The organism is Streptomyces durocortorensis (assembly GCF_031760065.1).
Lineage (GTDB): Bacteria > Actinomycetota > Actinomycetes > Streptomycetales > Streptomycetaceae > Streptomyces.
Genome location: NZ_CP134500.1, coordinates 3662520 through 4118401 on the forward strand (window position 1 = coordinate 3662520; position 455882 = coordinate 4118401).

Genomic DNA, 455882 nt, shown 5'->3' on the forward strand with positions numbered 1-455882 from the left:
CATCGAGATCGAGGGCGACACCGTCACCCTCGCCTCGACCGACCGCTACCGCTTCGCGGTCCGTGAGTTCCTCTGGAAGCCGGAGAACCCGGACGCCTCGGCCGTGGCCCTGGTGCCCGCCAAGACGCTCCTGGACACCGCCAAGGCGCTCACCAGCGGCGACACGGTCACCCTGGCGCTCTCCGGCTCCGGTGCCGGCGAGGGCCTGATCGGCTTCGAGGGCGCGGGCCGCCGCACGACGACCCGGCTGCTTGAGGGCGACCTGCCGAAGTACCGCACGCTCTTCCCGACCGAGTTCAACTCCGTCGCGGTGATCGAGACGGCTCCTTTCGTCGAGGCCGTCAAGCGTGTGGCCCTGGTCGCCGAGCGCAACACTCCCGTACGGCTCAGCTTCGAGCAGGGCGTCCTGATCCTGGAGGCCGGTTCCAGCGACGACGCACAGGCTGTGGAGAGGGTCGACGCGGTGCTGGAGGGCGACGACATCTCGATCGCCTTCAACCCGACGTTCCTGCTGGACGGTCTGAGCGCGATCGACTCGCCGGTCGCCCAGCTCTCGTTCACCACGTCCACCAAGCCCGCCCTGCTCAGCGGCCGCCCGGCGGTCGACGCCGAGGCGGACGACGCGTACAAGTACCTGATCATGCCGGTGCGCCTCTCCGGCTGACGCCTCCACGGCGGTTTCGGTGGGCCCGTTCGGCGCGGAGCGGGCCCACCGTGCTGTCCCCGGCCGGGCGTAGGCTCGGTCCTGGGCGGAGAACGCCCGACGCTATCGCCACGACGCTTAAGGAATCTCTGATGGAGCTCGGTCTCGTCGGCCTCGGCAAGATGGGCGGCAACATGCGCGAGCGCATCCGCCGCGCAGGCCACACCGTCATCGGTTACGACCGCAACCCGGATGTCGCCGATGTCCACAGTCTCGAAGAGCTTGTGGGCAAGCTGAAGGGCCCGCGGGTCGTGTGGGTGATGGTTCCGGCCGGTGCCGCGACCCAGTCCACGATCGACGAGCTGGCCGAGCTGCTCTCGCCCGGCGACGTCGTCGTCGACGGCGGCAACTCGCGTTGGACCGACGACGAGAAGCACGCGGTCGAGCTGGGCATCAAGGGCATCGGCTTCGTCGACTGCGGTGTCTCCGGCGGCGTCTGGGGCCTGGAGAACGGCTACGCCCTGATGTACGGCGGCGACGCCGAGAACGTCGCGAAGGTCCAGCCGGTCTTCGACGCGCTCAAGCCCGAGGGCGACTTCGGCTCGGTCCACGCGGGCAAGGTCGGCGCGGGCCACTTCGCGAAGATGGTCCACAACGGCATCGAGTACGCCATGATGCAGGCCTACGCCGAGGGCTGGGAGCTGCTGGAGAAGGTCGACTCCGTCACCGATGTGCGCGAGGTCTTCCGGTCCTGGCAGGAGGGCACGGTCATCCGTTCCTGGCTGCTCGACCTCGCGGTCAACGCGCTCGACGACGACGAGCACCTGGACAAGCTCCGGGGCTTCGCCGCCGACTCGGGAGAGGGACGCTGGACGGTGGAGGCCGCGATCGACAACGCGGTGCCGCTGCCCGCGATCACGGCCTCGCTGTTCGCGCGGTTCGCCTCGCGTCAGGACGACTCGCCGCAGATGAAGATGATCGCCGCGCTGCGCAACCAGTTCGGCGGCCACGCGGTCGAGTCCAAGCCCGAGAACTGATCGGAAGGCCGGCCGCGCGCCGGCGTCGCACCACTGGGAAGCACGTCGGGAGAGGTCGGCCACCATGCACGTCACGCACCTCTCGCTGGCCGACTTCCGCTCGTACGCCCGGGTCGAGGTCCCTCTCGACCCGGGCGTCACCGCGTTCGTGGGCGCCAACGGGCAGGGCAAGACGAATCTCGTCGAGGCCGTCGGCTATCTGGCGACCCTCGGCAGCCACCGGGTCTCCTCGGACGCCCCGCTGGTGCGCATGGGCGCCGAGCGGGCTGTGATCCGAGCGGCGGTGACCCAGGGCGAGCGCTCGCAGCTGATCGAGCTGGAGCTGAACCCGGGCCGCGCCAACCGGGCCCGTATCAACAGGTCCTCGCAGGTCAGACCGCGTGACGTGCTGGGGATCGTCCGTACGGTGCTGTTCGCGCCGGAGGATCTGGCCCTGGTCAAGGGCGACCCCGGGGAGCGGCGGCGGTTCCTGGACGAGCTGATCACTGCGCGCTCGCCCCGGATGGCCGGGGTCCGCTCCGACTACGAGCGGGTCCTCAAGCAGCGCAACACGCTGCTGAAGTCGGCCGCGATGGCCCGTCGGCACGGCGGCCGGTCCATGGACCTGTCCACGCTCGACGTGTGGGACCAGCACCTGGGCCGGGTCGGCGCCGAGCTGCTGGCGCAGCGCCTGGACCTGATCGCCACGCTCCAGCCCCTGGCCGACAAGGCCTACGGTGACGTCGCGCCGGGCGGTGGCCCCGTAGCGCTGGAGTACCGCAGTTCGGTGGGCGAGGACGTCGGGCCCGAGCGCGGCCGCGACGAGCTGTACGAGCAGCTGATCGCCGCGCTCGCCGGGGTGCGGAAGCAGGAGATCGAGCGCGGGGTGACGCTGGTCGGCCCGCACCGCGACGACCTGGTGCTCGGCCTGCGCTCCATGCCCGCGAAGGGCTATGCGAGCCATGGTGAGTCCTGGAGCTACGCGCTGGCGCTGCGCCTTGCCTCGTACGAGTTGCTGCGCGCCGAGGGCAATGAGCCGGTGCTGGTGCTGGACGACGTGTTCGCCGAGCTGGATGCCCGCCGCCGGGAGCGGCTGGCGGAGCTGGTGGCTCCGGGTGAGCAGGTGCTGGTGACGGCGGCGGTGGCCGAGGACGTGCCGGGTGTGCTGGCCGGGGCGCGGTACGCGGTGTCCGCGGGTGAGGTGGAGCGGGTATGACGGGTGCTCGAAGCGGGGCGGAGCCCCCGGGCCCCGGCGGCGGCCGGGCCCGTACGGACGGGGCCGCCGGAGGTACGGGCCCGGACGCGGCGGCCTCCGGGGGGCCGAAGCCGCCCGAGGTGGCCGGGGTCGATCTGGCCCGGGTCGCGTTGCGTGCGGCGAAGGAGCAGGCGAAGGCGCGGGGTGCGGCGGCGCAGCAGAAGAAGCAGGCCCGGCGGGGCGGCGGGCTGCGGTCGGGGGCCCGGTCGGACGGGCGGGATCCGCAGCCGCTGGGGTCCGCGATCAACCGGCTGATCACCGAGCGGGGCTGGGAGACGCCCGCGGCGGTGGGCGGGGTGATGGGGCGGTGGCCGCAGATCGTCGGTGACGATCTGGCGAAGCACTGCGTTCCGTTGCGGTACGACGAGGCGCCGGAGGCCCGGGTGCTGACCGTGAGCTGTGACTCGACGGCGTGGGCGACGCAGTTGCGGCTGCTGGCTCCGCAGCTGGTGGCCCGGCTGAACGCGGATCTGGGGCAGGGCACCGTACGGATGATCAAGGTGGTCGGGCCCGGGGGGCCGGAGCGCCGGTTCGGGCCGCTGCGGGCGCCCGGCAGCAAGGGGCCCGGCGATACCTACGGGTGATCCGGTCCCCGTGCTCCGGGTCGGGTCATCGTTCGGCGGCTCGGCAAGCCTGAGCTGCACTTTTGGCGTAAAATTGTCGTGTACCGGGCGAGCTGGGGGCTGAGATCGCCATGGTTCGTACGGGGGGAAACCGGACAGGGCGGCCCGAGCGTCCCTCACCGTAGCGAGAGGTTGACAGGCCGAAGCGCTCCAAGCCCGTCAGAGCCTCTTGGAGCCCCTTCCCGGATATGGGGAGTCGTCAGCCGCTCATTCAGGGCGGCACATGCGGACTCAGGTACCGGCAAACCCCCATTCATGTCAGCGCTACCGGTAGACTGGTGGGTAATCCCGCCGCTGAGGCGGGAGTCGTCGATACAAGCCGAACGACGCAGCCGCTCCCGCCTGTCCGGAGAACGGCCTGTGCTGTGCCAGAAAGGGCGCTTCGTGGCCGATTCCGGCAACCCCAACGAGAACATTCCGTCGACAGCCGGTGAGTCGGCCGAGGCGACTGCCGTCGCGTACGACGCCAGCGCGATCACCGTGCTGGAAGGGCTGGACGCGGTCCGCAAGCGACCTGGTATGTACATCGGCTCGACCGGTGAGCGCGGCCTGCACCACCTGGTGCAGGAGGTCGTCGACAACTCGGTCGACGAGGCGATGGCGGGCCACGCGGACACCATCGACGTCACGATCCTCCCCGACGGCGGGGTGCGCGTGATCGACAACGGCCGCGGTATCCCGGTCGACATCGTGCCGTCCGAAGGGAAGCCGGCCGTCGAGGTCGTGCTGACCGTGCTGCACGCGGGCGGCAAGTTCGGCGGCGGCGGCTACGCCGTCTCCGGCGGTCTGCACGGCGTCGGCGTCTCCGTCGTCAACGCCCTGTCCACCCGGGTCTCCGTCGAGGTCAAGCGTGACGGCTACCGCTGGACGCAGGACTACAAGCTCGGCGTTCCGACCGCCCCGCTGGCCAAGCACGAGGCCACCGACGAGTCCGGTACGACGGTCACCTTCTGGGCCGACGGGGACATCTTCGAGACCACCGAGTACAGCTTCGAGACCCTCTCGCGCCGCTTCCAGGAGATGGCGTTCCTCAACAAGGGCCTCACCCTCAAGCTGACCGACGAGCGGGAGTCGGCGAAGGCGACGGCGGGCGCGGACAGCGCGGAGGCCGTCGAGGTTCCCGAGGAGGAGACGACCCGTTCGGTCACGTACCACTACGAGAACGGCATCGTCGACTTCGTCAAGTACCTCAACTCCCGCAAGGGCGACGTCATCCACCAGTCGGTGATCGACATCGAGGCCGAGGACAAGGACCGTCTCCTCTCGGCCGAGATCGCCATGCAGTGGAACACGCAGTACACCGAGGGGGTCTACTCCTTCGCCAACGCGATCCACACGCATGAGGGCGGTACGCACGAGGAGGGCTTCCGTGCGGCGCTGACCTCCCTGGTCAACCGGTACGCGCGCGAGAAGAAGCTGCTGCGCGAGAAGGACGACAACCTCACCGGCGAGGACGTGCGCGAGGGTCTCACCGCGATCATCTCGGTGAAGCTGGGCGAGCCGCAGTTCGAGGGCCAGACGAAGACCAAGCTGGGCAACACGGAGGCCAAGACCTTCGTGCAGAAGGTCGTCCACGAGCAGCTGACGGACTGGTTCGACCGGAACCCGAACGAGGCCGCCGACATCATCCGCAAGGGCATCGCCGCCTCGACCGCCCGGGTGGCGGCCCGCAAGGCCCGCGACCTGACGCGGCGCAAGGGGCTCCTGGAGAGCGCCTCGCTGCCCGGCAAGCTGAGCGACTGCCAGTCGAACGACCCCACCAAGTGCGAGATCTTCATCGTCGAGGGTGACTCCGCCGGCGGCTCGGCGAAGTCCGGCCGCAACCCGATGTACCAGGCGATCCTGCCCATCCGAGGCAAGATCCTGAACGTCGAGAAGGCCCGGATCGACAAGATCCTCCAGAACACCGAGGTCCAGGCGCTGATCTCGGCGTTCGGCACCGGGGTCCACGAGGACTTCGACATCGAGAAGCTCCGCTATCACAAGATCATTCTGATGGCGGACGCCGACGTCGACGGCCAGCACATCAACACCCTGCTGCTGACCTTCCTTTTCCGCTTCATGCGGCCGCTGGTGGAGGCCGGGCACGTCTACCTCTCGCGTCCGCCGCTCTACAAGATCAAGTGGGGCCGGGACGACTTCGAGTACGCGTACTCGGACCGCGAGCGCGACGCCCTGGTCGAGCTCGGCAAGCAGAACGGCAAGCGGATCAAGGAAGACTCGATCCAGCGCTTCAAGGGCCTCGGCGAGATGAACGCCGAAGAGCTGCGCGTCACGACCATGGACGTCGACCACCGGGTCCTCGGCCAGGTCACGCTGGACGACGCGGCGCAGGCCGACGACCTGTTCTCGGTGCTCATGGGTGAGGACGTCGAGGCGCGGCGCTCGTTCATCCAGCGCAATGCCAAGGACGTCCGCTTCCTCGACATCTGAGTCGGCCGTACCAGCGACGCCGCAGCTCGAAAGGACTTTGACCAGCAATGGCCGACGAGAACACCCCCGCCCCCGTGACGCCCGAAGAGGTTCCGCCCGTCGAGGGCGTGGGCATGCGTGTCGAGCCCGTCGGGCTTGAGACGGAGATGCAGCGCTCCTACCTCGACTACGCGATGTCCGTCATCGTCTCGCGTGCGCTGCCCGACGTACGGGACGGCCTCAAGCCCGTCCACCGCCGGGTGCTGTACGCGATGTACGACGGCGGCTACCGCCCCGAGAAGGGGTTCTACAAGTGCGCCCGCGTCGTCGGTGACGTCATGGGTACGTACCACCCGCACGGCGACTCCTCCATCTACGACGCCCTGGTGCGCCTGGCGCAGCCGTGGTCGCTGCGGATGCCGCTGGTGGACTCCAACGGCAACTTCGGTTCCCCGGGCAACGACCCGGCCGCCGCCATGCGGTACACCGAGTGCAAGATGATGCCGCTGTCCATGGAGATGGTCCGGGACATCGACGAGGAGACCGTCGACTTCCAGGACAACTACGACGGCCGCAACCAGGAGCCGACGGTCCTGCCGGCGCGCTTCCCGAACCTGCTGGTCAACGGCTCCGCGGGGATCGCGGTCGGCATGGCGACCAACATCCCGCCGCACAACCTGCGCGAGGTCGCCGCCGGTGCCCAGTGGTATCTGGAGCACCCCGAGGCCTCGCACGAGGAGCTGCTGGACGCGCTGATCGAGCGCATCAAGGGCCCCGACTTCCCCACCGGCGCACTGGTCGTGGGCCGCAAGGGCATCGAGGAGGCGTACCGCACCGGGCGCGGCTCCATCACGATGCGCGCGGTCGTCGCGGTCGAGGAGATCCAGGGCCGTCAGTGCCTGGTCGTCACGGAGCTGCCGTTCCAGACCAACCCCGACAACCTCGCGCAGAAGATCGCCGACCTGGTCAAGGACGGCAAGGTCGGCGGGATTGCGGACGTCCGCGACGAGACCTCCTCCCGTACGGGTCAGCGCCTGGTCGTGGTCCTCAAGCGGGACGCGGTCGCCAAGGTCGTCCTGAACAACCTGTACAAGCACACCGACCTCCAGACGAACTTCGGCGCCAACATGCTGGCGCTCGTCGACGGGGTGCCGCGCACGCTGTCGATCGACGCGTTCATCCGCCACTGGGTGACGCACCAGATCGAGGTCATCGTCCGGCGGACGAAGTTCCGGCTGCGCAAGGCCGAGGAGCGGGCGCACATCCTGCGCGGCCTCCTCAAGGCGCTGGACGCCATCGACGAGGTCATCGCCCTCATCCGGCGCAGCAACACGGTGGAGATCGCGCGCGAGGGCCTGATGGGCCTGCTGGAGATCGACGAGCTCCAGGCGAACGCGATCCTGGAGATGCAGCTGCGCCGACTGGCCGCGCTGGAGCACCAGAAGATCACCGCCGAGCACGACGAGCTCCAGGCGAAGATCAACGAGTACAACGAGATCCTCGCCTCGCCCGCCAAGCAGCGTGCGATCGTGAGCGAGGAACTGGCGGCGATCGTCGAGAAGTTCGGCGACGACCGGCGCTCCAAGCTGGTGCCCTTCGACGGTGACATGTCCATCGAGGACCTGATCGCCGAGGAGGACATCGTCGTCACGATCTCCCGCAGCGGCTATGTGAAGCGCACGAAGACGGACGACTACCGCTCGCAGAAGCGCGGCGGCAAGGGCGTGCGCGGGACGAAGCTCAAGGAAGACGACATCGTCGACCACTTCTTCGTCTCCACGACGCACCACTGGCTGCTCTTCTTCACCAACAAGGGCCGGGTCTACCGGGCCAAGGCCTACGAGCTCCCGGACGCCGGCCGGGACGCGCGCGGCCAGCACGTCGCCAACCTGCTGGCCTTCCAGCCGGACGAGAAGATCGCCCAGATCCTGGCGATCCGCGACTACGAGGCCGCGCCGTACCTGATCCTGGCCACGAAGGGCGGCCTGGTGAAGAAGACCGCGCTCAAGGACTACGACTCGCCCCGCTCCGGCGGTGTCATCGCGATCAACCTGCGCGAGACCCCGGACGGCAGCGACGACGAGCTGATCGGCGCCGAGCTGGTGTCGGCCGAGGACGACCTGCTGCTCATCAGCAGGAAGGCCCAGTCGATCCGGTTCACCGCGACGGACGACGCGCTGCGCCCGATGGGCCGTGCGACCTCGGGCGTCAAGGGGATGAGTTTCCGCGAGGGCGACGAGCTTCTCTCGATGAATGTCGTCCGGCCCGGTACGTTCGTGTTCACCGCCACCGACGGCGGGTACGCGAAGCGGACCCCCGTCGACGAGTACCGCGTCCAGGGCCGCGGCGGCCTCGGCATCAAGGCTGCCAAGATCGTGGAGGACCGGGGCTCGCTCGTCGGTGCGCTGGTGGTCGAGGAGACCGACGAGATCCTCGCCATCACGCTCGGCGGTGGTGTGATTCGTACGCGAGTCAATGAAGTCAGGGAGACGGGCCGTGACACCATGGGCGTCCAACTGATCAATCTGGGCAAGCGCGACGCCGTCGTCGGTATCGCGCGCAACGCCGAGGCCGGTCGTGAGGCGGAAGAGGTCGATGGGGCCGATGACGCCGAGGGCGAGACGGCCGAGGTCCACGCCGCGAGCGTGGCAGAGGGCACTGTCGAGGGCACGGAGCCTTCGACCGGGGAGCACGAGGAGTAGAGCGTGAGTGGAGCCACGGGCGCCGGTTCGGCCGCTTCCGGAGCTGGAGCGAACGGTGCCCGTGGCCCTGCCACGGACTCCCAAGGGGGCACTGTGACGGACACACGAGGGCCTCAGCCCCAGTACGAGGGTTACGCGACCGGGCCGCTGCCCGGCGAGCGTGAGCCCGCGCCGGGGCCGTCGGGGCCGTACCACCCGCCGCAGGCGTACCAGTCGCCCGACGGTGGCACCCAGGGCGGCGGCACGCTGGGCGGCGCGCAGGCGACGCGCAAGCCGCGCACGGGCGCGCGGACCACTCCGCGTACCCGCAAAGCCCGTCTGCGGGTGGCCAAGGCCGACCCGTGGTCGGTGATGAAGGTCAGCTTCCTGCTGTCGATCGCGCTGGGCATCTGCACGGTGGTGGCGGCGGCGATCCTGTGGATGGTCATGGACGCGATGGGCGTCTTCTCCACCGTGGGCGGCACGATCAGCGAGGCCACCGGCTCGAACGAGAGCAACGGCTTCGACCTCCAGTCGTTCCTGTCGCTGCCGCGGGTGCTCATCTTCACCTCGGTCATCGCCGTGATCGATGTGGTGCTGGCCACCGCGCTGGCGACGCTGGGCGCCTTCATCTACAACCTGTCGGCGGGCTTCGTGGGCGGCGTCGAGCTCACGCTGGCCGAGGACGAGTAGCGCGCCGGGTATCGATTTTGGGACTGGCCCCGACGTGCGCTAATCTTCAGAAGTCAGCGCAACAGCGCGGCGGGGCTATAGCTCAGTTGGTTAGAGCGCATCCCTGATAAGGATGAGGCCACAGGTTCAAATCCTGTTAGCCCCACCAGTACGAAGGCCAGTGAGTCACGTGACTCACTGGCCTTCGGCGTATGTGGGCGGGCTCAGCGCTGGTCGGGGGGCTGGAGCTGGATCAGGTAGCCGGGTTCCGGGTCGAAGAGCTTCAGCCATCTGGCGGCCGCGAACCAGAGAGTGGTGGGTTCGTCGGCGGCGGGGATCTGGAAGACGGCGTTCACCGGGCCCTTGCTCGCCGGGTTGAGACCGAACGACGGCCGGGGCTCCCCCTGGTCGTACCAGTATTCTTCGTAGGCACTCGTGAGCTGGGCGTCGCTCCGGGTCTGGCTGTACGCGGTGTCGTCCACGTTGAGGGTGACTGTGTCGTCGGCGGTCCATCTGGCCTCGCCCTTACCCACGTTGAGCACCTCCATGCTGACCACGCAGAACTGCTTCCCGTCCTCGGGCGTCGGGGGTGCTGTCGGTGCGCTCGGGGAGTCGTGTGCCAGGACCTTCGGGTCCAGCGGTTCGCCGCAGGTGACGTCCTCGACGGTGATCTCGAACTCGTCGGGCCGTGCCTCGTTGGTGGAGTCGATGGTCAGCTTGAACGGCTCGCCGATGCTGGACGTACCGAGGATCTCCGCGCCCGGCGGGGCGCCGGCGTCCGGGCTGCTGGTCGCCGCCGCCGGTACGGCGCTGCCGGGGCTCGACCCCGTACCGATGGAGGCTGCCCCGCAGGCCGGGAGCGCGAGGAGCGCGAGGGCGGCGCCGAGGGCCGCGAAGGTACTGCCACGAGAGCTCATCGAACGGTCCTTTCGGCGGTGCGCCGGACCTCTCCATGGTCGTCCGGTCCGCCGGGGACCGCTCGTCGGCGGACCGGACGCGTACGAAAGGGGCCCCGGGTACGCGAGAAGGCCCCCGGCCGGTGTGAAACCGGACCAGGGGCCCCGGAGCGCGGTGGCGGCCGGGATCAGGGGGGTGGCACCGGGGAGTCGCCTTCCGGGGCTGTGCGGTGGGAGTCGGCCGGGCCGGTCGTACGGGCGGTGTCCGCGGCGTCGGGCGACAGGTGGCGGGTGGCCGGGGAGGAGCCGTGGGCCTCGGCCCGGATGCGCTGCTTCATCGTGGGCGGCAGGGCCCGGTCACGCGGAAGGGTCCATCGCACCGAGGGAGCGAGTGGAGTTGCCGCGGTGGCACCCGTGTGCTCGTGGGTCGTGGCGCTCGGCTGCGCGGCGGCGTTCGTGGCGTTCGTGGCGTTCGCGGTGCTTGCCGCGGCGGTGGCGAGGCCCAGCGACGCCAGGAGGGCGAAGAAGGCGGTGACGAAGGCGGTCCAGATGTTCTTGGGCTGGAAGGTGCTCATGGCCCCTCGCTTTCGGACGGTCCGGTTGCTGACTTCTCCGATCATGTGGATCCGGGCCGAGTTTTCGGGGAGCGACGCCCGCACTGCGCCGATCTTCGGATTAACACCACTCGTATGGTGCAACCGGGTTGGACAGGTCCTCGTGCGCGGTCTGAAAGGGGTCCGGGAGGTCGTCCGGGATGCCTGGAACGGGCTGCTTTTGGGTTCCGGGGAGGTCACCGATCGGTATCGGCCGGTGTGTATAGTCGGCGGCAGAAGGCCCCTATTCCAAGGAAAGACGAGGTCGCGCGGTGAAGAAGCTTCTCCTGGTCGCACTGGCCGCCATCGGCGGGCTCCTCGTGTACCGCCAGATCCAGGCGGATCGCGCCGAGCAGGATCTGTGGACGGAGGCGACCGACTCCGTGCCCGCAGGTTCGGGTGTGTGAGACGGCACAGTCTGTTACGGGCCCCGGTCGCTGAAGCGGCCGGGGCTTCGTGCTGTCCGGGGCCGGTCGTGCCGCTGAGGCCCGCGCCCTTGGGTTCGCCGAAGCGAATTATTGGGTTGCTTGGGCAAAGGGGGTGGGGTGCGTGAGGGACAATCCGGCTGCGGCCGGAGACAGCGGCGGTGCGGGCGCGGCAGGATGGACCGGCATCGCGGCCGCGCGGCCGAGGGGCGCCGGTGGGTGAGGACGATGAGGGGAAGCGCGTGAACAGGCAGCGCAACAGGGGGCGGGTGGTGGCCGCGGCACTCGCGGCGATGTGCGCGGTGGCGGTGCTCCCGGGCCAGGCGCACGCTGCCGGTCCCGGGAAGTACGCGTTCGACCCCGCCGCGAAGAACGTGCAGGGCGCGGAGACCAACGTCGAGGCGTCCACGCTGGACGAGGGCGTCCCGTACCGCAGCACGATCGAGCCCGGCCAGAAGCTCTACTACCGGGTCACGCTGGACGACGTCTCCACCGCCTATGTCTCGGCGGTCGCGGTGCCGGGCGACAGCGGCGCGGTCGCCTACGGCGACGGCATCACCATCAGCCTCCGGGACCTCGACGACTCCCGGTGCAGCTCGGAGCGGGCGAACTTCGGCTCGGGCGGGTACGCGCGCCCCATCACCGCGTACGCCTACCGGACGCCCAAGGAGGGCGGCACCACCTGCCAGGAGGGCGGGCAGTACGACGTCCTCGTCGAGCGCGAGAGCAAGGAGACGTCCAGCCCGGCGGCCTGGGACCTGGAGCTGCGCTTCCTTCAGGAGCCGCGCCTCAAGAGCGGTGCCTCCATGCCCACCGCAGCCCCGTCGGGCTTCCCCTCGGCGACGCCCGAACCACTCGCCGGGCAGCCGCAGGAACGGTCCGGCGGGGCGGGCTACTCCGAGGCCACCGGCCTGGAGACCGGCCAGTGGAAGGACTCCGTCGCCCCGGGGGAGACCCGCTTCTACCGGGTGCCGGTGGACTGGGGCCAGCAGATCCACACCACCGCCCGGCTCGCCAACAGCCCGAACGGCAAGACGGACTTCGTGGGCAACGCGCTCACCCTGTCGCTCGACAACCCGGCCCAGGGCCATGTCGCCGACACCTCCCTCTCCTATTCCGGAAGGCCCGCCTCCACGTCGCTGAGGCCGCTGCCACCGGTGTCCTACCGCAACCGGTTCGCCTCCTCGACGCAGGTCAACACCATGCGCTTCGCGGGCTGGTACTACCTGTCGGTGAGCCTGAGCCCGAAGCTGAAGGAGAGCTACGGCAGCGAGCCGATTCGGCTGGAGCTGGCGGTCCAGGTGAAGAACAAGGCCGAGGAGTCCCCGTACGAGGGGGATGCCGGGGTCTTCGGCGTCACCGAGCGGGACAAGGACACCGCCCGGAAGGGCCAGAACCAGCAGCAGGCAGCGGAGAGCGGCACGATGCAGGTGGTCGCGGCGGCCGGCATCGGTACGGGCGCCGTGCTGGTGCTCGGTCTCGGCGTCTGGACGCTGCTGGCCCGTCGCCGTGCGGCCGGGGCTCCCGTGGCGGCCGGGCACCAACCGCCGCCGCAGCAGGGCTGGTAGCCGCAGCTCGGGCCGATGGCGGCCGGGTAGGGCCTCAGACCTGGGTCAGGGCCCAGATGCCGACCGCGAAGCAGATCAGCGCCACCACCAGCACCGGGACCGCGACCTTCGGGGGCGGTCCCGGACGCGTTGCCCGTACGGGAGCGTGGGGTGCGGCGTGCTGCACCGGGGGGCTCGGGACGTGTGGGCCCGGCTGAGCGCCCGGCTGAGGCTGCTGGGGCGGCAGCTGGGCGGTGTAGGCGCGGGTGGCCCCGGGGCCGTGCGGGACGCCGGCGGTCGCCGCCTGCGAGGGGTCCTGCGCGCCGACGGCGTACGGGGGCGGCGCGGGCGCCGGGACCGGCTCGGACGGCTGCTGCTGCTGGAACGCGGCCTGGGGCTGGTCCTGTTGCCGGGGCGGCGGGGCCAGGTGGAAGCTGCCCGTCTCCGACATCGACACGGGCGGGGCGGTGTGCGGCGGCTGGGGGGAGGGCTGTGCGGCGGGCTGTGAACCGGTCTGCTGTGCAGAACCGCCCGCCGCGGCGGGCGGTTCTGCCGTGGGCTGCCCTGCGGGCGGTTCTGCGGCGGGTGGTCCGGCGGGTGGTTCTCCGGCGGGCGGTCCAGCGGGTGAACCGGCGGGCCGCCCTGCCGTGGGCGCGGTCGCCGGGCCGTCGGGGCCGAATCCCGTCGGCAACGGGCCGATCTGGTCGAACACCTCCACCGGCTCGTCGTCCGGGCCCGCTTCGGGCAGCATCTCGACCGCCGCGGTCAGCGCCTTGCGGGCGCCCGTCGCGGTCCGGAAGCGGGCGTGCGGGTCGGGCTGGAGCAGACCGGCGAGCACCTGCCACAGCGGTTCGGGGATGCCCTCGGGGGCGCCCGGGGTGCCATGGGCGGTGAAGCGCTCGACCAGTGCCTGCGAGTCCGGCTTCTGTCCCTGGAGGAGGTAGAGCGCGACCAGGCCGACCGCGAAGAGATCCGCCGGGAAATCGGGCTCGGCGCCCATCATCTGCTCAGGGGCGAAGTAACCCGGCGTCCCGACCACGTAATTGGTCTCGGTCAGCCGGGGCTCGCCCTTGCGCATCGAGATGCCGAAGTCGGAGAGCCGCAGATGCGGGCGGCCCGTTCCGGTCGCCTCCATCAGGATGTTGGCGGGCTTGATGTCGCGGTGGATGACGCCCTCCGCGTGCACCGTGGACAGCCCGGACAGCAGCTGGTCCAGGAGGAGGCAGACGAAGCGGGGCGGCAGCGGGCCGTAGTCGCCGATGACGTGGGCGAGCGAACCGCCGCTCACCAGGTCCATGGTGAACAGGACCTTGTCGTCGTCGGCGGCCCAGCTGGCCGGGGCGAGCACATGGGGGTGCTCGATGCGCAGCGCCTGTTCGCGGACGAAGCGCAGCAGCGTGTGCGCGTCGCTCTGCTGGAGCACCTTGGCCGCCACGTACCTGCGGCGGCGGTGGTCCCAGGCCCGCCAGACGGCGCCGACCCCACCACGTCCGATCGGATCGATCAGCTCGTACCGACCAGCGAAGACCTCACCCATTGCGCTGCGCCCGCTCCCCGTCCCTGTTGCGGTACCAGGGCGCTGCGCTGTGCGCGGGCCCTGGCTCCGTCGTCGTTCGTCGCTACGTCGTCGCTACGTCGTGCTCCGGAGCTGCTAGCTCTGGTGCCCTTCGTAGTGTGCGACCGCGTCCGCGGTGCGCCCCGCGCCGTACACCCTGAGGAACTCTGCCAGCTCCGGGTGGGTCGGGGCGAGGGCGTCCGCGGCATCGATGATGTCGCCGGCCGCCGCGACGGACCTCAGCAGGGACTGGATCTCGCGCACCACGCGGCGGACGGTGGGAGCGCCGCCGGTGGAGCTGGTCTGGCCGGTGCCGGTGAGGACCGATCCGCCCTGCGACTTCTTGATCTCCTCCATCCGGTCGGTCGCCTCGCCCGCACTGACGCTGCCGTCGGCCACCTGGCTCGCCAGCTCCTGAAGGGCCTGGACGCGCTGGACCACGGCGGGGTTTCCGATCTTGGCCCGCTGGCCGCTCATCAGCTGGGAGAGCATCGGAGCGGACAGCCCGAGAACCGCGGCCAGCCGGGCCTGATTCAGGCCGAGATCATCGATCAGCCGACGGAAGAGCGCCCCCAAAGGCTCTCCGTACCAACTGCGTTGAAGGTCTCTGGCTCTTGCCGTTGCCTCTTGCTGCGCTGTGTCCATGGCGTCTCCCCTTCGCTGCGGCTTCGCTGCTGCGAACCTCGTCGAGCATCTTACGGAGAGTGGTCGTTCATCGGGAGTCCCTATCCTTTTGGAGGAATGCGGGGGGTACCCGGTACTCTGGTCTGCGACGGTAGCCCTGGCGCGGATGTGCTGGGCGTTGCCCTCGTTCGTTGTGGCCCGGGGCCTTAGCTCAGTTGGTAGAGCGCTGCCTTTGCAAGGCAGATGTCAGGAGTTCGAATCTCCTAGGCTCCACTTTTAGAAATCCCCCTTGACCTGCGGAAACGTGGGTCAGGGGGGATTTTTGTGTGCTGACATGTCAGCACGGGCGGGAGTGGCTCGGCGGTGTCCGGGGGTTGAGGGAAGCGGTGTAACGCTGGATTTCTCCGGCGGTGCGGTCGCAGCCGATCAGGACCGGCCGCGGGCCCAGGGGGTGGAGTTCGGCGGTGTGGTGGCGGGTGGTGCCGGAGCGGGGGTCGTGGGCCGTGAGGCGGTAGTGGGCGTCGGCGGTCGGGTGGAGGCTCAGGTGGTGGGCGGGCCAGTCCCATCCGTACGTACGGAAGAGCTCGCGTTCGAGGACCTGCTCGCCGGGGTGGGGAAGACAGGCCCAGCCTCGGTAGAGGTCCATCAGATCGGCGGGGTCGCCGGTGCGGTTGACCAGTTGGTCCATGCGGGCCTGGGTGAGGTTGCCCCAGACGCGGCCTTCCGGGAAATCGACCAGGGTGGGGGCGAAGCGGTGGCCGCCGAAGCTGCTGATGCGCCACACCCGTACCGTCCCCGTGCTGCCGTGGGTCCGGCGGAGCTGCTGGAAGAACGGGTAGCCGAGCGTGCCGCAGCAGGCGTCGACCGAGGCGTGGGTGCAGACGACCAGGTCACGGTGCGGGGTCGGGTCGCGGTACTGGGCGAAGGGAGTGAGGGCGGCAGGGTCGTCGGTGAAGAGACCGTCGATCAGGGCCGGGGCCCGGTCGGTGGGGATGTGGTGTTCCGTACGGGCCAGGGGAGCGGCCGGGCCCGGGGCGCGGTCGAAGCGGATGATCCGGATCAGGCCGGGGGTGGAGTACTCCGGGTCGGGTGCGGCGGCGAACGTCTTCATGGTCAGGCCGCGTTCCCCGGTGCGGCGGGTGGCGGTGCGCAGTGCGGCACGCAGGGGGGCGGGGACCCGGTCGGTCTCCCACACCGGGGTGCCCATCCCCGGTGGCCAGGGCAGGGGGAGTTCGAGCATGAGGAACCGGTCGAAGGGGCGGGCGGTGCCGATCGGGTCCTCCGCGGCGGTGCGGGCGACGAGGGAGCAGGACTGCCGGGCCGGGATCGTACGCGCCGGTTCCGGGCGGTCCGGTACGCGGCCGGCCATCGCGTCGAGCAGGTTTCGGCGGGCCCGGTCCGCCTCGGAGTCGAGCTCTTCGAGGGTGCCGAGCCTGGTGACGCTCTCCACGGCGCTCGGGCCGGTGAAGCCGTGTGCGCGCAGGGTCCGGTAGAGCTCGGTGAAGTCCACGATGCCGTCGCCGGGGGTGATCGCGGGCGGCATGCCCCCGGTGGTGGTGGCTCGGTAACGGCCGCGGACCGGGTGGTCACGGACGCCGACCGCGGCGATGTACGGGGCGAGTTCGGCCAGTCCCCGAGCGGGCGGCTCGCCGCCGTAGTGCACCAGGTTGCCCGCGTCCCAGCAGGCCCGGAAGGCGTCGTGGCCGACGCGTTCGACGACGGACAAGGTGTCGGCCGCGGTACGGGTCAGCCCGCCGTGCGGCTTGACGGCGATGGTCACCCCATGGGCGGCGGCGTACGGGGCGGCGGCTGCCATGAGCCGTAGATAGCGGGCGCCGTGGGTGAGTTCGGGACACCCCATGTCGACCAGGGTCGGCACCTCCAGCCTGGCGCAGTGGTCGATCTGACGGCGCAGCGCGCCCAGCGCCCGGTCGTCGCCACGGTCCAGGTCGGCGGCGTGGCTGAGAACCAGCAGCCGCAGCCCGTGGTCGCGGATGAGCGCGCCGATCTCCTCGGCCCCTGCGGCCGGGGTGTCGGGGGTGATCACCTCGGTGACCCCGTGCACCGGGAGGGCGACCGCGTTGAAACCGGCCGTACGGATGCCGTGCAGCGCACGCTGAAGCGGGAACTGCGCCCAGGGGCGCACCGTGCAGGCGATGGCGGGCAGGGATGTCATGGACGGCACCTCTCCGGCCGGTGGGCGGTGGTCATGAGGGCAGCTCCTGGTCGTAACGGGTGACGATCACTCGGCGGGGCGCGCCACCGAATTCCTCGTCGAGGACGAGGGTGTGTGCGCGGACGCCGTACAGGGCCCCGACGGTGCTGTCGGTGAGCAGTCCCGCGGCCGGGCCGACCCGTACATCGGTGCCGCCGAACATGAGCATCGCGGTGTCGGCGATCTCCACCGCGTGGTCGGGGTGATGGGTGGTCAGCACGATGGTGCGGCCCTCGTCGGCGAGGCCGCGCAGCAGATGCAGCACTCTGCCCTGGTTGCGCAGATCCAGCGCGGCCGCGGGCTCGTCGAGGACGAGTACCGGGCCCTGGCCGACGATCGCCCGTGCGATCAGCACCAGTTGGCGCTCTCCCCCGCTCAGCGTCGGGTAGTCGCGGTCGGCCAGATGGGTGAGCCCGACTCGCTCCAGGGCTCCATGGGCGAGTTCGTGGTCCCGGCGGCCAGGGGTGGCCAGCGGACGCAGGTGGCGTGCGCGGCCCATCAGCACCATGTCCAGGACGGTGTAGGCGAAGGTGGTGTGGTGGCTCTGCGGGACGAAGCCGACCGCGCCGTCGGCCCGTATCCGTCCTTCGGTGGGTGTGGTGAGGCCGGCGACACAGCGCAGGAGGGTGGTCTTGCCGCGGCCGTTCGGTCCGAGGACGGTGAGGATCTCGCCGGGGGCGAGCCGGTGGGAGACGTCGCGGAAGAGCCACCGTCCGGATTCGTTTCCGGATTCGTTTCCGGGTTCCTTTCCGGGGTCGTGGGAGAAGCCGAGGCCGTCGAACTCAAGCATCGGACCACATCCGTCGGCGGCTGCGGTGCAGCAGGAGGAGGAAGACCGGCGCCCCGATCAGCGCGGTGAGGACGCCCAGCGGGATCTCGGCCACGCCCAGGTTGCGGGTCACGGTGTCGATGACGGTGAGGTACGCCGCACCCAGGCCGAGGCTCACCGGGATGAGTACCCGGTGGTCGGGGCCGACCCACAGCCGGGCCAGATGCGGCACCACCAGCCCCACCCAGCCGATGACGCCGCTCACCGCGACCGCTCCGGCGACGACCGCGGCCACCGCGGTGAGCAGCATCCAGCGCAGCTGCCCCGGGCGCAGTCCGAGGATCTTGGCGTCCTCGTCCCCGAGGGAGAGAACGTTGATCCGCCAGCGCAGTGCGTAGATCAGCGCCCCACCGAGCAGGACCGGCACCGCGGCCACGGCGACCTTGCCGTAGGTGGCCGTGGCCAGACTGCCCAGCAGCCAGAACACGATGGACTGGAGCTCGCCGTAGGGGTCGGCGAGATACGTGAGCAGGGAGACCAGCGCCGAGAAGAACGCTCCGACGACGATGCCGGCGAGCACGATCGTCAGCGGTGGCGCGGGTCCGCGAACCCGGCTGGTGGCGAACACCGCCACCAGCGCGAGCAGCCCGAAGCCGAACGAGCCGAGAACCAGCGCGGCCGACCCCAGGCCGAGCACGATCGCGAGCGCCCCGCCGAAGGACGCTCCGGAGGAGACACCGAGGATCTGCGGGCTGACGATCGGGTTGCCGAAGACTGCCTGGAGCGCCGCACCGCAGACCGCGAGCCCCGCGCCGACCAGCATGGCCAGCAGTACCCGCGGCAGCCGCACGTGGAGCACGGCGGCCTCCTCGGTGTCCGACCAGGTCCGTTCGACCGGGAGTATCCGCCCGAGCAGGATCCGTACGACGTCGTCGAAGCCGACCGTGTAGCGGCCGACGCCGAGGGCGATGACGCCGATGAGCAGCACGGCGACCGGCAGCCCGATCAGCGCTGAACGCTGCCGTCGGCGCCCGATGGCCGGCACGGCAGCGGGGCCGGTGCCGCGCCCCTCTGTCCGCTCAGCGGCCGAAGTCGTCATAGTCCCGGGAGCCGGAGTTGGCCGACAGCTTGAGGATGGTGTCCAGCTGGCTGTCGGTGGGCTCGGCGCCGTAGAGGAAGGCGTACTCACGGACGACCTCGGCCCGCAGTCCCGCGCCCCCGGTGCCGTGGACCAGACCGGCGAGCCACTGCCACATCAGCGGTGACTCCTGGCTGGGCGGATCCCACCGGTATCCGCCCAGCGGCACCTTGTAGATACGACGCCCCCGCACAGCCCGCAGGCTTGCCAGCGCGGGGTCGTCGTACATGTCCTGTGGTGTGGCCGGGCCGAAGTTGCCGAGCAGGATGATGTCGGGGTCCCACCTCAGCAGCTGTTCGACATCGATGGTGGCCTGTTCGGCCTTGATCTCGGCGGCGGGATTGCGGCCACCGACGAGCTCGGTGACGAAGTGGTTGTACGAGTCGCCCCCTCCGACCTGCAGACCGTCGGCGGCTCCGCGCAGATAGAGCACGGACGGCGGGGGGCCCGCTCGGCCGGGAATCTCCGTGCGCAGCTTCTTCAGCCGCCGGCGCATGCCGTCGGCGATACGGTCGGCCCGGTCCTGCTTGCCGAGCAGCCGGCCGTACATGGCGATGGCGCCCTCCAGGTCCGCCTGGGTGCCATAGGTGAGCTGAGCGACCTTCAGACCCGCTTTGCGCAGCGGGTCGACGATGCCCGGGCCCCGGTCTCCCCACTGGATCACCACATCAGGTCGCCGTGCGAGGACGCTCTCCACATTGGGTGCGAACTCGGCACCGGCCACATCGGTGGGCACCTTGAGCAGCTCCGGATGCGCCTCGCCCAGGAAGCTGCCCTTGATCGCGGTGAGTGACGCGGCGTTCATACCGGCCAGCACATCCGGCCCCCCGTTCACCGCGACCACCATGGACGCGGCGGGCAGCGGGATCGTCACCACCCGGCGTGCCGGTCCCGGCAGTTCGAGATTCTTACCGGTCAGATCGGTGACGGTCAGCCCCTTGCCGGACTTCTCCTGCCCGGTACGTCCGCAGGCGGTCCCCAGGAGGGGCAGGGCGGCCGCGGCGAGCGCGCCTCCCAGCAACCGGCGACGCGAAACGTCCAGGCTCGGCCGGGGGCCAGGGGGTGTCCTCCGGGAAAACACGGCAGGCATCCGGGTTCCTCTCGCGTCCGGGGTACAGGCCGCCAGGGGACCGGCACCCGGGACGGCGGCGCACGTCGGCTTCGGCCCACCGGGCCGCACCCGCCGCATGCCGAGCACCCGAACGAACCTGCCGCACATACCGTTGCGGCAGGCCGCTTGCACGCCTCCTGGGGTCCACGCCCCGTGGATGGTGTCCGCGACAGGTCAGTGTCCTGACTCCCGGATCGTCGCTCACCCCGACCTTCCAGCCTTCCGGCCGTGGTCGTGCGTGGGGTCCGCTCCCCGGTCACAGTGGCGGGACCGTGCCGGATTCCCACCGGCTTCCTGGTTCCCGTCGCGAGCGTAGATGACCCACAGTAGCCAACCCGTCCGCACGGCGAAAGAGGGCCAGGTCGGCGCACTGGCGCAGGGGCGGACAGTCATGCCGGGCCCGGGACCTGAGGGTCCGTTGCGGGACCATGGCTCTGTCCAAGGCCAGGACCAGGAAGGAGACTGTCGATCCCGCCCTCCGGCTCCATGCCGACCACATCGTCCGCGCCGACCCCGAGCCGCCTCAGGTGGTGGGCCAGGCGTTTGGCCTGAGCCGCTCCTGCGGGCGGCAAGGGTGGAATCTCCGCCGCAGGCGAAGAAGTCGTCGTTGCGCGCGGACTCGGAGAGGCCGAGAACACAGACGAACATACCCGAGAGTCGTGCCTCTATTTGTTTTCCTGAGATGATGCGCGCAGGCTCGTCTGCTCCGACTGCAAAAGAGAGAGTCCATCGGTGCTGCGGACTTTGCCTGTCCGGAGCGGTACGGCTCGATTCCGTACTTCGCAGCGGATGAAACGAGCGGAGTCGGTGGCTCACCTACCTGCATGACGGCAACGCGAGCACCCGGCATATCGGGCAATAGTGGTGCAAACTGGATCGCTATTCCTTCAGGTTCGGCGGTCTCCACCGAAAATCACGCGTTCCCCCCTGGGTGCCTCCGATATATTTACTGACCATGGACCCATTGAGTGAGAAAGTCATCCGGAATTCCTTTGTGAACTGCACCAAGGGGGAGGCGTCCCGGCTGCGCCTGCCGCTCGGTTTCGGCGAACTTACCTGGGAAGACCTGGACTTCCTCGGCTGGGTCGACCCTGGCGCGCTGCTGCGGTCGCACATCGTCATGCCGGGACACGGCGGGCCGCGCGCCATCACCCTGCGTGTTTCCAGCGCCGCCCGGAAGGGCGTGATGAAGTCCAGCATGTGTCAGATATGCCTGACCCCGCATTCGTCGTCCGGTGTCAACCTCTTTGTCGCGCCGCTGGCCGGCCCATCCGGACGGCAGGGCAATACCGTGGGCATCTATATGTGCGCGGACCTGGCCTGTTCCTTGTACATGCGCGGGAAGCGGCAGCCCAAACTGCGTTTCAGTCAGTACGAGGAATCGCTCACCCTGGACGAGCGCATCGCGCGAGCGATGGACAACCTCAACAAATTCGCGGACAAGGTGGCGGGGATCGCCTGAGAGACAGGCCGGACCGAATACGTCGGACGCCCCTGCCTCGTGTTGTTTCCGGGGGCGGGGCGGGCCGCGCCGAAGTCCTGCGTCCACCCGTCGGGCACCCGCGAGTACGTCGAACGGGTCTCGCACATGCGCGCGGAGGTCCGCACCCTCGCCGACCAGTTCATCCGACCGGACGATCGCCAAGCGCATGGGCATGTCCGTGCGCGCCCGCCGCCGCAACGTCGCTGAGATCATGGAGCGTCCCGGTGCCGAGAGCCGCTTCCAGGCGGGCTGCCCGCTGCGCACCGGACGGACATCTTCACCATCCCCGAATCCCCGCAGGGCGGAGCACCAGGCACACTTCATCCGTAAACAGTCGAGCCACCAAAGGACTCAGGCATGATCACGCTGAAGAAGGAAGACGGCCCGGCGGATCTGGGCGGGGTGACCCACCTGTCCATCGGGGTGTCCTGGGACCCGACCGTCGGGAGCAGCGGCGGGCTGATGGGGAAGATCCGGCAGAAGGCCGGGACGGACCTCGACCTGATCGCCATCGCGATGCAGGGCGAGGACCCCGTACGGCTGGCCGGTCTGGACTCCCTGGACCCGCTGGGCAACGGCTCGCTCGTGCACAGCGGTGACAACCAGACCGGGCACGGGGACGGCGACGACGAGACGGTGACCGTCGAGTTCGCACGGGTGCCGTCGAACATCACGGCCATCGTGTTCGTCGCCGCCGCGTACAAGAAGCGCAGCGCCTTCAAGAACGCGCGCAACATCAGCTTCAAGGTGTACGACGCGACGGGCGGCAGCACGCAGCAGGTCGCCGACATCTGGCCGAGCCTGCTCACCCAGGACAACGGCTGCGCGGTGGCCAAGGCGATCCGGGACGGCGCGGGCTGGAAGCTCCAGGTGATCAACGAGACCGGGAAGATCAAGCAGGGGGACGAGCAGGCCCTGATGCGCTTCGCCGTGAGCAAGTAGAGAGGGCGCGAGCAACCAGGACGACGCACGAACGCGGCTGCGGAACCACCGGGGTGGTTCCGCAGCCGCGTTCGTGCTCTCCCCGGGCCTTCGCCGTCAGGGCCGGTCGTCCGGGCCGGGGTTGTCCCCGTTGCCCGCCTCGGCCTCGGCCTGCTTGGCGCGGACCTCCGGGTCGAGGTCCGACCGGTCGCTGCCGTCGACCGAGCTGAGCGGCGAACGCTCGTCGCCGACCTCGGTGGGGGCGGGCGGCTCGACCAGCCAGTCCGGGTTGGCCTGCTTGTCCCACCAGCGCCAGGCGGCGTAGGCGCCGCCCGCGAGGACCCCCAGCACCAGGAAGCCCTTCGCGGCCCGGCCCGCCTTGGCCCGCCGCTGGTGCTTCCTGGCCAGCTTCTGGATCTCCTTGGCCGTCACCTGCGTCCGCAGCGCCGCCAGGGCCGCCGCGCTGCGGGCGGAGGCCTGCTCGGCCATGGGCTGGGCCACGGCGCGGGCGTGCTCGACGCGCGGCGCCGTGTAATCGGCGGCGCTCCGTGCGGCCTTCCTGGTCGAGGCCGCCGCACGCTGCGCGGCCTCGTCGACCCGGGGCGGCACATGGCTCCGGGCCTGTTCGATGCGCGGTGCGAGATGCGAGTCGTACTGGACACGGGCCTGTTCGGCCGCCTTGGTCACCTTGGGTGCGAGTCGCACGCGGGTCTCGTGCGCGTAATGGGTCGCCTGCTCCTTGGCCGTGCCGGCGTAGGGCGCCACCACTTCCGCGGCGTGCCGCGCGCTGCACTTCGCCGAGTCGGTTGCGGCGCGCACGCTGTCGATGCGGGTCACGGGATCCTCCTCCTTGGTGGCGGGTAGGTACTCCGCCTGTCCGCCCAGTTCGAAATCATGCCTGCCGCGGCCATGACCGGCATGCGGGACGGGCATCCGGGTCATGATCGCCGTTTGGGGTCATAACGGTGTATCCGAAGTGTGCCGACGACAATGCCACGGTTCGCTCCTGAACGCGCCGTTTCGCCCGGCATCCGGCCGTACGTTTCCCGGTCCGTGGGAGGATCGGCGGACGTCGGCGGAGGATGCGGACGTCAGCGAAGGATGAGGGAAGGCGGATCGTGGCCGAGCAGCTTTACGCCACTCTGAAGACCAATCAGGGCGATATCGAGATCCGGCTCCTGCCGAACCACGCCCCCAAGACCGTCAGGAACTTCGTCGAGCTGGCCACCGGGCAGCGTGAGTGGGTCAACCCCGAGACCGGCGAGACCACCACGGACCGGCTGTACGACGGTACGGTCTTCCACCGCGTCATCAGCGGTTTCATGATCCAGGGTGGAGACCCCCTGGGGAACGGCACGGGCGGTCCGGGCTACCAGTTCGCCGACGAGTTCCACCCCGAGCTGGGCTTCACCCAGCCGTATCTGCTGGCCATGGCCAACGCGGGGCCGGGGACGAACGGCTCGCAGTTCTTCCTGACGGTGTCACCCACCGCCTGGCTGACAGGCAAGCACACCATCTTCGGCGAGGTGGCCGACGATGCGGGCCGCCGGGTCGTCGACGCCATCGCGGCCACCCCGACCAACCCGCGCACCGACCGTCCCCTGAAGGACGTGGTGATCGAGTCGGTGGTCGTCGAGACCCGCTGACGCCCGCCGACCGCTCCGCGGCACGCCGCTGACACCGGCCGGGAACCAACCGCCCCGCCCGTCCGTACATGTTCATAGCGGGCCGGCGGGGCGGTCGCGTCCGCGCCGCCGGAAGCACGAGGACCCGAGAGGCAGGCCAGGAGCGATGGACCAGCAGCCGCCGCCAGACCGTGACGCCTCGGCGGGCGGCGTGCCGACGCCGACCTGCTATCGGCACCCGGGCCGCGAGACGGGGATCAGCTGTACGCGCTGTGAGCGGCCGATCTGCACCGAGTGCATGGTCAGCGCCTCGGTCGGCTTTCAGTGTCCCGACTGCGTACGCCAGGGTTCCGGCACCGGCCACCACCCGGCGGCGAGCCGTCCGCGCACCCTGGCGGGCGGGACGGTGGCCGCCGATCCGCGGCTGGTCACCAAGATCCTGCTCGGCATCAATCTGGCGGTCTTCGTCCTGGTCGCCGCAGCCGGTCCCACCCTGCTCAACGATCTGACGCTGCTCGGGCGGGCCTGGGACCCCACTCCGCCGCCGGGGTCCATCGAGGGCGTCGCCGAGGGCCAGTGGTATCGCCTGGTGACCTCGATGTTCCTGCACCAGGAGGTGTGGCACATCGGGTTCAACATGCTGGGGCTGTGGTGGCTCGGCGGACAGCTGGAGGCCGCGCTCGGCCGGTCCCGCTATCTCGCGCTCTATCTGCTGTCCGGCCTCGCGGGCAGCGCGCTGACCTATCTGATCGCCGCGCCGAACCAGGGGTCGCTCGGCGCCTCCGGCGCGGTCTACGGCCTGTTCGGCGCCACCGCGGTCCTGATGCGCCGGATGAACTACGACATGCGCCCGGTGCTGGTGCTGCTCGCGCTGAACCTGGTCTTCACCTTCACCTGGGGCGGTATCGCCTGGGAGGCGCACGTCGGCGGTCTGGTGGCGGGCGTCGCCATCGCTCTCGGCATGGTGCACGCCCCGCGCGAGCACCGCACGCTGGTGCAGGCCGGCACCTGTGCGCTGGTCCTGTTGGCCACCCTCGGGATCGTCGTCGCCAGGACAATCGCGCTCACCTGAGCGGAATGGGGCTCTTCACCCCCAGGGTGACCGAAGTTGTCCACAGTGTGCGCGAAATCTTGCGTGGAGCAAGAGGAACATCTGTGCCACTTGTCGCTGACCTGGGTTTTCTCACCTGATCCACGGAGTGCAGCCCCCCTCGATGAGGGAGGCTGCAGTCACACCGGCGTCAACTTGAGTGGAGGTTATCCACAGATCGTCTGACCTTTTCCCCCGGCTGTGGATAACTCTGTGGGTAACTCAGGGCAAGGCTTGCGCGGGTGGGTGCCGCACAGGTATCAGCGGAGCCGTGCAGGCACCAGCGGTGCCGCGCAGGAAGGAGCCGTGCCGGTACCGGCGGCGCCGTGCGGGAAGAACGGTGCAGGCACCAGCGGTGCCGCGCAGGAATCAGTAGAGCTGACCGGGGTCCGCTCTACTTCCACTGCGTCGACACGGCGAAGCCACCGGCGATGAAGCCGAAGCCGACCACGATGTTCCAGTTGCCCAGGGCGTCGATCGGCAGATCGCCTTCGGTCACGTAGAACACCACGATCCAGGCCAGTCCGATGAGGAACAGGGCCAGCATCACCGGAGCCACCCAGCTGCGGTTGGTCAGCTTTATGGCCGTTGCCTGCTTCGCCGGGGGCGGCGTGAAGTCGGCCTTCTTGCGGATACGTGACTTCGGCACGAGGGACTCTCCTGTCGATGCGCTGCGTGACCGCGCAGGGATCTGTGGCGGGCGCCGGGGGCGGGTGCCAGGGGGAATGCTGCCTCCCCCAAGCGTCCGTTAGCGTAGTGCTTCCCTGGCGCCTGATGAGATAAGGGTACGTTGAGCAATTCTGCCGACTCCCCCGAAGGCCCGGCCCGGCACACCTCCGTGTGGGCGGCCCGGGCACTCACCGCTGCGGTTTTCGCCCTGGCCGGACTCATCTTCGTCACCAGCGCCAACGCCGCCAAGGGCACCGATCTACGCAGCGACTCCTCCCTGCTCAAGCTCTCCGACCTGATCAGGGAGCGCAGTGAGAAGAACGCCGAGCTGAACGAGTCGACGGCGGCCGTGCGCTCGGACATCGAGGCCCTCGCCCAGCGTGACGACGGCTCCACCAAGGCCGAGGACGCCAAGCTGGAGGCCCTGGAGAAGGCGGCGGGTACCACCGAGATCACCGGCCACTCCGTCAGTGTGACCCTCGACGACGCGCCCCCCGACGCCACCGCCAACCCGGGCTACCCCGAGCCGCAGCCCAATGACCTGGTCATCCACCAGCAGGACCTGCAAGCCGTGGTGAACGCGCTGTGGCAGGGCGGGGCCCGGGGAATCCAGGTGATGGACCAGCGGCTCATCTCCACCAGCGCGGTGCGCTGCGTCGGCAACACCCTGATCCTCCAGGGCCGCGTCTACTCCCCGCCGTACAAGGTCACCGCGATCGGTGACCCGGGCAGGCTCAAGCGGGCGCTCAACGACTCCACCGCGATCCAGAACTACCAGCTGTATGTGAAGGCGTACGGGCTGGGCTGGAAAGTCGACGAGAACGAGGCGGTGACTCTTCCCGGCTACTCGGGCACAGTGGATCTCCACTACGCGAAGCCTGCGGAGTGAACCCGAGCTGATCCCCCGGGGAGGCCGTCCGGTGTCGTTACGACTGTCGGTGCGACTCGTCGTCAGAACCTTCAGCGAACTGTGCATCACCGTGGGCACGCTGATCGTGCTCTTCGTCGTCCACATCCTGTTCTGGACCGGGGTGAAGGCGGCCGACGCCGCCGAGGGCGAGATCGACAGCCTGCACAGCCAGTGGGCCCGGCAGCCGGTGACGCCCGCCCCGCCACCCGCCTCCACCGGCCCCTCCCCCTCCCTCTCCGCCGAGCCCTCCCCCTCGGCCGCTCCGGCCCCGTACCGCGCCGGAAAGCCCTTCGCGACGATGCACATCCCCCGCTTCGGCTCCGGTTGGGAGTGGCCGGTGCTGGAGAACACCGAGGCCAGGACCTTGCAGAAGGGGCTCGGGCACTACAGCGGAACCGCCCGCCCCGGCGACACGGGCAACTTCGCGGTGGCCGGGCACCGGCGGACGTACGGCGACCCTTTCAAGGACTTCCCGAAGCTGCGCCCCGGGGACGCGGTGATCGTCAACGACGGCACGACCTGGTTCACGTACCGCATCGCGAAGGAGCCGTACCGGACCGTGCCCACCGACACGGGGGCCGTCGACCCCGTGCCGCGCGGCTCCGGCTTCGAGGAGCCCGGCCGCTATCTGACACTCACCACCTGCGAGCCCGAGTGGGGCAGCAGCCACCGGCTGATCGCCTGGGCCCACCTGGACGCGACCCGGCCGGTGGCCGAGGGGAAGCCGCCGGACCTCACCGGCTGACCTGCGTCGGACCCGCCCGACCCGTGCCCGCCTCGCGCCCGGCCCGCGCCCGACTCGTGGTTTTCCACAGCTGACCCCCGCTCCGGCCGCGGCACTCTAGTCTGGTGCGGGTACCGAATGGAGGGGTCGAATGTACGGCTGGATCTGGCGGCATCTGCCGGGCAACGCATGGGTGCGGAGCATCATCTCGCTCGTGCTGGTTCTGGCGGTCGTCTACGCCCTGTTCCAGTACGTCTTCCCGTGGGCGGAACCGCTGCTTCCGTTCGGTGATGTGACCGTCGACGGCGAGAGCGCCGGTGGAGCAGGAGCCGACCAGTGAGCGCACGCATCCTCGTCGTGGACAACTACGACAGCTTCGTCTTCAACCTCGTCCAGTATCTCTACCAGCTCGGCGCCGAGTGCGAGGTCCTGCGCAACGACGAAGTGACCACCGCCCATGCCCAGGACGGTTTCGACGGGGTCCTGCTCTCGCCGGGCCCCGGCACGCCCGAGCAGGCCGGCGTCTGCGTCGAGATGGTCCGGCACTGTGCGGACACCGGCGTTCCGGTCTTCGGCGTCTGTCTGGGGATGCAGTCGATGGCGGTCGCGTACGGCGGTGTCGTCGACCGGGCCCCCGAACTGCTGCACGGTAAGACCTCCCCGGTGACCCACGAGGGCAAGGGCGTCTTCGCCGGGTTGCCCTCCCCCTTCACCGCGACCCGCTACCACTCGCTCGCCGCCGAACCGGCCGCGCTGCCACCGGAGCTGGAGGTCACGGCCCGCACGGCGGACGGCATCATCATGGGGCTGCGCCACCGTGACCGGGCCGTGGAGGGTGTGCAGTTCCACCCCGAGTCGGTGCTCACCGAGCACGGCCATCTGATGCTCGCCAACTGGCTGGAGCAGTGCGGCGACCAGGGGGCCGTCGCGCGGTCGGCGGGGCTCGCGCCGGTGGTGGGCAAGGCCGCCGCGTGAACCCGGGCCGCCCCCAGGACGCCGGCCAGGAGGGCGGCCCGTACGCGCAAGGGGCGTACGGGACCGACGGCGGGTTCGTGGCGGCGGTGGGCGGCCTCACGGATCCGCTGAACGATCCCCTCCCGGGGCAGCACGCCTCGCCGTGGTTCCGGGCGGACAGCATCCCGGGCGCCCAGGACGGACCGGACGAGCCTGCTCCCGGCAGGCCGGCACCCGAGGCCCAGCAGAGGGCCTACCAGGACCTCCAGCAGCCCCAGGGAGCGCCGGACGAGTGGTACGACCCCGAGGGCTACCAACGGGACTGGTACGGCTCCCAGCGGCCGCCTGCGCCCGAAGCGGGTTCCGTGCCTGGCGCGGGTTCTGCGACGGGTGCGGGCGCTGTGCCGGGAGCGGCTTTCGCGCCGGACCCGGTCCCCGTGCTCGACCCGGACCCGGTCCTCGACGCGGCCCACCCGGCCTCCGTGCTCACCCCCGGACCGGTGTCGCGCCCCGACGAGACGATGGGGCTCCGGACGGCGGCCCCCCGGCGAATAGCGTCGCCCGAGGAGCAGGGGGGGCTGGCCCTCGCCCCGGACCCGGACTCGGACCGGGATCTGGGCCCGGACCGGGACTTGGGCCCGGACCCGGCCGCCGAGCCCCGTACCGATTCCCGCACAGAGCCCCGTACCGAGGTCCTCAGCCGCATCTCGGACGGGCCCGCCCCCGCCCCCGGCGGGCGGGCCGAGCGGCGCAGGGCGGCCAAGGGGCGCGGCCGTCGGCGCCCGGGACCGGCCGCTCCACCGGCCACGGCGTCCGCCGTGCCCACCGCGCCGATGTCCCGAGTGGAGGCGCGGCGTGCGGCGCGGGCGGCGAAGGACAGCCCGGCGGTGGTCGCCAGCCGGGTGGTCGGCGAGCTGTTCATCTCCCTCGGCGTCCTGATGCTGCTCTTCGTCACCTATCAGCTCTGGTGGACCAACATCCGGGCCGAGCAGATCGCGGGCCGCGAGACGGACAAGATCCAGGACGAGTGGGCCAACGGCGACCGCAAGCCGGGGGTGTTCGCCCCCGGACAGGGTTTCGCGATCATGCACATCCCGAAGCTGGACGTCGTCGTCCCGATCGCCGAGGGCATCGACAAGGAGAAGGTCCTCGACCGGGGGATGGTCGGCCACTACGGCGAGGGCAAGCTGAAGACGGCGATGCCCGAGGACGAGCTGGGCAACTTCGCAGTGGCCGGGCACCGCAACACCCACGGTGAGCCGTTCCGCTACATCAACAAGCTCAGCCCCGGTGACCCGATCGTGGTCGAGACGCGCGACGCGTACTACACGTACGAGATGTCGAGCATCCTGCCGCAGACATCGCCGTCCAACATCTCGGTGATCGAACCGGTGCCGGTGGGTTCCGGGTTCACCAAGCCGGACCGGTACATCACGCTGACGACCTGCACACCGGAGTTCACGAGTACCTACCGGCTGATCGTCTGGGGCAAGATGGTCGACGAACGGCCGCGCAGCGAAGGGAAGCCCAACGCGCTCGTGGGCTGAACCATCATCACGACAGGGGCGGTGCGGTGGCAGCGAGGACCGAGCACGACGAGCGGACGGACGCGTCCGCGCGCCCGGCGCGCAAGCCCTCCCGGCACCCCGTCGCGACGGCCGTCAGCCTCTTCGGCGAGCTGCTGATCACCGCGGGCCTGGTGCTCGCGCTCTTCGTCGCGTACTCCCTGTGGTGGACCAACGTCCTCGCCGACCGCGAGGCCGACCGGCAGGGTGACACGGTCCGCAGCCGCTGGGCGGACGGCCCGGGTGCCCTGGACACCAAGGACGGCATCGGCTTCCTGCACGTACCCGCCATGAAGAACGGCGAGGTGCTGGTCAAGAAGGGCACCGACCCCGAGACCCTGAACAACGGCATCGCGGGCTACTACACGGACCCGGTCGAATCCGCGCTCCCCTGGGACGACGAGGGCAACTTCACGCTGGCCGCGCACCGCGACGGGCACGGCGCCAAGTTCCACAACATCCACAAGCTGAAGAACGGTGATCCGGTCGTCTTCGAGACCAAGGACACCTGGTACATCTACAAGGTCTACAAGACGCTCCCCGAGACCTCGAAGTTCAACGTCGACGTCATCCAGCCGGTCCCGGAGGAGTCGGGCGTCGAGGAGCCGGGCCGCTACATCACGCTGACGACCTGCACGCCGGTCTACACCTCGAAGTACCGGTACATCGTGTGGGGCGAGCTGGAGCGTACGGAGAAGGTCGACAAGGACCGCACGAAGCCGGTGGAGCTGCTCTAGTCTCCGCAGCCTGTGCGCAACCGCCTGTATGTACGGGGAATGCCCCGGTCACCGCAATGGTGACCGGGGCATTCCCCGTACGTATGCCGGGATGGGCGGCGGGCGTGGTCAGTCGCCCCGGCCTCCGAAGAGACCGCCCCCGCGGCCCTCGACGGTGACGAGGGTGATGGTGCTGCCCTTCTCCGCCTGGCTGTTGGGCGCCGGCTGGCTGGTGATCACCCGGGCGTCCGGCTTGTCGACCGAGCCCGGGGAGAGCTGGACCACGAAGCCGAGCCCTTCGAGCTGGCCCTTGACGTCCTGGTACGACTTGTTGCCGATGTCACCGGGGATCTGGACCTGCTCCGGCTCCGCCGGGCCCTTGGAGACCTTGAGGACGATCTGCGCGTCCTTGGCCTGCTTTCCGGGCGTCGGGGACTGCTCGATGACGGTGCCCTGCGGCTGGTCCGAGTCGACGTCGCTCCGCGAGATGTTGCTGAAGCCGATGCCCCGCAGCTGCTGTTCCGCCGCCTCGAAGGTGCGGTTCCGCATGTCCGGCAGGTCCAGCAGGGCCTGCTTGGCGATGGTGATGGTGATCTCGGACCCGTCATCGGCCTTCTCGCCGCCCTTGGGGTCCTGCTCGATCACCGTGTTCTCGGTCTTCTCGGACTCCTCGGTGACGACGTTGACCGTGAAGCCCTTCTCCTCCAGGACGTCGCGGGCGCCGTCCTCGGACTTCTCCAGGACGTTGGGGACCTCGATCTTCGGTGCGCCGGTGGACACGATGACGGTGACGGTGCCGTCCTTGTCCATCATCACGCCGCTCGTGGGGTCCTGCGAGCAGATCTCGCCCTTCTCCTGTTCCTCGCAGGGTTCCTCGGCGCCGACGGTGATCTTGACGCCGGCGTTGTCCGCGAGTCTCTCCGCTTCCTTGACCGTGGAGCCCACCAGGTTCGGCGCTTTGAGCTGGCCGTCGTCGCTGGTGGGGGAGAAGACGACCCGGCCGATCAGGATCGCGCCGATCAGTACCAGGATGCCCGCGACGACCAGCAGGATCGTCGAGGTGTTGCTCTTCTTCTGCTGGCGCCGGCGTCCGGACCGGTCGTCGTAGCCGTAACCGCCGTCGTCCGGGTTGACCGGCGGCAGCATCGAGGTCTGCCCGTTGTTCGGGTCGGCCGGGCGCAGGGCGGTGGTGGGCTGGTCGGCGTTGTAGCCGTCGTAGCCCCCGTACCCCGCAGCGCCCATCGCCGCCGTGGCCGCGACCGGCTGGCCGTCGAGGCAGGCCTCGATGTCGGCCCGCATCTCGTCGGCGGACTGGTAGCGGTAGTCCGGGTCCTTGGTCAGCGCCTTGAGGACGATCGCGTCCATCTCGGGCGTGATCTCGGGGTCGAAGTTGCTCGGCGGCTGCGGTTCCTCCCGCACGTGCTGGTAGGCCACCGCGACGGGAGAGTCCCCGACGAACGGGGGCCGCACCGCGAGGAGCTCGTACAGCAGGCAGCCGGTGGAATACAGGTCGGAGCGGGCGTCGACCTGCTCGCCCTTGGCCTGCTCCGGGGAGAGGTACTGGGCGGTGCCGATGACGGCGGCGGTCTGCGTCATCGTCATCCCGGAGTCGCCCATGGCGCGGGCGATGCCGAAGTCCATGACCTTGACCTGGCCGGTGCGCGTCAGCATGACGTTCGCGGGCTTGATGTCGCGGTGGACGATCTGGGCGCGGTGCGAGTATTCGAGGGCCTGGAGGATGCCGACCGTCATCTCCAGCGTGCGCTCGGGGAGCAGCCTGCGACCGGAGTGCAGCAGCTCTCTCAGCGTCGACCCGTCGACGTACTCCATCACGATGTACGGGATGGAGACCCCGTCGACGTAGTCCTCGCCGGTGTCGTACACGGCGACGATCGCGGGGTGGTTGAGCGAGGCGGCCGACTGGGCCTCACGGCGGAACCGGGCCTGGAAGGACGGGTCGCGGGCCAGATCGGCCCGGAGCGTCTTCACCGCTACGGTGCGGCCGAGCCGGGTGTCGTGCGCGAGGTAGACCTCGGCCATGCCACCACGGCCGAGCACCGAGCCCAGCTCGTACCGGCCGCCGAGGCGACGCGGCTCTTCCATAACTGTTCCAGCCCTCTCCGTCAGTCCCGACCGCACCCGTGTGTGGTCCGCGGCGGTGCGCTGTTCGCGCATACGCTACCGGGCACCGGTGATGTGATCAGCCCGCACCCGTCAGCCGATATCCGACCGGTATGCGATGTCCGGTATGGATGGACGGCCGCCGTGACGGGTCTCACTTCTTGCTGTCGATGACCGCCTTCATCACGTTCTTCGCGATCGGGGCGGCCAGCCCACCACCGGAGATGTCGTCCCGGTTGGCGTTGCCGTCCTCGACCACGACGGCGACGGCGACCGGGGAGCCGTTGTCGGTCTTCGCGTACGAGATGAACCAGGCGTAGGGCTTCTCGCTGTTGTTCAGACCGTGCTGTGCGGTACCGGTCTTGCCGCCCACTGTGACGCCGGGGATCTGCGCGTTGGTTCCCGTGCCGTCGTTGACGACGGTCTCCATCATCTGCTGGACCTTCTGGGCGTTCTCACCGGAGAGCGCGCGGCTGAGCTCTTCGGGCTCGTGGGTGTAGACCGGGTCCAGGTTGGGCGCCTGACGCTCGGCGACCATGTACGGATCCATCAGTTTGCCGTCGTTGGCGATGGCCGCGGCGACCATGGCCATCTGGAGCGGGGTGGTGCGGTTGGACGCCTGGCCGATGCCCGCCATGGCGTTCTGCGGCCTGTTGTCCTCGGGGTAGATGCTCGCGTCGGCGCGGACGGGTGTGAAGACTTCCTTGTTGAAACCGAACTTGTCCGTCTGCTCGATCATCTTCTGGTTGCCGAGGTCGTCGCTGATCTTCCCGAAGACGGTGTTGCAGGACCAGCGCAGGGCCTCCCGCAGCGAGGCGTCCTTGCAGGGGATGCTGCCCTCGTTCTTCAGCTGGACGGTGGACTGCGGCAGGGTCCAGGGCAGCGGGGAGTCGGTCTTGGCGTCGATGTCGTCGTAGAGCCCGTTCTCCAGGGCGGCGGCGGCGGTGACGACCTTGAAGGTGGAGCCCGGGGGGTAGGTCTCGCGCAATGCCCGGTTGAGCATCGGCTTGTCCTTGTCCTTCAGGAGCTGCTGCCGGTCGTCCGAGTCCTTGAACGAGTTCCCGGCGAAGACCGAGGGGTCGTAGGACGGGGTGCTGGCGAGAGCGAGGATGGCGCCCGTCTTCGGATCAAGGGCGACGACCGCGCCCTTCTTCTTTCCGAGCCCCTCGAAGGCGGCCTTCTGAGCGTCGCCGTTGAGAGTGGTGACGACGTTGCCGCCGCGCTTCTTGTCTCCCGTGAACATCGACAGCGTCCGGTCGAAGAACAGCTGGTCGCTGTTGCCGGTCAGGATGCCGTCCTCAAGGTTCTCCAGCTGCGAGGAGCCGAAGGCCTGCGAGGAGTAGCCGGTCACGGGGGCCCACAGGGGGCCGTCCTTCCAGACCCGCTTGTAGGTGAAGTCGCTGTCCTCGGTCTCGACGGAGCCGGTGATCGCCTTGCCGTCGACGATGATGTCGCCGCGCTCGTGGGCGTACCGCTCGATTTCGACGCGGCGGTTGTACTTGTGGCTGTTCAGCTCGTCGGCACGGACGTACTGGAGCCAGTTGTCCCGGATGAGAAGGGCGAGGATGAGGATGCCGCAGAAGATCGCGATCCGGCGCAGAGGCTTGTTCACGGTCGGACCACCTGGGTCATCTCGGCGTCCGTGGACGGGGCAGGGGCGGGCGCCGGCCGTCGGGCGGTGTCGCTGATCCGGATCAGGATGGCGATCAGAGCCCAGTTGGCGAGCACGGACGAACCACCGGCGGCGAGGAAGGGCATCGTCATACCGGTGAGCGGGATGAGGCCCATGACCCCACCGGCGACGACGAAGACCTGGATCGCGAAGGCACCGGAGAGCCCGATGGCCAGCAGCTTGCCGAACGGGTCGCGGGCGGCCAGCGCGGTGCGTACACCGCGCTCGATGATCAGCCCGTACAGCAGGAGGAAGGCCATCACGCCGGCGAGGCCGAGCTCCTCGCCCACGGTGGCGAGGATGAAGTCCGTGTTGGCCGCGAACAGGATCAGGTCGGAGTGGCCCTGGCCGAGCCCGGTGCCGAGCGTCCCGCCGGAACCGAAGGACATCAGCACCTGGGCCATCTGCTCACTGGCGGGATGCGTGCCCCAGCCGGCGAACGGGTCGAGCCAGGCGGTGACGCGGTCCTGCACGTGCGGCTCGAAGGAGGCCACACCGACGGCGCCCACGGCCGACATGGTCAGGCCGAAGACGATCCAGCTGGTGCGCTCGGTCGCCACGTAGAGCATGACGACGAACATGCCGAAGAAGAGGAGCGAGGTGCCGAGGTCCGTCTCGAAGACGAGGATCAGGATCGACATCGCCCAGATGGCCAGGATCGGTCCGAGGTCACGCCCGCGGGGCAGGTAGAGCCCCATGAAGCGGCGGCTGGCCAGAGCCAGGGCGTCGCGCTTCACCATCAGATAGCCGGAGAAGAAGATCGCGATGACGATCTTCGCGAACTCGCCGGGCTGGAGGGAGCCGATCCCCGGGATGGTGATCCAGATCCGCGCGCCGAACTGCGGCGGGAAGAACATCGGCAGGATCAGCAGGATGAGCGCCACCACCATGGAGATGTAGGTGTAGCGCTGGAGGATGCGGTGGTCCTTGAGCAGGATCAGCACCCCGACGAAGAGGGCGACCCCCATCGCCGAGAAGAGCAGCTGCTTGGACGCGGCGGGCGCGAAGTTGGGGTGGTTGAGCAGCCGTTCCGACTGGTCCAGGCGCCAGATGAGCGCCAGCCCCAGCCCGTTCAGCAGTGTTGCCAGCGGCAGCAGCAACGGATCGGCGTACTTGGCGAACCTCCGCACCACGAGGTGGGCCACCCCGCCGAGCAGCGCGAGCCCCGCCCCGTAGCCGAGCATCCCCGAGGGCAGTTCGCCGTTGAGGGCGAGCCCCACGTTGGCGTAGGCGAACACCGAGATGGCGACGGCGAAGATGACGAGCGCCAGCTCGGTGTTGCGGCGGCTCGGTGCGTCGATCGCGCCGATGGTGGTCGTATTGGTGACAACGCTCATGGTGCTGAAGGCCCCCTACGGCTTACTGCTTACCGCACTGCGGGACCAGCTTCTTCTCTTCCTCCGAGAGGCTGGGGCCGGGAGTGGGAGCTGTGGTCGACTTGGTCCCCTTGGCGGAGAACGTGGCGGAAGTCCTGGTGGCGGGGGCCCCGGCGGTGCCGCCGGCCTCGCCCTCGCCGGTACGGGCCCGGTTCTCGGCCTCGGCCGCGCGGCGCTGCGCGTCCTTCTTGCAGGCGGAGGCCTGGGCGGCGAGCTCGGCGACCTTCTCACGGGCGTCCTTGAGGCTGCCCTCGGCGATGGTCGCCTCGACCTGCTTGCGCTGGTAGGGCGGCAGGTACTTGAGCTCGATCTCGGGGTGGTCCTTCTCGACCTTCGAGAGCGAGACCCAGGCGAGGTCCTGGCTGATGCCCCGGAACAGCGCGACGTTCTCGTTCTGTGCGCCGACGTAGTACTGGGTCTGCGTCCAGCGGAAGCCGCCGTACAGTCCCCCGCCGATCACGGCCAGCGCGAGCACGATGTAGACGGACCGCTTGAGCCATTTACGGCCGCCGCCCCGCTTGACGTAGTCGTCGTCCGTGTAGGCGTCGTAGGGGCCGTCCGGCATGCCGTCGTAGCCGACGTCGCCGCTGCCGGGCGGGCCGAAGCCGCCGGCGGGCGGTGGGGTGGGGCGGCCGAGGCCGGCCGCGCGTCCGGCGGGCGTCTGCATGGCCCCGCCGTCGCCCAGCTGGGCCTGGTTCTCGGCGACCGCGCCGACGACGACCGGGGTGTCGTTGAGCTGCCCGGCCAGGGTGTCGTTGCTGTCGACGTCCAGGACGTCGGCCACGATGCAGGTGATGTTGTCGGGGCCGCCGCCGCGCAGAGCGAGCTGGATCAGCTCCTGGATGGTCTCCTGCGGGCCCTGGTAGCTGGCCAGGGTCTCTTCCATCGTCTGGTGGGAGACGACGCCGGAGAGGCCGTCGGAGCAGATCAGGTAGCGGTCGCCGGCGCGGACTTCACGGATGGAGAGGTCCGGCTCGACATGGTCGCCGCTGCCCAGCGCCCGCATCAGCAGGGAGCGCTGGGGGTGGGTGGTGGCCTCTTCCTCGGTGATCCGGCCCTCGTCGACGAGACGCTGTACCCAGGTGTGGTCCTGGGTGATCTGCGTCAGGACGCCGTCGCGCAGCAGATAGGCGCGGGAGTCGCCGACGTGGACCAGGCCGAGCCGCTGGCCGGTCCAGAGCAGGGCGGTGAGCGTGGTGCCCATGCCCTCCAGCTGGGGGTCCTCCTCGACCATGACACGCAGTTGGTCGTTGGCCTGCTGGACCGCGGTGCCCAGCGAGGTCAGGAGGTCGGAGCCCGGTACGTCGTCGTCGAGCTGGACGAGCGTGGAGATCACCTCGGAGCTGGCGACCTCCCCGGCCGCCTGACCGCCCATGCCGTCGGCGATGGCGAGGAGCCGGGGGCCGGCATAGCCGGAGTCCTCGTTGCCCTCGCGGATCATGCCCTTGTGCGACCCGGCGGCGAAGCGCAGCGACAGACTCATGCGCACCTGCCCCGTCGACTCCGCCTCGGGGTACAGCCTGTCTCGAGCCACACTGCCCACCCTCCGGTCGGGAACCGGCCGGCGTCCGTCGTCCAGGCCGCCGCGGCTCGCTCGCTCCGCTCGCTCATTGTCGTACTACTTCCGCAGCTCGATGACGGTCTTGCCGATACGGATCGGCGCGCCCAGCGGAACTGGTGTCGGGGTGGTGAGCCGGGTCCGGTCCAGATACGTGCCGTTGGTGGACCCGAGATCCTCGACGATCCACTGGCCGTCACGGTCCGGGTAGATCCTGGCATGCCTGCTGGACGCGTAGTCGTCGTCCAGCACGATGGTTGAATCGTGGGCCCGGCCCAGGGTGATGGTCTGGCCCTGGAGCGCGACCGTCGTGCCCGTGAGCGTGCCTTCGGACACGACCAGCTTTGTGGGTGCCCCGCGGCGCTGCCGACCGGGCTGCTGGCGCTGCTGAGGCGGCGCCGCCTGTTGTTGTGTGCGGCCCTGCTGAGGGCGCGCGTCGGCGGCAGTGCGGCGTGAGCCGCGCTGCGTGACGCGCGTTCCGAACAGGTCGCTGCGGATGACCTGGACGGCCACGATGACGAACAGCCACAGAACAGCCAGGAAACCTAGCCGCATGACCGTCAGGGTCAGCTCTGACATTGCCCCCGCTTCACCCTTCGGCTTGCCGGTAAACGATGGTGGTGCTGCCCACGACGATCCGCGAGCCGTCGCGGAGCGTAGCGCGGGTGGTGTGCTGCCCGTCTACCACGATGCCGTTGGTAGACCCGAGATCCTGGATCGTCGAGGGCGTTCCGGTCCGGATCTCACAGTGCCGGCGCGATACGCCGGGGTCGTCGATCCGCACGTCGGCGTCGGTGCTGCGTCCCAGCACCAGCGTCGGGCGGGAGATCTGATGGCGGGTGCCGTTGATCTCGATCCAGCGCCGCGTCTGCGCGTCCGGCAGGGGGCCGGGCGCGGCGGGCGGGCGCCGGTCGGTCGTGGGACCCGAGGGCCGTCCGGCGCCGGGCGGCGGGGCCGCGGGCATCGGCGGAGCGGCGGTCGGGGGGTAGCCGTAGCCGCCGGGAGCCTGCGGCGCGGCGGGCCGCCCGGGGGCGGGGCGCTGGGGCTGGCCGTGACCGGGCTGGTCCAGCTGTGACGAACTCGACGCCAGAGTGCGGCTGCGCACCCTGTAGAGGCCGGTGTCGAGGTCGTCGGCCTTCTCCAGGTGGACCTTGATCGGTCCCATGAAGGTGTAGCGCTGCTGCTTGGCGTAGTCACGCACCAGGCCGGACAGTTCGTCGCCCAGCTGGCCCGAGTACGGGCTGAGCCGCTCGTAGTCGGGTGTGCTGAGCTCGACGATGAAGTCATTGGGGACGACGGTCCGTTCGCGGTTCCAGATCGTCGCGTTGTTGTCGCACTCCCGCTGGAGGGCGCCCGCGATCTCGACCGGCTGTACCTCGGACTTGAAAACCTTGGCGAAGGTGCCGTTGACCAGCCCTTCGAGGCGCTGCTCGAAACGCTTCATGACCCCCATGGGGCACCTCCTCCGGTGTCATCGTCGTTGTACCGCTTACTGATCGTATCCACGCGTCGGGAAATCGGCTGGTTCCCCTTGTCTGGCCTGTGGATGAGTGTCACCCCTCACACGGATCGTAGAGGTGGCCTCCTCACAGTGTCCCGCACCCGAGACACACTCTGGAGGAGTGGGGGCGGCGGCTCGGGGTTCCCGCTCCGCGTCCGGAGGTCGGGGTGAAACAACGGATGTGAATCCACCCTGTCCAGCGTGCTAATCTTCCGGATGTCGCCAGGCGCTCGCACCAAACGGTGAGAGAGTCTGAAAACACCACTCATGCGCGAGTGGCGGAACGGCAGACGCGCTGGCTTCAGGTGCCAGTGTCCTTAGGGACGTGGGGGTTCAAATCCCCCCTCGCGCACAACAGCAGTCACTCGTGACTGCGAAGTTGATTCGATAGGCCCCCGCTTCGGAGAGATCCGGAGCGGGGGTTCTTCGTTGTTCCGGGGCGTCTGTGTTTTTGACGGGCGGGCGGGGTACGGGCAGCCCGGTAGGGGAGGGGCGCGGTCGGTGGCCCGTCCGCGGGGGCGCGGTTTCCGGACAGACCGATGGCCGGTGCAACGACGCGCTTGCTTACGCTGAATGCAGAGGTTGGATCGACGGCGGCTCGGCGGTGCAGGGCTGAGCCGCACAGAACGTCCCGGAGGCAGGAAATGGCGAAGCAGGCTCGCGCGGTCCAGACGTGGCGGTCGATCGTGGACGCCGCGGCGAGTGTCTTCGACGACTACGGCTACGAGCGTGCCGCCATCTCGGAGATTCTCCGCCGTGCCAAGGTGACCAAGGGGGCGCTGTACTTCCACTTCGCCTCCAAGGAAGCGATCGCGCAGGCGATCATGGACGAGCAGACCTCGACGGTGGAGTTCTCGCAGGAGGGCTCCCCCCTCCAGTCCCTGGTGGACGGCGGTCAGCAGTTCGCCTTCGCTCTGCGCCACAACGCGATGGCCCGCGCCGGTACGAGGCTGTCGATCGAGGGCGTCTTCCTCGGCGGCCCGCACCCGTGGGGTGACTGGATCGACGCGACGGCCCGGATGCTGGAGCTGGGGAAGGAGCGCGGCGAGGTGTTTCCCCAGATCGACCCGATGGTGTCGGCCAAGATCATCGTCGCCTCGTTCACCGGTATTCAACTGGTTTCGGAGGCCGACACCGGTCGCGCTGACCTGCGCGAGCAGGTGGCGGAGATGTGGCGCCACATCCTGCCGTCGATCGCCCACCCCGGTGTCATCGCCCACATCAAGCCGGAGGGCCGGGTGGACCTGGCGGCCCAGGCGCGCGAACAGGCGGAGCGCGAGGCTCGGGAGGCGGAGGAGGCCCGGACGGCGCAGGAGGTGCGGGAGGCGCGGGAGCTGCGGGAGCAGGAGGTCGGTCGTACGGCTGCCGTTGCCGCGGCTGACGACGCGAAGGGCGCGGGTGTGGCGGCCGGAGGGCTCACCTGATCAGCCCGTAGGGCGTGCTGCGTTTCACGTTCGTGAGGCGTGCTGTGTTTCACGTGAAACACCCGATTCGTCATGATCATCATGTGGCAGGGCCGCGGAGCTCGTAGGAGCTTCGCGGTCCTGTTCGTGTTGGGCTCCGCGTTGGGCTTCGCGTTGGGTTCTCAGGCGGCGAGGCGGGAGGCGAGGCGTTGGCCTTCTCCCGGGCGTCGGTAAATGCCTTGGTGCGGGAGGCCTCGGTGAGCGGGATCAGCTCGGCCGTCGACGGCTGCGAGTGGGCGAGGGCCAGCTCCGGAACGATGAAGTACACCTGGACGGAGAGCATCGCCGTGAGCAGCTTCTCCGGGTAATCGTGAGCGGCTTCTCCAGGTAATTCTGGACAAATTCGAAGCTCTCGCGGGGGGTGCCCGGAGCGTATGAGCCACTGCGACTGGCGACGACGGTCACCGGGGTGCCGGTGATGGCGGAGTCCGGCCCCGCGTTGTGGCCCACGATGATCACTTGGTCCAGCCGGGCCTTGGGGGTGGACGGGATCGTGAAGTTGTACATCGGTGCGCCGATCAGGACGGCGTCCGCCGAGGCGAGCTCGTCGGCGAGTTCCCGGCGGGGCGGGTCATCGGTGCCCGCGGCCGCGGCGTCGGCGTTCAGGTGGGGCAGCGGATCGGCGGATCAGTGAGCGCAGGCTCTCGGACCGGCTGGCCGAACCCGGTGCGGCCGGCCTGGTGATCCGCGAGGTTGACGAAGGTCCGTCGTTGCGCGTCGCGTACCGCCTCACCGAGGCCGGTGCCGCGATGGAGCCCGTGCCGAAGGAGCTCGGGCGGTGGGCGGACGCCTACCTGGCGCCGGAGGTCGGCACCGGCTGCTGACGGCGCCCGCTCCGTTGTCTGTGCGGCTGGAGGAGGCTCTCGCCGACAATAAAGATGTATGCTACAGCTAATTAGTAGTTGTAGAAGCCAACCATTGGGAGATCGTTCAGATGCCCGCAGGCTCCCGTACCGTTCCTGGCGCCCCCGCAGGGACGCTGCGCCATGTGCTGGGTCACCTCCTCACGCCCCTGCTGATGTGCGTCGGCATGGGGCTCGCCTACCTGGGGGCCTTCCACGCTCCGCAGCCGCACGATCTGCGCGTGGACGTCGTCGGCTCCGGTCCGAGCGCGCGGATGCTGGCCCAGTCCCTCCAGGACAAGGCGGACGGCGCGCTGAACACGCGGACCGTGGCGGACCGCTCCACGGCAGTGGAGCACCTCCGGACCCAGAAGAGCTACGGGGCGTACCTACCGGGCGCCGCCCCCGAACTGCTGGTGGCCACCGCGTCGTCGGACACCAGCGCCACCGTCGTGGAGAAGGTCTTCACCGGGGTCGCGGCCGAGCAGGGCGCGCCCCTGAAGGTGGTGAACGTGGCGCCCACCGCGGACGGTGATCCGACCGGGCAGGGCGTCTTCTTCCTGCTGGTCGCGATCAGCATCGGCTCGTACGCCTCGGTCGCCGTGATCGGTGGTGCGGGCGGTGCCCTGCCGCTGCGGGTCAGGGCCGCGCTGGTGGCGGGTGCCTCGCTCGTGGTGAGCCTGATCGGCGCGGTGTTCGCGGGGCCGCTGTTCGGCCTGGTCGATCACGGCCTCGCCGGGCTGTGGGCGCTGGCCTGGCTCTACTCCGCGGGCATCCTGCTGATCGGGGTGGGGCTGCACACCTTCCTCAAGCGGTGGACGACGCTCGGCGTGATGGTCCTGTTCGTCATGCTCAACTTCACCAGCTCCGGCGGGATCTTCCGCCCCGAGCTCCAGCCCGGCTTCTTCGGCTCGCTGCACGCCTTCTGGAACGGTGCGGGCTTCGTCGAAGGGGTCCGCAGCCACGTCTACTTCGACGGGTACGCGTTCGGCGGCCATGTGCTCGTCCTCGTGCTCTGGTTCCTCGTGGGCCTGGCGGTGCTGGGCCTCGCAGGACTGGCCGAGGCGCGCAGGCGGGCGGAGCCGTCCGGGGGCGGGGACGTTGTACGGGAGACGGCGTCGCGGTCCTCCGGGGGGAAGCCCCGGCCCTACGGCGGGGAGCTGGAGGAAGAGCTGGAGGAGGCGGTCGGCGTCTGATCTGCGCCGGATCAGGCCGGACCCGCGACGGATCAGGGCCGGGCCAGCGCTCGATCGGGATCGGCTCGGATCGTCGTGGGATCGGCGGCCGACCGGACCGGGGCGGTCCGTAGTTGTCCACAGGCCCGGGCGGGTGTGCGGGAACGGCGGTACCGTCGTGCTCGGTCGCTGGCGGACAGGGCCGCTGACCGGCGGGGAGCCGGGCAGCCGGAGTGCGTACGAGGTGGGGGAGGCGACGCTCCATGAGCGGAACCGAGGCGACGATGCCGGAACAGCGAACTGCGGGGGCGGATCTGCGCATTCCGGTCGTGCCCGGGTTCGCCCGGCGCGGGGCATCGCTGTCGCAGAAGGCGGCGGGCAAGTCTCTCCGTGGCCGGGTGCCGCGTTCCGCGCACGCCTCGCTTGCCCTGCCACCGGGGCGGCCGGACGCGGTGCGGGCGGTCGAGGAGTCGAACCGAGGCCGGGTGCCCGGGCTGACGCCGATACGGGTCGGGCGGATGGCGGCCACCCCGTTCGCCTTCCTGCGGGGTGCGGCCGGGCTGATGGCCCACGACCTGACGGGCACCCCGGTCACCGGCGTGGGCGCCCAGCTCTGCGGCGACGCGCACGCGGCCAACTTCGGTCTCTATGGCGACGCTCGCGGCAGCCTGGTCATCGATCTGAACGACTTCGACGAGACCGTGTTCGGGCCCTGGGAGTGGGACCTCAAGCGGCTCGCCACCTCCCTGGTGCTCGCGGGCCGGGCGGCCGGGGCCGACGAGGACACCTGCCGCCGGGGCGCCTACGACGCCGTCGGCGCCTACCGGCGCACCATGCGGCTTCTGGCCCGGCTGCCCGCACTCGACGCCTGGAACGCCATCGCGGACGAGGAGCTCGTCTCGCACACCGACGCGCGTGATCTGGCGGGCACCCTGGAGCGGGTCTCGGAGAAGGCCCGCAACAACACCAGCGCCCGGTTCGCGGCCCGGTCGACGGAGGAGTGCCCAGACGGCGGTCGCCGCTTCGTCGACGCCCCGCCCGTGCTGCGCCGGGTGCAGGACGCCGAAGCCTCAGCAGTGGCGGCCGGGCTCGGCGGCTATCTCTCCACCGTCTCCGAGGACCGGGCGCCGCTGCTGGCCCGGTACGCGATCCACGACGTGGCCTTCCGCGTGGTCGGCACCGGCAGCGTGGGCACCCGGTCGTATGTGGTGCTGCTGCTCGACCACCGCAGCGAGCCGCTGGTACTCCAGGTGAAGGAGGCGCGCCCGTCGGTGCTCGCCCCCCATCTTCCGGCGGTCGGCTTCGATGTTCCGCAGGTGGACCACGAGGGCCGCCGGGTGGTGCTCGGGCAGAAGAGGATGCAGGTCGTCAGCGACATACTGCTCGGCTGGGCGGACGTCGACGGCAGGCCGTTCCAGGTGCGTCAGTTCAGGAACCGCAAGGGCAGCGTGGACCCCGCCGCGCTCGCAGCCGACCAGGTCGACGACTACGGGCGGATGACCGGTGCCCTGCTCGCGCGGGCGCACGCGCACAGCGCCGACCCCCGCCTGCTGGCGGGCTACTGCGGCAAGAACGACGAGCTCGACGAGGCGGTGGCGGCCTTCGCTGTGACGTACGCCGACCGTACGGAGGCGGATCACGCCGAGCTGGTGCGGGCGATCAAGGCGGGCCGGCTGGCCGCGGAGTTCGGTATATGACGGGTCCCTGAGGTGGTCCTTGGCCGGTCCTTGACGGGCCGCTGGCGGCTCCCCGAGGCGGTGGGCTCCGGGCCGGGGCCCACCGCGTGTGCCGGACCGCCGGGCCGTGGCCATACGCTGGACGGGTGACCCACGAAGCCGCCGGGGTGCCGACCACCCGGAACGATGATGACCGGCAGGACAACGACCGGCCGGACGCGCCGCAGCCCACGCCGGAAGCGCAGGGTGCGCCGGGCGACGCGGATGCTGCCGCCGGGCAGTCCGCCGAGCCGCAGGACGCCGCTGCGCGCCCCGAGGCGCGGCTCGCCAAGGCGGTGCAGGCCGCCGAGCAGGCGTTGATCGAGTTCGAGATCGCGGTGGAGACCTTCCGGGTGGAGGTCGAGAACTTCTCCCGGCTGCACCATCAGAAGCTCGGCCCGATGTACGCCCGCCTCGACGAGCTGGACGCCTTGATCGCCGAGGCGCGGGCCGCACGCACCGGTGACCCCGAGGACCAGCGCAAGGCCCGCGAGGCGCGGGCGGTGGTCATGCCGATGCCCGGCGTCGACGAGCTGTTCCACGACTGGATGGACACCGACGGGCTGTCCCCCGAGGCCGCTGCCATGCTCACCGAGCAGCCGGTCCGGCCGCCGAAGCGGGTCAGGCCGAGCGAGGAGGCCCGCAAGCTCTACCGGGATCTGGCTCGCAAGGCGCATCCGGACCTCGCCCAGGACGAGCCGGAGCGGGCGCGCCGGGACGAGTTCATCGCCCGGGTGAACGCCGCCTACGGCCGCGGCGATGTCGAGCTGCTCAAGGAGCTCGTGGCGGAGTGGGAGGCGGGTCCCGTGCAGCCGCCGGCCCCGCTGAGCGAGAGCGAGGAGCTCTACGCCCGGCTGGAGTGGCTCAGCAGGCGCAAGGAGCTGCTGACGGTGCTGGCCAAGGAGCTGGAGGAGAGCGCCATCGGCTCGATGCTCCGGATGGCCCCGGACGATCCGGACCAGCTGCTGGAGGACATCGGTGAGCAGTTGCTGGGCGAGGTGTCCCGGCGTGAGGCCGAGCTCGCGGAAATGGTGCAGTAGCGTTCCGGGTGACTCTGCCGCGTACGTACGAGAGAAGGCATGACCCATGAATTTCGCCCCGCTGCCCTCGGTGAACGCCGCGGAGGTGCCGTCGGACGGCTTCGTCCTGGACGTCCGCGAGAACGACGAGTGGGCGGCCGGTCACGTCGAGGGTGCGCTGCACATCCCGATGAGCGACTTCGTGGGCCGGTTCGGCGAGCTGACCGAGGCCGTCGAGGACGGCCGGCGCGTGCATGTGATGTGCCGGGTCGGCGGGCGGTCGGCCCAGGTCACCCAGTACCTGACCCAGCAGGGCATCGACGCGGTGAACATCGACGGCGGCATGCAGGCGTGGGACGGCGCCGGGCGCCCCATGGTCACGGACAACGGGACGCCGGCCTTCGTCCTCTGAGCGCTGCGGGGCCCGGGGCGAGCGGTCAGCCGAGCGGGTGGGCTGCCAACAGGTCCCCCAGGGCCTCTTCGTGGGCCGCGGCGGGGCCGAGGGAGAGTTCGATCTGCTTCGCCCAGGCGTGGAAGCGGTGCAGGGGGTAGTCGGTGTCCGCACCGAAGCCGCCGTGCAGATGCTGCGCGCTCTGCACGACGCGACGGACTCCGTCGGAGGCCCAGATCTTCGCCACCGCGATGTCTCCCGCAGCGGGCAACGGACCCCCGGCGTCGGTGGAGATCCGCCAGGCGGCCTGCCAGAGCGTCGCCTCCATCGCCCGCAGATCGATGTACCGGTCGGCGGCCTGCACCGCCACCGCTTGGAATGTGGCGACCGGGAACCCGAACTGCTCACGCTTGCCGGTGTATTCGGCGGTCATCTCCAGCACCCGCTCGCCCAGCCCGAGGGCCAGCGCGCAGGTGCCCGTGGTGAGCAGCGACCGTAGCCAGTCCCAGCATCCCGGGGCGTCGATCAGCTCACGGGCCTCGATGCGCACGGCGTCGAGCCGGACTTCGGCCAGCCGTTCGCCGCTGGTGGAGACCTGTTCCGCCAGGGTGACGCCGTCACGGGTGCGGTGCACGAGGGCCAGGACCGCGCCGCCCTCGGCGGTGTGGGCGGGCACGGCGATCCAGTCGGCCACCTGGGCCCAGGGAACCGCGGACTGCATCCCGTCGAGCACCCAGCCGGAGTCTCCTGGCGGCGTCTCGTTCTCTCCGTACGGCCGTGCGACGACGGCGAGTTCGGCAGGGTCGTGGCCGCTGCGCCCGTTGGCCCCGGCGGTCAGGATCAGCTCGCCCCTGGCGGCCCGGGGCAGCAACTCCGCCGCGAGGGTGCTCTCCCCGTACCGCTGGATCGTCATCGCGACCGCACAGCTCTCCAGCAGCGGCACCCGGGCCAACACCTTGGCCGACTCCCGCAGGACCAGGCAGAGCGTGATCGGGCCGAGCCCCGCGCCGCCGTGGTGCGGCGACAGAGTGAGCCCGAGCAGATCCGTACGCGCCAGCTCCTGCCACAGCTGCCGGTCGATGTCCTCCGCCACGGCGCCCGGTGTCAGGGCGGGGCTGGGCACCCGGTCGGGTGCGACGCCCGAGAAGACGGCCCTGGCCGCCTCGACGGCTGCCTGCTGTTCCTCGGTGAAGGTGAAGTCCACTGTTCCGGCCTCCCGCTAACCGTTGACGCCCTGACGGGTCGTCAAGATAGAACAGGTTCTATGGGAAGGGAACAGTGCGGCGGTGCGCGGGGGCGTCAGCGGTCGAAGTCCAGCTCCACCTCCGGGGTGAGCGGATGCGACTGGCAGGCCAGCACGAAGCCCGCCTCGGTCTCCTCCGGCTCCAGCGCGAAGTTGCGGTCCATCCGGACCTCGCCCGCGACCAGGAACGCCCGGCACGTCCCGCACACCCCGCCCTTGCAGGCGTACGGAGCGTCCGAGCGGCTCCGCAGCACCGTCTCCAGCAGGGATTCGGAATCCTCCACAGGCCAGCTGCCCGAGCGGCCGTGGAGCGTCGCCGTCAGCGTGGAGTCGGACGGGGCGGCGACCTTGACCACCGTGGCGTCGGAGGGGCTGTCGTCGACGTGGAAGATCTCCTGGTGGATCCGGGACCGGTCGACGCCGAGCGCGCGCAGCGCCTTCTCCGTGCCCTGCACGAGGCCGAGCGGACCGCACAGGAACCAGCCGTCCACCTCCTCCACCGGAAGCATCGCGGGCAGCAGACCGGTGAGCCGTTCGGTGTCCAGCCGCCCGGAGGGGAGACCGGCCGACTGCTCCTCCCGGGAGAGCGCGGTGACCAGCTGGAAGCGGTCCGGATAGCGGTCCTTGAGGTCGGCCACCTCGTCCAGGAACATCGTCGAGGCCGCCGTGCGGTCGCTGCGGATCAGGCAGAACCGTGCGGACGGCTCCCGGTCCAACAGGGTGGCCGCCATCGACAGCACTGGAGTGATGCCGCTTCCGCCGACCACTGCCGCGAACAGGCCGGGACGCGGCTCCAGGACGAAGCGGCCCATCGGGGGCATGGCCTCCACCCGGTCGCCGACGGCCAGCTCCTTCAGGGCGTACGTGGAGAACGCCCCGCCCTCGACCATGCGGATGCCCACCCGCAGTACCGGTTCGCCGGGCTGCTCGGTGGCCGGTGCGCAGATCGAGTACGAGCGGCGGATCTCCTCGCCGTCCACGGTGTAGCGCACGTTCAGATGCTGGCCGGGGGTGTGGCGGAAGGTCTCGCGCAGCTCGGCCGGCACGGCGAGGGTCACGGCCACCGCATCGTCAGTGATCCGTTCGATCGCGCTGACCCGGAGCGGATGGAACATCTACAACTCCTTGAAATGGTCGAACGGTTCACGACAGGCGACGCAGCGGCGCAGGGCCTTGCACGCCGTGGAGGAGAACCGGCTGAGCAACTCCGTTTCCGTGGAGCCGCAGTTCGGGCAGCGCACCGAGAGCGTCAGCGGCACGGGGCCGCCGTCGGCACTGTGGGCGCGCGGCGGCGCGATACCGAACTCGGCGAGCTTGCGGCGGCCTTCGGCGCTGATGTCGTCCGTCGACCAGGCCGGAGCCAGAACCGTGACCACGGAGACCTCCGGCACGCCGTGGTCGTGCAGCACCCGCTCGATATCGGCCGACATTGCCTCGATCGCCGGGCAGCCGGTGTAGGTCGGGGTGAGCCGCACGGTCACCTTGCCCGGTCCGTCCACTGTGACGTCCCGCAGGACGCCGAGCTCCGCGAGGGTCAGCACCGGGAGCTCCGGGTCGGGCACGGAACCCGCGAGACCACGCAGCTCCGCCTCCAGCAGGGTGTCGGTCACCATGACGCCCCCGGGTGGCTGCGGTGCAGATGCTGCATTTCGGCGAGCATGCGGCCGAACGGCTCGGTGTGCAGACCCTGCCGCCCCGCCCCTGCCGCCCAGCCTCCGGACTGCGGGCCCGTCGGGAGCGTCAGCGTGGCCCGCTCGACGACGTCGGTGACGGCGCGGAGCCAACTTCCTTGCAGTGCCTGCCAGTCGATACCTGTGTTGTCGGAGCCGCCGGAGCCGCCGGAGCCGCCGGTGGCGTTGGTGCCGTCGGTGGCGTTGGTGCCGTCGGTGGCGGCGGAGTTGAGGTCTTCGATCGGCTGGAACAGCTCGCCGGTGAACCGCCACAGCGCGTCCAGACCGCTCTGCATCCGGCTGTGGCTCTCCTCGGTACCGTCGCCGAGCCGCAGGACCCACTGCTCGGCGTGGTCGCGGTGGTAGGCCACCTCCTTCACGGCCTTGGCCGCGAGGCCGACGAACTCGCCGTCCCCGGCCGCTAGCCGCTCGTACAGCAGATGCTGATACACGGAGAAGTAGAGCTGCCGGGCGATGGTGTGGGCGAAGTCCCCGTTCGGCTGCTCCACCAGCTGGAGGTTGCGGAAGGCCCGCTCCTCGCGGAGGTAGGCCAGCTCGTCCTCGTCACCGGCGAGCGAGAGCAGCACCCGGGCCTGTCCCAGCAGGTCCAGGGCGATGTTGGCGAGAGCCACCTCCTCCTCCAGGACGGGGGCGTGACCCGCCCACTCCCCCAGCCGGTGCGAGAGCACCAGCGCGTCGTCGCCCAGGGCGAGAGCCGCGCTCACAGGTGCTTCACCCCTTCCGGGATCTCGTAGAACGTCGGGTGGCGGTAGGGCTTGTCCCCGGCCGGCTCGAAGAAGGAGTCCTTCTCGTCGGGGGAGGAAGCGGTGATCGCGGTGGAGGGGACCACCCAGAGCGAGACGCCTTCCGAGCGGCGGGTGTAGAGGTCACGGGCGTTGCGCAGGGCCATCTCGGCGTCGGGCGCGTGCAGGCTGCCCGCGTGGGTGTGGGACAGCCCGCGCCGGGAGCGCACGAACACCTCCCAGAGAGGCCAGTCGGTCGAGCTGCTCATGCCGTCTCCTCCACCTGCTGTGCGGGCTGTGCGGGCTGTGCGGGCGCTTCGGCGGCCAGGGTGGCCGGGCTGTGCTTGGCGGCGTACGCGGCCGCCGCGTCCCGGACCCAGGCGCCCTCCTCGTGGGCCCTGCGACGCTGGGTGATCCGCTGTTCGTTGCAGGGGCCGTTGCCCTTGAGGACCTCGTGGAACTCCGCCCAGTCGATCGCGCCGAAGTCGTGCTGGCCGCGCTCCTCGTTCCACCGGATATCGGGGTCCGGGAGCTCCAGGCCCAGCGCCTCGGCCTGCGGTACGCAGATGTCCACGAAGCGCTGACGCAGCTCGTCGTTGGAGTGCCGCTTGATCTTCCAGGCCATGGACTGCTCGGAGTGGGACGAGGCGTCGTCGGGCGGGCCGAACATCATCAAGGACGGCCACCACCAGCGGTTCACCGCGTCCTGGGCCATGGCGTGCTGGGCCTCGGTGCCACGGCTGAGGGCGAGCAGCAGCTCGTAACCCTGGCGCTGGTGGAAGGACTCCTCCTTGCAGATGCGGACCATGGCGCGGGCGTAGGGGCCGTAGGAGCAGCGGCACAGCGGCACCTGGTTGGTGATCGCCGCCCCGTCCACCAGCCAGCCGATCGCGCCAACGTCGGCCCAGGTCAGCGTGGGGTAGTTGAAGATCGACGAATAGCGCTGGCGGCCTGCGTGGAGCTTGTCGAGCAGCTCCTCACGGCTGGTGCCCAGGGTCTCGGCCGCGCTGTAGAGATAGAGCCCGTGGCCTGCTTCGTCCTGCACCTTGGCCATCAGGATCGCCTTCCGCCGCAGCGAGGGCGCGCGGGTGATCCAGTTCGCCTCGGGCTGCATGCCGATGATTTCCGAGTGGGCGTGCTGGGCCATCTGGCGGACCAGCGTCGCTCGGTAGGCATCGGGCATCCAGTCGCGCGGCTCGATCCGCTCGTCGGCCGCCACGGCCGCGTCGAACGTCACGATGCGCTCCGCGTCCGCCGGGTCCACGGCGTCGGCCGCATTCCCCGCAGCCCCCGCAGGTGCCGCATTCGCCGTGCCGGACGTCCTCTGCGTCGTCTGGTCCGCAGTCACTGCCGCCATCCCGGGCTCCCTACCGACCGATCGTTCGGTTCCTTGACTTCAATGGTGAGTCGGAGGCCCGTAGGGTGTCAACCCTGTGGATAACTGAGCTGTGATCGACGGTGAGCGGGGCGGGATGGATTCGGATCACGACGGGAGCTCTGCCGACGGCAAGCAGGGCGCCGACGGCATAGCCGGGCTCTCCTTCCCCTACCAGGTGGTCGCGGCCCTGGCGCTCTCCCTGATCGGGCTCCTCGCCTGCGCCCACGTGGCCATGGTTTTTCTGCACGTCAGCCCGTCCAACACGGTGACCAAGCAGCACGGGAAAACGATCGACGACTGGGTCTATCCGGAGTTCGAACAGAACTGGAAGCTCTTCGCGCCGAACCCGCTCCAGCAGAACGTCGCCATCCATGTGCGGGCCGACGTGGTGGGGGCGGACGGCCGCCGTACCACCCGTTGGATGAGCCTGACCCACGAGGACGCCAAGGCGATACGCGGCAATCTCTTCCCCAGCCACGTGCATCAGAACGAGCTCCGCCGGGGCTGGGACTTCTACGTCAACTCCCACGACAGCGAGAACCGTCCCAACGGCCTGCGCGGCGATCTCTCCGAGCGGTACATCCGGCGCATTGCGATGCTGCGGCTGAGCGAGCGCGACTACGGCGGCACGATCGAGCGCATCCAGCTCCGCTCCGCCACCACCTCCGTCGCCCCGCCCCCGTGGAGCACCGAGAAGATCAGCACCAAGCCCGTCTACCGCGTACTCCCCTGGTGGACCGTGACCCCGGACGACCTCCCCGCCGACGGCGCGGCGCACGACGTGGAGGACAACCAGTGACCATCCCGCAGCCCTCCGTCCCGCAGCAGCCTGGAGGCCCCGCCCGTCCCGGCGGCGTCCTCGCGCGGGCGCTCCATCGCCTCACCGCCTCGGCCCTCGGCCCGTATCAGAGCGCCGTCGTCCGGATCGGGTTCGCGGCCACCTACCTCTTCTTCCTGCTGCGCGAGTTGCCGCACCGCCATGAGCTGTACGGGCCCGACAGCCCGTGGCGCTGGGATCTGGCCCGCCAGCTCACGGACGGCAACGGCGCCTTCTCCGTCCTCATGTGGACCGACAGCACGCTCTGGTTCGAGGCCGTGTACGTCCTGACCCTGCTGTCCGCAGTGGGACTGCTTCTCGGGTGGCGCACCCGGACCATGTCCGTCCTCTTCATGGTCGGCGTGCTCTCCGTGCAGAACCGCAGCATCTTCATGGGCGACGGCGGCGACAACGTCGTCCACCTCATGGCGATCTACCTGGTGCTGACGCGCTGCGCCCGGGTCTGGTCGCTGGACGCCCGGCGCGCGGCGCGGAACCTGGAGCGTGCGGCGGCGGGACTGCCGCCCGTACGCGACATCGCGGGGCCGGTCCTGTGGGCGGCCCTCGGCCCCGTCCTGGTGATCGCCACCCTGATGGGCGGGTTCGGCGGCACCTGGTGGCTTCCCACCCTGCTGTGGACGGTCTGGCTCTCCGCCGCCGCCTGGTGGGCCGTGAACCGCTACGCGCCGCACGGCGAGCCCCGCGCCCTGCTCGATGTGCTGGCCAACCTCGCGCACAACGCCACGCTCGCCGTGATCATGGCCGAGGTCTGCCTGATCTACGCGACCGCCGGCTGGTACAAGATCCAGGGCTCGCGCTGGCAGGACGGCACCGCGCTCTACTACCCGCTCAAGCTCGACTACTTCACTCCGTGGCCCGCCCTGTCGGACATCCTGGCCTCCAGCGGGCTGATGGTGATGGTGCTGACGTACGGCACGGTCATCGTCCAGGTCGCCTTTCCGTTCACGCTGTTCAACCGGCGGGTCAAGAACGTCCTGCTGGCCGTGATGATCTGCGAGCACGCGGGGATCGCCCTGCTGCTCGGGCTGCCGTTCTTCTCTATGGCGATGATCGCTGCCGACGCGGTGTTCCTGCCGACCGCCTTCCTCGTGTGGCTGGGGGGACGGGCCGCCCTCGGCAGGCAGCGGCTGTTCTCCCGGCTGCCGGGCCGGGCAGCCGCAACGCCCCGGGCGCCCGGCGCTGCGGACGGGCCGCCGGACGCCGAGGGGGCCGGGCCGGGCAAGGGCGGCCCCGGCGGTACGGAGGAGCCCCGGCTCCACGGTGGCGGTGGGGGCCATACGCTCGTCGGGTGAGCAGTGAGATCGGCAGAACCCCAAGGCCCGCGGCAGAGCCCGTAGAGCCCGACCAGCAAGCAGAACCCCCGGAGTCCGTCCCGCACGCAGAACCCGCGGAGCCTCTCCAGTACGACGACGGGTACGGGCAGGAGATCGGCGTCGGGCCGCATCCGCTGCCGTGGCCCGAGGACGAGCGTTACGACCCCGAGCTGCTGGCCCACGGAGACCGGCGCAACGTCGGCGACGCGTACCGCTACTGGACGCGCGAGGCGATCGTCGCCGACCTCGACCTGCGTCGGCACGACTTCCATGTGGCCGTGGAGAACTGGGGCCACGACTTCAACATCGGTTCCGTCGTCCGGACCGCCAACGCCTTCCTGGCGAAGGAGATCCACATCGTGGGTCGTCGGCGCTGGAACCGGCGCGGCGCCATGGTCACCGACCGCTACCAGCATGTGCGCCACCACCCCGACACGGCGGACCTGACCGCGTGGGCGGCGGCCGAGGGGCTGCCGATCATCGGGATCGACAACCTCCCCGGCGCCGTACCGCTGGAGCGCACCGAGCTGCCCCGCCGGTGCGTCCTGTTGTTCGGGCAGGAGGGGCCCGGTCTGACCGAGGAGGCACGCAACCACGCCACGATGGTGTGCTCGATCGCCCAGTTCGGCTCGACCCGGTCCATCAACGCGGGGGCCGCGGCAGCGATCGCGATGCACGCGTGGGTGCAGCGCTACGCCGATGTCCCCGACCCTCGGTACACCCGCTAGCTACGCCTGGCGGCGCACCTCCACCACGCGGAAGCGGTTGGCGACGAAGGCTCCGTCGCACAGGGCCGCGTTCGCGGCGGGGTTGCCGCCGGAGCCGTGGAAGTCGGAGAAGGCCGCGGTCTGGTTGACGTAGACCCCTCCGGTCAGGTTCAGCGAGAGCTGAGCCGACTCGTCCAGGCAGACGTCCTCGATGCCGCGCTCCACCTCGGGGGACGTGGTGTACGCGCCGACCGTCATGGCGCCCTTGTCACGGATCGTGCGGCGGAGCAGATCCAGGGCGGCGGACGTCGACTCGACCGCTACCGCGAAGGACACCGGACCGAAGCATTCCGAGAGGTACGCCGCGCTGTCGTCGGTCTTGGTCCCGTCGAGCTTGACGAGGACCGGCGTACGTACGACCGCGTCGGGGAACTCGGCGTTCGCGACCGTACGTGAGGCCAGAGCCACCTCGCCCAGCTCACCGGCCGCCTCCACCCGGGCCTTCACGTCCGGGTTGACCAGCGCGCCGAGCAGGGCGGCGGCGCGGGCGTCGTCGCCGAGCAGGCCGGTGACAGCGGCCGCGATGTCGGTGACCACGTCGTCGTAGGACTTGGTGCCGTCGTCCGTGGCGATGCCGTCCCAGGGGATCAGGAGATTCTGCGGTGTGGTGCACATCTGGCCGCTGTACAGGGAGAGCGAGAACGCCAGATTGGCGAGCATGCCCCGGTAGTCGTCGGTGGAATCGACGACGATCGTGTTGACGCCGGCCTTCTCCGTGTAGACCTGGGCCTGGCGGGCGTTGTCCTCCAGCCAGTCGCCGAAGGCGGTGGAGCCGGTGTAGTCGATGATCCGGATCTCGGGGCGGACCGCCAGGGTCTTGGCGATGCCCTCACCGGGCCGCTCGGCGGCCAGTGCGACCAGATTCGGGTCGAAGCCCGCCTCGACCAGCACCTCGCGGGCGATGGACACCGTGAGGGCCAGCGGGAGCACGGCGCGCGGGTGCGGCTTGACCAGCACCGGGTTGCCCGTGGCGAGGGAGGCGAAGAGGCCGGGATAGCCGTTCCACGTGGGGAACGTGTTGCAGCCGATGAGCAGCGAGATGCCGCGGCCGGACGTGATGAACGACTTGTGCAGCTTCAGCGGATCGCGCTTGCCCTGCGGCTTGGCCCAGTCGGCGGTCTCAGGGGTGCGGACCTGCTCCCGGTAGGCGTACGCCACGGCCTCCAGACCGCGGTCCTGGGCGTGTGGCCCGCCTGCCTGGAACGCCATCATGAAGGCCTGGCCGCTGGTGTGCATCACCGCGTGGGCCAGCTCGTGGGTGCGGGCGCTGATCCGCGACAGGATCTCCAGACAGACCAGGGCCCGGACCTCCGGACCGGCGGCCCGCCAGGCGGCCATGCCGGCCTTCATCGCGGGAAGCAGGACATCCAGGTCTGCGTGCGGATACTCGACGCCGAGCTCCGGCCCGTACGGCGAGATCTCGCCGCCCGCCCAGCCGTCGGTGCCGGGCTGCGCGAGGTCGAGCCGGGTGTTCAGCACCGCGTCGAACGCTGCCTTGCCCTCGGCCGCCCCGAGACTGCCCGGTGCGCCGCCCTCGCCGTACGCCTTCGGGTGCTCGGGGTGCGGCGACCAGTACGCGCGGGTACTGATCGCGTCGAGGGCCTGGTCGAGCGTGGGCCGGTGGGTCTCGGACAGCTGCTGGGGGGTGAGCACGGCGGCCATGGCGGACCAACTCCTCATCGAGCCGGGCAGGAACGTACGGACGGAGTTAGAGTAACCGAACGATCGGTCGGGACAAGGGGCCCCAGGAAACCTGTGGACAACTCATGGGGGAGGATCGCGGACATGACCACGGCCAAGCGGGACACGTACACCCCGGAGACCCTGCTCACCGTCGCCGTCCGAGTCTTCAACGAGCGCGGCTACGACGGCACGTCCATGGAGCATCTCTCCCGGGCTGCGGGCATCTCGAAATCCTCCATCTACCACCATGTGGCGGGCAAGGAGGAGCTGCTGCGGCGAGCCGTCAGCCGGGCGCTCGACGGGCTCTTCGGGATCCTCGACGAGCCGGGGGCGCTGCGCGGGCGCGCGATCGAGCGGGTCGAGTACGTCACGCGGCGCACGGTTGAGGTGCTGATGGCCGAGGTGCCCTACGTCACGCTGCTGCTGCGGGTGCGCGGCAACACGAAGACCGAGCGCTGGGCGCTGGAGCGGCGGCGCGAGTTCGACCAGCGGGTCTCCGAGCTGCTCCAGGCCGCGGTGGCCGACGGGGACCTCCGGGCGGACGTGGACATACGGCTGGCGACCCGGCTGCTGTTCGGCATGGTGAACTCGCTGGTCGAGTGGTATCGCCCGCAGCCCGGCGGTTTTCCGGGCGAGGACCAGCTTGCCGACACGGTGGTCCAGCTGGCCTTCGAGGGGATGCGGGCCAACGGCCGTTGAGCGCCCCGACGTGCGCGGGGTGTTCGGTGCAGCCCTCCTCAGCTTCAGTGCAGCCCGGCTCAGCTCGGCTCGGCCTCAGTGCAGCCCGGCTCAGCTCGGCTCGGCCTCAGTGCAGCCCGGCTCGGCTCGGCTCGGCTCAGCTTCAGTGGAGCTCAGCCCGGCTCAGCTCTAGTGCAGCTCAGCTCAGCTCTGTCGGACGGTCCGGGAGGGGGTCGAGGTCCGTCTCCTCGAACACCAGCAGCGTGCGCGTCGAGAGCACCTCGGGGATGGACTGGATGCGGGTGAGGACCAGCTCGCGCAGCGCCCGGTTGTCCGGTGTGTGCACCAGCAGCAGGACGTCGAAGTCGCCGCTGACCAGAGCGATATGGGTGGCCCCGGGCAGCGCCTGGAGCTGCTCGCGCACGGTGCGCCAGGAGTTCTGCACGATCTTGAGCGTGATGTACGCGGACGCGCCCTGCCCCGCCCGCTCATGGTCGACCCGGGCGCCGAAGCCGCGGATCACGCCGTCCTCGACGAGCCGGTTGATACGGGCGTAGGCGTTGGCACGCGAGACGTGGACCCGTTCGGCGACCGACCGTATCGAGGCGCGGCCGTCCGTCTGGAGGATGCGCAGGATGTCGCGGTCGATGGTGTCCAGCGGCCGCGCGGGCGGAACCGGGGGCGGGGCCGGGGAGGGAGCCGGGGGCGGAACCGACGGCGGCACCCCGGGTTCGACCTGGCCGGGGTCCTCACCCCTGTCGGCCATTTGTTCAGCGGCCATCTGCCCGCGCCTCCCTGTTGTGGACGACTTGCCTCTATCCCAGGCTGTGGAGAACCGTTTGTCCACAGGCTGGCGGTGCCTGTAGCCAAAATGCGCTCGCGACCGAACAATCGGTAGGTGAGACACACCACACTCGTGCCTCGCCCATTCCTCGATATCTCGCCATCCCGCTCCCTCTCGACACTCCCGATCGACACCCCTCGATCCCCTCGATGCCAGGAGGTGCTTCTCATGACGGTCCAAGAGCTGCCCGGCGCGGCCGCCCACCGGCCCACGCCGCCCCCGGCCTGGAAGCCGATCACCGACCCCGCCCCGCTGCTCCCGGACCCGGAGCCCTACCGCGTGCTCGGTACGGACGTGGTGGCCGACGTCGATCCCGAGCTGCTGCTCCGGCTCCACGCCGAGCTGGTCCGGGGCCGCCGGTACAACGCCCAGGCCACCGCGCTGACCAAGCAGGGCCGCCTGGCCGTCTATCCGTCGAGCACCGGCCAGGAGGCGTGTGAGGTCGCCGCCGCCCTGGTCCTGGAGGACCGCGACTGGCTCTTCCCCAGCTACCGCGACACCCTGGCGGCCGTCGCCCGCGGCCTCGACCCGGTCGAGGCCCTGACCCTGCTGCGCGGCGACCGGCACACCGGCTATGACCCGCGCGAGCACCGCATCGCCCCGCTGTGCACCCCGCTCGCCACCCAGCTTCCGCACGCCGTGGGGCTGGCGCACGCGGCCCGGCTCAAGGGCGACGACGTGGTGGCTCTCGCCATGGTCGGCGACGGCGGCACCAGCGAGGGCGACTTCCACGAGGCGCTGAACTTCGCGGCGGTCTGGAAGGCCCCGGTCGTCTTCCTCGTACAGAACAACGGCTTCGCGATCTCCGTGCCGCTGGCCAAGCAGACCGCCGCCCCCTCCCTCGCCCACAAGGCCGTCGGATACGGGATGCCGGGCCGCCTCGTCGACGGCAACGACGCCGCCGCCGTGCACCAGGTGCTCGGCGAGGCGGTGGCCCGGGCCCGGCGCGGTGAGGGCCCGACCTTGGTCGAGGCCCTCACCTACCGCATGGAGGCCCACACCAACGCCGATGACGCCACGCGCTACCGGGCCGACAGCGAGGTCGAGGCCTGGCGGGCACATGACCCGGTGCAGCTGCTGGAGCGGGAGCTGACCGATCGCGGACTGCTCGACGACGCGGGCATCGAACAGGCGCGGGAGGCGGCCGAGCGCATGGCGGCCGCGCTGCGCGACCGGATGAACGCCGATCCGGTGCTGGAGCCGATGGATCTCTTCACCCATGTGTACGCCGAGCAGACCAGCCAGCTCCGGGAGCAGTCCGCCGCCCTGCGCGCCGAGCTGGACGCCGAGCACGACCACCACGAGCACAGCGCGGAGGCGGGACGATGACCACCGCGGCAGCGACCGCCGACGGAAGTACGGCGAAGGCCAAACCGGCCAGCATGGCGCAGGCTCTCGGGCGCGCGCTGCGGGACTCCATGTCCGAGGACCCCACCGTCCATGTGCTCGGTGAGGACGTGGGCACGCTCGGCGGGGTCTTCCGGATCACCGACGGGCTGGCGAAGGAGTTCGGCGACGAGCGGTGCACCGACACCCCGCTCGCCGAGGCGGGCATTCTGGGCGCGGCCGTCGGCATGGCGATGTACGGGCTGCGTCCCGTGGTGGAGATGCAGTTCGACGCCTTCGCCTACCCGGCTTTCGAGCAGCTGATCAGCCATGTCGCCAAGATGCGCAACCGCACTGGGGGAGCCATGCCGCTCCCCATCACCGTGCGGGTGCCGTATGGCGGCGGGATCGGCGGGGTCGAGCACCACAGCGACTCCTCCGAGGCGTACTACATGGCCACGCCCGGCCTGCACGTCGTCACACCGGCCACGGTCGGGGACGCGTACGGGCTGCTGCGTGCGTCGATCGCCTCGGACGACCCGGTGGTCTTCCTGGAGCCGAAGCGGCTCTACTGGTCCAAGTCCGACTGGTCGCCCGAGGCCCCCGCAGCGGTCGAGCCGATCGGCAGGGCCGTCGTCCGCCGCCCCGGGCGCAGCGCCACGCTGATCACGTACGGGCCCTCCCTGCCGGTCTGCATGGAGGCGGCCGAAGCGGCGGTCGCCGAGGGCTGGGACCTCGAAGTGGTGGACCTGCGCTCGCTGGTGCCGTTCGACGACGAGACGGTGGCCGCGTCGGTGCGACGCACCGGGCGCGCGGTCGTCGTCCATGAGTCGTCCGGCTTCGGCGGGCCCGGCGGGGAGATCGCGGCCCGGATCACCGAGCGCTGCTTCCACCACCTGGAGGCTCCGGTGCTGAGGGTGGCCGGGTTCGACATCCCCTACCCGCCGCCCATGCTGGAGCGGCACCATCTGCCGGGGGTCGACCGGGTGCTCGATGCGGTGGCCCGGTTGCAGTGGGAGGCGGACAGCTGATGGCCCAGGTGCTCGAATTCAAGCTGCCGGACCTAGGCGAGGGTCTGACCGAGGCGGAAATCGTGCGTTGGCTGGTGGAGGTCGGCGATGTCGTCGCGATCGACCAGCCAGTCGTGGAGGTCGAGACGGCCAAGGCCATGGTGGAGGTGCCGTGCCCCTACGGAGGCGTGGTGACGGCCCGCTTCGGTGAGGAAGGGACGGAACTCCCGGTCGGGGCGCCCTTGCTGACGGTCGCGGTCGGAGCGCCGGAAGGGTCGGAGACCTCGTGCCCCGCCTCCCCCGGAGCGGCCTCCTCCGGTCCTGCGGGCGCCGGGGGCGGGGCGGCCGCCGACGGTTCGTCCCCGTCTTCCGGTTCCGCCGCCCCGGAGCCCTCGGACGGGTCGGGGAACGTGCTCGTGGGATACGGCACGGGCGCACCGGCCGCCCGGCGTCGGCGCATCCGGCCGGGCGGGCTGACATCCGCCCGGGGCTCTGCCGCCGGTGGCCTGTCTGCTCATGGCTCCGCCCATGGTTCTGCTCCTGGCCCTGCTCATGGTTCTGCCACCTCCGTACCGGCTCCAGCTCCGGCTCAGGCTCCAGCCTCGATTCCGGCCCCGGCTCCGGCCGTGACCGCGCCCGTGGTCGACGGTGTCGAGCGGGGTCAGCCGGACGCGGCGGACCGGCAGGGGCCCGTGGCGGTGGTTTCCCCACTTGTACGCCGACTGGCCCGGCAGCACGACATCGATCTGCGACGCCTGGCGGGCTCCGGCCCCGACGGGCTGATCCTGCGGGCCGACGTGGACGCCGCGATCAGCCGGGCGGAGGAGACCGCGCGAGCCGCGACCCGTACGGCGGCAGGGGCGGCTGTCGCGAGCGCGGCCGCGTCCCACGCTTCCCCGGTCCTCGCGGGTGCGGGGGCATCGACCGCCCCGGCCACCGAGCGGATTCCGCTGCGCGGGGTGCGGGGAGCGGTCGCCGACAAGCTGTCGCGGAGCCGGAGCGAGATCCCGGACGCCACCTGCTGGGTGGACGCGGACGCCACCGAACTGATGGCGGTCAGGGCCGCGATGAACGCGGCGACGGGCCCGTCCGCCGGGCCGAAGGTGTCGGTTTTGGCCCTGCTGGCGAGGATCTGCACGGCCGCGCTGGCCCGGTTCCCGGAGCTCAACTCCACCGTGGACACGGAGGCCCGGGAGATCGTCCGGCTCTCCGGGGTGCACCTCGGGTTCGCGGCCCAGACCGAACGGGGCCTCGTCGTTCCGGTCGTCCGGGACGCGCACACCCGCAACGCCGAGTCGATCGGGGCGGAGATCGCCCGGCTGACCGAGCTGGCGCGGACCGGGAAGCTCAGCCCGTCGCAGCTGACGGGCGGTACGTTCACGCTGAACAACTACGGGGTGTTCGGGGTCGACGGTTCCACGCCGATCATCAACCACCCGGAAGCGGCGATGCTAGGGGTGGGCCGGATCATGCCCAAGCCCTGGGTGCACAACGGCGAGCTGGCCGTGCGTCAAGTCGTCCAGCTTTCGCTCACCTTCGACCACCGGGTGTGCGACGGTGGAACGGCGGGTGGCTTCCTCCGCTACGTGGCGGACTGCGTGGAGCAGCCTGCGGTGCTGCTGCGCACTGTGTAGAGCCGGTCGGCGTGCGGACGCCCCCTCCGGGCCCGGCCTTGTCAGCCACCCCGGAGGGGGCGTCGGCCACCGGCGCCGCCCATACTCGACGCATGACCGCCTATGACGTGATCGTCCTCGCCGGCGGGGCCGCGAAGCGGCTCGGCGGCGCCGACAAGCCGGCAGTCCGGGTGGGGGGCCGGGCGCTGCTCGACCGGGTCCTCGCGGCCTGCGCCGGGGCGGGTGCCACGGTCGTGGTCGGCGGTCGGCGGCCCACCGCCCGGCCGGTCACCTGGACGCGGGAAGTACCCCAGGGAGGCGGCCCGTTGGCGGCGCTCGGCGCGGGGTTGCGGCTGACGACGGCCGAGCGCGTCCTCGTCCTCTCCGCCGACCTGCCGTTCCTGGGCGCGGGCACGGTCGAGGCGCTGCTCGCCGCAGCCGAAGAGGGGGGCCGGGAAGGCGCCCTGTGCACCGACCCCGACGGGCGCGACCAGCCGCTCGTGGCCGCCTATCGCGCCGAGCCGCTCCGCCGGGAGCTGGCACTCATCGCCACCGAGCACGGCAGCCTCGCCGGGCTCCCGCTGCGGCTGCTGACCGCGGAGCTGGATCTGGCCCGAGTCGATGCCGGACCACACGCCGCGTTCGACTGCGACACTTGGGACGACATCGCCGCCGCCCGGGCCCGGATCAGGGAGCATGGGGCCGTGCTGGACGAATGGATCACCTCGGTCAAGAACGAACTCGGAATCGAACTCGACGTCGACACCGGTGTCCTGCTCGACCTCGCCCGTGACGCCGCGCACGGAGTCGCCCGCCCCGCCGCCCCGCTCACGACCTTCCTGGTCGGATACGCGGCAGCCAGGGCGAGCGCCGACGCGGGGCCGGAAGCGGCCGCCGCTGCGGTCGCGGACGCCGCCCGCAAGGTCACCGCCCTTGCGCTGCGCTGGGAAGCGGAAGCGGATTCGGGCGGCGAAGGGGCCGGGACGCCATGACCGCTCCCCACTCGCCCGGCCCCGAGTCCGGCCGCGACTTCTCCGCCGCCGGATCCGGGAGCGACCTCGCACGTGCTGCGGAGGAGCAGGCCGTCGAGCAGGCCCTCGCCCTGGTCGGCGGGGGCGGTTGGGACCCGGGCAGGGATCAGGCCGGGGACCCGGGCAGAGACCCGGCCAGGGACCCGGGCAGAGACCCGGGCAGGGATCCAAGCAGGGATCTGGGCAAGGACCTAGGTAGCGACCTCGGCAGGGACCTAGGCACGGAACCGAGCAGAGGAATGAGCGACGGTCCTGGCAGCGGTTCCAGAGGTGGCCTGGGCAATGGCCCCAGCGGCAGCATCAGCGGAAGCACTGGGGGCAGCACCGCCGACGACCCCCACACCAACTCCAACGGCAGTCCCAGCGACGGCACCCTCGGCCCCGGACCCCGCGCCCCCGAGCTCCACGCCCCGCCCCTCCCCTGGGAGCGGGCGCGGGCGGTTGCCGCCCGGGCGGGGCGGGGAGGACCGGGTGCCGTCATCCGGCTGCCGCTCGACCGCGCGCTAGGGCACGTGCTCGCCGAGGCGCTCGGCGCGCTCACCGACCTGCCGTCCTTCGACACCTCGGCGATGGACGGCTGGGCGGTCGCCGGACCGGGACCGTGGGCGTACGAGTCCGGGGCGGGGCTCCTCGCCGGGCGCCGCGAGCCCTCCGCGCTGTCCGACGGAAACGCCGTACGGATCGCCACCGGCGCCCGTGTCCCGCCCGACACCACGGCGGTCATTCGGAGCGAGCACGCCCACGCCGACGAGGCCAAGGGGCTGCTGCATGGCCGGCGGCCCGTCGTCACCGGCCAGGACATCCGGCCCCGGGGCCAGGAGTGCCGTTCCGGCGAGCAACTCGTCCCGGCCGGGACCGTCGTGACCCCGGCCGTGCTCGGGCTCGCCGCCGCCGCCGGGTATGACGCGCTGCCCGTCGTCCCCCGGCCACGCGTCGACATCCTCGTCCTCGGCGACGAGTTGCTTGCCGCCGGGCTGCCGCATGACGGGCTGATCCGCGACGCCCTCGGGCCCATGCTCGGCCCCTGGCTGCGGGCCCTGGGCGCCGAGGTCTCCGGGCCCGTCCGCCTCGGGGACGACGCCGGGGCGCTGCGGGAGGCGATCATCGCCTCCGACGCCGACGTGATCGTCACCACCGGCGGCACCGCCGCCGGCCCGGTCGACCATGTGCACGTCGTTCTCGACGGCCTTGGGGCGGAGCTGCTGGTCGACGGGGTGGCCGTACGCCCCGGCCACCCCATGCTGCTGGCGCGATTGCCTGCTTCCGGACAGCCGGACGGGACATACTCGCGGCAGGACGGGCCGTACACGCGGCAGGACGGGACGTGTTCACAGCAGGACGGGCCGCATCCGTATCTACGGCCGGACGGGCCCTACCTGGTTGGGCTGCCCGGCAATCCGCTCGCGGCCGTGTCGGGGCTGCTGACGCTCGCCGAGCCGCTGCTCGCGGGCATCGCGGGCCGACCGGACCAGGACGCGTACAGGGCTCTCGTTCACGCCGAGGTGCCCGGGCATCCGCGGGACACCCGCCTCGTCCCCGTAGTGCATCGCGCGGGCGGGGCGGGCGGTCGGGACCATGTCGCCCCCCTCCGCTACAACGGTCCCGCGATGCTGCGGGGGATCGCCGCGGCGGACGGGTTGGCCGTCGTGCCCCCGGGCGGGGTACGGTCCGGCACCGAGGTGGAGATTCTGGATCTCCCATGGGCCCCGGCGACGCCGTGGACGGAAGGGTGTTTCACGTGAAACTTCCCGGCCATGACGCGATGGCCAGGAGAGCTGACGAACTGGTCGCGCCGACGAGGGTGATGCTCCCCCGCCGGGTCGTCTCCGGGCCGGCCCGGCAGGTCGCCAAGCGCCTGTTGATGGCGCTGCTCGTGCTGGCCGCGACCGTGCTGATCGTCTGGCTCGACCGTGACGGCTACAACGACAACGCCGACGGCAAGGTCGACCTGCTGGATGCGGTCTACTACGCGACGGTCACCCTCTCCACCACCGGGTACGGCGACATCACACCGCAGAGCGACGGGGCTCGGCTGATCAATGTGGTGCTTGTGACGCCGCTGCGCGTGATATTCCTGATCATCCTGGTCGGCACCACTCTCGAAGTCCTCACGGAACGGACCCGGGAGGACTTCCGGCTGAAGCGTTGGAGAGCCAACTTGCGTGACCATACCGTCGTCGTCGGATTCGGTACGAAGGGCCGGTCGGCGATTCTGACTCTCCGCGCCACCGGCCTGACGAAGGAGCAGATCGTCATCGTCGATCCGGCTTCCAAGGTGGTCGAGGCCGCCAACGCGGAGGGCTACACCGGGGTGCTCGGCGACGCCACTCGCAGCGATGTGTTGCTGCGCGCCGAGCTTCAGAAGGCACGTCAGATCATCATCGCCACCCAGCGCGACGACACCGCCGTTCTGGTGGCTCTGACGGCACGCCAGCTGAACCGCCGGGCGAAGATCGTGGCAGCCGTCCGCGAGGAGGAGAACGCGCCGCTGCTCCGGCAGTCCGGTGCCGACGCCGTGATCACCAGTGCCAGCGCCGCCGGACGGCTGCTGGGCCTCTCCGTCCTCAGCCCGAGCGCGGGCACCGTGATGGAGGACCTGATCCAGCAGGGCAGTGGCCTCGACCTGATCGAACGGCCGGTCATAAAGGCAGAGGTGGGCAAGAGTGTGCGGGAGGTCGACGACCTGGTCGTCAGCGTGCTGCGCGGGCACCGGCTGATCGGTTACGACGATCCGGCGGCCAGCCCGTTGCAGTTGACGGACCGGGTCATCACCATCGTGCGGGTGAGCCCCAGTTCGGCTTCGGTGCCGTATGACCCGATGCCCCCGCACCAGCGCCCCTGAGCAACCTGCCTGCCGGACCGGTCCGCGGCAGGGCAGGTGCCGCTGGAGCGAGCGCGGCGGGAGTAGCCTCGCGGCCATGCATGCGATCACGATCCCCGAACCCGGTGGCCCCGAGGCACTCGTGTGGGCCGAGGTGCCCGATCCCGTACCCGGCGAGGGCGAGGTCCTCGTCGAAGTCGTCTCCAGCGCCGTGAACCGCGCCGACGTGCTCCAGCGGCAGGGCTTCTACAACCCGCCGCCCGGTGCCTCGCCCTACCCCGGTCTGGAATGCGCGGGCCGTATCGCCGCGCTCGGTCCGGGGGTGAACGGATGGGCGGTCGGCGACGAGGTGTGCGCGCTGCTGGCGGGCGGCGGCTACGCGGAGAAGGTCGCCGTACCGGTGGGCCAGCTCCTCCCCGTACCGGAGGGCGTCGGTCTGGTGGAGGCCGCGGCGCTGCCCGAAGTGACCGCGACGGTCTGGTCGAACGTGTTCATGGTTTCTCACCTCCGGCCCGGCGAGACGGTGTTGATCCACGGCGGTTCCAGCGGGATCGGCACGATGGCCATCCAGCTGGCGAAGGCGGTCGGCGCGCGGGTCGTCGTCACGGCGGGCAGTCCGGACAAGCTCGCCCGCTGCGCGGAGCTCGGCGCGGACATCCTCATCAACTACCGCGAGCAGGACTTCGTCGAGGAACTGCGTGAGAACACCGCCGGGGCGGGGGCCGACGTCATCCTGGACATTGTCGGCGCCAAGTACCTGGACCGGAACGTGCAGGCGCTCGCCGTGAACGGCCGCCTCGCGATCATCGGCCTCCAGGGCGGGGTCAAGGGGGAGCTCAACCTCGGCGCACTGCTGACCAAGCGGGCCGCCGTCACCGCCACATCCCTGCGGGGCCGCCCGCTCGGCGAGAAGGCCGCCATCGTGGCCGCCGTACGCGAGCACGTGTGGCCGCTGATCGGCGGCGGGGTGGTCCGGCCCGTCGTGGACCGTACGGTGCCGATGGAGGACGCCGCCGAGGCGCACCGCGTCCTCGAATCCAGCACGCACATCGGCAAGGTGCTGCTCGCCGCGCCGAAGGCCTGGGCAGCGTCTCGCACCTGAGCGGGCCGACCGCACAGAGCGGGGCCCGGCACACGCCGTGAGGTGTGTGCCGGGCCCCGCTCGGTCGCTACGGCTGACACGGATCGCTGATAAGGACCGCTGATTCGGACCGCTACGGATCGCGGATGAGCGGCTTCGGGGCTGATAGGGGCTACAGAGGCGGATACGGGTTCGGGTTACAGATACGGGCCCGAGCGGATCGGGCCGTGCGGGTCCCCGCCGCCCTCCTCGTCCTCGTGGCCCATCCCGGGCGGCAGCGCGCGGCGCATCTGCTCCAGCTGGGCGCGGGCCGCCATCTGCTGGGCGAACAGCGCCGTCTGGATGCCGTGGAAGAGGCCTTCCAGCCAGCCCACGAGCTGGGCCTGCGCGATCCGCAACTCGGCCTCTGAGGGCACCGACTCATCGGTGAACGGCAGGGAGAGCCGCTCCAACTCCTCGACCAGTTCGGGGGCCAGACCGTCCTCCAGCTCCTTCACGGAACTGGCGTGGATCTCCTTGAGCCTGACCCGGCTCGCCTCGTCGAGAGGAGCCGCCCTGACCTCTTCCAGAAGCTGCTTGATCATGCTGCCGATGCGCATGACCTTCGCGGGCTGTTCCACCATTTCTGTCACCGGGACCTCGCGCGACTCGTCGTCACTGGCACCGCCGCCGATAGCCATTCCGTCCTGGCCCACGACAAGGACCTGCGGATGCTCCTGCGACCGGTCATTCCTCGGCATTTCCATGCCGCCATTGTCTCGCACACGTGCCGTACACCACGGTGGTGCCCCCGGAAGCGGATGATCCACCGTCTCCAGGGGCACCGAAACGCGTCCTGTGTCCGCCCGGCGTCCCGTGTCGGTTCAGCCCGCGCGCCGGGCCAGCGTCAGCCGGGAGCTGGTGAGGGCGGCGGCGAGCAGCCCCGCCAGCACCGGGACGACCAGGGCGAGCAGCCCGATCGTCTCCCACGGCATCACGATCGGGGTGTACGCCGATTCCATCGGGTTGTCCCGCATGCCCGCCAGCGCTTCGCGCAGATCGGTCAGCCGCAGGGCGACCGCGGGCACGATGCCCGCCACCGTACCGAGCAGCACCCCGGTCAGGGCCACGACCAGACACTGGAAGCCGGACAGGGAGCGCCGTACGCCCGGGGGCGCTCCCACCGCGCTGAGCGTGGTGAGGTCGGCCTCCGCGTCGGCCTTGGACAGCCCGGTCGTGATGGCCGCGGCGCCCAGCGTCACCACTCCGGCGAAGAGGGCGAGGATCAGCAGGATCGTGTCGTCCTCCGACCGGGACATCTCGTCGGCGGTCATCACGTACGCGCTGTGCCCCGCTTGTTCGATCGCCGCGCTGACCGTCTGCCGCTCGGCGTCCGTCGGGTTGCGGTTGAGCTTGTAGAGGCTGCCGTAGTCCTCGGTGTGCAGGCCGAGCCTGTCCGCGGTCTTCTGCGGCATGATCACCCGGATGCCCGGGGTCGCCGCGTAACTGTCCGGCGCGACGTACACCTTCAGCCGGTCCGTGGTGGTGCGGGCCTCGCCGGGGTGCTGCGCGCGGTTCTTCTTGTCGCGGTCGTTGTAGGTGTGGACGGCCTTGAGGGTGATCTCGCTGTTCTTCGCGTACGCCGAGTTGAGCAGGACGGGTGTGCCCGCGGCCAGGGCCTTGGCCGCCGCCGGGTCGTCGAGCTTCACGTAGGAGTCGAGCAGCGCGGCGTCCCCGACGACGATCTTGCTGTCGTCGGTGCCGAACGCGACCATGGTGTAGTCGGCGTCCATGCAGGCGGGGGAGTTCATCAGCCGCTTGTGCTCGTCGGCCGAGAGCCGCAGGGCGAGTTCCTTGGCGCCCTTGCCCTGGAGCGGGCAGGAGTGGCCCTTTCCGGTGGGCTTGACGATTTCGAGGGTGCCGCAGCCGTCCTCCTCCTCGTAGTACACCGAGCAGTCGCTCCCGGCCCAGACCCGTGCGATGTCGGCCTTCCCGCCGCCGACCGGGTAGTTCTGCTCCACGGCGGCCCGCATTCGGGGCAGGTCGGCCTTTTCCTCGACGCCCGTGGACATCAGCGCGGCGGTGCCGGGGGTGAGGTTGGGTATGTGGTCGTACGCCTGCTCCGCCGCATGGCTGCTGGTGTACGTGGCGATGGCGATGCTGCCCGCGACGGCCGCCATGACGGCGGCGACGGCGGGGGCGGTACGGCCTCGGTTGCGGGCGGCGTCGCGCAGGGCGATCCGGGGTGTCAACGGCAGTCGGCGGCCGAGCCGGCCGAGGAAGCCGACGATCACCGGGATGCAGCCGAGGACGCCCAGTTCCGCGAGGACGGATCCCCCGGCAACCAGGTTGATCTCACCGCTGACGCCGCCGACGACCGCCAGGGCGACTCCGATACCGAGCGCGATGACGCCGATGACGGGCAGCACACGGGAGCTGCGGCGGGTGCCGCGCCGCCCGGTGAGGGACTCCAGGACGGGTTGCCGGCCGGCCACGATCGCCGGGGCGAGCGCGGCGAGGACGCCGGTGACCAGGCCGAGGACGGCGATGCCGAGGATCTCCCAGGGCCGTACGGTCAGTTCCCCGAAGCGGTTGCCGGTGTAGTCCTCGATCATCGGGCGGAACAGGGCGGTGAGGCCGAACCCGGCGCCCACGCCGACCACGGCGCCGACCCCGCCGAGCACCGCGCCGCCCGCGAGCACCACGGCCCGGACCTGACTCCGGCTCCCGCCGCACGAACCGACCAGGCCCAGCTGCCTGCGCGAACGGCGGGCGCCCACGGCGAACGCCGGACCGGCCAGCAGCACGATCTCCAGCATGGCCATGGCCGCCACGGTGACGGCCGCCGCGGTCATCGCCGCACCTCCGTCGTCCCAGACGTACATGTCCGCGGCCATGGGGACCTCGGAGTCCGGCGGCGGGTTCAGGGCGACCTGGCGGGACATCACCACGACGCCCCCCTCGTTGGCGGCAAGCACGTCCTGCCAGGTCACGCCCGCACCGGCCGGGCCCTGGACCAGCCACTTCCTGCCGGTCGCCTGGGGCGGCAGGATCTCCTTGTCGCGGTCGGCGGCCTTCCGCCACGGGGCGATGACCGCGCCCGGGGCGGCGAACAGGGACTCGTCGCGCAGATCCGCGGGCAGTTCCACCGCACCGGTGATGGTGTAGCCCAGCTGGGGACCGCGCACGGTGACCCGGTCGCCGATGGAAAGACCGGACGCCTCGATGAAGGCGTCGGTCGCCGCGATCTCGTCCTCGGTCTGCGGGAACGCGCCGTCGGTCAGTTCGACCCGGCCACGCAGCATCGGGTCGCCGACACGCAGTTCGGTGATCTGGGTGTCGGTGACGCCATGACGGGTCGTCACGGAGGCGGGCACGGACTGCTCGGTGAGGAACCGTGATCCCTCGGGGAAGCTCGCCGGTACGTCGACGGGCTTGCGCTCGTCCCCGGGAAGCGGGTCCGGGGAGTCCTTGGGCGGCTGCCACGTGAAACCGTCGGGCATCTGTTGCAGCCGGACCGGGCCCATCCCCGGATCTGTGAAGCGGGCGTCGGCCGAGCCGAGGTCCGCCGTCAGTTCCTCCGCCTTGGTCGGCAGAGCACTGCGGTACGTCAGGTCGGCGGCGGTCACACCGAGGACCGGCAGGGCGATCATCGTGACGACCAGGGCGCTGCGTCCCTTGGACCGCAGGGCGTCGCGCCTGGCTATGCGGAAGGCGGCGCGCCATCCGGAGAAGACGCTCACTTGGCGCCCTCGGCGGTGTTGGCGGCGAGCAGCGAGTCGGGCCCGGTGGTCAGCGTCTGGTCGACGATCGAACCGTCGCGGAGGAACACGACCCGGTCGGCCCAGGCCGCGTACCGAGGCTCATGGGTCACCATGACTCCGGCCGCGCCCTGGTCGCAGCGGGTGCGCAGCAGGGCGAGGACGGCCTCGCCGGTCTCGGAGTCGAGTGCGCCGGTGGGCTCGTCGGCGAGCACGAGGCGCCGGTCGCCGACGAGGGCGCGGGCGATGGCGACGCGCTGCTGCTGGCCCCCGGACATCTCGTCGGGGAAGCGGTCGGCGATCGCCTCCAGCTTCATCTCGGACAGTGCGGCGAGGGCCTCCTTGCGGGCCTTGCGCACGGAGACCCCGTCGAGTTCGCGGGGCAGCGCGATGTTCTCGGCGGCGGTCAGGGCGGGGATCAGGTTGTAGTCCTGGAAGACGTAGCCGACGCTGCGGCGGCGCAGGGCGGCCATCCCCTTGGGGCCGAGGGAGGCGATGTCCTGGCCCTCGATGACGACCTGGCCGCTCGTGGCGGTGTCGAGCCCACCGGCCAGGGTCAGCAGGGTGGACTTGCCGGAGCCGGAGGGCCCCATCACGGCGACCAGCTCACCCGGGTGCACGGCGAGGTTGATCCCGCGCAGGGCGTGCACCTCGGCGATGCCGGATCCGTGGGTACGGGTCAGCGCCCGCAGTTCGAGTACGGGGTCACCGTCGGGCGTCCCGGAAGACGACTGTGCCGGTGTCGTGACGGGCGAGGACATGGTGGGTGGTTCCCCCTAGGAACGCGTGAACGGCAGGGTGCGGCATGAACCGCACGGCCAGGTGTGGGTGGCGGCGACCCGGACCGGTGCGCCGGGCGGTGTCGGTGGCAACCGGGACCGGTACCGCCGGGCGGTGGAGGCGGTGACGGTAGTGGCGGCGGGCCTCAGCGCCGGGTCCGGACCCGCTCGGCCAGTGCGCGGGCCGGGCCGCGGGTCGCCGCAGTGCCGGGCTCGGGCGAGGGCTCGGTGGCGGCGGCCTCGGCGAGCCGGACGAGCCGGGACTCGCAGTGGTCGAGCCAGCGGGCCTCGGCCTCCGCCTGGAAGATCAGCTGCTCGACGACGAGGAGCCAGGCGACCTCGTCCCGGTTGGCCGGGACGTCGGCCAGGGCCTGGGCCTTGAGCCGGGTGTAGTCCTGCATCGCCTTGAGGGTGTGGTGGCGCTGGGACTGGATGACCTCACGGATGTCGACACCCGGGGCTCCCACGGCCATGGCGAGCTTGATGGCCAGTTCGTCGCGGGGCGGGTTGGTGCGGTCCACCGGGGTCTCGAACCAGCTGCGCAGCTCGGTCCGGCCCTCGTCGGTGATCGCGTAGAGGTCGTGTCCGGCGTCGTCCGCACCGTCCTGGACGACCATGCCGTCACGTTCCAGACGGCTGAGCGTCGTGTAGACCTGGCCGACGTTCAGGGGCCAGGTGGAGCCGGTGCGCGACTCGAACTCGGTGCGGAGCTGTGAGCCGTAACGGGGACCCCGTTCCAGCAGGGCCAGCAGCCCGTGGCGGATAGACATACTGAGTATGTATACCGAGTATGTAGGTGCTGGCAAGTGGCTCCGGCCTCAGCCCCGGGAGGGGTGACGCTCAGGTCGCGCGGCGCATACGGAATGCGAGGAAGCCGAGCCCCAGACCGATCAGGGCGATGCCCGTACCCAGCGAGAGCTGCTGCACCTGCCGTACGGCCGCGGCGTCCAGTGCCCGGCCGGCCCGCTGCCCCGGGTCGGTGAACGCGTCGGGCGGCGGAGTGAATACGGGCAGCTCAGCGCCGTCGTCGGCGATCTGCTCGGCCTCGCCGTTCTCTTCCGCCCCGATCGGGCTCTCGACCCGTGCGAGCTCCAACGGCGTCAGCGAACGCCCGGGACGCGCCTTCCCCGCCCCGGCCTCGCGTCCGGCCAGGGGGGCGGACGAGCCGGTCGCCTCGGGAGAAGCGGAAGCGGACGTGGAAGTGGAAGTGGAAGTGGAGGCCGAGGGGGACGTGGAGGGAGAGTCGGACGCGGAGGGGGCGACGGCATCGGACGGCCCGGCCTCGGGCCCCGCTGGGGCTCCGGAACCCCGGAGGCCGGACGAGGGCGGGGGCGGAGTCGAAGGGGGCGTGGGAGGGGACCCCGACCCCGTCGGGAGGGGCGTTGTGGAAGAGGCAGAAGCGGACGGGGCGACGGACGCGCCCACGGCGGGGACCGACGCCCGGAGGGAGGGGGCGGTCAACGACGGACCGTCGGCTGCCGGTGCTGCCAGGGCTGGTGCGGCAGGTGCTGCTGCCGGCGCTGCTGCTGCCAGTGCTGGTGCTGCTGCTGTCGAAGGCGAGCCTGCCGCCGATTCCGGCACGGACGACGGACCATCGGCCGTCGCTGCCGTCACCGACGCCGCTGCCGCCGACGACCCGTGGGCGGGCCCGCCCAGCGGCCCCAGAGCCGCACCGGCCGCCGCCATCAGACAGACCGCGCACCTCGACGCCCACGCGGCCGGAAGTCCTGGAGCCATGAGATCAGCGTCACATGGGCCCCTCCATCCGGCATCCCGGATGCGGTATCCGGAATTCCGAGGCCGTCGCTGGTCCATGAAGAGCTACGCGAAAGGCAGACAAGGCCCCACAATGATCAGAACGGCGATCAGAAACGAGCAATGCCGCCGAGCCGCGACACCCGACCGCCCGAGGTCAGGAGGCCCTGCCCGTGGAGACCTTCAGCTCGAAGTGGGCGCCGCGCTCGTCGACGGCCGCACCCGGGGACGGGAACTGGCCGACGACCTGGTCCTCGGCGTAGGTGTTGCCCGTCTCCTCGATCACCTTGATCGTCCAGCCCGCGGCGGCCGCGCACGACTTCGCCGACAGGATGTCCTTGTAGACGAACCTCGGCGCGCGGACCTTCTTCGGGTCGTTGGAGTCCTCGGAGGCGTTCGAGCACTCCGTTTCCTTCATCGTGCGGTTGCGCTCCGGCGGGCGGTAGCCCTCGTCCGTCGACTCGCTGGTGCCCGGGTCGCCGTCCTTGCCTGCCTGGTCGTCCTTGCCGCCCTGGAGGGCGATCGCGGTGATCAGGCCGCCGACGGCGAGCAGCGCGACGACGATCGAGCCGACGACGACCGGCATGTTCCGCTTGGAACCGCCGCCGCCGGGGCCGCCGACGGACGTCGTGTGCTGCGGGTTGATCGTGTACGGCGGCGGGGTCTGGTGGGCCAGCGGGCCCGGAGTCGGGTAGCCCTGGGCCTGGCTCGCCTGCGGGTAGCCGTAGCTCGGCGTGGGCGCCGGGGTCGGCTGGTTGTACGGGCCGGACTGGTGGGGCTGCTGGTGCGGGTGGGGCTGATACGGCGTCTGGACGCTCTGGGGGGCCGGGGTGGCCTGGTCGACCGGCGGGAACACCGCCGAGCCGACGCCCGAGCCGCTGCTGGCGGGTCCACCGCCCGCCACGATCATCGGGGCGCCGGTCTGCCCGCCGGAGGCGTTCAGCACGCGGGCGACCTCGTCGCGCATCGCCGCGGCGCTGGGGAAGCGCTCGTTCGGGTTCTTCTTGAGCGCGCGGGCGACGAGGGCGTCCATCGCCGGGGTGACCGACCGATTGATGCTGGACGGCGCGACCGGCTCCTCCTGCACATGCGCGTACGCGATGGCGAGCGGCGAGTCCGCGTCGAACGGGATCCGGCCGGTGAGCAGCTGGAAGAGCATGATGCCCACCGAATACAGGTCGGACCGGGCGTCGACGCCGCGGCCGAGGGCCTGCTCGGGGGAGAGGTACTGCGGGGTGCCCACGACCATGCCGGTCTGCGTCATGGAGGTGACGCCGGACTGCATGGCCCGGGCGATGCCGAAGTCCATGACCTTCACGACGCCGCGCTTGGTCATCATCACGTTGCCGGGCTTGATGTCCCGGTGGACCAGGCCCATCTCGTGGCTGGTCTCCAGCGCGGCGAGGACGTCCGCGGTCACCTTCAGCGCCTTGTCGGCGGGCATCGCGCCGTGACTCTGGATGTCGGAGGCCAGGACCGAGCCGAGCGGCTGGCCCTCGACGTACTCCATGACGATGTACGGCATCAGCGCACCGCCGAGCTCGTCCTCGCCGGTGTCGAAGACGGAGACGATGTTGGTGTGCTGGAGCTTGGCGACGGCCTGTGCCTCGCGCCGGAAGCGCTCGCGGAAGGACTGCTCGCGGCCGAGCTCGGTGTGCAGGGTCTTGATCGCGACCTGGCGGTCGAGCGCGGAGTCGTAGGCCAGGTAGACGGACGCCATCCCGCCTTCGCCGAGCAGGTCGCGCAGCTGGTAGCGGCCGCCCGCGACCGCCCCGCCCGCGTAGCGGCCCTGTGCGCCGTCCTGGCTCATGACTTGCATCCCCCTCGGCGGCGCGCAGGCACGCGATGTGCGGTGCACGCGATGTTCCCTAATTACGCGCCAAGTCTGCCCGAGGGGTCTGACACGTCAAGCCGGGTGCCCGTTCCGTGACCCTACGCACAAGAAGCGTCTCGGAAGCGTTACAGGAAACGCATCAAATTCAGGTGTAGGGCGCGCCGGGCGGTCGGATGATCGGCCCGGGACGGAACCGGGGTGTCCGGCGGAGGCTGTAGCGTGACGTGGCAATGCAGCAAGGCACCGTGAGAACCCGCGGACGCGCGGACAGAAACGACGGCGAGGACTGATGGCACCCGATTCCGAAGCAAACGGCGGCGGAGTCTCGGATGGCACCGACTCCTGGGGTGTCGGCGGCGTCGTCGGCGACGGACGGTACCGGATGACCCACCGGCTCGGCCGGGGCGGCATGGCAGAGGTCTACGCGGCGGAGGACGTCCGGCTCGGACGGACGGTCGCGGTGAAGCTGCTCCGCTCCGACCTGGCCGAGGACCCGGTCTCCAAGGCCCGTTTCACCCGTGAGGCACAGTCCGTAGCGGGCCTCAACCACCACGCGATCGTCGCCGTGTACGACTCCGGCGAGGACGTCGTGGGCGGCCAGACCGTCCCGTACATCGTGATGGAGCTGGTCGAGGGCCGCACCATCCGCGATCTGCTCCTGACCGCCGAGGCCCCGCCGCCCGAGCAGGCGCTGATCATCGTCTCCGGTGTGCTGGAAGCCCTCGCCTACTCGCACCAGCACGGCATCGTGCACCGCGACATCAAGCCCGCGAACGTGATCATCACGGACTCCGGCGCGGTCAAGGTGATGGACTTCGGCATCGCCCGCGCGCTGCACGGCGCGCAGTCGACGATGACCCAGACCGGCATGGTCATGGGCACCCCGCAGTACCTCTCCCCCGAGCAGGCGCTCGGTAAGGCCGTCGACCACCGCTCCGACCTGTACGCCACCGGCTGCCTGCTCTACGAGCTGCTCGCGCTGCGGCCCCCGTTCACCGGCGAGACCCCGCTCTCCGTGGTCTACCAGCACGTCCAGGACATCCCGGTGCCGCCGTCCGAGGTTTCGGACGTGGTGCCGCCGGAGCTGGACGGGATGGTGATGCGCTCGCTGGCGAAGGACCCGGACGACCGGTTCCAGAGCGCCGAGGAGATGCGCGGCCTCGTCCAGTACAGCCTTCAGATGCTCCAGGTGCAGGGCGGCCACACGGGCACCTGGAACACCGGTCCCGTCGCGCTGCACGAGAGCGGCCACACCCCGTCGCACGGCATGACCGGCTCCACCCGGGCGATGGGTCACCCGATGCACGGGGACACCTCGCAGGGCCCGATCCTGCCGCCGTTCAACCCGGACGACGGGGGCTACGACGGTGGCTACGACGGTGGCCAGCGGCGTTCCGGCGGCGGGCGCGGCAAGACGTGGCTGTTCGTGGTGCTCGCGCTGATCGCGATCGGCGCCGGAGTCGCCTTCGCCCTCAACGCGGCGCAGGACAGCGGTGGCAAGGAGACGCCGACCACGCCGTCCACCTCGGTCAGCCAGTCCGAGGAGGAGCCGTCGGAGGAGCCGTCGGACGAGCCGTCCGACGAGCCCGAGGAGCCGGACACCTCCGGCGGCGGGCAGACGCAGCCGAACCCGCCGCCGTGGACGCCGGACCCGACCCCGAGCCAGCCGTCCTTCACCCCGTCCCCGGACCCCTCGGAGCCGGACCCTGGTACGTCGGACGGCAACACCAACGAGGGCACCAGCGGGGAGCCCAGCGGTGATCCCGTCGACCCGTCCGCCGATCCCGGTACCCCGGGCGGCAACGACGGCGAGCCCGGCGGAGCCGGTGGCGGCGACGACGGCGGTACGGGAACCACGCCCGGCGCCTCGTCGGCGGGCAACGCCACCTCGTAACGCACCACCGCACCACCCTGTATGCACCAACGCACCACCCTGTGAGCCCGGCGTGCGCCCCCGATGGCGCGCGCCGGGCTCACAGCCGTCTGCACACGCGCCACCACTCACCTCACCACGCACGACCGCCTACTCCGTGAAGGCGGCGCAGACCTCCTCGTACGCGCGCGTCCACCAGACCGCCAGGGCCGACACCGCGGGAAACTGCGGGTCGGCCCTGCGGTCGTCCAGGCGGTAGCGCCAGCGCAGTATCCAGAAGTCGTTGAGCCGCTCCCACCACACCCGGTGCACCGCGGCGGCCAGCTCGGCGGTCCCCGCCCCCGCCGCGCGCCGGTACGCGCGGGCGTACGCCCGTACTTTCGCGAGGTCCAGCTCCCCGGCCGGCCGGACGAAGAAGATCGCCGCGGCCCGTACGGCCTCCTCGGCGCGCGGCTGGACGTCCAGCCGGTCCCAGTCCACGATCGCGACGGGATCGGCGCCCCGGTAGAGCAGGTTCAGCGGGTGGAAGTCCCCGTGCACCCACCCGGTGGCGGGGCCGTCCGGGGCGGGCGGGCGGCGGTGGGCGTGCTGTTCGAGCAGGGCCCGGCGCTCCACCAGCCGGTGAACGGCGAGTTCGTCGAAGGCGTCGCGGGGGGTGTCCCGGCCGCCCTGCCCGCGCGCGGCGGCCAGCAGGTCGTCGATCAGCGCGAAGGTGTCGGCGGGGTCCGGGCTGCGGTGGACCGGCCGGGCGGGGCCGCTCGCGGACCCGGGGCCGTCACGCGGCGCCATCACCTGCTCCAGGCCGGTGTGGACGGTACCCAGCAGCGTCCCGAGCCGTCGGGACTGGGCGAGGGTCAGCTCGGCGCCGACCCGGTGCAGACCGTCGACCCAGGGGTGCAGGGCGTAGCAGCGCTCGCCGATCACGGCGACGGTGTCGCCCCGGCTGTCCGTCAGGGGCGGGACGACGGGCACGCCGAGCGACTGGAGGCGTTGGGTGGCGCGGTGCTGGCGGACGATCGCGGCGCGCTCGCCGGTGGTGTCGTCCAGGTGCTTCTTGTCGAGATGGTGCTTGAGGAAGTACGCACCGCGCGTGGTGGAGACCCGGTACCCGTGGTTCAGCAGGCCCTTGGTGATCGGCTCGCAGGCGAGCGGTTCGCCCACCTCCGGGTAACGGCGCAGCACCTCGCCGACCGGAGGAACAGGCGGGCGGGTGACATATGAGCGCAGCACTTACCAGATGTTAGATCACTCTGCGTGGCCGATCGGCGGACTTGCGGTCACGGGTGCGGGTGCGCTAAGGCCTGGACAGGCCCCAGGGACGTCCGGCGATCATGGGTGGGCGAAGTCCAGCGTGTGCTCGCTGACGAAGTGCGGGTCCACGCGGAGGTAGGCCGGTGCGAAGGGCTCCCCGTTCACGGTGAGCGGTGCGGCGCCGAACAGTTCCCGCTGCTCGGGGCAGGGGTGCACGATCTCGGCGGGGCCGGTGAACTGCACCGACCACAGGTCGCCGCCGTCGCCGGAGGACGGGTGGTTGTAGTTGTCCGCGCCGTACGCCACGACGCTCCCGTCGCACGCCTCGTGGTAGCCGAAGCCGCTGTGCATCCGCAGCAGGATGCGGCCGTCGCTCACGATGTGCCGGGCGACGGCCAGGAAGGGCAGGGCCCGCATGCTGGTGGCGAGCCGGCCGTACGGGACCCGGCCGAGCAGCTCGATCGGCTCGACCCGCTCGATCGTCCCGGTCGCGCGGGGGCCGTCGGGGGAGCCGTGGGAGTCGAAGGGCATGGGCTCCACTGTCCCCCCGCCCGTAGGGACCGCGTAAGAGTCGCCTGCCCCGGGCGGCCCGGGACCAAAGTCCCCCCGCGATCAAAGTCCGGCGGGACCCGTCTCCCCTGGGGAGCCTCAGCGGCGCTCGGCCTGGAGTCGCGCGACGTACGCGGCCGCCTGCGAGCGGCGCTCCATGCCCAGCTTGGACAGCAGGCTGGAGACGTAGTTCTTGATCGTCTTCTCGGCCAGGTGCAGCCGCTCCCCGATGACCCGGTTGGTCAGCCCCTCGCCGATCAGATCCAGGATCTTTCGTTCCTGTTCGGTGAGGCCCGCCAGCTTGTCGTCGCCCTTGCCGTTGTTGCCGTCGCGCAGCCGCTCCAGCACCCGGGCGGTGGCCACCGGGTCCAGCAGGGATTTTCCGGCCGCCACGTCCCGTACGGCATTCAGCAGTTCGTTGCCGCGGATCGCCTTCAGCACATAGCCCGAGGCCCCGGCCATGATCGCGTCGAAAAGCGCCTCGTCATCGGCGTACGAGGTGAGCATCAGGCATTTGATGTTCTCGTCCAGGGAACGGACCTCCCGGCACACCTCCACCCCGCTGCCGTCGGGCAGCCGCACGTCGAGCACCGCCACATCGGGGCGCGTCGCGGGGATGCGCACCAGCGCGTCCGCGGCCGTGCCCGCCTCGCCGACCACCTCGATGTCCTCCTCGACGGAGAGGAGCTCATGGACGCCACGCCGGACGACCTCATGATCGTCGAGCAGAAATACCGTGATTTTTCCATCTTCGCGCACGATCGCAGTCTCACACACTCGCTTCTCCTCCGCTCTTCCCTGGCGCTGATCCGCGGGATAACGTGCCGTTGTTCCGGCGGCCTGCAAGGCTGTTTCCAGTGCTGTGACCAGCAGAGCTTCGCGATTTTTTCGATTTACTTGGAAATCCAAGCAAAATCGCAGGTCAGATAGGGTTTCGCAGTTATGCGATGCACTGGGTAACGTGCCTATGACAGGGCGCTCGCCGGGGCACCTGTCACGCCTGATCCCCGGCCGAGCGGCACCCACCCCGTGCACGGGTCCGGATTTCAGGCGAGCCGCACTGGTTCCCGGCAGACCCCGGGGGCCGGACCGACGGAGGAGCACGCACGTGACCGTGGAGAGCACTGCCGCCGCGCGTAAACCGCGACGCGCCAGTAAGCGGACCAGCGCCGCCAAGAAGCCGCAGAGTTCCGAGCCGCAGCTCGTACAGCTGCTGACGCCCGAGGGCGAGCGCGTCGAGCACCCGGACTACAGCATCGACCTGAGCGCCGACGAGCTGCGCGGTCTGTACCGGGACATGGTGCTCACCCGTCGCTTCGACGCCGAGGCCACCACCCTTCAGCGCCAGGGCGAGCTGGGCCTGTGGGCCTCGCTGCTCGGCCAGGAGGCCGCGCAGATCGGCAGCGGCCGGGCCCTGCGCGACGACGACTATGTCTTCCCGACCTACCGCGAGCACGGCGTGGCCTGGTGCCGCGACGTCGACCCGACCAAGCTCCTCGGTATGTTCCGCGGGGTGAACCACGGCGGCTGGGACCCGACGACCAACAACTTCCACCTGTACACGATCGTCATCGGCTCCCAGACGCTGCACGCCACCGGCTACGCCATGGGGGTCGCCAAGGACGGCGCGGACTCCGCCGTGATCGCGTATTTCGGTGACGGGGCCTCCAGCCAGGGCGACGTCGCCGAGTCGTTCACCTTCGCCACGGTCTACAACGCGCCCGTCGTCTTCTTCTGCCAGAACAACCAGTGGGCCATCTCCGAGCCCACCGAGCGCCAGACCCGCGTGCCGCTCTACCAGCGCGCGCAGGGTTACGGCTTCCCCGGCGTCCGGGTCGACGGCAACGACGTCCTGGCCTGTCTGGCCGTCACCCGCTCCGCGCTGGAGCGGGCCCGCCGCGGCGAGGGCCCGACCCTCGTCGAGGCGTTCACGTATCGCATGGGCGCGCACACCACCAACGACGACCCGACGAAGTACCGGGCCGACGAGGAGCGGGCCGCCTGGGAGGCGAAGGACCCGATCCTGCGGCTGCGCACCTACCTGGAGAAGGAGAAGCTCGCCGACGAGGCCTTCTTCGCCGCGCTGGACGAGGAGAGCGAGGCCCTCGGCAGGCGGGTACGGGAAGAGGTGCGCGGGATGCCCGACCCCGAGCCGATGGCCCTGTTCGACCATGTCTACGCCGACGGCCACCCCCTCGTCGACGAGGAACGGGCCCAGTTCGCCGCCTACCAGGCATCGTTCGCCGACTCTGCCGAGGAGGGCAAGTAGCCATGGCCGTGGAAAAGATGTCCATCGCGAAAGCGCTCAACGAGTCGCTCCGCCTCGCCCTCGACACCGACCCCAAGGTCCTCATCATGGGCGAGGACGTCGGCAAGCTCGGCGGCGTCTTCCGTATCACCGACGGCCTCCAGAAGGACTTCGGCGAGGACCGGGTGATCGACACCCCGCTCGCCGAGTCCGGCATCGTCGGCACGGCGATCGGCATGGCCCTGCGCGGCTACCGCCCCATCGTCGAGATCCAGTTCGACGGCTTCGTCTTCCCCGCGTACGACCAGATCGTCACGCAGCTCGCGAAGATGCACGCCCGCGCGCTCGGCACGATCAAGCTGCCGGTCGTCATCCGTATCCCGTACGGCGGTGGCATCGGCGCGGTCGAGCACCACAGCGAGTCCCCGGAGGCGCTCTTCGCGCACGTAGCCGGGTTGAAGGTGGTCTCGCCCTCCAACGCGAACGACGCCTACTGGATGATGCAGCAGGCCGTCCAGAGTGACGACCCGGTCATCTTCTTCGAGCCCAAGCGGCGCTACTGGGACAAGAGCGAGGTCGACACCGACTCCATCCCGGGCCCGCTGCACAAGGCCGTCACCGTCCGCGAGGGCAGCGACCTGACGCTCGTCGCGTACGGGCCGATGGTGAAAGTCTGCCTGGAGGCCGCCGCGGCCGCGCAGGAGGAGGGCAAGTCGATCGAGGTCCTGGACCTGCGGTCGATGTCCCCGATCGACTTCGACGCCATCCAGACGTCAGTTGAGAAGACCGGCCGGCTGGTGGTCGTCCACGAGGCGCCCGTCTTCTACGGCTCCGGAGCGGAGATCGCCGCCCGCATCACCGAGCGCAGCTTCTACCACCTCGAAGCGCCGGTGCTCAGGGTCGGCGGCTACCACGCGCCCTACCCGCCGGCCAGGCTGGAGGAGGAGTACCTGCCAGGCCTGGACCGGGTGCTCGACGCCGTCGACCGCTCGCTGGCGTTCTGAGGAGAGGTTCGTGACGACGATGACCGAAACGTCTGCTCGTTTCCGTGAGTTCAAGATGCCCGACGTGGGCGAAGGACTGACCGAGGCCGAGATCCTCAAGTGGTTCGTCCAGCCCGGTGACACCGTCACCGACGGGCAGGTCGTGTGCGAGGTCGAGACGGCGAAGGCGGCCGTCGAGCTGCCGATCCCGTTCGACGGCGTGGTGCACGAGTTGCGCTTCCCCGAAGGTACGACGGTCGATGTCGGCCAGGTGATCATCTCGGTGGATGTGGCTCCGGGCAGCGAGGACGCGGCCCCGCTGCCCGCCCCCGCGCAGGAACCGGTGGCGGCCGCCACCGAGCCCGCCCCGGCCGAGGAACCGAAGGGCCGCACTCCGGTCCTGGTCGGCTACGGGGTCGCCGAGACCTCCACCAAGCGCCGCCCGCGCAAGGGGGCTTCGGCCGCTCCGGAGGCGGCTGCTGTCGCCGCGGCGGTACAGGCCGAGCTGAACGGGCACGGGACTCCGGCGCCCGCTCCTGAGGCGGTGACCGCCCGCCCGCTGGCGAAGCCGCCGGTACGGAAGCTCGCCAAGGACCTGGGGATCGACCTGGCGACGGTGACCCCGACCGGCAAGGACGGGATCATCACCCGCGAGGACGTCCACGCGGCGGCGGCCCCGGCTGCCGCGGCTTCTCCGGCCGCGGCACCGTCGGTCCCGGTCTCCGAGCCGGTGACGGCGGCGGTCGAAGCCCCGGTGGCCTCGGCCTCCGCCCGCGAGACCCGCATCCCGGTCAAGGGCGTCCGCAAGGCGATCGCCCAGGCGATGGTGGGCAGCGCGTTCACCGCTCCGCACGTCACCGAGTTCGTCACGGTCGACGTGACGCGCACGATGAAGCTCGTGGCGGAGCTCAAGGAGGACAAGGACATGGCGGGGGTGCGGGTCAACCCGCTCCTCATCATCGCCAAGGCCCTCCTCGTCGCGATCAAGCGGAACCCCGAGGTCAACGCCGCCTGGGACGAGGCCAACCAGGAGATCGTGCAGAAGCACTACGTCAACCTGGGCATCGCGGCCGCCACCCCGCGCGGCCTGATCGTGCCGAACATCAAGGACGCGCACGACAAGACGCTGCCGCAGCTCGCGGCGGCCCTGGGTGAGCTGGTCAGCACGGCCCGGGACGGCAAGACCTCCCCGGCCGCGATGGCGGGCGGCACGGTGACGATCACCAACGTCGGTGTCTTCGGCGTGGACACGGGCACCCCGATCCTGAACCCGGGCGAGTCCGCGATCCTGGCGGTCGGCGCGATCAAGCTCCAGCCGTGGGTCCACAAGGGCAAGGTGAAGCCGCGTCAGGTCACCACCCTGGCCCTGTCGTTCGACCACCGTCTGGTCGACGGCGAGCTGGGCTCCAAGGTGCTGGCCGATGTGGCGGCGATCCTGGAGCAGCCGAAGCGCCTGATCACCTGGGCGTAACGCGTTCTCTCGGTGGGCCCGTACGTTTCTTCGTACGGGCCCACCGGTGTGTCCGGGCGTCACCGTACGGAGAGTTGGGCGAACACGGTCTTCCCCACTGTGCGCGGCTCGACGCCCCAGTCGTCGGCGAGCTGAGCGACGATCAGGAGCCCGCGCCCGTAACAGTCGTCGGCGCCGGGCTGCCGGAGGCGGGGCAGCCGCTCGCCGCGCGGATCACTGACGGCGACCCGGAGGGCGACTTCGGTGAGGGTGAGGTGGACCCGGAAGAGCCGACCCCGGATGGCCCCGTGCAGCAGTGCGTTGGTGGCCAACTCGCTGACCAGGAGCGCCGCGTCACCGGCGAGCGCCGGGTGACCCCACTGGAGGACGAGCCGAGCGGTGCGGTGCCGGCTGAGGGCGACGCTGTGCGCGGTGGGCGTGTAGTCGACGCGGTCCTCGCGGAGGACGGGCTCGGGGGCGGGGGCTGAGATCTCCTGGGCTGCGGTCATGGTCGCGTGCCTCCGGGGGTGAGGTGGGCGGTGGCTCTGCCGCCGGCCGCGGTGGGCAGGGCGGTGCGCTTCCGCCGAATGGCTCCGCTGTGCGAGCGGCGGAGTACTGAAAGTAGCCACCTCCAATGGTGGGGGCAAGTGAAACGGGGACACTTGTCCCCATCGAGTGACGGCGGTCGACGTACCGTCCCGGAAAGCGGGACACTGAGGCGGTGAATCGAGCGACTCCGCAAGGCAACCGGTCGTCAACTGTCCTGGGCCGCAGGCTCGGTAGCGAGCTGCTGCGTCTGCGCGATGCGTCCGGCAAGACGCAGCAGCAGGCTGCCCAGGTCATCAGCGCGACCAACTCGAAGATCGTGAAGATGGAGCGAGGGTGGGTTCCGATGAGGGACCCGGACATCCGAACGCTCTGCGAGTTCTACGGTCTGGAGGACGCGAAGTCCGTCGGGCGGCTACTGGAGGTTGCCCGGGTGGACCGGGAGCGCCGTAAGGCGAAGGGCTGGTGGAACCAGTACCCGGAGCTGCGTTCCCTCGTCGAGTACGTCGCGCTCGAAGACATCGCAACAGGGGTCCGGACCTGGCAGGGGGCTTTCGTGCCGGGGCTGCTCCAGACCCCGGACTACGCCAGGGCGCTCGCAGTCGGGAACGCGGACTGGGGCGACCCGGACGAGATCGAGCGCTTCGTCGAAGCGAAGATCGCGCGGCAGGCGCGCCTCACGGACAGCAACCCCCTCGCGCTGTGGGCGATCGTCGGAGAGGGAGCCCTGCGACAACTTGTCGGCGGCCGCGAGGTGATGCGGGCTCAGCTGGCCCGTCTGGCAGAGGCTGCTGCCGAGCCAAATGTCACCGTGCAGGTTGTCCCCTTTCTCGCGGGCTCGCACCCTGGCATGACCAGCGCTTTCAGCATTGTCTCGTTTGCTGAACCCGGTGCGATGGACGTGGTCTACATGGACACGACGTCGTCTACCCTGTGGCTGGAGAGTGAGACGGATGCCGACCGCCACAACGTCACATTCGGGCGCATCGCCAGAAGCGGGCTCGCTCCCCGCGATTCCATCGCTCTCATAGGGCGTATTCGCAAGGAGTTGTAGCTGTGTCCCACTTCGAGTTCGTCAAGTCCAGCTACAGCAGTGGCAATGGCGAGTGCGTCGAGGTGGCCCGCAACATCCCCCCGACCGTCGCCGTCCGCGACTCCAAGCGCCCCGACGGCCCCGTCCTCACCGTCGCGCCCGCCGCGTGGGGCGCCTTCACGGCCGGTCTGCACCGGCAGCAGCCGTAGGCCGTAGGTACGGCGAAAGGGGCCCGGCGGTACGGCGAAGGGGCCCGGCCGCGGACACCGTGCGGGCCGGGCCCCTCGCTCGTACGCGCGGGCGAGGCGGGTTACTTCTTGAACCCGTAGTCCATGAGCTTCTTCGCGTCGGCGGTGCGGTTCGCCTCGGAGGACGACGTGAGCACCGTGCCGATGACCGTCTTGCCCTTGCGCGTCGCCGCGAAGACCAGGCAGTACTTGGAGGTCGGGCCGGAGCCGGTCTTGACGCCGGTCGCGCCGCTGTAACTGCTGAGCATCTTGTTGGTGTTGCTCCACGACATGTAGCGGTAGCCGCCGTTCTTCGTGGTCACCTTCTGCTTCGTCGACTTCGTCTTGACGATGGTGCGGAAGGTGGAGTTCTTCATCGCCTTGCTGGCGATCTTCGTCAGGTCGCGGGGGGTCGAGTAGTTCTTGCCACCCCCTATGCCGTCGAACGAGTCGAAGTGGGTGTTCTTCAGCTTGAGGCTCTTCGCCGTGGCGTTCATCTTGCCGATGAAGGACTTCACGCGGGCCGCACGGGTCTTGCCGGTGCCGAACTTGTCCGCCAGGGCATACGCGGCGTCGCAGCCGGAGGGGAGCATCAGGCCGTAGAGGAGCTGGCCCACGGTGACCTTGTCGCCGACGATCAGCCGCGCGGAGGAGGCGTTCTTGGAGACGATGTAGTCGCTGTAGGCCTTCTGGATCGTGACCTTCGACTTCAGGTTCACTTTCTTCTGCTGGAGCACCACCAGAGCGGTCATGATCTTGGTGGTGGAGCCAGTGGCCCGGCGGGTGTCCGCGGACTTGGTGAAGAGGGTCTTGCCGGTGCCGTCGTTCATCACGAAGCCGCCCTTGGCGACGATCTTCGGAGCCGGCGGCGGCGTGGCGGCGTGTGCCGTCGAGGCGAAGGCGCCGCTCGCGAGCACCGCACCCGCGGTGAGGGTCACGGTGCTCGTGACGGTGACGCGGTTGATGCGCTTGATGTCGATTTTCAACTGAACGCTCCAAATGCCCCTGATATGCGGCCACATAAGGGTGCCGCTCGGCCAATGAGACGGTTGGCGCGGCGCAATGGATGCATCCCTAACGGGTGAATTTGCGCAGGCTTGACCTGACTCCCGGCGGAGGTGTGGCAGGGGCGCAGCAGGCCTTGCCCCGCCAGGCACCGCGGCCCTCCTTGACCGCGATGACGGCGATGGCGAGGGCTGCGACGGGGTCGGCCCAGGACCAGCCGAGCGCGGCGTTGAGGACCAGGCCGACGAGCAGAACGGCGGAGAGGTACGTGCACAGGAGGGTCTGCTTCGAGTCCGCGACGGCGGAGGCGGACCCGAGTGCGCGTCCCGCCCTGCGCTGAGCGGCGGACAGGAACGGCATGATCGCGAGCGACAGCGCAGCGACGCCGATGCCGATGAGGGAGCGTTCGGCTTCGCTGCTCCCCGTCAGTGCCCGGACCGCGTCGGCGGCGACGTACGCGGCGAGCGTGAAGAACGACAGGGCGATGATCCGCAGGGCGGTGCGCTCCCGGGCCTCGCGGACCGCGTGCTCGCGGGCTGAGAACTGCCAGGCGACCGCGGCGGCCGAGGAGACCTCGATGACGGAGTCCAGGCCGAAGCCGATCAGTGCGGTGGAGGAGGCGATCGTTCCGGCGGTGAGGGCGACGACCGCCTCGATCACGTTGTAGACGATGGTGGCCGCTACCAGCAGGCGTATCCGGCGGGCGAGCGCGTCCCGCCGGGCCGGGGTGGGACCCGGCGGCAGGGCGGTCATCAGCAGCAGCCCTTGGTCTCCGCGTCCGTGCAGGTGACGCGGTCCGTCTCGACGGCCACCACGGCGGCGCGCAGGTCGTCCAGTGCGCTGCCAAGGCGTTCGTCGGCCAGCTCGTAGCGCGTGCGGCGGCCGTCGGGCACGGTGACGACCAGCCCGCAGTCGCGCAGGCAGGCCAGGTGGTTGGAGAGCCGGGTGCGCGAGATGCCCAGGGCATCGGCGAGGTCGGAGGGGTACGCGGGGGCCTCGCGGAGAGCGAGCAGCAGGCGGCAGCGGATCGGGTCGGCGAGCGCACGGCCGAACCGCGCGAGCACCTCGATGTCGGAGGCGACAGTCAGCATGGAGCGACAGTACAGGAGATCCTGAATTCAGGAGATGATGAACTATTGGTTCTTGGTGATCGGCCGCACCCCGGTCCAGAATCCGGACGAGGCCCTCGCATGCGTGCATGTTGTATCTATGCTGTGCGCATGCTCGCCGCGACCTCCGCCTCCGTACAGCCGACGCCCTCCTCCCTCAAGCGCCCGCCCGCCGCCGAACGCGTCTACACGCACATCAAGGAAGCGGTCCTGGACCGTCGCTACGAGGGCGGGACGCTGCTCACCGAGGGGGATCTCGCGGACGCGGTCGGGGTGTCCCGGACGCCCGTGCGGGAGGCGCTGCTGCGGCTGGAGGTCGAGGGGCTGATCAAGCTCTACCCGAAGAAGGGCGCCCTCGTACTGGCCGTCTCCGCCCAGGAGATCAAGGACGTTGTGGAGACCCGGCTGCTGGTCGAGGAGTTCGCGGCGCGCAAGGCCGTGCCCGCGTCGCCGCAGTTGATCGCCCGGCTCGAACAGCTCCTGGAGGAGCAGCGGGAGTTGGCGGAGGACGGCGATCTGGCGGCCGTGGCCGTCAAGGACCGGTGCTTCCACGCCGAGATCGTGGGACACGCGGGCAACGAGATCCTCTCGCGCCTCTACGACCAGCTGCGCGACCGTCAGCTGCGGATGGGCGTCGCGGTGATGGAGGCCCACCCCGACCGGATCGAGGCCAACATCACCGAGCACGGCGAGCTGCTGTCGGCGATCCGGGCCGGGGACGCCGAGGGGGCCGCGCAGGTCGTGCGGCGCCACGTCGGCCGGGTGCGGGTGCTGGTCCGGGGTGAGGACCGGTGAGTTCGGCCGCCCCCACGCTCTCCCTGCCCGGCGATCCACCCGGGGGGCGGCGCGCCGCCTGGGTCTGGGGCATCGGCGTCGCCGTCTACTTCGTCGCCATCATCTTCCGTACGAGCCTGGGCGTCGCCGGACTCGACGCCGCCGACCGGTTCGACGTCAACGCCTCCGCGCTCTCCACCTTCTCCATCCTCCAGCTCCTCGTCTACGCGGGCATGCAGATACCCGTCGGGCTGATGGTCGACCGGCTCGGCACCAAGAAGGTCCTCACCATCGGGGCCGTCCTGTTCACCGTCGGCCAGCTGGGCTTCGCGCTCGCCCCCTCGTACGGGATGGCGCTGGCCGCCCGCGCCCTGCTCGGCTGCGGGGACGCGATGACGTTCATCAGCGTGCTGAGGCTCGGCAGCCGCTGGTTCCCGGCCCGGCGCGGGCCGCTGATCGGCCAGGTCGCCGCGCTGTTCGGGATGGCGGGCAACCTCGTCTCGACGCTGTTCATCGCGCGGGCCCTGCACAGCTACGGGTGGACCACGACCTTCGTCGGGAGCTCGCTGGCAGGCGTCGTGGTGCTGGTGCTGCTTCTGCTGTTCCTCAAGGACCACCCCGAGGGCCACGAGCCGCCGCCCGCCGAGCACGCGGGCGCCTCGTACGTACGCAGGCAGATCGCCGCCGCCTGGCGGGAGCCCGGCACGCGGCTCGGAATGTGGGTGCACTTCACCACCCAGTTCCCGGCGATGGTGTTCCTGCTGCTGTGGGGGATGCCGTTCCTCGTCGAGGCGCAGGAACTGAGCCGGGGAACGGCGGGCACGCTGCTCACGCTGGTCGTGCTGTCCAACATGGTGGTGGGGCTCGTCTACGGGCAGATCGTCGCCCGGCACCACGAGGCCCGGGCCCCGATCGCGTTGGGCACGGTGGCGACGACGGCCCTGCTCTGGGCCTCAGCGATCTTCTACCCGGCCGAGCACACGCCCATGTGGCTGCTGGTCGTGCTGTGCCTGGTCCTCGGCGCCTGCGGGCCCGCCTCGATGATCGGCTTCGACTTCGCCCGGCCGGCCAATCCGCCCGAGCGCCAGGGCACGGCTTCGGGGATCGTCAACATGGGTGGCTTCATCGCCTCGATGACCACGCTGTTCGCCGTCGGGGTGCTGCTGGACGCGACGGGCGACAACTACCGCGTCGCGTTCGCCTCCGTCTTCGTCCTGGAGGCGCTCGGCGTCACCCAGATCCTGCGGCTGCGCCGACGTACGGCGCTGCGGGAACGCGACCACCATGTGGTCAGCCGTGTCGAGGCCGTGCACGTGCCCGCGTAGCCCCTCCCGATACGCGGGCACGGCCCCCGGGCGGCTACGGCGTGACGGCGAAGTTGTCCAGGATCGCGGCGGCCAGCTCCTGATCGCCCTCGATCTTGATCCGGTCGGCGACGGCCGCGGGACGGACCCGGCCGCAGGCGAGGCGGACGTACGTCTCCCAGTCGAGCGACAGCGTCGCGGCGGGGCCGAGCGACGGCGCGCCGTCTATCGAACCGCGGCCCTCGGCGTCGACGCGTACCGTCCGCAGGAACTCCACCGGACCGTGCACATCGAAGACGACCGCCGAATTGGCGGGGGCGCCCGCGTTCTTGGCGACCACCTTCGGCAGCCCGAGGAGCAGGGTGTCCCGGGCGATCAGCGCGCCGGGGGAGTCGAGGTTGCCCGGCTGCCCGAGCGTCGTGCGCAGGTCCTGCTCGTGCACCCAGACGTCGAAGGCCCGCATGTGCAGCGCCACTTCGAGGGTCTGCTCGGCGCCGAGCGGGGCGCGCACCATGGTCTCGGGGGTGCGCGACTCGTTGCGGAGCTGCCGGGCCCGGCGGATGAGGACGTACTCCAGCTCGGAGGTCATCTCCGGGGCGGTGTGGTGACGCCGGACGTCGACCTGCATCTCCATGTAGCGGGCGAAGTCGCTCTGCACGTGGTAGAGGTCGCGCGGCAGGGTGTGGATCGGGCGGGGATCGCCGAGCATCTCGCACTCCATGCCGATGACGTGCGACACGATGTCGCGCACCGACCATCCCGGGCAGGGCGTACGGCGGTTCCACTCGCTCTCGGCGAGGGGCGCCACCAGCTCGGCTATCGCCTCGATGGAGTGGGTCGCGGCGTCTGCGTAGTTCTGGAGGCTGGGATGGACGGTCACGGGACCCCTCGTGCGGTTCTGCGGTGCATGGGCTGGAGAGCAGGAGTGCTGGCGGGTGGGCGGGCACTGACGGCGCTGTCGGCGGGCTGCGTGGGAGGTTCGGTGGCTAAGTTACGCTGCGAGCAGGCACCCCGGCAGTGCTTTCGTGTGACGATCGTAGGCCTGTGTTGACGGCTCGAATGCCAGGACGGTGGTAGTGTGCGCGCCTCCCTCATCCAGATCGCAGTAGACCTGGAGGAATCGGTCAATTCCCGCCGGGAGCGGGTGGCCTCTCTGGTCACCGCCCAGCGGGGAGTCGACCTGGTGGTCCTCCCCGAGCTGTGGCCGGTCGGCGCCTTCGCCTACCAGGCCTTCGCCGAGGAGGCCGAACCCCTTCAGGGCCCCACCCACGACGTGATGGCGAAAGCGGCCGCCGAGGCGGGCGTCTGGCTGCACGCCGGTTCGTTCGTCGAGCGCGCCGAGGACGGCACGCTCTACAACACCAGCCTCGTCTTCTCCCCCCAGGGAGAGCGCTCGGCGGTGTACCGCAAGATTCACCGCTTCGGCTTCGACCAGGGCGAGGCGGTCATGATGGGCGCGGGTGAGGAACTGGTGACCGTCACCCTGCCGCAGACGACCCTGGGCCTCGCCACCTGCTACGACCTCCGCTTCCCGGAACAGTTCCGCGGGCTCGTCGACGCGGGCGCCGAGACGCTCGTCGTGGCGGCGGGCTGGCCCGAGCGCCGCCGCGCCCACTGGACGCTCCTGGCCCAGGCCCGCGCAGTGGAGAACCAGGCGTACGTCCTCGCCCTCGGCACGGCGGGCACCCACGCGGACGTCCCGCAGGCCGGGCACAGCATCGTCGTCGACCCCTGGGGCGAGGTGCTGGCCGAGGCCGGACCGGACGAGGAGATCCTCACCGTCGAGTTCGACCCGTCGAAGGTCCACACGACCCGGGAACAGTTCCCGGCCCTGAAGGACCGCCGCCTGGGGCTGACGCCGCCGCGCCTCTGAGCTTCTCGCTGTGTCACGGGGGTCGTTGTTTCACGTGAAACAACGACCCCCGTGCGCGGGAACGGTGTCAGCCCTCGGTCTCCTTGTCCGCCAGCACGATCACGCACATCGCCACTCCGATGAGCAGCGCGGTGTCGGCGTCGTCGCGGACGACGTCGATGCCGTACGTGTCCCGGATCGTCAGCCAGCGGCGCGAGATCTGGGCCAGCAGTTCGCCGTCGTACTCGATGGCGAACTCTCGGTCCAGGATCTTGCCGCTGACGTCCAGCTCCGTGCCGTCCACCAGCGTCACGCGGTAGTGGTTGCGGAGCAGGGACAGCCGCTTGCGCTTGACCTTGGCCAGCTCCTCGCCGCCGCGCTCGATGAGCATCGTGTCGCGCAGGCTGATCAGCTTCTGGCGCAGCTCGATCAGGACCCGGCCGTCGGCGTCCTTGAGCTCGAAGGTGTCGCGCAGCCGCATCGCCTTGCCGTCGACCAGGAACACCTTGCGGCCCTCGGTGTCCTCGATCCAGTAGTCGTCACCGATGGCGAACAGCCGCTCCCGCACAACAAGTCTCATGCGACACAGGTTCCCCCGGGGCCCGGCGGAATGCGCGCAGGCGGCCACGGTGTTGACTGGTGACATGGCAACACGTGCACGCGTCCGCGCCCCCGAACTCATCGGCAAGGGCGGCTGGCTGAATACAGGCGACCGGCAGTACACCCTCGCTGACCTGCGAGGGCGCATCGTCATTCTCGACTTCTGGACGTTCTGCTGTGTGAACTGTCTGCACGTCCTGGACGAGCTGCGCGAGCTGGAGGAGAAGCACCGCGACACCGTGGTGATCATCGGCGTCCACTCGCCGAAGTTCGTCCATGAGGCCGAGCACCAGGCCGTCGTGGACGCCGTGGAGCGCTATGAGGTCCACCATCCTGTCCTCGACGATCCCGAGCTGGCCACCTGGAAGCAGTACGCCGTACGGGCCTGGCCGACGCTCGTCGTCATCGACCCCGAGGGCTATGTCGTCGCCCAGCACGCGGGCGAGGGGCACGCCCACGCCATCGAGAAGCTCGTTGCGGAGCTGGAGGCCGAGCACGCCGCCAAGGGCACGCTCCGCCGCGGCGACGGCCCCTACGTCGCGCCCGAGCCCGTCGCCACGCATCTGCGCTTCCCGGGCAAGGCGCTGCTCCTGCCCGACGGGGGCTTCCTCGTCTCCGACACCACCCGGCACCGTCTGGTCGAGCTGGACGCCGACGGCGAGACCGTACGGCGGCACTTCGGGACGGGCGAGCGCGGTCTCGGCGACGGAGGCCCGGACGAGGCCCGGTTCAGCGAACCGCAGGGGCTCGCTGCCCTCCCCGACGGGCGCATCGCCGTCGCGGACACCGTCAACCACGCGATCCGGGCCCTCGACCTCACGACCGGAGTGACCACCACCCTCGCCGGGACCGGCCGGCAGTGGTGGCAGGGGAATCCGACCAGCGGTCCGGCGCGCGAGGTGGACCTCTCCTCGCCGTGGGACATCGCCTGGTTCGGCGACCGGCTGTGGATCGCCATGGCGGGCGTGCACCAACTGTGGACGTACGACCCCGAGGGCCGGACCGTGCGTGTCGCCGCCGGGACCACCAACGAAGGGCTGGTCGACGGACCGGCCGCCGAGGCCTGGTTCGCCCAGCCGTCCGGGCTGGCCGTCTCCGCCGACGGCGAGCGGCTCTGGGTCGCCGACTCGGAGACCTCCGCGCTGCGGTACGTCGACCGCGACGGGAACGTCCACACGGCCGTCGGCACCGGGCTCTTCGACTTCGGCCACCGCGACGGGGCCGCCGGCCAAGCGCTCCTGCAACATCCGCTCGGCGTGACCGCGCTGCCCGACGGGTCCGTCGCGATCAGCGACACGTACAACCACGCGCTGCGCCGCTACGACCCGGCCTCAGGCGAGGTCACCACCCTCGCCACCGATGTCCGCGAGCCCAGCGACGCGTTGCTGGTCGACGGCGACCTGGTCGTCGTCGAGTCCGCCCGCCACCGGCTGACCCGGCTCCGCCTGCCCGAGGAGGCGGTCCGGGTCGCCGAACAGGCGCACCGCACCCAGCGGGCGGCCACCGAGATCGCCCCGGGAACCCTCCGTCTCGATGTGGTCTTCCAGGCGCCCGCCGGTCAGAAGCTGGACACCCGCTACGGGCCCTCGACCCGGCTGCTGGTCTCCGCGACCCCGCCCGAGCTGCTGGCGGACGGGGTCGGCGCGGGCACCGACCTGGGGCGTGACCTGGTCCTCGCGGACGAGGTCACCGAGGGCGTCCTGCACGTCTCCGCGATGGCGGCGTCCTGCGACGACGACCCGGCCAACGGGTACCCGGCCTGCCATGTCCACCAGCAGGACTGGGGCGTTCCGGTGCGCGTCACCGCCGACGGCACCGCCCGGCTGGCGCTGGTCCTGGCAGGGATGGACAGCCCTGCCTGACGGCGGATCGCTTGACGGCTCCGACGGCTCCGACGGCTCAGAACTCGTCGGCGCCGTTGCGCAGCTCGGTGGTCCAGTAACCGGTGGCCCACTTCTGCGGGTTGACGGCGAGGCCTTCGGGGGCGGGAGACTTCACGACCGCCATCCCGCCGCCGTTGGCCTTCAGCGTCACCGTGAACTCCTTCACCGTCTCGGTGCTCTCCTTCCGGCCGCCCTCGGACATGCGCACCGCGGCATAGGCGGACTGACCCGGCTCCAGGATCACCGGGGCCTCCGGCCTGCTCTTGGCTACGGGCGGGACGATGCCGCGAGCGTTGTCCAGGAAGTGGATGTGCGGGTACTCCTTCATCTCGCAGCCGGCGCCGGAGGTGTTCTTCGCGGTCAGCGTGAGGTGGGTGTAGGGCGGGCCGTCCTGCCGCTCGGCGGTGATCTTCAGGCCCTGCGCGGTGCAGAGGGGGGCGGAGGCCTGGGAAGTGCCGACGGTGGAGCCGGTGGTGCTTGCCGTGCCGGAGTTCCTGGCCGTGCTGGCGGCCTGTTCGGTGCCGGTGCCCGCTTCGACGGACCCCGTCGTGCCGGTCTCCTCGGCGTCGTCCGCGGCCTTCCCGGACTCGGGGGTCTGTGCGGCGACCGTCACGGAGCCACTGCCGGCCGGACCGGCGGACTTGGTGCCGGTGCCGTCCCCGCCGCAGGCGGTGAGGGCGAGGGCCAGGACGGCGGTGGCCGCGGCGGCCAGAACGGTGCTGCGGTTGCGGTGGTTGCGCACGGAGACTCCCCCGGAAGTGATGGTGAGGCGACGCCTGGTCAAGACGACTGCCCCGGGTTGCTGACGGGAATGACTCTGCCCGCCCCCGCTCACGTATCGCTGTCGCGCCGCTGACGTATGGCTGACGTACGGGGCCGAGTGCTGTGCGGTCCGCTTCACGTCCCTGTGCGACGAGTCCCGGACTTCGGCTGACATACGCGTCCGTGCGCCGTGCGGTCCGCCTTGCCGCGCCTCGTTCGGCCCCGGGCCCGGGGCCCCGTCCGGCCCGGGCGCGGGCGCCGCTCATCCCTCGTCGGAGAGCCGCCTGAGCGCCTGTTCGTGCCGTCGCCGGTAGTCCGTCCGCGCCGTCACGCGCAGCAGCGCCGCCAGTGCCCGTACGGCCCCCTCGTCGTAGCCGGCGCGTTCCGCCTCCTCCGCCGCCAGGTCCAGCAGCCGTATGCCCTCGTCCTCCTCGCCGAGCGCGAGGCGCGCCTCGCCGCTGATGGCCAGCAGCAGGGTCCGGCGGGCCACCTCCTCGTGCTCGGGGCCCAGGTCGAGAGCCGTCCGGGCGGACACGAGGGCCTCCTCGGGGCGGCCTGCGGTGAGCCGCATCCGGGCGAGGTGCTGGAGGCCGAGCATCTCGGTGTGCCGGTCCGCCTCCGTACGGGCCAGCTCGACGGCCCGTAGGCACCCCTCCTGTGCCGTGTCCAGATCGCCCAGTTCGGCCTGGACGACTGCCAGGTTGATCAGCGCGGTCGCCTCGCCCAGCGGGTCGTCGGCCTCGCGGGCGAGCAGTGGCGAGCGCTCCAGCAGGGCTGAGGCCTCGGCGGTCCGGCCCTCCTCCGTCAGCACCCAGCCGAGCAGGGTGAGTACCCGGGATTCGGCGTACGTGTCCTTGCCCGCGCGCGCCGAGTCCAGCGCCAGCTCCAGCAGCGGGGCCCAGCTGTCCCGTACCCGCCACACCACCTGCGGCCACTGGAGCAGGATGATCCGCCAGGCCCGGTCGTGGAGACCGGCGTCCCGGGCGGCGGCCGCGGCCAGCGCCAGGTCGTCGCGTTCGGCGGCCAGCCAGCGCATCGCCTCCGTACGGTCGGCGAAGTCCCGTACGGAGGTGGGCCGGCGGTAGTCGTCCGGCAGGACGAAGCAGGGCTCACCGCCGGGCTCCGCGGTGTCGGCGGCGGCCAGGGCGGTGGCGATGTAGTGGTCGAGGACGTCTGCCAGGGCCTCGGGCCCGGCGGCCGGGGCGAGGCCGCGCGCGTACAGGCGCACCAGGTCGTGCAGCACCCAGCGCCCGGGGGCGGTCTCGGCGACGAGGTGGGCCGCGGCCAGCCGCTCCAGCGCGGCGGCGGCGGTGACCGGGTCCGTCCCCGCCAGTGCGGCGGCCGCGTACGGGTCGAAGCGGGAGCCGGGATGGTGACCGAGCCGGGCGAACTGGTGGACCGCGTCGGGCGGCAGGTGCTGGACGGTCAGCCGCAGGGCGGCCGCGACCCCGGTGTCATCCACGTCGAGGCAGGCCAGCCGGCCGTGTTCGTCGGCCAGTTCGTCGGCCATCGCGGCGAGCGTCCAGCGCGGGCGTCCGGCCAGCCGGGCGGCGGTGACGCGCAGGGCGAGCGGCAGTCCGCCGCAGAGCTCGGCGAGCCGGCGGGCCGCCACCGGTTCGGCGCGGACCCGTTCCTCGCCGAGCACACCGGCGAGCAGGGCCGTCCCGTCGTGGGGTTCGAGAGTGTCGACCGGGACGGGCCGGGCGGCGTCCGACGCGATCAGCCCCTCCAGCCGATGGCGGCTGGTGACCAGCGTGACGCAGCCGCTGCCGCCTGGGAGCAGCGGCCTTACGGTGGCGGAGTCGCGGGCGTTGTCGAGGATCACCAGCAGTCTGCGCCGGTTCGTCAGCGACCGGAAGAGCGCGGCGGCCGCCGGGACGGACTCCGGAACGCGGCGGGGTGCGACACCGAGCGCGAGGAGGAACTCCCGCAGTACGTCGATGTGCGCGGCTTCCCCGGTCTCCCCGGGCTCGCTGAACCCGCGCAGATCGGCGAAGAGCCGTCCGTCCGGGAAGAGATCGGGGCCGCGGTGCGCCCATTGGAGGGCCAGCGTGGTCTTGCCCACCCCGGCGGGCCCGGTGACCAGGCAGACGGGCCCCTCGCCCGCTGCCGCCCGGGTGAGCGCGGCCAGTTCGGGCCCGCGCCCGTGGAAGCCGCGGGGGGCCCGGGGCAGGAGGTCGGCGGGGGCGGATGCCTCGGGTCCGGGGCCGCCCATGGGCACCGGCACGGTCGTCGGCACGAGCCGTGGCCCGGGGCCGTCCCCGCCTCCGGGCGCGGGTGCGGGACCGCTCGGGCGCTCGGGCGGGAACCGGGGCGTGGATTCGTCCCCGAGCACGGGCGTGGGCCGGGGTGCGGGGACGCTTCCGTGCCTGAGCACACGGTCAGCCCCGGCCGCACCGTTCGCCTCCAGCACATCGTCCGTCCCGGCCCCACCGTCCACCTCGGACACGGCGTCCGTGGCCGCGCGCTCGGGCGTCCCGCGCAGGATCAGCGCGTACGCGTCGGCGAGTTCCTGGCCCGGGTCGATGCCCAGCTCGTCCGCGAGCAGCCGTCGCGTGTGGTGGAAGCGGTCCAGCGCCTCCGACTGGCGCCCGGACCGGTACAGAGCCAGCATCAGCGCCGCGGCCAGCGACTCCCGCAGCGGGTGGGCCGTCGTCTCCGCCGCCAGCAGGGCCGCCGCGTGGTGGTGCTCGCCCAAGGCCCCGTACGCACGGGCCAGATGCTCCAGTGCCGTCAGCCGGGACTCCTCCAGCGAGTGCGCGGCCGCTCTCAGCAGCGGCCCGGCGAGAGCTCCGCCGAGCGCCGGGCCCTGCCACAGGGAGAGGGCTTCCTTGAGCATCAGGACCGTGTCGGTGGGGGAACGCTGCTCCCGAGCCAGCAGCAGCAGCTCCTCGAACCGCTGGGAGTCCAGCAGGGTTTCCGGCATCCGCAGGACATACGCGTCGTCGAGCGTGACGAGCTCGACCCCGTATGCCTCCGCGCCCGCCAGCAGCGCGCGAAGCCGGGAGACGTGCCCCTGGATGACGCTGCGGGCATGCCGTGGGGGCTCGTCGTCCCAGAGGGAGTCCGTCAGCCTGCCGATGGATACAGGGGTGTTGGCCGACATCAGAAGCGCGGCCAGCAGGCTGCGCCGTTTGGCGGGCCCGAGCGGCAGCGGCCCGGCGTGCGTTTCGACAGAGACCGTGCCGAGCAGCCGGAACTCCACGAGCGGCTTTCCTTCCGGGGGTGCGCCCGCGCCGGGGGCGCGGGGATCCGCCCCAGAATATCGGGGCCGCCCGCGACCCGGCGCCGGTCATGCCTGGTCGACGCCGGTTTTCGGCCGTCGGGCGGCGGCGGGTCAGCCCGCCAGGAACGCCGTGAGCGCGTTCGCCAGCAGATACGGGTCGTCCGCGCCGCACAGCTCACGCGCGCTGTGCATGGAGAGGATCGCGACGCCGATGTCCACGGTCTGGATGCCGTGCCGGGCCGCGGTGATCGGACCGATCGTCGTGCCGCAGGGCATCGCGTTGTTGGAGACGAAGCTCTGCCAGGGCACGCCCGCCTTCTCGCAGGCCGCGGCGAACACCGCGCGGCCGCTGCCGTCGGTGGCGTACCGCATGTTGACGTTGACCTTGAGGATCGGACCGCCGTTGGCGACCGGGTGGTGCGTCGGGTCGTGCCGCTCCGCGTAGTTGGGGTGCACGGCGTGGCCGGTGTCGGAGGAGAGGCAGACCGTCCCGGCGAAGGCGCGGGCGCGGTCCTCGTACGTACCGCCGCGCGCGAACACCGAGCGCTCCAGCACCGATCCGAGCAGCGGCCCCTCCGCCCCGGTGTCGGACTGGGAGCCGTTCTCCTCGTGGTCGAACGCCGCCAGCACCGGGATGTACGGGATCTCGGCGTCGGGCTGCCCGGCGACGGCGGCCAGGGCGGCGGTCGCGGCGTGCACCGAGAGGAGGTTGTCCATCCGGGGCCCGGCCACCAGCTCCCGGTCCCGGCCCAGGTAGGACGGCGGCTCGATGGCGTGCGGCATCAGGTCCCAGCCGGTGACCTCCTCGGCGTCGACGCCCGCCTCCTCGGCGACGAAGCGGATGAGGTCGCCCTCCTCCACATCGCCGAGCCCCCAGATCGGCTGCATGTGCTTCTGCCGGTCGAGCTTGAGCCCCTCGGTGTTGGCCGACCGGTCCAGGTGGACGGCGAGTTGCGGCACCCGCAGCAGCGCCCGGTCGATGTTGACCAGCCGGTGGGTGCCGTCCCGCAGTGAGATCCGCCCGGCCAGGCCCAGGTCCCGGTCGAGCCAGGTGTTCAGCAGCGTGCCGCCGTAGACCTCGACGGCGATCTGGCGCCAGCCGTGCGCCCCGGTGTCGGGCAGCGGCTTCACCCGCAGGTTCGGGGAGTCGGTGTGCGCCCCCGCGATCCGGAACGGAGTGTGCGCCTTCGCGCCCTCCGGCACGTACCAGGCGACGATCGCCCCGCCGCGCAGCACGTACTTCCCGCCCGCCGACGCGTCCCAGGCGGCGGTCTCCTCGACCTGCCGGAACCCGGCCTCCTCCAGCCGGGCGGCGGAGTTAGCGACGGCGTGGTACGGGGACGGGCTGGCTGCCAAGAAGGTCATCAGATCATCGGTGTGCGCACGGTCGAACCGGAGGGGAGAACTCATGTTCCTCACTGTAGCGAGGACTGGGGGTCCGGTATCCGGTGACCGGGGAGATCCGTGGGTCTCCAGGACCGTGGCCCGATCCGTGGCCTACAGCTCGTCGATCGCGGTCAGGTCGATGTCGATGTCGTACGGGGCGGAGAGCTTGAGCCGGTCGTGGTGGACGCCGGTGGAGACGTAGCTCTTGTTGACCGGGTCGAGCTCGTAGGTGATGACCATGGGGCGATCGTTCTCGCCGGTCATCTCGACCAGCCAGAAGTGCTGGATGCCCGCAGCCGCGTACTTGTGCGGCTTGGTGTCCCGGTCGCGGTCCTCGGAGTCGGGCGAGACGACCTCGACGGCGAGGATGACGTCGGAGGCTTCGTAGCGGGTGGTGCGCTGGTCGCCGTCCGCTTCGGCGGTCACCACGAGGAGGTCGGGCTCTGGGGCATTGCGCTTGTTGAGCACGACGGCCATCTCGCGGCGCACTCGCAGGTCGTTCGGCACGTGCTGCCGCAGCCCCTGCTCCAGCAGATACATCGCCAGCGTGTGGAACTTCCGCTGCGGACTCACGAAGACCAGGCTCCCGTCGATCAGCTCTGTGTGCGGCGGGAGGTCCTCAAGCGTGAAGAGATCGTCCACGGTGTAGCCGTCCGCAGGCGGGACCGGCCACTTGGAGCCGTCCGGCTGGCGGTGCAGCGATTCGGGCAGTGCCTCGGCGGTCATGGTTCCTCCCATGGACGGGATTCTGGGCCGTGCACTCAGCGTACCCAGCTGATACGACAGTGCCGCCACCCGAACGAATTCCGGATGGCGGCACTGGTTGACGCACTGATGAGGCGCGAGGTCCTAGAAAGCGGCCTCGTCCAGCTCCATCAGGGAGTTGTCGACGGACTCGGCGAGCGCGCGCTCGGTCGAGACGCCCGGCAGGACGTTCGCGGCGAAGAACTTCGCGGCGGCGATCTTGCCCTGGTAGAAGGCGACGTCCTTGGCGGCGGCGGTCGGCAGCTTCTCCGCCGCCACTGCCGCGCCCTTGAGCAGCAGGTAGCCGACGACGACATCGCCGGAGGCCATCAGCAGGCGGGTCGTGTTGAGCCCGACCTTGTAGATGTTCTTGACGTCCTCGCCGGTCGCGGTGAGGTCGGTGATCATCGTGCCGACGATCGCCTCCAGGTCCACGGCCGCCTTGGCGAGCGAGTCCAGCGCCGGGGCCAGCTCCTCGTTGCCGTGGTTGCTCGCGAGGAACTTCTTGATCTCCTCGGAGAGCGTGTTGAGCGAGGCGCCCTGGTCACGGACGATCTTCCGGAAGAAGAAGTCCTGGCCCTGGATGGCCGTGGTGCCCTCGTAGAGGGTGTCGATCTTGGCGTCCCGGATGTACTGCTCGACCGGGTACTCCTGGAGGTAGCCGGAGCCGCCGAAGGTCTGGAGCGACTGCGCGAGCTGCTCGTAGGACTTCTCGGAGCCGTAGCCCTTCACGATCGGCAGCAGGAGGTCGTTGAGGCCGTTCAGCGCCTTGGCGTCCTCGCCCGCGGCCTCCTTCTCCTGGATCGCGTCCTGGACCGAGGCCGTGTAGAGCACGAGGGAGCGCATGCCCTCGGCGTACGCCTTCTGCGTCATGAGGGAGCGGCGCACGTCCGGGTGGTGCGTGATGGTGACCTTGGGCGCGGTCTTGTCCATGAAGTTCGCCAGGTCCGGACCCTGGACGCGCTCCTTGGCGTACTCCAGCGCGTTCAGGTAGCCCGTGGAGAGTGTGGCGATGGCCTTCGTGCCGACCATCATGCGGGCGAACTCGATGATGCGGAACATCTGGCGGATGCCGTCGTGCTTGTCACCGATCAGCCAGCCCTTGGCGGGGTGCTGGTCGCCGAACGTCATCTCGCAGGTGTTGGAGGCCTTGAGGCCCATCTTGTGCTCGACGTTCGTCGCGTACACACCGTTGCGCTCGCCCAGCTCGCCGGTGGTCCAGTCGAAGTGGAACTTCGGGACCATGAAGAGCGAGAGGCCCTTGGTGCCCGGTCCCGCGCCCTCGGGGCGGGCCAGCACGTAGTGGATGATGTTCTCGGACATGTCGTGCTCGCCCGAGGTGATGAAGCGCTTCACGCCCTCGATGTGCCAGGAGCCGTCCTCCTGCTGCACGGCCTTCGTCCGGCCGGCACCGACGTCCGAACCGGCGTCCGGCTCGGTCAGCACCATCGTCGAGCCCCACTGCTTCTCGACGGCGATCTCCGCGATCTTCTTCTGCTCCTCGTTGCCCTCCTCGAAGAGGATGCCGGCGAACGCCGGGCCGGAGGAGTACATCCACACGGCCGGGTTCGAGCCGAGCAGCAGCTCCGCGTAGCCCCAGATCAGGGAGCGCGGGGAGGTGGTGCCGCCGATCTCCTCGGGCAGGCCCAGGCGCCAGTACTCGGAGTCCATGAAGGCCTGGTACGACTTCTGGAAGCTCGCCGGGACCGGTGCCGTCTTGGTCTCCGGGTCGAAGACCGGCGGATTGCGGTCGGCGTCGGCGAAGGAGTCGGCGAGCTCGTTCTCCGCGAGGCGGGCGATCTCCTCCAGGATGCTCTTCGCGGTGTCGACGTCCATCTCCGCGAACGGACCGGTGCCGTACAGCTTGTCGCGCCCGAGGACCTCGAAGAGGTTGAACTCGATGTCGCGGAGATTCGACTTGTAGTGCCCCATGGGAAGGCTCCGTAATCAATAGCAGTGGCGCACAGCGCCCCGGGGAGTGATGCGGGTCGGGCGACAGGCAGGCGTTCGGTACAGAGAGACGTGGGTGTGTCAGCTGACCTCTACGATGATGCTACCCGTCAGTAATAAGGCGCAACCCCTCAAGCCGTAGATGTGTCCGATTACTCTTTGCAGCATGTACGGCTACGACCAGAACCCTGGTGCTCAGCAGCAGATGGGTCAGATGGGCCAGATGGGCGGCGGCTACGCGGAGCAGCCGCTGTATCCCGAACCCTCACCGCCCTCACTGGCCGACGCGGTACGGGCCTTCACCACCGGCTCCCTCTCCGCGGAGGACTTCCAGCAGATCTTCGCCTCGTCGAAGGTCTACTGCCCGCGCGGTGACAACCCCGGCTTCCTCGCCCTGCACAACACGCAGCAGCCGGTGATCCCGATGTTCACCACGCTCAAGGAGCTGCGGCTGTACGCGGGCAAGGACTCCAAGTACTTCGTGATCACCGGGGCCGAGGTGATCGACCTGCTCCCGACGGGCTACGGCTTCGTCCTGGACATGGAGGGTGACCACCGGATGGTCTTCGACGCCAAGGCCGTGGAGCAGATGGTCGACTTCGCGATGCGTCGTATGTACGGGTAGGCAGTCCGCTCCCGTATGGGTGGGGTGTCCCGCCTGGCAGGTCGCTGACCTGCTGTTTCGATGTTCGGGCAAGGGTCCGTGCCAGGAGTGGCGCGGGCCCTTTTCGCTGCCCGGGAATGCGCGAGGCCTTGTGAGATGTTCATTGTTCAACTAAATTGGTTCCAGAACACTCGCCCGGAGGTGGCTCCCATGCCCGCAGTGACCGTCGACAACCCGCTGACCCTGCCCAAGGTGGCGGCTTCGGGTGACGCCGCGGCCCGTCCCGTGCTCGCCGTCACGACCGCGCCCAGCGGCTTCGAGGGCGAGGGCTTCCCGGTGCGCCGCGCGTTCGCCGGGATCAACTACCGGCACCTCGACCCGTTCATCATGATGGACCAGATGGGTGAGGTGGAGTACGCCGCGGGCGAGCCGAAGGGCACGCCCTGGCACCCGCACCGGGGCTTCGAGACCGTCACCTACCTGATCGACGGGACCTTCGTCCACCAGGATTCCAACGGTGGCGGCGGCACCATCGAGAACGGCGACACCCAGTGGATGACCGCGGGCTCGGGCCTGTTGCACATCGAGGCGCCGCCGGAGTCGCTCGTCATGTCCGGAGGGCTCTTCCACGGCCTCCAGCTCTGGGTGAACCTCCCCAAGGCCGACAAGATGATGAACCCCCGCTACCAGGACATCCGCGGCGGTGAGGTCCAGCTCCTCGCCTCCCCGGACGGCGGCGCGCTGCTCCGGGTCATCGCCGGTGAGCTCGACGGCCACCAGGGGCCCGGCATCACCCACACCCCGATCACGATGATCCACGCCACCGTCCGGCCGGGCGCCGAGGTGACCCTGCCCTGGCGTGAGGACTTCAACGGGCTCGCGTACGTCCTGGCCGGGCGCGGCACGGTGGGCGCGGAGCGCCGGCCCGTCGCGATGGGCCAGACCGCGGTGTTCGGCGCCGGCGGCTCGCTGACCGTCCGTGCGGAGGAGCGGCAGGACGGCCACACCCCGGACCTGGAGGTCGTCCTCCTCGGCGGCCGCCCGATCCGGGAGCCGATGGCGCACTACGGCCCCTTCGTGATGAACAGTCAGGCCGAGCTGAAGCAGGCCTTCGAGGACTTCCAGAAGGGGCGACTGGGGACGGTCCCGGCCGAGTCAGTCTGACGCGCGTGGTACCGCGGAGGCGGAACACCCGCCTCCGCGGTGCTGCGAAGGCCGGCCGGCACGCGTCAGGAGGTACTCGGGCGGGCGGGCGCACGCCGTGCTCGCGCAGTACGGAGCCGATGCGGTCCCAGTCGCCCCGGGCACGCTGCTGGATACCCGCATGGGCGTGAACGCCCCCGGCCTGTATCCCCCGTAACCGAGCACCACCAACGCGAGCGCGGCAGCCGCCGGCCGCGAACCGCTTCCACGGATCCGGCGGAGGACGGCGAGAACCCCCAGGGCAGCAGGCAGCGCCAGCAGTGCGTAGACCGGGGCAGGAATCGTGCCGCTGCGCAAGGGACGAAGAGGAGGTACGGAGCCGACGCGGCGACGGCCACGGCCAGCCACAGCGGCGCAGCGTGGGCATCAGCGTGCCGGTCAGCAGCAGGGGGACTCCCCAGGTGCGCGGCGCACTGAACGGGGTTGCGGGGCCATAGGGGGTGAAACGACTGGCGTAGACGATCTCGTCCCAGCCCAGTGGGAGCGTGAGCGGCACCGGAGCAGCCGACACCAGACAGAACGCCCCGCACACGATCCAGAGCATCCTGTGTGCCGGAACGGCTGCGCGTAGGGTCTTCATGCGGTGTGGCGCACCATGCGGCGCCCGCGGCGGACTGCACCGCGCGCGAGGATCCGGGCCGTGGCAGCGAGCACGGCGACCCCCCGCCATCCGGGTGAGGTCGGCTGCGAAGCAGCGGGCCGCCGGGACCGTTCCCCGGCCAGGGAGCGGAGCAACCGCTCGTAGCGGTCGGCGATGTCCTCCGGTGCGAAGCGCTCCGCCGCACCGGCCCCTGCCGCCCTGCCCATTTCCTTGCGCCGTCCCGCATCCACCATCAGCGTCCGCAGCGCTTCGGCCATGTCGCGGGTGCTGTCGCGGGGGACGAGGAGACCGTCCACCCCGTGGCGGATGATCTCGCCGGGACCATGCGGACAGTCGGTGCTCACCACGGGTAAGCCGCAGCGCATGGCCTCGACGATCGTCATGCCGAACGACTCGTGGGCCGAGGTCACGGCGGCGATGGATCCCTTGACCCACTCCTGCTCGATCGGAGTGACCGCCCCCATCATGAAAGCCCGGTCCTCCAGCCCATGACGGGCTATCCGTTCGGCGATCCGGGCGCGCTCCGCGCCGTCCCCGTAAATGCGCAGGGACCAGTCCGGGCAGTCCGCACCGGCCGCGGCGAAGGCGTCGACCAGCATCTCGTACCGCTTGACGCGGGCCAGCCGGCCGGCCGCGACGACGACCTTGGCGTTCCCGTCAGCCGGTGGCACGGCGGGTTCGGGGACGCTGTTGGGGATGGCCAGTACCCGGATGTGCGGCAGCCGCAGGCCGCGCCGGTGGTCGTGCGCGTCCGCTTCGGTCATGGTGACGAGGGCGTCGAGACCGCCGTACCAGCGCTGGAGTTCCGTACGCAGCCGGTGGGGGTGGCTGTCATGGGTCAGGTGCTCCTGGCCGACGAGGATGGCGTTCCGGGGGCCGAAGCGGGCCAGCAGGACGTTGAGTCCTGCCCTGGTGCTCACGATGACGTCGGCATTCGTTTCCCGCAGCCAGGCGATGATCTGCTGCTCGGCGAGCCGGTGGTACTGGTGCGCGCGGCTGTCCCCCTGGGGGAACACCTCCCCCGCCTGCGAAACGAGGGGATGTGTAGTGTCCGGCGAACTCTTGCGCCGGTCCACCAGCGCACGCAGCGGAACCCCGGACGGCTGCCCGAACCGGGGCGACTTGCGGTGCCGGAAGACCGACACGAGTTCCACGCGGTGGTGCTTGCTGAGCGTCTCGGCGAGAGTCATGGTCGTCCGCGTGGTGCCGCCGGTCGCATAGGCGTTGTGCAGCAGGAAGGCTATGTGCACGTGAGGTGTCCCCCCGGGTGGTCCCGTGTGGTGCGGCTGGTCAGGGCCGCATGTCGGCTTGTCGTCCCTTGCTCATGGGCAGTCGGGCTGCAATACGGCGCGTGCAACCGGCTTATCCACTAAGCGGTTTGCGCTACGGCGCGGCTCGGCACAGGAGCCGGAGAGGGGATGGCGTCGGCAGACCAGAGGACTCGGACGGCCTGGATCCGGTTGCTCACGTCGAGCTTGTCGTAGACGCTCCGCAAGTAGCTCTTCACGGTGCCAGGGGCGAGGGAGAGCATGGCCGCGATCGCGGGAGCGGCGTGGCCGTCGGCGAGCAGGGTGAGGACTTCCCGTTCACGAACGGTGAGCCTGCCGAGCAAGGTGCGTGCATCTGACTGTGTTTGGGCTCGTCTCAGAGGCTGTAGATAGCTGTCGACCAGCAAGGACGCCAGTGCGGGCTCCAGCGCGAGGCCGCCCTGTGCCGCGGCAGGCACCGCCCAGGGGAGGTGATGGCGTGCGGTGCTGCGGCGGAGTATCCCGGCCGCGCGCTCGCCGAGCAGCGCGCAGGCTCCCTGTCTGCTGACCCGGTCGGCGAGGACCACGGTGCGGGGTGGTAACGGCCGCCGATTGATGGTGCGGAGTAAGCGCAACGCATCGCACTCGGTAGCGGGGCTCGCCACCAGGACGTCCAGTGGCACGCGATCTGTCACGTCGAGCACGCGATTGGTGTGTCCGTCGGCGACGACGCTCAACTGGTGTTCCGCCTCCAGGACATTGCGGATGCCGACCCGGACCAAGTCCTCCGGGGCCAATACTCCAACGCGAACAAAAATGTGAACCCCCGTAGCTCGCAGCTTTCGTCACGGTGAGGAAGGTCAGCCCCCGTGGAACTTTTGCGATTCTATGGCACGTGCGGAATCGAATCCATTGACTACCTTCGGGCCCTTCAGTATGGCGATTTTTGCTGTTGACAGTGCACTCTGTCGGGTCATACAGGATCGGTGAAGGGGGTGGGGTTGCCTTGTGCGCACGGGGGCGGGCGACATTGTCGCGGTGCGCCTCCCGGACGAAGCAGATGCGGATTTTCGCCATGGCCGGTTCTCTTGGTGGTAAAGGCGCCGCCAACCGACCCGGTCGCTCCGCATCGGCGCAATCGCGAGACTGCGGCGTTATGTCAACCCCTCTTTCGGCAGAGGGGAGGGAAGCCCGTCGTCCAGTAGTGGATGCCCTGGTCGGCCGGGCCGCGCCGAAGATGGTGTGCACCCGAGGCCTCCGCGCTCCGCGCTGGGCGCGAGTGCTCAGGTGAAGGGCTTCGCGGGTGTACGTGCCACGGAGCCGAGGTCCTCAACGTTCCGGAAGAGACGAAGGGTTCCATGAAGATCATGAAGAAGGTCGCTCTGTCGGGTGTTGCCGTCATGGCGCTGACCGCGGCCGCCCCGGCTTTCGCTATTTCGGCCTCGGTCGACGAAGTCACCGCCAAGACCATCGACAGCCGCAAGCGCATTGCGGTCGTCAAGACTCACGACAACGACGCCAAGGTCAAGGGCCAGTACAAGCGGTCGGGCGAAGGCGGTTCGGTCCGTACCAAGTGGAACAAGAACGGCTATGCCAGCACCGTGAAGAGCGGTGCCGGCGCGCGCATCTATTCGGTGAAGGCCTGCGAGTACAAGAACAACTGGCCGGACGACTGCAGTGGTTGGGTGTCGCGATAGCGCGGGCCGTCGCGCGGTCGACCGTGCCGCCCGGCTCTCTCCGCAGGTCGGTGCCACGTGTCGATCACGCATAGCCTTTCCGGATGAACCTGTCCGGTGTCCGGGGTGGAGATGGCTGTTCGGGCGCCTCCACCCCGGCGCGCAGATCACCCTTTGAGGATAAATGACTGACTCTCAAAGCTTTTTGGCCGAAGGGTTCGCCGCGTCGGCGGATGTCTCCCCCTCCGAGGAACCCATGCTCGAAGTGGAAGGGCTTTGCGTGGAAGTGCCGGGGAGATCGCTGCTCGATGATGTGGATCTCACCTTGCGCAGCGGAGAGTCCGTCGCGGTGACCGGTCCGAGCGGCAGCGGCAAGAGCACGCTGCTGATGTGCTTACTGGGACTCGACCGGCCGACAGCCGGGCGGGTGAAGGTGGCGGGCGCTGACGTCACCAGGATGCGGCCGCGCAAGCTCGCCGGGCACCGGCGTGCTCACATCGGCACGATCTTCCAGTTCGGCGAGTTGCTGCCGGAGCTGACTCCGGTGGAGAACGTCGCGGTGGCCGCTCTCCTGTCCGGTGCCCGCCGGTCCGCGGCGTTCGAGCAGGCGGCATCGCTGCTGGCGCGGCTTGGGGTGTCCGCCGATACGGTCGCTACCTCCCAGCTGTCCGGCGGCGAGCGCCAACGGACCGCCGTGGCACGGGCATTGATCAACAAGCCGTCGCTTCTGCTCGCTGACGAGCCCACCGGCGCTCTGGACGAGCGGAACCGGGAATCCGTCTCGGATCTGCTTTTCGGTCTTCCGAAGGAGACCGGCTGCGGACTGCTGGTTGTCACGCACGACGCGGCGGTGGCCGCACGCGCGGACAGGACCGTGCGCCTCGTCGGCGGGCGGCTGACCGAGGCGGTGGCATGAGCGCGATGGCGCAGATGCTGCGGATCGGTCGGGGCGCGGCGAGGGCGGCCGAGGCGGGCAGGATCCGCGGCTGGCTGCTGACCGTCGCTGCCTTTCTGCTCGCCGTAGGTCTGGGCGTCCTCGTGCTGGCGCAGAGTTCGTTCGACGGCCGTGCGCAGCGCAGCCACGAGCGAGCCATCGACTGGGTGCCGGGGGCCCGCGACGCGAACCTGATAGCCCAGCCTGTGACGGACATGGTCGGAACCACCGCCTTCCAGGTGGTCTGGCTGGTGCCTCTGCGGGCCGACGCGCCGCTGCCTCCGGGCCTCAACCGCTGGCCGGAACCGGGGGAAGCCGTTCTCTCGCCTGCGCTCGCGGAGGCCGGTGCCGGTACTGCGGAGCGCATCGGCAACCGGTACGGGAAGTCCGTCGGCCTGATCGGCACAGAGGGTCTGCAGGCCCCCGCAGAGCTACTGGCGTACGCCCGCCCCGCCGGGGGTGCGGACGATCTCGACGCCGAGTCGTTCCAGGCGGTGGGTTTCGGCGGGGCCGACGCGTCCCCGTTCGGTGAGGACGCCAATCTGCCGCCCCCGGAACAGTTCTTCGGCGCCCTGGCCGGCCTGGTGCTCCTGCCCGTGGTCCTCCTGATCACCGTGGCGGTACGTGTCGGTGCGGTGGCCCGCGACCGGCGGTCGCGCCTGCTGGCCGTGCTGGGGGCCAGCGCGCGGGCGCGCGCCTGTTTCACTGTCGGTGAGGCCGCTGCGCCGGTGCTCGCCGGTACCTTCTTGGCCGCGCTCGCCCTCGCCCCCGCACTGCTGACCGATGTGCCTCTCCCCATCGTCGACTTCCGGCTCTACCGCCCGGACGCGACTGCCGCCGTACCGGGGTTGATCGTCGCTCTGCTGGCCGCTCCGGTCGCCCTGCTCGCGACGGCGGTGCTGCTGCAGCCGAGAGCCGACGGCGTGCAGCGGAGCGGGGCCCGGCCGACCGTACGCCGCGGCAGGCTGTACCGGTTCGCCGGGATCGCATTCGCGCCCGTCCTGCTGGTGACGGTGCGCGGCACCGAGCTCATGGCCGACGACATGAAGCTGCCGTTCTACGTCCTCGGCACCGCCCTGGTCTTCGCGACGCTCCCAGCCGCGGTGGGCATGCTCTGTGGGGGACTCGGAGGGCAGCTGGCCAGGTGGGGACGCCGTGTCGGATCGAGCGGGGGCCTCATCGCGGGCCGCCGCCTGGCCACCCATCCGCAGGCCACCGTCCGCCTCGTCGCCTCACTGACACTGGCCATCGGACTGGCGGCGCAGGCGCAGTTGTGGGGTGGGGTGTTCGGCGAAAACTCCGCCCGTGCCCTGACCACTCTGGACAGGATCGGCAGCAGCGTGCTGACCGTGGACCATCCGGACTCCACGAGGCGGCTGGCCGCCTTCGAGCAGTCGCTTCCCGACGGGGTGGAGACCGCGGTGCTGCGCGTGGCGACCGATGACGACACCGTGACGAGCACCGCCCGGCTGATCGGCTCGTGTGATGTGCTCAAGGCGCTGAACGTGCCCTGCACGTCCGCCCCTGTGCCCATCCCCGGCGGGGGATCCGATGCGCGGCTGCGGGAGCTGGTGTCATGGAGCACGTACGACACCGCTTCGGTCTCCGCACAACGCGGCGCGACGGCGGGCTGGCGCACGACTGACGACATCTCCGTGACCCTGGTACTCGTCAACACCGCCGCGCCGCACGAGGATCTGCCGATCGGGCAGCTGAAGCAACTGGCGTACGAGCATCTGGGCGCGGCGGCGAACGTCACGTCGGTCGGCGGTTTCTATCTCAGCGCCGTCGGAGGTCTGGAGGCGGCCACACGCTGGATCCGGCTGCTGGCGGCTGCCGGCATGTTCGTCGTCGTCCTGGCGGCGGGGCTGGGAGCGATGGGGGAGTTCGTCCGGCACGGGCGTGAGCTGGCCCCCCTCGGTGTGCTCACCGGGCGGCGGGCGGTGTTCGGGACCACGGCCTTGTGGTCGCTCCTGCTGCCCTCCCTGCTGGCGGTGGGGATCGGCGCATTCACCTCGGTCTGGCTCGCCGCACCCATCCAGATCGACCGGCCCACGGTGATATCCCTGGCCTCTCTCGCGCCGACGACCCTGGCAGCGCTGTGCGGCGCGATCGTGCTCACCGCCTGGGGCGCCCGGGCATCGGTCCGGGCGGCCCGGGGCTGGCGGCCCACAGCGGACTGACCGGCGGCCGGCCCGCAGGTGGACCGGACGCGGGCCAGTGTGCACGGATGTGCTCGGGCGGGGCGTGGTGAAGTCGTTCCACCGCACGTGGAATGCCGCGACGGGGTATCCGTCAGGGTTCCGTCGTTTCATGGCATGTGACGGCTTGTCACCCATACGGGGGCGTCGGCGGGCCCGCCGACGCCCCCGTGATCGGGTGGGAGGGTGCCCGCATCCAAGCCCCTCCTCCCCGACGACGCCCGTCGCACGGCAGCCTGGTGCGGGGTGGTGCTGCTCGTCGTGGCCGTCGCCGCCGTCGCTGTCTGGCTGGTCGTCGCCCTCAAGACCGCGGTCACCCCGGTACTCCTCGCCCTTCTCGGGACCGCGCTGCTCGGTCCCGTCCACCGCCGGCTCACCGCGCGCAGGCTCAACCGGTCCCTGGCCGCGGGCCTGACCTGCGCGGCCCTCGTGGCGGTGGTCGGCGGGGCCGGATACATCGTCGTCACCGCCCTTGTCGACTCCGGCGCCCAGATCGTCGCCTCGCTGAAGGACGCCGGTCAGTGGGTCGTCGACCACCTGGACATCGCGGGCGCCACGGACGTCGACAGCCTCGCCGACAACGCGCAGAACCTGGTCGAGAAGTTCGGGGCGAGCGCGGCGGGCGGTCTGCTCAGCGGTCTCAGCCTGGTCGGGACCCTGGTGGCGACCAGCGTGCTGGCCCTGCTGCTGACCTTCTTCTTCCTGCGTGACTCGGACCGGGCCGTGAACCTCGCCCACTCGGTGGCCCCGCGCGGCACCGGCGACCTGGTGGAGGCCATGGGGCGCCGGGCCTTCGAGGCCGTCGAGGGCTTCATGCGCGGTACGACGTTCATCGCCCTCATCGACGCCGTGTGCATCACGGTGGGCCTGCTGATCCTGGACGTACCGGGGGCGGTGGGGCTCGGTGCGCTGGTCTTCGTCGGCGCGTACATCCCGTACCTCGGGGCCTTCATCTCCGGCGCGGTCGCCGTGCTCGTCGCACTGGCCGACCGGGGGTTCGTGATCGCCCTGTGGGCCCTGGGGGTGGTGCTCGCGGTCCAGGTGCTGGAGGGGCATGTGCTCCAGCCGATGATCCAGAGCCGTACGGTCCAGATGCACCCAGCCGTGATCATGGTCGCGCTGACGGCGGGAGCGAGTGTGGCGGGCCTGCTCGGCATGCTGCTGGCCGTGCCTCTGTGCGCGGCGGCCTTCGGCGTGCTGGGGGAGCTGCGGAAGGGGTACGGGGCGTCTTCGGGGCCGCCTTCCGGCCCGTCGGGCGGCGAACCCGGCCCGTCCGGCGGCCCCGCCGCCCCGTAGGCCTCCGGAATCAGGCCTCCGCCGACTTCCCCGGTTCCCCCGACTCCCCCGGCTCGTCCGACTCGTACAGCTCGAACCAGATCGACTTCCCCTCCCCCCGCGGGTCCACCCCCCACGCGTCCGCCAGCATCTCCATCAGCACCAGCCCCCGCCCGCTGGACGCCATCTCGCCAGGCCGCCGTTTGTGCGGCAGCTCGTCGCTGGCGTCGGCCACTTCGACGCGCAGCCGCCGCTCCCCCCGCTCCCCGGCGACCTCCGCCACCATCAGCGCGTCCCCGTCCGTGTGGACGAGCACGTTGGTGGCCATCTCGGAGACCATCAGGACCGCCGAGTCGACCTGCTCCGGGTCGCTCCAGTCGTGCAGCAGCTCCCGTACGAGCTGCCGCCCCACCGAGACCCGCTCGGGTTCGGCCTGCGCGATGGTCAGGACGCTGCGGCGCGGCGGGGCCTCCCGGGCCGGGGCGATCTCGCGCCGCAGCACCAGGACTGCGATGTCGTCCTCGCGCCGGTCCGCGAGCGGTCCCGTCGTGTAGTGCGAGGTCGGCCCGTGCACGGCCTGGACGAGCGCGTCGGCCATCCCCTCCAGATCCTCGGTGGGCTCCTCCAGGACCGGGCGCAGCCGGGTCCAGCCGGTGGCCATGTCGTGTCCGCCGGTCTCGATCAGGCCATCCGTGCACAGCATGATCGTCTCGCCGGGTTCCAGGACCACCCGGGTGGTGGGGTAGTCCGAGTCCGTCTCGATGCCGAGCGGCAGCCCGCCCGCCGTCTGCCGGATCACCGCGGTGCCGTCGGCGCTGATCACCACCGGGTCCGGATGGCCCGCACGGGCGATGTCCAGGGTCCCGGCCTCGGGGTTCACCTCCGCGTACAGGCAGGTCGCGAAGCGCGGCGCCGGGGGCTCCTGGTCGCCCTCCACGCTCTCGTACGCGTCGGTGAGCCCGGACAGGAAGCGTGAGGCCCGGGAGAGCACCGCGTCCGGGCGGTGCCCCTCGGAGGCGTAGGCGCGCAGGGCGATGCGGAGCTGGCCCATCAGCCCGGCGGCCCGGACGTCATGGCCCTGGACGTCCCCGATGACCAGGGCGATGCGTCCGTTGGGCAGCGGGATCATGTCGTACCAGTCGCCGCCGACCTGGAGCCCGCCGCCGGTCGGCACGTACCGTGCGGCCACCGTCATACCAGGGATGTCCGGTCCCAGGGTCGGCATCATCGAGCGCTGGAGCCCGAGTGACAGCTCACGCTCCGTCTCGGCGACCCCGGCGCGGGCCAGGGCCTGGGCGAGCATCCGGGCGACCGTGGAGAGCACCGCGCGCTCGTCGGGCGAGAACCCCACCGGATGTCTGAACCCGGCCATCCAGGCGCCCATCGTGCGGCCGGAGGACACCAGCGGCAGGAAGGCCCAGGACTGCCGGCCGAAGCGCCGGGCGAGCGGCCAGGTGGCGGGGTAGCGGCGACGGTACTCCTCCGGCGACGGGAGGTAGATCGCCCGGCCGGTGCGGACGACCTCGGCGGCCGGGTAGTCGGTCTCCAGCGGCATGTCGGTGAAGGGGTCCTCGTCCCCCACGTTGTGCCCGTGGTGCCCGATGATGGTCAGCCGCTCCCCGGCGGCCCCGAAGACCGCGAGCCCGTCCGGGGAGAAGCCGGGCATGGACAGCGATCCGGCGACCCGCAGCACCTCCTCGGTGGACCGGGCCTCGGCCAGCGCCCGCCCGGCGTCCAGCAGGAACGCCTCCCGGGAGCGGCGCCAGTCCCCGGTGATCGGCGGGTGCGAGACATCGGAGGAGCCGGGCTGCGGTTCGGCGACCTCCTGGAGGGTGCCGATGAGGACGTAGTGCTCGGTGTCCCCGCGGTCGGGGATGACCGGCTTGGAGCGGCTGCGCACGGTACGCAGCACCCGCCCGCGCTCGTCGACGATCCGCAGCCGCGCCTCTGCCAGGGTGCCCTCGGTGACGGCGAGGTTCACGACCCCGTAGATCTCGTTCCAGTCGACCGGATGGAAACGGGAGCGCACCGCCGACTCCCGGTAGCTGCCGGGCTCGGGCGGCAGGCCGAGCAGCCGGGCCGCCTCCGCGTCGAGCGTGACCGTGCCGGCTGCGTTGTCCCAGCGCCACAGGCCCGTCGCGATCGCGGCCAGGACTTCCTCGGTGCGCATTGCCCCACTTTAGGAAGATCTGATCGGCGGACGCCACCGAGGGGCGGCCACCTGCCCCGGCGGCCGGGCAGGCGGGCAGCGCAAAGGGAAATGAAGCGGCCCGGCCCTGGGCGGTAGCCTGGGGAGGCTCAATCCACCCCTAACCGCGAAGACTGGATGAACGACGATGCATCGGTACAGGTCCCACACCTGCGGCGAGCTCCGCGCCTCTGACGTCGGCACCGACGTCCGGCTGAGCGGCTGGCTGCACAATCGCCGAGACCTGGGCGGCATCCTCTTCATCGATCTGCGCGACCACTACGGTCTGGTGCAGCTCGTCGCCCGCCCCGGCACCCCCGGCAACGACGCCCTGGCGAAGCTGACCAAGGAGACCGTCGTCCGTATCGACGGCAAGGTCTCCGCGCGCGGCGCCGACAACGTCAACCCGGAGCTGCCGACCGGTGAGGTCGAGATCGAGGTCACCGAGGTCGAGGTGCTCGGCGAGGCCGGCCCGCTGCCGTTCACGATCAACACCGAGGACGGCGTCAACGAGGAGCGGCGCCTGGAGTACCGCTTCCTCGACCTGCGCCGCGAGCGCATGCACCGCAACATCATGCTGCGCTCGGCCGTGATCGCCTCCATCCGCTCCAAGATGGTGGCCCTCGGCTTCAACGAGATGGCGACCCCGATCCTCACCGCGACCTCCCCCGAGGGCGCGCGTGACTTCGTCGTCCCGTCCCGGCTGAACCCCGGCAAGTTCTACGCGCTGCCGCAGGCCCCGCAGCAGTTCAAGCAGCTGCTGATGATCTCGGGCTTCGACCGCTACTTCCAGATCGCGCCCTGCTTCCGCGACGAGGACGCGCGTGCGGACCGTTCGCCGGGCGAGTTCTACCAGCTCGACGTCGAGATGTCCTTCGTCGAGCAGGAGGACGTCTTCCAGCCGATCGAGAAGCTGATGACCGAGCTCTTCACCGAGTTCGGCAACGGCCGTGAGGTCACCTCGCCGTTCCCGCGCATTCCGTTCCGCGAGTCGATGCTGAAGTACGGCAACGACAAGCCGGACCTGCGCGCCAAGCTGGAGCTCGTCGACATCTCGGATGTCTTCGCCGACTCCGGGTTCAAGGCGTTCGCGGGCAAGCACGTCCGCGCGCTGCCGGTCCCGGACACCGCGGGCCAGTCCCGGAAGTTCTTCGACGGCCTCGGTGAGTACGCCGTCGAGCACGGCGCCAAGGGCCTCGCCTGGGTGCGGGTGGGCGAGGACGGCACGCTGGCCGGTCCCATCGCCAAGTTCCTCACCGAGACCGACGTGAAGACGCTCACCGAGCGCCTCTCGCTGGTCCCGGGCCACGCGGTCTTCTTCGGGGCAGGCGAGTTCGACGAGGTCTCCAAGATCATGTCGGCCGTCCGGGTCGAGGCCGCCAAGCGCGCCGGTCACTTCGAGGAGGGCGTCTTCCGGTTCTGCTGGATCGTCGACTTCCCGATGTACGAGCGGGACGAGGAGACCGGGAAGATCGACTTCTCGCACAACCCCTTCTCGATGCCCCAGGGCGGCCTGGCCGACCTGGAGGAGAAGGACCCGCTGGACATCCTGGCCTGGCAGTACGACATCGTCTGCAACGGCATCGAGCTGTCCTCGGGCGCCATCCGTAACCACGAGCCCGAGCTCATGCTCAAGGCCTTCGAGATCGCCGGTTACGACCGGGAGACCGTCGAGCACGAGTTCGCGGGCATGCTCCGCGCGTTCCGCCTCGGCGCCCCGCCGCACGGTGGCATCGCCCCGGGCGTCGACCGCATCGTGATGCTGCTCGCCGACGAGCCCAACATCCGCGAGACGATCGCCTTCCCGCTCAACGGCAACGCCCAGGACCTGATGATGGGCGCCCCGACCGAGCTGGACGAGACCCGTCTGCGCGAGCTGAACATCCAGCTGCGCAAGCCGGTCGCCGCGAAGGGCGCGACGGAGAAGCCCGCCTCGGAGAAGTAGGGCGCACCGTCCCGCTCCGCGGATGTTTCACGTGAAACAGCCCCCGATCACCCGATCGGGGGCTGTTTCGTTGCCTGCGCGGAAGAGTCGGTGACGGGCGGGCGACGCGGTACAGCCGGATGGCCCCGGTTCAGGTTCGGCCGGGCCGGGCGCGGCAAAGACTGGCACCGAGACACCCCTCTCACACTGTGTGCCGCCCCGCCACGCCCTCCGCCGTCACCCGAGGAGCCCGCCGCCGTGTCCGTCCCGCGCCGCCCGCCCGCCCTGCTCGTCGCACCGCTCCTCGCCCTGGCCCTGTTGCTCACCGGCTGCTCCTCCGGTACGCCCTCCGCCCCCACCGACCCGGCGCGGGGCGCGGCGGGCCCCCAGTCCGACGCCGCGTCCACACCCCGGTCCTCACTCAGCGCCGAGCCCACTCCCACGCCTGCGGAGATCCCGGGCCTCGGGCCACAGACCCAGGCGCAGATCCCCGCCGACGCCCGGCAGGCGTTCGTCGTGACGGGGGAGGAAGCCGACTCCAACCAGTCCAGCGGGGTCCTCTACAGCCGGGAGGACCCCGCGCAGGGCTGGCAGCCCGTCGCGGGTCCCTGGCAGGCCCACAACGGTATGGAGGGCTGGACCGACCACCACGTGGCGGGTGACCTGCGGTCCCCGACGGGCGTCTACTCCCTCACCGACGCGGGTGGCCGCCTCCCCGACCCGGGGGCGCTGCTTCCGTACGACGAGCACCCCCGGTTCGCGGTGGACGGCGTGGGCTTCTTCGGGGAGTCGCTGGAGGGCTCCTTCGACTACGTCATCGCGATCAACTACAACCGCACGGAGGGCGTCAGCCCCCTGAACCGCACCCGCCCGCTCGGTCTCGGACGCGGCGGAGGCATCTGGATCCACGTCGACCACGGCGGCCCCACCCAGGGCTGCGTCTCGGTCCCGGAGAAGCGCATGAAGGAGCTCCTGCGAACCCTGGACCCAGCGATGAACCCGGTGATCGTGATGGGGGACGCGGGGTCGCTGGGGCGGTGAGCCGGTGAGCCGGTGAGCCGGTGATCGGGCGTACGGGCGGGGCCCTTGCCCATACGCTGAAAATGTTCCCCGGTACAAGTGGCCCGGTGGTCCGGTGCAGGAGGAGGTCGTTGTGAGCGTGGTCGAGGACCGCGTCCTGACGCAGGACGTCTTCGAGGAACTGGCCCGTAGCGCCATACGTGCTGAGGAGGCACTGCGGCTGGAGTTCGTGAACGGGAAACTGGGGGTCAAGGCTGTGCCGGACGGGGACCACGGGCGGATCATCGCCTGGCTGACGCAGATCTGCATGCAGTCGGATCCGAGCAGGTGGCTCTTCGGCGAGCAAGGCCTCCGTATTGAGTCCTACCGCAGGGGCAACGCCCGCCCCGATGCCAGTCTCGCTCCGATCGACAGCTTTGTCGGCCAAGGCGAATGGGCCAGCCCCGACGACGTGCTCATGGTCGTCGAGGTCACCTCGTACGACGAGGACACCGACCGTCGCAACCGCGTCGAGAAGCCGCGTGCGTACGCCGAGACCGGAATCCCCGTCTATCTGCTGATCGACCGGGACGCCTGCGAGGTGAAGGTCCACTCGGGGCCCGACGGTGTGCGCTACGAGCAGGTCGTGACGGTGCCGTACGGCAAGACCGTCACCCTGCCCGACCCGGTCGGGATCGAGCTGGACACCGAGCCGCTCAAGAACTGGGTGCGCTGACCCGACGCCGGAAGAGCCCGACGCCGTAAGAGCAGGAGCCCGGGACCGCCACTCGCGGTCCCGGGCTCCCGGCGTACGTACGTCAACCAGCTACGCCGGCTTCTCCTCCAGGCGGGGGAACAGCACCGCGCCCTTCGTCACCGTCGTGCCCGCGGACAGGACGCCCCAGGTGCCCGCGTCCTGGACCTTCTGGTCGGCCAGCGCGCCCAGGGACTCCTCGGCGCCCAGGGACTCCCAGAGCTTCTGCGAGGTCTCCGGCATCACGGCGTTGAGCAGGACCGCGACCCCGCGCAGCGATTCGGCGGCGGTGTAGAGGATGGTCGCCAGACGGGCCTGGCCCTCCGGAGTGGTGTCCTTGGCCACCTTCCACGGCTCCTGCTCCGTGATGTAGCCGTTGACCTGCTTCACGAAGTCGAAGATCGCCAGGATGCCGCCCTGGAAGTCCAGCTCCTCGCCGATCTTCCGGTCGGCGGTCGCCACGGCCTTCGCCAGGCCCTCCTGCACGGCCCGCTCGGCGTCACCGGCGGCCGTCGCCTCCGGCAGCGCCCCGCCGAAGTACTTGCCGACCATCGCCGCGACGCGCGAGGCGAGGTTGCCGTAGTCGTTGGCCAGCTCGGAGGTGTACCGGGCGGAGAAGTCCTCCCAGGAGAACGACCCGTCGCTGCCGTAGGAGATGGCCCGCAGGAAATACCAGCGGTAGGCGTCAACGCCGAAGTGCGAGGTCAGGTCCTGCGGCTTGATGCCGGTCAGGTTCGACTTCGACATCTTCTCGCCGCCCACCATCAGCCAGCCGTTGGCGACGACCTTGCCGGGGAGCGGCAGGCCCTGCGCCATCAGCATCGCGGGCCAGATCACCGAGTGGAAGCGGAGGATGTCCTTGCCGATCAGGTGCACGTTCGCCGGGAACGTACCCTCGAACTTCTCCTGGTTGGCGCCGTATCCGACCGCCGTCGCGTAGTTGAGCAGCGCGTCGACCCACACGTAGATGACGTGCTTGTCGTCCCACGGCACCGGGACGCCCCAGTCGAACGTCGAGCGGGAGATCGACAGGTCCTGGAGGCCCTGCTCGACGAAGTTCACGACCTCGTTGCGCGCCGACTCGGGCTGGATGAAGCCCGGGTTCGCCGCGTAGAACTCCAGCAGCTTCGGGCCGTACTCGCTGAGCTTGAAGAAGTAGTTCTCCTCCTTGAGGAGCTCCACCGGCTTCTTGTGGATCGGGCACAGCTTCTGACCGGCGAACTCGCCCTCGCCGTCGATCAGATCGCCGGGGAGCTTGTACTCCTCGCAGCCCACGCAGTACGGGCCTTCGTACCCGCCCTTGTAGATCTCGCCCTTGTCGTACAGGTCCTGGACGAACTCCTGCACACGGTCGGTGTGCCGCTTCTCCGTGGTCCGGATGAAGTCGTCGTTCGCGATGTTCAGGTGCTCCCAGAGGGGCTTCCACGCCTCCTCGACGAGCTTGTCCGCCCAAGCCTGCGGAGTCACGTTGTTCGCCTCGGCCGTGCGCATGATCTTCTGACCGTGCTCGTCCGTGCCGGTGAGGTACCACACCTTCTCGCCGCGCTGGCGGTGCCAGCGCGTGAGCACGTCGCCTGCGACGGTCGTGTAGGCGTGGCCCAGGTGAGGAGCGTCGTTGACGTAGTAGATGGGGGTCGAGACGTAGTACGCCGTCGCCCCCTGCTTCTCGGATCCAGTGGCCGCCATGGTCGAAATCCTAACGGCCCGTTCAAGATCCACTCACATCGTTAACGACGGCCGCGCGCGGGCGGAGGGGGCGCTCTCCGGCGGCGGGCCAGTGGAGAGCTTTGCGAAACATCACTTCCCGCAATGCTTCCCCTGGGAAAGACGCATCCTGGGAGGGAGCGGACGAGCGTGCACGAGACAGGGGACGTCATCATGCGGGTACTGGTCGCCGAGGACGAGGAGATCCTGGCGGAGCTGGTCGCCACCGGACTGCGCCGAGCTGGCTTCGCGGTCGACACGGTCTACAGCGGCGACGCGGCCCTCGCCTACCTCGGGCTGCACGACTACGACGTCGTCGTGCTCGACCGCGACCTCCCCCGGGTGCACGGCGACGACGTCGCGCGCCGCCTGGTCGCCTCCGGTTCGCGTACCCGGATCCTGATGCTCACCGCCTCCGGCGCCATGGAGGACCGGGTCGCCGGGCTCGATCTGGGCGCCGACGACTACGTCAGCAAGCCGTTCGAGTTCCCCGAGCTGGTCTCCCGGGTACGCGCCCTGCGGCGCCGCAGCGCCCGCCCCGTACCGCCCCAGCTGGAGCGGCACGGCATCCGGCTCGACACCGTACGGCGCTCCGCGTTCCGCGACGGCCGGGATCTGGACCTCTCGCCCAAGGAGTTCACCGTGCTGCAACTGCTGCTGGAGGCCGACGGCGGGACGGTCAGCGCGGAAGAGCTGCTGGAGCGGGCCTGGGACGCCAACGCCGGTCCTTCCCCGAGCCCTCCACTGCCGTTCGAGCAGGGGAGCCCCCATCCCGGGGCCGTACGCGTCTGCATGAGCAAGCTCCGGGCCAAGCTCGGTGAGCCCGCGCTGATCCGCACGGTGCAGGGCCTCGGGTACGCCCTGTGAAGCGGCCGACCGTGGCACGGCGGCTGGTCGACGCCTCGAAGCTGCCGCACTCGACGATCAGGACCCGCATCGCCCTCGTGTACGGCGGTGTCTTCCTGGTGCTCGGCACCGCGCTGCTGGCCACCGTCAATCTGGCCTCCCGGGCCGGTACGGAGACCGAGGCGCGGGCCATCGCCTCCTCCGCCGTCGACCTCCCGCCCGGATACACGGTGAACGGTCCGCTGATCGCCCGCAGCCCGGCCGGCGGGCCCACCGTCTACGAACTCACCGACAACGTCAGCGACGCCGCGGGCAAGCAGCTCATGTACTGGTCGTTCGCCGCGCTGCTCGTGATGACGGCGGGCGCGGTCGGCGTGGGCTGGTGGACAGCGGGCCGGGTGCTGCGGCCCGTCCACGCGATGACCGCGAAGGCCCGCCGGCTCTCCGAGCGGACCCTGCACGAGCGGATCGCGTCCAGCGGGCCCGACGACGAGCTGAGGGAGCTGGGCGAGACGCTGGACGCGTTGCTGGCCCGCCTGGAGAAGGCGTTCGACAGCCAGCGCAGGTTCATCGCGAATGCCTCGCACGAGCTGCGCACCCCCCTGGCCACCCAGCGCGCAGCGATCCAGATCGGTCTGGACGACCCGTCACCCGAGGATCTCGTACGCACCCGGCAGACCCTGCTGGACACCAACCGGCGCAGCGAGCGCCTCATCGAGGGACTGCTCGTGCTGGCCCGCAGCGAACGCGGCCTGGCCTCCGACGAGCGCGAGGAGGTTCGCTTCGACCATGTGGTGCGGGAGGAGACGGACCGGCACCGGGCGGTACGGGATCGGAGCGGCGGGAGCCCGGTGGAGCGGGAGCCGGGCGGCGGGGGCCCCGCGCTGCGTGTCGCGATCGCGTCCTGCCGGGTCCGCGGCAACCGGCTGCTGCTCGCCCAGCTGGTGGCGAACCTCCTGGCCAACGCGGTCACGTACAACGTGCCGGGGGGCTCGGTGGAGGTCTCGCTGACCGAGGACGGGGCGCTGCTGGTGAGCAACAGCGGGCCGGTGGTCTCCGAGCCCGACATCGCCGGGTTCTTCGAGCCGTTCCGGCGGGGCGAGGGCCGGGACCGGATGGGCGCCGGGTCGGGCCTCGGGCTGTCGATCGTGCGGTCCATCGCAGTGGCCCACGGCGGTACGGTCACGGCGGTACCGGGCCCGGAGGGCGGCGGTCTCGCCGTGACCGTACGGCTGCCGGTCGAGCGGGGTCAGGCCCCGGAGCCCGCCTCACGGGCGGCGGTCCAGGCAGGCAGTCCGGCGAGGATCTCCCGGTAGAGCTCGGTGTCCGCGATCTCGCGCGGGGCCGGGCCCGCGTGGAAGAAGCCCACGTTCGGGACGTCCAGCTTCCGCAGGAAGTCGAAGCCCTTCGCGTCCTGCTCGCCGAAGGCGACGAACTGGAAGAACAGCGGCAGCCGAGCCGCCTCCGCGAGCGCCTGACGGGCGGCCTGCCTGGCGTCCGGCGGACCGTCCGTCTGGAAGACCACGAGTGCCGGACCGGTGGCCTCCGACTTCTCGTGGTGGGCGACGACCTCCTCGATCGCGCGGTGGTAGTGCGTACGGCCCAGCCGGCCGAGCCCGGCGTGCAGTTCGTCGACGCGGCCCTCGTGGCCGGACAGCTCGATCGTCCCGGTGCCGTCGATGTCGGTCGAGAAGAAGACGACGGGCACCGTGGCGTCCTCGTCCAGGTGCGCGGCGAGCGCGAGCGCCCGGTCCCCCAGATGCTGGGCGCTGCCGTCCTTGTAGAACGGCCGCATCGAGCCGGAGCGGTCGAGCACCAGGTAGACCCGGGCACGCAGCCCGGTCAGCCCGTGCGCCTTGAGCGCCGTCTGCGCCGCCTTGTACGGGGCGACGAGCTGGGGCGCCCGCGACTTGACCCGGGCGAGGGGGGTGGCGGGCTTGCCGGGGGCGGGAACGGCGGCCTCAGGGGCGGCGGCGTCGGTCTCCGCGGCGGCCGGGGCGGTTGCCGATGCCTCGGGGGCCTTGGGATCGGGGGAGGCCTGAGGCGCTGCCTCCGGGGTCTTCTCCGCGGCCTGCTCCGGGGCCTCTTCCGGCGCCGTCGTGGCTTCGGGAGCGGTCTGCGGGGCTTCGGGAGCGGTCGCGGTGGCCGCTTCGGGCCCGGCCACCTGCTTGACGTCCGGCTCGGCCTTGGCATGCGGCTCCGGAGCGGGCTCCGGGCTCTCGTCGAGGTCGAGGTCGATCGTGATCGCCTCCGGCTCCTCGGCCGTGACCGGGGCCGCGGGCTCGGTCGGCTCCACCGGCTCCTTCACCTCAGGGGCCTTCGCCGCCTCGGGGGCCTTCTCCGCCTTGGGCGCCTCGACGGGCTCCTCCGCAGCCGTGGGAGCGGTCTCCGCCAGGTCCGCCTCCGGGGCCGATCCCTGTGCGGGGACGGTCGGCGTGGGCTTGGCCCTGGTGGCCGCCTTGTCGAAGGCTTCCGCCACCAGGTCGGCGGCGCGCGACTCGTCGCGCTCCACGGAACCGGTGGTTGAGGATGCGGGGGCCGCGGGGGACGCGTCCGAAGTGGTCGAAGGGGCCGAAGAGGGGGACGCGGCGGGGGACGAGGGCGAGGCCGGGGCCGGAATGGACGCCTTCGGTTCGGCCGGTTCCGCCGGTTCCGCCGATTCCGTCGCGGACCCGGCCGCCGAAGTGGTCTCCTGCTCCGCCTCCTTGGGCTGGGTGCGTTCGGCCTGGGGCGGGACGGTGGCCGTGGTCGGCTCGTCCTGCTCCGTGCGGCCGAACACCTTGCGCAGCAAGCTCCGAATGCCCATGGGCGAGGCCTTTCGCATGAGTTGGGTGCGGTGAATGTCCGACCTGGGGGAATTCATCCCTGGCCAGGACGGATACGTAAGGTTAGCGGCCGGATCCGGCCGTTCGCCGGTGCGGCCCACCCCTGTGTCAACCGAGCCGAATCCGTTCCCGGACCGTGTCCACGGGCGTGTCCACCGCCGGCCCCCAAGGGGACAGCGCTGGTCGCCAAGGGAACAGCGGTGGCCCGGACTTCACTCGCCGTTCACCGAGAGTCCCTCGGACCGCGTTGAGACGCACCTACCGTCACGCACGACACCAGACGGAGGGAATCCACGTGCGCAATCTGCTGCCGCTCATCGGCTCGCACCCGGGTGGGCGTTCCGCGCTGACCTGCCGCTTCCGCTGCGGGGACGCCTGTTTCCAGGAGACACCCAACAACAGCGACAACGAATACGCCGGCGACATCATCGCCGGTGCCGTGTCGCGCCGCTCGATGATGCGCGCCGCCGCCGTGGTCACCGTCGCCACCGCCGCCGGGGCCGCCGCCCTGACCGGCCCGAGCGCCCCGCAGGCCGAGGCCGCCGCGCTCGCCGGGCACGGGCATGGCCACAAACCGTGGCCGCCCCACAAGCCGGGCCGGTCCGGTGCACGTGGCCTGCGGTTCTCGCCGGTCGCGCCCAACAGGGACGACAAGGTCACGATCCCCGCCGGGTACGCCCAGAACGTGGTGATCCGCTGGGGCGAGCCGATCCTGCGCGGCGCGCCCGCCTTCGACCCGGAGAAGCAGACGGCGAAGGCGCAGGCGGGCCAGTTCGGCTACAACAACGACTTCCTCTCCCTGCTCCCGCTGCGCGGCGAGCGCGGTCGGCAGGTGATGGTCGCGAACCATGAGTACACGGACGAGATCCTCATGTTCCGCGGCTACGATCCGGCCAACCCGACCCGCGAACAGGTGGAGATCGCCTGGGCGGCGCACGGACTCTCCGTGGTCGTCGTCCAGGAGGAATACCGCACCGGCAGGCTGAGCCCGGTCAACAGGCACCCGCTGAACCGCCGCCTGACCGCGACGAGCGAATTCCGTATGACGGGCCCGGCCGCGGGCAGCGCCCTGCTGCGCACGTCCGCCGACCCCACCGGCCGCAAGGTGCTCGGCACCCTCAACAACTGTGCGGGCGGCACCACCCCGTGGGGCACCACGCTGCACGGTGAGGAGAACTTCAACCAGTACTTCGCCAACGGCAGCACCGACATGCACAAGCGGTACGGGGTCCGCACGAGCGCCTCCGGGCGCAAGTGGGAGCGGTTCGACGAGCGGTTCGACCTGTCGAAGGAGCCCAACGAGGTCAACCGCTTCGGCTGGGTCGTCGAACTCGACCCGTACGACCCGGACTCCACCCCGCGCAAGCGCACCGCGCTGGGCCGGTTCAAGCACGAGGCGGCGGAGCCCAGGCTCACCTCCGACGGCCGTCCGGTCGTCTACATGGGCGACGACGAGAAGTTCGACTACCTCTACAAGTTCGTCTCCAGCAAGCGGATGAAGAAGGGGAACTCGCGTGCCGCCCGCGAGCACAACCTGACGCTGCTGGACGAGGGCACGCTGTACGTCGCCAAGTTGACCGGCGATTCGCCGGTCACCGAGATCGACGGCACCGGAAAGCTGCCCGCGGACGGCGAGTTCGACGGCAGCGGCGTCTGGATACCGCTGGCCACCGGCACCACCTCGCACGTCCCCGGCATGACCGCCGAGGAGGTGTACGTCTACACGCGGCTGGCCGGTGACAAGGTCGGCGCGACCAAGATGGACCGCCCCGAGGACGTCGAGCCCTCGCCGCGCACCGGCCGGGTCTATGTGGCGCTCACCAACAACTCGGACCGCGGCAAGGAGGGCAAGCCCGGCGCGGACGAGGCGAACCCGCGCAACGGCAACAAGCACGGGCAGGTCCTGGAGCTCGCGGAGAACTGGGACGACCCGGCTGGCGACGGCTTCGCCTGGCGGCTGTTCCTCGTGGCGGGCGACCCGGACGATCCGTCGACGTACTACGCGGGCTTCCCCAAGGAGAACGTCAGCCCCATCTCCTGCCCGGACAACGTGGCGTTCGACGCCCACGGCAACCTGTGGATCTCCACGGACGGCAACAAGCTCGGCTCGCACGACGGCCTGTTCGGTGTGGCGACGCAGGGTGACCGGCGTGGCGAGCTGAAGCAGTTCCTGACGGTTCCGACCGGCGCGGAGACCTGCGGACCGGTCATCCAGGACCGCCGGGTCCTGGTCGCGGTCCAGCACCCGGGCGAGGTCGACGGAGCCTCCGTGGAGAATCCGGCGAGCGTCTGGCCCGACGGACCGGGGAAGATCGTCCGTCCCTCCGTCGTCGCCGTCTGGCGCAAGGACGGGCGCGACATCGGCGTGTGAGCCCCCGCCGCAGGGCGGGCGTGAGGTCCGCATGACGGGCGTGAAGTCCGCATGACGGGCGTGAGGCCGGATATTTCTCCCGCCTCACGCCCAGCCACCACTAAAGTCGGACCCATGGTTTCCGGTGACGCACCGCAGGCGGCAGGAAGCGTCCGGGTCGATGTGTGGATCTGGTCGGTCCGGCTGACGAAGACCCGTGCCCAGGCGGCCGCCGCCTGTCGGGCGGGGCATGTGAAGGTCGGCGGCGAGCGGGCCAAGCCCGCCCAGGCCGTACGCGTCGGTGACGAGGTGCGGCTCCGGCACGCGGGGCGGGACCGGGTGGTCGTCGTCTCGAAGATCGTCAAGAAGCGGGTCGGACCGCCGGTGGCCGTGGAGTGCTTCATCGACAACAGCCCGCCCCCGCCGCCGCGTGAGCTCGCGATTCAGGTCCCCGTGCGGGACCGGGGCGCGGGCCGTCCGACGAAGCGCGACCGCCGAGAGATGGAGCGCCTTCAAGGACGCCCGCCGGAGCACTGAGGGCACCGGCACCGGCTCTCCGTCCTGCTTCGCTGTTTCACGTGAAACAGCGAAGCAGGGGTGGCCGTCCCCTCCTGCTCAGCCCCGTACACCGCCGACCCGGGGCTTTGCGCGCCGCAGGAGTGCCCGGGCGAGCACTGCCCCCACCAGCAGAACGGCACCGACCACCAGGACCACCCAGACCGTGGTCCGCAGCGACGCCGTCAGGGCGTCGACGACTGCGGCGGCGGCGTCCCGGTCCCGGCCCGGCACCTCGTCCAGCACCCGGCTCCGGCCGACCGCGACCAGAACCCGGAGCACGATCGCGCCGAGCATGAAACCGGCGCCCACCATCGCGGTGGCCCACAGTCCGGCTCGCAGCCCGCGTCGTACCGTCGTGATGCCCACCACCAGGACGAGGAGCACCAGGGTGGCGACGGCGGGCCAGATGCTGCAGTACCGCAGCCAGCGGAAGGAGCCTCTGAGGTCGTCGGCCTGGTCGGGGCCGAGCACGGTGATCTCCGTCCGCTGAACCGGAATCCGATCCGCGAACGGCACCCCGTCACGGACGAGATCCTGTTTGACCTGATCGATCACCGGCGCCAGATCGATTCTCACGGGCTGGCCGCTGTCGCCGTCCAGGGCGTCCGTCACCGCCTTGTGGGCGGCCCGGTTCGCGGTGTCCCAAGCGTTCCCGAAGGCCTCGGTGGTCGTGAAGGACTGCACGGTCTCGTGCAGGAACTCCCGGACCGTGTCCTGGAGCGGCCCGAGGTCGATCTGGCGCATCGCCTCGTCGGTGATCACGTCCGAGACGGTGGACTGCACCGCCGGGTCGGAGGAGAGCGGCGAGACGGCGGCGACGTACCGGTCGGTGCTGTCGATCTCCAGGTCGACCCAGGCCGAGAGCGCGCTCAACGGCACCAGGACGGCGAGCAGCACGAGCAGGACCGCGGAGAAGGCGGCCTTGGACGCCGAGGCCTTGGACGACTTGGAAGACGCCGAGGCCGCTGAGCTCGCTGAGGGAGAGGTCCGCACTTCACCAGGGAATCCCGTACGGAGCCGTCCCGCTCCGGGCCGTACGCCATTCGAGTTGCCGGGCGGCGCGGGCGGGTGTGCTCTGGAGGAACGGGGGCGAGCGACGGGGGTGACGGAAGGAGCTGTCCGCGATGGCCACACACGCAGCCGTGCCCACTCGAAGAGGTCCCCGGGCCCACGCACGGGCCCGCCGCCACACTCCGCTCGCCTGGGCGCTGCCCCTGGTGCTCGGCGTGATCTACGGGTTCTACGCGGCCTTCATCCGCCGCGACGGCGGCCCCAGCACCGGCGGGCAGGTCCTGCTCGGTCTCGTCTCGGGCGCCGCTCTGGCGGCCCTCTGCTTCGCGCTGGGCCGGATCCAGCGGTCGCTGCCGCGCGAGCTGCGGGCGGTTGCCTACGGTGCGCTGACCGCGTGCGCGGTCGGCTTCCTGGTGAGCCTCACGGATACCAGCGTGCTGCGGTCGGCCGGGCTGGGGCTGGTGGTCGGCGCGGGCGTCCTCTGCACCGCTTTCTACATCTTCTACACCCGCGAGAGCTGAGGTCGGAGAGTCGGAGTACGGGGCCGGGGTCCGTTGCGCAGGGCTTCTCCGAGCACAGGCGCGGCCGCCAGATTCAATCTGGCGGCCGCGCCCCGCCGTCTGGCGCCCAAAGGGTGAGGGGAACGGGAGGAGGAGCGAGCGATGACGGACAGCAGGAGCGGTGACGGCAGGATCGAGGGCACTGGCGATCCGCTGCGTGTCGCGGTGATCATCGGCAGTACCCGCGAAGGGCGCATCGGCGACGCGGTCGGTCGTTGGTTCATGGAGCGGGCCCGGGACCGGACGGAGCTGGAGCTCGCCGTCCTGGATCTCGCCGAGTTCGACTTCCCCGTGCACTACCCGGGGCGGGCCACCGACCAGATGACGCAGTTCACCGAAGCGATCGCCGAGGCCGAGGCCTATGTCGTGATCACCCCGGAGTACAACCGCTCGTTCCCCGCCTCCCTGAAGCAGGCCATCGACTTCGCCTACGACGAGTGGCAGACCAAGCCGGTCGCGTTCGTGAGCTATGGACACGGCTCCGCCGGGCTGTATGCGGTGGAGCAGCTGCGCTCGGTCTTCACGGAGCTGCACACGGTGACCCTGAGGAACGGGGTGGCGCTCGACTTCCTCCAGCAGCCGCTGGAGGGGCGGTCGGGGGACTTCGGGCGGGACCGGGCCGTGGGGCTGATGCTCGACCAGCTCGGCTGGTGGGGCTGGGCGCTGCGCGAGGCACGGGCCGCCCGCCCCTACGTCTCGTGACCACGGCCACCCCGCAACCGCTCGGACCGGCGCACATCGCAGACGCACACCGACGACCTACAAGGAATGGACCATGAGCACTGAACTGGCCATCGAGACCGCGGGGCTGGTGAAGGTCTTCGGCGACAACCGCGCTGTGGACGGCGTCGACCTCGCCGTCCCGACCGGCACCGTCTACGGCGTCCTCGGACCCAACGGCGCGGGGAAGACCACCACCGTCCGTATGCTCGCGACCTTGCTGCGCCCCGACGGCGGAACCGCCCGGGTGTTCGGCAAGGACGTGGTGAAGGACGCCGACGCGGTCCGCAGCCGGGTCAGTCTGACCGGGCAGTACGCCTCGGTGGACGAGGATCTGACCGGCGCGGAGAACCTCATCCTGCTCGGCCGGCTCCTCGGGCACTCGAAGCCCGCGGCCCGGGACCGGGCGGCCCAGCTGCTCGAAGGGTTCGGGCTGAGCGAGGCCTCGGGCAAGCAGGTGAAGAACTACTCCGGAGGCATGCGCCGACGCATCGACATCGCCGCGTCCATCCTGAACACCCCCGATGTGCTGTTCCTGGACGAACCGACCACCGGACTCGACCCCCGCAGCCGCAACCAGGTCTGGGACATCGTGCGGGCGGTCGTCGCCCACGGCACCACGGTTCTGCTGACCACCCAGTATCTGGACGAGGCCGACCAACTGGCCTCCCGTATCGCGGTGATCGACCACGGCAAGGTCATCGCCGAGGGCACCAAGGGCGAGCTGAAGGCCTCCGTAGGCTCCGGCACCGTCCATCTGCGGCTGCGTGACGCCGCCCAGCGGGCCGAGGCCCAGCAGGTCCTGGCCGTCGCACTGAACGCGGTGGTCCAGCTGGACGCCGACCCCGTGGCACTGACCGCCCGGGTCGACGGGCACAGCACCGAGCAGGGCGCGGCGGAACACGCCGGACGGGCCCTCGCCGAGCTGGCCCGCTGTGGCATCACGGTCGACAACTTCTCGCTGGGACAGCCCAGCCTCGACGAGGTCTTCCTCGCACTCACGGACAAGAAGGGAGCGGCGGCATGAGCACCACGACCGCCAAGACGGAGCTGGAAGACATCCCCCTCGCCGAGCCGGACCAGGAGCGCCTGTCGGCGCTGCTGGTGGGCCACGACCGCCCGCCGAGGCCCAGCGCCCTGTCGGCATCGGTGACCTTCGGCTGGCGCGCCGTGCTGAAGATCAAGCATGTGCCGGAACAGCTCTTCGACGTCACGGCCTTCCCGATCATGCTGGTCCTGATGTACACGTATCTCTTCGGAGGGGCCCTGGCCGGCTCCACGGAGGAGTACATCCAGTTCCTGCTGCCCGGCATCATGGTGATGAGCGTCGTGATGATCACGATGTACACGGGCATCGCGGTCAACACCGATATCGCCAAGGGCGTCTTCGACCGGTTCCGCACTCTGCCGATCTGGCGGCCCGCACCGATGGTCGGCTATCTGCTCGGTGACGTCCTGCGCTATCTGCTGGCATCGGCGGTGATGCTCACCGTCGGAATGATCATCGGGTTCCGTCCGGCCGGCGGTGCGCTCGGTGTGCTGGCCGGGATCGGTCTGCTGGTGGTGTTCTCGTTCGCGTTCTCCTGGATCTGGACGATGTTCGGTCTGCTGCTGCGGACCGAGAAGTCGGTCATGGGCGTCAGCATGATGGTGATCTTCCCGCTGACGTTCCTCAGCAACGTCTTCGTCGATCCGAGGACGATGCCGGGCTGGCTCCAGGCCTTCGTGAACAACAGCCCGGTCACCCACCTCGCCACGGCGGTGCGTGAGTTGATGGCGGGCAACTGGCCCGCTGCGGACGCCGCCTGGACGCTGGGCTGGTCCGCCGTGTTCCTGATGGTCTTCGGCGCGGTGACGATGCGGCTCTACAACCGCAAGTGACCGGCGGTCGCCGGGCCCGCGCCGTGCATCCTTGACGTTCCCGACGGGGGAAGCCCCAGCATCGGTGGGGCCGGGCGGAAGGCACCCGGTACGAGGAGGTACGGGGTGGGACGCGACGGCCGCGCGGCGGACGCCGGAAGAGGAGAGCTGGTGACGATCGGGGAGTTCGCCCGGTTGTCCCGGCTCTCAGCGAAGGCGCTGCGGCGCTACGACGAGCTGGGTCTGCTCCGGCCCGCCCTGGTCGATCCGGTGAACGGTTACCGGTACTACGACCCGGCGCAGGCGGAGGGGGCGCGGCTGGTGGCGTGGCTGCGCAGGATCGGTATGCCGCTCAGCCGGATCGGCCGGGTCGTCCAGCTCGATCCGGCTGCGGCGGCGGTGGAGATCCGGGCTTATTGGGCACGGGTGGAGGCCGAGACGGCGGCCCGGCGCGATCTGGCGATGTACCTCGTCGACCATCTGTCGGCGGAAGGCGTGGAGATGACGAAGCGAGTACCGGAGAACGCGGCGTTCGGGATTCGGTGTGCGGCGTTGACCGATACGGGGGCGGTGCGTACGGCGAATCAGGACACGGCGTTCGCGGGGGCTCGACTGCTGGCGGCCGCCGACGGGTTCGGGGAGGCCGGGGCGGAGGCGAGTGCGGCGGCGATCGAGGCGCTGAAGCCGACCGCCCGGGGTGCCGGGGGCGGGGTGCTGCCCGCGGCGGATCTGCTGAACGCGCTGGAGGACGCGGCGGATGCCGCGTCACGCGCGGTCAGGGACGCGGTCTCTCCGTACAACGCCCCCGACGGGTCGGGGACGACGCTCACCGCGATGGTGTGGACCGGGTCGCGGCTCGGGCTCGTGCACATCGGGGACTCTCGGGCGTATCTGCTTCGGGGCGGTGAGCTGTTCCGGATCACGCACGACGACAGCCTGGTCCAGGCGATGATCGATGACGGTTCGCTGAGTCCGGAGGAGGCCGCGTCGCACCCGCAGCGCTCGTTGCTGCTGAAGGCCCTGGTAGGCGCGGCGCAGTCCGCTCCGGTGGCCGTGGCGTGCCGACCGGAGGTCCGGTTGCAGGAGGTGATGGCTGGGGACCGCTATCTGCTCTGCTCGGACGGGCTGTCGGCCGTGGTGGACGAGGCGGACCTGCGCGCGGCGGTCATCGCGGCGGACGACCCGGAGGAGGCCGTACGCCGACTGGTCGCCCTGCCCCGTGCGGCAGGCGGGCCCGACAACGTGGCGTGTGTCGTCGCCGACGTGGTCGTGCGGTAGCGGGGCGGGGCGGGGCGGGACGACCGACGGGCCCCGGGGGCAGGGAGAGCGGGGGCCGGAGCCGGCAGCCTGGGGCTGACTGTTGTGGGCTGGGGTTACAGCTGCCAGTGGGGGGTCTGGTCGGGGCGGTAGGCGCAGGTGGTTCCCGTTGTCACGGACGCCTTCAGGTGGGCTGCCAGGGAGGGGTGCAGGGTGTCCAGCTTGCGCAGGGCGTCGCGGATACGGGCGGTGACCGTCTTGCGGGCCCGCTCGGTCTGGTCACCCAGGCGGCGGGTGCGGCCACCGAGCCCGGCGGCGGTGCGGAGTTCGTCGAGGAGGGCCTGACGTTCCCGGTCGTACTTCTCGATGAGCCGGGCGTCGTCCCGGGCCGCGGCTCGGTCTATCTCGGCGTCCAGCCGGGCCAGGTGTTCCTTGTACCGGCGCTTGGCCTCCTCGTCGAGCACCGGGTCGCCGCCTAGCTGCCCGGCGGCGACGACGAGGCTTCCGCCCTCGGGCGCGAGCAGGTGGACGGCCGGGATGTCGGCGCCGGGCTGTCCCAGCAGGCTGTGCAGGTCGCGCAAGCCCTTGGCGTCCGGGACATGCACGGTGACCCCGTCCCAACGCAGCTGCCACACCGGCCCGTTCCGCCGGAACTCGGCAGCGGGCGGGGAGGGGGAGCCGTGCCCTGTCCCGGCCTCCGCCCCTGCCCCGGAATCCGGCTCCAGCTCCGGGGGCCGGGGCTCGGCCGGGAGTCGGCCGGTGAACGGGGCTCGCGCGGCGGTGGGTTCGAGGGCCATGGGTGCCGTGGGCGCGGTGGGGATGTCGGCGGTGGGGGGTTTGAGGAGGGCGGCGGCCTCGGAGGCCAGGTGGTCGAGGCCCAACTCGGTTGCTTCCCGAGCTACTTCGGTGAGCAGTCGCCGCGACTGCCCGGCGTCGGCCGCGCCGGTGACGCCCGCGCCCGTGCTTTCCGCGCCAGGGTTCCCCGTACCGGCACCTGCCGTGTCCGCGCGGGCGAGCAGGGAGCGGGCCAGGTGAAGTCGGGCGCGTACGGCCCAGGGGCGGGCGCCGAGGCGGTCCGAGGAGGCGGCGGCCTCGGTGAGCGCCGCCACTGCCGCGTCCCGGTCGTCGCGGGCGGCGGCGAGCACCCCGAGCCAGAGGTCGACGGGGCCGCCGATGTCACAGCCGTACAGCGAGACGACCCACTGGCCCGTGTAGGGGGTGAGCTCGTCCTCCGCGCGGGCGATGAGGCGGGGGTCGCCGGTGGCCGCGGCAGTCTGGGCGAGGAGCCTGAGCCACAGCGGCATGAACGCCCGCGGGTAGGGAGCGGCGCGTTCCTCGTGCTCGGCGACGAGGCGCAGGCCGGGCGTCGCGTCGCCCTGCTCCACCGCGGTGACGGCCTCCAGCAGCCCGGGATAGGGATACCCGCTGCCCGGAAGCTCGGTGAGGACCTCCTCGGCCTCGGCGAAGTGCCCCTGGAGCAGGTGCAGCGCCCAGTGCAGGTGATGCCCCATGAAGCCGAAGGCCACGTGGTCGTTGCTCTCGGGGTCGAGCACGTCGTCGTCGAGGGCGGTCGATGCCTCGGCGAACCGGCCCTGCAAGGAGGCGATCAGGCTGCTGTCCACGGCGATGCCCAGGGCGAACCGGGGCAGCTGGGTCCGTTCGGCGAGCCGGACGAACGCGCGGAACTGGTCGAGGAAGGCCGGGTCGCCCAGCTCCAGCAGGGCCACCCACCGCATGGAGGTCGCGTGGAGCTCCATGTCCTGGTGGTGGGTGCGCCGGCCGACGACGGTCATCTCGTCGGTCAGCCCGAGCCGCTCGACCGCCGAGCCGAGGCCCCAGACGGAGTCGTGGCGCGCCCAGAGGGAGAAGGCGAGCGCTTCGTCGTCCGAGCCGCTCCGGGCCAGCGCCATGATGTGGATGGCCAGCTCCTGGGCGAGCCGGTCGTCGGAGAGGCCCTCCTGGCCCTCCTTGCCGGTGATCCTTTGGTGCGCCTCGGCGAGGAGGCTGCCCGTGGAGGCCTCGCGGCCGCCCAGGGCCCCTTCGCGGTAGAGGGTGATCGCCACCCGGGCCAGCAGCTCCGGTTCGTCCAGCTCCCGGGCCAGGGCGACCGCGCGGTCCAGGTGGCGCTGCGCCTCGGTCTCCTCCCCGGCGTGCCGGAGCTGCCCGGCGAGGTCGAGGGAGATCAGCGCGGTACGTCGGTGGTCGGGGCCCGCGTCCGCCGCGTCGGCCTCCGAGCCCGCCGAGCCACCCTGTGAACCGTCCGCCGTGTCCGCCACCGTGAGGGCGCGGCGGTAGTGGGTGAGGGCCTCCTCGTCGGCGAGCCGCCCCGAGGCGTCCCGGGCGGCGGCCAGGAGCAGGTCGATCCGGCGGTCGCGGTCCAGCTCACCGCCCGCCAGGTGGGCGTGGCGGGCGAGGTCGCCGGGCCGTACCGCCTCGTCGAGGCCGCCGTGGGCGTCCAGGGCCCGTACGGCGTTCGCGTGCCGGCGGCGGGCCTCCGCCTCGCCCAGGGAGGCGTACAGCGTCTCGCGCAGCAGGTCGTGGGCGAAGGCGTACTGCCCGGACGGGCGGGGGGCGACGACCCGGGCGACGACCGCCGACTCCAGCAGCCGGTCCACGTGGGGGACCGGCGACCCGTGCACCACGGCCAGCACCTGGCGGCGGAACTCCCGGCCGAGCACGGCGGCGGCGGTCAGCAGGGAGACGACCGGCTCCGGCAGCAGGGCGAGCCGCTGCCGGACCGCCTCCCGCACGCCGGGCGGGATGGTGGACACGGGGCTTCCGCTGTGCCAGAGCCGGGCGGTCTGCTCGACGAAGAAGGGGTTGCCGCCGGTACGACGGTGGACCTCGTCGACCAGCTCCGGTGTGGGTTCGCGGCCCGTCGTCACGGTCATCAGAGCCCCCACCTCCTCGCGGCCGAGGCCGGTCAGGGTGAGCGTCGCCGAGGCGCGGGAGACCAGCGGCAGGATCAGTGGCTGGAGGGGGTGTCCGGGGGCGTCCACCTCGACGTCACGGTAGGTGCCGACCAGCAGCAGCCGCTCGAACCAGGCGTGCTGGGCGGCGAATTCGAGCAGGCGCAGCGAGGCGGGGTCGGCGCTGTGCAGATCGTCGAGGACGACCACCAGCGGTCGGCTCTGGGAGACCGTGACGAGGGCGGTGGTCACCGCGTCGAACAGCCCGAACGCCTCGATGCCCTCCGCAGCACCCGAACCGAGACCCGTCCCGGGCCCGACGCCCGCCCCAGGCCCGAGGCTCGTACCGGGCCCGGGCCCGGGCCCCGCTCCCGTACCGAGTCCCGCGACCTTGCTGATTCCCGCGCCCGCACCGGGTTCCGGGCCGTGCACGCCCGCGGAACCGGACACCGGACTCTTCTGCGCACCCGCGGAACCGTACGCGGGACTCTCGTGCGGACCCGCGGAACCGTACGTCGGACTCTCCGCGCCCCCGTGCGCACCGTGTCCGCCATGGGCCTCCGCGCCCCCATGAGTGCTGTGCGGGCCGTGTCCGCCGTGGGCCCCCGCCCCAGGGTCGCCGAGCAGCACACCGAGCCGGCCGTCCGAGGCCTCCTGGGCCGCTGCCCACTCCGCAGCCGTGGCCGACCGGCGCAGGGCGCGCAGCACCTGCACCCAGGGCCAGTAGCCGGGGGTGCTGTCGGAGTCCCAGCACGAACCGCCGACCACCAACGCACCGCGCCGCCGCGCCTCGTGCGCGGCGTCGGTGACGAGGGTGGTCTTGCCGATCCCGGCCTCGCCCGTGACCAGCACGAGACCGCCGTGGCTGTCCGTCGCCCGGGCGATCTCCGAGCGAAGGACGCCTGCGGGGTGGTCGCGCCCGAACAGAGCAGGGGTCATGCCCACACGATAGGAGTACCCACTGACAACGGCTCCCCGTTTTGCCCGGCCCCCGGAAGGCGCCCGGCCCCTGGAAGGCGCCCGGCCCCTGGAAGGCGACCGGCACCCGGACGGCTGCCGACAGCCGGGCGGTGTCCGGCGGTCAGTCGCGTACCACCGTCACCGGGCATGGAGCGTGCTGGGCGACGGTGAGGCTCACCGAGCCGAGCAGGGCGGCCTTGAAGCCGCTGTAGCCGCGGGCTCCCACCACGAGCAGACGTGCGCCCTTCGCGCGCTCCAGCAGCACCTGCGCCGGGTTGCCGATGACCACGATCTTGCTGACCTCGGCCGCTCCCTCCGCGCCGAGAGCCTCTTCCAGCGCCTCGGTCAGCGAGACGGCGGCCACCGCCTGCGGATCGAAGTCCTCCGGCATGCCCGGCATCATCGAGGCCCAGCTGGTCGCGGGGTACTCCCAGGCGTTCACCGCCTCCACGGTGTCACCGGTCAGCTCGGCCTGGCGTACGGCCCAGTGCACTGCCTTGACCGACTCCTCGGAGCCGTCCACGCCCACGACGATCCTGCCCATGCCTGCCTCCACCTGATTCCGGTCGTTCCGGCTCGGTACAGCGTCTGCCTTCACTGTAGTCAAAACAGAAAATTCGGAAGGTCTGCCTCAGTCCAGTCGTAGGTCCGCGAGCTGCTGCTCGAAGGGGACGACCGCGTCCTCCCCGTCGTGCCCCTCCCCGGCGTCCGGGCGTGGTCCGCTTGAGGCTCCGGAGACCGTACGGCCCAGGACCGCCGAGGCCAGCTCGCCGCCCGCGCGCCGGATCCGGGACGGCAGGCCCTCGGTGTACTCGTCACCGGAGGAGCCCCAGTCCTCGGAGGCCGCGTAGACGGACGTCGGTACGGTGACGGCCCGCAGGTAGGCGAAGAGGGGGCGCAGGGCGTGCTCCAGAACCAGCGAGTGCCGGGCCGTACCGCCCGTTGCGGCGATCACGACGGGCTTGCCGGTCAGCGCGGTGTTGTCGATCAGGTCGAAGAAGGACTTGAACAGACCGCTGTACGAGGCGGTGAACACCGGCGTGACGGCGATCAGCCCGTCGGCCTCCGTCACGGCCTCGATCGCCTCCCGCAGCCCGGCCGACGGAAACCCGCTGACCAGGTGGTTCGCGATGTCCACGGCGAGGTCGCGCAGCTCGACCACACGGACCTCGACGTTCCGGTCCTGGTCCGCCCGGTCCTGGTCCGCCCTGCCCTGGTCCGCCCTGCCCCGGTCCGCCGTGAGCTGTTCGCGGGTGGCGGCGGCCAGCCGGTCGGCCAGCAGCCGGGTCGAGGACGGCTGGCCCAGCCCGGCCGAGACGGCGACGACGCGCAGAGGTGTGGTGGCGAACATGGAGGTCAAGCCCCCTTTCCCAAGGATCGGGCGGCGGCTGCCGCCGGGTGGACGGGCGCGGTCTCCGGCACCCCGGTCGGCCGCAGGTTGGCGAACTCCTTGCGCAGCACGGGCACGACCTCCTCGCCGAGGATGTCGAGCTGCTCCAGGACCGTCTTCAGCGGCAGCCCCGCGTGGTCCATCAGGAACAGCTGCCGCTGGTAGTCGCCCACCGCGTCCCGGAACGTCAGCGTCCGCTCGATGACCTCCTGCGGGGAGCCAACGGTCAGCGGGGTCTCGCGGGTGAAGTCCTCCAGGGACGGGCCGTGGCCGTAGACAGGGGCGTTGTCGAAGTAGGGGCGGAACTCCCGTACCGCGTCCTGCGAGTTCCTGCGCAAGAACACCTGGCCGCCGAGTCCGACGATGGCCTGTTCGGCGGTTCCATGGCCGTAGTGGGCGTACCGGCGCCTGTAGAGGGACACCATTTTCTTGGTGTGCTCCATGGGCCAGAAGATGTTGTTGTGGAAGAACCCGTCACCGTAATAGGCGGCCTGTTCGGCGATCTCCGGGGAGCGGATGGAGCCGTGCCAGACGAAGGGCGGCACGCCGTCCAGCGGGCGCGGGGTCGCGGTGAAGGACTGGAGCGGCGTACGGAACCTGCCCTCCCAGTCCACGACGTCCTCGCGCCACAGCCGGTGCAGCAGGGCGTAGTTCTCGATGGCCATCGGGATGCCCTGGCGGATGTCCTTGCCGAACCAGGGGTAGACCGGTCCGGTGTTGCCGCGGCCCAGCATCAGGTCGACGCGGCCGTCCGCGAGGTGCTGGAGGGTGGCGTAGTCCTCGGCGATCTTCACTGGGTCGTTGGTGGTGATCAGCGTGGTGGAGGTGGACAGGATCAGGTTCTCGGTGCGGGCGGCGATGTAGCCGAGGGTCGTGGTCGGGGAGGACGGGACGAACGGCGGGTTGTGGTGCTCGCCGGTCGCGAAGACGTCCAGGCCGACTTCCTCGGCCTTCTGCGCGATGGCGAGGGTGGCCTTGATCCGCTCGTTCTCGGTCGGCGTCCGGCCGGTGGTCGGGTCGGTGGTGACGTCTCCGACGGTGAAGATCCCGAACTGCATGGCGTCCGCCTTCCTTGGTCCCGGTCGTGGAGCGGGGGCCCCGGCCGATTTGGTTGAACGTTGAACTATAGCCTGTAACGGGACCCTCGTCCGTCCTATTCCGCGCGACCCGGACCTCTTCCGGGCCCGCGCGTACCCTGGAACGGTGAGCGAGCGGGAGAACGACAGCAACGACAACGAGGCGTGGAAAGCGCGCGGAGTGTTCCTGCGCGTCTTCATCTACGTCTTCGCGACGCACCTGTTCGCCGGGTTCATCTGGATCCTCTTCTACGTGGGCGAGCACGCGCAGAAATAGACGCGTAGGCAGAAGCGGGGTCCGTACACTGGGGGCCATGACCTCCGTCCCGTGCCGAAACGGGTGGCGCTCTTCCTAGGAGCGGCCACAGCATCTGCACGGAACCAGGGCCGTTCGACAAGGACGGCCCTTTTCGCTGCCCTCGTACGGCTCTCCGCCTTCGTACGCCGCGGACACGGACACCAAGCGCACCGGCGGGGCCGTCCTCCACGCATCCACCCACGCGAGGAGAGGCACCCACCATGACGACGACCACCACCACGGCCACCGCACCCGCCACAGCCCCCACCCCCGCCGAGCGCCGCAGCGCTGAGCTGGAACAGCAGCTGGCCCAGGACCCCGCCCCCTTCCGGGTCCTCACCGGCGACCGACCCACCGGCCCCCTCCACCTCGGCCACTACTTCGGCACCCTGCGCAACAGGGTTCGCCTCCAGGACCTCGGCGTGGACGTCTTCGTTCTGATCGCCGACTACCAGGTGCTCACCGACCGGGACACCGCCGAGCGGCTGGGGGAGTACACGGACGGGCTGCTCCTGGACTACCTGGCCCTCGGCATCGACCCCGCCCGGTCCACCGTCTTCAACCACAGCGCCGTCCCCGCGCTCAACCAGCTCCTGCTGCCCTTCCTCAGCCTCGTCTCCGTCGCGGAGCTCGGCCGCAATCCCACGGTCAAGGACGAGATCGCGCACTCCCGGCAGTCGGCGGTCAGCGGGCTGATGTACACCTACCCGGCCCACCAGGCCGCCGACATCCTCTTCTGCAAGGGCAACGTGGTCCCGGTCGGTCAGGACCAGCTGCCCCACCTCGAACTCACCCGGACGATCGCCCGCCGCTTCAACGAGCGTTACGGGCATCTTTTTCCGGAACCGGACGCCCTGCTGTCCTCCGCGCCCCTCCTCCTGGGCACCGACGGCACCAAGATGAGCAAGAGCCGGGCCAACTCCATCCCCCTCGGCGCCACCGCCGACGAGACGGCCCGCCTGATCAGGGGTGCGACCACGGACGCCGACCGGCACATCACCTACGACCCCGACATCCGCCCCGGTGTCTCCTCCCTCGTCCTGCTGGCCGCCCTCTGCCTGGAGCGGGACCCGCACGAGGTCGCGGCGGAGATCGGTGACGGCGGAGCGGCTGCTCTCAAGCGGACGGTGACCGACGCCGTCAACAGCCACCTGGCCCCCTTCCGGGCCCGGCGGGCGGAGTACGCGACCGATCCGGCGTACGTACGGTCAGTGCTGCGCGCCGGCAACGAGCGGGCCGACGCTCTCGCGGAAGCCACCCTGGAGGAGGTGCGCGAGGCCATGGGCACGTTCCGGTGATCCGGTAGCGGCCCGCACAGGGACTACAAGTAGGGCCCCGCGCGGGGACTGCCACGCAGTCCCCGTACAGGGACTACGCGTACGGCCCCTGCGCAGGGACTACCCGCGCAGGGGCCAACGGACTACTGCCTCGGCTGTATCGACCGCTGTCGGCGCAGCAGTTCCGCCAGCCCCCGGCGGGTCGCTGCGATCACGACCCGGTCCTGGGCGCGCAGCACGTACCCGGGGTGCATGTCCCACACCAGCCCGGAGGAGGGCTGCACCGCCTCGCCCTCCGGCGTGTACAGGGGGAGGGCGGCGAGGTCGGGGGCGCGGTCGGCGGGCGGGGTCGCGTCGATGGCCAGGACCCGCCAGGCGCCCGGCCGGAACGCCTCCTCGACCGTGCGGCCCTCCAGCTGCGGGTGTCCCGCGACCTCCAGGGCGGCGAAGAGCATCACCTTGCGCTCGACCGGTACCGCGCCCAGGATCTGGCGGCCCATCATGGCGCCCGCGAACGACGGGGCGGCGAGGTGGGACACCGAGCGGGAGCGGGTGAGGGCCTGGGGGTGCGCGGCGCGCAGGGTGCGGTAGACGGCGGTGGCGAACTCGTCGTCGTACAGCCGCAGCGCCACCCTCAGGTCCGGCTTCACCGATCGCGCGTACAGGGCCGCTTCCAAGTTCGTGGTGTCGATGCTGGTGAGGGCGAGGAGGGCGCGGGCGCGGCGGACCTTGGCCGCTTCGAGGACCCCTTCCTGGGTGACGTCTCCGATGACGGTCGGTACGTGCATGGAACGGGCCAGGGGTATGCCGCGGGCCTCCGGGTCCTCCTCGACGACGACCACCGGAATGTCCAGTTCACGGAGGCGTACGAGAACGCGTGTACCGATCTTGCCGAGCCCCAGCAGCACCACGTGACCCGACAGTCCGCGCGGCGGGCGGCGCAGCGAGGAGGCGGTGCGCAGGGTGCCGAAGGCCTCCAGGACGGCGGCGATCAGCAGCGGGAGCAGGAGGAGCCCGGCGACGCCGGACAGGAGCTGGATGATCTGCCGGGCCGCCGGTGCGTCCTCCGCCGGGTCGTTCATGCCCAGCAGGTCGAGCAGGGTCAGGTAGGTGGAGTGGATCGCGGTGTCCTCGGTGGTCAGGAGCGAGGCGATCACCAGGGCGAGCGCGGAGGCCGCGACGCCGAGGGCCGACCAGCGCAGCCTGCGCGAGAAGACCTGGGAGAGCGGGGCGCCCCTGCCGCCCATCCGGGTCGCGGGGCGGTCCGGGTCGGCCCGGCTGATCGCTTCGAGGACGATCGTGCCCCGGCCGGTCGCGGCGGCCACGGCAACCTCGTCGGGCAGCAGTTGCGGACCTTCGTCCCCGCTGCTGTCGGAACCTTCCGAACCTGCCGGGTCGTTGGTGGTGGAGGAGAGCAGGGCGAGGGTGCACAGGCCCGGGTCGGCCGTCTCGCCGGGGCGGGGCGGGGTGCGTTCGGCGGCGCGCAGGAGCAGGCCCTCGGCCTGGATGACCTTGCTGCTGCCGGTGAGGGCGGTGGCGGCGAGTGCGGGGGCCGCGGTGTCGGCGTCGGAGAGGACGGTGGTGGAGGCGTCCAGTAACGCCGGGTCGATGCCCGGCATGGCGACGGCCGCCGCCTGGTCGAGCAGCTCTTCCAGGTGGAGCCCGAGCTTGCGGTTGTAGAGCCTGATCACCAGCCGCAGACGGGGGTTGAGCCGGCGGGCGGTCAGGGCGGCGCGGATGTTGCGCTCGTCGTCGTCGTAGACGAGCGCGAGGGCGGCCGCCCGGTCGACGCCCGCCTCCTCCAGGACGTCGTCGGAGGCTTCGGGCGCCTCCATGATGCGGACGGCCTCGACTCCGGCGTTGGTGTCGCCGCTGCCGCCGCCTGAGCCGTTTCCGTTGCCCGTGCGGTTCATCGCCGCCGACATCCGGCCGAACAGGGCGGCCGCTCGCCCCCGTTGGGTCAGCGGGGTCTCGGGGCTGTTCGCGTCGCGGCCCGGGGGCAGGAGCAGGGTGACCCGCTCCCCGTAGACGTAACGCAGCTCCACCGCGAGCCGCCGCGCCAGGGCGTCGTCCCCACAGACGATCATGTGGCCGGAGGCCGGCGGAGCGGTCGGCGGCTGAGGAGGTGGGGGCACGAAACCCAGCATGCCGTGGTCCTTTCGACTCGGTCGTCCTCGGCCGTTCCCGGTAGTTCCCGGTTGTCCCGGTCGTCCCGGTAGCTCTCTGCGCCGTTCCGCTGACTCCGCCTGCTCAGGCCTGCTGCTCAGGCCTGCTGCTCAGTCTTCCTGATCAGGCTTTCCTGCACAGTCTTCCTGATCAGTGTGGACTCCTGGTGATCTTCGCACGGTGATTCGGGGAGGCGGGCTGGTCGTTCACCGGGCCCGCCAGCAGATGCCGGGGGTCCGCCGCCCGCTGGATCGCGGTCTCCACCGCCGCGATCCGGTCCGCGAGCAGTCCGAGCGCCGCCACGGCCCGGGTCATCGGGTCGCCGTCGGGGCCGCCGAGTGCCTGCGTACGGACGTAGGAGGTGGTGATCGCTGCCCACCGCTCGGCCTGTTCGGCGGTGAGCGTTCCGCGCAGGGCGGCCAGCTTGAGGAGGTTCGCCTCGGCGCCGGTGGTGAGCGTCTGGGCCTCGCCCGCGTAGTGGTCGTCGATGACGGCGGACAGCTCGGCGTCGTTCATGACGGGGACGATCCGCTCCGCGATCTTGTTCATGTTGCGGTACGAGCCCTGGAGCCGGAACGGCGGCTCGGTGCGCGTGGCGTCCGTCTGCGCGGCCGAGGCGATGTACGCCGCGTTCACCGCGAGGACGGTCTCCCGGGCGGTGAGCAGATGGCGCAGCACGGCCAGGATGCCGTCCAACTCGGCAGCGCTGTAAGGGTGTTCCAGGTGATCCGCACGCGCCGTCGGGTCGCTGCCGCCCGCCAGCCGCACCAGCAGCGCCAGGTCGTCCCGGGAGCGGGCGGCCAGCGGGGCGAGGACGGGGTTGGCGGTCAGCGCGTTCTCCACGAAGCTCAGCGCGAAGACGTCCTCGCGGCCGCTGAGCACCTCGCCGAGGTTCCACACGTCGGCCCGGTTGGCCAGCATGTCGGGGATGCGGAACTGCTCGCCGGACTCCGTGTACGGGTTGCCCGCCATGCACACCGCGAACCGCTTGCCCCGCAGGTCGTAGCTGCGCGGCTCGCCGTCCCGTACGCCCTCGATGCGTCGGGTGGCGTCGCACAGCGGGATGAACTTCTGGAGCAGTTCGGGAGAGGTGTGCTGGATGTCGTCGAGGTAGAGGAGTGTGTTGTTGCCCGCCTCAAGCGCGAAGTTGATCTTCTCGATCTCCTGACGGGCGGTGGCGCTCGGCGCCTGGGCGGGGTCGAGGGAGGTGACGCCGTGGCCCAGGTTTGGGCCGCTGATCTTGACGAGGACCATCCCGAGCCGGTCCGCGACGTACTCCATCAGCGTCGTCTTGCCGTAGCCCGGCGGCGAGACGAGCAGCAGCAGCCCCTGCGAGTCGGTGCGCCGGTCGGCGTCGGCGGTGCCGAGCTGCTTGGCCAGGCTGTCGCCGATCAGCGGCAGGTAGACCTCGTCGAGCAGCCGGTTGCGGACGAACGCCGACATCACACGCGGCCGGTGGTCGTCCAGCCGCAGCCGCCCGCGCTCGGCGGTCACCAGGGAGGTGCGCAGCCGCTGGTACGTGCAGTAGCCGGGTACGGTGCCGGTGCGGAACTCGGCGGTCCGGGACAGGAGTTCGTCGATCCGTACGGTGAGGGTGCCGCCCGCGATGCGCGGGTGGTCGCCCAGGAGGCCCTCCACCCGCTCCGTGAGCGGCGCGTCGCACGCGTACCGCTCCAGCTCCGGGCAGAGCTCCACCGCCACGGCCTCCGCCAGGTCGCCGTCCCCGAGTCCGGCGTCGGTGGCCTCCGCGTACGGGGCGAGCCAGCCCTCCACGAGCTGGCGGCGGGCGGCCAGGTCGTCGCCCAGGGCCGCCAGGTCCTCCGCGTACACGTCGGGACCGGCCGCCCGGTGGAACCCGTCGAGGAACGCCCGGCTCGCGGCGGACCGGACGAACCCGGCGGGACCGCTCGTCAGTTCCTCGAAGAGGTACGCGGCGACCGCCCCGGGCCGTGCCGCGCCGGACGTGGCGGGGGAGTCCGCGATCGCCGCCGCCCACTCCTCCTGGAGCGCGGCGATGGCCGGGGCCAGGCCGAAGGTGTCGCGGGCGCGGGCCAGCGAGACCGCCCGCCGCGTCCAGGTCGTGCGGTGCTCCGCGTCCACGCCGTACGCCCAGAACAGCTGGGCGGTCGCGCGCACGGCAGGCTGGTGGCGCAGCAGCCCCGCGCCCCCGTGCAGGCGCAGCAGCGCACCCAGGATCGCGGTGGCGTCCTCGTCGTGGACACCCCGCGTGTACCCCTCGTCATACGCCTCGGCGGCCGACTCCCGCACCAGACGTGCCAGTTCGGTGCCGTCGAGCGATGCGAGGTGCCCGGCCCCGTGCTCGTCGAGCAGCCGGGCGGCCAGGTGCTCGGCTCGGTAGACGGAGGTGTTCTCCGAGGGGAGCAGCTGTTCCCAGTAGGGGTGGGTCGCGGCGAACGCCGGGTCGGCGACCGGGGCCCGGTAGTCCGTCCCGGTCAGCGCGAAGGCGAGGCTCTCGCCGGCAGGCACCAGCGTCAGGTCGAAGGGCTGGGTGTTCACCGCGAACCGGTGGCGGCCCAGCTTGATCACGGAACCGCCGTCCGCGTACAGCTCGGTGCGGTCACGCAGGGCGCGGCCCGCCTCCTGGCGGGCCGCCTTCAGCCGCCCGTCCAGCTCCTCCGCCCGTACGGGGTCGCCCAGTTCACGCAGTTCTCCGGCGGTCCGGCGGACCTTGGCGACCATCGGGTCGGAGGCGAAGTAGGTGTGGACGGCGTCGAGGTCGGCCAGCGCGGCCACCCGCCGGGCGATGGTGTCCAGCACGCGTTCCGCCGACCCGGCCAGCCGCTCGGCGCGCCGCGCCCGCTCGTCCTGGAGGGTCTGCTTGCGCGCCGAGAACGCCTCGTACACCTCGGTGCGGCGCTCGGCCAGCTCCGCGAGGAAGTCGTCGAACTCCGCGAACCGCGACTCCAGGTTCTCCAACTGGAGTAGCAGGCGCGCCAGTTGTTCATCGCATGTCTCAGGGGTTTCGGCGGCGGCCAGCGCCCCCGTCACCGCCTGCCCGAGCAGCGCGAACTCGGCGGCGAACTCGGCCCGCCCCTCCTTCGACAGCAGCTCCCGGCGGCGCGCGTCCAGCGTGGCACGGGCCCGGTTGGCCCCGCCCAGCACCTCCGCGATCCGCTCCAGGATCGACGTGCGCACGGTGGCGTCGCCGATCTCCAGACCTGCCACCACGTCCGTGACGGTGGCCAGCCCCTCCGTCATCGCGGACAGCCGGTCCGTCACCGCCGAGGCGTCCCGGACGGTCTCCAGCGCCCCCGCGTCCTCGACGAGCCCCGCGATGTCCTCGTGGTACCCGTCGAACGCGTCCTCGCGGGCCAGGAACGACACGGCCCGCTGGGCGGCCGACGCGATGTCGTCCTCGGTCCGGGCCGACAGCTCCGCGATCCGTTCGGCATCGGCGTACCGCATCTCGCCGATCGTCGACAGATGCCCGTGCGCCTGACGGAGTTCGGTCAGCCGCTCCACCCACGCGGCCGCCGACCCCGGCGCCTCGCCGCGCACCCGCCGCACCAGCGCGGTGATGCGTGCGGCGGTCTCCTCCAGCGCGTCGGCGGCCCGCCGGGTCAGCTCCTGTACGGCGGTGAACTCGGCCAGTACCTGCTGGGCCGTGGTTCGAAGATCCGCCAAGGGAGCTCCGAGCGCGCCCAGTTCGGGGTCGGAGAGCCAGTGGTAGCGGTCCTGGGCGCGGGCGCAGTCGGCGGCGAGCTGCCCGTACACGGCGGTCGTCGGCGTCATGTCCCGTACGCCGTGGGCGAGCGCGAGACAGTCGGAGATGCCGCGCACCAGGTCGGCGTTGCCGGTCCGGGCGAGCGGACCGGTCCCGGCGGGCCGGGACGCGGCGTAGGTGTCGGAGACGTACGGGGTCTGCCAGCGCTGCAAGGGGTGCACTCGCGCCGGACCGTCCGGGTTGTCCCGGAGCAGGATCAGCGTGCCGTCGTCGAGGAGCGCGTGCCCGCGCCCGGTGAGCGGGGTGGCGACCTCCTGGCGGATCAGGTTGTAGGGGAGGAGGAGGCTGCGCAGGCCGTCGCGGGAACGGAAGGCGTACAGCACGTCCTCGCCGTTGGGCGAGCGGACCGCGCCCTCGAAGACCGGATCGGTCAGCTCCTCGGCGGTGTCGAAGGTCTTCGCGGTGCCGGTGGTGAGGTAGTAGCCGCCGGGGAAGATGAGCCCCTGGTCCTCGGGGAGCCGGTGGCAGGACGGGCCGATGCCGTCGAGCCGCTGGACCGTGGCGAGCAGCGAGTTGAAGACCAGGTGGCGCCAGACCGTCTCCTTGTACGGGCGCACCCGCAGCAGGACCAGCGGCCCGACCTCGGCGTACTCCACGTCCGCGTCGGCCAGCGACTGGAGGGGCTCGTCGACGGGCTCCTCGTAGATCCCGTCCGGCGACTCGGTGTCGTCGGTGACCTTGACGGTCAGTGTCCCGCCGAGCGTGTCGACGTAGAGCCCGCCGCCCTTGCCGATGGCGATGTGCGGGTGGCGTCCGGGCACGTGGGCCTCCCGCCCGGCCACGGTCCACTCGAAGTCGTGCGAGGGCGGGAAGACGTGGTCCCGCTCGCCCTGCGCGTCGAGGAAGGCCCCGGGCGACCCGTCCGCCCCCAGGGCCCACCGCAGTACCCGGATGTCCTCGGCGTTCTCGCCCGTACGGAACACGGCGAGGAGCCTGCCGCCCACGCGGCGCAGGCGCAGGAGGCGGGCGTCACGGAAGTAGCGGTGGAGCGAGGAGAACTCGCGGCGGAAGCCGTCGTCGTCGAGGAGCGTGGTGCGCGGCTCGCTCGCGTCGTCGTCCTGCGGCCCCTGCGCCCCGTCCGGCCCCCGAGGTCCTTCCGGCCTCGCGTCCCGTACGAGGAGTACGTCCTCGACCCCGGCCTCGCCGCTCGCCCCCGGCCCCCGCTCGAACCCGAACAGCAGCTGCCCGCCGACGGCGATGAGGTCACGCGGGACGGAGGGGTGCCCGGTGCGTACCCGCTCGGTGGACAGGAGCCGCAGCTCCGTCGAGCCGAACTCCTCGGTCCGCCGTACGTTCAGCGCCTCGGCCCGCCGGACCAGCTCGGCGGCCTGCGCGCCGAGCCGTCGCCGCAGCACCTCGTAGGCACCGGCATCCACATCGCCCTCCCCGCCCTGGGGCGCGGTGGCGGTGGCGGTGATGTCGCTGTCCATGCGTACGGCTCCCTACGTGTTTCTTCCTGCGAATCCAGCCCGCCCGGCGTTGGCGGACGGAACCCTCGTCCACGGCGGGGCTGCCCACCGCGGACGAGGGTGACATCGGCTACCCGAGCGCCCCGGCCCCGTTGCGGGAGGCGGCCTCGGCGGCCGGAGCCACCGGCGTACCGTTCGCCAGCGTCGACACCGGCAGATCGGCGAGACCCAGGTCCTTCGCCGCTGCCAGCAGCTGCTGCACCTGGCCCGACGCGGCCCCCGACGACGACCCCATCAGCCGCATCAGCAGTGCCGACACCGTCAGATTCTGTACATCGCCCGTGGAGAACGAACCCAGCACCCGGGTCAGGTCGTCCGTGAAGGAGGACGAGCCGTCCAGCCACGGGCCGGCCAGCGCCTGCGCGGTCTGCGAGTTCTGCATGAACCCGTCCACGCCCTTGCCGAGCGAGACCGAGGAGACCAGCCGGTCGAAGAAGACCGAGTCGCCGCCGACGATGTCGATGTCGGCGTTCTCCAGCCCGGTCGCGAGGACCGTCGCCTGCGCCTCGGCGACCTGCCGCTGGACGTCCAGCCCGGCCAGCCGGATCTCCTTCTCCGCGTCCAGCCGGAGACGGTACTCCTCGTGCGTACGGGACGCCTCGTCCAGGGCCGCCATCGCGGCCGCCTTCTCCGTGAGCCCCGCGGCCTCCGCCTTCAGCTTCTCGCCGATGACCGCCGCGTCCGCGGTCGCCTGGGCCTGGGTGCCCTCGGCGTTGGCGAGCGCCTTGAGCCGGGCGCCCTCCGCCTCGGCCTTGAGCCGGGCCGCCGTGGCCTCGGCCTCCGCGAGACCGGCCTTCTCGATGACCTCCGCCTCCGCGTCGCGGACCTGGACGGCGGCCAGTCCGGGTGCGGCCGACTCGGCCTGCACACCTTCCGCGAGCCGCAGCTTGGCCTGGGCGTCGAGGTCGGCGGTCTTGAGCCGGGCCTCGGCGAGCGTGAGCTGCTCGGCCGCCAGGTGGGTGGAGGCCGCTTCCGCCGCCTCGGCCGCCTTGATGTCCTTGACCAGCTTCTCCTGGGCCTCCGCCTCGGCGGCGATGATGACCGACTTACGGGCGCGCTCGGCGTCCTCGACGGCGCGCAGGGTGAGGATCGACTCCTCCTGCTCGGCGACCGTACGGTCCACCGCGATCCGCTCCCGGATGACGTCGGCGACCTCGCGGCGCTCGGCCTCGACCTCCTTCGTGGCGGCGATCCGGTTCAGCTCGGTCTCGCGCTCGCGCCCGATGACCTCCAGCATCCGGTCCTTCTCGATGCGCTCGCTCTCGACGGCGATGACCCGCTCGCGGTTCTTCTGCGCCACGGCGATCTCACGCGCCTGGTTCTCGCGCTGGATGCCGAGCTGCTCCTCGGTCCTGATGAACGCGGTCTGCGCGCCGAGCCGCTCCTCCTCCTGCACCCGCGCGGTGGCCGACTCCTCGCGGGCCCGCAGGCTCTCGACCTCGCGGCGCTGCTTGATCTCCGCCTCGGCCTGCCGGCGCTCCAGCTCCAGGATGGTCTCCCGGGCGTCGACGTCCTGCCGGGTGATCTCCTTCTGCTCGGTGCGCTGGAACTCGTTGGTGCGTACGTGCTCGATCGCCGTCAGCTCGGTGATCTTCCGGATGCCCTGGGCGTCGAGGATGTTGGCGCCGTCGAGCTGCGCCATCGGGGTCTGCTCCAGGAAGTCGATGGCGGCGTCATCGAGGTGGTAGCCGTTCAGGTCGGTCCCGATGACCCGGATGATCCGGTCCCGGAACTCCTCGCGCTTGGTGTACAGGTCGACGAAGTCGAGCTGCTTGCCGACGGTCTTGAGGGCCTCGGAGAACTTCGCGGAGAAGAACTGCTGGATGGCGTCCTTGTCGCTGGCCCGTTCCGTACCGATGGCCTGCGCGACCTTGATGACGTCCTCGACGGTCTTGTTGACCCGGACGAAGAAGGTGATCTGGATGTCGGCGCGGATGTTGTCCTGGCAGATCAGTCCCTCGCGCCCGGCGCGGCGGATCTCGATCGTCTTCACCGAGATGTCCATCGTCTCGGCCTTGTGCAGCACCGGAAGGACGACGGCACCGGTGAAGGTGACGTCGACCTTCTTGGTCTTGGAGATGATCAGCGCCTTGCCCTGCTCGACCTTCCGGAACAGCCGGGTGACGACGAAGGCGATGGCGATGACGATGAGCAGGACAACGGCGATGAGCACGCCGATGCTCAGGGAGATGGCATCCATAGAGAGTCCTTGACGGCTGGTTGGTACGGAAGTGGCTTGAGGAGGGCGCCTGCCGACGACCGGTCACCTGCGAGCGGTCATGTGTGACCGGTCACCAGCGACGGAGCACATGCGGCCGGTCACCGGACGGGGCGAAGGGCCCCGTGCGGCGGAGCGGTACGGCGACGTGGTCGGGGCCGGGCCCGGCTGGGGACGGGCCTGGCCGGGGTCAGCCGTTCGCCCTGTCCGGCGATCCGAGCGGTCTCGCGTTCGGACCCGGGTCGAGCGCCGCGTCGTAGGGCGAGACCCAGAAGAACTCGCCCTCCTCGTCGTACGCGTAGAGGAGCCCGGCGCCGCCCTTGACGAGCAGCGCGTCCTCGGCGCTCGGACCGGGAAGCCGGTGCGGCGGGTCGGCCAGGCGGACCTGTACGACGGCCGTCGATCCGTCGCTCGACGCGACCTCGGCCTGGCCGAAGTCCGCGGTGACGGAACCGGTGCGGATCGTGCAGACGCTCCCGACGAAGTCGAGCCGCGATGGCGGAGGTTCCGCCGGGAAGAACCGGCGGAAGCGGTGTACGAGGAGGCGGACGGCCGCCCAGGAGATGATCAGCGACCCGGCGAGCACGGCGACGGTGAGCACGGCCCGCGCGGCGCCGCCGGTCCCGCTGCGGTGCAGCAGGACCGTACCGGTGAGGCTGCCGAACCAGGAGAAGAGGACCAGCAGGGAGACCGAGACGGAGACCGGGACTCCGCCGAAGCCGACCGGACCGGTGTCGAGGTCCGCGTCGAAGGAGTCGTGGCCCGCGGCCCCGGCCAGCACCAGCAGCCAGAAGCAGATGACGACGATCAGAGCGGCGCCGAAGATGACGGCGGGGAATCCGAGTGCCGCGCTCAGGAACTCGTCCATCTGTCCCGCCCCCTAGCGGTTCTGCGCGCGGGCCTTGAGGCGGTGCGCGTCCGTGATTCGGCACGGGGGGCGGTGTGCGGCGAGCGACCGGCAGGCGGTGGGAGGGGGGGGGCGGGGCCCGGACGCTGCGGCGCTGCCTGAAACAAGCCGCAGCGACCAGGTCGTTCCCCTCAGGTTCCCCCGTCGAATCCCCCGTTGGACTGTCCGAGGGGGGCTCCTGTCTTCCCCCGTTCCCCCGTTTCCCCGTGCTCCCCCGTGTGTTTCCCCCGTGGTGTTGCTGACCTGATCCTGTCATCCTCGGGCCGCCCAACGCATTGCCGGGTTCCGGCAATCTTTATGCTTCCCTGATGCCGGGCACCGGCACCGCCCCCTGTGCGTTGGGGGAATGACAGGACTGTTGCGAGGCTGAAGGAGCGTGCGTGGCCGAGCCGAGGATTCCCGAGGAAATGCTGGGCAACTATGCCCACATTCTGGGCGAAGTGGCCACCACCGGCCGTCGACTGACGCGTGAGGAGCTGGAAACGCGCCGGGCGCTGGGCCGGGAGGCGGCGGATGCGGGGCATCAGCTGAGGGCGTTGGTGGCGATGCATCTGGCGCATACGCGCGTTGCCTGGCCGAGCGCCGCTGCCGGAAACTCCCCTGCCGTGACGGACGCCGTGCTGGCCGCGGTGGAACAAGCGGTCGATGCGTTCGCCGAGGGCTTCGAACGGGCGCAGCGGCTGACGGTGCGCCGGGAGGAGGCGGCTCGCCGCGAGTTCATCGACGATCTGCTGTACGGGCGAAGCGACTTGGCCCGTCTCGCCGAGCGGGCCACCCGCTTCGGCCTGCGGCTTTCCCGGGCGCACGCGGTCGCGGTGGCCACGGGCCCGGAGGCGTACACGGAGACGGACGCGGTGCCGCGCAGTGTGGAGGCGGCGCTCCTCACGCGGTTCAGCGGGCGCAAGATCCTGCTGACGACGAAGGACGGCCGGATCGTCTGTATCGCCCCGGGCAGTCAGCCCGACGTCCTGCGCTACTTCGCCAAGCAGTCGCATGCGGCGACGGACGGTGGCCGGGTCGCGATCGGCCGCCCGCACAAGGGCCCCGGCGGGGTGGTCCACTCGTACGACGAAGCGCTCGAAGCGCTGGACCTGGCGGACCGGATGGGCATGACGGACCCCGTGCTGTACACCTCGGACCTCCTGGTCTACCCGGTGCTGACCCGGGACCGGCAGGCGATGGCGGATCTGGTGCGCAGTGAGCTGGGCCCGCTCCAGAAGGCGCGGGGCGGCGCGGAGCCGTTGCTGAACACGTTGGCGGTGTACTTCGACGCGGGTTGTGTGGCCGCCGAGACGGCCCGCCGGCTGGCCCTGAGCGTAAGGGCGTTGACGTACCGCCTGGAGCGCATCCACCAGTTGACCGGTTCCGACCCGGCGGACCCGGTGCACCGTTACAGCTTGCAGACGGCGGTGATCGGCGCGCGCCTGCTGGACTGGCCCGCGAAGGAGCTGTGAGGGGCTCCGGCGACCCCGCGGGGGCGGGGGCCGCCGGGCCCGGGCGCGGAAGCTCTCAGGCCTCTGGGGCCTCTGAGGGCTCTGGGAACTCTGAGGCCTCTGGGGGCTCTCAGAGGTCGAACTCGTGCGGCGGCAGGTCGAGCGCGAAGCAGGCCTCCCGTACGACGGCCCGCTCGGTCGCGTCGAAGTCGCCGTCGGCGCCGCCGATGACGATGCCGATCTGTACGACGGCACGTGCCTCGGCGGGCTTCTTCTTCGCCTTGGCGACCTCCTGGAGCACGCTGACCTTGCCGAAGTCGAAGTCGGCGGTGAGCTTGTCGACGTAGTCGTTGAACCGCCGCTGGAGGTCGTCGGCGGGGAAGTTCTGGAGGACGTCATTGCTCGCGATGAGCCCCGCGACGCGCTGGCGCTCGGCCGGGTCGATGGATCCGTCGGCGGCGGCGACCAGGGCGCACATGGCCATGCTCGCGTCCCGGAACGACCCCGACTTCAGCTCGTTCTTCTTCGCCTCCAGCTGCGTCTGCATCGATGAAGCGGATTCCTTGATGCGATCCCACAGAGCCATGACATCTCCCTACGTTCTGGTGCAATTCCGAAATAAAGGCAACTCTACAGACGTGTAGAAGTTAGCAGTCGGGACGGCCCGACGACCGGTGAACCGATGGCTCGTCCCCTCGGAGCGAAAGGTTTCGGACACGGCAACGGCCGGTCGGAACAGCCCTGATGGGCATCCGACCGGCCGTGGTGAGGCGCGGGGGCACGGAGAAGAGGGGCTACTCGCGCGTCTCGCCCGCCGGTTCCGGCGTGAGGTCGTCGTGCGTCGGCAGCCGGTGCTCGGGGGCGGGCGGCGCGGCGGGCGCCTTCTGCGCGCCGATCGTGTCCTTGCCGCCGCCGCGCCGGGCCTCGATCCTCGCCGCGATGGGCTGTGTCCACCGGGCGGTGAGCGGGCCGACGACGACGAGGATCAGGACGTACGCGGTGGCGATGGGCCCGATGCGCGGTTCGGTGGCCACGGCGAGCCCGGCGATGACGATGGAGAACTCACCGCGCGCCACGAGGGTGCCGCCCGCCCGCCAGCGGCCGCGCGTACCGATTCCGGCGCGCCGGGCCGCGTAGTAGCCGGTGGCGATCTTGGTGAGCGTGGTGATGACCGCCAGCAGTGCGGCGGGCAGCAGCACCGGCGGGATGTCGGCCGGGTTGGTGGAGAGGCCGAAGAAGACGAAGAACACCGCGGCGAACAGGTCGCGGAGCGGGGTGAGCAGCTTGCGGGCGCCCTCGGCGACCTCACCGGAGAGCGCGATGCCGACGAGGAACGCGCCGACGGCGGCGGAGACCTGGAGCTGCTGGGCGATCCCGGCGACCAGGACGGTCAGGCCGAGGACGACCAGGAGGAGCATCTCCGGGTTGTCGGAGGAGACCGCGCGGCTGATGAGGCGGCCGTGGCGCAGCGCCAGGTAGAGGACGAGGCCGACGGCCCCGAGCGCGATGACCAGCGCGAGGCTGCCGCCGGCCAGGCTGACCCCGGCGAGCATGGCGGTCAGCAGCGGCAGGTAGACCGCCATCGCCAGGTCCTCCATGACGAGGACGCCGAGGATGACCGGGGTTTCGCGGTTGCCGAGCCGGCCGAGGTCGGTCATCACCTTGGCGATCACGCCGGACGACGAGATCCAGGTGACCCCGGCGAGTGCGACGGCCCCGACGGGACCCCAGCCGAGCATGAGTGCGGCTATGGCGCCGGGTGTCGCGTTGAGAGCGAAGTCCACGGCCCCCGACGGGTACTGCGTCTTCAGGCTGGTGACCAGCTCGGACGCGCTGTACTCCAGCCCCAGCAGCAGAAGCAGCAGGATGACGCCGATCTCGGCGCCGACCATGGTGAATTCCTCGCTGGCGTTGAGCGGGATCAGTCCGCCGTGCCCGAACGCCAGCCCGGCGAGGAGGTAGAGGGGAATGGGGGAGAGCCCGATCCGCCCGGCGATCCGCCCGACGAGCCCCAGCCCGAGGATGACGGCCCCCAGTTCCACCAGCAACGCAGTCGTGTCATGCACGGTCAGCCCTCCGCAATGATCTCGGAGAGCGCGTCGACGCCCTCACGCGTACCGACGGCGACGAGTGTGTCCCCGATGGCCAGTCGAAAATCCGGTTCCGGCGACGGGTGCGCGCTGTGCGTGCGCAGCACCGCCACGATGGACGCCCCGGTCCGCGTCCGCGCCCTGGTCTCCCCGAGCAGCCGCCCGCCGTACGGCGAACGGGACCCGAGGGGGATGTGCTCGGTGACGAGGTCGATGCCCTTGGTCCGTACGGCGTCGATGGGCGCCGGGTCGATGAGGTGCGCGAGGGCGGTGGCCTCGTCCGTCGACAGGGGGACCGAGAGCTGGCACGAATCGGGGTCGTCCTGTTCATAGAAACCGATGAACCGGCGTCCGTCGTGGTGCACGACGACCGAGATGTGCTGCCCCGTCTCGGTCGTGAAGTCGTACTGAGCACCCACTCCGGGCAGGGACGTGCGGCGGGTTCCCATGGCTTCCTCCCGAGACGTGCGGCGGTGTGCGCGCACTTGGTGTTCTCTTTGTCCGGCCATGACTTTATCGGGCGGCCGAAAGCTGTCGGCCGCCTGTTCGATCGATGAGTTTTCCGCCCCCGGCAGGTCCTAACGTTGTCGTCGACCGCGCAGAAGCAGGAGGAACACATGGCCCAGCTGCTGAGAGTCCAGAACTTCACGGTTTCGAGCGATGGGATCGCGGCCGGTGAGGACCAGACGCTGGAGCGGCCGTTCGGCCACGTCGACCCCGGCCGGCTCTTCTCCTGGGCGGGCGCCACGGCGAGCTGGCCGATGCGGTCGGATTCCGGTGGCAGCCGCGGCCTGGACGACTACTTCACGCGCGACTTCGCCCGCGACATCGGGGCGGAGATCATGGGCCGCAACAAGTTCGGGCCGCAGCGCGGCCCTTGGGAGAACCACGAGTGGCGCGGCTGGTGGGGCGAGGAACCCCCCTTCCACACCCCGGTGTTCGTCATGACCCACCACGAGCGTCCGTCGTTCACGCTGTCCGACACGACGTTCCACTTCGTGGGCGGCGACCCGGCCGAGGTCCTGGACCGGGCGCGCGAAGCGGCGGGTGACAAGGACGTCCGGCTCGGCGGGGGCGTCACCACGATCCGCGAGTTCCTCGACGCCGGTCTGGTGGACACCCTGCACGTGGCGGTCTCCCCGGTGAAGCTGGGGACCGGGCTCCGCCTCTGGGATTCGCCCGAGGAACTGCTGGACCGCTACCACCTGGAGGCCGTACCGAGCCCGAGCGGGGTGACGCACCACCTGTTCTGGCGAAGGTGAGGCCGCCGAGCACCGACACTCGTGGCCACGATGCGGCAGATGCCCAGGAGTGTTCGCCCTGAGGCCATCCCCACGTTGGCGGGTCTCGTCATCGCCGCGGGCACCGGGCTGAGCCCCACGCTCTGGCGCAAGCAGTGCGGGGACTGGACCGAGGCGGAACCGACTCCGCTGGAGGCGGGCTGAGAGGCCGGGGCCTCACTGGTTCCGGGCCGTCGCCGTGGGTGCCGCGGGGGCTGCCACGCAGACGCCGATGCGGAAGCCCGGCGGCGCCTGCGGTGCGTGGCAGGTCCAGTGGGCGGGGTCGGGGACGTGCGAGGTCGGGCGCAGTGCGAGTCCGCCGCGGCCGTCCGGGCCCAGGGCGATCTGCCGGAACGGCAGGCGTACGCCGAGGCCGACCGCCTTGGCGTACGCCTCCTTCACCGCCCACAGCTGTACGACGGCGTCCCGCCGCTTGCGGCCGGCCAGTGGTTCCAGGGCGGCGCGTTCCTCCGGTGAGAGGCATTTCGTGACGAGGCGCCGGATACTTTCCGGGTCGTCCAGGGCATCGCAGATCTGGACGTCGACGCCGACCGTCCGACCGCGGGTGAGACCGATCAGGCACACGCCGCCCGAGTGCGACAGGCTGAACTCGATGTCCGACGCGAACCGGGGGTGGATCGCGGGTTTGCCGATCGGTGAGAAGACGAACTCCCACTCCCCCGGCGCGACGGGGGCACGCCGGGAAAGCTCGGTACGCAGCAGCCACCGGGTGTACTGGAACGCCTGCCGGTCCGTGTCGAGAGTGAAGGCGTCGGCCCGGCGCAGTTCGTCGTGCGACAGCACGGCCCGCCAGGTGTCCTCGGCGGGGGCCTCCGCGCCGTCCGGAGGGTGAACCCGGCCCATCACGGTCATCACTCCCGGGACGCGGGGGGCGGCGAGCCGGTGGCCGTCATACGGCGGGGAGGCGAGCGGGATCACGTCCGGGTTCCCTCCGCGCTCGGGTGGACGCTGGTCGGGCGGTCGGGTGTGTCGAGGCCGCCGGTCTCCTGCGACCGCTGGCCTCCGTACACGACCAGCGCCCAGAGCAGGCAGACGAACGCCGCGGTGTGGAGGAGAGCGCGGACGATGTTCCAGATCACCCACTTCGTCTCGAAGCTCGCGCGGACGGCGGCCAGGTCCTTGATGTCGTCGGGGGCGCCCGCGTTCGCGAGCTGGAGGTTCAGGGGGGCGCTGGCGCCGAGGGTGACCAGGAACGCCACCACGTACAGGACCAGGGCTGCGACCAGCCAGGACAGCGCGAGTCGGCCGTGGCCCTGGCGGGCCAGATACACGGACAGGCCGAGTAGGGGGATCGATCCGAGGAAGGGGAGGATGAAGACCGGGTTGAGGATGGCCATGTTGATGGTCTGCATCGTCTCGATGAGCGTGCGGTCGGACGACCTGGCCAGGCCGGGCATGACCCCGTAGGCGAAGGCCGCGAACAGTCCGGCCATCAGTCCGGTGGAGAGAGTGGCGGCGAGCAGAGCGCCGGTCTGGAGGCCTCTCATGCTGCGTCTCCTTTGTGTTCTCGAAGGTGTGCTCGGCGGCGTGCTCGACGGTCTGCGGGGCACGGCCTCCGGCCCCGACGGTCTGCGGGGCACGGCCTCCGGTCGGCCCGTCGCGGGCGTTCTCCGGGAGCCGTGCCCCACGTCTGCCGTCTCCTGGCGTGGTCGCCAAGGCTCACCCGTGGTCGCTCAGGTGGCCGGCCCGAGCAGGTCGGGATGCTTGGCCAGTTCGCGCAGCTTGCTGCCCGGGTCGGGAAGCAGGCGGCGCGTTTCCAGGTCGAGCAGGCCGATCACTCCCTCGACCCGGGCGACGGAGATTCCGTCGGGGGTGTGGAAGCGCTGCGTGAGTTCGAGGAGCTTGCCCTGCCCACCGGTGATGGCGCAGCCCACGTCGACCTCGTCCCCGGCCCGCAGCTCGCGCTGGAACCGGATGGTGGCCTTCAGGAGTACGGGGCCGATGCCGGCCTCACCCAGGACGTCCGGGGTGAGGCCGGCGGCTTGCAGGAACTGCCAGCGGGCGTGCTCCGCGTACTGCATGTACACGGCCTGGTTGAGGTGGCCCTGCCGGTCGAGCTCGTAGGCCCGTGCCTGGATACGGACGCTGAACGGATTCTCCATGCCCACTCCTCCTCAGGCCCCGACCGGATCGTCGAAGAGGATCCGCCAGGTGCCGTCGGGCTGCTCGCGGGAGACCACGGTGCCCTTTCCCCGGAGGTCGACCGGCGTGCCGGTCTCGTCCGTCCCCACGAGGTGCCAGTCGGCGTGCGTCATCGCGATGCCGCCGGATCGCAGCACGCTGGTCACGGTGATGTCGGCTCCCGTGATGACGCCGAACATCTTCTTGAGGGAGGCGGCGACGGCTTCGAGCCCCACCTCATGGGTGCCGTCCGGCGGGGTGACGAGAATGCCGTCCGGCTCGAACAGGTCCAGCATGGCCTGTGCGTCGTTGGCGTTGAAGGCCGCGGCGATGAGGCCGGGTATGTCTTCCGGGCGCTGTGCCGGCATGCGAGGTCTCCTTACTGGAGGTACAGGGCGGGCTCGGGGAGCGGTCAGCCGAAGATGCCCTGGCCCGGCGTGAGGATCCCGGCGGGGTCGTACCGGCGCTTCAGGTAGGTGAGCTGGCTCCAGCGCCTCCCGTAGTGCGCCTGCCAGTCGGCACGGGTCATCGAGGGCACCGCGCCGACGAGATAGCGCTTGGCCCCGAGTTCGACGGCGCGGTCGTAGAAGCGGCGGTTCTGCGCCAGCAGGCCGGGGACGTCCGGGTGGTTCGGGGCCGGTATCCGGATGAGACTGACCTCGAAGAAGGCGTTCGTCGTGCACCTGGGCAGGACGAAGTTGGGCCGGGTGAGCGGCCGGGGGCTCATCGGCGAGATGCGGACGGGGCCGGGGCCCATCTGGGTCGCCGTCAGTTCGCCGAGCACGGTGTCGAGGTAGGCGGGGGTCTTGTCGGTACCGACGAACATCATGAGCCACGGCTTCTTGCTGCCCCAGAACCCGGCCTCCTTGAGGGCCGCCCAGTTCGGGTCGAAGCGCAGCAGCCAGTCGCGGAACGACAGGTCGGCCGTCGGGCCCGCGGTCGCCTGGGGCGAGAGCACGGACTGCAGTCCGGCGACGTCCGGCTGATCGGGCGCCGAGTAGAAGATGCCGAGCGCGAGCCGGTAGGTCCAGCCGCCACCGGGCTTGGGATCGGCGTAGCCGTTCTGGTCGCTGACCACGCCGGTCCGCATCACGGTCAGCGAGTCCCGCAGGAAGGCCGCCCGGTCGGTGTAGGTGAACTCCAGCGAGCGGACGTGTGTCTCCGCCGGGACCAGCCTGACGCCGGCCCGCACGATGATGCCGTACTGGCCGCCGCCCACGAGGACGGCCTCGAACAGCGCACGGTGGTACGTGCGGGAGCAGGTGACCAGATGGCCGGTGCCCGTGACGACCTGGAGCCACTCCACGGTGTCGGCCTGCGAGCCGTGGCGCTGGCTGGTGCCGCCGAGGCCGCCGACGCTCAGCGTTCCGCCGATCGACAGGTGGGCGAAGTCGTTGTAGACGGGAAGCGTCTGGCCGGAGTCGAGCGCTTTCAGCGCCAGTGTCGACCAGGTGACACCTGCGTCGACGTCGGCGATGCCCCGCGAGATGCTGTGCACCTCGCCGAGCGGCTTGGGGTCGATGGCGATGCCGCCCTCGACCAGGGCCTGGCCGTAGTGCGAGTGAGACTCGCGGTCGTCGGCGCCGGTCCCGCTCTGGCCGTTGACGGCCACGGGTATCCGGTGGTCGTGGGCGTAGCGGACGATCTTGCGGATGTCGTTCACCGAGCCCGGGGTCAGGACTGCTCGGGGGCGGCGGGTGAACATGTGGCCGAAGTCCTCGGTGAACGCCGACGGGTCGGCGGGGAGGACGAGCGTGCCGTCGAGGGCGGGTACCTGGTGGATGCCTGACGTCGAACCGGGGGCGGTGGCCCACGCGCGGGCCTGGGGGTCCCACCCCAGGACCGCGGCGCCCGCTCCGACGACCAGGCCGGACAGGATCTTCCGGCGTGAGAGCTCGGTATGCATGCCTTGTTGGTACGCCCGTGGGCGCAAGGAGAACGCAAGGCGGCCGCCCGCCCCGCACGCTCAGTGCGCGGGTGCGGCGCTGCGGTGCTCCTGCGGGCTGATGCCGTACACCCGCTTGAACGCCGAGCTCAGGGCGAACCCGGTGCCGTAACCGACCTGCCGGGCCACGGTGTTGAGGGTGGCGTCGGACTGGCGCAGCAGGTCCGCGGCCAGGGCCAGGCGCCATTCGGTCAGGTAGGTCATCGGGGGTGTGCCGACGGTGCTGCGGAAGCACTGGGCCAGCTTGGCCCGGGACACGCCGACCTCGGCGGCGAGCCGTTCGAGCGACCAGTCGTTCGCCGGGTCCTGGTGGAACAGGCGCAGTGCCTCGCCGGCCACCGGGTGGGCGTGGGCCCGGTACCAGGCAGGGGCCTCGGTCTCGGGCCGGTCGAACCACGCCCGCAGTACGGAGATGAGCAGGGTGTCGAGGAGACGGTCGAGGACGACGCCCTGGGCGGGCCCCTGTTTGGTGACCTCGCCCGCCAGTACGGGGATGAGGGGCGAGTCCCAGGTGTCGGCGGAGACGACCAGCAGCGGCGGCAGTACGTCGAGGAGGCGCTGCCCGACGGCGCCGACCTCCTCGTACACGCCGAGCAGCATCTGCACCGGCCCGTCGGGGTTGCTGCCCCAGGTGCGTACGCCCAGCGACATCCGTTCGCGCAGCTCGACGCCCTCGGGCGTGACGCACTGCTGGCCGGGGTGGACGATGACCTGCGGCGGGGTCGCCGGCTGGTCGCTCATCACGTAGGGGTCCGGCCCGCGGACGATGGCGACGTCACCCGGGCGCAGCCGCACCGGTTCGCCGTGGTCGGGCTCGACGTGCGCCTCGCCGCTGAGCATGACGGCGAGGCAGAGCGGTGACTTGTCCTGGACCCGGATCGACCAGGGGGGGTCCAGCACGATGCGGAGGAGGAATGCGCCGCTGGCCCGCGGCCCTTCGAGTAATCCTGCGAGTGCGTCCACCCGCCCAACATTAGACGACTGGACATGCATCTAGGCATCTCAACCATGGACCGTCCAGATTGCTGCCGTTCAGACTGCTTGCATGACGACAAACGAGCACACGACGTTGGTTCTCGGCGGCACCGGCCGGGTCGGCCGCCGAGTCACGAAGAAGCTGATCGATCGCGGTGTGAACGTGCGGGTCGGCTCCCGCGCCGGGAAGCCCCCGTTCGACTGGGAGGACCCCTCGACCTGGGCCGACGCCGTCACCGGCGTCCAGTCCGCCTACCTGATGTACTACCCCGAGGTCGAATGGCCCGGCGCGGGCGACGCCATCGGCGCCGTGGCCAAGCTGGCCGTCGACGCCGGTGTCCGGCGCCTGGTCCTGCTGTCCGCCCGCAACCAGGAGGAAGCCGTCCGGTGCGAGGACGCCGTGACGAGCCTCCCGGTCGAGTGGACGATCGTCGCCCCGGCCTCGTTCAACCAGAACTTCGACGAGGGCGTCTTCCTGGAGCCCCTGCGCCAGGGCGTGCTGGCCCTGCCCGCCGGTGACAACTCCGACCCGTACGTCGACGCCAACGACATCGCCGATGTCGCGGTGGCGGCCCTCACCGAGGACGGCCACGTGGGCGAGCGCTACGAGCTGACGGGTCCCCGGCTGTGGACCTTCGCCGAAGGTGTCGAGGAGATCGCCCGCGCGACCGGTCGCTCCCTGCGCTACCAGCCGATCACCCGGGAGCAGTTCGCCGACGCCATCGTCGCCGACGGCGCCCCGCGTGATTTCGCCGAGCCGCTGGCCACGCTCATCTCCGAGTTCTTCGACGGCCGCAACAGCTCCCTGGCCGACGGCGTCGAGCGCGCCCTGGGGCGCAAGCCCCGCGACTTCGCGGACTGGGTGGCCGAGGTCGCGCCCACCGGTGTGTGGGACGCCGCCTGACGTGAACCGGTGATGCCGCCGGGCGAACACGGTTGGCGGGGGCGGGCCTTGCGCTGATGTTGCGGGGCCGCCCGCACGATGCCGGAGATGAAACTTACCCGGCTCTGGACCTCGTTCGCCCAACAGGTCGATGCCCGCCCCGATGCCACGGCCCTCGTGGCGAAGGGCGGGCACGTCTCCTACGGTGAGCTCGCCGACCTCGTGGCCGACGCCTCGCACCGACTCGACAGGCTCGGTACGACCGGCGGCGAGCCGGTCGGCGTGCCCGCCACGAAGACACCCCGGACCATCGCCCTGGTGCTGGCCTGCCTGCGGCGGGGTGTCCCGGTGGTGCTGCCCTCACCGACCCTGCCCGCCGCCTCCCTGCAACGGCTGCTGGACCGGGCGGGATGCCGCCACGTCATCCACGCCGATGACGGCGGCTCCGCCCCCGCCGGCGCAGCCCCGGCCCCGGCAACTCCCCACGGCCCCGACGACATCGCCTTCGTCCTCACGACGTCGGGATCGACGGGCCTGCCCAAACTGGTGCCGCTCAGCGCGGGCGCCGTCGAGCGCTTCGCCGACTGGGCCGCCGTGCAGTTCGACCTGGGCCCGGGCGCCGCCACCCTCAACTACGCCCCGCTCAACTTCGACCTCTGCTTCCTCGACGTGTGGGCCACGCTCCACCACGGCGGCACGGTCGTCCTGGTCGACCCGGCCGCCGCCACCAACGGGCGCCACCTGCTCGACGCCATCGACGACAACGCCGTGACGGTCGTCCAGACCGTGCCGATGACGTACCAGCTGCTGGTCGATGCCGCGGGTGACCCCGGCCGGAAGCTCCCGTCGGTCCGGCACGCCATGTTCACCGGGGACCACATGCCCACCCGGTATCTGGCCCGGCTGCCCGAGGTGTTCCCCGACAGCCGCTTCTACAACATCTACGGCTGCACCGAGACGAACGACAGCTTCCTGCACGAGGTGGACCGGAACGCGATTCCGGCCGACGGTGTTCCGCTCGGCACACCGCTGCCCGGCGTCGAGGCGGTCGTCCTCGACGATGCCGGTGCCGTGGTCACCGGGCCGGGCCGGGGCGAACTGATCGTCGCCACGCCGTTCCAGGCCGCCCGCTACCTCGGTGCCGACCCGCAGGCGCCCAACCCCTTCGTGGACGCCCCGGTCGGCCGCCCTCCGGGCTCAGCAGCCCGCTTCTACCGGACCGGCGACATCGTGCGCCGTGACGGCGACGGCCTCCTCCGCCTGGAGGGACGCAACGACCACCAGGTCAAGGTACGCGGTACGCGGGTGAACACCTCGGCCGTCGAGCAGGTGCTGCTCGATCACGACGAGGTCGCCGAGGCCGTGGTCATCGCCGTCCCGGACCCGGTCGCGGGCCACGTGCTGCACGCCGTCCTGCGCCGGGTGCCCGGGGCGGCGGTGGGGGCGCTCGGTCTGCGCCAGCACTGCGCCCAGCACCTGCCCACGGCGGCCATCCCGTCGACCCTCCGTCTGTCCGAGGCCCCCTTGCCCCGCACCTCCACCGGCAAGGTCGACCGCCAGTCCCTCGGCCCCATCCAGCGCCCGCCCCACTCCGGGGCGGCCGCCACCCGAAAGGAATCCATACGATGAACCACGAGAACCAGGTCAAGACGTTCCTGATCGAAGAGTTCCTGCCCGATGTCCAGGCATCGGAGCTCGCCACCGACTACGACCTGCTCACCAACGGCGTCGTCGACAGCCTCGGGCTGCTCAAGCTCATCGCCTGGATCGAGACCGAGTTCGGCGTCACCGTCGACGACGCGGCCCTGGACCCGGACAACTTCCGCACCATCGACGCCATCGGCGCCTTCCTGGCGCGGGCGTCGGTGCCGGCCGAGGCGAGCTGACCCGTGCACGACGCATTGGCCGCCCTGCTGGCCGGCCGCCCGGTCGACACCGCGACGTGGTCGTCGTTCTGGGACGAGCTGAGCGCCGACACGCTGGACTCCGGCGAACCCGCGGCGCTCCTGGGGGCACTCGACATCGACAAGGTCGACCCCCGGACGTTCACCGACCTGGTGCGGTCGCTGCGCGCGCGCCGCACCGGGCCGGTGACCCCCTTCCCCGGGGCGGTCAACGTGGTCGGCACGGGCGGCGGTGTATCGACGTTCAACGTCTCGACCGCCGCCGCCTTCGTCGCCGCCACGCTCGGGGCCCGTATCGTGAAGACCGGGTCGCGGGCCCACGCCAGCGCGTACGGCTCCATCGACCTGCTCGACCGGCTCGGTGTGCCGCTCACGAAGTCGTACGGTGAGACGGCGGCCTCCCTGGACCTCCACGGCATCGCCTTCGCCGGCTACTTCGTCTACCCGATCGAGCTGACCGTACTGGCCCGGCGCATCATGCCGCTGCCCATGCGGACCTACGGCCGGATGCTCAACGTGCTGGGCCCCTTCCTTCCGGCTCTGCCGGGAACGCGCCAGCTCACGGGCCTGTCGAGCCCCGCACTTCTGCCGCTGGCCCGCTCCCTGGCCGAGGCGGTCGAGGACCGTGAGGTCTGGCTGTGCACCAACGACATCGGTGCCGACGAACTGATCGGCTTCGCCGGCAACGTCCTCCACCCCGGCGCCGGTGCCCCCGATCTCCAGCTGAACCCCCGCGACCTGGGCACGGCCGGCGGGAGTCTGGGGGACCTGGCGCCGGTGGCCGATCCCGCACGGGTCGTCGACCACTTCCTGGACGTCGTGTCCGGGCGGGCGGGCGAGGTGGCCACCCAGACGGTCGCCCTCAACGCCGCGGCCCTGCTGATCGCGGCCGAGCGGGAAACCGAGTGGCGCCCCGCTCTGGCCCGGGCGACGGCGGCGATGCGGGACGGCGCGGTGCGCGACCTGGTCGACGCCGTACGGGCCGCTCCACCGGCAACGTCATCCCTGACGAGCGAGGGGACATCCCATGTCTGACCTGTTCCCCCGCCCGCCGGGCCTGGCCGTGTTCCTCAACGCCGGTGACCCTCCGTTCGACGTGCTCGACGATGTCGCCGACATGCTGGACGAGCACGAGGTCGACGTTCTGGAGCTGGGGGTGCCGTTCCCCGACTCGATCAGCGACGGGCCGGTGATCCGCCGGTCCGCCGACCGGGCGCTCGCCGCCGGGACCGACCTCAAGGACGCACTCGCCTTCGTGGAGCGCTCCCGCAGCCGCCACCGCCACCTGCGGGTGGTCGTCCTCGCCGACTGGGCGCACACCGTCCGGCCCCGCTCGATGGCCCAGGTCATCACGGCCGTCGCCGCATCCGGGGCGGCCGGGGTGCTCCTCCACGGAGCACCGCCCCGGGTCCGCCCGGACTTCTACGACCGGGCCGGTGCGGCCGGGCTGCCCGTCGTCACCACGTGCTACGCGACCTCGGCCCCCGGGATCGTGGCGGAGGCGGCGGCCCACGCCTCGGCCTACGTGTACCTGGTGACGCACTACGGCACCAGCGGCTCCGGCCCGGCACCCGACCAAGGAGCGCTCCGCGCCCCCATCGACGCCCTGCGGACCCTGACGGACGTGCCCGTCGCCGCCGGGTTCGGGGTGCGCACGGCGGCCGACGTCGAGCGGGTGCACGCGGCGGGTGCGGACGCCGCCGTGGTCGGCAGCCCCGTCGTCGCCTGTGCCGAGGCAGCGCTCGTCGCGGGCCGCGATGTCGCCGCCGATCTCGGCGCCCTCGTCACCGGCCTCCGTCCCCACCACTCCCGCTCGTCCCTGTGACCGATTTCCCCACCCCTGTGAGAGGAGCGATCCGATGATCGTGCGAGACCTGGAGAACGTCACCACCGTGGACTGGGGCAACGGCCTCAGCCGTCGCTTCCTGCTGGAGGCCGACGGAGTCGGCTACTCCGTCACCGACACCATCGTGCGCGCCGGCACGAAGTCGCTGCTGGAGTACCGCCGTCACCTGGAGACCTGCTACTGCATAGAGGGCTCCGGCGAGGTCGTCGCCCTCGACGGCACGTCGTACCGCATCACCCCGGGCACGCTCTACTCGCTCGACCAGCACGACGCCCACTACCTCATCGCCGACCCCGACACCGACCTGCGCCTCGTGTGCGTGTTCTCTCCCGCCCTCCGGGGCGACGAGCAGCACAGCCTCGACGCCTCTTCCGCCTCCGCCTACTGAGGGACAAGGCCATGCGTACCTGGGACGAAGAACAGCTCGCGCTGCGCGAGGGCATGGAGTTGTGGTGCCGTGACCTCGCCGACGTCGAACCCGGCACCGCCGAGACCGGGCTGCCACCGGAGGCGTGGAAGCTGGTCCGCTCCTCGGGCGTGCTCGGCCTGCCCTTCGATCCCGCCCGGGGCGGGGCCGGAGTCGACCTGCTCACCACCATGTTCGTGCTGGAGGCCCTGGGCAAGGGGTGCCGCGACGGAGGACTCAGCTTCTCCGTCGCGACCACCCTGTGCAGCACCGGGGTCCCGCTCCAGCACTTCGGGACCGACGAGCAGAAGGACCGGTATCTGACCCGGCTGTGTTCGGGCGACCTGATCGGCGCCCACGCCATCAGCGAGCCCGACACCGGGTCGGACGCCCTGAGCATGCGGACGAACGCCGTCCGCGACGGTGACCACTTCGTGCTCAACGGCACGAAGAGCTTCGTGACCAACGGGCCCGTGGCCGACGTGGTCGTCGTCTACGCCTGCACCCGGCCCGGCGGCGGCCCCCTCGGCATCACCGCCTTCCTGGTCGACACGGACACCCCCGGCTTCTCGGCCGGCCGGCCGCTCAAGAAGATGGGCCTGACGTCCTCCCCGATGAGCGAGCTGTACTTCGACGACTGCCGGGTGCCCGCGGACCGGGCCATCGGCGGGATCGGGCGGGGCTATCTGCTGCTCGAACACGTCATGAAGTGGGAGATCCTCTGCTCCTTCATCATCAACGTCGGCGAGATGCAGCACCGGTTCGACCGCTGTCTCGAATACGCCCGTACGCGGACGCAGTTCGGCAAGCCGATCGGCTCGTACCAGGCGATCTCCCACAAGCTGGTCGACATGCGCATCCGGCTGGAGACGGCGCGCCGGTGGCTCTACGACACCGCCGAGCGGCTCGTCGCCGGAGAGGACGTCACGATGGACGTGGCGATCAGCAAGCTGCTGACCAGCGAGGCCAACGTGGCCTCGGGGCTGGCGGCCATCCAGGTCTTCGGCGGCAACGGCTACATGTCGGAGTACGGCCTCGACCGGGAGCTGGCCAACGCCGTGGGCAGCACCCTCTATTCGGGTACGACGGAGATCCAGTACAACCGGATCTCCTCGCTGCTGGGGATGTGACCGTGCTGCTCAAGGTGTGCGGCGCCACCAGCCGCGAGGAGATCGCCCTGGTCGGGGCCGCGGGCGCCGACCTCATCGGCCTGTGGCACGGGGTCCCCGGCGGCCCCGCCGACCTGCCCTTCGGCCGTTTCGCGGATCTGGCGGAGGCGTGCCGCACCGTGGAGGTGCCCGCGGCGCGGCCCGCACCGGAACCGATGCTGGTCACCTTCCTGCGGGACCCGGCCGCCATCGTGGACGCCGCCCGCGCCGCGGGCGTGCGGTGGCTCCAGCTGCACGGCTACCAGCCCCCGGCCGTGGTGGCCGCCATCAAACGGGGGCGGCCCGAGGCCACTGTGGTCAAGGTCCTCCACGTCAACGGCGACACCTGCGCCGAGCGCCCGCTGCTGGCCTCGTACGAACGGGCCGGGACCGACCTGTTCCTGTTCGACGCCACGAGTGCGCAGGGGCGGGTCGGGAGCACCGGCCTGTCGCTCGACCCCGACGTGGTGATCGACCTGGCCGAGGCGGTGACGCGGCCGTTCCTCCTCGCCGGGGGCATCTCGGCCGCCAACCGCCCGCGCTACGAGAAGGCCGCCTCCCACCCCCGCTTCGCCGGCATCGACGTCGATACGGCGGCACGGAACGGGACGGGAGCGTTCTGCGCCGAGAGCATCGGCGGCATCCGGCACGCGTGGCGTGCTGTCCCCGAAGTCGAGGAGGCCGTCTGATGGCGTCAGCGTTCCCGGACGCCCTGATGGGCGCCGACCGTCCCGTGATCATGGAGCTCAAGCCCCGCTCGGCCAACGGCGAGGACCTGTTCCGCGGCCGGTCGCCGGCCGAGATCGTGGCCCGTTACGAGGCCGTCGGCGCCCCCTGCCTCTCGGTCGTCACCGGCCGCTGGTTCGGGGGCGACGCCGACCTCCTGGCCGAGGTGGTCACGTGCACCGGACTGCCCGTTCTGCAGAAGGACTTCATCACCAAGGAGGGCCAGCTGCGGGCGGCCCGCGACCTGGGCGCGTCCGCGGTGCTGCTCACCGCGGCGCTGCTGCCGAGGGCGGCGCTGGCGCGGCTGGCCGAACGAGCCCTCGCGCTCGGCCTCACCCCGTTCATCGAGGTGGCCTCTCCCGCCGAGGTCGAGGCCCTCCCCTCGGGCGAGGGCTGCGTGGTGGCCGTCAACAACAGGGACATCCGCAACCGCGAGCGCGGGGACGCCGACCTGGACCGCAGCCATCGGCTGCTGCCGTCCGTGCGGCTGACGGGGACGCCGTGCCCCGTCAGCGCCAGCGGTATCGACGACGCACGGGCGGCGGCCGGACTGCTCAGTGCCGGTTACGCCGGGCTGCTGGTCGGAACCCACCTGCTGCGGGCAGGCCACCTGGAGTCGTGGTGCGAGGAGCTCGATCAACTGCGTCGCACGACGCCCGCGCCACGTCCAGGGGGGTGAGCGACAGCTCGTCCCACTCGACGGCATAGGGGACCCCCAGCTCGTTGGCCGCGGCGATCACCCGGGCGGCGAGGTCGTTGGCCGCGAGGCACCGCTGACCCGCGATCAGGGCACGGGCGACCCGCAGGGGCCGCTCCTGGTCATAGGGGTCCAGCTCCATGGCCGACTCAAGCCGGTCCATGGCCTCCTCCATGTCGTCCTCCTCCAGGGCGGCCATCAGGACGACGTCGATCAGGCCCAGCACCCGCTGGCGGACGACCTCGCGGCGCTGGGCGATGCGGTTGTCGTAGAGGTCGTCGGGGAGCAGCGGCCCGGTGAAGGCGGCCACGGCGACGCGCGCACGCGAGACGCGCTCGTCGTCCTGCGCGGCGGCGACGGCCCGCGCCAGGTCCTCGAACGCGTGCAGGTCGACCTTGCACGAGGGCAGGCACAGCAGTTGCCCGCGGCGGTTGACGAGCGGGCCGTAAGTGGCGCGGGCCCGGGTCAGGACGTTCTTGAGGCGCCGCTGGCCGACTCCCGGCATCTCGTTGGGCCAGAGCATCTCGACCATGCTCTCGACCCGTACGGAACCGCCGGCCAGTACGAGGTACTTCACCAGTTCGCTGGCCCGGCCGGACCCGTGGAGCACCGTGTGGCCCTGGCGGACCTCGAACCCGCCGAGGACACGCACCTCGTAGCGGCCGCCGTTGGCCGGGGCACCGGTCCGGGCGGCCGGGGGCAGCCGGATGGCCGACCGCAGGACGTCGACGACGCAGTGCTCACGACGGTCGAGCAGGTCGGGGTGGCCGAGGCTGGCCGCCCGGTCGAGGGCGATCTGAAGGCACTGGTCGGCGTCCTCGACGCGGCCGACGGCGTGGCGGGCGTAACCCGTGAGCAGTTCGGCCTTCCAGCGAAGGCAGGGTGCGATCTCGCCGTCCTCCAGCATGCGTTGCAGGGTGTCGGCGGCCTCCGGCTCGCCCCGGCGGGCGCCGATGAACGCCTCGGTCAGCGCCAGGGTCACCGGGTCCTCGACACGGTGCTCGCGGGCGGCGGTGAGCAGCCGGGCCGAAGCCGCCTCGGCCCCCACCGCGGCGCAGGCGTCGGCGGCCTCGCAGAGGAACAGCAGACCGTCGCTGTGGTGGATCATCATCTGGCCCAGGTGGGCCTCGGCCTGGGCCAGATGCTTCAGCACCCCGGACATGTCGTGGTCGTTGGCCGCCACGATCAGGCGGGTCCAGGCCGCGTGTCCTGCCACCCAGTCGATGCGCAGCAGCTCGGCGAGCCGGATGGCGTCGTCGAGAAGGGCGAGCGACCGGCCGGCCTCCCCGCCGAGCGCCAGCAGCCTGGCCTCCATGATCAGGCACAGCATGCGGTCGAACTGCGTCTCGCTGCTGCTGCCGAGCCTGCGCAGCAGCATGGCGCCCTCGCCGGTCTTGCCCATGGCGGACAGGACCTGGGTGGCGAGCCCCCGCTGGACCGCCGCCACCCGGGCGGGCTCGCCGAGCTCGCCCCAGGTGATGGCCGCCTGGCGCATGGCGTTCTCCGCCCGGTGCAGGCTCGGTCCGTCGGGGCGGTCGGACAGGGCCACGCCCAGGGCTTCGAGCAGGCTGGCCTGGGCACGGGTGCCCTCGGCGGTCCCTTCGAGGAGCCGCTCGACCTGGGTGAGCGCGTCGGCGTCGCGCAGCAGCGCCCGCTGGATCAGCCAGTCGCTCTCGACCTCGACGGCGAGATCGTCGTCGGCGCTCCGCTCGCGTACGACGCGCAGGGCCCGGCCGATGACCTCGCGCTCCTCGGCGAGCTGGCCGAGGTTGCGGTGGGTCCGGGCCAGGTGCAGCAGAACCTGGGGTGCGGCATCGGCCGCGGGCCCGAGGCGGGCCATCAGGTGGATGAACTCGAACGGGTCGAGCTGGTTGATGCGTGAGGTGGGCAGTTTGGCGATGAGCGTGGCCGCCTGCTCGGGGTCGCCGCTGCCGACCAGGACACTGGCCGCGGCCAGTTCCGCGCCCTGGGACGTCAGCAGGGGGGCGGCCTTCCGGGCGACGGCCGGTTCGAGTGGTGCGAGCGCGGCCAGCGTCTCCCTCGACTCGTCGCACAGCCGCGACCAGCCGTCGGCGCCGACGGCGAACGGAATGCCTGCCTGGATGAGGCGCCGTAGCAGCCCCGGGTGGCCGAGACCTTCGACGAGGATGTCGTTGACCAGGGGGAACGCAGCCAGTTGGACCAGCATGTGACGGTCGGTCGGGTCCAGGTCGGCGGCGTAGTGGTCCATCAACTGGCGGATCAGGCCGGGGTGCCGGAGCAGCACGGCGGCGGCCGCCATCCGGTCGGATGCCCGGGCGAGCCGGCGCAGCATCACGACCAGCAGGGCCACCCAGCCGCCCGACAGGTCGTAGAGGGTGGTGGCGAGCCGTTCGCCGTCCTCGTCGCCGAGCTCCATACGGGCGAGGGCGTCGGCCTCCTCCGGTGCGAGGCGCAGGTCCTGGGTGTTGAAGCGTTCGGCGGTGCCCCGGAACTCCATGGCCGCGAGCGGCGTGGGCAGCAAGCGGCTGCTGACCAGGATGCGCAGCGACGGCCTGCTGTCCTGCGCGAGGTCGGCCAGCCAGGCCGCGGCGTCGTCGGTGAGCGCTTCGGCGTTGTCGACGATCAGGAGGCCCGGTCCGGTCGGTGTGGCCAGCAGCTCGCCGATGCCTCCGGTGAGGTCGATGGCCGGGGTGCGCGGCCGGCCGGTCGGCCGGCCGGCCGCTTCGAGGACGGTGGTGGTGAGTTCGTCGACGGTGACCGGATGGTCGCGCGGCAGCTGTACCTCCAGGCCGCCACCGGCACGGCTGCGGACCTGTTTGACCAGGACGCTCTTGCCGAACCCGCCGCCCGCCTCGATGAGGACCGAGCTCCTCGCGTTGAGAATCTCATCCACCAGCCGCTGACGTGAGACGAAAGGCACGCGCGCCATACGAGGCTGTCCCCTTTTTATGCCAGCTGAACCGGCGACCACGGGCCCCCCACCATCACGCCCGGGTGATCGGATTGTAAGCTAACACGAACTAACCGTGATCAAGCCAAAGTCCTGATCCAAGGAACCGCCCGAGATTTTGTACGGGTTGGCCACGACTGCTGTCACAGCCGCGGGCTTTGTGCGGTTCGGGCGCTCGGCCCCGTGTTGTCACGGCCGTTCGCCCGGGGCTGTGACGCCCGCGCATCCCGTGGTGTTACGGCCATTCGCCCTTGCTGTTACGGGTGTTCGGCCCCGGCGCTGTGACGCCTGTGCACCCCGTGCTGTTACGGGCGGTCGCCCTGCTGTTACGGGTGTTCGATCCCGGCGCGTGAGAGTTGGTGGCCGGAGCCCTGACGGTGGCCGGCCAACGCCCGCTGCCGGGAGTCGACATGGCGGCGCCGGGCCTGGCTCACCTGCTCCTCGATCGCCTGGCGTACGACGTCGTGGCGGAACCTGTAGACCGCCGACCGGTCGGGGTCCCGGGAACCCGCGGCGGTCACCTCGGCGAGAATCCCGATCTTCAGCAGCGCCTCAAGGGCGTCCAGGGCCGCGAGCACATCCAGTCCGGCGGCGCCCGCCACCACGTCGAAGGCGACGGACGGGCCGGTGACGGCCGCGACCCGGAGCAGCCGGACGGCGTCCTCGCCGATGGCGGCCTGCTTGGCGGCCACCAGCCGGGCGACCGCCGGGGGGACCACGCTCAGACCTGTCCGGTGACGCAGCATCTCCAGGAGCAGGAACGGGTTCCCGCCGCTGCGGGAGTACGCCCGACGGACCGGGTCGCTGTCCGTTGCGTCGGTGCCCCCGTCGGTCCACAGCTCGTGCACGAGCGCCCGGGTGGAGGCCAGATCGAGGCCGCCGAGGGACACTTCGGTCGCGTCGCCGACGTGCTCGAACGGGAGCATCGCCTCGTCCAGGCCGGAACACCTCCGTCGCTGGACCGATTCCGGCAGGTCGTTCCGGGCGGCGGCGACGACGCACAGCCGGGCGTCGTCGGTCGTACGCAGCAGGTGCCGGAGCAGCGACACCGTCTGCGGGGTGGCCCAGTGGGCATCGTCGATCAGGATGGCGCAGGGCCGCTCGCTCGCCGCCACCAGCAACAGCTGCATCAGCGCCGCGAACAGGACCGGCTGCTCGGGCAGTTCACCGGGCGGGCACGGCCCTCCGAGCGAGGGAAGCAGCAGCCGCAGCGGCCCCCGGGCGCTGGGGGGGACGGCGTCGAGCGGACGGTCGGGCGAGGCGGCGACGTAACTGTCCAGGGCTTCCACGAGGGGCTGGTACGGGACGGTCGCGTCCACATCGCACCGGCCGACCAGCAGCAGCCCGCCCCCGGCGGCCATAGTCGCCCCCGCCTCGCGCAGGAGACGTGTCTTGCCGATCCCCGACTCGCCTGTGACCAGGACGAATTGGCGCCGTCCGCGTACGGCCCGGTGCCAGGCCTCCGTCAGGGTCGCCACCTCGCGCCCGCGCCCCACGAACGGAACCGGCCGGTGCCCGGCGACGCCACCGCCGCTGGGGGCGGCCGACGGCGACGACGACGGGCCGAGCAGCGCCAGATAGGCGGCCTCCGTCTCGGGCGACGGGTCGGCGCCCAGCTCCTCGGCGAGGTACCAGCGCAGCCGCTGGTACGCCCGCAGGGCCTCACCCCGGTTCCCCATCGCCGCGCGCACCGCCATCAGGCAGCGGTAGGCGCTCTCGCGGTCGGGGGCCCGGTCCGTCGCCTCCTCGGCGAGAAGCGCGGCCCGGCCGTGGTCCCCCGCCTCCATCGCCGCCCGCCCGGCGATCTCCAGGGCCGCGACCAGGTGCTCGGTCAGCCGCTCGCGCCACCCGGCGACCCAGTCGCCCTCGTGCTCGGACAGAAACGGGGAGCGCAGCCGGTCCGCCGCCTGCGAGGCCAGTCGGGCGGCGGTGGTCACGTCACCGGAGCCGAGCGCTTCGCGGGCCTCGGCCACCGACCGGGTCGCTTCCTCCACATCGACCAGCACCCCCTCGTCCAGGGTGAGTACGTAGCGCCCGCTCCTCCTGACCAGCGGGTTGCTCGACTCGTCCTGCAACGGCCCGATGAACGCCCGCAGGCGACTCACCAGTGTCCGCAGGGCCGACGCCCAGGTGGGCGGGAGGTCTCCCGGCCATATGACGTCGGCCAGTTCCTCCCGCGTCACTCCCTCCGGCCCTGCGAGTACGAGGCGTGCCAACGCCACCCGGGCCTGTGCGCTCTGAAGGTGGTAGTCGGCGCCGGCGCGTCTTACGGCCATCGGCCCCAGAATCTTGATCTCGGTGTCCATGAAACCCCATCCCCCTGGAGTGCCTGTGTGGTGCCAGCCTCCGGCGGGGCGGTACCAGCAGGGTGCCGGGGGGCGATCCCCGGCAAGTGGGACCGAGGTGGTACTTCCAGGCCGTATTGCACGCCTACGGGAGCGATGCCCGGCCATAACAGCGCCGGGGACGGCCGGAGGTGCCGGAGGCGCCGGACGGGGGACGTGCCGGACGGGGCTCACGGACTTGCGAAGCGTTTGCGCCGGCCTTCGTACTGTGCGACCCGCTGCCCGATCACAATGACCAGGAGTGCGCCATGCACCTTCCCACGCTTGAGGTGTCCGTCGACCGGCTGAAGGTCGTGAGCCGGATCAACGCCTTCGACCCTGACACACCGCTGACCACTTCGGGGGTCGATTCACTGGACCTCATGGAGTGGGTCTACGACATGCAGGAGCGGTACCCGGACCTGGGGGTGGACGAGACGATCGTCGAGAGCATCGACGACACCGTCACCTTCCGCGCCATCCACCAGCAGTTGGTGGCGGCCCACGACAGCGTCCCGGTCGCCTCCGCGGCCGGCGACGAGTGACCCCGGAGCCAGGGATGTCGGGCATCGGCATCATCGGCTGGGGCAAGTACCTGCCCGAGGGACGACTCACCAACGCCACGCTCGCCGCGCGGTTCGGCCTGGACGACGACTGGATCGTGCAGCGCACCGGCATCCGCGAGCGGCGGGTCGTGGGGCCCGGCGAGACCACCGCGTCACTGGCCGTCGAGGCCGGCCGGCGGGCGCTCGAACACGCGGGGCTGCGGCCCGACCAGATCTCCCACCTCATCCTCGCCTCGGGTACGCCCGAGCAGCTCTCGCCGGCCACCTCCGCGTTCGTACAGCGCGAACTGGGCACGGCCGGCGGCGCCCACGACGTGAACGCCGAATGCGCGAGCTTCGCCTACGGCTTCGTGGTCGCGGCGGGGCTCATGGCGATCGACCCCCGCCCGATCCTCCTGATCGGGACCGACACGCACTCGCTCGTCGTCAACCCCGAGGACCGGGACCTGGGAGTGCTGATCGGCGACGGGGCCGGGGCGGTCGTCCTGGCACCTCACGACCGCAGCTGGCTGCGCGGGTGGGACATGGGCTGTGACGGGAGCAAGGTCGACAGCCTCAAGATCCCGGCCGGTGGCAGCCGCCTGCCGACGAGCGACACGACGCTCCGCGAGAAGCAGCACTACGCGCAGATCAAGGGCAACGAGATCTACCTGAACGCCGTCCGTTTCACCGTGGGTTCGTTGAAGCGGACGCTGGAGGCGGCGGACCTCAAGCCCGACGACATCGACCACCTGCTGCCCCATCAGGCGAACCTGCGCATCATCGACTCGATCCTGGAACGCAGCGGCGTACCCCGGGAGCGCCTGATCACCAACATCGAGTACTACGGCAACACGGGAGCGGGGTCGATGCCGATCGCTCTCGCCGAGGCGCTCGACGCCGGGCGAATCCAGAAGGGCGATCGAGTGATGTTCGCGGCGTTCGGCGCCGGCATGGTGTGGCTGACCGCGCTGATCGAGTGGGGCGCGGGCGAACCGATGGAGTGGGCCTCATGACGGAGAACACCGCAAGCGCCCGCCCCTTCGCGGCGCAGCGCCCCGAGAAGCCGGTCGCGCTGGTGACCGGCGCGTCCGGAGGTTTCGGCGCTGCCGTGGCGGTCGAGCTCGACCGGCTGGGGTGCCGCGTCGCCCTCCACTACAACACCGCCGAGGACGGGGCCCGCGAGGTCAGCGAGAGCCTCGCGAACGACTCGATCGTCGTCCAGGCCGACGTCGGCGACTGGGACTCGGTCACCGCCCTGCACCGCCGGGTCGTCGAGGAGCTGGGCGAGGTCGACATCCTCGTCAGCAACGCGGCTGTCCGCAAGGACGCGCTGTTGATGAGCCAGTCGCCCGAGGTGTGGGCCCAGGTCGTCCAGACCAACCTGATGGGCACCTTCCACGTGTGCCGTGCCGTGCTGCCGTCCATGGTCAGACGGCGCTGGGGGCGGATCATCAACGTGGTGTCGCCGTCGGCCCTGGTCGCCACGTCCGGCCAGACGGCCTACGCCGCCTCCAAGGCGGGCGTGATCGGCCTCACGCGCACCCTGGCCACCGAGTGCGGGCGGCGCGGAGTGACGGTGAACGCTGTCTCGCCCGGATTCATGGAGACGCGGATGACGGCGGGCGCCACCGAGAAGTTCCGTCAGAACCTCGCCGCCAACCTGCCGGTGCCACGGCTGACCACCCCCGAGGAGGTCGCACCCAGCATCGGTGTGTTCCTGGACAACGACTACGTCACCGGCCAGGTGCTCAGCGTGGACGGCGGGATCTCCCTCATCTGAGGCGCGGCGGTCCGCACGGGAGGACAGCACCGGGAGGACAGCACCGGGAGGACAGCGCCGGGAGGACAGCGCCGGGACGCCGAAACCGGGAGGACACCGCCGGGACGACAGCGGTGGAAGAACAGCGGCAGGAGGTAAGCGACATGGCAGTCACCGGTACCCCGCGCGACGGGGCGCGGCTGCTGTGCTGGGCGGGCGCGGACGCGGCAGGCGAACGCGCGGCCCGGGCCGAGGTCGCCGAAGCGCTGCGCACCGGGGCCCCGGCACCCCGTCCGGTCCCGGGGCCGGTGCGCGGGGCGGTCGTCACGACGGGGGCCCGTGCCCTCGACGACCTCGCGGCCGCCCCGGTGCGGCGGGTCCCGGCCGAAGGGCCCCGGCCGGTCGTCCTGCTGCTGCCCGGCCAGGGCTCCCAGCGCGAGGGTATGGCCACCGGGCTGTACCGCGACGACCCCGTGTTCCGGGCGGCCGTCGACGAGGTGCTGGAGGCGTGGGGGGCCGAGGGCGAGAAGATCCGCGCCGACTGGCTCGGGACAGGAACCGGTCCGGGCATCCCGATCGATGACGGACGCCGGGCTCAGCCCCTGCTGTTCGCCGTCGACTACGGGTTGGGCCGACTGCTCATGAGCTGGGGCGTCACTCCGGCCGAGGCGCTGGGGCACAGCGCGGGCGAGGTCGTGGCGGCGACCCTCGCGGGGGCGTTCACCCTCCGGGAAGCCGTCGCACTGGTACGGGGCCGGGTGCGGGCCGCCGCGTCGGTCCCGCCCGGCGGAATGGTCGCCGTGGCGGCCTCGGTGGACGAGCTGGTCCCGTACCTGTCCGGGCAGGTCGCGGTGGCGGCCGTGAACGCCCCGCGCCGGACGATGCTGGCCGGGCCGAGCGGGGACCTCGCAGCCGTGGCGGAGCGTCTCACTCACGACCGCTGGACTCTGCGGCCGGTTCCCGCCACCACCCCCTTCCACAGCCCGGCGATGGAACCGGCCGTGGCGGCGGCCGAGCGGGCGTTCGACGCCCGGCCCCGCCCGGTCCGCTTCCCCGTCCGGTCCGGCTACACAGGCCGGTTGCTCACGGCGGAGGAAACGGGCTCCGCGCGGTTCTGGGCCCGCCAGATAGCCGACCCCGTCCACTTCGGGCCCGCACTGACCGCGCTGCTCGCCGGCGGGCACCGGCTGCTCGTGGAATGCGGACCGGGCCGCACCCTGACCTCCCTCGCCTTCCGGCAGTCCCCGGTGTACACGGGGGGAACCGCGGTGGTGCCCATGCTGCCGGGGGACGGGCCGGACGGTTCGGACCGCTCGGAGATCCTCCAGGCAGCCGCCGCCCTGTGGTGCGAGGGCCACGAACTGGCCCTCGGCGACCGACCGGTTACGCCGGTAGCGCCGGTAACGGGGGCATGAGCGCACTGCCGTACCGGCCCACCGCGGGCCTGTCACGGGACGTGATCCGAGCTATGCGATACGGCCGAGGAAGCCGAGCACCCGCTGGGTGACCTGCGTCGCGGCCTGTTCGTCGTACGACGGCAGGCTTTCGTCGGTGAACAGGTGCCTGTCGCCGGGGTAGAGGAACAGCTCGGCGTCCACCGCGGCTTCGACGAGCGCGCGGGCCTCGTCCACGTCGCCCTCCCCGACGAAGAACGGATCCGCGTCCAGGCCGTGGATCTGGACCGGGACGTCCTCGGGCCAGGCACCGCCGAACTCCGAGACCGGGACACATGCCTCGATCAACAGTGCACCCTTGGCGCCGGGGCGGGTCTGGGCCAGCTTCTGCGCCGGCAGGACGCCGAGCGAGAACCCGACGTAGACGAGCTCCGCGGGCAGCTTCTCGGCGGCCGCGGTTCCGCGGGCGACGACCGTGCCGAACCCGGCTGTCCCGGCGTAACCGATGCCCTCCTCAAGGCTGTCGAATACTCGCCCCTCGTACAGGTCCGGGACGTGCACGGTGTGTCCGGCCCGCCGCAGACGCTCGGCGAACTCGCGAACTCCGTCGGTCAGCCCGTGCCCATGGTGGAAGACCAGCACCTCAGCCATGTCACTCCCCTCCTGCCGCGGTGCCCGGGCGGCGCAGCAGCACGATCACGAGTATGGCCCGCGGCACTGACATCAGCGGGCCCAGGCCAGGCAGGCCAGGCAGGCCAGGCAGGCCAGGCAGGGAAGGGGAGCGGAGGGCCGAGCTGACGCACTACCCCCGCCCCACCACCACCCCCGCCCGGTCGATGCAGATCACGTCCACCTCGACCGGCGCGCCCCGCAGCACGGACAGGGCCTCCTCCCGGGCCCCCGCCGCCACCAGGTCGCCCAGCGGTACCCCCGCCGCCTCGCAGAGCCTCAGCGCCGCCAAGCCCGTGTTGGCGGACGCGATCTCGGCTGCCAGGGTTTCGTCCGCGCCGCCCCTGCGGGCCAGGTCCGCCAGGAAGACCTTGTCCACCTGGGAGCGGGCCGAGTGGAGGTCGAGGTGGCCCGCGGCGAGTTTCGAGAGCTTGGCGAAGCCGCCGCAGATGGTGAGGCGGTCCACCGGGTGGCGGCGTACGTACTTCAGGACCGCGCCCGCGAAGTCCCCCATGTCCAGCAGCGCGATGTCCGGCAGGCCGTACTCCGCCACCACCGTCTTCTCCGACGTCGACCCCGTGCAGCCGGCCACATGCGTCAGGCCGGCCGCCCTCGCCACGTCCACGCCCCGGCGGATCGAGTCGATCCAGGCCGAGCAGGAGTAGGGGACGACGACCCCCGTCGTACCCAGGATCGACAGACCGCCCAGGATGCCGAGGCGTCCGTTCCAGGTGGAGCGGGCGATCTCCTCGCCGTGGTCCACGGAGACCGTCACCTCCACGTCCGCCCGCTCCCCGTGCTCCGCCGCGACCCGCTCCACGTGCTCGCGCATCAGCTGGCGCGGGACCGGGTTCACCGCGGGCTCCCCGACGTCCAGCGGCAGGCCGGGGAGCGTGACCGTACCGACGCCCGGGCCTGCCCGGAACACCACTCCGGAGCCCGGCGGCAGCCTCCGTACCGTCGACCGGACCAGCGCGCCGTGCGTCACATCCGGGTCGTCGCCCGCGTCCTTCACCACCCCGGCGCTCGCCCGCCCGGGCCCCAGCTCCTCCACCGCCAGCGCGAACGCCGGGGTCTGGCCCCTCGGCAGCGTGATGCTCACCGGGTCCGGGAAGTCGCCGGTCAGCAGTGCCGTGTACGCGGCCGTCGTCGCCGCCGTCGCACAGGCACCGGTAGTCCAGCCGGGGCGCAGTCCGGTGTGTTTGAGTTGGGCACTGCGACCGCCCCGCGCCTCACCGCTCATGAAGAGAGTCCGTTCCGATGCCTGGTCCTGATGTGCCGCATGCGCTGCGTGTTCTTGTTCTGGGGGGTACGACCGAGGCGCGCCGGCTGGCCGAAAGCCTCGCCGGGGACCGGCGCGTCCGCGTCACCACCTCGCTCGCTGGGCGCGTCGCCGCCCCCCGGCTGCCCCCCGGTGAGGTGCGCGTCGGCGGGTTCGGTGGCCCCCACGGGCTCGCCGCGTGGATGCGTGAGCACCGGGTCGACGCCCTCATCGATGCCACCCACCCCTTCGCCGCGACCATGAGCCGGAACGCGGCCGAGGCCGCCGCGCAGACCCATGTTCCCCTCCTCGCCCTCCGTCGCCCGGGCTGGGTCGCCCAGGACGGTGACCGCTGGCACTTCGCCGGGTCGCTCGCCGAGGCCGCCGAGCTCCTGCCGACGCTGGGCGAGCGGGTCTTCCTCACCACCGGGCGGACGGGGCTCGCCGCCTTCGCCGACCTCGACGCGCTGTGGTTCCTCGTGCGGTCCGTCGATGCTCCCGAGCCGCCCTGCCCGGTCCGGATGGAAGTACTGCTCGACCGGGGGCCGTTCGATCTCGACGGGGAGCGGGAGATCATCCGTCGCCATCGCGTCGATGTCCTGGTGACGAAGGACAGTGGCGGCGATGCCACCGCTCCCAAGCTCGCCGCCGCCCGCGAGGCGGGGATTCCCGTCGTCGTCGTCCGGCGGCCACCGGTCCCCGAAGGGGTGCCGGTGGCCCGTACGCCCGACGAGGCCGTGCGGTGGGTACGGAAGCTCTACGCCTCCGGATAGCGGCGCGGCGTCCACACGATGGACCGGCCGGTCTCGCCGCGGCGCACCCAGCGCGTCTGCGACGAGCCCACGATCAGCAGCGTCCGCATGTCCACCTCCGCCGGGTCGACGTCGGCCAGCCGTACCGTACGTACGCTCTCCGTCGGGCCGCCCACATCGCGTGCCAGCACCACCGGGGTGTCCGGAGAGCGGTGTTCCAGGAGCAGGTCGCGGGCCTTGCCCACCTGCCATGTCCGGGACTTCGAGCCCGGGTTGTACAGCGCCAGCACCAGGTCCGCCGAGGCCGCCGCGCGCAGGCGTTCCGCGATGACCTCCCACGGCTTGAGGCGGTCCGAGAGGGAGATCGTGGCGTAGTCGTGGCCCAGGGGCGCGCCGGCGCGCGCCGCCGCCGCGTTGGCCGCGGTGACCCCGGGCAGCACCCGTACGGGAAGGTCCGCGTACTCCTCCTGCGCGGCCGCCTCCAGCACCGCCGTCGCCATCGCGAAGACCCCGGGGTCGCCGCCGGAGACCACCGCGACCCGGCGGCCGCGCCGGGCCAGGTCCAGCGCGAACTCCGCCCGCTCCGACTCCACCTTGTTGTCCGAGCCGTGCCGCGCCTGGCCGGGGCGGACCGGCACCCGGTCCAGGTAGGTCGTGTAGCCGACCAGGTCGTCCGCGGCCGCCAGCGCGCCCCGCGTCTCCGGCGTCAGCCACAGCGGGCCCGCCGGGCCGGTGCCGACGACCACGACCTCGCCCGTCGCATCGGAGGAACCCGAAGGCCTGGGCGCGTCTATCCGGCTCGGCAGCACCGCCACCGAGAAGTACGGAACCGACTCCGGGTCGATCTCGGCCAGCTCGCCCGTGCGCTCCCCGGCCATCGTCGCCCGCTCCACGTACCGCGCCTCCGCCAGCCTGCCCGACGCCTCGAACGCCCCGCGCACCGCCGGGAACGTACGGCCCAGCTTCATCACCACCGCCGTGTCCGTGGCGGCGAGACGGGCCGTCAGCTCCTCCTCCGGCAGCGTGCCGGGGAGGATGGTGAGGATCTCCTCGCCCTCCACCAGCGGGGTGCCGAGGCGGGCCGCGGCCGCGCTGACGGACGTGACGCCCGGGATGACCTCAGTGGTGTAGCGGTCGGCCAGGCGCTTGTGCATGTGCATGTACGAGCCGTAGAACATCGGGTCGCCCTCGGCGAGGACGGCTACCGTCCGCCCGGCGTCCAGATGCGCCGCGAGGCGGGCCGCGGCCTTCTCGTAGAACTCCTCCAGCGCGCCCCGGTAACCGCCGGGGTGGTCCGTGGTCTCCGTCGTGACGGGGTAGACCAGGGCCTCCTCGACGTGGTCCGGCCGCAGGTGCGCCGCCGCGATGGACCGGGCGATCGAGCGACCGTGCCGGGCGCTGTGGTACGCGATGACGTCCGCTTCGTCGATGGCCTGGACGGCCCGCAGAGTCATCAGGTTCGGGTCGCCGGGGCCGAGCCCGACGCCGTAGAGCTTGCCCCCGCCCGTGCTGGTGTCGTTTACCGGAGAAGCCATGGGAGCGCTCACTACTCCTCCTCGCTCGCGATGGCGTTGAGCGCCGCCGCCGCTATCGCGCTGCCGCCGCGCCTGCCGCGCACGATCAGGTGCTCCAGGCCCGAAGGGTGCTCGGCCAGGGCGTCCTTGGACTCGGCCGCGCCGATGAAGCCGACCGGGACGCCGATGACGGCGGCGGGGCGCGGGGCGCCCTCCTCGATCATCTCCAGCAGCCGGAACAGCGCGGTCGGCGCGTTGCCGACCGCGACCACGGCCCCCTCCATGCGCTCCCGCCACAGCTCCAGGGCGGCCGCGCTGCGCGTCGTCCCCATCTTCGCGGCCAGCTCCGGCACGGAGGGGTCGGACAGCGTGCACACCACGTCGTTGTTCGCGGGCAGCCGCTTGCGGGTGACGCCGCTGGCGACCATCGCCACGTCGCAGAGGATCGGTGCGCCGGAGCGCAGGGCGGCTCGGGCGTCGGCCACGGCGTCCGGCGAGAAGACGAGGTCGCGTACCAGGTCGACCATGCCGCAGGCGTGGATCATCCGGACGGCGACCTGGCTGACGTCGGCGGGCAGCCCGGCGAGATCCGCCTCCGCGCGGATGGTGGCGAAGGACTGGCGGTAGATCGCCGGTCCGTCCTTCTCGTACTGGTGCACAGTGCTGTCGCTTTCTTCTGCCGTCGGTTGATCGGGGGAGGGTGCTCAGGCGCGGGCCGCGGCCACCGCTGCCGCCAGCGCGGCCGGGTCGTTCCTTACCGTCACCGCCGTCGGGGGGTCCCGCCGCTCCCCCCGTACGTGGGAGATCCGGTGCCCGTCGGGCGTGACGACCACGTCGATCCACTCCCCGTGCGGGTGGCCGCAGCGGCGTTCGCACCCGGACCAGTACACAGGCAGCCGCCCGGCCGGTCCGACAGCGGCCCCCGCTTCGGCCCGCACGTCGGCCAGCGCCTTCGCGCAGCCGGGGCGGCCGATGCAGGCGCCGACCCCGGTCCACGGGGAGCCGGGGCCGGTGATCAGCCCGGCCGCGTCCAGCGTGCGGAGTGCTTCCGCCGCTTCGTCCTGTCCGCGTCCGAACGGGCCGGGGAGGACGACCCCGCGCCACGGGGTGAGCCGCAGCTCGCCGCCGTACCGCCGGGCCGTCTCCGTGAGCAGCCGCCACTGGCCGGGGACGAGCCGCCCCAGGGGTACGTCGACGCTGATCGCGGTGCTGGTCGCGGTGCTGGTCGCGGCCGTGGAGCCGTGAGCTCCGGGTGCGGGAGCGGCCGGTTTACGGGGACGGGGCCGGTGTACGGGCGGAGTCACCGCAGCCCCGACGGCGCGCGCGACCTCGCCGGGCAGGGCCGTGCGTACGTCGTCGGGCAGGTCCTTCACGCGCCACGCCCCGGAGTCGCGGGCGGCGCGGAGGAACGCCTCGGCGGCCAGGAGCGCGGCGCGCGGCGCGTCCGAGGCGGGCGGCAGCCGGAACACCTCGTCGGCGCCCCCGATCCGCAGCAGGACGTCCGGGCCCTCCGCGATCAGGGTCACGTCCGCGCCCAGGGCGTCCACGTCCCCCCGCCCGTCGTCGAGGGCGAAGAGGAAGCGGCCGGAGAGCGCTGCGGCGGCGGGCGACCCGCACACCAGCCGGTCCAGCCCGGTCAGCCAGGTCCTGAGCACGGGCGAACCGTCCAGCCCGGCGAGCGGCGAGGCCACGATGTTGCGGGCCCGCTCGTGCGCGGCGGAGGGCAGCAGCCCGGCGGCCGAGAGCAGCCCCGCGAGTTCGCCGCCGCACTCCGTACCGAGGCCGCGCAGCTGGACGTTGCCCCGCGAGGTGAGATGCAGCTCACCGTCCCCGAACCGGGCCGCCGCGGCCAGCAGGGCGTCCGCCTGATCCGCGGTCAGCACACCACCGGGAACCCGTACGCGGGCCAGCGCCCCGTCGTCGGCCCGGTGCAGCCGCAGCGTTCCCGGGCAGGCGTCGCCCCCGGCGCGCGGGGGGACACCACCCGGGGAAACGGGCGAGGGGGCGGAATCGGGCATGGCGGCGAGCATACCGACCACCCGGGCGCCTCCGGCAGGCTCGCACCTGTGACCTGCGGGACAGCGGCCCGGGCGGCTGGGCCCCGGCCTCCGCCGTGACCTGCGGAGCACCGCCGCCCAGCCCCTCCCCACCTCGTCCCGGACCGGTGCGTGTCCCTCGTCCCGCACTGGATGGTGTCCCCGCCCCGGACAGGTGAGTGTCCCCCTCCCGCACCGGAGCGTGATCACCACCGCACCCCCGCCCCCTGCCCCACCCGGCCCCCGCCGCTTAGGATGCAGGCGGTGGTCCGTTCAGGCCGCCATCGCCAGACGGCGACAGGGGAGGAAGCCCGGTGTGAATCCGGCGCGGTCCCGCCACTGTGAGCCCGGCCGACGCCACCGGCCGGACGAGTCAGGAACTCCCTTCCCCGCGCGGCCGGTCTCCCACCGGGCGCAGCGCACGGCCCTCCGCCGGGCGCGGGGAGACCCTCCGACACCGCCCGGGGCGTGGACACCCCGAGGAAGGCCTGACGCAGCATGATCCTGCTCCTGTCGACGTCCGACACCGACCTCCTGAGCGCCCGCGCCTCCGAGGGACCCGTCAGCTACCGGTACGCCAACCCCTCCCGCGTCGACCTCGACGGACTGCCCGAGCTGCTGGACGGCGTCGACCTCGTCGTCGTACGGCTTCTCGGCGGCGTACGGGCCTGGCAGGAAGGGCTGGACGCGGTGCTGGCCACCGGCCGGCCGGTCGTCGTGCTGACCGGTGAGCAGGCCCCGGACGCGCAGCTCATGGCCGCCTCCACCGTGCCGATCGGCATCGCGGCCGAGGCGCACGCCTACCTCGCGCACGGCGGGCCCGCCAACCTGGAGCAGCTCGCCCGGTTCCTGTCGGACACCGTGCTGCTGACCGGCCACGGCTTCGAGCCGCCCGCCCCCGCGCCCGCGTGGGGCCCGCTGGAGCGGGAGGCCCGCGAGGTGCCCGAGGGTGCGCCGACCGTCGCCGTGCTCTACTACCGCGCCCACCACATGAGCGGGAACACGGCGTTCGTCGACGCGCTGTGCACGGCTGTGGAGAACGCCGGGGCCCGGCCGCTCCCGCTGTACGTCGCGTCTCTCCGTACGCCCGAGGCCGAGCTGATCGACGAACTCCGCGCCGCGGACGCCATCGTGACCACCGTCCTCGCGGCGGGCGGCACCAAGCCCGCCGAGGCGTCGGCGGGGGGCGACGACGAGTCGTGGGACGCGGGCGCGCTGACCGCGCTCGACGTGCCGATCCTCCAGGCGCTCTGCCTCACCAGCCCGCGCAGCGCCTGGGAGGAGAACGACGAAGGTGTCTCCCCGCTGGACGCGGCCACCCAGATCGCGGTGCCGGAGTTCGACGGCCGGCTGATCACCGTGCCCTTCTCCTTCAAGGAGATCGACGAGGACGGGCTCCCGGCGTACATCCCCGACGCCGAGCGCGCCGCCAGGGTCGCCGGTATCGCCGTACGCCACGCGAAGCTGCGCAACATCCCCAACGCCGAGAAGAAGATCGCGCTCGTGCTGTCGGCCTACCCGACCAAGCACTCCCGGATCGGGAACGCGGTCGGCCTCGACACCCCCGCCAGCGCCGTCGCCCTGCTGCGGCGGCTGCGCGCCGAGGGCTACGACTTCGGCCCCGAGGAGGAGATCCCGGGTCTGGTCTCCGGCGACGGCGACGAGCTGATCTACGCGCTCATCGAGGCGGGCGGCCACGACCAGGAGTGGCTGACCGAGGAGCAGTTGGCGCGGAACCCCGTTCGTATCCCGGCCGCCGACTACCGCCGCTGGTTCGCCACGCTCCCCGAGGAGCTGCGCGACGCCGTGGAGCGGCACTGGGGGCCGGCCCCCGGCGAGATGTTCGTCGACCGGTCCGCGAACCCGGAGGGCGACATCGTCCTCGCGGCCCTGCGGCGCGGGAACCTACTCATCCTCATCCAGCCGCCGCGCGGCTTCGGCGAGAACCCGATCGCGATCTACCACGACCCCGATCTCCCGCCGTCCCACCACTACCTGGCCGCGTACCGCTGGATCGCCGCCTCCGCCGAGGACAACGGGTTCGGCGCGGATGCCATGATCCACCTGGGCAAGCACGGGAACCTTGAGTGGCTGCCCGGCAAGAACGCGGGGCTCTCCGCCGCCTGCGGTCCGGACGCCGCCCTCGGTGATCTCCCTCTCATCTACCCGTTCCTGGTGAACGACCCGGGAGAGGGCACGCAGGCCAAGCGTCGCGTCCACGCCACGCTGATCGACCACCTGGTGCCGCCGATGGCCCGCGCCGACAGCTACGGCGACATCGCGCGCCTGGAGCAACTCCTCGACGAGCACGCCCAGATCGCCGCCATGGACCCGGCGAAGCTGCCCGCGATCCGCGCGCAGATCTGGACGCTGATCCAGGCCGCGAAGCTCGACCACGACCTCGGGGTGGAGGACCGCCCGGAGGACGAGGGCTTCGACGACTTCATCATGCATCTCGACGGCTGGCTCTGCGAGATCAAGGACGTCCAGATCCGCGACGGCCTGCACGTGCTCGGCAACCCGCCCGCCGGGAACGACCGGGTCAACCTGGTCCTGGCCGTGCTGCGCGCCCGCCAGATCTGGGGCGGTACGGCATCCCTCCCGGGCCTGCGCGAGGCGCTCGGCCTCGACGAGTCGGCTGCCACCCGCACCGCCGCCGACGCGATCGAGGAGCAGGCCCGTGCGCTCGTCCAGGCGATGGACGACGCCGACTGGGACCCGGCCGCCGTGGCGTCCGTCGCCGCCGGGCTGCCGGACGCGGTCGCCGACATCCTCACCTTCGCGGCCACCGAGGTCGTCCCGCGCATGGCGGCAACGACCGACGAACTCACCCACGCCGTCCACGCGTTGAACGGCGGCTTCGTGCCCGCAGGCCCCTCCGGGTCCCCCCTGCGAGGTCTGGTCAACGTCCTGCCCACGGGCCGTAACTTCTACTCGGTCGACCCGAAGGCCGTCCCCTCCAAGCTCGCCTGGGAGACCGGTCAGGCGCTGGCCGACTCGCTGCTGACCCGCTACCGCACCGACAACGGCGACTGGCCCACCTCGGTCGGCCTCTCCCTCTGGGGCACCAGCGCGATGCGCACGGCGGGCGACGACATCGCCGAAGCGTTCGCGCTGCTCGGCATCCGCCCCGTCTGGGACGACGCCTCGCGCCGGGTGACGGGCCTGGAGCCCATCCCGTACGAGGAGTTGGGCCGCCCCCGGATCGACGTCACCCTCCGTATCTCGGGCTTCTTCCGGGACGCGTTCCCGCACACGGTGGGGCTGCTCGACGACGCCGTACGCCTCGCCGCCTCGCTCGACGAGCCGGCCGAGCGCAACTACGTACGGGCGCACACCCAGGCCGACCTGGCCGAGCACGGCGACGAACGCCGCGCCACCACCCGCATCTTCGGCTCCCGCCCCGGCACGTACGGCGCGGGCCTCCTCCAGCTCATCGACTCCCGCGACTGGCGCACCGACGCCGACCTCGCCGAGGTCTACACGGTCTGGGGCGGCTACGCCTACGGCCGTGAGCTCGACGGCCGCCCGGCCCGGGAGGAGATGGAGAGCGCCTACAAGCGCATCGAGGTCGCCGCGAAGAACACCGACACCCGCGAGCACGACATCGCGGACTCGGACGACTACTTCCAGTACCACGGCGGCATGGTGGCCACCGTGCGCGCGCTCAAGGGCACGGCCCCGGAGGCGTATATCGGGGACTCCACCCGGCCCGAGACCGTCCGCACGCGCACGCTGGTCGAGGAGACGTCCCGCGTCTTCCGCGCGCGGGTCGTCAACCCGAAGTGGATCGAGGCGATGCGCCGCCACGGCTACAAGGGCGCGTTCGAGCTGGCGGCCACGGTGGACTACCTCTTCGGGTACGACGCGACGACGGGCGTCGTCGCGGACTGGATGTACGACAAGCTCACCGAGACGTACGTGCTCGACCCGGAGAACCGCCAGTTCCTCCAGGAGGCCAACCCCTGGGCCCTGCACGGCATCGCCGAACGCCTGCTGGAGGCCGAGTCGCGCGGCATGTGGGCCAAGCCGGACCCGGCGGTTCTCGAAGCGCTGCGCCAGGTGTACCTGGAGACGGAAGGGAACCTGGAGGGCGAGGACTGACACTCCTCCTCTTTCTCCTCTTCCTCTTCCTCTTTTTCCTCCTCGATCCCTGCCGCAGGCATCCGCCTCAGGTTCCGGCAGGGATCGGGGTCGGGAAGACGAAGCTGAACGGGCCGGTCGCGGACGGGGCGGGCGCGGCGGCGAGGCCGGGGCAGACCCGCCGGAAGGGTACGCCGGGGGCGATCGCCGCCCATTCGGCGGCGGTGGGGTTGGCCGCGGCGAGCCGGCAGGCGAGGGCGACGGGATCGCGGAGTGCCGTACTGAGCTGCGCGATCTTCCAGCGGGTGGTGGTGCCCGGGGACTCGTACGTGGTCAGGAAGGCGCCGTCGGACGAAACGGCGAGCGCCTGGGCCCTCGCGCCCAGGGTGAGTGACGTGACAGCGTGTGGTGCCGCGGGATCCGACACGTCCCACACGAGCACCTGGGCACCGGAGCCGCTGCCCGTGAGCAGCCTGCCGTCCCCGCCGAACGAGTAGGGCCCTTCGCCGGAGCCGTTGCGGAGCCGGCTCAGGAACCGGGGACGCCTGGGGTCCGACACGTCGAAGAGGATTCCGCCGCGCTTGCCCATCACGAGAGTCCTGCCGTCGGGGGCGAACGCGTATGGGGCGGCGTACACAAGGGCCGAGTCCGAGTCGGGATCGGGAAGATCCGACAGCCGCTCTGGGGTGCGCGGGTCGGTGACGTCGTACAGGGCGGAGCCGACCGCCAGGATTCGGCCCTTGGGGGCGAACAGGACCACCGGGATTCCGGTCCTCGTCCTGACGGCGCTCAGCCGCCGGGGCCTGCCGGGCGAGGAGAGGTCCCACAGCGTGACCCCCCTTTCCGTGCCGACCGCCATCAGGTCACCCTGGGCCGAGAAGGCCAGGGAGAGGCCACGGTTGCTGGACGGGGCGACGTTCAGCCGGAACTCCCGGACCGGGTGACCGGGGTCCTTCACATTCCACAGGGTCACGGTTCCCCCGGGGCCCTCGACCGCGAGGCGGTCACCGTCCGCCGAGAACCATTGCCCGTGGTAGGTGAGGTGGCCCGGCCCGTCGATCCGGATCACGCCGGCCGGCCGGCCCGCGGAGCGCCCCGTCAGCGGGATCAGACTCAGCTCACGCTCGGCCGTGGCCCCAGCCAGCAGCCGCCCTTCGGGGGCCAGGGCGTACGGGATGCCGTCCTCGAACCACCGGTAGTAGTCCCGGGCGGGCGGCGCGACGGGCCGCCCGGCCACGGTGGGGGCCAATCGGTCCGTCAGCGACCAGAAGAGCACGGAATCGTTGCCGTCCCCGCTGGCCAAGGTGCGGCCGTCGGGGGAGAAGGCCAGTGCCGAGACCGTGCTGTCGTGTCCGGTGAAGACGGCGGAACGTACGGGCCCGCCCGGGGAGATGCTCCACAGGGTCGCCGTGTGGTCCGTGCTTCCTGTCGCGAGAAGGCGGCCGTCCCCGCTGAGCGCGACCGACTCCACCGGGCCGCCATGGCCGCTGATCACCGCGGTGCGGCGAGCATCGGCAGGCCGGGCGACGTCCCACAACCGGACCTGGGCGTCGCTGGACGCGACGGCCAGGGTGCGCCCGTCCCGGCTGATGGCCAGCGCGCGCACCGGGCCGCCGGTGCCGTCGAGTACGCCGAGACTCCGCGGGCGGTCGGGGTCCTCGACGTCCCACAGCTCCACCGTCCCGTCCTGCCATCCCAAGGCCAGGACGGCACTGTCCGGTCCGAAGGCGATCGCCTTGACGTTGCTTTCGCGCTGCGGGAGCGAGGCGCGGGCGCGGGCAGAGCCGCGCCCCGCTACCACCGACCAGAGCCGCGTCTCCCCGGCGGTGGAGATGACCAGCGTCCGGCCGTCAGGGCTGAACTCCGACGCTTCCATGGACTCTCGCAACCGCAGCGGCATTCTGCCCCGGGGCTGTGGGCGGCTCCGGTCCGTGAGGGAGAACCTGCCCAGGGAGGCGCCCTGGTCCGCACCGGTGAGGAGCAGGGACCGGCCGTCGCCGATCCAGACCGCGGGGTTCCCCCAGCCGATGAGGCTCTGCTCCGTCACGACGTCGGCCAACTCCGCCGGCTCACCGGGGCCGGACGTGTCCCACAGCCCGACGACACCGGTGCCCCCGCCCACCGCGAGCGTCCGGCCGTCGTCGCTGTAGGTCAGCGAGTCGACCCCGCCCGTCGCGTCGGCGGAGCCCGCGTACTGCGTCGCGGCCAGCACGTCCATCAGCGTCCTCCGGCTCTGCGGAGAAGGGGCTCCGCGGTACGCGGCTACGGCGAGGAGCAGGGCCGATCTCGGGTCGGTGCCGATGTTCGCGCGGGCGGAGGCCTGGAGTTGGCGGTTCTGGGCGGTCTCGCCGTTGGCGCGGGCGTTCGACCGCTGCTGGTAGGCGATACCCGTGGCGACCAGTGCCGCGCACAGCGCCAGCACCGCCCCTTGCAACGTTCGTTTCAGCCGCCGTGTGCGGCGGGCCTCCCGCTCTCGTTCCGCGCCTGCCGCCCGCGCGCCGGCGTGCAGGAACTCGCTATCCAGGGCGCGGTCCAGCCGGCCGCGGTCCAGCAGGTCGCGGGCGCTCTGCAGCCGTGTTCCCCGGTAGAGGTAGGTCTGGTCGCGGCCCGCGGCCTCCCAGGCGTCGGTGTCGTCGGCGATCCGGCGGCGGAGGACGAGTTCGGTGCGGTCCTCGTCGATCCAGTCCCGAAGCTGGTCCCAGGCACGCAGCAGTGCCTCGTGGGAGATCTGGGCGCTGTCCTGGTCGAGGGTGACGAGCCGGGCGTCGACGAGCCGGTCGAGAAGGCGTCGCTCGCTCACGGGGGACGACAGCTCGTCGATCCGGATCCGGCGCCGTGTCGCGTCCTGGGAGGCGTCCGGGCTGACGTGCACCATCCGCAGCAGCAGTTTGCGCAGGGCGGTTCTCCCAGCACCGTCGAGATCCTCGTACAGCTTGTCCGTCGTGGTGGTGACGGACCGCCAGATGCCGCCGGTGGCCTGGTACCCGGCGAGAGTGAGGGCGGCGCCACTGCGGCGCAGCCAGGTCTCGCGCAGGGCGTGCGCGAGGAAGGGGAGCCCGGCCTGCCCGGCCGGACCGCCTCGCAGGTCGTGCAGCAGGCGGTCGGTGAGTCCGGCCTGGAGGCTGAGTCCGGCGGCCTCGGCGGGATGTTCGACAGCGGCCCGCAGATCGTCCTCGGTCATCGGCGTCACGTTCAGCCGGTGATGGTCGAGGGCGCGTACGAGACCGGGGTGGTCGAGGCAGCTGCCGTAGTGGTCGGCCCGCAGGCTCAGCACGATGCGAGGCCCGTCCTGGTGCGGCGATGTCAGGAGGGTGATGAAGCGGGCGCGTTCCCCGGAGTCGCGGCAGCGGGTGAACACCTCCTCGAACTGGTCGACGATCAGGAGTCGGCAGACCGGGCGGTCGCGCGGGGGTGGCGGAAAACGGCCCCGGTCGAGCGTGGCGCGCACCTCCTTCGGGTCCCGGCCGGTGGCCCGCGCCCACAGCCCGGCCAGGGTGCGCATCGGATGCGGGCCGGGCGCGGGCAGCAGGAGGGCGGGCCAGGCTTCCGGGCGGCGCTCCAGGCGGGCGAGGAGCCCGGCCCGCAACAGCGACGACTTGCCGACGCCGGACGCTCCCACGAGGACCAGCGGAGAGGGGTCGTCACGCACCACAAGAGCGGTGAGGTGGTCGGCGAGCGCGTCACGGCCGTGGAAGTAGCCGGTCTCCTCGGCCGGGAAGGGCTTCATGCCCGGGTACGGGCAGGGCACGTCGGCGGGCGGGGCGGCGTCCGGGCCGGGGGCTGCGGAGTAGGCGGCATTGGGAGCGAGGACCAGTCTGTCGAGTGTCCCCTCGCTCTGCCGCCGCGGATGGATGGGCCCGTCGCTGAACGTACGCGCGAGCGCGGTGTGCAGGTGATCCAGGGTGAGTTGCGGAGGGCCGGAGGGGTCGCCCGACGTGAGGAGCTCCAGGAGCTGACCGCCGAACAGCGTGTGCCGCTCGCCCTCGGGCGCGTACGAGGGGGCGAAGTACGAGGCGGAGCTGAGCAGGAAGCTTCCACCGGGGCGCACGGACACGAACGGGTCGGCCTGCCGGTCGCTGCCGTCGGGCACGGTGGCCCGCCCGGAGAAACAGCAGTCCAGGACGACGGCGCTGCCCCCGGCCGCGCGGCCCAGGAGCCCCTTGAGCGTGTGGTAGGGGACGGCGCCGGAGACCTGCCCGGCGGAGCGGCTGGTACGGGTGGCGAGATAGAGCTCGTCGTCGGGGCCGAGCAGCCCGTGCCCCGCGTAGAGGAGCAGTACCACCCCGGTGGCCTCGCCGACGACCCGCTCCACGATGGCGACGACGTCCTCGGGACGGGCGTCGGCGGGGACACGGTGGACCCGGCCTTCGGCCATACCGCAGACCGCGTGCAGCACGCGCTGAAGGTCGTCGAGTGTCGTGTCGACGGACGGCAGGTCCGGCAGCTCCGAGCCGGTGGCGTGATGCCCGGTGCCGACGAGGATCGCGTGGGCCCCGGGCGTGGCAAGGTCGCCGGGACTTGGCGGAGGCAGGGGGCGGGGCATCAGTCGGGCGGAGCGTCGTCGCGGGGGGCGAGGGGGCGACGGGGCTCCGCCTGCGGGACGGGTGCGTGGCCGCCGCTGTCCGCGCCGTCCGTGCTGCGCGTGTCGTCCGCGTCGCCCGGCCTGCTCGTCCCCGCCACGTCCGCCGCCAACTCACGGGCCAGATCGGTGGTCTGCTGGGCGTTCAGCCCCCGCACATGGGTCGCGGAGACGGTGATCTCCGTGCCGTCGGGGCGAATGATGGTGATCGTCTGGCTGCCCCGACGGGTCTGCGCCCACGCGACGACCGCCCCGGCGAAGACCGCCGCCACCCCGCCCGGCGCCAGGACCGCGAGCAGTGCGTCCGCCGCGGTACCCATGGCGCCGCCCGGTGGTCCGGCGTGCGCCGTGCCGCTTCGGATGCGGCCGCGCAGTTGTGGCTCGGCGCTCAACCAGCGCCGTAATTCGTGGGCGCCGTTCGGGCCCTCCCCGGCTACCACTACTCGTATGGCCATGAGCATGCCCATAGGATACGGGCGATCGCGGGAGCGACGCGGAGCCGGGCCCCGCCGCAGGGCGAGAACATCGGGGCCTCCGGGATGCCCGAGCCCCCCTGCCCCTGTCACTCCGTAGGTTTCCGGATTCCCCGCCCCTGAGCCCGCCCGTACCTTCCTCAACGCAGCGGGCAGACGCCTGGCTTGACGAACAGGACCCCATCTTCCGGCCCCCATGAGGTCGCCCGCTCCCTTCGCCCTGTCGGTGACCAGGAGGTCATGTGAGCGCGCACCGTCCCACACGCAGGAACATCCTCAAGTCCGCCGGCGGGCTTTCGGCTGTGATGGCCCTGGGCGTCAGTGGAGTCCCCACGGCGCGGGCAGCGGGGATCGAGGACACCCGGCCGGACTTCCGGCTGCCCTTCCCGTGCGGCGTCAAGGTCGAACTGAAGACCTACCGGGGTCACAATCCGGACGACAAGAAGATCGACATGTACCGGTACGGGATGCCGTCGGGGAGCCCCATCCTCGCCTCGGCGGACGGCTTCGTGCACGAGAACTTCTGGTCGTCCGGCGGGCTGGAGATCAGGCACGGCAACGGCTGGTTCAGCCTCTATCTCCACATGACCGGCGTCGCGCAGGCCGGCACCTGGGTCAAACGCGGCGACATCATCGGCTACATGGGGGACGTCGGATCGCCGGGCAAACCGCATCTGCACTACGAGCAGCTCTACAACCCCAACAGCGACCAGGACGCAGACACCCAGCACATGGTCCATCCCAAGCTCCAGGGGCAGTTGCTGATCATGAACCCCGACCACCCGGTGGACATGATCAGTACGAACTCCTGCGGTGGTCCTGTTCCGGGTGGGGGTGACCTGTTCGCGTTGTCGCCGGACCGGTCGGGTGTTTTCCAGTACTCCGGGCAGGGTGTCGCGTGGACGAAGGTCGGTGGTGCTGCGGGTGAGTTGGTCGCGGGTGGGGCGGGGTTGTTCGCGACGAATCCGTCGACGGGTGATCTGTTCAGGTTCAGTGGGACGCCGGACGAGTGGAGCAAGGTCGGTGGTCCGGCGGCGCAGTTCGTGGTCGCGGGCGACGGTCTGTACGGGCTGAGCCCGGACAGGAGCGCTGTTTTCCAGTGGTCGGGTTCGGGGACGTTGTGGACGAAGGTCGGCGGCGCGGCCGGGAGGCTGTGCGGCGGTGGGGCGGGGCTGTTCTCGACGAATCCGTCGACGGGTGATCTGTTCAGGTTCAGTGGGACGCCGGACGAGTGGAGCAAGGTCGGTGGTCCGGCGGCGCAATTCGCGGTCACCGGCAACCATTTGTACGGCTTGAGCCCGGACAAGAGTGCCGTTCTCCAGTGGTCGGGTTCGGGAACGTCGTGGATCAAGGTCGGCGGTGCTGCGGGTGAGTTGGTCGCGGGCGGAGCTGGGCTGTTCTCGACGAATCCGTCGACGGGTGATCTGTTCAGGTTCAGCGGTACGCCGGACGAGTGGAGCAAGGTCGGTGGTCCGGCGGCGCAGTTCGCGGTCACCGGTGATCATCTGTACGGGTTGAGCCCGGACAGGAGTGCCGTTTTCCAGTGGTCGGGATCCGGGATCGAATGGAACAAGGTGGGCGGCCCCGCGCACTCCCTCGCAGGCCGATAGCCGATAGCCGATAGCCGATACCGGAAGCCGATGCCGAACCGTAGGCGGGCCGACTGTGGTTCCCCCCTGAGCGTGGGGGAACCACAGTCTCCTGAACGGGCTTCTGACGCAGCCGAATTGCCGCCCACTCCGGAGTAGGCCCCTTGCCGCTCCCTCGAAGGGGAAAACGGCTCCACGCGGGACGCCGCCCGGCTGCTCGCTGTGCGGGCGGAGGGTCGGCCCGGGGCCGACCGGTGCCGTCACGGGCGCATCCCATCAGGACCCGAGGGCGATGTCACTCCGGATCGTTCCGGATGCCGCAGGTAACGCCGGGCCGCTAGCTTCCGAGCGGGCGGAACCATCGGCACATACCGCTCACCGGACCATTTACCCGACCAGGAGGCCAAGTTGAGCGAGCAGCACCGCACCACTCGCAGGAACCTTCTCAAGGCCGTCGGCGGTGTCTCCGCAGCCGCGGCCCTCGGCGGCGCGGGCGTCGTCGCGTCGGCCTCGTCCGCGAGCGCGGCCACCAGGGGCGCCGCCGCCGGTGACGGCTTCGGGCTGCACATCGTGGACCGCATGGAGCACGACCCCCGCATGTGGTACTACCGGTTCCAGACCGGTGCGATCGGCGGCTGGGCCCCTGCCGTCAACGTCCTGCTCCCCGACGACTACCACTGGAGCGGTCGGACCTATCCCGTTCTCTACCTCCTCCACGGTGGTGAGCAGGACTTCATCTCCTGGGACCGCTGGGGCATCCGCGCGGCGACCGCGGGCAAGCCGGTCATCGTGGTGATGCCCGACGGCGGACGCGCGGGCTGGTACTCCAACCCCGTGAGCACCAACGTCGGAGCCCGCAACTGGGAGCACTTCCACATCGGCCAGCTGATCCCGTGGATCGACGCGAACTTCCGGACGTATGCCGAATTCGACGGCCGCGCCGTCTCCGGCTTCTCGATGGGCGGCTTCGGTGCGCTGAAGTACGCGGCCAAGTACTGGGGGCACTTCGCCTCGGTGAGCTCCCACTCCGGCCCGGCCAGCCTGCGCGGTCCCGTCGCCGGAGTCAATGGCGCGGTCGTGCACTGGGCCAACGCCTCGTCCGCGGCCGTCGAACTGGGCGGCGGTACGGTATACGGCGCGCCGCTCTGGGACGAGGCCCGGGTCAGCGCGGACAACCCGATCGAGCGGCTGGAGAGCTACCGGGGCAAGCGGATCTTCATGGTCGCCGGCACCACCCCCGAGCCGACGTTCTGGGACACGTTCAACGAGGTCGGCGTGCTCGAAACCCAGCGGGAGTTCCGCGGCTTCCTCGACAGGGCGGGCATCCATCACGAGTCGCACGAGAGGGACGGCGGCCACAAGGTCGACCCCTGGTTCTTCGAGCAGGACCTCAACGGCATCATCGGCCGCCTCCGCAAGGCGTAGCCAGGCACTGGCCTCGCGGCGGCCGCCTCCGGGACCATCCCCGGCGGCGGCCGCCCCCTGGGTGGTCGGTGCCTGGGTGGTCGGTGTCCGTACCGACCACCCCGGACGGACCGGCGACGACACCGCCCCTTGCCCGGCAGACGTCCAGTCGGCCGTGCGGACGCCCGGCAGGCCGCCAAGGCCGAACTCGTACTCGCTGGAGTCCTCGCCGGAGCTGTTGAGGCGGGAGGCGTCAGGGTGCGATCCGACGCTCCGCGTTCTCCTGCCACTCCCGGCCGATCGATCGCATCAGTGCTGGGTAGGCCCCAAGGTTTCCACGGCTGTTTCCGTAACCGAGCCGCCCTGCTGGAGGAGATGCTCGATACCTGGGAGCGTGAGGTCACCGAGGGTGTCATCGGGCGGATCGAGCGTGATGGGGGTGACGCCCGTGAGCGGCTCGGGCGTCTCTTCGACTTCGTGGGGTCGGGCGGGGCGGTCGCGACCGACGCCGGGCTGGAGCTGGCTATCCGCGAGTGGGCCCGGCGCGACGCGGGGGTGGCGCGTCGCCTCCGGCGCGCCGACAACCGCCGCATGGACTACCTGCGCGAGCTCTACGGTGCCTTCTGCCCCGACGAGGGCGATGTCGAGGCCCGTTGCCTGATCACCTTCTCGCTGCGCATCGGCGACCACCTCATCGTGGCCGACAACGGCCCGCGCGACCGCGCGGAAGTACTCGCCGCGGTCAAGGACCGGTTGTTGAGCTGAGCCCGTACGCAGGATGGCCTCGCCCGGACCGCTCCGGACGGGGCTGAACGAGACCGGAACCGGAACCGGGACCGGGGAGCCGTGGGGGGACCACGAGGAGGGGCGGCGGTGACGTAACCGCCGTTCTCGAACGTGGCGATCACCATGACCCCCGGCGGGCGGCCGCTTCGGCCGGCGGCCAGAGGCCGGCGGACGGCGCCGATCCCGTTGAGACGCGGCCGGGGACATCCATCAGGACCACGTCCCCGGCCGCGCACTCCGCGCCCCCCTCGACCGCCTCGCCGACGGCACCGTGATCCCCGGCCGTGCGGCGGCGGTCAGCGGGCGGGGGAAGGCAGCCGGAGCTCAGAGGCGCGAGACGTGGTACTGCCGGATGCGCCAGCCCTCGTCGCCGCGGACGGCGACAAGGGAGAGACGTACGGGTATGTCGCCGTCGTGCTGGTGGAAGACGACCTGGGCGAGGCCGCCGATCCAGTCGTCCCCGCCCCGGTACGCGTGCAGGACGCGGGCGATGGCCCGGGTGCCCGGGGGGACCTGCCGGTAGTAACCGGCGATGCTCTCGGGTCCGGTGACCGGTTCCGGGAAAAGGCCCTGGAAGAGCGCGTCCTCGGTGAACAGGGCGGCGGCCCGCTCGGGATCGGGCTCGTTGAACCGGCTCTGCCACTCCTGGAGCAGGTCGCCCAGCACCTGTGTGGCGGTGGCGTTGGCAGCGGTGTTGGTGGTGGTCATCGAATGCCTCCGTCGATGTCGAGGGTGATGCCCGTGGTGAAGGTGTTCTCCATGAGGAACAGGGCGGCATGCGCGAGTTCGTCGGCCTCCCCGGGCCGGGCGACGGGCAGCCGCCGCGACACCGATTCCCGGTAGGCGGCGTGCTCGTCCGCGGGCATCCGGGACGCGTGGGTGTCCACCGGGCCGGGGGCCAGGGCGTTGACCCGCAGCGGCGCGAGCTCGTGGGTGAGGGACTTCACCAGGCCCTCGATCGCTCCGTTGACCGCGGCGAAGGCCGAGTAGCCGAGTTCGGGCTTGCGGTAGAGGTAGCCGGACATGAGGGTGACCGAGCCGGTCGCCCGCGGGATGCGCGGCAGGGCCGCTTTCAGGACGCGGTACTGGCCCCACCACTTGATCTCGAAGAAGCGTCGGAAGTCGTCCTCGCCGAGTTCCTCGAACGGGCCGACGGTGATTCCCGCCGCGCTGGTGAACACGTGGTCCACGCGTTCAAGCGAGCCCACGGCCGCGTCGATGGAGGCGGGATCGGTCACGTCCAGCACGCGGTACTCGGCCCGGCCGCCGATGGTCTCGGCCGCCTGGCGTACGGCGTCCTCGTTGCGGTCGGTGAGGACGACATGGGCGCCGCGTTCGGCTGCCAGTCGCGCCGTGGCCAGGCCGATACCGGCTCCGGCTCCGGTGATGAGCACGGTGGTGCCACTGATGGTCATAGGGAGGTCTCTCCTGCGATTCCTAGGTGGGTGCGGGGTCTGCACTGGAACGCTAAGGGGCCGCTCAGCCGATTTCCTTGGAAATTGAGTGCATAATCATGAAATGCTGGATCGTGAAAGGGACAGACAGACCTCTCAGCCGTCCGGGTGCTCGTGCGGGGAGGACCCGTCGACGGTGTGCGCGCAGGGACTGGCCAGGTACCGCTACGCGGTGATCAAGGGCTGTATGCCACTGGCCCAGGCACCCGGGTGCCTGCTACAGCTCGGCCTGGTGACCCCTCCGCCGGACGACCCCAGGCTGCTGGTGCCGGTGGCGCCGGACGTAGCGCTCGATGAGTTGCTGCAACCGCTGGAGGAAGACATCCGGCGCGGCAGGCAGCGCGTGCAGCGGGCCCGTTCCGATTTCTCCTCCGTCCAGGCGATGTACCGGGCGGCGGTCCGCGAGGCCCGTTCGAGCGTGGCCCGGATCGACGGCGAAGGTGTGGTCATGCCCACGCTGGAGAAGGCGGTCCGCTCCTGCCGCAGCGAGCTGGCCACGATCCAGCCGCTGGGCGAGCGCAACGCCTTCGACCTGGAGGACCCCCGGCTGGTCCCGCGGGGGGTGACGCACCGCACGCTGTATCCGCATGCGGCGCAGACGAACGCCCAACTGCTGCGGCACATCGCGCGGGTGGAGGAGGCGGGCGGTCATGTCCGCACCGTGGACCAGGTGATCGGCCGACTCCTGCTGTGTGACCGTTCGAGCGCCTACCTGGTCCACAGCGACGGTTCGCCGCACGCGGGGGCGGTGGAGATCACCCACCCGGGCATCGTGGCCTTCCTCGTCTGCGTGTTCGAGGATGCCTGGCAGCGGGGCACGCCCGTGTCGGCGCCGGTGGTGCGCGCGCGGGAGCCGGTGATCATGGACGAGGTGGAGCGGGCGGTGATGCGGCTCCTCGTGTCCGGTCACACCGACGACGCGATCGCGCGCCGGCTGGGGGTGTCGCGGCGGACCGTGGCCGGTCATGTGTCCCGTATATCCCAGCAGTTGGGATCGCGGTCGCGGGCGCAGCTCGGCTACCTCATCGCCCAGGCGGAGGCCACGCACGACGGGGCGGAGGACCTTGCCGCTCCCTGATGCCTCTCGTCGCTCCCCGGCGTTCTCGTCGCAGGCCGTCAGCCGCGTCGGCGCAGACGGCCGACTCCGGCGAGAACGCAGGCGAGCAGGGCGGAGGCGAGGATCTGGCCGCGGGCGGACGGGTCGAAGGCCATGGCCGCGATGACGGCCACGAGGACGGCGATCACCGCGATGGTGACACCGGGAAAGCCGGGGGTACGCAGGACGAGGAGGTCGGGCTGTGTCCGTTCGAGGCGGCGGCGCAGGACCAGGTGGGAGACGGCGACCGTCAGCCACATGAACAGCATGGCCCCGCCCATGGCCTCGGCCAGCACCGGCAGTACGCCTCCGGGCCGGGCCGCTTCCAGCGGGATGCACAGGAACCCGATGGCGGCGGACGCGACCACGGCCCGGCGCGGGGAGCCCTTGGGGCTGACCGGGGCGAGGGCTGCCGGGGCGTCGTCGCGCAGGGCGAGCGAGTGCAGCATCCGGGAGGTGCCGTAGAGGTTGGCGTTGAGGGCCGAGAGGAGCGCGATGAGGACGACGGCCTCGGTGACCGTGCCCGCGGCGGGAATGCCGAGCCGTTCCAGGGCCTGCGGGTAGGGGCTGTGCCCGGGCCGGGCGGAGGTCCAGGGCAGCAGGGCGGCCAGGACGGCGACCGAGCCGATGTAGAACAGGGCGATACGCCAGATCGCGGACCGTACGGCGCGGGAGACGGCGAGCGAGGGGTTGGCGGACTCGGCGGCGGCCATGGCGATGACCTCCATGCCGCCGAAGGCGAAGATGACGGCGAGCAGAGCGGCGAAGATGCCCGTGACGCCGTGCGGGGCGAAGCCTCCGTGCCCGGTGAGATGGGCCGTGCCGGGGGACGGAGTACCGGGCAGCCAGCCCGCCAGGGCGGCGACGCCGAGCGCGATGAAGGCGATGATGGCGGCGACCTTGAGGGACGCGAACCAGAACTCCGCCTCACCGAACATCTTCACCGACAGCGTGTTCAGCGCGGTGAACAGGGCCATGAAGAGGAGGGCGGCGGTCCAGCTGGGCAGTGCCGGTATCCACTGGTGGACGATGCCCGCGGCGGCGACGGCTTCGACGGCGATGGCGATCGCGGTGATCCACCAGTAGAGCCAGCCGGTGGTGAACCCGGCCCAGGGCCCCAGCGCCTTGTCGGCGTATACGGAGAAGGACCCCGATACGGGGAGGGCGGCGGCCAGTTCGCCCAGCATCCGCATGATGGCGAGGGCGATGAGCGCGGCGAGCAGGTAGGAGACGAGGACTGCGGGCCCGGCGAGGGCCAGCCCCTGCCCGGAGCCGACGAAGAGACCGGCCCCGATGACACCGCCGAGGGCGAGCATGGTCAGGTGGCGGGAGGCCAGGTGGGGTTTGAGTCGGTGCTCGGCGGGAGGGTGCTGCGGGGGGTGCGGTGCGCGGGTAGCGGCAGGTGCGGCCACGGGGCTCCTCGGGAAGGTGCCGGAAGGCAGGCGGGTGCTGGGGGAGATCAGGCGGGTCCTGGGGCAAGGGGCCGGGCCGGCCCGTGGAGGTCGGGCCGGCCCGGTGGCGTCACCCGGTGGGTCAGGCGATGCGGGTGAGGGTGGCGGTGTGCAGCTCGCCGACCCGGTCGCCGCTCTCGTTGACGTACGTCCAGTAGACGGAGACGTTCCCGGAGTTCAGGTCCATGACGTGGGAGACGGTCATGCCGGACTCCTCGACCCAGTTGACGTGGTAGACACCGTCGTTGACCTTCTTCACCGCGAGGTCCTGGTCGCCGCTGTTGCCCTTCATCGGGCCCGCGGTCGCCTCCCAGTGGAGCTTCGTGCCGTCGGCGGAGTAGCTGTTGTGGAAGACGACGCCGTTGTCGACCTCCAGGCGGTAGGAGTGTCCGGCGAAGGCGGGCAGCTCGCTGCGGTTCTGCTCGACGGCCGCGCCGACGGTGGTGCCGGTGCGGGCGGGGGCGTCGGCGGCGGCCGGTCCCGCGAGGGCGACGGCGGAGGCGAGGGCGAGTGCGGGGACGAGGGCCCGGGCGGCCCGAGTGGTGTTGGCGGTCCTGCGCATGACGGATCAGCTCCTTGCTGCGGTGATGAGTGGTGTACGGATGAGATGAGTTGGCCGCCCGCGCGGTCCGGTGTTCTCGGTACCGGACGCAGGGGCGCCGCCCCGGGAAGCGGGGAGGTCAGGCGTACCGGTAGAACCCGGTGTGATCGAGCATCTGCCGCGGGGTGACGTCCCACGGTGTGAGCTTCTCGTCGAGGGACAGGACGCGCCCGTGCTGGCTGTCGCCTGCCGCGATGGGCTTCTCCGGCAGGTACTGGGGCGCGTCCTTGTGGCGTTCCTGCCACCGCGTCCAGATCAGGTCGATGAAGCAGTGGTGCAGCCAGAAGACCGGGTCGTTCGGTGAACTGCCGCCGGTCATCTGGCCGCCTGCCCAGGCGTGGACGCGGTTGTGGAGCTTCCAGCCCACGTCCTGGCCGACGGTCCAGCCCTCCAGCTTGTTGCGGAAGCCGGTGGTGGTGGCGGTGGAGTCGTACGGGTAGCTGTCGTAGCGCGCGTCGGACAGCGCTTCTTCGAGGTCGGCCGGGCCGGGCAGCGAGACCCCGTTGTTCCAGCCGCCGAAGTCGCGCATCAGGAAGGGGTCGTTGGTGACCTGGACGTTGATGTCCCACCGGCCCGCCCGGTGGGCGAACGGGCCGCTCGTGACCTGGTGGTCACCGGCGCGGCCGTTTCCGCCCAGGAAGTCATCGGTCCAGGGGATTCCGCTGGTGGACTGTTCGGAGGTCCAGTCCCAGTAGGGGAGGGTGACGCGGTCGTCGACCTTGCGCAGCTCGTTCTCGAAGTCGATGAGCATGGCGCGGTGCCAGGGCAGGAAGCTGGGGCCCATGTGACCGTAGCGCTTGCCGCCCTCGCCGTCGGCGACGAAATAGTGGGCGTGGGTCCTGACGTAGTCGTCGTAGACGCCCTTGCTCTTCACTTCGAGGACCGCGTCGATGAAGCGCTTGCGCTCGACGGCGGTCAGGTCCTTGCAGTTCTTGCGGATGTGCACGGAGAAGGTGCTCCTGCGGTGTCGCTGGGGCGGAGACGGACAGCTGGTGGCGGGCGGCCGGTCAGCCGTGGATGTTGCCCAGGGCCAGCTGGGAGTTGGGCCCGAGGTTGTTGACCGCGGCCTGGGCGCAGGCGCGTGCGGTCGGGAAGGACTCGTAGTGGTTGAGGAGGCTCATGTACGTGCCGTCGGCGCGGCGCATGACGTGCAGCACCCTCCCGTCGATCTTGATCTCGACCGCCGGGGCGGGCGGGAAGCCCTGCTCGTGCGAGGAGGCGGCAGCGGTGCGGGCCAGGCCCGCGGTGCGGGTCGTGCCCGTGGCGGAGGCCCCGTGGGCGGCCCCGCCGCCGTGGTGGGCGTGGCCCTCCGGGACCGGCCTGCCCTCGATCCGGCGGCCCTTGTAGACCTCGTCGAACGGGACGGCCGGGTCCGTCTCCTCGGCTGCGGCCTCCACGCGGCGCTCCGGTGACGCGGAGGCCGTGGCCACGGCGGTGACGGCGGTGACCCCGGCGGCGGCGGTCGCCGCGATGGCGGCGTTCCGGAGCAGCGAACGGCGGGTCATGGTGGAGGTGTTGATGGTGCTCAGCCCTTCCGGCCGGTGCCGCTGACGGCGTTGACGATGTCCTGGGCCCGGTCGACGATCGAGGGCATGCCGGAGGTGAAGAACAAGGTGCCTCCGGCGACGTCCCCGATGGCGTACAGCCGCTGGTGGGGCCGTGCGTCGACGGTCGCCCGGGAGGTGGCCGGTTCGACGGCGATCCCGCCGGCCGGGTGGTACTCGGCGTGCTCCGCCTCCGTCAGGGACGTGAACACGGCACGGGCGGCCTCCGGAATGCGGTGGGCCGGTGCGGAGACGGCGTTGACGACCCGGTCGGCCTCCTCCGACCGGTCCGCGCCGAGCAGGAAGCCCCCGCCGTCACGTGGCTTGACGGTGTGCAGGCCCCGCTCGACGTGCAGTTGGCCCCGGTCGGCCATGTCCAGGAGGATGCGGGCGTTCTCCGGCGGCATCGGGCAGCACAGCGACATGATGCCCCGGTAGAGGTTGTCGCGGATGTAGTCCTGGAGCTCGGGGTGCAGGAGGGGGAAGGCGTCCGGGCCGGTCGTCGGCACGGCCTCCTGCATGACGCGCATGCCGGTGTCGGGGTGGTCGATCTCCTGGTACTGGCGGCGCAGCCTGTCCAGCGGGTCCTCGCGCTCGGCCGACATCAGTTCGTCCAGCGCGATGGCGGGGTCGGCGCCGTGGGCGCGCAGCTCTTCGGCCAGCAGGTCTGTCAGCTGTTCCAGACCGATCGGGTGGCCGTCGGCGGCGATGTCGTGGATGCGGGCCGGGGTGAAGTGGCGGATCTCGGGGTGGACCGGGCGCTGCCGGATCGCGGGGAGGCATCCGTTGCGGGAGGCCATGACGACCGGTCCGGTGTGTCCGGCCCGGTACAGGGACACGACCGTGTCGACGGCGGCCAGGCCGGTGCCGATCACCGCGACCGCCGTGTCCGCGGGGATGGGGGCGAGGGTGTCGGCCAACGGATAGGGGTCGGGGAGGAAGCCTTCCTCACCGGTCAACCCGTAGTGGTCGGCCGGGATTCCGGGACCGACGGCGCAGATGACATGGCCGAACCGCCAGGTGTCCCCGCTGTCGTCGGTGACGTCGAGCAAGGGGTCCGCGTCCCGCACCCGGGTGACCCGGCGGTGGACGACGGTGACGGGCCTGCCGCGCAGTGACAGGGAGGAGACGGCCTGCTCGGCGGTGTGCTCCAGGTAGGAGCCGAAGACATGGCGTGGCGGAAAGTGGCCGTCCTCGTCCCAGGCGCCGCCGCCGTAGGGGGATTCCGTGCGCTTCAGCCAGTCGGCGAACGCGCCGGGGTCGCCGACGGTGGCGGACATCTCCGCGGGGAGGATGTTGACCAGCACGGAGTCGGTGTCGTGCTGGTAGGCGCGGCCCCGCCACAGCCGGGAGCCGTCGGGTTCGAACACGACCACGCGGCCGTTGCCGGGTTCGGGCAGCCGGGCGAGACGGTCGAGCACCGCTACGGCCGCCGCACCGCCTCCGATGATGGCTATGTCGTCGGCCATCCGCTCGTCGGCCATGCGCTTGTCGGCCATCCGCTCGTTGGACATCTGATCGGTCATGTCGTTCATGGAGTGTGTGGTTTCCCTGGTCAGACGTTCTGGAGCACGCGGGCGTCTTCCGGGCGCCTGCGACGTCCCTTGACTACGGCGAGGAGCAGCAGGGCCAGGGCGATGACGGCCCACCCGGTCAGTACGGCGAGGGGGGAGCCGCTGCCCGTACCCGCGAAGGAGCCCTCGGCGCGGATGAACGATCCCGCCGCGCCGGGCGGCAGGAGCTGGCCGATGCTGCCGAGCCATCCGGGCAGCAGGTCGGGGCCGGTGGCGATGCCGGAGAGGGGGTTGCCGATCAGGAACATGACGACGGCTCCAGCGGCGATTCCGCCCGGGCCCAGCAGGGCGCCGAGGCCGGTGATGAAGCCCGCCATACCCAGTTCCAGCAGCACGATCGCAGCGGCGTTGGTCAGGAAGGAGCCGGGCAGCACATCGGAGACGACGGTCAGCATGAGTGAGCTGAGGAGTCCCGAGAGGACGGCGAACGCGGCGACACCGGCGAGGCGCAGGCGGGCGTCGGGCACCTTGAGGACGAGGAGCAGGCCGATGATGACGGAGGTGACGATCAGGGGGAAGAACCCCATGGTCATGCCGGAGCCGTGCGGGTCGCTGCCGTTGGCGGGGACGACCTCCTCGACGAGCTCGGAGGTGCCTGTCAGCTCGGCCATCCGCCCGGACAGTGCGGCGGACACGGCGGGGGAGGCGGCGGAGGCGACCTTGAGCCGCCAGCCGTGACCGGCGGCGTCGTCCTGGACGAAGGCACCGTAGACCTCGCGGTCGCGCAGCATCGATTCGGCCCGGCCCGCGGTGTCGACCCGACGGGTGTCGAACTCGTCGCCGTGTGCCCCGAGGATCGCGTCGAGCTGCTTGTACGGCCCGCTGTCGGCGACGACGGCGACGGGCACGCGGGTGGGCTCCGAGCGGGAGGCCGTCCAGGAGAACCAGCCGCCGACGACGAACTGCACGAGGGCGACGATGATGACGGCCTTGGCCATCTCGCGCTTGGCTGATGTGAGGTGTGCGCTCATGGCGTGTGCTCCGGACTCATCGCTCGTCGAGCAGTTCGGGCTGCTCGGCGGTGATCTCGTCCCACATGACCTGGAAGCTGAAGCGGCCGAGCTGGTCGTCGCCGAATCCGTCGCGAGCGGCGAGGGCCTGCTGGTGGCTCATGGGCTTGGGGGTGCCCGCGGCGAGCGCGGCGAGCTGGACCTGGGCGCACGATTCGTAGGTGAAGAACCAGTGCACGGCCTCTTCGATACTGCCGCCGACGGTGAGCAGCCCGTGGTGCCGCAGAAGCAGGGCCCTCTTGTCGCCGAGCCGGCGGGCGATGTCCTCGCCGTGCTCGATCCTGATCGCGGGGCCGTCGTAGTCGCCGTAGAGGACCTGGTTCTCGTAGAAGGCGCAGGACTCCTGGTCGAGCGGCTCCAGGAGCCGATCGAGGGAGCCGAGGGCCCGGGCGTGAACGGTGTGGCCGTGGGCGATGGCCTCGGCCTCGGGCCGCTCGTGGATCTTCGAGTGGATGGTGAAGGCGGAGGGGTTGACCTTCCCCTCGCCCTCGACCACGCGGCCGGTGGCATCCACGCAGATCAGGTCCTTCACCTTGACCTGGTTGAAGGACAGGCCGAAGGGGTTCACCCAGAACCGGTCGTGGTGTTCGGGGTCGCGGACGGAGATGTGGCCGGATATCCCTTCGGCGAACCCCGCCTTCCCGAACAGCCGCATCGCGGCGGCCAGGCGCTGTTTGCGGTGGCGGCGCTCCTCCTCGACCGAGGCGAACACGGCGTCGTCGGGGATGGGCAGTCCGGTTGCGGTGTCGGCCAGGAAGCCGGTCGGCGGGCTGTCTGTCACAACGGTCCCTCTCGTAGTGCTGGGAATGCAGCGGGCGCCGTCGGTGCGGCGCCCAATACGCCAGTGAGCTTGGCCCGATCACGTGTCAACGGGGTTGGCAATTAGCGCATTTCGGACTTCATGAACCTGCATTGCCGAAATGTGCAGGCAGCTGCACAAATGAGAAGAGTGGCCGAAAGTCCCTGGAAAGAGCTGGCAAAGTCCGGGCCCTGACGGGCATGGGGGCATCGGGGTTTCCGGAAGGGTGTGTCCGGATCACGCCCCGGAAGCCGGGCGGTGCTGTCGGCCGTATTTCCGGTCCGAGGGCTCGCGGAAGCACGCGAATTCGGCGTGGTGCGCGGGAACGGCGATACGCGTGGCCGTGCGCCTTGTTGTACGGAAACGGCGATACGCGTGGCCGTGCGACCTGTTGTGACGAGCGGCGAGGGCTCCGTCATTTCCCGGGGCGACGGCCCGACGGTCCGACGGCTTCGGGTTCCGTCGAAAGGCGCAAACGGTCGGGGGGAAACCGATGGAAGCCGATCGCCACCGGCACCCCCCCCCGCTATCTGATGCTCAAGGGCATCGACCTGGCCGGACGTACCCCCAGTCCCGGCCCCGGTCCCGGCCCCGGCCCCGGCCCCGGCCCCGGGACCTCGGGTGGCACCTTCTTGACGACGACCGTCTGGGCGGCCTGGTGCTGAGCTCTCGCCGGAGCTGTTGAGGCGGGAGGCGTCAGGGTGCGATCCGACGCTTCGCGTTCTCCTGCCACTCCCGGCCGATCGATCGGATGAGAGCCGGGTAGACCCCCAGGTACCGGAAGGGTTTGATGCCGAGCATGTACAGGGAGCCGAGGCGGCCGTTGGGCTTCACCAGGACGGCCATCTGGCCGTGATAGCCGCCGTTCCCGTCGGAGACCCAGCCGATGTGCAACACCCCGTGCATGGTCCCGTTGGCGTACTCGGCGGCCCACTCGTCGTGTGTCTGGAAGACCGAGGTGAAGGGCGCCGTGCTGAGGTCGGGGCCCCGTGGCCCCTCGCGCAGGTCCTCAGGCAGGCGGTCGCGCAGCGTCGCCACCCGGCCGCCGATGCCTGTGCCCGGCTTGTCCCAGCCGAGGAGCGCACCGAGCTTCCAGCGCACCGCGAAGAGGAAGCGGCCCACGGGGTTGCCGCCGTCCGGACCGTCCTTGCCGCTCGCCATCTGATCGACCAGATGGCGCAAATCGTCCGGGCCGCCCGGCGTCGGCAGCGCCCACACATCCTCCAGCCGGAAGTCGCCGGCGATCTCGTGGATACGCCAGGGGCGGGACGTGTGGTCGGTCGGGGGAAGGCGCAGATCACTCATGGCAGCTTCCTGTCTATACGGTGCCGTATAGAACGAGCATAGGCCCATCTATACGGTTCCGTATATTGGTCGGGGGTTATGTTCGGGGGTTTGTGAGGAGGGACACGGCATGGGTGCGATCCGTACGCCGCGGGACAGGTGGATCGAGGAGGGGCTCCGCAGGCTCGCCGTCGGCGGTCCCGAGGCTGTCCGGGTCGAGGTCCTCGCCCAGGCGCTCGGTGTCACCAAGGGCGGTTTCTACGGCTATTTCCGCAACCGAGCCGCCCTGCTGGAGGAGATGCTCGATACCTGGGAGCGTGAGGTCACCGAGGGTGTCATCGAGCGGATCGAGCGTGATGGGGGTGACGCCCGTGAACGGCTCGGGCGTCTCTTCGACTTCGTGGGGTCGGGCGGGGCGGTCGCGACCGACGCCGGGCTGGAGCTGGCTATCCGCGAGTGGGCCCGGCGCGACGCGGGGGTCGCGCGTCGCCTCCGGCGCGCCGACAACCGCCGCATGGACTACCTGCGCGAGCTCTACGGTGCCTTCTGCCCCGACGAGGGCGATGTCGAGGCCCGTTGCCTGATCACCTTCTCGCTGCGCATCGGCGACCACCTCATCGTGGCCGACAACGGCCCGCGCGACCGCGCGGAAGTACTCGCCGCGGTCAGGGAACGGTTGTTGAGCCTGAGCTAGCGCGTCGAAGGCCCCGGAGGCAGGCCGCTATCGAGGCCGCCCAGCCATGTCGCCGGTGTGGACCGGGACTCCATGCCGGGTGTACCTCGTGAGACCAGGCGGCATTGGCAGTGGGCCGGGGCCCCTGGACCGGACAGCCGTGCGTGCGACCCTGAAGGGATGAGCGGAGCCCGGTCAGCCGGCGAAGCGCGGGACCACCAGGCCGGACTCGTAGGCGATCACCACCGCATGGGTCCGGTTCTGCGCGCCGAGCTTGGTCAGCACGTTCCCGACGTGGGTCTTGATCGTCTCCAGGCTCACCGTGAGGGACTCCGCGATCTCCGGATTGGAGAGCCCGGTGGCCATCAGGCGCAGTACCTCCTCCTCGCGGCCGGTCAGGGCGGCTTGCGGCAGGGCCTCCGCGGAGCCCAGTGGTCGGGCGGCGACCATGCGGCCCAGGGTGGCCGGGAAGAGAACCGCTTCGCCCGCCGCCACCACCCGGACCGCCTCGGCGATGCGGCGGACCGGGAATCGTTTGAGGATGAAGCCGCTGGCGCCCGCGCTGAGGGCGGCGGTGACGTAGTCGTCGTTCTCGAAGGTGGTGATCACCACGATCTTCGGCGGGTCGGCCACATCGGCCAGAAGCTGGCGGGTGGCCTCGATCCCGTTGCGCCGCGGCATTCGGACGTCCATCAGGACCACGTCCGGCCGCAGGCTCCGCGCCCGGTCGACCGCCTCGACGCCGTCGGCGGCCTCGCCGAGCACCGTGATCCCCGGCTGTGCGGCGAGCAGCATGCCCAGACCGCTGCGGGTCACCTCGTCGTCGTCCGCGATAAGGAGGGTGACGGCGGGGCCTGCGACCGAGGGGAGGGCCTCGCCCTCGCCCGCGCCTGATCCACTCACGCCGACACCCGTACCGGCAGCCGGACGGCCAGCCGCCAGTGCTGCGTTCCCTCCGGGCCGGACCGGAACTCACCCTGCAGCAGCCGGACGCGCTCGGCCAGTCCGGGCAGACCGTGGCCGGACGTCGAGAAGGATCCCGGGTTCGGCCCCGTACGTGCCCCGGTCCGGTTGACCACCATGAGATCCAGTCCGTCCGGTCCGGCCGCCGCCCGAACCTGGATGGGGCCGCCCACTCCGTGGCGCAGCGCGTTCGTCAGCCCCTCCTGGAGGATCCGGTACGCCGCCCGGGAGAGCGTCCCCTGTACCCGCGCCAGTTCACCCGACAGCTCTGCTTCGACCGTCGCCCCGGTGTGCCGCAGGCGTTCCAGCAGCTCGGGGAGGTCGGCCAGGGTCCGGGTCGGCGCCGTCCCGGGCTGTTCCTCACGCAGCACTCCGAGCGCGTAGTCCAGGTCCTCCAGTGCGGCACGCGTCGATTCCTCGATGCTGCGCATGGCGGCCCGCGCCGCGGCCGGATCGGCGGAGAGCACCTCGCCCGCCACCGCCGCCTGGATGGTGGCCGCCGTCAGCGTGTGCCCGATCGAGTCGTGCAACTCGTGGGCGATCCGGTTGCGTTCGGCCAGCAGCAGCTCCCGCTCGGCAGCCAGCGCGAGCCGTTCGGCCGCCGACGGCCCCAGCAACCGTGGCGCCGACCACCGCAGGGCTTTCGTGACCATTACGCAGACGGCGAGCGCCAGCAGGATGCACGCGGCGGCCGCCACCCAGCTCCACCCGCCCGACACCCGGACCGACGTACCGAACAGGCTCGCCCGCACCTCGCCGCCGAGCCAGTTCATGGGCAGGGAGAGGCCCATGATGAACAGCACCCCGCTCGCCAGTGCCCCCGTCCACCCGACGGCCACGTGCAGCACCAGCCAGAGCGGAGTCCGCCAGCGGTCGAGGCCGGGTGAACCTGAGGCCGGGCGACCGGAGACCGGGTTCGGCAGCGACACCCGCAGCAGCCGCCGGGCTGACGCGACCAGCGCTCGCCGTACGGGGCGCGCCAGTCCGGCCACGCCGACCAGCGCCGCCCAGATCAGCAGCACCAGGACGATCTGCACGCTCTCGGGGGCGGACCGCCACGACAGCGTCGGCAACAGGGCGAACGGCAGCAGCGGAAGGCTCGCCAACGCGCCGCAATAGGCGAACAGCACACCTGAGTACGTGGAGCCGCGCAGCAGCAGCCCAATTCCCCTGTTCATGGTCGCCAGTATCGCCGGGCGGCCCACCGGCGGCCTCCCCCGATCGGGGGAGCGATTTCTCCTGCTTTCCCGCGATGCGGTCAGAGGGCGCTGGAAACAAGGATCGTGCCCCGACCAAATGATTGCTGAGGAGTTGACTTATGCGTCTTCAGAAACGGCAGAGTCCTCGTTTCTCGACCCGGCAGGGCGGTCGGCGACGAGCCTGGTCGGCGGCTGCCGCGGTGGCCGCCGGCGTCCTGGCCCTGGGTGCCGTGGCGCTGGTTCCGCCCGCCGCCTCCGGTTCCGTCGCGCCGGCTGATGCTGCTGCCAGGCCGGACGCCGTGCAGCGGGCCCTGAACGCGCTGGTGCGCGATGACAGGATGCCTGCCGCGTTGGCGAGCGTGAAGGACCGGAGCGGCCGGGTGCGTACGTATACGGCGGGGGTCGGCGACCTGGCCACCGGCTCGAAGGTGCCCAGGGACGGCCAGGTGCGGATCGGCAGCAACACCAAGTCGTTCACGGCGGTCGTGGTGCTGCAACTGGTCGGCGAGGGGAAGATCGACCTCGACGCGTTCGTGGACACCTACCTGCCCGGCCTCGTACGCGGGGAGGGCATCGACGGGAACCGCATCACCGTCCGCCAGCTCCTCCAGCACACCAGCGGGCTCCCCGAGTACGGCATCCACCTCGACGACGCCGGGATCAGGAACCGGTACTTCGAGCCCCGCGAGCTGCTCGACCTCGCCCTCGAACACAAGGCCGACGCGGAACCGGGGGAGACCTGGGGGTACAGCAACACCAACTACGTCCTGGCGGGCCTGATCGTCCAGAGGGTCACCGGCCGCCCCCTCGCCGAGGAGATCGACCGGCGCATCATCAAGCGCATCGGGCTGCGCCACACGTACTTCCCCACTCCCGGCGATATGACCATCCGCGAGCGGCACCCGCGTGGCTACCACCGCAGCCCGGAGGACGGACCGCTGCGGGACTTCACGAAGATGGACCCCTCCGCGGGCTGGGCCGCAGGCCAGTTGATCTCCACCAACTCCGACCTCAACCGCTTCTTCACCGCGCTCCTCGCGGGCCGCCTCCTCCCGGCGGCCCAGCTCGCCGAGATGCGTACGACCGTCCCCGCCGGGACCTCCGGCCTCCGCTACGGGCTGGGGCTCACCAGCAGGCCGCTGTCGTGCGGCGGCGTCTACTGGGGCCACGGCGGTGACATCGCGGGGTACGAGACGCGAGGCGGTGTCACCGACGACGGCCGCGCCGCCAGCGTCGCGGTCACCAGCATCCCGACGGACAAGAAGGCCGCACAGCACGTGAACGACGCCGTGGACAAAGCCCTGTGCGGCTGAATGACGCAAACGGTGACCCGGACGACGACCCAACGATTCCTCAGGAGTTGACCTATGCGTGGACAGAAGGGGCGAATACTCCGCTCGACGAGCCGGCAGCACGGCACGCGGCGACAGATCCTGCCCGCCGCAGCCGCGGTGGCCGCCGGCGTCCTGGCCCTGGGTGCCGTGGCGCTGGTTCCGCCCGCCGCCTCCGGTTCCGTCGCCCCGGCTGATGCTGCTGCCAGGCCGGACGCTGTGCAGCGGGCCCTGAACGCGCTGGTGCGCGATGACAGGATGCCTGCCGCGTTGGCGAGCGTGAAGGACCGGAGCGGCCGGGTGCGTACGTATACGGCGGGGGTCGGCGACCTGGCCACCGGCTCGAAGGTGCCCAGGGACGGCCAGGTGCGGATCGGCAGCAACACCAAGTCGTTCACGGCGGTCGTGGTGCTGCAACTGGTCGGCGAGGGGAAGATCGACCTCGACGCGTTCGTGGACACCTACCTGCCCGGTCTCGTACGGGGGGAGGGCATCGACGGGAACCGCATCACCGTCCGCCAGCTCCTCCAGCACACCAGCGGACTCCCCGAGTACAGCAACCACCTCGGGGACGACGTTCGCTACTACGCCCCCCGTGAACTGCTCGCCACAGCACTCCGGCACCCGGCCGAATTCGTCCCCGGGAAGAGCTGGAAGTACAGCAACACCAACTACGTCCTGGCGGGCCTGATCGTCCAGAAGGTCACCGGCCGCCCTCTGGCCGACGAGATCGACCGGCGTGTCGTCCGCCGCGCCGGGTTGCGTCACACCTACTTCCCCGCTCCCGGTGACGCGAGGATCCGAGAGCCTCACCCCCACGGCTACCACCAGGAATCGAAGGAGAGGCCGCTGCGCGACATCACGGAGATGGACCCCTCCTGGGGCTGGGCGGCAGGGCAGATGATCTCCACCAGCACCGACCTGAACCGCTTCTTCGGGGAGCTGCTCTCCGGCCGCCTCCTGCCCCCGGCCCAGCTCGCCCAGATGCGCTCCACCGTCCCAGCCGAAGCGACCTTCGGCCCAGGCGCCCGCTACGGACTTGGACTGGTCAGCAGGCCACTGCCGTGCGGCGGCCTCTCCTGGGGCCACGGCGGTAGCTTCCCGGGGTACGAGACCCGTGGCGGCGCCACCGACGACGGCCGCGCCGCCAACGTCGCTGTCACCATGCAGCTGACCGGCGAGGCGGCCCGGGGACGCCTCGAACGCGCCGTGGACACCGCCTTGTGCCGCTGAATCCCGCCGAGGGCGTTTCGTGTCTGTGGGTACGACGTGATGTCGCCCCCGCAGCCACACCCGCGCACCGCCGCCGCGCTCGACTACCTCAGACGGTCGTGGCGGGACGTGGGCTGCCGTGGAAGACCTGGCTGGTGTGCCAGGAACGGTGGGCGGCGGCGATGGGGCGGACGCCCGGCTGGGGGCCGATGAGCGGTCGGCCGGCGAGCGTGGTGACGTGCTCGCGGGCGGCGGTGCTGTGGCCGACGAAGCTCCGCGAGACCAGGATGCGGTGGCCCTCACCGAGACCGAGTACGCCCTTGTCGAACAGCTTGTGGTGCAGCGAGCACAGGCACAGCCCGTTCTCGACGTCGTCCGGTCCGCCGAACGCCCACCAGCGCACATGGGCGGCCTCAAGCCCGACCGGCACCGCGCCGATCCTGCCGTCGTACCCGCAGAAGGCGCACTGGTACTCGTACGCCGTCAGGACCATCTCCCGCATCCGCCGGTCCCGCTGTCTGCGCGCGGCCGAGAGTTGTCCGGCCTCGGCCTCCTCCAGCTCCAAGCCGACGGCCTCGCACAGCTCGCCGTGGAGGGAGGGCGGGAAGTTCAGATCGAGCAGCACCCGCGCCATCCGGCGGGCAAGGGACGGCTCGCGCCGCAGCGCCGCCCGTAGCTCCGGCGCCAGCCGCCCGGCGGCACCGGTTGCGCGCAGTTCCCTGACCCCGGTCCCGGGGCTGCCCGGCCCGCGCTCGGTGCGCACCTCCCAAACGCCGTCACTCACCAGGTGATGGAACGGGTAGGCGGGAGTCGTCCGCGTACCGGGACCGTATTCGGCGAGCAGTCCCCGCAGGTCCTCCTCCACAGCGCTGTACCGCAGCTCGTCATCGGCGTTCTGCTGGAACCGGCTGAGCGCGTACAGGAACAGCAGTGGCTTGTGCGGAGCCCGCGTCCCGTTCCTCGTCCACTGTCTCAACTGCGCGGCCCGCTCGACCCAGTTCATGGTCGACGATCGTAGTGGCGGCTCGTCGCGGCGCTCGGCCGTGGGCATCGCCCCAGTGGCCGGGCGGTCACCAGGCCGCGATGCGGAGCCCGGTGACCCGGGCACGACGCCGTGGATGCGGGAGAGGGTGAAGCCCCGACCGTCGTCGCGCATAGGGCCCCATCAACGCCGAAGGGCCCCACCGCGAACGGTGGGGCCCTTCGACGTATTGCCCGGTGAGAGCAATGGCGGAGGATACGAGATAACTCGTGAGGGGTTGCCCCCAACACGCTTTCCAAGTCTTCGCCCGGCCGTTCTGGACGATACAAGAACGTCCTGACCTGCAGTTCCGCCGACCCGGATGGGGTTTCTGAACGTTTCTGTACGTCGGTGAATGCAACCAGAACTGCAACCGCGCATCGGCTACTTGCCCGGTTCGGGCCCGTACCACTGCAGTGCCTGACCGGTGACGGCGGCGATGCAGTCGAAGTCACGGTCGCGGTGCAGCAGAGTCAGTCCTTGAAGCTCTGCGGTGGCCGCCACGATGAGGTCAACAGCTCCAGCGCTGCGGTGCTGCCCGCGCTTGGTGAGTACTTCCTGGACCTGCCATGCGCGGTCGTGGGCGCGGTCGTCGACGGGCACCCAGCCGAAGAGTAGCCGTATGTCCTCGATGCCCTTCGCCCGGTCTGCGGCGGACCGGGCACTGTAGAAGAATTCGAGCTCCGTGATGGGGCAGGTCGCGATTAGCCCAGCTGCTGCGGCTTGGTCCCAGCCGTAGTGCTCGGCGTCAGCGCGCAGAAACCGTGCGAGCGCGCTGGTGTCGATCAGGAACTGTGCCGCGTTCACCTGCGGTAGTTCCGCTTATCTTCGAAGAGATCCAGGTCGAAGGCGCCTTCGTCGGCCACTGTCCGCAGCCGCGCGAGCGCGAGCGCGCGCCGTCGGTTCTCCAGAACCTCGCGCAGGGCGGTGTTGACGGTTTCCTTCTTGGTGCTGGTGCCCAGAGCCTTGGCCACGTCGGCGACCAGGCCGTCGTCGAGATCGATCACAGTCCGTGTCATCGATGCACCTCCATAGATATCCGATGTGCTACTGAGTATATCTTGCGAGGTGTCGTATGTGTGAGTCGCAGAGAACGGCGCCTACGGTGAGTCATCGTCCGGTCGGCAATCGGGCAGCATGCGGATCTCGTCGCCCAACTCGGGGGCCGAGATCTCATGACCCCGGGCGAAGCTCTTGAACACTGCAGGCCCGGTGCGTCGATCGACCGAGGAGGGGTAGCAGATCTCTATCTGCTTGCATTGATCGCACAGGAGGCTGGCCACGAGGGGCGCCAGGGCGAGTGGACCCTCTGAACTCAGCACGTAGAGCGTGTCGTTGGCGACAGGCTCGGCCCATGTGAAGGACTGACACTCGAAATCGGGGTGGTCCCCCGTTACGCGCTGCATGACTACTTCAAAGGCTCGTGGTCTCGGCCGATAGCTGCACGAAATGGCGAGAAGCCACGGGGCGCCGCTGAGGAATGCGGCCTTTACCAGGGCCCGTTCGAGCTGCGGTCTGAACTCGACCATGCGTAGAGCGGATTCCTGCGGACTCCGGGGCTTGTCGCCGTGAGATGTGCGGTTGCGTTCGTTCTGTAGGGCCCGGAGGTCTGTGAGGATCCCCGGGGTCTCGCCGTCGTCCTGGAGAGCGTTCCGGAGGCCGGGGATTAGGTCGGGCTGGGTGTCGGCGATCGGTCCGAGGTGCTGGTCGAGCCAATTCGTCCACGTCCCGAACGTGGTGCGCTGGAGGCCGTTTCGCAGTGCAGCCAGCCCCCGCTGCGCTCGATCTCGCTGATCACTGTCGCCGGTGACACGGCCATCAATCTGTCCTCGAAGCAGCGCCGCCCCGGTGACCGTGAGGGTGATGGCGAGAATCTCGGCAGCCTCGAGCATTGCTTCGTACTGGTCCTTCGGGGCGTGTGCCCGTTGGAGTGCTCGCACAGCACGGGCAACGGGATGTGGCAACGATTCCCGGGCGTTCATCAGTGCTTGCGAGGTCCGGGGAGGCTGACTGCCGTCTTCCCGGTGCGCGATGCGGTCCGGGTCAGTCGGCGACGTCTGGGGAGTTGTCACGGGGGTAATCGGGGGCTGTGGGGCGCGCCTGGCGGACAGTGTCGGCCCACCAGGGAGAGGTGGCCGTGCCATTGTTGGTCCAGCGGTTCGGGTGGGCGCCCGTGGTGCCGTGCTGGGTGGCTCCGCCTCATGCTGCTGCCTGCGCCACCGCCATCGGCGGAAGAGCAGCCGAAGCCAAGTTGGGAATATGCCGAACAGTGCGATGAACACGACGATGGCGAGGAGGGTGTCCAGCCATGTCGGTAGAGGGCTCGGTTCTTTACTGCTCGGAATCGAGGCGGCTGCAAGGACCCCCCAGCCGATGGTCATCCAGAACGCCCAGTCCCGGTGCACGGGGCTGTCAAACAGTCTGAGCACCGCGTTGGGCCGCTTCGGCAGGGCAGAAGGCGGAGGTGACGACGGGGCTCTGGCGCCACTGTCCATACACCCATGGTGCCTCCGGACGCCGTCCGAGAACAGCGTCGTAACACTCAGTTGATGCTTTGTGAGCCTTGAGTGACAGGACGGTCCGGCGGCCCCAAGCGGTCGAGGGGCGGCAAGGTTGTGACTCCGGGCGCCTCAGTTCCGTACCGAAGCCCATGTCTCGGGAGGCCGCCGCGCTGCGGGTTTCCTCTTGCTGGGTGCGGAGGCGTCCAGCCGTTCCTCGTTCGCGGCGTCATGGCAGGTCGGGGAGCAATGGCTGTGCCGCGGCAGCGAGGGCGCACGTCGACGCGTCGCTGTCGTGCAGGCGACCCGGCCGAGTCGGAGAACGTTGAAGGGCCCCACCGCAAGCGGTGGGGCCCTTCAACGTATTGCCCGGTGAGAGCAATGGCGGAGGATACGAGATTCGAACTCGTGAGGGGTTGCCCCCAACACGCTTTCCAAGCGTGCGCCCTAGGCCACTAGGCGAATCCTCCGCCGCAAACAATACAAGACGTTGGAGGGTGCTCGCGAACCTGATCCCCGGAGATCGTCCGGAGAGGCTCCGCAGGTCGCTCGGCGGGACGGGCGGCTGGACCGGAGGGGGTGGGGATCGGTTAAGGTGGGCGTCAGCCCCTCACGTGGCGCTATCTGACTGAACTCCCCCAGGGCCGGAAGGCAGCAAGGGTAGGTTGGCTCTGGCGGGTGCGTGGGGGGCCCTTTGTGTTCCCTGGAGGGTGCCCCGTCGTGGCCCCCTGGGGCTGCCCGTCGTGTTCGCTGGGAGTGCCCGCGTGGGCCGTGTGGGGCCGGGTGTCGGTCCGCCCCGATAACCTCGTAGATGTGTCGTCCCTTGCGCTGTACCGCCGCTACCGCCCCGAGTCGTTCGCCGAGGTCATCGGTCAGGAGCATGTCACTGACCCGCTCCAGCAGGCCCTGCGGAACAACCGGGTCAATCACGCGTACCTGTTCAGCGGGCCGCGCGGCTGCGGAAAGACGACCAGTGCGCGCATCCTCGCCCGCTGTCTGAACTGCGAGCAGGGGCCCACGCCCACCCCGTGCGGTGAGTGCCAGTCGTGCCGGGACCTCGCGCGAAACGGGCCGGGGTCCATCGATGTGATCGAGATCGACGCCGCATCGCACGGCGGCGTCGACGATGCTCGTGACCTGCGGGAGAAGGCGTTCTTCGGGCCCGCCTCCAGCCGTTACAAGATCTACATCATCGACGAGGCGCACATGGTCACCCCGGCGGGCTTCAACGCCCTGCTGAAGGTGGTCGAGGAGCCGCCGGAGCACCTCAAGTTCATCTTCGCGACCACCGAGCCCGAGAAGGTCATCGGGACCATCCGCTCGCGTACGCACCACTACCCCTTCCGGCTGGTGCCCCCGGGGACCCTGCGCAGCTATCTCGCGGATGTCTGCGGCCGGGAGAACAGCCCCGTCGAGGACGGCGTGCTGCCGCTCGTCGTGCGGGCCGGGGCCGGGTCCGTGCGTGACTCGATGTCCGTCATGGACCAGCTGCTGGCCGGTGCGGGCGACGACGGTGTGACGTATGCCATGGCCACCTCGCTCCTCGGGTACACGGACGGCTCGCTGCTCGACTCGATCGTGGACGCGTTCGCGGCGGGGGACGGGGCCGCCGCCTTCGAGGTCGTGGACCGGGTGATCGAGGGCGGTAACGATCCGCGTCGCTTCGTCGCGGATCTGCTGGAGCGGCTGCGTGACCTGGTGATCCTGGCCGCCGTGCCGGACGCGGGGGACAAGGGGCTCATCGACGCGCCCGCCGATGTGGTCGAGCGGATGCAGGCCCAGGCGTCCGTGTTCGGCGCCGCCGAGCTGAGCCGTGCCGCCGACCTGGTCAACGACGGGCTCACCGAGATGCGCGGCGCCACCTCCCCCCGCCTCCAGGTGGAGCTGATCTGCGCCCGGGTCCTTCTCCCCGCCGCCTTCGACGACGAGCGGTCGATGCAGGCCCGGCTCGACCGGCTGGAGCGCGGGGCGTCCGCCGCTGCCGCCTCCTTCACCGCCCCGCCCGCCGCCGCGGCGCCCATGGGGTACGTCCCCGGGCCCGAGGCCCACGCCCATGCCCCGGCCCCCGCCGCCCCAGCCGGGCCGGACGCGGCCCGTGCCGCCGTACGGGGCGAGGCGCCCCCTGCGCCCGCCGCGCCTGCGCCCCCCGCCCCTGCGCCCGTCGCCTATGCACCGCCGCCCGCCGCTGAGCCCGCCGCCCCGCAGGCCCCCGCCGAGGTGCCCGCCCCCGCCCAGAGGCCCGGGTCCTGGCCCACCGCCGGCGGCGGGGACCAGGCCCGCCGCCCCGGCGGCTGGCCCACCGCGTCCGCCCCCGGCAGCGGCCCGGCCCCCGCCGCCCCGCCCGCCGCCGGGCCGGCCGCTCCCGCCGCCCCGGCCCCGGCGGCCCCCGCGGCGCCGGTCGCGCCCGAGGGCGGCCAGAGCATGGCCCAAGGCGCCGCCCAGGTGCGGAACATGTGGCCCGACATCCTGGAGGCGGTCAAGAACCGCCGCCGCTTCACCTGGATCCTGCTCAGCCAGAACGCCCAGGTGACCGGCTTCGACGGGACCACCCTCCAGATCGGCTTCCTCAACGCGGGCGCCCGTGACAACTTCGCCAGCAGCGGCAGCGAGGAGGTCCTGAAGCAGGCCCTCGCCGAGCGCTTCAACGCCCAGTGGCGGGTCGAAGCGGTCGTCGAACCCTCCGGTGGCGGTGGGACGCCCCCGCAGCCCGGCGGCGGACGCCCCGCCCCGCAGTACCAGCCCGCCCCCACGGCCCCCGCCGCCCCGCTCGCGTACGAGCCCCGGCCGCAGCACTCCGCCCCCCAGCAGTCCTCGGCCCCGTCCCAGCCGCAGCACGCGCCGCCTCCCCAGCAGACGCCGCCCTCCTCGGCGCCCCCGTCCCCCCAGGGCGGCCGGGACGCCGCGCCGCCCGCCCCGGAGCCGCCGCGTTCCGTGGCCCCCGAGGACGACACCCCGGAGGCCGACGATCCGGATCTCGTCGACTCCGCCCTCTCCGGCCACGACCTGATCGTCCGGGAGCTGGGCGCCACGGTGATCGAGGAGTTCACGAACGAGCAGTGAGCGACCACTGATCGGGCCGGCCCGCTGGGCGGCCCCGCTCCCGTCCGCCCACCGGCTGGCGTCAAGGCTCTGCGGGCCCGGCGGCTAGGCTGCATCCCGTGAAGGTCCTCGTCATCGGCGGCGGCGCCCGCGAACACGCCCTGTGCCGCTCTCTGTCCCTCGACCCCGATGTCACCGCTCTGTACTGCGCCCCCGGCAACGCCGGCATCGCAGAGGTGGCCGAACTGCACCCGGTCGACGCGCTCGACGGTGACGCCGTCGCGCGCCTCGCGGCCGAGCTGGGCGCCGGGCTGGTGGTCGTCGGCCCGGAGGCACCGCTCGTCGCCGGGGTCGCCGACGCCGTGCGCGCGGCGGGCATCCCCTGCTTCGGCCCCTCCGGCGAAGCCGCGCGGCTCGAAGGCTCCAAGGCGTTCGCCAAGGACGTCATGGCGGGCGCCGGTGTGCCCACCGCTCGCAGCTACGTCTGCACCACCCCCGCGGAGATCGACGAGGCCCTCGACGCCTTCGGCGCTCCGTACGTCGTCAAGGACGACGGCCTCGCGGCGGGCAAGGGCGTCGTCGTCACCGAAGACGTCGAGGCGGCCCGCGCCCACGCGCTGTCCTGCGACCGCGTGGTCATCGAGGAGTTCCTCGACGGGCCCGAGGTCAGCCTCTTCGCGATCACCGACGGCACCACGGTGCTGCCGCTCCAGCCCGCCCAGGACTTCAAGCGCGCGCTCGACGGCGACGAGGGCCCGAACACCGGCGGCATGGGCGCCTACTCCCCGCTTCCGTGGGCCGACCCCAAGCTGGTCGACGAGGTTCTCCAGACCGTTCTCCAGCCGACCGTCGACGAGCTGCGCCGCCGGGGTACGCCCTTCTCCGGGCTGCTCTACGCGGGCCTCGCGATCACCTCGCGCGGGGTGCGGGTCATCGAGTTCAACGCCCGCTTCGGCGACCCGGAGACCCAGGTGGTCCTGGCCCGGCTGAAGACCCCGCTGGCCGGTGTCCTGCTCGCCTCCGCCAACGGCACCCTCGACGTCCTCCCGCCGCTGAACTGGCGCGACGACGCCGCCGTCACCGTGGTCATCGCCTCGCACAACTACCCGGACACCCCGCGCACCGGCGACCCGATCGACGGACTCGCCGAGGTCGCGGCGCAGGATGGACCCGACGCGTACGTCCTGCACGCCGGGACCCGCGCCGAGGGCGACGCGATCGTCAGCGCGGGCGGCCGGGTGCTCTCGGTGACCGCGACCGGCAAGGACCTCGCGGCAGCCCGTGAGCGCGCCTACACCGCCCTCGGCCGCATCCGCCTCGACGGTTCCCAGCACCGTACGGACATCGCCCTGAAGGCCGCCCAGGGCTGACCCGCCCCCGGACCGCCCCCAGCCCCTCCGCCCGCCCTCGTACGCCACCGGCGTACGCGTCGGGCGCGAGGGGCTGACCCATGGGCGCCCAGGTCTGCCCGTGACCTGCCCTATGGGCGCGAACACGTCAGCAGCTTTACCCAAAGCCATTCCATCGGGTGACGACTGGGCCATCCGGATGACGGCCGCCGGAGGCCCAACTAGGGTGCGGCGCAAGCGTTCCGGCACTTGGCCCACCGGCATTGCGATGTCGGTGGCGGGTGCCACAGTGGGGGAATGAGCAACACCGTCGCGAGGGCAGTGAGGGCAGAGGGGGTGACGTCCGGCCGTGTCAGGTATCGATGTGGGTGAGGAGCTGGGTGCGCGGGCCGCGCAGGCGCGAGCGCTCTCCCTGTTGCGGATCCGCGGCAGGGCGCTGGCCGTGGCGATCCTGCCCGCGGCCGTCGCCGTGGTGCTGTTCGCCGCGGGTGCGCAGGGGCACCTGGGCGGCCCGGTCTGGGACGCCGTGCGCTGGGCGGCCCTCGGCGTGGCCGTCGCCGTGCTGCTGGTGACTGTCCTGGTGGCGGTCTCCGTGGCCCGCGCACGGCCCGCCATGAGTCCGACCGTCCCCGTGCCGGAGGAGGGGGCTCCCGACCTCTACCGCCTGGTCCGGGACCTGGCCGACCGCCTCGACGTACCCGCGCCCTCGGCCATAGCGCTCACCCCGGACTGCGACAGCTGGCTGGAGGACCGTACGCACCGCGCGCACCGCCGCCTCCGGCACGGGCAGCACGGCGCCGCGTCCCGGCAGGACGCCCCGGTGCTGGTCATCGGCTCGCCGTTCCTGTGGTGGATGCGGGTCGCCGAGCTCCGCGCCGTGCTCGCCCCTGTCGTGGCGGGCACCGGCCCCGCCGCGCACCCCGACATAGCCGCCGCCCGCCGCTTCGTCCGCGGTCTGGACGCCGCGGTCGCCGATGCCGCCGCCCCGGGCCGGGGGGCGGTGCGCGGGGCGCCGCTCACCTTCGTCGGCTGGGTCGCCCGCCTGCTGCTGCGCGCCTGCCGGGGCCATGCCGCCGAGATGGAGCGCTGTGTGGCCACGGCCGCCTCCCTGCGTGCCCAGACGGTCGACTACGGGCTCCGTATCGCCGCCCAGGAACAGGTCGGCCTCGCCTATGCGGGCTGGGACCGGCTGCTCACCCGGGTCGCGCTGCCCGCCTGGCGGATGGGGCGCTGGCCGTCCCGGCTGGACGCCGGGGTCGTCTCCGCGCTCACCGAGCTCTCCCGCCGGGACCGGCTGGCCGACGGCTTCGCCTCGCGGCTCGGCGAGCGCCCCGCCTGCGATCTGCTCGAAGAGCCCGGTGTGGCCGACGAGGCGGCGTCGCTGCTCGCGGCCCGGCTGTTCCACGGCGGCCCCGCGGAGAGCGGTCCGGACTGGGCGCCGGTGGACTGGCAGCAGTATCCCGACGAGGTCGTCGACCGGAAGTGGCGCACCGAGGCCGCCCGGCTCCACCGGGTCCTCGACACGATGGACGTTCCTCCGGCGCCCGCGGCCGACCCGGCCGTGCCCACCCTGGCCCGGGTCATGGAGCACCTGTCCGGGCCCAGCGGCCCCGGCGACGCGCTCGCCGCGGGTATCGGCGCCGCGGTCGCCCGCGAGGAGGCGAAGGTCCCGGCGGTGCAGCCCGGTCCCGCCGTCGACGATCCCCTCGACCTCTGGGGTCCCGGCCCGCTGCCCCTCTTCCCGCTCCAGCCGCCGCGTACGGGCACGGAGCTGCTCGTCGACCACGTCGCGGCGATGGTCTGCTGCGCGGCCGTGGACACGGCGGGCGCGGCGCCCGGTCTGGACTGGCTGGACGGCCCCGCGCTGCTCGTCGACGGCGAGCGCCGGGCGGACCTCGCGACGCCCGTCCTGAGCCTCGTCGAGGACGGCGACCCGGACCCGCTGCGCTCCTGGCTCGCGGAGGTCGGAGTCCGCTCCGACAAACCGGTCCGGCTGGTGTGAGCGGCCCCCGTCGCGGAAGCACCAGGCGTCGGCCGCAGGTCACAAATCGGAAGCCCATGTTCCGTTCCCGTCAATTCGCGACGAACGGTGACGGACTGCATGCGTTATGTGATGTGCTGGGGACCGGCGCTGACATCCGGCGCACCACAGTTGTCCGGGGGACGTGAGGGAGGGGCGCGGCATGGGGGCGGAGCAGATTCGACGGTGGGAGTCGGGTGCCCTCGCGCACGCGGTGAGCGATCCCTTCGGACAGGGCCCGCTGCCCTGGCTGCGCGGCAGTGAGCACTACTTCGACGACACCGGCCAGGTCGTCCCCTGGTATGCGGACGTGGCGCTCGGCCGCGGCACCGGCGGCGGCACCCGAACCGCCGACGACGTGCACCGGCAGATCAAGGGCTTCGTCTCGCCCGGCGCGGCGGCCCCGGGCGAGGCCATCGACTTCCACATCACCGTCGATCCGCCCCAGCAGTTCTCCGTCGACGTCTACCGGATCGGTCATTACGGCGGCGACGGCGCGGCCAAGATCACCACGAGCCCGCGGCTCTCCGGCATCGTCCAGCCCCCGCCGCTCGCCGCCGACCGGACCGTCTCCTGCCACCACTGGTGGATGTCCTGGCGGCTGCAGATCCCGAGCTACTGGTCGGTCGGCGCCCATGTGGCCGTCCTGACCACCGCCGACGGCCACCGCTCGCACATCCCCTTCACCGTGCGCCACGACCACCCCGCCGACCTGCTGCTCCTGCTGCCCGACATCACCTGGCAGGCGTACAACCTCTACCCGGAGGACGGCCGCACCGGCGCCAGCCTCTACCACGCGTGGGACGAGAACGGGCGGCTGGTCGGCGAGGAGGACGCGGCCGTCACGATCTCCTTCGACCGCCCCTACGCCGGGGCGGGCCTGCCGCTGCACGTGGGACACGCCTACGACTTCATCCGCTGGGCCGAGCGGTACGGCTACGACCTCGCCTACGCCGACGCCCGTGACCTGCACGCGGGGCGCGTCGACCCCAGCCGCTACCGGGGCCTGGTCTTCCCCGGCCACGACGAGTACTGGTCCACGCCCATGCGCCGGGCCGCCGAACGCGCCCGCGACTCCGGCACCTCGCTCGTCTTCCTCTCCGCCAACACCATGTACTGGCAGGTGGGCCTCGCCCCCTCCGCCTCCGGCGAACCGGACCGCCTGCTGACCTGCCGCAAGCGCCGGGGGCCGGGGAAGTCCGCGCTGTGGCGCGAGGTGGACCGCCCCGAGCAACAGCTCCTGGGCATCCAGTACGCGGGCCGGGTGCCCGAGCCCCGCCCGCTGGTCGTGCGCAACGCCGAGCACTGGCTCTGGGACGCCACGGGCGCGGTCGACGGCGACGAGATCGAGGGCCTGGTGGCGGGCGAGGCCGACCGCTACTTCCCGCGCGTCAGCTTGCCCGAGCACGACAGCCGCATCCTGCTCGCCCACTCCCCGTACGCGGACTCCGAGGGCTCCCTCCGCCACCAGGAGACCTCGCTGTACCAGTCCCCCTCCGGTGCGCTCGTCTTCGCCTCCGGCACCTTCGCCTGGTCCCCGGCCCTGGACCGCCCCGGCCATGTCGACCCCCGTGTCCAGCAGGCGACGGCCAACCTCCTCGACCGGATCTGCAAGCGCGACTGATCGGGGCCCGGACCGCGACCGGACGGGGTCCGGACCAAGCACGGGCAGGCCACGGCCGAGCCCCGAGCGCATCCGACCGGGTCCCGAACGCACCCCGCCGAGCCCCGCGCGCGCCCCGCTCCCCCCGTACGGGACAATCGGAACCGCTCCTGGATCAATCTACGCGGAGGCACCGTGTCCGGTTTTGTAGAAAAGCCCGAGCCCGTGCAGGTTCCGGGCCTCACCCACCTGCACACCGGCAAGGTGCGTGACCTGTACCGGAACGAGGCGGGGCAGCTCGTCATGGTCGCCAGCGACCGTATCTCCGCGTACGACTGGGTCCTGCCCACCGAGATCCCCGACAAGGGCCGCGTCCTCACCCGGCTCTCGCTCTGGTGGTTCGACCAGCTCGCCGATCTGGTCCCCAACCATGTGATCTCCACCGAGCTGCCCCCGGGCGCCCCGGCGGACTGGGAGGGCCGCACCCTCATCTGCACGTCCCTGCGCATGGTCCAGGTGGAGTGCGTGGCCCGCGGCTATCTGACCGGCTCCGGGCTGGTCGAGTACAACGATTCCCGTACGGTCTGCGGCATCGGTCTCCCCGAGGGCCTGGTCAACGGTTCCGAGCTGCCCGGCCCGATCTTCACCCCGGCCACCAAGGCGGCCGTCGGCGACCACGACGAGAACGTCAGCTACGAGGAGGTCGCCCGCGAGGTCGGCGTCGAGACGGCCGCCGAGCTGCGGCGGACGACGCTCGACGTCTACGGCAGGGCCCGGGACATCGCGCACGAGCGCGGCATCATCCTGGCCGACACCAAGTTCGAGTTCGGCTTCGAGACCACCGAGGACGGCGGCGAGCGCCTGGTCATCGCCGACGAGGTGCTGACCCCGGACTCCTCGCGCTTCTGGCCCGCCGCCACCTGGCAGCCGGGCCGCGCACAGCCCAGCTACGACAAGCAGTTCGTACGCGACTGGCTGACCTCGCCCGCCTCCGGCTGGGACCGCGCGAGCGAGACGCCGCCCCCGGCGCTGCCGCAGGAGATCGTGGCCGCGACCCGCGCCAAGTACATCGAGGCGTACGAGGTGCTGACCGGAACCAGCTGGTCGTAGCGGCAGGCGGATACGCAGAAGCCCCGGTCCGAGAGGACCGGGGCTTCTGTCGTGGAGCGAACGACGAGGTTCGAACTCGCGACCTCAACCTTGGCAAGGTTGCGCTCTACCAGCTGAGCTACGTTCGCAGTGCGCCGAAGCGCGATGCCTACTATACCCAACCCCGCTCGCGCGCGAGACGCACTGCCGTGTGCCGGTTCTCCGCACCGATCTTGGCGGCGGCCGATGACAGGTAGTTGCGTACCGTTCCCTGGGACAGCGAGGCCCGCTCGGCGATCTCCGCGACCGGTGCCCCGTCCGCCGCCAGTTCGAGCACCTCGGCCTCCCGGGCGGTCAGCGGCGAGTCCCCGGCGGAGATCGCGTCGGCCGCCAACTCCGGGTCCACGTAACGGTTTCCGGCGTGGACGGTACGGATGATCTCGGCGAGCCTGCGGGCGCTGACCGTCTTCGGGACGAACCCGCGCACCCCGGCGGCCAGGGCCCGCTTGAGATGCCCGGGGCGGCCGTGGCTGGTCACGATCATGGTGCGGCAGTGGGGGAGTTCCGCCCGCAGGGATGTGGCGACCTTCACACCGTCCGCCCCTGGCATCTGGAGATCGAGGACGGCGACATCGGGCCGGTGCGCGAGGGCCATCGCGAGCGCCTCGGGGCCGCTCGCCGCCTCCGCGACGACCATCAGGTCCTCCTCCAGGGCGAGCAGCGCGGCCAGCGCTCCCCGGATCAGGTGCTCGTCATCGGCCAGCAGGACCCGCAGGGGGCGGTCGGTGCCGGTGGTCATCGTTCCTCCGGGATGGTGGGAAGAGGGGTGTCGTCGGCGGGGGAGGGGCGGCCGTGCGCACCCGGACGCGGATCGGCAGCGAGCGGCACCGTGGCCGTCACCCGGAAGAGGCCGCCCTCGGAGCCCTCGGCGGTGCCGGAGCCATCGGGGCCCGTAGCGCCGCCGGCGCCTGTAGCCGCCCCGGAACCCCTGGTGGTCCCGGCGCCGCCGAAGCCCCCGGTCCCCTTGCCGCCCCCGGCGGCCCAGGGGTCCGTAGCGCCCCCGACGACTCCGGCCGTCAGCGATCCGCCCAGCGCGCCCAGCCGCTCGCGCAGTCCGGCCAGTCCCGAACCACCGCCGTCCGGGCCGGGCGCGCCCGTGGAGGCCCCGTCGTTCTGCACCTCAAGCACCACCGCGTCCCGGGTCCGGGTGAGACGGATCGCGCAGTGGCGCGGATCGCCGTGGCGCAGGACGTTCGTCGCCGCCTCCCGCACCACCCAGCCCAGGGCGGCCTGGACGGCCGCCGGAGCTCCGAGGCCCGCCGGGCCGTCTGCGCCCTCGACGGTGCAGGTCATTCCGGCGGCCTGCAACACGCCCTGGGCGCCCATGAGTTCGGTGGCGAGATCGGCCTCCCGGTAGCCCCGTACGACATCGCGCACCTCTTGCTGTGAGGCGCGGGCGATCCGCTGCACCTCGACCATCTGGTCCACCGCGGCCGGGTTGCCGCGCTGTGCCAGCTCCACGGCCAGCTCGCTCTTCAGCGCGATCACCGCCAGATTCCTGCCCAGCACATCGTGCATGTCCCGGCCGAACCGCAGCCGCTCCTCCGCCACCGCCAGCCGGGCCTGCGTGTCCCGCGCCTCCTCCGCCTGCCACATCACCGACAGGCTCCAGCCGCTGGGGCGTACGGAGCCGACCACCAGCGCGATGGCGACGGTCATCGTGGCGCCCGTCGCCAGCAGTGGCGTCCCGCTGCCTCCGAAGGCCGCCAGCAGCGCCAGGAAGGCCGCGACGTAGGCCGCGCCGTGCAGCAGGAACTTCCGGGCGGGTACGAGCAGGGCGTACGGCACTCCGAACGCCACCGGCAGGTCCATCGCCAGCACCGGCAGCGACTCGTCGTCGATCCCGCCCACCGCCGCCAGGGCGATCACCAGCCCGGACATCGCCACCAGGAGCACTGCCGGGAGCCGCAGTCGGCGCAGGGGGAAGGGCTCCGCTCCCCGGTAGTGGGCGAAGGCGGGTCGCACGTTGAGGTTGCTCAGCACGGACTGGGTGATGTTCAGGACGAACAGGGCCACACCGATGGCCAGCGCCCAGGCGCCCCGGTCCAGGATCGTGGCGAGCGGCAGCAGGCCCCAGGTCAGCAGGAAGATCCAGGTCATCGCGCAGAGGGTGACCCGGGTGTAGAGGTCGATGCGCTGGAGCTTGGTGCCCTCGTGCCAGCCCCGCCGCCAGCCCCGTACCCGACCGATCACGCCTGTCAGCCCTTTCATTTCGCCTCCCGCGCGGAAGACTCCCGCGGCAGGCCCCTGCGGAAGGCTCCCGGTGGAGCCGCCCGGTGCGCCGCTCAGCCGCGCGGGTCCCAGCGGAACCACCGCTGCACAGCAAACACCCCGAACGCGGTCCAGGCCAGCGCGGTCACCCCGGCCGTGACCAGGTCACCGCTCTCCACGCCGCCGAGCCAGCCGTGCCGGACCAGGGTCATCACGCCGGTCATCGGCAGCAGCTCGAACACCGACGCCAGCCGGTCCGGGAACACCTCCAGCGGGACGAAGAGCCCGGAGCCGAACAGCGAGACGAAGTACAGCGGCAACGTGGTGAGCTGCGAGGTCTGCACCGTACGGGTCACCACGGCGGTCGCCGCGGCCAGCGCCGACATCAGCAGGAAGCCCAGCAGCAGCCCGGCCACCAGCAGATCGGGCCGGTGCGGTGCGCTCAGGTCGAAGGCGAGCGCGCCCGCCACCACCAGCAGCACGCACTGGGCCAGGGCCAGCGCCACGGACGGCAGCGCGGTGCCGGTGAGGATCTCGCGGTCGGAGATCTCGCCGGTGCGCAGCCGCTTCAGGACGAGCTCCTCGCGCCGGGCGACGTACGCGGAGACGAGGTTCATGTAGACGACCTGGACCAGCACCATGCCGATGCCGCCGGTGAGGGTGGCGCCCGCGATGGTGAGGCCGGTGCCGCCGAGGTCGATCTGTTCGAGCGAGGACCGTATCGCGAAGATCATCACGAGCGGCACCAGCAGGGCCACGACGATCGCGGTCCGGTTGCGCACCAGGAGGATCAGCTCGGCGCGCCCGAGCGCGGCCAGCCGCCGGGCCACGGCCGGGGCGTTCGCGGCGGGGCGGGTCGCGGCCGCCCGGTCGTGCACGGGGGGCGTGGTCGTCGTCATGCCGTCACCTTCTTCGTCCGGGTGGTGCGGGTGGGCCGGGCCGGGACCTGGCGGGGGTCCTCGTCCCGGGGCGCGTGCTGGGTCTTCGCGATGTCGAGGAACGCCTCCTCCAGCGAGGCGGAGCGGGCGTCGAGCCCGTGCAGCCGCACGCCCGACTCCCGGGCCCACTCCAGGAGTTCGTGCAGCGACTCCTGGAGGGCGGGGGTGCGGATCTCGATCCGCTGCCCCTCGGCCGCCGCCCGGAGAGAGAGCGGCAGGCGGGCCGCGGGCACGGCCTCGGGCAGGACGAACCGGATTCGGGCGGGCTGCTGTGCGGTCACCTCGGCGATGGTTCCGGACGTCACGATCCTCCCCTGGTGCATGATCGCCAGCCGGTCCGCGAGCGCCTCGGCCTCCTCCAGGTAGTGCGTGGTCAGCAGCACGGTCGTGCCGTTGTCCCGCAGCGCCCGGACGAGCTCCCAGGTCTCCTGCCGCCCCTCGGCGTCCAGCCCCGTCGTCGGCTCGTCGAGGAAGAGGACCTCGGGCCGGGAGGTCAGGGCCAGCGCCAGGTCGAGCCGGCGCTTCTCACCGCCGGACAACTGCTTGACCCGGACCTTCGCCCGGGCGGTCAGGCCGACCATCCCCAGGGCCTCGGCGGCGGGGCGGGCGCCGGTGGTGCAGGCCGACCACATGCGAACGGTCTCCATGACCGTGAGGTCGGAGGGGAAGCCGCCCTCCTGGAGCATCACCCCGGTACGGGGGCGGACGGCGGCGCGTTCGCGGTACGGGTCGTGGCCGAGGACCCGGACGGTGCCGTCGGTCGGCGGTGCCAGGCCCTCCAGGAGCTCCACGGTGGAGGTCTTGCCCGCGCCGTTCGTCCCGAGCAGGGCGAACAGTTCGCCGCGGGCCACGGAGAAGGAGATCCCGGACACGGCCTCGAAGCCGTCGGCGTAACGGCGCCGGACCCCGTTCGCCTCGATCACGGGAGCGTCCACGCGGTCGCTGAGGATGTCGTCGCTGGTCATGCTTCAAGGTTTCCGCCGGAGAGGGCCCGTCGGCAGTGCGCGCTGTCATGACTGCTCATGACAAACGTCATGGGCGGGGTGCGGGCACGACTAAGGCCCCGATCGAAATCGATCGGGGCCTTAGATCTGAGCGGACGACCAGGTTCGAACTGGCGACCTCAACCTTGGCAAGGTTGCGCTCTACCAACTGAGCTACGTCCGCATTGCAGCCACTCGGCTTTCACCGGTGGAGCGAGCACTACTCTACCTGATCCAGCGAAGTGGTCTGAAGAGGTCGTGCAGAGCGGGTGACAGGAATTGCACACTGCGCCTTCCCCCTGGAAGGGGGATGTTCTACTACTGAACTACACCCGCACGCTGCGTGGGATCCGGCTTTGCGGCCTCGCCCCTCGGCGTGCTCCAGACTCTAGCCGACCTGCGGGGGTGTCGCGCAAGTCGACTCCCGGCGGGTCCCGTCGCACGGGTCCCCGAGGGGGCGTTCGCGGTGCCCCGCACCCCGCCTGACGGAGCGTCCGCCGCCGGGACCCGGGGCCCGACGGTGGACGCCGCGCTCTCAATCGGAGGCCTGGAACGCCTCGTAGACCTTCTTCGGGATGCGGCCGCGGGCCGGCACCTCCATGCGGTGCGAGCGGGCCCAGGCGCGGACGGCCGCCGGGTCCGGCGCGAGGGCGGTGTGGCGGTAGGCCGTGGGCGTCCTGCCGTGTTTGCTGGCATTTGTCTGCTTTCGGCCGGCCGCCATGTAAGGCGCCAGAGTCTTCCGCAGTTTCTTCGCGTTGGCGGGATTGAGGTCGATCTCGTACGTCCTCCCGTCCAGGGCGAAGGTCACCGTTTCCGCCGCTGCTCCCCCGTCGATGTCGTCGGAGAGCGTCACCACTACGCGCTGAGCCACGGATATCGGTCCTTTCCTACGGCATCGGCGCGTTCTGCGTACGCGGATGCCGGCCTTCCGGCTGTCAGGCGGGCGGATGCGGATCGACATGATGTCGACTGTTCCGTTGTCCCGGGGCAATGCTGCTTTCCCCGGTAATCATTTGTACAGCGACGGGTGCCGCATTGTGAAGCCCAGTCAATTGCATCCGCGTGTCCGTACGCAATCCGTGCACAATCCGGGCGAGATTTTTTCCGGACCTTTTCCCGTGCGGTGTCCTGGCCGATATCTGGACGTGATCTCCGCCGGGTCCCCTCCGCCTCCGCGCCGCCCGATATCTACCCGCGTAGAAATTTTGGGCAGGTACGCTGAGTGGACCCGCGGGGGTCTGGGGAACCCCCCGGAGAGACAGCCGCACCACACCACCACACCGGGAGTGCCAGTGGCACGCGTCGTAGTCGACGTCATGCTCAAGCCCGAGATCCTCGACCCGCAGGGACAGGCGGTGCAGCGCGCACTGCCCCGTCTCGGCTTCGAGGGAATCGCGGACGTTCGTCAGGGAAAGCGTTTCGAGCTGGAGGTCGAGGGGCCGGTGGACGACGCCGCCCTCGCCCGTATTAACGAGATGGCCGAGACGTTCCTCGCCAACACCGTCATCGAGGACTTCGTCGTGAAGGTGGAGGAGGAGAAGTGACCACCCGTATCGGCGTCGTCACTTTTCCCGGCACCCTCGACGATCAGGACGCCCTGCGCGCCGTCCGGATCGCGGGCGCCGAGCCCGTATCCCTGTGGCACCGCGACAAGGACCTGCACCAGGTCGACGCGGTCGTCCTCGCCGGTGGCTTCTCCTACGGGGACTACCTCCGCGCCGGAGCCATCTCCCGCTTCTCGCCGGTCATGGAAACGATCGTCGAGCAGGCGAAGGCCGGTATGCCGGTCCTCGGCATCTGCAACGGCTTCCAGATCCTGACCGAGGCGCACCTGCTGCCCGGCGCGATGCTGCGCAACAACCACCTGCACTTCATCTGCCGTGACCAGAAGCTGCGGGTGGAGAACGCGGAGACGGCCTGGACCTCGGACTACAGCGCGGACCAGGAGATCAGCGTCCCGCTCAAGAACATGGACGGCCGCTACACCGCCGACGAGCGCACGCTCGACGAGCTGGAGGCCGAGGGCCGCGTCGCCTTCCGCTACCTGGACGGCAACCCCAACGGCTCGCTCCGCGACATCGCGGGCATCACCAACGCCGCGGGCAACATCGTCGGCCTGATGCCGCACCCCGAGCACGCCGTGGAGCCGCTCATCGGCACCGGCCGCACCGACGGCCTCGGTTTCTTCACCTCGATCATCAAGAAGCTGGTCAACGCATGAGCCTGGATACGGTCAAGCACGCGGCCGAGACCCCGGACGCCGAGCAGCCCTGGAAGGAGCTCGGCCTCAAGGAGGACGAGTACGCCCGGATCCGCGAGATCCTGGGCCGCCGTCCCACCGGCGCCGAGCTCGCCATGTACTCGGTGATGTGGTCGGAGCACTGCTCGTACAAGAGCAGCAAGGTCCACCTCAAGCAGTTCGGCGAGAAGGTCCCCGCCAACGACGCCATGCTCGTCGGCATCGGAGAGAACGCCGGTGTGGTCGACGTCGGCCAGGGGTACGCGGTCACCTTCAAGGTCGAGTCGCACAACCACCCCTCGTACATCGAGCCCTACCAGGGCGCGGCCACCGGCATCGGCGGCATCGTCCGCGACATCCTCGCCATGGGCGCCCGCCCGATCGCGGTGGTGGACCCGCTGCGCTTCGGCGCGGCCGACCACCCCGACACCAGGCGCGTCCTGCCCGGCGTCGTCGCGGGCATCGGCGGCTACGGCAACTGCCTGGGCCTGCCCAACATCGGCGGCGAGGTCGTCTTCGACGCCTGCTACCAGGGCAACCCGCTGGTCAACGCCGGCTGCATCGGTGTGATGAAGCACGAGGACATCCACCTCGCCAAGGCCTCCGGCGCGGGCAACAAGGTCATCCTGTACGGCGCCCGCACCGGCGGCGACGGCATCGGCGGCGTCTCCGTCCTGGCGAGCGAGACCTTCGAGTCCACCGGCCCGGCCAAGCGCCCCGCCGTCCAGGTCGGCGACCCGTTCCAGGAGAAGCTGCTCATCGAGTGCACCCTGGAGATCTTCGGCGAGAAGCTCGTCGACGGTATCCAGGACCTCGGCGGCGCCGGGCTCTCCTGCGCCACCTCCGAGCTGGCCTCGGCCGGTTCCGGCGGGATGCGCGTCGAGCTGGACACCGTGCCGCTGCGCGACTCCTCCCTCTCGCCCGAGGAGATCCTCATGAGCGAGTCGCAGGAGCGCATGTGCGCGATCGTCGAGCCGCAGCACGTGGACCGCTTCCTGGAGATCTGCGAGAAGTGGGACGTCATCGCCACCGTCATCGGTGAGGTGACCGAGGGCTCCCAGCTGGAGATCTTCTGGCACGGCGAGCAGATCGTGGACGTGCCGCCGCGCACGGTCGCGCACGAAGGTCCGGTCTACCACCGCCCGTTCGCCCGCCCGTCCTGGCAGGACGCGCTCCAGGCGGACGACGCGGGTCGGCTCGCGCGCCCGGGGAACGCCGCCGAGCTGCGCGAGCAGGTCCTCAAGCTGGTCGCCTCCCCGAACCAGGCCTCGAAGTCCTGGATCACCGACCAGTACGACCGCTTCGTGCAGGGCAACACCGTCCTCGCGATGCCCGAGGACGCGGGCATGGTCCGCATCGACGCCGAGTCGAATCTGGGCGTGGCGATGGCGACCGACGGCAACGGCCGGTACGCCAAGCTCGACCCGTACGCGGGCGCGCAGCTCGCGCTGGCGGAGTCGTACCGCAACGTGGCCGCCTCCGGCGCCAAGCCGCTGGCCATCTCCAACTGCCTGAACTTCGGTTCGCCCGAGGACCCGGACGTCATGTGGCAGTTCGCCGAGGCCACCCGCGGTCTCGCGGACGGCTGCCTGGAGCTGGGCACCCCGGTCACCGGCGGCAACGTCTCGCTGTACAACCAGACCGGTGAGACGGCGATCCACCCGACGCCGGTCGTGGCCGTGCTCGGCGTGATCGACGACGTCACCCGGCGTACGCCGGTCGCCTTCGCGGAGGAGGGCCAGCTCCTCTACCTGCTGGGCGACACCCGCGAGGAGTTCGGCGGCTCGGCCTGGTCCGAGGTCGTCCACAACCACCTCGGCGGCCTGCCGCCGAAGGTGGACCTCGGCCGCGAGAAGCTGCTCGCCGAGATCCTCATCTCGGCCTCCCGCGACGGCATGGTCGACGCCGCGCACGACCTGAGCGACGGCGGTCTGATCCAGGCCGTCACCGAGTCCTGCCTGCGCGGCGGGAAGGGCGCCCGGCTGGTCGTGCCGGACGGCCTGGACGCGTTCACCTTCCTCTTCTCGGAGTCGGCGGGCCGCGCGGTCGTCGCGGTCCCGCGCAGCGAGGAGCTCCGCTTCACCGACATGTGCGGGGCGCGCGGTCTGCCCGTCACCCGCATCGGTGTCGTGGACGGCGAGGAGATCGAGGTCCAGGGCGAGTTCGGCATCCCGCTGAGCGAGCTCCGGACGGCCCACGAGGCGACGATTCCCGCGCTGCTCGCCTGAGCCCGAGCCGCGTCGCCGCGTACGCCCGAAGCCCCCGCCCGGATGACCCGGGCGGGGGCTTCGGCCTTCCCGGAACCTGTTCCGGAACTCTCTTGATGGAAATTACGTAATTACGTAAGGTGGATGTCGTGGAGCTGGAGGAGCGGGTCGCCGAGCTGGAGAGGCGGCTCACGGCGCTTGAGCGGCAGGACCGCGAGGCGCCCCGCCTGGGCGACGGCGGCTTCTGGGCGCTGGAAGGGCTCAAACAGCAGCTCGCCGACGCCGGGGAGACCGCAGCCGACGGCGGGGTGCTCTACACGGGCTCGGTCCGGCTGCCCACCGGCGAGCAGTACGAATGGCAGTACGGCGCCTTGACCGAGGCGCTGCTCGACGGGGGCGCGGAGCAGGGGGACGAGGGCCACGAGGGCGACGCCTGGGCGGGCGCCGCCGAGGCCTTGGCCGCGCTGGGCCACCCGGTCCGGCTGCGCCTGCTCCGCGAGATCCTCGGCGGCCTGCGCACGACCGCGGAGCTGGCCGCGCTCGACGGGGTCGGCACCACCGGCCAGATCTACCACCACCTGCGCCAACTCACCGGCTCGGGCTGGCTGCACGCGGCCGGGCGCGGACGGTACGAGGTTCCGGCCGCCCGGGTCGTACCGCTGCTGGTGGTGCTGACGGCGGCGCGGCCGTAGACCCACGGCCGCGGACGACCTAAGACAACATGGGGGGAAGTTGAAGATGTCCGTTCGCAGTGCCGTGGAGAGGGCCCACCGCATCTCCTGGGTGGTCCTGCTCGCGCTGGTGACCGCCGAGTTCCTCACGGATCCGCCCGGGCCGGGGTGGACGACCACACTGCTGCCCGCGGCGGTCGTGTCGGTCCTCCTGCTGACGACGCTCGCGCTCCAGACCAGGGCCGCCGCGCCCCGGGGCGAGCCGCGGGACCCCGTGGCGGTCGACCCGCCGGTGGCCGGGCGCTGGGCCGCCCTCAACAGCCCTGCGGACAAGGCCCCGAGCCACGGGACGCACGTCTACGGGCAGACGTACGCGATCGATATCCTGGCCGACCCGGAGCCGACGGACGGCGAGGTTCCGGCTCGTCCGCCGTTCCGGATGCTGTGGCCGGTCTTCCGCCGCAACCGCGACTTCCCGGCCTTCGGTGCCCCGCTGCTAGCGGTGGCCGACGCCACGGTCGTGGCGGCCAGCGACGGCCAGCGCGACCACCTGAGCCGCAACTCCCTGCCCGGGCTCGTCTATCTGATGCTCGTCGAAGCCGCCGTCCGGTCGGTCCTCGGCGTGCACCGGGTCTTCGGCAACCACGTCATCCTCGACCTCGGGGACGGTACGTACGCGGCCTACGCCCATGCCCAGCGCGGCTCGCTGACGGTGAAGGCGGGGGACACGGTCCGGGCCGGGCAGCGGATCGGCCGGTGCGGCAACTCCGGCAACACCACCGAACCCCACCTCCACTTCCAGCTGATGGACGGCCCGGACCTCGACACCGCCCGGGGCGTCCCGTTCAGCTGGCGGGGCGTCGGAGTCCCGGCGGGCGGGGAGACGTTCACGGCCGGGGAGCAGGTCGCACCAGCCCGACCGGGCGATGTCGGAGGGGCCGGTTAGTCTCGGCCCATGCCCCCGGCCAAGAAGCGCCCGCGCGCCTACGACCACCTCAGGACCCGGACCGCCGTCCTCGCACAGTTCGGCCATGTGCGGGACGCCGTCCGCACGTTGACGCCCGACCAGCTCGCCCGGCCGACCAGGCTCGGAGCCTGGACGGTGCGCGAGCTCGCCGCGCATGTCGCGATGGGGCTCGCCAGTGTCGGCCGGTCCCTGGACCAGCCGGAGCCGCCCGGCCCCAAGCCCGAGGTCGCCCTGCCGCAGTGGCCCTCGGCCACCGCGGCCCACGCCGGCCGGATCGCCGAGGACGTCGAGGAGCTGGCGGCCGCCCATCGCGATCTGGACGCGCTGTACGAGGAGGCGGAGGCGGGGTTCACCGCGGCTGTCCTGGCGTCCGGCACCGGAGAACGGCTGCTGGTCACCCGGGTCGGCTCCATGCGCCTGACCGACTTCCTGGTCACCCGGACCGTCGAGCTGATCGTCCACACGGACGACCTGAACGAGGCGCTCGGAACGGAGATCCCGTACGACCGGCAGGCGCTGGCCGCCTGCACCCGGCTGCTGGCGGACGCCCTCGCGGACCGGGCGCCCGGCGGTTCCGTCGAGGTGCGGGTCCCGCCGTTCGCGGTGGTCCAGTGCATCGGCGGCCCCAGGCACACGCGCGGGACCCCGCCCAATGTCGTGGAGACCGGCCCGCTGACCTGGATCCGGCTCGCCACCGGGCGTACGGAGTGGGCGCGGGCCCTGGAGGACGCCGAGGTCAGCGCCGGCGGCGAGCGGGCGGACCTGGCCGCGCTGCTGCCCCTGATGGGCTGAGCCCGACGGGGCGGAACCGGATCGGCCCCTCGTACCGTCCCATCGCCATGCACACACAACGTATGGCTGTCAGCGTCAGCGTCCTGGCCCTCCTCACCCTCGCCGCCTGCGGTACGGAGCCGGGTTCCGGGTCCGGTTCCGGCGCGGGCTCCGGCGACCGCGGCGACACCGTGCGGAGCGATGTGCCCGTCACGGGGGTGCGGTGGAACGTGGACTCCGTCACCGTCGGGGGCAAGAAGACCGAGGCGCCCGACGGCGCCCGGCTGGAGATCGACCCGAAGGGCCGGGCCACCGCGAACTTCGGCTGCAACCACATCAGCGCCGAGGCCCGTGTCGAGGGCGACCGGATCACCGTGGGCGGGCCCGTCTCCACGCAGATGGCGTGCGAGGAGGACATCGAGGCGTTCGAGAAGGCCGCCACCCGCGCGCTCACCGGCGAACTCACCGCGAAGCTCGCGGGCAAGAAGCTCACCCTCACCACCGGCGGCGGCGACACCGTCGCGCTCAGCGAGCAGCCCGCCGCCGATCTCGTGGGCACCCGTTGGGCGGTGAACACCCTGCTCAGCGGCGAGAGCGCGACCTCCGTCCCGGCCGATCTGCCCCAGGAGCGGACGCCGCACCTCACCTTCCGCGAGAACGGCACGGTCGAGGGCAACTCCGGCTGCAACGCCTTCCACGCCAAGGCCACGGTGAAGGGCGACACGATCACCTTCGGGCCGGTGGCCGGGACCCGCAGGATGTGCCCGAAGGCGGAGATGGAGACGGAGCGCGCGGTGCTCGCCGCCCTCGACGGCAAGGTGACGTACACGATCAAGGGGCAGACGCTCACGCTCACCGCCGCCGACGACAAGGGGATCGCCGCCACGGCCGCGGACGCGGAGGCGAAGGGCGCCCCGAAGACCCCGCGGCAGCACGGCTGACCCCGGCCACAGGCCCCGGCACACCGCGCGTACGGTGTGAGGCTCACCACGAAACGAGCGTTCGGCCAGCGGTCGGGCCGGGGCCCGGGGCCTCACCGAACGCCACGGCCGGGCGGTCGTCACCGGGGCGCGGCCTCCGGTCCGGACGGACGCCCCGACCGGCCGGTAACCGGCTCCGCAGCCGGGCGGCAGGCGCCGGACGCCGACCACGGGGGGCCTGCCCGCCCACCCGCCGCTCACCCTGGGTGACCGGCCGAAGCCCCCCGAAACGCCCTCCCGGCACCGGCCCGCGACGCGTTCCCCGTGCTCCGCCGTGTCCTTGCCGGCCGGTCCCGAATTCGGACCAGTGGTCGATCTCGCCTACACTCGGTGCTGTGCCCCGTGGTGATGGACGACTCAACCACGACCTGCTCCCCGGAGAGAAAGGCCCCCAGGACGCTTGTGGCGTCTTCGGTGTCTGGGCTCCGGGTGAAGAGGTCGCCAAGCTCACCTATTTCGGACTGTATGCCCTGCAGCACCGCGGACAGGAGTCCGCGGGCATCGCAGTGAGCAACGGGTCCCAGATCCTGGTCTTCAAGGACATGGGACTGGTCTCGCAGGTCTTCGACGAAACGTCTCTGGGTTCTCTCCAGGGCCATATCGCGGTCGGTCATGCCCGCTACTCCACCACCGGTGCCTCGGTGTGGGAGAACGCGCAGCCGACGTTCCGTGCCACCGCGCACGGCTCGATCGCCCTCGGCCACAACGGGAACCTGGTCAACACCGCCCAGCTCGCGGAGATGGTCGCCGACCTCCCGCGCAAGGACGGCCGCGCCACCCAGGTCGCCGCGACCAACGACACCGACCTGGTGACCGCGCTGCTCGCCGGTCAGCGCGACGAGGACGACAAGCCCCTCACCATCGAGGAAGCCGCCGCCAAGGTGCTCCCCGACGTCAAGGGCGCCTTCTCCCTCGTCTTCATGGACGAGCACACGCTCTACGCCGCCCGCGACCCGCAGGGCATCCGCCCGCTGGTCCTCGGCCGGCTGGAGCGCGGCTGGGTGGTCGCCTCGGAGTCCGCCGCCCTCGACATCTGCGGCGCCAGCTACGTACGCGAGATCGAGCCGGGCGAGCTCGTCGCCATCGACGAGAACGGTCTGCGCACCTCCCGATTCGCAGAAGCGAAGCCCAAGGGCTGCGTCTTCGAGTATGTGTACCTGGCCCGCCCCGACACCGACATCGCCGGGCGGAACGTCTACCTCTCCCGCGTGGAGATGGGCCGCAAGCTGGCCGCCGAGGCCCCCGTCGAGGCGGATCTCGTCATAGCGACCCCGGAATCCGGCACCCCCGCCGCGATCGGGTACGCGGAAGCCAGCGGCATCCCCTTCGGCGCCGGACTGGTGAAGAACGCCTACGTCGGCCGGACCTTCATCCAGCCCTCGCAGACCATCCGCCAGCTCGGCATCCGGCTCAAGCTGAATCCGCTGAAGGAAGTCATCAAGGGCAAGCGCCTGGTGGTCGTCGACGACTCGATCGTCCGCGGCAACACCCAGCGCGCCCTGGTCAGGATGCTCCGTGAGGCCGGAGCGGCCGAGATCCACATCCGGATCTCCTCCCCGCCGGTCAAGTGGCCCTGCTTCTTCGGCATCGACTTCGCGACCCGCGCCGAACTGATCGCCAACGGCATGACCGTCGACGAGATCTGCACCTCGATGGGCGCCGACTCGCTCTCGTACATCTCGATCGACTCGATGATCGAGGCGACGACGATCGACAAGCCGAACCTCTGCCGCGCCTGCTTCGACGGTGAATATCCGATGGAGCTCCCGGACCCGGAGCTGCTCGGCAAGCAGCTGCTGGAGACCGAGCTGGCGGCGGGCCCCGCGGCGACCGCCGCGGCCGACGCGCTGCGCCGTCCGTGACCCGGACCGGTTCCGCGTCCCTCCCTCCCCAGCCCCGTATCTCCACACGAAAGATCCCAGGCCATGTCTGAGACAACAGGTGCTTCCTACGCGGCGGCCGGCGTCGACATCGAAGCCGGCGACCGTGCCGTCGAGCTGATGAAGGAGTGGGTGAAGAAGACGCAGCGCCCCGAGGTCGCGGGCCTCGGCGGCCTCGGCGGGTTCGCCGGTCTCTTCGACGCCTCGGCGCTCAAGCGCTACGAGCGCCCGCTCCTGGCCTCCGCCACGGACGGCGTGGGCACCAAGGTGGACCTGGCGCGGCAGATGGGCGTGTACGACACCATCGGCCACGACCTCGTCGGCATGGTCGTGGACGACCTCGTCGTCTGCGGCGCCGAGCCGCTGTTCATGACCGACTACATCTGCGTCGGCAAGGTGCACCCCGAGCGTGTCGCGGCCATCGTGAAGGGGATCGCAGAAGGCTGCGTCCTGGCGGGCTGCGCCCTGGTCGGCGGCGAGACCGCCGAGCACCCCGGTCTGCTGGGCCCGGACGACTTCGATGTCGCCGGAGCCGGTACGGGCGTGGTCGAGGCCGACCGACTGCTCGGCCCGGACCGTATCCGCAAGGGTGACGCGGTCATCGCGATGGCGTCCTCCGGTCTTCACTCCAACGGGTACTCGCTCGTCCGCCATGTGGTCTTCGACCGGGCGGGCTGGACGCTGGACCGGCAGGTCGAGGAGTTCGGCCGGACGCTCGGCGAGGAGCTTCTGGAGCCCACCCGGATCTACTCCCTGGACTGCCTGGCGCTCACCCGGACGACCGAGGTGCACGGCTTCAGCCACGTCACCGGCGGCGGCCTGGCGAACAACCTGGCCCGGGTCATCCCGGACGGGCTGCACGCCACAGTCGATCGCTCCACCTGGACGCCCGGCGCGGTCTTCGACCTCGTCGGCAGGGCCGGGAACGTGGAGCAGCTGGAGCTGGAGAAGACGCTGAACATGGGCGTCGGCATGATCGCGATCGTCCCGGCGGACTCGGTGGACGCCGCGCTGACGACCCTGGCCGACCGCGGGGTCGACTCCTGGGTCGCCGGTGAGATCACCGACCGCGGTGACCGCACCACGGGAGCCCAGCTGACCGGCAGCTACGCACGCTAGGACGCATGCCGCGGTGCGCCGGGCGGACGCCCGGCGCACGACGGCCAGCGTGTCCGCTTCCGTGTCGGGACAGCACAGAACCCGGCCCGGGGCAGGCCCGGACCGGGTTGTTGTGTCAGCGCGAGGTCAAGCGCCGCGGCGCTGGGACGAGGGACCGGACTGATCGTCCTGATCCTCGTCATCATCCTGGTTGTAGCGATCCGCGTACTGTGCGTACGGGTCATCTTCCTCGTCGTCGTCCTCGAACGGCTCTGCGTTCGGTGGCTGACTCGAAGGCGATGCGCCCAGCTCATTGGCCAGACGCGACAGGTCCGTCCCGCCGCTGCTGTACTTCAGCTGGCGGGCGACCTTGGTCTGCTTGGCCTTTGCCCGGCCGCGCCCCATGGCTCGACCCCCTCGGTGACGGGGCTCGACGGCCCCAGAGTCTTGACACCCGTTCATGTTTCAGGACGGACTCTCGGCAGAGAGACCGCGCCTGTAGGGCTTTAACGGTACCTGCTTCCGTGGCCATACGGTACGCCGCCCGCATCACGGTCCCCGGCACAGGGCCAGTGAGGAGCCCCGTCCCCGCTGGTCAACTGCGATTTTAACCTCTTGTGGGCGTACGACCCGCCGACCGGCGTGAGTCTTGTCTCGTCGGTCGGCGGGCCGTGACCGCGCCCGGCTCAGCGGCCGCGTGCCTCCGCCATCCGCTGCTCGGCGATCCGGTCGGCCGCCGCGGCCGGCGGAATTCCGTCCTTCTTCGCACGTGCGAATATTTCCAGCGTGGTGTCGAAGATCTTCGCGGCCTTCGCCTTGCACCGGTCGAAGTCGAACCCGTGCAGCTCGTCGGCGACCTGGATCACGCCACCGGCGTTGACCACGTAGTCGGGTGCGTAGAGAACCGACCGGTCGGCCAGGTCCTTCTCCACACCCGGGTGTGCGAGCTGGTTGTTGGCCGCGCCGCACACCACCTTCGCGGTGAGGACGGGCACGGTGGCGTCGTTGAGCGCGCCGCCGAGCGCGCACGGCGCGTAGACGTCCAGGCCCTCGGTACGGATGAGCGCGTCGGTGTCCGCGGCGACCGCGACCTCGGGGTGCAGGTCGGTGATCCGGCGTACCGACTCCTCGCGGACATCGGTGATCACCACGTTCGCGCCGTCCGAGAGCAGGTGCTCGACGAGGTGGTGGCCCACCTTGCCGACGCCGGCGACGCCGACCGTGCGGCCGCGCAGCGTCGGGTCGCCCCACAGGTGCTGGGCCGAGGCGCGCATGCCCTGGAAGACGCCGAAGGCGGTGAGCACCGAGGAGTCGCCCGCGCCGCCGTTCTCGGGGGAGCGGCCGGTGGTCCAGCGGCACTCCCGGGCGACGACGTCCATGTCGGCGACGTACGTGCCGACGTCGCAGGCGGTGACGTAACGGCCGCCGAGAGAGGCGACGAACCGGCCGTAGGCGAGGAGGAGTTCCTCGCTCTTGATCTGCTCCGGGTCGCCGATGATGACGGCCTTGCCGCCACCGTGGTCGAGCCCGGCCAGGGCGTTCTTGTACGACATCCCGCGCGAGAGGTTCAGCGCGTCGGCGACGGCCTCGGCCTCGGAGGCGTACGGGTAGAAGCGGGTGCCGCCGAGGGCCGGGCCCAGGGCGGTGGAGTGGAGGGCGATGACGGCCTTGAGGCCGCTGGCACGGTCCTGGCAGATCACGACTTGCTCGTGGCCCCCCTGGTCCGAGTGGAACAGGGTGTGCAGTGCATCGACAGGCGCGCCGGTCACATCGGTCACTGTGGTGACTCCCAAATAACGAAGCGGCAGGAGGCCCTCCTGAGGGTGGGGAGGACCCCGGACCGACCGGCACGGCCGGTCCGATGGGCAAGAGCGTAAGTCCTCCGGCGGCGCGGATCTGCCCCCGTGCGGAGGATCACCCCCTGGGGGTGTACGGCCGTGACACGATGCGCTGCATGTCGGTGGTGTCTTCGGTGCTCGTCCCTTACGCGTCCTACCTCCGGATCTACGAGCCGCTCGCCGCGTTCGCCGAGCCCGAGCGGAGTCACTGGGCGCGCTACGCGCAGCGCGCGGACCTTCCCACGGCCCAGGACGAACTGCGCCGCTCGCTGGCCGACTTGGTGCCGACGCCGCCGGTGGGGGTGCCCGTGCACGAGAGCGGCGACGCGTTCGTGGCGGAGCTGGACGGGGTGGTGTGCGTCTGCCCGTGGCGCACCCGGCTGCGGGGCTGGCTCGCCCTGGAGGGGCTGGAGGAACAGGGGGGAATGTTTCCGGCCAACGTGCTGGACGCCCTGCTGCCATCGGTGGTGCGCGGCCAGGCGAGGGCGGACCACGAGCGCTGGCAGGCCCGGCACCCGGACGCGCGGCCGTGGATCCGCACCACGGTGTGGCAGGTCCCGGTGCGCTGGTTCGTCCTCTTCCACGACGAGGAGCGGGAGTACGCGGCGGCGGACGGCGAGGGCGCCTGCCCCGTTCTGCGCTACCGCACCCCGATGGTGGAGGCCCGCCGGCGGCTGGCGCGGGCGCTGCGCACGCTGCGCGAGAGCGTCGCCGAGGGCCCGCTGACCGAGGGCCTGGTGGATGTGGGCCGCTGGCTGGAGGAGTTCCATCCGCGCTCGCTGGTCGAGCTCGACTACGGCGGCCTGGTGCACGCGCTGCCGGCGGAGCAGCTGGACGCGGACCGGTCGGCGGCCGACGTGGCGGAGGGGCTCGCCGCGCTCCGGGACGGTGACAGCGAGGCGGCGGGCGCGGCCTACGCGCGGCTGGCGGAGCGCTGGCGGGCGGTTCGGCACCGCCAGTTCACCAATTGACGTGAAAAGACCCACAGCGGCATCAACGTGATGGAACCGGGGCATCCTTCATCCAGGACGAAAGGCGGGGACGCCGACCGAAGGGAGGAGGCAGAACTGACGGGCTGTGAACCGGTGGCCCGTGTGACGCGTGAGGTCTCATGGGGCGAGTGAGGCGGGAGCGTACGCCGCTGGGCCCGGGACCTACGTCCCGAACCGGGCCTTTGTCTCAAGCGTGATGGACAGCACTTACGGGGCCCTTGCGTCCATCCCTACTCCTCATGCCAAAATAGGACAAGGAGTCCGGGGAGGGCTCCTTCTGTCCAAGTAAGGGCAGAATGCTCAGCATTGCACTCTATGGGGGGTCTGACGACTCCTGATCGCTCTGTGACTGATCGTCACTGTGGCGTGACTGTCCGCTATGGCATGGTCCATCGGCTTCCGTCGCTGATGAACACCTGGGAGGGCAATTCCATCGGTTTGGCCGACGTGGCTGGACGGATGGTGTAGTTGTAGTGCCGAGGACAAGCCGTTCGTCCTATAACCGACTCGGCCCGCGTCCGCCATTTCGGGCAACGCGGGTCAAGGTGCAGAATTTAGAGGAAAGAACCGAGAAGGTTCGGTTCTCCCGAGGAGGCCGCTCATGACCGCTCGCACCCCTGATGCCGAGCCGCTGCTGACCCCGGCTGAGGTTGCCACGATGTTCCGCGTGGACCCGAAGACGGTCACCCGTTGGGCCAAGGCTGGCAAGCTCACGTCCATCCGCACGCTCGGTGGACATCGCCGGTACCGCGAGGCAGAGGTCCGCGCACTGCTTGCGGGTATTCCGCAGCAGCGCAGCGAGGCCTGACACACCCCTGCCGCGCAAGCAGCACAGCAGTAACGCAGTACAGCAGCACCATCGGGCAGCTTCCGGGTCCCCCAACCCAGCCGCCCGCCCATAGCTCCACTCGACGGACGCCTGCCCCAACGGGCGTCATACCTGTGTTCTGCGGGTGCGTCGTATCGATCGCGCTGGACTCCGCCGGGTCCAGCGCGATCTTTTTTGTGCCCTCTGCCCGAGCCCTCCGCGGGGCTCCTCAGAACCGGGCGGTCGGTCGGCTTCAGGAGGTCGGCGGGGGCGTTCGTGGGCCTGTGAGCGGGTCTGTGCGGGAGTGTGGGTGAGCGTCCCGGACGCGGTGGGACGGCCCCGGACGGAACGGTCCTCGCGTACTTGCCGCCCTCGTGCAATTGCACATATTAAATTCACCAGTTGTAGGGGAGGCGTAAAATCCCCCGGTCTGAAAACTGATTCGGTGACTACCGTCACACCACGCGATGCTTGCCAACTACGAGCCTGCCACGGTCCGAACGCGGAATCACCCGGCCGATGGTCATGTCGCGGAGGGCCTTTCGGCCCGGCCTCCGTCCCTGTCCCCGTCCCCGCGATCGTCCGGCTGCCCGGCGGCCTCCTGCGGGGCGTCGGAGGGGCTGGTGGGCTCGCTCCGCCCGCCGGGGTCTCCGGGGTCCATGGCGAGGCGCAGCAGGCGGTGGCAGACCGCGCAGTGCCGGGTGAGGTGGCGATAGCCGGAAGCGGCCGCCAGATGGGCGCGCAGCAGCGCGCGGGTCTCGTGTCGTGCTGTGGACGCGGACATACGAGCCACCTCCCGGTGGGCCCGGCCGTCCCCCGCCGTGTGAAGCGCCGGGGTACGCCGAGAAACAGGGACAGCCTCTGCTTCTACGAGGTACCCGCGGCAGGTGCCGCCGTCAAGACGCGGAGCACGACGCGAGAAAGCCCGGATCGAAACGATCCGGGCTTTCTCCTACTGCGGTCCTGACGGGATTTGAACCCGCGGCCTCCACCTTGACAGGGTGGCGAGCACTCCAAACTGCTCCACAGGACCAGGTTTTCGCTGCTTGCCGTGCGGCTTGCTGCGAAACCAGACTGTACAGGAGGGATGAGGTCCAGGTCGACTTCACTCCTGGTGGTGACTCCGTCACCGCCCCGCGGGCCCCGAACGGCGCCCGTGTCAGGGCGCCGCGGCGTCGATCGCCTTCACGATCCGCTTGTCCGAGACGGGGAACGCGGTGCCCAGGGCGTGGGCGAAGTAGCTGACCCGCAGCTCCTCGATCATCCAGCGGATGTCCAGGACCTCCTGCGGCACCGGGCGGCCCTGCGGGAGCTGTTCGAGCAGCCAGGCGTACTCGTCCTGCATCTCGTGGACCTTCGCCATCCGCGTGGTGTCCCGTTGCACGGCCGTCGGCATCTGCTGGAGCCGCCGGTCGGCCGCCACGAGGTAGCGCATCAGGTCCGGCAGCCGGCGCAGACCGGTGGCCGTAACGAAACCGGACGGTACGAGTCGGGCCAGTTGCTCGCGTACGTCGGTGACGTTGGCGACCAGCGTCAGGCTGTTCGTGGACTTCAGCCGGCGCTCGCAGGCCTGCCAGGCGGCCAGGATCTGCTGCACCTGGTCGATCGTGCGGACGGTCAGGTCTACGAGATCGGCGCGGACCTTGTCGTACAGCGTCCGGAACGCCTTCTCGTCCCACGCCGGGCCCCCGTGCGCGGCGATCAGCCGGTCGGCGGCGGCGGTGGCGCAGTCCTCGAAGAGGGCCTGCACCGAGCCGTGCGGATTGCGGGAGAGGGCCAGCTTCTGCTGGTTGGTGAGCCGGTCCGAGGCGAACTTCGCGGGGTGCACCGGGATGTTCAGCATGATCAGCCGCCGGGTGCCGCGCCACATGGCCTGCTGCTGCTCGGCCTCGGTGTCGAAGAGGCGTACGGCGACAGTGTCGCCCTGGTCGACGAGCGCCGGGTAGGCCTTCACCGGCTGCCCGGCCCGACGTGTCTCGAAGACCCTGTCCAGCGCCCCGATCGTCCAGTCCGTGAGGCCGGAGCGCTCGATGGACTCGCCGGACGGTCCCGCGGTCGCCGCGGCGGCCTTGGAGAGCGCCTGGCGGGCCTTCGGGCGCAGCTGGAGCTTCAGCGCCTCCAGGTCCTTGTCCTCGGCGACCTTGCGCCGCCGCTCGTCGACGATCCGGAACGTGATCTTCAGGTGGTCCGGGACCCGGGAGAGGTCGAAGTCGTCGGCCGTGACCGGCACCCCGACCATCCGCTGGAGCTCGCGCGCCAGGGTGACCGGAAGCGGCTCCTGGAGCGGGACGGCCCGGTCCAGGAACTTCTCCGCGTAGTTCGGCGCGGGGACGTAGTGGCGGCGGATCGGCTTCGGCAGCGAGCGGATCAGCTCGGTGACGACCTCCTCGCGCAGCCCCGGGATCTGCCAGTCGAAGCCCTCGGCGGTGACCTGGTTGAGCACCTGGAGCGGTACGTGAACGGTCACGCCGTCCGCGTCCGCGCCGGGCTCGAACTGGTAGGTCACCTTGAACTTGAGCTTCCCCTGCCGCCAGGAGTCCGGGTAGTCGTCCTTGGTGACCGCCCCGGCCTTCTCGTTGATCAGCATGGAGCGCTCGAAGTCGAGGGCGTCCGGCTCCTCGCGCTTCTTGTGCTTCCACCAGGAGTCGAAGTGCGCCCCGGACACGATGTGTTCGGGAATCCGCTGGTCGTAGAAGTCGAACAGCGTCTCGTCGTCCACGAGGATGTCGCGACGGCGGGCGCGGTGCTCCAACTCCTCGACCTCGCCGAGCAGTTTGCGGTTGTCGTGGAAGAACTGGTGGTGCGTGCGCCAGTCGCCCTCGACCAGGGCGTTGCGGATGAACAGATCCCGCGAGGCCTCCTGGTCGATACGTCCGAAATTGACCTTGCGCTGAGCGATGATCGGCACCCCGTAGAGCGTGACCCGCTCGTAGGCCATCACCGCCGCCTGGTCCTTCTCCCAGTGCGGCTCGCTGTACGTGCGCTTCAGCAGGTGCTGGGCCAGCGGCTCGATCCACTCGGGTTCGACCTTGGCATTGACCCGCGCCCACAGCCGGGAGGTCTCCACGAGCTCCGCCGACATCACGAACCGGGGCTGCTTCTTGAACAGCGCCGACCCCGGGAAGATCGCGAACTTGGCGCTGCGCGCGCCCAGGTACTCGTTCTTCTCGGTGTCCTTCAGCCCGATGTGCGACAGCAGTCCGGCCAGCAGCGAGGTGTGCACCGCCTGCTCGGGAACGCCCTCGTCGGCCTTGGGCTCCTCGACGGTGATGCCCATCTGCCTGGCCACCGTACGCAGCTGCGCGTAGATGTCCTGCCACTCGCGGATGCGCAGGAAGTTCAGGTACTCCTGCTTGCACATCCGGCGGAACGAGGACGAGCCGCGCTCCTTCTGCTGCTCGCGGACGTAACGCCACAGGTTCAGATACGCCAGGAAGTCGGACGTCTCGTCCTTGAACCGCGCGTGCTGCTGGTCGGCCTGCGTCTGCTTCTCCGAGGGCCGCTCGCGCGGGTCCTGGATGGAGAGCGCGGCGGCGATGACCATGACCTCGCGGGCGCAGCCGTTGCGGTCGGCCTCGATGACCATGCGGGCCAGGCGCGGGTCGACGGGGAGCTGGGAGAGCTTGCGGCCGAGCGGGGTGAGCCGCTTCTTCGGATCCTTCTCCGCCGGATCCAGCGCCCCGAGCTCCTGGAGGAGCTGGACGCCGTCGCGGATGTTGCGGTGGTCCGGCGGGTCGATGAAGGGGAACTTCTCGATGTCACCGAGCCCGGCCGCGGTCATCTGGAGGATGACGGAGGCCAGGTTGGTCCGCAGGATCTCCGGGTCGGTGAACTCCGGCCGGGTGACGAAGTCGTCCTCCGAGTACAGCCGGATGCAGATGCCGTCCGACGTACGGCCGCAGCGGCCCTTGCGCTGGTTGGCGCTGGCCTGGGAGATCCGCTCGATCGGCAGCCGCTGGACCTTGGTGCGGTGGCTGTAGCGGGAGATGCGGGCGTTGCCCGGGTCGATCACGTACTTGATGCCGGGGACGGTCAGCGAGGTCTCGGCGACGTTCGTGGCGAGGACGATGCGGCGTCCCGTGTGGCGCTGGAAGACGCGGTGCTGCTCGGCGTGCGAGAGGCGTGCGTAGAGGGGGAGCACCTCGGTATGCCTGAGGTTCCGCTTGTTCAGCGCGTCCGCAGTGTCCCGGATCTCGCGCTCACCGGAGAGGAAGACCAGGACGTCGCCGGGGGCCTCGTGGCCCAGTTCGTCGACGGCGTCGCAGATCGCGGTGATCTGGTCGCGGTCGGAGTCCTCTGTGTCTTCGTCGGCCCCCTCCAGCAGTGGCCGGTAGCGGACCTCGACGGGGTACGTCCGCCCGCTGACCTCCACGATCGGCGCCTCGCCGAAGTGGCGCGCGAACCGCTCCGGGTCGATGGTCGCCGAGGTGATGACGACCTTCAGATCCGGACGCTTCGGCAGCAGCCGGGCCAGATAGCCGAGCAGGAAGTCGATGTTCAGCGACCGCTCGTGCGCCTCGTCGATGATGATCGTGTCGTACGCCAGCAGCTCGCGGTCCGTCTGGATCTCGGCGAGCAGGATGCCGTCCGTCATCAGCTTCAGATACGTCGACTCCGGGTTCACCTGGTCGGTGAAGCGCACCTTCCAGCCGACGGTCTCGCCCAGCGGCGTCTTCAGCTCGTCCGCGACCCGCTCCGCGACCGTACGGGCGGCGATCCGGCGGGGCTGGGTGTGCCCGATCATGCCCCGGACCCCGCGCCCCAGCTCCATACAGATCTTGGGGATCTGCGTGGTCTTCCCGGAGCCGGTCTCACCGGCGACGATCACGACCTGGTGGTCGCGTATCGCCTCCAGGATCTCGTCCTTCTTCTGGCTGACCGGCAGCTCTTCCGGATACGAGAGGGCGGGCAGCCGGGCCGCGCGGGCCGCGAGCCGTTCGGCCGCCTTGTCCGCCTCGGCCGCGATCTCGTCCAGCACGGACTGGCGGGCCTCGGGCTTGCGGATGCGGCGCGCCCCTTCGAGGCGCCGGCCGAGCCGGTTCGCGTCGCGGAGCGAGAGCTGTGCGAGCTGGGACTGGAGATCGGCAAAGGAAGTAGACATACGAATCCCAGGATCTCACCCGGGCCCGGGCAGTGGCGACCTCATTTCGCGCGGACTGCGTCACGCGCCACGTACCATTTCGGGCAGTCGAACGCTCAGCCCACCCCGCTCCTGGCGCGAGAAAGGTCCGGTCCCGTGTCCCGTAGACAGTGGTGGAGCCTGGCGGCGCTGCTCGCGGTCGTCGTGGGGCTGCTGTGCGGGCCGGTGGGGGCGGTATCGGCGGCGGAGGACGCGGGGGGAGCCGGGGGAGCAGTCACGGTGACGGCCGCTCCGGCCGACGCCACGACCACTGCCACTGCCAGGGCCGACGCCACTGCCACTGCCACGGCCTCTGCGGTGGCCTACGCGCTGAAGGCCGGCGATCCCGACCCCGGCCCCGGCATTCCGGGCTGTGGGAAGTCGTCCGACCACGACAGCGAGCCCGCCGTCCCCTCCCGGGCTCGTGCCGCGTACGACCAGGCGCCCGGCCTCGCCCCGTGGGGGCTGCCCGTCGCGACGGGCGCGCCGGAGGCCGAGCCGCCGGGGATACGGGCACGCGCCCCGGTCCCGTACACACCGACCCCGGTCGAACTCTCCGTGCTGCGGGTGTAGGCCGGCACCGCCCCGACCCGCGCCCTTTCCCTCTCCTTCCGCACCATCAGCACGGAGTGCCGCATGCCCACGCCCAGCAACGCCAAGTCCGCGAAGTCCGCGAAGCCGACGACCTCCCGCAAGCCCCTGCTCTACGGCGCGGTGGTCGTCCTCGCCGCCGGTCTTCTCGGGTTCGCCTCCTACAAGGCCACCTCCCCCGACGACTCCTCCCGTGACACCGCCGCCACCCCGGCCGCCGAGGTCTCCGCCGACCCGGGCGAGGGCATCTACCCGGAGCTCGCCAAGCTCGCCCGCCGCGACGCGGACGACAAGCTGGCCGTCGGCCGCGCGGACGCCCCCGTCGTCCTGATCGAGTACGCCGACTTCAAGTGCGGGTACTGCGGAAAGTTCGCCCGGGACACCGAGCCCGAGCTGATCGAGAAGTACGTGAAGGACGGAACGCTCCGCATCGAGTGGCGCAACTTCCCGATCTTCGGCGAGGAGTCCGAGAACGCCGCGCGCGGCGCCTGGGCCGCCGGGCAGCAGGACCGCTTCTGGGAATTCCACCGGGCCGCCTACGCCGAAGGGGCGAAGGAGAAGGGCTTCGGCAAGGACCGGGTCAAGGCGCTCGCCGAGGAGGCCGGGGTGAAGGACCTCGACCGCTTCATGAAGGACCTCGACGGCAAGGCGGCCCGCGAGGCGGTCGCGAAGGACCAGGAGCAGGCGTACGGGATCGGCGCCACGTCCACCCCGTCGTTCCTGATCAACGGCCGTCCGATCGCGGGCGCGCAGCCGGAGGAGACGTTCACGCAGGCCATCGAGGCGGCCGCCGAGCAGGCGAAGTCCACGGCGGGGGCCGGAAGCGACAGGGACGCCGGCAAGGGTTCCGACAAGTGACCTCGGACATCGGATACTTCGCGGCCTTCCTCGGCGGGCTGCTCGCCCTGATCAGCCCGTGCAGCGCCCTGCTGCTGCCCGCCTTCTTCGCGTACTCCATCGACTCCACCTCCCGCCTGCTGGCCCGTACCGGCATCTTCTACGCCGGGCTCGCCACCACCCTCGTCCCGCTCGGCGCCGCCGGTTCGTACGCGGGCCGGCTCTTCTACGGCCACCGGGACGCCCTGGTGACGGGCGCGGGCTGGCTGATCATCGCGCTCGGGGTGGCGCAGATCGTCGGCCTCGGCTTCGCCTCGCGGCGCATGGCGGCGCTCAGCGGCCGGATCCGCCCCACCACCGCGTTCTCGGTCTACGCCCTGGGCGCGGTCTACGGTCTGGCCGGATTCTGCGCGGGCCCGATCCTCGGCAGTGTGCTGACCGTGGCGGCGGTCAGCGGCAGCCCGGTCTACGGGGGGCTGCTGCTGGCGGTGTACGCGCTGGGCATGGCGGTCCCGCTCTTCGTGCTCGCCCTGCTCTGGGAGCGCTTCGACCTCGGCCGCCGCGCCTGGCTGCGCGGCCGCACCGTCCGGCTGGGCCGGTTCGAGCTGCACACCACGTCGCTGCTCTCGGGCCTGTTCTTCGTCGGCCTGGGCGCGCTGTTCCTCGCGTACGACGGGACGACGGCGCTGCCCGGCCTGCTGGGCGTCGACGACTCGTTCGCGGTCGAGCAGTGGGCGCAGAAGCTGGGCGAACGGGTGCCGGACGCGGTGCTGCTGGGGGCGGTGGTGCTCGTGGTGCTGCTGGTTCTCGGCGTACGGGCCTGGCGGCGGCGCGAGGCGGACGTACCGGAGGAGGAGTCCGAGAAGGTGTGACACGGCGAAGGCCCCGTCCGGTGGACGGGGCCTTCGAGTGGTGGCTGGGGCCGGGATCGAACCGGCGACCTATCGCTTTTCAGGCGATCGCTCGTACCAACTGAGCTACCCAGCCACGCAGCCGCTGGGGCTGCAAGCGGTCCTGACGGGATTTGAACCCGCGGCCTCCACCTTGACAGGGTGGCGAGCACTCCAAACTGCTCCACAGGACCAAGCAATGTGCGAAGCAAGTCTCGCACACGGTGAAACGTGCCCCCAACGGGATTCGAACCCGTGCTACCGCCTTGAAAGGGCGGCGTCCTGGGCCACTAGACGATGAGGGCTATTGGCCCGCCGGTTCGCTTTGCAGCGCGTCGGGGACGAGAGAAGCATATGGGATGGGTGGAGCTATCGCCAAAACGGTTTACGGCGATGGGGTCGGCCGCGTCGGGGAGCCGGTCGGGGAGGGGCCGGAGGGTGACGGCGGGGCGGGCGACGTGGGGGCGGGGTCCTTCAGGTTCTCCTCGGGAAGATGGCGGCTGACCTCGGCGGTCGTCAGACCGAGACCGCCCAGCGTGATCTCGTCCCAGGCCTGGAGCCGGCGGCTGGCACGGTCCATGTAGAGCACCGACGCGTGCACCTTCTCCGGCTTCTCCTTCTCCACGGCACGCAGCCCGCCGCCGCCCGTGGAGCCCTCGACCTTCAGCCGTGTGCCGAGCTTCAGCTGTTCGTTGATCCGGCGGTGGAGGTGGCCGGACAGCACCAGCGGGACCGTGCCGTCGGTCTCCCGGGCGGTGTTGGGGTCGTGGGCGACGGCGATGTCGACCGGGGTACCGGCCCGCTTCTGGTCGCGCAGTGCGGAGGCCAGGCGCGCGCCCTCCAGCTGGGCGGCCGCCTTGCCGCCGACCGGGGCGGTCCGGTTCGGGGTGAAGGAGATGTCGCCGGTGCCCGCGATCCGCAGTCCGCCCACGTTCACCGCCTTCCCGTCGTCCAGGACGTGCACGTTCTTGAACTTCTCCAGATAGGCCTGCGTGACGAGGGAGTCGTGGTTGCCGCGCACCCACACGTAGGGAGCACCGAGGTCACGGATCGGGTCGAGGAAGCTGTTCTCCGCGGAGGAGCCGTGGTCCATCGTGTCGCCGGAGTCGACGATGACGTCGATCTCGTACTGCTCGACGAGCGAGGCGATGATGTGCCAGGCAGCCGGGTTGAGGTGGATGTCGGAGACGTGCAGGACCCGGATGGTGCCGGGGTCGGGCCGGTAGACGGGGAGCGTGGAGGTCGCGTCGTACAGCTTGGTGACGTTGGTGACCAGGCGGGCCAGTTCCTGCTGGTAGATGTCGAACTCGGTGACGATCGACCGGGCGTCGCCGACGACGGACGGGGCGCTGGAGAGCAGCCCGGAGAACTTCGGCTCCAGGACGGACTTCGGGTTCCAGGTGGCGTACGCGCTGACACCGGAAGCGGCCAGCAGGGTGAGGGCGAGCCCGCCGGCGGTCAGGGCGCGGCGGGGGCGGCGGTAGACGACGAGGCCGAGCGCGGTCGCTCCCGAGACGACGGCGACACAGGAGCGCACGGCGAGCTCCCGGGTGCCGGCGGCGACGTCCCGGGTGACCTCGTCCTGGAGGCCGGAGAACCGTTCCGGCTGGTCCACCAGGGCCTGGGAGCGCTCGGGGTCGAGCCGGTCCACGTCCACGTCCAGCCGGAGCGGCGCGACGTGCGAGTCCAGCTCCAGGGCCCCGAGCGGCGCCACGTTGATCTTGCTGCCGCCGGAGAGGGACGGGCGCAGGGTCATGTTGGTGTCCATGGGGCCGACCGGCGTACGGATGCTGCCCACGGCGAGCAGCCCGAGCCAGGCGCCCAGCACGACGACGGCGAGCATGCCGAGCGCGCGGAGGCAGGGGTGCTGGGCGGGTCCGGTCGGATCGCCGGGGACGGCCGCGCGGGGGCGGGGCCGGGGGCGGGGGTCGAAGCGGGACTTCGGGCGGCGGACGAGCAGGCTGAGGCGGTGCCGTACGCGTTCGGCTGCGGCACGGAACGGGACGCGGACCATTGGGCCCGTATGCCCCGTTACGGCCTCGTCCATGCCGGGCGTCGGCCGGGCGTCGGCCGGCCGAGGGGGCGGGGAAGCCGTCGTGGGCTGCCCGCGGCGGCTCGTCGTACGCGACAATGGCGGCGTGCTGGAGATGACGCGCGAACAGTTCGAGGAGCTGGTGAGCCAGGCTCTGGACCGGATTCCGCCGGAGCTGACACGGCTGATGGACAACGTGGCGGTCTTCGTCGAGGACGAACCGGACCCCGGCGACCCCGACCTGCTCGGGCTGTACGAGGGCACCCCCCTCACCGATCGCGGCGAGTGGTACGCCGGGGTGCTGCCGGACCGGATCACCATCTACCGGGGGCCGACGCTGCGGATGTGCGAGTCGCGGGAGGACGTCGTCGCGGAGACCGAGATCACGGTCGTGCACGAGATCGCCCACCACTTCGGCATCGACGACGAGCGGCTGCACGCGCTGGGCTACGGGTGAGCGAGCAGCGGCCGGACGAGCCGCCGGAGCCCTGACCGCCTGCCGCCCCGCAGGGCCGGGTGCTCGCGGCGGTGGCGCCGGGCGGCGCGCTCGGAGCCCTCGTCCGCTACGGGGCCCTGGCGTTCCGGCCGGGCGGGAACGGCTTCCGGCGGACGGTGTTCGGGGTCAACGTGTCCGGCGGCGCTCTCATCGGCGCAGGGGGAGCGTGGCGGTAGAGGCGGGTGCCAGGAGGGGGCGGGCCGGGAGGGGCGGTCGGTGCTGGTGCGGGCGCAGGAGGAGCGCCGCGGGGGCCGTTCGGCGGGGGCCGGGCGGGCGGGTGGTGTTCCGGGCGTGTCTCCGGCGGGGTCGGGGGAGTTGGGCACGGTGCGTCGCCGTATCGCGTTCGGCCCACTTCGCTCCTGCTCCCCGTTCCCGCCCCCTCGCCCCGGAGGTGCCCCCGTGCGCCATTTGTCCGTCCCTGTCCGTTGGGCAGCCGTCACCGCGTTGACGATCGCCGCGTCCACCGGCTGTATGAGCGTCGGTGACGGCGACGAGGGCGCCCGGCCGGGCCCCTCGCGGTCCGCCGGTTCGGCCGGGTCGGCCGCCGACCCGGCCGGGGACACGGTTCCCGGCTCCGGGCATTCCGGGGGCCGCGCGGGCGACCCCCACCCGCACTCGGACCGGAAGTCCCCCGACGGCACCCCGAGCCCGGGCGCGTCCGAGGGTGAGGAGGCGTCGGGGGCCCCGGAGGAGCCGCGCCCCGAGCCCGGCGCCCCGCAGCCCAGCCGAGGGGGCCACACCCCGACGCCGACGCCCTCGACTCCGGGGCCGGGGGAGCCGCCGCCGGAGAGCCCGGAGCCGCCCGCCCCGCCGGTGCCCGACCCGGACCCGGAACCGGACCCGGAGCCCGAGCCGGAGCCCACCGACCCCTCGGAGCCGCCGCCCTCGGCCTCGCCCGCCGCGCAGCACCGCACCCATGCGATGAGCGGATCGGACGATGCCGCCTCGCGGCGGACGCCGGAGGCATCACCGCAGGTGGGGCCGGTGTAGCCGGGGTCACAAGGAGGGCGGTTTGCGCAATGTGGGTGAGAGTGCGTATGGTGGTAGATCGTTTGATCCCATTGCCCGGCGCCGACACAGAAGAGCGCCGTGTGGCGCGTACTCTCCCTTGCCGTGGCTGGACCGCATTGAGGCGGTCGAAATTGCGAATCACGGAGTTATGGGCGCGTGCCGAGACTCCGGAAGGTTTCGCATTTCGCATGTCAATTTCCAGTTCTGACCGCACCGTCATGCCCGAGAACATCGACAACGCCGAGCTCACCGAGCTCGTCGAGGCCGCTGTGACCGAGGCCCCCGCAGGCACCACCGCCCCGGCCGCCGAGGCCGAGAGCGCGCCGGCCGCCGACGCGACCGCCCCGAACGCCGACGCCGAGAAGGCCGCCGACGCCGAGAAGGCCGAGGCGGACGCCGAGCCGACCGTCACCTTCGGCACCCTGGGCCTGCCCGAGGGCATCGTCCGCAAGCTCGCGCAGAACGGTGTCACCGCGCCCTTCCCGATCCAGGCGGCGACCATCCCGGACGCCTTGGCCGGCAAGGACATCCTCGGCCGTGGCCGTACGGGCTCCGGCAAGACGCTCTCCTTCGGTCTGCCGACCCTGGCCGCCCTGGCCGGTGGCCACACCGAGAAGAAGAAGCCCCGCGCGGTCATCCTCACCCCGACCCGTGAGCTCGCCATGCAGGTCGCGGACGCGCTCCAGCCGTACGGCGATGTGCTCGGCCTCAAGATGAAGGTCGTCTGCGGCGGTACGTCGATGGGCAACCAGATCTACGCGCTGGAGCGCGGTGTCGACGTCCTCGTCGCCACCCCGGGCCGTCTGCGCGACATCATCAACCGCGGCGCCTGCTCCCTGGAGAACGTCCAGGTCGCCGTCCTCGACGAGGCCGACCAGATGTCGGACCTGGGCTTCCTGCCCGAGGTCACCGAGCTGCTCGACCAGATCCCCGGTGGCGGTCAGCGGATGCTCTTCTCCGCCACCATGGAGAACGAGATCGGCACGCTGGTCAAGCGTTACCTCTCCAACCCGGTCACGCACGAGGTCGACAGCGCCCAGGGCAACGTCACGACCATGTCGCACCACGTCCTCGTCGTGAAGCCGAAGGACAAGGCGCCGGTCACGGCCGCCATCGCCGCCCGCAAGGGCCGCACGATCATCTTCGTCCGCACCCAGCTGGGCGCCGACCGCATCGCCGAGCAGCTCATCGAGTCCGGCGTGAAGGCCGACGCGCTGCACGGCGGCATGACCCAGGGCGCCCGTACGCGGGTCCTGGAGGACTTCAAGAAGGGTTACGTCAACGCGCTCGTCGCGACCGACGTGGCCGCCCGCGGTATCCACGTGGACGGCATCGACCTGGTCCTGAACGTCGACCCGGCCGGTGACCACAAGGACTACCTGCACCGCTCGGGCCGTACCGCCCGGGCCGGCAAGTCCGGTGTCGTCGTCTCGCTGGCGCTCCCGCACCAGCGCCGCCAGATCTTCCGCCTGATGGAGGACGCGGGCGTCGACGCCTCGCGCCACATCGTCCAGGGCGCGGGCGTCTTCGAGCCGGAGGTCGCCGAGATCACCGGCGCCCGCTCGCTCACCGAGGTCCAGGCCGACTCCGCGAACAACGCCGCCAAGCAGGCCGAGCGCGAGGCCGCCGACCTGACGAAGCAGCTGGAGCGCGTCCAGCGCCGCGCCGTCGAGCTGCGCGAGGAGGCCGACCGCCTGGTCGCCCGTGCCGCGCGCGAGCGGGGCGAGGACCCCGAGGCGGCGGTGGCCGAGGTGGCCGCCGAGGCCGAGGCCGCCCTCGTGGCAGCCGTCTCCGTACCGGAGCAGCCGGCCGCCCGCGACGAGCAGCGCCGCGACGAGCGGGGCAACTACGAGCGCCGTGACAACCGCGGCGGCGACCGTGGCGGTTACCGCGGCAACGACCGCCGTGACGACCGCCCGTCGTTCAACCGCGACCGCCGTGACGACCGTGGTGGCCGTTCCTTCGAGCGCCGCGACAACGACCGTCCCTCCTTCAATCGTGACCGTCGCGACGACCGTCCCTCGGGTGGCTTCCGCTCCGGTGGCAACGACCGCCGTGATGACCGTGGTGGCCGTTCCTTCGAGCGCCGCGACAACGACCGTCCCTCCTTCAACCGTGACCGTCGCGACGACCGTCCCTCGGGTGGCTTCCGCTCCGGTGGCAACGACCGCCGTGATGACCGTGGTGGCCGTTCCTTCGAGCGCCGCGACAACGACCGTCCCTCCTTCAACCGTGACCGTCGCGACGACCGCCCCTCCGGTGGCTTCCGCTCCGGCGGCAGCGACCGCCCGTTCAACCGTGACCGTCGCGACGACCGTCCCTCGGGTGGCTTCCGCTCCGGCGGCAGCGACCGCCCGACCGGCCGTCGTGACGACCACCGCGGCGCCAACACCGGCACCAACACCGGTTCCTTCGGCCGCCGCGACGACAAGCCGCGCTGGAAGCGCAACGGCTGACCCCCGCCCGGCCGACTCCCGGCCGAGCAGGTCCGCCTGACAGACCGGCAGGGCCCGTACGCCACCGAACCGACTCGGTGACGTACGGGCCCTGTTGCTGTCCCCCATGTTCCTCACTGTTCCTCCGGAGCACACAACCCGGAGCGAAACGGACACGGCGCGGGGCGTGACAGGGCCCGACACCGATACCGAATCGGCTGCCGGGACCGGGCGGGCTATGCTCGTGTGTGATGTGACCGGGGCCGTTAGCTCAATTGGTCAGAGCAGCGGACTTTTAATCCGTTGGTTGTGGGTTCGAGTCCCACACGGCCTACCGACAGCAGGGCAGGGGAAGCTCCCTGACCTGCGGTGGAGCGCCCCGACCGGTTTCGACCGGGCGGGGCGCTTCGTCGTTCGAGGGCGCGTGCGTGAGCGATGCGTGAGCGCCACTGATATCGAACGCTGCGCTCACGAGACAGTCACCTCTCCGCGTAACGGAGGAACTGGATACCCAGGCCGACCAACATGACGGCTTCCAGGACGGAGGCCGTGGTCAACAGAGCGCTGTCCCCACCCGAGCACCAGAAGGCCATGAGCGCAGAGAAGGGGGTGAGGAAGAAGGCTGTCAGATCGACGATCGTCTGGGTGACCTTGCGAGAGACCCGCTTCGCGTCGCTGCGGTGGAAGGTCTCCCAGCCGAAGAGCGGGGACCCAGCGTCCACTTTTGTTGCCAGTTGACCGGCAAGTTCGGTGCGGACGTACCGCCCGATGGCTGAGATCTTCTCGTCGTTGACGAGGTAGGTCCACCCAAGCACGATGCAGACGACCGGTAGAGCCAGCAGCAACTGTGGACGCTTGGTTTGTAGAGCGACAGCAGTCAGAGCAGTCACGGCCGCCAGCGTGACGTACAGCAAGTTGTCGCGGAATCCGATGCGAGCTCGCTGCTCATCCTTGATCTGGGCGTACTCAGCGAGGAGCACGGCGCTCTCGCTCGTTTCGCCGTTACCAGCCACGGGTTCCCCCTCACGTACCGACACGATGCCGTTCACCCGTTCACAGTCGCCGACAGGGCCTACGGTATGAACCTGGAGAGCGGACTCCGCTGTGAGGCTGCACCGTGAAGCGATGCTGGGCAAGGGGGCCGAGTTGAACGAGGCATCGGACAAGATCGTTGTGCTGACGGCGCTGCCGTTGGAGTACCAGGCCGTGCGTAGCCTCCTTGAGGACCCGAGGCGTGTTGATCACGCTGGAACTATCTTCGAGCACGGGCGCCTTGCTGGTACCTCGCACACGGTCTATCTGACGTCTACCGGTCCCGGCAACGATTCGGCCGCAGCGCTTACTGAGCGAGCCGTCAGTTTTGTTCAACCACGAGCTGTTTTCTTCACGGGAATTGCTGGAGGGCTTAAATCGGATATTTTTCCAGGGGATATCGTAGTCGCGACTGAGGTACACGCATACCACGGAGGCAAGCAGGACCCGGACGGGTTTAAGGTCCGCCCTCGTAGTTGGGAAGCCTCCTATCAGTTGCAGCAGGTGGCCCAGTACGTTGCGAATGTCGGCACATGGAGGAGCAAGCTTCCCGAGGGAGCGCGGACTTCGACCGCCGTTCACTTCAAGCCCATTGTGGCTGGCGACGTCGTACTGAACGCTCCTCAGGAGTCCTCGCTAAGGACATTCCTGGACCACTCCTACAACGGTGCCGCCGCTGTGGAGATGGAAGGTGCCGGATTCGCCAGCGCGGCCCACAAGACTCAAGCCGTGCCCCATCTTATGATCCGGGGCATTAGTGATAGAGCGGACGGAACGAAGCAGAACACTGATGGCCAAGGGCTGCAGGAAGCGGCTGCCAGTCACGCCGCGCTCTTCCTGGCAGAGGTGATCACTCAGCTCAGCCCGCCACCGACCTCTGTCGGTGGCCCAGACTTCAGTACCTCGCGACGACTCGACGACGAACTGGTCTGGCAGCCCCTTGAGCAGGCGGCTGCGGTGTCTTGGCGCAAGAACCTGATCCCAACGAGTGGGTACACGAGCAGTGCTTCGTTGCTTGAACTCCACCTCGTGCCTGTCCCCGCAACCAGCAGAGTGCCTGCGGTGCGAATGCAGCAGCTGACTGCCGAGTTGGTTGATCTAGGGAGGGCGGAAGGGTTCTTCACTAATCTTGAGCATGTAGAAGCTTATGATTCGGCCGAGGTGGCTTTGGTGGCCGTAAAAGATCGGCATAATCGTTCAGCTGGGATCGCAATTACACGATCAGGTCAACGAAGTGCCTGGGAGGCTCTTCCGCATCCGGGCCTTTCCTATGTGCTGGACGAGGATCGTACAAGCGATAGGATCGAAATTCTGCTGAAGATTTTGAATTCTATTGCTAGTCCCGCCGCTTCGCGTTATGCCCCTGCTGTGGCTGTCGAGAACACCAGGATGGTCACGGTAGAGCGCCTTAGTGAAGTTAACCCGCACTCCGCCAGAATCCGGCCAACTGATGCGCCCATCGAAGTTCAACCCGAAGAGGCCATCGGTGTCGAAATGATTTCCAGGTGTGGTCGAGAGCTGGCCGAAGAGCTTACTGCTCGATTGATCTACTCTTTCCGAAACCCGCGTCGTCACTGGTAGAGGAGGTCGCCGGTCATTGGGCCGGAGGCGAATCGGACTGTGACGATGTAGGGCGGCTGCGCTGGATCAGAGCGGCTGCCTTCTCCGCGATCTCACGGTCTACCTCAGGCAACAGGCTCGTATACGTGTCTGAGGTCAGGGTGATCGTGGAGTGGCGGAGGGTCTCCTTGATCGTGTGGATGTCACCGCCGGCGCCGTGGGTGAGCGTCGCGGCCACGTGGCGGAGGTCCCGCAGGGTGATGGGCGGGAGGTCGGTGGTGGCGAGGAGGCGGCGGAAGGTCTCCGAGACCGTCTCCGGGTGGAGCCAGGATCCGTCTTCCTTGGTGAAGATCTTCCCGGTCTCCTGCCAGGCGGCCCCCGCCTTCTTCCGCTCCCGTGCCTGACGCTTCCTGTGCGCGCGCAGGACGGCCACGTTCACGCTGTCGAGAGCGATCGTGCCGGCGCTGCCGTCGGTCTTCGGCTCGGACTCGTACGGGTCCCAGCCGTCGACAACGATCTCCTTGGCGGGGGTGATGAGGCCGGCGTCGAGGTCGGTCTCGTGCCAGTCCTGGCCGACTGCCTCGCCGCGCCGGAGGCCGCGGGTGCCCATGAGGTGGAAGACGGCGTAGAGCCGGTCCTTCTCGGCTGCGTCCAGGAAGACGCCGAACTGCTGCGGGGTCCACACCATCACCGGACCGGGGACCTCGACCGTGTCCCGCCAGCGGCGGACACGTGCGTCGGTCCAGAGGAGCGGCTTGGGGCGCTTGCCGGACTCCAGCTCGACGTGGGCGGCCGGGTTGAACGTGATGAGTTGCTGGGCGATGGCGGAGTTCAGGGCCGCGCGGAGGGTGCGGCGAACGGCCTGCCTGGTCGCCGGGCCGGTGATCTTCCGGAACGGCTTCATCTCCGCCAGCTTGGCCCGTTCGGCGGCGAGCAGGGCCCGCTCGGCGGTGACCGGGCGGCCAGGACGGCTTGGCTTGCAGCGGGCGATCTGCTCGCGGCGGGCCTGGTTCTCGGCGGCGATCACCTCGTTGTCGTCGGCTATCCCGTCGAACATCTCCACGAGGTGACCGACGTTGAGCCGGTCCAGGCGAATGTGCCCGATACGGGGCTTCAGGTGGACGCGGATGTGCGACGCGTACCCGTTGAGGGTGGTCCTGCGGCGCTTCTTCGACGCGAACCAGGCGTCCAGCCACTCGCCGACCGTGAGGCTGCCCCGTAGCCCGAGCCCGGCCCTGAGACGCCGCCGTGTCTCCTCGACGTCGGGCAGTGTCGCCTTCTCGTCCCCGACCTCCTCCAAGAGCGTGACGAGGCGCTGGAGGCTGTCGGGATCGTCCGTGTCGGCCAGGGCGAGGAGCGCACGGACGTGGTCGAGGTCGGCCTGGGCGGCCTTGAGGGAGTCGTAGCCGGCGCGGCTGAAGGAGCGGCGGGTGCCGGCTTCGCGGGGTGGGAGTTCCTGGCGTATGGAGTATGAGCCGTGCTTGCGGTTGGTGAGCTTGGGGCACTTCTTGCCGAGCGGTTTGCCGGTGTGGGGGTCTCGGCAGTAGCAGCGGCGGTGGGTGGAACCCTTCAAAGATCGTTCTCCTCGGTGGGGTCGGTGTCGGGCGAGTCGATGTCGGCGAGCGGGGAGGGCAGGTGGGGCGGGGTGCCGCCGGCCTCACGGATGGCGTCGCGGTGGCGGCCCAGTTCGTACTTGGCATTGGCGGCTTGGTCGGCGTACCGGGCCAGTGCGCGCTCGGCTGCCTCCCGCTGGACGCGGTTGGGGGCGGTCCTGACCTTCCAGCGTTCGTAGTCCTCGCTTTCCACGGCGGCCAGGGCCGAGCGGAGTTCGAGGTCGTGGGCGAGGAAGTGGTCCAGCATGTGGTCGGTGGCGTCTTCGGCAGATTCGTTGCCGGTGAACCACTGGAGCGCGTCCCAGGCCGGTTGCGGTTCTTTGTAGGGGAGTTGGCGGACTTCGTCGACGTAGCCGACGGGGTAGATCAGGCTGATCGGGGACATGCGCAGGGCCTTGGCGAGGACCATGACCTCGACCAGGGGGAGGACGGCGCGGCGGCCGGACTCCATGTTGGCGATCACGTTGCGGGGGATCGGGTAGCCGATCTCCTCGCATCTGTCGGCCAGATCCTGTGCGCTCCACCGCAGTTCCTTCCGTCGTCTGCGGACCTCGCCGGCCACGGTGGCCACGACGTGGTCCTCCCATTCGAGGTCGTCGGCCTCGGTGTCTTCTTCGTATCCATGGTCGGAACGGCGCTGTGTCATGAAGACACATTAGCTTGCCTACCGTTGATTCCATGGCCTGGAGACGAGCGTGATCGTCGTGTTCGCCGAGGGCTCAGTCATGGATGGAGCGTGCATGCGCGAGAGTCGACCCGCGAGCAGTGCCAAGGGCATGAGCCGCGAGGAGTTGCTGGAGCTGCCAGCTGCCGTTGACCTGGATACGGGCAATCGAGCGTTGGGGCTGGGGAGGAGCAAGGGGTACGAGCTGGCGAAGCGCGGCCAGTACCCCTGCAAGGTGCTGCGGCTGGGCAGCGCCTACCGAGTGGTGACCGCAGATCTGCTGGCGCTGCTCGGGCTGGCAGCGTGACGGGGCGGAAGCGTAGTGAACCGTTCTGCGCTGAGCTGACACAGAAAGGCTGGACTGTTGCCGGGCTTGGACGTACGGTCCGTGTTCCCTCGCTGTGGCCTGGAGCCCGCGAGATAGGGGTGAGCCCCCGGCGGTGCAACGCCGGAGGCCCGAGCAACCCCGAACGGCCCTGGAAGAACCAATCCGGCGACAAGGGCGTGCGAGCCCGCCGCCAGACGAGGAGCTGCCCTGTGCAACACCCCGAACCCCCGGCCCATTCCGATCTCGACGCGCGGGATTGGCCGCCGACCGCGATCCCCGGCATGCCCGGTCGGTACACGGGCGAATGGTCCGTCGCCGATGAAGCCGACGGGACCGGGAGGGCCTCGGCGGACATGCTTGCAGAGGAGGCGGCACCGATCCCCGAGCCGACCGCCGGGTCGAAGGTGCTGGACGAACTGCGTGGTCAGCTGGCGAAGTTCGTGATCCTGCCCTCGCCGGAGGCGCTGGACGCCGTCACGCTGTGGGTGGCGGCCACGCACCTGCAGACGGCGTGGCAGCACGCGCCGCGCCTCGCGGTCGTCGGCCCGGCGAAGCGGTGCGGTAAGTCGCGGCTCCTGGACGTGGTGACCGAGACCGTGCACGACCCGTTGATCACGGTCAACGCGTCTGCTGCCGCGGTGTTCCGGTCGATCACCGACGCCCCTCCGACCCTTCTGGTCGACGAGGCCGACACGCTCTTCGGGTCGGCGAAGGTGGCGGAGAAGAACGAGGAGATGCGTGGCCTGCTCAACGCCGGTCACCAGCGCAACCGCCCGACCCTGCGGGTCTCCGGCCCGAACCACGAGGTGGCGAAGTTCCCCACCTTCGCCATGGCCGCCCTCGCCGGGATCGGGGACCTACCGGACACGATCATGGACAGGTCGGTCGTGATCCGGATGCGCCGCCGGGGGCCGGGGGAGAAGGTCGCCGAGTTCCGCACCGTACGGGACACCCCCGCCCTGCACGCCGTGCGGGACCGGCTCGTGGCCTGGCTCGGGCCGCTCTACGACACCGCCATGGGCCTCACCCCGCCCATGCCGGTCGAAGACCGGGCCGCCGACACCTGGGAGCCGCTGGTCGCCGTCGCCGACCTCGCGGGCGGCACCTGGCCTGCTGCTGCCCGGGCCGCCTGCCTGGCCATGACGCGGCACGAGGCCGAGCAGGAACAGGACAACAGCGCCCTGAACCTCCGGCTTCTCGCCGACATCCGCCGCGCCTTCGCCGTCGAAGGTAACCCGGCCTTGCTCCGTACCGGCCGTCTCCTCAGCATCCTCAACGACGACACCGAGTCGCCCTGGCCGGAGTACAAGGACAAGGGCCTGACCGCACGCGGCCTGCAGCTCCTGCTGAGGGACTACGGCATCAGCGCCTCCAGCCACCGCTTCCCCGGTGACTCCCAGGCCCGGGGCTTCACCCGCGAGCAGTTCGCCGACGCCTGGGCCCGCTACTGCCCTGAGCCTCCACCGGCTGCCGAGCCACTGCTCCTGCCGACCCCATGACCGGCGTCTGACCCGGCACGACCCGTCCCCACCCGCCCCGTCGCAGGTCAGGGCCGGGACGGGTCACCCGCCCGTGACGGGTCGTCCCGATGTCGCAACCTCAACCCGTACCTGCTCCGACCAGGCACGCGACGGGTTGCGACAGGTCCCAGCCGGACACGGCCGAGCCCACCTTCCCTGACCCCTTGGAGTGCCCGCCCCTTGTCCTCGCCCAGCACCACCGCACCGCCCGAAACCGCACCGACAGCCCTTCCCGCCCTGATCCGCACGGGCGTCGCCCTGATGGCCGTGGCCGCCTTCGCGCTCTCCTACGACGCGCTGCGCCAGATGGCCGCCGCCAGCCACATCCACCGGGTGCTCACCTACGCCTTCCCCCTCGTGATCGACGGCTTCATCGCTATCGGCGTCGGCGCCCTCCTGGTCATGCGCACCGCGCCCGTGAGGTCCCGCCGCTATGTGGGGGCGCTGGTCGGGGTCGCCACCATCACGAGCATCTGGGCCAACGTTCTGCACGCGGTCCGCCTCAACCAGCAGACCCACCGGGACGGACTCACGCTCGACAACATCACCGTCGGCGTCATCTCCGCCATCGCCCCGCTCGCCTTGGCCGGAGCCGTTCACTTCTACCTGATCGTCCAACGCCGACCCACGGAAACGGAGCCACGAGAAGACCTCCGCCACATCACCGTGGACACCGATCCGGAACGTGGCGCGACAGCCATGGACGAGCCGATGGCCGACAAGAGGGACGTGGCTCAGGCCCCCGTCGGGCAAGTGGCTCAGTCCAGGAAGCCGAACGCCACCGGACATGCCCAGAAGGCGATCGTCACCTTCGAGCAGGCAGTCGAGATCGGACGCACCGCCTCCCTGGGACGTGGCGGGCGGGTATCCCGCCGCAAGGTCGAGGGGGCAATCCGCGACAAGGGATTCGGTGTCGGCCGCGAGCGCCTCGACCAAGTCAAGAGCTTCCTCCAGGAGGAACTCGACCAGAGCCGCGACGCCACTTCGACGTAGCTCGCCCCTCCGAACCTCGGCTGCTCGCCACAGGAAATCCCTGGGGCGAGCAGCCCTTCCCTCGCCGCAGTCGCCCGATCAGAGAGCCCTCACATGCACGAACAGCCCCTCCCCGATCCCCCTCAGGCCGTCCAGCACCCGGTCTCGACGCCAGCATCGGGCGCAGCAAGTTGTCGGGTAAGGAGTCCTTACCCGGCCTCCGCCCCCAGGGGCGCGGAGGCATCCGGCGCCGAGGGGGCGCCGGTGTCGGCCGGCCCGGGGGAGCCGACTCGGGAAGAGACCTCGCAGTCGTCCGTGCCGCGTCGTCGTCTGCGTGAACCTACGCTGCGTGAGAAGCGCGTCCACCCGCGCTTCAGCGAGAACGAGTTCGCCCTCCTCGCGACCGCTGCCCGCCTGAGCCGCATGCCGGTCGGCGGCTACGTCGCCGAGACCTCGCTCGTCGCCGCCCGCTCCAACGACCCCGCTGGCGCGGTCGCCGACTACCGCGCCACGGTCAAGGTGCTGATGGCTGCCAACGGGCGGCTCGCCCAGGTCGGCAACAACCTCAACCAGCTCACCCGCCACCTCAACCAGGACGGCCCCTGGCCCGAAGCGGACCTCGTGCGGCGGCTGCTGAGCCACATCGAGGCGTCGGTCGCCGACGTGGACGTGGCCATCGCCCAAGTGACCTCAGGACGGTGACCTCGTGATACCGAAGATCATCCTCGGCAAGGGGGCACGCGCCACCCGCCGTCTGATCGGCTACCTGTACGGGCCCGGCTCCGCCAACGAGCACACCGACCCCCACCTGGTGGCGTCCTGGAACGGCTTCGCCCCCGACCCCGGCCGCAGCCCCCACCGCAACCCCAGGAACGTCGAGGACCAACTCGCCGCGCAGCTTGACCAGCCCGTGAACATGCTCGGCGACAAGGCCCCGGCCACGACGGTGTGGCACTGCCCGGTCCGCGCCGCGCCCGAGGACCCGATCCTGACCGACGCCCAGTGGGCGGACATCGCCCGCCGGATCGTGGCTGCCGTCGCCATCGCCCCCGAAGGCGACGAGGAAGCCTGCCGCTGGGTCGCGGTTCGGCACGCCGACGACCACATCCACATCGCCGCCACCCTCGTCCGCCAGGACGGCCGCCGCCCCCGCCGCGACCACGACATCCGCGCCGTCCAGCGAGAAGCCCGCAAGATCGAGATCGACTTCGGCCTGCGCCGACTCAAGCCCGGTGACGGCACCGCTGCCAAACGCCCCACCAGCAAGGAGCACTTCAAGACCAAACGCCAGGGCCAGGACACCACGACCCGCGAGATCCTGCGCCGCCGCGTCCGCCGCGCGGTGGCCGCAGCCTCCACCGAGACGGAGTTCTTCGCCCTGCTGGAAGCGACCGGCGTGAACGTGCGGCCCAAGACTGGACCGTCCGGCGACACTCTCGGCTACAGCGTCGCCCTGCCCGGCGACCTCAACAAACACGGCGAACCGGTCTGGTTCTCCGGCTCCACTCTCGCCGGAGACCTCTCCCTGCCCAAAATCCGCCACCGCCTCACCACCACCGCTCCTGAACCGGTCACCGCGCGGTCGGCCGACCCCTGGCACCAGGCCACGGCCGCCACCGAACGCATCCCCGACCACCTCACCCACAGCAGCGACCACACCGCCCAGGGCCAGCTCGTCGCCCTCGGAGAAGCCCTCGATCTGCTGCCGCTCACCGCACCGGCCGAGGCGAAACGGGAACTCGAACGAGCCGCCACCGCCTTCGAGCGCGCCACCCGCTCCCGCATCACCGCCGACCTCCACAGCACCCGCGTCCTGCGCCGCAGCATCCAGACCATCCTGCTCACCCCCGCCACAACACGCGACGGGACCGGACTGGCGATGCTGCTGGACGCCGTCCTCATCGCCGTGGCCTTCGCCCGGCACTGGCACCAAACCCACCAGCACGCCCAGCAGGAAGCCGCCGCCGAACAGACCCTCACCCACCTCCAGACCGCCTACGCCCACGTCGCCGTCCCGGTCCTGGACGGCATCGCCCGCCGCACCCCCGGCCCCCAGACCACACACCGCTACGCCCGCCACCTTCAGCAAGCCGCCCCCGAGCACGCCGACCGCATCCTGAAAGACCCCGCCTGGGACTCCCTCGCCACCGTCCTCGCCGACGCCGAAACCGCCGGCCACAACCCCGCCACCCTCCTCGACCAGGCCCTCGGCCAACGCACCCTCGACGACGCCCGCAACCCCGCCCGCACCCTGACCTGGCGCATCCACCGCCTCGGCCAACGCCACACCCCCGGCCCTCGCGCCCAAGCCGCCATGGCCCGCAGCACCACACGACGCCCCGGCAATCCGATCCACCCTGAGACGGCCACGCCGGCCGCTGCACCGCAGCAGCCACATGTACGGCGACGTTGATCACGGTGGTCAGAGTGGTTCCCGTCATAGACGTCCGGCCTCGCAGAAGCAGCCAGTGATCCTTGTGCGCCTGGGCAGCTGGCTCCCGTATCGTCGCCCAGGTGACCGACGCGAACGTGGCGGGCAGAACGCACATCCCCGTAGACGATCTTGCCGAGTTGATCAAAGTGTTCGACATCGGCGAGGTGCTGGATCGGCGGCACTTGGCCGATGGCCTGATGAACGTGAACTGGCGGCTGGACACCCCGGTCGGGAGGTTCGCCCTCAAGCGGGTCACGGATGTGCCGATCGACCGGCTCCGGCGCAACCTCGCGGTCCTCCCCGTCCTCGTTTCGCACGGCGTCCCCGTACACGTTCCGCTACCCACCGTTTCGGGCGATGTGATCGCCGAAGTCGGCGGCAGCGGCTATTGCCTGTTCCCCTGGTCGGACGGGGAACACGTGCGTGGAATCGACCTGCCCTTGTCGCAGGTGTCCGAACTCGGCGCACACCTCGCGCGGCTCCATGCGGTACTGAACCGCGCCGCCGAGGGCGCAGGGCTGCCCGCCGTGCCGCCATCGGTCACCGCGGAGGTGACGGAGGCCGGGCGAGCCGTGGAGACGGCCGATCGGCTTGCGGGGGCGGTGCCGACCGGGGGTGTCGGCGACGTCTTCGACGTGGCCGCGTCCGCTGCCCTCGAAGAGCGCAAGCTCCTTCTCGACAAGCACGCCCACCTGCGCCCCGAGGGGGAAGTCCATGCGGGGCCACACGGTTGGACCCACGGTGACTTTCAGTACCGGAACCTCCTCTGGGCGAGTGGTGAGCTGGTCGCGGTTCTGGACTGGGACCGACTGGGCATTCGTTCGTACGCGGAGGAAGTCGTGCGTACGGCGCAGGTGCAGTTCGGTGTGAAAGGTGTTTTCGACCTGGAGCGGGTGTCGGCGTTCACGGCCGGCTACCGGTCGGTGATCCGGCTGGAGCCGGCCGTACTGGTCGATGCCGCCCGACGGCTGTGGTGGAAGCGGATGACGGACTTCTGGCAGCTCGAATTCCACTACGACCGGGGTGACCACTCCTGCGACGACCTCTTCCTTGCCGACGAGGCACTCCTGCACTGGTGGACGGAGCGGCTCGACGCGGTGGAGCGGGCGTTCGCCGGGACTGTCTAGTTCTGGATACCGAGTTCCAGAAGTTGGGGAAGGCACGGTCGCGTGAACCGGGTCGCCCGGCGCCGGGCCCTTGTTCCCAGGCCCTCGCAGTCGGCGTTCCGGATCTCTTGCGTCCATGCCTCAGGGCCGGCGGTGCCGGGCAAGACAATGCCCGCGTCGCCGATCGCTTCAGGGATGCCGCCCCGATTGGTCCCGATGCTCGGGACCCTGTGCAGCGCAGCTTCGATGATCACGCGAGGGAAGGCGTCCTCTACGACGGACGGGACCAGCAGCAGGCGGTGGCTCCGGTACAGGGGCCCCATGTCGTACACGCGGGGCACGTACGTCACGTTCCGGTGCGCGGCGAAGTCGGCGGCCGTGTCCCACCAGCCTTCGACCAGGGTGAAGTGCTGTTCCGGCATGAGGCGGATGAGTTGATGGAGCAGATCCGAGCCCTTGGCGGGGATGGGATTGATCATCAGTACGGACGTGGAGCGGTTCTCGTCGGTGCTCGGCCCAGGTGGAGCGAACGGCGGGTACATCACGGCAAGGCGGGTTCCGGCGGCGTGAGGTGCGCGTGCCCGGACGAACTCCGACACGGCGAAGCCGTAGTGGGGTCGGCCGGCGAGGACGCTCAGACCCGTGGCGGAGACGGAATGCAGGAGGCCGGCGACGAGTGTGGTCGAACGGGCTTGTACGGCGAGCTGCGCCGAGCCTTCCTGCGAGGTGAAGACGACGTCGGGACGGAGCGTGCTCAGCAGGCTCCCAAACGCGTGCTCCACGTTGTTCTGCGTCAACGCGGAGCACGCGACCCCGTTCCACCGGTAGTGCAGGGCACCCGCTTCCTCGTCGTACGGGACGCGATGCAGGTCCAGGTGGGCGCGCATTTCCGGGAGCTGGGTCCTCCCGTTCCAGGGGGCTTCGTGCGACCCGAGGTAGGTGACGTGCCAGCCCGAGGAGGCGAGTTCTTCGGCGAGGAGTTGCTGGGTGACCTCGGCGCCGCCGATGAGGAACGGCGGCGGGGTGCGGCGCCAGGCGAAGAGGGCGGTGGGCACCGGCGATCACCTGGCCCAGAAGGAGACGAGGGCTTCTACGGCCTGGGCGACGTCGTCCGGGTCGGCGGCCGCGTCCAGGACGGTGAGTTCTCGTGTCACGGGTTGTCGGGCCGTGTGGACGAAGTAGTCGTGGGCGTGGTCCAGGAAGGCGGGTTCGTGGAGGAAGTAGTCGGACTCGGCAGCCGTATGCCCAGCGGCCTTGCGCCGCAGGTGGAGGGATTCGGCCGGAACGTCGAGGTAGAGGGTGTGGTCGGGCCGGAGGAACGGGAGTGCCTGGAGTCGGTGGTGGAGCTGGTGGTGGACGCCGTACCCGAACAGGGCGTCCAGGGCGTACGCGTGGGCGAGGAGCGTGTCCACGGAACGGTCGAGGATCACCAGGCGTCTGCCGCTCGCGGCGGCCTCGGAGACTCTGGTGGTCTCGATCTCCATGAACCTCTCGAAGGCGCCGAGTTGAGCAGCCGCAGAGGCGGTGCGGGCCGGGGGGATGTCGTCGCGGTGGCTGATGTGCTTGACGTAGCAGTCGGAGACGAACGCCCGGGTGCCGAGGGCGGTGCGGCGCAGGTGGCGTATCGCCGTGGACTTCCCGGCGTACGAGGGTCCCTCTAGGGCGACGATCAGCACGACGGCTCCGTTCGGTAGAAGCGTTCGGCGTAGAGGCCGGGTGGGTCGACGAGGCCGGGGAGGTCGACGGCCGTGGTGAAGGCGTGCCGGATCGGCCGGTACATCTTCCGGGCCGGGTGCATCTGGGAGCCGTGCATTCGCAGGACGGTGACCTTGTCCAAGACCACGTCGGTGATGTCAACAGGCTCGGGGCGCATCGTCGCCCCCGTACGCGTACGGAAGAGGTGCTGGTCGCAGCCGGCGAGCGCATACGTGGACCAGAAGGCGAGGTCCTCCCAGAACCAGCGGCACCCGAGACGAACGGCCGCCTCGTGGACGAGGAGGTGGTCGGGGTGGCGGGTGACGGCGGCGGGCGCGAGGAGTTCGGCGCCGGGGTGGGCGGCGGCGATCCGGTGGAGTTCCTCCGTGATCCGGTCGAGTCTCTCAGGGGCGTAGGGCAGGTACGGAGGGTCGGCGTCCTTGTGGCCGAGGAGGTACCGGCGGGCGCCGAACGGTGCGAGCGCGGCGGCACCCTCGCAGTCGCGCAGTCCAGACACCGCTTCGATGTCGGTGTACGTGGTCTCCAGGGCGGGGTGAACGCTGCGGGAGCGGGTGAAGACGGTCACGACGGTGAGCGGTCGGGGGCGGGCGAGGAAGGTGCCGGAGGCGGACAGGGCGAAGTCGTCGTGGTGGGGTTCGACGACGAGGACCGGGCGGCCGGCGGGGGTGCGGGCCTCGATGTAGTAGGGGACGCGGGTGTGAGGTGCGGTCACCTCCAGGACGTGGTGGTCGTGGGCGTGGTGGCGGTCGGCGAGCTGCCGGGTGTGCTCCTCGTGGGCGCGGTGGAGGTCGTCGGGGAAGGTGTAGATGCCGTGGCCGTCCGGCACGGGCAAGGGCGGGCGCACAGGGGACTCCTTCGTCATCGCACGGTGGTCTCGTACCAGTGGCGCCACTTGCGGGGCGACCGGAGGCGCAGACGGGCGGTCACGGGGTTCTGCCACCAGAGCATCCGCAGGCTCGACCACTGGTCGTAGCGGCGGGTCGACGGACGTACGCGCAGTTCGTCGAGGATCGTCACGGGGCGGCCGGTGGCCTGGCCGTGTGTGGTGAGCCGGGCGAAGAACTCCACGTCCTCGCTCATGAACAGGTCGTCCCGGTACCCGCCGATGCGGTGGAAGGCGTCGGCGGTGCAGAACTGGTTGACGCCCTGGGCTCCCCCGCGCCGGGTGCGGTGGTGATCCCAATAGGCGCACAGCAGGCGGGCGCCGAGACGTTCGGGCGTGTAGAGCGGAGGAATGGCTCCGCCGACGGCCCCGGCGTTCATGGCGGCTGCAGCTGCGGTGACCGCCTCTAGGGGAAGGGCTACGTCGGCGTCGGTGAAGAACAGCCGATCGCCGCGGGCGGCGGTCGCTCCGGTGTTGCGGACCCGGCCGATGCTGCGGACGGTCTCGGTCACGACGCGGACGCCGAAGGAGGCGGCCGTGTCGGCGGTGGCGTCGGTGCTGGCGTTGTTGACGACGATCACCTCCCCCATGTGGCCCGTGGCCTCCTCCCAGCGGGCGAGCGAGGTGAGGACGGAGGGGAGGTAGCGGGGCAGGTAGGCGGCCTCGTTGTAGGCCGGGATCACCACCGACAGGGCAGGTGTGGTCATCGGTGCGTCCTTTCCGGGCGGTGGGTGCGGAAGAGGTATGGGGTGCGTCGGCTCAGGTCGTCCAGGCGGCGTTCCCACAGGGCGCGGTCGTCGCCCGGGGAGGAGTACGCCCAGGAGCGCGTGGTGTGGAAGACGGCCCATGCGGACAGGAGGCGGTGGTCGAGGGCGAGGGGGTAGGCGTCGGTGACCGTGCGGGCCAGAAGTGGAGAGAGGGCATTGGTCATGACCAGGGTCTGGGCGACGTCGGACTCGCGGGGACCGGCTGCGGCGTCGGTAAAGTCGACCAGGTGGCGGACGGCCCGGGGGCGGGCGAGTACGACGTTGTCGCCGTGTAGGTCGCCGTGGCACCACACAAGCGCCGTGGGGGATGCGTCGGTGATGGCAGCCAGGGCGGGACCGATGCGGTCCAGCCCGCTGGGCGGGCAGCGACGGCCGAGCGAGGCGACCTGTTCGTAGAACGGCCGACGTGGTGCCCACGGCTGGACGGGTGCCCGGTGCAGGCGCCCGAGTAGGCCGGCCAGGTCCTTCAGGGTCCGCTCGTCGGAAACCAGACCAGATCGCATGGCGCTGCCGAGGGTGAGTGGCCCCAGGTCGGAGGTGATGAGGGCGGTCGCCTCGTGACCAGGGACGTGGCCGTATCCGACGACAGTCGGTACAGGGACGTGGTGCGCCACCGATCGGATCGCGGCGCTCTCCGTTGCCGCGTTTCGACGTGCGGTGGCCGCGTACAGCTTGATGACGACGCTTCGCCCGTCCATCAGGCCCACCCGGTACACAGCCGTGCGCGAGCGGGCGGACAGACGGCACGCGGTACGAACCGGGGCACCGACCAGAGCGAGGGCGGCGCGCGAGACGACGGCCGGGACTGCCCCGGTCACCGCACACCCGCCGGTTCCATGCCGACGGCGCCCAGCCGGCGGACCTGCCTCATGACACCCGCCAGGTGCCGGCGGTACTCGACGACGTCCTCCGTGGCGGGGCAGTCGGCCTGCCACGGCTTCTCGGGACCGACGAAGTGCATGAGAGTGGCGGCCGGATCGGGCTTCGGCGACCGCCTGACGACCCGGCGCACCCAGTTCCCGCGTTCGAGGAACCGGCCGACCTCGAACCGGTTGAAGCCGCCGGTCACCGGGCGCACTCGGCCGGATCGCAGGAGCCACAGGTTCAGGGCGTCCTGGTCGTTGTGGAGAATGTGGCGCCGCGCGTGCGTCAGGGCGTGCTCGACGCCTCGGCGGACACGGGGCATGTGGTCGGTGTGGAGCCAGAGCACGCCCGCGTTGAAGTACGGGCGCCCACGCAGGTGGGGCCAGCGTTCGGCAGCTCCGGGCAGGGCCGGGCATGCCCCGACGGTCGGGTTGAACTCGTCGCGTACGGCACCGGTCTCGTCCGGCCGGAGCGAGCCCAGCGGAACGGTGAGGTCTCCCTGCACGAGGACATCCGCATCCACGTAGATCAGGTACGGCCGATGGACGAAGGCCCTGGTGAACTCGAAACGCAGATAGGTGGTGATGCTGATGTAGGAGGCGTCAGCCATCCGCAAGGTCCGCAACGGGACGCAACGGCGAATGTCGAAGGAGCCGAAGCCCCTTCGCTTGGCGAGGTCGGAGAAGAGCAGGGCCTGCGTTCGGGTGAGGTCGAGCGTCAGCACGCGTACGGCGGCGCTGCGGCGGGCCGCAGGAGTGAGTCCGTCCGCCAGCCCGCAGAGGGCAGCGAGACCGGGGACGAGGTACTGCTGGTCGATGCACAGGCCGAACGCGTACATGGGTGATCCGCCTTCCGGGAGTGGTGCACGGGCATGACGAACGGGTCGAAGGCTGTCGGAGGAGAGGAGCAGCAGGGGCCTACGGGCTGTCGTGGACTCCGCGGCGGGCGATGATCTCCAGAGTGTCGGGGTCGTCGGTCTCCCAGTGGGGGCCGCCGCCGACCGGCGGTCGCAACACCCAGACGGTGCCGCGGCCTCGGACATCGGTGACGATCGCTCGCGTGCCACACCCGTCCCTGACGAGGTCGCCGCCCCACGCCCTTGCCGCAGTCACGAAGCACCTTCTTCGGCCGCTTGGCTCTGTGGTGCCCAGCCGGAGGCCGCGTCTGCGATGTCGCGTCGCCGCTCGCGCTGGCCGGGCGTGTAGCGGGTCGGCAAGGCCCCGGCGACGTCGGTGAGGAACCCGCCTCGTTCGCGGATGAGGACACCGAGGCTGGCGAACTGGGCCGCATCGGACGCGACATGAGTCAGCGCACCGACGACGATCCCCCGGATCATGCCTGTGGACAGGGCGGCCGTGACGGCCTGCCAGCCGGGGCGTTCCGCGAGTGGCAGGCCCGGGTCGGAGTCGGACCATGCGCCGGCGACGTGCCAGTGGCGTGCGTCGGCGTAGTAGCGACCCCGCTCCTCTCCCTCACGGACGGCGGTGGAGGTGAGGGCGCAGACGTAGACGGCAACGGGAACGTGACCCAGAGCGCCGGATGGATTGATCGGCATGCCCACAAGGCTGCTGGGCTGTCAGGCACAGGCCCAGACACGGCCCGTGACTCCGGCGGCGGCCCGTACTCAACTGCCATGCCACGCCTCGTGGCATGGGAGGGAAGCCAGCTTGGCTAGGTGCAACGATCCGTATCAGTCGTGCAGATGGCAGCAACCGCACTGCTACGGACCGTTGCAGTGCCGACGAGAGTCAGCGCACAGCGAGTGGGACGCCTGCGGAGTCAGCGAGACCCCTGAGCCGGTGACCGGACACTCCGGCGAGCCGACTGATGATGACCCCGGGGAGCATCTGGTGGCGCACCCATCCCGGAGCCATCGTGCAGACGTTTTGGAGCGTGTCGGCGGCGGCGTCCCACCGCCGACATTCGACCTGGGTGAGGGCGACGTCTAAGCCGTAGCGGGCCCGGGTTGCCAGGGGGACGGCCTCGTCCAGGCGAACGGTATCCATCAGCCGCAGCGCTCCGGCAGTGTCGCCGAGCGCCACTGCGATGCTCATGGCCTGCGTGGCGGCGTACATGGGCCCGTACGGCTGGGCATGGGAGCCACGAGCCCGTTCCTCACCTATGCGGGCGGCAACGGCATGGGCTTGAGACAGATATTCGCGGGCGCTGTCCGCTCCGGCGCCGCCTCGGGACGCGGCGACAGCGGCGTTCGTGACGAGCTGGCCGTACACGCTCAACCGGTCCGGATCGTGCTCGCTCATCCTGGGTTCGATCCGGTCGGCCTGGGCTGCGGCGAGAAGGAAGCCCTGTTTCGTACGGCCGTCTCGAAGGTTGACCCACGCGGTCGTCGCGGCGAGGTGGGCGTCCCGTAGATCGTCCCCGGTCTGCACGGCGATCTGGCGGCCGTACGTCAGCGCCGCGTACGCGAGATCGCGCGAACCGAGCACGTTGGCCGCCATGCCCGCAGTCTGGAAGGTGTCGATCAGAATGCCTGCTGCGGCTTCCCGCTCGACGCTGCTTGCCGCGTCGAACCTGGCTCGCGCCTCGGGGAGGAGCCGGCCCAGGAGGGTGCCGAGCTCGGTGTACCTGCCTTCCCAGTAGGCGGCGTCCGCGCGACGGACGACTGCACGGAGCTCTTCGGTGGTGCCGGGCTCGACATCGGCGGGGATACCGATGGCAGCGTCATGGGTGGCTGCGGAAACTAGGCGCAGAGCGGCGCGTTCGTCGCGGTCCATGGACCGCCGGGGAGCCTGCTGCCCGAGAAGCACAGCGATGTCCGTGCCGAGCGCGTCGGCGATCGAAAGTAGAGAGGGGAGGGACGCCGTTCCTCCGCGTTCGAGCTTGCGGACCACACCGACGGACACAGCGGCGGCCTCGGCTAACTGCTCCTGGGTCATGGCGCTGCGGAGCGCCTTCATACGCTCCGCGGTGGTGTATTCCGACCATTGCATGATCTAGAACCTCCGCGTGATGGGATCCACACGGACAGTACTGGGTGGAGCGATCGTGCCGACAGGCTTTGACCGGACAGTAGTTGGCCCTATGTCACGGTCGTCGCCGTTACGCCGAGGAGCGCCTCCAGCTCGGCCACCGAGATGTCCTCGTCGGTCGCGTGGACGGTGGTGATGCCCAGCTCGGCAGCCGGCGGGAGGTTGACCGCGTGATCATCCACGAAGACGCACTGCTCGGCTGGGACGTCGATGAGTTCGAGAGCGAGCTCATAGATGGCGGGGTCGGGCTTGGCCAGCCCCACGAGCTCGGACACCACGTGTACGTCGAACAAGTCCCAGATGCCGACGTGTTCGTACGGGTTGAACGGATCGAGGCCGAAGCTGTTGGAGAGCAACGCGAGCCGATGACCGGCCGCCCGCGCGGCGCGGGCAAGCGCCACCATCCGACTAGCCACAGGCACCTTGGCCCAGGCCCGCCCCATAAGGTTCACGGGATCGATGTGCTCACCGAGAAGCGAGGCCGTGCTCTGGTTCCACTCGGCTTGCCCTATCTCGCCGATCTCCAACGCCGTGTAGAGACGACGGCCTTCAGGGTGATCGTTGAGAGTTCTGCGCCACGCTCCAGGCGCCAGCCCTTCGGAGACGCACCAAGCGCGGTGGACGTCGACGGGGCTGGCGGTGAGCACTCCGGCGAAGTCGAGGATCAGGCCGTGCTGCTTATCCGTCTGGGACGCCTCCGTGTTGTGTGACATCCGGCGCTTGACCCCTTCCGCAGTTGGTCTCCTGGGCGACGCTATCGCGCGGCGATGCGACTGCACACAGGGTCCGCCACCCAGTGGGTTCATACAGTCCGCAGAAAGCAAGCCAATGCTCTCGTTCGAAGTGCAGCCTCTGGGTGGACCTCGCAGCCTGTGAGGCGACCGTAGGGAGAACGCGGAGGGGATCGGTGCTGTTCAGCGATTCTTCTGACAGCGCGTATCGCCCTCCGTAATCTTGACGTACACGGAGAGACAGGGGGATGCATGACAGACTGGGGTCTTGTGGCTGAGAGCGTCACCACGGCGCTTACGGGGCTGCTTGTCAGCGATGCCTACACGTCTGCTCGGCCACGATTGAGCGCGATCTTGAACCGTTCACGAAACGATGAAGGTGTACGGATCGAAGATCTCGATCGCCTTCGTGTGGCGGACCCAGTGGCATTGCGTAGCGCCGTGCACGAGTATGTCTACCGCCTCGCAGCGTCCGATGAGCACCTGTTGCGGCAGCTTCGGGATGCCCTGAGGGCCTCGCAGCCTCATTCTGGGCTGAACATCTATGACAACCAGTTTTACGGACCCACCCAGATGGGCGGTACCCAGATCGTCAACATGGGCGGTGGAACGTGAGCCAGGATCCTGAAGAGCCAGAGGTCCACCACAATGTCTTCTTCGGTCCTGCCGTGTTCGGCGGAACTCAGAATGTGGTTGGTGCCACTTTTGCTTCGGTGCCCTCCCGGCCGTCGATTCCCTCGCAGATTTGGGCGGCAATCATGCTGGCATGGGCGTTCTGCCCAATGGTGGCATGGTGGACGCAGTCAGTTCTTGATGAGGAACTCTTCTCAAGGCTCGCGGGACCTGACCACGACATTGTGGTGTACATCTGGCTGGCGGGTGGTGTCGCTCTTCTCCTCGATGTAGCGGGCTACTTGCTGTATCGACATTGGGCCGTGGCTCAGCGAGCAATCAACAATGCCGTCACCTGGAAGCTGCGTCTGGGGGCAGTTGCTCTTGGGGGTGCCGTCCTAGCTATGTCCATGTTCATGACCAGCCGGTAGTGCGTGTACAAAAGCCGTGGTCAGCCGCTGAATCGGGCTGAGGGGGTGGCGGTATGTTCCCCCGAGGGGGGCGGCTGCTCAACGGCTCATGGTGCGTGCGCGAGCCGTGAGCGGACGTTCCGGCACAGCCCGGATTCGGCCGGATCGCTCAACACCGCTCACCCCGTTCGACCAGGGGTCCCCGGACAGGGCGACGTCACCCGGCATCAACCACCAGCCCCCAGCCAGGACTTTTAATCCGTTGGTTGTGGGTTCGAGTCCCACACGGCCTACCGACAGCAGGGCAGGGGAACCCCTCTGACCTGCGTTGGAGCGCCCCGATCGGGTTGACCGGTCGGGGCGCTCCGGCGCTTCCGGGGTTCTGCGTGAGCGGATGCTCGAGGCTGGCGCCTCCCCTACGGTCTGCGCCGGAGACGTCGAGACTTTGTGGATGGGCTCCGCTGGTAGAAGTTCAGCGCTGCCTGATGTGATCCTTCGCGGATGCACGTGCGAAGGATCCCGAACTGAATCTAGTCCCTCTCGATGACGAAGAGCACCGTCAGGATGTGCTCTGCTGTCCCGAGCAAACAGCGCGCCATGGACAAGTCGCCCGCCGAAGCGTGTTTGATGGCCTGGGCGCGCCCAGTTGCCTGCGTTTGCAGGGCGATGATGTTGTCCACCAGGGTGCACGTCATCTTCGCTTCTTCCTTGTACCCACGCATGATGTAGCGGATCCGGACCGCACGAGTGAGCCGGCCGTTGGACGACCGCCATTCCTTCTCAGGACGCCCCGACGTAGGCAACCATTTCTCAACCTCGCTGTCCGGGGCAGCTGCACGGATAGCCCTGTCGATGGATTCCACAGCGCACTGGGCCGCCATTTCGGCGGCGGCTGGCGGGGCCTGGCGGACGACGTGCCACCCACCCTCAAGCATCTCCACGACCTTCGTATCGATGGACGTCAGCGCCCTGCGAAGGTCTTCCAGCACATCAAGACGCCCAGCCTGTTGAGGGGAGAGCAGATCGTCGACACGGTCGGCGACTTCTACCTCTAGGTCGGCATCGCTCAGAACGGTCTCAGAGCTGAGCGCGTCTGCTCCCAGCAATCCGTTCACTCCCAGACCAGTGTGCAGGGAGGAGTCGAGCTCAAAGCGCGTTGGACTATCTCCGAGGCTGCCGACGTAGTCCCGGTACAACGCCAGAGGGCGGCTGCTGATTTCCGACAGCAGGCCGCGGCCGGAGTCCATTCGAGCCAGCCAGTCCGTCATATACACCTGGCGGTGGACTGTAAGACCGAGGCTCTTGCGGAACTCCTGCGTCGCCCACACTTGGGGCATCGGCACCTTGAAGACGGGGCCCTTGATGATTTCGCCCATGACGCTCTCGATCTGCAGAGACGTCCGCCATGCAGACAGAGTGCCCGGTCCGACAGCCGACTCGCTGAGCGCGGCCGTTGCCTTTAGGTACTTGAGATGTTCCCTCCCCGCCAGCTGGTCTATCGAGCGTAGCCCTGCGACATATCCCGCAAGAGCGCTGGGAAACATGTTCTTCTGAGCGTCGGCTAGGAGCTTCCTGGTACCCAGCAGGTCCTGGCTCTGCAGCCATTTCGCGGCCTGGAACGCCGGGCCCACCTGCAGCTGGCGGAAGAGGTCGCCGTAGATCCTGCTGGTATCGATGATCTTTGCGACGGCGGCCGCTGCCGCGTCAGGACCCGTCGAAGCCAGCTCGGCTTCGTTGCCGGTGTCGGGTGTCTCGTCGTCTTCGCCTTCATCTGCGGCGGCATGAACGGCCATCAGAGTCCCCTCCCCTGATCACATACTGCGATCTACGGAGGATACGCGCCCTATCCGTACCGTTCAGAGCATTTCTGCTCATCCGGGCAACCGGAGTTAACGATTCTGGGCCTGTTGCGAAGGAGCTGGCCAGCCTCGCCCGCACCCTTGCATGGCGCATCCGCCGCCTTTGCCAACGCCACCCGCCCACCCCGTACGCTCAGGCGGCGATGGCCCGCAACGCCGCACTCCGCCTCGACGCCGTCTACCGACCCCGCTTCCGCTGCCCGTGAACTCCGTAGGCGCTGGGGCCTCGGCGACGGCCCTGTCACGCATCTGGTGAGGCGGATGGAGTCCCACGGGATCGTGGTGGTCATGCCGCCTGCCAGCGATCCCTCTGCCGCGAGCGTGGACGCCTTCTCCACCCGGGCAGCCCGGCCGCTCGTCGTTCTGACCGCCGCCCGGGCCGACGACATCTACCGGCACCGGTTCACGGCTGCCCATGAGCTGGGCCACCTTGTGCTTCACGCCGATGCCACCGGTGACAGCCGTCAGGAGAAGGAGGCGGATGCCTTCGCCGCCGAGTTCCTGACCCCCCAGGACAGCATCCTGCCGTTCCTGCCGGGGCGAATGGATCTTGCACGCCTGGCCGAGCTAAGGGGCGTCTGGGGAGTCTCCCTCCACTCGCTTGTCTACCGATGCCGCGAGCTGGGGCTGATCTCCGACGCGACTGCCAGCCGGACGTATCAGCGTCTACGCGCTCTCGACGGCCAGCCGGGCTTCACTGCCGAATCCGTCTCGAACTTCCCCGGTGAACGGCCTTCGCTGCTTCGGCAAGCCTTCGAGCTGGCTGCGAAGGAAGCGGGCCTATCGGTTTCCCAACTGGCTCATGAGCTGGCGTGGACAAGCGGGAGGGTGCAGGACCTGCTGGGCGTGCAGGAACAGAGGCCGGTGCTCCGGCTGGTCCAGTAGCAGCGCTGTTCGACCTGAGTAGCCGTGGGGCACGGTCGTTTCCCGATGCTGGTGTCAAGAGTCTCCAGCGCCAAGCCAACAACACGTAGCGATGTCATCAGGGCCGACTCATCTCGGAGTCGGCCCTGATGACCTGCTGACGCACTCGGAGGTTCAGAGCGATGTCTCGACTCCGAGGCTTCCGGCCCTGATGGCTCCTCGTAGGACGTAGACGATGTCCTCGGGCTTGAGGTCGATACCGTCGAGACCCGCCAGGGTCAGCGGGATCTCCTCCAGCGCGTACTCACCACGGCCTTCGGCGCTGAACTCGGGACCGGTGCGGTCGTCGAAGGACCAGGTCGCGATGCGGGCGAGGTAGAAGAGCTGACGCTCGTCGTCGGACTCCATCGTGTGGAGCAGACGGATAATGTCGGCCTTTCCCGCGATCTCCTCGTGGATCTCGCGGTGGAGGGCGGCCTCGCGTGACTCATCGGTGGGCTCGACGCCACCGCCGGGCAGGACCCAGTACTCGGGGATGCCGGGCCTGGTGCGGCGGATGACAAGCATCGTGTGGTCGGGGGTGACGAGGACGGCACGGACTCGTTCGATCATTTCGTTGGGTCTCCTTGCTTGTTGACGTTCTCAGTGGAGCAGCCAGCCACCATCGACGTGGACGGACTGCCCCGTGAGGAACGAGGCGGAGGGGCCTACGAGAAACGCCACCAGGGCGACGACGTCCTCGGGGCGGCCACGGCGCGGGACGCACTGGCGCTTGATCTGGTCCTTCGGCCGCGCACGGTGCCGGGCGGGGAGGGCGTTCTCGGCATCTACCTGGATGGCGCCGGGCATGACGGTGTTGACGCAGATCCCGAACGGACCCAGTTCGCGGGTGAGGGAGCGGGTCAGTCCCAGCAGCCCGGCCTTCGCGGTGCTATATGCGACGAGGTTCGTTCGGCCGGCGCGGGCGTTGATGCTGCCGATGTTCACGATCCGGCCCCAGCGGCGTTCGATCATGCCGGGGGTGAATGCGTGGCAGGTGCGGTAGTGGGCGGTGAGGTTCACGTCGAGGGAGTAGTTCCAGGCGGTCTCGTCGGTGTCCTGCCAGGCGGCGCGGGGGTAGGAACCGGCGTTGTTCACCAGGATGTCGACGGGGCCGATCTCGGCGCGGACGAGGTCGGCCATGGCCCGAACGGAGCCCGGATCGGTCAGGTCGGCGTTCACCGCGATCCCAGGGCTGCCCGCGCGTTCGAAGGCGGCGAGGAGGGCGTGGGCGTCGGGGTCTTGGCCGAGGTGGTTGACCGTCAAGGCACTCGGCGACTCCGCCTCCGAACTCGGTGGCGGGCACGCCCGCCACCTGGCCGTCCGCTACCTAACCCAGGACGTCGCTCCTTGGCTGGAGGGCCACTTCACCGAAGCCACCGGCCGCGACCCTTTCGCCGCGACCTCCCAGCTCGTCCACCTCGCCGGCTGGATGGCACAGGACGAAGGCGACACCCCCGAACTGCGCGGACTCGCCCAGCGCTACTACGCCCACTCCTTCCGCCTGGCCGCCGAGGCCGGCGATCCGGAACTATCAGCAACAGCTCTCCGCGGCCTCGCCGTCCAGTGCGTCGACCTCGGCTATCGCGCCGAAGCCGTCCAGCTCGGCGAAGCCTGCGTGGAGTACGGTCACCAGCTCGACAACCCGAGAGCCGTCGCCTATTACGAGGCCACCCTCGCCAACGCCGCCGCCCAAGACGACGACCGCCGCATGGCCACCAAGCACCTCGCCCTGTCCGAGACCGCCATCGGCAAGCCGACCGCCGCAGCAGACGACTCCTGGGCCGCCCACTACTCCCCCGGCCGCTGGGCCCACGAGTCCGGCATGATCCTCGCCCGCCTCGGCGACCTCGACGCCGCCGAGGAACACCTCCACCTCGCCCTCGACATCCACGGCCTCGACCGCCGCCGCACGCGAGCCATCGTCCTCGCCGACCTCGGCGGCGTGCGCCTGCGCCAAGGCGACGTCGAAGGAGCCATGGCCACCTGGCGCGACTTCCTCGACTACGCCGACGGCATCCGCTCGGTCAAGGTCCAGGCCGCCCTCCAGGACATGCGTGTCCGCCTACGCCGGTACACCGGAGTTCCAGAAGCCCAGGAACTCCGCGAGCAGGCAGCGCGCATCTCAAGGTGATCTCGGTGTCAGCTCTGTCAGTAGCGGGTGATAAGCCTGTTCTTCAGTCAATCGGCCCGGCATCACCTGAAGGTCAACCGACCCTGCGGGGCGCATGCACCACGCGGACCGAAACCGCACTTCACTGACAGGGATCACCATGCTCGACTTTCACGAGTTGGCGCCGGACGGCGAGGGCCTGGAGCAACTAGTCCGAGAACTGGCACTGGCTCTCGGCTACAGGGCCAAGTGGTCCGGCCGGGGAGCAGACGGCGGACGTGACCTTCTTTTGGAAGAACCAGGGGACGCCCTGCTGGGAGCGAAGACGCGGAAATGGGTGATCTCGTGCAAGCACATGGCGCATGCCAAGGATGGTGCAGGGCGCTCGGTCAACGGTGAAGACGTAGGCAGTATCGGCGGCATCGTGGACGCCGTTGCACAGCACGACGCCGACGGCTTCCTCCTCGTCTGCTCCACCCAACCCTCAAGCGCCCTGGTGTCCAGACTGGAATCGATCGAGCGAACCAAGGGCGTGCACACCCACGTGTGGGATGGAGTGGAACTCGAACGCATGCTTGCTACTCCCCGAGGTTGGGCGGTGGCCCAGCGGTTCTTCCCGGTGAGCGCCGAAGCCAGCGGGTGGAAAGTTTTCGCCACCAGCGAGCCTAACCGTTTCATCGGAATCACCCGCGGCTTCTACCTCCGTGTCGCCAACCGACACGGAAGCGCAGTTGGATTCCCACTCAAATGGATCGACGAACGTCTGGACAGAGTCGCCTCGATCGCATTGCCCGTTGGTCATGAAATTCGCCCCCGAGGTGTATTTTACGACGACAAGCATGGCGGGTTCGTCTGGTACCTCGACTACTTGCACGGATACCGAAGTTGGCGGCGCGAGGAGATCGAGCCGCCGATGAATGAGTACACGTTGCGCCAGCGGCTTGGCGACGATGGCGTCTCCTTTGATGACGGACAATACGACAACTTCGAGATCACCTTCAGAAAGGTCAACCGGGGTCACGACGCCTACGATGCAGACCACTACCGGTACTACGAGAGCGTCCCCAGCTACGTCTAGGCCGCCAGCCTCGCATGGCCTATTTGAAGCCCCATGCCATACGGCTGAAAAGTTGGAGCCGAGACTCCGTGGGTCGGGTTGGTGAAGACTCCCAGCAACGCTCAGTCCCTCTGTGTCCGCCTGCTAGAAGGGCGTCTCTGCATGCTCTCGCAACCAGAAGTTGACGGAGCTAAAGCCGGGGCGCAGAGCGACCTGCACCAATTCCCATCCACCCCAGAAGCTGCCGATTTGGTCAGCGTCCATGCCGTGCACAATGGCGGAGACTGGACGGTCGCGACTATGCATAGGCATCTCTGCCCCCTTAGGCCAGTGCGGCTCGATAAGTGGCGAGGCGCAGAAGGACTCGAGCTCTGCGACGGCCTGCTCAACCTCCACTCCGGCTTGCGTCGAACTACCCACAGAATGTGTGAGGTGAGCCATAAATCGCATCTTTTCGGTTCGCCTGCGATGCTCGAAGTCCACTGACGCCAAGAACGTCGCTGCCGTGAGGGACGGACGCTCCCTGGTGGGGGCCAAGGCGACTGTGCTGCCAGCACTGCCATCGTGCCGATAAATAGCAGCATCTTGGTAGCCGATGTCCTGGAGAGCGCTGGTCACGTGCCGGCGAAGAAGACGGCGCTCGCCAATCTCCACCATAGTTGGACTCTCCCACTCAACCCTCATGGCGAGAATGGCACGTGCCCCTACGGCGAGTTCTGGATCCGTGGGTTCTTCAATCGGGTGATCGATGTGGGCCGCACCCGAGGCCATCAGCCACAGGGCGTGAAGGTCTTTCTCCTCCCTGGCGATGTCACCGGCTGGCACCGTCTGCGCAAGTGCACGAGCCAGCAGCTGCACGAGACCCCACGACGGAAGCCGACTGTCAGTAAACGCGTCGTGGATGCGGCTTCTGCTGGCCACCCCGGCACCGACGCTTCTGGCGAGGTCGCGAACCGGAGGTAGCCCGGCGCGCTGGTGCAGGTCGTGCAGAGCGTGGTTGAGGTCACGGAGCGGGCCGTAGGGAAGGTCCGGCCTCTTCAAACGCGCCACGCTCGCCCCCCGTGTCCCTCGCCGTCAGAATCCGTCCGATTCTGTCCGACGTTGCCAGGCGCCGTCCATCAGCGTCTTGGGAGCCCCCGGACGGCACACGCTGGGACGGATACGTCGAACGATCTGAAGGAGTTGCTGTGTTGGGGGTTTCCTGGACCGCAGTCAGTGAAGGTGCGATCGCCGAAGCGTTGGGGTCACTCGCAGCCATGGCTGTGGTGGCCGCGGGCGCTCTGCTGCGGAAGCGGTTGCGTCGCAACACAAGGCAGCACCCGGCGAACACCCTTGACGACGCGGAGAACAGGCACGGCGCGGAGCAAGGGCCTTGCTAGGACAGCCGGCTCGATTCCCGTCATCCGCTCTTGAACGAAGCCCCAGGTCAGCCGCCCTGGGGCTTCGTTGTTTCCGGGCTGCGAGGTCATCAGTGGCGAGGCGTTCGTCGAGAAGGTCAGCCAGGAAGGTGTCGTCGAGATTCGGGCGGCCGCGTCGGGCACGCACTCGGCAGGGACGAGCTGCTGGCCGTGATCGGCACCAACGACAAACCCCACATCATGACCCTCCCCTTCCGCAATGTCTTCAGGGCCGGCCAGTGCGACCTCCCGGTCGTCGGCCCCATCGCCCCGAGGCCCGCGAGGTCCACGAGGGCTCCTGGAACTGGCCTCCGGTAAGCCCCACCGAGCACCCTCCCGGGGGCTGTCTAGGACCCATTGGATGACCCCGTCCGACGTGCACAGCGACCTCGTTCGGGTGTGCTCCACCCGTGTCCCACCGAACGGTGAACAACGCTCGCCACGGGTGTAGACGGCGCCTCACCATAGGCTGGGTAATGAGGTGTATCCGCAGGTCAGAAGCAGCGCAGGCGGCATGGGTGGCGGTGACTCCCAAGCTCATAGCTCTTCGTCGTGCAGATACAGCTCGGCCTCTTCGAGCCGGATGAGCCAGCTGTGGGACGACGTGCGGTCCACCGTCACGCCTTTGATGCCGGCGGCGGGGTGGGTGAGAGCTGCGGTCAGGTCGGCAGGGAAGGGGTAGCCCCGCCATTCGAGGTCCCACCGGCCCTCGTGCCCCCACAGCCGGCCAGCGGGCGACCAACGGGCTCGTTCGGTGGGGCGGTCGAGCGGGTCCATGAACCATCCCCCCAGGTCGAAGGAGCCGTCTGGATCTCGCAAGGACATGCGCACCCAGATGCCGGCCAAGAGCCGCTTCATGGAGGGAATGATCTCGGGTACGGCGGCGAGCTTGTCGTACTCGTCGGAGGTGAGCGGCTCCTCCACGCCGAGACGTCGGCGCAGATTCGGCAGGCGCCGTGCGCGGCCCCGGCCGGCCGAGAGGGTGTCTCGCTCGGAGACGTACATCTGAGCACCACTGGGCAAGTGCCGTAGGCGCCACAAGTGGTAGCCCAGGCGCTCCTCGACCCTCATTCCTGGGATGTGGGGGTCGGTCGGACTGCCGACGAGGCGGAGGGCGACGTTGTCGCAGGCATTGACGATCAGCACGAGGTGATCGAATCGTGGGGAGATGACCGGCCCGTACGCGCCGATTTGCCCGACCCGCCAGCGCAGTCGAGGCGCGGTCAGCGTTCCTTGGTTGAAGCAGGCAAGAGCCAACAGAGCGCGTAGTTCGGTCTGTTCCGGGGTGCAGTGGTCCAGGCCCAGCCCGCCGGATCGATCGATTCCCGGGCGAGCAGTGGCTGGAACCTCTCCCGTGAATCCGGCGCGGATGAGCGAGGCGGCCTTGGCCGTGGTGTGGGGCATAGCGCGATGTCCTTCGTCGCTGCCGGGTCAGCGGGGGATCGCGTCCGTGTTCGCACATCGGGGAGGCACGTCAGGGAGTAGCGGAGTGGGCGCGCCGCACCCTGGACGAGCCAGGAAACCCGGGCGACCCGCTACGTCCTCCGGGCCTCCGCGGACCGGTTGCGGCTGACGATACCGGCGTGATCGGTGGAATTGCCGGACTCCACACGCTGGATTCATCCGATGGGGTTCCTAGCAGGATCAACGTCGACGATGGGGCGTAACGCCGTCCGTGCGTGAGCGATGCGTGAGCGGATGTTCCGGCACAGCCCGGTTTCGGCCGGATCGCTCAACGCCGCTCATCTCGTCCGACCAGGCATCCCAGGACAGGACGGCATCACCCGGCAGCACCCGGTCGGACCCGGCCAGGACTTTTAATCCGTTGGTTGTGGGTTCGAGTCCCACACGGCCTACCTTTCGGACCCCGCCCCTGGAGTGCCTCCGGGCGGGGTCTCCTGTAGGCGGACGATGCCTCGTACCGCCCCCGCATGGCTCGCAGTTGGAAGAGGCGGCCCATGCTGCCCGGAAGCCCTGGACGTGCCCTTCGCGGCGATCCTTCTGCTGTGTGCCGAGGAGTGGAGCCGGTCGCCCGGCGGAGGCAGGCAGCAGCGGCAGGTGGTCGAGTGCGCTCCCCGTATGCCGTAGAGTGGTGTTTACCGACGCGGGGTGGAGCAGCTCGGTAGCTCGCTGGGCTCATAACCCAGAGGTCGCAGGTTCAAATCCTGTCCCCGCTACTGAAGATCCAGGCCCGGCACGCGCACAGCGTGCCGGGCCTGAGTCGTTTCCGGGGAACGGCACCGAACCGCCCGGCCCGGGACGCTTGACCTTGACGCAGCGTAAAGATCTAGCGTTTCCGGCATGAAGTGGTCCATCCAGGAAATCGCCAGAAAAGCCGGCACCACGAGCCGCACGCTCCGGCACTACGGAGACCTCGGTCTCCTCACGCCGAGCCGGGTCGGGAGCAACGGCTACCGCTACTACGACCAGGACGCCCTCGTCCGGTTGCAGCGCATTCTGCTGCTGCGGGAGCTCGGGCTGTCGTTGCCCGCCATCAAGGACGTACTGGAGGGGCAGCGGGACACGGCGGTGGCGCTGCGGGCGCATCTGCGGCTGCTCGAACAGGAGCAGGCGCGCATCGGGCGGCAGATCGCCTCGGTGCGGACCACTCTCCACAAGACCCGGGAGGGGATGGAACTCATGGCTGATGAAGTGTTCGACGGGTTCGACCACACCGTCCACGAGCAGGAGGTGACCGAGCGCTGGGGCCGGAAGGCGTACGAGGAGGGCGACCGGTGGTGGCGTTCGCTCGGGGCGGCGGAGAAGAAGGCGTTCCAGGACGAGCAGGAGGCCATCGCGCGCGACTGGGGGCGGGCCAAGGAGGCCGGGCTCGCCCCGGACAGCGAGGAGGCGCAGGACATCGCGCGGCGGCACTGCGCCTGGCTGGCGACGACGAGGGAGCCGAGCCGTTCGTACGTGATCGGGCTCGCCGAGATGTACGTCGCCGATCCGCGCTTCGCGCAGAACTACGACCGCCACGCGGATGACACCGTCACCCTCGTACGGGACGCGCTGACCGTCTACGCGGAGCACTCGCTCTCCGACTGAGCCGACGGGGCGGGCCAAGCGCCCTGGGCGGGCTGAGCCGGCCGGGAGGGGGCTGGGCGGGCCGGGCTGGCTGAGCGGGCTGGGTCGACTGGGCCGACTGGGGGCGGCCTGGGACGGCTGGGGGCGGCCTGGGACGGCTGAGTGGGCTTGGACCGCCTGGCCGGCCGTCGGCCGTATCGGTCACCGATGGCCGGTCCTCGTCCGGCTTCCCCCTATTTGGCCGATGAGGAGTCGCCGCCCGGCGCGGCTCCGGGAAGCCTGGACGGGGCGCGGTACCGTCCGCAGCCGTGGGTGGACCGGGCAGGAGTGCACAGGTGGGGTTGGCCGAGGAGCGGCGTGGGCGCGTGGCCGGGAGCGCCGGTGGTCTGAGCCGCGCCGTGCTCGGGTCCCCGGACGGGGCGGTGACGCCCGGTGGCAGGGGCACCCGGCGGTTCGTCCGGCTGCTGCCCGCGCTCCTGATCGTCGGCGGGCTGCTGTTCGACTCGTTGGCTCCGCCCAACTTCACCGCCGTTCCCCTGTTCGTGGCGGCGCCCCTGATCGCCGCGCCGTTCTTCTCCCGGTCCCGGACCGTCCGTACCGGCATCGCCTCGCTCCTGTCCGTCATCGCGATGCGGCTCTCCGACGGGACGTCCACCCAGGTGGTCCCGGTCATCGAGACCATCACCGTGCTGACCGCCGCGGTGCTCGCCCTGGTCATCAACGGGGTCGTACGGCGCAGCAACGAGCAGCTGGCCTCGGCACGGGTCATCGCGGAGACCGCGATGCGCGCCGTCCTGCCGACACCGGCCGAGCGGATCGGCGGGCTCCAGGTGGCCGCGCGGTACGAGGCGGCCCAGGCGGACGAGTTCGTGGGCGGTGACCTGTTCGCCGTCGCGGACACCCCGTACGGCGTCCGTCTGGTCGTCGGCGACGTGCGCGGCAAGGGGCTGGGTGCCGTCGAGACGGTGGCGGTGATCATCGGGGCGTTCCGGGAGGCCGCCGAGCAGGAGCGGTCCCTGGAGGGCGTCGCCCAGCGGCTGGAGCGGGCGCTGGCGCGGGAGGGGACGCGCCGGTACGGGCTGGATGCCATGGAGGGGTTCATCACCGCGGTACTGGCCGAGATCCCGCCCGGTTCGGCCACCGTGCGGCTGGTCAACCGGGGGCATCCCGAGCCGGTCCTGCTGCACGCGGACGGCGCCCTGGAGGTGCTCGCGCCCTCCGTGCCCGCGCTGCCGCTGGGGATGGACCTGGGGGTGTGGCCGGACCGGTCCGACGAGTGGGCGATGCCCGCCGGCGCCACCCTCCTCGCCTTCACCGACGGCCTGTCCGAGGCCCGGGACGCGAACGGGGTCTTCTACGATCCCGCGGCCCGGCTGCGCGGCCGGATCTTCCCCGGTCCCGAGGAGCTGCTGTCGGCGCTCACCGACGACGTACGGCTGCACACCGGGGGGCGGACCACGGACGACATGGCGCTGCTCGCGGTGGGCCGGCCGGCGGAGGGGCAGCCGGAGCGGCGGACGACGGTGAAGATCGTGGGGCGGGGCGATGACACGGTACGTAACTGAAGCGCGTCGCTCCGCATAACATTTGACGCAACGTCAGAAAGAGGGGTGTGGCTGAGGCGCGGTCAAGTCGCCTGATTTAGCCCACTTCTGCCCTGTAAGTCCCCGTCGAGTTCGTTAATGATTAGCAGGAACAGCTTGGAATCGGGACCGTGTGTCTATTAACGTTCGATAACGCAGCGCGGTCGTCCCAGCCGTCGTCAGGACGGCGCCGCGCGCGAGCGCCGAATCCCGCAAGGGAACCGGGGAACCACCTACATGGGGTGAATCGGACGCCTGCGTCTCGTGAGAGACGGAGGGGCCCGTAGGAGACCTTCCTGCTCCGAACCCGTCAGCTAACCCGGTAGGCGAGAAGGAAGGAAAGGAGTGCGCCCACGTGGCGTCCAACAAGCCTGCCCCTGAGGCCCCGTCACCCTTCAGTGCCGACACCTTCGGTGGCGCGGAGCGGTCCGTGGGGGAGTGGAATCCCACCGAGGAGTCCATCCGGCCCGTGCGCGGCAGGCACCGCGTAGCCAAGCAGCGTGGTCTGGCCCGTAGCTCCACCGTCCTCGGGGTCGGCGTCATAGCGGCCGTCGGAGCGGGGGGCATGGCCACCGCTCAGGACAAGGCACCCGTCTCCATCTCTCTTCCCGATTCCATCGCGGACAACCTTCCCGACGCCAAGTCCCTTCCCGGCGTCGGGTCCTTCATGTCGGACGACGTGGAGGCCGCCCCGGTCGCCGCGGCCGCGCCGCTCACCTCCGCGGGGCTCACCAGCGCCGAGGCCGAGCAGGGCGCCACCGACGCGGGCGAGGCCCTGCGCGCCCGGATCCTCCAGCAGGCCGAGCAGCAGCAGGCCAGCGCGGATGCCGAGGCCAAGGCCGCCGCCGAGAAGGCCGCGGCAGAGAAGGCGGCCGCCGAGGCGAAGAAGCAGCAGGACGAGGCCGAGGCCAAGGCCGCCGCCGAGAAGAAGGCGGCGGAGGAAGCGGCGAAGAAGAAGGCGGAGGCCGAGCGCCTCGCCAAGCTCGCCGCCAGCTACTCCCTGCCCACCTCCTCGTACACGGTCACCTCGACCTACGGCCAGTCCGGCGCGCTCTGGTCCTCCGGTCAGCACACCGGCCTCGACCTCGCCGGGGCGACCGGCACGCCGCTCAAGGCCGTGCACAGCGGCACGATCAAGTCGGCCGGCTGGTCCGGTTCGTACGGCTACCGCACGGTGCTCGAACTGGAGGACGGCACCGAGATCTGGTACGCCCACCAGTCCTCGATCGACGTCTCGGCCGGCCAGAAGGTCACCACCGGCGACACCATCGGCCGCATGGGTGCGACCGGCAACGTGACCGGTGTCCACCTCCACCTGGAGGTTCGTACGGCGGGCGGCTCGGCGATGGACCCGATGGCCTGGCTGAACAGCAAGGGCCTCTCCGTCTGAGCCTCCTCCTCACCCCGGAACCCCGGCAGCCCTGACGCACACCCCCCCGACGTCAGGGCTGCCGGTACTCGTTTCCGTACCCGGGCCCGTAGGCGTGTGCGTACGCGTAGCCGTGCCCCTGCCCGGGCCCGTACGTGTATCCGTGCCCATGCCCGTATCCGGGCGCGTAGCCGTGCCCGGGCGCGTAGCCGTGGCCGGGCGCGTGTCTGTATGCGTACTGCGGGCGGGTCGTCAGGCGGGCGGCCTCGGTGAGGGCCGGTGCCGCGATGTCACGGCGCTGCCAGAGGTGGTGCAGCAGCTCCCGTTCCCGTGCGGCGAAGTCGGGGCCCGCCGCGCCGTGCCGGGCCCGGCGGCGCAGGCCCGCCAGAGACGTCGCGAACGACTCGTACTCCGCGACCGCGCGGGCCGCCGCCCGGCCCCGGAGCCGGTCCCGCTGCCAGTGGCGGGCCAGGTCGCGGGCGATGCCGCGGGCCCGCATCGAGGAGAGCGCGTGCGGTTCGGCGGGGGTGAGCCAGCCCGCCGCCACGTATGCGGGCAGTTCGGCCGCGAGCGTACGCAGCTCCCGCTGGCGCGAATGGATCGCCAGCCAGGTCACCAGGCCGAACGCCGGGACCATGACGATTCCGTACACCGCGTAGAAGCCGTACGGGCCGAAGGACGCCGAGCCGTTCCACAGGGCGTGCAGGCCCATCGCCAGAAGCAGGCCGAGCAGCGGCAGGGCGATCCGGCGGACCCGGTGGCGGCGGGCGCTCACGGCCGCGAAGCCGAAGCCGAGGCCGGTGAGGACGGTGAACAGGGGGTGCGCGAACGGCGACATCACGATCCGTACGAAGAACGTCCCCACCGTCACCGAGGCGAACCCCGAACTGCCCTGGAGCTGGTCCTCGCCGAAGGCGTTGCCCAGATAGAGGATGTTCTCGGTGAACGCGAAGCCCGTCGCGGTGAACCCGGCGACCACGATCCCGTCCACCACCCCGCTGAACTCCCGTCTGCGGAACACGAAGATGAGCAGCACGGCCGCCGCCTTCGCGCTCTCCTCGACGATGGGGGCGATCACCGTCGCCCCCAGGGTGTCGGCGCTCGCCGGGTCGGCCGTCGCGGTGGCTATCCAGCGTGTCGCGAACGAGTTGGCGATGATCGCGACGAGTGCGGCGGCGCACGCGCCCCAGGCGAAGGAGAAGAGCAGATTCCGCCAGGGGCCGGGCTCGACCCGGTCCAGCCAGCGGAACGCCGCCATCAGGAGGGGGACCGGGAGCACCGCCAGGCCGAGACCGACGAGGAAGCCTTCCGGGCCGGTCTGCTCCCGGACCAGGGCCAGGATCACCAGCCCGCACAGCACGAGCGCCAGGATCACGGCCCCGGCGCGGAACGCCTTGCTGCGCCACACCATGCCGACGCGGCGGGGCCGGTATCGCCACTGGCCACGCTCCGGCACGGCGCCCAGCACCTCGTCGAGCCGCTGCTCGTGGAGGACCGGAACGGCCGGCCGTGTCTGCTGATGCTGCACGGAAGGATCGGACACCATTCGACCCTAACGAGGGGCACTGACACCCGGCGATGGCGCATCCGGCCAGGACGTGGCCACATGGCCAACGTGGGCGGTGTGCGTCAGATGCGGGCGAACAGCAGGTCGTGGACGACGTGCCCCTTGTCCAGGCCCTGCCCCTCGAAGCGGGTGAGCGGCCGGAACGCCGGGCGCGGGGCGTATCCGCCGTCCGCCGCGGTGTTCTCGAAGCGGGGGTGCGCGGTGAGCACCTCCAGCATCTGCTCGGCGTACGGCTCCCAGTCCGTCGCGCAGTGGACGATCGCGCCGGGCTTCAGCCGGGGGGCGACCAGATCCAGGAACGCGGGCTGGATCAGCCGCCGCTTGTGGTGCCGGGCCTTGGGCCACGGGTCGGGGAAGTAGACCCGCAGGCCGTCGAGGCACTCGGGGGCCAGCATCTCGCGCAGCAGGATGACCGCGTCACCGTTGGCCACCCGTACGTTGGTCGAGCCCGCCTTGTCCGCGAGGCCCAGCAGGTTGCCCTGGCCCGGGGTGTGGACGTCGACGGCGAGGATGCCGGTGCCCGGGTCGTCTGCCGCCATCTGCGCGGTGGCCTCGCCCATGCCGAAGCCGATCTCCAGGACGACGGGCAGCCCGTCGAACAGCTCGTCCAGGTCGAGGACGCGCTTGCCGTCGATGTCCAGGCCCCACTTGGGCCACAGCCGCTCCAGGGCGTCCTGCTGGCCGGTCGTGACCCGGCTTCGGCGCGGCTGGAAGCTGCGGATCCGGCGCTCGTGGTGCGAGCCGGCGGGGTCGGCTGCGGGGCCGCCGGGGAAGCGGGGCTCCTGGCGGAGCCTGCGCTGCCGCTCGAAGGAGGCCTCCCGCAGCGCGGCCGCTTCGTCGGCGGTCACCTCGTCGGCCGCGGCTTCGGCCTCGGTGGCCACCATGTCGGCCGCAGCTTCGGCCTCGGTGGCTGCCACGTCGGCTGCCGTGGAGCCGGTCGCGGGCGCGGTGACGGCGGGCGCGTGCTCGGGCGTCGCGGCCGTGGCTTCGGCGGGCGCACCGGGGGCGGGGTTCAGGGGCTGCTCAGACACAATGCCCCGATTCTACGGCGGGCGGCTTCCACCCCGTTTCCCGTGCCCGGCGCAGCGCCCGCCGCGCGACCTCCCGTCCGATGGGCAGGGACGCCGTCGCCGCCGGTGACGGGGCGTTGAGCACATGGACGGTGTGCGGGGCCTCCCGGATCAGGAAGTCGTCGACCAGCGTGCCGTCCTTCAGTACCGCCTGGGCCCGGACTCCGGCGGGTGACGGGCGCAGGTCCTCCTCGGTCACCGCGGGCAGCAGCCGCTGGACGGCCCGGGTGAAGGCGGACCGGGACAGTGAGCGGTGGACCTCGCCCGCCCCGTAGCGCCAGTGTCTGCGGGCGATCTGCCAGGTGCCGGGCCAGCTCAGCGTGGACAGCAGTTCGCCGGGGCGCACCACGGGCCAGGCATACCCCTCGCGGGCGAGGGCGGGGACGGCGTTCGGGCCGACGTGGACGGAGCCGTCGAAGCCGCGGGTGAGGTGCACGCCGAGGAAGGGGAAGGCCGGGTCGGGCACCGGGTAGACCAGGCCCCGCACCAGCTCGGGGCGGGCCAGCGCGTAGTACTCGCCCCGGAACGGCACGATCCGCACCCCCGGGTCGTCGCCCGCGAGCCGGGCCACCCGGTCGCAGTGGAGTCCCGCGCAGTTGACCAGGACCCGCGCCCGGACGACCAGGCCCTCGGTGGTGCGCACCGCGACGCCCCAGGGGCGGCGGTCTATGGCGGTGACCTCCGCGCCGTACCGCACGAGGCCGCCGGCGGCGGTGACCTCGGTCGCGAAGCGCGCGGCGACGGCAGTGAAGTCGCAGACGCCCGTCGTGCCGACGCGGATCGCCGCGAGGCCCCGCACCTCCGGTTCGTACTCCGCGATCTGCGCCGGGCCCAGCTCCCGCACGGGCAGTCCGTGTTCGCGGCCGCGCTGGACCAGGCCGTGCAGCCGGGGCAGCTCGGAGCGCTCGGTGGCCACGATCAGCTTGCCGGTCACCGCGTGCGCGATGCCGTGCTCCGCGCAGAAGTCCGCCAGCTCGGCGGAGCCGCGGAGCGCGTACCGCGCCTTGAGTGAACCGGGGCGGTAGTAGATGCCGCTGTGGATCACGCCGCTGTTGCGGCCGGTCTGGTGGCGGGCTGGGCCGCTCTCCTTCTCCAGGACCGTCACCCGGGTGCCCGGAGCGGACCGCGTGATCGCATACGCGGTCGACAGACCGACGATCCCGCCGCCGATCACCAGCACATCGCAGTCGTACGCCGCGTGCGTCATCATCACGCCACCTCCCACCCCGATAGTGCACTGACCCACTGACAACGGGCTCAAACCCGTCGTGGGCAGGGCGTGGCGCACACTTCGCCCGGGCCGGTCCCCGGCCGGCATCCCCGCTCGGTCCTGGGCCGACCTGGGGCCGGCCCCAGGCCGATCCGCTCGGTCCCGGGTCGCTCAGCCCTGGGCCACCAGCAGCGGTCGGGCCCGCTCCCGCAGCTCGGCGACGCGGGGCTCGTCCCCGTACGGTTCGAGGCGGTGCAGCAGGTCGCGGACGTACTCCGTGGTGCGGGCCGAGGAGATCCGTCCGGCCACCTCCACCGCGCGGGTGCCCGCCGCGCAGGCCGCGTCCAGGTTGCCCGACTCCAGCTCGGCGACTGCGGAGACGACGAGCCGCAGTCCGTGGCTGCGGACGAACTCCTCGGTCGGCCGGGACAGGGCCTGTTCGGTGAAACGGCGGACCTGGCGTGGGGCCTTCAGGTCCCGGTAGCACTCGGCGGCGTCCGCGGCGAACCGGTCGTAGCCGTAGAAGCCGAGCCAGGAGGGGTCGGAGTCGCCCGCCCTGGACCGTTCCAGCCAGCTCTCGGCGCCCTTGAGCGCGGCCCCCGCGGCCGGTGCGTCGCCGGCCTTCGCATGGGCGCGGGCCTCCACCAGCCGGAAGAAGCTCATCGTGCGGGCGGTGGCGAGTCCCCGGTTGCGCTCCACGGCGGCCTGCGCGAGGTCGACCCCTTCGTCGGCGAAGCCGCGGTAGGTCGCCTGGAGGGACATCGAGGCGAGGACATAGCCGCCGAGCGGGACGTCGGCGGCGGCGCGGGCCAGGCGCAGGGCCTGGATGTAGTAGCGCTGGGCGGCCTCCTGCTGGCCGGTGTCGAAGGCCATCCACCCGGCGAGGCGCGTCAGCTCGGCGGACGCGCCGAACAGGGCCCGGCCGACCTCGTCGGTGTACGAGCCGAGGAGCAGCGGCGCCGCGTCGACGCGTAAGCACTCCGGGACCATGGAGGAACGCCAGTCGCCGCCGCCGTACTTGGAGTCCCAGCGCCGGGCGTCCTGGGCCGCCTCGCGCAGCTTCGTCACATCGCTGTGGCCGACCCGCAGCGGCGAGGCGTCCGCGGACTCCGGGCCGGGCTGTACGGGGACTCCGGGCTGCACAGGGCCCCCGGGCTGTACGGGGACTCCCGCCGCTACGGGGAGCCCCGGCTGTACCGGGACTCCCGGTTGCAGGGGGACTCCCGGCTGTGCGGGAACGGAGCCGGGCGCGGCCGGGGCGCTCCCGGTGTGGAGGATGTGTGCGCCCCGGCTGTCCGGAGCGGCCCCAGGCGCGCGGGAGCCCGGTCCGTGCGGGGCGTCGGGGGCGCCGCCGCGTGCGCCGGGAGCCGTTGTCTGTGCCGCCGTCGGGTCCCGGGCCACCGACGGATCGGCGGGGGTTATCAGCCAGCGGGAGGCGGGGGTCGCGTACGCGCTCACCGCGAACGAACCGGCCAGCGACTGCCAGATCCCGCCGCCGCCCCGGCGCCCGGCCAGATCCAGTCGGTACAGCTCGGTCGCCGATCTGACCGCCTCGCCCACGTCCCGGGGGAAGGCGAGGCCGACCTCCGGGGCGGGGTCCGCGTCGGCGAGACCGATCTCGTGCAGCGGGACCGGCCGGCCGAGTTTGGCCCCGATCGCCGCCGCGATGAGATGCGGCGCCGCGCCCTGCGGCACCATCCCCTTGGCGACCCACCGGGCCACCGAGGTCTTGTCGTAGCGAAGTGTCAGACCGCGCTGTGCTCCGAGGTCGTTGACCCGCCGGGCGAGCCCGGCGTTACTGATTCCCGCGAGGGCGAGAACTGTGCCGAGTTTCTCGTTCGGCCCGCGTTGCTCCCTGGACATGCGCCACCCCTCGACACACAGACAGCCGCCGCGTCACCGAGGACGGCGCGCGGCATTCGTACCGATGCCTCCCCAGGTTCGAACCCTCGTACTCCGCCTGCACACGCATGTGGCCGAGCCCCGAGGAATATGCCCCCTGTCGAGAACACCAGTAAACACAGCGTAGTTCTCCCTATCCCTACCGTTAAGGGGCAGACGTCCGGATGGCGGGATTGTTGTCCGTGCGGGCGGTGCGGGCGGTCGTGGTGGTGGTGCGCGGGCCGGGGCGCGGCGTGCTCCCGGTGTGTGGCCGTGCGCCCGGCCGTGCGCTCTGGCCCGGCCCGCAGCGGAGCGCTTGGCTGGGGCCTGCGTGGGTCGGCCCGCTGCACTGGACTCAGTGGGCTGGGGGATACCGCCGCTCCATTCCCCGCGGGCGGCGGACCGGTCCGGGAGGTGAGGCCCACCTCCCGGACTGTGCGTGAGAGGGGGCGCCGAGGGGGCGCGGCACGGTATGCGCGCGCGGTGGCGTCTCAGGAGAATGGCCGAATAGCGACGGTCCGGTGAGGGTTTGGCCAACGATCAGACTATGGCCGGATATCGACGCTGTTTCCGGGCGGCGCCGGCCTGTCCTCTTCCCTTGGGAGCGTGCCGGGGCGGCGCCGGGTTGCCGCCTCGCCCGTCGGGTCCGACAGGTCACAACTCCCGGAACATGCGCCTCCGTTGCTGTGCTCGCGGTGAAGGTCGCAGTGAAGTCGCGGTGAGGCGCGGCGGAGTCGTGACGCGGGCCGTGCCGGGCCTTTGCCAGGGGCGCATGCTCTTCCGGCGTGCGCTGCCCGTACCCCCTCTCGTGCGGCGTTGTCGTGGCAGCATGTCCGCAGCGGCGTTTCGTTCATGCAGGTGCGCCGTTTGTCCACAGCCTGTGGAGGCGGCGATGCGTTGGTTGGTGGGATGGAGCAGTATCGCCGCGAGCTTCGGCACCGTCGGCGCCGTCGGAAACAGCGGTGAGGGGCGCACGGTTCACCCCGTCGGCTCCCAACTCCTCTGGGGAGACCCGGATCCGCTGTGGGCGGTCGGCGACTGGCGCCCCGACGAGATCCGCGTCATCGGCGTCGCGACCCCCGAAGGCGCGCCCACCGCCCGTCTCGCCGTCCTCGGCTGCTGCGGGGCCACCGACGAGCAGCTGCGCGTCGGCCTCCTCGCCGCGCGCGGCGGTGCGATGCGCCATCTCACCGCCTGGCCCGGCAGTTACACCGCCGTCGTGCAGATCGGCCGCCGCATCACCGTCGCGGGCGACCTGGCCGGAGCCCGGCCCGTCTTCCACACCCCCTGGGCGGGCGGCACCGCCTACGCCACCGCCGCCCTGCCGCTCGCCGACCTCATCGAGGCCCAGCTCGACATCGGGCACCTCGCCGCCCTGCTCGCCTGCCCGGAAACCCCCGAGGCCCTCGGCGACGGCACGCCCTACGTCGGCGTGAAGAGGGTCCCGCCCGGTCACGCGCTCATCCTGCGGGAGGGCTCGCGGGAGATCACCGGCTACGAAGCCGTCGCCTCGCTCGCCGTCGCCGCACCCCAGGCCGACCCGGTGCACGCGGTGGAGGGCGTACGGGACGCGCTCGTCGAAGCGGTACGCGCCCGGCTCACGGCCCCGCGCCACGCTCCGGGAACCCTGCCGCCGGACCCGGGGCCGGTCCCGGGCATGGGCCCCGCCGACCGCCGCGCGGCCCGGGGCGCCCCGGTGGCGGGCATCGGCGCCGACCTCTCCGGAGGCAGCGCCTCCGCCACCCTGGCCCTGCTCGCCGCCGGGCTGCCCGGACTGCCCGGTACACCCCTCGGCCACGGCACCGGCGCGGGGGAGCGGCTGCTCGCCGTCACCTTCAACGACCTCACCACCCGAGGCAACGAGGACGAGCTGGAGCGGGCCCGCGCCATCGCCGCCAACCCGCGCCTGCACCACGTGGTCGTCGCGGCGGGCGAAGAGGCCCTGCCGTACGCCTCGTTGGGTGCCGGCCCGCTCACCGACGAACCGGCCCCCTCCCTCGTCCTCGCAGAGCGCCACCGCCGCCGCCTCTCCGCGGGCAGCGCCGACCACCTCGTCGGGCACGGGGCCCGGCAGGTCCTGGACGCGCACCCGGCCCGCCTCGCCGACCTCCTGATGGACCGGCGCCGCCGCCACCTCCTGCGCCCCGTCGCCGCCCTCACCAAGGCCGAAGGCCCCACAGCGCACTCCTTGTTCGTCCCGCTGACGGTCTACCGGGCCGCCCGCCGCCTGGCCCGTACGTCGTACCGCACCGGCCTGGAGTACGCCGCCGGACTCCTGCCCGACGCCAACCGCTACGCCCCCGACCTAGCCACCCCCGCAGACGCCTCGCTCGCCGCCCTCGCCTGGTCGCGCCCGGGGCCCGCGGCGCGCTGGCTGACAGGGGAGGCGCTGGCCGAAGTATCGGTTCGTCTCCAGGAGGCTGCGATCCGCCCGGCGTCCGTGCAGCGCCCCGGTGAGGCCCGGGCCCGCGCGGCCCTGGCCCGGGGAGCGGCCGACCACCGCATCCTGGAGCAGGCCGCGGAGATCCGCAGCCAGCGCCTGCACGCCCCGTTCCTCGACAACCAGGTCGTCCGGGCGGCCCGCGCCCTGCCCGAGTCGCTCCGCGTCCAGCCCGGCGCACGGGCCGCGATCCTGCGCCGGGTGCTCGGCGGGGCGGGTATCCAGGACCTGCCGCCCGGCTGGGGCACGCCCTCCCAGGCCACCTCCACCGCGGTCACCCGCACCGGCCTGCGCACCGCGCTGCCCGAGCTGATGGCCCTGTTCGACGCCCCGCTGCTCGCGGACGCGGGCCTGGTCGAGGCGCGCGTGGTCCGCAAGGCCCTGCGCGCCGCGTCCGAGGGGGAGCCGCTGCCGCTGGACGGCCTGGCGGACCTGGCCTCCACGGAGTTGTGGCTGCGCCGCCTGGTGACCCGCCGGGGCACCTGCTGGACGGGCACGGCGGCCCCGCGCCAGCGCGCGGTGGCGGGCGGAGTGATCCCGGCCAGGCGTACGCTCCAGCCCTGACCGGAACGCCCCGCCGGGGAGATCCGAACAGGGAGCCTCAGGCGCAGCTGATCCGGGACTCCGCCCAGTCGGCCAACGCCACCCCGCCGAACGGTGAATCCGGCTCCACGACGAGCCGGATCGAGGACTGCCCGGCGAGGGAGACGCTCACCGGTACGGCGGGCTCGCCACCCCGCATCACGGGGGAGCGCCACAGCCGCGCCCCGTCCCCGTCGAACACGGAGAAGCGGACCGCGCCGAGCCCCATCGTCAGGTCGTCGACCCCGACCATGGCGTCGTAGCGCGTGCACGGGCGGTTCAGCCGGATGGTCACCGACGACTGGGCGTGCACGGTCACCCCGTGGGCGTACCGCGTGGAGGCGATCGCCACGTTCGTCCGCTGCCAGACCCAACTGCTCTGGCCCATCTCCACTTCCGGCTCGGCGTGGGCGCCGAACAGCGAGTACGCCAGCTCGCTGACCTGGTACACCTCCGGGGCGGGCGGGGGCGGCGGCTTCGGGGCCGGGGTGGGCTTCGGGGACGGCGGCGGGCTCGGCGCGGGCGGCGCGGGTTTCGACGGCGTGGGGCGGGGCGTCGGAGCCGCCGCGGACGGCGTCGGCTCCGGAGGTGCGGGCGCGGACGGCACGGGGGCGGGGGGCGGCTCAGGAGCGGGCTTCGGGGACGGTGGCGGAGGCTCCGGGGAGGGCACCGCGGGCGCCACGGCCGGGGGCTTCGCCACCGGCTTGGGCTCCGGCTTCGGCTGGTCGTCGCCGATGAGCGCCCACACCAGACCGGCCGCCGCGGCAACGGCCACCGTGGCGGCGATGCCGGCCTTGGCTGGCGCGCCGAGCCCCTCGGAGACCGCGGCCCCGCCGACGGCCCCTCCGGAGGAGCCGGAGCCGGTCGCCGCCGCTGCGGCCCCCGCTCCGGCGGCCCCGGCGGTGCCGCCCGCCACGATGCCCGCGGCCTTGAGCGAATACCCGGCGGCGAACCAACCGATGACCGCGATGGGCAGCAGCGCCGGGATTCCGGCGTTCACATGCTCCAGCTCGCCCGCGGCCACCCGGCACTTGGCGCACTCGTCGAGATGCTTGCGCAGACCGCGCTCGGCGCGCATCCGCAGTCCGCCCCGGGCGTAGGCGCCGAGCCGGTCGGCGTGCTGCGCGCAGTCCCCGCCGGTGGTGAGCGCCTGGCTGACATGGGCCTGGAGATACGCCTGCTTGAGCCCTTCGCGGGCCCGGCTGGCCAGGACGGCGGTGGCGTTGGCGGTGAGGCCGAACAGCGGGGCGATCTCGCTCGGCGACTCCTCCTCGACCGTGGTGTGCCACAGGACCGCCTGCCAGCGCTCCGGCAGGCTCCGGAACGCCTGCATGGCCATCGACTGCTCGGCCTCGTGCATCGCCAGCACATCGGCGCCCAGGTCGAGGGTGTCGTCGTCCGAGAGCTCGAAGGAGCGGGCGGCCTGCGTGGCGAACACCGCGAAGTCGTCGACCAGCTGCTCCCGCCTGGCGCTCTTCGTCCAGGCGGCCGCGACATGGCGCACGGCGGTCATCAGGTAGGCCCGGACCGCTTCCTGCGGCCCCTTTCCGCCCCGTACGGCCTGGAGGGTGCGGGCGAACACCTCGGCCGTCAGGTCGTCGGCGGTGTGGGCGTCCCGGCAACAACTGCGGGCGTAACGGAGCACGGCGCCCGAATGCCGCCGGAACAGCTCCTCGTAGGCCTGGTCGTCGCCGCTGCGCATGCCCTCGATCAACTGGGCGTCGGAAAGCCCGAGATCGGCCGACCCGCCGCGGCCCTCACGCTGCTGCGGAACCGCGTGCGCGCCGGCTCCCCGACCGGCTCCCGCACCGACTGCTCCGGAGGTGTCGTCCTCGGCGACGGCGGGCCAGGGCCCGGGCAGAACGGTGCAGCCGTCGGCCTCACCGTCCGAACCGTCCGACGGACCACGTCCGGCCTGGGCCGGCACCTGCCCGGCGGACAGCCCGTCGGCCTTGGTGCCCCCGCCGACCGAAGCGATCTCGTCGAGCGGCTCTTCCTGCTGCTCGTTACCGCTCATCGCGGAAGCCCCCGTATACACCCTCGGACCCGAATACCGGCCAAGACTGCCACATGGCTCAATCGCGCTGGCCCTATCCGTCCCGCCAACCACTCATCCGGGGCGATTTCCCGAACGCGAGTGCTGACGTCCCCCCTTTCGGGGAATGCTCGCCTGCTGATGTGCCTCTCGGCGAGAGCCCGCCCGGCCCGCCCGGCCGACACTGCCGACAAGGCAGACCGACGCGGCCGAACGCGGACGAGCACGTGGGAGCAGGCGAGCACGTGAGGGAGCAGCGGACGGTCAAGCTCCCGCCGTCACGCCGGCCGCGACCGCAGCCCCTCCAGCAGGATGTCCAGCAGCCGGGCCGAAGCCGCGGCCTGCTGGGCGGCGTCCGGCAGAGAGGGGGCGGCCGTGGCGATGACCAGCAGCACATCGGCCACCGTCACATCCCGGCGCAGCTCACCCGACTCCCGGGCCCGGTCGACCAGTCGGCCCACGACCTCCAGCAGCTCGACCGAGCCCGTCTCCTCACCGAGGCCGTCGAGGCCGTCGAGCCCGTCGACGCCGGCGCTGCGTCGGCCGACCACGCGCTGGCCGCTCTGGCCCAGGCCCTGCCGCTGCTGAGGAACCCGGGTCTCGTCCGTCTCGCCCGGCACCGGCGCCGGCCCGGCGGCCGCCGGTATGCCCGGCTCGTCCACGTCGACCCCGACCCGCAGCACCTGCGGCGGCAGCAGCCTGCCCGCCCCCGAAGCCACGGAGGTCCGCAGGAAGCGGGAGAGCGCCGACCAGGGCTCCTCCTCCTGCCCCAGGGCCGTACGTGCCTGCTCGGTCAGCCGGGAGGTCTCCTCCTCGGCTATCCGCCGCACCAGCACGTCCTTGCTCGGGAACCGCCGGTAGACGGTGCCCACTCCGACGCGGGCGCGACGGGCCACGTCCTCCATCGGGGCGCCGTAACCCAGCTCCCCGAACACCTCACGCGCCGCGCGCAGCACGTGCTCCAGATTGCGCTGCGCGTCCACGCGCAGCGGGGCCGAACGCGGCGCGCTCGCGGTGCCCGAGGCCGTCGGCCCGTTCGCGGTCCGGCCGACCGCAGGTCCCGCAACTCCCGGTCCCGCAGCGGCCGATTCCATCGCCGCCGCGCTCACCGCGGCGGCGGAGCGGACCGTGTCCGCCGAGCTCATGACGCCGAGCGCTCCCACGGAACCCAGGCGCCCGTGGTTCTCGGACGCGTGCGAGAGCGCAGCCTGGCCATGCGAATCCTGAATATGCATAACTTCCCCCGGTTATGACGTCTCCCCCCGGAGACTTCCCCGTCGTATCAGCCGGGGAGCGGAGCACAACGAAATCCGCACCCGACACCCCGACGGGTTACGAACATAGTTGAGCCCGGGTCAATTCAGAAGGGGGTAGTTCCGCATGGGTTGCCGCCCGATCGGAGCAAGCGCCCGTCCTGCCCCGGTCACCCTCCGTCCAACGGCCTTGTGCGTAGCGTCTGACCTGCGCGGCTGTCGGGTCGCACGCCGCACGGGCCGTACCGGCCGCTCAGTGTCCTCCAGTCACACAATCTGTCGGGGCTGTGGACAAACCACTGACTCCGTTGCGTCATGGGGTGGTGATGGCTCCAGATTCCCGGGGGACGACCCCCGGCACCCGGCCAGGTGTGCGCATTCTCGTCGTCGGCGGCGGCTACGTCGGGATGTACACAGCGCTGCGTCTCCAACGGAAGTTGAAGCAGAGACTGAAGAGCGGCGACGCCGAGATCGTGGTCGTCACCCCCGAGCCGTACATGACGTACCAGCCGTTCCTCCCCGAAGCGGCCGCCGGTTCGATCTCGCCGCGCCATGTGGTCGTGCCGTTGCGCCGCGTCCTGGACCACTGCACGATCGTCATCGGCGAGGCCCGGAGCATCGACCACGCCAAGCGGACCGCGACCGTCACCACCCTCGCCACGCAGGAGGACGGCACCGGAGCCCTGGAGATCTCCTACGACGAGATCGTCATCGCCCCCGGGTCCGTCTCGCGCACCCTGCCCGTCCCCGGTCTCGCCGACTTCGGCATCGGGTTCAAGACCGTCGAGGAGGCCATCGGGCTGCGCAACCACGTCATCGAGCAGATGGACATCGCCTCCGCCACCCGCGACCCCGCGATCCGCGACGCGGCGCTCACCTTCGTCTTCGTCGGCGGCGGCTACGCGGGCGTGGAAGCGCTGGCCGAACTGGAGGACATGGCCCGCTACACCGCGCGCTACTACCACAACATCAAGCCCGCGGACCTGAAATGGGTCCTGGTCGAGGCCTCCGGGCGCATCCTCCCCGAAGTCGGCGAAGCCATGGGCGCGTACGCCATCGGCGAGCTGCGCGGCCGCAACATCGACGTACGCCTCGACACCCGCCTCGACACCTGCGAGGGCCGCATCGCCGTCCTCAGCGACGGTTCCCGCTTCCCCACCCGCACCCTCGTGTGGACCGCGGGCGTCAAACCGGCCCCGCTCCTCGCCGCCACCGGCCTGCCCCTGACCGAACGCGGACGCCTGCGCTGTACCGCCACCCTCGGCGTCGAGGGCATGCCGCACGCCTGGGCCGCCGGCGACGCCGCCGCCGTGCCCGACCTGACCGCCGCCGAACCGGGCCGGGAGACCGCCCCCAACGCCCAGCACGCGGTGCGCCAGGCGAAGGTCCTCGCCGACAACGTCCTCGCGACGGTCGAGGGACGCCCGCTGAAGGAGTACCGCCACGCGTACGCCGGATCGGTCGCCTCCCTGGGCCTGCACAAAGGCGTCGCCCACGTCTACGGTCGCAAGCTCAAGGGCTACCCCGCCTGGCTGATGCACCGTACGTACCACCTCAGCCGGGTGCCGACCTTCAACCGGAAGGCACGCGTCCTGGCCGAATGGACCTTGGCCGGGCTCTTCAAACGCGAGATCGTCTCCCTCGGATCGCTGGAACACCCGCGCGCCGAGTTCGAACTCGCGGCGGGCGGCGGAACCGACCCCGGCACGCCACCACGCACCGGCCCCGACCGCCCGAAGGGCTGACGGAGAGCCGGACCGAGGGATGAATCGGGCATGAATTCGAGATGGGAACGACGGTCGGGCAGGCCGTTGGGCGGCAACTGTCAGTACGGTCGGTCACACTGGACGTGTGACCATAGGTGGGCCCACACCTGCACAGAGTGACCCGGCCGGCAGTGACCAACAGTGACCAGCAGCGACGCACCAACAGCACGACGAGGCCCGGCTGCGCCTTCCCGGGGGTCCGGCCCCCGGTGCCCCCGAACCCGGCAGAAGAAGCAGCCCGCCCGAGCGGACCAGACCGACACACGAGGCCAGAAATTCCGTGAACTTCACGCGTTGGAGCGCCCGCCTTCCCGGAACGCAGCGCCGAGCTGCCGCGCGGGACGACCGTAATTCCGTACCGGCGGCCCGGGCCGAATACGCCCGGCAGGAAGGCGCGCCCGCCCTGCCGGACGGCGCCACACCCGAACCGTCCGGTACGGACGGGACGCCGGCCCTCCCCGGGCCCGCCCTGGACGACCTCTCGGCCCGCGAGATCCTCGGCCGGCTCCCCGCCCCGGTCGCCCTGCTGCACGGCCCGGACCACCGCGTCGCCTACGTCAACGGCGCGTACGAGTCCGTGTTCGGCCCCCGCCCGCCCGGCGTCCCAGCGGCCGATGGCATGCCCGAGCTCGCCGAGCTCAGCGTGCTTCCCCTGCTCGACCAGGTCCTGCGCAGCGGCACCCCCCGCACCGTCAAGTCCCGCAGGACCGCCGAGGGCGGCTCGTACACGGTGACCTGCACCCCGGTGGCCGCCTGGGACAGCGCGGAGGACACCCAGGACAAGGGCGAGGGAGGCGTCCTCGTCCACGCGGCCGACGTCACCGACCACGCCGAGGCCGCCGAACGCCTGCGCACCAGCGAGCGCCGCCACCGCGAAACGGCCGTCACGCTCCAGCGCTCCCTGCTCCCGCAGGAGCTGGAGCAGCCCGACGACCTGCGCATCGCCGCCACCTACCAGCCCGGCGGCACGGACGCGGCCGTGGGCGGCGACTGGTACGACGTCATCACCCTCGGCGCGGGCCGCACCGCCCTGGTGATCGGTGACGTGATGGGCCGGGGCGTCCGGGCCGCGGCCGTGATGGGCCAGCTCCGCACAGCGGTCCGCGCCTACGCCCGGCTCGACCTCCCGCCGCACGAGGTGATCCAGCTGCTGGACGGCCTCGCCGCCGAGATCGACGCCACCCAGATCGCCACCTGTGTCTACGCCGTCCATGACCCGAACGAGGGACAGCTCGTCTACGCCTCCGCGGGCCACCTCCCGATCCTCGTCCGCGATGAGGACGGCACGGTCCAGCGCGCCGCCGAACCCACCGGCCCCCCGCTCGGCACCGGCGGCTGGGTCCACACCTCGGGCACCATCGCGCTGCCGCCCGGCTCCACCGCGGTCCTCTATACGGACGGCCTGGTCGAGCGCCGCAGCGAGGACATCGACGAGGGGGTGGCCTCACTCGCCCGCGCCCTCTCCGGCGCCAAGGGATCACCGCAGGTGGTCTGCGACCGGCTGATCCGCTCCCTCGGAGTCACCGCCGAGCACGACGACGACGTGGCGGTCCTGGTGGTCCAGCACCCCGCCCGTACGGGGACGGACGCGGAGCTGTTCCACAACGCCGCGCTCGACCTCCTCGGCGGCATCGAGGCCACCCCGCGCGCCCGCGCCTTCGCCACCGGGGTCCTGACCTCCTGGCGCTTCCCGGTCGAGCTCCGCGACCTCGGCGTCCTCGCCGCCAGCGAACTGGTCGCGAACTCCCTCCAGCACGGCACCCCGCCGATGCGCCTGGGCCTGCGCCGCACGGACCGGCGGTTGATCATCGAGGTGACCGACGGCGACGACCACCTGCCGCGCCGCCGCCAGGCCGAACCGGCGGACGAGGCGGGACGCGGCATCGAGATCATCGCGTCGATCGCCGCGTCGTGGGGCAGCCGGCGCACACCGGGCGGCGGCAAAGCGGTCTGGTGCGAGTTCGCCCTGCCCTGCTGACGTGCTGGCCCGCTGACGTGCTGCGCAGCTTCCTGGCTCAGCGACCCGCAGCGGCCGGCGCGGGCGCGGCGGCCGGAGCGGCACCCTCGGGCCGCGACACGGCCACCACCCGCGAGGGGACATCGGCCAGCGACGGCTGGTCCTGTACGGGGGTGAGTCGGCGCCCCAGCCGCAGCGCGAGCACCGTGATGCCCAGCGAGAACAGCACGAACGTCACGATGTACGGGCCGTGCAGCGACGCCCCCATCGGCCCGCCGACAGCCGGGCCGACCGCGAGCGCGAGCTGTTTGCACAGGGCGAAGGCCGAGTTGTACTGCCCGACCATCGACTCCGGCGCCAGATCGGCGACCAGCGGCGCCACGGTCGGCGACAGCATCGCCTCGCCCAGCCCGAAGAGCGCGTACGTCGAGATGAACGCGGCCGTCGCCATGGCCTGGCTGCCGTGCCCGAGCCCCGCGTACCCCGCCACGATCCAGGCGAAGGCCCAGATGAGGCCGACCGCCGCGATGACCCGGCTGCGCCGCCGCCGCTCCACGAGCCGCAGGACGACGAACTGGGCGATGACGATGACAGCGGTGTTGGCGGCCAGCGCGAAGCCGAGCGTCGAGGGCTCGATCCCGGCGGCCTCGGTGCCGTACGCGGCAAGGCCGGACTCGAACTGTCCGTAGCAGGCGAAGAACAGCACGAACCCCAGCACACACAGCTGGACCATGGCCCGGTGCGAGAGCAGGGCCCGCAGACCGCCGCCCCTCGTTGCGGAGCCGTCCGTCGGCCGGGCGCCGCCGAGGGAGGCCGTACGGGGCATCCGCACGGTGGCGACGACGACGCCGAGCACCACGAACATCCCGGCCTCGATCAGGAAGAGCATGGTGAAGCTCGCCGGACGGCTCACGTCCACGAGCTGCCCGCCGACGAGCCCGCCGAGACCGAGCCCCAGGTTCTGCAGGAAGAACTGCATGGCGAAGGCTCGCGTACGGGTCGCGGTGCTGGAGCACCACACGAGCATCGTGGCCAGGGCGGGCTGCATGACGGCGGTGCCCGCACCCAGGACCGCGGCGGCCAGCACGGCGGCCGGGACGCTGCTCGCGTACCCCAGGGCGGCGGCGCCGACAGCGGCGAGACCGGAGGCCACCACCAGCACGGGCAGCGGGCCCCGCCGGTCGATGGCCCGCCCGGTGAACGGCAGAACGGCCAGCGCTGCCATTGCGAACACCGCCAGTACGACTCCCGCCGTACCGGCGCCCAGATCCCGCACCTGCGCCACGTAGACGTACAGATACGGAACGGTGAACCCGAGCCCGAACGCGCTCAGCGCGCTGCCCAGCTGGATCCGCCGCAGCGCTGCGCCCATCTCCCTGGTCACACTCACCTACCTCAAGATCTCGAAGGAATCAGACTCGAAGACTTTAGCACTAAAGTTAGAAGGTGAAAACTTCACCTCGAAGGACTTCAAGGCTGGCGAGGGCGTGCCATACTGCCCGCCATGTCCGAGAGCACCGAGGAGCCCGGCCCCGACGAGCCGAGCCTCGACGAACAGATCGCCGCCTATCAGCGCGAGTTCCGCGACCTCGACCCCCAGGTCGAACAGGTCGTCTCCGCGCTGGGCCGCCTGAACCGCCGCATGAACGTCGCGTACGGGAGACAGGTCGCCGCCCTCGGCATCAGCAATGCCGAGTGGGAGGTCCTCAAGACCCTCGTCCTGTCGGGTGCCCCCTACCGCCTCGGCCCCGGCGAACTGGCGAAGCGGCTCGGTCTCACCCCGGCCGCCATGACCCACCGCATCGACCGGATGGCCGGCGAGGGCCTGGTCACCCGGGACCGCGACGAGAACAACCGGGTCCGCGTCATCGTCGAGCTGACCGACGAGGGCCGTACGAAGTGGCTTGAGGCGATGCGCATGGCGAGCGACTTCGAGGAGGACCTCCTCCAGGACCTGTCCGGCGCCGAGCGCGGAGTCCTCGGCGAGCTCCTGGTCCGCCTCCTGCGCCGCGTGGAGCACGCCCAGCCGGACGCCGGCGGCCGTCTCACCGACCTGGACTGAGGACCCCCTGCGGACCACGACGGAGGACCACAGGAGGTGGGTTGACACCCCCCTGGTGGATCCGTAAAGTTCTCCGAGTTGTCACGGAGCCGGAACGGTTCCGCGGCAGCCGATCCCGCCGCGAACGCGGCAACCAAACTCAGCACGACCTCCCACTCGGGATGATTTCGGTATGCCGGAATTCATTGCGAAGGCCCGATTATGAGCCGCCGGGAGAATCCGCTAGAGTTTGAGCGTCGGAACGGCCCAACAGCCGGGAAGACAAAACCCGCTGACTGGGAATCAGGCCCGAAAGGATCTGATAGAGTCGGACTCGCCGAAAAGGGAAAACGCGAAAGCGAAGAACCTCGAAAGCACCCCGCTTCGACCGGGAATCGGACACGAAAGAGTCTGATAGAGTCGGAAACGCAAGAACGAAGGGAAGCGCCCGGAGGGCCCCGGTGAAACGGGACCGAAGGAAGCGTCCGTTCCTTGAGAACTCAACAGCGTGCCAAAAGTCAACGCCAGATATGTTGATACCCCGGCCTGCACCTGGTGCAGGTTGGAGGTTCCTTTGAAAGTCCTACGGTCGCCATGTGCGGCGGTAGGCAACAACACAGCGAGGACGCTGTGAACAACGGGTCTTATTCCGACCGGTTGTTCCGCTCTCGTGTGTGTGCACCCGATTACGGGTAAACATTCACGGAGAGTTTGATCCTGGCTCAGGACGAACGCTGGCGGCGTGCTTAACACATGCAAGTCGAACGATGAAGCCTTTCGGGGCGGATTAGTGGCGAACGGGTGAGTAACACGTGGGCAATCTGCCCTTCACTCTGGGACAAGCCCTGGAAACGGGGTCTAATACCGGATAACACTCTGTCCCGCATGGGACGGGGTTAAAAGCTCCGGCGGTGAAGGATGAGCCCGCGGCCTATCAGCTTGTTGGTGGGGTAATGGCCTACCAAGGCGACGACGGGTAGCCGGCCTGAGAGGGCGACCGGCCACACTGGGACTGAGACACGGCCCAGACTCCTACGGGAGGCAGCAGTGGGGAATATTGCACAATGGGCGAAAGCCTGATGCAGCGACGCCGCGTGAGGGATGACGGCCTTCGGGTTGTAAACCTCTTTCAGCAGGGAAGAAGCGAAAGTGACGGTACCTGCAGAAGAAGCGCCGGCTAACTACGTGCCAGCAGCCGCGGTAATACGTAGGGCGCAAGCGTTGTCCGGAATTATTGGGCGTAAAGAGCTCGTAGGCGGCTTGTCACGTCGGATGTGAAAGCCCGGGGCTTAACCCCGGGTCTGCATTCGATACGGGCTAGCTAGAGTGTGGTAGGGGAGATCGGAATTCCTGGTGTAGCGGTGAAATGCGCAGATATCAGGAGGAACACCGGTGGCGAAGGCGGATCTCTGGGCCATTACTGACGCTGAGGAGCGAAAGCGTGGGGAGCGAACAGGATTAGATACCCTGGTAGTCCACGCCGTAAACGTTGGGAACTAGGTGTTGGCGACATTCCACGTCGTCGGTGCCGCAGCTAACGCATTAAGTTCCCCGCCTGGGGAGTACGGCCGCAAGGCTAAAACTCAAAGGAATTGACGGGGCCCGCACAAGCAGCGGAGCATGTGGCTTAATTCGACGCAACGCGAAGAACCTTACCAAGGCTTGACATATACCGGAAAGCATCAGAGATGGTGCCCCCTTGTGGTCGGTATACAGGTGGTGCATGGCTGTCGTCAGCTCGTGTCGTGAGATGTTGGGTTAAGTCCCGCAACGAGCGCAACCCTTGTTCTGTGTTGCCAGCATGCCCTTCGGGGTGATGGGGACTCACAGGAGACTGCCGGGGTCAACTCGGAGGAAGGTGGGGACGACGTCAAGTCATCATGCCCCTTATGTCTTGGGCTGCACACGTGCTACAATGGCCGGTACAATGAGCTGCGATGCCGCGAGGCGGAGCGAATCTCAAAAAGCCGGTCTCAGTTCGGATTGGGGTCTGCAACTCGACCCCATGAAGTCGGAGTTGCTAGTAATCGCAGATCAGCATTGCTGCGGTGAATACGTTCCCGGGCCTTGTACACACCGCCCGTCACGTCACGAAAGTCGGTAACACCCGAAGCCGGTGGCCCAACCCCTTGTGGGAGGGAGCTGTCGAAGGTGGGACTGGCGATTGGGACGAAGTCGTAACAAGGTAGCCGTACCGGAAGGTGCGGCTGGATCACCTCCTTTCTAAGGAGCACTTCTTACCAGGCTTCGGTTTGGTCAGAGGCCAGTACACCGGCGAGTGTTCGGTGCTGGTTGCTCATGGGTGGAACGTTGACTATTCGGCACGATTGGTTGGTCACTGTTAGTACTGCTCTTCGGGGCGTGGAACGTGGTGGTGGATCGGTCGGGTCGGGCACGTTGTTGGGTATCTGAGGGTATGGCCGTTTGGCTGTCCTTCGATCCGGCCCCAGTGAACTCGTCCCTTCGGGGTGGGGTGGTGGGTGGCTGGTCGTTGTTTGAGAACTGCACAGTGGACGCGAGCATCTGTGGCCAAGTTTTTAAGGGCGCACGGTGGATGCCTTGGCACCAGGAACCGATGAAGGACGTGGGAGGCCACGATAGTCCCCGGGAGCTGTCAACCAAGCTTTGATCCGGGGTTTCCGAATGGGGAAACCCGGCAGTCGTCATGGGCTGTCACCCGCTGCTGAACACATAGGCAGTGTGGAGGGAACGAGGGGAAGTGAAACATCTCAGTACCCTCAGGAAGAGAAAACAACCGTGATTCCGGGAGTAGTGGCGAGCGAAACTGGATGAGGCCAAACCGTATGCGTGTGATACCCGGCAGGGGTTGCGCATGCGGGGTTGTGGGAGTTCTCTTGATCAATCTGCCGGTTGGTCGGCGAGTCAGAAACCGTTGGTGTAGGCGAAGGACATGCGAAAGGTCCGGCGTAGAGGGTAAGACCCCCGTAGCTGAAACATCAACGGCTCGTTTGAGAACCACCCAAGTAGCACGGGGCCCGAGAAATCCCGTGTGAATCTGGCGGGACCACCCGCTAAGCCTAAATATTCCCTGGTGACCGATAGCGGATAGTACCGTGAGGGAATGGTGAAAAGTACCGCGGGAGCGGAGTGAAATAGTACCTGAAACCGTGTGCCTACAAGCCGTGGGAGCGTCGCTGTATGTGCTTGCACATGCAGTCGTGACTGCGTGCCTTTTGAAGAATGAGCCTGCGAGTTAGCGGTGTGTAGCGAGGTTAACCCGTGTGGGAAGCCGTAGCGAAAGCGAGTCCGAATAGGGCGTTTGAGTTGCACGCTCTAGACCCGAAGCGGAGTGATCTAGCCATGGGCAGGTTGAAGCGGAGGTAAGACTTCGTGGAGGACCGAACCCACCAGGGTTGAAAACCTGGGGATGACCTGTGGTTAGGGGTGAAAGGCCAATCAAACTCCGTGATAGCTGGTTCTCCCCGAAATGCATTTAGGTGCAGCGTCGTGTGTTTCTTGCCGGAGGTAGAGCACTGGATAGGCGATGGGCCCTACCGGGTTACTGACCTTAGCCAAACTCCGAATGCCGGTAAGTGAGAGCGCGGCAGTGAGACTGTGGGGGATAAGCTCCATGGTCGAGAGGAAACAGCCCAGAGCATCGACTAAGGCCCCTAAGCGTACGCTAAGTGGGAAAGGATGTGGAGTCGCAGAGACAACCAGGAGGTTGGCTTAGAAGCAGCCACCCTTGAAAGAGTGCGTAATAGCTCACTGGTCAAGTGATTCCGCGCCGACAATGTAGCGGGGCTCAAGCGTACCGCCGAAGTCGTGTCATTCACACATATAGGGCCAACGCCTGTGTGGATGGGTAGGGGAGCGTCGTGTGCCGGGTGAAGCAGCCGCGGAAGCGAGTTGTGGACGGTTCACGAGTGAGAATGCAGGCATGAGTAGCGATACACACGTGAGAAACGTGTGCGCCGATTGACTAAGGGTTCCTGGGTCAAGCTGATCTGCCCAGGGTAAGTCGGGACCTAAGGCGAGGCCGACAGGCGTAGTCGATGGACAACCGGTTGATATTCCGGTACCCGCTTTGAAACGCCCAGTACTGAATCAGGCGATGCTAAGTCCGTGAAGCCGGCCCGATCTCTTCGGAGTTGAGGGTAGTGGTGGAGCCGATGAACCAGACTTGTAGTAGGTAAGCGATGGGGTGACGCAGGAAGGTAGTCCAGCCCGGGCGGTGGTTGTCCCGGGGTAAGGGTGTAGCCCGTGTGGTAGGTAAATCCGTCACACATTAAGGGTGAGACCTGATGCCGAGCCGATTGTGGTGAAGTGGATGATCCTATGCTGTCGAGAAAAGCCTCTAGCGAGTTTCATGGCGGCCCGTACCCTAAACCGACTCAGGTGGTCAGGTAGAGAATACCGAGGCGTTCGGGTGAACTATGGTTAAGGAACTCGGCAAAATGCCCCCGTAACTTCGGGAGAAGGGGGGCCATCACTGGTGATCCGATTTACTCGGTGAGCTGGGGTGGCCGCAGAGACCAGCGAGAAGCGACTGTTTACTAAAAACACAGGTCCGTGCGAAGCCGTAAGGCGATGTATACGGACTGACGCCTGCCCGGTGCTGGAACGTTAAGGGGACCGGTTAGCTGACTTTCGGGTTGGCGAAGCTGAGAACTTAAGCGCCAGTAAACGGCGGTGGTAACTATAACCATCCTAAGGTAGCGAAATTCCTTGTCGGGTAAGTTCCGACCTGCACGAATGGCGTAACGACTTCTCGACTGTCTCAACCATAGGCCCGGTGAAATTGCACTACGAGTAAAGATGCTCGTTTCGCGCAGCAGGACGGAAAGACCCCGGGACCTTTACTACAGTTTGATATTGGTGTTCGGTTCGGCTTGTGTAGGATAGGTGGGAGACTTTGAAGCGGCCACGCCAGTGGTTGTGGAGTCGTCGTTGAAATACCACTCTGGTCGTGCTGGATGTCTAACCTGGGTCCGTGATCCGGATCAGGGACAGTGTCTGATGGGTAGTTTAACTGGGGCGGTTGCCTCCTAAAGAGTAACGGAGGCGCCCAAAGGTTCCCTCAGCCTGGTTGGCAATCAGGTGTTGAGTGTAAGTGCACAAGGGAGCTTGACTGTGAGACCGACGGGTCGAGCAGGGACGAAAGTCGGGACTAGTGATCCGGCAGTGGCTTGTGGAAGCGCTGTCGCTCAACGGATAAAAGGTACCCCGGGGATAACAGGCTGATCTTCCCCAAGAGTCCATATCGACGGGATGGTTTGGCACCTCGATGTCGGCTCGTCGCATCCTGGGGCTGGAGTCGGTCCCAAGGGTTGGGCTGTTCGCCCATTAAAGCGGTACGCGAGCTGGGTTTAGAACGTCGTGAGACAGTTCGGTCCCTATCCGCTGTGCGCGTAGGAATATTGAGAAGGGCTGTCCCTAGTACGAGAGGACCGGGACGGACGAACCTCTGGTGTGCCAGTTGTCCTGCCAAGGGCATGGCTGGTTGGCTACGTTCGGAAAGGATAACCGCTGAAAGCATCTAAGCGGGAAGCCTGCTTCGAGATGAGTATTCCCACCCTCTTGAGGGGTTAAGGCTCCCAGTAGACGACTGGGTTGATAGGCCAGATGTGGAAGCCCGGTAACGGGTGGAGCTGACTGGTACTAATAGGCCGAGGGCTTGTCCTCAGTTGCTCGCGTCCACTGTGTTAGTTCTGAAATAACGAACGGCCGTGTTGTTGTCCGGTGTTGGTTAATTTCATAGTGTTTCGGTGGTCATTGCGTTAGGGAAACGCCCGGTTACATTCCGAACCCGGAAGCTAAGCCTTTCAGCGCCGATGGTACTGCAGGGGGGACCCTGTGGGAGAGTAGGACGCCGCCGAACAATTTTTCCGGGAAAGCCCCGTACCGCAAGGTACGGGGCTTTTCTGCGTTCCGGGGAGGGCAGGGCCCTCCTCTCTCACGAAGGCGTGACCAGGCGGGTGTCGTACGCCAGGATCACCGCCTGTACCCGGTCTCTCGCTCCTGTTTTGGCGAGGATGCGGGTGACATGCGTTTTCACGGTCGACTCGGCCAGGTGCAAGCGGGTGGCTATCTCCGTGTTGGACCAGCCCTGTCCTATGACGGTGAGGATTTCGCGCTCTCGTGCTGTCAGCGCGTTGACGCGGGGGTCCTGCGGGGCTTGGGCGTCGGGGGCGGTGGGGAGGTGGTGGACGTACGCGTCGAGCAGGCGGCGGGTGAGGGCCGGGGCGACCACGGCGTCGCCCGCGGCCACCGCGCGGATGCCGGACAGGAGCTCCTCCGGCAGGGCGTCTTTCACCAGGAAGCCGCTGGCTCCGGCGCGGAGGCCGTCGTACGCGTACTCGTCGAGGTCGAACGTCGTCACGATGAGGATGCGGGTGCGGGCCCCGGACCTGACGATGCGACGGGTTGCTTCGATGCCGTCGAGGCCCGGCATACGGATGTCCATCAGGGCGACGTCCGGCTGGTGGCGGGCGGTCAGGTTGACGGCCTCGGTGCCGTCGGCCGCCTCTCCGACGACCGTCAGGTCGTCCTGGCTCTCCAACAGCATGCGGAAGCCGAAGCGTTGCATCGGCTGGTCGTCCGCGATGAGTACGGTCGTCACGGGTGGGTGTCCTCCAGGGGGAGGCGGAGGCGTACCTGCCATCCGCTGTGTTCAGGCAGCGGGCCGGCTTCGACGGTTCCGTCGTAGAGAGCCGCGCGTTCCCGCATGCCCATGATGCCCTGGGCCCGGATCGGCGGTTCCTTCCCACGTGTTGAGGTGGTGGCGCCGGTGTCGGTGATGCGGGCGTCGATGTGCGTACGGGTGTGGGTGAGCGTCACCGTCGCGGAGAGGGCTGTGCCGGTGGGCGCGGTGGCGTGTTTGAGGGTGTTCGTCAGGGCCTCCTGAACGACCCGGTACACGGTCAGTTGGCGGCCCGGCGTGAGCGCGGAGGCCTGCGGTTCGCCATGGAGTTCCGGGCCGTGGAGTTCCAGGTGGACGGGCAGCCCCGCGCGGCGTACGCGTTCGATGAGGGGGGTCAGTTCGTCGAGCGTCGGCTGAGGGGTGCGCTCGGCGTCGGGGTGGTCGTCGCGGAGGACGTCAAGGAGGCGGCGGAGTTCGGAGAGGGCCTGCCTGCTGGTGGTGCCGATCGCCTCCAGCGCCTGTGCCGCGCGTTCCGGGCTCTTCCGGGCCGCGTACGCGCCGCCGTCCGCGAGGCCCGTGATGACGGACAGGTTGTGGCCGATGATGTCGTGCATCTCCCGGGCGATACGGGTGCGTTCGGCGGCGGCGGCGAGGCGGGCCTGCTGGTCGCGTTCGTGCTCCAGGCGGTGGGCGCGTTCGACCAGGGCCTCGGTGTACTCGCGGCGCGTCCGTACCGCGATGCCCAGAAGGGCGACGAAGACGAACCCCCATACGTAGGAGACGACTTGCCGGCCCCAGACGCCGGGAATGCCGACGGCGCCCGCGAGGAGCGGGGCGCAGAACACCAGGGCCGCGGTCCCGAGCGTACGGAGGGGCGAGCGCAGGGCGATCTGGAAGACCGGGATCAGCTGGAGCAGGGCTGCCTGGACCACGGCCCCCGTCCAGATGTTGACCAGGGATAGGGGGGGCGGACAGCAGGAGCACGGTCATCGGGTGCGTGCGGCGCCACAGGAGCGGGAGCGAGAACCACAGGCTCATCAGCAGCACCAGCGGTTCGGGTGCGGTCACGTCGCGTGCGACGGTCCGCCAGCCGCCGGAGGTGTAGTCGAGTACGGCCGCCACCGTCCAGAACGCGGTCACCGCGGCGTCCCAGACCCGTGGCCGACGTCGGTCGAAGGCGCGGAGACGGTCCAGCACGCCGCGGATGGCCCGGGTGAGCGGGGCCGTGGTCGTGGTCGGGGCCGTGGCGCTGTGAGGGCTCTTGCCGGGGTGGTGGTCGTCCGTCACCTGTCTCTTCTTCCTGCTTCTCTGCTTCTTCCTGCTCTTTCGTCTGCCTTCGCTGCTTGGGCTCAGGCGTCCCGGCGGCGCAGCGCCCGGAAACGGTGTGGCGGAGCCGCGCCCCGGCGGCCTGGGTGGGAAAGTACCGGACGGCCTGCTCGACGGTCTCCTACGGGAGCATCCCGAGGACCTCGGGGAGGAGCATGACCCCGCCGGTGACCGCGCCGATCGCGCCGGATACCGAGCGAAGGGGGGCGCCGAGGCCGAGCGCCGGCAGGTTCAGCAGGGTGACCCCTGTCGCCGTGCCTGCCAGGCGTGCGGCATGCCGGGGTCGGTGAGGGAGGCTGCCGGGGCGGACGGTGAAGTCGAGGTCCTCGACGGCGGTTCGGTCGCCGTACCGCTTGGTGAGTCCGTATGCCGTGTTCATGCCGTCGACGCTATGGAGCGGGCCGGTGGCGGTCGTCCGGCCGGGGGCGGGACGTGGGGCGGGGCGTAGTACCCGGGTACGACGGCGTGTGGCGGTGACCAGGGGGCGGGGGCTGGGGTTTAGTCGGTTGAAGCGGGGGAGGGCGGGGGTGAGGATCGGGACATGGACTATGTGATGCGTGCGGTGCGGGCCGAGGAATGGCCGCTGGCCAGGCAGCTGCGGCTGGATGCCCTGAAGGACCCGGCGGCTCCCGTGGCGTTCCTGGAGACGTACGAGGAGGCGGTGGTGCGGACCGATGCCTTCTGGCAGGACCGTACCGCTGCGGCCGCCGAGGGCAGGACTGTGCGGCAGTTCGTCGCGGAGTCGCCCGAGGGGGTGTGGGTGGGCACGGTCACCGTGCTCGTCGAGCGAACGGAGGACGATGTGCGCTTCGGCGAGGCCCCGGCGGTGGACCAGGGGCACCTGGTCGGTGTCTTCGTCCGGCCGGAGGTGCGGGGGGCCGGGGTGACGGACGCGTTGTTCCGGGAGGCCGTCGACTGGGCCTGGTCGCTGTCGGCGCCCCGGCTGGAGCGGGTGCGCCTGTACGTCCACGAGAACAACCCGCGCGCCGCGGCGTTCTACCGCCGGTTCGGGTTCGTACCGTCCGGGCAGCGTATTGCGGCGCCCGGTGGGCGGGGGGAGTGGGAGTTGGAGTACGTGATCGAGCGGGGGCGGGGCGGGGGTAGGTAGGCCGTTGGCCCCTCTTCGTTCGGATGGGGCCGGGGGGGGGAGGAGGTTGGTTTCTGTTCGTTCAGATGGCGCCAGGGGTGTGCAGGTGTTGCTGCCAGCGGGCCCGGCCCTGTTCGCGGGAGCGGAGCAGGGCGACGGTGGGCATGCCCAGATCCTGGCCCTTGGCCAGCAGTTCGGGGAGCTGGGGGAGCGGGGCCACGGCGGCCACGTCGTCCAGGACCAGCGTCATTGGTGGGTCGAGCCGACCGTCGGATGACCGTGCGGCCATGCGGCGGCCGTGCTCGACCACGTGCGAGGCCAGCGCGGTGAGGAGGGGCATCGCGCCGGGGCGGGTACGGGGATCCTCGATGGGTTCGCCGACCAGATAGAGCGTTCCCCCCTCGCGGGCAAAAGATTCCAGCGCGGCCGAATCCGATCGGTTTGCCGTGCAGGCCTCGCGGATGTGCACCGAGGAGAGGGCCGAGAAGGCCCGTACGTTCAACTCCTGCGCCACTTCGCGCCGTTGCGGATAGGCCGTGAGCGCGGACTCCAGGAGCCCGGCGAGTCCGGAGGCGGCCTTGGGGTGCGTACGGAGGAGGCGTACGGGTTCGTGGGCGGCGGCCCCGGAGGCCCAGCGGGCGACCTGGCGGAAGGGACGGCCGTCCACCGAGGCTGCGTGCAGCCAGCACTGGAGGAGCGTCTGCGCGGTGTCGGCCACCGCCGCGTCGATCCTGGCCTGCGGGCGGACCGGGGCGAGGAGCGCGGCCGCGCGGCCGGCGGCGGTGTCGGGGTGCTCGCAGCCTGCGGTGGGCGGCCAGTGGAGGCGGGCGGGGGTGTCGCAGAGGTGGCCCGGGTCGTAGACGAGGACCGGGCCGAGCTTGGCGCGGGCGTCCTTCGTCTCGGCCCAGACCGTGGGGTCCGAGGTGACGACGAGGGCCGGTCCCTCGGCGTCCTGGATGGCCTGGACGACGGTGGGGCGCCGGGCGGGGGCGGGGGCGTAGACGAGGAGGGGGGTGCGTGGGGAGGGGAGCGAGAGGGGTAGATGTGGGGGTGGCTGGTGTGTCGCCCGGGGGGTTGCCCGGCGTGTTTCCCGTTCTGTCGGGTGCGATGGTGGTTGCGGTTGAGGTGGCGTTGCGGGGGTCTTCGTCAGCGGGGACTCGTGCATGTTGTGGGGTTGCTCGTGCACGTTGTGGGGCTGGTGGAGCTCGTGAGGCTCGTGAGGTGTTCCGTACAGGCGCTCCTCGCGGCGCCGTTCCCGGACGACTCTCCAGCGGGCCACGGAGCCCAGGACGAAGACCGTCAGCACCACCAGCACCATCAGCTCGCCGATGAACAGGCCCCAGAAGAGGCCGTATCCGGAGAGCTGGGACGGGGGCGTGTAGGGCCAGGCGGCAGGGAGGTCCTGCGGGGCCGTGGCCAGTTCGCGCAGAGCGAGGGGAGTTCGGGTGAAGGTGACGCCGTTCGGCCAGGAGCCGTGGGCGAGGAGGCCGGCCAGGCCGGTGGCCGTCCAGGCGAGCACGGTCGTCGCGAGCAGGAGGCCGACCAGCCCGACCAGCAGGCCGTCGGGGATACCACCGGTGCGGGGCTCCTCGTGGCGGGGCTGGGGGCCGCCGTGCCGACGGCCCCGCTCCGGCGCCGGTCCCTGTCCTGCTGCCTGGCGGGCCATGTCAGGCCACCGTCGACCGTGACGACTCGTTCATGTCGCTCATCCGTTGTTGGTTCTCGATCCGGGCCGCGCGCTGTTCCGCCTCCAGCTCCGCGGCGCGGATGTCGTCGGGGAGCTGGTCGTCCGAGGAGCCCTCGGTCATGGCGCGGTCGGTGAAGACGAGTGGGCGTTCGGCTTCGGTGATCAGGTGTTTGACGACCTGGACGTTTCCGTTGACGTCCCAGACGGCGATGCCGGGGGTGAGGGTGGGGATGATCTCGACGGCCCAGCGCGGCAGGCCGATGACCCGGCCGGTCGCTCTGGCCTCGTCCGACTTCTGGGCGTAGATCGTGCGGGTGGAGGCCATCTTGAGGATGGCTGCGGCTTCCTTCGCCGCTGCTCCGTCGACCACGTCGCTGAGGTGGTGGACGACCGCGACGAAGGAGAGGCCGAGCCGGCGTCCGAACTTCAGCAGGCGCTGGAAGAGCTGCGCGACGAAAGGGGAGTTGATGATGTGCCAGGCCTCTTCGACCAGGAAGATGCGCTTCTTGCGGTCGGGCCTGATCCAGGTGTGCTCCAGCCAGACGCCGACGATCGCCATGAGGATCGGCATCGCGATCGAGTTGCGGTCGATGTGCGAGAGGTCGAAGACGATGAGGGGCGCGTCGAGGTCGATGCCGACGGTGGTGGGGCCGTCGAACATGCCGCGCAGGTCGCCGTCGACGAGCCGGTCCAGGACGAGGGCGACGTCCAGACCCCAGGCCCGTACATCGTCTATGTCGACGTTCATGGCCTCGGCGGACTCGGGTTCGGGGTGGCGCAGTTGTTCCACGATGTCCATCAGGACCGGCTGGCGTTCGGTGATGGTAGCGGTCACGTAGGCGTGGGCGACCTTGAGCGCGAAGCCGGAGCGCTCGTCGAGGCCGTGGCCCATCGCGACTTCGATGATCGTACGGAGCAGGGCGAGCTGGCCCGTGGTGGTGATGGAGGGGTCGAGGGGGTTGAGTCGGATGCCGCCGTTGAGGGCGGCGGTCGGGTCCAGGCGGATGGGGGTTATGCCCAGCTCCTGGGCGATGAGGTTCCATTCGCCGACGCCGTCCTCGCCCTGGGCGTCCAGGACGACGACCTGGCGGTCGCGGAAGCGGAGCTGGCGCAGGACGTAGGTCTTCTCCAGCGCGGACTTGCCGTTGCCGGACTCGCCGAGGACGAGCCAGTGGGGGGCGGGGAGCTGTTGTCCGTACAGCTGGAAGGGGTCGTAGATGTAGCCCTTGCCGCTGTAGACCTCGCGGCCGATGATCACGCCGGAGTCGCCGAGGCCGGGGGCGGCGGTGGGGAGGTAGACGGCCTGGGCCTGGCCCGTCGACGTACGGACGGGGAGCCGGGTGGTCTCCACCTTGCCGAAGAGGAAGGAGGTGAAGGCATCCGACAATGCGGACAGGGGGTCTCGCATGGGGTGGGTGCCCTCTCTCGTTGCGGGGGTGGTGGGGTGCGTCTTTGTCGGGGTGGGGCGGGCGGGCGTCAGCTTCTTCTGGGGCCTGGTCGGTGCCGGCCCTTTCGGGGCTTGGCCGGCGTCAGCGGCGGATGCCTGTGGCGAACGGGAGTGTGTTCACGAAGGCGCGGTGGTGTTCGCGGTCGCACCACTCCAGCTTGAGGTAGGACTTGCCGGCCGAGGCGCGGATCGTCCGCTTGTCGCGGGCGAGTGCCTCGGGTGAACGCGAGGACACCGTGATGTACCCCACCAGGTTCACTCCGGCAGCGCCGCTGGCGAGATCTTCACCCCGCTGGTCGAGCCGGCCGTGGGCGGCGATGTCGCGGGGGTCGACGGTGCGGTTCATCTTGGCCTGGCGGCTGGCCTCGGCGTCGTCGTTGGTCTTCTCGGTCAGCATGCGTTCGATGGCGACCTCGGTGGGTTCGAGGTCCATGCAGACGGCGACCGTACGGATGACGTCGGGGGTGTGGACGAGGAGCGGGGCGAGGAAGTTGACGCCGACGGGGGTCATCGGCCACTCCTTCACCCAGGCCGTGGCGTGGCACCAGGGGGCACGGGTGGTGGACTCGCGGGTCTTGGCCTGGAGGAACGTGGGCTCGACGGCGTCCAGTTCGGCGGGCCAGGCGTTGCGCTTGGTCATGGCCTGGATGTGGTCGATGGGGTGGTCGGGGTCGTACATGGAGTGCACGAGGGAGGCCAGGCGGCTCTGGCCGAGCGGCTGGCGGACCCGGATGTCGGCCTCGGCGAGACGGGCGCAGATGTCGGTCAGCTCGCGGGCCATGACGACGGCGAGGCCGGCGTCGCGGTCGAGTCTGCGGCCGCCGTGGGGGCGGGCGGCGCGGGCCATGGCGTTGGCCTCGGCGGCGAGCTCGCGGCTGTAGTGCATGCAGGCGACGAGGTAGGCGCGGTGCTGCTCGCTGGAGGTGGAGACCATGGACTGGAGCTGGTCGTAGGAGTCCTGGAGCCAGCCGGGGGCCGTCTTGTCGCCGCGCTGGGCGACGTCCTTGGCATGGGCGTCGGGGTCGGCGGGGAGGGTGCGGGCGAGCATCTGGAGGCGGGTGACGAAGCCGTCGCCGTTGGCCACGTGCTTGAGGAGGGTGCCGAAGCGGTCGACCAGGGCTTCCTGGTCCTCGCTGTCGCGGAGGCCGACGCCGGGGCCCTCGATCTCGATGGCGGCGGTGACGGTGCGCCGGTCGGCGTGGAGGAGTACGGCGATCTCGTCGGGGCCGAAGGGGGCGGCGAGCCAGCTGATCCGGCCGATGCCGGGGGGCGGGCCGATCTCGACCTCGCGGCCGTCGGCGCTGACGCCCGCCTCCATGGCGCCGGAGCGGTAGGCGGTGCCGCGGCGCAGGGACCGCTTGAAGCTGCGGTTGATCTCGAACCACTTGTAGAACGTCCGGTGCTTGTACGGGACGTACACGATGGCGAGGGCCAGAAGAGGGAAGCCCACGAGGCAGACGATGCGGAGGGAGAGGACGGGGACGAGGAGTCCGCTCATCATGCCGAGGAACGCGCCGGCGATGATCAGGGCGATCTCGCCGGTCTCGCGGTTCTTGCCGACGATCGCGTTCGGCCGGGCGCGGCCGATGAGATACGTACGGCGGGGCGTCATCGTGTGGGACTGGGTCGTCAACGCCCTCCACCTCCTGTGCTCGGGTTACCTGTACTGCCGGAGCCACCGCCTCCGCCTCGGGAGGGGCGGCTGCTGTGGGGGGTGCTGGAGGCGGGGGCGGAGCCGCCGCTGCGGGGCGGGGGTGCGGCGGAGGGGACAGATCCGCCGCCGACCCCGCTCCCGCCGCCGCTTCCGCCGGAGGTGCGGGAGCTGTGTGCGGCGACGCCGCCGCTGGCCGGGTTGGCGGGGCGGCCTCCGCCGGAGCTGTTCTGGTCGTTGCGGCCGCTGTGGGTCTTGATGCCCTGGGAGACGAGGGCGGCCGGGGAGCTGATGAGGGCGGCGGCCTGGGCGCCGTCGGTGGCCTGCTTGCGGTTGGTGCGGGCGCCCTGGATCTCGTCGCCGAAGCCGGGGACGAAGCGGTAGATCATGGCGGAGGCGAAGATGGCGAGCAGGATGATGGCGAGGCCGGAGACGACGGCGGAGAAGGCGTCGGGGCCGTCGTTCGCGGAGAGCGCTCCGGCGAGGCCGAGAACAATGACGATGACGGGCTTGACCATGATCACCGCGATCATGATGCCGGCCCAGCGGCGGACATGGCCCCACATGTTCTTGTCGACGAGACCGGCGTAGACGACGATGCCGAGGAGCGCGCCGACGTAGAGCAGGGCGGCGCGGATGACGAGCTCCAGCCACAGGATGCCGGCGGCGAGGATCGAGACGAGCGAGACGACGATCAGCATGATCGGGCCGCCGCCGATGTCCTCGCCCTTCTTGAGGGCTTCGGCGAACGAGCCGAAGAAGACGTCGCTCTGGCCGCCGGTGGAGGAGGCGATGACCTCGGTGACGCCGTCGGTGGCGGAGACGATCGTGTAGAGGATCAGGGGGGTGAAGGCCGAGGCGAGGACGGTGAGCCAGAGGAAGCCGACGGCCTCGGAGATCGCGGTGGTGAGGGGGACGCCGCGGATGGCGCGCTTGGTTACGGCGAGGAGCCAGAGGACGAGGGTGAGGATGGTGGAGGCCGCGAAGATGACGGCGTACTGCTGGAGGAACTTGGGGTTGGTGAAGTCGACGTTCGCCGTGGACTCGACGGCCTCGCTGAGCTTGCCGACGATCCAGGCGGCGGCGTCGGCGCAGCCTCGGGCTAGGGAGGAGAGGGGGTCGAGGGCGTCGGTGGGGGGGACGTCCTGGGTGCGGGAGGTGGCGCCTTCGCCGCCTTCGCAGTAGTCCTTGGCGGGGCCGCGGATGAGGTCGCAGGGGTCGTTGCTGGGTTCGGGAGACGGTGTGGGGTCAGCGTGGGCGTGGCTCGCGAAGAGAATGGCAGTGGCTTGAGTACCGGCTAGGGGTGCTGCGAGAGAGCGCCCCCGATGGGATCGCTTACCTGGCATAGGTGAACCCTCCGAACTGCTTCACCGCATCCGCCATTTCTTCGGCGGAAGACGCCGCTTGGTCGCGGCCGACGGGGACGGGGCCGTCCTTCTGCTGGAAGTCGGAGACCTTCCAGTCGTCTTCGACCCATGTCAGCTCGTAGGTGGTCGTGTACCAGCTTTCCGACACGGGGTTCTTGGAGCCTTCACCAGCCAGGCCGAACAGGGCGGAATACCAAACAGCGACGGTTGCGGTATCACCGGTGTACTTCTCCACCTTGGTGCCTACGGGGTTGGCACGCGAGATGAAGGTAAGTCCGTCGGGAGCACTGCCGTCTGGGTTCAACCCGATGTTCGCGAGGAAGGATTTCCCTGAATAGACCTTGTCCAGGTCCTCCTGGCGCGCTCTCGCCACGTCCGGCGCGTAGACCGCTTCGGAGATCTCGCGGCGCCGCTCCTTGATGAACATGCCGTCAGATACGAGGGCTACGGAATAGTTCGCCGCCGCGCTCTGCGCCCCCTGCTCGTCGTGGGCGAAGCCGGAGGCGATGGTGCCGTTCTTGCCCTGGACGGGCTTGGTGCCGGTGGGCGCGGTAGGGGCGCTGCCTGCGGTTCCGGGGTTCTTCGTGCCGGAGGAGGCGTTGTCGTCGCTGCCACCGCCCCGGTTGGCGAAGGCGATGGCAGCGATGAGGAGGACCACGACGCCGGTGATCGTGACGAGGGAGCGGGAGTTCCGGACGGGGCGGCGCGTGCCGGGGTGGCCCGCGTCGCCGTCGGGGAGACGGGTGCGGGTCTGGCGGGTGCCGCCGAGGGTGCTGTACGGGTCGTCCGAGCGGCCCGCCTGGTCCTTGCCGCGGTAGTCGTGCTCGTCACCGGGACTCATGCCGCGTTCGCTCCCTCGGTCGTGTGCAGATCCGAGCAGGACGACGGTAGCTTTGCTGGTTGCCGCGTGAGCGCGGTGGAGTGACTCGACATCAGGGAAACGCAACCTCAGCCGGTGGGCGCGACGGGCGGATGGTGGGGAGCGGGCTGGGACGGCCCGGTGCGGGATGGCCGACGGTGGGTCAGACGGCCATTCCGTACACGATGGTGAACAGGGTGCCGAGGGAGCCGATGATGAAGACCCCGGTCAGGCCTGCCACGATCAGCCCCTTGCCCTGTTCCGCGCTGAACGTGTCGCGGAGCGCTGTCGCCCCGATGCGCTGCTTGGCCGCGCCCCAGATCGCGATGCCGAGGCAGAGGAGGATGGCGATCGCCATCACCACCTCGATCATGATGCGTGCCTCGTTGCCCAGCGTCCCGAACGGCCCCCAGTCCGGGGCGATTCCGCCGATGATGGTGGTGATGTCGCCCTTCTCTGCTGCCAGGATCATGTAAGTCACCGCCCCTGTTGGGTAGTTCGCCGCCTGTGCCGTTCTGGCACGGGTCGCCCTCTATCTTCGCTGATGAAACCGCGCTCGTACGACGCCTTCCGGGTCTCTTTACCCGGATCTCGCACGCTTGACCGGGGCGGCCACCCTGACCTGCGGCTCGCCCCGGATTCTTCACGCATATGCCTGGTTACTCTGTGTATCACGCGCTGTGACCGGGAGCAACGACGGTGGCCATGGGTTCCTGATGCGGTTGCAGCGTTCGTAGGGCATGGCGTGTTCGTATGCGCCCTTCGAGAGCCGCTGATGCGCCGGTCGGCATGTGGTCCCGGGCGGGCGGAGTCGCCGCCTCGTACCGGTGGTCTGTGTCCCGTCCCCTCCGTTCGGGTGAACTGCGTGGCCCGGCGGGAACGGTGCTGGTCGGTTCGCGGGCCGGGAAACACCGTGCGAGCGGTGTAGGGGGCTTGCGCGCTGCGCTGTTGACCGGCGGCATGTCGGGGCCTGCGGATTTGGCACAGTGCCGCCGGTCGGCGATCAGGAGGCGGGGCGAGCGGCGTGAGTGAAGTCGGTGGCGTGAACGGTGCGGGTGGAGCATCCGCCGGCGGGCAGCCTGACGGGGTATCGGGGCCGGCCGGGACGGGGAGACCTGTCGGGCCGGTGGCGCCGGGCTGGGTCGGCCCCGCGGTGCCGGCCTGGGCGGTCGGACCGGTCGGCGGGGCAGGGGACGGAGATGGGGATCTGCGGCACAGCGATGCTCCGTGGGTACGGGCCGCCGGGAGCACCGATCATCTGGTCACGCATCTCGGGCCGGTCAAGGGTGAACTGGAGACCGCGCACCAGGGCCTGACCGCCGGGGCCGGGGCGCTGGCTTCGCTGGCGGAGTTGAGTTCCGTACGGGACTCGTGGGAGCGGCGGCTGGAAGGGGCGCGCGGTGAGTGCGGGAGCCTCGCCGGGAAACTGCGGGCGGTCGCCCGTTGCCAGGCCGAGGTCAACGAAGTAGTGAGGAGCAGCTTCGACCAGGTGAAGACCCAGAGCTGTGGCGGGGCGCGGTGAGCGGGCGGGGTGGCGCGGGCGGCGGTGCGGGTGCGGCGGGTTCCCCGCTGACGTGGGCCGCGTTACGGGATGTGAAGTGCGCCGAGCTGGAGGAGGCCGCCGATGGGTGGGGCCGGGTGAGTAACCGCGCCGATGCGGCCCGGGACCGTATCGAGGGCCAGATCCTGCCCGGACTGCGTGACACGCAGAAGGGGGAGGCGGCGGGGGCGGCTCTCGGGCGGTTGCGTCGGCTGGGCATGAACTTCCAGTACATCTATACGGAGTGCGGGCTGCTGCGGACCACGCTGAACAGCCTGGCCCATGAGATCAAGGCCCAGCAGCGGGTGTTGCAGGAGGCGCTGGACGAGGCGGCGGCGCTGAGGTTCACGGTGCACCCGGATGGTTCGGTGACGTATCCGGCGGCGGGGGAGGGCCTGGTCGAGGGGAAGCCGTTGGCGGGCGGTACGGCGACCGGGGTTCCCAATCCGGGCATGGTCACCCCTTCCGGCCTGGCCGCGCCCAACCCGCACGCGGGCAGGGCTCAGGACATCGCGGACCGGGTGGCGCAGGCGGTGCGGACGGCAGCAGATGCGGACTGGCGGTACACCAGGATCCTGCGGTCGCTGAAGGCCCACGGTGGCCTGGGCGTCCCGGCCGCGACGTGGACGGACGCCGCGGCCGATGCGGCGGCGGTGCGGCAGGCGGCGAGGAGCTACTTGGAGAACGCGATCCCGCACGATGCGACTCCGGCCGAGCGCAAGAAATGGTGGGACGCGCTGACGGACGAGCACCGCGAGGAGTACCTCGCGGTGTACCCGGATCTGATCGGCAACCTGGACGGCATTCCGGCCCTGGTACGGGATGCGGCGAACCGGGACAACCTCCAGTTGCTGATGGGGAAGCTGGAGGGGCGGGACGACGAGGACGCGGTGACCAAGCTGGCCGCGCTGCGGGAGATCGACCGGCAGTTGCGGGTGGTGCCGAAGGCGGGGGAGCCGCCGATGTACTTGCTGGGGATCGGGGATCAGGGGAATGGGCGGGCGATTGTCTCGTACGGGAACCCGGATACGTCGAGGAATGTGGCGGCTTATGTCCCGGGGTTGAATACGTCGTTGGATGAGGAATTCGCCAAGGGCGACCTGAAGAGGGCACGTGACACGGCCGTAGCTGCAAGAGAAATTGACCATTCCACTGCGGCGATCGTGTGGCTGGGGTATGACGCGCCTCAGAGTCCGGACGGGCTGAGCAGCCTGGCTGTTGCCGGCACCGAAAGGGCGGAGACCGGCGGCCGAGCTTTCCATGGGTTTATGTCGGGACTGGAGGTATCGAACGACCACGGTGATCCGCACATGACGGCTATCGGGCACTCCTACGGATCCAGAACGGTCGGAGCGGCCACGCAGCAAGGTGACGGGATCCCTGGGGTCGATGACATCGTCCTGGTTGGCAGTCCCGGCGTTGGCGTGGACCGTGCAGAAGATCTCAAGGTGGGAAGGGATCACGTATTTGTTGGCGCTGCGGAAAACGACGTGGTGACCCACCTTCCTTCGAAGGAGAAGGGGGTTCTCGCGGCAGCGGGGAGCGCGCTCGGGCCGGCAGGATCCATTGTTGTGGATGCGGTCCATCCGGGAGGCAGTGATCTTTGGTTCGGCAGGGACCCGGCAAGCGAGGACTTCGGTGCGCGGCGCTTCGCTGTGGATCCAGGGCCACCGCTGGTCGGGCTTGGCCGCGTTTCGATCGAGGCGCATTCGCAGTATTTCGACCCGGAGTTGGACTCCGCGTCGGCCGGAAGTATCGCGCTTGTTGCGGCAGGACATGGTCATAGGGTCAGGCGGGAGGAGGCGCGTTGAGGGATTCACTTCGGGCAATTCTAGTGGCCGGTACTATCGGCCTGATGGTGGCTGGATGTGCGATTAATGGGGGGCTGGATATGGATATGCAGGGCGCGGCGGATCGGTCTGACGCAATCCTTGACGAGGTATTGTGGGAGATTCGACCAGAATTACGATGGACGCATGGTCCCACTACGGTTGGAATCTGCGATCTGACGCGGCGTCGCGTCGTAATGACTGATGTCTCGGTTACGCGTCGGGGTAACCTCCTGGGGGTAGTGGACCGGTTCTGGCGTAAGAGTGGGTATCGGATGACTGCGGTGAACAATGATGCAGTATTTCCTGCTATTTACGCTCGGACGCAAGATGGATTTTCGGTGAGCCTTCGCATTGGGGGCAAGGGTCAAGCCTTCTTCCAGGTGGACACGCCGTGTGTCCGTGAGTCCGAAGTGGCTGACTCCACCAGCCAGGCGACCGCGCCCCTCTATGAGGGCATGGAGTTCATTCCTCGCCCGAACATCCACTCCGACTTCTGGTCGGCAGAGACGCCGGAAGTCGACGCAACGTCCGGGCGATGACTAGAGCGAGTTGGATCAACTTGCTGGCTGTGTGAGAGCTTTGAGTCCCCCATTGGTCCCTGGGCCCATGCCGCTCCCCCTGGCGGCGTGGTCGCATACGCGGAGTGACTGACCTGGTGTCGTTCCGCCCACTGGCGAGGCAAGGGACTGCTCTTGGTTGGCACGCGAGGAAGTACGGTCTCTGCCGGCGTCGGTGCAAGCGCTGCCACAGCAGGCTCGGAAGGACATGCGATGCCCCGGTCGTTGCAGGCAGTCCTGATCCTGGTTCGTGTGCTCGTCGTGGACACCCTGGTGGACGCGGCCAGGTTGCTGCGCGCGCTCGTGTTGTCGCTGTACGTCCGTACTGGCGGTGTCCACGTCTGACGCGGGCTCCTCGCCGTGCAGGTGCGGGTCGTTCTTGGCGGGAGCGCGGAGCTGGGTGGTGCAGCAGGGGGGCTGTCCTCTACCCGGCTGAACGGCCAGTCCGACTTCTGGCCGGGGGAAGGGGGTGAGGTCCTGTCAGTTCTGCTGCTTCGGGCTACCGCCTTCCGTTCTGTGGTGGTGAGCCGGGGACGCCCCCCTGTGCCTCGGGTGCGCCGGTGATGTGTCGCGGATGCCTCGGGAGAGTCGCGGATGACTCGTACACACCCGCGAAAACATCCCTGAAGCGTCCCTCGATGGGGGATGGTTGAGGGGTGCGGAAACTCTGGGTGTTCGGTGGCATCGGCGTCGGCATGGTCATGTGCTTCCTGGCGCTGCTCGTCGTCGGTACGTACTCGGCCGCCGCCGGACTTGCCGGGGCGGGCGGCGGTGGTGCCGTCGCGCTCGCCAAGGGCGCCGTTCCGGCGCGGTACCAGCCGCTCGTGCAGAAGTGGGGCGATCTCTGCCCCGCCATCAACCCCGCGCTGCTGGCCGCGCAGTTGTACCAGGAGAGCGGCTGGAATCCGCGGGCGCAGAGCCACGCCGCCGCGCAGGGCATCGCCCAGTTCATCCCTGGCACCTGGGCCACACACGGGATCGACGGCAACGGCGACGGGAAGCGGGACGTCTGGGACCCCGCCGACGCGATTCCCTCGGCGGCCTCGTACGACTGCGAGCTCGCCGGGTACGTGAAGAAGGTGCCGGGTGACCCGACGAACAACATGCTGGCCGCCTACAACGCCGGGGCCTACGCGGTGATCAAGTACGGCGGTGTCCCGCCTTACAAGGAGACGCAGAACTACGTCAAGATCATCCGCTCGCTGGAGAAGAGCTTCGCCCGGCCGGTCGGTCGTGTCGCGCCCTCCCGGCAGGCGGCCGGGGCCATCTACTTCGCGCAGAAGAAGCTCGGCACGCCGTATCTGTGGGGCGGCAACGGGACGCCCGAGCAGCAGGGGCGGTTCGACTGCTCGGGGCTGACCCAGGCGGCGTACCGGACCGTGGGCATCGAGCTGCCGCGCGTCGCCAACGACCAGTACAACGCGGGACCGCATCCCGCGCGGGACGAACTGCTTCCGGGGGACCTGGTGTTCTTCTCCGACGACCTGACCAACTCCCGGGCGATCCGGCATGTCGGGCTGTATGTCGGGGGCGGCTATATGATCAATGCCCCGTTCACGGGGGCGGTGATCCGGTTCGACAAGATCGATACGCCGGACTACTTCGGTGCGACCCGGGTCACCAAGGACGGGGCGGCTGCCCTGCCGACGGATCTGCCTCCGGGGTGAGACGGATTCCTCTCCAGGGGTCCGCTTCCGGAGGCCCGCCGCCACGGCTGACGTCCAGTCATCCGTGGCCGGAACTCTCCGTGAAGCCTGGGCCCTGAGCTGCGGCGACGAGTCACTCTTCGATAACGTCATGGTGATCATTCGGTGGAGAGCGGAACGCACGCGGCGGCCGGGCCGTTCCCTGGAGAGCACAGTGCAGTAGAAGCGGATCGCACCGAACACGGGGGTTCGACCACGGCGGCGCGCTCGGACGTGCGTCGCAGCAGATGATCCAGCAGATGAAGCAGCAGATGAAGCAGACAAGGCAAGGGGCCGCAGCAGATGGCTGGACTCGAACTCGACGGGTCGAACCCGGACGTCAGTCTGCTCTACGACATCAACGGGCTCGCGAAGGCCGCTCCGACCTGGTTCGACCGGACCATGGAGTTCGTCGGCGAGTACGGGATCATGTTCGGCCTGGTCCTGGTGGGCCTGTGGTGCTGGTGGAGCATGCGCAAGCGAGGGACGCTCGACGACTCGGTGACGGCTGCCGCCGCCATCGTCTGGGCTCCGCTCGCCGCCGCGATCGCGATCATCATCAACATCCCGATCCGCGGATTCGTCGAACGGCCTCGTCCGTTCAACGACCACGAAGGCCTTGAGGTCCTGATCCACGGCAAGACGGACTTCTCGTTCGTCAGTGACCACTCCACGCTGGCCATGGGCATCGCCGTCGGCATCTTCGTGGCGAACCGGAAGTTCGGCTTCATCGCGATCGGCCTCGCGCTCTTCGCGGGTGTCAGCCGGATCTACATGGGCGTCCACTACCCGACCGACGTGATCGGTGGGTTCGCCCTCGGTACGGCCGTCACCCTGCTCCTGGCGCCGCTCGCCATGGCGCTGCTGACTCCGCTGATGGCGGCGATCTCGCGTTCGCCGCGCGTCGGCTGGTTCGTCCGCTCCAAGAAGCTGTCCGTCGCGTACACCGATGAGCGCGGCGACGCGATGGGCATCCCCGAGCCGCGGCCCGGGGCCGGACGCGGCGACGCCGGGGAAAAGGATCTCGCCGCCTGACCCTCCGCTCGACCGTCAACTGCATGATCGTTTTGCCTCCGTTCCCCCAGGTGCTCAGAGCGCCTGGGGGAACGTGCGTGTAGGGGTACCCGGCGGTCTTGTACGGGTACCCGGCGGTCAGGCGGCGGCGAGGTGTTCGGCTGCGTCGGTACGGGCCCGGTCCCGGGACCTGCGCGCCGGGCCCGACCAGCCGCAGGTGCAGCGGGCCAGGCAGAACGAGCCGCGCTCGATTGTCGTGGCGCTGTGCCCCACCGATGACGGAGGGGGAGGGGGAGCGGGAGGGGAAGAAGGTGAAGGGGGCGCAGGGGGTGGGGAGTGCGCCGGTGGGGTGAGGGCGGGCCGGATCTGGGTGTGCGGGACGGTGGCGGTGCGAGCTGGGGCAGGGGGTTCCTCATGCACGTGACCACGGTACTGGCGGCGGCCGGTGAACGGAGGGCCGAGTACCGGCCGCCCTCCGTGCGCTCGCCGCGCATGACCCACCGGCTGCCCGCCCTGCGGCCGCCGCCCCGCATGACCCACCGGCTGCCCGCCCTGCGGCCGCCGCCCCGCATGACCCACCGGCTGCCCGCCCTGCGGCCGCCGCCCCGCATGACCCACCAGCCGCCCGCCGTGCGGCCGCTCCGCATAGCGCCCACCGGCTGCCCGCGTACCCGCCCCCGCCGCTCGTCGCGCCGGGGGCGGCGTGACGAGCGGCGCCGGTGGTCGTTATGCGAGGCGGGTGAGGGCTCGGGCCGGGCGGAAGTCGTTGGGGGTTGGCAGGCGATGGTGGTGCAGCAGTACAGGTACGGAGGCGGGGCCCGTGCTGCCTGCGCCCTCGCCGTGGCCGGGGTGATGGCGGTCACCGCCGGGTGCTCCAGTGGGGACGGCGGTGATGACGGGAGCGGCGCGGGTGACGGGTCCGGGCAGCGTGCCGTGGCCGCCGAGCGTCCGATCGATGTGCTCGGGCAGGCCGCGGACGCCCTCGTCGAGGCGGGCGGTGCGGAGGCCCGTACGTCGATGGAGACGGCGGTCGGCGGGACCCGGGTGACGATCCGGGGGCAGGGCGCGTACGACTTCCGTACGCAGCTGGGGCGGCTCAAGGTGGTGCTGCCCCAGGACGCGGCGGGCAAGGACGCGGCGGGCGAGGGCGGCCACCGGCCGATCACCGAGCTGCTGGCCCCCGGCGCGCTGTACATGAAGAACCGTGGCGCCGGGGTGCCCGACGACAAGTGGGTCCGGATCGACACGACCACGCTGAAGGACGGCAACCTCGTCACCGGTGGGGTCACCGATCCGATGGCCGCCGCCGAACTGCTGCGCGGGGCCGACCAGGTGACGTACGTGGGGAAGTCCGAGCTGGCCGGGGTGATGGTGCGTCACTACCGCGGCGTCGCGGACCTCGGGCGTGCCGCGCGGGATGCCTCTCCCCTGTCACGCGGGGCGTTGAGCGCGGCGGCGAAAGGGTTCAGCAACGATGCCGTCCCCTTCGACGCCTACTTCGACGAGGACGGCCGGCTGCGGAAGGTACGCCACCGCTTCAGCTTCTCCTCCGAGGCCGGGGGCCCTGAGGTGTCGGTCGTCTCGACGCTGCTGCTGTACGGGTTCGGGCTGCCCGTCACCGTCACCCTGCCGGACGACGACGACATCTTCACCGGCCAGATCCAGCAGGGTTGAGGGAAGGGGAGGGGAAGGGGGAGGCAGGGGGAGGGGCGGGTGGTGGCCCGTGGAGGGGTCTGGTGGGGCGGGGTGGCCGGTTGGGAGGGGGCCGAAATGGTCCGTCCGTGCCATGCGCGGTGCGTATCGCGATCCCTACGCTAGGAAGCCGGTATGTGTCGGGGCCCTGGTTGTCAGGGTCCCGGTTGCCGGGTCCCGGTTGCCGGGTCCCGGGCCTCAGGGGCGACGACGGCAGAGAGAGGTGACGCAGGTGGTGACGCTCAGCGCTCCGAACGCTCAGGACTGTGTGGCCCTCGCCGAGATCGAACTGTGTGGCGAGCTGATGATCGCCGCGTCGGCGGTGGCGGGCGAGGAACGCCTCAGCCCCGACCGTATCGACGAGGTGCTCAAGGTCCGGGACGAGTCGCTCGGTGTCCGGGGCAGGGACACGGAGTCCTGGACGGCGACCGTCCCCCGGCAGGCTGCTCGCCGGGGATGACCCCACGCCCGTGGCGCCGGGCGGACCGAACGCCCCTGGTGGCCTGTATACCCCGGGCAGCTCCTTCTGCCCCTGGCGGCCCGACGCCCCTAGTGGCCCGTGTGCCCCGGGCAACCCCGTATGCCCCCGGTGGCCCGTACGCCCCAGGTGCCCTGTATGTCCCGGGGTGGGGCGGGCGCGGGCTCCTCGTCCCGCCCACGCGGACCCGGCCCCCGCCCCGCCCCGCCTCACGTACGCAGCAGGCGGGCGATCGCCTTCGTGGCCTCTTCGACCTTCGCGTCGATCTCCTCGCCGCCCTTGACCGCCGCGTCGGCGACGCAGTGGCGCAGGTGCTCCTCCAGCAGCTGGAGGGCGAAGGACTGCAGGGCCTTCGTGGAGGCCGAGACCTGGGTGAGTATGTCGATGCAGTAGACGTCCTCGTCGACCATGCGCTGGAGGCCGCGGATCTGGCCCTCGATCCGTCGCAGCCGTTTGAGGTGTTCGTCCTTCTGGTGGTGGTAGCCGTGGATGCCGCGGTCGTGGTCGGTGACGACGTCCGCGGGGGCGGTCGCCTCGGGGTCAGGGGCCGCCGCGCCCGCCGATTCCGTCCCCGTGGTCCCGGTCGTGGTCATCTGCGTCCTCCGTCTGTCCTCGTGGGGCTTGTCCTCATGGGGCTCATGAGGACCGGGGCCCTGCGGTGCTGCGTAACCGCTCTGCCGTGCCGGCCTGCCGCGCCTGACGTCCTTATACCCCTGCCGGGTATATCGTACCGAATCCTGCCGAAACGTGACCGGGGGTCCGTACTGATCACTCTGTCCGATGGGCGACACTGAAGAACGCCGGTTAGCCGTGGCCGGATGATGCGCCTAGCATCAGCCTGACCGAACTCAATGCACCCGAGGACCCCACGTGCGCTTTCGTCTGACCCCCAGGGAGACGAGCTTCTACGACATGTTCTCCGCGTCCGCGGACAACATTGTCACGGGCTCGAAACTCCTGATGGAACTGCTCGGGGCGGATTCTGCCTCCCGAGTCGAGATCGCGGAGCGGATGCGGGCAGCGGAGCACGCGGGGGACGATGCCACCCACGCGATCTTCCACCAGCTCAACTCCTCCTTCATCACGCCGTTCGACCGCGAGGACATCTACAAGCTGGCGTCCTCGCTCGACGACATCATGGACTTCATGGAGGAGGCCGTCGACCTGGTCGTCCTCTACCAGGTCCAGGAGCTTCCCAAGGGCGTCGAGCAGCAGATCGAGGTGCTGGCCCGGGCGGCGGAGCTGACCGCCGAGGCCATGCCGGGGCTGCGGACCATGGACAACCTCACGGAGTACTGGATCGAGGTCAACCGGCTGGAGAACCAGGCCGACCAGATCCACCGCAAGCTGCTCGCCCACCTCTTCAACGGCAAGTACGACGCCATGGAGGTGCTGAAGCTCAAGCAGATCGTGGACGTGCTGGAAGAGGCGGCTGACGCTTTCGAGCACGTCGCCAACACCGTGGAGACCATCGCGGTCAAGGAGTCCTGAACCTCGTGGACACCTTTGCGCTGATCGTGACCATCGGTGTCGCGCTCGGATTCACGTATACGAACGGCTTCCACGACTCGGCGAACGCCATCGCCACCTCTGTCTCCACCCGGGCGCTGACCCCGCGTGCGGCCCTGGCGATGGCGGCGGTGATGAACCTCGCCGGTGCCTTCCTGGGCCAGGGGGTCGCCAAGACCGTCAGCGAAGGCCTCATCGCCACGCCCGTGGGGCAGAAGGGGATGGGCATCCTGTTCGCGGCGCTGGTCGGCGCGATCATCTGGAACCTCATCACCTGGTACTTCGGCCTCCCCTCCTCGTCCTCGCACGCCCTGTTCGGCGGGATGGTCGGGGCGGCGCTGGCCGGTGGTACGGATGTGATCTGGTCCGGGGTGCTGGAGAAGGTCGTCATCCCGATGTTCATCTCCCCGGTCGTCGGCCTGCTGGTCGGCTACCTGGTGATGGTCGGCATCATGTGGATGTTCCGGAACGCCAACCCGCACAAGGCCAAGCGCGGCTTCCGGATCGCGCAGACGGTCTCGGCGGCGGGCATGGCGCTCGGCCACGGTCTCCAGGACGCCCAGAAGACGATGGGCATCGTGGTGATGGCCCTGGTCATCGCCGATATCGAGGGCCCCAACGACGAGATCCCCATCTGGGTGAAGATCGCCTGTGCGGTGATGCTCTCGCTGGGTACGTACGCGGGTGGCTGGCGCATCATGCGGACCCTCGGCCGGAAGATCATCGAGCTGGACCCGCCGCAGGGCTTCGCGGCGGAGACGACCGGCGCGTCGATCATGTTCGGCTCGGCGTTCCTCTTCCACGCCCCGATCTCCACGACGCACGTCATCACCTCCGCGATCATGGGCGTCGGCGCCACGAAGCGGGTGAACGCCGTGCGCTGGGGCGTCGCGAAGAACATCATCCTCGGCTGGTTCATCACCATGCCGGCCGCGGCGCTGGTGGCCGCTCTCAGCTATGGAGCGGTGTTCCTGTTCTTCGGCTGAGCCGACCACGTGCGACGTGGACGTATACGTAGACGTGAAGGGGTCCGCCCCCGTTCTCCGAGGAGAACGGGGGCGGACCCTTTCGCCTTGTGGTGGCACCGCCATGCAGCACCGCAAGGCCGTCATGGGGGAGCGGATCAGCCGAAGCGGCCGGAGATGTAGTCCTCCGTGGCCTGGACCGACGGGTTGGCGAAGATGCGCTCCGTCTCGTCGATCTCGATGAGCTTGCCGGGCTGGCCCACGGCCGCCAGGTTGAAGAACGCCGTACGGTCCGAGACGCGGGCCGCCTGCTGCATGTTGTGCGTCACGATGACGATCGTGAAGCGCTCCTTCAGCTCGCCGATCAGGTCCTCGATGGCGAGGGTCGAGATCGGGTCGAGCGCCGAGCACGGCTCGTCCATCAGCAGGACCTGAGGCTCGACCGCGATGGCGCGGGCGATGCACAGTCGCTGCTGCTGGCCGCCGGAGAGGCCGGAGCCGGGCTTGTTGAGCCGGTCCTTGACCTCGTTCCAGAGGTTGGCGCCCTTGAGCGACTTCTCCACGACGTCCGTGAGCTCGCTCTTCTTGTACGTGCCGTTCAGACGCAGACCCGCCGCGACGTTGTCGAAGATCGACATGGTCGGGAAGGGGTTCGGGCGCTGGAAGACCATGCCGACGGTGCGGCGGACGGCGACCGGGTCGACGTCCCTGGCGTAGAGGTTCTCGTCGTCCAGCAGCACCTTGCCCTCGACGCGACCGCCGGGGGTCACCTCGTGCATGCGGTTCAGGGTGCGCAGGAAGGTGGACTTTCCGCAGCCGGACGGGCCGATGAAGGCCGTCACGGAGCGGGGCTCGACGGTCATCGAGATGTCGTCGATCGCACGGTGCGTGCCGTAGAAGGCGCTCAGCCCGCTGACATCGATGCGCTTGGCCATGGGGATCACTTCACTTTCGGTGGCCTCAGCGGCCGGTCTGCGGGGCCTTCCAGCGGGCGATGCCGCGGGCCACCAGGTTGAGGATCATGACGAAGGCGATCAGGACCAGGGCGCCTGCCCAGGCGCGGTCGACCGAGGCCGTCGTGCCGACGGAGTACTGCTCGTACACGTACAGCGGCAGTGACGACTGCGCTCCGTCGAAGGGATTCGGATTGATCAGCTTCGTGCCGAAGACGAGCAGCAGGACGGGGGCGGTCTCGCCGGTGATGCGGGCCACCGCCAGCATCACACCCGTCGTGATGCCGCCGATCGCCGTCGGCAGGACCACCTTCAGGATGGTGCGCCACTGGGGAACGCCCAGGGCGAGGGAGGCCTCGCGGAGCTCGTTCGGGACGAGCTTGAGCATCTCCTCGGTGGAGCGGACGATCACCGGCATCATCAGGATCGCGAGGGCCAGGGAACCGGCGAAGCCGGACGGGCCGAACCCGAGCATGAGGTTCCAGGTGGCGAGGACGAAGAGACCGGCCACGATCGACGGGATGCCCGTCATGACGTCGACGAAGAAGGTGACGGCCCGGGCCAGCCTTCCCCGCCCGTACTCGACCAGGTAGACGGCGGTCAGCAGGCCGATCGGGGTGGCGATGAGCGCCGCGATGGCCACCTGCTCGATGGTGCCGAGCAGGGCGTGGTAGACGCCGCCGCCCTCCTCGGTGTCGAGGAGGCCGCTCATCGAGTGCGTGAGGAAGTAGCCGTCGAGGACGGTGACGCCCTTGCTGAGGGTGATCCACGCGAGGGAGAGCAGCGGCACGATGGCCAGCAGGAAGCAGACCCAGACCAGGCTCGTGGCGACACGGTTCTTGCCCTGGCGGCTGCCCTCCACCTTCGCGGTGATGAGGTAGGTGGCGGCCACGAAGACCAGGGCGGAGATCATGCCCCACTGGGTGCGGCTGTCCAGCCCGGCCACGAACCCGATCAGGCAGCCGGTGGCCACCGAGCCGACGGCGATGGCCGCGGGGGCCCAGCGGGGCATCCTTGCGTGGGCGAGCGTGGCGTGCGACGGGGCGGCGACGGGGCGCTTTTCCTGGACGGTGTGGCTCATGCGTTGGCCCCCGAGTACTCCTTGCGGCGGGCGATGATCGCGCGGGCCGCGCCGTTGACCAGCAGGGTGATGGCGAAGAGGACCAGGCCGGAGGCGATCAGGGCGTCACGGCCGAATTCGTCCGCCTCGTTGAACTTCGCGGCGATGTTCTGGGCGAAGGTGCCGCCGCCCGGATCCAGCAGGTGTCCGGAGAGCACGAAGCTCGGGGAGAGGACGACGGCGACGGCCATCGTCTCGCCGAGCGCACGGCCCAGCCCCAGCATCGAGGCGCTGATGATGCCGGAGCGGCCGAAGGGGAGGACCGCCATCCGGATGACTTCCCAGCGGGTGGCACCGAGGGCCAGAGCGGCTTCCTCGTGCATCTTCGGCGACTGGAGGAAGACCTCGCGGGTGACGTTGGTGATGATCGGCAGGATCATGATCGCCAGCAGGATGCCGACGGTGAAGAGGTTGCGGGCGGCGCCCTCGCTGGTCCGCTCGAAGATGTAGGTCCAGCCGAGGTACTCGTCCAGCCACTTGTTCAGGCCGTCGAGGTAGGGCACGAGGAAGACCACGCCCCAGAGGCCGTAGATGATGCTGGGGACCGCGGCGAGCAGGTCCACCAAATACGCTATCGGGCCGGCCAGCCGGCGCGGCGCGAAGTGCGAGATGAACAGCGCGATGCCGATGGCGACCGGCACGGCCAGCACCATCGCGATGACCGAGCTGACGATGGTGCCGAAGGCGAGGACCGCGATACCGAAGACGGGCGGGTCGCCGGCCGGGTTCCACTCGAAGGTCGTGAGGAAGTTCGCCTCGTCCTTGGAGATCGCGAGGACGGTGCGGTAGCTGAGGAAGGCCGCGATGGCGGCCATGATCACCAGGAGGGTGATGCCGGACCCCTTGGACAGACCGAGGAAGATCCGGTCGCCGGGTCGGGCCTTGCCGCGGGGAGCGCCTGTGGGCTGCTCCGGTGGCGGCGCTTGCTTGGGTGCGGTTGCTGTTTCCATCTGATGTCTCCGGTCTGCGGAGCCGTACGGCTCCTGGCGGCGGTGCACCGGAAGGCGCGGCCGGCCCCCGGTCAGGGGGCCGGCCGCGGCCGGGTCAGGACAGGGTGGGGACGATCTCGCGGACCTTGGCCGCGATCTCGGCGGGCATCGGCGCGTAGTGCGCGTCGGTGAGGACCTTCTGGCCCTCGTCGCTGATCGCGTAGTTCAGGAACGCCTTGACGGAGGGCAGGGTCTCGGCCTTGTTGCCCTTGTCGCAGGCGATCTCGTACGTCACCAGGATGATCGGGTAGGCGCCCTCGGCCTTGGTCGCGTAGTCGAGCTCCAGGGCCACGTCGTTGCCGGTGCCCTTGACCTTGGCGGCGGCGATGGCCTTGGAGGCGTTCTCCGAGGTGGCCTCGACCGGGGCGCCGGCACCGGTGTCGATCTTGACGGTGGTCATGTCGCTGGCCGCGGCGTAGGAGAGCTCGAAGTAGCCGATGGCGCCGTTGATGTCCTTGACGGCGGAGGCGACGCCGGCCGAGCCGCTGGCCGCCTGGCCGCCCTTGGCCTCCCAGGACTTCGAGGAGGCGTCGAACTTCCAGTCGTCGGGGGCGGCGACGCTGAGGTACTTGTTCAGGTTCTGGGTCGTGCCCGACTCGTCCGAGCGGTGGAAGGCCTGGATCGCGGTGTCCGGCAGCTTCGCGTCCGGGTTGAGGTCGGCGATCGCCTTGTCGTTCCACTTGGTGATCTTCGTGTCGAAGATCTTGGCGAGGGTCGGGGCGTCGAGGACGAGCTCGTCGACACCGTCGAGCTTGAACCCGATGGCCACCGGACCGCCGACCATCGGCAGGTTGATGCCCTTGCCGCCGTCCGCGCAGATCTTCTGGGAGGCGGTGACCTCTTCGGGCTTCAGGGCGGAGTCGGAGCCCGCGAAGGCGACCTGGCCCTGGGTGAACTTGGTGATGCCGCCGCCCGAGCCGATGGGCTGGTAGTTGATCTCGACGCCGGCGCAGGCGGCCTGGAACTCCTTGACCCAGATGTCCATGGCGTTCTTCTGCGCGCTGGAGCCGGCGGCCAGGATCTGGCCCTTGGCGTCGTCGCACTTGACGTCCGAGGCGGCGGTCGACTTCTCGCCGCTTCCGGAGGCGCCTCCGCTGCTGTTGTCGTCCGAACCGCACGCCGTGAGGACCAGGGCGCCGGAGACGGCGAGGGCACCGAGCGCGGTGGCACGAAGCCGGTTCTTGCGCTGAAGCTTCACTTTCGGGTGTTCCTTCCAGGAGCCGCCGTGGTCAGTTCGTTCTACGACGGCGTGCGATGGGGAGGAGTGCTGTGGCTTGCCGCCGCGCACCTTGTACGTCCGAAATTAGGCAGAACAGGTGAAGCCGCCAACGGGGGAGAGTGAACGGCAGGTGAACCGTGTCGGGCAGGCGGGTGCGCGGCCGGGCCGGCCGGGGTGATGGTCGGGACGTGGACCAGGGCCTGATCAGGGCGCGGATCAGGGCGCGGCGAGGGTGTCCAGCAGCGCGGTCAGCTGCTGGACGTCCCGGGGCTGGGTGAGGCGGGCGCGGGCCGCCCCCGGGGTGAGCCACAGGAGGCGGTCCACCTCGTCGTTCGCCTCGAAGGCGCCGTCCGCCGCCTCGGCCGCCCAGTAGGCGACCTCCTTGGGGCGGCCGTCCACCAGGTAGCGGGCGGTGGGGAGCCGGGTGCCCGGGGTGCAGTGGTGACCGGTCTCCTCCAGCACCTCCCGTACGGCGGCGGCCAGCGGTTCCTCGCCGCGCTTCAGCTTGCCCTTGGGGAAGGACCAGTCGTCGTAGCGGGGCCGGTGGACGAGGCAGATCTCCACGCCGTCGCCGCCGGGGGCGCGGCGCCACAGGACGCAGCCCGCGGCGCGGATGGTGCCGGTCCGCGTGCGGGGCTTCGCGGAGGCGTGGCCCGGGGGGCCGGGGGGCTCTGCCCGGCTGTCGGTGGGGCTCATGGGGCCGTCATGGCCGCTGTGTACGGCCAGGTCTCCCGGAACACCGCCCGGGCCGCCTCCACCTCGTGCCGCTGGTCCGCGTGGAGGACGCCCAGCGCGTACGCCGTGGCCGGGGCGATCCGGGGGGTACGGGCCGCCGCGGCCGCCGCCGCGGCCGCCTCCACCGCGTCCCGGTGCAGGTCGAGGGCGTGCCCCGGGCCGGCCAGGGACGGGTCGGAGGTGCCCAGGACGACCTCGTGGGCGTACCGGTGCAGGCGCAGCAGCAGGCGGGCCTGGTGCCAGGGGCCGTCCTGCGCCTCGTTGTACGGCTCGGCCGCGTCGTCGGGCGGGAGGGCGGCCACCGCGGCCAGGAGGCGCTGCTCGGCGAGCTCGGCGGGTTCCAGGAGGGCTTCGGGGGCCCGGCTCGTGGTGCCGGGGGCCAGCGGGACGTCGGAGGCCAGCAGCGCCACCGCGTCGGCGACCGCGTGGAAGCGGGAGGAGCCCAGGGCCTGGAGGGCCGCGGAGTGCGCCCGGGTCCGGGCGAGGGTGAGGCGGCGTTCCAGCAGGGCGGCGGCCCGGGCCGCCCCGACCCCGAGCGCGGCGCGGCCCTGGGCGTCGGCGGCGTCGGGCGCGGCGGGTTTGCCGGCCCGGGCGGCCGGGAGGGTGACCCCGGAGAGCTGGTGCAGGGCCTCGACGAGCCGGGTCAGGCGGGCGGCGTAGGCGTGTTCGCGGGCGAGGAGTCCGGAGAGCCAGGCCAGTTCCGTACGGAGCTGATCGGCCCAGAGCGGGTCGAGCGCACCCCGGAAGGTGTGCAGCGAGCCGCTGATCCGGCGGGCCGAGCGGCGCAGTGCGCGGGCGGCCTCCTCGGCGTCGCGTCCGCCGGCGTCCGAGGGGGCGCTGTGCTCGTGGTGCAGCCGCAGACTCCGCAGGAAGTCCGCGGCCTGCGCCCGCAGGTAGGGCGCGAGAACGGCCTCGGTGGTGAGGTCCTCGGCCGGGTGGGGGGCCCTCGCCGCCTCCGGGCTCCCGGAAACGGCGGAGGCGGTCGTCTGCTGGTCAGGGCGTCGCACGCCGGCGCCTCCGGGCATCGATGAGCATCTCCTGGACGTGCCGCAGCGGCTGGCCGTCCGCGTCCGTGGCGTGCCGCGTCCAGTTGCCGTCGGGACCCAGGTGCCAGGAGGAGGTGGTATCGGCCATACCGGTCTCCAGGAGTCGGCTGAGCGCGGCGCGGTGGGCGGGGTCGGTGACCCGGACCAGGGCTTCGATCCGGCGGTCGAGGTTGCGGTGCATCATGTCGGCGCTGCCGAACCACACCTCGGGCTCGCCGCCGTTGCCGAAGGCGAAGATCCGGGAGTGTTCGAGGAAGCGGCCGAGTATGGAACGGACCCGGATGTTCTCGGAGAGGCCGGCGACGCCGGGGCGGATCGCGCAGATCCCGCGCACCCAGATGTCGACGGGCACGCCCGCCTGGGCGGCGCGGTAGCAGGCGTCGATGATCGCTTCGTCGACCATCGAATTGACCTTGAACCGTACGTAGGCGGGGCGGCCCGAGCGGTGGTGGGCGATCTCCTTGTTGATCCGGGCGATCAGCCCGTCGCGCAGGGACTTCGGGGCGACCAGGAGACGGCGGTAGGTCTCGCGGCGGGAGTAGCCGGAGAGCCGGTTGAACAGGTCGGAGAGGTCCGCCCCGACCTGCGGGTCCGCCGTGAGCAGGCCGAGGTCCTCGTACAGCCTGGCGGTCTTGGGGTGGTAGTTGCCGGTGCCGACGTGGGAGTAGCGGCGCAGCGTGTCGCCCTCCTGGCGGACGACGAGCGAGAGCTTGCAGTGGGTCTTCAGCCCGACGAGTCCGTACACGACATGGCAGCCGGACTCCTCCAGCTTGCGGGCCCACTTGATGTTGGCCTGCTCGTCGAAGCGGGCCTTGATCTCGACGAGGACGAGGACCTGCTTGCCGGACTCGGCCGCGTCGATCAGGGCGTCCACTATCGGGGAGTCGCCGGAGGTGCGGTACAGCGTCTGCTTGATGGCCAGCACGTCCGGGTCGCCCGCCGCCTGCTCCAGGAACGCCTGGACGGAGGTGGAGAACGAGTCGTACGGGTGGTGGAGCAGGACGTCCCGTTCGCGCAGGGCAGCGAAGATGTCGGGCGCGGAGGCGGACTCCACCTCGGCCAGGTCCCGGTGGGTGCCCGCGATGAACTTGGGGAACTTCAGCTCCGGCCGGTCCAGCGAGGCGATGGCGAAGAGTCCGGTGAGGTCGAGCGGTCCGGGCAGCGGGTAGACCTCCGCGTCGGACACCTTCAGCTCGCGGACCAGCAGATCGAGGACGTACGGGTCGATGGACTCCTCGACCTCCAGCCGGACCGGCGGGCCGAAGCGGCGGCGCATGAGCTCCTTCTCCAGCGCCTGGAGCAGGTTCTCCGCGTCGTCCTCCTCGACCTCCAGGTCCTCGTTCCTGGTGACCCGGAACATGTGGTGCGCCAGCACCTCCATCCCCGGGAACAGCTCCTCCAGGTGTGCCGCGATGACGTCCTCGATGGGCACGTACCGCTGCGGGGACGCCTCCAGGAAGCGGGTCAGCAGCGGCGGGACCTTGACGCGTGCGAAGTGCCGGTGGCCGCTGACCGGGTTGCGGACGACGACGGCGAGGTTGAGGGAGAGCCCGGAGATGTACGGGAAGGGGTGCGCGGGGTCGACGGCCAGCGGGGTCAGGACCGGGAAGACGCGCTGCCGGAAGAAGGTGAACAGCCGGGCCTGTTCCTTCTCGGTCAGGTCCGGCCAGCGGATCAGCTGGATGCCCTCGTCGGACAGGGCCGGGGCGATGTCCTGCTGGAAACAGGCCGCGTGCCGGGCCATGAGCTCGCGCGAGCGGGTCCAGATCAGGTCGAGGACCTCGCGGGGCTGGAGTCCGGAGGCGGAGCGGGTGGCGACGCCGGTGGCGATGCGGCGTTTGAGACCGGCCACCCGGACCATGAAGAACTCGTCGAGGTTCGAGGCGAAGATGGCGAGGAAATTAGCCCGTTCGAGGACGGGTGTGGCCGGGTCCTCGGCCAGCTCCAGCACACGTTCGTTGAACGCGAGCCAGCTGCGCTCCCGGTCCAGGAAGCGGCCCTGGGGCAGCTCGTCACCGTCCCGGTCGGGCTCGTACGCGTCCGCGTCGGCGTCGAGGTCGGGGTCCAGGTCGGCGGCGGTGGAGAAGCCGACCCCGTTGGACGCGGGGCCGGCCACGGCGTGCGGCCGGTGCGCGGCGAGCGAGCCGACGGACGGCTGGGCGGGCTGGACCGGGACCTCGGAGCTGGGCTGCTGGCTCATAGGCCCATTGTTCCGCGTGGAGGGCCCCTCGGTCGCGTCGGAGCCGGGAAAGATCGCGGAAGGCCCGGGAAACCCGAGGGCGCGGTCCGGGGTGCCTGGAGAGGCGCCGCCCCGGGCTCTCCCGTTGCGGCGGGGGGCGGGCACAGCTGGCTGCATTCCGCGAGGGTCGCAAGGGTGTCTGAATGGCCGGTAACGGCGACATGACGTCCAGGAAGCGGTGTGCCTGCGGATCGGACGCGGACGGGCCTGAATCGGGCCTGAGATCGGGCCTGCGGTGACCGTACGTGTTCGTCGTCCGGGCCCACCCCTCGTAGGGCCCGGACGACGGCTTCTGCCGGACGTCTCCGCTCAGCCGTGCAGACGGCGCAGGGCCCGGAAGGCGAGGAACACGGCGAGCGCGGCGAGGGCCAGCAGGATGCCGGTCTCGACGAGCTGGAGAGGCCAGTAGTGCGAGGCGGGGTGGTATTCGATGAAGTCGCTGACGGCGCCCCGGTCGCGCAGGCAGGCTTCGATGTGCTGCGCCAGGTCGCCGTCGTAGCCCTGCGCCAGGTCGGCGTCGTAGCAGTCCTGCCAGTACAGCCTCCTGCCCGACGCGGTGACCATGCCCGCATCGATGGACCAGTCCCCGGCGGAGAAGGACTGGAGAGCGTCCTGGTCCGTCCGGAACACGGTCGGCCACAGCTCGTACCGCCGCTTCTCCAGCCCGAACGCGACCGTCCAGAGGACGAGGGCGGTGAGGGACATGGACAGCAGGGTGCGACGGACGAGGACCGCGCACAGGGCGCCGACCGCCACGGCGAGCAGCACGTAGCCGAGGAGGGCGGGCCCGGTGCCGGGGAAGACGCCGGAGCCGTACCAGGTGATCCGGTGTGAGTACGGGTACCCCCTGAGCGCCCACAGGCCCCAGCGGTAGACGACGACCAGCACCGCCAGGCCGCTGACTCCCAGGGCGGCGGGCACCGCCAGCCGGGCGGCGAGCCAGCGGGCGGGGGAGACCGACTGGGCCCAGGCCAGCCGGAAGGTGCCGCTCTCCAGTTCACGGGCGATGAGCGGGCCCGCCACGAAGACGCCGACGAGCGCGGCCAGGAGGAGCAGCACCGTGCCGCCATCGGCGAGGAGGGTCTCGGTGGACGTACGGGCGTAGCTGGGCTGGTGGGCGGGGCCGCCGCACGGGGTGATGTCGCCGTCGGCGCACAGCTCCTTCGCGGACGCCATCCAGACACGGAGGGCCACGACGATGCCGATGCCGAGCACCAGCAGGCCGCCCGCCGCCCAGAGGGCCTTGCGGTGCAGGCGCAGCACCACGCGGGCGGACCCGCGCAGAGAGGTGCGGCCTGTGGTGGGGGCGCTCGTGGGGGGAGAGCTCATGGTGGAGACGCTCATGCCGACGCCACCGCCTCACGGGGCCCGCCGGGGACGGCGCTCGCGCTCGGGGTGAGCAGGGGCGGGGCGTCCGGTGAGCGGAGATGGGCGAGGAGCAGATCCTCCAGGGAGGGTTCCGTGACGGACCACAGGGAGTCGTCCACGGGGCCCTCCTTCCGTATCAGAGCGGTGAGCTGACGGCCCGTCGTGCGGGTTTCGACGGCGGTGTGCGGGGCCAGGTCGCGCCCTGCCTGCCCGGTGATCAGGGCGTGGGCGGAGACGATGTCCTCGGCCTCACCGCCGAGCCGGACGCGCCCGCCGTCCACGAACAGCAGGAAGTCGCAGGCGCCCTCCAGCTCGGTGAGGATGTGCGAGGACATCACGATGGTGGTGCCGTGCTCGGCGGTCTCCGCCATCAGGACGCCCATCAGCTCGTGCCGGGCCAGAGGGTCGAGGTCGGCCATCGGCTCGTCCAGCAGCATCAGTTCGGGTCGCTTGCCGAGCGCGAGGGCCAGGGCGAGCCGGGTGCGCTGTCCGCCGGAGAGCGTACGGACGCGGGCCTGCCGCGGCAGCGATCCGGCGATCCGGTCGGCGGTGGCACGGTCCCAGCGCCCCGGGTTCAGCTCGCCGCCCGCCCACAGCGTGTCGGCGACCGTGAGTTGCGGGTACAGCGGCTTGTCCTGGGGGACGTGAGCGATGCGCTCGCGTACGGCGGCGGGACCGGCGGGACCGGTGGAGCCGAGGACGGTCAGGGAGCCGGCGCTCGGCCGGGCTGCCCCGGCCGCCAGGTTCAGCAGGGTCGACTTCCCGGCTCCGTTGGGCCCTACGAGGGCGCAGACGCGTCCGGCGGGCAGCCGGAACGAGCAGTCGTGCAGGGCGCGGTGGCCCCTGCCCCCGCGCCCGTAGGCCATGCCGAGGCCGTGTGCCTCGATCGCGACGCCGGTCATCGTTCCTGTTCCCCCTCGTGCGAACTGTGCGTGCTGTGTGGACTACGCGTGCTGGGTGTGTTGTACGTGCCGTCCAGTACGGCGGTGACGAGTGCGGCGACGTCGTCCCGCTCCAGCCCGGCCGCCCGCGCCCGGCGGGCCCAGTCGGTGAGTTCGGTGCGCAGCGGCGCGTCGGCGGCGGTTGCCCCGGCCGCGCCGCCCAGCGTCCTGCGGACGAAGGTGCCGAGCCCGCGGCGGGCCTCGACGAGGCCTTCGCGCTCCAGCTCCCGGTACGCCTTGAGGACGGTGTTCGGGTTGATGGCGGTGGCCTCCACGACTTCGCGGGCGGTCGGTAGCCGGTCGCCCGGTTCGAGGACGCCCAGGCGCAGGGCCTGCTTCGTCTGCTGGACGATCTGGAGATAGGTGGCGACGCCGCTGCGCCGGTCGATACGGAACTCGACCGCTGCGGACTCGGCTGCCATGGACTGCACCACCCTTTCACTAATTGAGTAGTGAAAGGGTGGTGCAAAAGAGGGGCGGCGTCAAGTGACGCCGCCCCGGACAGGTCTGGCGGTGAGTCAGGACTCCGTGCGGTACATCAGATCCACCTCGTGCGTGGTGAAGCCCATCCGCTCGTACACCGTCACGGCCGCCGTGTTGTCCGCGTCCACGTAGAGCATCGCGGTGGGCAGCGCCTCGGAGGCCAGATGGTGCAGGCCGATCGCGGTCAGCGCCTTGCCGAGGCCGCCGCCCTGGGCGTCGGGCGCCACGCCGACCACGTACACCTCGCCGAGCTGCTCCTCGGCGTGCACCTTCGTCCAGTGGAAGCCGACGATCTCCCCGTCCCGCTCGGCCAGGAAGAAGCCCTTCGGGTCGAACCAGGGCTCCGCCTTGCGGTCGTCCAGGTCCTGCTGGGTCAGCGAGCCCTGCTCGGGGTGGTGAGCGAAAGCGGCGCGGTTCACCGCGAGCCAGGCTTCGTCGTCACGGCCCGGCTCGAAGGTCCGTACGGTGACGCCTTCGGGCAGTACGGGCTCCGCGAGGTCGAGGGGGGCCAGGCTCCGCCGGAGCTGGCGCAGTTCGCGGAAGAGGGAGAGGCCGAGGACCTGTGCCAGGTGGCGGGCCGCCGAGCTGCCGCCGTGCGCCCAGACCCGCAGCCGCTTGCCGGTCGCGGCCAGGAGGGCGGCGCCCAGGGCCCGGCCGTGCCCGCTGCCGCGCCGCGCGGGGTGGACGACCAGCTCGGCGGCCGGGGCCTCGACCGGGTCGACGTCCTCCAACTGGGCGTATCCGGCGAGCGCGCCGTCCACGGTGAGCAGGAAGTGCCGTACGCCGTCGCGGTGTCCGCCCCGGATCCGGAGCCGCCCCTGCTCGGAGACCGCCTGACGGCCGTCGGACCTGGCCGCCTCGGTGAGCAGGGCGAGGACGGCCTCTGCCTGGCCGGGGTCGAGTGCGTCGAGGGCCTGAATCTCACGTCCGGGGGCGGGGAGGGGTACGTCAGTCGTCATGAGGACGAGCGTACGGGGAGCGGGTGCGGGTGCGGGCGCTATGCCGGGGGTGTACGTCCCGGAGCCGGGACGGGAGGGCCCGGGCGGCCGGAGTGGTCGGGCGGCCGGTTCGTGGCGCCCGTTTGGCCGGATGGCAACCAGGTCGTAACCCCGAACACCTGTTGCGCTACGCGCGTTGACTCTAGGCTGCGGGACGCAGGATTCCCGACGTGCGCCGCTGCAAGTGACAACCAGTGACAGCTACGACAGCTACCGCAGCTGCGTCGGCTACGACACCGGTGGCACCGACGGCACCGACGGCGCACCTGTGAGACCACGACCACTGACACCACAAGGGGACCGATGTCAGCGACTCCGCAGAAGAACCGTGCGTCCCGGCGGGTGATCGCCGCCGCGGCCGGTCTGGCCACCGTGGGCGCGCTCATCGCCGCGATGCCGGCCGGCGCTCATGACCGGGGCAACGGCCACGGGCATGGACACGGCCACGGGCACGGCCACAAGCCCCGTACCGTCGACGTGCAGTTGCTGTCGTTCAACGACCTGCACGGCAACCTGGAGCCCCCGTCCGGCTCCGCCGGTACGGTCAAGAAGACGCACGCGGACGGCACGGTCGAGACGATCCCGGCCGGTGGTGTCGAGTACCTGGCGACCTCGCTGCGTACCGCGCGCAAGGGCAACCCGTACTCCGTCACGGCGGCCGGCGGCGACATGGTCGGCGCGAGCCCGCTGCTGTCGGGCCTCTTCCACGACGAGCCGACGATCGAGGCGCTCAACAAGCTGAAGCTGGACGTCTCGGCGGTCGGCAACCACGAGTTCGACGAGGGCGCCACCGAGCTGGCCCGCCTCCAGAACGGCGGCTGCCACCCGGTCGAGGGCTGCTACAAGAAGGGCGAGAAGTTCAAGGGAGCGGACTTCCCCTACTTGGCGGCCAACGTCACCAAGGAGAAGACCGGCAGGCCGCTGCTGAAGCCGTACACGATATGGAAGAAGAAGGGCGTCAAGATCGGCTTCATCGGCGTCACCCTGGAGGGTACGCCGGACATCGTCACCGCGAACGGCGTCAAGGGCCTCAAGTTCCACGACGAGGTCAAGACGATCAACAAGTACGCCAAGGAGCTGGACCGCAAGGGCGTCAAGTCCATCGTGGCCCTGATCCACGAGGGCGGAGCCCCGGCCTCGACCTCGTACAACTACGACTGCGACAGCCCCGGCGCGGGCGACGGCATCTCCGGTCCGATCGTCGACATCGCCAAGGGCATCACGCCGAAGGTGGACGCCCTGGTCACGGGCCACACCCACCAGGCGTACGTCTGCACGATCCCCGACCCGTCGGGCAAGCCGCGCATGGTCACCTCGGCCTCGTCCTTCGGCAAGCTCTACACGGACACCACGCTCACCTACGACCGCCGCACCAAGGACATCGTCCGTACGTCGGTGAAGTCCGCGAACCACGTGGTGACCCGGGACCAGCCCAAGGCCGCCGACATGACGCGCCTGATCGACCGCTGGAACAAGCTCGCCGCCCCGGTCGCCAACAAGGCGCAGGGCTGGATCACCGCCGACATCAACGGCCGCGGCTCCACGGCCCCCGAGAAGCCGCTCGGCAACGTCATCGCCGACGCCCAGCTCGAAGGCCTCGCCCCGGCGGACAAGGGCGGCGCGGAAGTCGCGTTCATGAACCCGGGCGGTATCCGCTCGGACCTCGTGTACGAGGCGTCCGGCAGTGAGGGCGACGGGGTCGTCACGTACGGCGAGACGTTCACCGTCCAGCCGTTCACCAACATGATGAACGTCGTCGACCTGACCGGCGCCCAGCTGATCACCGCCCTCCAGCAGCAGGTCAGCGGTGCCAACGAGGCCAGTCCGAAGATCCTCCAGGTCTCCAAGGGCTTCACCTACACCCTGGACCTGACGAAGAGCGGCGCGGACCGCGTGGTCGCCGACACCATCGAGCTGAACGGCGAGGCGATCGACCCGGCGCGCACCTACCGTGTCGCGATGAACGAGTTCCTCGCGGGCGGCGGCGACGGCTTCCCGGCCCTGGGCCAGGGCACGAACAAGCTGGTCGGCGCGTCCGACCTGGACCTGTTCAACGCCTACCTGGCTGCCCACGCCACGGCCTCGTCCCCGCTGGCGCCGCCGGCTACGGACCGGATCACGGTCGTCGAGTAACTACCTGACCTCTGGCGCATGAGGGGCGGTGGGCCTTCGGGCCTGCCGCCCCTTTGCGCTGTGCGGAGAGGGGCGGGCGCCGGGCGACGGCGCTTGCGGAGCCTGGGCGTCCGAGACGGTGCGGCAGGCGCGGCAGCGGCCGTCGGGCAGGAGGACGAAGTCGTCGCCGCGCCACGGATGCTGGTTCGGAGCGGTCCGCACGGATGCTGGTTCGGAGCTGGCCGCTTGCCCAGCAGGGAGTCGCCATCGGGTGTGGAGCCGGAGACGCGGGCGCGCGCGGGGCAGGCTTGGGGTGCTCATCACCCACCGACGACTCGGCGCGCTATGCGGGCCGTCGTGTGGGCGCAACACCAGCCCGGCTACTTCCCGACGGTGAAATACTGCTGGGTGGGGAGGGTCAGTTTGAACACCATCCCGTACTCGCGGCGCAGATCAGCCACGCTGGTGGACGGCGGCTCGTGCAGGCAACGCCGCATCGTCGGGCCAGGGGATGCACACGGGCGCGGTTCTTCGATCAGTTCGCGGGTGTCTCCGCTGCGTACCTGGTCCCAGGTGAGCCTGATCGTGGCTGCCGCGAAGAGTTCTCTCGGCTCGCCGGTCCCGGTCCCTTGCGGGTCGCCCGTCTTTCCCCGGTAGTAGTCGACGACTTTGCGCGCGTACTGGAAGTCGTGGGCGAAAGGGATGGGGGATTCGGCGCGGTCTCCTGCGGTGAGGATGCCGTCGATGGTCTCGGCCGTACGGTGGGGGTCAGCGCCGAAGTAGGCGGTGACGCGCATGGTGCAGTTGACCTTGTACTGGTCGTCACCCGTTACGAAGAACCACTCCTTCGCCTGCCCTCCCACGCATACGTCCTCCAGTACAACCAGCCCGAGTGTGAGCGGGGTGTCGGTGTCCCAGGCGGCGACGGACTTCCGGCTCCAGGATTCGGATTCCTGCCGTGCCTTCACGGCCTCCGGGCTGTCGGCGAGCCTGCGCACGGTCTTCTCGCTGGTCGCGCCCCCGCATGCTGTGAGAGCCAGCACCAGGACGACATTGAGATTGAGAGGGAGGAAGAGGGCGCGGCGTATGCGGGACCTCTTCTGTCGTCGTGGAACAGAGGTTCCGTGCCAGGCCGCAGCGGCAGAAGCCAGAAGCACAGCCAGGGCGAGCAACGCGATCCATGCGGTGGTGATCATGGTGGCCATGGTTGGTCAGCGGAATGGACCGCTGCTACCCGCACAGCTACTCAAATACCCCAGGGGGCGCGGAAGCGCTTCTGGCACTGCGGCGGCCACGACATCGGGCAGTCCCGTACCTCAGGCGACACGAACCACGGTGACGAACTCCCAGCCCGGGCCCACCGCCCAACCCTCGCCCCGAGCATGGCCGACAGCGTCGCTGCACCTCATGGCGTCAGCCGCCGTAAGTGTGGATTCCGGGAGGTACTTCACCGCTCGCTCAGGTCGGGAACTCCCCGCACCAGGCCCGGCTGATCAGGTGCTTCGGCAGGCGAGGCAGCGTCGCGTCCACCGGGAAGTCGCCGTCGTGGGCGAGGCAGGCCAGGGCCAGGGGGCCCAGGGCCACGTGGGCGCGGGGGTCAGGGGAGGCGGTCCAGTAGCGGTCGTGGTGGGTCACCGACTCCGTGAGGGTCTCCGCGAACGCCCCGTGGTTGCGGGTGATGAGGCGGTGGAAGAGGGCGGCGGGCTGGTGGTCGATCAGGTTCAGCAGGTCGGGTGCGGTGCGCGTCGCGACCTTGGGGTCGGACGTCTCCATCGTGGCGATGAGCTTCTGGACGACGTCGTCCAGGGACTGTCCGAGCCAGTAGGTCTGGAGGGTCTCGATCCAGTGGAACAGGTACGCGTCCTGGGACGGATCGGCCTGGCGCAGGTCGTTCAGGGGGACGTGCGCCAGCCGGGACAGGCGGTCCCCCTCGCGGCAGACCAGGGCGAACCAGAAAGCGGTCAGCCAAGTGCGGCCGTTCGCGTGCGGGGACGGGCCGGTGGCGGGCAGGGCGATCACGCGGTCGCCGACGCGGCACGCCACCTCGCCCTCGCGGGCGACCGAGGTGGCGAACAGCGCGTCGCCCAACTGCATCGCGAGGACCCAGGCCTCCCACGTCTCCAGTTCCGCCGCGTCGGGGTCGTCCGCGCAGCGTGCGTGCGCGTGTGCCACCGCCGCGTCGAACGCCTCGGGGAGCCCGGCCGGGTCCTGGGGCAGCTTGTCCGTCAACCCCCGCAGTTCTGCGTGAAGTTCGCCGGCGGATGGCGTTGCTGCCGCTGCGGGCTGCTCCGCGTGCAGGCTCCGCATCAGGTCCATCAGCTCCGGCGGTGGTACGACCCGCATCGCCCGGGTCTGCTCGTCGAACGACGTCAGGCAGACCAGCTCGTCCCGCCGCCACCAGTACAGCAGCGGGTTGAGCGAGCCCGGCCCGTCCTCGTACGCGCCCAGGGCGTACATCCCCAGGTCGTTGACCGCGCCCACCGCAGTGGCGTCAACGATGGGGTGGAACGCCAGCAGGTGCCGGGTCGGTACGACGACGAGCGCCCCGGCCTCCGGGAGGTCGCGGCCCGTGAGGGCGCGGGCCAGGTCCGCCAGGACGAGGGCCTTGCTCGCCACGAAGTGGGAGTCGCCGTGCACCGAGTGCAGGAGCGCGCCCGACGGCGTACGGATCTCCTCGTGCTCCACCGGTTCGGCCAGCAGGTTCGCCCGGCCCGCCGCCTTCAGCGCGTCCAGACCCGCACGTTCGACGTCGGCGTCGGTGAGCATCCGTACGGTGTCGGGGGCGTCCAGGGCGAGGACGGTCATCAGGTGGTCGGCGGGCTGCCAGGCGTAGCGGAAGCCCGCCCGCTCGTCCGCCGCGAGCGCCTCGGTGGGCAGCAGGCGCAGTACCGTCCGGCTCAGCAGCTCCTCGGCGCTCTCGCCGCCCTGGGAGACCGTGTCCAGGGAGGTGAAGTGCTCCGCTATCACCGTCGGCCAGAGCTCGGGGGCTGCTGCCCGGCACCGGTGGGCCAGGGTGGTGAGGGCGTGCGTGGAACGCTCACGTACGGCCGTCGCTCCGTCCACCCGGGGGTGTGCGCCGTCCCGCGCGGACAGGTCGTCGGCCACGAGGCAGCGCAGGCGGTCGGCCTGGGCAGTGGTCAGCATGGGCAGGTGGGCGTCGGGTGCACTCGCGGGTGCGGTGGCGTTGTCGTTGTCGTGGGTCACCCGGAAACCCTACTGAGCGCGGCTCCCCGGGCCGCAAAGCCGTCCCGGGGAGCCACCGGCTGCCGTTCAGCCGTCCGTCGTCGCTACTTCCTGACCGGGCACACTCCGCCCGCCGCCATGTTGTACGTCGGCGCGGATTCCGTCGCCGCCCGGCGGGTGCCGAGCTGGTTGAGGATCTCGTCGGAGAGCAGGTCCTCCCTGCCCTTCAGGGCGTCCGCGACCTTCGTGTCCTTGGGGAACACCATCTCCGCCGCCACGTTGTCCTGCACGATCCGGGCGAGGTTGTCCAGGGCGGTGAACACCGGGTCGGCCGGGTTCTCCAGGCCGGGCAGGTCGATGAGGTGGGTGGCGACCTTCGCCGGGTTCATGCAGTCCTTGATGATGATCGTGTTCTGGTTCAGCACGCTCGTCGTCCACTGCGAGATCACCACGCAGTAGAGGTTGGCCCAGCCCGCCTCTCCGACCTTCGCGCGCCAGGCCTTCATCTGGTCCTGCACGCCCTTGATCTGGGCCTGCGCCGCGTGCTCCATGTTGGTGCGGATGTCGGGGTAGACGCCGCCGGAGAAGTCCTCGAAGGACTTCATGTCGAACGACCGCGTCGTCACCGAGGTGTCGATGAACCGGAGGGCGGCGTCCAGGATGTTGCCGCACGAGGTCGCCAGCGCGGCGGGGAGTCCGGCGCCGGGGAGGTTCTGGCGAGCAGTGGTGAGGGTGGCGGCGTAGGCCTGGAGCGGGGGAATCCACGCGGTCGACGAGTCGTCGTCGAACGCCACCAGCAGCAGATCGTGCGGGTCGATCCGGTCGGCGTTCGGGAGGTTGGGGATGTGGTCCGCCAGGTACGAGGCGATCACCGAGAAGATGCCGAGCGGTACGTGGGCGATGGACTTCGCCAGTTCGAACGTCTCCGACACGGGGTTGGCGCTCTCCTGGCCGTTCTCCGTCACGAGCGTGAACCGGCCGCCCTTGGCGTCGTTCTGTACGACGACCACGGGGGAGAGGTGCTTGATCAGTTCGGCCTTGAGCACCGCGTAGTTGGTGCGCATTCCGGCGTTGACGGCGAGGAGGGACTCCTTCGCCTGCTGCGGCGAGACCTGTACCGCGCTCGCCGGGCCGGCGGCGGCCGCCGCTGCCTGCGGGGTCGCCGCGTAGCCCAGGAGGGCCGCGGTGCCGATTCCGGAAGCGCCGGTCATGAAGCCTCTGCGGGTAGCCATCTTCGTAATCTCCGTTGGGGATAGTCGTGCGATCTCTGGCGGAATGGGGGGAAAGTGCTCATAGGGTTCACTTCCGATGGGGGGAGTGGGGGGGAGTGGGGGAGTGGGGGAGTAGGGGGGTGGGGGGGAAATACGGGAGCGGGGCGTCTGGGGGTGGGGCACAGGGGTTTGCTGTACGGGCGTGGCGCAGGGCGCGCCCGAGCGTGCGCGCCCTGCGGTCACCCGCCCTGAAGAGCTACTTCAGCGACTTCTGCGCCGGGACCACCACTCCGTACAGGTCCTGGATCGTGGCGAGCGCCGACTGGTGCAGCTGCTCGGCCGGGATGCCGTTCGGGTTGCCCTTCAGCGGCAGCGGGCGGGTCGCCGAGGCGTCGGCCACCACTGTCGGGTTGTTGCCGTTGATGAATGCGCCCTGCGTGGTGAACAGGGTGCACATGTTGGTCATGAACCCGGCGATGATGACGTTCTTACGTCCGGCCTTCTTCACCTCCTCGGCGAGGTTCGTGCCGTGGAAGGCGTTCGGGACGCTCTTCTCCACGACCGGCTCGCCCTTGACGGGCTTCACGGCGGGAATGATCCGGCCCGCCTCCGACGCGAGGTCGTAGCCCTTGTCGACGATGTGGATGACCGGTGTGCCCGCCGCGCGGGCGCGCTTCAGCAGGGCCGCGGTGTTGTCCACGGCGGGCTTCCAGCCGTCGAGCTCCATTACGCCCTCGGTGTAGGTGTTCTGGTAGTCGACGAGGATCAGCGTCGCGTCGGCCAGCGTCGCCGGGGTCTCGTCGAGCTTGTTGAGCTCCCGCAGTGTGGTCGTGTCCTCGGCGACGTTCTTCGCGGGTGCGCTCGACGAGGGTGACGCGCTCGAAGCGCCGTCCTTGCCGGTCGCGGCCTCGGAACTCCCGCCGCACGCTGTGGCGGTGGCCGCGAGGACGGCGGCGACGCCGATCGCGGTGGCGGTACGGAGCAGCTTCATCGGGCGATCTCCTTCTGGGATGCGACGACGACCCCGTACAGGTCGCCGATGGTGGCCAGGGCGCTGTAGTGCACCTGGCAGGCGTCGAGGTCGGCCCCCGCGACCGGCAGGGACCGGGTCGCGCAGGCGTCGGCGACGACCGTGGGGCGGTTGCCGCGCAGGAACGCGCCCTGGGCGGTGAAGGCCACGCACATGTGGGTCATCCAGCCCGCGATGATCACGTCCCGGCCCTCCGGGACGTGATCTCCGAGGTCGGTGCCGTGGAACGCGTTCGGGGTCTGCTTGACGACGACGGCCTCCCCGGCGGCCGGGGCGACGGTCGGGTGGATCCGCCCGATCTCGGCCCGGATGTCGTATGGGGTCCCCTCGCCGCCGTCGTTGATGACGTGGACGACCTTCGTCCCGGCCCGGCGGGCCCGCGCCAGCAGCTCCGCGGCGGCGTCCAACGAGGCCTGCCAGCCGTCGAGTTCCATCACGCCACGGGTGTAGGTGTTCTGGTAGTCGACCAGGATCAGCGTCGCGTCGGCGAGCGTGGCCGGGGTGTCGTCGAAGCCGTTGAGTTCGCGCAGCGTGGTTCTGGACATGGGTGTACCGCCTTGAGGTCATGCGTGCGTCGGGGAGGCGCTCGCCCCGTCCCGGGCGGCGAGCTGTCCTCAACGCTATGGACCCCTGTGCATGTCTGCAATGACAGCTAGCATGCAGATACCGACATCCGGTCCGAGGGTGTCTGTGCAGGTCGAAGCGAGGTGGAGGCGGACCGTGATCGGTACCAGGCGGCTGGTCGTCATCGTGCTCTTCAAGGATGTCGACCTGCTCGACGTCACCGGGCCGCCGGAGGTGTTCTCGCTCGCCCGGCGCGAGACCGATGACGCGGCCGGGTACGAAGTCGTCCTGGCCGCCGAGTCGTTGGACCCCGTCACCACCGGGGCCGGGGTCCGCATCCTGCCCGATCTCACCTTCCGACAGGCGGCGGAGCGGAACATCGACACCCTCATCGTGCCCGGCTCGGTGGAGGTGGACGGCGAGCGCCGCGTACACGCCATCGTCGACCCCGAGCTGGTCGGCTGGGTGAAGGTGCTCGCCGGGCGGACCCGGCGGGTCACGTCCGTATGCGTCGGGGCGCACCTCCTGGCCGCCGCCGGTCTCCTCGACGGCAAGCGTGCCACCACCCACTGGTCGACCGCGCAGCAACTCGCCGCCGATCACCCGGAGATCGAGGTCGACGCGGACCCGATCTTCATCCGCGAGGGCGATGTGTGGACCGGGGCCGGGATCAGCGCCTGCCTCGATCTCTCCCTCGCCCTGATCGCGGACGACCTCGGCGAGGCGGTCGCACTGCGGGTGGCCCGGCAGCTGGTGATGTATCTGAAGCGGCAGAGCGGGCAGAGCCAGTTCAGCGTGCCGCTGGAGCAGATCTCCACGACGCGCCGCATCGAGGACCTCCGCCACCACATCATGCGCAACATCGACCTCCCGCTGACCGTCGTGGACCTGGCCGCCCACGCTCATGTCAGTGACCGCCACCTCACCCGGATCTTCAAGGCCGAGCTGGGCATGACCCCGCACGCCTACATCGAGTCCGTACGGGTCGAGAAGGCCCGGAACGACCTGGAGTCCTCCGACGCCACCCTCGAACGCATCGCGTCCGCCTGCGGGTTCGGCACGACGGACACTCTGGTACGTGCGTTCCGGCGGCGGCTGAACACGACGCCGACGGAGTACCGGAGCAGGTTCCGGTCCTCGTACGCGGTCTGAGCCCAGGGTGCCGACGGCCCCGTGGACGACGGCCGGTTCATGCGTCGCGGGGGAGGGCCGCCGCCCAGCTCTCCGGCGGACGGCGGCAGCGCACCCCAGGGGCCGGAGGCTCCAGTCCGCCCCGCGTTCCCGTGCGCGCAGTGTGCAGTGGGTGAGGAGGCCGGGGCCGGCGGCGCCGCGGAGGGCAACGGGCAGTATGCCGAGGGGACTTGGCGCGGGCATCGCGGGTGAGGGTGCCCGGATCCGGTTTCGGGTGATGGGCGAGGTCGAGTTCGCCGCGAAGTCTGTCCGTGGCGCGGACGCTTCGCAGCGACCGGTGCCACCTGGGGGTGACACCGGTCGCGGGTACGTGCACATGTCCAGGTCGCCGGGCTCGAAGCCGGGACTGCAGGACCTACGGCGGTCAGGCGACCCCGGCGTTCCCCTTACGTCCGGGGCCCGAACCGTACGCGTCGTCTCCGTAGCCGTAGCCGTAGCCCGTGTCCTTACAGGGCTTGTCGTCGCGGTTGTTGGCGAGCCGCGCGATCACGAGTTCCTGGTCGGCGCTGACCACGTACGGTCCCGCGACCGGGTCGCCGGGCAGGACGTAGCCATCCGGTACGCCGGTCTCGCGCAGGTAGTACGTGCCGTGGTCCAGGTCGCCGAAGGAGCACAGGCCCGCGCCGTTCGTGGTGCAGGTGGTCCCGACACGGGTATCGGGGTCGCTGCCGCCTGTCTGGAGGTCTTCGCGCCCGTTGGTCTCCTCCCACAGCTCGAACGTCGCGCCCGGCAGCGGCCGACCGCTGTCGGCATCGGTCTTGAGCAGCTTGACGGTGCCGGTGCCCGGCGGAATTGGTGTACGGGTGTTGGCGGCGGTGACCGAGACACCGGCGCTCGCGTTCTCCTCGGTCAGCACGAGGGGTCCGAAGACGGCGGGGTCGGGCAGGTCGTATCCGTCCGGGGCCTCCGTTTCCTGCCAGTAGTACGTCCCTGTCTCCACCGTCCGGGAACACGTACCTTCCGCGTCGGTGGTGCAGGATGCCCCGACCGTCGTGTCAGGGTCGGCGCCGCCGGTCTGCAGGCCGGGAGTCCCGTTGGTCTCCTCCCAGAGCTGGAACGTCGCGCCGGGCAGTGCCGCGTCGGTCTCGGAGTCCGTCTTCAGCACCTCCACCGCACCGGTGACGGGCTGCGGGGTCGTGCAGTCGGGCAGGTCGCCGTTGAAGGGGTAGGCGTGGAACTCCTGGCCGCCGCCGCCCGTGGCGGCGCTGGTGTGGGTGAGCGATCCGGTGGTGAAGAAGCGTCCGTTGATGCCCGGCAGGGTGACCGTGGTGGCCGAGCTCTGCTCCCCGACGAGGAAGCTGCCCTGGAACTGGCCGGTTCCGTTGAGGTTCACCGTGGTGGCGTCGGGGATGTTCCACAAAAGGCGCTCGCGGTAGGCGTTGAGCGGATCGGTGGCGTCGTCGATCCCGCCGCTGTAGGTGTTGAGCGTACGGTTCGCGCCCACGATGTTGACGAGAATCGTCGCGTCGTCGGGAATGCCGGCGAAGACGATGCCCTGCTGGGCGCCCGAGGGCCCCGTCAGGTCGAAGTCGACGTTGAAGACTTGGAGCGCGGAGGTCCCGTCACCGGTGAACACCGTCTGGGTGCCCTGGTTGACGGCCGTCCCCGTGGGCGTCCTCGGGGAGCCGTCGACGCGCGCGTAGCAGCGGCTCGCGGTGGTGAGCTCGTCCCTGAGGGCGGTATAGGGGGCGACGGCCGCGTCGTCCTGGGTGAGGGTGGCCTCGACCGTGCCGGTCAGCGAGCCGGCGTACCGTACGACGCCGGCGTCGGCCAGCACCCGCTGGCCGGTCGCCACGGTGATATCGCCACCGGTGGTCAGCCAGTCCGCTCCGACGGGCGGCGCGACACGCGATCCGACGCCCGCCTCTCCGACGTTGTAGGCCTGACTCGCCTGGGCGTCCTTGTTCATGTCGAAGTCGTCCAGGACGACGACGCGCCCCTCGGCCTCCGCCGCGGAACCGCGGACGAGGAAGTCGTCACCCACGAACATGTTGATCGCGTTGTCCCGGCCCGCGATGGGGCCGTTGTTGATGCCCGGGAACGGGTCGGGGCAGTCTCCGGGAACACAGGGCCCGAGCCCGCCGGGCAGGGGCGCGGCCGATGCCGGAACGGCACCGGGGCCGAGCACGAGGAGGGGGGCGGCCGCCAGGGCCGTCACGCAGGCGAGTCCGGCGGAGCCGATACGCCTACGAGGACGCCCATGGCGCCGCGGGGAAAGATGTCTCATGGCGTGAGTCTCGGCTCGGGAAGCACGGAGCGCCCACCCCTGGCGCCCGGCGCTGATCCGGCCGAGGAACAGGGTCACCGCCACGTGTGAGAGAGCGCCGCCGGATGGCTCAGCCGTCGGGCCCTCCGCCGTCGCGGCGGTCTGCGACGTGTTCTCGCCGACGGGCCCGCGGCCCGCGCCGATGCCGCGCGCCCTGGGGACGGCCGAGGTGCCGAGCACGTCGAGTCGTACGCGTCGGCCGACCGCCGGGCGGTCGAAGCCGGGTGCGACGGCGTCGAACTCATGGCGCCGTCCACCCTCTTCCAGTCGTGACGTGTACCCGTCACAATCCAAAGGCCTTTCCCCCACGGCCCTTGGAGGCACCCCGTGTCCACCCCCGTGCCCGCACCCCTGAGTACCCGCAGAGGATTCCTGGCCGGTGCACTCGCGGTCTCCGCCACCGCGGTCCTCGGCGCCGCACCGGCCGTCGCCGCCTCGCGCGAGGCGTCCCGGACCGTACGCGGGACGCATGACTGGATGGCCACCCTGCCCGACGGCAGCGCACTCCAGCGGCTGACGATCCCGGGTACGCACGACTCGGGTGCCCGGTTCGGCGGGCCCTGGTCGGAGTGCCAGAACACCACGATCGCACAGCAGTTGGAGAGCGGCATCCGCTTCCTGGACGTACGCTGCCGTCTCATCGACGGCTCGTTCGCGATCCATCACGGGGCCGCGTTCCAGAACATGATGTTCGGTGACGTCCTCGTCGCCTGCTGGGACTTCCTCGCCGCACGGCCGAGCGAGACGGTGCTGATGAGGGTCAAGCAGGAGTACTCCTCCGAGAGCGACGCCGCGTTCCGGGCGGTCTTCGACGACTACCTGGACACGAGGGGCTGGCGGCCCCTGTTCCGCCTCGGCTCCGCGCTTCCCGACCTCGGCGGGGCCCGCGGCAAGGTGGTGCTGCTGGCGGACAACGGGGGCCTGCCCGGGGTGCGTTACGGCGATCCTGCCGTCTTCGACATCCAGGACGACTACATGGCCGAGCCGTTCGCCAAGTACCCGAAGATCGAAGCCCAGTTCCGCAGGGCGGCCCAGCAGCCGGGCAAGTTCTTCATGAACTACGTCTCCACCGCCGCCCTGATGCCGCCCCGCTGGAACGCGGACCGGCTCAACCCCCAGGTCCACTCCTTCCTGGAGCGCTCCGAGACCGCCGGGTGGACGGGGCTGGGCATCGTCCCGATGGACTACCCGAATCAGCGGTCCGGTCTGGTCGAGTCGCTGATCCGGCACAACCCGGCCGAGTGAGGGGCACGCGCCGCCGTTGAGGCGCCCGGCTCGGTCCGGGGCGGGGAGGCTCGGGCCTGCGGCGCCGGCGGTTGTGCGCTCGCGGGCGGCCTGCGCGACGGCAGGCCCGGCCGGACCGGCTATCCGGCCGCGGGCCGAGCGGCAGCCGATGCGTCGTTCGCCCGGCGGCGTCGGTAGTACGCGACGGTGAGGATCACCAGGAGCGGGCCCCAGGCGAGGAGCGGGGCGTACGTCGTCCACAGCGCCCAGGCGGCAGGACCACTGGTAGGGAGACCGGTGCCGTCGTCGTTCAGCGGCTCCATGAAGCCGAAGATCTGGTTCAGCGTGCCGTACGCGCAGAGCATCATGATCAGCGCCGCCCCGAGTGCGGCCGGAATGACCACCGCCGGTATCGGTATCCGTCTGCCGCGCAGCCCCGGCACCCAACGCGGGACGACTTCGCCCCACGGCCGCACCAGCCCGAGGGCGAGCAGCGCGAGCCCTTCGGATACCACGGACAGCCCGATCACGTAAGGGCGTTCCCACACCGCCCATTGGTAGTCCGAGTCGTATCCGGCCAGGCCCAGCACCAGCGCGACACGCCACAACCCGGACGGCAGGACACACAGGGGGATGGCATGGGCCATCCGGACCGCCCAGCGGGGAACGGGCTCGACGGGTTCGCCGGCGGCCGGCGCGCGGACTGACGTCTCGGCTGCCGGTGCTGCTGCTGTGGCCTTGGTCCGCGTGGTCACGTGTGCCCTCCTCGACGAGATCCGATGTCGTCGATCATCGTGTGAAGGGTGGCTGTTCAGCATCCGTCGCCGGGGCGACCGGTGCTCGCCCGTGCGGCGGGTGCCGGGCGACCACGGGATGACGCCGTCGGTGCCGACGCGAGCGGATCTCCTCCAGCGCCCGGTTCCGCCGCCGCCTCCGAGACGCCCGCCCGGTCCGCCGGAGCGGCCTCACATCTCCGGCGGTGGAGTCGGCGCCCCCGGCAGCCCGATCGTGGCGACCGTGCCGGGCCCGTCGTCGGGGGCCGGGCGCAGCGTGATCTCGCCGCCCGCCTGATGCACCGTACGGGCGACGATCGACAGGCCCAGGCCCGAGCCGGGGAGCTGGCGGGCGGAGGGGGAGCGCCAGAAGCGTTCGAAGACGTGGGGGAGTTCCTCGGCGGGGATGCCGGGGCCGCGGTCCCGGACGGTCAGTTCGCCCCGGTGCAGCCGTACGTCGATCGTGCCGCGCGGCGGGCTGAACTTCACCGCGTTGTCCAGGACGTTGACGATCGCCCGCTCCAGGGCGGCCGGTTCGGCCCGTACGTACCAGGGGGCCAGGTCCTCCGTGACCGTCAGCTCGGGGCCCCGCAGCCGGGCGCGGCGCAGGGCGGTGCGGGTGACCTCGTGCAGGGCCACCACCTGGAGCGGGCCCGGTTCGGCGGCGTCCGGGCGGGCCAGTTCCTGGAGGTCGCCGATCAGTGCCGCCAGCTCCGTCATCTGGGCCTTCACCGAGGCCATCAACGCCTTCCGGTCCTCCGGCGGGATCATCCGGCCCGTCTCGTCGCTGCGCGCCAGCAGTTCCACGTTCGTCCGCAGCGAGGTCAGCGGGGTGCGCAGTTCGTGGCCCGCGTCCGCGATCAGCTGGGCCTGGCGGTCGCGGGAGGAGGCGAGCTGGGCGGCCATGGAGTTGAAGGAGTTCGAGAGGCGGGCGATCTCGTCCTCCCCGTCGACCGGGATACGTACGGTCAGGTCCTCCGTGCGCGCCACGTGTTCGACGGCCTCCGTCAGTTCGTCCACGGGGCGCAGGCCCGCCCTGGCCACCCACAGGCCTGCCGCGCCGGCGCCGACGACGCCGATGCCGCCGACGAGGGCCAGCACCCAGGCGAGCGTGGACAGCGGTGCGTCGATCTCGCTGAGCGGGCGGGCCACGGAGACCGCGAGCTGGTTGTTGGCCTGGCCGGAGCTGACCACCGGGGGCAGCTTGCGGGTGTAGACCCGCATGTCCTGTCCGGCGTCGTTCTCCGTCGTGTGCAGGGCGTCGCTCCGCTCCCCCGCCGCCACGGCCACGTCACTCGGCTGGGCGGGTACGGGGGTGGTGTTCGGAGCCGTGCAGTAGCTCCCGTTCGCCGCGACGATCTGCACGGTGTACTGGCCGGGGAACTCCTGGGCGGGCAACTGCCCGCCGCTCAGGCACGAGCTCAGCAGATCGCGCATCGGCGCGTTGTCCATCTTCGCGTCGCGCAGCGAGTCGTCGAGCTGGTCCTCCAGCTGGGCGCGGGTCACGAACCAGCACGCCACGGCCACCGCCGCCACCGCCACCGCCACCGCCGTGGCGACCAGGATCGCGAGCCGGGAGCGCAGCGGCAGTGCCCGGAAGCGGCGTACGAACCGGTTCACGGCGGGCCCGGCCTGGTCCGCGGGGGGTCGCGCCGTGCTCACGCCTCGCCGCTCCCGCCCGTGCGCAGCGCGTAGCCCACCCCGCGCACGGTGTGGACGAGGCGCGGTTCGCCGCCCGCCTCCGTCTTGCGGCGCAGGTACATCACGTACACGTCCAGGGAGTTGGAGCTCGGCTCGAAGTCGAAGCCCCAGACCGCCTTGAGGATCTGCTCCCGGGTCAGCACCTGGCGCGGGTGGGACAGGAACATCTCCAGCAGCGTGAACTCGGTGCGCGTCAGCTCGACCCGGCGATCACCCCGGGTGACCTCGCGGGTGGACAGGTCCATCCGCAGGTCGGCGAAGGAGAGAACGTCGTCGTCCGGGGTGTCCGCGCCCGCCGCCGTCGACGCGTAGGAGCTGCGGCGCAGCAGGGCCCGGATGCGGGCGAGCAGCTCGTCCAGCTCGAACGGCTTGACCAGGTAGTCGTCCGCCCCCGCGTCGAGGCCGGTGACCCGGTCCCCGACGGTGTCGCGGGCGGTGAGCATGAGGATGGGCGTGGTGGAGCCGGTGGCCCGGATGCGGCGGGCTGCGGTGAGGCCGTCCATCCGGGGCATCTGGATGTCCAGGACGATGAGGTCGGGGGCGTACGCCTCGGCCGTCGCCAGGGCGTCGTACCCGTCGACCGCGACCTGGGTGCCGTATCCCTCGAAGGCGAGGCTGCGTTGCAGGGCCTCGCGTACGGCCGGTTCGTCGTCGACGATCAGGATGCGCTGGGGATCGTCTTCGGCGGGGCTCATCGCTGCGTGTCCTCTTCTCGTGTCCGGCCGACGGGGCGCCCTCAGCCTTGCACGGCCGGGGTGCTGTACGGGATCAGGAGGCGTCGCCCGCGCGCAGGGTGTCCAGGTCCGCCTTCAGCGTGTTCACCGGGATCGCGAAGCCGAGGCCCACGCTGCCCGCCGCTGAACCACTGCCCGCCGCCGACGAACTGGGCGCGTACATCGCGGAGTTGATGCCGATGATCTCCCCGTCCATGTTGATCAGCGCCCCGCCGGAGTTGCCGGGGTTGAGCGAGGCGTCGGTCTGGAGCGCCTTGTACGTGGTCGTCTGCTCGCCCGTGTCGCCGTTGAACTGCTGGCCGCCGAACTCGAACGGCCACGGGTCGTTCCCGCCGCGCTGACCCTGGCTCTGGCCCTGGCGTGAGCCCTGCCCGGAGTCGTCCTTCGCCACCGTGACGTCCCGGTCCAGCGCGGAGATGATCCCGCTGGTGACCGTGCCGGTCAGGCCCTCCGGCGAGCCGATCGCGACGACCTGGTCACCGACCTCGACCTGCGAGGAGTCCCCGAGCGTGGCCGTCTTCAGCCCGCTCGCGCCCCGGAGCTTGATCAGCGCCAGGTCCTTGTCGGGGTCGGTGCCCACGACATCGGCGGTGTAGGTCTTCCCGGTGGAGAGGGTGACCTGGATCTGCTGCGCACCCGAGATCACGTGGTTGTTGGTGACGACCTCGCCGTCCGCGGTGATCACCACCCCGGACCCGGTGGACCTGCCCGCCGACGAGGACGCGCCGATCTCCACGATGGTGGGGGAGACCGCCTCCGCGACGCCCGCGACGGTGCCCTTGCTGCTCTGCGAGACCGTGGTGCCGTTGACCGCCCCGCCGGAGCCGGTGGCACGTGCCCCGCCGTCGGTGAGCTGCCCGACCAGCGTCGCGGTGCCGCCGCCGATCACGGCGGCGGCGAGCGCCACCGCCGTCAGCAGGGCCACCGGTCGCTTCGCCCGGCGCCTGCCGGCGGGCGCGTACGGGGGCGGCGGCGGGTAGCCGCCCGCGGTGCCGTACGCCGTGCCGTCGTACGAGTACGAGGTGGGGTCCTGGTCCGTCGTGTACGCGCCGCTCGGGCGGGGGTTCTCCGTCATGTGCACCAGGCTGGCGAGCGAACATGAGAAGGGTCTGAGTACGTCCTGAGAAGCCCGGCAGAACCGCGTATGCCCGATGTAAAGGCCTTCAGGGGCCGTACGAGGAGAGGACACGGCGGCGGATGAGGCGGATGAGGCTGACCAGGCGGATCAGGCGGAGGGCGGGGGTTCCCCGCAGCCGCACGAGCGCCGGACCACCAGCGCCGAGGGGAACTGCTTCAGCCGCTCCCGCCGCGAACCGGAGACCCGCAACGCGTCGTCCAGCACCAGGTCCACCGCCGCCCGCGCCATCGCCGGGCGGTCGGAGTGGACCGTGGTCAGTGGCGGATCGGTGAGACCGGCTTCCTTCACGTCGTCGAAGCCCGCCACCGCCAGCTCCCGGGGCACGTCGATGCGCAGCTCCCGGGCGGCCCGCAGCACGCCGAAGGCCTGGTCGTCCGTGGCGCAGAAGATCGCCGGGGGCCGGTCCGGGCCCGACAGCAGGCCGAGGGCCACCTGATAGGCGTCGTAACGGTTGTACGGGGCCTGGAAGAGCCGGCCCTCCGTGGAGCGGCCCGACTCGTGCATCGCCCGGCGCCAGCCCTCGACGTGGTCGGCCACCGGGTCGCCGACCACCGGGGTCGACTCCATACCGCCGAGGCAGGCCACGTACGCGTTGCCGTGCTCCAGCAGGTGGCGGGTGGCGAGCTGCGCGCCGCCCACGTCGTCCGTGACGACCGCGACGTCGTCGATCGCCTCGGGCCGCTCGTGCAGCAGGACGACCCGGGCGTCCCACGCCTCGATCTCGGCCGCCGCCCGCTCGCTGGGGCCCTGGCTGACCAGGATCAGCCCGGAGACGCGCATCCCGAGGAAGGCCCGCAGATAGTGGACCTCGCGCTCGTCGCGGTAGTCGGAGTTGCCGACGAGCACCATCTTCCCGCGTTCGGCGGCGGCCTGTTCGACCGCGTGCGCCATCTCCGCGAAGAACGGCTGCCGGGCGTCCGGCACGATCATGCCTATGAGGTCCGTGCGCCGCGAGGCCATGGCCTGGGCGACCCGGTCGGGCCGGTAGCCCAGCTCCTTGATCGCGGCGAGTACCCGCTCGCGCGTGGCCGGGGCGACCGGCCGGGGTCCGTTGTTGATGACGTAGCTGACGACCGCGGTCGACGTCCCCGCCAGTCTCGCCACATCGTCCCGCGTCACCTTGGCCACGCGCGGCAGTCTACGCGGATGGACCTACCGCTTGGCAGCCTCTACCGGGGCTTCTTCCGTCACCCCGGCCGCCGTCGACTGCTCCGAACGGGCGATGGCTTCGCCGGACGGCTGCTCGGCCGCCGCCCGGTCCTTCGGCTCCTCGGCGGCCCGCTCGATCTTCTCCGGCGCGACGAAGCGGTAGCCGACGTTGCGCACGGTGCCGATCAGCGACTCGTGCTCGGGGCCGAGCTTGGCGCGCAGCCGTCGGACGTGGACGTCGACCGTCCGCGTACCGCCGAAGTAGTCGTAGCCCCAGACCTCCTGGAGGAGCTGGGCGCGGGTGAACACCCGGCCCGGATGCTGGGCGAGGTATTTCAGCAGTTCGAATTCCTTGAACGTCAGGTCGAGGACCCGGCCCTTGAGCTTCGCGCTGTACGTCGCCTCGTCGACGGAGAGATCACCGTTGCGGATCTCCATCGGGGAGTCGTCGGAGGTGATCTGCTGCCGGCCGGTCGCCAGCCGCAGCCGCGCCTCGACCTCGGCCGGACCCGCCGTGTCCAGCAGGACGTCGTCGATGCCCCAGTCGGCGGTGACGGCCGCGAGGCCGCCCTCGGTGACGACGAGGATCAGCGGACAGCCGGGCCCGGTGGACCGCAGCAGCTGGCAGAGCGAGCGGACCTGCGGCAGGTCGCGGCGCCCGTCGATCAGGATCACGTCGGCACCCGGGGTGTCCACCAGGGCCGGGCCCTCGGCGGGGGCCACCCGCACGCTGTGGAGCAGGAGGCCGAGGGCGGGGAGCACCTCCGTCGACGGCTGGAGTGCGTTCGTCAGAAGCAGCAGTGAACTCATCGCCGCCCACCTGCCCGGTTCGGTCGATCGTGTTGCACGGTTCGCTCGCCCATTACGTCGGTCCTCCTCGTTCCCTGCGAGAGGGGCACTCCCGGGTCGGACCCGGGGGAGTATGCGGCACTGCTTCGTACGTCATACAGGTTTTACGGTGCGGTCCCGCGCCCTGGGACCGCTGAGCTTGTCGAAACGTCTCCGTAACAACGCCCGGAAAGCACAAAAGGACCCGGGGGCTGCATTGCCCGGATCCTCTTCGCAGCAGAATAGCCCACATGAGTTCAGTGTCCGAGGGTCGATTCCTGAGTTCTTCTGTTCCCTTGCTCACGCGGGTCCCACGATTCGCCACATTGCTGACCGATGACGGCGTACCGGTCGAGGCGGTGTACGAACCGTGTACGGCGGGTTCCGGGGCGCCGGTGGACGCGGCCGCCGAGAGCCTCGCGATCGTGGTGGCACACGGCTTCACCGGCTCGGCCGACCGTCCGGCCGTCCGCCGGGCCGCGCGGGCGTTCGCCCAGCGTGCGGCCGTGATCACGTTCTCGTTCCGGGGGCACGGACGGTCCGGCGGGCGCTCCACGGTGGGCGACCGCGAGGTGCTGGACCTGGCCGCCGCGGTGGCCTGGGCGCGCGAGCTGGGGCACGCGCGGGTGGTTACGGTCGGGTTCTCGATGGGCGGCTCGGTGGTGCTGCGGCACGGCGCTCTGTATACGGATGTGGATGCGGATACGGACACAGGTACGAGGACGGGTACGGCGGATTCCGGGGTGCCGGATGCCTCCGTTCGCGTAGCGGCGCGCGAGAGGCATAGGGGGCGCACGGGGGCGCATTCGGACGCCGTGGTCTCCGTCAGTGCTCCCGCCCGTTGGTACTACCGGGGTACGGCTCCGATGCGCCGCCTGCACTGGGTGGTCACCCGCCCCTCGGGCCGGCTCGTCGGCCGCTACGGACTCCGCACCCGCATCGCCACCGAGGAGTGGAACCCCGTCCCGCTCTCCCCGGTGCAGTCCGTTCCGCTCATCGCCCCGGCCCCGCTGCTCCTCGTGCACGGCGACCGGGACCCGTACTTCCCGCTGGACCACCCGAGGATGCTGGCGGACGCGGCGGGGGCGGGCGGTGCGGAACTGTGGCTGGAGCGGGGGATGGGGCACGCGGAGAACGCGGCGGACGACGCCCTCCTCACCCGCATCGCCGACTGGGCGGTCGCGGCGTGCCCCATCATGGACAACTGACGCACAGGACGCACACCACGTCCGACGACCGAACCGAAGGAGTGGCGCCATGGCAGCGGGGACGATCCGCTACTGGGCTGCGGCGAAGGCCGCCGCGGGCACCGCGGAGGAACCGTACGCGGCTGCGACCCTCGCCGAGGCGCTCGACGCGGTGCGCGAGCGGCACCCGGGCGAGCTGAGCCGGGTGCTCCAGCGGTGCTCCTTCCTCATCGACGGGCACCCCGTCGGGACCCGCGGGCATGAGACCGTACGCCTTGCCGAGGGCGGCACGGTCGAGGTGCTCCCGCCGTTCGCAGGAGGGTGAACCGCAGGCCATGAGCAGCAGCGATCAGCAGTACCCGTACCCGTACGACCCGCAGCAGCAGCCGTACTGGCCCGACGGGACGGCCGGGCAGCCCGCGGCCCCCCGAACACCGGACGACTTCGACCAGGGCGCGACGCAGACCTGGCAGGCGCCGACCTGGGACACGCAGTACCAGCCGACGATCCGGCCGGACGGGCAACCGCAAGGACAGCCGGGCGTGTACGGGGCACAGGGGCCCGATCCGTACGGCACACCGCAGCCGCGGCAGCCGTACCAGCAAGAGCCGCAGCAGCCGCAGCAGTCGTATCCGCATCAGACGCATCAGCAGCAGCAGCAGCCGTATCAGCAAGAGCCGCAGCAGCAGGCGTACCCGCAGGCCGCGGCCGACACCGCCTATCTGCCGTCCCAGGCGGCCTCGGGCTCCCTTCCGCTGCCGCCCGAGGTCCCGGCCGCGCCCGCACCCGCCGCACCGCCGTCGCCCGCGCCCGAGCCCGCGACCGCGCGGCCGGTGGCCGACGGCTCCGGGTACAGCGCCCCCACCACTCTCGGCAACGCCCGGATCACCGACGCCCAGCGGGCCCGCGCCGAGGGGCGTTCGCCGATCATCGCGCCCGGGATGCAGCCCGCGGCGCTCACCGCTGTCCTCGGCCTGCTCCTCGCCGGGGGCGCGGCCATCGGGTCGTACGCCCTGCTCGTCCCGGTCGTGCTGCTCCAGGCGGTGACCGCTGCCGGTTGGTTCCGGCTCAACGGCATGTGGCCCGCCCGCCAGGGCATCGCGCTCGCCTTCGCCGGCGGGTTCGTCGCCGATGCAGCCCTGCTCGCGGCGGGCCGGGAGCACGGTCCCGCCGCGCTGCTGGGCACCCTGGGCGTCTGGGTGCTGCTCACCGTGGTCCTCCAGCTCCGCAGCCACGCGGGAGCCGACGAGCGGATGTACGGCCTGATGGCCACCGTCGTCTCGGCCGCCCTCGCGGTCCTCGCGGGGGGACACCTCGCGGCGGTCCCGGACGCGGTGACGGTCGGAGGGGTGGCGGTCGCGGCCGCTGTGCTCGCCCGGGCGCTGCCGCTGCCCGGCACGGTCTCCGTCGCGGTGGCCCTGCTCGCGGGTACGGGCGCGGGGGTCGCGGTGGGCGGATGGACGGACTTCGGCGTGAAGGGGGCCCTGCTGGGCCTCGCGGCGGGCGGCTGCGCGCTGATCGGGCTGCGGGTGGCGAGCTACGACTACCCGTCGCGGTTCGTGCACATGACGGCCGGGGTGGCGCTGCCGCTCACCGTGGCGGCTCCGGCGGTCTATCTGATCGGCCGAGCCATCGTCTGACGGCCACCACGCCCACCGGCACGCTCGTCCGCGGCGGCCCCCGACCGGTTCCCCGGGAACCGATCGGGGGCCGCCGCTCGTCGATCATCCGGGGCGTCCATTCCTGCGGCAGTAGGCTCACGGGCGGCGCCGGGGGGACCGATCGGCTCAGGGTGGGGGAACGACACACATGCGCGCACTGCGAATACTGCTGGTCCTGGTGGTGGTGCTGGGCGGCCTCTTCATCGCCGTCGACCGTGTGGCGGTCCACTTCGCCGAGTCCGAGGCCGAGGACCGGGTCACGATCAGCGGCGGCAGCGCGGGCTCCACGGACATCTCGATCAAGGGATTCCCCTTCCTCACCCAGCTCGCGGGCTCACAGCTCGACCGGGTCGATGTGAGCCTCACCGGCATGAACACCAGCGCCGCCGGCCGCACGACGCGGGTCAGCGAGGTGCGGGCCCAGCTGCACGACGTGAAGCTCGGCTCCGGCTACCGCAGCGCCACGGCCGCGCGCGCCACCGGCACCGCCCTCGTCACCTACGAGGACCTGACGGCGGCGGCCAGCGACGGCGTCGTCGTCGAGTACGGCGGCAACGGCAAGGCGAAGGTCACCGGCACGGTCGAGATCCTCGGCCGCCCGATCTCGCGCAGCGTGCTCTCAACCGTGACCCGCGTCGACGGTCACACGATCAAGGTGCGCGCGGATCAGGTGCCGGGCGAGGGACTGCCCGGCGTCGAGGAACTGGTCCGCAAGAAGACCGACTTCGAGGGTGACATCGACGGCCTGCCGAAGGGCTTGGAGCTGCGCAAGATCGAGGTGACCGAGAAGGGCCTGGAGATCCAGGTGACCGGCTCGGACGTCTCCCTGACGGGCTGAGCGCCGGGCGGGGCTGTACACAGGGGAGAGCCCGGCCGGGAGCGGGTACGTACCCGCTGATCCGGATAGTGAGACGCCCCCGTCCGGTCCGCAGATGCCGGAGCGGCCGCCAGGGGCCCGGCGGCGGATGCGAGGCGCGGCGACCACGCTCTCGTCCCGCATCATGGACGATCGTGTCTCACGATACGACACGGCGGTGACATCTCCGTGCGTACCTCCCTACGATCGGACCCATGAAGCGACAGGCGGATCTCACGAAGCGGCGGGCAGTAGACCTGTGCCGCGTCGCCGCCATGCTCTGTCGCCCCTTCTGAACGGGGCCGTTCCCACCGCCCCGCCTCCCCCGGCCCTTCGACCGTCGTCAGGGCCGCCCCCGGGTGTCCCGTACGCGCCGCGTTCCGTGCCCCCGCGCGTACAGCCGCACCCCGCACCCGCACTCAGCAACTCCGCACCACCCCGCCGCAGACTGCCCCGGAGGAGAACAACATGAGCCGCAGCGACGTCCTGGTAGACGCCGACTGGGTCGAGGCCCACATCGACGACCCGCAGGTCGCGATCGTCGAGGTGGACGAGGACACCTCGGCGTACGAGAAGAACCACATCAAGAACGCGATCCGGATCGACTGGACCAAGGACCTCCAGGACCCGGTCCGCCGCGACTTCGTCGACCAGGCCGGCTTCGAGAAGCTGCTCAGCGAGAAGGGCATCGCCAACGACACGCTGGTCGTCCTCTACGGCGGCAACAACAACTGGTTCGCGTCGTACGCCTACTGGTACTTCAAGCTGTACGGCCACGAGAACGTCAAGCTCCTCGACGGCGGCCGCAAGAAGTGGGAGCTGGACTCCCGCGACCTGACCGATGCCGTTCCCACGCGCCCGGCCACCCAGTACAAGGCCAAGCCGCAGGACGAGTCGATCCGCGCCTACCGCGACGACGTCGTGAAGGCCATCGGCAGCCAGAACCTGGTCGACGTGCGTTCGCCCGACGAGTTCAGCGGCAAGCTGCTCGCCCCGGCGCACCTCCCGCAGGAGCAGTCGCAGCGCCCCGGCCACGTGCCGAGCGCCCGCAACATCCCGTGGTCGAAGAACGCCAACGACGACGGCACCTTCAAGTCGGACGACGAGCTCAAGGCCCTCTACGAGGACGAGCAGGTCGACCTGTCGAAGGACACCATCGCCTACTGCCGCATCGGTGAGCGCTCCGCGCTCACCTGGTTCGTGCTCCACGAGCTGCTCGGCCAGGAGAACGTCAAGAACTACGACGGTTCCTGGACCGAGTACGGCTCCCTCGTCGGCGTGCCGATCGAACTCGGCGCCAACAAGTAGCGCACACCCAGCAGTTCCGACCGACCCGCACGACCCGACCAGAAGGACAGAACCATGTGTGGAGCACAGGCCGGTGGCCCCGACGCTTCGACGATCAAGCCCGGTGAGACCACCATCCAGGGCAGCGTGACCCGCGACGGCGAGCCCGTCACCGGCTACGTGCGCCTCCTGGACTCGACCGGTGAGTTCACCGCCGAGGTCCCGACCTCGGCCACCGGACAGTTCCGGTTCTACGCCGCCGAGGGCACCTGGACGCTTCGCGCCCTGGTCCCGGGCGGCAGCGCCGACCGCACGGTCGTCGCGCAGACGGGCGGACTCTCCGAGGTCGCCATCGCCGTCTGATCCCTCGGGATCCACGGCACGCCGGGTTTCCCCGGCACCCAGAACGGCCGGAGGGCCGCACCCCAGGGGGTTGGACGCCACCTGACGCGGGGTGCGGCCCTTCGTGCCGTCCGGCGCCCGGAGTCCTACGCTGGAGGCATGTACGCCCGACGCAGGCGGAACTACCTCCTCATGATGGGCGGATGCATCGCGCTCTTCGTGTCCGCCTGGGCCGTCGTGCGCCTGTGGTCCATGCCGGTCGCCATCGGCATGTGCGGGGTCGCCATGGTGATCCCGCCGATCGCCGCGATGATCGCCAACCGGCGCGGCCCGGAGGACCGCTGGTGGGACGACCCCACCGGGGACCCGAAGTCCGACGAGTGGTGGGACGAGCTGGACGGCAAGAAGCGCTACTGAGCTGTCAGTAGACGAGCGCCTGGGTGTCGTCCGCCATGGCCTCCTGCACGAAGACCTGCGCCCCCGCGATGCGTACGCCCTCCAGGACGTCCTTCTCGGTGATCTCGCGCCGGGCCGCGCACTGTGTGCACAGGGTGATCCGGCCGCCCGCCAGGATCGAGTCCAGCAGATCGGGCAGCGGGGCGGCGTGCGGCAGTTCGAACTCGGCCGCCCGGCCCGGCAGGGCGAACCACGAGGACTCCCCGGTCAGCCAGAGCGAGACCTCGACACCGCTGGCGACGGCCACCGCCGCCACGGTGAAGGCCTGTGAGCAGCGCTCGGCGGCCTCGGGCCCGGCGGTCACCTTGATCACTAGCTTCTTCGGCATATGCCGAACTGTAATCGTCCGAGGGGCAACCTCCTTGCTGACCTGGGGGTCACATGTGCGCGCAGGTAAGGGAACCCGCGCCTCAGGTCTCTTGGGGGGACCCTTTTGGAACCGAACGACACCATTCCTGCCGCGCCGGAGGCCCCGGTCGACACGCCCGGGCCTCGCCGCCGGCCGCGTGGGCGTACGACGCTGATCATCACCGCGGCCGCGCTGCTCGGGATCTCGGGCGGCGTCGCCGTGGGCTACGGCATTCAGGCCGAGCGGCCGCCGACACCGCTCTCCGTGCTATCGCAGCCCGGCCTCGGCTACCCGGCGAAGGCGCTGCCCGCGGACCGGGCCCCCGCCCCGTTGCCCGTTGCGCAGGACCGGCAGGTCAAGACCGACGGCGATCTGCGCAAGCTGCTCGTCGACAAGCCGAAGGGCGCCAAGAAGTCGCTCGCCGACGAGCTGGGCATCGGTGACGGCTGGGCGACCCTGCCCGAATACGCCCAGGACTTCTACGAGGACCCGAACTACATGTTCGAGTCGCTGGCCGGGGGCGACTTCCGCCGGGTGGCCTCGGCCTCGTGGCGGCGGGGGCAGTACGGCGACATCCAGGTCCAGCTGATCCAGTTCCGGTCCGGCGACCTGCTCGGCGCCTCCGACCACGTCGCCGACCAAGTCGCGTACATGGACGAGGACAAGGGCGGCGCGGGCAACCTCGGCCACGCGATCAAGGGCAGCCGCGAGGGGCGGTACTTCTTGTTCCCGGTCGAGCGGGAGGCCGGATACCTCCCGTCGTACCGGGCCAGGGCGCTGGCCGTACGCGGTGACATCGCGATGGACATCAACATCTACGACACCGTCCCGATCAGCAAGAAGGACATCCGGACGCTGGCCGAGCGACAGCTGGAGCGGCTGTGAACGACGAGACGACCCCTGTGGCACAGCCCGCACCCGAGCCCGCACCCGAGCCCGCGCCCACCGCCGAGCCCGCGCCCGCCACCGAGTCGGAGCCGACCGTCGAGCCCGCGCCCGCGGCTGCCCCCGCCCCGGCGAGCCGCGTGCGCCGGGTGCTGATGACCGCGCTGCCCGTCGGTCTGGTGCTGGCGGCGGTCGGCGGTGCGGCCGGTTACACCAACGCCACCGTGGACACCGCCGACCGGAAGGTCACGACGACCGTCTGGGACGAGGACCACGCGCCTGCCGGCAAGGGCCCGGCGGGCGATCCGTCCCGGGGCCGCCACGACACGGAGCTGTCCAAGCTGCTGCTGCCGGTGCCCGAGGACTACCGCCTCGGCCCGGACATCGGCGAACTCGGCAACGACAACGAGACCAGCGGAGCGAAGGCCACCGCGGCGATGAAGGAGATGGGGCGCGGCCTGGCGGGCAAGGACCGCCGCGAGCTGAACAAGTTCGTCGAGAAGCTCCGTATCCAGGGCATCGCGCAGCGCTCTTACACCTCGCAGGCGAACGACCTCGTCGTGAACATCCAGGTCATGAAGATGCAGGACAAGCGGGCGGTACGCCGGTCCTACCTGGACCGCAAGGAACTGATGGACTCCTTCCGAGGCTTCCGCAAGGGGCCGCGCATCGAGGGCCACAAGAAGGCCACCTGCTATCGCCTGCCCAAGGGCGACAAGAACACCCTCGACGGTGTGCTGTGCCTGGCGTACGACGGCGAGGTCTCGGTCTCCGTGGAGGCGTACGGCAGCAAGCCGTTCAGCCCGTCGGGGGTCAGGGACCTGGTGAAGGACCAGCTCGACCACATCACGTCCCCGGGGGAGTACATATGAGCGAGCGGACGATGAACCCGGAGACGCCCGGGACGCCCGAGTCGCCTGGGGTGCCCGAGGCGCCCGAGGTGTCCGGGACGCCCGTGGCACCCGAGATGCCCGTGGCACCCGAGGCACCCCATGCGGCTGCCGTGCCGCTGTCGCCCACGCCGCCCAGGCCGCCCCGGCGCGTCCTGCGGGCCGTGGCGCGGTGGACGGCCGCCGCCCTGGTGTTCGGGCTGCTCGGCACCGGTACGGCCTTCGGGATCGCGTCCCTGGAGCGGACCGACGTGCCCGGGCTCGCCACCGAGGGCGACGGGCGCTGGGACTACCCGAAGCTGTCGCTGCCCGCGCTCCCGGCCGGTAAGCCCCGGCCGTTCAGTACCGGCAACCCGGCCGAGATCCACCACGCCGACCTGCGCGAGCTGCTCCTGCCCGCCCCGGCCGGAGCGAAGCCGGACAAGAAGCTGACCGGCGGCTGGATCTCCACGGAGACCTTCCTCGCCGCCTACCGGCCGCAGAACCGGGAGTCGGTGGCCCAGCTCCTCAAGGACGCGCCGCCGCGCCACATCGCGGCCCGCGGGTGGACCATGCCGGACGGCACGGTGTCCCGGGTCTATCTGCTGAGGTTCAACTCGACGGCGTTCGCGAGCGGCCTGATCGACGACCTGAACGTCGGCTCGTCGGCCGGTACGCCGCTGGACCGTACGGACACCATGCGGTTCGACGACCACTGGGGCTCGGACAACGACATCGAGAACCTCTCGTCGTTCGTCTTCGAGGAGCAGGCTCCCTTCGGCGCCGAGCACGTCCGGCAGGCGTACACACTGGCGGGCGACACGGTCGCGCTGATCGTCCACGAGCGCCCGGGCAAGCGGGAGGCGGCGCGCGTCCCCTTCCAGCAGACGGTGATCCTGCAGAACCAGCTGCTCGCCTGAGCGCAGGAACAGGGCCGCCGCAGCGGCCACCTGGACGAGAAGGCCGGGCCCCCACCCATTAGGCTGGGGCCCGGCCCTGTACCGCCGCCACCCGCTCGTCACGAGGAGCCCCCTGTGCTTGAGGCATTCTTCACCGCCCTGCTGGTCCTGGTCTGCGTGGGCGTCCTCGCCTTCACCGCGGTCGCTGTGAAGAAGCTGTACCAGGGCCAGCGCTGACCTTCGCCGTACCCCGATCGCCCGCCCGCACCCCCTCACAGATCGTCTGAGCCGCTCATGATCGAGATTCCGTCCGACCTCCACCCGGACCTCGTCCCGCTGGCCTTCCTCCTCGGTAACTGGGCGGGCGCGGGCGTGTCCGACTTCCCCGGCGCCGAGAAGTGCAACTTCGGCCAGGAGGTCACCTTCAGCCACGACGGCCGTGACTTCCTGGAGTACGTCTCCCACACCTGGGTCCTGGACGCCGAGGGCAAGCAGGTCCGGCCGCTGGAGTCGGAGTCCGGCTACTGGCGCATCGACAAGAACCGCAAGGTCGAGGTCGTCATGGTCCGCGACCAGGGCGTCGTGGAGATCTGGTACGGCGAGCTGGCCGACCAGAAGCCGCAGATCGACCTGGCCACCGACGCGGTCGCCCGGACGGCGGCCTCCGGCCCGTACAGCGGGGGCAAGCGGCTCTACGGGTACGTGAAGAGCGACCTCATGTGGGTCGGCGAGAAGGCGACGCCCGAGGTCGAGCTGCGTCCCTACATGTCGGCGCACCTCAAGAAGGTCGTCACCCCCGAGGAGGTCGCCGAGATGGCGAAGAGCCTCGGGGACATGCCGGACGACGGCATCGCGTTCTTCAAGTAGACCCCTCTCCGGAAGGAGAGCGTCCTTCCGGAACGAGCTCTGCCGGTCGGTGCTCGTCCCGCCCTACACTGGCCCTGTGGTGAGCACCGACTGGAAGACCGATCTTCGGCAGCGTGGCTACCGGCTGACGCCTCAGCGCCAGCTCGTTCTGGAGGCCGTCGACGCCCTGGAGCACGCGACTCCGGACGACATCCTGTGCGAGGTGCGCAAGACGGCGTCCGGCGTGAACATCTCCACGGTGTACCGGACCCTGGAGCTGCTGGAGGAGCTCGGCCTTGTCAGCCACGCCCACCTCGGGCACGGCGCCCCGACGTACCACCTGGCCGACCGGCACCACCACATCCACCTGGTCTGCCGGGACTGCAAGGACGTCATCGAGGCGGATCTCGCGGTCGTCGCCGAGTTCACCGAGAAGCTGCGCGCCGATTTCGGGTTCGACACCGATATGAAGCACTTCGCGATCTTCGGCCGCTGCGCGGACTGCACGGCTACGAAGACAGCTGAGCAGACGGCCGCGAAGGACGCCTCCGCCAAGTCGTAGGCTGGGCGCATGAAGAGCCCCTTGCTGTCCCTGCCAGGCGCCGTCTCCGCCGAAGGCCGCGACGAAGGTGTCGCGGCGCACTACGGCGACCTGTTCCGCGAGCAACGCGCCCTCGCCGACGGCAGCGGCTTCGTCGATCTCTCCCACCGCGGTGTCGTCACCGTGACGGGCGACGACCGGCTGAGCTGGCTGCACCTGCTGCTCACCCAGCACGTCAGCGACCTCGCCCCGCACCAGGCCACCGAGGCGCTGATCCTCTCCGCCAACGGGCACATCGAGCACGCGATGTACCTGGTGGACGACGGGACGACGGTGTGGATGCACGTCGAGCCGGGGACACAGGGCGAGCTGATCGCCTACCTGGAGTCGATGAAGTTCTTCTACCGGGTCGAGGTCGCCGACCGGACGGAGGACATCGCGGTCGTGCACCTGCCGGCCGGTTCCATCGCGGAGGTCCCCGACGGCGCGACCGTACGGGAGACCCCGCAGGGCCGGGACCTGTTCCTGCCGCGTGCCGACCTGGAGTCGTACGCGGCGGCCAACGGGCCCGCCGCGGGCATCCTGGCCTACGAGGCGCTGCGCGTCGAAGGCCACCGGCCACGCGTCGGCTTCGAGACCGACCACCGCACCATCCCGCACGAGCTGGGCTGGATCGGTACCGCCGTCCACCTCCAGAAGGGCTGCTACCGGGGTCAGGAGACCGTCGCCCGCGTCCACAACCTGGGGAAGCCGCCGCGTCGCCTCGTCTTCCTGCACCTGGACGGCAGCGAGGTGCACCTGCCGGGCCACGGGACGCCGGTGCGGCTGGCCGCTGACGGCGAGGAGGGCCGTCAGCTCGGCTTCATCACCACCTCGGCCCGCCACCACGAGCTGGGGCCGATCGCGCTGGCCCTGGTCAAGCGGAACGTGGCGGTCGACGCCGAGCTGATCGCGGGGGACACGGCAGCGGCCCAGGAGACGGTCGTCGAGCCGTAGCCGTGGAGGGCTGCCCCGCCCGCGTACGGCTACACCTCGATGATCACCGTGAACGGGCCGTGGTTCGTGAGCGAGACCCGCATGTCCGCTCCGAACCGGCCCGTCTCCACCTGCGCCCCCAGGGCCCGCAGCTGGGCGACGACCTCGTCGACCAGCGGCTCGGCGACCGGGCCCGGAGCGGCCGCGTTCCAGGTGGGACGGCGACCCTTGCGGGCGTCCCCGTAGAGAGTGAACTGGGAAATCACCAGGAGGGGGGCGTTCACATCCGAACAGGACTTCTCGCCCTCCAGGATGCGCACCGACCAGAGCTTGCGGGCCAGCTGCGCCGCCTTCTCGGGGGTGTCGTCGTGGGTGACCCCGACCAGCACACACAGGCCCTCGCCGACGATCTCCCCGACGATTCCGGGCGCCGAGGGGTCGTCGCCCGCACCGGCGACGGCGACGCTCGCGCCATCCACTCGCTGTACCACTGCACGCATACAGACCAACCTATCTTGGGCTGAACGGGTACAGAGCACCTGCGTGGGCCCGCTGCGGGGTGGCACGATGCACGATGTCGGTGTGCCGACGCACCGGTCGAGGGGACGGAACAGCATGAGTACATATGGAGCCGGACAATCTCCCGGTGCCGTACCGGGCACACGTCACCGCACCAGCACCCTGCGGTCACCCGTACAGCGCAGTCTGACCGGACAGGGGCCCGTGCTCCCGTCCGTGCCGCCGGTACCCGGGGCGCCCGGGACCGCCGTGCCGGAGCAGGCGGGCGGCGACGGGGGGTTCGGCGGGCTGCGGCTGCCGGAGCTGCGGACGCTGCGCCGGGACGCCCAGCGCGACGAGGCCGATCTCAGTTACGTACGCCGCCTCGTGCAGGGCCGGATCGACATCCTGCGCGCCGAACTGACCCGCCGCCGGGACCCGGAGGTGCCGGTCGAGGAGGCCGCGGTGGTCGACCGGCTCTCGGAGATCCTGGCCGACACCCCGTCCCGGCACCGCTCGTCCGCCCGGCACGTCACCCTGACGACGCCGCGCGGGGACGAGTTCCGGCAGCTGGCGGCCGAGACGCTCGCCGAGGTCGAGCTGTCCGATCTGGCCGCCCGGACGGACGAGGAGCTGCACACGGCCATGGGCCGGCTCGTCCGCTACGAACAGCAGGTCTCCCGGCGTCGTCACGAGCTCCAGCGCACGGCCGACGATTGCAGCGCGGAGATCGCCCGCAGGTACCGTGACGGTGAAGCACAAGTAGACGACCTGCTCGCCTGAAGCGATCCTTCCGGGCGCGGGTCCCGCACCCCCGTCCCCGGAAGGCCCACCATGACGTCCACCGACGCCTCGTCCGCCATATCCCCTGCTCAGGCCCCCGCCCCGCCCGTTCTGGCAGAGGTCGTACGGTCCGGTTTCGTGGAGGGCCACCACCGGGGCTCGCTGGTGCTGCTGGCGGCCGACGGCAGCGTCGAGCGGACGGTCGGAGACCCGGCGGCACCCGTCTTCCCCCGCTCCTCCAACAAGCCGATGCAGGCGGCCGCGATCCTGCGGGCCGGGCTCGATCTGTCGGGCGAGCGGCTGGCCCTGGCCGCCGCCAGCCATTCGGGGGAGCCCTTCCACCTCGAACTCGTACGCACGGTGCTCGCCGAGCACGGGCTGCGCGCGGCCGACCTCCAGACCCCGCCGGACCTGCCGCTGGACCCGGTGGAGGCGGAGGCGTACCTGGCCGCCGGGAAGGTACGCGAGCGGATCACCATGAACTGCTCCGGCAAGCACGCGGCCATGCTCGCCGTCTGCGTCCGCAACGGCTGGGACACCGCGAGCTACCTCGACCCCGGCCACCCGCTCCAGCGGCTGGTGGGGCAGGTCGTCGCGGAGGCGGCGGGCGAGCCGGTCGCGGCGGTCGGTACGGACGGCTGCGGGGCCCCGCTGATGGCGATCGGGCTGACCGGTCTGGCCCGCGCCTTCCGGTCGTTCGTGCTGGCGGAGCCCGGGAGCGCCGAGCGCCGGGTCGCGGACGCGATGCGCGCCCACCCGGAGTACGTCGCGGGCACCCGGCGGCCGGACACCTGGCTGATGAGCGAGGTGCCCGGGGCGCTCTCCAAGATGGGTGCCGAGGCTGTCCAGGCGGTGGCCCTGGCCGACGGCCGGGCCCTGGCCTTCAAGGTCGACGACGGGGCGGGCCGGGCGCTCGGCCCGGTGCTGGCCCGCGCGCTCGAACTGCTCGGCGTGGACGCCCCGGTCGTCGCCCGGATCGGGCGTTCGCCGCTGCTCGGCGGGGCTGCCGAGGTCGGGGAAATTCGCGCGACATTCTGAGACGCGCGTGCCTAGCGTGAGGGCATGAGCCTTGATGTCCGCACGGTCACCGCGCCCGAATTCGCCGACTGGATGAAGGCGGTGGGCACCGGCTTCCTCACTCCGAACACACCGGGCGAGGAGCTCGTCGCCGACCGGGTCGCCCAGGTGGACCTCTCGCGGGTGCAGGGCGCTTTCGACGCCGGGCGCTGCGTGGCGACGTTCCGTTCGTTCGCCCAGCAGCTGACCGTGGTGGGCGGGGGCACCGTGACGGCCGACGCGATCAGCGGGGTGACGGTGACGCCCACGCACCGCCGGCGCGGACTGCTGAGCCGGATGATGGCGACGGACCTGGCGGCGGCCAAGGAGCGCGGCGAGCCCCTCGCCTCGCTGATCGCCGCCGAGTATCCGATCTACGGGCGGTACGGCTTCGGCCCCGCCACCTGGACGGCCGAGTGGGAGGTCTCCGTCCACCGGGCCGGGCTCGATCCGCGGCGGTCGGGGCAGCCGGAGGGCGGCGGCCGGATCGAGCTGGTCGACGGTGCCGACGTCCGCAAGCTCGGCCCCGAGGTGCACGCCCGGCTCGCCAGGCTCCGCCCCGGTGTCGTCAGCCGCGACGAGCGCTGGTGGCAGCAGCACACCGGGTCCGGGCTCCGCCCGGAGCACGAGAAGTGGACCGAGCCGTTCTACGTGGTGCACCGCACGGCCGACGGAGAGGTCGACGGCCTGATGGTCTACGGCGCGGACGACAAGTGGGGCGACGCCAAGCAGCCGCTGAACACGGCGACCGTACGGGACCTGATCGCGTTGAATCCGGCGGCCGAGCGGGCCCTGTGGCACTACCTCTGCTCGATCGACTGGATCACCACGGTCCGCTCGGGCTACCGCGCCCCCGACGACCTGCTCCCGCTGCTGCTTCCGGACCCCCGGGCGGCCCGGATGGTCACGAACGCGGACTGGCTGTGGCTGCGGATGCTGGACGTGCCGCGTGCCCTGGAGGCCCGGACCTACGGTGTGGAGGCGTCGCTCGTCCTCGACGTCCGGGACGACGCGGGGCTGGCGGGGGGCCGCTTCCTGCTGGACGTCTCGGATTCGGGGGCGCGCTGCACCCCGACCACCCGGAGCGCCGATCTGGCCCTCGGGGTGGGGGAGTTGGCGGCGCTCTACCTGGGTGACGAGTCGCTGCGGCGGCTGGTGGACCTGGGCCGGGCCGAGGAGCTGCGGGCGGGTGCGGTGGCGACGGGGGACGCGGTGTTCCGTACGGGGCGGCGGCCGTGGTGCCCGGACGTGTTCTGAGGACCGCCGGCCGGGGGACCGCCGGCCGGGGCCCCGGGGCCGGTGCGCCCGGGGCCGGAACGGTACGGAGCCGGGTGATCAGCGCGTCCGGATGCGGAACAGCGCCTCCGAGACGCTGACCGCCACGACGAGCAGCCCGGCGGCCCAGGCCAGCGCGATCCAGGGCGCGTTGCCCACGTCCTGGCCGAGGAGCAGCCCGCGCAGGGACTCGATGGCCGGGGTGATCGGCTGGTGCTCGGCGAAGCCGTGCAGCCAGCTCGGCATCTTGTCGATCGGGACGAACGCGCTGCTCGGGTAGGGCAGGAACGACATGAAGAACGTGAAGCCGCTCGCCGCCTCCGGGCTCCGGGCCAGCAGGCCGATCGCCGCCGAGATCCAGGACAGCGCCACGATGTAGGCGACCAGGACGGCGGCCACCAGCAGCCAGCCTGCCGGGGATGCGGCGGGACGGAAGCCGATCAGCAGGGCGACGCAGAAGACCAGGGCGGTGGCGCAGAGATTGCGGACGGTGCTGGCCGCCACATGACCGGCGAGCACCGGTGTACCCCTCACGTCCAGGGAGCGGAAGCGGTCGATGATGCCGCCCTTCATGTCCTCGCTGACGGCTGTGGCGGTGGTCGCGGCGCCGAACCCGGCGGACAGGAGCAGGACGCCCGGAACGACGTACATGACGTACGAGTCGTAGTCCGTCCCGGTGTCGATCGCGCCGCCGAAGAAGTACACGAAGATCAGCATCAGCATGATCGGCAGGGCCAGCGCCGTGATCAGCGCGTCGGTGTTGCGGCTGCTGATGCGCAGGCTGCGCCCTGCCATGACGGCGGTGTGGGTGAGGGAACCGGGCGAGCTGCCGCGCGTGCGGACGGCGGTCATGTCAGACATGGGCGGGAGCCTCCGAGGACGTCAGGGCCAGGAACACGTCGTCGAGGGTGGCGCTGTGCAGGCTGAAGCGGTCGATGTCGCGGCCCGTCGGGTCGGTCTCGTCGAGCAGGGCTCGTACGTGGGCGGCGGAGCCGTCCGTGGGGATGCCGAGCGTCAGGGTCTCGGGGGAGTGGTGGACCGCGCGGCCCGCCAGCCGGAGGTAGGCCTCGCGGCTGGTGAGGGCCAGGTCGAGGCGGTGGCCGCCGACGCGGGACTTGAGGTCGGCGGCGGTGCCCTCGGCGGCGATACGGCCCTTGTCGATCAGGGCGATCCGGTCGGCGAGGTGGTCGGCCTCCTCCAGGTACTGCGTGGTGAGCAGGACGGTCGCGCCGCGTTCGGCCAGCTCGCGGACGACCTCCCAGAGCTGCTGGCGGCTGCGCGGGTCGAGCCCGGTCGTCGGCTCGTCCAGGAAGAGCACCCGTGGCTCCGGTGATCCGACGAGCCCGGCGGCCAGGTCCAGGCGGCGGCGCATGCCGCCGGAGTACGTACCGGCCGGGCGGCGGGCGGCGGCGGTGAGGTCGAAGCGTTCCAGCAGTTCCGCGGCCCGGCGGCGGGCATCGGCGCGGTTGGCGCCGGTGAGCCGGGCCATCATCCGCAGGTTCTCCTCGCCGGTCTGGGTCTCGTCGACGGCGGCGAACTGCCCGGTGAGGCTGATCGAGCGGCGTACCGCGCTCCGGTCGGCGACGACGTCGTACCCCGCGACGCGGGCGGTGCCGGAGTCGGCCTCGGTCAGCGTCGCGAGGATCCGCACGGTGGTGGTCTTCCCGGCCCCGTTCGGCCCGAGGAGGGAGAAGACGCTGCCGGGCCCGACGCGGAGGTCGATGCCGTCGAGGACGCGGACTGCGGACTTTCCGTAGGACTTGGTGAGGCCGTACGCCTCGATGGTGGCGGCGGTGGCGGTGGTGGCGTCGACGGTGGTGGTGGCGTCGATGGCGGCGGTGGTGCTTCTGCCGCGGTGGATCGGGTCGGTCATGACCGGCCCCCTTTCTGCGTATGCCATACGCGTTATTGCGTAAGCATTACGCATCCCTAGGATGGGGTCAAGGCGTGCGGGGGCGCGGGACAGGGCGGCGGCGTGGACGAGACGCCGGGCAAGGGGATGAGGGTGACGGAGAGGACCAGCCCGGGCGGCGGCGATCTGCCGGCCAGCCTGGAGGCGGCCTGGGGGCTGCGCGAGCGCCCCGCCAAGGGCCCGAAGCCTGGCCTGAGCCTGGAGCGGATCGTGGCGGCGGCGGTCGCGGTCGCGGCCTCCGACGGGCTGGCGGCCGTGTCGATGGGCCGGGTCGCCCAGGAGGTCGGCGCGTCGACGATGTCGCTGTACCGGTACGTCTCCGCCAAGGACGAGCTGTACGTCCTGATGCAGGAGGCGGCTGTCGGCCCCCCGGAGCCGCTGTCCGCCCTGGAGGCCGGCGCGGGCTGGCGGGAGGCGCTCACCGAGTGGGCGTCGGCGCAGCGGGACCGGTTCCACGCCAATCTGTGGGTCCTCCGGATCCCCATCGGGGGCCCGCCCGCGACCCCGAACTCGCTCGCCTGGTGGGAGCAGGGGCTCCAGGCGCTGGCGGACAGCGGGCTCGGTGAGGGCGACAAGATCTCGGTGATCCTGCTGGTCTCCAACTTCGTCCGAAGCGAGGCGCTCCTGATGGGCGACCTGGCCGCCGCCGTCACGACGCGCGGGGTGGCGCCCGAGGATGTGGTCGCCTCGAACGAGCGCACGCTGAGGCGGCTCGTCGACCCCGAACGGCACCCCGGGATCTCCCGGCTGCTGGAGTCCGGGGTGATGAGCGAGCCGGACGACCCGGACTACGAGTTCGTCTTCGGGCTGGAACGCCTGCTGGACGGGGTCGAGGTGCTCATCCGGAGGACGAGCGGTGACGTCAAGTCCGCTTGACGTCAAGGGCGTACGCTTCATGGTCATGAACGGAGAGAAGCCCGGGAACGGTGGCACTGACGGGTCCGGCGTCGGCGCGCCCTTCCGCGGACCCGCCCTGGGGCATGAGCCCGCGCCGGTCGGCCTGCGGGAACGCAAGAAGCGGCTGACCTACCAGGCGGTGTCCGACGCGGCCGTCGCGATGTTCCTGGAGCGGGGCTTCGACAAGGTGTCCGTGGCGGAGGTGGCGGCGGCGGCGGACATCTCCAAGCCGACGCTGTTCCGGTACTTCCCCGCCAAGGAGGACCTGGTCCTGCACCGGTTCGCCGACCACGAGGACGAGGCCGCCCGGGTGGTCACGGCCCGCTCCCCCGACGAGACCCCGCTGGACGCCCTGCGCCGCCACTTCCTCGACGGCCTGGACCGCCGCGACCCGGTGACCGGCCTCTGCGACGCCCCCCAGGTCCTGGCCTTCCTCCGCCTGCTGTACGGCACCCCGTCCCTGGTCGCCCGTCTGCACGCCTACCAGAGCCGCTCCGAGGCCGCCCTCGCCCGCGCCCTGGGCGGCGGGGTCCCCGACAAGCTCGCGGCCGGGCAGATCATCGCGGTCCTGCGCATCCTGGCCCTGGAGAACTGGCGCCGGATCGACGCGGGCGAGAGCGCGGACCGCGTCTACGCGAGCGCGGTCCAGGCGGCCGAGGAGGCGTTCGTCCAGCTGCGGACGGGTCTGGAGGGGCGGGGGCGGAGGTGAACCGGCTCCCGTTGCCCGGGGCTCAGCGCGCCCGCCCCGGGGGGGTCGCGTACTGCGCGCACGGCCCCAACGCCCGCCGCAGATCGGCGGGTTCGCGGTAGAGGATGCCGGTCATACCGAGGGCGGTGGCCGCGTCGACGTTCTCCTGGCGGTCGTCCACGAACAGGCAGCGCTCCATCGGTACGCCCGCCCGCTCGGCGGCGATGCGGTAGATGGCCGCGTCGGGCTTGGCCACCTGCTCCACCGCACTGCTCACCACCGCGTCGGCCAGGCCGCTCAGGCCCAGCAGGGCCAGGTCGGCGTCCAGTCGGGGAGTCGCGTTGGTGACGAGCACCAGGGGCACGTGGGTCCTGGCCCGGCGCAGCAGCGCGACCACCTCCTCGTCGGCCCGGAAGGGCGCTTCGGCGAGCGCCCGGCCAAGCTCACGGGCGCGGTCGGCGCCGACGCGGCCGGTGAGGCTCGCGGTGATGGACTCCACCCAGGTGTCCGGGGTGATCCGGCCGAGGAGCAGCGGGAGATCGACCTCGGGCGCGTAGGCCACCTCCGTCGTGGTGCCTTCCGGTAGTCCGGCGGCCCGTTCCAGGGCGGCGAGCGGGGCGGTGTCGTAGAAGCGGATGACGTTGTCGAGGTCGCAGAGCACGGCGTCGAAGCCGCGGGCGGCGGGGGAGGTGACAGGAGGTCCGTCGCCGAGGAAGGCGTGGATGCCGGGCAGGGCCGCGCGTAGCTCCGGATACTCCCGGTGAGCCGATGAAGTGCCTTCCTGAACAACAGAGTTGACTGACCACACGGTCATCCCCGCCCGCAGCCCGGCCCGTATCCCCGAAGGGGCGTCCTCGATCACCAGGCAGTCCGCCGGATCGGCGCCCAGCCGTTCGGCCGCCAGCAGGTAGGGAACCGGGGACGGCTTGCCCTCCGGCACCGACGCCGCGTCCACGATCACAGCGGGCAGCGGCAGCCCCGTACGGGCGAATCTGCCGCGCACCCGGTGCGCGTAGTTGGAGGTCACCAGCGCCCAGGAGCCGGCGGGCAGAGCGCCGAGCAGATCCGCGGCACCGTCGAACGCGGCGTAGGAGCCGTTGCGTACGTCCTCGTCCTCCAGTGCGTGCAGCAGGTCCAGGCAGGCCTGCGGGTCCCGGTCCGGCGCGACCTCGGCGAACGTCTCCAGGGGGCGGGTGCGCAGCGCCGTACGGTGCACGGCCTCCGGGTCGAGCCCGTGCTGCCGGGCCCAGTCGGCCCAGATCCGGCGCTGGTTGTCGGCGGCGTCGATCAGGGTGCCGTCGACGTCGAAGAGGACGCACTTCTTGGTCATGCCCGAGCTCCGTTCGGCTCTCAGCTGCCGTGGGTTCCGGGGCCATTCTGTCCGGTGGCGCGGGCGGAGCAGCAGGGCGTCGACCACGAAGTCGGCGGTGAGGTGACCCGCGCCGACGGGGACGCCGACCGGCAGCTCCGCGTCAGCGCCTCGGCGGACGGGAGCCCGGCAGCGGCCCCGGCTACCGGCCGCGCACCCTGAGAGAGGTGCGCGAGCGCATGACGTACGCGGAACGTACGGGCGTACCGTTTCGCTCAGGCGCTGGTGCTGCACGAGATGCCGTGAGGCGTGTGGCCGCATTGGGCTCAGGACGCCGGGGCTCAGGGTGGCGCAGCTCAGGGTGGCGGGGCTCAGGGTGGCGCGGCGGGTTCCGTCCGGTCCAGGAGCCTGGACGCCAACTCCTCGGCCAGGACGGCCGCGGGGCCGCGACGGCGGCGGGAGAGAGCCAGGCCCAGGTGGCGGCGGGGGCTCGGCTCGGCCAGCGGGAGAGCGGTGAGCTCCGGGTGGGAGGCCGGCCCGGTGTCCGGGGTCGGTCCGATCTCCGGGGCCACACGGATCTCCGGGATCAGTCCGATCTCCGGAATCAGCGCGATGCCGACGCCCGCGCGGACGAGCGACTGGGCGAAGTCGTAGTCCGTCGCCGTGCACGAGATCCTCAGCTCGACGCCGACGAGATCGGCGTACCCGGCGAGCTGGGAGGCCGACTTGCGGCAGCCCAGGACCCAGCGCTGGTCGGCCAGTTCGGCCAGGTGCAGTGGCTCGGGCCGCTGCCGGTAGCGGGCCGCTGCCGGATGGTCGTGCGGCAGCACGACCCGTAGCGGGTCCTCGCCGAGGGGTGTCCAGTCCAGGCCGGACCGGTCGCCGGGCCGGGCGGGCGGCGGGCCTTCGAAGTGGTAGGCGAGGGCGAGATCGGCCCGCCCCTCGCGGACGCCCGGCAGGCTCTCCTCCGGCTCCGCCTCCAGGACCGTCAGCTCCACCTCCGGGTGGTCGGCGACGAATCCGGACAGGGCGGCGGGCAGCAGCCGTCGGCCCCCGCTGGCGAAGGTGGCGATGGTGAGCGCGGTCCGCTCGGCGGTCAGCTGCTCGATACGCCGCTGGGTGTCGGCCAGTTCGGCGGCGACCGAGTCCGCGGCCTCCACCAGCAGACGGCCCGCGTCGGTCAGCGTGACGCCTCGGGTGGAACGCTCGACGGCGGGTGCGCCGAGGCCCCGCTCCAGCGCGGCGATCTGCTGTGAGACGGCCGAGGGAGTGCAGTGCAGGGCGAGGGCGGCGCGGTTGAAGCTGCCGTGCCGGGCGACCTCGCGCAGGACGGCCAGCCGTTGAACGTCGATCAATAGTTTTCCTAACGACATGGTGCCTGGATCAACACTACCGCCGTTGACTGAGGCCGAACAGACTGACGTGGACGCCGTACGGGGACGCCGACGTACGGAGACGCCGACACATGGGAGAGGGGCCACGGTATGGACGTGTGCGTGATCGGGGGAAGCCGCTACTTCGGGCGGCGGCTGATCAAGGACCTGCGGGATTCCGGCGCGGCGGTGACCGTCGTGAACCGGGGGTCGGTACCCGTACCGCACGGTGTGATCCACCTGCGCGCCGACCGCGACGACGAGGCCGCACTGCGCACCGCCCTGGCGGGCAGGAGCTTCGACGTCGTCGTCGACCAGGTCTGCTACTCACCGCTCCAAGCGGCCGTCGCCGCCCGGGTCTTCAGCGGCCGCACCCGGCGCTATGTGATGACCTCCACGGTCGAGGTGTACGCCGAGCTGGGCCGGCCGGGCGGACCGGGCCGGCCGGGCGGGGCGCCCTTCCCGGAGTCGGCCGTCGACCCGTCCGCCTGGCCGGTCGACCGTGGGCTGCCCTGGGCGGACCAGCACTTCCTGGCGGGCCATTACGGCGAGGGCAAGCGCCAGGCCGAGGCGGTGCTCACCCGGGAGGCGCCCTTCGACGTCGCCGCCGTCCGCACCGCGCACGTGCTCGGCGGCGCCGACTTCACCGGGCGGCTCGCCCACTACGCCGAGCGGATCGGACGCGGCCTGCCGGTCGTGGTCCACGCCGCTCCGCAGCCCGCGTCCTTCATCCACGAGCCGGAGATCGCCCGCTTCCTGGCCTGGGCCGCGGCGGCCGACTTCACCGGCCCCGTCAACGCGGCATCCCACGGAGCCCTGGACGTAAGGGAGTTGTGCGCGGAGATCGGCCGCACGGCCGGTACGCGGCCGAGGCTGGTGGAGGGCCCGGACGAGCTGCTCTCCCCGTTCTCCTTCGACCGCTGCTATGCGATGGACACCGGCCGGGCATCCGGTCTGGGCTTCCGCTTCTCTTCCGTCACCGACTGGCTGCCGCAGGCCCTGAAGGAGCACGAAGAACGATGAAAACCAGGCCGACCGCAACGAGTCCCACCGCGCCCACCATGCCCGGGACGCCCACCATGCCCGGGGCGCCCGGGGCGCCCGGGGCGCCCGGGGCGCCAGGGACGCCCGGCACCCGGGCCGTCGAGGGTCCCCGGACCATCGACGGCGTGGCGGTGGGCCGCATCGGCCTCGGCGCCATGCCGCTCTCCGTCGAGGGGCGCCCGCGCGAGGAGCAGGCGATCGCCACGATCCACGCCGCGCTCGACGCCGGTGTGCGGCTGATCGACACCGCCGACTGCTATCAGTGGTACGCCGGTGAACTCGGCCACAACGAACGGCTGATCGCCCGCGCGCTGGCCGCCTACGGCAGCGGCGCGGGCGAGGTGCTGGTGGCGACCAAGGGCGGTCGCGGCCGCCCGGGCGACGGGTCATGGACGGTGAACGGCGACCCGCACCACCTGCGCCGGGCAGCCGAGGCCTCGGCTGCCCGGCTCGGCGTGGAGGCCATCGGCCTCTACCAGCTGCACAAACCGGACCCGTCGGTCCCCTTCGCCGAGTCGGTCGGCGCACTGCGGGACCTGGCCGACGCCGGCACGATCCGGAGGGTAGGCCTCTCCAACGTGGACCGCGAGCAGATCCGTACGGCACGCGAAATCCTCGGCCCACGCCTGGTCGCCGTACAGAACCGCTTCTCCCCGCTGCACCGCTCCACCCGGGACACCCTCGACATGTGCACCGAACTCGGCCTGGCCTTCCTGCCGTGGAGCCCGCTCGGCGGCATCTCGCCCAGCGCCGTCGACGCCCCGGGAACCACCGTGCCGCCCGGAGAGACCCCCTTCCACGCCGTCGCCCGCGCCCGCGGTGTCAGCCCGCAGCAGGTCTGCCTGGCCTGGCATCTGGCGCAGTCCCCGGTCGTGATTCCGATCCCGGGCGCCCGCAGGCCCGCCTCCGCCCGCGACTCGGCCGCGGCGGGCGGTCTCACGCTGTCGGGGGCGGAGGTGGCGGCCCTGTCCCGTACGAGAGAGGACACGACGGGGCTCTGACACTTCTCCTGCCTTCCGACCCGCCGAACTCGGCGCGGAGCGATCAGAGCTCTGCGAGGCTCGCGAGCAGCTCGGCGGCGGGCTTCGGGCGGGCGAGCCAGCGCAGGTGGCTTCCTTCCAGCGTCCGGACGTCGAAGGGGTTGTCCGGGGTGAGCGCGTCCGCTTCGCGGATCATGCGGTCCTGCACGGCGGGCGGCAGGCTGGCGTCGGCGGTCAGGCGGACGTAGGTCCGGGGAATCCGGCCCCAGGCAGCCGCCTGCGCCCGGTCCGCGGACGTGCCGACGTCGAGGTTCTCGTCGGGCTGGAAGGTGTTCAGGAAGGTCCGGAACTCGTCGTCGGTGAGGTCGGCGGCGAACGCGTGCCGGAACGCGGCGAGCGCATCCGGGTCGGCGGTCCGGAAGTTGGTGCGGATCAGGCCGAGCTCGACCGGATTCCCGGCGACTGCCGGAGCGAAGGCGGCCGGGTCCACGTCCGCCATCTCCGGCTCCGCGTAGTAGTCGCCGACGGGCAGGTCGACCGGGCACCAGGCGGAGACGTACACGATCCTGTCGACCAGGTCGGGTCGCTGGTTGCCGACCGCGGTGACCGTGACCCCGCCCCGGCTGTGGCCGACGAGGACGGTGGGCCCGTTCCGCCGGGCGCGTTCCAGGACGTCGATCACCCGGGCGGCGTTGTCGGCGAGGGTGACCCCTTTGATGCCACCCGGCTCAACGGCGAGCGCCCCGAGATCCTGAGGCGCCTGGTAGGCCGCGGGAAACGTGGCCTCGAACCCGTGCCCCGGAAGATCGACCGCGGCCGAACGCTGCCCGAGCAGGGCGAGTTCGGCCTGGAGCGGTGCGAAGGAGAACGAGTTCGCGAAGGCTCCGTGGACAAGGACGAAGGTCGGGAGAGTCTGCATGCCCCAGGCTCCAACGGAATGATCTTCGAAGGCAAGGCCGTGGCGCGCGACACTATTGCAAGCATGTGCTTGCAATAGTTAGCAGGGATGTTGCACTATCGAGTCATGGCATCACTCAACGTCGGCAATCTCGGTGAGTACCTGCGGGAGCAGCGCCGTGCGGCGCAGCTCTCGCTGCGGCAGCTCGCCGATGCCGCCGGGGTGTCGAATCCGTATCTCAGCCAGATCGAGCGCGGGCTGCGCAAGCCCAGTGCGGACGTGCTCCAGCAGGTCGCCAAGGCGCTGCGGATCTCGGCCGAGACCCTCTACGTACGTGCGGGGATTCTCGACGAGCGGGAGCGGGAGGAGCTGGAGACGCGGGCCGTCATTCTGGCCGATCCCTCGATCAACGAGCGGCAGAAGAACGTCCTGCTGCAGATCTATGACTCCTTCCGCCGCGAGAACGGCTTCGTCCCCGAAGCCGAAGCCGAAGCCGATGCGGACGTCGGCGCGGACGTCGGCGCGGCCGCCGACGCTGACGCGGACATGGGCGTCGACACGGGCGCGGACGCCGGTGCGGACGCCAGGAAAGACCACGACCCTCACAGCTAGCAGCTGGTTCTGATGATCCGGGAGGACCACAGTCATGGCCATCACCGATGACCTGCGCAAGACCCTCACCGACCCCACCCCCCTCTACTTCGCCGCAGGCACGGCCGACCTGGCCGTGCAGCAGGCGCGCAAGGTTCCGGCGCTGATCGAGCAGCTGCGGGCCGAGGCGCCCGAGCGGATCGACGCCGTCCGCAACACGGACCCCAAGGCTGTGCAGGAGAAGGTGACCACGCAGGCCAAGGAGGCCCAGGCCACCGTGCAGGCCAAGGTCACCGAGGTGTTCGGGTCGTTCGACGCCGCCGACCTGAAGAAGCTGGGCGAGACCGCTCAGGACCTGGCGCTGCGCAGTGTGGGCGTGGCCGCCGAGTACGCGATCAAGGCCAGGGAGACGTACGAGAAGGTCGCCGAGCGCGGCGAGCAGACCGTACGGACCTGGCGCGGCGAGACGGCCGAGGAGATCGTCGAGATCTCGGCCGTCGTCGAGGCCGAGCCGAAGGCCGCGCCCAGGAGCGCCGCGGCGCCGAAGACCGCCGAGCCGAAGGCCGCCCCGAAGAGCGCTCCCGCGGCCGGTGCCGCCAAGCCCGAATCCGCCGAGCCCGCGCCCGTCGAGTCCGTAGCAGTCAAGTCCGACGAGCCGAAGGCCGCGGCCGCCGAGGCCAAGGCCGCCAAGAAGACGCCCGCCCCGCGCAAGCCCGCGGCCAAGAAGACCCCGCCGCCCGCCGGCACGTGACCCCGGAGGGTCATTCCGCGCCCCGGTACGCGTGACCGGGGCGTGGGGCGGGCACCTTTACCGGTGGCCGGATCGTTGTCCCGGTACCGTGGCCCACTCGGCCGCAGGGCGTTCATCCACTCACTAGGCGGTACACCATGTTGCTCTCAGGATTCGGCACGATCCTCCAGCTGCTCTATCTGGCGATGCTGGTGCTGGCTGTGGTCGCGTTCGTCTTCGCGGCGACCGCCCGGGAGGACGCCTACCGCGCCGCCGACAAGAAGAGCAAGTCGTTCTGGCTGATCATTCTCGGCGTCGCCGTCGCCGTGAACCTGCTCATCCCCATGCTCTTCCTCCAGATCGCCGGCCTCATCGCGTCGATCGTCTTCATGGTCGACGTACGGCCCGCGATCAAGGAAGTCTCGGGCGGCGGCGGTGGCCGCCGGGGCGGGTCCAGCAGTGACGGCCCGTACGGCCCCTACAACGGCGGGCGCTGAGCGCCCAGGGGGCGCCCGGCCACGGGTGACGCGGGGCGGGAGCGCGGTGCGCTGCCGCCCCGCCGTCGTGTCCGCTCCGGGTCCCGGCCCAGCAGCAGTACCGCCACGTCGTCCGTCAGCTCGCCACCGTTCAGCTCCCGGACCTCGGTGACCGCCGCCTCCAGCAGCTCCTCGCCGGCCAGGCCCTGCTCCAGCCGCTCGTTGACCATGGCGACCATGCCGTCCTGGCCGAGGCGCTCGCTGCCGCCCGTCCCCACGCGGCCCTCGATCAGGCCGTCCGTGTACATCATCAGGCTCCAGGACCCGCCCAGCTCGACCTGCCTGCGCGGCCACCTCGCCCGGGGCAGCAGACCCAGTGCCGGGCCGCCGTCCTCGTAGGGGAGCAGCCGGGCCGGCTGCCCGCGGCGGGCGAGCAGCGGGGCGGGGTGACCGGCCAGGCACAGCCCGGCCCGGCGCCCGTCGGGCGCGATGTCGACGGTGCAGAGCGTCGCGAAGATCTCCTCGCTCTGGCGTTCGTGCTCCAGCACCTGCTGGAGCGTGGACAGCAGCTCGTCCCCGCACAGCCCGGCCAGGGTCAGCGCCCGCCAGGCGATCCGCAGCTCGACGCCGAGCGCCGCCTCGTCCGGGCCGTGCCCGCAGACGTCGCCGATCATCGCGTGCACCGTGCCGTCCGGGGTGCGCACGGTGTCGTAGAAGTCGCCGCCGAGAAGGGCGCGGCTGCGGCCGGGGCGGTAGCGGGCGGCGAAGCTCAGGTCGGAACCGTCCAGCAGGGGGGTGGGCAGCAGGCCGCGTTCCAGGCGGGCGTTCTCCTGGGCGCGCAGCCGGGACTCGGTCAGCTGGTGCTGAGCGATGTCGGCGCGCTTGCGCTCCACGGCGTACCGGATGGCCCGGCTCAGGACGCGCGCGTCCAGCTCGCCCCGGAAGAGGTAGTCCTGCGCCCCGACCCGTACCGCCTCGGCCGCCAGCTCCGTGTCGTCCCGCGCGGTGAGCGCGAGCACCGCGTGCAGCGGGGCGATGCGGAGTACGTGGGTGAGGGCCGCCAGCTCGTCGGCCCGCCCGGAGACGGGCTCGGGCCGTTCGGAGGCGGGCTGGGGCCGCTCACCGGCTTCGGGGGCCGCCGGTCCCGCGCCCGTGACCGGCAGCGCGAGGTCCAGCAGGATGCAGTCGACGTCGTCCGTGAGCAGCCGCCCGGCCTCGGTGAGGTTGCGGGCGGTACGGATACGGACCCGGGTTCCGGCGGCTGCCGAGAGCTCGGGGACGGTGATGGTGGTGCCCGCCGGGTCGTCCTCGATCAACAGCAGGGTGAGGTCGGCGCCATAGGTGGTCTCCGCAGCGGGAACGGCGCGTTGCTGCGGTACGGGTACGGGCATCGGTTCGGGTTTCCTTCCCTCCCCCGAGGGTGCGGCGGAACGCCGATCGACGCACCGCCAGTCGGGGACGATAGCGGCACACGGCGGGGGAAAGGAATGGCACGCGGAAAGCGGCCGCTGTCATATGCGGCGCCATAAGCCGCGTCCTGACACGGATCCGGCGCGATGGGCCGTCGTACGGGCCGGGAAGGGCCCATGACGAACATCACCCGCCCGTGAACGGCCGCGTGGCCCGGCTCACATGGGCCGGGAGCCACCGCTCACGACGGCTGCCCGCTGCTTGCTGCGCCTACTCGTTGGGCTCGATGCCTGCTGCGCCTACTTGTCGGGGCGGACCACGCCGAGGATCTTCATCGAGCCCGCGCCCGCCAGGGTGACGTTGCGGCCGGGGCGCGGGGAGTGGACGATCGCGCCGTCGCCGACGTACATCCCGACATGGCTGGCGTCGGCGTGGTAAATGATCAGGTCGCCGGGGCGCATGTCCCGGATGTCGATGCGCGGCAGCAGCCGCCACTGCTCCTGCGAGGTGCGCGGGATCGGCCGCTTCGCGGCCAGCCACGCCTGGGACGTCAGGCCCGAGCAGTCGTACGAGCCGGGGCCCTCGGCTCCCCAGACGTACGGCTTGCCTATCTGCGCGGTCGCGAAGGCCACCGCGGCCTGGCCGGCCTTGCTCGCCTCGCCGCTGACCTCCTTGATCGCGCCTGAGGAGAGCCAGGCGGTCTGCGCCTTGTTCGCGGCGTCCTGTTCCAGCTGGCGCAGCCGGTCGCGCTCCTTCTTCTCCAGCTGCGACTCAAGCTTCTTCGCCGCCGCTATCTGGGCGTTGATCTTCTTCTTGGCCTTGGCCTGCTTGACCCGGTTCGCTTCCAGCTTCTCCCAGTTGGCGCTGGCGTCCTGGGTGTACAGCTCCAGGTCCTTCTGCGTCTGGTTCAGCTCGGTCAGGAGCGACTTGGACGCCTGCTGGCTCTGCCGGACCTTGTTGATCCCGTCGAGGAAGAGCTTCGGGTCGTTGCTGAGGGCCAGCTGGGCGCCGGGCGGTAGACCGCCGTTGCGGTACTGCTCGCGGGCCTGGGCGCCCGCCCGGTCCTTCAGCGCGGCGATGCGCGCCTGGCCGTCGACGATCGCCTTGGCCAGCTTCACGATCTCGCCGGACTGCTTCTTCGTCTGCTCCTCGGCGAGGTTGTACGCGTCCGTCGCCGCGCCCGCCTTCCGGTACAGCGTCTCGATCTGCTCGCGGACCTTCTCCAGGTCCGCGTTGGAGTACCGGGAAGGAGAGGAGTCGGCCGGGGAAGAGGCGGCCGGGGACGGCGAAGGGTTCGGAGCCGGGGCGGCCATGGCCTGAACCGGGGCCGTCAGCAGGGCCAGCGCACAGACCAGCGTGATCGCGGCAGTGGCACAGTGGCGTCGGTTCACGAGCTCCCCTTCCGGGTCGGTTCTCCGGGCTCGCCTCCAGGTGAAGGCGACTCAGCCGATATTGGCGGCAATGACAGCGATGGCGGACAACTGTGGCAATGGTGACAATCAAGCTGAATGCGAGAAAGTCAACCGAAGCCGGGTAACGCACATCTGACTTACCGTCAGTAACTTTTCGACAACGTCGCGATCGTGCCATGTCGCCTCGTAAAGCAACAGGGGCAGACGCCACCTGTCGCGTCACATACCGCCTGTTCCGGGGCACTTCGCCCTACGGATGCCGCCGCGCGTGCCCGATTCCGTCCTTCGTCCCCCCTCCCCATCACAAGGGACGAACGATGATCCCCCGGCGTTCCCGGAACGGGCTGGTTCCGTCCTTTCGGGCGGTTGTTCAGTGGCCGCCCGGCCGCAGGGCGTCCCACGCCACCGTGACCTCGCCCTGGCGCCACCGCCGTACCCCGTCCGTCACCGGCCAGTCGCCCGCCACCGCCCGCACCGCCGCGATCCAGCGCTGCCGGGCGCCGAGCGAGGCGTAGGGGGAGGCCGCCGCCCAGGCCCGGTCGAAGTCCCGCAGGAAGGCGTGGACCGGCTCGCCCGGGACGTTGCGGTGGATCAGCGCCTTCGGCAGGCGCTCCGCCAGGTCCGATGGGCGGTCCAACGAGCCGAGCCGGGTGGCGAAGGTGACCGTGCGCGGGCCTTCCCGCCCCAGGGCCACCCAGACGTGCCGCCGCCCGATCTCGTCGCAGGTGCCCTCCACCAGCAGCCCGTCCGGGGCGAGGCGGGAGCACAGCCGCGCCCAGACCTCGGCGACCCGCTCCTCGTCGTACTGGCGCAGCACGTTCGCCGCCCGGATCAGCGTGGGCCGGACCTCCAGCGGGACCTCGAAGCCGCCGTGGACGAAGGTGAGGCCCTCTCGGGCGTACGGCTGCGCGGCGGCGACCCGCCCCGGGTCGATCTCGATGCCCGCCACCGCGGTGCGCGGTTCGGCGGTGCGCAGGCGGTCCAGCAGCTCCACGGCGGTCCAGGGGGCGGCCCCGTACCCGAGATCGGCGGCCACGGGGGTCGCGGCGCGGCGCAGGACCGGGCCGTGCACGGCGGCGATCCAGCGGTCCATGCGGCGCAGCCGGTTCGGGTTGGTCGTCCCGCGGGTGGCGGTGCCGATGGGGCGCTGGCGCATGAGTCGAGCGTATGCGACGAGGTGAGAGGGGTGCTCACCGCACGATGCGCCTCCCGGTGACGTGGCGAGGCCCGCCGCCCGGCAGCGTGACGTGGCGAGGCGCGCCGCCCGGCAGCGTAATGATTTGGCAAAGCGGAAATGAAAGGCGGCCTTCCGCTGTTCTCGCCCTTCGGAGGGGCCCTACGCCCCTCCCCACGGCATGCCCCGAGTGAGGCCCTGAGCGAGGAGGACCGACGACGTGAGCCAGTACGTCTCCCGGCTCGGCTCCGCCCGCTCCGCGGCGCGCATCCGGTTCCCCGGCGGTTTCCCCGGGTCCTCCCGCAGGCCGCGCCGCATCGCGATGCTCTCCGTGCACACGTCCCCGCTGCACCAGCCCGGTACGGGCGACGCGGGCGGGATGAACGTGTACATCGTCGAGCTGGCCAAGCGGCTCGCCGCGATCAATATCGAGGTCGAGGTCTTCACCCGGGCGACCACCGGCTCGCTGCCCCCCGCCGTCGAGCTGGCCCCGGGCGTTCTGGTCCGGCATGTCGACGCCGGGCCGTACGAGGGGCTCGCCAAGGAGGACCTGCCCGCCCAGCTCTGTGCCTTCACGCACGGCGTGATGCAGGCCTGGGCCGGTCAGCGCCCCGGCTACTACGACCTCGTGCACTCCCACTACTGGCTCTCCGGCCAGGTCGGCTGGCTCGCCGCCCAGCGCTGGGGCGTCCCGCTCGTCCACGCCATGCACACCATGGCCAAGGTCAAGAACGCCGCGCTCGCCGAGGGCGACACCCCCGAGCCGCCCGCCCGCGTCATCGGCGAGACCCAGATCGTGAACGCCTCCGACCGGCTGATCGCCAACACCGCCGAGGAGGCCGCCGAGCTGGTCCGCTTCTACGACGCGGACCCGGCCGCCGTCGCCGTCGTGCACCCCGGCGTCAACCTGGACCGCTTTCGCCCCTTCCCCAAGGGCTCCGACACGTTCCGTCCCCGGGATGCCCCATCCGCCCGCGCCGCCGCGCGGGCCCGCCTCGGCCTGCCGCAGGACGCGCTGATCCCGCTCTTCGCGGGCCGCATCCAGCCGCTGAAGGCCCCCGACGTGCTGCTGCGCGCGGTGGCGGTGCTGCTGGACCGGGACCCGTCCCTGCGCTCCCGGATCGTGGTGCCCGTGGTGGGCGGGCCCAGCGGCAGCGGGCTCACGAAGCCCGAGGGGCTCCAGAAGCTGGCCGCCCGCCTCGGCATCGCCGACGTCGTACGCTTCCACCCGCCGGTGGGCCAGGACCGGCTGGCGGACTGGTTCCGGGCCGCGTCCGTGCTGGTCATGCCGTCGTACAGCGAGTCCTTCGGCCTGGTCGCCATCGAGGCCCAGGCGGCCGGCACCCCGGTCGTCGCGGCGTCCGTCGGCGGACTGCCGGTGGCGGTGCGCGACGAGGTCAGCGGCTTCCTGATACCGGGGCACGAGCCGGAGGCGTACGCCCGCGCGCTCGGGCGGTTCGCGGACGCGCCGGAGCTCGTCGAGCGGATGGGGGCGGCCGCGGCGGCGCACGCCCAGTCCTTCGGCTGGGACACGGCCGCCTCGGCGACCGCCGACGTGTACACGGCCGCGCTGACCGACCACCGCCGCCGGGCGCGTACACACCACGGCTGAGCACATCTGCTGCCCGTCCGGGGCTGACGTACGCTCGTCGCATGGCTGACGTACCCGACGAAACAGCAGCGGCCCAGGTCATCGAGGCGACGCTGGACGATGCCGGGCTCGCCTGGGAGAGCCCCGCGCCCGGCAACTACGTGGTGACGCTGCCCGGCACCCGCAAGCTGTCGACGACCTGTTCGCTCATCGTCGGCAAGCACTCCCTCTCGCTCAACGCCTTCGTCGTCCGGCACCCCGACGAGAACGACGCCGGGGTGCACCGCTGGCTTCTGGAGCGCAACCTCCGCCTCTTCGGCGTGAGTTACGCGATCGACCCGCTCGGCGACGTCTACCTGGTCGGCAAGCTGCCGTTGTCGGTGGTCACCCCCGAGGAGCTGGACCGGCTGCTCGGTACGGTGCTGGAGGCGGCCGACGGCGCATTCAACACCCTCCTGGAGCTCGGTTTCGCCGACTCGATCCGCAAGGAGTACGAGTGGCGGGTGTCGCGCGGGGAGTCCACGCGGAACCTGGACGCCTTCAGCCACCTGATCCAGCGTCCGTCCGGCGGCGCCTCGTAGCGGCGTGGGCAACGGCAACTCCGGTACACGGCGGCGGCGCCACCCGTACGTTCACCGGGTGATCACATCAGAATCACGATCACGGGGGAGTGCCATCGGGTGAGCCATCGCTCGGGCGTTCGATCGTAAAGTGGGGATCACTGCGACGGTCCGTCCCAGACGGCGTCGAAGTGCCGACGGGGGAAGGGCGGTTGCTCCCCGAACCGGAGAGAAGAACCATGCGCGCCACTGCCGTACGCCGTACCGCCCTCGCCGCCTGCGCGGCGTCCCTCACCCTGCTGGCCACCGCCTGCGGCGGCTCGTCCGACGCCGACGCGGGCGACGGGAAGAACGACAAGGGCGGTGCCGCGAACGGCAGCAGCTCGGCTCCGGAGGCCCCGGCCCCGGCCAAGGCGCTCACCGCCGCCGAGCTGGAGAAGGCGACTCTCGCCCAGGGTGATGTGGAGGGCCACAAGGTCGCCAAGGCGGGCCCGGACGACGAGGTCCCGGCGGACGCCGTCAAGGTCGACAAGGAGGCCTGCCTTCCCGTGGCCCACGCCATGTACGGCGTGGCGCAGGAGGGTTCGGTGGCCACCACGAAGCGCAAGGTCGTCAGCGAGCCGAAGACCGACGGCGAGAAGCCGCTGGAGGAGCTGACGGACGGCGGGGTCGAGGACGCGCTGAAGGCCGCGTTCGACCTGACGTCCACGTTCGTCGCGCTGACCTCGTACGACAAGACGGCGGGCCCCGACGCGTTCGCCGCGCTGAAGAAGGCCGCAGTGGACTGCGCGGGCGGCTTCACCGTCACGATCGCAGGAGTGCCGACCAAGGTCGCCTCGATCGCGGAGGAGAAGGTCAGCGGTGGCGACGAGTCGGCGGCCTGGACGGTCACGGCCGAGGACGACGGCGACACGGTCCCGTTCAAGCTGGTGGCGCTGCGCAAGGAGGGCACGGTGGCGACGTTCTACGCCTTCAACCTGGCGGCCGGGGGCGGCGGTTCGAAGTTCGAGGTGCCGACGGAGGTCGTGGCGGCGCAGGACAAGAAGCTGGCCTGACGCGCACGACCGAACGCGCGCCTGCCTCTGCCTCCGCCCCTGCCCCTGTCCCTGCCGTGCTGCTCAGGGCAGGGGCACCAGCCGGACGACGGTGACGGTCAGGACGGACCGGGAGACGTAGTAGAGGACGATGGCCCCGGAGACGGTCGCCTCGCGCCGGTCACGCTCGCTCTTGACGGCGGACGAGGCGTGTCCGTACGGCTCCTGACCCAGCGTGCGGGCCATCTCGTCGCGGAAGGACTCGCCGTCCCGCATCTTGGCCAGGGTGTCGTCCGCGGGCGGGGCGTAGGAGATGCGGAAGCTCAAGCGACGCTCCGCCTCTCGGCCTCGTCCTGCGCGAGCCGGTCCAGAATCCGTTCCGCTTCGGGATCGGGGACGGCCTCCAGCATCCAGTGACGCATGACGGCCTGAATCTCGTGCACCCCGGCCTCGTTGATCGCGAGGTTGAACTCCTCGCGTCTCTCCTCGGGCAGCGCGGCCCGGATGTCCGGGATGCTGTTGGGCACCTCGACTTCGGTACCGCCGACGAAGGTCTTCAGAGACTCGCCCATGATCGCTCTCCCCGATCTCCTTGCCCTGGAGGCACCGCGCTTCGCCGTCGCGGCCGACAAGGCCGCTGTTGGGGCAACCGTAGTACGCGGCACGGACAGTTCGGCCTCGCCGTACCTCCCGGATGTGCGTACACATGCGCGCCGCGGCCTCTGATCCGCCCCCGGATCTTCCGGTCCCTCCCCGGATCGTCCGAGTGACGACTGCTGCGACGTAGAAAAGGATCTTCCTTCGCGTCCGATGGGGTACGTTTCAGCCGTCCCCGTTTTTGATCTTGAAAGGAATCTGACGCATGCTTACGACCTGGAAGAGGACGGCAGCCGCGAGTGTCTCCGCGATAGCGGTCATGGGTATGGCGGCAGGCCCCGCCAACGCCGCCGCGGCACCGTCGGCCGCGCCCCGCGCCGCCGCGAAGTGCTACATCCACAACTGGACGGGCACAACCCTCAACGTGCGCCAGGGCCCCGGGACGGCCTTCAAGACGATCGGGACGATCCCCAAGGGCGGCAAGCTGCCCTGCGGCGTCAACGCGGACAGCAGCACGAGCGGGGGCAAGTACACCTCGTGCGGTGGTGGCAGCTGGTGGCTGACGGTGAAGATCAACAAGCAGGACGGCTGGGTGGCCGGGGAATGTGTCGCCATCGGCGCCAGCTGATTGCGTGACACCTGCTCGCTCGTACCGGAGAGTGGCAGGGAGTGGGAGGGACGTACGTATGCGTGTCAGGCATCGGTCACGGCAGCGTCCGAGAGGCGTTCCCTTCGCCGCTTGACCAGATGACCGACGAGAAGCCACACGGCGTAGGCGCCGGTCGCCGCGGCCATCAGCCGGATGTACACCGGGCTGCCGGAACTCGCCGCCGTCCAGAGGCCCGACGCGGTCAGCACCCCCACGTACCCGGGTGTGTCGACGAACGCCTGCTTCTTGGCCATGGCCCCGCCCCTCACCTCACCGCCTGTCCGCTCCGCGCGTTGTTCCACGCGGCATGCGACAGGAGCCCGGCACAGCGCCGCGCCCCCGGCCCGACGGATGAACCGTCGGGCCGGGGGCGCGGCGACTAGCGCGTGCGGGCTGCCGCGTACGGACTACCGCCTGCGGGCTACTTCTTGCCCTGGTTCTTCACGGCCTCGATCGCGGCCTTCGCCGCGTCCGGGTCCAGGTACGTGCCGCCCGGCTTCAGCGGCTTGAAGTCGGCGTCGAGCTCGTAGGAGAGCGGGATGCCGGTCGGGATGTTGAGGCCCGAGATGTCCTCGTCCGAGATGCCGTCCAGGTGCTTCACCAGACCGCGCAGGCTGTTGCCGTGGGCGGCGACCAGGACCGTGCGGCCGGTGAGGAGGTCCGGGACGATGCTGTCGAACCAGTACGGCAGCATGCGGACGACGACGTCCTTCAGGCACTCCGTGTCCGGGCGCAGCTCCGGCGGGAGGGTCGCGTAGCGCGGGTCGTCGAACTGGCTGTACTCGTCGTCGCGGTCCAGCGGCGGCGGCGGGGTGTCGTACGAGCGGCGCCACAGCATGAACTGCTCCTCGCCGAACTCGGCGAGCGTCTGGGCCTTGTCCTTGCCCTGGAGGGCGCCGTAGTGACGCTCGTTCAGGCGCCAGGAGCGGCGGACCGGGATCCAGAGGCGGTCGGCGGACTCCAGGGCCAGCTGCGCGGTGCGGATCGCCCGGCGCTGGAGGGAGGTGTGCAGGACGTCGGGAAGCAGACCGGCGTCCTTGAGCAGCTCACCGCCGCGGACTGCTTCCTTCTCGCCCTTTTCGGTCAGGTTGACGTCCACCCAACCGGTGAACAGGTTCTTCGCGTTCCATTCGCTCTCGCCGTGGCGGAGGAGGATCAGCTTGTACGGTGCGTCGGCCATGGGTCCGAGCGTAATCGAACCCCCGTGGCCTCCGCGCGCCCGCCCGTAACGCGGACAGCGCGGGTCCGGGGATGCCCGAGGAGCGCCCGGCGGCGGGACGATTGACGGTGGGCGTCAATTCGGTGGCGGGCGGAGAGCCGGGCTTCGTAATGTCTCGAAGGTCGTCGGGAGTATTACCCGAGGCGCTCGTTCCGTACGTCCCGTGGGGGGAATCCTTATGTCCGTCGCCGGTCTGCGCACAGCCGCCCGCGAGACCGTCTCGGGGATGCCCCGCGAGTTCTGGTGGCTGTGGACCAGCACCCTGGTCAACCGCCTCGGCGCGTTCGTCGCGACCTTCATGGCTCTGTACCTGACCCTGGACCGGGGCTACTCCGCCTCGTACGCCGGGCTCGTCGCCGCCCTCCACGGGCTCGGCGGCGTCATCTCCTCGCTCGGCGCGGGTGTGATGACCGACCGGCTCGGGCGGCGGCCCACCATGCTGATCGCCCAGGTCTCCACCGCGGTCTCGGTGGCACTGCTCGGGTTCATGGTGCATCCCTTCGCCATCGCCGCCGTGGCGTTCTTCGTCGGCATGGCGAGCAACGCCTCACGCCCCGCCGTCCAGGCGATGATGGCGGACATCGTGCCCCCGAAGGACCGGATCCGGGCCTTCTCGCTCAACTACTGGGCCATCAACCTCGGCTTCGCGATCTCTGCCGCAGGTGCCGGGTTCATCGCCGAGTACAGCTATCTCGCAGGTTTCATCGGCGAGGCCCTGATGACGCTCGTGTGCGCCGTCGTCGTCTTCGTGAAGGTGCCGGAGTCGCGGCCCGAGCAGGCGCCCGCGAAGCGCGTCGGCGGCAAGCGGCCCAAGGACGAGGTGCGGCTCACCACCGTCCTGCGCGACGGGCGCTTCATGGGCGTCGTGGGGCTGTCGTTCCTGGTGTCGCTGATCTTCCAGCAGGGGTACGTGGGACTTCCGGTGGCGATGGGTACGGACGGCTTGTCCAGCTCCGACTTCGGTACCGCCATCGCCGTCAACGGCGTGCTGATCGTGGTCCTCCAGATCCCCGTCACCCGCTTCATCCAGCACCGCGATCCGCGCCGGCTGCTGATCATCTCCTCGCTGCTCGCCGGGTACGGCTTCGGGCTGACGGCGTTCGCCGGGTCGGTCGCGGCCTACGCACTGACGGTGTGCGTCTGGACCTTGGCCGAGATCGTCAACGCGCCCACCCAGACGGGTCTGGTCGTGCAGCTGTCGCCCGCCCGGGGCCGGGGCCGCTACCAGGGCATGTACACGATGTCGTGGTCGGTGGCGGCGCTCGTCGCGCCGCTGATGTCCGGCTTCGTGATCGACCACTACGGCGCCGCCTGGCTCTGGGGCGCCTGCGCCGTGATCGGCACGGTCGCGGGTCTCGGCTACTGGCTGCTGATGCGCAACCTGCCGCGCGAGGAGCACCCGGGCGGTGCGGACGCCGTTGCTCCCGAGCCCGCTCCCGTACCGGCCGAGGTCCGGCCGGACCGGGCCGAGGACCCCTTGGCCGTCGAGCGCGCGGTCTGACCTGCGCACCTCGCGCTCCGGCACACGTACGGCGTCGGCCCGGCTCCTCCTCCGGGCCGACGCCGTACGTACGTATTCCGTACGCCCGTATTCCGTGCGCCTGTACGTGTCAGCCGCAGCAGCCGCCGCACTGGCACGGAGCACCGGACTGGCAGCCGCACCCGCACCCCGAGCCGCAGCCGCAGGCGCCGAGCACGGTCAGGTGCACCACTTCGGTCGGGGTCTCCTGCTGGGGTTCGGTCATGGGGGATTCGGCCATGGTCCCTCCTCAGGGCGTACGGCTGGGGCGGCGGTCGGCATGGTGCACCGCCCCCACCCCCATTGCATGCCCATCCCGGCGGGCGCATCAACGGCGCACGCGCGCAGGAACGCATGTGCGACTCGCGTACGCCGTCGACAGGCAGAGGCGGGAGGGCGGGGTACCGGGGCAGGAGGCGGGACGTCGGCACTCGGATGAGAAGTGCCGTCACGCGGACGGAGTGCCGTTACGCGGCGACGAGGAGTGCCGTCACGCGGACGGGAGCGCCGTTACGCGGACGGAGTGCCGTTACGCGGCGAGGGGCGCCGTTACGCGCCCTCCACCGGTGCCGCCGCCTGGATCTCGTCCGCGTGCTCGCCCGTCACCAGGTAGACCACGCGCTTGGCGACCGACACCGCGTGGTCGGCGAAGCGCTCGTAGTAGCGGCCCAGCAGCGTCACGTCCACGGCCGTCTCGATGCCGTGCTTCCAGCGGTCGTCCATCAGGTGCTGGAACAGCGTGCGGTGCAGCAGGTCCATCTCGTCGTCGTCCTGCTCCAGCTGCAGTGCCAGATCGACGTCCTTGGTGATGATGACCTCGGCGGCCTTGGCCATCAGGCGCTGCGCGAGCTGGCCCATCTCCAGGATGGTGGCGTGCAGGTCGTGCGGGACCGCCGACTGCGGGAAGCGCAGCCGGGCCAGCTTCGCCACATGCTGGGCGAGGTCGCCCGAGCGCTCCAGGTCGGCGCTCATCCGCAGCGAGGTCACCACGATGCGCAGGTCGGTCGCCACCGGCTGCTGGCGGGCGAGGAGCGCGATGGCGCGGGCCTCCAGTTCGTGCTGGAGGTCGTCGACCTTCTGGTCGCCGGCGATCACGCTCTCCGCCAGCGTCAGGTCGGCGTCGAGCATGGACGTGGTCGCCCGCCCGATCGCCGAGCCGACCAGCCGGGCCATCTCGACCAGGCCTTCTCCGATCGAATCGAGTTCCTCGTGGTAAGCGTCGCGCATGGAAGTCCCTCTCCAGTTCCAACTGAGGCCGGGGTCTCGGGCCGACCCCCACGGTCCCACGGTGCGGCCGCAACGCGTCCGGATCCAACCCCCTAAGTGAACCGGCACCTACCCCTCGGTGAACTCTGGGCGACGAGTGTTCGAGATGGCGCTCGGACGGCTGGGAGAGTGTCTGCGCACCCGCATAACCTTGAAGCATGGACGTGAACGCGGCGGTCGCCGCAGCTGCTGCGATCGCCGGTCTCCTGACCGGTGTGATCGCCATGCTGGCGTTCCGCTGGAGCGAGCGCGATCTGAAACGGCCCACGCGTACGTCCCTGCGGCCGGACAGCAACGCCGCTCTGCCCCCCGGAGTGGACACCGTCCTCTCCGTGCTCAGTTCCTCCGCCGTCGTTCTCGACGAGAGCGACAGTGTGGTCAAGGCCAGCTCCGCCGCGTACGCCCTGGGGCTGGTCAGGGGCGGCAGGCTGGCCGTCGAGCCGATGCTCAACATGGCCCGGGACACCCGGCGGGACGGGGAGATACGCCAGGTCGAGCTGGACCTCCCCCGGCGCGGCACCGGCCGGGGGGACGCCCTCGCCGTCTCCGCCCGGGTCGCCCCGCTGGGCTCGCGGCTGGTGCTCCTCCTGGTCGAGGACCTGACCGAGGCGCGCCGGATAGAAGCGGTGCGGCGCGACTTCGTCGCCAACGTCAGCCATGAGCTCAAGACCCCGACGGGAGCGCTCTCACTGCTCTCCGAGGCGGTCATGGACGCCTCCGACGACCCGGAGGCGGTGGAGCGGTTCGCCGGGCGGATGCAGATCGAGGCCACCCGGCTGACCAACCTCGTCCAGGAGCTCATCGACCTCTCCCGGGTGCAGAACGACGACCCGCTGGAGGACGCCGAGTCGGTCAAGGTGGAGACGCTGATCGCCGAGGCGATCGACCGCTGCCGCCAGCAGGCGGGCTCCAAGCAGATCACCATGGCCTCCGCCGGCACCGAGGGCCTCACGGTCTGGGGCAACCGGGGCCAGCTCGTCGGCGCGCTCGGCAACCTCGTCGAGAACGCCGTCAACTACAGTCCCGCCCGCACCCGCGTCGGTATCGCCGCACGCCGGATGGCCGCGCCCGGCGGGGATCTCATCGAGATAGCCGTCACCGACCAGGGGATCGGCATCTCCGAGAAGGACCGCGAACGGGTCTTCGAGCGGTTCTACCGCGTCGACCCGGCCCGCTCGCGGGCCACCGGTGGCACCGGTCTCGGCCTCGCCATCGTCAAGCACGTGGCCGCCTCGCACGGCGGGGAGGTCACCGTCTGGAGCTCCGAGGGACAGGGCTCCACCTTCACCCTCCGGCTGCCCGAATCGGGTGTCTTGAGGGAGCGCACCACCGGCGGACCGCTTATCGTCAACGGCGACGACGAGGGGCCGTACGAGACCGACACCTTTGACCCCTTCCCTGCCCCGGAGGCTCTTCCGTGACCCGAGTGCTTGTCGTCGAGGATGAGGAATCCTTCAGCGACGCCCTGTCCTACATGCTGCGCAAGGAAGGTTTCGAGGTCGCCATCGCGGCGACCGGCCCCGACGGTCTGGACGAGTTCGAGCGCAACGGCGCCGACCTGGTCCTGCTCGACCTGATGCTGCCCGGCCTGCCCGGCACCGAGGTGTGCCGCCAGCTCCGCAGCCGTTCCAACGTTCCGGTGATCATGGTCACCGCCAAGGACAGCGAGATCGACAAGGTCGTCGGGCTGGAAATAGGAGCCGACGACTACGTCACCAAGCCCTTCTCCTCCCGCGAGCTCGTCGCCCGTATCCGCGCGGTCCTGCGCCGCCGGGGAGAGCCGGAGGAGGTCACCCCGGCCGCCCTGGAGGCGGGCCCGGTCCGGATGGACGTGGACCGGCACGTGGTCACCGTCTCCGGCGGCAAGGTCGACCTCCCGCTCAAGGAGTTCGACCTCCTGGAGATGCTCCTGCGCAACGCGGGCCGAGTGCTGACCCGTATGCAGCTCATCGACCGGGTCTGGGGCGCGGACTACGTCGGCGACACCAAGACCCTCGACGTCCACGTCAAGCGCCTGCGCGCCAAGATCGAGCCCGACCCCGGGGCGCCCCGGTATCTCGTCACGGTGCGGGGCCTGGGGTACAAGTTCGAGCCGTAAACCGCACCGAGCTGCCTCCCCGGGCCCGAGCGCGCACCGGGGGCGCTCTCCGCGCGGCAGCACGCCGAAGGGCGCTTCCCGACCGGGAAGCGCCCTTCGTGCTGTGCTCGTGCGCCGTACGGGGGCGGCGCACCGGTGTCAGCGGGCCGCGCCCTGCTCCGCTCCCGTGTCGCCCTGAGGGCCATCGGCGCCCTGGGCACCCTCCGCGCCCGCGCCGTCCGCCGGGGTGCCGGGCGTCTCGCCCTCGGGCGTGCCCGGGGTCTCGCCGTCGCCGGACGGCGTCTCCGATGCGGTCGCGTTCGGCTTCGGCGAGGGCGCCTCTGCCTTCGGGCTGGGACCGAAGTCCTCGAAGAAGCCCTCCGCCGGGAAGACGCTGGCGCCGAGGCCGACGTCGCCGGTCCGGCTCAGCTTGAAGACGACCTGCTGCACATCGCCGTTGCGGGCCGCCTCGCCGCTGTTCTCGATCACGGCGGAGGCGTTGCCCTTGCCGCCGATGATGACCTGCCCGCCGGCCGGGACCACGATGGGGCCCTTGCCGTCGGCGGCCTGGAGGTTCACCTCGGCGTCGCTGCCGGGCAGCGTGACGGCCTCCAGCACCTCGCGCTCGGTGCCGTCGTTGAACAGCGTCGCGGCGACGACGGCGGTGCCATCGGCACCGCCCTCGGGCTGCGTGAGGACGTTGACGTTCTGGATCTTGATGGTGCCGACCGAGGTGGCCGCGTTGTCCGGCCTGATCTGGAGCGTCTCCGCGTTGTTGCCTGCACCGCAGGCGGACAGCGTGACGATCGAGAACGCGGTGGCGGTGGCGGCGAGAGCGCCGTGTCGAAGGCTGCGGCTCACGGCGGCGGCAACTCCTTGAACGAGTCGGACTGCGGGCTTCGTACGTCGTGCCGACCCTCCCGAGAGCGGCGGCGGAAGGAGTGAGGTAAAGCCGCCCTAAGGGTGTGTCAGCGGCCTTAGGCTACCGAGCCACCGCTCCCGCCCTGCACCCGACCCGCCCCTACGCGCTCCGCCACTTCCCCGAGGGCTGCCGGAGGGCTCCCTGGGGCGCCCGGGGGGAGACGTCGGCCGGAGCCGGACGGGGGGCGCTCACCTGGAGGCCCTGGGAGGCCCTCTGAGGTCTACCAGTCGGTAACCGTTGAAGGTCTACCGGCCGGTAAGTCGCCTGCCGTTCACGTAATCCGCGTGATCAATTCTTCCGGCGGCGACGCATTCCGCGAAAGGTGCGGCAGGGCGTTTGGCTTGATCAATTTCATTGCGGTCCGGCACTTGCACCCGTACGGGTGAGCGATCCTCGAACGGGGTGCAGAATGATCGTCATCAGGAAACCGGCAAAACGGGACTTTCGTCCTCTTCTGTAGGGCTTCCGGGCTGCGTGACGTGGGCGTTTCGCGCCGGGTGCACAACGGCTCCGACCTGCGAATACCGCCTTCCGGAAGCCTTCCGCAGCACGTTCGTGTCGCTGTTGTCAAGCCCCGAGATATGCCCTGACCTGCGAAAACGCCATTCAGGAGAGGCGATTCTCGTGTTACTCTGGATAGCCACGGAAGGGGTACCTGTCACATGACGTTCAAGGTTGGCGACACCGTGGTCTATCCCCATCACGGGGCCGCGCTGATCGAGGCTATCGAAACTCGCCAGATCAAAGGCGTGGACAAGACCTACTTGGTGCTCAAGGTCGCCCAGGGCGACTTGACGGTTCGTGTGCCGGCGGACAATGCGGAGTTCGTAGGCGTGCGCGACGTGGTCGGGCAGGACGGGCTGGACCGGGTCTTCGAGGTGCTGCGCGCGCCGTACGCCGAAGAGCCGACGAACTGGTCCCGGCGTTACAAGGCAAATCTCGAAAAGCTCGCCTCCGGCGATGTCATCAAGGTCGCCGAAGTGGTGCGTGACCTGTGGCGTCGCGAGCGCGAGCGCGGTCTCTCCGCCGGAGAGAAGCGCATGCTCGCCAAGGCCCGCCAGATCCTGGTGAGCGAGCTCGCTCTCGCGGAAAACACGAACGAGGACAAGGCCGAGGCTCTGCTCGACGAGGTCCTCGCGTCCTGAACCGGGTCGCACCGGTCGTATGAATCCGGTCGTATGAATGTGCCGCGGTGCCCGCTGACCAGTCGTTTTTACGCTGTGTCGTCGGGCGCTGCGGCATGTTCGGACCCGAATCATCCATCCCCGGGCCCGTGACGCGTACTGGTACTGGTCGCTCTTCTACGTGCTGTCCACTCGTGCGGGAGCACCTGTCCCGACCGGACGTGCTGTTCCGACCGGGTGTCACGGAAGGGGCCCGGTTCGAGACAGGGCGTCCTGCCCGGCTCGCTGGGCCCCTACCCATGTCGGCACGGAAGACAAACCTGCCGAACCTTCGGACCTTCGGAGTGCACCCGATGTCATCGACGCCCCCGCCGTCCGGCCCGTCGCGCCCTCCCCGTACCGCCGCGGTGATCCCCGCGGCCGGGCGGGGCGTGCGCCTGGGGCCGGGCGCGCCCAAGGCCCTCCGCGTCCTCGGCGGTACGCCGATGCTGATCCACGCGGTCCGCGCCATGGCCGCCTCCCGGTCGGTCTCCCTGGTCGTGGTCGTCGCCCCGCCGGACGGCGCGCCCGAGGTGAAGCACCTCCTCGACGAGCACGTGCTGCCCGAGCACACCGACTACCTGGTGGTGCCGGGCGGTGACACCCGCCAGGAGTCCGTGGGCCTCGGCCTCGACGCGCTGCCCGAGGACGTCTCCGTCGTCCTGGTCCACGACGCCGCCCGCCCCCTGGTGCCGGTCGACACGGTCGACGCGGTGGTCGAGGCCGTACGGGGAGGGGCGCCCGCCGTCGTTCCCGCGCTGCCTGTCGCGGACACCGTCAAGGAGGTCGAGCCCGCAGCGGCGGCCGGGGAGCCGGAGCCGGTGCTCGCCACCCCCGTACGGGCCAGACTGCGTGCGGTGCAGACCCCGCAGGGCTTCGACCGGGACACGCTGGTGCGGGCCCACGCCGAGGTCGCGCTCGACGGCGAGGGTGCCACGGACGACGCGGGCATGGTGGAACGCCTCGGCGCGCCGGTGGTCGTCGTCCCCGGGCACGAGGAGGCGTTCAAGGTGACCCGGCCGCTCGACCTGGTACTGGCCGAAGCGGTACTCGCCCGCAGGAGGGCCAACGATGGTTTCTGAGCAGCACGCCGCGGGGACCCCCGCCCCCGTCATCCCGCTCGTCGGGATCGGCACCGACATCCACGCCTTCGAGGAGGGCCGCGAGCTCTGGTGCGCGGGCCTGAAGTGGGAGGGCGAGGGCCCCGGACTCGCCGGTCACTCCGACGCCGACGTCGTCGCGCACGCCGCCTGCAACGCGCTCTTCTCCGCGGCGGGCCTCGGCGACCTCGGGCAGCACTTCGGCACCGGCCGCCCCGAGTGGTCCGGCGCCGCGGGCATCACGCTGCTCACCGAGGCCGCCCGGATCGTCCGCGCCGAGGGCTTCGAGATCGGGAACGTGGCCGTCCAGGTCGTCGGCCTCCGCCCGAAGATCGGCAAGCGGCGCGACGAGGCGCAGAAGGTGCTGTCCGCCGCGGTGGGCGCGCCGGTCTCGCTCTCCGCCGCCACCTCCGACGGGCTCGGCTTCACCGGCCGCGGCGAGGGCATCGCGGGGATCGCGACCGCGCTGGTCTACCGGACCCGCTGACCGGCGCGGGGCCGCGAGGGCCCGTGCGCGCCCGCACCGCCGGTGCGCCCGCCCCGGTGCGCCTGCGCCCCATGCACGCCCGCGTCCGTCCTGTGGGCGGCGCTCGCGGCCGTACCGCTGACCGGCGCGGCCCTCGCGTTCACCCTTCCGGCGGGACGCGCGGGGAGCGGGTGAACGGGTGAACGGGCGCGAAGGAGCCGGGGCCGCGCCCGGTTACGGGGTAGAAGCATCGGGCCTGATCACCGAACCGATCTCCCGCAGGGACCAGGAGGACGTACGCATGACCGCCGCACTCTCCACCGAGCTCAAGAACCTGCTCGACACCCCCGTCTTCGTCAACATCGCCACCATCCAGCCCGACGGCAGCCCCCAGGTCTCCCCGGTGTGGGTCACGCGCGACGGCGACGACGTGCTGATCTCCACCACGATCGGCCGCCGCAAGGAGAAGAACCTCCGCCGCGACCCGCGCGTCACCGTGCTCGTCCAGCCCTTCGACGCCCCGTACAGCTACGCCGAGATCCGTGGCGAGGCGACGCTGACGACGGACGGCGGGCAGGAGCTGATCGACGAGCTCGCGGTGAAGTACACCGGCAAGCCGTACGCGGAGTTCAACCCGGACTCCGCCGCCGACGCCCCCCGTGTGGTCGTCCGGATCTCGCCGCGGAAGGTCGTCGGCAGCATCTGAGGCCTCCGGAGGCGTCTCGCGCACCCCGGAGAACGCTCTCGGGGCCGGTTCGAGGCATCCCGGTACCAGAAAGAGGCATCCCGGTATCAGAAAGTTGTCCCCGCGATCCCCAAGGGTCGCGGGGCACTGGTGTCGGCCTACTACCCTTGAGGCGTGACTATTCGCCTGCACGACACCAGCGCCCGGCAGATCCGTGACTTCGTCCCGCTCACAGCAGGCTGTGTCTCGATCTACCTCTGTGGCGCCACCGTCCAGGCAGCACCGCATATCGGCCACATCCGCTCGGGCCTGAACTTCGACATCATGCGCCGCTGGTTCACCTACCGGGGCTACGACGTCACGTTCATCCGGAACGTCACCGACATCGACGACAAGATCATCACGAAGTCCGCCGAGCAGGGCCGCCCCTGGTGGTCGATCGGTTACGAGAACGAGCGCGCGTTCAACGACGGCTACGACGTGCTCGGCTGCCTGCCGCCCACCTACGAGCCCCGTGCCACCGGCCACATCCCCGAGATGATCGAGATGATGCGCGGTCTCATCGAGCGGGGTCACGCCTACGAGGCCCAGGGCAACGTCTACTTCGACGTCCGGTCCCTCCCCGGTTACCTGGAGCTCTCCAACCAGGAGCTGGACGATCTGCGCCAGCCTTCCGGCGACGGCGAGACCGGCAAGCGCGACCAGCGGGACTTCGCGATGTGGAAGGCGACCAAGCCGGGTGAGCCCAGCTGGGAGACCCCGTGGGGCCGCGGCCGGCCCGGCTGGCACCTGGAGTGCTCGGCCATGGCCCACAAGTACCTGGGCTCCGCCTTCGACATCCACGGCGGCGGCATCGATCTGATCTTCCCGCACCACGAGAACGAGATCGCCCAGGCCAAGGCGTTCGGCGACGCGTTCGCCAACTACTGGGTGCACAACGGCTGGGTCACCATGTCCGGCGAGAAGATGTCCAAGTCGCTGGGCAACTCCGTCCTCGTCAGCGAGATGGTCAAGCACTGGCGCCCGATCGTTCTGCGCTACTACCTGGGCACCCCGCACTACCGGTCGATGATCGAGTACAGCGAGGAGGCCCTGCGCGAGGCCGAGTCCGCGTTCGCGCGGATCGAGGGCTTCGTCCAGCGTGCCATCGAGAAGGCCGGGGAGACCGTTCCCCCCGCCGCCGAGGTGCCGGCCGCCTTCGCCGAGGCGATGGACGAGGACCTGGGCGTGCCGCAGGCCCTCGCGATCGTCCACACCGCCGTCCGCCAGGGCAACAGCGCGCTCGCCGCCGACGACAAGGAAGTCGCCGCCGCCCGCCTCGCCGAGGTCCGGGCCATGCTCGGCGTCCTGGGCCTCGACCCGCTCGACCCGCACTGGGCGGGCGAGGGTGACCGGGGCGAGGATCTGCACGGGGTCGTCGACACCCTCGTGCGCCTCGTCCTCGACCAGCGGCAGTCGGCCCGGGCCCGCAAGGACTGGGCCGCCGCCGACGCGATCCGCGACCAGCTGGGCCAGTCCGGCCTCGTCATCGAGGACAGTCCCACCGGCCCCCGGTGGACGCTGGGACAGCGCTGAGCACCCGCTCCGAGCAGTGAGATTGTGCCGCCCGGCGATCCGGGCGGCACACTTTCCTTAAACGTACGCACGTCTGAAAGCAACGAAACAGGTAGATCATGGCCGGGAACAGCCAGCGCAGGAACCGCCGCACGTCCAACAAGAAGGGCGCGCAGGTCGGCAGCGGTGGCCAGCGACGCCGTGGTCTCGAAGGCAAGGGCCCGACCCCTCCGGCCTCCGCCCGCAAGGGACACAAGAAGAACCGCATCGCCAACGTCCAGGCCAAGCAGGCTGCCGCCCGCCGCCCGGCCCCCCGGCGCGGCGGCGTCAAGGGCACCTCGGAGATGGTCGTCGGCCGCAACCCGGTCTTCGAGGCCCTGCGTGACGGCGTGCCCGCCGTCACGCTGTACGTCCAGCAGTTCATCGACAACGACGAGCGCGTCCGTGACGTGCTCAAGCTCGCGGGCGAGCGCGGCAACATCAACCTGATGGAGGCCCCGCGCCCCGAGCTGGACCGGATGACGAACGGCCTGAACCACCAGGGCCTCGTCCTCCAGGTCCCGCCGTACGAGTACGCGCACCCGGAGGACCTCACCGCCGCGGCGTACGACAACAACGAGGACCCGCTGATCGTCGCCCTCGACGGGGTGACGGACCCGCGCAACCTGGGCGCGATCGTCCGCTCGGTCTCCGCGTTCGGCGGCCACGGCGTGGTCGTCCCCGAGCGCCGGGCGGCCGGTATGACCGCCGGTGCGTGGAAGTCCTCGGCCGGTACGGCGGCCCGCACCCCGGTCTCCCGGGTCACCAACCTGACCCGCGCGCTGGAGGGCTACCAGAAGGCGGGCCTCACGGTCGTCGGCCTGGCCGCCGACGGCGAGCACACGGTGGAGGACCTGGAGGCGCTGGACGGCCCGGTCGTCATCGTCATCGGCAGCGAGGGCAAGGGTCTCGGCCGCCTCGTCGGCGAGACCTGCGACTACCGTGTGCGGATCTCCATGCCGGGCGGCGCCGAGTCCCTCAACGCCGGTGTCGCGGCGGGCATCGTCCTGTACGAGGTGGCGCGCCGCCGCGCGTAGCCGCACCGGCACCGGTCGGCGTTCGCGCGGCAATGGGCTCGTCCGTCGGCGAGTTGACGCGCGAACGCCGAACACAGTTCCAGGATGCCCGAGTTTGGCCTGATCTTGACGGGTCTCGGACACATCTGGTGCGGTCAAGGCAGTGTCCTAAACACACATCACTCGGTTAGATGAGTGTGGACACCAGAACGCCTCGGTTCGACGAGCAACCCGCCCTGAGCATGACCAAGGTGGACAGCGACCCCGCGCAGGTCATCGTCAACCACGCCAGCTTCCGGGTGCAGCTCCCCCCGGGCCAGCGCGCACGGCTGCGCGGTGCCCCCGCGGCCACGGCCCGCATCCCCGCGATGAGCGGCGCAGGCGGAGGCCGAAGGCGGGCACCCGTCGTCTGGAGCGGGAAGTCCGCCCCGGGCGACCCCGGCGCGACGGGCCTCCTCCAGGCCATGCGCAACTCCACCGCCGGGCATCTCGATGCCGGACTCGGCGGGGCCTCCGGCGACGGGCACGGGACGGGCGCGACGCAGGTCATCCCGCTCCTGGAGGAGACGCAGCCCAATCCCGTACTGACCGCCCCGCACCAGCCCGGATCGGCCGGCCCGCTCCTGCCGCCCATGCGCCAGGCCGTCGGCGCGTACGACCCGGTCGACGGCCCCGAGGGTCCGGACGGCCTCGACGGACCCGGCGGTGACGAGGACCACGACGAGACTGCCGAGGCCCGCGCCCGCCGCCACGGCAACGACCCGGTCCGGCACGCCTACTACCCCGGCCACCGGATGAACCTGGGCGTCGTCCTGCTCCCCATGCGGGTCTTCCTCGGCTTCATCTCCATCTACGCGGGCATGGGCAAGCTGTGCGACCCCGTCTACTTCGACGGCGGCGAACGCGGCTCGATGGTGAAGTGGCTGACCTCTCTGAACCCCTGGGCGGCGGCCGAGCCCCTGCGCGACTTCGCCCTCTCCCACCCCGTCGGCGCGGGCCTGACCATCGCCTTCCTCCAGGTCGTCGTGGGCGTCCTCACCGTCCTCGGCCTCTGGCAGCGCGTCGCCGCCTCGGTGGGCGCCCTGCTCTCCGCCGCCCTCCTGGTGACGGTGAGCTGGCGCACGGTGCCGGTGTACGAGGCGCCCGACATCATCTTCCTGGCCGCCTGGAGCCCCCTGATCATCGCGGGCGCCCCCGTCTACTCCGTGGACGGGCGGCTCGCCGGGGAGGCCTGGCGCAAGCTCGGCCCGCGCTCCGAGATCTGGGACCTGCGCCGCCGGGTCCTGCGCCGCGGGACCGTCGTCGCCAGCGTCGTCATCGGCCTCACCCTGCTGGTCGGCTCCGTCCTCGGCGGCGCGGTCCGCTCCACCGAGGTCGTCACCGTCCCCGGCCGCAGCGACTACCCCACCAACCGCCTCCCCGGCATGCCGCTGCCCCAGGAGTCCACCGGCGAGCGCGAGGCCTCCCGTACGCCGGAAGAGCAGCGACGCCCCGAACCCTCCAGCTCCGGCGCCGCGAGCACGCCCGGCACGGGCGAGGCCAGCCCCGGCGCGACCCGTGACTCGGGCGGCCAGAGCACCGGTTCGGGCAGCACCCAGCCCAGCCAGACCCAGGGCACCGGCCAGGCCCCCCCGCAGCAGTCCACCCCCCAGCAGCCCCCGTCCGCCACCAGCGCGGGTCCCACCTCCTCCGGCTCCACCGGCGGCGACGCCTCCTCCGGCGGCGGCGAACCGGAGCCCACCGGAGGCTCGACCTCCTCCGGCGGCGAGGGCTCGACCTCCGGCGGAGGCGGCCGGAACCCGATCGGCGGTCTCCTCGGCTGAGCCCGCTCCGTAGAGCTTCGTAAGGTTTCTCGTAGGGCTTCGTAAGGCTTTGTCAGACGGAGAGGGCGGCCCCCACCGAACAGGGTGGGGACCGCCCTCTCCCGCGCTCACCGGTACGTACGGGCTCCAGTGCCGCACGCCAGCACACACGGCCGCATGTACGGGCGACTGTCAGCCCCCGTGCGAGCCCAGCTCCCGGGCCGCCTCGGTCAGATCCTTCGCGGTGTCGATGGCCCGCCAGTACGCCCCGTGCGGCAGTGGATACCCGGCGAGCCGACGCTCGCGGGCGAGGCGGGGGAACGTCGTCCGCTCATGGTCGCCGCGGTCCGGCAGCAGCTTCGTGAACGAGGGCGAGAACACGTACACCCCGGCGTTGATCAGGTACGGGGAGGGCGGCGACTCGATGAAGTCGGTGATGTGCCCGAACGCGTCCGTCTCCACGGCACCCCACGGGATGCGGGGCCGGGCGAGGGCCAGAGTGGCGGTGGCGTCGCGCTCGGCGTGGAAGGCGGCCATCTCGCGCAAGGAGAAGCGCGTCCAGATGTCACCGTTCGTGGCGTACCACGGCTGATCGGCGTCGGGCAGGCGCTCGGCCGCGTACTTCAGCCCGCCGCCGCGTCCCAGGGGCTCGGTCTCCACGACAGTGGTGACCCGGAGCGGCAGCACGGCCGCCTCCAGCCACTCCTGGAGCACCTCGGCGAGATGCCCGCAGGAGACCACGGCGTCGGTGACCCCTTCGGCGGCCAGCCAGGACAGCTGATGGCCGATGATCGGCGTCCCGGTCCCGGGGATCTCGACCATCGGCTTGGGGCGGTCGTCGGTGTACGGCCGCAGCCGTGACCCCTGGCCACCGGCAAGGATCACGGCCTGTGTCGGATACGTATGCATGGCAGGCACGATAGGCGCTGCCCGCGGGCGGGCGGCGGCGGTCCGTGCCACCGCCCCCCGGACTCAGCTGAACTGGGCGACGCCGGAGGCGAACGAGGTGTCGCAGACGGGGCGGGAGAAGCGCTGCGCACGGGTCGGACCGTACTGCTCGACGGCGGCCTTGCCGAGCGCCTTCGCGATCGACATGCAGTGGCGGGCGAGCGACGGGCGCTGCTCCACGGCGCGCTGGAGAGCCGTGAGCGCGGTGCCCGGGTCCTTCTCCTGGAGCTCCACGAGCAGCTTCTCGCGAAGGATGTCCTGCGGGGCACGCGGCTTCGCTGGTTTGGACACGGTCTCCGAGGAGGCGGCCAGCAGCGTGGAGTCGTTGTCCGGCGCCGCCCACGGAACGGTGGTGACCGCGAGGGTCCCGGACAGAACCATGACGACGGGCAGGACGAGAGCGAGGGATCGGCCGATGCGGCGCGCGGTGTGGGTCACGCAGCGAGCGTAGCGGCCAGTGATGACTTGGCGACATTTCGTCACCCTCGCGGGGGATGGTTCGACGCGTCCTTTCGAATACCAGGTTGACGAACCAAGGCGAAATGCCCTGTGTGCCGGGGTATTTGACCCCATCCGGCGTCGAAACCCAAACGCGCCGCGACCACGCAAACGGCCCCGCGCCTCCCTTGCGGGGAGCGCGGGGCCCGAGCGTACGGCAGGCGGCGGGTCAGTTGGCGAGACGCTCACCGGTGGAGGTCGAGAAGACGTGCAGCTCGTCCGGGCGCGGGACGACGTGCAGTTCGGTGCCCTTCTCCGGGACGGCGCGCCCGCCGACACGGACGACCAGGTCCTTGTGCTCGCCGGCGACCTGCGCGCCGCCGTAGACGAACCCGTCGGCGCCGAGCTCCTCGACGACGTTGACGGAGACGGCGAGACCGGCCGGCTCGCCCGAGGCGCCCTTGGCCAGCGACTGCGCGGCGGCGCCCCCGTGCTCGACGATGTCGAAGTGCTCCGGCCGGATGCCGACCGTGACGGTGGTGTCACCGCGGTTCGTGGCGGCGCTGAGCGCCTCGCGGGAGACCGGGACGACGCTGTTGCCGAACTTCACGCCGCCGTCGGTGATCGGGACCTCGACGAGGTTCATCGCGGGGGAGCCGATGAACCCGGCGACGAAGAGGTTGGCCGGGCGGTCGTACATGTTGCGCGGCGAGTCGACCTGCTGGAGCAGCCCGTCCTTCAGCACCGCGACCCGGTCCCCCATGGTGAGGGCCTCGACCTGGTCGTGGGTGACGTAGACCGTGGTGATGCCCAGGCGGCGCTGGAGCGAGGCGATCTGCGTACGGGTGGAGACGCGGAGCTTGGCGTCGAGGTTCGACAGCGGCTCGTCCATGAGGAAGACCTGCGGCTCCCGCACGATGGCCCGGCCCATCGCCACACGCTGGCGCTGACCACCGGAGAGCGCCTTCGGCTTGCGGTCCAGGTACTCGGTGAGGTCCAGCATCTTGGCGGCCTCTTCGACCTTCGCCCGGATGTCGGTCTTGTTCACACCGGCGATCTTGAGCGCGAAGCCCATGTTGTCCGCGACGGTCATGTGCGGGTAGAGCGCGTAGTTCTGGAACACCATGGCGATGTCCCGGTCCTTGGGCGGCAGGTGCGTGACATCACGGTCACCGATGCGGATCGCACCGCCGTTGACGTCCTCAAGACCCGCGAGCATGCGCAGGGAGGTCGACTTTCCACAACCGGAAGGACCGACGAGGACGAGGAACTCACCGTCCGCGATGTCGATTTCGAGCTGGTCCACAGCCGGCTTCGTGGAGCCGGGGTAGACGCGGGACGCCTTGTCGAACGTGACACTGGCCATGCTGAATCTTCTCCTCCACCGGCAGGAACGTGCCGGACGATCCGAGTAGGGAGTGGTCTGGTCCACTTGAGCGGACCTGCCGTGACGCTACCTGGCGTTTCCTGATCTGTCAGTAGTCCGGGGCACACGGAAAACGCGGACGGGCGGGGCGCGGGGTTGGTTAGACTGCTCTGGCACGCCTCCTTAGCTCAGCTGGCCAGAGCAACGCACTTGTAATGCGTAGGTCGTCGGTTCGAATCCGACAGGGGGCTCGGTGGGAAGCCCAGGTCAGGTGTTGTCTGACCTGGGCTTCTTTTGTCGGCGCGTGAAACCGGGCGAGGGGCCGGCACTGGTTCCGCCGCCTGCGGACCCGCTGGGAGATGTGCGCGGACCCGCTGGGAGTGACGCGACGGCATCCATGAAGCCTTCCTCACGCCCGGTGCGCCTGTACCAGCGGATGACCGTGCTTCCGTCACTCGGGGGAGAGCCCGTCGTGGCGACGGTACCCAGGCGTGACGCCTGGACGCCGGAACCGGAGCACGGTGGAACCGGGCCGACGACAGCCGTTGGCCAGCGAGGGCGCTGGGCGGGAGTGGTGATGACGCGCGTGGTGACGCCAAGGGCGGCTCGGATGGTCGTGGCGCTGGGCAGCGCGGCTGCCGCGCCCTATGTCGCTATGAAGGCGTACTGGGCATTCGGCGGCAGGGCGGGGCTTGCGGACGGGTTCGACGTGACGGGCGAGTTCGAGAGGAACGGCGCTCCCGATGCGCTGGTGTGGCTGGAACGACACGGCATCGACTTCACGGCCGTGCTGGCGCTGATGGGCGTGATGCTGGCATTCGCCCTCGTCCGGCCATGGGGACGGAGACTCCCCCGGTGGCTCTTGCTCCCCCCGGCCTGGGCGGGAACGCTGTTGATCCCGTACGGACTGCTGACCGCTGTGGTCGCCCTCACCGGGAACGGCGGCGATGCCGCGCCTTCGGTGACGCAGTGGGTGGTGCCCGCCGGGGTCGGCGCGTTCCTGGGCATCGGAACAGCCTTGGGCGTCGGAGCCTGGTCACGCCTGAACCATCACGCTGTCGCTGAAGGCATGCCCCGCTGAAGGTTGAAGCGGGCGTGCGACAGCCGGTCCGCGTCCTCACCGGCGTTCCAAGGCTCCGGCCTTGCCATCCCGCACCTGAATCGTCACTCCCGCGATGAGCCGGCCGCCGCAGAGATCATTTCGATAGGAGTTCCATCTCCCGAGCGATCCTGGCGGGCTGTACGGACGAGGAGCATGTCTGCCCGGTGGCGCCCCTTCAGCGGGTGGCACCCGGTGGCACCCGATGGTGCCTAGTGGTGCCAGATGGTGCCGATGTGGCGCCACCGCTGGTCGTTCGGGGCGCTTCTGTGACGCCATCGCGAGACCCTCGGTTGTAACTTCGCAGTTCAGGGGCGTCTTCGCGCGAAGTGCGCCCAAGTGGCTCGACGTGGTGCCATGTGTGTGCCATGATGGCGTCATGGATCTCACCCCCTACGTCGACAATCTCCGGCGGGAACTCTCCGTCGCCGCGGATGCCAGCAGTGACGAAGCCCGGGCCCTGGCCGAGCGGCTCAGTGCCCCCCTGGAGTCCGCCGCCCGGCTGACCCTGCTCAATGTGCTCTCCGCGGCCATGGGTGAGGTCACTCGGGAGCTGGCGCCCGGTTCGGTCGATGTGCGGCTGCGCGGGCTCGATCCCGAGTTCGTGGTGACGCCGCCGCCGGTGCCCGAGCCGGTGCGGGAGGCGCGGGAGCCGGTCGCGGCTCCCGCCGTGACCGCGCCGCCGGCCGGGGAGGCCGAGGACGGCACCCTGGTGCGGATCAACCTCCGCCTCCCCGCCCACCTCAAGGGCCGCGCCGAGAGCGCCGCGGCGGCGGAGGGGCTGTCGGTCAACGCCTGGCTGGTGCGGGCCGTGTCCGTCTCCCTCGACGGTGGGGGGCGTGCGAGTGCACCGGGTCGGGGCGAGGACTCGGGCGGTCGCGGCTTCACCGGCTGGGTCCGCTAGGGCCGGGACCTTCCAGCCCCACCGGCCCCCCAGCCCCACTTTCACCGGCGGATCGCCGATCCGGCCGACGTCACCGATCGCTGATCGCTGATCACTCATCATTCACCGAGCCAAGAGGACGGGACCGCCATGCCTTCTTTCGATACTCCTGAGCCGATCTCCGCCGTCATCGAACTGGACGCCGGTACTGCCCGTATCGCTGCCGGCAAGCGCACCGACACGGTCGTCGAGGTGCTGCCGGGCAACGGATCCGACGAGGACGACGTACGCGCCGTGCGGCAGACCCAGGTCTCCTGCTCGGGCGGGCGTCTCACCGTCAAGACCCCCAGGAAGCGGTCCCTGTTCGGCAGGCCGGGCACCGTCGTCGTGAGCGTCGAACTGCCCGCGGGGTCCGACGTTCGGGGCACGTCCGCCCTGGGCGGCTTCGTCTGCGAAGGCCCCCTCGGGGACGTGAAGCTCACGACCTCGCTCGGAGATCTCCAGGTGGATGAGGCCGCCCGCGCCGAGCTCAGGACCGACCACGGCGACATCCGGCTGGTCCGCTCCGCCGGGGACGCCGAGATCGTCGGATCCGGCCGGGTCGAGGTCGGCGTGGTGGGCGGGGCGGCTGCCGTCAAGAACGGCAACGGTACGACCGGGATCGACGAGGTCGGTGGTGAGCTGAAGGTCAACGCGGCCAACGGCGACATTTCCGTGGGCGTCGCGCACGGCAGCGTCGTCGCCAAGTCCGCCAACGGGCGGATCGAGATCGGCGTCGCCCGTGCGGGGGTCGATGCGACCTCCTCCAACGGGCGCATCCGTGTCGGCGATGTGGTGCGTGGCCGCATCGCTCTGCGTACCTCCGTCGGCGACCTCGAAGTGGGCATCCACGAGGGCACCGCCGCCTGGCTCGACCTGAACCCCAAGTTCGGCACCGTACGCAACTCGCTCGGCGCCGCCGCCGGTCCCGAGGGCTCCGACGAGACCGTCGAGGTGCACGCCCGGAGCGGGGCCGGCGACATCATCGTCCGCCGCGCCTGACCCCGCCCACGTCCGCCCGCGTCCGCCTCGCCCGTCACGCCCGGCTCACCGCCTCATGCCCGGCTCACCGCCCACGCCCGCCTTGCCGGTCATGTCCGCCTCGCCGCCCACGCCCGACTCACCGCTCACGAAAGGGAACCAGCATGACTGTCATCCGTGCCTCCGCGCCGCTTGCCGAGCAGGCTGCGCCGCAGGCGATCACCGCCACCGGACTGCGCAAGTCCTACGGCGACAAGCTCGTGCTCGACGGCATCGACCTGTCGGTGCCCGAGGGCACGGTCTTCTCCCTGCTCGGCCCCAACGGCGCGGGCAAGACCACCGCCGTCAAGATTCTGTCCACCCTCATCACCGCCGATGCCGGCCGGTTGAGCGTCGGCGGCCATGACCCGGCCGTCGATCCCCAGGCCGTGCGCGGCGCGATCGGTGTCACCGGGCAGTTCTCCGCCGTGGACGGCCTGATCACCGGTGAGGAGAACATGCTGCTGATGGCGGACCTGCACCGTCTTCCGCGCCGGGAGGGCCGACGGGTCGCCGCCGAACTGCTGGAGCGCTTCGACCTCGTGGAGGCGGCGAGGAAGCCGGTATCGGGCTATTCCGGCGGCATGAAGCGCCGCCTGGACATCGCCATGACGCTGGTCGGCTCCCCGCGGATCATCTTCCTCGACGAGCCGACCACGGGTCTCGACCCGCGTTCCCGTCACACCATGTGGGGGATCATCCGCGAGCTGGTCGCCGGCGGCGTCACCGTCTTCCTCACCACCCAGTACCTGGAGGAGGCCGACGAGTTGGCCGACCGTATCGCCGTGCTCAACGACGGGAGGATCGCCGCCGAGGGCAGTGCCGAGGAGTTGAAGCGGATCGTTCCGGGCGGGCACGTCCGGCTCCGCTTCACCGACCCGGACGCCTACCGGTCCGCCGCCTCCACCCTGCACCAGGCCGCGCGCGACGACCAGGCGCTGGCATTGCGCCTTCCCAGCGACGGCAGCCAGCGCGAACTGCGCTCCATCCTCGACTGGTTGGACTCGGCCGGGATCGAGGCCGACGAGTTGACCGTCCACACCCCCGACCTCGACGACGTGTTCTTCGCCCTCACCGGATCCGGCGCGCCCGCCCGGAACGGCCAGCCCAAGGAGGCACTCCGATGAGCTCCCTCGCCCTCGCCGTCCGCGACTCGAACACCATGCTGCGCCGCAACCTCCTGCACGCCCGGCGCTACCCCTCCCTCACCCTGAACCTGCTCCTCACGCCTGTCATGCTCCTGCTGCTTTTCGTCTACATCTTCGGCGATGTGATGAGCGCGGGCCTCGGCGGCGGAGGCGCCGATCGCGCCGAGTACATCGCCTACATCGTCCCGGGTCTGCTGCTGATGACGGTCGGCTCCACCGTGGTCGGGACCGCTGTCTCCGTCTCCAACGACATGACCGAGGGCATCATCGCCCGCTTCCGCACCATGGCGATCCACCGCGGCTCCGTGCTCGTCGGGCATGTCGTCGGCAGCGTGCTGCAGAGCGTTCTGAGCGTGGTCCTGGTGGGCGCCGTCGCCGTGGCCATCGGCTTCCGGCCGACGGACGTCACCGCCCTGGAGTGGCTGGCGGCGTTCGGGCTGCTCGTGCTCTTCGCATCGGCCCTCACCTGGGTCGCGGTCGGCATGGGTCTGATCAGTCCGAACGCCGAGGCCGCCAGTAACAACGCCCTGCCGATGATCCTCTTGCCTCTCCTGTCCAGCGCCTTCATCCCGGTCGGGACGATGCCGGGCTGGTTCCAACCGATCGCCGAGTACCAGCCGTTCACGCCCGCCATCGAGACCCTGCGCGGCCTGCTGCTCGGCAGCGAGATCGGCCACAACGGCTGGCTGACCGTCGGCTGGAGCCTCGGGCTCGTGGTGCTCGGCTACCTCTGGTCGACCTCGAAGTTCGGCCAGGACCCCCGGTAGCCGACGGGGAGGTGCGGTGAGGGGCCCGGGCCGATTTCTACCGAGGGGTAGGCGGCCCGGGCTCCTTGTTATACCTTGCGTCTAACAAGCGGGTGGGGCATCCGGCCGCTGCCCGGGCAGCAGGGGGCTGTTGTCGTACGCACTCCGCCGCGCCGTGCGCACGCCACCACGTCGTACGCGCGCATCACCACGCTGTACGCCCGCAACAGCACCCTGTACGCCCACAGCAGCCCCCTGTACGCACACATTGCCACGATCAAGGATCACCGCACTCGACCCAAAGGAGCCGCAGCATGGCCGGCAGCACCGTTCCGTCGAAGGCCCATCCGTCGAAGGTCCAGGACAGTCCCGAGGGTGACGATGTCGCGCGGCGGCTGCTCGGCTCGGCCGCGCAGCTGGCGTACGACCCGGCCACCGAGGTCGACTGGGAGACGCCGCTGGACAAGGAGTTCCACGGCGCGAGCCCCGAGTGGAGCACGCTCTACGGCACGCCGTACTGGCGTGAGTTGACCGAGGCGCAGCGCAAGGAGCTCACCCGGCAGGAGGCGGCCTCGGTCGCCAGCACGGGGATCTGGTTCGAGATGATCCTTCAGCAGATGGTGCTGCGGGACATCTACATGAAGGACCCGGCGGGCGCGGAGTTCCAGTGGGCGCTGACCGAGATAGCCGAGGAGTGCCGCCACTCGATCATGTTCGCGCGCGGCGCGCAGAAGCTCGGGGCCCCGCACTACCGGCCCCGGCGCGGGGTGATGGAGCTGGGCCGGGCCTTCAAGACGCTCGCGTTCGGCGAGGCCGCGTACGCGGCGATCCTGGTCGCCGAGGAAGTCCTCGACGTGATGCAGCGGGACTGGATGCGTGACGAGCGGGTGGTGCCGTTCGTCCGCACCATCAACAACATCCATGTGGTGGAGGAGTCCCGGCACATGAAGTTCGCCCGGGACGAGACCCTCAAGCGGCTGGAGGGCGCGGGGTGGGCACGGCGGCAGATCAACGCGTTCGTCGTCGCCGTCGCCTCGTACTTCATCGTGACCAGCATGGTGAACCCGGAGGTCTACCGCAGGGCCGGGCTCGACCGGAAGCGTGCGCTGGCCGCCGCGAAGGGCAATGAGCACCACAAGTCGATGATGCGGTCCAGCTGTTCGGGGCTGATGGACTTCCTCGCCTCCGCCCGGCTGCTCACCAAGCCCGCCCTCGCCTTCTACAAGCGCGCGAACCTGATCTGAGCCGGGGACATGACCTACGCCATCACCCAGACCTGCTGCAACGACGCCACGTGTGTGGCCGTGTGCCCGGTCAACTGCATCCATCCGACGCCGGAGGAACGCGCCTTCGGCCGTACGGAAATGCTCCACATCGACCCCCGGGCGTGCATCGACTGCGGGGCCTGCGCGGACGCCTGCCCGGTGGACGCGATCTTCCCAGTGGACGTGCTGCCCGCCGGGCTACGGGAGTACGCGGACATCAACGCCGCCTATTACGAGGGTGCCCTTTACGAGGGTGCTTTTTACGAGGGGGAGGAGCCCCCTTCCGCCGGGGCCGGTGTCGACGGGCCCAACTTCCATGTCTGGGGCGAGCCGGTCTTCGAGCGGAGCCTGCCGTCCGACTTCGGGCCGCTGCGGGTGGCCGTCGTGGGCACTGGTCCGGCGGGGATGTACGCCGCTCAGGACCTGCTGCTGCACACCGGTGCGGAGGTGACCCTGATCGACCGGCTGCCGGTGGCGGGCGGCTTGGTCCGGTACGGCGTGGCGCCCGATCACCCCGCGACGAAGAAGGTCGGCGACACCTTCTCCCGTTTCCACAGCCACCCCCGGGTCCGTATGCACCTGGGCATCGAGGTGGGCCGGGACGTCACCGCCGAGGAGCTGGCCGCCCACCACGACGCGGTGATCTACGCGGTCGGCGCGTCCACGGACCGGCGGCTCGGCGTCCCGGGTGAGGAGAGCCCCGGCGTGCTGTCCGCGACCTCGTTCGTCGCCTGGTACAACGCCCATCCCGAGGCCGTCGCGCAGGGCGTCGACCTGTCCGCCGAGAGGGTCGTCGTGGTGGGCAACGGCAACGTCGCCCTCGACGTGGCCCGGATTCTGGTCGCCGACCCGGAGACGCTCGCGGCGACCGACATCGCCACCCACGCGCTGGAGGCCCTGCGGGCGAGCCAAGTCCGTGAGGTCGTGGTGCTGGGGCGGCGGGGGCCGGAGGACGCCGCGTACACCCGTTCCGAACTGCTGGCCCTGAAGCACCTGGAGGGCGTGGAGCTGGCCGTGGACGACCACGACCCGCGTACGGCGGCGGCGATCGACGCGGCGGGGCCGGGGGACCGGGCCGGGGTGCTGCGGGGGCTGGCCCGGGTACGGACGGATGCCGGGTCCCCCGCGTTCGGTGAAGGGGCGGCCCGGCGCATCGTGCTGCGCTTCCACTCCGAGCCGGTGGAGATCCTTGGCGGCGGTGGCGTGCACGCGGTGCGCGTCACGGACGGAGCCGACGGCGGCGGTGGTGGCGGCGGAGGCATGGCGGACCTGCGCGCCGGGCTGCTGCTGCGGGCCATCGGTTACCGGGGGCTCCCGGTCCCCGGGCTGCCGTTCGACGAGGCCTCGGGCACGGTCCCGCACGAGGGCGGCCGGGTCGCCGGACTCCCCGGCAGCTATGTCGTCGGCTGGATCAAGCGCGGGCCGTCCGGCGGGATCGGCGCCAACCGCACCTGCGCGGCCGAGACGGTCGGCACGCTCCTGGCCGACGCGGTCGCCGGGGCGCTGCCCACGCCCGCGGGCGATGCCAAGGCGTTCCGGCGGCTCGCCCGGCAGCGCAACCGCCGCGTCGTGGACGCCCGCGGCCTGGCCGCGATCGACCGAGCCGAACGGGACCGGGGCCGGCGTGCCGGGCGGCCCCGGGTGAAGCTCGCCACCGTGGAGGAACTGGTGGCGACGGCCAAGGCGGGGCGGCTTTCGGGGCTCAGGCGCTGAGCGCTGAGCTCTCGGCGTTTGGGGGCTGGGGGCTGGGGACTGGGGCTGGTGGCCGAGGAGGCAGGCTGCTGGTGGGGTGGCCTGGCGGCGATCGCTTCCCGGGCTGTCGCCCGCCCCTCGTGGGCGGGGCAGGGGCGGGCGTCCGTATGCGGATCGTGGGGCCGGTGGTGTACTGGGAGGAGAAGGAGGGCCGCCCATGCGCCGACTTCGTAGCGTCGCCCGTACTGCCGCCGGTACCGCCGGCGGTGGCTGTGCCGCCGTCGTACTGAGCCTGGGGTGTGCGGCCGGGCTGTCAGGCGGCCCGGGTGTGGGGACGCAGGACACGGCCCCGCTCCCCGCAGCCGAATCCAAGGCCCGGGCCCCGTTCCCCGCGGCCGAGTCCATGGCCCCGGCCCCGCCCCCCGCGACCGGGCGCTCGGTGACGGCGCCCGCCTCCGTACCCGCCTCGGTGCCTGCCCCAGCCTCCACCCCCACCCCCGACCCCGCCGATCACACCGATCCCCGCACCGCGACCGCCGTCCTCGCGATACCCGCCATCGGTGTCGAGGACCTGGACGTCGTGCCGTACGAGGGGACGACCGACGACCGGCCCGGCAGCCGTATCCAGGACCGGGGCGTCGCCTCCAGTCCGTACGGCGAGGAGGGCGGGGTCGGGCCGGGTGAAGTCGGCAATTACCTGGTCACCGCGCACCGGCTCAGTGCCGGAGGCGTGTTGCGTGATCTGCCGGATCTCGGCAAGGGCGATTCCGTGTACGTGACCGAGGGCGGTACCCGCTACACGTACGAGATCACCGAGACCCGGCAGACCTCCTTCCGCAGCGAGCGGTCGCTCGCCGAGCAGCGGGCCGAGGTGCCGGGCAAGCCCGGTGCCGAGCCGACCCGGGCGATGATCACGATCTCCACCTGCGCGACGCCCGAGGACGACGCGGCCGGGAACTTCTGGCGGGACGCCCTCGGCAACCCCGAGCACCGGATCGACAAGGTGGGCGTGCTGGTGGCGGAGCGGCCGACGCCGTAGCCCGGCGTCAGTGGCCCGGCGTCAGTGGCGGCCCGCTATGCGGTCCGCCGTCTTCGCGATCGGGTCGGTGCCGGGGCGCGGAGAGGACGTCTCGCGGCGGTCGGCGGCGCGGTAGGCGGCGTACAGGCCGTGGACGCCGAGCCAGCGGAAGGGTTCCGGTTCCCAGCGTCGGACCTTGTGGTTCACCCAGGGGAGCGTCGTCAGGTCGGTGGTGCCCGCCTGGCCGGAGTCCTGCTGGATCAGGTCGCGCAGGGTGCGGGCGGCGAGGTTGGCCGTGGCGACGCCGGAGCCGACGTAGCCGCCTGCCCAGCCCAGGCCCGTGGAGCGGTCCAGGGTGACCGTGGCGCACCAGTCGCGCGGGACGCCGAGGACGCCGGACCAGGCGTGGTCGATGCGGACGCCCGCCGTGGTGGGGAAGAGGCGGACCAGCAGGTCGCGGAGGGCTGCGACGGTGGCGGGCTGGGTGCGGCCGTCGTTGTCGGTGGCGGAGCCGTAGCGGTAGGGGTGGCCGCGGCCGCCGATCGCGATGCGGTCGTCGGCGGTGCGCTGGGCGTAGAGGTAGGCGTGGGCCATGTCGCCGAGGGTCTCGCGGCCCTCCCAGCCGATGGTGTCCCATATATGGGCGGGCAGCGGCTCGGTGGCGATCATGGAGGAGTTCATCGGGAGCCAGGTGCGCTTCTGGCCTTTGAGGCTCGCGGTGAAGCCCTCGGTGCAGCGCAGGATGTACGGGGCGCGGACCGTACCGTACGGGGTGACGGCGTGCTTGGCCTTGATCTCGGTGACGGGCGTCGACTCGTGGATCGTGACGCCGAGCGCCTCCACCGCGTCCGCGAGGCCCTTGACCAGCTTGACCGGGTGCAGCCGGGCGCCGTGCGGGGTCCAGGTGGAGCCGACGGCCCCGGTGACATGGATACGTTCGGCGGTCTCGCGGGCACCGCGCAGGACCCGGTCGCTCTCGCCGAACGCGATCTCGACGCTGTGGAAGTCCTTGAGGCGGGCCAGCTGCGCCGGGGTGTGGGCCACCTCCAGGACACCGCCCTGGTGGATGTCGGCGTCGATCTTCTCCTCGGCGGCCACCCGGACGACCTCGCCGACCGTCTCGTTCATCGCCTTCTGGAGCCGTACGGCGGCGTCGTGGCCGTGCAGCTTCGCGTACCGGTCGCGGCCCGCGATGCCGTTGTAGAGCCAGCCGCCGTTACGGCCGGAGGCCCCGTAACCGCAGAACTTGGCTTCCAGAACGGTGATGTTGAGGAAGGGAACGGCCTTCTTCAGGTAGTACGCCGTCCAGAGCCCGGTGTAGCCGCCGCCGACGATGCAGACGTCGGCGCTCGCGTCGCCGGGGAGGGGTTCGCGCGGGGCGGGGGTGCCCTCCTGCGCGTACCAGAACGATATGCCGCCGTTGACGGTACTGACGGTGCTCATGATGCCCCTGGTGTCCCTGTTCCGGTGTCCGGTACTCACTGATGCCGAGCGTATGTGTGGCGGGACGTTACTGCGCGGGGGGCCGCTGCGTCTCCTGGTCCGTACGGCGGCGGGTCAGCGGGTAGCAGGCGAGGCCGATCAGCACGGCGGTGAAGTGGCCCAGGTCGGTGAACGTGCGGCCCTCGCCGATCAGCGGCACGCCGTAGGCCACCAGGACCGCGAAGGCGTAGGCGTACCGCCAGAGGTGCGGTACGCGGTACGTGAGGACGGCGACGACCCCGGCCAGCGCGTAACTCACGCCCACGTCCAGGGTGTTGGCGGCCGACGGCGGGGCGTGCCCGTACCGGATCGCCCAGGCCAGGACGCCCTCGCTGACGAGGGTCGCCAGTACGTGCGCGAGGATCACGACCGTCAGCCAGCGCAGGGTGCCGAGCCAGTGTTCGGCGGTGGCGTGGAAGACGGTGAACAGCACGGCGTACGGGAGCCAGCGGCCGCCGTCGATCCACAGGGCGCCGGAGATCAGGACGCGGAGGGGGTTCCGCGAGAGCTCGTGCAGGTTGGTGGAACGGTCCCGCAGGAACTCGTCCTCGAAGGCGGGCGACATCTGCCGCAGGACGACGGCCGTGACGAAGAGGATGCCCAGCCAGATGTACGTGCCGGGGGCGGTGGCGATCCAGTGGCGGACGGCGGCCGCGGCTGTGGACCGGGGGCTGCGGGTGCCGGGGGCGCGAGGGCGGATTCCCGGCTGTTCTCGGGGCATGGCCCGATTGACGCATGTGCCTGGGATCGGGGGTGTGATCGACATTCCCGAAGAAGTGATCGACACCCGGTCCACGTACAGCGGAGCCGCCGGGCGGGCTTTCGTCGCCGGGTTGCCGGGTCTTGTCGCGCGGTGTCTGGAGCGGTGGGGGCTGCGGCCGGACGGGCCGTCGATGTACTGCGGGTGCGCGTTGGCGCTGCCGGTGGTGCGGGAGGCGGACGGGCGGCGGCCGTTGTCGGCCGAGGGTGAGGGCGAGCGGAAATGGACAGGGCCGATACGCAGTTCGGGGGCTGCTTACGCTGACCCCATGATTCGTACCGCTACGCCTGATGACATCCCCGTCCTGCACGCCCTGGTGCGTGAACTCGCCGATTACGAGAAGGCCCTCGACGAGGTGGTGGCCTCCGAGGGACAGCTGAGGGAGGCGCTGTTCGGCGAGCGGCCCGCCGCGTACGCGCACGTGGCGACGGCCGACGACGGGGGTGATGGCGGTGATCGTGGTGATGGCGAGGTGGTCGGCTTCGCCCTGTGGTTCCTGAACTTCTCCACCTGGCGCGGGGTGCACGGCATCTACCTGGAGGACCTGTACGTCCGCCCGGAGCGACGCGGCGGCGGACACGGCAGGGCGCTGCTGGCGGAGTTGGCGCGGATCTGCGTGGAACGGGGGTACGAGCGGCTGGAGTGGTCGGTGCTCGACTGGAACGCCCCGTCCATCGCGTTCTACGAGTCGCTGGGCGCACGGCCGCAGGACGAGTGGACGACGTACCGGCTGACGGACGGGGCGTTGGCGGGGCTGGGCGCCGCCGAGGACACCCCCCGGTCCTAGCCGGGTCGGAAACCCGACCCGGCCCCAGCCCCGGTCTCACAGCTCCAGGATCACCTTGCCGATCGTGCCCCGGGTCTCCAGCGGGCGGTGGGCGGCGGCCGCTTCGGCGAGGGGAGCCCTGGACGGCGGGGCGCAGCAGGGTGGGCGGGGGCTGTCGGCGGTCCTGGCCCGGCTGGCCAGGGTCCGGTGGCCCTCGTGCAGAGTGACCCGCGCACCGGACTCGACGGCGGTGATCGCGGCGGTGAGTCCGGCGAGCCCGCCGCCGATGACGTGGATGTGGTCCATAGCTGGGACTCCTCGGGGGAGGCGGCGCGTGACACGGTCTGCGGGGGCGTTGTCAGTGGTGTGCGTCACGATGGGGGCATGGCAGCGAGTACGGGCAGGACGGCCGGGACCAACAAGGGCAAGAAGGACGGCGTCGCGGCGGCGCGGCGGCCGGAGGTGCGCCTTCCCCCGCTCGTTCCGTACGACGGGGAGGGCCTGGAGCCGGACGGCGACTACGACGGGGTGCGGTTCGCCGGGGTGGACCTGGCGGATGCTTCGGGGCCGGGTGCGCGGTTCATGGACTGCGCGTTGGAGGGCTGCGGCCTCGACCGTACGGAGCTGGTGCGGGCCCGCTTCATCGACTCGGTCCTGACCGGCGTACGGGGCGTGGGCACCGATCTCGCGGGGGCGTCGCTGCGGGACGTGGAGGTGGTGGACGCACGCCTGGGCGGGGTCCAGCTGCATGGGGCGGTGCTGGAGCGGGTGGTGATCCGGGGCGGGAAGATCGACTACCTGAATCTGCGCAAGGCCCGGCTGAAGGACGTCGTCTTCGAGGGGTGCGTGCTCTCCGAGCCGGACTTCGGGGACGCGCAGCTGGTCCGGGTCGAGTTCCGGGAGTGCGTGCTGAAGCGGGCGGACTTCAGCGCGGTGCGGATGGAGTCGGTGGACCTGCGGACGGTGGCCGAACTGGACATCGCGCGGGGCGTGGAGCGGTTGGCGGGTGCGGTGATCAGCCCGGCGCAGTTGATGGAGCTGGCACCGGCGTTCGCGGCGCAGATCGGGGTGCGGGTGGAGGCGTGAGGGAGGCGCGGGAGGTGATCCCGTACGGGGCAGTACGGGCTACCTGGTTACCGGTAACCAGGTACGGGTTTCGGGTGAGGGACGCACGAGGCGCGTATGAGTGAGGGCGCGAGGGACGTACGAGGCAGATACGGGTCGCCTCGGTTCTCTTGACGGCTCACATACGGGGGAAGCGGGCCTGGAGGTCCCAGATCACGGGGTTGTCGGCGAGGCCCTCGTGCATGTCGGCCAGATCGGCGATCAGGTCGTGCAGGAAGTCGCGGGCCTCGCGGCGCAGGAGGGAGTGGCTGAAGGTGAGCGGGGGCTCGTCGCCGGGCATCCAGTCCGCCTCGACGTCGACCCAGCCGAAGCGACGCTCGAAGATCATGACGTCCGAGGACTCGGTGAAGTCCAACTCCGCGTACTGCCGCCGGTGCGAGCGGTTGCCGCGCGGGTCCTGGTCGATCTGCTCGACGATGTCGCACAGCGCCCACGCGAAGTCGAGCACCGGCACCCATCCCCAGGCTGTGGACACCTCGCGGTCCGCCTTGGTGTCCGCGAGGTAGACGTCGCCGGAGAACAGATCGTGGCGCAGCGCGCGGACGTCCGCGCGGCGGTAGTCGGTCTGCGGGGGGTCGGGGAAGCGACGGGAGAGGGAGTAGCCGATGTCGAGCACGGATCGATGGTGTCATGCCCGGTCACGGGGGCTGACACGATCGAGTGAGGGCGCAGGTTCTTCTTCGCGGCGTTCAGCGTGGCCTGGGCGGCCTTGGCGGCGGCAGCCACGGTCAGGTGCGTGGTCTGCCGGAGGTTGCGACGCGGAGTGTCGTGGTGTCGTGACCGGCGCAGCCGGTGAACAGGGCGCGAAGCTCTCGCCGAGGCGCTCCGGGCCACGGACGCCGATGCCGCAGCGGTTTCGCCGAATTCACCGAGGCGGGTTTGGGAACCACCCCGGCCCGTGAGATCTGGAGGAACCTGATGGGCACTGGGCTGAGTCGCTTCCGGGGCTTCGTCGCCGAATCCTTCCGCGACGAGGGTCGGGTAGAAAGGCGCCTGGAAAGCCGCGCCGAGGACATTCTGCGGATTCTCGCGGTGCGCGGTGTGGAGGTGCCGGACGCGGCACGGCAGCGCATCACCACGTGTGCCGACCTTGCGGTGCTCGACGTGTGGTTCGAGCGGGCGGTCACCGCATCGAGTGTCGACGCCTTGTTCGACGAGAGCTGATCCGAAAGCCGGTCCGAGGGCTGACCTTCCACGATCAGAACCAGGCCGTCGGGTGGCAGCACCTTGCGGCAGTTGCTCAGGACCGTGACCGCCTGGTCATCCCTCCAGTCGTGCAGGACGCTCTCTTCATGAGGTAGATATCCGTTCCTGTCCTGGACGAAAGTTCTGCGCGCCTGTCCTGGGCGAACGTTCTGCGGGTCCGTCCGGCGGATCAGGCATGCCGCGCGCCGGGCCCTACGGCAGCAGACGCTGTTCCTTCGCGACCGATACCGCGCCCGCGCGGGTGTCGACGCCGAGTTTGTCGTAGATCCGGCCCAGGTGGGTCTTGACCGTGGCCTCGCTGATGAACAGGGCGCGGGCGATGTCGCGGTTGCCGAGGCCCTGGGAGAGCTGGGCGAGGATGTCGCGTTCCCGGTCGGTGAGGCTGGGGCGGGGGCTGCGCATCCGGGCCATGACGCGGCTGGCGACGGGGGCCGAGAGCGTGGTGCGGCCCTGGGCCGCGGACCGGATGGCGGCGAACAGTTCCTCGGGGCGTTCGGCCTTCAGCAGGTAGCCGGTGGCGCCGGCCTCGATGGCGCGGGTGATGTCGGCGTCGGTGTCGTACGTGGTCAGAACCAGGACGTGGACGGTGCCGTCGGCGGCGATGCGGCGGGTCGCCTCGACGCCGTCGATGCCTTCGCCGAGCTGGAGGTCCATGAGGACGACGTCCGGGGTGAGCCGGGCGGCGAGCACCACGGCCTCCTCGCCGCTGCCCGCCTCGCCGACGACCTCGATGTCCGGTTCGCTGCCGAGGAGGGCGAGCAGTCCGGCGCGCACGACCACGTGGTCGTCGCAGAGCAGGATGCGTACGGGAGTTGTCGGGCGGCTGGTCATGCGGGTTCCTCCGGGGCGCTGGTGGCCGGGGCCGTGGTGAGGGGGACCTCGGCCGAGAGCACCGTGCCCTCGCCCGGCGCCGACTCGATCGTGAGCGTTCCGCCGAGCTGGTGCACTCGGGCCCGCATCGCCGGGAGGCCGTGGCCGCGGACGGTGGGGGTGCCGTGTGCGCCTGCGGGCTCCACGGTGAAGCCGCGGCCGTTGTCTGCGATGTCCAGGACCACCCGGTCGTCCAGGTGGGTCAGGGTCAGGCCGGCGGCGGTCGCCCCGGAGTGCTCCCCCACATTGGCCAGGGCCCCTTGGGCGATGCGCAGCAGGGCGGACTGCACCCGGTCCGGCAGGGGGGTGTGCGGAGTGCCCTCCACGTGGCACCGGACGGTCAGGGCGCCCTGGGCCTGCGCCGTCTCGCGGGCCGCCAGCGCGTGCAGCGCCGCCTCCAGGCCGCCGCCCTCCGCGAGGTCGGCCGGGGCCAGGTCGTGGACGAAGCGGCGGGCCTCGGCGAGGTTGCGTTCGGCGATACCCGTGGCGGTACGGACATGGCGGCGGGCGGCGTCCGGGTCGGCGGTCCAGGTGCGGTCGGCGGCCTGGAGCAGCATCTGCTGGCTGGACAGGCCCTGCGCGAGGGTGTCGTGGATCTCCATGGAGAGCCGCTGTCGTTCGGCGAGGGTGCCCTCGCGGCGCTCGGTGGCGGCGAGTTCGCGCCGGGTGCGCAGCAGGTCGTCGATCAGCTCGCGCTGGCGTGCGGCCAGTTCCCGTTGGCGTACCGCCTGGCGCTGCATATGGACGAAGACGGCGGTCGCTACGGCGGCCACGGCGGGTGGGGCGAGTACCAGGTTCGGGTCGAACCCGGTCGCCAGGCGCAGTTGCGCGGCGACGACGAACGCCGTGAGCAGGGCGACGAGCGCGAGTGCCGCACGCGGCGGCAGGATGCGCAGCCCCGTGTAGAAGAGCGGCACCGCGCACCACGCGAAGCTCGGCGCGAGCACGACCAGCACCATCCAGACGACGACGAGGACCCCGAGCCAGGTGAGCCGGCGCGGGGTGGGGCGCGAGCCGAGGACCGGGCCGAGGAGGTAGAGCGCCGCGAGGGTGATGGAGAGAGCGATGATCCACGGGGTGCGGGCCTCGCCGGGGTGCCGCATCAGGAAGCGGGTCAGCGAGGCGCCGAGCAGCAGGAAGAACGCGGCGTGCATGAGGAGCGCGAGCCAGCGGGCGTCGGGGTCCGGGCCGGTGGGGACATTCTCCTCCGCGCTGTGCGGATGGGGGTCGGCCTTCTCCGGGGCGTGCGGACGGTGGGCACTCTTCTCCGCGTTGTGCGGACGGGGGTCACCCCCTTCCAGGTCGTGCGGACGGGGGGCACTCTGCTCCCCCTCGTGCGCACCGGAGCCACCCCTCTCCGCGTCGCGCGGACCGCCTGGGTGGTGCACCTCGTACCTCACGTTTCCTGTCGCCGCCCCTGTTGACCTGCGCAGATCCCCCCATGGTGGCCCGGCCCGACCACCCCCGCATCAACCGATCGGCTGATGGGGACGTCAGCCGTCCCGCGCGCCGCTTCCAGCCGGTACGTCGACCGTACGGGGCCGGATCCGCCGGGAGGATCGACACCAGAGCGAAACGCCCGGCCCGCTCGTACGAACCACCGGGCCGCCCCGGAAACCATCAAGGAGCCACCATGAAGAAGCTGTCGCTGCGTACCCGTGTCGTCACCGGTGCCGTTGTCGTCGCCGCCCTCGGGGCCGGGACGTTCGGCGCGATGTCCGCGAGCGCCTCCTCCCCGACGGCCGCCCCCGCCACCGCGGTCAAGGCCGACACGAAGAACCGCAACCTCCAGCAGACCACGCACCTGACCGTGGCTGCCGCCACCAAGGCCGCCCAGGCCACGCTGAACGCCGCGAAGAAGGAGAACCAGCGCGTCTCCGTCGCTGTGGTCGACCGCAACGGCAACACCATCGTCACCCTGCGCGGCGACGGCGCGGGCCCGCAGTCCCCCGAGTCCGCCGCGAAGAAGGCGTACACCGCCGTCTCCTGGAACGCCCCCACCTCCGAGCTGGTCAAGCGCCTGGAGCAGGCCCCGAACCTGAAGGACATCCCTGGCACCCTGTTCCTCGGCGGCGGCGCCCCGGTCCAGGTCAAGGGCGCCCCGGTGGCGGGCATCGGCGTGGCCGGCGCGCCCAGCGGCGACCTCGACGAGAAGTTCGCCCGGGCGGGCGTCGCCGCCCTCGCCCGGTAGTCGCGTCCGCACAGGCACAGCCGAGAACGGAGTACCCATGAACGCCCTCGATCACGACCTGCTCACCGCCGCACGCACCGGCGACGCCGACCGTGCGCGCACCGCGATCGAGGGCGGTGCCCGGGTCGACGTCCGCGACGACGAGCTGCGTACCCCCCTGCTCCTTGCCGTCCACGGTGACCATGTCGAGGTGGCCCGGCTGCTCGTGGCGGCCGGGGCCGACCCGAACGCCCAGGACCGCCGCGAGGACAGCCCCTGGCTGGTCACCGGGGTCACCGGCAGCGTTGCGATGCTGCACGTGCTGCTGCCCGCCGGACCGGACCTGACCCTGCGCAACCGGTTCGGCGGCGTCTCCCTCATCCCTGCCAGCGAACGCGGCCATGTCGCGTACGTACGGGAGGTGCTGCGCGTCACCGACATCGACGTCGACCACGTGAACCGGCTCGGCTGGACCGCCCTGCTGGAGGCGGTGATCCTCGGCGAGGGCGGCCGGGCGCACCAGGAGGTCGTGGAACTGCTGCTCGCGGCCGGGGCGACACGGGATCTGCCCGACGGGGACGGGGTCACCCCGCTCGCCCACGCCGAGCGGCGCGGGTTCGCGGAGCTGGCCGCGCTGCTGCGAGACGCCGCATGACCGCGAAGCGCGGTCCCCGCGCCCGCCGAACAGCCGGGGCACCCGCCGCCCGCGCCCGCCGCATCACGTTCGCCCTCGTCGCCGCCGCCCTGCTAGCCGGGTGCGCGACCGGCACCACGGAGGCCGCCCCGGACACCTCCGGCACCCCGGCCGGGTCCGCCGCGCCGAGCACCGTGCGCACCCCCGACCCCTCCCGTACCCCCACCGGCCGCACGGCCGACGGGACTCTCCTCGTCGCCGACTTCGGCAGCGACACCGTGACCTTCGTCGACCCCGGGCGCGACGGGTCCGGGGAGGGCGGGGTCCCCATCGCCTCGGTCGAGGTAGGCACCGCCCCCTATGGCCTCGTCGTCGGCGAGGACGGGCGGGCCTGGGTCGCCACCGCCGAGGGCGTCGCGGTCGTGGACACGCAACGGCGGACACGCCTCGCGCTCATCCCGTACGAGACGGAGACCGGACCCGTCACCGCCGGCGAGTACCGGGGCGGCGGCATGGGCATCGCCCTGGCCCCCGGCGGCGAGCACGTCTACGTCGGCGTCAACGTGCCCGACGGCAACGGCACCGTGGAGGTCATCGACACCGAGGCCGGCGAGGTCACCGGCACCGCGCCGGTCGGACGTCGCCCCTTCGACGTGGACGTCTCGCCGGACGGCCGTGAGGTGTACGCCACCGATCACGACTCCTTCGACGTCACGGCGGTGGACGCGGACACACTCAGGACCCGGCGCATGGAAGTCGCCCCGTACGGCACCGAGGGCGGGCTCGGCTCCTGGCTCAAGCCGCACTACGCCGTCGTACGCCCGGCGGACGGCAAGCTGTTGCTGCCCTTCGAGGGGGAGCGGCTCGCGGTCCTCGACCCGCGCACCGGCGAGGTGACGATCGAGCGGATGACCGCCAACACCCACCAGCACGGCGCGGCCCTCACCCCCGACGGGACTCTCCTCGTCGTCGGCACCGGCCCGATCGGCTCGGACGACGAGGGCCCCTCGCTCACCGTCCGCACTCCCGACGGCAAGGAGCGGGTCGTCCCGCTGAAGGGACCGCACGAGGACGTGGCGGTGTCGAAGGACGGCCGGACGGCGTACGTCACCGGCGGCTTCACCCGCGACGGTTACTGGAACGGGATCACGGTCGTCGACCTGGACGGCCTGGAGGACCCGGAGAGCGAACCGGTCCGCCTGACGGCGGGCAACCGGCCCCTCGGTATCGCCGTCCTCTGAGCAGAACCCGCTTCCCTCAGCAGAGGAAGCCGTCTCCCTGAGCCGAAGCCGCCCGCCCGTTCCCCGAGGCGGGCGGCTTCTCCCTGATCCGAACTGACCGCCAGGACCTGGCGGCAGGCCCGCCTAGGATCGACCGGGTGAATCTCCGCCCCCCGGCCCGTACCGCGTCCTTCCTCCTCGCCCTCGCCCTCCTCAGCGCGGGCTGTTCCGGCGGGGTCGAGGGCACGCCGGGCGCGGCCGGGCTGCGCGACCCGTACTTCCCCGGGCTCGGCAACGGCGGCTACGACGTCACGCACTACGGCCTGAAGCTCGACGTCGACCCGGCCGCCGACCGGCTGCGCGGCACGGCGACGATCACCGCCCGCGCCACCCAGGACCTGAGCGCGTTCCACCTCGACCTGGCCGGGCTGGACGTCGAGAGCGCGACCGTCGCGGGTCGGCCGGCTGCCGTGAACCGGGCGGGCAAGGAGATGACGCTGCGTCCGGCGGGGGCGGTGGAACACCGGTTGCGCAAGGGGCGCACGTTCGCCACTGTTGTGCGCTACTCCGGATCTCCGGAGACCCTCACCGACGCGGACGGTGAGAAGGAGGGCTGGCTGCGGACGGCGGACGGTGCGGTGGCCCTCGGCGAGCCGACCGGCTCCATGGCCTGGTTTCCCGGCAACCACCACCCGAGCGACAAGGCCGCGTACGACATCGAGATCACCGTGCCCGAGGCGCTGACTGCCGTCTCCAACGGGGAGTTGGTGTCCCGGCGTACGGAAGACGGCCGTACCGCCTTCCGCTGGCGGACCGCCGAGCCCATGGCGAGCTATCTGGCGACGGTGGCCGTGGGCCGGTTCGCCACGGAGGAGTCGGTGACGCCGGAGGGCATCCGGCTGTTCACCGCCGTGGATCCGGAGTCGGCGGCGGCGAGCGAGGACGTGCTGGGGCGGATTCCGGCGGTGCTGAAGTGGTCGGCCGGGAAGTTCGGCCCGTACCCCTTCGCCTCCGCCGGGGCGATCGTCGAACGGACGGGTGACTCGACGTACGCCCTGGAGACCCAGAACCGGCCCGTCTTCCCCGGCCCGCCCGACACCGCTCTCCTCGTCCACGAGCTGGCCCACCAGTGGTTCGGGAACTCCGTCACCCCCGCGACCTGGCGGGACATGTGGCTCAACGAGGGCTTCGCCACGTACGCGGAGTGGCTCTGGGCCGCCGACCACGAGGACGTGCCCGTCGAGGAGAGCTTCGAGGAGGCGTACCAGAACGACGCCAACTGGGCTTTCCCGCCCGCCGATCCGCCGAACGCCGTGGATCTGTCCGATCCGCCGGTGTACGGGCGCGGGGCCATGGTCGTGCACCGCGTCCGGCTCGCCATGGACGACGACCCGGCGTTCTTCGCCCTCGTCAGGGGGTGGACCAAGGCCCACCGGCACGGGAACGCCTCCACCGACGACTTCACCGCGTACGTGGAGGAGGAGACGGGGCAGGATCTGACCGGGCTGTGGGACGCCTGGCTGTACGGCGAAAGCCGACCGCCCGGGGAGGGCTGACCTGCGCATGCGAGCAGACGTCCCGTCGCGCGCCGGAGCCCCCGGCCGCGCGGTGCGGCCGGGGGCTCGGGTGAAGCCGGTGAAGCTGTTGTGCCCGCTCGGGTCAGAGGTTGACGCCGAAGTCCTGGGCGATGCCGCGCAGGCCCGAGGCGTAACCCTGGCCGACCGCGCGGAACTTCCACTCGGCGCCGTTGCGGTAGAGCTCGCCGAAGACCATGGCGGTCTCGGTGGCGGCGTCCTCGCTCAGGTCGTAGCGGGCGATCTCGGCGCCGCCGGCCTGGTTGAGGATGCGGATGAACGCGTTGCGGACCTGGCCGAAGTTCTGGCTGCGGGTCTCGGCGTCGTAGATGGAGACCGGGAAGACGATCTTGTCCACATCGGCCGGCAGGCCTGCCAGGTTGACGTTGATCTGCTCGTCGTCGCCCTCGCCCTCACCCGTGACGTTGTCACCGGTGTGCACGATGGTCTGGTCCGGCGTCGACTTGTTGTTGAAGAAGACGAAGTGGCCGTCGGAGAAGACCTTCCCCGCCGGGTTGACCGCGATCGCCGAGGCGTCGAGGTCGAAGTCGGTGCCGGTGGTGGTACGGACGTCCCAGCCGAGGCCGACCGTGACGGCGGTCAGGCCCGGTGCCTCCTTGGTGAGCGAGACGTTGCCGCCCTTGGACAGGCTTACTGCCATGGGAAGTCCCTTTCCTCGTCGTGTGCGGGCTTCGTGCCATCACGAAGCTACCGTCATCCGTCATAACGCAAGCAGCAGACCATGAGGTTCCTGTTCGCTTTACTTTCTTTGCCGAACTTCCTCCGGACGGGATCCGGCGGCGAAGAACCGGACGGGTTCCGGCGGCAGAAGAAGTGACGAGTGGGGTGCGGCGGCAAAAGAAGGTGACGGGCGGGGTGCGGGGAGGGGACCATGGGTGTCATGTCCGGGCCCTATGTCATCCGCGGCTCGGTCTCCCTCCCGGAGGCCGAGCTCATGTGGCGTTTCTCGCGCTCCTCGGGCCCCGGCGGCCAGCACGTCAACACCAGCGACTCGCAGGTGGAGCTGCGCTTCGACCTGGCGGCGACCGAGGCGCTCCCCGAGGTGTGGAAGGAGCGGGCGCTGGAGCGGCTCGCGGGCAGGCTGGTGGGCGGAGTTGTCTCCGTACGGGCGTCCGAGCACCGCTCCCAGTGGCGCAACCGCGAGACGGCCGCCGTGCGGCTCGCCGCGCTGCTGGCCGAGGCCACGGCGCCGCCGCCCAAGCCGCGCATCAAGCGGAAGATCCCGCGCGGGATCAACGAGCGCAGGCTGCGCGAGAAGAAGCAGCGCGGCGACACGAAGCGCGGCCGCTCGGGCCGCGACTGGTAGCCCCGTCGGGCCCGTCAGCCCAGCTGTCGGTAGCGCCCCTTGAAGTACGTCAGCGGGTCCCCGTCCGGGCTCGGCAGCTCCGCCGTCAGCACCCGCCCGATCACCAGGGTGTGGTCCCCGGCCGCCACCCGCTGCTCGGTCCGGCACTCCAGCGTCGCCAGCGCCCCGCCGATCAGCGGCGCGTGCGTCACCCCGCCGCGTACGTACGCGATGTCCTCGAACAACAGCCGGTCGCTGATCCGGCCCTTCATGGCGAACCGGCCCGCGATGTGCCGCTGGCTCGCCGCCAGGACGGAGACCGCCCACAGCGGCTGCTCGTCGAGGAGGTCGTCCATCCTGGAGCCGTTGCGCAGGCTCACCATCACCAGGGGCGGGTCCAGGGACACGGACATGAAGGCGGTCGCCGTCATACCGACGTCCTCGCCCCGGCCGTCCGCGTCGAGGGGCGGTTCCTGGGCGGTGACCAGCACCACCCCGGCGGCCAGCCGCGCGAGTGCGGCGCGGAACTCGTCGTTGCTCACTCCCTCAGCATGGGGGATGGGCTCGGGGCGCGGAGTGGGGGGTTTCGTCTGGAGCACACCGGAACGCTAGCCGTGGCGGCCGGACGACCGCATCGGGCCAAGGGACCAAGCCGGTCCTAGGACTCCGGGACGGGCTCCGGACGGGCCCCGGGGCGGCTCGTGAACGGGCTCCAGAGACGGGCTCCGCAACGGCCCCCGCGACGGGCTCCGTAACGGCCCCCGGGACGTACTCCTGAACGGACCCTGAATAGATCCTGAACGAGATCGGAACGACAGTTGTCGTTCCGGGTCACTGGCAACCCATGATCATCTATTGTGACTTGAGTCACAGAGTCCATTTTCTGCTGACCCTGTGTACCGGGTGCACAGCTCACTGTGATTCAGTGGCGGGGACACTGCAAACAAGTACGTCGATATGAAACCTGGAGTTGCTGTCGAGGTCTCGGGGAGTGCGAGCAATGGAGGCCGAGTCGGAGCCGTATGTCCGCCTTGCGACCATGCGGCAGCTGCATCAGGCCGTCGCTGATCTCAACACGGCGCGGAGCCTGGCGGACACGCTTCAGTCCGTCGCCGACGGCATCGTCACGGGCCTCGGCTACGAGCTGGGCTGCGTCAACCTGGTCCGGCCCGACGGCGACCTCGTCATCGCCGCCTTCGCGGGCAACGCCGCCGCCGAAGCCCTCATCACCGGCCGCGTCGGCTCCCGCACCTCCTGGGAGCGCCGTCTCTCCATGGGCGAGGCCTGGGACGACCTCCGGTTCATCCCGCACACCGAGGGCTGGGTCCTCCTCGACGACGACGTGCCGCAGTGGCACACCGAGGGGCCCGAGCCCAGGTTCGAGGACGAGTGGCATCCGCTGGACCGGCTCTACGCCCCGATGTACGCGTCCGGCGGCGGCCGGGACCTCCTCGGTGTCATATCCGTCGACCGGCCGCGCAACGGGCGCCGCCCCGGAGCGTGGGGGCGCGAGGCGCTCCAGATGTACGCGTCCCAGGCCGCCATCGCGATCAGCAACGCCCGGCTGCGGGCCAACATGCAGCGCGCCCTGGTCAGACTCGAACGCGAACAGCAGGCGCTGCGGGCCAGCGAGGAGTCGTTCCGGCAGGCCTTCGAGTACGCGCCCAGCGGGATGGCCATCGCGGAGATGGGCGGCGACCAGCAGGGCAGGCTGCTGCGGACCAACGACGCCCTGTGCCGGCTGCTCGGCCGCCCGGCCTCCGTCATGCGCCGCTACTCCTTCGCCGACCTGGTCCACCCCGAGGACATCGGCACCCTGCTGCGTACCTCCGCCGAGGGCGGCCGGGCCGAGCTGCGGCTGAGCCGCCGGGACGGCACGTACCTCTGGGTCTCCCTGCGTAACTCGGTGGTCGCGGACGCCGCCGACGGGCCGCGCTTCCTGCTCACCCATGTCGAGGACATCGAGGAGCGCAAGCGCCACGAGCTGAACCTCGCGCATCGCGCCTCGCACGACGCGCTGACCGGGCTGCCCAACAGCGCCGAGCTGAAGTCGCGGCTCAGCGCCCGGCTCTGTGGGCGTCCGCACTCCCCGGCCGCGACCGCGATCGAGGCGCTGGACGCGGCGTACGGGGACGTCGAGTCGTCCCTCACCCACGGCTACCGCGCCGACGGGTACGAAGGAGAGGCGCTGCCTGGCGGCCCCTACGACCACCATGTGCACGCGGTGGCCCCCGACCCGGAGCACGACGACGGGACGAAGGGGCTCGCGGTGCTCTTCTGCGACCTCGACGGCTTCAAGTCCATCAACGACCGTTTCGGACATCACACCGGTGACGCGGTCCTCATCGAGGTGGCCCGGCGGCTGACCACCTGTGTCCGGGACGGTGACACCGTCGCCCGGCTCGGGGGTGACGAATTCGTCGTTCTCGCCGACGGCCTCGGATCGGCGGACGCCGCTGACCTGGCCGTACGCCTGCGGAATGCCATCATTCCGCCCATAAGGGTCGACGGTCGTGCCGTCCGGGTCGGGGCGAGTTTCGGCATCGGCTGGGCCGAGTGCGGGATGACCGTGGAAGAGGTCCTGCGCTCCGCCGACCAGCGGATGTACGTGGAAAAACGGTCCCGGTCGAAGGTTCACCGCAGGGCCGGCTGACGTTCACGACCCCGTTCCTCCCCTACCCCGTACCGGTTTCCCGGCCCCGCCCCGGCCCATGATCGCAATTCGGGCCCTGCTCCGTTCGAGGTAGGCTCGGCCGGTCGGCGACGGCTGGCGACATGGTGAGGAGTGACCCAGGGATGACGGCCGGAAACAACGGCGCGAGCAAGCCCGAGGACGACGATCCGTTCGGCTATCTGTACGCGGACGGACAGGCGGCAGGCGCCCAGGCGCCCGGCCAGGGCGGCTACGGCTATCCGGGTCCGGCCGCGCAGCCGGGCGTGCCCAGAACGTCGTACAACCAGGTGCGGGCCGTCGGTGAGCGCCAGTACGGGCAGCAGGCGCCTCCGCAGGCGCCCCCGCAGCAGGGGTACGGCTACCCGCCCCAGCAGCAGTACGGCCAGCCCGCGCAGCAGTACAACCGGCCGAACCCGCAGTACGCGGCCCCCGAGACCTACCCCGGCGGCGCGCCCGCCGGGCAGCACCCGGCCCAGGGCGGTCACGGCGGCCCCGGCCCCGGCCGCGGCGGCCCGAACACCAAGGCGCTCCTGATCGCGGCGGTCGCCGTGGTCGCGGTCGTCCTCATCGGCATCGGCGCGGCCCTGCTCACGGGCGACGACGGTGACAAGGACGACAAGAGCAACGAGGCCTCCTCCTCGCAGGGCTCCGCGGGCCAGGTCGAGGAGTCGAAGAAGCCGGAGGAGAAGCCCGAGCCGACCCCGACCCCCGTCGAGCTCCCGAAGCAGGACGCGGCGACGCTGACGCTGGGCGGCACGGCCTCCCTGGACAACACGGTCAAGGGTGCCAAGGGCGCGAACGGGAACTACATCAACCTCAACGAGGTCGGCCGCTCGGCGACCTGGACGGTCGAGGTTCCCGAGGCCGGCGCGTACACCCTGTACGTGACCTACGGCGTGCCCGGCAAGGACGCGAAGACGACCCTGACCGTCAACGCGCAGGAGCCCCGCTCCATCAACATGAAGAACTTCGCGAAGGCCGCCGAGGGCGATCTGGAGAAGGGCTGGACGAACACGTACGCGTACGTCCAGCTCGACAAGGGCTCCAACACCCTCAAGCTGTCGTGCGAGACCGGCGACGAGTGCGACGCCAACCTCGACCAGCTTGAGCTGAAGTCGGGCCACATCAAATAGCGGCAGCCGCCGAGAAGAACGGCTGACCGCCACCCGCCGTACCGACGCCCTGATCGCCGCCCAGGTGGTCAGGGCGTCGGCGTGTGCGGCTCCACGCGTACGCGCGGCAGCAGTTCCACGTAGGCCGCCGCGTCGAACTCCCCGGCCGTCGGGGCGAGCACCGTCGCCGTCGACAGGGCCACCGCGCGGGCCAGGCGCTGCGGCCAGTCCAGCCCCTCGGCCAGGGCGGACAGCAGACCGGCCACCGCGGAATCGCCCGCTCCGGTCGGGTTGCCACGCACCGGGGCGGGCGGGGCGGCCCGCCAGGTGCCCTCGGGGGTGACGGCGAGCACGCCCTCCGGGCCCAGAGAGGCGATCACCGCGTGGGCCCCGCGGCGGCGCGCGTCCCCGGCGGCTCGCAGCGGCTCGCGGGCGCCGGTCAGCTGGGCCAGCTCCTCCGCGTTCGGCTTGACCAGGTCGGGGCGGGCGGCGATGCCCCGGCGCAGGGGTTCGCCGCTGGTGTCCAGGAGGACGGGTACGGCGGCGGCGCGGGCGGCCCGGACCAGCTCGGCGTAGGCGCCGACGTGGATGCCGGGCGGCAGGGAGCCGCACAGCGCGACCGCGTCGGCCTCCGCGAGGAGCTCCTCGTACGTCCGCACGAAGGCGGCCCATTCCGCGGGGCTCACCTGCGGTCCGGGCTCGTTGAGCTGGGTGGTGTCACCGGTCGAGCGGTCGGTGACGGCGAGCGTGCGGCGGGTGTTCCCGGCGACCGGGACGAGCGCGTCGCGCGGTGGGAGCGGGGCGAGCAGGGAGCGCAGGACGTCTCCGGTGGGGCCTCCGGCGAAGCCGGTGACGACGGCTTCGTGGCCGAGCGCGCCGAGGACCCGGGCGACGTTGAGGCCTTTGCCGCCGGGGCGTTCGATGACCTCGCCGACCCGGTGGCTACTGTGCGGGACGAGCGCGTCGACGGTGTACGTAACGTCCAGCGCGGTGTTCAGAGTGACGGTCAGGATCACCTCTGCCGGTCCCTCCCTCGGGTGCATGGCCCCAGTGGTGCGCGCCTTCGCTGCGGCACGCGCTTCTGATGATCATGTCAAAACGATGGCGGTCGGCCCAGTGCCGGGCGCCGACCGCCATCGCTTCGTTACCCGTCGGCCTGGTCAGGCCAGGCGGACTAGTCCGACTTGGGCTCGACGATCCACTCGCCCTGCCGCATGACGCCCTTGAGGACGAAGTCCTCGTCGAGGACGACCAGGTCGGCGTCCTTGCCCGGGTCCAGCGAACCGACCCGGTCGTAGACGCCGAGCAGCCGCGCGGGGTTGGCGGAGATGGACCGGACGACGTCCTCGACGGGGATCTCGTCGATGGTGACGGCCCGCCGGAACGCGGTGTCCAGGGTGAGCGTGGAGCCCGCGATCGAGCCGCCCTCCACCAGCCGGGCCACACCGTCGGTGACCTCGACCGCGAGCGGGCCGAGCTGGTACTCGCCGTCGCCGAAGCCCGCCGCGTCCATCGCGTCGGTGATCAGCGCGACCCGGCCCGCGCCCTTGTGGCGGTAGGCCAGCTCCAGGACCGCCGGGTGCAGGTGGGTGCCGTCGTTGATCAGCTCGACCGTGATCCGGTCGTCCTCCAGGAGGGCGGCGATCGGGCCGGGCTCGCGGTGGGCGAGCGGCGGCATCGCGTTGAACAGGTGCGTGGCGACGGTCGCGCCCGCGTCGATGGCTTCGACGGTCTGGTCGTACGTCGCGTCCGTGTGGCCGATGGCCGCGATGACCCCGTGCTCGGCGAGGAGCCGCACCGAGTCGATGCCGCCGGGCAGCTCGGTGGCCAGGGTGAACATCCGGGCGGTGCCGCGCGCCGCGTCCAGCAGCTTGCGGACCTCGGCCGGGTCCGGGTCGCGCAGCAGCGCCTCGCTGTGGGCGCCCTTGCGGCACGGCGAGATGAAAGGGCCCTCGAAGTGGATTCCGGCCAGGTCGCCCTGCTCAACCAGTTCGGACAGGACGCCCGCGCGCCGGGCGAGGAAGTCCATCTCGCCGGTGACGGTGGAGGCGACCAGGGTGGTGGTGCCGTGCTCGCGGTGCGTACGGATGCCGGTGAGGACCTCGTCAACGGTGCCGGAGGTGAAGGAGGCCCCGCCGCCGCCGTGGTTGTGCATGTCCACGAAGCCGGGGACCACCCAGTGGCCGGAGAGGTCGACGGTCCGGGCGCCCTCCGGCGCGGAGCCGGCGATCCGGGTGCCCTCGACGGTCACCCGGCCGTCCTCGACGGTGCCGGTGGGGAGCACCACCCGGGCGCCGGCGAGAACGGTGCTGTCTGCTGCGCGTCCGGCCATCAGGCGGAAACCTCCGTGGAGAGTAGATCCCAGGCGAGCAGCCCCGCGCCCAGGCATCCGGCGGTGTCCCCGAGGGCCGCCGGGACGATGTGGGGCAGCTTCTGGAACGTGACGCGTTCCTCGACGGCTGCACGCAGTGGTGTGAACAAGGTTTCCCCGGCCTCGGCGAGCCCGCCACCGATGATGATTTTGCGGGGGTCCAGCAGGGTGAGCGCGGTGACGAGGCCCGAGGTGAGCGCGTCGACGGCGTTGTGCCAGACCTCGATCGCCGCCGGGTCGCCCGACTCGACGGCCTTCGCGCAGTCCGCGGCGTCCGCCTCGGGGTCCCCGGAGGCGGTGGCCCAGGCCCGGCTCACGGCGGACGCGGAGGCCAGGGTCTCCAGACAGCCGCGCTGGCCGCAGCCGCACTCCGGGCCGTCCGGGCGGACCACGATGTGCCCGATCTCGCCCGCGTACCCGTGGGCACCCGCCTCGATGGCGCCCGCGATGCCGATGGCCCCGGCGATCCCGGTGCCCAGCGGGACGAACAGGAAGCGGTCCGCGCCGCGCCCGGCGCCGATGCGGCCCTCGGCGAGCCCGCCGGTGCGGACGTCGTGGCCGAGGGCGACCGGGATGCCGCCGAGCCGCTCACCGAGCAGGGCGCGCAGCGGTACGTCGCGCCAGCCCAGGTTCGCCGCGTAGACCGCGATCCCCTGCTCGGCGTCGACGATGCCGGGTACGGCGACGCCCGCGGCGACGGCGCTCTGGCCGAAGTGTTCCTCGCCGTGGGCGCGAAGCTCCGCGGCGAATCCGAGGATGGTCTCGACGACCGCGTCGGCGCCGCGCTTCCGGCCGGTGGCCCGCCGCGCCTGGTGGAGCAGCGTGCCGTCGGCCCCGACCAGTGCGGCCTTCATTCCGGTGCCGCCCACATCGAGGGCGATGACATGTCTCACGGAAGACAGTTTCGCCCGCCGACTCCAAAAGGTCTAGTCCACTAGCACTGTTTGTTGCGCATCCATACAAAATGATGGACGAGTGAAGGCGGGGCTTTTTGTGCCGTAAAGCGACGAAATGGAAACCGGGATCGGGGGGAATCCGGACCAAAGGTCTGGACCAAGATACGGGGCGCGGGTCCCCGACTGCCAGTAACCGTGCGCCAGTTGTGGCCTCCGGAGCCCGTATACGTTGCCGAAGCGATACTCCGATGGTGTAGACCGTCGCCTCGGCGATGGGGGAAAATCGCAGTTCATCCGGACGGTGCCAGGACAGCTGGCGGTGCCGCGACCGACAGGAACGGCCGTGGGCGACGCCAGGAGCACCGCCCGTGAGCAAGGCGATCAACGAGGATGGGCGAGGCTGTGCAGCGGCGCTTTTTGGGTCTGACCGCGGTGGTGGCCGCGCTGGGAATGACGGCAACGTTGTCTGCCTGTGGCGGCGGTGAGAGCGAATCGGGCGACGTGACCCTGAAGCTGGTCGCCGCCGACTACGGCACCGGCCCGGCCAACAGCTCCGAGAAGTACTGGAGCGGGGTCGCGGCGGGCTTCGAGGAGGAGCACCCCGGCATCAAGGTCGATGTCACCGTCCTCTCCTGGAAGGACGTCGACCGCGAGGTCGCCGAGATGGTGAAGGACGGCAAGGCTCCGGACATCGCCCAGATCGGCGCGTACGCCGACTACGCCAAGGACGGCAAGCTCTACACCGCCGACGAGACGCTCGCCATCCGCACCACGGCGAACTTCCTCCCCTCGCTCACCGACGCCGGCAGGGTCGACGGCACCCTCTACGGGATGCCCTTCGTCGCCAGCACCCGGCTGCTCTTCTACAACGAGAAGCTCTTCGACCAGGCGGGCCTGGACGCCCCCGAGACCTGGGACGACATCGCCGCCGGTGCCGCCGCGCTCAAGGCGAAGGGCGTCGACTACCCCTTCGCCCTGCCGCTCGGGCAGGAGGAGGCCCAGGCCGAGACCCTGATGTGGCTGCTCAGCGGTGGCGGCGGCTACACGGACGAGGTCGGCGCGTACGACATCGACTCGGCCGCGAACATCAACACCTTCCGCTGGCTCCGGGACAACCTGGTCGGCAAGGGCCTCACCGGCCCCGTCGCACCGGCCAAGCTCGACCGGGCCAAGGCGTTCGAGGCGTTCACCGAGGGCAAGGTCGGCATGCTCAACGGCCACCCCACGCTGATGGACGAGGCCGAGGCCAAGGGCGTCAAGGTCGGTATGGTCCCGCTGCCCGGCGCCGACGGGCCGACCACGGGCTCCATGGGCGTCGCCGACTGGATGATGGGCTTCAAGCAGAACGGTCACCGCAAGGAGATCGGCAAGTTCCTCGACTACGCCTACACCGACGAGAACGTCCTCGCCTTCGCCGAGGAGTACGACCTGCTCCCGGTCACGGGCAGCGCCTCCGCCGCGATGGAGTCGGACAAGAAGCACAAGAAGCTGCACGAGTTCCTGGCGGCCCTGCCGAACTCGACGCTGCCCCCCTTCGGCAAGACGTCCTGGGCCACGGTCAGCGACGCGGTCAAGAGGAAGATCGGCGAGGCGGTCGCCCCGGGCAGCAATCCCGAGAGCGTGCTCGGCGGGATATCCGCCGAGGCGACGCAGGCGGAGGCGGCGGAGTAGTCGGTCGGTGTCGTTGTCGGGGGTGGGCATTAGGTTGGTTGATATGACCGCCCCCGATCGCGACAACCGCGGCACCGAGCCCGAGCCCGAGCCTGAGCCCGGGCCCGGTTCCGCTGCGCTGTCCGTACGGGAGAGGGCACTGCTCGCCCTGGAGCGGCGGTCCTGGGCAGGGCCGGGGACCAAGGAGCGGGCGATCCGGGAGGAGCTCGCGATCTCGCCGGTCCGCTACTACCAGCTGCTGAACGCGCTGATCGACGACGAGCGAGCCCTGCGGGAGGACCCGGTCACGGTGAACCGGCTGCGGCGCGTGCGCGACGCGAGACGCGGCCGCCGCTGACCGGGCTGGAGGCCCCGCCGCTGACGCGGTCGGAGAGTCTTCGGCACCAAGACCTGGATACTCGACGCGGCGCCGGACACCGCCGAGGGCGCCACCTCGCTGTACGACGAGCGTGCTGTGGATCGGCGCGGCCCTGGCGCTGCTGGCCGTGGGCGGGACCCGCCGCACAGGTTAAAGATCAAGTTAGCCAACGTGTTTTCGCTTCCGTCATCGGAAGGGAGGCCGCCACCCGCCGCACGGCGTTAGGGTCGCAGCATGGGCAGCCACTCCGCACACCTGCCGACCCCGACCACCCCGGCCGGCCGCGAGGGCCTGAGCGCCGTCCTCGCCCGCCCCGACCGCGCGGTCATCGCCCTCGACTTCGACGGCACGCTCGCCGACATCGTCCCGGACCCCGAGCAGGCCCGGGCCCACCCCGGCGCGGTGCCCGCGCTCGCCGCGCTCGCGCCGAAGGTCGCCTCCATCGCCGTGATCACCGGCCGCCCGGCGGGCGTCGCGGTGCGCCACGGCGGCTTCGCGGGCGTCCCCGGCCTGGAGCACCTCGTCGTTCTCGGACATTACGGCGCCGAGCGCTGGGACGCCGTGACCGGCACCGTCCACGCCCCCGCCCCGCATCCCGGCGTCAGCGCCGTGCGCGCCGAACTCCCCGGCGTACTCCACGAGTTCGGCGCCTGGCGCGGCACCTGGATCGAGGAGAAGGGGCAGGCTGTCGCCGTCCACACCCGGCGAGCCAAGGACCCGCAGGCAGCCTTCGAAGCGCTGCGCGGCCCCCTGGGCGAGCTGGCCGCGCGGCACGGGCTGATCGTCGAACCCGGCCGGCTGGTGCTGGAGTTGAGGCCGCCGGGCATGGACAAGGGCGTCGCCCTGGCGGACTACGTGACGGAGCTGGACGCCGAGTCCGTGGTGTACGCGGGCGACGACCTCGGGGACCTCGCCGCGTTCGCCGCGGTGGAGAAGCTGCGGACGGGGGGCCCGGACGGCATCCCCGGCCTGCTGGTGTGCAGCGGCAGCGCCGAGGTGCCCGAACTGGCCGAGCGCGCCGACCTGTCGGTGCCGGGCCCGGCCGCCGTGGTCGCGTTCCTGGCGGCGCTGGCCGAGCGGCTCTGAAGGGCCCTCACCCCTCCCGCAGCGCCTCCAGCTGGTCCAGGAACCACCGCTGCGGCGGCAGTGCGGTCGCGGCCTCCGCCAGCCGCTTCGTGCGGCCCGTCCGCTCCTCGGAGCCCATCGACAGGGCCTCGTGCAGTGCCTCCGCCGTGCCCACCACGTCGTACGGGTTCACCACGATCGCGTCCTCGCCCAGTTCCTCGTACGCCCCCGCCTCCCGCGACAGCACCAGCGCGCAGCCGTGGTCGGAGACGACGGGGACCTCCTTGGCGACCAGGTTCATGCCGTCGCGGATCGGGTTGACCAGCGCCACGTCCGCCAGCCGGTACGCGGCCAGCGAGCGGGCGAAGTCGTCCTTGACGTGGAGGACCACCGGCGTCCAGCTCTCCGTCCCGTACGCCCCGTTGATCTCCGTGGCCAGGGACTGCACCGCGGCCGTGTAGTCCCGGTACACCGCGAGGTCCTGGCGGGAGGGGTAGGCGAAGGCGATGTGCACGACTCGCTCGTGCCACTCCGGGTGGGCGTCCAGCAGGGCCCGGTACGCGTGCAGGCCGCGCACGATGTTCTTGGACAGCTCCGTGCGGTCCACCCGGACGATGGTCTTCCGGCCCTCGCCGATCTGCTCGCGCAGCGCCGCCATCCGGTCGTCCACGTCCGGTTCCCGGGACCGCCGCCGCAGGAAGTCCGCGTCGGCCCCCAGCCCGTGCACCCCGATCCGGGTGCCGCCGGTCCCGCCGAGGAACTCCGTACAGCAGCCGATGAACGCGTCCGCCCAGCGGCGGGTCAGGAACGCGGCCCGGTCCGCGCCGAGGATGCCGCGCAGCAGCTGCTCGGCGATGTCGTCGGGCAGCAGCCGGAAGTAGTCGACGGGCGCCCACGGGGTGTGCGAGAAGTGGCCGATCCTCAGGTCGGGGCGCAGCTCGCGGAGCATTCCGGGGACCAGGGCCAGGTGGTAGTCCTGGACGAGGACCGCCGCCCCGGGGCCGGCCTCCTCGGCGAGCGCCCGGGCGAAGGCCCGGTTGTACCTCTCGTACGAGGCCCACCGGCGGCGGAACTCCGCGTCGAAGACCGGCTCGACGGGGGTCTGGTAGAGCAGGTGGTGGACGAACCACAGCACGGAGTTGGCGATGCCGTTGTACGCGTCGGCGTGCACCTCGGCGTCGATGTCCAGCATCCGGACGCCCGGCTCGCCGACCCCGCGTCGCACGGCCTCGCGGTCGCCGTCGCCGAGGGCCGCGCAGACCCACAGCTTGTCGTCCACGGCGCTCAGCCCGGAGACGAGGCCGCCGCCGCCGCGCCTGGCGTCGAGCGTCCCGTCCTCACCGAGCGTGTACGAGACCGGGCCGCGGTTGGACGCGACGAGAACCTGGGCAGTCGAGTTGGGTGCGTGCTCGGAGACCATGTAGCGGAACCTAGCCCGTTACGGAAGCCGCCAAACGCCTCGGCCCGCACACCGCCCGGCGAACCTCCCTACGCCGCGTGGCGCTCCGCGTACTCCGCGATCTCCCGCATCGGCGGCCGCTCCTCCGTGTCCACCGCATGGGTGTGCGGCACGAACCCCTCCGCGCTCCGTTCGAACTGGGTCAGCGCGGGCCGCACCAGATGGCCCCGGGAGAGCCGCAGCTGCGCCGTACGGTAGATCGCCGCCGCCATCCGGCCCAGCGCCTGCCCGTCCTGGTGGCGGTGGACGCGCACCCCGACGTCGACCTGGCCCAGCGCGTCCAGGCCCACGGTGTGCAGCGCGTCCACCAGCAGCCCCAGCTCCACCCCGTAACCGACCGGGAACGGCAGCCGCTCCAGCAGCGAGCGCCGCACCGCGTACTCCCCGCCCAGCGGCTGTACGAATCCGGCCAGCTGCGGCCAGTGCAGATTGAGCAGCGGGCGGGCCACCAGCTCGGTGACCCGGCCGCCCTGACCTGCGCTGTTGCCGAGCGGACGGTCGTACATCGCCTTGACGAACTGGACGGTGGGGTCGGTCAGCAGCGGTCCGACCGTCCCCGAGACGAAGTCCGCCGAGAAGTCCTTCAGATCGGCGTCGACGAAGCAGACGATCTCGCCGCTGGTAACCAGGAGCGACCGCCACAGCACCTCGCCCTTGCCGGGCAGGGCCGGGATACGGGGGAGGACCGCGTCCCGGTGGACCACCCGGGCGCCCGCCGCCCGGGCGACGGCGGCGGTGGCGTCGGTGGAGCCGGAGTCGATCACCACGAGCTCGTCGACCAGCCGGACCTTCTCCATCAGCTCGCGCCGGATCGTCGTCACGATCGCCCCGACCGTGGCCTCCTCGTTCAGCGCGGGCAGCACCACGCTCACCGACGTGCGGTGGGGGTCGGCGGCCCGGGCGTCGGTGAGCCGGTCCAGCGGGCGGTCGTCGCACGACCAGGAACGCCTGGTCAGCCAGCGCTCCACCTCTTCGAGCACGGTCGGCACTCCCTGTGTGTGATCCATCTCGCGGTTCGGACGACTATCTCAACGGTCCGGTGCTTCGGTTACAGTCTTGAACAACGCGGATGACCGTCGCATGTCGGGGTCACACCGCACATAAACGCCTGGATCGAAGATCCAGCGCCATAGAGCTCATCCAGAGGGACTGAGGGAACGGCCCGTTGAAGTCCCGGCAACCCTCCTACCGACCGCGAGGTCACGGTGGGGAAGGTGCCAATTCCGTCTTGTGGCGAAATGCGTCGCGAGGAAGATGAGGAGAAAGGGCCTCCGCCATCATGGCTGTTCAGACAGTTGCAGGTAACGCCGCCACCCCCGGCACCACCACCACTACGCCTTCCGTGGACCTCGGTCCCGCCGCGGCGCTTTCCTGCCGCGAGTGCGGCGAGCGTTTCGAGCTCGGCCCCCTTTTCGCCTGTGCGTCCTGTTTCGGGCCGCTGGAAGTGGCGTACGACCTGCCCGCCGGTTCCCCCGAGGAGCTGAAGGCGCGCATCGAGGCCGGTCCGGACAACATCTGGCGCTACGCCCCGCTGCTGCCGGTCCCCGCCGACGTCGCGCAGAAGCCCAACCTCAACCCCGGCTTCACCAAGCTGGTCAAGGCCGACAACCTCGCCCGAGAGCTGGGCGTCACCGGCGGCCTGTACGTGAAGGACGACTCCGGCAACCCGACGCACTCCTTCAAGGACCGCGTCGTCGCGATCGCCGTCGAGGCCGCCCGCGCCTTCGGTTTCACCACCCTCTCCTGCTCCTCCACGGGCAACCTGGCCGGTGCCGTCGGTGCCGCCGCCGCCCGCGCCGGACTGCGCTCCTGCGTGTTCATCCCGCACGACCTGGAGCAGGGCAAGGTCGTCATGGCCGCGGTGTACGGCGGTGAACTGGTCGGCATCGAGGGCAATTACGACGACGTCAACCGCTTCTGCTCCGAGCTCATCGGCGACCCGCTCGGCGAGGGCTGGGGCTTCGTCAACGTCAACCTCCGCCCGTACTACGGCGAGGGCTCCAAGACCCTGGCGTACGAGATCTGCGAACAGCTCGGCTGGCGGCTGCCCGACCAGATCGTCATCCCGATCGCGTCCGGCTCCCAGCTGACGAAGATCGACAAGGGGCTCCAGGAGCTCATCAAGCTCGGCCTGGTCGAGGACAGGCCGTACAAGATCTTCGGAGCCCAGGCCGAGGGCTGCTCCCCGGTCTCCGCCGCCTTCAAGGCCGGTCACGACGTCGTGCGGCCCCAGAAGCCGAACACCATCGCCAAGTCCCTGGCCATCGGCAACCCGGCGGACGGCCCGTACGTCCTGGACATCGCCCGCCGCACCGGCGGCGCGGTGGAGGACGTCACCGACGAGCAGGTCGTCGACGCGATCAAGCTGCTGGCCCGCACCGAGGGCATCTTCGGTGAGACGGCGGGCGGGGTGACGCTCGGCGTGACGAAGAAGCTCATCGAGGCCGGCGTCATCGACCCGGCGCTCACCACCGTCGTGGTCAACACCGGCGACGGACTCAAGACGCTCGACGCGGTCTCCGCGACCTCGCAGGCCACGGCGACGATCAAGCCGAGCCTGGACGCGTTCCGCACCGCGGGCCTCGGCTCCGCCTGACCACCCCAGAACGAAGGAAGAAGGGCACCACCATGAGCGTCAAGGTCCGCATCCCCACCATCCTCCGTACGTACACGGGCGGCCAGGCCGAGGTCACGGCGGAGGGCGCGAAGCTCTCCGAGGTCATCGAGTCCCTGGAGAAGGACCACCCCGGCATCGCCGCCCGAGTCCTGGACGACCAGGGCAAGCTGCGCCGCTTCGTCAACGTGTACGTCAACGACGACGACGTGCGCTTCGAGGGTGGTCTGGACGCGGCCACGCCCGACGGCGCAGGTGTCTCGATCATCCCGGCCGTGGCCGGCGGCTGCTGACGCCGCAGCACCCGCAGCACCCGCAGTTGCCCCCTCCGCGAGAGAAGCGGAGGGGGCAATTCTGCATGGTTGAGCGCGGTACAGTTGGGGAAGCCCCCTTCGCTGCCCGTGCCGCCCGCACATATGAGAATGCGCCCGGACCGATAAGAAGCAGCCAAAGTACGTGAACCTCTTGAGGCATAAGTGGCCTTTGCCTGGCCCGACTTGCCCGTAATTTTCAGCAATCCCGCATATTCGGGCGTTCGGCCGCGCCCAGAATTCTCGTCCGATTGACCTGTTGCAGAGGGCAGTTGGGCAGATACATTCAGCCGCGGTCGACGCGCTACGGCGCCGCACACCCTCTCCTGTCGGAGGGTGAGTTCTGACCCGGGCCCGCGAAGTGCGGTCCTGTGCAAGGGCCAGTAATAGGGGAGTTAGGCATGGCTCAGGGCACCGTCAAGTGGTTCAACGCGGAGAAGGGGTACGGCTTCATCGCGGTCGACGGTGGTGCGGATGTTTTCGTCCACTACAGCGCGATCCAGATGGACGGGTACCGCACCCTCGAAGAGGGTCAGCGAGTTGAATTCGAGATCTCGCAGGGCCAGAAGGGGCCCCAGGCCGACATGGTCAAGCTCGCCGTCGGCTGAGCTCGGCGCGGTCGTCCGACGACACCACTCACGCACGAAGGGCCCGGCCCCCTGATCCGGGGGCCGGGCCCTTCGCGCGTGCCGGGTCCGGGGCGGACGGCGCGATCGCTGTCCGGATCCGGTCCGCTGTCCGGTCCATATTCGACCAGGGACGCTTGCACTCGCAGGGGTCGAGTGCTAATCATTGGCGTTAGCACTCTCCAGGTGAGAGTGACAGAACTTGGACCGGGCCGGTGAGGCCCGCAGGCGCGGTGGGGCAAGGAACCACCACGCACGCAGGCCGTCCGTCGCGGGCGCCTCTCGGTCCGGAGAAATCCACCCCTGTCCGGGAGGACCACTTCACATGGCCAAGATCATCGCGTTCGACGAGGAGGCACGGCGCGGTCTCGAGCGCGGGATGAACCAGCTCGCCGACGCCGTCAAGGTCACCCTCGGCCCCAAGGGCCGTAACGTCGTCCTCGAGAAGAAGTGGGGCGCGCCCACGATCACCAACGATGGTGTTTCCATCGCCAAGGAGATCGAGCTCGAGGACCCGTACGAGAAGATCGGTGCGGAGCTGGTCAAGGAGGTCGCCAAGAAGACGGACGACGTCGCCGGCGACGGTACGACCACCGCCACCGTTCTGGCCCAGGCTCTCGTCCGCGAGGGCCTGCGCAACGTCGCCGCAGGCGCCAACCCGATGGCGCTCAAGCGGGGCATCGAGAAGGCCGTCGAGGCCGTCTCCGCCGCCCTGCTGGAGCAGGCCAAGGACGTGGAGACCAAGGAGCAGATCGCTTCGACCGCCTCCATCTCCGCCGCCGACACCGAGATCGGCGCGAAGATCGCCGAGGCGATGGACAAGGTCGGCAAGGAAGGCGTCATCACCGTCGAGGAGTCCCAGACCTTCGGTCTGGAGCTGGAGCTCACCGAGGGTATGCGCTTCGACAAGGGCTACATCTCGGCGTACTTCGCCACCGACATGGAGCGTATGGAGGCGTCGCTCGACGACCCGTACATCCTGATCGTCAACTCGAAGGTCGGCAGCGTCAAGGACCTGATCCCGCTGCTGGAGAAGGTCATGCAGTCGGGCAAGCCGCTGCTGATCATCGCCGAGGACGTCGAGGGCGAGGCCCTGTCCACCCTGGTCGTCAACAAGATCAAGGGCACCTTCAAGTCCGTCGCCGTCAAGGCCCCGGGCTTCGGTGACCGCCGCAAGGCCATGCTCGCGGACATCGCCATCCTCACCGGTGGCACCGTGATCTCCGAGGAGGTCGGCCTCAAGCTGGAGAACGCCGGGCTCGACCTGCTCGGCCGCGCCCGCAAGGTCGTCATCACCAAGGACGAGACCACGATCGTCGACGGTGCCGGTGACAGCGACCAGGTTCAGGGTCGCGTCAACCAGATCCGTGCCGAGATCGAGAACTCCGACTCGGACTACGACCGCGAGAAGCTCCAGGAGCGCCTGGCGAAGCTCGCGGGCGGCGTGGCCGTCATCAAGGCCGGCGCCGCCACCGAGGTGGAGCTCAAGGAGCGCAAGCACCGCATCGAGGACGCGGTGCGCAACGCCAAGGCCGCCGTCGAGGAGGGCATCGTCGCCGGTGGTGGCGTGGCTCTGCTCCAGGCCTCGGCCGTCTTCGAGAAGCTCGACCTCACGGGTGACGAGGCGACCGGCGCCAACGCCGTGAAGCTCGCGCTGGAGGCCCCGCTCAAGCAGATCGCCGTCAACGGTGGTCTTGAGGGCGGCGTCGTCGTGGAGAAGGTCCGCAACCTGCCGATCGGTCACGGCCTCAACGCCGCGACCGGCGAGTACGTCGACATGATCGCCGAGGGCATTCTCGACCCGGCGAAGGTCACGCGCTCCGCTCTGCAGAACGCCGCGTCCATCGCCGCGCTCTTCCTCACCACCGAGGCCGTCATCGCCGACAAGCCCGAGAAGGCCGGCGCGGCCGCCCCGGGTGGCATGCCGGGCGGTGACATGGACTTCTGATCGGGTCCGGTCCGCCGGTCGATCGAAGTTCCGCGTACGTCCCACAGGGGCGGTATCTCCTTCACCGGAGGTACCGCCCCTGTGGCGTGTCCCGGGACGGGTTCCGCTGGGACAATGCCGGGACGGTTGTACGGACACGGGGGGCGGGGGTGGCCATGGCGGCTGCGCAGGCGGGGAGCGAGGAGTACGCGGGGAGCGGCGGCCCGGGGCGCACGCGGTGGAGCAGGGGCCGGCTCAAGGGCGCCTCGCTCGTCCTCGTGGGGACGGTCCTGTTCGCGGCGGGGCTGTTCGTCGTGGTGACCGGCACGGGTCTCTCCGGCCTCCTCGGCATGCGGGTGGAGACGTTCGGCCGGATCGAGTGCCACGACACCCGCGCCGAGAAGGGCCGGACCGTCTGGCACTGCTTCGGCGAGAGCCCCGCCCAGCGGCGCGCCAATGACGCGGAGCGCGAGCGGGTGGCCCGGCAGGCGCTGCGCGCCCATGTGGACGGCTCGCCGAAGCCGGCGGAGATCGGGCGCACCCGGATCACCTTCGCGGACCACGACGGCAGGACCGA

The 455882-nt window shown here is 70.9% G+C and carries 398 protein-coding genes, 15 tRNA genes, 3 rRNA genes, 1 other RNA gene, 9 pseudogenes and 4 riboswitches (2 of these 430 cut by a window edge); of the genes and pseudogenes, 225 read left to right on the forward strand and 201 right to left on the reverse strand.

The annotated features are described in order from the left end of the window. The 8 genes from dnaN to RI138_RS16175 all read left to right on the forward strand — a co-directional run. Positions 1–664, forward strand: the 3' portion of a protein-coding gene (dnaN, locus tag RI138_RS16140) for a DNA polymerase III subunit beta (protein WP_096630065.1). 467 nt of this gene lie to the left of the window's left edge; only the last 664 of its 1131 coding nucleotides appear in the window; its start codon lies off the left edge, out of view; its stop codon occupies positions 662–664. Between the two features lie 131 nt (positions 665–795). Then, on the forward strand, positions 796–1680 hold the full coding sequence (gene gnd, locus RI138_RS16145) for a phosphogluconate dehydrogenase (NAD(+)-dependent, decarboxylating) (RefSeq protein WP_096630066.1): 885 nt from the start codon (positions 796–798) through the stop codon (positions 1678–1680). 64 nt (positions 1681–1744) lie between these two features. Next, positions 1745–2875, forward strand: coding sequence for a DNA replication/repair protein RecF (gene recF / locus RI138_RS16150; RefSeq protein WP_311120494.1), 1131 nt, complete (start codon positions 1745–1747; stop codon positions 2873–2875). A gap of 119 nt (positions 2876–2994) precedes the next feature. Next, positions 2995–3498 (forward strand): DUF721 domain-containing protein, encoded by a 504-nt coding sequence (locus RI138_RS16155; protein WP_096630104.1) that lies wholly within the window; start codon positions 2995–2997, stop codon positions 3496–3498. A gap of 399 nt (positions 3499–3897) precedes the next feature. Then, positions 3898–5970, forward strand: coding sequence for a DNA topoisomerase (ATP-hydrolyzing) subunit B (gyrB, locus tag RI138_RS16160; protein ID WP_311120496.1), 2073 nt, complete (start codon positions 3898–3900; stop codon positions 5968–5970). Positions 5971–6017: 47 nt separating this feature from the next. Continuing rightward, positions 6018–8651, forward strand: coding sequence for a DNA gyrase subunit A (gene gyrA / locus RI138_RS16165; RefSeq protein ID WP_096630071.1), 2634 nt, complete (start codon positions 6018–6020; stop codon positions 8649–8651). Positions 8652–8744: 93 nt separating this feature from the next. Next, on the forward strand, positions 8745–9323 hold the full coding sequence (locus RI138_RS16170) for a DUF3566 domain-containing protein (RefSeq protein WP_096630072.1): 579 nt from the start codon (positions 8745–8747) through the stop codon (positions 9321–9323). 71 nt (positions 9324–9394) lie between these two features. Continuing rightward, positions 9395–9471, forward strand: a tRNA-Ile gene (locus RI138_RS16175). Between the two features lie 55 nt (positions 9472–9526). On the opposite strand, the gene RI138_RS16180 is transcribed toward RI138_RS16175, so the two are convergent. Beyond that, positions 9527–10219 (reverse strand): hypothetical protein, encoded by a 693-nt coding sequence (locus tag RI138_RS16180; RefSeq protein ID WP_311120497.1) that lies wholly within the window; start codon positions 10217–10219, stop codon positions 9527–9529. A 167-nt stretch (positions 10220–10386) separates the two neighbouring features. Beyond that, a complete protein-coding gene (locus RI138_RS16185; RefSeq protein WP_096630083.1) occupies positions 10387–10773 on the reverse strand; it encodes a DUF6344 domain-containing protein in 387 nt (128 codons plus the stop codon). Positions 10774–11063: 290 nt separating this feature from the next. Between RI138_RS16185 and RI138_RS16190 the strand changes: the two genes are divergently transcribed. Both RI138_RS16190 and RI138_RS16195 read left to right on the forward strand, forming a co-directional pair. Further along, the gene (locus tag RI138_RS16190) at positions 11064–11198 is read left to right on the forward strand and encodes a DLW-39 family protein (protein WP_003958712.1); all 135 of its coding nucleotides are present in this window, start codon (positions 11064–11066) and stop codon (positions 11196–11198) included. A gap of 260 nt (positions 11199–11458) precedes the next feature. After that, positions 11459–12784, forward strand: coding sequence for a hypothetical protein (locus RI138_RS16195; RefSeq protein WP_311120498.1), 1326 nt, complete (start codon positions 11459–11461; stop codon positions 12782–12784). Positions 12785–12818: 34 nt separating this feature from the next. Here RI138_RS16195 and RI138_RS16200 read toward each other — a convergent pair whose 3' ends face one another. Together RI138_RS16200 and RI138_RS16205 are read right to left on the reverse strand one after the other, a co-directional pair. Further along, positions 12819–14300 (reverse strand): serine/threonine-protein kinase, encoded by a 1482-nt coding sequence (locus RI138_RS16200; protein ID WP_311120499.1) that lies wholly within the window; start codon positions 14298–14300, stop codon positions 12819–12821. A 114-nt stretch (positions 14301–14414) separates the two neighbouring features. Beyond that, entirely contained in the window at positions 14415–14963 is a 549-nt protein-coding gene (locus RI138_RS16205) for a helix-turn-helix domain-containing protein (protein ID WP_311120500.1), read from the reverse strand. 179 nt (positions 14964–15142) lie between these two features. Here RI138_RS16205 and RI138_RS16210 point away from each other — a divergent pair. After that, positions 15143–15215 (forward strand) — tRNA-Ala (locus tag RI138_RS16210). Between the two features lie 64 nt (positions 15216–15279). Here the strand turns inward: RI138_RS16210 and RI138_RS16215 are convergent. The 4 genes from RI138_RS16215 to RI138_RS16230 are packed head-to-tail and all read right to left on the reverse strand — an operon-like array spanning position 15280 to position 20085. Further along, a complete protein-coding gene (locus RI138_RS16215) occupies positions 15280–17118 on the reverse strand; it encodes a TIM barrel protein (RefSeq protein ID WP_311120501.1) in 1839 nt (612 codons plus the stop codon). 31 nt (positions 17119–17149) lie between these two features. Further along, positions 17150–17947 (reverse strand): ABC transporter ATP-binding protein, encoded by a 798-nt coding sequence (locus RI138_RS16220; protein ID WP_311120502.1) that lies wholly within the window; start codon positions 17945–17947, stop codon positions 17150–17152. Further along, the gene (locus RI138_RS16225; RefSeq protein ID WP_311120503.1) at positions 17940–19025 is read right to left on the reverse strand and encodes a FecCD family ABC transporter permease; all 1086 of its coding nucleotides are present in this window, start codon (positions 19023–19025) and stop codon (positions 17940–17942) included. Before RI138_RS16225 ends, RI138_RS16220 begins: the two co-directional genes overlap by 8 nt. Continuing rightward, positions 19006–20085 (reverse strand): ABC transporter substrate-binding protein, encoded by a 1080-nt coding sequence (locus RI138_RS16230; protein WP_311120504.1) that lies wholly within the window; start codon positions 20083–20085, stop codon positions 19006–19008. The genes RI138_RS16225 and RI138_RS16230 overlap by 20 nt, the downstream gene beginning before the upstream one ends. A 245-nt stretch (positions 20086–20330) precedes the next feature. Continuing rightward, positions 20331–20515, reverse strand: a riboswitch (cobalamin riboswitch). Between the two features lie 615 nt (positions 20516–21130). On the opposite strand from RI138_RS16230, the gene RI138_RS16235 reads away from it, so the two are divergent. Next, positions 21131–21637: an FBP domain-containing protein gene (locus RI138_RS16235; protein ID WP_311120505.1), complete on the forward strand. Its 507-nt coding sequence runs from the start codon at positions 21131–21133 to the stop codon at positions 21635–21637. A gap of 378 nt (positions 21638–22015) precedes the next feature. Next, the gene (locus RI138_RS16240; RefSeq protein WP_311120506.1) at positions 22016–22600 is read left to right on the forward strand and encodes a TerD family protein; all 585 of its coding nucleotides are present in this window, start codon (positions 22016–22018) and stop codon (positions 22598–22600) included. A gap of 96 nt (positions 22601–22696) precedes the next feature. Here RI138_RS16240 and RI138_RS16245 read toward each other — a convergent pair whose 3' ends face one another. Then, entirely contained in the window at positions 22697–23416 is a 720-nt protein-coding gene (locus tag RI138_RS16245) for a DUF5324 family protein (RefSeq protein ID WP_096630097.1), read from the reverse strand. A gap of 281 nt (positions 23417–23697) precedes the next feature. Between RI138_RS16245 and RI138_RS16250 the strand changes: the two genes are divergently transcribed. Both RI138_RS16250 and RI138_RS16255 read left to right on the forward strand, forming a co-directional pair. Then, positions 23698–24225: a peptidylprolyl isomerase gene (locus RI138_RS16250; RefSeq protein ID WP_096630098.1), complete on the forward strand. Its 528-nt coding sequence runs from the start codon at positions 23698–23700 to the stop codon at positions 24223–24225. Positions 24226–24370: 145 nt separating this feature from the next. Continuing rightward, positions 24371–25276: a rhomboid family intramembrane serine protease gene (locus RI138_RS16255; protein ID WP_311120507.1), complete on the forward strand. Its 906-nt coding sequence runs from the start codon at positions 24371–24373 to the stop codon at positions 25274–25276. A 412-nt stretch (positions 25277–25688) separates the two neighbouring features. On the opposite strand, the gene crgA is transcribed toward RI138_RS16255, so the two are convergent. Beyond that, the gene (gene crgA / locus RI138_RS16260; protein ID WP_032776522.1) at positions 25689–25943 is read right to left on the reverse strand and encodes a cell division protein CrgA; all 255 of its coding nucleotides are present in this window, start codon (positions 25941–25943) and stop codon (positions 25689–25691) included. Positions 25944–26084: 141 nt separating this feature from the next. On the opposite strand from crgA, the gene RI138_RS16265 reads away from it, so the two are divergent. The 6 genes from RI138_RS16265 to RI138_RS16290 all read left to right on the forward strand — a co-directional run bounded on the left by RI138_RS16265 (position 26085) and on the right by RI138_RS16290 (position 30853). Further along, positions 26085–26852, forward strand: coding sequence for a DUF881 domain-containing protein (locus tag RI138_RS16265; protein ID WP_311120508.1), 768 nt, complete (start codon positions 26085–26087; stop codon positions 26850–26852). Between the two features lie 43 nt (positions 26853–26895). Then, the gene (locus RI138_RS16270) at positions 26896–27618 is read left to right on the forward strand and encodes a class E sortase (RefSeq protein ID WP_311122909.1); all 723 of its coding nucleotides are present in this window, start codon (positions 26896–26898) and stop codon (positions 27616–27618) included. Between the two features lie 130 nt (positions 27619–27748). Further along, positions 27749–27937: a hypothetical protein gene (locus RI138_RS16275; protein ID WP_311120509.1), complete on the forward strand. Its 189-nt coding sequence runs from the start codon at positions 27749–27751 to the stop codon at positions 27935–27937. Continuing rightward, positions 27934–28572: an aminodeoxychorismate/anthranilate synthase component II gene (locus RI138_RS16280; protein ID WP_096630103.1), complete on the forward strand. Its 639-nt coding sequence runs from the start codon at positions 27934–27936 to the stop codon at positions 28570–28572. Before RI138_RS16275 ends, RI138_RS16280 begins: the two co-directional genes overlap by 4 nt. Before the next feature lie 161 nt (positions 28573–28733). Further along, complete coding sequence (locus tag RI138_RS16285) at positions 28734–30098, forward strand: class E sortase (RefSeq protein ID WP_398864288.1); 1365 nt, start codon at positions 28734–28736, stop codon at positions 30096–30098. A gap of 26 nt (positions 30099–30124) precedes the next feature. Continuing rightward, complete coding sequence (locus RI138_RS16290; protein ID WP_096633013.1) at positions 30125–30853, forward strand: class E sortase; 729 nt, start codon at positions 30125–30127, stop codon at positions 30851–30853. A gap of 108 nt (positions 30854–30961) precedes the next feature. Here RI138_RS16290 and pknB read toward each other — a convergent pair whose 3' ends face one another. From pknB to RI138_RS16320, 6 genes are all read right to left on the reverse strand, one after another. Beyond that, entirely contained in the window at positions 30962–32935 is a 1974-nt protein-coding gene (gene pknB / locus RI138_RS16295; protein ID WP_311120511.1) for a Stk1 family PASTA domain-containing Ser/Thr kinase, read from the reverse strand. A 172-nt stretch (positions 32936–33107) separates the two neighbouring features. Continuing rightward, a complete protein-coding gene (locus RI138_RS16300; RefSeq protein WP_311120512.1) occupies positions 33108–34565 on the reverse strand; it encodes a peptidoglycan D,D-transpeptidase FtsI family protein in 1458 nt (485 codons plus the stop codon). Then, entirely contained in the window at positions 34562–35962 is a 1401-nt protein-coding gene (locus RI138_RS16305; protein ID WP_096633010.1) for an FtsW/RodA/SpoVE family cell cycle protein, read from the reverse strand. The genes RI138_RS16300 and RI138_RS16305 overlap by 4 nt, the downstream gene beginning before the upstream one ends. A gap of 22 nt (positions 35963–35984) precedes the next feature. After that, entirely contained in the window at positions 35985–37484 is a 1500-nt protein-coding gene (locus RI138_RS16310) for a Stp1/IreP family PP2C-type Ser/Thr phosphatase (protein ID WP_311122910.1), read from the reverse strand. 135 nt (positions 37485–37619) lie between these two features. Then, the gene (locus RI138_RS16315; RefSeq protein ID WP_096633008.1) at positions 37620–38138 is read right to left on the reverse strand and encodes an FHA domain-containing protein FhaB/FipA; all 519 of its coding nucleotides are present in this window, start codon (positions 38136–38138) and stop codon (positions 37620–37622) included. Positions 38139–38148: 10 nt separating this feature from the next. Beyond that, positions 38149–39012, reverse strand: a complete 864-nt coding sequence (locus RI138_RS16320; protein ID WP_311120513.1) for a DUF3662 and FHA domain-containing protein — start codon at positions 39010–39012, stop codon at positions 38149–38151. Positions 39013–39329: 317 nt separating this feature from the next. On the opposite strand from RI138_RS16320, the gene RI138_RS16325 reads away from it, so the two are divergent. Together RI138_RS16325 and RI138_RS16330 are read left to right on the forward strand one after the other, a co-directional pair. Next, positions 39330–39412 (forward strand) — tRNA-Leu (locus RI138_RS16325). Positions 39413–39704: 292 nt separating this feature from the next. Next, complete coding sequence (locus tag RI138_RS16330; RefSeq protein ID WP_311120514.1) at positions 39705–40484, forward strand: ScbR family autoregulator-binding transcription factor; 780 nt, start codon at positions 39705–39707, stop codon at positions 40482–40484. Between the two features lie 161 nt (positions 40485–40645). Here the strand turns inward: RI138_RS16330 and RI138_RS16335 are convergent. After that, positions 40646–41150: pseudogene (locus tag RI138_RS16335) on the reverse strand (NAD(P)H-dependent oxidoreductase); the annotation flags it as partial. Here RI138_RS16335 and RI138_RS16340 point away from each other — a divergent pair. The 5 genes and pseudogenes from RI138_RS16340 to RI138_RS16360 all read left to right on the forward strand — a co-directional run. Then, positions 41150–41347 (forward strand): annotated as a pseudogene (locus tag RI138_RS16340) (winged helix-turn-helix transcriptional regulator); the annotation flags it as partial. The pseudogenes RI138_RS16335 and RI138_RS16340 overlap by 1 nt on opposite strands. 110 nt (positions 41348–41457) lie before the next feature. Further along, positions 41458–42561, forward strand: a complete 1104-nt coding sequence (locus RI138_RS16345; RefSeq protein ID WP_311120515.1) for an ABC-2 transporter permease — start codon at positions 41458–41460, stop codon at positions 42559–42561. A 242-nt stretch (positions 42562–42803) separates the two neighbouring features. Next, positions 42804–44237: a DUF2252 domain-containing protein gene (locus tag RI138_RS16350; RefSeq protein ID WP_311120516.1), complete on the forward strand. Its 1434-nt coding sequence runs from the start codon at positions 42804–42806 to the stop codon at positions 44235–44237. 125 nt (positions 44238–44362) lie between these two features. Beyond that, a complete protein-coding gene (locus RI138_RS16355) occupies positions 44363–45295 on the forward strand; it encodes a J domain-containing protein (RefSeq protein WP_311120517.1) in 933 nt (310 codons plus the stop codon). A 46-nt stretch (positions 45296–45341) separates the two neighbouring features. After that, complete coding sequence (locus RI138_RS16360) at positions 45342–45686, forward strand: rhodanese-like domain-containing protein (protein ID WP_096628878.1); 345 nt, start codon at positions 45342–45344, stop codon at positions 45684–45686. A gap of 25 nt (positions 45687–45711) precedes the next feature. On the opposite strand, the gene RI138_RS16365 is transcribed toward RI138_RS16360, so the two are convergent. The 6 genes from RI138_RS16365 to paaA all read right to left on the reverse strand — a co-directional run bounded on the left by RI138_RS16365 (position 45712) and on the right by paaA (position 50678). Next, positions 45712–46869, reverse strand: coding sequence for an acyl-CoA dehydrogenase family protein (locus tag RI138_RS16365; protein ID WP_311120518.1), 1158 nt, complete (start codon positions 46867–46869; stop codon positions 45712–45714). A gap of 95 nt (positions 46870–46964) precedes the next feature. Further along, the gene (locus RI138_RS16370; RefSeq protein ID WP_311120519.1) at positions 46965–48023 is read right to left on the reverse strand and encodes a 2Fe-2S iron-sulfur cluster-binding protein; all 1059 of its coding nucleotides are present in this window, start codon (positions 48021–48023) and stop codon (positions 46965–46967) included. Next, the gene (gene paaD, locus RI138_RS16375) at positions 48024–48521 is read right to left on the reverse strand and encodes a 1,2-phenylacetyl-CoA epoxidase subunit PaaD (RefSeq protein ID WP_096628873.1); all 498 of its coding nucleotides are present in this window, start codon (positions 48519–48521) and stop codon (positions 48024–48026) included. Beyond that, a complete protein-coding gene (gene paaC, locus RI138_RS16380; protein ID WP_311120520.1) occupies positions 48515–49303 on the reverse strand; it encodes a 1,2-phenylacetyl-CoA epoxidase subunit PaaC in 789 nt (262 codons plus the stop codon). Before paaC ends, paaD begins: the two co-directional genes overlap by 7 nt. Further along, entirely contained in the window at positions 49300–49590 is a 291-nt protein-coding gene (gene paaB, locus RI138_RS16385) for a 1,2-phenylacetyl-CoA epoxidase subunit PaaB (protein ID WP_069171673.1), read from the reverse strand. Before paaB ends, paaC begins: the two co-directional genes overlap by 4 nt. Next, entirely contained in the window at positions 49587–50678 is a 1092-nt protein-coding gene (gene paaA, locus RI138_RS16390) for a 1,2-phenylacetyl-CoA epoxidase subunit PaaA (protein WP_311120521.1), read from the reverse strand. Before paaA ends, paaB begins: the two co-directional genes overlap by 4 nt. 115 nt (positions 50679–50793) lie before the next feature. On the opposite strand from paaA, the gene RI138_RS16395 reads away from it, so the two are divergent. From RI138_RS16395 to RI138_RS16405, 3 genes are read left to right on the forward strand one after another with little or no spacing between them, the layout of a single operon-like run. Next, positions 50794–51498, forward strand: coding sequence for a DUF5819 family protein (locus RI138_RS16395; RefSeq protein WP_311120522.1), 705 nt, complete (start codon positions 50794–50796; stop codon positions 51496–51498). Further along, positions 51495–52829 carry an HTTM domain-containing protein gene (locus RI138_RS16400; protein WP_398863110.1) on the forward strand — a complete coding sequence of 445 codons (1335 nt, stop codon included), beginning with the start codon at positions 51495–51497 and terminating at the stop codon, positions 52827–52829. Before RI138_RS16395 ends, RI138_RS16400 begins: the two co-directional genes overlap by 4 nt. Further along, positions 52826–53578, forward strand: coding sequence for a TrmH family RNA methyltransferase (locus RI138_RS16405; RefSeq protein WP_311120523.1), 753 nt, complete (start codon positions 52826–52828; stop codon positions 53576–53578). Before RI138_RS16400 ends, RI138_RS16405 begins: the two co-directional genes overlap by 4 nt. Here the strand turns inward: RI138_RS16405 and paaN are convergent, their stop codons facing one another. Continuing rightward, positions 53579–55279, reverse strand: coding sequence for a phenylacetic acid degradation protein PaaN (gene paaN, locus RI138_RS16410; RefSeq protein WP_311120524.1), 1701 nt, complete (start codon positions 55277–55279; stop codon positions 53579–53581). A gap of 123 nt (positions 55280–55402) precedes the next feature. Between paaN and RI138_RS16415 the strand changes: the two genes are divergently transcribed. Further along, a complete protein-coding gene (locus tag RI138_RS16415) occupies positions 55403–55999 on the forward strand; it encodes a TetR/AcrR family transcriptional regulator (RefSeq protein ID WP_096628864.1) in 597 nt (198 codons plus the stop codon). Between the two features lie 178 nt (positions 56000–56177). Here the strand turns inward: RI138_RS16415 and RI138_RS16420 are convergent, their stop codons facing one another. After that, positions 56178–56759, reverse strand: a complete 582-nt coding sequence (locus tag RI138_RS16420) for an Lrp/AsnC family transcriptional regulator (RefSeq protein WP_311120525.1) — start codon at positions 56757–56759, stop codon at positions 56178–56180. 231 nt (positions 56760–56990) lie between these two features. Here RI138_RS16420 and pdhA (RI138_RS16425) point away from each other — a divergent pair, with 231 nt between their 5' ends. The 7 genes from pdhA (RI138_RS16425) (at position 56991) to RI138_RS16455 (ending at position 65725) form a co-directional block, all read left to right on the forward strand. Further along, on the forward strand, positions 56991–58151 hold the full coding sequence (gene pdhA, locus RI138_RS16425; protein ID WP_311120526.1) for a pyruvate dehydrogenase (acetyl-transferring) E1 component subunit alpha: 1161 nt from the start codon (positions 56991–56993) through the stop codon (positions 58149–58151). Next, positions 58148–59179 (forward strand): alpha-ketoacid dehydrogenase subunit beta, encoded by a 1032-nt coding sequence (locus RI138_RS16430; protein ID WP_311120527.1) that lies wholly within the window; start codon positions 58148–58150, stop codon positions 59177–59179. Before pdhA (RI138_RS16425) ends, RI138_RS16430 begins: the two co-directional genes overlap by 4 nt. Then, positions 59179–60792, forward strand: coding sequence for a dihydrolipoamide acetyltransferase family protein (locus tag RI138_RS16435; RefSeq protein WP_311120528.1), 1614 nt, complete (start codon positions 59179–59181; stop codon positions 60790–60792). Before RI138_RS16430 ends, RI138_RS16435 begins: the two co-directional genes overlap by 1 nt. Positions 60793–60884: 92 nt before the next feature. Beyond that, on the forward strand, positions 60885–61763 hold the full coding sequence (locus RI138_RS16440) for an NTP transferase domain-containing protein (protein WP_311120529.1): 879 nt from the start codon (positions 60885–60887) through the stop codon (positions 61761–61763). Next, the gene (locus tag RI138_RS16445; protein ID WP_311120530.1) at positions 61760–63544 is read left to right on the forward strand and encodes a molybdopterin molybdotransferase MoeA; all 1785 of its coding nucleotides are present in this window, start codon (positions 61760–61762) and stop codon (positions 63542–63544) included. Before RI138_RS16440 ends, RI138_RS16445 begins: the two co-directional genes overlap by 4 nt. After that, positions 63502–64644: a potassium channel family protein gene (locus RI138_RS16450; protein WP_311120531.1), complete on the forward strand. Its 1143-nt coding sequence runs from the start codon at positions 63502–63504 to the stop codon at positions 64642–64644. Before RI138_RS16445 ends, RI138_RS16450 begins: the two co-directional genes overlap by 43 nt. A gap of 76 nt (positions 64645–64720) precedes the next feature. Next, entirely contained in the window at positions 64721–65725 is a 1005-nt protein-coding gene (locus RI138_RS16455; protein WP_311120532.1) for an NAD(P)H-quinone oxidoreductase, read from the forward strand. A 176-nt stretch (positions 65726–65901) separates the two neighbouring features. Here RI138_RS16455 and RI138_RS16460 read toward each other — a convergent pair whose 3' ends face one another. From RI138_RS16460 to RI138_RS16485, 6 genes are all read right to left on the reverse strand, one after another. Further along, the gene (locus RI138_RS16460; RefSeq protein ID WP_096628849.1) at positions 65902–66450 is read right to left on the reverse strand and encodes a bacterial proteasome activator family protein; all 549 of its coding nucleotides are present in this window, start codon (positions 66448–66450) and stop codon (positions 65902–65904) included. 117 nt (positions 66451–66567) lie between these two features. After that, positions 66568–69426, reverse strand: a complete 2859-nt coding sequence (locus tag RI138_RS16465) for an FtsX-like permease family protein (RefSeq protein WP_311120533.1) — start codon at positions 69424–69426, stop codon at positions 66568–66570. Continuing rightward, positions 69423–70205 carry an ABC transporter ATP-binding protein gene (locus tag RI138_RS16470; protein WP_096628846.1) on the reverse strand — a complete coding sequence of 261 codons (783 nt, stop codon included), beginning with the start codon at positions 70203–70205 and terminating at the stop codon, positions 69423–69425. Before RI138_RS16470 ends, RI138_RS16465 begins: the two co-directional genes overlap by 4 nt. Positions 70206–70369: 164 nt before the next feature. Next, complete coding sequence (locus RI138_RS16475) at positions 70370–70993, reverse strand: PadR family transcriptional regulator (RefSeq protein WP_096628845.1); 624 nt, start codon at positions 70991–70993, stop codon at positions 70370–70372. 70 nt (positions 70994–71063) lie between these two features. Next, positions 71064–71318 carry a hypothetical protein gene (locus RI138_RS16480; RefSeq protein ID WP_311120534.1) on the reverse strand — a complete coding sequence of 85 codons (255 nt, stop codon included), beginning with the start codon at positions 71316–71318 and terminating at the stop codon, positions 71064–71066. Positions 71319–72135: 817 nt separating this feature from the next. Then, on the reverse strand, positions 72136–73788 hold the full coding sequence (locus tag RI138_RS16485; protein ID WP_311120535.1) for a protein kinase domain-containing protein: 1653 nt from the start codon (positions 73786–73788) through the stop codon (positions 72136–72138). Positions 73789–74101: 313 nt separating this feature from the next. Here RI138_RS16485 and RI138_RS16490 point away from each other — a divergent pair, with 313 nt between their 5' ends. Beyond that, entirely contained in the window at positions 74102–75706 is a 1605-nt protein-coding gene (locus RI138_RS16490) for a protein kinase domain-containing protein (protein ID WP_311120536.1), read from the forward strand. 129 nt (positions 75707–75835) lie between these two features. On the opposite strand, the gene RI138_RS16495 is transcribed toward RI138_RS16490, so the two are convergent. The 3 genes from RI138_RS16495 to RI138_RS16505 all read right to left on the reverse strand — a co-directional run bounded on the left by RI138_RS16495 (position 75836) and on the right by RI138_RS16505 (position 78244). After that, positions 75836–76867, reverse strand: coding sequence for a phosphotransferase (locus RI138_RS16495; protein ID WP_311122912.1), 1032 nt, complete (start codon positions 76865–76867; stop codon positions 75836–75838). A 147-nt stretch (positions 76868–77014) separates the two neighbouring features. Further along, complete coding sequence (locus RI138_RS16500) at positions 77015–77467, reverse strand: pyridoxamine 5'-phosphate oxidase family protein (protein ID WP_096628837.1); 453 nt, start codon at positions 77465–77467, stop codon at positions 77015–77017. A 117-nt stretch (positions 77468–77584) separates the two neighbouring features. Further along, positions 77585–78244: a response regulator gene (locus tag RI138_RS16505; protein WP_096628885.1), complete on the reverse strand. Its 660-nt coding sequence runs from the start codon at positions 78242–78244 to the stop codon at positions 77585–77587. A 349-nt stretch (positions 78245–78593) separates the two neighbouring features. Between RI138_RS16505 and pdhA (RI138_RS16510) the strand changes: the two genes are divergently transcribed. Genes pdhA (RI138_RS16510) through RI138_RS16520 form a run of 3 tightly spaced genes read left to right on the forward strand, consistent with a single transcriptional unit; the run spans position 78594 to position 82187 of the window. Continuing rightward, complete coding sequence (gene pdhA, locus RI138_RS16510) at positions 78594–79754, forward strand: pyruvate dehydrogenase (acetyl-transferring) E1 component subunit alpha (protein ID WP_311120537.1); 1161 nt, start codon at positions 78594–78596, stop codon at positions 79752–79754. Positions 79755–79756: 2 nt separating this feature from the next. Further along, entirely contained in the window at positions 79757–80737 is a 981-nt protein-coding gene (locus RI138_RS16515; RefSeq protein WP_096628834.1) for an alpha-ketoacid dehydrogenase subunit beta, read from the forward strand. A 10-nt stretch (positions 80738–80747) separates the two neighbouring features. Then, on the forward strand, positions 80748–82187 hold the full coding sequence (locus RI138_RS16520; protein ID WP_311120538.1) for a dihydrolipoamide acetyltransferase family protein: 1440 nt from the start codon (positions 80748–80750) through the stop codon (positions 82185–82187). Positions 82188–82246: 59 nt separating this feature from the next. Here the strand turns inward: RI138_RS16520 and RI138_RS16525 are convergent, their stop codons facing one another. Further along, complete coding sequence (locus RI138_RS16525) at positions 82247–82675, reverse strand: ATP-binding protein (protein ID WP_311120539.1); 429 nt, start codon at positions 82673–82675, stop codon at positions 82247–82249. A gap of 212 nt (positions 82676–82887) precedes the next feature. Here RI138_RS16525 and RI138_RS16530 point away from each other — a divergent pair, with 212 nt between their 5' ends. Continuing rightward, positions 82888–83766, forward strand: coding sequence for a helix-turn-helix domain-containing protein (locus RI138_RS16530; protein WP_096628830.1), 879 nt, complete (start codon positions 82888–82890; stop codon positions 83764–83766). A 2-nt stretch (positions 83767–83768) separates the two neighbouring features. Beyond that, positions 83769–83954: a DUF397 domain-containing protein gene (locus RI138_RS16535; RefSeq protein ID WP_096628828.1), complete on the forward strand. Its 186-nt coding sequence runs from the start codon at positions 83769–83771 to the stop codon at positions 83952–83954. Positions 83955–84055: 101 nt separating this feature from the next. On the opposite strand, the gene RI138_RS16540 is transcribed toward RI138_RS16535, so the two are convergent. From RI138_RS16540 to RI138_RS16550, 3 genes are all read right to left on the reverse strand, one after another. Continuing rightward, the gene (locus RI138_RS16540; protein WP_311120540.1) at positions 84056–84958 is read right to left on the reverse strand and encodes a D-alanyl-D-alanine carboxypeptidase family protein; all 903 of its coding nucleotides are present in this window, start codon (positions 84956–84958) and stop codon (positions 84056–84058) included. Positions 84959–85046: 88 nt separating this feature from the next. Next, positions 85047–85730, reverse strand: a complete 684-nt coding sequence (locus RI138_RS16545; protein ID WP_311120541.1) for a cation transporter — start codon at positions 85728–85730, stop codon at positions 85047–85049. After that, positions 85730–86068: an ArsR/SmtB family transcription factor gene (locus RI138_RS16550; protein ID WP_096628824.1), complete on the reverse strand. Its 339-nt coding sequence runs from the start codon at positions 86066–86068 to the stop codon at positions 85730–85732. Before RI138_RS16550 ends, RI138_RS16545 begins: the two co-directional genes overlap by 1 nt. A gap of 129 nt (positions 86069–86197) precedes the next feature. On the opposite strand from RI138_RS16550, the gene RI138_RS16555 reads away from it, so the two are divergent. Then, positions 86198–86881 carry a GntR family transcriptional regulator gene (locus RI138_RS16555; RefSeq protein ID WP_311120542.1) on the forward strand — a complete coding sequence of 228 codons (684 nt, stop codon included), beginning with the start codon at positions 86198–86200 and terminating at the stop codon, positions 86879–86881. Further along, on the forward strand, positions 86878–88185 hold the full coding sequence (locus RI138_RS16560; protein ID WP_311120543.1) for an MFS transporter: 1308 nt from the start codon (positions 86878–86880) through the stop codon (positions 88183–88185). Before RI138_RS16555 ends, RI138_RS16560 begins: the two co-directional genes overlap by 4 nt. Positions 88186–88219: 34 nt before the next feature. Here the strand turns inward: RI138_RS16560 and RI138_RS16565 are convergent, their stop codons facing one another. Next, positions 88220–89044 (reverse strand): maleylpyruvate isomerase family mycothiol-dependent enzyme, encoded by an 825-nt coding sequence (locus tag RI138_RS16565; protein ID WP_311120544.1) that lies wholly within the window; start codon positions 89042–89044, stop codon positions 88220–88222. A 198-nt stretch (positions 89045–89242) separates the two neighbouring features. Here RI138_RS16565 and RI138_RS16570 point away from each other — a divergent pair, with 198 nt between their 5' ends. Continuing rightward, positions 89243–90037: a carbon-nitrogen family hydrolase gene (locus RI138_RS16570; RefSeq protein WP_096628819.1), complete on the forward strand. Its 795-nt coding sequence runs from the start codon at positions 89243–89245 to the stop codon at positions 90035–90037. Positions 90038–90104: 67 nt separating this feature from the next. Here the strand turns inward: RI138_RS16570 and RI138_RS16575 are convergent, their stop codons facing one another. Next, the gene (locus tag RI138_RS16575; protein ID WP_311120545.1) at positions 90105–90596 is read right to left on the reverse strand and encodes an LURP-one-related/scramblase family protein; all 492 of its coding nucleotides are present in this window, start codon (positions 90594–90596) and stop codon (positions 90105–90107) included. A 64-nt stretch (positions 90597–90660) separates the two neighbouring features. On the opposite strand from RI138_RS16575, the gene RI138_RS16580 reads away from it, so the two are divergent. Continuing rightward, positions 90661–92478: an NHL domain-containing thioredoxin family protein gene (locus RI138_RS16580; RefSeq protein WP_311120546.1), complete on the forward strand. Its 1818-nt coding sequence runs from the start codon at positions 90661–90663 to the stop codon at positions 92476–92478. Between the two features lie 37 nt (positions 92479–92515). On the opposite strand, the gene RI138_RS16585 is transcribed toward RI138_RS16580, so the two are convergent. The 5 genes from RI138_RS16585 to RI138_RS16605 form a co-directional block, all read right to left on the reverse strand. Continuing rightward, positions 92516–93241, reverse strand: coding sequence for a DUF4232 domain-containing protein (locus RI138_RS16585; protein WP_311120547.1), 726 nt, complete (start codon positions 93239–93241; stop codon positions 92516–92518). Positions 93242–93523: 282 nt separating this feature from the next. Beyond that, a complete protein-coding gene (locus RI138_RS16590; RefSeq protein ID WP_311120548.1) occupies positions 93524–96466 on the reverse strand; it encodes an AfsR/SARP family transcriptional regulator in 2943 nt (980 codons plus the stop codon). Positions 96467–96598: 132 nt separating this feature from the next. Continuing rightward, positions 96599–97897, reverse strand: a complete 1299-nt coding sequence (locus tag RI138_RS16595; protein WP_311120549.1) for a M18 family aminopeptidase — start codon at positions 97895–97897, stop codon at positions 96599–96601. Between the two features lie 87 nt (positions 97898–97984). Beyond that, positions 97985–98611: a Uma2 family endonuclease gene (locus tag RI138_RS16600; RefSeq protein WP_096628811.1), complete on the reverse strand. Its 627-nt coding sequence runs from the start codon at positions 98609–98611 to the stop codon at positions 97985–97987. 111 nt (positions 98612–98722) lie between these two features. Next, the gene (locus RI138_RS16605; protein ID WP_096628810.1) at positions 98723–100549 is read right to left on the reverse strand and encodes an acyl-CoA dehydrogenase; all 1827 of its coding nucleotides are present in this window, start codon (positions 100547–100549) and stop codon (positions 98723–98725) included. A gap of 184 nt (positions 100550–100733) precedes the next feature. Here RI138_RS16605 and RI138_RS16610 point away from each other — a divergent pair, with 184 nt between their 5' ends. Beyond that, entirely contained in the window at positions 100734–101192 is a 459-nt protein-coding gene (locus tag RI138_RS16610; protein ID WP_096628809.1) for an SseB family protein, read from the forward strand. 189 nt (positions 101193–101381) lie between these two features. Then, positions 101382–102335, forward strand: a complete 954-nt coding sequence (locus RI138_RS16615) for a pirin family protein (RefSeq protein WP_096628807.1) — start codon at positions 101382–101384, stop codon at positions 102333–102335. Between the two features lie 615 nt (positions 102336–102950). Here the strand turns inward: RI138_RS16615 and RI138_RS16620 are convergent. Next, on the reverse strand, positions 102951–104225 hold the full coding sequence (locus RI138_RS16620; protein WP_311120550.1) for a glycosyltransferase: 1275 nt from the start codon (positions 104223–104225) through the stop codon (positions 102951–102953). A gap of 119 nt (positions 104226–104344) precedes the next feature. Continuing rightward, on the reverse strand, positions 104345–105019 hold the full coding sequence (locus RI138_RS16625) for a response regulator transcription factor (protein WP_311120551.1): 675 nt from the start codon (positions 105017–105019) through the stop codon (positions 104345–104347). A gap of 561 nt (positions 105020–105580) precedes the next feature. Between RI138_RS16625 and RI138_RS16630 the strand changes: the two genes are divergently transcribed. From RI138_RS16630 to RI138_RS16645, 4 genes are all read left to right on the forward strand, one after another. After that, positions 105581–105919, forward strand: coding sequence for a hypothetical protein (locus RI138_RS16630; protein WP_096628801.1), 339 nt, complete (start codon positions 105581–105583; stop codon positions 105917–105919). A gap of 235 nt (positions 105920–106154) precedes the next feature. After that, positions 106155–106814: an ABC transporter ATP-binding protein gene (locus RI138_RS16635; protein ID WP_096628799.1), complete on the forward strand. Its 660-nt coding sequence runs from the start codon at positions 106155–106157 to the stop codon at positions 106812–106814. Beyond that, positions 106811–109015 (forward strand): hypothetical protein, encoded by a 2205-nt coding sequence (locus RI138_RS16640; protein WP_311120552.1) that lies wholly within the window; start codon positions 106811–106813, stop codon positions 109013–109015. Before RI138_RS16635 ends, RI138_RS16640 begins: the two co-directional genes overlap by 4 nt. Before the next feature lie 204 nt (positions 109016–109219). Continuing rightward, the gene (locus RI138_RS16645; protein WP_311120553.1) at positions 109220–110329 is read left to right on the forward strand and encodes an AI-2E family transporter; all 1110 of its coding nucleotides are present in this window, start codon (positions 109220–109222) and stop codon (positions 110327–110329) included. A gap of 10 nt (positions 110330–110339) precedes the next feature. Here RI138_RS16645 and RI138_RS16650 read toward each other — a convergent pair whose 3' ends face one another. Then, positions 110340–112478 (reverse strand): ATP-binding SpoIIE family protein phosphatase, encoded by a 2139-nt coding sequence (locus RI138_RS16650; RefSeq protein WP_311120554.1) that lies wholly within the window; start codon positions 112476–112478, stop codon positions 110340–110342. A 166-nt stretch (positions 112479–112644) separates the two neighbouring features. On the opposite strand from RI138_RS16650, the gene aspS reads away from it, so the two are divergent. The 3 genes from aspS (at position 112645) to RI138_RS16665 (ending at position 116155) form a co-directional block, all read left to right on the forward strand. After that, positions 112645–114441, forward strand: coding sequence for an aspartate--tRNA ligase (gene aspS, locus RI138_RS16655; RefSeq protein ID WP_311120555.1), 1797 nt, complete (start codon positions 112645–112647; stop codon positions 114439–114441). Positions 114442–114678: 237 nt separating this feature from the next. Further along, on the forward strand, positions 114679–115461 hold the full coding sequence (locus RI138_RS16660; protein WP_311120556.1) for a L,D-transpeptidase family protein: 783 nt from the start codon (positions 114679–114681) through the stop codon (positions 115459–115461). Between the two features lie 112 nt (positions 115462–115573). Then, positions 115574–116155, forward strand: coding sequence for a Uma2 family endonuclease (locus tag RI138_RS16665; RefSeq protein WP_311120557.1), 582 nt, complete (start codon positions 115574–115576; stop codon positions 116153–116155). Between the two features lie 90 nt (positions 116156–116245). Here RI138_RS16665 and metG read toward each other — a convergent pair whose 3' ends face one another. Continuing rightward, a complete protein-coding gene (metG, locus tag RI138_RS16670) occupies positions 116246–117859 on the reverse strand; it encodes a methionine--tRNA ligase (RefSeq protein ID WP_311120558.1) in 1614 nt (537 codons plus the stop codon). Positions 117860–118051: 192 nt separating this feature from the next. Between metG and RI138_RS16675 the strand changes: the two genes are divergently transcribed. Next, positions 118052–118744 (forward strand): response regulator transcription factor, encoded by a 693-nt coding sequence (locus RI138_RS16675; RefSeq protein ID WP_311122913.1) that lies wholly within the window; start codon positions 118052–118054, stop codon positions 118742–118744. Further along, a complete protein-coding gene (locus tag RI138_RS16680) occupies positions 118741–120039 on the forward strand; it encodes a sensor histidine kinase (RefSeq protein ID WP_311120559.1) in 1299 nt (432 codons plus the stop codon). Before RI138_RS16675 ends, RI138_RS16680 begins: the two co-directional genes overlap by 4 nt. Here the strand turns inward: RI138_RS16680 and RI138_RS16685 are convergent. Next, complete coding sequence (locus RI138_RS16685) at positions 119973–121529, reverse strand: VWA domain-containing protein (RefSeq protein ID WP_311120560.1); 1557 nt, start codon at positions 121527–121529, stop codon at positions 119973–119975. The two genes, RI138_RS16680 and RI138_RS16685, sit on opposite strands and share 67 nt — an antisense overlap. Before the next feature lie 314 nt (positions 121530–121843). Between RI138_RS16685 and RI138_RS16690 the strand changes: the two genes are divergently transcribed. Further along, the gene (locus RI138_RS16690; protein ID WP_311120561.1) at positions 121844–123919 is read left to right on the forward strand and encodes a PhoX family protein; all 2076 of its coding nucleotides are present in this window, start codon (positions 121844–121846) and stop codon (positions 123917–123919) included. A 114-nt stretch (positions 123920–124033) separates the two neighbouring features. After that, positions 124034–124435 carry an RNA-binding S4 domain-containing protein gene (locus RI138_RS16695; protein ID WP_311120562.1) on the forward strand — a complete coding sequence of 134 codons (402 nt, stop codon included), beginning with the start codon at positions 124034–124036 and terminating at the stop codon, positions 124433–124435. Positions 124436–124513: 78 nt separating this feature from the next. Here the strand turns inward: RI138_RS16695 and RI138_RS16700 are convergent, their stop codons facing one another. Next, complete coding sequence (locus RI138_RS16700) at positions 124514–125449, reverse strand: hypothetical protein (protein ID WP_311120563.1); 936 nt, start codon at positions 125447–125449, stop codon at positions 124514–124516. Positions 125450–125580: 131 nt separating this feature from the next. Here RI138_RS16700 and RI138_RS16705 point away from each other — a divergent pair, with 131 nt between their 5' ends. From RI138_RS16705 to RI138_RS16725, 5 genes are all read left to right on the forward strand, one after another. Continuing rightward, the gene (locus RI138_RS16705) at positions 125581–125988 is read left to right on the forward strand and encodes a hypothetical protein (protein WP_311120564.1); all 408 of its coding nucleotides are present in this window, start codon (positions 125581–125583) and stop codon (positions 125986–125988) included. A gap of 141 nt (positions 125989–126129) precedes the next feature. Further along, complete coding sequence (locus RI138_RS16710; protein ID WP_311120565.1) at positions 126130–126729, forward strand: NADPH-dependent FMN reductase; 600 nt, start codon at positions 126130–126132, stop codon at positions 126727–126729. A gap of 73 nt (positions 126730–126802) precedes the next feature. Beyond that, on the forward strand, positions 126803–127774 hold the full coding sequence (locus tag RI138_RS16715; RefSeq protein ID WP_311120566.1) for an ATP-binding cassette domain-containing protein: 972 nt from the start codon (positions 126803–126805) through the stop codon (positions 127772–127774). Continuing rightward, the gene (locus RI138_RS16720; protein WP_096632865.1) at positions 127771–128628 is read left to right on the forward strand and encodes an ABC transporter permease; all 858 of its coding nucleotides are present in this window, start codon (positions 127771–127773) and stop codon (positions 128626–128628) included. The genes RI138_RS16715 and RI138_RS16720 overlap by 4 nt, the downstream gene beginning before the upstream one ends. 105 nt (positions 128629–128733) lie before the next feature. Further along, the gene (locus tag RI138_RS16725; protein ID WP_311120567.1) at positions 128734–129885 is read left to right on the forward strand and encodes a MerR family DNA-binding transcriptional regulator; all 1152 of its coding nucleotides are present in this window, start codon (positions 128734–128736) and stop codon (positions 129883–129885) included. A 95-nt stretch (positions 129886–129980) separates the two neighbouring features. On the opposite strand, the gene RI138_RS16730 is transcribed toward RI138_RS16725, so the two are convergent. The 4 genes from RI138_RS16730 to RI138_RS16745 all read right to left on the reverse strand — a co-directional run bounded on the left by RI138_RS16730 (position 129981) and on the right by RI138_RS16745 (position 136181). Beyond that, complete coding sequence (locus RI138_RS16730) at positions 129981–133712, reverse strand: ATP-binding protein (protein ID WP_311120568.1); 3732 nt, start codon at positions 133710–133712, stop codon at positions 129981–129983. 142 nt (positions 133713–133854) lie between these two features. After that, positions 133855–134277: a universal stress protein gene (locus RI138_RS16735; protein ID WP_096632936.1), complete on the reverse strand. Its 423-nt coding sequence runs from the start codon at positions 134275–134277 to the stop codon at positions 133855–133857. Between the two features lie 87 nt (positions 134278–134364). Beyond that, on the reverse strand, positions 134365–135084 hold the full coding sequence (locus RI138_RS16740) for an FMN reductase (protein ID WP_311120569.1): 720 nt from the start codon (positions 135082–135084) through the stop codon (positions 134365–134367). Positions 135085–135089: 5 nt separating this feature from the next. After that, the gene (locus RI138_RS16745; RefSeq protein WP_311120570.1) at positions 135090–136181 is read right to left on the reverse strand and encodes an LLM class flavin-dependent oxidoreductase; all 1092 of its coding nucleotides are present in this window, start codon (positions 136179–136181) and stop codon (positions 135090–135092) included. 145 nt (positions 136182–136326) lie between these two features. Between RI138_RS16745 and RI138_RS16750 the strand changes: the two genes are divergently transcribed. Together RI138_RS16750 and trpS are read left to right on the forward strand one after the other, a co-directional pair. Continuing rightward, the gene (locus RI138_RS16750; RefSeq protein ID WP_311120571.1) at positions 136327–136476 is read left to right on the forward strand and encodes a DUF6126 family protein; all 150 of its coding nucleotides are present in this window, start codon (positions 136327–136329) and stop codon (positions 136474–136476) included. A 242-nt stretch (positions 136477–136718) separates the two neighbouring features. After that, a complete protein-coding gene (trpS, locus tag RI138_RS16755) occupies positions 136719–137795 on the forward strand; it encodes a tryptophan--tRNA ligase (protein ID WP_311120572.1) in 1077 nt (358 codons plus the stop codon). A gap of 122 nt (positions 137796–137917) precedes the next feature. Here trpS and RI138_RS16760 read toward each other — a convergent pair whose 3' ends face one another. The 4 genes from RI138_RS16760 to RI138_RS16775 form a co-directional block, all read right to left on the reverse strand. Beyond that, complete coding sequence (locus tag RI138_RS16760; RefSeq protein ID WP_311120573.1) at positions 137918–139921, reverse strand: NAD-binding protein; 2004 nt, start codon at positions 139919–139921, stop codon at positions 137918–137920. A 169-nt stretch (positions 139922–140090) separates the two neighbouring features. Then, positions 140091–145115 carry a DNA repair ATPase gene (locus RI138_RS16765; protein WP_311120574.1) on the reverse strand — a complete coding sequence of 1675 codons (5025 nt, stop codon included), beginning with the start codon at positions 145113–145115 and terminating at the stop codon, positions 140091–140093. Positions 145116–145224: 109 nt separating this feature from the next. After that, positions 145225–147354: a flotillin family protein gene (locus RI138_RS16770; protein WP_311120575.1), complete on the reverse strand. Its 2130-nt coding sequence runs from the start codon at positions 147352–147354 to the stop codon at positions 145225–145227. Between the two features lie 208 nt (positions 147355–147562). Further along, positions 147563–148240: a hypothetical protein gene (locus RI138_RS16775; protein WP_311120576.1), complete on the reverse strand. Its 678-nt coding sequence runs from the start codon at positions 148238–148240 to the stop codon at positions 147563–147565. Between the two features lie 419 nt (positions 148241–148659). Between RI138_RS16775 and RI138_RS16780 the strand changes: the two genes are divergently transcribed. Further along, the gene (locus RI138_RS16780) at positions 148660–149733 is read left to right on the forward strand and encodes a PucR family transcriptional regulator (RefSeq protein WP_311120577.1); all 1074 of its coding nucleotides are present in this window, start codon (positions 148660–148662) and stop codon (positions 149731–149733) included. 109 nt (positions 149734–149842) lie between these two features. Here RI138_RS16780 and RI138_RS16785 read toward each other — a convergent pair whose 3' ends face one another. From RI138_RS16785 to RI138_RS16795, 3 genes are all read right to left on the reverse strand, one after another. Then, the gene (locus RI138_RS16785; RefSeq protein WP_096632048.1) at positions 149843–150298 is read right to left on the reverse strand and encodes a tellurite resistance TerB family protein; all 456 of its coding nucleotides are present in this window, start codon (positions 150296–150298) and stop codon (positions 149843–149845) included. A 208-nt stretch (positions 150299–150506) separates the two neighbouring features. Next, positions 150507–151778: a cation:proton antiporter gene (locus RI138_RS16790; RefSeq protein WP_311120578.1), complete on the reverse strand. Its 1272-nt coding sequence runs from the start codon at positions 151776–151778 to the stop codon at positions 150507–150509. 2 nt (positions 151779–151780) lie between these two features. Further along, a complete protein-coding gene (locus RI138_RS16795) occupies positions 151781–152251 on the reverse strand; it encodes a cation:proton antiporter regulatory subunit (RefSeq protein WP_311120579.1) in 471 nt (156 codons plus the stop codon). Positions 152252–152419: 168 nt separating this feature from the next. Between RI138_RS16795 and RI138_RS16800 the strand changes: the two genes are divergently transcribed. Together RI138_RS16800 and RI138_RS16805 are read left to right on the forward strand one after the other, a co-directional pair. Beyond that, on the forward strand, positions 152420–153064 hold the full coding sequence (locus RI138_RS16800) for a dihydrofolate reductase family protein (RefSeq protein ID WP_311120580.1): 645 nt from the start codon (positions 152420–152422) through the stop codon (positions 153062–153064). A 39-nt stretch (positions 153065–153103) separates the two neighbouring features. After that, positions 153104–153247, forward strand: coding sequence for a hypothetical protein (locus tag RI138_RS16805; RefSeq protein WP_311120581.1), 144 nt, complete (start codon positions 153104–153106; stop codon positions 153245–153247). A 12-nt stretch (positions 153248–153259) separates the two neighbouring features. Here the strand turns inward: RI138_RS16805 and RI138_RS16810 are convergent, their stop codons facing one another. From RI138_RS16810 to RI138_RS16835, 6 genes are all read right to left on the reverse strand, one after another. Continuing rightward, entirely contained in the window at positions 153260–154021 is a 762-nt protein-coding gene (locus RI138_RS16810; protein WP_311120582.1) for a 4'-phosphopantetheinyl transferase family protein, read from the reverse strand. Next, positions 154018–154590 (reverse strand): anthrone oxygenase family protein, encoded by a 573-nt coding sequence (locus RI138_RS16815; RefSeq protein ID WP_311120583.1) that lies wholly within the window; start codon positions 154588–154590, stop codon positions 154018–154020. Before RI138_RS16815 ends, RI138_RS16810 begins: the two co-directional genes overlap by 4 nt. A 186-nt stretch (positions 154591–154776) precedes the next feature. Beyond that, positions 154777–155205: an acyl-CoA thioesterase gene (locus tag RI138_RS16820; RefSeq protein WP_311120584.1), complete on the reverse strand. Its 429-nt coding sequence runs from the start codon at positions 155203–155205 to the stop codon at positions 154777–154779. Between the two features lie 12 nt (positions 155206–155217). After that, entirely contained in the window at positions 155218–155592 is a 375-nt protein-coding gene (locus tag RI138_RS16825; RefSeq protein WP_096632036.1) for a YybH family protein, read from the reverse strand. Positions 155593–155636: 44 nt separating this feature from the next. Beyond that, a complete protein-coding gene (locus tag RI138_RS16830) occupies positions 155637–157130 on the reverse strand; it encodes an FAD-binding protein (RefSeq protein WP_311120585.1) in 1494 nt (497 codons plus the stop codon). A 60-nt stretch (positions 157131–157190) separates the two neighbouring features. Further along, on the reverse strand, positions 157191–158132 hold the full coding sequence (locus RI138_RS16835; RefSeq protein WP_096632032.1) for an AraC family transcriptional regulator: 942 nt from the start codon (positions 158130–158132) through the stop codon (positions 157191–157193). Between the two features lie 82 nt (positions 158133–158214). Here RI138_RS16835 and RI138_RS16840 point away from each other — a divergent pair, with 82 nt between their 5' ends. The 9 genes from RI138_RS16840 (at position 158215) to RI138_RS16880 (ending at position 165736) form a co-directional block, all read left to right on the forward strand. After that, complete coding sequence (locus RI138_RS16840; RefSeq protein WP_096632030.1) at positions 158215–159048, forward strand: Rossmann-fold NAD(P)-binding domain-containing protein; 834 nt, start codon at positions 158215–158217, stop codon at positions 159046–159048. An 87-nt stretch (positions 159049–159135) separates the two neighbouring features. Beyond that, positions 159136–160656 carry an AMP-binding protein gene (locus RI138_RS16845; protein WP_311120586.1) on the forward strand — a complete coding sequence of 507 codons (1521 nt, stop codon included), beginning with the start codon at positions 159136–159138 and terminating at the stop codon, positions 160654–160656. Continuing rightward, the gene (locus RI138_RS16850; RefSeq protein ID WP_311120587.1) at positions 160653–160913 is read left to right on the forward strand and encodes an acyl carrier protein; all 261 of its coding nucleotides are present in this window, start codon (positions 160653–160655) and stop codon (positions 160911–160913) included. The genes RI138_RS16845 and RI138_RS16850 overlap by 4 nt, the downstream gene beginning before the upstream one ends. A gap of 3 nt (positions 160914–160916) precedes the next feature. Further along, the gene (locus tag RI138_RS16855) at positions 160917–161966 is read left to right on the forward strand and encodes a hypothetical protein (RefSeq protein WP_311120588.1); all 1050 of its coding nucleotides are present in this window, start codon (positions 160917–160919) and stop codon (positions 161964–161966) included. Next, positions 161959–162756, forward strand: a complete 798-nt coding sequence (gene trpA, locus RI138_RS16860) for a tryptophan synthase subunit alpha (RefSeq protein ID WP_311120589.1) — start codon at positions 161959–161961, stop codon at positions 162754–162756. The genes RI138_RS16855 and trpA overlap by 8 nt, the downstream gene beginning before the upstream one ends. A gap of 34 nt (positions 162757–162790) precedes the next feature. Further along, positions 162791–163165, forward strand: a complete 375-nt coding sequence (locus RI138_RS16865; RefSeq protein ID WP_096632022.1) for an ectoine synthase — start codon at positions 162791–162793, stop codon at positions 163163–163165. Positions 163166–163176: 11 nt separating this feature from the next. Beyond that, positions 163177–164313: an acyl-CoA dehydrogenase family protein gene (locus tag RI138_RS16870; RefSeq protein WP_096632021.1), complete on the forward strand. Its 1137-nt coding sequence runs from the start codon at positions 163177–163179 to the stop codon at positions 164311–164313. Between the two features lie 2 nt (positions 164314–164315). After that, positions 164316–165020 carry a phosphoribosylanthranilate isomerase gene (locus RI138_RS16875; protein WP_311120590.1) on the forward strand — a complete coding sequence of 235 codons (705 nt, stop codon included), beginning with the start codon at positions 164316–164318 and terminating at the stop codon, positions 165018–165020. Then, positions 165020–165736, forward strand: coding sequence for a beta/alpha barrel domain-containing protein (locus RI138_RS16880; RefSeq protein WP_311120591.1), 717 nt, complete (start codon positions 165020–165022; stop codon positions 165734–165736). Before RI138_RS16875 ends, RI138_RS16880 begins: the two co-directional genes overlap by 1 nt. A gap of 3276 nt (positions 165737–169012) precedes the next feature. Here RI138_RS16880 and RI138_RS16885 read toward each other — a convergent pair. After that, a complete protein-coding gene (locus tag RI138_RS16885; protein WP_311120592.1) occupies positions 169013–170992 on the reverse strand; it encodes an AAA family ATPase in 1980 nt (659 codons plus the stop codon). 287 nt (positions 170993–171279) lie between these two features. Between RI138_RS16885 and RI138_RS16890 the strand changes: the two genes are divergently transcribed. The 4 genes from RI138_RS16890 (at position 171280) to RI138_RS16905 (ending at position 174732) form a co-directional block, all read left to right on the forward strand. Beyond that, the gene (locus RI138_RS16890) at positions 171280–171555 is read left to right on the forward strand and encodes a phosphopantetheine-binding protein (RefSeq protein ID WP_096632014.1); all 276 of its coding nucleotides are present in this window, start codon (positions 171280–171282) and stop codon (positions 171553–171555) included. Positions 171556–171569: 14 nt separating this feature from the next. Further along, complete coding sequence (locus tag RI138_RS16895; protein ID WP_096632013.1) at positions 171570–172571, forward strand: 3-oxoacyl-ACP synthase III family protein; 1002 nt, start codon at positions 171570–171572, stop codon at positions 172569–172571. Beyond that, a complete protein-coding gene (locus tag RI138_RS16900) occupies positions 172568–173338 on the forward strand; it encodes a 3-oxoacyl-ACP reductase family protein (protein ID WP_311120593.1) in 771 nt (256 codons plus the stop codon). The genes RI138_RS16895 and RI138_RS16900 overlap by 4 nt, the downstream gene beginning before the upstream one ends. A 143-nt stretch (positions 173339–173481) precedes the next feature. Continuing rightward, entirely contained in the window at positions 173482–174732 is a 1251-nt protein-coding gene (locus RI138_RS16905) for an acyltransferase domain-containing protein (protein WP_311120594.1), read from the forward strand. 51 nt (positions 174733–174783) lie between these two features. On the opposite strand, the gene RI138_RS16910 is transcribed toward RI138_RS16905, so the two are convergent. Further along, positions 174784–175362, reverse strand: coding sequence for a dienelactone hydrolase family protein (locus RI138_RS16910; protein ID WP_311120595.1), 579 nt, complete (start codon positions 175360–175362; stop codon positions 174784–174786). Positions 175363–175513: 151 nt separating this feature from the next. After that, positions 175514–176623: a cobalt-precorrin-5B (C(1))-methyltransferase gene (locus RI138_RS16915; RefSeq protein ID WP_311120596.1), complete on the reverse strand. Its 1110-nt coding sequence runs from the start codon at positions 176621–176623 to the stop codon at positions 175514–175516. Between the two features lie 17 nt (positions 176624–176640). On the opposite strand from RI138_RS16915, the gene RI138_RS16920 reads away from it, so the two are divergent. Next, positions 176641–177414 carry a cobalt-precorrin-6A reductase gene (locus tag RI138_RS16920; protein ID WP_311120597.1) on the forward strand — a complete coding sequence of 258 codons (774 nt, stop codon included), beginning with the start codon at positions 176641–176643 and terminating at the stop codon, positions 177412–177414. On the opposite strand, the gene RI138_RS16925 is transcribed toward RI138_RS16920, so the two are convergent. The 3 genes from RI138_RS16925 to RI138_RS16935 are packed head-to-tail and all read right to left on the reverse strand — an operon-like array spanning position 177399 to position 180937. Further along, positions 177399–178928 (reverse strand): precorrin-2 C(20)-methyltransferase, encoded by a 1530-nt coding sequence (locus tag RI138_RS16925; protein WP_311120598.1) that lies wholly within the window; start codon positions 178926–178928, stop codon positions 177399–177401. The two genes, RI138_RS16920 and RI138_RS16925, sit on opposite strands and share 16 nt — an antisense overlap. 11 nt (positions 178929–178939) lie before the next feature. Continuing rightward, entirely contained in the window at positions 178940–179566 is a 627-nt protein-coding gene (locus RI138_RS16930; RefSeq protein ID WP_311120599.1) for a precorrin-8X methylmutase, read from the reverse strand. Between the two features lie 45 nt (positions 179567–179611). Further along, positions 179612–180937 (reverse strand): cobalamin biosynthesis protein CobG, encoded by a 1326-nt coding sequence (locus tag RI138_RS16935; protein ID WP_311120600.1) that lies wholly within the window; start codon positions 180935–180937, stop codon positions 179612–179614. A 309-nt stretch (positions 180938–181246) separates the two neighbouring features. Beyond that, a riboswitch (cobalamin riboswitch) is annotated at positions 181247–181326 on the forward strand. Positions 181327–181441: 115 nt separating this feature from the next. Here RI138_RS16935 and cobN point away from each other — a divergent pair. Beyond that, complete coding sequence (gene cobN, locus RI138_RS16940) at positions 181442–185047, forward strand: cobaltochelatase subunit CobN (RefSeq protein WP_311120601.1); 3606 nt, start codon at positions 181442–181444, stop codon at positions 185045–185047. Positions 185048–185114: 67 nt separating this feature from the next. On the opposite strand, the gene RI138_RS16945 is transcribed toward cobN, so the two are convergent. Next, entirely contained in the window at positions 185115–189569 is a 4455-nt protein-coding gene (locus RI138_RS16945) for a WD40 repeat domain-containing protein (protein WP_311120602.1), read from the reverse strand. Continuing rightward, entirely contained in the window at positions 189569–190276 is a 708-nt protein-coding gene (locus RI138_RS16950; protein WP_311120603.1) for an effector-associated constant component EACC1, read from the reverse strand. The genes RI138_RS16945 and RI138_RS16950 overlap by 1 nt, the downstream gene beginning before the upstream one ends. Before the next feature lie 44 nt (positions 190277–190320). Here RI138_RS16950 and RI138_RS16955 point away from each other — a divergent pair, with 44 nt between their 5' ends. The 3 genes from RI138_RS16955 (at position 190321) to RI138_RS16965 (ending at position 193836) form a co-directional block, all read left to right on the forward strand. Next, positions 190321–191688, forward strand: a complete 1368-nt coding sequence (locus RI138_RS16955; protein WP_311120604.1) for a M23 family metallopeptidase — start codon at positions 190321–190323, stop codon at positions 191686–191688. A gap of 387 nt (positions 191689–192075) precedes the next feature. Further along, on the forward strand, positions 192076–193092 hold the full coding sequence (locus RI138_RS16960) for an alpha/beta hydrolase (RefSeq protein WP_311120605.1): 1017 nt from the start codon (positions 192076–192078) through the stop codon (positions 193090–193092). 291 nt (positions 193093–193383) lie between these two features. Beyond that, positions 193384–193836: a TetR/AcrR family transcriptional regulator gene (locus tag RI138_RS16965; protein WP_311120606.1), complete on the forward strand. Its 453-nt coding sequence runs from the start codon at positions 193384–193386 to the stop codon at positions 193834–193836. Between the two features lie 345 nt (positions 193837–194181). On the opposite strand, the gene RI138_RS16970 is transcribed toward RI138_RS16965, so the two are convergent. Then, positions 194182–194565 carry a nuclear transport factor 2 family protein gene (locus RI138_RS16970; RefSeq protein WP_311120607.1) on the reverse strand — a complete coding sequence of 128 codons (384 nt, stop codon included), beginning with the start codon at positions 194563–194565 and terminating at the stop codon, positions 194182–194184. Beyond that, positions 194562–195272, reverse strand: a complete 711-nt coding sequence (locus RI138_RS16975) for an SDR family NAD(P)-dependent oxidoreductase (protein ID WP_311120608.1) — start codon at positions 195270–195272, stop codon at positions 194562–194564. Before RI138_RS16975 ends, RI138_RS16970 begins: the two co-directional genes overlap by 4 nt. Before the next feature lie 175 nt (positions 195273–195447). Between RI138_RS16975 and RI138_RS16980 the strand changes: the two genes are divergently transcribed. Then, complete coding sequence (locus tag RI138_RS16980) at positions 195448–196389, forward strand: helix-turn-helix transcriptional regulator (RefSeq protein ID WP_311120609.1); 942 nt, start codon at positions 195448–195450, stop codon at positions 196387–196389. Positions 196390–196427: 38 nt separating this feature from the next. Here RI138_RS16980 and RI138_RS16985 read toward each other — a convergent pair whose 3' ends face one another. The 8 genes from RI138_RS16985 to RI138_RS17020 form a co-directional block, all read right to left on the reverse strand. Then, entirely contained in the window at positions 196428–197819 is a 1392-nt protein-coding gene (locus RI138_RS16985) for an amino acid permease (RefSeq protein ID WP_096632380.1), read from the reverse strand. A gap of 121 nt (positions 197820–197940) precedes the next feature. Next, positions 197941–198420 carry a MoaF-related domain-containing protein gene (locus RI138_RS16990; RefSeq protein ID WP_311120610.1) on the reverse strand — a complete coding sequence of 160 codons (480 nt, stop codon included), beginning with the start codon at positions 198418–198420 and terminating at the stop codon, positions 197941–197943. A gap of 118 nt (positions 198421–198538) precedes the next feature. After that, positions 198539–199405: a tyrosinase family protein gene (locus RI138_RS16995; RefSeq protein WP_311120611.1), complete on the reverse strand. Its 867-nt coding sequence runs from the start codon at positions 199403–199405 to the stop codon at positions 198539–198541. Between the two features lie 61 nt (positions 199406–199466). After that, positions 199467–199964 carry a tyrosinase family oxidase copper chaperone gene (locus RI138_RS17000; protein ID WP_311120612.1) on the reverse strand — a complete coding sequence of 166 codons (498 nt, stop codon included), beginning with the start codon at positions 199962–199964 and terminating at the stop codon, positions 199467–199469. Between the two features lie 20 nt (positions 199965–199984). After that, positions 199985–201538 (reverse strand): FAD/NAD(P)-binding protein, encoded by a 1554-nt coding sequence (locus tag RI138_RS17005; RefSeq protein WP_311120613.1) that lies wholly within the window; start codon positions 201536–201538, stop codon positions 199985–199987. 20 nt (positions 201539–201558) lie between these two features. Beyond that, positions 201559–202548 carry a hypothetical protein gene (locus tag RI138_RS17010; RefSeq protein ID WP_311120614.1) on the reverse strand — a complete coding sequence of 330 codons (990 nt, stop codon included), beginning with the start codon at positions 202546–202548 and terminating at the stop codon, positions 201559–201561. Positions 202549–202564: 16 nt separating this feature from the next. Continuing rightward, complete coding sequence (locus RI138_RS17015) at positions 202565–203368, reverse strand: class II aldolase/adducin family protein (protein ID WP_311120615.1); 804 nt, start codon at positions 203366–203368, stop codon at positions 202565–202567. Positions 203369–204082: 714 nt separating this feature from the next. Then, on the reverse strand, positions 204083–204691 hold the full coding sequence (locus tag RI138_RS17020) for a DUF2867 domain-containing protein (RefSeq protein ID WP_311120616.1): 609 nt from the start codon (positions 204689–204691) through the stop codon (positions 204083–204085). 109 nt (positions 204692–204800) lie between these two features. On the opposite strand from RI138_RS17020, the gene RI138_RS17025 reads away from it, so the two are divergent. Further along, positions 204801–205364: a TetR/AcrR family transcriptional regulator gene (locus tag RI138_RS17025; protein WP_311120617.1), complete on the forward strand. Its 564-nt coding sequence runs from the start codon at positions 204801–204803 to the stop codon at positions 205362–205364. Between the two features lie 174 nt (positions 205365–205538). On the opposite strand, the gene RI138_RS17030 is transcribed toward RI138_RS17025, so the two are convergent. Both RI138_RS17030 and RI138_RS17035 read right to left on the reverse strand, forming a co-directional pair. Beyond that, positions 205539–206246 (reverse strand): response regulator transcription factor, encoded by a 708-nt coding sequence (locus tag RI138_RS17030; RefSeq protein WP_311120618.1) that lies wholly within the window; start codon positions 206244–206246, stop codon positions 205539–205541. Then, the gene (locus RI138_RS17035; protein ID WP_311120619.1) at positions 206243–207484 is read right to left on the reverse strand and encodes a sensor histidine kinase; all 1242 of its coding nucleotides are present in this window, start codon (positions 207482–207484) and stop codon (positions 206243–206245) included. The genes RI138_RS17030 and RI138_RS17035 overlap by 4 nt, the downstream gene beginning before the upstream one ends. Positions 207485–207624: 140 nt before the next feature. Here RI138_RS17035 and RI138_RS17040 point away from each other — a divergent pair, with 140 nt between their 5' ends. Further along, positions 207625–208818 (forward strand): serine hydrolase domain-containing protein, encoded by a 1194-nt coding sequence (locus RI138_RS17040; protein WP_311120620.1) that lies wholly within the window; start codon positions 207625–207627, stop codon positions 208816–208818. A gap of 54 nt (positions 208819–208872) precedes the next feature. Beyond that, positions 208873–210069, forward strand: coding sequence for a serine hydrolase domain-containing protein (locus tag RI138_RS17045; RefSeq protein WP_311120621.1), 1197 nt, complete (start codon positions 208873–208875; stop codon positions 210067–210069). 88 nt (positions 210070–210157) lie between these two features. Here RI138_RS17045 and RI138_RS17050 read toward each other — a convergent pair whose 3' ends face one another. The 5 genes from RI138_RS17050 to RI138_RS17070 all read right to left on the reverse strand — a co-directional run bounded on the left by RI138_RS17050 (position 210158) and on the right by RI138_RS17070 (position 214037). Further along, positions 210158–211051, reverse strand: a complete 894-nt coding sequence (locus RI138_RS17050; RefSeq protein ID WP_311120622.1) for a phosphorothioated DNA-binding restriction endonuclease — start codon at positions 211049–211051, stop codon at positions 210158–210160. A gap of 402 nt (positions 211052–211453) precedes the next feature. Next, the gene (locus RI138_RS17055; RefSeq protein ID WP_311120623.1) at positions 211454–211876 is read right to left on the reverse strand and encodes a PIN domain nuclease; all 423 of its coding nucleotides are present in this window, start codon (positions 211874–211876) and stop codon (positions 211454–211456) included. After that, positions 211873–212088 (reverse strand): type II toxin-antitoxin system VapB family antitoxin, encoded by a 216-nt coding sequence (locus RI138_RS17060; RefSeq protein ID WP_311120624.1) that lies wholly within the window; start codon positions 212086–212088, stop codon positions 211873–211875. Before RI138_RS17060 ends, RI138_RS17055 begins: the two co-directional genes overlap by 4 nt. 81 nt (positions 212089–212169) lie before the next feature. Continuing rightward, positions 212170–212961: a hypothetical protein gene (locus tag RI138_RS17065; protein WP_311120625.1), complete on the reverse strand. Its 792-nt coding sequence runs from the start codon at positions 212959–212961 to the stop codon at positions 212170–212172. Positions 212962–213949: 988 nt separating this feature from the next. After that, positions 213950–214037: transfer RNA gene (locus tag RI138_RS17070), tRNA-Ser, on the reverse strand. 131 nt (positions 214038–214168) lie between these two features. Here RI138_RS17070 and ffs point away from each other — a divergent pair. From ffs to RI138_RS17100, 6 genes are all read left to right on the forward strand, one after another. Then, positions 214169–214265, forward strand: an RNA gene (ffs, locus tag RI138_RS17075) — signal recognition particle sRNA small type. Between the two features lie 115 nt (positions 214266–214380). Beyond that, the gene (locus RI138_RS17080; protein WP_311120626.1) at positions 214381–216627 is read left to right on the forward strand and encodes a DNA polymerase III subunit gamma and tau; all 2247 of its coding nucleotides are present in this window, start codon (positions 214381–214383) and stop codon (positions 216625–216627) included. Between the two features lie 98 nt (positions 216628–216725). Then, on the forward strand, positions 216726–217976 hold the full coding sequence (purD, locus tag RI138_RS17085) for a phosphoribosylamine--glycine ligase (protein ID WP_311120627.1): 1251 nt from the start codon (positions 216726–216728) through the stop codon (positions 217974–217976). 328 nt (positions 217977–218304) lie between these two features. After that, positions 218305–219957, forward strand: a complete 1653-nt coding sequence (locus RI138_RS17090; RefSeq protein WP_311120628.1) for a M48 family metalloprotease — start codon at positions 218305–218307, stop codon at positions 219955–219957. A 181-nt stretch (positions 219958–220138) separates the two neighbouring features. Beyond that, positions 220139–221599 carry a N,N-dimethylformamidase beta subunit family domain-containing protein gene (locus RI138_RS17095; RefSeq protein WP_311120629.1) on the forward strand — a complete coding sequence of 487 codons (1461 nt, stop codon included), beginning with the start codon at positions 220139–220141 and terminating at the stop codon, positions 221597–221599. Between the two features lie 174 nt (positions 221600–221773). Next, the gene (locus RI138_RS17100; RefSeq protein ID WP_311120630.1) at positions 221774–222688 is read left to right on the forward strand and encodes a phosphoribosylaminoimidazolesuccinocarboxamide synthase; all 915 of its coding nucleotides are present in this window, start codon (positions 221774–221776) and stop codon (positions 222686–222688) included. A gap of 52 nt (positions 222689–222740) precedes the next feature. Here RI138_RS17100 and RI138_RS17105 read toward each other — a convergent pair. The 8 genes from RI138_RS17105 to RI138_RS17140 all read right to left on the reverse strand — a co-directional run bounded on the left by RI138_RS17105 (position 222741) and on the right by RI138_RS17140 (position 227730). Beyond that, positions 222741–222816: transfer RNA gene (locus tag RI138_RS17105), tRNA-Gly, on the reverse strand. A 23-nt stretch (positions 222817–222839) separates the two neighbouring features. Continuing rightward, complete coding sequence (locus tag RI138_RS17110) at positions 222840–223466, reverse strand: response regulator transcription factor (protein ID WP_311120631.1); 627 nt, start codon at positions 223464–223466, stop codon at positions 222840–222842. Beyond that, positions 223463–224938 carry a sensor histidine kinase gene (locus RI138_RS17115; RefSeq protein WP_311120632.1) on the reverse strand — a complete coding sequence of 492 codons (1476 nt, stop codon included), beginning with the start codon at positions 224936–224938 and terminating at the stop codon, positions 223463–223465. The genes RI138_RS17110 and RI138_RS17115 overlap by 4 nt, the downstream gene beginning before the upstream one ends. Positions 224939–225012: 74 nt before the next feature. Next, entirely contained in the window at positions 225013–225837 is an 825-nt protein-coding gene (locus RI138_RS17120; RefSeq protein ID WP_311120633.1) for an ABC transporter permease, read from the reverse strand. Then, positions 225834–226841 (reverse strand): ABC transporter ATP-binding protein, encoded by a 1008-nt coding sequence (locus RI138_RS17125; RefSeq protein WP_311120634.1) that lies wholly within the window; start codon positions 226839–226841, stop codon positions 225834–225836. The genes RI138_RS17120 and RI138_RS17125 overlap by 4 nt, the downstream gene beginning before the upstream one ends. A gap of 129 nt (positions 226842–226970) precedes the next feature. Beyond that, a tRNA-Gly gene (locus tag RI138_RS17130) sits at positions 226971–227043 on the reverse strand. An 80-nt stretch (positions 227044–227123) separates the two neighbouring features. Beyond that, a tRNA-Gly gene (locus tag RI138_RS17135) sits at positions 227124–227195 on the reverse strand. Positions 227196–227394: 199 nt separating this feature from the next. Continuing rightward, complete coding sequence (locus RI138_RS17140) at positions 227395–227730, reverse strand: histone-like nucleoid-structuring protein Lsr2 (protein ID WP_311120635.1); 336 nt, start codon at positions 227728–227730, stop codon at positions 227395–227397. Positions 227731–228151: 421 nt separating this feature from the next. Here RI138_RS17140 and purS point away from each other — a divergent pair, with 421 nt between their 5' ends. The 9 genes from purS (at position 228152) to purM (ending at position 237693) form a co-directional block, all read left to right on the forward strand. Further along, positions 228152–228403: a phosphoribosylformylglycinamidine synthase subunit PurS gene (purS, locus tag RI138_RS17145; protein WP_010056446.1), complete on the forward strand. Its 252-nt coding sequence runs from the start codon at positions 228152–228154 to the stop codon at positions 228401–228403. Then, on the forward strand, positions 228400–229080 hold the full coding sequence (gene purQ, locus RI138_RS17150) for a phosphoribosylformylglycinamidine synthase subunit PurQ (RefSeq protein WP_311120636.1): 681 nt from the start codon (positions 228400–228402) through the stop codon (positions 229078–229080). The genes purS and purQ overlap by 4 nt, the downstream gene beginning before the upstream one ends. Continuing rightward, positions 229077–231326, forward strand: a complete 2250-nt coding sequence (purL, locus tag RI138_RS17155; RefSeq protein WP_311120637.1) for a phosphoribosylformylglycinamidine synthase subunit PurL — start codon at positions 229077–229079, stop codon at positions 231324–231326. The genes purQ and purL overlap by 4 nt, the downstream gene beginning before the upstream one ends. 128 nt (positions 231327–231454) lie before the next feature. Next, complete coding sequence (locus RI138_RS17160) at positions 231455–231997, forward strand: helix-turn-helix domain-containing protein (protein ID WP_096631306.1); 543 nt, start codon at positions 231455–231457, stop codon at positions 231995–231997. 46 nt (positions 231998–232043) lie between these two features. Next, entirely contained in the window at positions 232044–232922 is an 879-nt protein-coding gene (locus tag RI138_RS17165) for a murein hydrolase activator EnvC family protein (RefSeq protein ID WP_311120638.1), read from the forward strand. Positions 232923–232931: 9 nt separating this feature from the next. After that, a complete protein-coding gene (locus RI138_RS17170) occupies positions 232932–233735 on the forward strand; it encodes a maleylpyruvate isomerase family mycothiol-dependent enzyme (protein WP_311120639.1) in 804 nt (267 codons plus the stop codon). Between the two features lie 62 nt (positions 233736–233797). Further along, positions 233798–234655, forward strand: a complete 858-nt coding sequence (locus RI138_RS17175; protein WP_398863163.1) for an META domain-containing protein — start codon at positions 233798–233800, stop codon at positions 234653–234655. Positions 234656–235029: 374 nt separating this feature from the next. Then, positions 235030–236556 carry an amidophosphoribosyltransferase gene (gene purF / locus RI138_RS17180; RefSeq protein WP_003968043.1) on the forward strand — a complete coding sequence of 509 codons (1527 nt, stop codon included), beginning with the start codon at positions 235030–235032 and terminating at the stop codon, positions 236554–236556. Between the two features lie 63 nt (positions 236557–236619). Continuing rightward, the gene (gene purM / locus RI138_RS17185) at positions 236620–237693 is read left to right on the forward strand and encodes a phosphoribosylformylglycinamidine cyclo-ligase (protein ID WP_311120641.1); all 1074 of its coding nucleotides are present in this window, start codon (positions 236620–236622) and stop codon (positions 237691–237693) included. Positions 237694–237819: 126 nt separating this feature from the next. Here the strand turns inward: purM and RI138_RS17190 are convergent, their stop codons facing one another. Further along, on the reverse strand, positions 237820–238077 hold the full coding sequence (locus RI138_RS17190; RefSeq protein ID WP_007447468.1) for a DUF3073 domain-containing protein: 258 nt from the start codon (positions 238075–238077) through the stop codon (positions 237820–237822). A 281-nt stretch (positions 238078–238358) separates the two neighbouring features. Next, positions 238359–239450 (reverse strand): Leu/Phe/Val dehydrogenase, encoded by a 1092-nt coding sequence (locus RI138_RS17195; protein ID WP_311120642.1) that lies wholly within the window; start codon positions 239448–239450, stop codon positions 238359–238361. A gap of 176 nt (positions 239451–239626) precedes the next feature. On the opposite strand from RI138_RS17195, the gene RI138_RS17200 reads away from it, so the two are divergent. Together RI138_RS17200 and bldC are read left to right on the forward strand one after the other, a co-directional pair. Continuing rightward, a complete protein-coding gene (locus RI138_RS17200) occupies positions 239627–240481 on the forward strand; it encodes a hypothetical protein (protein ID WP_311120643.1) in 855 nt (284 codons plus the stop codon). A gap of 622 nt (positions 240482–241103) precedes the next feature. Then, entirely contained in the window at positions 241104–241310 is a 207-nt protein-coding gene (bldC, locus tag RI138_RS17205) for a developmental transcriptional regulator BldC (protein ID WP_003949541.1), read from the forward strand. A 523-nt stretch (positions 241311–241833) separates the two neighbouring features. On the opposite strand, the gene RI138_RS17210 is transcribed toward bldC, so the two are convergent. From RI138_RS17210 to hrpA, 3 genes are all read right to left on the reverse strand, one after another. Further along, entirely contained in the window at positions 241834–242094 is a 261-nt protein-coding gene (locus RI138_RS17210; RefSeq protein ID WP_311120644.1) for a DUF6274 family protein, read from the reverse strand. Between the two features lie 174 nt (positions 242095–242268). Beyond that, a tRNA-Asp gene (locus tag RI138_RS17215) sits at positions 242269–242343 on the reverse strand. 126 nt (positions 242344–242469) lie between these two features. Then, complete coding sequence (gene hrpA / locus RI138_RS17220) at positions 242470–246411, reverse strand: ATP-dependent RNA helicase HrpA (RefSeq protein WP_311120645.1); 3942 nt, start codon at positions 246409–246411, stop codon at positions 242470–242472. 135 nt (positions 246412–246546) lie between these two features. On the opposite strand from hrpA, the gene RI138_RS17225 reads away from it, so the two are divergent. The 3 genes from RI138_RS17225 (at position 246547) to RI138_RS17235 (ending at position 248729) form a co-directional block, all read left to right on the forward strand. Continuing rightward, positions 246547–247002 (forward strand): hypothetical protein, encoded by a 456-nt coding sequence (locus tag RI138_RS17225; RefSeq protein ID WP_311120646.1) that lies wholly within the window; start codon positions 246547–246549, stop codon positions 247000–247002. Between the two features lie 63 nt (positions 247003–247065). Next, the gene (locus RI138_RS17230; RefSeq protein WP_311120647.1) at positions 247066–247878 is read left to right on the forward strand and encodes a DsbA family protein; all 813 of its coding nucleotides are present in this window, start codon (positions 247066–247068) and stop codon (positions 247876–247878) included. Beyond that, positions 247875–248729 carry a cytochrome c biogenesis CcdA family protein gene (locus RI138_RS17235; protein ID WP_311120648.1) on the forward strand — a complete coding sequence of 285 codons (855 nt, stop codon included), beginning with the start codon at positions 247875–247877 and terminating at the stop codon, positions 248727–248729. Before RI138_RS17230 ends, RI138_RS17235 begins: the two co-directional genes overlap by 4 nt. Before the next feature lie 38 nt (positions 248730–248767). Here RI138_RS17235 and RI138_RS17240 read toward each other — a convergent pair. From RI138_RS17240 to RI138_RS17255, 4 genes are all read right to left on the reverse strand, one after another. After that, positions 248768–248844, reverse strand: a tRNA-Phe gene (locus tag RI138_RS17240). 22 nt (positions 248845–248866) lie between these two features. Next, positions 248867–248941, reverse strand: a tRNA-Asp gene (locus RI138_RS17245). Positions 248942–248979: 38 nt separating this feature from the next. Then, positions 248980–249052 (reverse strand) — tRNA-Glu (locus RI138_RS17250). A gap of 80 nt (positions 249053–249132) precedes the next feature. Further along, complete coding sequence (locus RI138_RS17255; RefSeq protein ID WP_311120649.1) at positions 249133–250761, reverse strand: metallophosphoesterase family protein; 1629 nt, start codon at positions 250759–250761, stop codon at positions 249133–249135. 124 nt (positions 250762–250885) lie between these two features. Here RI138_RS17255 and RI138_RS17260 point away from each other — a divergent pair, with 124 nt between their 5' ends. The 5 genes and pseudogenes from RI138_RS17260 to RI138_RS17280 all read left to right on the forward strand — a co-directional run bounded on the left by RI138_RS17260 (position 250886) and on the right by RI138_RS17280 (position 255055). Continuing rightward, positions 250886–251236: a metallopeptidase family protein gene (locus tag RI138_RS17260; protein ID WP_030196002.1), complete on the forward strand. Its 351-nt coding sequence runs from the start codon at positions 250886–250888 to the stop codon at positions 251234–251236. Then, a pseudogene (locus RI138_RS17265) lies at positions 251233–251430 on the forward strand (CrcB family protein); the annotation flags it as partial. The gene RI138_RS17260 and the pseudogene RI138_RS17265, both read left to right, overlap by 4 nt. 244 nt (positions 251431–251674) lie before the next feature. Next, positions 251675–252265 (forward strand): hypothetical protein, encoded by a 591-nt coding sequence (locus RI138_RS17270; RefSeq protein ID WP_311120650.1) that lies wholly within the window; start codon positions 251675–251677, stop codon positions 252263–252265. A gap of 239 nt (positions 252266–252504) precedes the next feature. Further along, a complete protein-coding gene (locus RI138_RS17275) occupies positions 252505–254742 on the forward strand; it encodes a DEAD/DEAH box helicase (protein ID WP_311120651.1) in 2238 nt (745 codons plus the stop codon). A 239-nt stretch (positions 254743–254981) separates the two neighbouring features. Beyond that, positions 254982–255055: transfer RNA gene (locus tag RI138_RS17280), tRNA-Lys, on the forward strand. A 145-nt stretch (positions 255056–255200) separates the two neighbouring features. Here RI138_RS17280 and RI138_RS17285 read toward each other — a convergent pair. After that, entirely contained in the window at positions 255201–255770 is a 570-nt protein-coding gene (locus RI138_RS17285) for a hypothetical protein (protein ID WP_311120652.1), read from the reverse strand. Positions 255771–255846: 76 nt separating this feature from the next. Here RI138_RS17285 and RI138_RS17290 point away from each other — a divergent pair, with 76 nt between their 5' ends. After that, a complete protein-coding gene (locus tag RI138_RS17290; protein ID WP_311120653.1) occupies positions 255847–257334 on the forward strand; it encodes a 5'-methylthioadenosine/S-adenosylhomocysteine nucleosidase family protein in 1488 nt (495 codons plus the stop codon). Positions 257335–257347: 13 nt separating this feature from the next. On the opposite strand, the gene RI138_RS17295 is transcribed toward RI138_RS17290, so the two are convergent. Beyond that, on the reverse strand, positions 257348–258886 hold the full coding sequence (locus tag RI138_RS17295) for a site-specific integrase (RefSeq protein ID WP_311120654.1): 1539 nt from the start codon (positions 258884–258886) through the stop codon (positions 257348–257350). Further along, on the reverse strand, positions 258883–259572 hold the full coding sequence (locus RI138_RS17300; RefSeq protein WP_311120655.1) for a helix-turn-helix domain-containing protein: 690 nt from the start codon (positions 259570–259572) through the stop codon (positions 258883–258885). The genes RI138_RS17295 and RI138_RS17300 overlap by 4 nt, the downstream gene beginning before the upstream one ends. A 94-nt stretch (positions 259573–259666) precedes the next feature. On the opposite strand from RI138_RS17300, the gene RI138_RS17305 reads away from it, so the two are divergent. The 6 genes from RI138_RS17305 to RI138_RS17330 all read left to right on the forward strand — a co-directional run bounded on the left by RI138_RS17305 (position 259667) and on the right by RI138_RS17330 (position 265971). Continuing rightward, the gene (locus tag RI138_RS17305; RefSeq protein ID WP_029394830.1) at positions 259667–259897 is read left to right on the forward strand and encodes a hypothetical protein; all 231 of its coding nucleotides are present in this window, start codon (positions 259667–259669) and stop codon (positions 259895–259897) included. Positions 259898–260271: 374 nt separating this feature from the next. Next, positions 260272–261417 carry a DUF3631 domain-containing protein gene (locus RI138_RS17310; RefSeq protein ID WP_311120656.1) on the forward strand — a complete coding sequence of 382 codons (1146 nt, stop codon included), beginning with the start codon at positions 260272–260274 and terminating at the stop codon, positions 261415–261417. Positions 261418–261618: 201 nt separating this feature from the next. Then, on the forward strand, positions 261619–262431 hold the full coding sequence (locus tag RI138_RS17315; RefSeq protein WP_398863171.1) for a DUF2637 domain-containing protein: 813 nt from the start codon (positions 261619–261621) through the stop codon (positions 262429–262431). A gap of 294 nt (positions 262432–262725) precedes the next feature. Continuing rightward, positions 262726–263112: a plasmid mobilization protein gene (locus RI138_RS17320; protein ID WP_311120657.1), complete on the forward strand. Its 387-nt coding sequence runs from the start codon at positions 262726–262728 to the stop codon at positions 263110–263112. A gap of 4 nt (positions 263113–263116) precedes the next feature. Then, positions 263117–264823, forward strand: a complete 1707-nt coding sequence (locus RI138_RS17325) for a relaxase family protein (RefSeq protein ID WP_311120658.1) — start codon at positions 263117–263119, stop codon at positions 264821–264823. Between the two features lie 101 nt (positions 264824–264924). Next, positions 264925–265971 (forward strand): phosphotransferase, encoded by a 1047-nt coding sequence (locus RI138_RS17330; protein ID WP_311120659.1) that lies wholly within the window; start codon positions 264925–264927, stop codon positions 265969–265971. Here the strand turns inward: RI138_RS17330 and RI138_RS17335 are convergent. The 10 genes from RI138_RS17335 to RI138_RS17380 form a co-directional block, all read right to left on the reverse strand. Continuing rightward, positions 265968–267005, reverse strand: coding sequence for a glycosyltransferase (locus RI138_RS17335; protein WP_311120660.1), 1038 nt, complete (start codon positions 267003–267005; stop codon positions 265968–265970). The two genes, RI138_RS17330 and RI138_RS17335, sit on opposite strands and share 4 nt — an antisense overlap. 6 nt (positions 267006–267011) lie before the next feature. Next, positions 267012–267626 carry a hypothetical protein gene (locus RI138_RS17340; protein WP_103532470.1) on the reverse strand — a complete coding sequence of 205 codons (615 nt, stop codon included), beginning with the start codon at positions 267624–267626 and terminating at the stop codon, positions 267012–267014. Continuing rightward, a complete protein-coding gene (locus RI138_RS17345) occupies positions 267620–268492 on the reverse strand; it encodes a PIG-L deacetylase family protein (RefSeq protein WP_311122915.1) in 873 nt (290 codons plus the stop codon). Before RI138_RS17345 ends, RI138_RS17340 begins: the two co-directional genes overlap by 7 nt. Positions 268493–268524: 32 nt before the next feature. Then, positions 268525–269256, reverse strand: a complete 732-nt coding sequence (locus RI138_RS17350; protein WP_311120661.1) for a glycosyltransferase — start codon at positions 269254–269256, stop codon at positions 268525–268527. After that, positions 269253–270134, reverse strand: a complete 882-nt coding sequence (locus RI138_RS17355; RefSeq protein ID WP_311120662.1) for a phosphotransferase — start codon at positions 270132–270134, stop codon at positions 269253–269255. The genes RI138_RS17350 and RI138_RS17355 overlap by 4 nt, the downstream gene beginning before the upstream one ends. Beyond that, the gene (locus tag RI138_RS17360; protein ID WP_311120663.1) at positions 270131–271018 is read right to left on the reverse strand and encodes a glycosyltransferase; all 888 of its coding nucleotides are present in this window, start codon (positions 271016–271018) and stop codon (positions 270131–270133) included. The genes RI138_RS17355 and RI138_RS17360 overlap by 4 nt, the downstream gene beginning before the upstream one ends. A 79-nt stretch (positions 271019–271097) precedes the next feature. After that, positions 271098–271292 (reverse strand): hypothetical protein, encoded by a 195-nt coding sequence (locus RI138_RS17365; RefSeq protein WP_311120664.1) that lies wholly within the window; start codon positions 271290–271292, stop codon positions 271098–271100. Beyond that, entirely contained in the window at positions 271289–271735 is a 447-nt protein-coding gene (locus tag RI138_RS17370; RefSeq protein WP_311120665.1) for a recombinase family protein, read from the reverse strand. Before RI138_RS17370 ends, RI138_RS17365 begins: the two co-directional genes overlap by 4 nt. 193 nt (positions 271736–271928) lie before the next feature. Beyond that, the gene (locus RI138_RS17375; protein ID WP_311120666.1) at positions 271929–273131 is read right to left on the reverse strand and encodes a helix-turn-helix domain-containing protein; all 1203 of its coding nucleotides are present in this window, start codon (positions 273129–273131) and stop codon (positions 271929–271931) included. Between the two features lie 89 nt (positions 273132–273220). Next, positions 273221–273883 (reverse strand): HAD-IA family hydrolase, encoded by a 663-nt coding sequence (locus RI138_RS17380; protein ID WP_311120667.1) that lies wholly within the window; start codon positions 273881–273883, stop codon positions 273221–273223. Positions 273884–274171: 288 nt separating this feature from the next. Between RI138_RS17380 and RI138_RS17385 the strand changes: the two genes are divergently transcribed. The 3 genes from RI138_RS17385 to RI138_RS17395 all read left to right on the forward strand — a co-directional run bounded on the left by RI138_RS17385 (position 274172) and on the right by RI138_RS17395 (position 275215). Further along, entirely contained in the window at positions 274172–274516 is a 345-nt protein-coding gene (locus RI138_RS17385; RefSeq protein ID WP_311120668.1) for a hypothetical protein, read from the forward strand. After that, positions 274513–274944, forward strand: a complete 432-nt coding sequence (locus RI138_RS17390; RefSeq protein ID WP_311120669.1) for a hypothetical protein — start codon at positions 274513–274515, stop codon at positions 274942–274944. Before RI138_RS17385 ends, RI138_RS17390 begins: the two co-directional genes overlap by 4 nt. Before the next feature lie 137 nt (positions 274945–275081). Further along, a tRNA-Lys gene (locus tag RI138_RS17395) sits at positions 275082–275215 on the forward strand. A 238-nt stretch (positions 275216–275453) separates the two neighbouring features. On the opposite strand, the gene RI138_RS17400 is transcribed toward RI138_RS17395, so the two are convergent. Beyond that, the gene (locus tag RI138_RS17400; protein WP_311120670.1) at positions 275454–276716 is read right to left on the reverse strand and encodes a pPIWI-associating nuclease domain-containing protein; all 1263 of its coding nucleotides are present in this window, start codon (positions 276714–276716) and stop codon (positions 275454–275456) included. Between the two features lie 327 nt (positions 276717–277043). On the opposite strand from RI138_RS17400, the gene RI138_RS17405 reads away from it, so the two are divergent. Beyond that, entirely contained in the window at positions 277044–277667 is a 624-nt protein-coding gene (locus tag RI138_RS17405; RefSeq protein WP_311120671.1) for an ImmA/IrrE family metallo-endopeptidase, read from the forward strand. 153 nt (positions 277668–277820) lie between these two features. Here RI138_RS17405 and RI138_RS17410 read toward each other — a convergent pair whose 3' ends face one another. Together RI138_RS17410 and RI138_RS17415 are read right to left on the reverse strand one after the other, a co-directional pair. Then, positions 277821–278258 (reverse strand): NUDIX hydrolase, encoded by a 438-nt coding sequence (locus tag RI138_RS17410; RefSeq protein WP_311120672.1) that lies wholly within the window; start codon positions 278256–278258, stop codon positions 277821–277823. Positions 278259–278288: 30 nt separating this feature from the next. Next, a complete protein-coding gene (locus tag RI138_RS17415) occupies positions 278289–278951 on the reverse strand; it encodes an SDR family NAD(P)-dependent oxidoreductase (RefSeq protein ID WP_311120673.1) in 663 nt (220 codons plus the stop codon). On the opposite strand from RI138_RS17415, the gene RI138_RS17420 reads away from it, so the two are divergent. Both RI138_RS17420 and RI138_RS17425 read left to right on the forward strand, forming a co-directional pair. Continuing rightward, positions 278941–279819 (forward strand): tetratricopeptide repeat protein, encoded by an 879-nt coding sequence (locus RI138_RS17420; protein WP_311120674.1) that lies wholly within the window; start codon positions 278941–278943, stop codon positions 279817–279819. The genes RI138_RS17415 and RI138_RS17420 overlap by 11 nt on opposite strands. Before the next feature lie 139 nt (positions 279820–279958). Continuing rightward, positions 279959–280876 (forward strand): restriction endonuclease, encoded by a 918-nt coding sequence (locus tag RI138_RS17425; protein ID WP_311120675.1) that lies wholly within the window; start codon positions 279959–279961, stop codon positions 280874–280876. A gap of 1913 nt (positions 280877–282789) precedes the next feature. Here RI138_RS17425 and RI138_RS17430 read toward each other — a convergent pair. Beyond that, a complete protein-coding gene (locus RI138_RS17430) occupies positions 282790–283656 on the reverse strand; it encodes a hypothetical protein (protein WP_311120676.1) in 867 nt (288 codons plus the stop codon). Between the two features lie 699 nt (positions 283657–284355). Here RI138_RS17430 and RI138_RS17435 point away from each other — a divergent pair. From RI138_RS17435 to RI138_RS17450, 4 genes are all read left to right on the forward strand, one after another. Then, positions 284356–284429 (forward strand) — tRNA-Met (locus tag RI138_RS17435). A 124-nt stretch (positions 284430–284553) separates the two neighbouring features. Further along, entirely contained in the window at positions 284554–285300 is a 747-nt protein-coding gene (locus tag RI138_RS17440; protein ID WP_311120677.1) for a MerR family transcriptional regulator, read from the forward strand. Positions 285301–285614: 314 nt separating this feature from the next. Continuing rightward, positions 285615–286844 (forward strand): PP2C family protein-serine/threonine phosphatase, encoded by a 1230-nt coding sequence (locus tag RI138_RS17445; protein WP_311120678.1) that lies wholly within the window; start codon positions 285615–285617, stop codon positions 286842–286844. A 209-nt stretch (positions 286845–287053) separates the two neighbouring features. Continuing rightward, a riboswitch (cyclic di-AMP (ydaO/yuaA leader) is annotated at positions 287054–287205 on the forward strand. Positions 287206–287217: 12 nt separating this feature from the next. Further along, positions 287218–288252 (forward strand): M23 family metallopeptidase, encoded by a 1035-nt coding sequence (locus RI138_RS17450; protein ID WP_311120679.1) that lies wholly within the window; start codon positions 287218–287220, stop codon positions 288250–288252. A gap of 52 nt (positions 288253–288304) precedes the next feature. Here RI138_RS17450 and RI138_RS17455 read toward each other — a convergent pair whose 3' ends face one another. The 4 genes from RI138_RS17455 to RI138_RS17470 all read right to left on the reverse strand — a co-directional run bounded on the left by RI138_RS17455 (position 288305) and on the right by RI138_RS17470 (position 293941). Further along, positions 288305–289774 (reverse strand): PrsW family intramembrane metalloprotease, encoded by a 1470-nt coding sequence (locus RI138_RS17455; RefSeq protein ID WP_311120680.1) that lies wholly within the window; start codon positions 289772–289774, stop codon positions 288305–288307. 86 nt (positions 289775–289860) lie between these two features. After that, entirely contained in the window at positions 289861–290829 is a 969-nt protein-coding gene (gene trmB / locus RI138_RS17460; RefSeq protein ID WP_311120681.1) for a tRNA (guanosine(46)-N7)-methyltransferase TrmB, read from the reverse strand. Then, the gene (gene lhgO, locus RI138_RS17465; RefSeq protein ID WP_311120682.1) at positions 290822–292078 is read right to left on the reverse strand and encodes an L-2-hydroxyglutarate oxidase; all 1257 of its coding nucleotides are present in this window, start codon (positions 292076–292078) and stop codon (positions 290822–290824) included. Before lhgO ends, trmB begins: the two co-directional genes overlap by 8 nt. A gap of 171 nt (positions 292079–292249) precedes the next feature. Beyond that, a complete protein-coding gene (locus RI138_RS17470; RefSeq protein ID WP_311120683.1) occupies positions 292250–293941 on the reverse strand; it encodes a sporulation protein in 1692 nt (563 codons plus the stop codon). 910 nt (positions 293942–294851) lie between these two features. On the opposite strand from RI138_RS17470, the gene RI138_RS17475 reads away from it, so the two are divergent. Then, positions 294852–296963: an asparagine synthase-related protein gene (locus tag RI138_RS17475; RefSeq protein ID WP_311120684.1), complete on the forward strand. Its 2112-nt coding sequence runs from the start codon at positions 294852–294854 to the stop codon at positions 296961–296963. Between the two features lie 37 nt (positions 296964–297000). Here the strand turns inward: RI138_RS17475 and RI138_RS17480 are convergent, their stop codons facing one another. Next, complete coding sequence (locus tag RI138_RS17480; RefSeq protein ID WP_311120685.1) at positions 297001–298998, reverse strand: sigma-70 family RNA polymerase sigma factor; 1998 nt, start codon at positions 298996–298998, stop codon at positions 297001–297003. Positions 298999–299294: 296 nt separating this feature from the next. Then, positions 299295–300161 (reverse strand): TetR family transcriptional regulator, encoded by an 867-nt coding sequence (locus tag RI138_RS17485; protein WP_398863183.1) that lies wholly within the window; start codon positions 300159–300161, stop codon positions 299295–299297. A 515-nt stretch (positions 300162–300676) separates the two neighbouring features. Here RI138_RS17485 and RI138_RS17490 point away from each other — a divergent pair. Together RI138_RS17490 and RI138_RS17495 are read left to right on the forward strand one after the other, a co-directional pair. Next, on the forward strand, positions 300677–302014 hold the full coding sequence (locus RI138_RS17490; protein WP_398864292.1) for an FAD-dependent oxidoreductase: 1338 nt from the start codon (positions 300677–300679) through the stop codon (positions 302012–302014). Between the two features lie 301 nt (positions 302015–302315). Then, positions 302316–304013: an ATP-binding SpoIIE family protein phosphatase gene (locus RI138_RS17495; protein ID WP_311120688.1), complete on the forward strand. Its 1698-nt coding sequence runs from the start codon at positions 302316–302318 to the stop codon at positions 304011–304013. Positions 304014–304050: 37 nt separating this feature from the next. On the opposite strand, the gene RI138_RS17500 is transcribed toward RI138_RS17495, so the two are convergent. Next, positions 304051–305364 (reverse strand): MFS transporter, encoded by a 1314-nt coding sequence (locus tag RI138_RS17500; RefSeq protein ID WP_311122916.1) that lies wholly within the window; start codon positions 305362–305364, stop codon positions 304051–304053. Positions 305365–305496: 132 nt separating this feature from the next. Here RI138_RS17500 and RI138_RS17505 point away from each other — a divergent pair, with 132 nt between their 5' ends. The 4 genes from RI138_RS17505 (at position 305497) to rrf (ending at position 311875) form a co-directional block, all read left to right on the forward strand. Beyond that, complete coding sequence (locus RI138_RS17505; RefSeq protein ID WP_096633031.1) at positions 305497–306054, forward strand: MarR family winged helix-turn-helix transcriptional regulator; 558 nt, start codon at positions 305497–305499, stop codon at positions 306052–306054. Positions 306055–306732: 678 nt separating this feature from the next. Then, positions 306733–308256, forward strand: a 16S ribosomal RNA gene (locus RI138_RS17510). Positions 308257–308560: 304 nt separating this feature from the next. Further along, positions 308561–311679 (forward strand): 23S ribosomal RNA (locus RI138_RS17515). Positions 311680–311758: 79 nt separating this feature from the next. After that, positions 311759–311875: ribosomal RNA gene (gene rrf / locus RI138_RS17520) — 5S ribosomal RNA — on the forward strand. Together the 16S, 23S and 5S rRNA genes form the textbook arrangement of a ribosomal RNA operon. 75 nt (positions 311876–311950) lie before the next feature. Here the strand turns inward: rrf and RI138_RS17525 are convergent. The 3 genes and pseudogenes from RI138_RS17525 to RI138_RS17535 form a co-directional block, all read right to left on the reverse strand. Further along, a complete protein-coding gene (locus RI138_RS17525; protein WP_311120689.1) occupies positions 311951–312616 on the reverse strand; it encodes a response regulator transcription factor in 666 nt (221 codons plus the stop codon). Continuing rightward, positions 312613–313924, reverse strand: a pseudogene (locus RI138_RS17530) (sensor histidine kinase). Before RI138_RS17530 ends, RI138_RS17525 begins: the two are co-directional and overlap by 4 nt. Positions 313925–313993: 69 nt before the next feature. Beyond that, a pseudogene (locus RI138_RS17535) lies at positions 313994–314263 on the reverse strand (ABC transporter permease); the annotation flags it as partial. 241 nt (positions 314264–314504) lie between these two features. Between RI138_RS17535 and RI138_RS17540 the strand changes: the two are divergent. Next, positions 314505–315071 (forward strand): GNAT family N-acetyltransferase, encoded by a 567-nt coding sequence (locus RI138_RS17540; protein ID WP_311120690.1) that lies wholly within the window; start codon positions 314505–314507, stop codon positions 315069–315071. Positions 315072–315132: 61 nt separating this feature from the next. Here the strand turns inward: RI138_RS17540 and RI138_RS17545 are convergent, their stop codons facing one another. From RI138_RS17545 to RI138_RS17570, 6 genes are all read right to left on the reverse strand, one after another. Next, positions 315133–316716 (reverse strand): type IV secretory system conjugative DNA transfer family protein, encoded by a 1584-nt coding sequence (locus RI138_RS17545; RefSeq protein WP_311120691.1) that lies wholly within the window; start codon positions 316714–316716, stop codon positions 315133–315135. A gap of 1 nt (position 316717) precedes the next feature. After that, the gene (locus RI138_RS17550; protein ID WP_311120692.1) at positions 316718–318145 is read right to left on the reverse strand and encodes an ATP-binding protein; all 1428 of its coding nucleotides are present in this window, start codon (positions 318143–318145) and stop codon (positions 316718–316720) included. Between the two features lie 121 nt (positions 318146–318266). After that, positions 318267–319817 (reverse strand): SCO6880 family protein, encoded by a 1551-nt coding sequence (locus RI138_RS17555; RefSeq protein WP_311120693.1) that lies wholly within the window; start codon positions 319815–319817, stop codon positions 318267–318269. Then, on the reverse strand, positions 319814–321181 hold the full coding sequence (locus RI138_RS17560; RefSeq protein WP_311120694.1) for a hypothetical protein: 1368 nt from the start codon (positions 321179–321181) through the stop codon (positions 319814–319816). Before RI138_RS17560 ends, RI138_RS17555 begins: the two co-directional genes overlap by 4 nt. After that, positions 321171–322043 (reverse strand): hypothetical protein, encoded by an 873-nt coding sequence (locus tag RI138_RS17565; RefSeq protein WP_311120695.1) that lies wholly within the window; start codon positions 322041–322043, stop codon positions 321171–321173. Before RI138_RS17565 ends, RI138_RS17560 begins: the two co-directional genes overlap by 11 nt. Positions 322044–322224: 181 nt before the next feature. Next, on the reverse strand, positions 322225–322533 hold the full coding sequence (locus tag RI138_RS17570; protein WP_003968086.1) for a hypothetical protein: 309 nt from the start codon (positions 322531–322533) through the stop codon (positions 322225–322227). Positions 322534–323187: 654 nt separating this feature from the next. Between RI138_RS17570 and RI138_RS17575 the strand changes: the two genes are divergently transcribed. From RI138_RS17575 to RI138_RS17610, 8 genes are all read left to right on the forward strand, one after another. Continuing rightward, positions 323188–323583 carry a hypothetical protein gene (locus RI138_RS17575; protein ID WP_311120696.1) on the forward strand — a complete coding sequence of 132 codons (396 nt, stop codon included), beginning with the start codon at positions 323188–323190 and terminating at the stop codon, positions 323581–323583. Further along, entirely contained in the window at positions 323580–325412 is a 1833-nt protein-coding gene (locus tag RI138_RS17580; RefSeq protein ID WP_311120697.1) for an alpha/beta hydrolase, read from the forward strand. The genes RI138_RS17575 and RI138_RS17580 overlap by 4 nt, the downstream gene beginning before the upstream one ends. A gap of 80 nt (positions 325413–325492) precedes the next feature. Beyond that, positions 325493–325972, forward strand: coding sequence for a hypothetical protein (locus tag RI138_RS17585; RefSeq protein WP_311122917.1), 480 nt, complete (start codon positions 325493–325495; stop codon positions 325970–325972). Between the two features lie 231 nt (positions 325973–326203). Further along, positions 326204–326335 (forward strand): hypothetical protein, encoded by a 132-nt coding sequence (locus RI138_RS17590; protein ID WP_311120698.1) that lies wholly within the window; start codon positions 326204–326206, stop codon positions 326333–326335. A gap of 326 nt (positions 326336–326661) precedes the next feature. Further along, positions 326662–327657, forward strand: a complete 996-nt coding sequence (locus tag RI138_RS17595; protein WP_398864295.1) for a C40 family peptidase — start codon at positions 326662–326664, stop codon at positions 327655–327657. Positions 327658–327978: 321 nt separating this feature from the next. Beyond that, positions 327979–328710: a phosphatase PAP2 family protein gene (locus RI138_RS17600; RefSeq protein ID WP_311120700.1), complete on the forward strand. Its 732-nt coding sequence runs from the start codon at positions 327979–327981 to the stop codon at positions 328708–328710. Between the two features lie 762 nt (positions 328711–329472). Beyond that, a complete protein-coding gene (locus tag RI138_RS17605) occupies positions 329473–330363 on the forward strand; it encodes a hypothetical protein (RefSeq protein WP_311120701.1) in 891 nt (296 codons plus the stop codon). A gap of 241 nt (positions 330364–330604) precedes the next feature. Beyond that, positions 330605–330841, forward strand: a complete 237-nt coding sequence (locus RI138_RS17610) for a hypothetical protein (RefSeq protein WP_311120702.1) — start codon at positions 330605–330607, stop codon at positions 330839–330841. A gap of 227 nt (positions 330842–331068) precedes the next feature. Here the strand turns inward: RI138_RS17610 and RI138_RS17615 are convergent, their stop codons facing one another. After that, positions 331069–331452: a metal-sensitive transcriptional regulator gene (locus tag RI138_RS17615; RefSeq protein WP_096632299.1), complete on the reverse strand. Its 384-nt coding sequence runs from the start codon at positions 331450–331452 to the stop codon at positions 331069–331071. Between the two features lie 277 nt (positions 331453–331729). Here RI138_RS17615 and RI138_RS17620 point away from each other — a divergent pair, with 277 nt between their 5' ends. Beyond that, on the forward strand, positions 331730–332350 hold the full coding sequence (locus RI138_RS17620) for a DUF47 domain-containing protein (protein ID WP_069740154.1): 621 nt from the start codon (positions 331730–331732) through the stop codon (positions 332348–332350). Between the two features lie 5 nt (positions 332351–332355). Next, a complete protein-coding gene (locus RI138_RS17625; RefSeq protein ID WP_311120703.1) occupies positions 332356–333354 on the forward strand; it encodes an inorganic phosphate transporter in 999 nt (332 codons plus the stop codon). Between the two features lie 137 nt (positions 333355–333491). On the opposite strand, the gene pstB is transcribed toward RI138_RS17625, so the two are convergent. From pstB to mshD, 11 genes are all read right to left on the reverse strand, one after another. Beyond that, complete coding sequence (gene pstB / locus RI138_RS17630; protein ID WP_311120704.1) at positions 333492–334268, reverse strand: phosphate ABC transporter ATP-binding protein PstB; 777 nt, start codon at positions 334266–334268, stop codon at positions 333492–333494. A gap of 25 nt (positions 334269–334293) precedes the next feature. Beyond that, positions 334294–335367 (reverse strand): phosphate ABC transporter permease PstA, encoded by a 1074-nt coding sequence (gene pstA / locus RI138_RS17635; RefSeq protein WP_311120705.1) that lies wholly within the window; start codon positions 335365–335367, stop codon positions 334294–334296. After that, positions 335364–336356: a phosphate ABC transporter permease subunit PstC gene (gene pstC, locus RI138_RS17640; RefSeq protein ID WP_311120706.1), complete on the reverse strand. Its 993-nt coding sequence runs from the start codon at positions 336354–336356 to the stop codon at positions 335364–335366. Before pstC ends, pstA begins: the two co-directional genes overlap by 4 nt. A 94-nt stretch (positions 336357–336450) precedes the next feature. Further along, positions 336451–337593, reverse strand: a complete 1143-nt coding sequence (gene pstS / locus RI138_RS17645) for a phosphate ABC transporter substrate-binding protein PstS (protein WP_311120707.1) — start codon at positions 337591–337593, stop codon at positions 336451–336453. A gap of 237 nt (positions 337594–337830) precedes the next feature. Continuing rightward, positions 337831–338310 (reverse strand): NUDIX hydrolase, encoded by a 480-nt coding sequence (locus RI138_RS17650; protein ID WP_311120708.1) that lies wholly within the window; start codon positions 338308–338310, stop codon positions 337831–337833. Continuing rightward, entirely contained in the window at positions 338307–339356 is a 1050-nt protein-coding gene (locus RI138_RS17655; RefSeq protein ID WP_398863194.1) for a CHAD domain-containing protein, read from the reverse strand. Before RI138_RS17655 ends, RI138_RS17650 begins: the two co-directional genes overlap by 4 nt. Beyond that, on the reverse strand, positions 339343–341595 hold the full coding sequence (locus RI138_RS17660) for an RNA degradosome polyphosphate kinase (RefSeq protein WP_096629861.1): 2253 nt from the start codon (positions 341593–341595) through the stop codon (positions 339343–339345). Before RI138_RS17660 ends, RI138_RS17655 begins: the two co-directional genes overlap by 14 nt. Positions 341596–341943: 348 nt before the next feature. Continuing rightward, positions 341944–342963 carry an ABC transporter permease gene (locus RI138_RS17665; protein WP_311120710.1) on the reverse strand — a complete coding sequence of 340 codons (1020 nt, stop codon included), beginning with the start codon at positions 342961–342963 and terminating at the stop codon, positions 341944–341946. A gap of 11 nt (positions 342964–342974) precedes the next feature. Then, on the reverse strand, positions 342975–343904 hold the full coding sequence (locus RI138_RS17670) for an ABC transporter ATP-binding protein (protein WP_311120711.1): 930 nt from the start codon (positions 343902–343904) through the stop codon (positions 342975–342977). Further along, on the reverse strand, positions 343901–344365 hold the full coding sequence (locus RI138_RS17675) for a GntR family transcriptional regulator (protein ID WP_311120712.1): 465 nt from the start codon (positions 344363–344365) through the stop codon (positions 343901–343903). Before RI138_RS17675 ends, RI138_RS17670 begins: the two co-directional genes overlap by 4 nt. Before the next feature lie 96 nt (positions 344366–344461). After that, on the reverse strand, positions 344462–345385 hold the full coding sequence (mshD, locus tag RI138_RS17680; RefSeq protein ID WP_311120713.1) for a mycothiol synthase: 924 nt from the start codon (positions 345383–345385) through the stop codon (positions 344462–344464). A 342-nt stretch (positions 345386–345727) separates the two neighbouring features. Between mshD and RI138_RS17685 the strand changes: the two genes are divergently transcribed. Beyond that, complete coding sequence (locus tag RI138_RS17685; protein WP_311120714.1) at positions 345728–347557, forward strand: bifunctional metallophosphatase/5'-nucleotidase; 1830 nt, start codon at positions 345728–345730, stop codon at positions 347555–347557. 359 nt (positions 347558–347916) lie between these two features. Here the strand turns inward: RI138_RS17685 and RI138_RS17690 are convergent, their stop codons facing one another. From RI138_RS17690 to RI138_RS17710, 5 genes are all read right to left on the reverse strand, one after another. Further along, the gene (locus RI138_RS17690; RefSeq protein ID WP_311120715.1) at positions 347917–348732 is read right to left on the reverse strand and encodes a hypothetical protein; all 816 of its coding nucleotides are present in this window, start codon (positions 348730–348732) and stop codon (positions 347917–347919) included. 262 nt (positions 348733–348994) lie between these two features. Continuing rightward, complete coding sequence (locus tag RI138_RS17695; protein ID WP_311120716.1) at positions 348995–350740, reverse strand: immunity 49 family protein; 1746 nt, start codon at positions 350738–350740, stop codon at positions 348995–348997. Positions 350741–350823: 83 nt separating this feature from the next. After that, entirely contained in the window at positions 350824–351951 is a 1128-nt protein-coding gene (locus RI138_RS17700; protein ID WP_311120717.1) for a hypothetical protein, read from the reverse strand. A 235-nt stretch (positions 351952–352186) separates the two neighbouring features. After that, positions 352187–352921 carry an isochorismatase family protein gene (locus RI138_RS17705; RefSeq protein ID WP_311120718.1) on the reverse strand — a complete coding sequence of 245 codons (735 nt, stop codon included), beginning with the start codon at positions 352919–352921 and terminating at the stop codon, positions 352187–352189. Next, positions 352918–353505 carry an isochorismatase family protein gene (locus tag RI138_RS17710; RefSeq protein WP_311120719.1) on the reverse strand — a complete coding sequence of 196 codons (588 nt, stop codon included), beginning with the start codon at positions 353503–353505 and terminating at the stop codon, positions 352918–352920. Before RI138_RS17710 ends, RI138_RS17705 begins: the two co-directional genes overlap by 4 nt. Positions 353506–353683: 178 nt before the next feature. Between RI138_RS17710 and RI138_RS17715 the strand changes: the two genes are divergently transcribed. Then, on the forward strand, positions 353684–354676 hold the full coding sequence (locus tag RI138_RS17715) for a GlxA family transcriptional regulator (protein ID WP_311122918.1): 993 nt from the start codon (positions 353684–353686) through the stop codon (positions 354674–354676). Between the two features lie 403 nt (positions 354677–355079). Here the strand turns inward: RI138_RS17715 and RI138_RS17720 are convergent, their stop codons facing one another. Further along, the gene (locus RI138_RS17720) at positions 355080–356942 is read right to left on the reverse strand and encodes a choice-of-anchor A family protein (protein ID WP_311120720.1); all 1863 of its coding nucleotides are present in this window, start codon (positions 356940–356942) and stop codon (positions 355080–355082) included. A 115-nt stretch (positions 356943–357057) separates the two neighbouring features. Between RI138_RS17720 and RI138_RS17725 the strand changes: the two are divergent. Together RI138_RS17725 and RI138_RS17730 are read left to right on the forward strand one after the other, a co-directional pair. Then, positions 357058–357224, forward strand: a pseudogene (locus RI138_RS17725) (alkene reductase); the annotation flags it as partial. Between the two features lie 84 nt (positions 357225–357308). Beyond that, positions 357309–358226, forward strand: coding sequence for a phosphatidylinositol-specific phospholipase C (locus RI138_RS17730; RefSeq protein WP_311120721.1), 918 nt, complete (start codon positions 357309–357311; stop codon positions 358224–358226). A gap of 119 nt (positions 358227–358345) precedes the next feature. Here the strand turns inward: RI138_RS17730 and RI138_RS17735 are convergent, their stop codons facing one another. The 6 genes from RI138_RS17735 to RI138_RS17760 all read right to left on the reverse strand — a co-directional run bounded on the left by RI138_RS17735 (position 358346) and on the right by RI138_RS17760 (position 364510). Continuing rightward, positions 358346–358960, reverse strand: a complete 615-nt coding sequence (locus tag RI138_RS17735) for a hypothetical protein (protein ID WP_311120722.1) — start codon at positions 358958–358960, stop codon at positions 358346–358348. A gap of 210 nt (positions 358961–359170) precedes the next feature. Beyond that, positions 359171–360640, reverse strand: a complete 1470-nt coding sequence (locus RI138_RS17740; RefSeq protein ID WP_311120723.1) for a HAMP domain-containing sensor histidine kinase — start codon at positions 360638–360640, stop codon at positions 359171–359173. Beyond that, positions 360637–361374, reverse strand: coding sequence for a response regulator transcription factor (locus RI138_RS17745; protein ID WP_311120724.1), 738 nt, complete (start codon positions 361372–361374; stop codon positions 360637–360639). Before RI138_RS17745 ends, RI138_RS17740 begins: the two co-directional genes overlap by 4 nt. Before the next feature lie 73 nt (positions 361375–361447). Continuing rightward, the gene (locus RI138_RS17750; RefSeq protein WP_311120725.1) at positions 361448–362488 is read right to left on the reverse strand and encodes a S1C family serine protease; all 1041 of its coding nucleotides are present in this window, start codon (positions 362486–362488) and stop codon (positions 361448–361450) included. Positions 362489–362638: 150 nt separating this feature from the next. After that, the gene (locus RI138_RS17755) at positions 362639–363679 is read right to left on the reverse strand and encodes a LacI family DNA-binding transcriptional regulator (RefSeq protein WP_311120726.1); all 1041 of its coding nucleotides are present in this window, start codon (positions 363677–363679) and stop codon (positions 362639–362641) included. Between the two features lie 24 nt (positions 363680–363703). Next, positions 363704–364510 carry a winged helix-turn-helix transcriptional regulator gene (locus RI138_RS17760; protein ID WP_311120727.1) on the reverse strand — a complete coding sequence of 269 codons (807 nt, stop codon included), beginning with the start codon at positions 364508–364510 and terminating at the stop codon, positions 363704–363706. Positions 364511–364779: 269 nt separating this feature from the next. On the opposite strand from RI138_RS17760, the gene RI138_RS17765 reads away from it, so the two are divergent. The 8 genes from RI138_RS17765 to RI138_RS17795 all read left to right on the forward strand — a co-directional run bounded on the left by RI138_RS17765 (position 364780) and on the right by RI138_RS17795 (position 370278). Continuing rightward, on the forward strand, positions 364780–365736 hold the full coding sequence (locus RI138_RS17765) for an alpha/beta fold hydrolase (RefSeq protein ID WP_398863200.1): 957 nt from the start codon (positions 364780–364782) through the stop codon (positions 365734–365736). Positions 365737–365785: 49 nt separating this feature from the next. Beyond that, a complete protein-coding gene (locus RI138_RS17770) occupies positions 365786–366040 on the forward strand; it encodes a MoaD/ThiS family protein (protein ID WP_096629892.1) in 255 nt (84 codons plus the stop codon). A gap of 10 nt (positions 366041–366050) precedes the next feature. Continuing rightward, complete coding sequence (locus tag RI138_RS17775; RefSeq protein WP_311120729.1) at positions 366051–367355, forward strand: hypothetical protein; 1305 nt, start codon at positions 366051–366053, stop codon at positions 367353–367355. A 169-nt stretch (positions 367356–367524) separates the two neighbouring features. Further along, on the forward strand, positions 367525–368214 hold the full coding sequence (locus tag RI138_RS17780; protein WP_311120730.1) for an LmeA family phospholipid-binding protein: 690 nt from the start codon (positions 367525–367527) through the stop codon (positions 368212–368214). 233 nt (positions 368215–368447) lie between these two features. Continuing rightward, positions 368448–368528: an Ms5788A family Cys-rich leader peptide gene (locus RI138_RS32390; RefSeq protein WP_350751515.1), complete on the forward strand. Its 81-nt coding sequence runs from the start codon at positions 368448–368450 to the stop codon at positions 368526–368528. 172 nt (positions 368529–368700) lie between these two features. Further along, positions 368701–369540, forward strand: a complete 840-nt coding sequence (locus tag RI138_RS17785) for a sulfurtransferase (RefSeq protein WP_096629896.1) — start codon at positions 368701–368703, stop codon at positions 369538–369540. Positions 369541–369594: 54 nt separating this feature from the next. Then, positions 369595–369882, forward strand: a complete 288-nt coding sequence (locus tag RI138_RS17790; protein ID WP_003968135.1) for a DUF1416 domain-containing protein — start codon at positions 369595–369597, stop codon at positions 369880–369882. Positions 369883–370020: 138 nt separating this feature from the next. Continuing rightward, positions 370021–370278 (forward strand): DUF3099 domain-containing protein, encoded by a 258-nt coding sequence (locus RI138_RS17795; RefSeq protein ID WP_311120731.1) that lies wholly within the window; start codon positions 370021–370023, stop codon positions 370276–370278. 4 nt (positions 370279–370282) lie between these two features. Here the strand turns inward: RI138_RS17795 and RI138_RS17800 are convergent, their stop codons facing one another. Further along, entirely contained in the window at positions 370283–370645 is a 363-nt protein-coding gene (locus RI138_RS17800) for a DsrE family protein (RefSeq protein WP_311120732.1), read from the reverse strand. A 105-nt stretch (positions 370646–370750) separates the two neighbouring features. Here RI138_RS17800 and RI138_RS17805 point away from each other — a divergent pair, with 105 nt between their 5' ends. The 6 genes from RI138_RS17805 (at position 370751) to ygfZ (ending at position 375702) form a co-directional block, all read left to right on the forward strand. Continuing rightward, the gene (locus tag RI138_RS17805; RefSeq protein WP_311120733.1) at positions 370751–371551 is read left to right on the forward strand and encodes a hypothetical protein; all 801 of its coding nucleotides are present in this window, start codon (positions 370751–370753) and stop codon (positions 371549–371551) included. Continuing rightward, on the forward strand, positions 371548–372423 hold the full coding sequence (locus RI138_RS17810; RefSeq protein WP_398863204.1) for a hypothetical protein: 876 nt from the start codon (positions 371548–371550) through the stop codon (positions 372421–372423). The genes RI138_RS17805 and RI138_RS17810 overlap by 4 nt, the downstream gene beginning before the upstream one ends. After that, positions 372420–373340 carry a hypothetical protein gene (locus RI138_RS17815; RefSeq protein WP_398863206.1) on the forward strand — a complete coding sequence of 307 codons (921 nt, stop codon included), beginning with the start codon at positions 372420–372422 and terminating at the stop codon, positions 373338–373340. Before RI138_RS17810 ends, RI138_RS17815 begins: the two co-directional genes overlap by 4 nt. Positions 373341–373613: 273 nt before the next feature. Beyond that, on the forward strand, positions 373614–374186 hold the full coding sequence (locus RI138_RS17820) for an FABP family protein (protein WP_311120734.1): 573 nt from the start codon (positions 373614–373616) through the stop codon (positions 374184–374186). 76 nt (positions 374187–374262) lie between these two features. Continuing rightward, positions 374263–374727, forward strand: a complete 465-nt coding sequence (locus tag RI138_RS17825) for a Fur family transcriptional regulator (RefSeq protein WP_311120735.1) — start codon at positions 374263–374265, stop codon at positions 374725–374727. A gap of 9 nt (positions 374728–374736) precedes the next feature. Beyond that, positions 374737–375702 (forward strand): CAF17-like 4Fe-4S cluster assembly/insertion protein YgfZ, encoded by a 966-nt coding sequence (ygfZ, locus tag RI138_RS17830; protein ID WP_311120736.1) that lies wholly within the window; start codon positions 374737–374739, stop codon positions 375700–375702. Between the two features lie 29 nt (positions 375703–375731). Here the strand turns inward: ygfZ and dtd are convergent, their stop codons facing one another. After that, a complete protein-coding gene (dtd, locus tag RI138_RS17835; protein WP_311120737.1) occupies positions 375732–376181 on the reverse strand; it encodes a D-aminoacyl-tRNA deacylase in 450 nt (149 codons plus the stop codon). Between the two features lie 115 nt (positions 376182–376296). On the opposite strand from dtd, the gene RI138_RS17840 reads away from it, so the two are divergent. From RI138_RS17840 to RI138_RS17850, 3 genes are read left to right on the forward strand one after another with little or no spacing between them, the layout of a single operon-like run. Then, positions 376297–376962 (forward strand): RsiG family protein, encoded by a 666-nt coding sequence (locus RI138_RS17840; protein ID WP_311120738.1) that lies wholly within the window; start codon positions 376297–376299, stop codon positions 376960–376962. A 51-nt stretch (positions 376963–377013) separates the two neighbouring features. Further along, positions 377014–378000: an asparaginase gene (locus RI138_RS17845; RefSeq protein WP_311120739.1), complete on the forward strand. Its 987-nt coding sequence runs from the start codon at positions 377014–377016 to the stop codon at positions 377998–378000. A gap of 24 nt (positions 378001–378024) precedes the next feature. Then, entirely contained in the window at positions 378025–379275 is a 1251-nt protein-coding gene (locus tag RI138_RS17850) for a GNAT family N-acetyltransferase (RefSeq protein ID WP_311120740.1), read from the forward strand. Between the two features lie 78 nt (positions 379276–379353). Here RI138_RS17850 and RI138_RS17855 read toward each other — a convergent pair whose 3' ends face one another. Further along, the gene (locus RI138_RS17855; protein ID WP_311120741.1) at positions 379354–380154 is read right to left on the reverse strand and encodes an ABC transporter permease; all 801 of its coding nucleotides are present in this window, start codon (positions 380152–380154) and stop codon (positions 379354–379356) included. After that, a complete protein-coding gene (locus RI138_RS17860; RefSeq protein ID WP_311120742.1) occupies positions 380147–381166 on the reverse strand; it encodes an ATP-binding cassette domain-containing protein in 1020 nt (339 codons plus the stop codon). The genes RI138_RS17855 and RI138_RS17860 overlap by 8 nt, the downstream gene beginning before the upstream one ends. Positions 381167–381292: 126 nt before the next feature. Between RI138_RS17860 and RI138_RS17865 the strand changes: the two genes are divergently transcribed. Next, a complete protein-coding gene (locus RI138_RS17865; protein WP_398864297.1) occupies positions 381293–382081 on the forward strand; it encodes a TetR/AcrR family transcriptional regulator C-terminal domain-containing protein in 789 nt (262 codons plus the stop codon). A gap of 19 nt (positions 382082–382100) precedes the next feature. Then, on the forward strand, positions 382101–382811 hold the full coding sequence (locus tag RI138_RS17870) for a TetR/AcrR family transcriptional regulator (protein WP_311122921.1): 711 nt from the start codon (positions 382101–382103) through the stop codon (positions 382809–382811). 22 nt (positions 382812–382833) lie between these two features. Here RI138_RS17870 and RI138_RS17875 read toward each other — a convergent pair whose 3' ends face one another. Both RI138_RS17875 and RI138_RS17880 read right to left on the reverse strand, forming a co-directional pair. Continuing rightward, the gene (locus RI138_RS17875; RefSeq protein WP_311122922.1) at positions 382834–383451 is read right to left on the reverse strand and encodes an HAD-IA family hydrolase; all 618 of its coding nucleotides are present in this window, start codon (positions 383449–383451) and stop codon (positions 382834–382836) included. Positions 383452–383502: 51 nt separating this feature from the next. Next, a pseudogene (locus RI138_RS17880) lies at positions 383503–384120 on the reverse strand (HAD family hydrolase); the annotation flags it as partial. Between the two features lie 54 nt (positions 384121–384174). Between RI138_RS17880 and RI138_RS17885 the strand changes: the two are divergent. Continuing rightward, the gene (locus RI138_RS17885) at positions 384175–384321 is read left to right on the forward strand and encodes a hypothetical protein (RefSeq protein WP_311120744.1); all 147 of its coding nucleotides are present in this window, start codon (positions 384175–384177) and stop codon (positions 384319–384321) included. Next, positions 384294–384405: pseudogene (locus RI138_RS32395) on the forward strand (deoxyxylulose-5-phosphate synthase); the annotation flags it as partial. The gene RI138_RS17885 and the pseudogene RI138_RS32395, both read left to right, overlap by 28 nt. A gap of 65 nt (positions 384406–384470) precedes the next feature. On the opposite strand, the gene RI138_RS17890 reads toward RI138_RS32395, so the two are convergent. Then, positions 384471–385454, reverse strand: a complete 984-nt coding sequence (locus RI138_RS17890) for a LysR family transcriptional regulator (protein WP_311120745.1) — start codon at positions 385452–385454, stop codon at positions 384471–384473. A gap of 129 nt (positions 385455–385583) precedes the next feature. Between RI138_RS17890 and RI138_RS17895 the strand changes: the two genes are divergently transcribed. Together RI138_RS17895 and RI138_RS17900 are read left to right on the forward strand one after the other, a co-directional pair. Next, positions 385584–386495: an NAD-dependent epimerase/dehydratase family protein gene (locus RI138_RS17895; protein ID WP_311120746.1), complete on the forward strand. Its 912-nt coding sequence runs from the start codon at positions 385584–385586 to the stop codon at positions 386493–386495. Positions 386496–386641: 146 nt separating this feature from the next. Next, positions 386642–387517, forward strand: coding sequence for an aldo/keto reductase (locus RI138_RS17900; protein WP_398864300.1), 876 nt, complete (start codon positions 386642–386644; stop codon positions 387515–387517). A gap of 43 nt (positions 387518–387560) precedes the next feature. Here the strand turns inward: RI138_RS17900 and RI138_RS17905 are convergent, their stop codons facing one another. Next, a complete protein-coding gene (locus RI138_RS17905) occupies positions 387561–388415 on the reverse strand; it encodes an alpha/beta fold hydrolase (RefSeq protein ID WP_311120747.1) in 855 nt (284 codons plus the stop codon). 105 nt (positions 388416–388520) lie between these two features. Here RI138_RS17905 and RI138_RS17910 point away from each other — a divergent pair, with 105 nt between their 5' ends. From RI138_RS17910 to RI138_RS17920, 3 genes are all read left to right on the forward strand, one after another. Then, positions 388521–389006, forward strand: coding sequence for a helix-turn-helix domain-containing protein (locus RI138_RS17910; protein WP_096629918.1), 486 nt, complete (start codon positions 388521–388523; stop codon positions 389004–389006). Positions 389007–389040: 34 nt separating this feature from the next. Next, positions 389041–389736 carry a hypothetical protein gene (locus tag RI138_RS17915; protein ID WP_311120748.1) on the forward strand — a complete coding sequence of 232 codons (696 nt, stop codon included), beginning with the start codon at positions 389041–389043 and terminating at the stop codon, positions 389734–389736. 137 nt (positions 389737–389873) lie between these two features. Next, on the forward strand, positions 389874–390212 hold the full coding sequence (locus tag RI138_RS17920; protein ID WP_096629921.1) for a DUF2516 family protein: 339 nt from the start codon (positions 389874–389876) through the stop codon (positions 390210–390212). Here the strand turns inward: RI138_RS17920 and RI138_RS17925 are convergent. The 3 genes from RI138_RS17925 to RI138_RS17935 all read right to left on the reverse strand — a co-directional run bounded on the left by RI138_RS17925 (position 390194) and on the right by RI138_RS17935 (position 394169). Next, complete coding sequence (locus RI138_RS17925; protein ID WP_311120749.1) at positions 390194–391582, reverse strand: PP2C family protein-serine/threonine phosphatase; 1389 nt, start codon at positions 391580–391582, stop codon at positions 390194–390196. The genes RI138_RS17920 and RI138_RS17925 overlap by 19 nt on opposite strands. A gap of 318 nt (positions 391583–391900) precedes the next feature. Beyond that, on the reverse strand, positions 391901–392992 hold the full coding sequence (locus RI138_RS17930; RefSeq protein ID WP_311120750.1) for a C40 family peptidase: 1092 nt from the start codon (positions 392990–392992) through the stop codon (positions 391901–391903). Between the two features lie 391 nt (positions 392993–393383). Beyond that, on the reverse strand, positions 393384–394169 hold the full coding sequence (locus tag RI138_RS17935; protein WP_311120751.1) for a class I SAM-dependent methyltransferase: 786 nt from the start codon (positions 394167–394169) through the stop codon (positions 393384–393386). Positions 394170–394407: 238 nt separating this feature from the next. On the opposite strand from RI138_RS17935, the gene mshA reads away from it, so the two are divergent. The 3 genes from mshA to RI138_RS17950 all read left to right on the forward strand — a co-directional run bounded on the left by mshA (position 394408) and on the right by RI138_RS17950 (position 397393). Next, entirely contained in the window at positions 394408–395799 is a 1392-nt protein-coding gene (gene mshA, locus RI138_RS17940) for a D-inositol-3-phosphate glycosyltransferase (RefSeq protein ID WP_311120752.1), read from the forward strand. A gap of 41 nt (positions 395800–395840) precedes the next feature. Continuing rightward, positions 395841–396359 carry a type III secretion system chaperone family protein gene (locus RI138_RS17945; RefSeq protein WP_311120753.1) on the forward strand — a complete coding sequence of 173 codons (519 nt, stop codon included), beginning with the start codon at positions 395841–395843 and terminating at the stop codon, positions 396357–396359. A 218-nt stretch (positions 396360–396577) separates the two neighbouring features. Continuing rightward, a complete protein-coding gene (locus RI138_RS17950; RefSeq protein WP_311120754.1) occupies positions 396578–397393 on the forward strand; it encodes a hypothetical protein in 816 nt (271 codons plus the stop codon). A 63-nt stretch (positions 397394–397456) separates the two neighbouring features. Here the strand turns inward: RI138_RS17950 and RI138_RS17955 are convergent, their stop codons facing one another. Then, positions 397457–397699 carry a hypothetical protein gene (locus RI138_RS17955; RefSeq protein WP_096629932.1) on the reverse strand — a complete coding sequence of 81 codons (243 nt, stop codon included), beginning with the start codon at positions 397697–397699 and terminating at the stop codon, positions 397457–397459. Further along, on the reverse strand, positions 397696–397944 hold the full coding sequence (locus tag RI138_RS17960; protein ID WP_311120755.1) for a hypothetical protein: 249 nt from the start codon (positions 397942–397944) through the stop codon (positions 397696–397698). The genes RI138_RS17955 and RI138_RS17960 overlap by 4 nt, the downstream gene beginning before the upstream one ends. A gap of 290 nt (positions 397945–398234) precedes the next feature. On the opposite strand from RI138_RS17960, the gene RI138_RS17965 reads away from it, so the two are divergent. Next, the gene (locus RI138_RS17965; RefSeq protein WP_311120756.1) at positions 398235–398597 is read left to right on the forward strand and encodes an SH3 domain-containing protein; all 363 of its coding nucleotides are present in this window, start codon (positions 398235–398237) and stop codon (positions 398595–398597) included. Positions 398598–398662: 65 nt separating this feature from the next. Here the strand turns inward: RI138_RS17965 and RI138_RS17970 are convergent, their stop codons facing one another. Beyond that, the gene (locus RI138_RS17970; protein ID WP_311120757.1) at positions 398663–398872 is read right to left on the reverse strand and encodes a hypothetical protein; all 210 of its coding nucleotides are present in this window, start codon (positions 398870–398872) and stop codon (positions 398663–398665) included. A 167-nt stretch (positions 398873–399039) separates the two neighbouring features. After that, a complete protein-coding gene (locus RI138_RS17975) occupies positions 399040–399798 on the reverse strand; it encodes a phosphoglyceromutase (RefSeq protein ID WP_096629064.1) in 759 nt (252 codons plus the stop codon). Positions 399799–400015: 217 nt separating this feature from the next. Between RI138_RS17975 and RI138_RS17980 the strand changes: the two genes are divergently transcribed. Beyond that, on the forward strand, positions 400016–401338 hold the full coding sequence (locus RI138_RS17980; RefSeq protein ID WP_311122924.1) for an MDR family MFS transporter: 1323 nt from the start codon (positions 400016–400018) through the stop codon (positions 401336–401338). Between the two features lie 109 nt (positions 401339–401447). Here RI138_RS17980 and RI138_RS17985 read toward each other — a convergent pair whose 3' ends face one another. Then, positions 401448–401597, reverse strand: a complete 150-nt coding sequence (locus tag RI138_RS17985) for a hypothetical protein (protein WP_179500197.1) — start codon at positions 401595–401597, stop codon at positions 401448–401450. A gap of 308 nt (positions 401598–401905) precedes the next feature. After that, the gene (phoU, locus tag RI138_RS17990) at positions 401906–402583 is read right to left on the reverse strand and encodes a phosphate signaling complex protein PhoU (protein WP_311120758.1); all 678 of its coding nucleotides are present in this window, start codon (positions 402581–402583) and stop codon (positions 401906–401908) included. Between the two features lie 197 nt (positions 402584–402780). On the opposite strand from phoU, the gene RI138_RS17995 reads away from it, so the two are divergent. Both RI138_RS17995 and RI138_RS18000 read left to right on the forward strand, forming a co-directional pair. Then, on the forward strand, positions 402781–404043 hold the full coding sequence (locus tag RI138_RS17995; protein ID WP_311120759.1) for a sensor histidine kinase: 1263 nt from the start codon (positions 402781–402783) through the stop codon (positions 404041–404043). After that, positions 404040–404720 (forward strand): response regulator transcription factor, encoded by a 681-nt coding sequence (locus RI138_RS18000; RefSeq protein WP_003968183.1) that lies wholly within the window; start codon positions 404040–404042, stop codon positions 404718–404720. The genes RI138_RS17995 and RI138_RS18000 overlap by 4 nt, the downstream gene beginning before the upstream one ends. Positions 404721–404858: 138 nt before the next feature. On the opposite strand, the gene RI138_RS18005 is transcribed toward RI138_RS18000, so the two are convergent. Continuing rightward, positions 404859–405560: a DUF461 domain-containing protein gene (locus RI138_RS18005; RefSeq protein WP_311120760.1), complete on the reverse strand. Its 702-nt coding sequence runs from the start codon at positions 405558–405560 to the stop codon at positions 404859–404861. A 723-nt stretch (positions 405561–406283) separates the two neighbouring features. On the opposite strand from RI138_RS18005, the gene RI138_RS18010 reads away from it, so the two are divergent. From RI138_RS18010 to RI138_RS18040, 7 genes are all read left to right on the forward strand, one after another. Further along, entirely contained in the window at positions 406284–406766 is a 483-nt protein-coding gene (locus RI138_RS18010; RefSeq protein WP_003953493.1) for a CarD family transcriptional regulator, read from the forward strand. Between the two features lie 332 nt (positions 406767–407098). After that, entirely contained in the window at positions 407099–407866 is a 768-nt protein-coding gene (ispD, locus tag RI138_RS18015) for a 2-C-methyl-D-erythritol 4-phosphate cytidylyltransferase (protein WP_096629057.1), read from the forward strand. After that, complete coding sequence (gene ispF / locus RI138_RS18020) at positions 407856–408371, forward strand: 2-C-methyl-D-erythritol 2,4-cyclodiphosphate synthase (RefSeq protein WP_096629055.1); 516 nt, start codon at positions 407856–407858, stop codon at positions 408369–408371. Before ispD ends, ispF begins: the two co-directional genes overlap by 11 nt. 280 nt (positions 408372–408651) lie before the next feature. Next, complete coding sequence (locus RI138_RS18025) at positions 408652–409056, forward strand: PPOX class F420-dependent oxidoreductase (RefSeq protein ID WP_096629085.1); 405 nt, start codon at positions 408652–408654, stop codon at positions 409054–409056. Between the two features lie 153 nt (positions 409057–409209). Next, positions 409210–410610: a cysteine--tRNA ligase gene (cysS, locus tag RI138_RS18030; protein WP_311120761.1), complete on the forward strand. Its 1401-nt coding sequence runs from the start codon at positions 409210–409212 to the stop codon at positions 410608–410610. A 98-nt stretch (positions 410611–410708) separates the two neighbouring features. Continuing rightward, positions 410709–411665, forward strand: coding sequence for a 23S rRNA (guanosine(2251)-2'-O)-methyltransferase RlmB (rlmB, locus tag RI138_RS18035; protein WP_096629052.1), 957 nt, complete (start codon positions 410709–410711; stop codon positions 411663–411665). A gap of 170 nt (positions 411666–411835) precedes the next feature. Then, the gene (locus tag RI138_RS18040; RefSeq protein ID WP_311120762.1) at positions 411836–413467 is read left to right on the forward strand and encodes a DoxX family membrane protein; all 1632 of its coding nucleotides are present in this window, start codon (positions 411836–411838) and stop codon (positions 413465–413467) included. Positions 413468–413638: 171 nt separating this feature from the next. On the opposite strand, the gene RI138_RS18045 is transcribed toward RI138_RS18040, so the two are convergent. The 3 genes from RI138_RS18045 to RI138_RS18055 all read right to left on the reverse strand — a co-directional run bounded on the left by RI138_RS18045 (position 413639) and on the right by RI138_RS18055 (position 416198). Next, a complete protein-coding gene (locus RI138_RS18045) occupies positions 413639–414355 on the reverse strand; it encodes a nucleotidyltransferase family protein (protein ID WP_311120763.1) in 717 nt (238 codons plus the stop codon). A 63-nt stretch (positions 414356–414418) separates the two neighbouring features. Beyond that, complete coding sequence (locus RI138_RS18050; protein ID WP_096629048.1) at positions 414419–414832, reverse strand: hypothetical protein; 414 nt, start codon at positions 414830–414832, stop codon at positions 414419–414421. Positions 414833–415061: 229 nt separating this feature from the next. Next, a complete protein-coding gene (locus RI138_RS18055; protein WP_311120764.1) occupies positions 415062–416198 on the reverse strand; it encodes an ABC transporter ATP-binding protein in 1137 nt (378 codons plus the stop codon). Positions 416199–416375: 177 nt separating this feature from the next. Here RI138_RS18055 and RI138_RS18060 point away from each other — a divergent pair. The 9 genes from RI138_RS18060 to RI138_RS18100 all read left to right on the forward strand — a co-directional run bounded on the left by RI138_RS18060 (position 416376) and on the right by RI138_RS18100 (position 425129). After that, positions 416376–416449 (forward strand) — tRNA-Thr (locus RI138_RS18060). Positions 416450–416775: 326 nt separating this feature from the next. Further along, positions 416776–417279: a hypothetical protein gene (locus tag RI138_RS18065; RefSeq protein WP_311120765.1), complete on the forward strand. Its 504-nt coding sequence runs from the start codon at positions 416776–416778 to the stop codon at positions 417277–417279. A gap of 397 nt (positions 417280–417676) precedes the next feature. Beyond that, positions 417677–418201 (forward strand): toxin-antitoxin system HicB family antitoxin, encoded by a 525-nt coding sequence (locus RI138_RS18070; protein WP_311120766.1) that lies wholly within the window; start codon positions 417677–417679, stop codon positions 418199–418201. Between the two features lie 129 nt (positions 418202–418330). Continuing rightward, positions 418331–419221 (forward strand): DUF4097 family beta strand repeat-containing protein, encoded by an 891-nt coding sequence (locus RI138_RS18075; protein WP_311120767.1) that lies wholly within the window; start codon positions 418331–418333, stop codon positions 419219–419221. 143 nt (positions 419222–419364) lie between these two features. Beyond that, entirely contained in the window at positions 419365–420366 is a 1002-nt protein-coding gene (locus RI138_RS18080; protein ID WP_311120768.1) for an ATP-binding cassette domain-containing protein, read from the forward strand. Then, positions 420363–421154 carry an ABC transporter permease gene (locus tag RI138_RS18085; RefSeq protein WP_311120769.1) on the forward strand — a complete coding sequence of 264 codons (792 nt, stop codon included), beginning with the start codon at positions 420363–420365 and terminating at the stop codon, positions 421152–421154. The genes RI138_RS18080 and RI138_RS18085 overlap by 4 nt, the downstream gene beginning before the upstream one ends. Before the next feature lie 293 nt (positions 421155–421447). Beyond that, positions 421448–422377, forward strand: coding sequence for an AurF N-oxygenase family protein (locus RI138_RS18090; RefSeq protein ID WP_311120770.1), 930 nt, complete (start codon positions 421448–421450; stop codon positions 422375–422377). 9 nt (positions 422378–422386) lie between these two features. Continuing rightward, positions 422387–424111 (forward strand): FAD-dependent oxidoreductase, encoded by a 1725-nt coding sequence (locus RI138_RS18095; RefSeq protein WP_311120771.1) that lies wholly within the window; start codon positions 422387–422389, stop codon positions 424109–424111. A 382-nt stretch (positions 424112–424493) separates the two neighbouring features. After that, entirely contained in the window at positions 424494–425129 is a 636-nt protein-coding gene (locus RI138_RS18100) for a class E sortase (protein ID WP_311122925.1), read from the forward strand. Between the two features lie 21 nt (positions 425130–425150). Here RI138_RS18100 and RI138_RS18105 read toward each other — a convergent pair whose 3' ends face one another. Together RI138_RS18105 and RI138_RS18110 are read right to left on the reverse strand one after the other, a co-directional pair. Beyond that, positions 425151–426551, reverse strand: a complete 1401-nt coding sequence (locus tag RI138_RS18105) for an NAD(P)/FAD-dependent oxidoreductase (RefSeq protein ID WP_311120772.1) — start codon at positions 426549–426551, stop codon at positions 425151–425153. Positions 426552–426618: 67 nt separating this feature from the next. Further along, entirely contained in the window at positions 426619–427311 is a 693-nt protein-coding gene (locus RI138_RS18110) for a rhomboid-like protein (RefSeq protein WP_311120773.1), read from the reverse strand. Positions 427312–427618: 307 nt separating this feature from the next. Between RI138_RS18110 and RI138_RS18115 the strand changes: the two genes are divergently transcribed. Beyond that, positions 427619–428137, forward strand: a complete 519-nt coding sequence (locus tag RI138_RS18115; protein ID WP_311120774.1) for a GNAT family N-acetyltransferase — start codon at positions 427619–427621, stop codon at positions 428135–428137. Positions 428138–428284: 147 nt separating this feature from the next. Here RI138_RS18115 and RI138_RS18120 read toward each other — a convergent pair. Further along, positions 428285–428422: pseudogene (locus tag RI138_RS18120) on the reverse strand (NAD(P)-binding protein); the annotation flags it as partial. Positions 428423–428500: 78 nt separating this feature from the next. On the opposite strand from RI138_RS18120, the gene RI138_RS18125 reads away from it, so the two are divergent. After that, positions 428501–429202 carry a pentapeptide repeat-containing protein gene (locus tag RI138_RS18125; RefSeq protein WP_311120775.1) on the forward strand — a complete coding sequence of 234 codons (702 nt, stop codon included), beginning with the start codon at positions 428501–428503 and terminating at the stop codon, positions 429200–429202. 157 nt (positions 429203–429359) lie between these two features. On the opposite strand, the gene RI138_RS18130 is transcribed toward RI138_RS18125, so the two are convergent. Continuing rightward, on the reverse strand, positions 429360–429857 hold the full coding sequence (locus RI138_RS18130; protein WP_311120776.1) for a hypothetical protein: 498 nt from the start codon (positions 429855–429857) through the stop codon (positions 429360–429362). Between the two features lie 302 nt (positions 429858–430159). On the opposite strand from RI138_RS18130, the gene RI138_RS18135 reads away from it, so the two are divergent. After that, positions 430160–430405 carry a hypothetical protein gene (locus RI138_RS18135; protein WP_311120777.1) on the forward strand — a complete coding sequence of 82 codons (246 nt, stop codon included), beginning with the start codon at positions 430160–430162 and terminating at the stop codon, positions 430403–430405. A gap of 234 nt (positions 430406–430639) precedes the next feature. Here RI138_RS18135 and RI138_RS18145 read toward each other — a convergent pair whose 3' ends face one another. Together RI138_RS18145 and RI138_RS18150 are read right to left on the reverse strand one after the other, a co-directional pair. Continuing rightward, a complete protein-coding gene (locus RI138_RS18145) occupies positions 430640–431278 on the reverse strand; it encodes a response regulator (protein WP_096629027.1) in 639 nt (212 codons plus the stop codon). After that, complete coding sequence (locus RI138_RS18150; protein WP_398864304.1) at positions 431275–432618, reverse strand: histidine kinase; 1344 nt, start codon at positions 432616–432618, stop codon at positions 431275–431277. The genes RI138_RS18145 and RI138_RS18150 overlap by 4 nt, the downstream gene beginning before the upstream one ends. 332 nt (positions 432619–432950) lie before the next feature. Between RI138_RS18150 and RI138_RS18155 the strand changes: the two genes are divergently transcribed. From RI138_RS18155 to RI138_RS18170, 4 genes are all read left to right on the forward strand, one after another. After that, a complete protein-coding gene (locus RI138_RS18155; protein WP_311120779.1) occupies positions 432951–433508 on the forward strand; it encodes a GlcG/HbpS family heme-binding protein in 558 nt (185 codons plus the stop codon). Between the two features lie 37 nt (positions 433509–433545). After that, entirely contained in the window at positions 433546–434142 is a 597-nt protein-coding gene (locus RI138_RS18160) for an ankyrin repeat domain-containing protein (RefSeq protein WP_311120780.1), read from the forward strand. Further along, positions 434139–435362 (forward strand): YncE family protein, encoded by a 1224-nt coding sequence (locus RI138_RS18165; RefSeq protein WP_311120781.1) that lies wholly within the window; start codon positions 434139–434141, stop codon positions 435360–435362. The genes RI138_RS18160 and RI138_RS18165 overlap by 4 nt, the downstream gene beginning before the upstream one ends. Before the next feature lie 137 nt (positions 435363–435499). Continuing rightward, positions 435500–436897, forward strand: a complete 1398-nt coding sequence (locus tag RI138_RS18170; protein WP_311120782.1) for a M1 family metallopeptidase — start codon at positions 435500–435502, stop codon at positions 436895–436897. A 103-nt stretch (positions 436898–437000) separates the two neighbouring features. Here RI138_RS18170 and RI138_RS18175 read toward each other — a convergent pair whose 3' ends face one another. Continuing rightward, the gene (locus RI138_RS18175) at positions 437001–437576 is read right to left on the reverse strand and encodes a TerD family protein (protein ID WP_096629021.1); all 576 of its coding nucleotides are present in this window, start codon (positions 437574–437576) and stop codon (positions 437001–437003) included. A gap of 231 nt (positions 437577–437807) precedes the next feature. Between RI138_RS18175 and arfB the strand changes: the two genes are divergently transcribed. Then, positions 437808–438242: an alternative ribosome rescue aminoacyl-tRNA hydrolase ArfB gene (gene arfB, locus RI138_RS18180; protein WP_311120783.1), complete on the forward strand. Its 435-nt coding sequence runs from the start codon at positions 437808–437810 to the stop codon at positions 438240–438242. A gap of 14 nt (positions 438243–438256) precedes the next feature. Here the strand turns inward: arfB and RI138_RS18185 are convergent, their stop codons facing one another. Further along, positions 438257–438763 (reverse strand): flavin reductase family protein, encoded by a 507-nt coding sequence (locus RI138_RS18185; protein ID WP_311120784.1) that lies wholly within the window; start codon positions 438761–438763, stop codon positions 438257–438259. Between the two features lie 458 nt (positions 438764–439221). Here RI138_RS18185 and cdgB point away from each other — a divergent pair, with 458 nt between their 5' ends. Further along, the gene (gene cdgB / locus RI138_RS18190) at positions 439222–440874 is read left to right on the forward strand and encodes a diguanylate cyclase CdgB (protein WP_096629017.1); all 1653 of its coding nucleotides are present in this window, start codon (positions 439222–439224) and stop codon (positions 440872–440874) included. A gap of 143 nt (positions 440875–441017) precedes the next feature. Continuing rightward, complete coding sequence (locus tag RI138_RS18195) at positions 441018–442028, forward strand: carbohydrate-binding protein (protein WP_311120785.1); 1011 nt, start codon at positions 441018–441020, stop codon at positions 442026–442028. Positions 442029–442096: 68 nt separating this feature from the next. Here the strand turns inward: RI138_RS18195 and RI138_RS18200 are convergent, their stop codons facing one another. The 3 genes from RI138_RS18200 to RI138_RS18210 form a co-directional block, all read right to left on the reverse strand. Next, entirely contained in the window at positions 442097–443023 is a 927-nt protein-coding gene (locus RI138_RS18200; protein WP_311122926.1) for a 1-phosphofructokinase family hexose kinase, read from the reverse strand. Positions 443024–443181: 158 nt separating this feature from the next. Further along, complete coding sequence (gene nagA / locus RI138_RS18205) at positions 443182–444339, reverse strand: N-acetylglucosamine-6-phosphate deacetylase (protein ID WP_311120786.1); 1158 nt, start codon at positions 444337–444339, stop codon at positions 443182–443184. Then, complete coding sequence (locus RI138_RS18210) at positions 444339–445232, reverse strand: ROK family protein (protein WP_398864307.1); 894 nt, start codon at positions 445230–445232, stop codon at positions 444339–444341. Before RI138_RS18210 ends, nagA begins: the two co-directional genes overlap by 1 nt. A 432-nt stretch (positions 445233–445664) precedes the next feature. On the opposite strand from RI138_RS18210, the gene RI138_RS18215 reads away from it, so the two are divergent. From RI138_RS18215 to otsB, 3 genes are all read left to right on the forward strand, one after another. Continuing rightward, positions 445665–446945: an ABC transporter substrate-binding protein gene (locus RI138_RS18215; protein ID WP_311120788.1), complete on the forward strand. Its 1281-nt coding sequence runs from the start codon at positions 445665–445667 to the stop codon at positions 446943–446945. A gap of 43 nt (positions 446946–446988) precedes the next feature. Next, complete coding sequence (locus tag RI138_RS18220) at positions 446989–447282, forward strand: DUF3263 domain-containing protein (protein ID WP_311120789.1); 294 nt, start codon at positions 446989–446991, stop codon at positions 447280–447282. Between the two features lie 255 nt (positions 447283–447537). Next, the gene (gene otsB / locus RI138_RS18225; RefSeq protein ID WP_311120790.1) at positions 447538–448389 is read left to right on the forward strand and encodes a trehalose-phosphatase; all 852 of its coding nucleotides are present in this window, start codon (positions 447538–447540) and stop codon (positions 448387–448389) included. Positions 448390–448396: 7 nt separating this feature from the next. Here the strand turns inward: otsB and RI138_RS18230 are convergent, their stop codons facing one another. After that, positions 448397–449788: an alpha,alpha-trehalose-phosphate synthase (UDP-forming) gene (locus tag RI138_RS18230; RefSeq protein ID WP_311120791.1), complete on the reverse strand. Its 1392-nt coding sequence runs from the start codon at positions 449786–449788 to the stop codon at positions 448397–448399. 68 nt (positions 449789–449856) lie between these two features. Next, positions 449857–450807 carry a glucosyl-3-phosphoglycerate synthase gene (locus RI138_RS18235; RefSeq protein ID WP_311122927.1) on the reverse strand — a complete coding sequence of 317 codons (951 nt, stop codon included), beginning with the start codon at positions 450805–450807 and terminating at the stop codon, positions 449857–449859. Between the two features lie 153 nt (positions 450808–450960). Further along, a riboswitch (SAM riboswitch) is annotated at positions 450961–451088 on the forward strand. An 18-nt stretch (positions 451089–451106) separates the two neighbouring features. Between RI138_RS18235 and thrC the strand changes: the two genes are divergently transcribed. The 5 genes from thrC to RI138_RS18260 form a co-directional block, all read left to right on the forward strand. Further along, a complete protein-coding gene (thrC, locus tag RI138_RS18240; RefSeq protein WP_096628998.1) occupies positions 451107–452423 on the forward strand; it encodes a threonine synthase in 1317 nt (438 codons plus the stop codon). Positions 452424–452455: 32 nt separating this feature from the next. Continuing rightward, positions 452456–452734 (forward strand): MoaD/ThiS family protein, encoded by a 279-nt coding sequence (locus RI138_RS18245; RefSeq protein WP_030113311.1) that lies wholly within the window; start codon positions 452456–452458, stop codon positions 452732–452734. Between the two features lie 419 nt (positions 452735–453153). Continuing rightward, positions 453154–453360, forward strand: a complete 207-nt coding sequence (locus RI138_RS18250) for a cold-shock protein (protein WP_003967346.1) — start codon at positions 453154–453156, stop codon at positions 453358–453360. Positions 453361–453703: 343 nt separating this feature from the next. Continuing rightward, a complete protein-coding gene (gene groL / locus RI138_RS18255) occupies positions 453704–455326 on the forward strand; it encodes a chaperonin GroEL (RefSeq protein ID WP_047177982.1) in 1623 nt (540 codons plus the stop codon). 155 nt (positions 455327–455481) lie between these two features. Beyond that, positions 455482–455882, forward strand: partial view of a hypothetical protein gene (locus tag RI138_RS18260; protein ID WP_311120792.1) — the 5' portion only. It continues 172 nt past the right edge of the window; 401 of the gene's 573 nt are visible here — the first part of the coding sequence; its start codon is at positions 455482–455484; its stop codon lies off the right edge, out of view.

What these genes read in the sequence shown, in the direction of transcription:
- RI138_RS18075 (WP_311120767.1), top strand. Translation starts at nt 418,331, where the DNA reads ATGCCTTCTTTCGATACTCCTGAGCCGATCTCCGCCGTCATCGAACTG.
- RI138_RS17110 (WP_311120631.1), bottom strand. Translation starts at nt 223,466, where the DNA reads ATGACCACCGGCACCGACCGCCCCCTGCGGGTCCTGCTGGCCGATGAC.
- RI138_RS16575 (WP_311120545.1), bottom strand. Translation starts at nt 90,596, where the DNA reads ATGAGACTTGTTGTGCGGGAGCGGCTGTTCGCCATCGGTGACGACTAC.
- trpA (WP_311120589.1), top strand. Translation starts at nt 161,959, where the DNA reads ATGTCTGACCTGTTCCCCCGCCCGCCGGGCCTGGCCGTGTTCCTCAAC.
- recF (WP_311120494.1), top strand. Translation starts at nt 1,745, where the DNA reads ATGCACGTCACGCACCTCTCGCTGGCCGACTTCCGCTCGTACGCCCGG.
- RI138_RS17190 (WP_007447468.1), bottom strand. Translation starts at nt 238,077, where the DNA reads ATGGGGCGCGGCCGGGCAAAGGCCAAGCAGACCAAGGTCGCCCGCCAG.
- RI138_RS17120 (WP_311120633.1), bottom strand. Translation starts at nt 225,837, where the DNA reads ATGACGACGACCACGCCCCCCGTGCACGACCGGGCGGCCGCGACCCGC.
- RI138_RS17410 (WP_311120672.1), bottom strand. Translation starts at nt 278,258, where the DNA reads ATGATCGAACGAGTCCGTGCCGTCCTCGTCACCCCCGACCACACGATG.
- RI138_RS17275 (WP_311120651.1), top strand. Translation starts at nt 252,505, where the DNA reads ATGCCCGAGAACATCGACAACGCCGAGCTCACCGAGCTCGTCGAGGCC.
- RI138_RS17690 (WP_311120715.1), bottom strand. Translation starts at nt 348,732, where the DNA reads ATGATCACCACCGCATGGATCGCGTTGCTCGCCCTGGCTGTGCTTCTG.
- RI138_RS16455 (WP_311120532.1), top strand. Translation starts at nt 64,721, where the DNA reads ATGCATGCGATCACGATCCCCGAACCCGGTGGCCCCGAGGCACTCGTG.
- RI138_RS17310 (WP_311120656.1), top strand. Translation starts at nt 260,272, where the DNA reads ATGCTTGCAGAGGAGGCGGCACCGATCCCCGAGCCGACCGCCGGGTCG.
- RI138_RS16865 (WP_096632022.1), top strand. Translation starts at nt 162,791, where the DNA reads ATGATCGTGCGAGACCTGGAGAACGTCACCACCGTGGACTGGGGCAAC.
- RI138_RS16450 (WP_311120531.1), top strand. Translation starts at nt 63,502, where the DNA reads ATGGGCCCCGGCGACGCCGTGGACGGAAGGGTGTTTCACGTGAAACTT.
- RI138_RS17570 (WP_003968086.1), bottom strand. Translation starts at nt 322,533, where the DNA reads ATGATCCTGGCAGCAGAGAAGGGCGACATCACCACCATCATCGGCGGA.
- RI138_RS16550 (WP_096628824.1), bottom strand. Translation starts at nt 86,068, where the DNA reads ATGCTGACTGTCGCCTCCGACATCGAGGTGCTCGCGCGGTTCGGCCGT.
- RI138_RS17565 (WP_311120695.1), bottom strand. Translation starts at nt 322,043, where the DNA reads ATGAGTCCCGGTGACGAGCACGACTACCGCGGCAAGGACCAGGCGGGC.
- pknB (WP_311120511.1), bottom strand. Translation starts at nt 32,935, where the DNA reads ATGGAAGAGCCGCGTCGCCTCGGCGGCCGGTACGAGCTGGGCTCGGTG.
- RI138_RS16650 (WP_311120554.1), bottom strand. Translation starts at nt 112,478, where the DNA reads ATGCGCACCGAGGAAGTCCTGGCCGCGATCGCGACGGGCCTGTGGCGC.
- RI138_RS16950 (WP_311120603.1), bottom strand. Translation starts at nt 190,276, where the DNA reads ATGGGGGCCGGAAGATGGGGTCCTGTTCGTCAAGCCAGGCGTCTGCCC.
- RI138_RS17860 (WP_311120742.1), bottom strand. Translation starts at nt 381,166, where the DNA reads ATGACCGACCCGATCCACCGCGGCAGAAGCACCACCGCCGCCATCGAC.
- mshD (WP_311120713.1), bottom strand. Translation starts at nt 345,385, where the DNA reads ATGACGACTGACGTACCCCTCCCCGCCCCCGGACGTGAGATTCAGGCC.
- dtd (WP_311120737.1), bottom strand. Translation starts at nt 376,181, where the DNA reads ATGCGTGCAGTGGTACAGCGAGTGGATGGCGCGAGCGTCGCCGTCGCC.
- RI138_RS17845 (WP_311120739.1), top strand. Translation starts at nt 377,014, where the DNA reads ATGACGTCCACCGACGCCTCGTCCGCCATATCCCCTGCTCAGGCCCCC.
- RI138_RS17660 (WP_096629861.1), bottom strand. Translation starts at nt 341,595, where the DNA reads ATGAGCCAGCAGCCCAGCTCCGAGGTCCCGGTCCAGCCCGCCCAGCCG.
- RI138_RS16545 (WP_311120541.1), bottom strand. Translation starts at nt 85,730, where the DNA reads ATGACCGCCCTGCCGCCGGGTCCCACCCCGGCCCGGCGGGACGCGCTC.
- otsB (WP_311120790.1), top strand. Translation starts at nt 447,538, where the DNA reads ATGGGCAGCCACTCCGCACACCTGCCGACCCCGACCACCCCGGCCGGC.
- ispF (WP_096629055.1), top strand. Translation starts at nt 407,856, where the DNA reads ATGGTTTCTGAGCAGCACGCCGCGGGGACCCCCGCCCCCGTCATCCCG.
- RI138_RS32390 (WP_350751515.1), top strand. Translation starts at nt 368,448, where the DNA reads ATGAAGCGACAGGCGGATCTCACGAAGCGGCGGGCAGTAGACCTGTGC.
- RI138_RS16800 (WP_311120580.1), top strand. Translation starts at nt 152,420, where the DNA reads ATGGCCCAGCTGCTGAGAGTCCAGAACTTCACGGTTTCGAGCGATGGG.
- RI138_RS16255 (WP_311120507.1), top strand. Translation starts at nt 24,371, where the DNA reads ATGGACCAGCAGCCGCCGCCAGACCGTGACGCCTCGGCGGGCGGCGTG.
- RI138_RS17175 (WP_398863163.1), top strand. Translation starts at nt 233,798, where the DNA reads ATGGCTGTCAGCGTCAGCGTCCTGGCCCTCCTCACCCTCGCCGCCTGC.
- purL (WP_311120637.1), top strand. Translation starts at nt 229,077, where the DNA reads ATGAGCCTGGATACGGTCAAGCACGCGGCCGAGACCCCGGACGCCGAG.
- RI138_RS17305 (WP_029394830.1), top strand. Translation starts at nt 259,667, where the DNA reads ATGCGCGAGAGTCGACCCGCGAGCAGTGCCAAGGGCATGAGCCGCGAG.
- hrpA (WP_311120645.1), bottom strand. Translation starts at nt 246,411, where the DNA reads ATGTCTACTTCCTTTGCCGATCTCCAGTCCCAGCTCGCACAGCTCTCG.
- RI138_RS16990 (WP_311120610.1), bottom strand. Translation starts at nt 198,420, where the DNA reads ATGCGCAGGACCGCCAACACCACTCGGGCCGCCCGGGCCCTCGTCCCC.
- RI138_RS17950 (WP_311120754.1), top strand. Translation starts at nt 396,578, where the DNA reads ATGCGCGCCACTGCCGTACGCCGTACCGCCCTCGCCGCCTGCGCGGCG.
- RI138_RS16200 (WP_311120499.1), bottom strand. Translation starts at nt 14,300, where the DNA reads ATGGGTGAGGTCTTCGCTGGTCGGTACGAGCTGATCGATCCGATCGGA.
- RI138_RS17490 (WP_398864292.1), top strand. Translation starts at nt 300,677, where the DNA reads ATGTACACAGCGCTGCGTCTCCAACGGAAGTTGAAGCAGAGACTGAAG.
- RI138_RS16850 (WP_311120587.1), top strand. Translation starts at nt 160,653, where the DNA reads ATGAACCACGAGAACCAGGTCAAGACGTTCCTGATCGAAGAGTTCCTG.
- aspS (WP_311120555.1), top strand. Translation starts at nt 112,645, where the DNA reads ATGCATCGGTACAGGTCCCACACCTGCGGCGAGCTCCGCGCCTCTGAC.
- RI138_RS16925 (WP_311120598.1), bottom strand. Translation starts at nt 178,928, where the DNA reads ATGGCTTCTCCGGTAAACGACACCAGCACGGGCGGGGGCAAGCTCTAC.
- RI138_RS16720 (WP_096632865.1), top strand. Translation starts at nt 127,771, where the DNA reads ATGAGCACCACGACCGCCAAGACGGAGCTGGAAGACATCCCCCTCGCC.
- RI138_RS16695 (WP_311120562.1), top strand. Translation starts at nt 124,034, where the DNA reads ATGGTTTCCGGTGACGCACCGCAGGCGGCAGGAAGCGTCCGGGTCGAT.
- RI138_RS17165 (WP_311120638.1), top strand. Translation starts at nt 232,044, where the DNA reads ATGTCCGTTCGCAGTGCCGTGGAGAGGGCCCACCGCATCTCCTGGGTG.
- RI138_RS18135 (WP_311120777.1), top strand. Translation starts at nt 430,160, where the DNA reads ATGGGCACTGGGCTGAGTCGCTTCCGGGGCTTCGTCGCCGAATCCTTC.
- RI138_RS17475 (WP_311120684.1), top strand. Translation starts at nt 294,852, where the DNA reads ATGCGTTGGTTGGTGGGATGGAGCAGTATCGCCGCGAGCTTCGGCACC.
- RI138_RS16615 (WP_096628807.1), top strand. Translation starts at nt 101,382, where the DNA reads ATGCCCGCAGTGACCGTCGACAACCCGCTGACCCTGCCCAAGGTGGCG.
- RI138_RS16315 (WP_096633008.1), bottom strand. Translation starts at nt 38,138, where the DNA reads ATGTCAGAGCTGACCCTGACGGTCATGCGGCTAGGTTTCCTGGCTGTT.
- RI138_RS17800 (WP_311120732.1), bottom strand. Translation starts at nt 370,645, where the DNA reads ATGCCGAAGAAGCTAGTGATCAAGGTGACCGCCGGGCCCGAGGCCGCC.
- RI138_RS17820 (WP_311120734.1), top strand. Translation starts at nt 373,614, where the DNA reads ATGATCGAGATTCCGTCCGACCTCCACCCGGACCTCGTCCCGCTGGCC.
- RI138_RS17480 (WP_311120685.1), bottom strand. Translation starts at nt 298,998, where the DNA reads ATGAGCGGTAACGAGCAGCAGGAAGAGCCGCTCGACGAGATCGCTTCG.
- RI138_RS18125 (WP_311120775.1), top strand. Translation starts at nt 428,501, where the DNA reads ATGGCAGCGAGTACGGGCAGGACGGCCGGGACCAACAAGGGCAAGAAG.
- RI138_RS17375 (WP_311120666.1), bottom strand. Translation starts at nt 273,131, where the DNA reads ATGCAATGGTCGGAATACACCACCGCGGAGCGTATGAAGGCGCTCCGC.
- RI138_RS16595 (WP_311120549.1), bottom strand. Translation starts at nt 97,897, where the DNA reads ATGAGTTCTCCCCTCCGGTTCGACCGTGCGCACACCGATGATCTGATG.
- RI138_RS17095 (WP_311120629.1), top strand. Translation starts at nt 220,139, where the DNA reads ATGGGGGCGGAGCAGATTCGACGGTGGGAGTCGGGTGCCCTCGCGCAC.
- RI138_RS16330 (WP_311120514.1), top strand. Translation starts at nt 39,705, where the DNA reads ATGGCGAAGCAGGCTCGCGCGGTCCAGACGTGGCGGTCGATCGTGGAC.
- RI138_RS18160 (WP_311120780.1), top strand. Translation starts at nt 433,546, where the DNA reads ATGAACGCCCTCGATCACGACCTGCTCACCGCCGCACGCACCGGCGAC.
- RI138_RS17850 (WP_311120740.1), top strand. Translation starts at nt 378,025, where the DNA reads ATGAGCCTTGATGTCCGCACGGTCACCGCGCCCGAATTCGCCGACTGG.
- RI138_RS17430 (WP_311120676.1), bottom strand. Translation starts at nt 283,656, where the DNA reads ATGCCCCACACCACGGCCAAGGCCGCCTCGCTCATCCGCGCCGGATTC.
- RI138_RS16740 (WP_311120569.1), bottom strand. Translation starts at nt 135,084, where the DNA reads ATGTTCGCCACCACACCTCTGCGCGTCGTCGCCGTCTCGGCCGGGCTG.
- RI138_RS17615 (WP_096632299.1), bottom strand. Translation starts at nt 331,452, where the DNA reads ATGACCACGACCGGGACCACGGGGACGGAATCGGCGGGCGCGGCGGCC.
- RI138_RS16730 (WP_311120568.1), bottom strand. Translation starts at nt 133,712, where the DNA reads ATGACCCCTGCTCTGTTCGGGCGCGACCACCCCGCAGGCGTCCTTCGC.
- RI138_RS17230 (WP_311120647.1), top strand. Translation starts at nt 247,066, where the DNA reads ATGCCCACGCCCAGCAACGCCAAGTCCGCGAAGTCCGCGAAGCCGACG.
- paaN (WP_311120524.1), bottom strand. Translation starts at nt 55,279, where the DNA reads ATGGCCGCCGTGCTCACCCCCCAGCAGCTGTCCGAGACCCACCGGCCC.
- RI138_RS16640 (WP_311120552.1), top strand. Translation starts at nt 106,811, where the DNA reads ATGAGCGCGATGGCGCAGATGCTGCGGATCGGTCGGGGCGCGGCGAGG.
- RI138_RS16880 (WP_311120591.1), top strand. Translation starts at nt 165,020, where the DNA reads ATGGCGTCAGCGTTCCCGGACGCCCTGATGGGCGCCGACCGTCCCGTG.
- thrC (WP_096628998.1), top strand. Translation starts at nt 451,107, where the DNA reads ATGGCTGTTCAGACAGTTGCAGGTAACGCCGCCACCCCCGGCACCACC.
- RI138_RS16815 (WP_311120583.1), bottom strand. Translation starts at nt 154,590, where the DNA reads ATGAGAGGCCTCCAGACCGGCGCTCTGCTCGCCGCCACTCTCTCCACC.
- RI138_RS17710 (WP_311120719.1), bottom strand. Translation starts at nt 353,505, where the DNA reads ATGTCCAGAACCACGCTGCGCGAACTCAACGGCTTCGACGACACCCCG.
- RI138_RS18025 (WP_096629085.1), top strand. Translation starts at nt 408,652, where the DNA reads ATGACCGCCGCACTCTCCACCGAGCTCAAGAACCTGCTCGACACCCCC.
- RI138_RS17560 (WP_311120694.1), bottom strand. Translation starts at nt 321,181, where the DNA reads ATGCCAGGTAAGCGATCCCATCGGGGGCGCTCTCTCGCAGCACCCCTA.
- RI138_RS16825 (WP_096632036.1), bottom strand. Translation starts at nt 155,592, where the DNA reads ATGCCGGCACAGCGCCCGGAAGACATACCCGGCCTCATCGCCGCGGCC.
- RI138_RS16685 (WP_311120560.1), bottom strand. Translation starts at nt 121,529, where the DNA reads ATGGGCATTCGGAGCTTGCTGCGCAAGGTGTTCGGCCGCACGGAGCAG.
- RI138_RS17125 (WP_311120634.1), bottom strand. Translation starts at nt 226,841, where the DNA reads ATGACCAGCGACGACATCCTCAGCGACCGCGTGGACGCTCCCGTGATC.
- RI138_RS17915 (WP_311120748.1), top strand. Translation starts at nt 389,041, where the DNA reads ATGGCCATCACCGATGACCTGCGCAAGACCCTCACCGACCCCACCCCC.
- RI138_RS16775 (WP_311120576.1), bottom strand. Translation starts at nt 148,240, where the DNA reads ATGGACGAGTTCCTGAGCGCGGCACTCGGATTCCCCGCCGTCATCTTC.
- RI138_RS17545 (WP_311120691.1), bottom strand. Translation starts at nt 316,716, where the DNA reads ATGGCCCGCCAGGCAGCAGGACAGGGACCGGCGCCGGAGCGGGGCCGT.
- RI138_RS17425 (WP_311120675.1), top strand. Translation starts at nt 279,959, where the DNA reads ATGCTCGACTTTCACGAGTTGGCGCCGGACGGCGAGGGCCTGGAGCAA.
- arfB (WP_311120783.1), top strand. Translation starts at nt 437,808, where the DNA reads ATGGGTGTCATGTCCGGGCCCTATGTCATCCGCGGCTCGGTCTCCCTC.
- RI138_RS16240 (WP_311120506.1), top strand. Translation starts at nt 22,016, where the DNA reads ATGATCACGCTGAAGAAGGAAGACGGCCCGGCGGATCTGGGCGGGGTG.
- RI138_RS16555 (WP_311120542.1), top strand. Translation starts at nt 86,198, where the DNA reads ATGCTCGCCGCGACCTCCGCCTCCGTACAGCCGACGCCCTCCTCCCTC.
- RI138_RS17700 (WP_311120717.1), bottom strand. Translation starts at nt 351,951, where the DNA reads ATGGCTACCCGCAGAGGCTTCATGACCGGCGCTTCCGGAATCGGCACC.
- RI138_RS18105 (WP_311120772.1), bottom strand. Translation starts at nt 426,551, where the DNA reads ATGAGCACCGTCAGTACCGTCAACGGCGGCATATCGTTCTGGTACGCG.
- RI138_RS17750 (WP_311120725.1), bottom strand. Translation starts at nt 362,488, where the DNA reads ATGACGGAGAACCCCCGCCCGAGCGGCGCGTACACGACGGACCAGGAC.
- gnd (WP_096630066.1), top strand. Translation starts at nt 796, where the DNA reads ATGGAGCTCGGTCTCGTCGGCCTCGGCAAGATGGGCGGCAACATGCGC.
- RI138_RS17550 (WP_311120692.1), bottom strand. Translation starts at nt 318,145, where the DNA reads ATGCGAGACCCCCTGTCCGCATTGTCGGATGCCTTCACCTCCTTCCTC.
- RI138_RS17500 (WP_311122916.1), bottom strand. Translation starts at nt 305,364, where the DNA reads ATGGGCGCAGCGCTGCGGCGGATCCAGCTGGGCAGCGCGCTGAGCGCG.
- RI138_RS16320 (WP_311120513.1), bottom strand. Translation starts at nt 39,012, where the DNA reads ATGGGGGTCATGAAGCGTTTCGAGCAGCGCCTCGAAGGGCTGGTCAAC.
- metG (WP_311120558.1), bottom strand. Translation starts at nt 117,859, where the DNA reads ATGGCGGCCACTGGATCCGAGAAGCAGGGGGCGACGGCGTACTACGTC.
- RI138_RS16885 (WP_311120592.1), bottom strand. Translation starts at nt 170,992, where the DNA reads ATGGACACCGAGATCAAGATTCTGGGGCCGATGGCCGTAAGACGCGCC.
- RI138_RS16910 (WP_311120595.1), bottom strand. Translation starts at nt 175,362, where the DNA reads ATGGCTGAGGTGCTGGTCTTCCACCATGGGCACGGGCTGACCGACGGA.
- RI138_RS16395 (WP_311120522.1), top strand. Translation starts at nt 50,794, where the DNA reads ATGGATTCGGATCACGACGGGAGCTCTGCCGACGGCAAGCAGGGCGCC.
- RI138_RS18215 (WP_311120788.1), top strand. Translation starts at nt 445,665, where the DNA reads ATGGGCGAGGCTGTGCAGCGGCGCTTTTTGGGTCTGACCGCGGTGGTG.
- RI138_RS16185 (WP_096630083.1), bottom strand. Translation starts at nt 10,773, where the DNA reads ATGAGCACCTTCCAGCCCAAGAACATCTGGACCGCCTTCGTCACCGCC.
- RI138_RS18210 (WP_398864307.1), bottom strand. Translation starts at nt 445,232, where the DNA reads ATGAAGGCCGCACTGGTCGGGGCCGACGGCACGCTGCTCCACCAGGCG.
- RI138_RS17585 (WP_311122917.1), top strand. Translation starts at nt 325,493, where the DNA reads ATGGATATGCAGGGCGCGGCGGATCGGTCTGACGCAATCCTTGACGAG.
- RI138_RS17370 (WP_311120665.1), bottom strand. Translation starts at nt 271,735, where the DNA reads ATGCCGATCAATCCATCCGGCGCTCTGGGTCACGTTCCCGTTGCCGTC.
- phoU (WP_311120758.1), bottom strand. Translation starts at nt 402,583, where the DNA reads ATGCGCGACGCTTACCACGAGGAACTCGATTCGATCGGAGAAGGCCTG.
- RI138_RS16805 (WP_311120581.1), top strand. Translation starts at nt 153,104, where the DNA reads ATGCCCAGGAGTGTTCGCCCTGAGGCCATCCCCACGTTGGCGGGTCTC.
- RI138_RS16760 (WP_311120573.1), bottom strand. Translation starts at nt 139,921, where the DNA reads ATGCTGGGTTTCGTGCCCCCACCTCCTCAGCCGCCGACCGCTCCGCCG.
- RI138_RS17440 (WP_311120677.1), top strand. Translation starts at nt 284,554, where the DNA reads ATGAAGTGGTCCATCCAGGAAATCGCCAGAAAAGCCGGCACCACGAGC.
- RI138_RS17590 (WP_311120698.1), top strand. Translation starts at nt 326,204, where the DNA reads ATGCCCCGGTCGTTGCAGGCAGTCCTGATCCTGGTTCGTGTGCTCGTC.
- bldC (WP_003949541.1), top strand. Translation starts at nt 241,104, where the DNA reads ATGACCGCTCGCACCCCTGATGCCGAGCCGCTGCTGACCCCGGCTGAG.
- RI138_RS17115 (WP_311120632.1), bottom strand. Translation starts at nt 224,938, where the DNA reads ATGAAAGGGCTGACAGGCGTGATCGGTCGGGTACGGGGCTGGCGGCGG.
- paaD (WP_096628873.1), bottom strand. Translation starts at nt 48,521, where the DNA reads ATGGTGACCGACACCCTGCTGGAGGCGGAGCTGCGTGGTCTCGCGGGT.
- pstA (WP_311120705.1), bottom strand. Translation starts at nt 335,367, where the DNA reads ATGAGCCACACCGTCCAGGAAAAGCGCCCCGTCGCCGCCCCGTCGCAC.
- gyrA (WP_096630071.1), top strand. Translation starts at nt 6,018, where the DNA reads ATGGCCGACGAGAACACCCCCGCCCCCGTGACGCCCGAAGAGGTTCCG.
- cdgB (WP_096629017.1), top strand. Translation starts at nt 439,222, where the DNA reads ATGGAGGCCGAGTCGGAGCCGTATGTCCGCCTTGCGACCATGCGGCAG.
- RI138_RS16235 (WP_311120505.1), top strand. Translation starts at nt 21,131, where the DNA reads ATGGACCCATTGAGTGAGAAAGTCATCCGGAATTCCTTTGTGAACTGC.
- RI138_RS18115 (WP_311120774.1), top strand. Translation starts at nt 427,619, where the DNA reads ATGATTCGTACCGCTACGCCTGATGACATCCCCGTCCTGCACGCCCTG.
- RI138_RS17040 (WP_311120620.1), top strand. Translation starts at nt 207,625, where the DNA reads ATGCGTCTTCAGAAACGGCAGAGTCCTCGTTTCTCGACCCGGCAGGGC.
- RI138_RS17050 (WP_311120622.1), bottom strand. Translation starts at nt 211,051, where the DNA reads ATGAACTGGGTCGAGCGGGCCGCGCAGTTGAGACAGTGGACGAGGAAC.
- RI138_RS18250 (WP_003967346.1), top strand. Translation starts at nt 453,154, where the DNA reads ATGGCTCAGGGCACCGTCAAGTGGTTCAACGCGGAGAAGGGGTACGGC.
- RI138_RS17020 (WP_311120616.1), bottom strand. Translation starts at nt 204,691, where the DNA reads ATGAGTGATCTGCGCCTTCCCCCGACCGACCACACGTCCCGCCCCTGG.
- RI138_RS17605 (WP_311120701.1), top strand. Translation starts at nt 329,473, where the DNA reads ATGGTGGTGCAGCAGTACAGGTACGGAGGCGGGGCCCGTGCTGCCTGC.
- RI138_RS16215 (WP_311120501.1), bottom strand. Translation starts at nt 17,118, where the DNA reads ATGACATCCCTGCCCGCCATCGCCTGCACGGTGCGCCCCTGGGCGCAG.
- rlmB (WP_096629052.1), top strand. Translation starts at nt 410,709, where the DNA reads ATGGCCGGGAACAGCCAGCGCAGGAACCGCCGCACGTCCAACAAGAAG.
- RI138_RS16435 (WP_311120528.1), top strand. Translation starts at nt 59,179, where the DNA reads ATGGCCCAGGTGCTCGAATTCAAGCTGCCGGACCTAGGCGAGGGTCTG.
- RI138_RS16525 (WP_311120539.1), bottom strand. Translation starts at nt 82,675, where the DNA reads ATGACCGCAGCCCAGGAGATCTCAGCCCCCGCCCCCGAGCCCGTCCTC.
- RI138_RS16370 (WP_311120519.1), bottom strand. Translation starts at nt 48,023, where the DNA reads ATGTTCCATCCGCTCCGGGTCAGCGCGATCGAACGGATCACTGACGAT.
- RI138_RS16360 (WP_096628878.1), top strand. Translation starts at nt 45,342, where the DNA reads ATGAATTTCGCCCCGCTGCCCTCGGTGAACGCCGCGGAGGTGCCGTCG.
- RI138_RS17400 (WP_311120670.1), bottom strand. Translation starts at nt 276,716, where the DNA reads ATGGCCGTTCATGCCGCCGCAGATGAAGGCGAAGACGACGAGACACCC.
- RI138_RS17255 (WP_311120649.1), bottom strand. Translation starts at nt 250,761, where the DNA reads ATGGTCCGCGTCCCGTTCCGTGCCGCAGCCGAACGCGTACGGCACCGC.
- RI138_RS17980 (WP_311122924.1), top strand. Translation starts at nt 400,016, where the DNA reads ATGTCCGTCGCCGGTCTGCGCACAGCCGCCCGCGAGACCGTCTCGGGG.
- RI138_RS16420 (WP_311120525.1), bottom strand. Translation starts at nt 56,759, where the DNA reads ATGGCCGCTGAACAAATGGCCGACAGGGGTGAGGACCCCGGCCAGGTC.
- RI138_RS16460 (WP_096628849.1), bottom strand. Translation starts at nt 66,450, where the DNA reads ATGGAAATGCCGAGGAATGACCGGTCGCAGGAGCATCCGCAGGTCCTT.
- pstC (WP_311120706.1), bottom strand. Translation starts at nt 336,356, where the DNA reads ATGGAAACAGCAACCGCACCCAAGCAAGCGCCGCCACCGGAGCAGCCC.
- RI138_RS17350 (WP_311120661.1), bottom strand. Translation starts at nt 269,256, where the DNA reads ATGACCACACCTGCCCTGTCGGTGGTGATCCCGGCCTACAACGAGGCC.
- RI138_RS17600 (WP_311120700.1), top strand. Translation starts at nt 327,979, where the DNA reads ATGGCTGGACTCGAACTCGACGGGTCGAACCCGGACGTCAGTCTGCTC.
- RI138_RS16445 (WP_311120530.1), top strand. Translation starts at nt 61,760, where the DNA reads ATGACCGCTCCCCACTCGCCCGGCCCCGAGTCCGGCCGCGACTTCTCC.
- RI138_RS18010 (WP_003953493.1), top strand. Translation starts at nt 406,284, where the DNA reads ATGACGTTCAAGGTTGGCGACACCGTGGTCTATCCCCATCACGGGGCC.
- RI138_RS17760 (WP_311120727.1), bottom strand. Translation starts at nt 364,510, where the DNA reads ATGAGTTCACTGCTGCTTCTGACGAACGCACTCCAGCCGTCGACGGAG.
- RI138_RS16610 (WP_096628809.1), top strand. Translation starts at nt 100,734, where the DNA reads ATGTACGGCTACGACCAGAACCCTGGTGCTCAGCAGCAGATGGGTCAG.
- RI138_RS18155 (WP_311120779.1), top strand. Translation starts at nt 432,951, where the DNA reads ATGAAGAAGCTGTCGCTGCGTACCCGTGTCGTCACCGGTGCCGTTGTC.
- RI138_RS18085 (WP_311120769.1), top strand. Translation starts at nt 420,363, where the DNA reads ATGAGCTCCCTCGCCCTCGCCGTCCGCGACTCGAACACCATGCTGCGC.
- RI138_RS16745 (WP_311120570.1), bottom strand. Translation starts at nt 136,181, where the DNA reads ATGCAGTTCGGGATCTTCACCGTCGGAGACGTCACCACCGACCCGACC.
- RI138_RS17300 (WP_311120655.1), bottom strand. Translation starts at nt 259,572, where the DNA reads ATGACACAGCGCCGTTCCGACCATGGATACGAAGAAGACACCGAGGCC.
- RI138_RS16715 (WP_311120566.1), top strand. Translation starts at nt 126,803, where the DNA reads ATGAGCACTGAACTGGCCATCGAGACCGCGGGGCTGGTGAAGGTCTTC.
- RI138_RS16920 (WP_311120597.1), top strand. Translation starts at nt 176,641, where the DNA reads ATGCCTGGTCCTGATGTGCCGCATGCGCTGCGTGTTCTTGTTCTGGGG.
- RI138_RS16470 (WP_096628846.1), bottom strand. Translation starts at nt 70,205, where the DNA reads ATGTCCTCGCCCGTCACGACACCGGCACAGTCGTCTTCCGGGACGCCC.
- RI138_RS17200 (WP_311120643.1), top strand. Translation starts at nt 239,627, where the DNA reads ATGTCGGTGGTGTCTTCGGTGCTCGTCCCTTACGCGTCCTACCTCCGG.
- RI138_RS16785 (WP_096632048.1), bottom strand. Translation starts at nt 150,298, where the DNA reads ATGGCTCTGTGGGATCGCATCAAGGAATCCGCTTCATCGATGCAGACG.
- RI138_RS18080 (WP_311120768.1), top strand. Translation starts at nt 419,365, where the DNA reads ATGACTGTCATCCGTGCCTCCGCGCCGCTTGCCGAGCAGGCTGCGCCG.
- RI138_RS16475 (WP_096628845.1), bottom strand. Translation starts at nt 70,993, where the DNA reads ATGTCTATCCGCCACGGGCTGCTGGCCCTGCTGGAACGGGGTCCCCGT.
- RI138_RS16485 (WP_311120535.1), bottom strand. Translation starts at nt 73,788, where the DNA reads ATGAGCCAGGACGGCGCACAGGGCCGCTACGCGGGCGGGGCGGTCGCG.
- RI138_RS18230 (WP_311120791.1), bottom strand. Translation starts at nt 449,788, where the DNA reads ATGGTCTCCGAGCACGCACCCAACTCGACTGCCCAGGTTCTCGTCGCG.
- cobN (WP_311120601.1), top strand. Translation starts at nt 181,442, where the DNA reads ATGATCCTGCTCCTGTCGACGTCCGACACCGACCTCCTGAGCGCCCGC.
- RI138_RS17895 (WP_311120746.1), top strand. Translation starts at nt 385,584, where the DNA reads ATGGACGTGTGCGTGATCGGGGGAAGCCGCTACTTCGGGCGGCGGCTG.
- RI138_RS17975 (WP_096629064.1), bottom strand. Translation starts at nt 399,798, where the DNA reads ATGGCCGACGCACCGTACAAGCTGATCCTCCTCCGCCACGGCGAGAGC.
- RI138_RS17910 (WP_096629918.1), top strand. Translation starts at nt 388,521, where the DNA reads ATGGCATCACTCAACGTCGGCAATCTCGGTGAGTACCTGCGGGAGCAG.
- RI138_RS17770 (WP_096629892.1), top strand. Translation starts at nt 365,786, where the DNA reads ATGGCAGCGGGGACGATCCGCTACTGGGCTGCGGCGAAGGCCGCCGCG.
- RI138_RS16600 (WP_096628811.1), bottom strand. Translation starts at nt 98,611, where the DNA reads ATGGGAGGAACCATGACCGCCGAGGCACTGCCCGAATCGCTGCACCGC.
- RI138_RS17035 (WP_311120619.1), bottom strand. Translation starts at nt 207,484, where the DNA reads ATGAACAGGGGAATTGGGCTGCTGCTGCGCGGCTCCACGTACTCAGGT.
- RI138_RS16515 (WP_096628834.1), top strand. Translation starts at nt 79,757, where the DNA reads ATGGCCGTGGAAAAGATGTCCATCGCGAAAGCGCTCAACGAGTCGCTC.
- lhgO (WP_311120682.1), bottom strand. Translation starts at nt 292,078, where the DNA reads ATGATGACGCACGCGGCGTACGACTGCGATGTGCTGGTGATCGGCGGC.
- RI138_RS18040 (WP_311120762.1), top strand. Translation starts at nt 411,836, where the DNA reads ATGAGTGTGGACACCAGAACGCCTCGGTTCGACGAGCAACCCGCCCTG.
- RI138_RS17010 (WP_311120614.1), bottom strand. Translation starts at nt 202,548, where the DNA reads ATGAGCGCACACCTCACATCAGCCAAGCGCGAGATGGCCAAGGCCGTC.
- pdhA (WP_311120526.1), top strand. Translation starts at nt 56,991, where the DNA reads ATGACGGTCCAAGAGCTGCCCGGCGCGGCCGCCCACCGGCCCACGCCG.
- RI138_RS18045 (WP_311120763.1), bottom strand. Translation starts at nt 414,355, where the DNA reads ATGCATACGTATCCGACACAGGCCGTGATCCTTGCCGGTGGCCAGGGG.
- RI138_RS16350 (WP_311120516.1), top strand. Translation starts at nt 42,804, where the DNA reads ATGAGCGGAACCGAGGCGACGATGCCGGAACAGCGAACTGCGGGGGCG.
- RI138_RS17290 (WP_311120653.1), top strand. Translation starts at nt 255,847, where the DNA reads ATGCTGGGCAAGGGGGCCGAGTTGAACGAGGCATCGGACAAGATCGTT.
- RI138_RS17795 (WP_311120731.1), top strand. Translation starts at nt 370,021, where the DNA reads ATGTACGCCCGACGCAGGCGGAACTACCTCCTCATGATGGGCGGATGC.
- RI138_RS16765 (WP_311120574.1), bottom strand. Translation starts at nt 145,115, where the DNA reads ATGGACAGCGACATCACCGCCACCGCCACCGCGCCCCAGGGCGGGGAG.
- RI138_RS18100 (WP_311122925.1), top strand. Translation starts at nt 424,494, where the DNA reads ATGGCCCCGGCCCCGCCCCCCGCGACCGGGCGCTCGGTGACGGCGCCC.
- RI138_RS17000 (WP_311120612.1), bottom strand. Translation starts at nt 199,964, where the DNA reads ATGACCCGCCGTTCGCTGCTCCGGAACGCCGCCATCGCGGCGACCGCC.
- purM (WP_311120641.1), top strand. Translation starts at nt 236,620, where the DNA reads ATGTCTGAGACAACAGGTGCTTCCTACGCGGCGGCCGGCGTCGACATC.
- RI138_RS18175 (WP_096629021.1), bottom strand. Translation starts at nt 437,576, where the DNA reads ATGGCAGTAAGCCTGTCCAAGGGCGGCAACGTCTCGCTCACCAAGGAG.
- RI138_RS17925 (WP_311120749.1), bottom strand. Translation starts at nt 391,582, where the DNA reads ATGCCCGTACCCGTACCGCAGCAACGCGCCGTTCCCGCTGCGGAGACC.
- RI138_RS16440 (WP_311120529.1), top strand. Translation starts at nt 60,885, where the DNA reads ATGACCGCCTATGACGTGATCGTCCTCGCCGGCGGGGCCGCGAAGCGG.
- RI138_RS16840 (WP_096632030.1), top strand. Translation starts at nt 158,215, where the DNA reads ATGACGACAAACGAGCACACGACGTTGGTTCTCGGCGGCACCGGCCGG.
- RI138_RS17505 (WP_096633031.1), top strand. Translation starts at nt 305,497, where the DNA reads ATGTCCGAGAGCACCGAGGAGCCCGGCCCCGACGAGCCGAGCCTCGAC.
- RI138_RS17765 (WP_398863200.1), top strand. Translation starts at nt 364,780, where the DNA reads ATGAGTTCAGTGTCCGAGGGTCGATTCCTGAGTTCTTCTGTTCCCTTG.
- RI138_RS17170 (WP_311120639.1), top strand. Translation starts at nt 232,932, where the DNA reads ATGCCCCCGGCCAAGAAGCGCCCGCGCGCCTACGACCACCTCAGGACC.
- RI138_RS17405 (WP_311120671.1), top strand. Translation starts at nt 277,044, where the DNA reads ATGGAGTCCCACGGGATCGTGGTGGTCATGCCGCCTGCCAGCGATCCC.
- RI138_RS18070 (WP_311120766.1), top strand. Translation starts at nt 417,677, where the DNA reads ATGGATCTCACCCCCTACGTCGACAATCTCCGGCGGGAACTCTCCGTC.
- RI138_RS18095 (WP_311120771.1), top strand. Translation starts at nt 422,387, where the DNA reads ATGACCTACGCCATCACCCAGACCTGCTGCAACGACGCCACGTGTGTG.
- RI138_RS16305 (WP_096633010.1), bottom strand. Translation starts at nt 35,962, where the DNA reads ATGAGCGTTGTCACCAATACGACCACCATCGGCGCGATCGACGCACCG.
- RI138_RS16605 (WP_096628810.1), bottom strand. Translation starts at nt 100,549, where the DNA reads ATGGGGCACTACAAGTCGAATCTCCGCGACATCGAGTTCAACCTCTTC.
- RI138_RS17840 (WP_311120738.1), top strand. Translation starts at nt 376,297, where the DNA reads ATGAGTACATATGGAGCCGGACAATCTCCCGGTGCCGTACCGGGCACA.
- RI138_RS17005 (WP_311120613.1), bottom strand. Translation starts at nt 201,538, where the DNA reads ATGAACGACATGACCGATCAGATGTCCAACGAGCGGATGGCCGACAAG.
- RI138_RS16735 (WP_096632936.1), bottom strand. Translation starts at nt 134,277, where the DNA reads ATGGGCAGGATCGTCGTGGGCGTGGACGGCTCCGAGGAGTCGGTCAAG.
- RI138_RS17685 (WP_311120714.1), top strand. Translation starts at nt 345,728, where the DNA reads ATGTCAGCGACTCCGCAGAAGAACCGTGCGTCCCGGCGGGTGATCGCC.
- RI138_RS17720 (WP_311120720.1), bottom strand. Translation starts at nt 356,942, where the DNA reads ATGAGACATCTTTCCCCGCGGCGCCATGGGCGTCCTCGTAGGCGTATC.
- RI138_RS17920 (WP_096629921.1), top strand. Translation starts at nt 389,874, where the DNA reads ATGTTGCTCTCAGGATTCGGCACGATCCTCCAGCTGCTCTATCTGGCG.
- trpS (WP_311120572.1), top strand. Translation starts at nt 136,719, where the DNA reads ATGACGACGACCACCACCACGGCCACCGCACCCGCCACAGCCCCCACC.
- RI138_RS17360 (WP_311120663.1), bottom strand. Translation starts at nt 271,018, where the DNA reads ATGTACGCGTTCGGCCTGTGCATCGACCAGCAGTACCTCGTCCCCGGT.
- RI138_RS17045 (WP_311120621.1), top strand. Translation starts at nt 208,873, where the DNA reads ATGCGTGGACAGAAGGGGCGAATACTCCGCTCGACGAGCCGGCAGCAC.
- RI138_RS18065 (WP_311120765.1), top strand. Translation starts at nt 416,776, where the DNA reads ATGACGCGCGTGGTGACGCCAAGGGCGGCTCGGATGGTCGTGGCGCTG.
- RI138_RS18055 (WP_311120764.1), bottom strand. Translation starts at nt 416,198, where the DNA reads ATGGCCAGTGTCACGTTCGACAAGGCGTCCCGCGTCTACCCCGGCTCC.
- nagA (WP_311120786.1), bottom strand. Translation starts at nt 444,339, where the DNA reads ATGGCCGGACGCGCAGCAGACAGCACCGTTCTCGCCGGCGCCCGGGTG.
- RI138_RS16430 (WP_311120527.1), top strand. Translation starts at nt 58,148, where the DNA reads ATGACCACCGCGGCAGCGACCGCCGACGGAAGTACGGCGAAGGCCAAA.
- RI138_RS16770 (WP_311120575.1), bottom strand. Translation starts at nt 147,354, where the DNA reads ATGGATGCCATCTCCCTGAGCATCGGCGTGCTCATCGCCGTTGTCCTG.
- RI138_RS17785 (WP_096629896.1), top strand. Translation starts at nt 368,701, where the DNA reads ATGAGCCGCAGCGACGTCCTGGTAGACGCCGACTGGGTCGAGGCCCAC.
- paaA (WP_311120521.1), bottom strand. Translation starts at nt 50,678, where the DNA reads ATGGCGGCAGTGACTGCGGACCAGACGACGCAGAGGACGTCCGGCACG.
- RI138_RS17470 (WP_311120683.1), bottom strand. Translation starts at nt 293,941, where the DNA reads ATGTCCAGGGAGCAACGCGGGCCGAACGAGAAACTCGGCACAGTTCTC.
- RI138_RS16490 (WP_311120536.1), top strand. Translation starts at nt 74,102, where the DNA reads ATGGCACCCGATTCCGAAGCAAACGGCGGCGGAGTCTCGGATGGCACC.
- RI138_RS16820 (WP_311120584.1), bottom strand. Translation starts at nt 155,205, where the DNA reads ATGGAGAATCCGTTCAGCGTCCGTATCCAGGCACGGGCCTACGAGCTC.
- RI138_RS17935 (WP_311120751.1), bottom strand. Translation starts at nt 394,169, where the DNA reads ATGCGCCAGCGCCCCATCGGCACCGCCACCCGCGGGACGACCAACCCG.
- RI138_RS16275 (WP_311120509.1), top strand. Translation starts at nt 27,749, where the DNA reads ATGTACGGCTGGATCTGGCGGCATCTGCCGGGCAACGCATGGGTGCGG.
- RI138_RS17540 (WP_311120690.1), top strand. Translation starts at nt 314,505, where the DNA reads ATGGACTATGTGATGCGTGCGGTGCGGGCCGAGGAATGGCCGCTGGCC.
- RI138_RS18195 (WP_311120785.1), top strand. Translation starts at nt 441,018, where the DNA reads ATGACGGCCGGAAACAACGGCGCGAGCAAGCCCGAGGACGACGATCCG.
- RI138_RS17905 (WP_311120747.1), bottom strand. Translation starts at nt 388,415, where the DNA reads ATGCAGACTCTCCCGACCTTCGTCCTTGTCCACGGAGCCTTCGCGAAC.
- RI138_RS18245 (WP_030113311.1), top strand. Translation starts at nt 452,456, where the DNA reads ATGAGCGTCAAGGTCCGCATCCCCACCATCCTCCGTACGTACACGGGC.
- RI138_RS17025 (WP_311120617.1), top strand. Translation starts at nt 204,801, where the DNA reads ATGGGTGCGATCCGTACGCCGCGGGACAGGTGGATCGAGGAGGGGCTC.
- RI138_RS16225 (WP_311120503.1), bottom strand. Translation starts at nt 19,025, where the DNA reads ATGACGACTTCGGCCGCTGAGCGGACAGAGGGGCGCGGCACCGGCCCC.
- RI138_RS17650 (WP_311120708.1), bottom strand. Translation starts at nt 338,310, where the DNA reads ATGAGCCCCACCGACAGCCGGGCAGAGCCCCCCGGCCCCCCGGGCCAC.
- RI138_RS16630 (WP_096628801.1), top strand. Translation starts at nt 105,581, where the DNA reads ATGAAGATCATGAAGAAGGTCGCTCTGTCGGGTGTTGCCGTCATGGCG.
- RI138_RS16900 (WP_311120593.1), top strand. Translation starts at nt 172,568, where the DNA reads ATGACGGAGAACACCGCAAGCGCCCGCCCCTTCGCGGCGCAGCGCCCC.
- RI138_RS16945 (WP_311120602.1), bottom strand. Translation starts at nt 189,569, where the DNA reads ATGCCCCGCCCCCTGCCTCCGCCAAGTCCCGGCGACCTTGCCACGCCC.
- RI138_RS17670 (WP_311120711.1), bottom strand. Translation starts at nt 343,904, where the DNA reads ATGACCGGCGTCGCGATCGAGGCACACGGCCTCGGCATGGCCTACGGG.
- RI138_RS16500 (WP_096628837.1), bottom strand. Translation starts at nt 77,467, where the DNA reads ATGCCCTTCGACTCCCACGGCTCCCCCGACGGCCCCCGCGCGACCGGG.
- RI138_RS16895 (WP_096632013.1), top strand. Translation starts at nt 171,570, where the DNA reads ATGTCGGGCATCGGCATCATCGGCTGGGGCAAGTACCTGCCCGAGGGA.
- RI138_RS17945 (WP_311120753.1), top strand. Translation starts at nt 395,841, where the DNA reads ATGGCTGACGTACCCGACGAAACAGCAGCGGCCCAGGTCATCGAGGCG.
- RI138_RS17855 (WP_311120741.1), bottom strand. Translation starts at nt 380,154, where the DNA reads ATGTCTGACATGACCGCCGTCCGCACGCGCGGCAGCTCGCCCGGTTCC.
- RI138_RS16905 (WP_311120594.1), top strand. Translation starts at nt 173,482, where the DNA reads ATGGCAGTCACCGGTACCCCGCGCGACGGGGCGCGGCTGCTGTGCTGG.
- RI138_RS16345 (WP_311120515.1), top strand. Translation starts at nt 41,458, where the DNA reads ATGCCCGCAGGCTCCCGTACCGTTCCTGGCGCCCCCGCAGGGACGCTG.
- RI138_RS17965 (WP_311120756.1), top strand. Translation starts at nt 398,235, where the DNA reads ATGCTTACGACCTGGAAGAGGACGGCAGCCGCGAGTGTCTCCGCGATA.
- RI138_RS18145 (WP_096629027.1), bottom strand. Translation starts at nt 431,278, where the DNA reads ATGACCAGCCGCCCGACAACTCCCGTACGCATCCTGCTCTGCGACGAC.
- RI138_RS17815 (WP_398863206.1), top strand. Translation starts at nt 372,420, where the DNA reads ATGAGCGAGCGGACGATGAACCCGGAGACGCCCGGGACGCCCGAGTCG.
- RI138_RS16310 (WP_311122910.1), bottom strand. Translation starts at nt 37,484, where the DNA reads ATGAGTCTGTCGCTGCGCTTCGCCGCCGGGTCGCACAAGGGCATGATC.
- RI138_RS16830 (WP_311120585.1), bottom strand. Translation starts at nt 157,130, where the DNA reads ATGCATACCGAGCTCTCACGCCGGAAGATCCTGTCCGGCCTGGTCGTC.
- ygfZ (WP_311120736.1), top strand. Translation starts at nt 374,737, where the DNA reads ATGAAGAGCCCCTTGCTGTCCCTGCCAGGCGCCGTCTCCGCCGAAGGC.
- RI138_RS17380 (WP_311120667.1), bottom strand. Translation starts at nt 273,883, where the DNA reads ATGTCACACAACACGGAGGCGTCCCAGACGGATAAGCAGCACGGCCTG.
- RI138_RS18165 (WP_311120781.1), top strand. Translation starts at nt 434,139, where the DNA reads ATGACCGCGAAGCGCGGTCCCCGCGCCCGCCGAACAGCCGGGGCACCC.
- RI138_RS17745 (WP_311120724.1), bottom strand. Translation starts at nt 361,374, where the DNA reads ATGAGCCCCGCCGAAGACGATCCCCAGCGCATCCTGATCGTCGACGAC.
- RI138_RS16915 (WP_311120596.1), bottom strand. Translation starts at nt 176,623, where the DNA reads ATGAGCGGTGAGGCGCGGGGCGGTCGCAGTGCCCAACTCAAACACACC.
- RI138_RS16180 (WP_311120497.1), bottom strand. Translation starts at nt 10,219, where the DNA reads ATGAGCTCTCGTGGCAGTACCTTCGCGGCCCTCGGCGCCGCCCTCGCG.
- pstB (WP_311120704.1), bottom strand. Translation starts at nt 334,268, where the DNA reads ATGGCCAAGCGCATCGATGTCAGCGGGCTGAGCGCCTTCTACGGCACG.
- RI138_RS16675 (WP_311122913.1), top strand. Translation starts at nt 118,052, where the DNA reads ATGCGGGTACTGGTCGCCGAGGACGAGGAGATCCTGGCGGAGCTGGTC.
- RI138_RS16845 (WP_311120586.1), top strand. Translation starts at nt 159,136, where the DNA reads ATGAAACTTACCCGGCTCTGGACCTCGTTCGCCCAACAGGTCGATGCC.
- RI138_RS17065 (WP_311120625.1), bottom strand. Translation starts at nt 212,961, where the DNA reads ATGCTCGAGGCTGCCGAGATTCTCGCCATCACCCTCACGGTCACCGGG.
- RI138_RS16705 (WP_311120564.1), top strand. Translation starts at nt 125,581, where the DNA reads ATGGCCACACACGCAGCCGTGCCCACTCGAAGAGGTCCCCGGGCCCAC.
- RI138_RS16795 (WP_311120579.1), bottom strand. Translation starts at nt 152,251, where the DNA reads ATGGGAACCCGCCGCACGTCCCTGCCCGGAGTGGGTGCTCAGTACGAC.
- RI138_RS18090 (WP_311120770.1), top strand. Translation starts at nt 421,448, where the DNA reads ATGGCCGGCAGCACCGTTCCGTCGAAGGCCCATCCGTCGAAGGTCCAG.
- RI138_RS17675 (WP_311120712.1), bottom strand. Translation starts at nt 344,365, where the DNA reads ATGGCAGCCGAGTCCGCAGCGGTCGAGTTCCGTATCGACCGGCGCAGC.
- RI138_RS16205 (WP_311120500.1), bottom strand. Translation starts at nt 14,963, where the DNA reads ATGGACACAGCGCAGCAAGAGGCAACGGCAAGAGCCAGAGACCTTCAA.
- RI138_RS16580 (WP_311120546.1), top strand. Translation starts at nt 90,661, where the DNA reads ATGGCAACACGTGCACGCGTCCGCGCCCCCGAACTCATCGGCAAGGGC.
- ispD (WP_096629057.1), top strand. Translation starts at nt 407,099, where the DNA reads ATGTCATCGACGCCCCCGCCGTCCGGCCCGTCGCGCCCTCCCCGTACC.
- RI138_RS17870 (WP_311122921.1), top strand. Translation starts at nt 382,101, where the DNA reads ATGGTCATGAACGGAGAGAAGCCCGGGAACGGTGGCACTGACGGGTCC.
- RI138_RS16890 (WP_096632014.1), top strand. Translation starts at nt 171,280, where the DNA reads ATGCACCTTCCCACGCTTGAGGTGTCCGTCGACCGGCTGAAGGTCGTG.
- RI138_RS17485 (WP_398863183.1), bottom strand. Translation starts at nt 300,161, where the DNA reads ATGAGCTCGGCGGACACGGTCCGCTCCGCCGCCGCGGTGAGCGCGGCG.
- RI138_RS17790 (WP_003968135.1), top strand. Translation starts at nt 369,595, where the DNA reads ATGTGTGGAGCACAGGCCGGTGGCCCCGACGCTTCGACGATCAAGCCC.
- RI138_RS18110 (WP_311120773.1), bottom strand. Translation starts at nt 427,311, where the DNA reads ATGCCCCGAGAACAGCCGGGAATCCGCCCTCGCGCCCCCGGCACCCGC.
- RI138_RS16935 (WP_311120600.1), bottom strand. Translation starts at nt 180,937, where the DNA reads ATGCTCGCCGCCATGCCCGATTCCGCCCCCTCGCCCGTTTCCCCGGGT.
- RI138_RS17705 (WP_311120718.1), bottom strand. Translation starts at nt 352,921, where the DNA reads ATGAAGCTGCTCCGTACCGCCACCGCGATCGGCGTCGCCGCCGTCCTC.
- RI138_RS17985 (WP_179500197.1), bottom strand. Translation starts at nt 401,597, where the DNA reads ATGGCCGAATCCCCCATGACCGAACCCCAGCAGGAGACCCCGACCGAA.
- RI138_RS16710 (WP_311120565.1), top strand. Translation starts at nt 126,130, where the DNA reads ATGACGGACAGCAGGAGCGGTGACGGCAGGATCGAGGGCACTGGCGAT.
- RI138_RS17780 (WP_311120730.1), top strand. Translation starts at nt 367,525, where the DNA reads ATGCGCGCACTGCGAATACTGCTGGTCCTGGTGGTGGTGCTGGGCGGC.
- RI138_RS16870 (WP_096632021.1), top strand. Translation starts at nt 163,177, where the DNA reads ATGCGTACCTGGGACGAAGAACAGCTCGCGCTGCGCGAGGGCATGGAG.
- RI138_RS16635 (WP_096628799.1), top strand. Translation starts at nt 106,155, where the DNA reads ATGCTCGAAGTGGAAGGGCTTTGCGTGGAAGTGCCGGGGAGATCGCTG.
- RI138_RS17865 (WP_398864297.1), top strand. Translation starts at nt 381,293, where the DNA reads ATGAGGGTGACGGAGAGGACCAGCCCGGGCGGCGGCGATCTGCCGGCC.
- paaB (WP_069171673.1), bottom strand. Translation starts at nt 49,590, where the DNA reads ATGAGCAGCTCGACCGACTGGCCTCTCTGGGAGGTGTTCGTGCGCTCC.
- RI138_RS16975 (WP_311120608.1), bottom strand. Translation starts at nt 195,272, where the DNA reads ATGACCATCAGTGGCACCACCGTGCTCATCACCGGAGCCGGAGCCGGT.
- RI138_RS17970 (WP_311120757.1), bottom strand. Translation starts at nt 398,872, where the DNA reads ATGGCCAAGAAGCAGGCGTTCGTCGACACACCCGGGTACGTGGGGGTG.
- RI138_RS17665 (WP_311120710.1), bottom strand. Translation starts at nt 342,963, where the DNA reads ATGAGCTCTCCCCCCACGAGCGCCCCCACCACAGGCCGCACCTCTCTG.
- RI138_RS16220 (WP_311120502.1), bottom strand. Translation starts at nt 17,947, where the DNA reads ATGCTTGAGTTCGACGGCCTCGGCTTCTCCCACGACCCCGGAAAGGAA.
- RI138_RS17210 (WP_311120644.1), bottom strand. Translation starts at nt 242,094, where the DNA reads ATGTCCGCGTCCACAGCACGACACGAGACCCGCGCGCTGCTGCGCGCC.
- RI138_RS17060 (WP_311120624.1), bottom strand. Translation starts at nt 212,088, where the DNA reads ATGACACGGACTGTGATCGATCTCGACGACGGCCTGGTCGCCGACGTG.
- RI138_RS16415 (WP_096628864.1), top strand. Translation starts at nt 55,403, where the DNA reads ATGACCACGGCCAAGCGGGACACGTACACCCCGGAGACCCTGCTCACC.
- RI138_RS17960 (WP_311120755.1), bottom strand. Translation starts at nt 397,944, where the DNA reads ATGGGCGAGTCTCTGAAGACCTTCGTCGGCGGTACCGAAGTCGAGGTG.
- RI138_RS17995 (WP_311120759.1), top strand. Translation starts at nt 402,781, where the DNA reads ATGGACGTGAACGCGGCGGTCGCCGCAGCTGCTGCGATCGCCGGTCTC.
- RI138_RS18220 (WP_311120789.1), top strand. Translation starts at nt 446,989, where the DNA reads ATGACCGCCCCCGATCGCGACAACCGCGGCACCGAGCCCGAGCCCGAG.
- RI138_RS17775 (WP_311120729.1), top strand. Translation starts at nt 366,051, where the DNA reads ATGAGCAGCAGCGATCAGCAGTACCCGTACCCGTACGACCCGCAGCAG.
- groL (WP_047177982.1), top strand. Translation starts at nt 453,704, where the DNA reads ATGGCCAAGATCATCGCGTTCGACGAGGAGGCACGGCGCGGTCTCGAG.
- RI138_RS16970 (WP_311120607.1), bottom strand. Translation starts at nt 194,565, where the DNA reads ATGACCACCACCAACACCGCTGCCAACGCCACCGCCACACAGGTGCTG.